The sequence below is a fragment of the Arthrobacter roseus genome (assembly GCF_016907875.1).
GTDB lineage: Bacteria > Actinomycetota > Actinomycetes > Actinomycetales > Micrococcaceae > Arthrobacter_J > Arthrobacter_J roseus.
In genome coordinates, this window is record NZ_JAFBCU010000001.1 from 171,187 (window position 1) to 623,908 (window position 452,722).

The window sequence follows — 452,722 nt, forward strand, 5'->3', positions numbered from 1 at the left end:
ATTGCCCTACCGAGAGGTGGCGGAAATTCTGGGCAACTCCGAGGCCGCCGCGCGCAGATCTGCGGCAGACGGAATGCAGAAACTTCGGCTCCATTACCGACAAAGCTTGCCACAGGTGGTGCACCACAATGTCTAACACTTCCTCCATGGCTGAGCGCCTTCTGACCCAACTCAATTCTCTGGAAGCTGGCGAGACTCCATCCGACGGCGGACCCGGAGACCGGGTGCTACTGGACCTGCTTCACGAACGACTAGCCCTCAAAGCAGACGATCAAGGACTGCTGGACATTGCGTATCGCACGGTGGACTCCCCCGTTGGCCCGCTGCTGCTCGCCGCAACTAACCGGGGGCTGCTGAGAGTCGCCTTCGAGCGGGAGGACCACGATTCCGTGCTGGAAACACTCGCAACGAAAGTCAGTGCGCGCATCCTCCGGTCGCCCTCACGGCTGGATGTGGCTGCCCGAGAGCTGGACGAATACTTCTCCGGCAAACGCAGATATTTCGACCTCCTCCTGGACTTGCAGCTGTCCACCGGATTCCGCCGTTCCGTCCTGGACCACCTACCGGAGATCCGCTTTGGGCACACCGTCAGCTACGCAGTCGTTGCCGACCTGGCGGGCAGCCCAAAGGCAGTGCGGGCCGTTGGCACCGCGTGTGCCACGAACCCACTACCCTTAGTGCTGCCATGCCACCGGGTTGTTCGCTCGGATGGCACGCCCGGGGCCTACGTGGGCGGAGCGGATACAAAACTCGATCTCCTGAAGCGCGAGGGCGTGGTTCTGTGAAACCAGAAAACAGCCCGTCCGTGACGAACGGCGGCCTTGGTCCCGCCCACTGATAACACCATGTGATAGCGTGACGCCCATCACTCACATCTCGTCGCCCGCGGCAGCTCACCAGGAAGGTGGATAACTTCATGGGTTCCCTCATACTTATGATCATTGGCTTGGCTGTCATGGCAGCCGGTTACCTGGTCTATTCGAAGTTCCTCGCGCAAAGGGTCTTCAAACTCAACGCCGCTTTCGTGACTCCAGCGCACGAGTTAAAAGACGGCGTGGACTACATGCCCACGAACAAGTTCATTCTGTGGGGCCACCATTTCACCTCCGTCGCTGGCGCTGCCCCCATCGTGGGCCCTGCGATTGCAGTGATCTGGGGCTGGCTTCCAGCCCTACTCTGGGTCACCTTCGGCACCGTATTCTTCGCCGGAATGCACGATTTGGGGACGCTGTGGGCCTCGACGCGCAACAAAGGGCGCTCCATCGGCGCCCTGTCCGCGCGCTACATCGGCAAGCGCGGCGCCAACCTGTTCTTGGTCGTCATTTTCCTTGTCCTGCTCATGGTGATCGCGGCATTCGCCGTCGTCATTAAGAACCTCCTCATCAGCACACCGGGAGCGGTCATTCCCGTGTGGGGCGCCATTGTCGTCGCCCTTCTGGTGGGCGTGGCTGTGTATCGGATGCGCTGGCCCCTGGTGCCGATCACCGTCGTCGGCGTCGTCGTGCTCTATTCGCTCATTGTGGTTGGTGACCGGATGCCGGTGGTGCTCCCGGAATCAACCCTCGGCATGTCCCCGGCCACCTTCTGGATTGTCGCGCTGTTTGTCTACGGAGCGATTGCTTCCCTGCTGCCAGTATGGGTTCTGCTTCAGCCGCGGGACTACATCAATGGGGTGCAGCTGTTTGTCGGATTGATCCTGCTGTTCGGATCCGTCCTGCTGGCTACGCTGTTCTCCGCAACACCACCGGAGATCGTCGCGCCAGCCATCAACATGAACGTTCCCGCGGGCACGCCAAGCATGATTCCTCTGCTGTTCGTGACCATCGCGTGTGGCGCTATCTCGGGATTCCACGGCATGGTGGCCTCAGGCACCACGTCGAAGCAACTCGATAAGGAAACGGATGCTCGTTTTGTCGGGTACTTCGGCGCCGTCGGCGAGGGACTTCTCGCGCTTGGAACAATTCTCGCCGTCATCGGTGGATTCAAATCAGTTGCCGAGTGGAACGAGATCTACAGCGAGTTCGGGACAGCGGGGGTCAACGCCTTTGTCCAGGGCGGTGCAACGCTGATGCAGAACGGCATCGGCCTGCCAGCATCGCTCAGCGCCACAGTACTGGCTACCATGGCCGTATTGTTCGCAGCAACCACCATGGACACCGGCATGCGGCTGCTGCGCTTTGTGGTCCAGGAAGCCGGTGAGGCCTTCAAGCTCAAGATCGGCAAGGTCCCCGCAACACTCATTGTTGTGGTCCTTGGCCTCGGCCTGACGTTCTCGCAGGGTCTCGGCGGCGAAGGTGGTCTGCGCATCTGGCCGCTGTTCGGAACCACCAACCAGCTGATGGCATCGCTGAGCCTTTCAATCATCGCCGTCATACTGATTCGCAAGGGGCGCAACCCCATCACCGCGATGATTCCGCTCGTGATCATATTCGTCATGGCATTCTGGGCGGCACTCGAACAGCTTGGCAGTTTCATGGACCCGAGCAACCCGGATTGGATGCTCTTCGCGCTCGACGTCATCATTATTGTGGCCAGCGTGTGGGTGGCCGTCGAATCGATCATCGCCATGCGCAACGCCAGGAACCTGCCGCCGGAACACGAGGACGCCGACGCGGAACTGACGGCAGTCAGAGAAGACGTCTAACCGAATGGAATCATTACCGCCTGGCTGGCGCCGAGAGAAGCTCCTCCGGCGCTGGTCAGCGTTCAGTGCGGGCCTGCACGAGTTCTACGTGGGACCGTACCGCCAGATGTTCAAACGGGAGAAGCAGGACGAAGACGACCTGTTCATGATCGCGGTCCTGGGCGAAGCTCTCGGCGTGCCCGACCCAGCCGCGTATTACACCGCCGAACTCATGCCCGCCGTCTGGGAAAACTTCCATACCTGGCATCGCCGCATCGGAATTCCCCGCTCGCCATTGGACCATATCGGATGCTGCTGACTCTCGCTAGCGAACGGAGAGTGCTCTTCGTCGGTGGCAAAGGCGGAGTTGGCAAGACCTCCGTGGCATCGGCTCTGGCTCTTGCCCGCGCTCGGAACGGCGGACGGGTGCTGCTCGTGTCAACTGACCCTGCGCACAATCTCGGTCACATCTGGGACATGAAGTTATCAGATGCTGCGGCCCGAGTTTTCACGGCATCCAATGGATATGTGGATGCCGTCGAGATAGACCCGCAGGCCACCATCGAACGTCACTTCAAGGCTGTCGGCGCCACGATGATGAAACTCCTTCCCGAGCAACTGCACCGCTCGGCCAAGCAACACCTCGAGCTCGCCAAGACAGCACCGGGCAGCCACGAATCAGCCGTCCTTGAACGGATAGCCGAACTCATGGACCAAAGCGTCGACACCTATGATCTGGTCCTCTTCGACACCGCACCATCAGGGCACACCCTTCATCTACTCACCCTGCCAGAGAAGTTGACTGGGTGGACGGAGTCGTTGCTCGCCAGCCGCTCACGATCGGAGCGATTCGCTGCGGCCGCCCGCGGGATTGTCGGCGGTGAAGATCCGCAGGCAGTGGCTGAATCAGAGTTGAGACGCACATTGATCGCCCGCCGTGACCGCTTTGCCCGCATGCGGACGACCATCACCGACGACACCGCCACTGGCTTCGTCATTGTCACCCTCGCCGAAAAGATGCCCGTGGCCGAATCTCTGGACATCGTCAGTCAACTGCGCGAGCTGGGAATCGACGTCGCCTCCCTTGTTATCAACCGCCGATCCCCTGCTGACGCTGGTGCCTTCCTCGCCGAACGACGAAAAGGTGAAGACGCCTGCCTGCACGTGCTCCGCGAACGCCTCGATAGTGTGCCGATGACTGAGCTGCCGCTGCTGGTTCGAGACATGACAGGCGCAGATGCATTGGAGGAACTCGCGGCGCTACTCAAAGCTGGGTAGCGGCGCAACACACTGCAGTGGTTGGATTCTCGCTGAGCGGGCTTAGTATCGCTGTGGAGGACGTGGAAAGGCGCTCATGCAATCATCGCGGGAAAGTGCTGCTGTCAGCACACAACACCGACAGCACAGCCCGTGGCTCGCCGTGGTCTCTTTGGCTGTGCTCATCGCGGCTGCGGTGCCGGTGACGGTTCTGTTGGTGTCCGATGACGGCTCCACCGGGAATCTTATCGAGTGGACGCTGCCGTTGGTGCGGGTTCTGGTACACCTGACAACCCTCGCAACGATCGCGTTGTTGAGCGTCGCGGCATTGCTCCCAGCGCGGGATGACAATCTGGAGGCCCTTACCCTGGCTGCCCGGAGGCTCGTCGTTCATGGCAGTGCAGCGGCCTGGATTGCCGTGCTCGCGTGCATCCTCCTGCTGTTGTGGACCTACTTCAACGTCCTCGGGACAGGGCCCTTTGAAGGTGCTGACCTCAGCCATTTCGGTGAATTCCTGAGTGTCCTCGCCTCCGGCCGGGCATTGATAGCGCAGATAGGGCTACTCTTGGCGAGTGCACTGCTCGCCGCCGTCGCGCAGAGCACCATTCCATTGCGGATGGCGCTCTTCCTGGCGGTAGCTGCGACCACCACACTGGCGCTCGGCGGTCACTCCGGGTTCCAGGGCGGTCATGACATCGCTATGTTCAGCCTGGCTGCGCACCTCGCGGCGGCGTCACTCTGGGTTGGCGGCCTGACAGGCTTGGGATGGCTGGCGAAAAGAACACCTGATCTGTTGCGGCCAGCCGTTGCCCGATTCAGCCGGTGGGCGTTGATCTACGCTGTAGTCGTGGGGACAAGTGGCGTCATCAACGCGCTGGTACGGGTGGAAAGTTTACCCCTCCTCTTCAGTTCCCTCTACGGGCTGGTGTTGCTGCTCAAAGTCGTTGCCTTCACCGGACTGGTGGTTTTTGGGGCGTTGCACAGGCGACGGCTGCTCCGGCTGGCTACGTTCACAACTAAATCCTTCCTGCAACTGGCGGCTGGCGAACTTCTGGTTATGGGGGCAGCTTATGGGTTCGCTATTGCGCTGGTGAGCCTGGACCCGCCAACGGCCGCTGCGCTCTCGATCATCGGTTAGGCTCAGCCATCCTGTGAATACGCCACGAAAGGACGCCGTGACTTCACCACCGGAACTCATTCGCACCCCGTGGGCGCTGTCCCATCCGTTGCTGCTGGAATACTACGACACAGAGTGGGGCACGCCCGTATACACGGAGCAGGGACTGTTTGAGCGACTCAGTCTGGAAGCATTTCAAGCCGGACTCTCCTGGCTGACCATTTTGAAGAAGCGGCCCGCCTTCCGTGACTCATTTCACCAGTTCAACCCGGATGCAGTCGCCGTTATGTCAGATGCGGAGCTGGACCAACTCATGCTGAACCCGGACATCATCCGGAACCGTCAGAAAATCGTGGCCACCCGCAACAACGCGCGGGCCACCATCACGTTGCGGGAAGACGGAGGTCTCAGCGACTTCCTGTGGTCCTTCAAACCGGGCTCCACGCCATGCCCTGAGACGGCGTCGGAGGTTCCCACCACGTCCCCCGAATCTCTGGCTTTGTCCAAAGCGCTGCGGAAGCGAGGATTCTCCTTCGTGGGACCGACCACTATGTACGCGTTAATGGAAGCCGTCGGGATGGTGGACACTCACATCATGGCCAGTCACCGCCGGGGCGTCTCCGGGATCTGGCCCCACTAGATTGTGTGACTCAAGCAAGGGTTGTGCTCGCTTTCGACGAGGCGAGCGCTACGATGTGTGTGGGGACTCCAGCTGGGGGAGTTCATGAGTTGGGGAGTTCCATTGGACGTCGATCTGCATCACATCTTGTCCTCTTCGAACGTGCCTGCACGTGCCGCCAACAGACCGCAACGAACCCCGAATCGGTTGATGCGCTTCCGGAGAGCACGGACACTTCTCGCGGCCGTTATACTCTTCTGGTTCTGGGTCTGGCTGGGCAGCGCATCCATGATCTCAAGTCTCTTCCACCTGCCACTCTGGGCGATGCTGGCCACCTACGCGTTGGCCGTGAGCGTCCTCGTATCATTCCCCCTAGCACTCGGCGCTACGGTCCAGATGCACCTGATGCGCAGCAGCCCGGTACGGGCAATGAGGCGACGTTCCTTCATTCGCGCATCAGAGCCAGCACAAGCCGACGTCGTCAGGCTCCCCCGCCGCCCGTCGCTACCGCCTAGCCGCCAGCTGTCCAAAGGCGCCTGAGCGGCTCGTCGACCAGGCTGGTCGCCTCGCAACGAGCCAGGTCAGCGAAGACTACTTCCCCAGTTCGCCCTCGGGACGTCCAACCTGCCCTGCAGGCTGGTGGAGGTCACCCGGGATCCGCTTTTCGTCATAGTCGGGGCTTCCTTTAACGGAGTCCGCTTTCTGCTGCGTGTTCGGCTCCACTTCACGACGTAGTTCGCCAAAGTAATCCGCATTGGCCCACTCCCAGTCCTCAGCCCAGGTGCGCGGTGGGTCGCTGAGCAGTTCACCGGGTTCCATCCAGTTGTAGATGTTCGCGTAAGACCTCGTTGCCAGGTGGTCCACACGACGCCGGAGCATCCGCGGTGAGAGTTCGTCCGGCGACGTGCAGCCCATGGACGCCATGATCTGCACGCATTCGTCGACGGTGAGTTTCTGGTAGTTGAAGACCCGATTGCCCTTGTCCTCAACGTTCAGGGCGCGCGTGAGGCGCGGATCCTGTGTCGCGACGCCAACCGGGCACTCGTTCGTGTGGCACTTCTGTGCCTGGATGCAGCCTGTGGCCATCATCATGGCGCGTGCACTGAGCGTGAAGTCGGCGCCCTCGATGAGGCGTTTGACGATGTCCGAGCCGGAGGCCACTTTGCCAGCGGCACCGATCCGGATCTGGTCCCGCAACCCCACGCCTACGAGCGCGTTGTGCACCAGCATGAGACCCTCCGTCAGCGGTGTGCCCACGTTGTCCTGGTATTCAAGCGGCGCAGCACCGGTTCCACCTTCGGAGCCATCGATAACAATGAAGTCAGGGGCGATGTTCTCTTCGAGCATGGCCTTACACATAGCCAGAACGTCCACCCGGGATCCAACGCAGAACTTGAACCCAATGGGCTTACCGTTGGTCAGTTCACGCAGTTTCTTCACAAACAACATCAATTCGCGAGGTGTACTGAACTCGCTGTGGCTGGCCGGTGAAATGCAATCGACTCCCACTGGAACTCCGCGGGCCTCCGCGATGAGAGGCGTCACCTTCACTCCGGGAAGTACACCGCCCAGCCCAGGCTTGGCTCCCTGGGACAGCTTGATGCTGATGCCCTTGACCTCTTCATACGCAGCCTTTTCGGCGAAAAGTTTCGGATCGAAATGGCCATCTGCATCACGCGCCCCGAAGTAGCCGGACCCGATTTCCCAGATGAGATCCGCTCCGTACTGCAGGTGGTACTTTGTCAGCCCGCCCTCCCCGGTCTCATGCACAAAGCCGCCAATCGCAGCACCCCGGTTCATGGCCAGCACCGCATTGGCGGACAGAGAACCGAAGCTCATGGACGAGATGTTCATCAGCGAAATGTCATAAGGCTGCGTGCACTGCGGCCCACCTAGCCGAACCCTTGGATGCGCCTTCGGGGTTGCCACCGGCGCCGTCGAATGGATCAGATACTCATATCCCATTTGGTTGACGTCGCGCTCAGTACCAAAGGCCTTATGGCTGTTCTCGCCCTTGGCCCGGGCATAGACCAGGGACCGCACGTCCCGGCTGAACGGCTTTCCCTCAGTGTTCTCCTCAATGAAGTACTGCTGTATTTCCGGCCGGATCGACTCCAGCAAGTACCGCATGTGCCCGATCACCGGAAAGTTCCGCAGGATGGAATGCCGGGTCTGCACAACGTCCCAGATCCCCACCACCAGAACAATGAGTACGACGACGGCCAGCACCCACCAGCCAGCAGAACCAAGAGAGGCTGCCACCACAGTGACAAAACCGAGGATAACCAGAAGAGCGATAATGAGAAACCGAACCATACCTCGAGTCTACGTCCGTCTGCAGGCTGCGTGGGCCGGTCCGCGCGGTCATCGGCCTAGACTTAGCTGGTGCAAACTTTCCTCCCCTACCCTGACTTCCGCGAAAGTGCGGCCTCCCTCGACACCGGCCGTCTCGGCAAACAGCGAGTGGAGGCACTTCAGATCCTGCGCGCGCTCGTCATTCCGGACTACGGATGGCGTTCCCACCCGGCAGTACGGATGTGGATGGGCCATGTGCCCGCGCTGACCGCGTACGGGCTCGCCATGGTGGATCAGTGGATCGAGCAAGGCCACGACGACTCCACTCGCAGCAAAATTCAGGAGTTCACTCCCGCTACGCCGTCTCGTGAAGACCCTGTCATGCCGCCCTGGCTTGGAGATCCCGCCTTCCACCTCGCGCACCGATCCAACCTGATTCGCAAGGACCCGGACTTCTATCTGCCCGTGTTCGACGGCGTCCCGCAGGACCTCCCCTATATATGGCCCGAACCAGCCGACGTGCAACTGCCGCAGGCGCCGTCGTCGGGCGCTCTCTGGGTTTTCCGCGCCAGCCCTGACCAGCGCGACGACGACCAACTGGTGATGCGCCGGAGCGGACCGAAGCGCAAATCGCCCAAATGGCAACGGCAGGCTCAGGCGTTCACCACGCTGATGGAACCGGGCACGCACGTTGCCGTCACGTACGACAGCGGCGAAACCTTTCGTACGGGCACGGTCACCGGCGAGGTCGAAACACTGCTCGACGGTGCCCTGGCCCGGACCGTGGCGTTCGACGGCGAGCGCGACCGCGCGTCCTTCCCGCAGCCAGCGCTGTTGCAGGATCCGAAGACGTTGTTCGCCGTCGCCGTCGCTGGCTAGCCTCTGCCCGCAGCCAGCGTCTGCCCGCCCCCATCGGCGCGACGTCGGGGTTTGTCCGCCCCCATCGGCGCGACGTCGGGGTTTGTCCGCGAAATCACCCCGCACAACCGGTGATCTCGGTGCTGCGGGGTGACTTCGCGCCAAGGCGGTGCGTGGTGGAGCTAAGGGGATTCGAACCCCTGACCTTCTCATTGCGAACGAGACGCGCTACCAACTGCGCCATAGCCCCTCACTGGCCAAACGACGTCGGCCTGCTCTAGAAACTGTAGTCCCCACCGGCCTCGAGCTCAACTGGAGGGCACACAACCTGCAACGCACAGAAACGTGGCGGAGGTGCAAACGCGTGGTGCCGAAACCACGCAGCTGCACCTCCGCCACGTTTCTGTGGGAAGTCCGCGGAAAGAGGAAGCGTCAGCCGCGGTGGACCAGACCCCGCACGTACACAGCCTGCCCGGCGTGCTGGATGCAGTCGTCGATCACGCTGACAATCCGTGCCCCCAGCGTCACTGCCGGTACGTAGCTCTTATCGACCACGCGGTCCAAATCCTCAACCGAGAGTCCGCGGACGAACTCGAGTGTCCGCCCGTGAACGGCGTCGTAATATCCCTCCAACAGAACAGGAGACTCGACGCGCACAGCGGAAACCTCAGCGGAATCGTGGCCATACCCAATGTCCAATGAGTCAAACGGCAGCGCGAACCGATCCGCCCAGCCGTCCGCGGTATAGGCCTGTACCGTCCCAGCAGCCTTGGCCATGTGGTCATCCTGCACCCGCGACAGATGCCAGATCAGCCACGCAATGGAGTTGCCATCGCCGGAGACACCGGACGGCCGAGCCATCAACTCCGACGCCGTCAGGTCCTTCACCGCGCCGCGCACGTTGGTCCGGACTCGGTCAAACGCATCTGTTAAAAGCTCGTTATGGTTCATGTGCCCATGGTGACATAACGAATCTCACACCGCGATAGTTGCCATAAAGAACCGAATGTCGGTCTGCACAAGTAGCCTTTCTGGGTGACATCAAAAACTGACGCGACTCCGGCCGCGGACATCAGGGCATGGCCCGCGCTGTGGTCTCTGGTGATCGGCTTCTTCATGATTCTGGTTGACTCCACCATCGTGTCCGTCGCGACCCCCGCTATCATGACCGGATTCGACACCGATATTGACAGCGCGCTCTGGGTCACCAGCGCATACTTGCTGGCGTACGCGGTGCCGCTGCTCATCACTGGGCGTCTAGGCGACCGCTTCGGTCCGCGCCGGGTCTATCTGGCCGGGCTGGTTGTTTTCACGCTCTCCAGTGCGTGGTGCGGTTTCGCCTCGGACATCGAATCGCTGATTGTGGCGCGCGTGGTTCAGGGACTCGGAGCCGCGCTCATGACCCCACAGACCATGTCCGTCATCACCCGCATTTTCCCACCCGAAAAGCGCGGGGCCGCCATGGGCCTGTGGGGCTCAGTGGCTGGCGTCGCGACACTGATTGGCCCCGTTATGGGCGGCCTTCTCGTGGATTCGTTGGGCTGGGAGTGGATTTTCTTCATCAACGTGCCGGTCGGCGTCGTCGGCTTCATCCTCGCCTACCGCTTGGTTCCGCACCTGCAGACCACGAGCCACCGGTTCGACATCCTTGGCGTTTTCCTCAGCGGAATCGGCATGTTCGCACTGGTCTTCGGGATCCAGGAAGGCGAATCGTATAACTGGGGTCCCATTGCTGGCCCTATCTCGGTCTGGTCTTTGATCATCAGTGGCGCACTTCTGCTGACCGCGTTCATTCTGTGGCAGCACTTCAACCGTGGTGAACCTCTGGTGCCGCTGCGATTGTTCAAAGACCGCAACTTTTCCCTGGCCAATACGGCCATCTCATCGATGGGTTTCGCCATCACGGCCATGGTTCTGCCGCTCATGCTGTATGCGCAGAACGTCCGCGGCCTCACCCCAACGCAGGCAGCGCTGCTGCTGACGCCTATGGCTGTGATCTCCGGGGCGCTGGCGCCGTTTGTGGGCAAGCTCGTACAGCGTCGCGATCCGCGCTTTATAACGATGGCTGGGTTTGCCGCACTGGTTGTCAGCTTGTTCTGGCTGGGTGCCATTCTGACCCCGGACGTCCCGATCTGGCACCTGCTGCTCCCGATTTCCCTGCTCGGCCTCGCCAGTGCAGGCATCTGGTCGCCCGTGTCATTGACCGCAACCCGCAACCTTGCGCCGTCCCTTGCCGGGGCCGGCTCCGGTGTCTACAACACCACACGCCAGGTTGGCGCTGTTTTGGGCAGTGCGGCCATCGCTGCCATGATGCAGTCACGTTTGGTGGCGAACCTCGGCGAGAGTGAGGGAAGCGGCCCCCGGGCTGCGGGCGAAGGCGCCATGCCGGACGCCGTCGCCTCCGGTTACGCGCTGGCCATGGGCCAGTCGCTGTACCTCCCGGCCGCAGTAGTGATTGTCGGCCTTCTGTCGGCAATCTTCTTCGCCAAACCGGAGGGCAGCCGCGTGTGGAATTCGGACGCCGCTGCAATCAAAACTGGTGGCGGCCGTTCGCACGATTGAGCTTTGGTCCTTACATCCGTGGCAGAGCCCGCCTATGCTGGCTGGATGACTCAGACACCGAAGAACTACAGAGACTACCTGGACGATGCTGCCCCGGAAGTTGCCAAAGTCGTGGAACCGGTATTGAAGCAATCCGTGGCCGACGGCGAGCACGGCGTTCTGGTCACCCTTTTCCCGGAGGAGGCGCATGCGCAGGTTTCCCCCGAGGTTCCGTTTGGACAGATCCATGTTGAGCAACGGTAGCGGCAGGGCCTGATTCCACTATTCGGGCAGGGGTAGTTGCTCTCCGCAACCACCGCTAGGCTGTGGCCATGGCAGATGACAAGGACACCGCAGGCACAGTACCCGTCGACGCACCAGAGGTGAAGGACGTCAGCGACGACTTCACCACACGTCAGCACACCACGGCGTCGGGCTTGAAATACACAACGACGACGGGCCGACTGGTCCTGCGCCTCGAGGAGACCAAGGACGGGAAGACGGACGGCTTCAAGCCGAAGGCGGAGATCTTCGTAGTTGCTTATACCGCTGATTCCGCGGACATGAAGCGCCCGGTCACGTTCGCCTTCAACGGCGGACCAGGTTCCGCATCCGTGTGGCTGCACCTTGGTTTGCTGGGTCCGCGCATGGTGGATTCAGGCGACGTCGGGAGCCTGACACCAGCGCCGTATGGTCTGGTGGACAACCCTGAGAGTATCCTCGAGCACAGTGACCTCGTGATGATTGACCCCGTCAACACCGGCTTCTCTCGAGTGGTGGAAGGCGGCGAAACCGATCAGTTCCACGCGTTCGTTGAAGACCGCGACCTTGTCGCTGAAGTGATTCGACTCTGGACCACGCGCAACAACCGGTGGCTCTCGCCCAAGTATCTGGTGGGTGAATCCTACGGAACCCTGCGCGCCGTCGCCGTCGCAGGCAGGCTCTTTGACGCCTACGGTATGGCCGTCAATGGGCTGGGACTGATTTCCACCGTCCTGAACATGTCCACCCTTCGGTTCTTCCCCGGTAGCGATGTCCCCTACGCCCTGCACCTGCCCACGTATGCTGCCATCGCCCACTATCACGGCCGCCACGGCGACCGCCCTCTGGCCGACGTCGTTCGGGAGGCGGAGGAGTTCGCGGCGAAGGACTTTGGCTATGCACTCACGCAGGGGTCGCGCCTGAGTGAAGCGGAATACGACGACGTTGTGCGACAGATCGCGGAGCTCACCACCCTGGACGAAGGATTCATCCGTCGATCAAACCTGCGGTGGGCTTATCATGAGTTCGCAGCCGAACTCCTGCGTGGTGACGGGCTGGCCGTTGGCCGTATCGATGGGCGGTTCACGGCGCCGCCAGCGAAACTGCATGCGTCGGAAGCCTTTGATGATCCGAGTATCCGCGCGATCACCGGCCCCTACGCCGCGGCCATGAACCATTATGTGCGGGCGGAGCTCGGCTACGAGAATGATCTGCCGTACGAGATCCTCACCGCCCGCGTTCACCCGTGGAGTTACAAGACGTTCGAGGGATCACCCGTGGATGTCTCCCCGGTGCTTGAACGCCTCATGGTCCACAACCCGAACCTCCGGGTTCATGTGGACTACGGCTATCACGACGGCGCCACTCCCCATTTCGCCGCGGAATACGTGTGGGCACACATGAATCTGGACGAGGACGCCCGCTCCCGCTTCACGCATCACTACCACGAGGCCGGGCACATGATGTATCTGAAGCCGGAGTGCCGCTTGGCGCAGCTGGAGGCGCTGAAGCACTTCGTGACGGCCTGACTAACGCCGCCGCACCCACCCCTACCGACGCGTCTTCCACGGCCCAACTTCCGCCCATGCGTCCGCAGTAATTGTTGGAATAGCCCGGAATCCTACTCTATTCCAACAACTACTGCGGACGCGTTCAGCAGAACGGTGAAATTATGATCTCTCTCATGCGCTGGGCCAATGCGACGGCGTTGGCGGCAGCCGCCATCGTGCTCCTGATCATTTTCAGTCAGGACGGGCGGTGGGTGATTGGCGGGATAGCCGCCGTCGTGCTGCTGGTTGGCGCCTGGTTTCTCAGTCCGCTCAACGGACGGAGCTCCACGAAGTGGACAGGCAACCACGGTAAAGACGAGGTTGTTATTTTCTGGCGACCGGGCTGTGTCTTCTGCATACGCATGAAGGCCTCCCTTGGCCGAGCTGGGCGCAAGGCAACCTGGTACAACATCTGGAGCGATCCCGCTGCCGCCGAATTTGTTCGGGCGCACAACAACGGAAATGAGACAGTACCTACCGTGATCCTGCGAGGAGGGGTCGCGACGAATCCTGAGCCCGGAACGGTTCGTCAAGCACTTGAGCGGGTTGGTCAGCGCTAGGACAGGGCGTTGATCCAGAGTCCGGTGACCCACACAGTGCCAGCGGCAAAGCCGCAGCCCAGCTCAACGAGGATGCCGAGACCAGTGGCCTTCAGCGCAGCATAGCTGGAGGACCACGCGGGGCCAAACTCTTTGTGCCGGGTCAGCTCGCTCAGGAACAAGCCCAGCGCGAACCCCACAAACAGGCCGACGACGGGAATGACGAACATCCCGACGACACCGAGTACCAGCCCTGCAAGGATCGACCAGCTCGGAATTTTCCGCTGCTTCATGGTGCGTCCGGTCAAAATGGCGCTGGCTGTCATGCCGACAATGACCAGCGCCGCGCCCACCCCGAACACAACCCACCCAGCCGCGGTCTGAACGGTCAGCGCCCAGATGAGCAGACTGCCGGCAATGAGTAGACTTCCAGGCAGCACCGGAACGATGATTCCCACAATGCCGACGCCAATGAGTAGCGCACACAGCACGGCGACCACGATCTGCGTATCCATGGTCCCATCCTGCCACTGGTTCATGCCCTGAGGGCCATATTCCACTTGTCGGCACCCCAACGTCTCACTAAGGTTACTTACAACGTGGTTTTTGACCGCAACTAGGAGGTAGCTATGAGTACCAACCAGTCAGACGGCAACAACGGTCGCCGAGATGTCCCCGAAGACATAGGACGCGAATCGAAGCAGACGGGCGACGACCGCCCTACTTTGGGCGAGCGGCTCACTGGGCGTGGGCGTCGTGGTGGCGAGGGCCGCGATGTGGACTCACGCGATCCGAACCCTCGCGATAGCGATCGCAGGGATGCTACAAGTCACGGCGACCATATCGCGGGCACCACCAATGATGCGTCTGGGTCGAGGGCACAAGGTATCGGCGACGATGGATCGGCCCGGGACGGAGCGTCTCGGGAGGGGTTGCGTGCAGACACGAACCGCGAGCGGCTCGGTGAGGGAAGTACCCGCAGGCCTACGAACGACGGCGGCAATGACCGGACTAATAAAGACGGCGCCCGCTACGAACATCGCTCCGCGGGTTCCTCGCCCGTAGCAGGCGGGACCGGCGGCGCTGCAGGTACTGGGGCGGGAGCAGCCGGAGCTGGGCTCGAGGGCACCAGCGCGACGAGCCCCGGACCACGCGCCGACCGTGCCTCTGCTCGGACGGACGGTCCAACCGATGACCGACCGCGCGATGACGACCAGGTTGGGCGCGACACGGACGACAACCGTCGGAACGGCGAAGAAACGCGGGCGATGCCGGTAACGCACACCAAGGATCCGGATGAAGACCGTAGACGTCGGGACCGGGACGTCGACGGTGATCGTGGTCACGACCGCGATTCCTCCGCCGCGGGAGTTGGAGTCGGGGCTGGTGCGGCGGCGATGCCAGCGAACCGTGAGGCGCTGCTGGACCGCGAGAAGGAACAATTTGGCGGCATGAAGTTCGGGTCGGCGTTCTTTGGCTGGTTGACGGCTACGGGCCTGGCTGTGCTGCTGACTGCGCTGGCGGCCGCCATCGCGTCCGCAGTGGGCGCATCAACAAACACGAGCATCAACGAGATTGCCAACACGGCAGCTGAGGATCCGGCATCGGTGGGCATCCCGGCAGCGATCGTTATCGGCGTGATACTGCTGATCTCTTACTATGCGGGCGGCTACGTTGCCGGGCGTATGGCGCGCTTCAACGGGATGAAGCAGGGGGTCGCCGTGTGGCTCTGGGCAATTATCATCGCCGTTGTTCTGGGCATTCTCGGCATCATTTTCGGTGACGCTTTCAGTGAACAGCTGGCGAACATGAACACGTTCCCGCGGATTGAAGCGAGCCAGTTCACCACGGGCGGCGTCGTCGCCCTGCTGATTGCTCTGGCGATTGCACTGCTGGGAGCGGTCCTCGGAGGACTCACCGGTATGCGCTATCACCGCAAGATCGACCGAGCCACGTACGACGACGACGTTCGTGGCACCCGGTAAGTAACTCCACCAGAAAAACACAGTGCAGCTCTTGTGACCTTTAGCAGTGAAGGCCGCAGGGGCTGCACTTTTGTTTGGGCGCGCAGGAGTCAGGAAAGTTTTCCACAGCCGGTGACCGACCAAGAGCGCCGGCGTTGAGGACGTGGAAAACTCAAGACCATGGATATCTCTGACGGCTCGCGGTTCAACCATGGACTTGAGGGCGACTCCTACCCGCGCCCCTTCAGCTCTTCCGGGACAATGCGCCGCGGCGTCGTCGCATTCGGCATCTCTCTGGCGCTCTTGGTATTCGCATATTTCCTCGTTACTTGGTCAGAGTATTTCCCGGCCAGCATGGTGGCCGCAGCTGCCGCTTTCGTTACCTTGCTGGCACCTATCTGGGACTCGAGCACAATCCACGACAACGCGTATGAGCTGATCAGGGATACCGCAGGTGAGGAAATGATTCAGGTGCAGGACAAAACCCAGTTTCGGCTCTGGTGCGCCCGCCTGCTGCTGGCATCTCTGCTGTTGGCGGCATTTTTTGTGGGAAACGGTGAAGCGGTGTGGGGGGCCTGCTTCGGCGTCGTGGCCCTGATGCTCCTACTGTCTGTGATATTCGGCAAATTCCCAAGCCCTGCAACCCTGGTTCTGGACAACCCGAGGACTATCACCACCTACTCTGGAACAACATCACCTCGATCACGCCGACCAGTCAGGGCATGCCGGGCTGGGGGTGGCTCAGGGAGCCCATGCGCTACATAGACATTCGCTACCTGGGCTATGAAGCCGGACCCGCAGAACCAGACACAGTCAAATTGCCGATGGAGCAGCGGATCCTGCTGATTCACTGCAGAATGCCCCCAGAAACTCTTTTGGATCTGTTGTACCTGTTGTGGCTGACTCCGAAAGCTCGTGAGTACGTTGGGCAACCAGAGCTACTGCTGGAGCAGATTCGCCAAGCGCCGACCGCAACCGTCATAACTCGGTAATGCGCAGGCTACGTACATTTTCAACCTGTATTGTGAACACATGAGCACAACTACCTCCGGGCGCGCTGTTCGCGTGTCAAAACCGAACGACATCGTCGCCTCGTACTCTGTCCTGCTTAAGCAGGTCCGTAGCGAAGGACTGCTGACGAGACGTCGAGGGTTCTACATCTCCCTCTTTATCCTTCTCACATTGGCGCTCGGCGCGGCCTGGACAGGCTTCGCTCTCCTGGGCGACACGTGGTTCCAGCTCCTGATTGCAGGGGTTCTCGGTATCATCTTCACGCAGATCGCGTTCCTGGCCCACGAGGCATCCCACCGCCAAATCTTTAAGAGCCGTGGAGCCAATGATTGGTCCGGCCGAGTATTGGCCGCTGGAGTTGTTGGCATCAGTTACGCGTGGTGGATGGACAAACATACCCGGCACCACAATGACCCAAACGTCGTGGGCAAAGACCCAGACATTGAGCTAGACACCATCTCCTTCATTGAAGAGGATGCGGCGAAAGCCAAGGGCGTCCTGGCCTGGATCACCCGTCGCCAGGGTTACCTGTTCTTCCCACTCCTCACGCTCGAGGGATTCAACCTGCACGGACGCTCCATGCAGACACTCTTCCAGCGCAGTCCCGTCAAGGGTCGCTGGGTGGAGCTGGCGCTTATCGGGCTACGGTTCGGCGCATACTTCGGCGTTCTGTTCTGGTTCCTGCCCGTGGGCATGGCATTCGCGTTCATCGGCGTGCAGATGGCCGTCTTCGGCGTATACATGGGCGCATCGTTCGCACCGAACCACAAGGGAATGCCCATCATTCCGCGTGGCAGCAAGCTGGACTTCTTCCAGAAGCAGGTGCTCACCGCGCGCAACATCCGCGGCGGCTCTTTCATCAACAACTTCTTTGGCGGTCTGAACTACCAGGTTGAGCACCACCTGTTTCCAGACATGCCGCGCCCACACCTGCGCAAGGCCAGCGCCATCGTCAGAGAGCACTGTGCGCGACTGAAGGTGCCCTACACCGAAGTTGGCGTTGCTGCGTCCTACGCTTCTGTTGTCAGCTACCTGAACCGTGTTGGTCTCGCCGCCCGTGATCCGTTCGACTGCCCCATGGTGAACCGCTACCGCAGGCAGTAGCGCCAGTACCGAACCTCTTAACAACAGCGGCCCACCCCTTTCCCGGGGTGGGCCGCTGTTGTTATGTCTAAAGAAGTACTTAGGCGTTCCAGAGACCGTAGGAGTCCGCGAGCGAAGAGATCTTCTGTGCCCTCGCTAGACGGGGGAGGTAGGAGCCGTCGCCCACCACATCACCGGAAGCGTGCGCCACCAGCAGCTCATGAGCCCACTGGATCTCTGATTCACTTGGCGAAAGCCCTCGGTTTATACCGTCTGTCTGCTCCGGCTTGAGGCAGAGCTTGCCGGTCATTCCCATCGATTGGGTGACCTTACAGGCCTCGTGCAGGTCGTGGCCGAGGGCCCCAAGAGTGGGACCGTCAATCGGGCCGGGCAGCTGGCCAACTCGTGAAGCAACCACGAGCTTTGCTCGGGCATAAGCCAAGGCCATCGGGTCATCGGAGGCACCAGTGTCTCGGCGGAAGTCTCCAACACCGAAAGCGAGCCGGAACGTGCCCGGGGCGCTGGCAATCGCCGTCGCATTTTCAATCCCGAGCGCTGACTCAACCAGAGCCAGTACGGGTGTTCCAGCCTGCAACCGCATGGCGGTATGGGTAACCTGCTCAGGTTTCTCAGTCATGGCGAGCATGACGCCGCGCAAGCCGGGAGCGTGGGATAGGGCGGCGAGGTCCTCTGCCCAATAGTCCGTGTCGATGCCGTTGACGCGCACCCACGCCGTCATGCCGTTGGTGAGTGCCTCAACAACTCGCTCGCGTCCTTCATTCTTGCGATCCGCTGGAACGGCGTCTTCCATGTCGAACACCACGGAATCTGCTTCCGAGGTTAGCGCGGGTGCGAAGTTCTTCTCATCGGCCGCTGATGCCAGCAGCCAAGAACGGGACAGCTTCGCCGGCAGTGCCGCGGCGCGGCTATTTCTCATGGGGGACATACCTAGAGCCTACTGAATTTTGGCCGGGTACTTCCACTCCTGAGCCCCAAAAATGAGCGTGAGCTGTAACGTAGAGACTGGATTGACCCTCAACAAGCTAACGCATTAGAATTTCGTAATGTAGTAAACAGATTCTGCATCGTGGAATTAGTCGATGAAAATTGGAGTGACCCGAATGACTTCTCAGCTGAGCACCGGTGACACAGCCCCTGAATTCAATCTGCCGGACGCCGAGGGCGTCCCCGTGGGACTGGATGAGTACCGCGGCCGGAGCGTCGTCGTGTACTTCTATCCGAAAGCCGCGACGCCTGGCTGCACAACGGAAGCGTGCGATTTCCGTGACAACCTCGAGTCCCTCCAGGGCGGCGGGTACAGCGTGATCGGCATCTCCTCCGACCCCGTGGAGGACTTGGCTAGTTTCAGCGCCGATCATGCACTCACTTTCCCTCTCCTCTCTGACGCAGACAGCGTCACCGCGAAGGTCTGGGGTGCTTATGGGGATAAGGAATTCAATGGCAAGAAGATGACGGGAACCCTCCGCTCCACCGTCGTGATCGACGGCGAGGGCAAGGTCCAGCTCGCCGAGTACAACGTTGATGCCACGGGCCACGTCACAGACCTCCGCAGCAAGCTCGGCCTCTAGACCGCCGCAGCACAGAACAAAAGAGCTGGCCTTCCCTGCTAAAGCGGAAGACCAGCTCTTTTTGGTTCCCGTCAGAGAACCCCAGCACCCTGGCGGAAGAGTGAATGGCACCTAAATCTGACCACGCCGAATCAGGTTGCCGTGCGGAGCCTGGAAGTCCACTTCCTGTCCGCGGAGGAACGTGCGGCGCACCACGCCGGTGAGGGCCTTGCCCTCGTAAGCGGTGATGGGGTTCTTGTGGTGCAGGCTGGCGGCGCTGACCACAAAGGCATCGTCGACCGCGAAAACCGAGAAGTCCGCGTCGAACCCGAGGGCAAGCTGGCCTTTGCCTGTCAACCGGGCAAGGTGCGCTGGACGTACAGACATCCAATCCACCACCTGCTCGAGGGGAATCCCACGCTGGCGTGCTTCAGACCAAATGAGGGACAAGCCCAGCTGCAACGATGCGACCCCGCCCCATGCGGTACCAAAGTCCCCTGTTTCCACGTCCTTCAGCTCGATGGTGCTGGGCGAATGGTCGGACACAATGCAGTCGATCGTGCCGTCCTGTAGCCCTTCCCACAGCAGCTCCCGGTTCGACGCCTCACGGATTGGTGGGCAGCACTTGAACGCGGTACCGCCGGCCGGAATTTCCTCCGACAGCAACGTCAGGTAGTGGGGGCAGGTTTCCACGGTGAGTTTGACCCCGTCGCGCTTCGCGGACCGGATCATGGGCAACGCGTCCGACGACGACAGGTGGAGGATATGCGCGCGGGCACCGGTCCAGCGGGCCCGTTCAATGACCTCGGCTATGGCGATGTTCTCGGCGCCTCGCGGGCGTGAGGCCAGGAATTTGTTGTACTGATCGCCCTCGGCCTGAGGCGCGCGGTCAATGGAGCGTGAATCTTCGGCGTGGACAATCATGATCGAGTCGAACGTCTTGAGTTCCTCGAGGTCCTCCTCCATCTCATCAGCGTCCAGCGGCGGGAACTCGTCAACGCCGGAGTGCAGGAGGAAGCACTTGAAACCGAACACGCCTTCATCATGCAGACCGCGCAGGTCCCCTTTGTTGCCGGGAATGGCACCGCCCCAGAAGCCGACATCGACGAACGCCTGGTCTCGGGCGGCGTCGCGCTTTTCTTCCAGCGCAGCGACGTTCACGGTGGGCGGGATGCTGTTCAACGGCATGTCGATGATGGTGGTGACGCCGCCGGCGGCCGCTGCCTTGGTGGCAGAGGCGAAGCCCTCCCACTCGGTGCGTCCCGGTTCGTTCACATGAACGTGCGTGTCCACGAGTCCGGGCAGTAGGGTTTCGTCGTCGGCGAGCTCCAGAATTTCCTTGCCCTGCAACCCGTTGCCCAGCGGCTCGATAGCGGTCACCACGCCATCCTTGATGCCGACCTCGCGCGCCACAACACCGGCTCCGGTCAGGATGCGTTTGCCTCGGATCACTGTGTCAAAGACCGTTTCGGCGTTTTCCGCTGTGCTCATGCTTTGTGTTCCTGCTTTCCTGTTACTGCTGTGCCGTTTGAACTTTCATCCACATCGGCGGCGATCATTCTGCCTGCTTCGGTGAGAAGTTCAGCGGCGTTGGCCATGCATTTGTCAACGTTGGGTTCAAGGTCTGTCAGCGCAATCGTACGTATAAAGCCCGCGCGGTGAAGCTGTTGCGGGGTCAGCGGCGTGCGCCCGCACACAGCCATGACGGGAACGCCCGCAGCCGCAGCCGCCTGCGCAACCCCGAGTGGCGTCTTGCCACCCAGGCTCTGCTCGTCGAGGCTGCCTTCTCCGGTGATGACCAGGTCCGCTCCCTGCAGTTTCCCTGCCAGACGAGTCAGGTCCAGCACGACGTCGATCCCCGCCCGTCGTCGTGCCTTCAGGACGGTGAGGGCAGCGTAGCCAACCCCACCCGCTGCACCGGCTCCGGGCAGTAGCGCCGCGGGTTGTGCGGACTCCCCCAGTTCCGCGGCCAGGCACGTGACAAACTGCCCGAGGGCGTCGTCGAGCTCGGTAACGTCCGTGGGTGTGGCCCCTTTCTGGGGCCCGAAAATTGCGGCCGCCCCGTTGGCACCGCGAAGCGGATTATCGACGTCGGATGCCAGGGTGAAGGACACGGAGGCCAGTCTCGGATCCAGGGCAGATAGGTCTACGCGGGCTAACCGAATCAGGGCAGCACCGCCGTCGGAGAGTTCACCACCCTCAGCGTCCAGCAACTTGGCGCCGAGCGCGGCCAGAAGGCCCGCCCCGCCGTCGGTACTGGCACTTCCGCCTACGCCGAGCACAATATCGGTGCAGCCACGGTCCATCGCGTCACGGATGAGGTCACCGGTGCCACGGCTGGTGGCGGTCCGCGCTTGCAGCCCGCCACCGGGGAGCACCGCCAACCCGGACGCCGTCGCCATCTCAATGACGGCGCGCGTGCCCTGAACGGCATAATCAGCGTCGAGCCGTTCACCCGTTGGGCCGGTAACCGACGCCGTGGTGAGGGTGAAACCGGCACCGACGGCGGCGTCGAGAGTTCCCTCGCCGCCGTCGGCCACCGGCACCTGAACCACAATGGTGTCCGGACGGGCCGCCAACAATCCGGCAGCTACCGCCCGCGCCACCTCTGGAGCCGAGAGCGAGCCCTTGAACTTGTCCGGCGCTATGACTATCCGCATGGGGGCAGCCTAGACCAGCAGCGAAATTGCCGTTGGTGCATCCTCTGCTGACTGTGCAAGTTCTTCGAACTCATTGACCGCGTCAATGCCCGCTGCGCCCATCGAGATGTTGGTGATCCGTTCGAGGATGACCTCAACTACCACCGGCACCTGGAACTCTGCGATCAGCTCGCGGGCCTTCTCGAAAGCGCCCTGCAGATCTCCGGCTTCCCGTACCCTGATGGCCTTGCAACCCAGGCCCTCCGCGACCTTGACGTGGTCCACGCCGTAGCCCTCGAGCTCCGGGGAGTTGACGTTGTCGAAGGCCAATGACACGTGGAAATCCATGTCGAATCCGCGCTGCGACTGACGAATCAGTCCCAGGTAGGAGTTGTTGACCACCACGTGGATGTACGGCAGCTTGAACTGCGCGCCGACCGCGAGCTCTTCGAGCATGAACTGGAAATCATAGTCGCCGGAGAGGGCCACAACCTCTGCACTCGGATCAGCCTTGACAACACCGAGCGCCGCCGGCCCGGTCCAACCGAGCGGACCGGCCTGACCACAGTTGATCCAGTTGCGTGACTTGTAGACGTGCAGGAACTGAGCGCCGGCAATCTGCGAGAGACCAATCGTCGAAACGTAGCGGGTATCCCGTCCGAACACCCGGTTCATCTCCTGGTACACACGCTGCGGCTTCATGGGCACGTTGTCGAAGTGCGTCTTTCGCTGCAGCATGGACTTCCGCTGCGCGCAGTCCTTCACCCATGCGTTCCAGTCCGGCAGGCCCTGCTTGTCCTTGCGTTCCCGCGCTACCTCGATCAAGCCCTTCAGGGCCTCACCGGCGTCGGACACAATGCCGAAGTCAGGGGCGAACACGCGGCCGATCTGGGTGGGCTCAATGTCGATGTGAACGAATTTGCGGCCCTTGGTATAAACATCCAGCGCGCCGGTATGACGGTTGGCCCAGCGGTTGCCAATGCCGATGACGACGTCGGACTCCAGCATGGTTGCATTGCCGTAGCGGTGCGAGGTCTGAAGACCCACCATGCCGGCCATCAGCTCGTGATCATCAGGAATGGTTCCCCAGCCCATGAGCGTGGGGATGACCGGGATGTTCAGCAGTTCGGCCAGCTCAACCAGTTGATCGGCTGCGTTGGCATTGATGATGCCGCCGCCCGCGATCAACACCGGGCGCTCGGCGTGCTCAAGCATGTCCAGGACCTTCTCCAGCTGCTTGCGCGTCGCCGCAGGTTTGGCGACGTGCAGCGGCTCGTACAGGTCCGGATCGAACTCGATCTCAGCTTTTTGGACGTCAATCGGGAGGTCGATCAGGACCGGGCCCGGACGGCCAGTGCGCATTTCGTGGAACGCCTTCTGGAACAGACCCGGAACCTGGGCGGCCTCCAGTACGGTCACGGCCATCTTGGTGACGGGCTTCGCGATGGACGCGATGTCCACGGCCTGGAAATCTTCCTTGTGCAGCTTCGCTACCGGCGCCTGACCCGTGATGCAGAGGATCGGGATGGAATCGGCCCACGCCGAGTACATCCCGGTGAGCATGTCCGTTCCCGCAGGGCCGGAGGTGCCGATGCAGATGCCGATGTTCCCGGGGGCGGCGCGGGTGTAACCCTCCGCCATATGGGAGGCGCCTTCTACGTGGCGTGCAAGCACGTGACCGATGCCGCCGTGGGCACGCATGGCGGAGTAGAAGGGATTGATGGCTGCTCCGGGCAGGCCGAAGGTCTGAGTAGCGCCTTCCTTTTCCAGGATGGCGACGGCGGCGTCAACTGCGCGCATTTTGGGCATGGGAACTCCTAGTGGAAGTGAAAGATTAGTTGGTGGATCGGCCGGAAAGCTGTTCAACGAGCTTGAAGAGGCCGGAATGGTCCAGTCCGCCTTCGCCCTGGTTGACCATCGAACCCACCAATTGCGCGACGAGGGCTCCCAGTGGAATGGTGACGCCAGCTTCGCGGGCGGCTGCGGTGACAATGCCGAGGTCTTTGTTATGCAGCTGCAGGCGGAAGCCCGGGTCGAAGGAGCGGTCCAGCATTTTCTGGCCCTTCTGCTCCAGCACCTTGGAACCGGCCAGGCCGCCGCCGAGCACCTTCAGCGCGGCATCGGTATCCACGTTGTAGGCCTCGAGGAAGACGATGGCCTCTGCCAGAAGTTCAATGTTCCCGGCGACGATCAGCTGGTTTGCGGCTTTGACGGTCTGTCCGGAACCGGAGGGGCCAACGTGCACAATGGTCTTGCCCACAGCGTTGAGAACGGGCTCGGCATCCTTGAAGTCCTGTGCGTCGCCGCCGACCATAATGGACAGAACGGCGTCGATCGCACCCTGTTCCCCGCCGGAAACGGGGGCATCGAGCGGGCGCAGACCGGCTTCGCGGGCGTCGTCGGAAAGCCGTTTGGCGACGTCGGGCCTGATGCTGCTGGCATCAATCCAGAGGGCGCCCTTCTTCGCGTTGGCAAAGACGCCGTCGCTGCCGCTGACCACATCCTCCACGTCCGGTGAGTCCGGCACCATGGTGATGACGACGTCGGCATCTTTGACTGCCTCGGCGATGTTGGAGGCACCCTTACCGCCCTGTTCAACGAGTTTGTCGATCTTGTCCTGGCTGCGGTTGTAACCGGTGACCTGGTTTCCGGCCTTGACGAGATTGGCGGCCATGGGCAATCCCATGATTCCGAGTCCGATGACTGCAATGTTTGTCATATCTGATTCCTTCGAAAGTTTTGTGGGAGTGATTACTTGGCGGCTTCGGCGGTTTCAACCCAGCCGAAGGCGCGTTCCTGCGGAGTCTTGTACTCGAGCCCGATCGGCCCGTTGTAGCCGAGGCTGCGGCTTTTCTCGATCCACTCGTTCAGTGGAAGCTCTCCGCTGCCCGGCTCGCCGCGGCCCGGCGCATCGGCAATCTGGATATGGCCAAAGTCCGCCGCATGGTTGGTGACGACCGCCCCGACGTCGTCCCCGTTGACCGCAAGGTGGTAGAAATCTGCCAGCAGCTTGACATTGTCCAAGCCCTGCGCCTTGACCTTGTCGATGACGGCGAGCGCGTCCGCGGCGGTCTTCAGCGGGTAGGCCTCGGTGCCGCTGACGGGCTCGAGCAGGACGACGCCGCCAAAGGGCGCGACGGCGCGGGCTGCGAGGATGAGGTTTTCGACGGCGAGCGCGTCCTGTTCTTCCGGTGTGGAGTCCTCGGTGCGGTTGCCGTAGAGGGCATTGAAGCCCTTGCAACCGAGGCGCTCACCGATGGCTGCGACTACTGGAAGGTTGGCGCGGAACTCGTCACTGCGTGCTGGCCAGGAGACGAGTCCGCGGTCTCCGCCGGGCATGTTTCCGGCGTTGAAGTTCAGGCCGGTGAGCTGGACTCCGGCGTCGGTGATGGCTTTTTCGAACTCGGCCACGTCGGCCTCCGTTGGTGTGGAGGTTTCAAAGGGCCACCAGAATTCCACGTTGTCGAATCCGGCCTTCTTCGCTGCAGCGGGCCGTTCCAGCAGCGGCAGCTCGGTGAGGAGGATGGAGCAGTTCACGGTGTACGTCATGGCACTTCCTTCGGTTACGTCTACCTTCACTAGTTTCCGTATCGTGGAGTTTATCTTTTGCTCTATGAAAAGAGTACGGGTGGAGTCCGTGTGACGTCAACCTCATTTGTCGACAAATAGCGTGCACGCAGCAAGGTGCGCTAGGGTCATCAGCAGTGACACGGGGTGCTGCGACCACAGGGCCGCAGCTGAGATAAAACCCGTTGAACCTGATCCAGTTAGCACTGGCGAAGGGAATGTCAGCACTCCCATGACGCGGTCAGTTATCTCGACGCACTCCGGCAGCCGCCGTCGTCATGCGCAGCGCACGCCTTCGCCACACAAGCGAAAGGCACGCCATGACCACCTCCCCCACCTCCTTGCCCATCACCGATCAGATTGTTCTCATCACCGGCGGCGGTCGCGGTCTGGGCACCAGCCTGGTCCGAGCCTTCCTCCGCGAAGGCGCCCGGGTAGTCATCAACTATCTGGGTAGCGAAGAGGCAGCACGGTCGGTAGAAGCCGAATTCCCTGGGAAGGCGCTGGCGGTTCAGGCTGACGTCCGCGACAGGGCGCAGGTGGACACCATGATCACCCGCGCCCAGGAGCACTTCGGCACCGCCATAACCACCGTGGTCAACAACGCGCTGCCGGAGTTCTCCTTCAACGGAGACGCCCGTCCAGACGCGGACCAGCTGACCTGGGACAACCTAGCGCAGCAGTTCTCCGGCGTCCAGGGCTCGCTCAACACAGTTCAGTCCGCCCTACCCGGCATGCGCGCCGTTGGCTTTGGACGCGTGATCAACGTTGGTACCAACCTGTTTCAGAACCCGGTTGTCCCCTACCACGACTACACGGCAGCCAAGGCCGCGCTGCTCTCACTCACCCGCACGTTTGCGCACGATCTCGGCAAGGATGGGATCACCGTCAACATGGTCTCCGGCGGCCTGCTGCGCACCACAGACGCCAGCTCCGCGACGCCAGAAGAAGTGTTTGACCTGATCGCCGCCGGCACTCCGCTCCGCCGGGTCACCACACCGGACGAGTTCGCCGACGCAACCCTCTTCTTCGCCTCACCCTGGTCCCGCTCAGTGACTGGACAGAACCTGGTGGTCGACGGCGGACTGGTCAACAACTGATGACCAGCCGCCAACTCCACTTCAACCTGTTTATCCACGGCTGCGGGCACCACAAAGCGGCGTGGCGGCATCCGTCGTCGTCTGCTGAACGGCTCGGTGACATCTCCTACTTCGAGGAATTGGCTCAGACCGCTGAGCGCGGCCTCCTGGACGCGGTGTTCTTCGCCGATGGGCAGTCCGCCGGTCCGGTGGGCGACGGGCCACTCTGGTTCCTTGAACCCCTGACCGCGCTCTCGGCCATGAGCAGGGCCACCGAGCGGATCGGGCTCGTCAGCACTGTGTCCAGCACCTTTTACACGCCGTTCCACGCAGCCCGTATGGTTGCCTCACTGGATCACATTTCCGGTGGGCGGATGGGCTGGAACGTCGTCACGTCCATGTTCGACGCCGAGGCCCGCAACCACGGCATGGAAGCCATGCCAGCCCACGACGTCCGTTACGCCCGAGCAGAAGAGTTTGTCGACGTCGTACTGCGCCTGTGGGATTCGTGGGCGGATGACGCCCTGCTCTACGAGCGAAACGGGCTCTATGCGGACCCGTCGCGGGTGCACTCGATCGACCATCACGGCGAGAACTTCCTGGTGGATGGACCGCTGAACGTTCCGCGCCCGCCGCAGGGCAATCCTGTGTTGTTTCAGGCGGGGGCATCCGAGCCGGGCCGCACTCTAGCCGCCAGTCGCGCGGAGGCAATCTACGCCGTCGCCTATAACTTGCCGAGTGCGCAGGAGTACTACCGGGATGTGAAAGCGCGGATCACCGCCGCTGGAAGGGACGCGGCACAGGTTCCGATCATGCCCGGATTAGTCACGTATGTGGGGTCAACGGAGGCCGAAGCCCGAGCCAAACAACGGGAACTGGATGAGCTACTGCCCACCGACAATTCGCTGCGGCAGCTCGGACAGTTTGTGGGACGTGATTGCATGGACTGGGAGTTGGACGCACCCGTGCCCGCGCTGGTTCCGCTGGACGAATTCACTGGACCCAAGGGGCGCTACGCCACGATCCTGCGAATCATCGATGCCGAGCAGCCTACCGTTCGTGAACTGCTTGGCAGGCTCGCTGCGGGAGGAGGACACTGCACCATGGTGGGCACCCCGGAGCAGATTGCGGACAGGATCACGGACTGGTTCCAGAACGACGGCGCCGACGGCTTCAACCTCATGCCGCCGTCGCTGCCTAGCGGGATCGAGGACTTCGTGGACCACGTCATTCCCGTGCTGCAGAAACGTGGACTGTTCCGGCAGGAGTACACGGCATCAACGCTCCGCGGACATCTGGGGTTGGCGCGGCCGATGCATACTGGGATATGAGAAAAGTACTGATTCTTGGCGGAACGGCATGGTTGGGCCGCGAGATTGCCGCTCAGCTGGTGGCCAACGGCGACCACGTGACCTGCCTGGCCCGCGGCGAATCGGGCTCGGCGCCCGATGGTGCTGTGCTGGTCTCCGCGGACAGGTCCGGGGCGGATGCCTACCAGCAGGTTGACGGGGAACAGTGGGATGAGGTCATCGAGCTGTCTTACAACCTCGACTTCGTCAAAGATGCCCTGCGATGCCTGGCGCCCCGGACAAAGCATTGGACTCTTATCTCGAGCGTTTCCGTTTACGCGTTCAATTCTGAGCCGAACGCTGACGAGGATGCTGCGCTGCTGAACCCGGTGGATCTTGCGGACTACGGCCAGGCGAAGGTTGCTGCTGAACAGGCGACGACGGCGGCTGCCGGTGACTTCCTCCTGACAGTGCGCCCCGGACTCATCGGCGGTCCGGGTGATGGCAGCGACCGGTTCGGCTACTGGCCTGCACGGTTTTCCTCTGCAGGGGACGGCCCGGTTCTGACGCCTACAACGGAGGGGTTGTCGGCGCAGGTGATTGACGTTCGTGATCTCGCGGCGTGGATTATCGACGCCGGCAGCCGGGGCGTCACGGGCATTTTCAACGCGGTCGGAGACGAATATCCACTGGCTTCTGTGCTCGAGCAGGCGGCGGCGGTCGCTGGCTTCCGCGGCGCCGTCGTGCCCGCCACCCATGAGTGGCTGCTCAATCACGGGGTGAACTATTGGGCCGGATTGTACTCGTTGCCGCTGTGGCTTCCGCAGGAGGACGCAGCCATGGCGCAGCGTTCCAACACCGCATTCCGCGCAGCTGGCGGTCAGCTTCGGCCGCTGGAGCACAGCCTCGCGGATGTCCTGGCCGATGAACAGCACCGCGGACTCGACCGGGAACGGCGCTCTGGGTTGACGCGGGCCGAGGAACTGGCGCTGCTTCAACTTTTGCAATGAGTGCCAAGAGCGCGTTCAACCTGGCGACTCCGCACAGACCTATGAGCGCGGGCAACCTGGGCAGCAGGTTCACCGCCTTCGACCAGGCGGACAGCGCTTCGAGCGGGGAGTTTGTCGGCGAAGGCGCACATGTGTCTCATAACCAACGGTGGATACAGCGATTCAACCAGGAGGTTTCGAGACATAGTTACGAGAATCGTCAGCCTTGGATAAATTTCTTAGGATTCCTCGAAAATTAAGTGATTGCCGTCGTCGCGGTAGGTCAGTCGGTACGACGTCTCATATCTCTAGGGCGGTTGCAAGACACTCGGACAAGGCACACCTATCTGTCGTTTTTCGAAGTCGACTGCACGGAATATTCGTAGTCGTCTGCACGGCGACCACGGTTCCGTAAGAGAATCGTTTTCGACCGTATAGGATGCCTCGTCAAGAGTGTCATGTACTAAATGCTGGGGGTAATGATTGAAACCTGTGGATGTCCTGGGGTGGGGTTCCTTCCCTAGGATGACATTGAAGGAAGAGTTAATCAGCCTGGCTGGTTGCCATGCTGTCCATACGGACCAGGCGCGTTGTCAGACATGTGTATTCCCGTTTCTCTCAAGACGATGTACCACCGCAATGATGTGCGGGCGTCAAACAGTGGTGACTCCTGCCAGTCTGACATGATCTGCACCACACTCCGCTGATGAGAGTATCGGCAACCCGCGGTTTCCGCGGCTAATGGTCCGAATCGCGACGTCATGAAATTTACATTCACGGTCATGCGGCTGACAGACTTTTATCTCTTCCACGCACATGTCTGAGGCGTGATTCCGCGTAACAACAACTTTCGAGGGGAAACCTCATGGAGCGTAATTTTCTGCGCCGTCTTATCACTGCACCCGTGGCCGTCGCGCTGGTCCTGGGCCTGGCGGCCTGTGGCGGTTCCGCATCCGATCCCGGCACGCCTGGCGCCAATGCTCTCTCCGGCAGTGACCAGGAGTCGACGGACAAATACACCACCGAAAAGGTCATTCCCCTTGAAGAGGTGGATCCTGCACAACTGGATCTCATCACCGAGGGAACCCTCCGCGTGGGAACACTCTCCGATGCCCCACCGAACATCTTTATCGACGAGACCGGCAAGTTCACCGGTTTCGACAACGAGCTGCTGCGTGCCATCGGCAAGAAGCTCGATCTTGAGGTCGAGTTCGCATCCACGGACTTCTCGTCGCTGCTGGCCCAGGTGCAGAACAAGCAGTTCGACGTCGGATCCTCCTCGATCTCCACCACCGACTCCCGCCGCGAGAACATTGGTTTTACCAACGGCTACGACTTCGGTTATATGGCAGTGGTGACGAAGACCGACGCCGAGATCAAGGGCTTCGATGACATTGGCGACGGCAAACGGATCGGCGTGGTCCAGGGCACCGTACAGGATGACTACGCGACCAACACCCTGGGCATTGAGCCCGTACGCTTCTATGACTACAACACGGTGTATTCCAATGTCCGCAACGGGCAGATCGACGCCTGGGTAGCCCCTTCCCAGCAGGCCGAGGGACAGGTCAAGAAAGGCGATGAAACCGTCATTGCCGAATCTGTGATCAACACTCAGAACTTCACCGCGTACGCCGTGAACAGCGGGAACAAGGAGCTTCTTGACGCTTTGAACTCGGGGCTGGACGCGGTGGTGGAGGATGGCACCTGGAATGAACTGGTCAAGGAATGGTACCCGGAGCGTGAGGTCCCCAAGGACTGGGCACCGGGCAGCCAAGCCGTAAAACTACCCTAGGAATTTCCTCTGATGAACATGCTTGATCAGCTCTTCCAAACGTTCTTCGACTGGGAAGCCATGGCCGCCATTGTCCCCGACCTGCTGCTGGTCGGGCTGCCCAATACGCTGCTGCTGGCGGCGGCTTCCGGCGTGCTCGGCTGCGTACTGGGAATGATTCTGGCCATGATGGGGATCTCGCGCAATCCAGTCCTACGATGGACGTCAAGGATCTACACGGACATCTTCCGTGGGCTCCCCGCCGTCGTCACCATCCTCCTCATCGGCATCGGACTCGGCCCGGTGGTGCGCGAGGTGACCGGCAGCACCAACCCGTTCCCCCTCGGGATTCTCGCCCTGTCCCTGATGGCTGCGGCGTACATCGGCGAAATTTTCCGGTCAGGCATCCAGAGTGTCGAGGCCGGCCAGCTGGAGGCAACGCGCGCCCTCGGGTTCAGCTACCGGTCCTCGATGTCGCTCATCGTTGTCCCGCAGGGCATCCGCCGGGTGCTGCCGGCTTTGGTCAACCAGTTCATCTCGCTGATCAAGGACTCCTCCCTGATCTATTTTCTGGGCCTGCTGGCAAGTCAACGCGAAATTTTCAGGGTGGGGAACGACGCCGCCGCCAACTCGGGGAACCTCTCCCCGCTCGTGGCAGCCGGCATCCTCTACCTTGTTCTCACCATCCCGTTGACCCACCTGGTCAACTACATCGACAACCGGCTGCGCACGGGCAAACCTGAGGGCAAGAACACTGCGGAACCCAAGTTGCCAGCCAGGGAAGGTGCGCCAGCATGAATGATTCGACCCCGGGGAGCCTGACCGGCAGCAATCTGCATCTGTCCTTTGGATCCAACCATGTGCTACGCGGCATCAACCTTCACGTGGAGCCTGGCAGTACGGCCTCGGTGATAGGCCCGTCCGGCTCGGGCAAGTCCACATTGCTAAGGGTCCTCAACCGTCTGATCGAACCGGACTCCGGCGACATCGCGCTCGACGGCCGGTCGGTCCTGAAGGACAATCCGGATCAGCTGCGGCAGCGGATCGGTATGGTGTTCCAGCAGTTCAACCTGTTTCCCCACAAGAGCGTCCTGGATAACGTATCTCTGGCGCTGCGTAAGCTTCGAAAACTCCCGGCGGAGCAGGCCCGGGCAGAGGCGTTGGCCCAGCTGGACCTGGTGGGCCTGGCGCATAAGGCGGGCTCACGACCGGGCAACCTGTCCGGCGGACAGCAGCAGCGCGTAGCCATTGCCCGCGCCCTTGCCATGAAACCGGAGGTCATGTTCTTCGATGAAGCCACCTCGGCGCTGGATCCCGAGCTGGTCAAGGGCGTCCTCAGCCTCATGGCCGATCTCGCGGCTTCCGGCATGACCATGGTTGTGGTTACCCACGAAATGGGGTTCGCACGTAACGTCTCGGACTCCGTGACGTTCATGGACGCCGGCGTCGTGGTCGAAACCGGCCCGCCCGCCCAAATGTTTGACGATCCGCAGACAGACCGGCTGCGCAACTTCCTCTCGGACGTCCTGTAGCCGTGTAACTCCTACAATCCTGTCCGGGGATGCTGTGCGGTGTGTAGCCGGTCCTGGCGGGACTTGCACTGCTCGCCGTGAGCGCCGTCGTACTCGCTATCCTGCGGCCGGCGCTGGTGCCCGGAGCGCCGGTCGCCGCGGTGGCCGCTACCGACAGGACTCCGGCCCGGGTCAGCCGGCTGGCCGGTACGAATGTGGCGTGGAACCAACGCCTCCACGGACACCTCACCGACGGGATGCTCCAGGCACGCATCACCGCAGCGAAAACCTCCCTGACCACCGATACCGTCATCAATGACCCCGAACGCAACCGCAAGACCATCTGGCTGCAGGACTCGTTGCAATCAGAGCACGCGGTCCGGGCCAGCCTCGATGACCCAACGCGTACCATTGAGGCTTTCGAGCGCGGCGCCCACACCCACCGGGACCCCATCGCCCCGGCACGGGAGCGTGAAAACCAGGCCGCGACGATTACCGGGCGCATCGCCGCGGAACAGAAACTGCGGACCTTACTCCCCGATCACGAACCAGGCAACGCCCGTCCCCTGGATGCGTTGCCGGAGTGGATGGCCCCGACCGGATCCATCACAGCCAAATACGCACCTGCCCTGTTCACCGGCGAGCTCGTCAAACGCCGGGATGTCATAGACCGGGAAATGGTCCGCCGCGGCTGGAAAATCGCCGAGCAACAACCCGTTTGGGTGGCCGAACTCGGCAGTGTGCCCTCCGATACGCTCAAAGCCGCCCAATGGGTGCACCTCGCGGCCGAGGTCGATACCTACCGGGCGAAGTACAACCTCACTGACATAGACACCCGCGCCGTGCCCGCAAAGTATCGGACCTCGGAAACCGGTGAGCAACTGGCTGCGAAAGTCACCGCCATGCACAAATACTCCGAACTGACGACAAAGGAACCAGTCGCTGCTGAACAGATCACCGATGAGGCGATCAGCGCTGAAGCCCGCTCCCAGGCCCACTCCGGGCACACCGAAGCTGAACAAGTCTCCGAGGCCTTGCGCCAGAGCCGCAGAAGCAACGCAGAGACAACTGAACCATCGAGCGCGGAACGTGTTGCCGCCATGACCCAAAGAATCCGTGCACGAACAGCAGAGCAGGCCGCCCGAACAGATCAAGACCCTGCCCAAACAAAGAGTCCCCTTCGCGAGACGGTCCCATCACCGGCCGTCTCGGAAGCACAACGAAAAATAGATCGCCTCAAAGCCCAGGAAAAAGAACGAGAAGCCAGGCAACTCCGCCAGGACGAGAAGCCCAAAGGACCAAGCCAAAGCAGAGGCCCAACCATCGGACACTAATCCTTGGGGACCCGAGACCGTCTCAGATGAGGATCGGCTTAAGGGCGATGCGGTGCCCATCGACCTTCAAAGGCAAGATCAAAGCAGCCATTGAAATTCTTGTTCAGACAAAAAATCCGCCGATGGTCAAAGCGTTGATTCCGTAGCCGGAAAAGGCGGCGTCCGATCATCTACTCGTGACTATTGATAGGTAGCCAGTGCCTGAGTGCGTGCGGTCGCCCTGTAGAGTCTCGCCATGGCCGAGGAATCTGTTGTTAGAGCAAAGCCCACTCGCACGCTAGCGCACCTCGAGGAGAGCGTATTTCCCACAAGCTTGCCGTTGATTGATGTGGTCGCGAAGTTCTGGATCGAGCTGAAGAAGATCCTTCCAGCAGACGAACTACACGTGATCGATCCCTACGTGCTCGACGCTGGAGGCGCGGACCCTGCCACCTACGCAGGGAACGTCGTAGCTCTCCTGACGCCAGCGCTGCGCGTCGTCAAGCGTGCGGTCGTCGTACACGGCAAACCTCGTGAAGGCATTCGTGAGCTTCTCGCACAGGACATCGCCCTGGTAGGTACTCAGGCGGAGATCCAGTTTCAGAAGGGAAGCGAAATGCATGCGCGCTATCTTGTTGCAGATCGTTCGCGGGCACTCCGCATGGAATTTTCCTTCAACCGCATCGGGAAAGCCTTCGGAACCGTGTCCCTGGTCGAAGACGCAGAGGATCTCGCTGGCATCCTAGATGAAGTCGAACGGTTGCATCCGGCCGCAGAGGCGTAAGTATCAACCGGCAGTTCAATGTCGCGACAACAGTACGTGTGACAGTCCAGACAAGCAGTGCAACGCTCTCGGCGTTGCAGCCCGGTGAAGGATCCGCTTGCGGACGGCCTGCACCTTCTTCTGATCCCGTCGATCCCTCGCAGCCTAAGTGCCTTGCAACCCATGGTTGGCCTCAAGGGGTCGTCGTAACACTTACTTGATTGAGGTGTTGTTGTGGGAGGACATCAGGCTGCGAGGGATCGACGGGATCGGTTCTGGGAGCTTCTCCGGCAGGGCTACACGGCCGGGGCAGCGTGTGAGGCTGTGGGGGTGCATAGGACTCAGGGCTATCGTTGGATCAAAGCAGCTGGAGGCCGGTTCCCTGTCGTGGAGCGGCCTCGCTCGGGTAGGTATCTCGGCCAAGACGACCGACTGAAGATCGCGGACCTGCGCCTGGCCGGCGCGGGCGTTCGCCACATCGCCAAAGAGCTTGGCCGGGCACCATCCACTATTTCCAGAGAACTGCGCCGGAACAGCAGAGAGAACACCGGCGCCTACCGCCCCTACGCGGCGCAGAAGCGGTGCGATCTTCGAGCCTGCAGGCCTAAAATTGGCAAGCTCGCCGACACCCGGTTGGTTGCCGTGGTCGAGGAACGATTGCGGAAGAACTGGTCGCCGCAACAAGTCAGCGACGATTTGAAACGGGTGTTTGCGGGGCAGGAGGAGATGCAGGTGTCCCACGAAACGATCTACCAGTCCTTGTTCGTCCAAGGTCGCGGGCACCTCCGTGCTGACCTGCATAAACATCTTCGAACCGGCCGAGCCTCCCGCCAGCCCCGCGGCCTGCACTTTACCTCGAAAGGGCGCATCCGGGACAAGATCCTGATCAGCGAACGTCCCGCCGAAGCCTCCGACAGGGCAGTGCCTGGGCACTGGGAAGGAGACCTCGTGCGCCACGAGGCGCTGTTTTACCGGGCGGAGGTGGAAGACCTTCGCCGTTGTGTTGTCGCAGTAGCATAACGAAGCTGGGGGCAGCCTGAACCGGGAAACGCCGGGGAGGGTGGCAAGCAGCCTGCGACAACGCCGGGACGGGCCAGTACTACCGGATGGTCCGGGTCCGGCAAGCAAGGCAGGAAGGTGTACGAGAGGAACCAGTGCTAAAAGCTTCTCAAGTCTCCCGCCAGCTCCAATCCGGTGGATATGGGCTGGTCTGCGATGCGCACCGACACCGTAGGTGTTGGAAACTCGGACGCCGGTTAAGGTCGTTGGCTTCCGAGGCCACGGTGAAGGCCTGCGGCGTAGCCGTGGCGATATCGCAGGGGCATAGCTGGGCGCCTAACCTGCCGACCGGTTAACAGTGAACGTGGGAACCACCATGGGGCTCCCGGCCTACGCCTCGCCCAGAGGCGGCAGGTTCCGGGTTGACGCGTTGTCCGTCGATGGCCGCATGGTGGGGCGGAGGGGTCGTAGTAGTCCGAGGCCGGGAAAGCCGGTCACATGGCGAAGGACCCCAGCGGATAGAAGCAGCAATTACTGCAGGAACGGAGGCGCTGGTGAATACCGGTGAACTGATATGGCCGGACCCGGAAGGGGCGGCCGTACGGGTACGTGCGATGCAGACGAAGCTGCACCACTGGGCGGTCAATGAATCAGAGCGCCTGTTTGATGATGTGTTCAACCTCGTTTATGACCGGGACTTCCTCACCGTAGCGTGGGGCCGGGTCAAGGGAAATAAGGGTGCACGCACCGCCGGAGTAGACCGGCGTATCCCGGCCCTGATCGGTGCCGGTGCCGAAGTTGTGGAGTTTCTGGGGCAGACACGGGAACAGTTGAAAACCCGTACGTTTGTCCCGCTGCCCGTGCGGGAACGGTTGATTCCGAAACCGGGCAGTAGCAAGCTGCGCAGGCTTGGCATTCCGACCGCGATGGATCGGGTCGTGCAGGCCTCCTTGGCGTTGGTGTTGGAACCGATCTTTGAGGCGGATTTCAAGCCGGTTAGTTACGGTTTCCGCCCCAAACGTCGGGCGCAGGATGCGATCGCCGAGATACACGCTTTGGGCACCAGCAGCTACCGCTGGGTGTTCGAGGCAGATATTCAGGCGTGTTTTGACGAGCTGAAGCACTCAGCAGTGCTGGAGCAAGTGCGTCAGCGCGTCACGGACAAACGCGTCCTGTTACTGATCAGCAGATTCCTCAAAGCGGGCGTGATGTCCGCCGACGGGAAGATCAAGCAATCCGATACCGGCACCCCGCAGGGCGGCATCATTTCGCCACTGCTGGCCAACATCGCGTTGTCGGTGCTGGACAGGCATTTCTGCGATAAATGGGATGCCCACCAGACATCACAGCGAAGAGACGCGCACCGCAAACGCGGCGGGGCCACCTACCGGATCATCCGCTATGCGGATGACTTCGTAATTATGGTGGCAGGAACCAAAGCCCATGCGGACGCGCTCTGGGACGAGGTCGCGGAGGTCATAGCCCCGCTGGGGTTGCAGATCTCCGTTGATAAGTCCCGTGTTTGCCATCTCGACGAGGGGTTCGACTTCCTGGGTTTCCGCATCCAGCGGCGGCTCAAGAAAGGAACAACTAAGAGTTACGTCTACACCTACCCGTCCAAGAAATCGTTGCTGACGATTCTGGGGAAGGTGAGGGCGCTGACACGCAAATCAGAACACCATGGGCTGGCCGACCTGCTGGGCCGTCTCAATGCGGTCCTGCGGGGATGGTGCAACTATTTCCGCCATGGAGTGTCCAAAGCGACCTTCGGTTACCTCGATGCCTTTACCTGGCACCGGGTTACCCAATGGATCCGCAAACGACACAAACGTATTACCTGGCGGGAACTCTACCGGCGGTTCCTGACCGGAAGGCCTGGCAACCAGCCGGAAGCCGACGGGATCACCATGTTCGATACCGCCACCATACCGGTCACCCGGTATCGATGGCGCGGGCACAAAATCCCGTCACCATGGGCCCATACGGGCTAAGAGTGGCTATCCGTGGAGCGCCGGATGCGATGAGAGTCGCACGTCCGGTGCGGAGGGCGGGTCGGAGAAACGAACCGGGAGCAACCCCGGTAACGCGCTCCGGCCCGACCCTACGTCGTCGGTTCCGCGTCAGGCTCGGCAATGATGACTCTGAGGGAACGGAAAACCCAGTATGGAATCATCGTCAACCTGCCCCAGGACCATACCGCGGCAAGCGTCAACGCCGCAGCCATCAGCGCGTTCGCCAAGCTGCCGCCATCCCTGAAACGCTCATTGACATGGGACCAAGGAGTGGAAATGGCCAGCCACGAGGAACTCACCAAAGCCAGCGGGGTTCCGGTGTATTTTGCCGAACGATCCAGCCCATGGCAACGCGGTGCAAACGAAAACTTCAACGGCCTAGTGGAGTGGTCCCCGAAAGTTGGACTCTGTAATTGAACCCTAGGCGATGGCGGTTGTTTGGGCGCGGTACTCGTCCGGGCTGAGGTAGCCAAGTCGTCCTTGAATTCGGGTGGTGTTCCACCATCCGAGGTAGTCAGTGAGCCCCGCGTGGAACTCGGCGAGAGTTTCGGGTTTCTGGATGCGGAACCATTCCTCCTTGAGGTGGCTGAAGAACCCTTCCATGACGGCGTTGTCAAGACACGTGCCCTTGCGAGACATCGACTGAGTGAGCCCCGCGTCGCGCAACGTATCCCGCCAGAGGGTGTGGCGGTACTGAAATCCCTGGTCGGAGTGGACGAGAGGTTTCTCGTCAGGGTGGAGAGTGTCGATTGCCATGCGGAGGCCGTCGGTGACCATTTTGACGCTCGGAGAAGGCCCGGCCGTGGCAGAGATGACCCGGTTGTCGTGGAGATCGAGAACAGGCGACAGGTAGACCTTGGAGGCACCGATGTTGAACTCGGTCACGTCCGTGACCCACTTCGTGTGCCGAGACTCCGTCGCGAACTGGCGGTTCAACACGTTCTCGGCCGCCTCCCCGACCTCACCACGGAAGGAGTTGTACCGTTTGCGGCGCCGCACCGGGCACTGCAGGCCGAGCTCGCGCATCAGTTTGAGCACAGTCTTCTTCGACACCTGCCATCCCTGTCGGAGCAGGACGGCGAGGATGCGCCGGTGCCCGTATGCGCTGTTCGCCGCCGTTCGGGTGTCCCCACGACTGAGCCGGCGCCGGTGGTCGTAGAACGTGGACCGTGGAAGATCCGCGAGTTGCAGCAACAGGGGAAGCGGGTAGTGCGCCTTGAGGTCGTCGACAGCTCGCACTTTCAGCGTCGTTCCGGTGACCTCAAGGCCCGCAATTTTCCCAAGTACGCGACCTCAGCGCGAAGCCGCTCGTTCTCCGTGCGCAGCGTCTCGGTCTCGCTTTCCGGAGGGGAATCCCCGCGAATGGTTGGCGGTTTGCCACGCCGCTTCGGGCGCAGCCCGTCTTCCCCGTCGCGGCGGAAGATGCTCGTCCAATTGGCGACGGTGCTCGGCGAGGGAAGACCAAACTCCTCGGAAAGAGCCCTTCCAGACTCACCCCGGGTATGGCGAAGCACGATCTCGAGCTTGATCTCGAAGTCGTACTGCTTACGGTCTCTCGTCACCAGAGCCCCCGATCCTCGTAGTTGCCACCGCTGATACAACATTTGGACCGGAGCCCCGGCAAGGTCAAGAGAGAGGGCCACCGACCTGGCGGTGAAGCCCTGCTCGAACAATTCGACAGCAGACACGGCGTCGGGGTGACTCAACGTGCTTTTCGAGTACATCTGACTACTCCCTTAAGAAGGATCCCTAATTTCGGTGTCCAACTTTCGGGGACCACTCCACTGCTGCGCCAGTACTTCCCGAAGGGCACGAACCTCAACCTTCATAGCCCGGAACGCCTCCTCGAGGCCGCCACTGAACTCAACCAGCGACCCCGAAAAACCCTCGACGGCATCACGCCCGCCGCAGCACTCGAGAAGCTACTCTTGAACCCACCAAAACCGTCTGTTGCGACGACCGTCTGAAACCGCCCTAGGGTTGCAACACACTACGACAAGACACACCTAGTCTCCCGTCGCTGCGGCTCCTTCCATGTCTTGCTACCCTGTCTCCTAAGCAGGAGCACTAATTCGTGATGGCAACATTGGTTGCGAGACACTCTTGAGTGGAATCGACGCAGAGGAGTGGCATGGGCAAGCTAATGGGGTACGCGAGGGTGTCGACCCGCGCACAGGACACGGATCGGCAGGTCGCGGATCTACTCGCCGCCGGTGTGCGTCGCGATGACCTCTACGTCGACCACGGTGTCAGCGGCGCTCACGCGCAGAGGCCTCAGTTCGATAAGGCACTAGACGCATTGCACGAAGGTGACACTCTGGTTGTCACGACGCTGGATCGTCTTGGGCGCTCTACCTCGAACATGCTCTCCCTGGCCGACGAGCTCCGGACAGAGCAGGTGAACCTCAGGGTGCTGAACCTTGGTGGTGGGAACGTCGACACTGGTACCCCGATGGGATCCATGGTCTTCACTGTCATGGCCGCCTTGGCGCAGATGGAACTCGAGATCAAACGCGAACGCGTCAACGACTCCAACACCAAACGCCGAGACGCCGGCATGGACCTCGGGGGCCGGCGTCCGATCTTCAGCGACAGCCAGATCGCCAACGCCCGCCGGCTCATCGAACAGGGCCAACCCGCCTCCCATGTCGCCCGCGACCTGCGCATGTCCCGCGCCACCCTGTACCGGCGGATCGCCAACCTCGATGCGCAGCAATGGATCGCCATGCATCCCGGACGCACTGATGATTGATCGTGAGGGTTTCACCCCATCCGGCGATGAAAGTATCCAGGCTGACGAACCGACAGACAGTACGAGTACACCACCACCAAAGTTTGCATTGCTACCTGACACACCCGACAGCCGACACCCGGCTCTTGGTGGACCTCACCATTTACGCCAATGATCTGTCCGAGGCGACGCATTCTCTTGGAAGTGCCCCAGGGCTCCTGACATGGCCGGGAGGCCGTGCGGGTTTGTCGCCCGTGCTGCCAGCCACGTTGAAAGCCCGCCGACGGCGAGGCCGCCGGGAATGTCGAGGAGATAGTGCCAGCCGAAGTACACGGTCGCCAGGGTAGTGAGCGCCAGATATGACCACAGGATCCACCGTACGGGCTTCGGGAGACGGATCAGGTGGGCGATCAATGCGGCGGTGAACACCACGGATACATGCAATGACGCGAAGGCAGCAATGCCGTGCACGCTCTGGGTTGCATGCGGATCCGCTAGGACGGTTAACCGGTTCTGGTACAGCGAATCTTGCAGATGCGCCACTGAGGTGTCAGGCAAGTCGGCGAAGTGCGACGGTTGACTGTAGATCGGCCCCAGGGAGGGCAGGGCGTAGTAAGTCAGGACACCAAGTATCCAATTAAAGGACAGAGCGCTGACGTACCAGGCTCCGCGTGAAAGGTGGCGGGTCCAGACCAGCGCAGCGACTACTGACAGTGGCACGAAAACCAAATAGGACATGTAGGTCGTGGAAAGGACATCGGCACTGATGCCCGTTCCCAGGAGTTCCTGGAGGACGTCTCCCGGCTGGTGGCTCCCAGCCACCCATAGATCCACGGACATCAGTGCCGGGTCCACCAGGCTTTCGCGCAGGAACGGCAAGAAACTCTTCAGGTTCCGGTACGCCACATACGCAAGATAGAAACACGCCAGCCCCGCCGCGGCGAACGCCAACCGCGGTCCCAACCATCGCTGGCAAAACACCGTCATGGTCATTTCCAACAGGTTTTGGCGCGCGAGTCGGAGCAGGACCACCCGCGGTACCACGTCCAGCACCATCATAACGATCAGGATCAGGCTCACATAGTTCGGTCCCAAAAAGCCATCAGGGTCCCGCACGGGTAACCCAGCTGCAAGCGCCGTCAACACCATCAGCAGCGCAACGGAAACACTCACGATGAGCGGAATGCCAAACAGGCGGTACCAGGGCTGGCGCTGATAATCGGATCTAATAGTCACCATGTATTTTTAGCGTATCGGCCCGCTCTCCGCCAGCAAGAAAGTGCGGCCGAGCTTCCGCAGGGGCAGCGGAAAGTAAAGTACGTTCTCACGGCGACCTCCTTGGGCAATACGTTTGGCTCATCGAGCCGCCTGTCACTGGTAGGAGACGAACCAGGGTTTCGGATCAACTTCCGTGTACGTTTGCTCCGGCGTGAACATGGCCGAATCCTCATCATAGAAGTTCTTCCATGCCATCCAGATGTTGTCAGGCAAGCCCATTTGCAGGGCGTTATACGTCTCCAGCTTGGCTTCCGGTGTTCCATGGCCGTCCGCGTGCAGCACCAGGGCCAGTTCACCGTGGCTGGTGTCCACCTGGTCCCGGTTGGTGATCATGCTCAGGTTGAACTCGTGCAGGATCACCACCTTCTGCGGCAGGTTGTTGGTCCGGGTCAACTCTGCCAGCCAATCGGTGACCTGGTTGATCTCGGCGGCGTCCACCGAACCGATCTGGACCATGTGCCGCTGATCCGGCCGCAACCGCCACTCCGGATCCAGCGCCAGCCCTACGTTGGGTCGCTTGAGCAGTTCCTCATAGAGTTTGACCTGAGTCAGGAAATCGGTCCGTCCTGGCTGCAAATCCAGCACAGTGCAGACACCAGACTGCTCCGCTGCGTCGATCCAGGGCTTGAGCTGCTCGATGGTGGATTCAGTGGAGTAGTCTTCGTCCGCCCCGGGCTCTGAGGAAGCAACAGTGGCAATGATTTCAAAGGCTGGAACCACCGGTACGTCGCTGTACGGCTGGTACTCAGCAGCGATCGTTTTGGCGCGCTGGATGGAGGCATCAACACCCTGTTCACCCAACACCCCCAGCGAACCGCCGCCGGGATGACCATACAGCGCCACCATGCGCCGCCCCGGGAAAACTATCTGTCCACCGCCGGGTAACTGCGCAGCAGTTTGTGCCGTTTTGACATGTGCAGCGAAGTCCTCCGTGGCACCGAAAGCCTCGCCCATCGCAATCACCGTCTGGTCAGCGTGACTGCGCAACATCTCGACGGACTTTCCGCTAGCCCGGGGATCAGGGTTCTGCACTGCCTCAACCGTTGCACCCGCTGCCCGTGCCGTTGCCAATGCTGCAGCGCTTCCCTTGTCCTCCCCCGTGGTCAGGACCACCGCCGGCGCAGACTTCTCAGCTGGGGTGAACTCGAGAACCTCATCCATCTTCTCGGACCCTGCGGTGACCTTCCGGCCACTCACCGCAGCATCCCAACCGTCGTCGGGCTCCCCGAACGTCACGACGTCGGTGGTCCCCAACCGATCCACAGGAAGGAAATGACGGCGGCAGCAATAAAGGGACCCATGAAGTTGCCAATGCGCGTGACACCACCGAGCGTGGAGAGCGCACGTGCCCGGAAGTACAACGGCACCGCCTCCGTGAGATAGCTCTGCCGCGCCAGCCCGAACACAGATCCCGCCATCCCCACCATGAAAATAGCCAACGCAAACACCCACAGGCTGGTCGCGTAGACGGCTACCACCATCGCCGTCGAACACCATAGTGCGGTACCCACCAGTGCCCAGCGTTCGCCGTAACGGGACGTGATGATGAGGGCCGCCATGGCAACGGACGCACCGCCAGGCCTTACGACCGTGTTCGGCGGCAACGGCCATGCCGGCTCTGGTCCGCTCTACCAGCTGGTCGCGCTCGAGCTGGGCGAACGCGGACATGACGGTGAGCATGGCGCTGCCCATCGGCCCCGTGGTGCTGATGCCTTCCGGGACGCTGCGGAAGTGCACACCCCAGTGTTCCAGGTCATCGATGAGAGCCAGAAGCTTGCGGGCGTTGCGCCCCAACCTGTCCAACTTCCAGACGACGATCTCATCGCCGTCGCGCAGATGGTCGAGCATGTTGTCCAGTTCAGGCCGACTGGCCCTCGTTCCGCGTTCTGATCCAACGTGCTGACCCTGGCATATCCGATACTCCCCACGCCGCCTCCCCCTTAAGCTCATCAAAGGCCGCATTCCGCTTTGTTGAGAAGAGCCAATGTGAGACACATAGGTGAGACAAGACATGGTTGCGGGAACCGCCGCGAATGCTGGACTTTGTGATTCACAGCTGGACTGCGACCAACCGCCGTCAGGCCGTCCGTCCCGTCTTGATAAAAGGATCCTTTGCCGAGATGGCCGGCAGGCGATGCGTCCGCAGTCCGACGGATCCCACATCGGCCGTTGAACTCGAATGAAGGAGACCAGCGAGACGCGATTTAGAAGTAGACGACGGGTATCGGCCACATTCCTACTTGGACGGCCGAAGATGAGCGGAGCAAGCCACCGAGCGCTAACAGAACACCGTTACATGCCGCTGCGACTCACAGACAAGACCAGGCCGACCAAGCCGACCGGAAGGTTCACGACGGCAAGGCAAACTCGGGCCAGCGGGCAACCGTTCGGCAAAAGCAATGAACACAGTTCCGGGCATCCGGGTGGGCCCCTGCTCGCTCCCCCCGCCGGACGGTAACAACACGCCGCCGGTGAAACCCACAGCCCTGATCAGAGGTGGCAGACTAGGCGGCACCGGCCGACACCCACGGACCGGCCCATCCCGAAGGAATCGCTCATGGATGCACCCCGCTACGAGAACCTGAATGCCCTGCTCATCAATTGCTCCCTTACCTCCGACCCGAACCGTTCCCACACCGGCCGGCTCTTGGACGTGGTCGACCACCTCATGTCCGGCGCCGGCGTGCAGGTAGACCGCCTACACGCGATCAACCACGACATCGCGCCCGGGGTGCAACCTGACATGCGTGAGCACGGGTGGGACAGCGACGAGTGGCCCGAGCTATGGCCCCGCGTCCAGGCCGCCGACATCCTCGTCCTGGGAACCCCCCTCTGGTTGGGTGAGGAGTCCTCCGTATGTCGGCGCCTCATCGAACGCCTCTACGCCATGTCCAATCAGCTCAATCAGGTCGGTCAGTCCGTCTACTACAACAAAGTCGGTGGCGCGGTAATCACCGGCAACGAGGACGGCGTCAAACACACCTCCATGTCGTTACTGTTCGCCCTGCAGCACCTCGGACTGACGATCCCGCCCCAGGCGGACGTTGGCTGGATCGGCGAGATCGGCCCCGGCCCGTCCTACGGTGACCCCCGCGACGGCCAAGAACCTGTGGGATTCGACAGTGCGTTCACCCGCCGCAACGCCACCATCATGAGCTGGAACCTCATGCACACCGCCGACCTGCTGCGCCGGGCTGGCGGCCTGCCCAATTACGGCAATGACCGCAACGCACTGCAGGAGGGCGAGGTGTTTGGGTACGTCAAGCCGGAGCCGATAGCAGGCACCGCCACATCCACACACAAAGAGGAGACCTGAGATCGCGGTCGGCTGATCACTGCCTGATTCCCGCCCGATTCCCGCCCATCCCCTTATCGGCTCTACCGTCAGGAGAGCCCTAACTATTGCGTCGAGCATGCTGGTTTGCTGAAATTCGAGCAGATCAAGACGAAAAAGAGATCGCACATCATAATGGCGGAATGGGAAAAGACGTGATGGAATCGGGTCTTCGGCGAAGACCCGCTAACAGCGCTTATGCCCGTCGGTTTCCTAGTTCCCAGCCAATGATGTCGAGGGCTCGAAGCGGTGTTATGGGTGGACCCGGCGCGACGGCGGCTATGTCTTCCCATCGATCTAGCTGGCTCGCAAGATCGATTTGCAGTGCCGATAGCCACAACCGGCGATATTCCGCTCGGCTTCGTGATCCCGTCCGGCTTGCAAAACACATCCTAGATTTGGATGAGCAGCTGAAAGCTAACGAAAAGCAACTGGACGAGCTGGTCAAGGTCAGCGAGGCGGCGCCTCTTCTCGAAGAGACGGGCTTTGGGCCGGTGAATACCGCGAAGTGCTTTGTGGCGTGGTCCCACGAGGGACGCGTCCGGGATGAGGCAGCCTTTGCCTCTCTGGCAGGCGTCAATCCCATTCCCGCTTCGTCAGGTAACACCGTGCGTCATCGACTGAACCGGGGCGGCGACAGGGCTCTGAACAGCGCCTTGCACATGATCGCGATTACCAGGATGACCCACCATGCCGAAACACGAGACTACGTCGAAAAGCGTCGTATCGAGGGAAAGACGGATAAGGACATCCGTCGCTGCCTCAAACGTTATTTGGCCCGCCGCGTGTTCCGGATCCTGGCTGCTTCAGTTTCAAGTAAAGCTATTGAAAACCCGGCTTGACAGACATAGAAGAGTCACCTAACGGCCGTAGTTGTCGATTCCCCGTCCCCGGCAAGGAAATCTCTCAGCAAACACGAATCTAGAGGGAGCTGCGGGTCGTCGGTTAGAGTTACAGCCATGATGACCAGTCCGGATCGTCTGGGCCATTCGTCTATGTGCAGCTGGCAGGCGCCGTCATGCTCCAAATCGCGTCCCCACCGTTCGCGTTCCCGCCGCAGCACTACGCCTTCCTACTCGACGAGCAGCACGTCGATCGCGCATACGCGAAGATCACTCATCGAAGTCGAGACCACTGGGCCGACCCACAGTGGACGCGCCTCGGAGAGACGAACACCGATGGCCACGGCTGCCTATCTGGCTGTCAGGGCTGAGAGAAGTCCTGCTTCTTCCTTCCTGGAAAGTCCAGCGTTTCGTTGCCGTTCGATTCCCTCGTTTTCCTCCCAAGCCAGTACGGCGCGAAGTGTTTCCTCCAATGGCCGGAGAGTCAGACCCGCGGCCTTCGCTCGTTCGTTGGAGCGTGCGTTCATTCCCCACCAGTCCTTATCAGCTAGCCATAGGGGTAAAGACTTCGGTCCGGACCATTCACTCACACCTTCCTCACGAAGCCACGGTGTCTCTGCGCGTACGAGTGGACCTTGGTGGGCGGCTACTGCTTGTGCGGCAGCAAGATGGTCGTTGAAAAGATGGGTGTCGCCCATCGCGTTGTACACACCAGTAAGTTGCTGCTCGCAGCAGTCGATCAGCCACGAAGCAAAATCCCTCACGTCGATAATCTGCGTGGGTAGTGACGGCGCGTCCGGTATCAGCACAGACCCATCTTCGACTGAAGGATGAGCGAAACGCAGCGGCCAATAACCGGTACGACCGAAGGTATCGCCGGGCCCACCGATGAGGCCAGCACTGGCAATCAGGCAATGTTCAGGGCCGAACGATTCAAGGACCGCCTGCTCGCACGCCACTTTCGCGGGCCCATAGGAGTCCATCGTCTCCATGACGTCCGATTCAATCGGTGCCAGCAGCGGGGCATCTTCGTCCTGACCCAGTGGACCTTGATCGGCGTAGACATTTCCCGAGGAAACGAAAACGTAGTTCCCTGCGCTGCGAAGGTCCCGCACCGCACGTTTCACCTGACCCGGTTGGCGAGCGACATCCAAAACCGCATCCCATTGGCTGTGCGCAACGCGCTCCAGCCCGTGCTCTTCATCTCGGTCTGCCTTCAGCAGCGACGCACCTGTGGGAACGGGACCAGCCTCTCCCCTGGCAAGGCAGGTGACCTCATGCCTTCGCTCAAGCACTTGGCGAGCAACCTCGTAACCAAGCCACGCAGTACCGCCGAGAATTAGAAGCCTCATGTGGTCATTACACCAATGAGGCACCTTCACCGAAACGAGGCTCACAGCCGCGCAAGCCTGGACCGAGGCAACGTGGCTCAGTAAGCGACGGTGAAGTGCCGCAGACCGGGCTGTGGGTTTTTGAGCTCGTCCACGACGGCGATGGCGAGGTCTTCTGCGGAAATCCGCGAGACACCTTCTCCATCGATCAGGAGCTGATTTCCGCCACGGCGGTAACTCCCCGTTCGACAAACCGCTGGTCATTGATCACCAGGGAACCTGGATCGTCTGGGCCGTGCAGCGGGCCCGCACCCCCGATGACGAGGACCCGACGGTCGAAGCCCTTGACTGCGTCGAGAATGGTCGTGATCGTCGCCTGCTGATCGGGAGGTTCCTGTGACCCTGTGTCCGCGCGCGACTGCCTCGGCAGCGATACGGGATCCGGCCATTCCTGTTGCACCGATGACGGCAATCCTCATCATGTTCTCCTTTTTTGTCGCGGAGCCATCGGTGGCTCGGCGACGCTCGTTGTCGTGTTCGTGGGTGCTTTTCGGGTCGGTGTGATTTGGCTAGCGGCAATAGCTGTTAGGGCAAGGGCAAATCCAAGCATTTGCGCGAGGCTGAGGATCTCTCCCAGCAAGAGCGCTCCGAGGGTGGCGGCAACCAGGGGTGAGAGCAGTCCGAGCACGGCGACCGATGCAACGGGCAACCGTCCAATGCCTCTGAACCACAGCGTGTAAGTGAAGAGTCCCCCGATCAGTCCGAGCCACGCGTAACCTGCCAGAGCCGAGGCATCGATATCAGAGGGCGCGCCCTCCAACAGCAGCGTCACGGGGAGCAGGAACAGCCCGCCCGCGGTCAGTTGCCACCCGGCCAGCGCCATCGCTGGCACCCCTGCCGCCCGCCCCCACTTCTTGGTGAGAGTAACCCCCGTCCCCATGGAAACGGTGCCCAGCAAGCCTGCAATTACTCCGACGGTGTCGAGGTTTGCCGTGGAACGCAGGACAACTAGGGCAACACCGATGACCCCTACCACGCCCCAGGAGAAGCGCCACGCGGAGAACTGCTCGCGCAGAACAAAGACAACGAGGATGGCGACGACGAGTGGCTGCCCGGCCCCAAGGGTGGCTGCAACACCGCCGGGCAAGTGATAAGCGGTGATGAAGAGCAGCGGAAAGAAGGCGCCAATGTTCAGTACGCCGAGCACGGCGGACTTCCACCACCAGGAGCCCCGGGGCAGCCTACGGGTCAAGATGATCGCAATCAGCCCGGCGGGCAGGGCCCGGATTAGTGAGGCGAACAACGGATGGTCTGGAGGCAGGAACTCGGTGGTCACGATATACGTCGTCCCCCACACCACCGGCACGACGGCCGTGAGCAGCGTATCCCGCAGCCTATTCATCCAAACTCCTTAGCATTCAACAGTTCAATACTGAAGTGTTTAGACTACGATGTTACTCTAGGTATCGTCAAACACTTCAACGTTGAAAGGTGCACCATGGACGATAGCGTCGCCCGCATCATTGACCAATGGGCGAGGGCACGGCCCGATGTTGATGTCAGCGCCATGGGGGTTCTCGGAAGGCTCTCCCGCCTCACCCGCCTGTTCGAGCGCGAGTTGCAAGGGGTCTTCTCCCGACACGGCCTGCAGCCCGGAGAATTCGATATCCTTGCCACCCTTCGTCGCGCTGACGTCGAAGGGACCGGACTGACTGCCGGACAGCTCGCGGACAGCTCCATGGTCACCTCGGGCGCAATCACTAACAGGCTTGACCGGCTACTCGGCAAGGAACTCATCACCCGCGAGCCGGACCCACATAGTCGACGAACCATTCGCGTCGCCCTGACGCGAAAGGGGCTGAAGCTCATCGACGCGGCGTTGGAAGACCATGTCGCCAACGAAGAACGGCTACTCTCAACCATGTCCACCAACCACCGTGAACAACTTGAAGAACTACTCAGCGCCCTCCTTCAGACACATGAGAACCCAACGGCATCTTCCGTGGAAACGCACGTCAGCCAATGAAGGTAATTACTGATGCCCATGTACGCAAAGTTCCCGCTACCGTGGTGGTTGGCGCTGTCAGGGAGGCCGCCTCTGCTTCAGTTCTTCCAGTGTGAGGGAGCAACGAGCGACGGCGGCAGCCGGGTTTCGGCGTCGCCCGTCGCTGAATTGACCTGAGGCTGGGTCAGAAAGAGGCTCGAGGACAAGTCCGCCCCACCCAGATCGGCGTCGCGGAGGTCCGCGCCGATCAGGTCCGCATCCCGGAGATCAGCACCGTGCAGGTCTGCGGCAATGAGGTAAGCACCGCGGAGGTTTGCCCCGCGCAGGTCTGCGTTCTTGAGCTTGGCACCGATGAGGTCTGCTCCGGGCTTGATCTTCCGGTTGGTTTTCGACCTCCACTTCGGAGGCTCGGCACTGCCGCGGACCAGTTCGCTCACTTGAGACAGCACCTCGTTGACGCTGTCCCGGTGAGCGCCCATATCAATGTCGAGGACGACGTCGGCCGGAGATTCACTCAGCCGTTCCGTCGTTGTGTAGGCGGCCTCGAGATCTTCCCGGATTGGGCCAGTCTGTGCCTGATTCATGGCCTCATTCAGGTACCACAGGAGTTCCTGCAATTGCCGCACCACGGGGAAGACGGCGAACATCTCAGCCCGCTGCTCCGGAGCCTGACGCCAGGTCTGGCCGCCATAAGTTATCTGGGTAACCTTCTGCCCCGCACCAAAACAGTCGAACACGGTACAGCCCTTGAATCCGCGGTCCCGCAGGGTGGGATGTATTTGGCAGAGGAAGTCGTCCTGCAGGTTCTCGCATGGATCACCGGCCGGTTTGTCGAACGCAAAGTCCGCTGATTTGGCGAAGGCGAGCGCTACGCAGCAGAGCCCGGCACAGTTTGCGCAGTCGGCGGCTAGCTCGTCGCGTCGGTCCTGCGGATCAGCCGCTGGCATTCTCGGTGTTCCTTACCTCGGGGTAATTATTCAAGCAGTCTCGCGGTAGTCGTGCAGTATCGGGTCATTCAGCAGCAACCGCTCCTCGCGCGACCTGCGTTCAATGGCCCGCTCGTTCAGAGCGTAGGGAATGATGAGCACCAACGGCGGAATCAGGGCCACATAAAAAGGCCACCATTCAAGGATCATCGGAACGAACGCTAGGACGAAAAGTACCTGGTGCACCGTTCTATAGGCTTTCATGGTCCCCCCATTGCTGTGTTGTGCTGCATGACGCCGCGCAACCCCGCGGCCCACCTAGTTTCATCCTAACCGGCTGACCAATGGTCACTCCTTGTTGGTCCAAGCGCTGTCATTCCAGCCACGAGTGACGATTGGTCACTCGTGGTCCTCGTTCAGGGCAGGTTCCAATACCTTTGGCCGACGAGCTACGTACGAGAGCCTCCGCGGACCCAAGCATTGGCCAGGAGCCCCTGCGCCTCGGGGAGCTCTAACCCTTGCTGCTGGGCAGCCAGTGCAAATGATCGCGCTGCGTCGAGGAGTAGACGCCCAGTCGCCTGTCCCGCATTCACTCGTGTTCCGGCGGCCCTAGCGGTACGAATTAGCCCAGCACCTTCGAGTTCCTTGTATGCTTTTGCGACCGATCCCGGGGCAACGCGCAGGTCAGCGGCCAGCTGCCGCACTGGTGGAAGTCGGACATCCACCTCAAGTTGCCCGGCCCGAATTTGCGCCGCTAATTGGGACCGGATCTGCTCTACCGTCGACGTGGCCGCCGACGGGTCAATAATGATCATCGGACCAATTCCGACTGGACCTGCTGCCCACGTGTCCGGCTCGCAGTCCACAGTGCGACGACGACTGACACGCTGTTGATGGCCAGCACCATCGCGGCGGTCACGATCACCAGCGAAGAGACGATCATGATCAGAGCCAACGTATAGCCCGGCTCGACGGGAATCCTTTCAGCCACAGCATCCAGATCCACTGTAGGGATCAGGTCCACATGCGCAATCCGCAGGGCATTCCCCGTGACCAGCCCAAGTCCGCCAATCTGGATACCCAACGCTGCGCTGGAAAAACTCATGATCAACTTCGTCTGTAGTGCCCGCAGCGCAGAGTCGACCGTGAAGAGGCTCGGTGTTGCCGGTCGCGCGGCCTGCGCGGACCGACGAAGCGCCCAATATGCTGCCGCTGCGATCAGCACCGTGCAGATCATCAGCGGAACTCCGTAGTACCAACCAGGAAAGGGACCAGCGGAGGAAAGATTGTATTGGACATCAACTACCTGCCCGTTCTCAATACCCCACCCCGAGAGACTGCGGTACTGATAGACACGGTGAAGACCGAATTCGTCAGTTGCTGAATAGACCCCTGCGAGCAGCAGCCCCACCACGAGGATGGCTGCGGACGCCGCCGGCAGCACAAAGATCCACTTTCGGCCGAACCTTGTTGGACCTCTCGGCGAAAGCTCGGCGATGGTGCTGCCGTGTTCGTTTGCCGGCCAAGACGGACGGCGATGGAGACTAAAGACAAGTAAGCCGACCAAAACAGCGACTCCCGCTGCCAGAGCGTAGGGAAGTCCGTAGGACTGCGACCATTCGCTGCCCAGCGTCCACATCGCGAAAAAGCCTCCACACGCGGCAGCCAGTGCTATGGCGCAGACACGCGATTCTGCCTGAAAGGCCACGCGGGTGGCGCGTGCAGATTCCTCACTTAATCCGTCAGTTGTGACCGTCTGGACCCTCGTCCCACGCATTGCCTTCCTGATAATCAGCCACAGGACAAGCGCGATCAGGCCAACGGCAGCAATCACAATCAATATGCGCAGAGATCCCATATTGTCCTCTTTTCAAGAATTGCTTGTATCTTGCCAGCAATACAAACAGATGACGCTTCTTGTGTCAAGGAAAAGATACAAGACGGGCCGTTACCTTGGGGACGGGCACCGACTCATGGTTTGGGATTGACCAATGGTCACTCCTTGTTGGTCTGGGCGCTGTCATTCCAACCACGAGTGACGATCGGTCACTCCATCGCTGCGTAAACCCGCAGAACCATAGGGCCCCAGACCCTGAGAGACTGATCGCATGGCAGACACAATGGAATTTGGGTACGACGGCGACGACGGGCTGGGCGACCGCCTCATCAAGGCGGTTCTTGCTGGGGAGAAGACGGCGACGTCGTCGTTGGCTGTTGAGTACCTCTCCGGTGAGGCGTTGCCCCAAGTAGGCGCGAAACTTCCGTTGGTTGACCACGCCGGGAACGTGTACGGCGTCGTCGAGACTACCCGGGTGACTATCATCCCGTTGGATCTGGTGGGCGACGACGTCGCCCATGACGAGGGTGAAGGCTTCACCGACGTTACCGAATGGCGTGAGGCCCACGTGAAGTTCTGGCACGAAGTTGCCCACCTCACTCGGGAGGACTGCGGAGATCCACAGTGGGAACTGCGCGAACGCGAGCCCGTGGTGGTCGAGTGGTTCCGGCTTCTCCCCATCCTTTAGCCTACAAACCAATCGACTCTGCAGTAGATGGTAGGGAATTACGTCAGACGGATCTGCCGGTTGACGTCCTTGTACAGCAGGTAGCGGAAGTTACTGGGGCCACCGGCGTAGCAGGCCTGCGGGCAGAATGCGCGCAGGGACATGTAGTCCCCTTCCTGTACCTCGACCCAGTCCTGGTTCATCCGATAGACGGCCTTGCCCTCGAGGACGTAGAGGCCGTGTTCCATAACGTGGGTTTCGGCGAACGGGATGATGGCGCCGGGCTCAAACGTGACCACATTGAAGTGCATGTCATACGCGAGGTCCTTGGGATCAAGCATCCGGGTGGTGCGCCATTTGTTCTCGGTGCCAGGCATTGAGCCGGGCTCGATGTCCTGCTCGTTACCGACAACGGGCTTCGGCGTGTGGCCGGCGAGCGGCTCGTACGCCTTACGGATCCACTGAAACTTAGCCAGCTCGCTGCCGGCGTTGGCCACTTCCCATGCGACGGCGGGAGGCAGGAACGCGAATCCTCCCGGAGTGAGTTCATGCTTCTCACCCTCGATCGTCACGTTAAGGGTGCCTTCGAGCAGGAACATGAAGGATTCGACGCCTGCCTCGGGCTCAGGATCCGTGGACCCGCCGCCCGGGGCGATCTCCATCAGGTACTGCGCGAACGTCGTCGCTCCGCCGGCAACTGGCCGGTTGAGGATCCACGCCCGGGTGCCGTCCCATTCGGGGATGACGCTGGTGACAATGTCGCGCATGACGCCGCGGGGAATCACGGTGTACGCCTCGGTGACAACGGCGCGGTCGGTCAGTAGATCTGTCTGCGGCGGCAGCTCGGAAGCTGGCGCATAATACGTAGGTTTACTCAACGGAAATCCTCCCGGTTGTGACCCAGCGACGTGCTGCGCGGATCAATGAATGTCTGGTCGGTTGGCAAAAGACCCTACGCCACGGCTACCGGGGACACGGCGCCGGAGCGGGCCAGCGATGCGAGTTCGTCAGCTGAAACCCCGGCAGCTTCCTGCACTTCGGCTTCACCCACGGCACCGCATTCGACGCCGCGGTGCACGAACTTTGCCAATGCTTTGGCGGTCGCCGGCTCGTCCATGATGGCGCTGTCCAGCTGGTGCACATAGTTGCGCAGTCTCTGCGCAGCGGCTGCGAAACCTTCCCGGTAAAATGCGTAGGTGGCGATGTACCGTGTGGGCAGCTGCGCTGCGTGTAGATCCCAGCCCTGGTAGTAGCCACGTTCCAACGACCGGCGGACTAGCCGCCCGTGCAGCTTCCAGGCGGCGACGACGTTCTTCGCATCGCCCAGCGGCAGAATGTTGGTGGAGCCGTCAGAGAGGTGAATTCCCGTTCCGGCGACCGCCACCTGCATGACCTGCTTCGCGTAATCCGCGGCAGGGTGCTCCATCGACTGATACGCCGCCGCTATACCCAGTGAGGCGCTGTAATCGTAGGTGCCATAGTGCAACGATGTGATTCGGCCTTCGGCCCGGTGCAGCAGTTCCGCAACGGGAACCCTGCCGTCCGCGCCGAGAATGAGCTGCGGTGTCTCCATCTGCACTTCAAACCCGAGCCTCCGTTCAGGCAGCCCATGAGCGGCTTCGAGCCGCTGGCAGGCGTACACCATGGCCTCGACCTGAGCCACGGTACTGACCTTGGGCAACGTGAGGACCAGCCCCTCGGGCAACTCGCCCGCTGCACACAGTTCCGAAACAAAGAGGTCTAGGGTCCTCAGGCCACGCGCCCGGGTTGGGGCCTCGAAGCACTTGAAGCGGATGCCGATAAAGGGCGGGGCAACGCCGTCGTTCACTGCCTGCACGACGGCGGCCGCTGCGTTGCGGACGTCGGCGTCCTCCTGCTCGTCCCCGCGGTTGCCGTAGCCGTCCTCGAAGTCCAGCCGAAGGTCCTCGATCGGTTCGCGTTCCAGTTTCGCGGTGACCTTTCCTGCTACCTGCGCCGCCAGGTCGCCGTCGAGCCCGAGTTCGGCGCAAACGGCAGCCGTGCCGCCGTGTTCAGCAACAGTGGCCAACGCTTGCTTCCCCCAGGCAGAAGGCATCGCGGGATCGTAGCGATCCGCGGGAACATAAACGGTGTGAACGGGCTGCCGTACGTCGCGGTCCCCCGGATACGCGGACTCCAGAAGGGCATCCGTGGCAGCCAGCTGTTCATCTATAGTGCGGTAATCCTCCGCATTCAGCGCGGCCATTCCTACGACACTAGCTCGTACGCGGGCAGCGTCAGGAAATCGGTGTAGTCCTCCGAAAGGCAGATATTCGCGATCAGGCGGCTTGCCGGCTCGTAGTACTTCGCGAAGGCCTCGTCGCCCACTTCGCCGCGCAGTTTCTCGGTCTCCTCACCAAGGATTTCGGTGACAAGTTCCGGCGTGACCGTCTTCCCGGTGTCCAGCTCTACCTTGTTGCGGATCTGCTGCCACACCTGCGAGCGTGAGATCTCTGCGGTGGCGGCGTCTTCCATCAGGTTGTGGATGGCGACGGCGCCGTTTCCGGACAGCCAGACGGCCACGTAGGAGACGGCGACGTAGAGGTTGGACCGCAGCCCTTCCTCGGTGACCTTACCCGGCGCCGTGGTGACGTCCAGTAGTTGCTCTGCGGTGACCTCGACGCCGTCGCGCTGGCGATCCACCTGATTGGGCTTATCGCCGAGCACTGCGTCAAACACCTCCTGGCAAATGGGCACCAGGTCCGGGTGCGCCACCCAGGAGCCGTCGAATCCATCGTTGGCTTCACGGGTTTTATCCGCGCGGACCTTCTCGAATGCCTGGGCCGTTACTTCTGGTTCGCGCCGGTTAGGGATGACGGCCGCCATCCCGCCCATCGCGAAAGCTTCACGGTGGTGGCAGGTTTTCACGAGCAATTCGGTGTACGCACGCATGAAAGGTGCCGTCATGGCCACGCTCGCGCGGTCTGGCAGGATGAAATTCTCACCGGCGTCGCGGAAGTACTTGATGATGCTGAACAGGTAGTCCCAGCGGCCAGCGTTCAGCCCGGAGGCGTGGTCACGCAGTTCGTAGAGAATCTCGTCCATCTCGAAGGCTGCCGGGATGGTCTCGATCAGTACGGTGGCGCGGATGGTCCCCTGCGGGATACCCACATAGTCCTGCGCGAACACGAAGATCTCGTTCCACAGCCGGGCCTCCAGGTGGTTTTCCATCTTCGGGAGGTAATAGTAAGGACCGCTTCCGTTCTCCACGAGCTGCTTGGCGGTGTGGAAGAAATGCAGCCCAAAGTCCACCAGGGCACCGATTCCGGGCTTGCCGTCAATCAGGACGTTCTTCTCGGGCAGGTGCCAGCCACGGGGGCGGGTGACGACGACGGCGAGCGGCGCGTCAGTGCGGAGCTTGTACTCCTTGCCCTTGGGCGAGGTGAAAGCCAGCGTTCCGCGCGCTGCATCGCGCAGGTTCAGGATGGAGTCGATGACGTTGTGCCAGGTGGGTGTGCTGGCGTCTTCAAGGTCAGCGAGCCATACTTTCGCTCCGGAGTTCAGTGCGTTGATGGCCATTTTGGCGGGCGACGCCGGTCCGGTCATCTCGACCCGGCGGTCCTGCAGCGGGGCCGGTGCGGGTGCAACTTTCCAGTCGCCGTCGCGCACGCTTTGTGTCTCCGGCAGAAAGACGAGCTTTCCGGTCTTGGCTACCTGCTCACGCTGTGCAGCTCGGGCGCTCAGCCGGTCGTTGCGGGTGTCGGCAAACCGCTGGTGAAGCTGGTGGACGAACTCGAGGGCCTCAGGGGTGAGGATCTCGTCAGCGCGGTCCACTGGGGTGCCGTTGGTTACTTCAATGCTCATGTTGGTACTCCTAAGCCTGGGATGACGCCGCAGCGGCCGCAACAGCGGAGGCGACGTCGGATGCAACGTGGGGATCGAAAACGCTCGGGATGATGAAGCTCGCGTTCAGCTCATCATCGTTGACTCTGGCCGCGATTGCTTCTGCGGCGGCTACGAGCATTTCCGGGATGATGTCCGACGCGCCAGCGTCCAACAGTCCGCGGAAGAAGCCGGGGAAGGCGAGGACGTTGTTGATCTGGTTGGGGAAGTCGCTGCGTCCGGTGGCGACGACGGCGGCATGTTTTGCGGCGATGATCGGGTCAATTTCCGGGTCCGGGTTTGCCATGGCAAAGACAATGGAATCCTGTGCCATGGCCTTGACCTGCTCTTCGCCCAAGACGTTGGGGCCACTGACTCCGATGAAGACGTCTGCGCCGACCATTGCCTCGTGCAGTGTTCCGGAGAAGGCCTCCTGGTTGGTGTTTTCTGCAAGCCACTGGCGGTGTTCGTCGGTGTAAGTTTCTCCACTGTGGATGGCGCCGTTTCGGCCGCACGCCACAATGTTCTTTGCGCCCTGTGCCTGGAGGAGCTGCACAATGGCGGATCCGGCCGCGCCCACTCCAGCTACGACGATGCGTACGTCCTCGATCTTCTTGTTCACCACGCGCAGCGCGTTCTTGAGGGCCGCGAGGACCACAATGGCGGTGCCGTGCTGATCGTCGTGGAAGACGGGGATGTCCAGTTCATCGCGAAGGCGCTTCTCGATTTCGAAGCAGCGTGGGGCTGCGATGTCCTCGAGGTTCACTCCTCCGTAGACCGGCGCGAGTGCTTTGACGATACTGATGATTTCCTCGGTGTCCTGAGTGTCCAGGCAGACTGGCCAGGCGTCCACGTTGGCGAACTGCTTGAACAGCGCGGCCTTGCCTTCCATGACTGGCAAAGCGGCAGCGGGCCCAATGTTGCCGAGGCCAAGGACGGCCGTACCGTCAGTGACCACTGCAATGGTGTTGCGCTTGATCGTCAGATTGCGTGCCAGCTCGGGGTTCTCGGCAATAGCCAAGCAGACACGGGCGACGCCGGGTGTGTAGGCGCGGGAGAGATCGTCACGGTTGCGCAGGGCCACCTTGGGTGTGACTTCGAGCTTTCCGCCCTGATGAAGGAGGAAGGTGCGGTCGTTGACGTGGCGGACGTTCACGCCGTCGAGCTTGTCCAGCGCGTCACGAACCTGCTCTCCGTGCGTTGCATCTGTAGTGTTGCAACTCACATCTACGACGATGCGGTCGTGGTAGGACTCCACGACGTCGAGCGCTGTGATGGAAGCTCCCACAGCCCCAACGGCCGCGGCGAGCTCGGTGGTTGCAGTAAAGCTCGACGGCGCCTGGACGCGCAGGGTGATTGAGTAGCCGGGACTCGGACTCGCCATAAGTTCCTCCTCAGAAACGGCCAGACTGGCCAATTGTTTTCGTATTATGGATATTATTGTCTACTAGGCGGAAATACAACCCATGGACGCTCCTTTATTCCGCTCTGCGGAAGTAGTGTAGGTTAGGTCATATTTCCGCAGAGCGGATAAAAGCTGTCATACCCCACAGCGAAACACCTACGTAGGAGAACCAGATGGCTGATCGGCCGGCCGGTAGCGGCGTGCAGTCTGTGGAGCGCGTTTTCGAACTGCTCGAACTCATCACGGATGCGGGCGGCGAAGTAACACTGAGCGAACTCGCCTCATCCACCGAGCTCCCGCTCCCCACCATTCACCGCCTACTGCGGACACTTGTCGCCAAGGGCTACGCCCGCCAGTTGCCCAACCGGCGCTATGCCCTGGGCCCGCGACTGATCCGCCTCGGCGAAGGAGCCAACAAACAACTCGGGGTGCTGGCACGCCCGCAGCTGAAGCACCTGGTGGACCAGCTGGGCGAGACAGCCAATATGGCGATGCTGGACTCAGACATGGTGATCTATATTGCCCAGGTTCCGTCACCACACTCCATGCGCATGTTCAATGAAGTCGGGCGCCGCGCCCATACTCATGACACCGGCGTCGGAAAGGCCATTCTGGCCCAACTGAGCGACGACGACGTCCGTGGAATCGTCACCAGGGCCGGCATGCCAGCCCACACAAGCTTCAGCGTGGACTCCATCGACGCACTGCTGACAGAGCTCCAAGCCGTCCGGAACCGCGGATACTCCATTGATGAACAGGAGCAGGAACTCGGCGTCCGCTGCTTTGCGATCGCTATTCCCGACTCCCCCACGCCGGCTGCGATTTCCGTTTCCGGTCCGGTATCCCGCGTGGACGATAGGTTTGCGGAGAAGGCCGTGCCGTTGTTGAGAGAAGCTGCAAAGCTCATCTCCCAAGATCTGAACAGCACGGCCGTCACGGCATCATAGGTTCTACAGGTCAGCAGAAGCCCGGAGTGTTCGCCCAGACCGCTGCTTCAGCGGTTCCTTCAGGCTGTTCGCGCTTGATGGTGGCCTCGATCAGACCGTACGGGCGGTCGGCCGCGAAGAACACCTCGTTGGGATTGTCCAGATCAAACGGCGACAGGTCCACCAGAAAGTGGTGGTTGTTAGGCAGCGAGAACTTGATCTCCTCAATCTCCGGGTGAGCCTCAAGCGCCTGCTTACCCATCTGGAACATCGACTGCTGCAGTGCCGTTGAATGCGTGTCCGCGAACGCCTTGAGCATGATCAACCGCACGCTGTCATAGACGCTGTTGAAGTCGACATCGGTGGTGTTGTAGCGCCATCGGGTAGTGACATCGGTGGCAAGGATTCGCTCCGTTGTCTCACCCAGAGTGGTGTACCTGTCTCGCGGGAACCCATGGAACTCGGATCCGGTGGACTTCAAGACTGTGAGGTCTGAGATTCCGGCCACCAGAGTGCGCTCACCGTTTTCAACATGAAGTACAGCAGTACGGGTCTCTGACTTGTTCTTGAAAAACGCGTGGTCGTGATCGTCGATGCGGTTCCAGCTGTACTGCTCAGCGGCCCAACGTCCGCCGCTGACCCAGTCGAAGCTCTCAGTGAAGTGCTTTCCAAGACGCAGAAGGAAAGCCTCGGGAGAACCAACGCCATCGCGGGCAAAGGAGTAGATGGTGTTCTTCTGCGTGTCCGTGGCAACAACGTGAGCATTGTCGCCGTCAATATGGGCAGACTCAAAATCCCCGTGCAGCAGCGAAGTGACACTGAGGTCTTCGATCTCATGCCGTGCAGTGTCGCGAGTGATCTTGACGAGACGAACTTCGGCCTTGCCGTACTGATTGGATCCCAGAACAATGCGCCCGGTGCCCGTCGCGGCGCTTTCGGTGGTTGTAGCAGTCATGATTAGCTCCCTCGATAGGTGGAATAGGCAAATGGGCTGATGAGAAGTGGTACGTGATAGTGCTGCGTTGGATCTGTCAGCGAGAATGTGAGAGTCACCGTGGGGAAAAACGTTTCCGTGTCCGATGAGCCAAAGTACGCTCCGGTCTGGAACTCAATCCGGTAGTCTCCGGCGTCAACCTGCTCAGGACCAAGGTCCTTGATGCGGCCATCTCCATCGGTGATGCCCTCCGCGATCTGGCTCCACCCGGCGTCGTTCCTGACTCCCAACGTGGCTGCAACCCCGACGGCGGGACGTCCGCTTCCGGTGTCCAGAACGTGGGTGGTGATGTGGCTTGTCATGCTTCTAGTGCTCCTTTGAGTCGAAGGATGGCGATTTCTCGCAGCTGCCCGGCGATGACCGGCAGCTCCTGGTCTGGGGTATGAGAAAGCCGCTTGCGGAGGGATGCGAGGATTTCCTCGGAGGACCGTCCAGCGGCACGGATGAGGAAGACCCGCCCGAATTTCTGGTCGTAGTCGAGGTTGCCGGCTGCGAGTTGCTCAGTGATCGCATCCGAGGAATCGAGCCCGGCCTGTTCGCCGAGGGACAGCTCGGACTCCTTGCTGGAGCCTTCGGCACGTTCTCCGATGCGGGGGTGGTGCGCCAGGGCGCCGTCGATCTCGGTTTCCGTCCACGGCTCCGCAGCCTTCTCGGCATATTCGATGAGGGCTGCCTGGGAGGCAAAAGGGCGGGCTACGACGATTTCATCTACCCAGCGCGGAATATCAACGCACGGACGCAGGAGAGCTGCGACTTCTGCGGGGGATGAGGTGTTGAACTGAGTCAATGTCATGGGTGTCAGGGCTCCTGATCGCTCTCCACCATGTGGTGGACACCCTTACCGCCGGCCGTGGCCGAGTTGACTCGATGTTTCTATATTGTGGAATTTCTATTTCATTGTAACGCCGGTCACAGTGCCGGTGTCAAGACGACGGACGAAGTATTTTTCGCCCGTCGCCTTGAGGGACCTATTCGGCCTGAGCGGTGTTCGCGACGCCGTTGACGTCCAGCAACTGGTACTTATCGATGGCGGCAGCCGGCGTCGATGCATCGATTTCGCCGCGCCGTACCAGCATTTCAAGGGTACGCACCACTACAGACTGCGCGTCGATCTTGAAGAAGCGACGGGCTGCTGCACGGGTATCGGAGAACCCGAAGCCGTCCGCCCCCAGCGTCGCGAAGTCATTCGGAACAAACTGGCGTACCTGGTCCGGAACTGCCTTCATGTAGTCGGTTACGGCCACGATCGGCCCTTCGGCGCCTTCAAGCTGCTGGGCGATGAACGGCTGCCTGACATTCTCATTCGGACGAAGGAAAGCGTCCTCTTCGGCGTTGAGACCGTCGCGGCGAAGCTCGTTCCAGGACGTTACGGACCAGACGTCAGCAGCAACTGACCAGTCCTCGGCGAGCAGCTTCTGGGCTTCGAGCGCCCACGGCACCGCAACACCTGAAGCAAGGATCTGCGCTTTTGGACCATCGACGCCCTCAGCAGCAGCATTGAGCTTGTAGATGCCTTTGAGTACGCCCCCGACATCCAGATTCTCCGGAAGCGGCGGCTGAATAATCGGCTCGTTGTACACCGTGAGGTAGTACATGACGTTACGTTCGTCGTCGGACTTTTCCGGGTCCTCCCCGTACATCCGCTCCAGGCCGTCCCGAACAATCAGACCCAGCTCGTAGCCGTACGCAGGATCATAGGAAACCACTGCGGGGTTGGTGGAGGCGAGGATGGGCGAGTGTCCGTCCGCGTGCTGGAGTCCTTCACCGGTGAGGGTGGTCCTTCCCGCCGTCGCGCCAATGACAAACCCACGCGTCATCTGGTCACCGGCGGCCCAGAAGGAATCGCCCGTGCGCTGGAATCCGAACATGGAGTAGAACACGTAGACGGGGATCAACGGTTCACCGTGGGTGGCGTAGGACGTCCCGGCCGCCGTGAAGGCAGCCACGGATCCGGCCTCGTTGATGCCCGCGTGAATGATCTGTCCCTGAGGAGATTCCTTGTACGCCAGGACCAGTTCGCGGTCCACGGAAAGGTAGTTCTGGCCGTGCGGGTTGTAGATCTTCGCGGTCGGGAAGAACGCGTCGATGCCGAACGTGCGGGACTCATCCGGAACGATCGGCACAATGCGCTTGCCGAACTCCTTATCCCGCATCAGCTCCTTGAGCAGTCGCACAAACGCCATGGTGGTGGCCGCCTGCTGCTTACCGGAACCTCGGTTCGCCACCTCATAAGCCTTATCCCCCGGCAGGGCCACTGGCGTGTGCTTGCTGCGGCGCTCTGGCACAGACCCACCGAGCGCCCGACGCCGGTCCATCATGTACTTGATCTCCGGCGCATCGGCACCAGGGTGGTAGTACGGCGGCAGGTACGGGTTCTTCTCCAGCTCCTCATCACTAATGGGAATCCGCAGGTAATCGCGGAATTCCTTGAGGTCATCCAGCGTGAGCTTCTTCATCTGGTGCGTTGCGTTACGGCCCTCAAAGTGGCTCCCCAGGCCGTAGCCCTTCACCGTCTTGGCGAGGATCACAGTGGGCTTTCCCTCGAACTCCGTGGCAGCCTTGTACGCAGCAAAAACCTTGTGATAATCGTGGCCACCGCGCTTGAGGTTCCAGATCTCCTGATCACTCATGTCCGCGACCATATCCTTGGTCTGAGGGGACTTTCCAAAGAAGTGATCCCGAATAAAACCGCCGGATTCAGCCTTGTAGGTCTGGTAATCGCCGTCGGGCGTGGTGTTCATGATGTCCACCAGAGCGCCGTCCTTATCGCGCTCGAGCAGGTCATCCCACTCACGGCCCCAGACCACCTTGATGACATTCCAGCCCGCACCACGGAAGAACGCTTCGAGTTCCTGCATGATCTTGCCGTTACCGCGAACCGGCCCATCGAGGCGCTGCAGGTTGCAGTTGATCACAAAGTTTAGATTGTCCAGGTTCTCATTCGCCGCCAGCTGCAGCAGTCCGCGGGACTCTGGTTCGTCCATTTCACCGTCGCCCAGGAACGCCCACACCTGCTGATCGGAGGTGTCTTTCAGACCACGGTCGTGCAAATAGCGGTTGGATTGGGCCTGGTAAATGGCGTTCATGGGACCGATCCCCATGGAGACCGTGGGGAATTCCCAGAAGTCCGGCATAAGACGCGGATGCGGGTAAGACGAAAGGGCGTGGCCCTCGTGGGACTTTTCCTGCCGGAAGCCGTCGAGATCCTCTTCGGAGAGACGGCCTTCCATGAAGGCGCGGGCGTACATGCCTGGGGACGCGTGGCCCTGGTAGAACACCTGGTCTCCGCCGCCGGCGTGGTCCTTACCGCGGAAGAAATGGTTGAACCCCACCTCATAGAGCGTTGCGGCGCCGGCGTAGGTGGAAATGTGCCCGCCAACGCCGACCTCGGGTCGCTGCGCGCGGTGCACCATGACCGCAGCGTTCCAACGCATCCAGGAACGGTACTTGCGCTCGATTTCCTCGTCCCCGGGGAACTTTGGTTCCTGGTCGGTGGGGATGGTGTTGACGTAGTCGGTGGTAGTCACCATCGGCACGCCGACACTCTGCGCACCGGCACGCTGCAAGAGAGAACGCATAATGTACTGCGCGCGTTCGGTGCCCTGCGCCTGAATCAGCTGATCCAGCGATTCAATCCACTCTGCTGTCTCTTCTGGATCGCCGTCCGGCAACTGCCCGGTGAGGGCGCTCAGAATGTCTGTTCCTTCAACTGCAACCACGCCAAACCTCTTCCACCCCACCGGTTGTGACCGGCAAGTCCATCCATCGTCTTGAATTCCGTATTGCGGAACATCTTTTCCATTAGACTAGATACAGTGAACTGCCACACTGCGCAGATGTCAATTGCGACGACAAGAGCCCGCCATGACCCAACACTCACCGCAACGCACCGCCGTCGTGACCGGTGCTGGCTCCGGGATCGGCCGAGCCGTGACCCGCTCCTTCCTTGACGCGGGTTACACCGTCTTTCTGGCAGGGCGACGACGCGGCCCCCTCGAAGAGAGCGCGCAAAGACACCCCTCAGCGCACATAGTTCCAACAGACGTAACAAAGCCCGACGACGTCCAACGGCTCTTCCGAACCGTCCGCAACAAGGCTGGCCTGCTCAATGTCCTCTTCAACAACGCCGGCACGTTTGGACCCACCGGAGCCATCGACGAAATTTCTCCACGTGAGTGGGAAGACACCGTCGCCGTCAACCTTACCGGCTCCATGCTCTGCGCGGCCGCTGCCTTTCGGCTCATGAAGAGCCAAGAACCTCAGGGCGGCAGGATCATCAATAACGGATCCATCTCCGCCCACTCCCCCAGGCCACTATCCGTCGCCTACACCACCACCAAGCACGCCATCACCGGGCTCACAAAATCTATTGAACTCGACGGCCGAGCCTTTGGCATCACCTGCGGACAGATCGACATCGGCAACGCCGCCACGGACATGATGAGCAACATTGGCTCGGGCTCCGGGGCGCTACAAGCCGATGGATCACGACGCACGGAACCGACATTCCCAGTTGAAGAAGCAGCGAACGCCGTCGTCTACATGGCAGGCCTCCCGACGTCGGCCTCTGTGGGGTCCCTGCTCATCACTGCCGCCGGCATGCCCTTCTGGGGACGCGGATAGCCGGGGACATGCGAAAATATGGCCATGGCCCAGCGCATCCCCACCACCACGGCAGCCCTTAACGTCAGCGACCGGCAACAATTGGCGCGGGCGCTCAAGGAGAACGACGACGTCACTATCTTCGTCAACGGCACGGCCGTAAAACTTCCCCCCACAGGGACCGCCGCCGTCGTCGACCTCATCAAGCGGCTGACTAAAGGCGACGCCGTCATGGTGTCCTCCGTGACGGAGATGTTGACCACTTCCCAGGCAGCCGAAGCCGCTGGCATCTCGCACACATACCTCCGAAATCTGACTAACGCCGGCGTCATTCCCGTTGAATATCGGGGGACGCATCGCCGGATCAGACTGACGGACATCACCAGCTGGCTCGATGAACAAAAAAGCGCAGACCATCACAACAGCGAAACCGCGCAGTAGGCTTAAAGGATGAATAAGACAGTCTGGATCCGGGTCCTTGTGCGCTCGGCTATCGGGCTGCTCACCGGCTATCTGGCCTACGTGGCCGCCGTCGCCATGGATCGCTCCGGAATGGCAGCCATCCTCATGGGAGTGGTTGTGGGAGTTGCCGTCACGCTTCTACTGGAAACCTGGCAAACAGACCGCCGGGCCAAAGCCCGCAAACGGAACACCGAGCCCCAGGCGAACGACCCGAAGCCTTAGATCCGGGGACGTTCAGCCCAGCGCGCCGTCTTCAGCGCCACGTGCAGTTCAAGCCGTGCGACACCGACCATCGGGTCCGCTCCGATGATCGAACGAACCCTAGCCAACCGGTTGTACAGCGTGCTCCGGTGCAGATGCAGCACGTCGGCAACATCCTGGACGGAACCACTGTGGTCATACAGCAGCTCCAGCAGCGGCCTCAGCTCGCGAGCCGGATCCCCCGCACTCAGCTCGCGAAACCGGGTTGAGCGAGGACCCGAAGGGCCAGCAGCCTCAGCGGCAAAATGCTGGTAAACACCTAGGTTGCAGTATTCCGACACCCGGGCAAGCTGGGGGTCTACGGCGGCGGCCTGTACAGCTTGTCTTGCCTGCCGACATGCATCAGGCAGCCCGCCAACGTCGTTGAAGGGTTCACTGAGACCGAGGATGACAGGGGCCGCCTTTCGTCCGGACCGCTTATCCAGCTCCTCTCGGTAACCACGCTGGACGCGGATGAACTCCTGCTCTGCCACGAGGCCTCGAAAAAGGACGACGGCATGCGTCTCACGTCCTGCGCTGAACGACGCAGCATCGTGGCCGACCGTTGCGTGCAGAGCGGCCGTTCGATGCGCCAGGAGACTAGCCTGCGGATCTTCGGTAGGCTCCATCCCCTGCTCATATTCCAAGAGAACGCCAAGGCGCCACGGACCGCGGTGCTGCACCACCGGCCAGTGAGCCACCTCCTGCTGGGCCTCCTCATTTCCCGAACACGCTGCCAGGAACCCGGACTCCAACTGTCGTCGCTGTTCCGAGGCCGCCGTATTCGAATCAAGGAGTAGCTCGACCAGCAGGTCCAGTTCGCCTCGCACAGCCGGCAGGCGTTCGAGAATCGCAGCGGCAGCCAGCTCCTCAGGATCCTGCTGAACCCAGAGGTAACCCACTCTGAATCCCCTCACGAGCAGTGGGACACAGACTCGTCCCAACATGCCGAGCTCCTCGTTGGCCGGCACTACCACCGGACGGACCGCCGTCGAGATGCCGTGTTGCAATTGCCAGCGGCCCACGTCCTCCGGCACGCGTTTGCTCAGCAGAAAATTTACGCGCACCTTATCGGCAGCATTCCGGTGGCTGCCGTAGGAAAGCAGCACGCCGTCGAGGTCTTCCAACGATAATCCGCGGTCAAGTCCCTCCGCGATGCGTTCCACGCACTGGTCCACTTCCAGCGATTTCATGGAAGTCACGATACCGGTGAAACAACATTAAGCGACAATTGACGCCGCTTCCTTCGACAGTTGTCGAAAGGTGCTTGCCATGCCGCGCTGAACCGGGTCCAGACCACTGGCTCACCGCAGGTTTTACGGCTCCACGCCCTTGACGCAGAACCTATTCTTAACACAGTCCCCACCCCGGCCACAGCAATGGAGCAGACCGTGATCATCGGCGTCCCCCAAGAAGTTAAGAACAACGAATTCCGTGTAGCGATAACAGCTTCAGGAGTGCACGAATTTGTCGCCAATGGACACACAGTCCTGATTCAGGCCTCTGCTGGCAAGGGCTCCAACATCACTGACGCCGAATACACGAACGCTGGCGCAACGATCGTGGACACCGCGGACGAGCTGTGGTCCCGCTCAGACATGGTCATGAAGGTCAAAGAACCCGTTGCTTCGGAGTACCACCACTTCCGCAAGGGACTCATCCTCTTCACCTACCTGCACCTCGCCGCAGAAGCGGAGCTGACCCACGAACTCGTGAAGTCCGGCGTCACCGCAATCGCCTACGAAACCGTTCAGGACGGGCGCGCCCTGCCACTGCTAGCCCCCATGTCCGAAGTAGCTGGCAGGCTTTCGGTCCAAATGGGCGCGCAGGTCATGATGGCATCCGGTGGCGGTCCCGGCCTCCTCCTGGGTGGCGTTCCCGGTGTTCGGCCCGCCAAAGTCGTCGTACTTGGTGCCGGTGTTGCTGGAACCAACGCGACGGCGATGGCCGTTGGTACCGGCGCGGAAGTGACGCTCCTGGACATCAACATCAACCGTCTCCGCGAGATCGATGCGATCTATGCCGGGCGCGTGAAGACCGTTGCGTCCAACAAGCTAGAGATCGAACGGTCCGTTCTTGATGCGGATCTGGTGATCGGCTCCGTCCTCATCCCCGGAGCGAAGGCCCCCAAACTCGTTACCAACGAGCTGGTATCCCAGATGAAGCCCGGTTCAGTGCTCGTGGATATTGCCGTGGACCAGGGCGGCTGCTTTGAGAACTCACACGCAACCACCCACCAGGACCCCACGTTCGCCGTCCACAACTCCCTGTTCTACTGTGTGGCGAACATGCCAGGCGCTGTCCCGAATACCTCAACGTACGCCCTGACCAACGTCACTCTGCGCTACGCGGTGCTTCTGGCTAACAAGGGCGTCAAGGCTGCCCTCGACAGTAACCCCGCACTGGCTCTTGGTCTCAACGTGGCCGCAGGCAAGGTGCCCAACCGCTCGGTCTCCGAGGCCCACGATCTTGAGCTCACCGAGGACTGGCGAACACTGGTCTAACGATGGTCTAGCGGCGGCGGTTACCAAACCGCCGTCGAACTGACATCGAATCGGCATGGATTTGCGCGTTCAGTAGGCCTACGCCCGTGGCAACGTCCACTGAGCCAGGAGGCCGTCATGCGATCCGGACTGTTACCCCCAGCGGCAGCGGCGGTGTTGGTATTGACCAGCTGCACCGCGGCCGATGATTACACGACGGGCCCTCCCTCCAGCCCCGATACACAGCCACCAACAATGGCGTCGTCCGCTTCTGCAGACGGAGGTGCGTCGTCGTCGGGTGCTGCTATGCCATCTGCATCATCAGCGGCGCCGCGTTCACCGTCGGGTTCGGCCTCGCCGTCAGCATCGGCCACGACAGCGCCGTTGACCCTCTATTACGTGGCCACGGGTGACGACGGTGCCAGCGGAGCAAAAATTGGATGCGGTGACAGCTTGGTCGCCACCTATACGGAGCCTGTGACATTCACAAATCAGCTCCGGACAAGTATGGAACGACTTCTCGCCGATGATGACCAGTTCTTGGGTCAATCGGGCCTACTGAACGCCCTGTATATGTCCGACCTTGACTTCGTCGCGGGGACGGTGGATGGCGAGGTCGCTACGGTAGAACTCACCGGGCAGGTCGCTCTTGGTGGCACCTGCGATGGTCCTCGAGTTTCGGAGCAATTACATCAGACGGCAGAAACTGCCACTGGGGCTGGAAGCTCAGCTGTCCTCGTTGACGGAGTTTCGTTGGAGGAGCTCATCAGCCAGAAATGAGTGCACGTCTTTGCTGGTCCAGGGTGTGTCTTAGTGCCAGAGCTGGTCTGCCCAAGCGGCGTCACGAAGGTAGTCCCGCGCGGGACCAAGGTTCCACAACTCTCCGCACGAGTCGAGGAAGCCCATTCCGCGCATATCCTCAACGAGATCGGTGGAGCATCCCAGCGCTTCACTGAGATCCTGTGTGCTATCGGCCCTGATGACCTCGTCCTTGGTAGCCATGGGTGCTATTCCTCCATTTACTGCTGCCTCGGCGGTCATGAGTGTCGCTTCGATCGGGGTAGTGGTTCAAAGTCTGGGCCCCACGTGCGGGCGTAGAGTCCTAGAGCAGCTTCTTCGCGGGACGAGAAGCCGAGTCGATTGAGAAGCATATGGGCCTGATAGACGGTCAGGTGCTGGGCACTGCGGCTGACGCGCGCCTTGTCCGCCTTATAAAGGTAGGTATCGAGTGCACGGAACCAGCGACGTCGCCAGTTGTGAACGGCAGATTCTGCCGCAGTTGCCGCCATGAGCGAATGCATAGGCGAAAGTTTCGCGTCAATCTGAGCTGTCATGGCTTCGCGGACACTGGTGGCCCGGGGCCCAAAATTGGCAGTACATGTTTTGAGATGGCTGTCCCAGTAGTAGTCCCAGGAGAGCCGACGTCGGTCTTGCCAGTTCGAGGAGCGCGGACCCTTCATCATGCTTCGAGCCGAGTCGAACAACAGCAGCGAGGCAAGTGCGGACCGGCTCTGAGTTTTGCTGTAACGCTGGGTAGCCCAAGCACAGAGCTCGGAGGAAAGTTCGAAGGCTTCCTCGGCGAGCTGCAACCCTTCGACGCCGCCGTAGGTGACGAGCTCTGCTTCCAACTGCGGATCGGCGTTGCTGAAGGATGAGAATGATCGGTCACTGGCAGGTGATGACAGGTGCTGTTTGGTGGTCAGTTGAGGCAAGACACCGGCAGCTTGGGCCAGCAATGACCGCTGGATCAGTTGCAGCCGGTCGATGGTTGGCTGTGGAGCGAGGATACGCATGCGCACCTGCCCTGAGGATGGGTCGTCGCAGCGGGTATAAAACCAGCGCTTCGCGCCCAGGACTCTGGCCTGCGCCGCCAGCGGGGTAACCAGGTCTGCGATGATGCCGTCCGCTACATCGAAGCCTCCGGTCATAACGGAGAAATGCCACCATTGGTCGCTAGCAACTGTCCGCGAGGCGGGTCGAACCGCTATCAGCTGACTCATGGAATGTCTCCTTCCGGATCAAATGGTTAGCCCCGCTGGGGCGAGTTTATTGGTGGTTGCCAAGGTGTTGGAATGATGGCAACCGGGAGAGCATGTTCTCCTTAGAGAATGCCCTGCTGGGGCCAATCCCAAACACCAGCTACTGCCTGCTGGGGCCAATCCCAAACACCAGCTACTGCCTGCTGGGGCCAATCCCAAACACCAGCTACTGCCTGCTGGGGCCAATCCCAAACACCAGCTACTGCCTGCTGGGGCCAATCCCAAACACCAGCTATCGACTGCTGGGGCCAATCCCAAACGCCGCCTGCCACTGTGCTGGTTGCGGGTGCAACTGCGCCAGCGACGATCAAGAACCCGGCACTTAGGCCGATGATCTTCTTCATGAGATTCCCTTCGAGTGACAACGTACTTTCCTGCCTCGGTCGCTGAGCTCCCGATGACTCAAGAATGACTTGTCCAATTAAGGGTGTCCAGCTGAGCAGATGCCCTATTCTGGACATGGCCACAAGCGGACTTTGGCAGGATCCTGCAACCCTGAATTTGGCATGCTGCAAGCCTCAGGCCCGCAGAGATCCGTGGAAAATGGGCTAAAAAGATGTCGACGCCTTGTAAGGTGTCATTAACCGGCCATGGCAATTTCTGGCGTTCAGAAAATGCCCGCACAGCGCGACACAGTGCGTTCTCACCTCCCACCGAGGCAGGACCGACGCAGCAAGCACATCGTAGAGAGGACCTCAGTGCTCGAAGGAACCGCGGTTGAGCTCTATAAATTCGCCGTCGCCAACCCGTCGTGGACCAAGCAGGATGCCTCTGACGCCTTGGGCTACACGCTCAAACACATAGAAGTTTCCATTGCCGGACTTGAACGGCAGAGGCTCCTTGCGCCCGGAACGAGTGGGCAATGGGTGGCGATTGCTCCGGAAACTGCCTTGGCGGACATTGTCGATGAAGATGAGCGAACCATGCTGCAATTGAGGTCCAGGGTCAGCGAACGGCGACGAGAATTCGCCAGTATCGTTCCGGTATTTCTCGAAGCTCGGGCACATGCTGCAGGCAGCGGATCTGTGGAAGTTCTGGAGGACCCCGCCAAAGTACGTCGGCTCCTGATAGATTCCGGCAGGGACGTCATGACCAGCGTCCTTATTGCCCAGCCAGGCCAAGGTTCCACTGCGGACGTTCAAGAAGAGAGCGTTCGAAAAGACCTCGAGCTGTTGCAGCGTGGAATCCAGCGAAGAAATCTGTATCCAACGGGCACCCGTGATCACGTGCCTACGCGAAAAGCCGTTGCGACGGTTACGGACGCTGGCGGCGAATTCAGGGCTCTTCCCTTTGTGCCCCTGAGGCTCATGATCTTTGACAAAAATCTCGCCATAGTGGCACGTCAGCTGGACCCTGGAGACAAAGCGGCTCTGGTGATCCGTGATCCCAACCTTGTTCATATATTCACGCTGCTCTTTGATCTCGCATGGGAAATTGCATCACCGTTCCTTGACGAGGTTGGCCGAAAGTCTCCATTGACCAGTACGCAGCAATCCATTCTGAACGGGCTGGCTGTGGGGTACTCGGACGAAGTGATCGCCCGTCGGCTAGACATCAGCGTGCGTACCTGTCGCAGGCACATCGCCTGGATGCTTGAAGAGTTGAGGGCAGACAGTCGTTTCCAAGCAGGCATCAAAGCCAGAGATGCCGGCTGGATTTAAGTGTCGGAAGCCCGACGGCGGTCGCTGTTCCTCGCACCAAGGACAAAGACCGCCGTCGCGCTGACCTGAAAGCTAACACGACGGTGAAACCAAAAGTGGCATTCTATAAACCTTCGTGAAAAAGGTACCGGAACAGGTCTCAAATATTGCCTTAATGCATCTCCCGTAGTAGTGCCCCTTCCGCCAGTCAACGGAAGTTGTTCCACGGTGAACCGCGCGCGTTATAGTGTGGGAATGACTTCACAAGACGAGCTGAACCCCCTGCCGCTGACCGCTGAAACGGAAGTCGCTCTTGAGCGTGCCGCCGAATCCGCTCATCGTCATGAGGAACTGTTCTCCGTGCGGGCGGCTGGCATTAAGCAGTCGGCTGTTAGAGACGTCTTCGACATCTCGGCAAAGCCCGGACTCATCTCCCTCGCAGGCGGCAGCCCGTACCTGAAGTCTCTGCCTCTGGAAGAGCTGGGGAAGTCCGCTGCCAAGATCATTACCGAGCACGGCCTCGAAGCTTTCCAGTATGGCTCAGGGCAGGGCACGGATGAGCTACGCCAGCAGGTCTGCGACGTCATGGCTCTTGAGGGCATCACGGATGCGTCACCCGACAACGTGGTCATCACCACTGGCTCCCAGTCAGCCCAAGACGTTGCCGCGAAAGTATTCTGCAACCCAGGCGACGTCATCCTCTGCGAAGACCCCACCTACGTGGGGGCGCTCAACACCTTCGAAGCCTATGAAGTTGACGTCCAACCAGTTCTCATGGACAACGACGGCCTCATCCCAGAAGAGCTTGAGCGGCGGATCGAGGAACTGAAGGCAGCAGGGAAAAACATCAAGCTGCTCTACACCATCCCCAGCTTCAACAATCCCTCCGGCATCACGCTCAGCGCTGATCGGCGTCAGCGGATAGTGGACATCTGCAAAGCAAGCAACATCCTCGTTCTTGAAGACAACCCGTACGGGCTCCTCCGGTTTGACGGCAAACCGCTGAAAACTCTGCGCGCGGACAACCCCGACGACGTCATCTATCTGGGTTCGTTCTCGAAGATCTTTGCGCCTGGCGTCCGGCTGGGCTGGGCACTGGTACCCGAGCACATGTACCGCCGCTTCTATCTGGCCTGCGAAGCTGTGGTCCTGTGCCCGTCCGTCATCAACCAGATGCTCGTCTCTGCATACCTCCGGGACTACGACTGGAACGGATTCCTGCGTTCTTCACGAGACCTCTATGCAGCGCGATGCAACACGATGCTCAAAGCATTGGAAGACCAGATGCCCGACGGCGTCAGCTGGACGGTCCCGGATGGCGGGTTCTTCATCTGGCTCACTTTGCCCGAGGGGATCGACACGTACCCGCTTCTTAAAAAGGCCATCGACGCCCGGGTGGTCTTCATCCCCGGCGCAGCGTTCGTCCCCTCTGATGACCCATCGAACTGTCTCAGGCTCGCATTCAGTGCGGTTTCGAGCGAAGACATTGAAGAAGGTCTGCGGAGGCTCACCCCCATCCTGCGCGAAGCCATCGAAGCGCTGTAGTCCACCGATCCTCTAGTCCAAACTCGGGAATCGCAGAATCCTCAGCCCTACAGGGTTGCTTTCGATGCGATTGATGCTGACCCCGCCCATCTGCTCATCGTGGCCACTGCCGACCAGATCCTGGCGGGTACCATGCAGCTATCCTTCATCCCCGGGCTGGCCAGAGCTGGTGCGCTGCGAGCACAAATTGAAGCTGTCCGAGTACATGGCCAATACCGGAGCAAGGGCCTAGGGCATGCAATGTTCCAATGGGCCATAGCGGAGGCCAGACGGCGCGGTTGTAATCTTGTCCAGCTGACAACCGATAAGTCACGCTCAGATGCCCACCGTTTCTACGAGAGTCTGGGCTTTATCGCTTCGCACGAAGGTCTGAAGCTGACCTTGTAGGACGGATACCTTTCGGGCCGCGAGCTCCCGGCTACGCTCTTACCCGCTCGGCTACCCAATCGACCTCCTCCGCCAGGAGTGCCAATCCGGTGCCAACCGGCACATAACCAAGCTCCGCGGACGCAATAGTGTCAAGAACGATCGGATGCCGAGCGAGCCAAGGATTCCGTCCCCGCTCTGGGTCGGAAACATCATCAAGGAATTTCAGCGTCCCTGTCCAGCCCAGGTGCCTGCCGATAGCCCGCACAGTTTGCTCGGCAGTGGGACTATCGGGATCAGCACTATTGAGAATCCTCGCCCCCGGCTGACTGGCGATGGTTGCAATGAGAGCAGCAGTGTTCGTGGCGGCTGTCAGATGGTCGATCGATGCGGCGCCAGCCAGTTCGATGTCCTGCTCGCCGCGAACCATCAACTCCACGAATGACCGAGTGCGCGGGTTGCGTGCCCAGCGTCCATGAACCTTGGACGGCCGGATTACCGTGATGGGCAAGCCGCTATCCAAAGCCGTTCGCTCAGCGGCAACCTTTGATGGCGCGTAACCCTCGCGGGTGAATGGATTGACGTCGTCATGGGCAGGAGGCAACGTCAGGGAGGTCTCGTTGATCGGACCGGCAAACTTCGGTGGCTCATCGCTATTGACGTGGTGGCCCTCAGGGTCCACGTAGACCGCTCTCGTGGAGATCAGAACCGGGCAGTCCACCGATGACATGGCCGGCAGCAACGCGCACACATCCGCTGCCTGGTACGTCAACAGATCAACGAGCAGCTCAGCCCCGTTGCCCACCAGGCGTTCAACCGCATCCGCGTTGCTCCGCTCTATCGGGTGAAAGCGAACGCCCGCCTCAGAGAGTTCCTGCGGCATCTGCTCAGGGTGCCGCCCGGTTACATCAACTGACCATCCGTTGGCGGCCAGCATCTTGGCTGCGGCACCGCCCATGGCCCCCGTCCCGCCCAGAATTATTGCTCGCATGCCCTGCTCCTCGAGACCGACCAATCGAACAAAGCGATATCAGGCGACGCCGGGGCCCTTGGGGTAGGTGGCGCACAGCGCCAGGAACCGTGAGTTCCCCTCGGATTCACCAATGCTCACGCGGATACCCTCAACACCGAAGGCTCGCACTGACAATGCCTGCTCGCCAGCCAGAGAGGCGAATTCCGGTGTATTCTCGCCGAGTTTCAGCCACACGAAGTTACCTTCGGCCTGCGGCACATCCCAGCCGAGATCCTTCAGGCCCTTCACCACGCGTTCGCGTTCATCGACGAGTCCCTGGACGCGCTCTTTGACCTGCTCATAGTTCCGGATCGAAGCAATAGCTGCTTGCTCGGCCACTGAAGATACAGCGAACGGCGTTGCAGTGACCCTCAGGTACTGCGTGAGGTCCGGGTGCGAAACGGAATAGCCAACCCGCAGATTAGCCAGCCCATGGGCTTTCGAGAAGGTCCTCAGCACCATGACGTTCGGGTACTTGCGGTAAATTGCCAGACCATCCACGGCATCTGTGGCGCGGACAAATTCTTGATACGCCTCGTCAATGACAACGACGACGTCCGAGGGAACCTTTGCAAGGAATCCCTCCACCTGCTCGGTTGTCAGGATCGGCCCGGTCGGGTTGTTGGGAGTGCACAAGAGAATGACTCGAGTCCGGTCATTCACGGCAGCCGCCATCGCGTCAAGGTTGTGCGTGCCGTCGTCGTTCACAGGGACCTGAACACTGTTAGCGCCAGCGAGGCCCACAGAGATGGGGTATGCCTCGAAGGAACGCCACGCGTAGATGACCTCGTCCGGTTCCTGTGCTTGTTCTTGGCCCGCGAACGTTGCCAGAATCTGGTTCAGCGCACCGAGACTTCCCGCGCCGGTCACAATGTCCTCTGCCGGAACGTCCAAGAATTCAGAAAGTTCGACCCGCAGCGCCGTGCTCATGGGATCCGGGTACCGGTTGATAGCGCTGGCTTCGCGGATGGCGTCCAGGACGGCGGGGATCGGCGGTAACGGGTTCTCGTTGGATGAGAGTTTGAAGCTCCGAAGACCGTCTATCGCGACGGGGGGTTTGCCCGCTGCGTACCGTGGGAGTTTACCCAGCACGCCGCGCGGCGCGATGGCGGCTGGCTGACCGTCTTCGGCTGTGTTCTGATTCTCGCGTGTTGTCATACACCAAGCGTAATGCCGATCCGAGTGTTGCCTGTCCGCGCTAGACGACCGTTATGGCACCATTGATCCATGTTGAGGTTTATTGTTCAAATCGTCGTCAATGCGCTGGCTCTATGGGTCGCGGCCAGGCTCCTGCCCGGCATCTCGTGGGAATCAACGGCGGGCGACGGCGACCAGCGGGTTCACACGCTTCTGGGCTTCCTGGTCATCGGCCTGATTTTCGGTCTGGTGAACGCGATCGTTCGCCCTGTTGTGAAGCTCCTTTCGCTTCCCCTGACCATCCTCACCCTTGGCTTGTTCACGATCATCATCAACGCGGCGATGCTGATGCTCACGGCATGGATCACCGAGTTCACACCTGTTCAGTTCACCATCGACTCATTCTTCTGGACTGCGATCCTCGGTGCCCTGATCATCAGCCTGATCTCGTTGGTGGCCAGCATGGTGCTGCCCAACAAGAAGTAGCCGTCAGTCTCCCGGGCTCATGCCGTACTTGCGCATCCTGGGACCGCTCGACGGCGGCAGTATGCGCACGGGGTCAGGAGTCTGCCCGTTCAGTTCGAGACCGCCATTGTACTTTCGCATCTTTGGACCATGACTCTTGACCGAGAATGATGCCTTTGGTGGCTTTTCCCGGGTCAGCTTAAAGCGGTGCCGCGTACCCTGACCGCCGCGCAGAGCGCCTGCAAGCACACCCCCAGCTCCAATGAGGGCGCCGTCCTCACTCTCGTCCGCCGACCGGGCCCCGTCCATGTAGTTGTCGAGATTGTGGCCCGGCCCCAGCCCAGCGTCCTCGCCGTTTGGCGTCTCAACCCACGTGTGGATGCCCACTGTGATGCGGTTGTTGGTCTCGGGGTTCGGTGTACCGTCCGTTGCAGGGACAATGTCCTGCTCGTGTTCCAGATGCACGGCCTTTACCCCCTCGGGAATGTCGGTGTTGCCTACCGGAGAACCAGCGGTGACTACCATTTCGATGTCATACATCTCCCCCAGTTCGGGATCAGCAGCAAGGTTTGCTGCGTGCATGCCGCCCTGGCTGTATCCACCGAGGACCACGACGTCTCCGGCCTCCGCACCTGCCTCCGCGAGAGCCGCGCGAACGGCGTCGCCCATGTATTTGCTGTCGAACTCCATTGCCTCCACAATGCCGGTCTCGTCAAACGGATTCTCGGTTGCCGTGGCTCCGCCGGACTGGGTTCCTGGGATGGAGACCACAAAGGTTGGAGGCTGGCCGAAACCATTGTCTACCTCAATGATTTCCAGCATCCCGTGATCCGCCGAGTTGACGCTCTGGGTCCGGCCCAGAAGCCATTCAAAGGACGCATCTACGTCAACATTCTCCGGTTCCCCTACTTCGGTGGCTTCGATGGGCGCTGGGCGCAGCCATCCCCCGGCCATGACCAGGCCGAGGGATTTCCGCGAATCCTTGAGCACCACGGCCATCAGCGGTTCTGCCATATTCAAGGTTGGAAGGCCCCCATTGGACTGCACTCTCAAATCAGCCAAGAGTGCCGTGTTAGCCATTTCCGCCATGATGTAGCGGCTCGTCACTTTGTCCACGAGGTGGGCGGTGTCTTCGAATGCTGCGCTACAGGCCATGAGCCGGTCCGCGCTGTGGTGCAACGCATCGACAGCACGCCCGCGCGTCCCTTCGGCGTAGGTCGGCATCACCATGAGCTGAAAATTCAGGCCATTGACCACCGCTACAACGTCTGTCAGGTCGGTGGATAATTGCCTCAGCAATTGCTCGCCGCGCTGCAGTTCCTCTTCCTGAAAACGGATGGCTCCGACCCCGCCGTGCACTGTCAGGCCGTTGATGGGTTTGTCGCCCCAGTTGTCTTGCCACGATGGCGCCCACGTTTCGCTCATCAGAAGTCGGCGCCGAGCCGCACCCGAGCATTCTCTGACGAATGGAGCCCGGCCGCGTTGATCGCGTCCTGAAAAATATCAGTGGCGTGAAGCAGTTGACCGCGCTGTTGCTCTACGTACCCTCTGAACTTGGTGCCTGCGGGCGAATACCAGTCCAGAGCAGTCACTGCGGACACTCTGTCCGTGATGCCACGAATAGTTTCCAGCACTTGGTACAGGTCTGCCACTATTTGCGCCGCATTGTCTGATGCCTCGTCTTGCCAGCACGTCTGCGTTGCCGCAAGGTAGCCATCCATAGATTGTCCTCCGGTTCAGTTCGTCTTCGTCAAAGGTATGGCGATCGCGGACTGCCCGGGTTCTACAAGCCGGCATCTGTGGAGTGGGCAACATCGAACGGCGGCTGTGGAGGAATAGTCAGCTGACATTCACGTACGGAAGCAGACCGCTCAGCGGACCAGTTTGCACCAGCTTCCATGCGGCCAAGCCGAACCCAAACAGTGCATACGCCGCTATCGGGACGATCACCACTTTCTCGCGCCAGGATCCCGCTGTACCCAGAATGGGAATGCTGATAAAGCCGCTGGTCCGCCAGAACGGCATGTTCCAACTCTTCGGCGGCCCGAATTTGAGGGGCCAGAATAGGGGAACCCCACCCACGGTGGTCAGGTCCCCCAAGATATGGGCTGTCACCCCAATTCCCATGGCCAGCGGCAACCAGGGACCTTGGACTGGCGCAAGGAAACAGACGATCACGGCAGCCAGCAGCCCAAAAAACCAGTTGGCCAGTACAGAACGGCGGGGAAATACTTCCAGCGTTTTCAGTGCGATTGCCACTAGAAACATGCACAGCAGGCCGGCACCCAGTGCCACCTGATGCCCACGAATTACCGGTTGCCACGAAGCCGCCAGCGCAGCCAGCAGGATGAAGACCACGACCCCGATAATCGAATGTGTACCGTTCCGGTGACCGCCACTGACCTTCCCAATGAGAAACGCCAGCACATTGGTCACCGGTGGGAGGGCGTAGGCGATACTCGACCGCCGATGGTCCGAATCGCAGATCAGTGCTGCCCCGGCCGTCACCAGACCCCCGATCACCACGCCGGCAGGTTCAAGCGGGTACCAGCCAAAAGCGTGGCTTCCCGTGGATGTCACGGCTACCCATGCGGCAGCACCGCAGGCGGCATGATTGCCTCCCATCATCGTTTCAGCTCCAGGTTCTCTTGCAGTGAATGGCGAAAGCGCCCTGACTACATTGGCACAGCGCCGACGTCGTCCTGGCGGCCCGAAACCGGATCGTGGCCGTGGAAGAATAGGAGCCATGGCTGAAACTTCTTCCCGCGTTGAACTGTCATCTGTCTCCCCCGCTATTGCGTTGGGCCCGCTGGATGGTCGCTACAGCGCCGCCGTCGCGCCCCTGGTGGACTACCTGTCCGAGGCCGCGCTAAACCGAGATCGTACCCACGTTGAAGTAGAGTGGCTGATCCACCTCACCTCGCGCTCCGTGCTGCCCGGAACGGCTCCTCTCAGCGATGAGCAGCAGGGACAACTGCGGGACATCGTCACCTCGTTCGATGGAAATTCGGTGGCCGAGCTTGCCGAAATCGAGAACGTCACAGTCCATGACGTCAAAGCTGTGGAATACTTCATCGGCCGTCGGCTGGCCGACGTCGGCATTGAACACCTGAAGGCCATGGTGCACTTCGGATGTACCTCGGAAGACATCAACAACCTGTCCTACGCCGTTGGTATCAAAGACGCGGTCCAGGACGTGTGGCTGCCAGCTGCTCGGCAACTGGTGCAGCAGATCGCGGCCATGGCGGAAGCCAATCGTGACGTGGCCATGCTCTCGCGCACCCACGGGCAACCCGCCACACCCACTACGCTCGGCAAGGAACTTGCCGTCACAGCGCACCGCCTGCAACGGCAGCTATCCCGCATCGAGAACACCGAGTTCCTGGGCAAGATCAACGGTGCCACCGGGACCTATGCCGCCCACGTTGCCGCAGTTCCCAGCGCAGACTGGCAAGACGTTGCCCAAAGCTTTGTCGAAGGGCTTGGCCTCACCTGGAATCCGTTGACCACGCAGATCGAATCCCATGACTGGCAGGCGGAGCTCTACGCAGACGTTGCCCGATTCAATCGGATTCTGCACAACTTCTGCACCGATGTGTGGAGCTACATTTCCATTGGCTACTTCGCCCAGATTCCAGTCGCCGGGGCAACGGGCTCTTCCACCATGCCGCACAAAGTCAACCCGATCCGGTTCGAGAACGCCGAAGCGAACCTGGAAATCTCCAACGGCCTCCTGGACACGCTGGCAGCCACTCTGGTCACCTCACGCTGGCAGCGAGACCTCACGGACTCGTCCTCACAGCGCAACATCGGCGTCGCGTTCGGTCATTCTTTGCTCGCCATTTCCAACGTGGTCAAGGGACTCGATCGGCTTTCGGTGGCCGAGCCGGTGCTCGCCGCAGACTTAAATTCCAACTGGGAGGTGCTCGGCGAAGCCATCCAGATGGTGATGCGCGCAGAAGCCATCGCAGGCGTTGAGGGCATGGACGACCCCTACGAGCGCCTCAAGGAACTCACCCGGGGCCACCGCGTCAACGGGCAGAGCATGAAGGAATTCGTCTCCGGCCTTGGCTTGAGCAAGGACGCCGAGCGGCGCTTACTCCAGCTGACGCCCGCTACTTACACCGGCATTGCCTCCACGCTGGTCGACCACCTCAAGTAAGCCATGTTTGACGTCGTCGTCATCGGTGGGGGCCAGGCAGGCCTCGCCGCTGGCTATTACCTGCGGCGCGCGGGGCTGGACTTTGTCATTCTTGACGATCAGCCGGAGCCCGGCGGGGCGTGGCGGCATACGTGGGACTCCCTCACCCTGTTCTCTCCTTCGCAGTATTCATCGTTGCCAGGGCGCATGATGCCAGTGTGGGAGCCCGGTTACCCGCCGTCTGCACATGTGCTCGAGTATCTGGAATCCTACGAGGACAGGTACGCGCTCCCCGTTGAACGGCCTGTCACAGTGACCTCGGTTCAAGCGGAGGACGACGGCGGTTTCACTGTCACGACCGGCGCTAAGCGGTGGCGCGGGGCCGCCGTCGTCAATGCCACCGGCACGTACTCGCAGCCCTACACCCCCGCGGTCCCGGGGGCCGAAAGCTTCACGGGTAGGCAACTTCATTCGGCGACGTACCGTGGCCCGGCCGAGTTTGGGGGCCAGCGCGTGGCCGTCGTCGGCGGTGGAAATTCCGGTGCTCAAATCGTCGCGGATCTGCATGCCGTCGCGGATACCTCCTGGTTCACGCTTCGGGAACCCAAATTCATGCCCGACGACGTCGACGGGCGGGTGTTGTTCTCTGTCGCCTCGGCACGGGTGCGAGCGGTGGAGTCCGGGGAGGCCGACGCCGGCAGCGGCGGTCTCGGCGATATTGTGGCAGTTCCGCCAGTACGTGGCGCGCGCGATGCCGGCGCGTTGGACGCCCAGCCCATGTTCTTAAAGATGACACCAACCGGAGTGCAGCGGGCGGATGTCGACGGCGGGGCGCAGTCAGCGGAGTTTGATGCGGTGATCTGGTGCACCGGGTTCCGTCCCGTTCTCCATCACCTCGATGACATCGAGTCACACTTGCGTGCGCGGGGAGCCTCACTTCGCGATCGCCAAGGGCACATGAGGCTGGAAGGTCTGGAATCCGCCGTCGTGCCTGGCCTGTACTTTCTGGGCTACGGCGACTGGACGGGTCCCGGTTCGGCAACACTGTTTGGAGCCGGGCGCACAGCCCGTCAGCTAGTGCGTGCACTGCAGGAGAAGTCGGCCGAGGAATAGGTTCTAGTCGACGAACTCGGATTGGGTGGTGACAAAGTCCCAGTCGTCCTCGGTCAGCAGCGGGTCCTCGATGGGACCGCCGGCTTCCGCAATTCGGTTCTGTACTTTCGCGGGGATGACTTTGGCGCGTACGTTCTCACGGAGCCATTGCTTGGCTGCGACGTCGAGGTGCGTCCACCACTTGTGGATACGAATCTGTTCCATGACTGCTCCAATCCGAGACGGTATGCCCAACGGTGACACCACGGGGGCCATTCTGGCAAGGGACTGGTGTCTATTATGAGGATCAGGCGCGACGGATCGTGACGTCTCCAGACACTGTCCGGCTGCGCAGTTTCACGGTGTTCTCTGACCCGGCCGGTCCGTCGGCAGAAGCGAGCAGCTGGTTGATGCTGCCTGACATGGACTTGAGGTCAAGCCACGCGGCTGTTCCTTCGGCAACACCCAACACCATGTCTCCGGAAACGGCGTTGACGTCCACTTTTCCGCGAACAATCTCCCGGATAGTCGCACCACCGGACGCTGATTGCAGCCGAAGGTCACCGGCTACTTGTCCAAGAATCACATCGCCCGAAGCCGTCCTCACGGAGGCCGAGCCGCCGATATGCTGGACCCAGATGTCCCCCGAAGCGGTAGTGATATCCGCATGTCCCAAGACGCGGTTAATGCTCACATCACCGGAGGCGGACTTCACTGCCACGGACGCGACGTCGGAGAGGTGGACGTCACCAGAGGCCACATTGAATGAAGAATCACCCAACGTGCCCTCAGCTGTGACCGTGGCGCTAGCCGCATCACCGCGAACCTCCGAGCCGTTGGGCAACTCGATCCGGATGTCGATGGAAGGAGTCCTACCAAAGAAGCCTCTGGACTGATTCCGTGGCGCCTTGACCACGAGCAGATTGTTCGCGAATTCCACGCGTGTGTCCTGTGCTACCTGGACGTCCGGCACTTTGGACGGGTCAGTGGGGAGAACTTCGACGACGGTGTCGGCTCGCGCGCTCGCTGTTACGCGGGCGCTTCCAGCGGCGATGCTGAAGTCAACATAAATGGGTCGAGGTGTTTCGAAAGTAGTCATGATGAGTCCTTGCTGTCGGCCCCTGCCGGGGCGTTGAGTTCCAGCTCCATATCCGGACGAGCATTAGCTCACCCAGCCGGTGTAGCCGCGCCCGACGTCGTGCCGGCCTTGTCTGTTGCGGCCACCGCTGGTCAGTGATTCCGTTGCGGCACGGACAAGCCACGAGTTCACGGAAATTCCTGCCGTGACGGCAGCCTGTTCTATGCGCGGTTTGAGTTGCTCCGGAAGCCGGAGGGTCATGCGTGACGTGCCGCCGTCGTCGGTTTCGGGGATAGGACTGTCCGACGGCGGCTCTTGCGCTTCCTCCGTCTCCCGCGCTGCTGTCGTGACGACGAATTCCGGATCGCCTCCGCGCAACCTCACTTCAACTGAGGAGGGTGCGAGTTCTCGTGTGATCTCGTCAGCGGCGGAGGACAGTGCGTCCAGTAGCGAGAGCCGAATCGCTGATTCGAGTGGGGCAGTGAGCCTCTCGGCGAGCGCTCTGGCGTCTTCTCCGCCGGCGGCCGCGGCTGTTGCGAGGTCGCGCCGGAGATTGTCGATGTACGGTGAAAGATCCATGACACTAGAGTGACACCATTATGACGTCATCGCAAGAGCCTCGGCATCAGAAGTTACGTAAACTGACGTCTAACCCCAACCCGCCTGTCGCAGCAGGGCTGCCGCAACGGCACCTACGATCACCACGACAAGGAACGGTGCCCGCAGTACCAACGCAACCGCGGCAGCCGCCAGTGCGCCCAGCCGCGCATCGAAAACCACAGTCTGAGCGGAGGCCACAGTGTTGACCACGGTCAGCGCGGCCAGCAGACCAATGGTCAGCGCGCCGGCGACCGAGGACATCCTTCGGTTCTTCATGAGTTTCGCCGGAACTAGGTAGCCCAACAGCTTGGTCGCAAACGACAGCAGGCACGCCACCAGCACCCATATCCATAGGTTCACTGCGTACCCCTCCCCTTGTGCGTGGAGCCGCCGTCGGGCGTTGCAGCTTTGAAATGCTCCCCGTCATGCTCGCTGTACGGTTCGGGGTACGGCTCGATGTCCGGGGCCATGCCCTCTGGAATGCGTTCGCGCTGGAACCAGCCGATGACCCCCGCAACCAGTCCGGCCGCAAGAATGGGCAAGCCAGGGGGCAGGACTGGAATCGTCAGAACAGTGACGAGCGCGCTGACCACTGCAATGGCCGCCGGCTGAAACGCCTTAAGCCGCGGCCACAGCAGACCCAGAAACGCAGCCACTGCCGCGCCGTCCAACCCCCACTGTTTTGGATCGCCGACGGCGTCGCCGATGACTGCACCGAGCGCCGTAAAGATATTCCAGAGCAGGAATACACCAACACCCGCGGTCCAGAACCCTCGCCGCTGCTCACCCGCATCAGTTTGGCCGGTCGCCGTGGCCGTGGATTCGTCGATGGTCAGATGTGCCATGACCAGCTTCCGCCAGCGGCGCGGTTCCAACAGCGCGTTGAGCTGGATTCCATAAACCCCGTTGCGAATCCCCAGCAGTGTGGCTGCGCTCATGGCGGCGAACCCGGTCCCACCTCCGGCGATCACGCCCACAAAGGCAAATTGCGACCCACCGCTGAACAACAGCAGGCTCAGCACCATGGTCTGCCAAAAGGTCAGTCCGGACGCAACAGCCAACGCGCCGAACGAAATGGCATAGAGCCCCGTCGCGACACTGATGGACAGCCCCACCCGGACGGCTGGAGACTGCAGGAAGGTCATACCAAAACCTTATCCCGCCGGTAGTGGCCCAGCTCTACAGGACTTCTACGACATCAAGCCCGACGGCGTACAGCGCGCATGCGGCGGGGATAGGCCGCTTCAGCGGACCCGCACAGTTGGAGGGCACGCTCCCCCAGACTCTGACTATGGGCGGAATATACCGATACTCACCACCAAACGGCATTTCACGGTTCAATGTGAGACAGATTTGAGAGCGATTTTGAGGAGTGCCCGCTAGTCGAACCTTGGGTTCAAGCGGTGCCTTAGGCGATGGCGGCAAGTGTTCTCACCCGGGTTGGGCTAGAGGTCGAGAAAGTCCCTCAGCCATACCTGCGCCGTGTTGAGGCATTGCTGGGAGACCTGTCCGGCAATCCCGGTGATCCGATCGCGTGAGAGGGTGCGTGGCTGTTCGCTCATGATCCACGACGGCCGATCGAGGCCGCTCTGCCCATCAATCGCAATGTGGTTCGGCCACCCCCTGTCTACTGTCGAGATTGGAAGAACGATCACGAGTGTTGTGACAGCATCGAGGTAGCCGGTCGAGGCGACCACGAGGACGGGCCGATGGCCTCCCTGCTCGCGGCCACGCACAGGCTCAAGCGTTGCCCAGGCAACAACGCCCGGAGCAAGGTCCAAATCGCTCACGCTGTCATGTCGGTGAGTTCGGCACGCTCCCACTCGGTGGTCTCGGCTACGTAGAACGCCGCGTCTTTGACCGATGTGTCGGCGATCGCAGCTTTGAGGTCGCTCAACCTGCGCGCGCGGTCGTCCGCATCGGCGAGACGAGCCAGATGGGCACCCAACGTCAGGCCATCTCGGGCAGCCTGGGCCTTCAAGCGGTCTCGTAGCCCGTCACTGACCTTAATCGTGGTAGTCATACTTCGAGTATACCAAAATTGGCAGTGCAGCCAGAGATCGTCGCAGATACGGATCCGCTACTGACACACTTTTCGTTGCTTCCACGGCTCGAAAGCCGGATGCTGAGATCAAGATCGCCGTGGGCACGCCCTACTCCGGTGAATGCTTCAATGGCCCATACAAACGTTATCCAGCCTGTAGCTGCCCAGCTGTGAACGTGAAGTCATGCTCCGGGGGAAAGTCCCGCCATGAGCGCATTGGCGAAAGAAGAATTGGCACCGCCGACAACCCTGCAAGCACTGCCCACATCCACAGGACCGGAACGACGCCGAGCCACACGCCAAGGGCCCCGCCTGCAACACTGGCCAGCGGCATGATGCCAAGGACGAAGAGCCTGTTACTGACGCTGACACTTCCCAGCATGCGAGCCGGGGTAACCCGGGGCATGATCCCGGAACCGGCCACAGACGTGGCGACAATCAGGTAGGCCCACCCGAAGCCGGAAACGGCCAGCAGCACGACGGCGAAGGCCGGCAGGACATCAGCCAGTGGAACGAGGGCCACGGCTGGCATGGCCATCAGGCTGCAGAGAATCTTGGTCCGGCCGATGCCCAGGCGGTTCAGGACGGGAACCACCGTCAGCGAACCAACAAGCGCGCCAAGGGCAGAGAAAATCCCCAACCCAGCAAAAAGCGCAGCGTCGAGCTGAAGGACCGTCAGGGCATAGACAGCCATAGCGGCGTTTCCGAACATGACGGCGGCATTGGTGATCATGCCCGACAGGAAAAGCGGTCGGAGGATGGGATGCGCAACGGTGAAGGCCAGCCCCTCCTTCGCCGACGCCCAGAACGGTGGCCTGCCGGCGTCGTCGTCCGATGGCGTTGAATCCAGCCGCATGCGAGCTACAGAAAGGGCCGAGCAGAGGTAGGCTACCGCCGAAGTCAACAGGGCAAATGGCGCCGCGATGACGGCGAGCAGACTACTGGAGAGAACGGGCGAACCAACACCTATGGCGCTCTGGGCTGACTGAAGCCGAGCGTTGGCAACACTCAGTTGATGCCTGTCCACAACCAGGGGCAGCACAGTGGTGTGCGCCGTAGTGAAGAAAACGTCTGCGACCCCCATCAGGGAAACTGCGATCAGCAGATGCCACAACGTCAGCGAATCCATCAAGAAGGCAACAGGAAGGGAGAGAATGACAGCGGCCCGCACGAGATCGGCCGCGACGAGGATGCGGCGCTTCCGCCAGACGATCTACCCATACACCTATAGGAATGCCAAGTACCAGAAAAGCCGCAACGCTCAAAGCATTGAGCACACCCACCTCAAACGCACCTGCGCCGAGTAATGCGACGGCGATGATCGGCATCAACGTCCGGCTCGCTTCGTCTCCGATACTTTCAAAAGCGCTCGAAGCAAATAGATGCCGGAAGCTCTGAATCTGAAAGACGCCCGACGGTTTGGGCTTCGTTTGGGTTTCGGCTGAGGACATGCCCGTCAATCTGTCAGGTTAACCCTGACGTGTCAACTAGGATGGAAACATGACACCACAAACACCAAACGGAGATTTCTGCAGTTTCTGCAGCGCACCCTGGAGCGAACACAACCGACTGGTTTCCGGACCCGGTGTCGCGATCTGTCTTGATTGCACAGAGAAATCGCTGCACCTCTTCGACAAAGCGTCAGGCGACGGCGCCATTATTGAGCCGCCAAAGGAACTGGATGATGACGGCCTTCTACTTATATTGCCGCAGGTTGCCGACGTCTCCGATCAGGTCACCAAGCAGCTTCAGGCCTGGGTCGACCTTGCACGAGGACGCGGCATCAGCTGGGCCCGAATCGGCAACGCTCTGAACATCACCAGACAGTCCGCCTGGGAGCGCTTTTGTCGTACTTCGGACACTTCTACGACATTGAAGGACCAGCGTTGACTCCGTAAACTGCCGCCGTTATTGGGTATGACCGGGAGGGGCCTCGAGATGGACTTGCAGGCGTTCATTGACGCCGAGCGCGCTGGTGAACGACGCCGAGACGATGCTCGCCTGATCCGGGTTGGGTAGCAGAACGCGTTCTCCGGAGATTTGCCACAGCAACTCCAACGACGACGAAGTCGAGGCGGAACCCGTGGGGTCCAGTTTCCGACAACAACCCATCCAGGCGGCAATCCATACCGATTTCGTCCAGTAAGTCAGGCTGCGACCAGCTGAATTCCGCCGGCCACCACGGTCCACGTTGGGTTGAGTGTGGACTGGGCCTTTGGTGGGCGATAGCTCCTGGCCGCTCTGTCGTGCAGATCAAGGGCCTCCACCGCAAAACACGGCCCGTTATCTGCACGACAGACGCAGCTCGCGGGCCAGGGCAGTAGCCCAGGACGACGGCATCGCCGCCGCCATCGAACGCTTTGAAGACCTAGCAGGACTGACCTGATCCCAACCCGCACCACGAATAACTTGAACTTGTCTGAGTGAGCTTTGCCAGCAATAAGTAGCAGTTGCGGGTTGTCCCTGCGCTCTAGAAGTGTTCCACTACCACTATGACCCATGGAATTAGCGGTATAGCAGCCCTGGCCATCGACTGCGATGACCCGGTACTGGTAGCAACGTTCTGGCAGCGCCTGCTTGGTGGCGAAATCTCGGTGGACGACGACGGCGACGTGGAGCTCACTGGCGGAGTGATCAGGCTTGACTTCTTGAAGGTTCCGGACACCAGTGGTGATGCCGCTGACGTTCAGAAGACCAAGAACAAGATCCACCTCGACCTGCGTAGCTATGACTACGACGGCGCGATCACCAACGCCCTCGAAGCCGGCGCCACCGTTGCGGATGACGTCTATGACGGCACCGCCTGGAAGGTGCTTCGCGATCCGGAAGGAAACGAATTCTGCATCCTGCGTTCTCGTAGTTTCCGTCCGTAGGGCCGGCCCCGCCGTCGGGCCTTCCCTCTGTTGCACAGCCTGCTTACAATGAGACTGCTTCATCCCAAGCCCCAACCTCTACAAGGGAGATGACCGATGATTGAAAAACTGCATGAGTCCGGTATCCGCAGCGAACATGCTTACATAGGTGGATTTGCTTCTATTGGTGTCTCAATTCTGGCTTGGCTGACCAGCCGCGGCAAGACGGGGGACTCCAAGGCCCAGGCAGACCGTTGGGGCATCTTCGTTGGCCATTGGGCTCCCACGTTCTTTGCGTTGGGCGTCGCACTGAAACTCGAAGAAAAGAAGTAGTACGGCCCGAGGAGCAGGCCAACACCACGCGGGTGTCGGCCTGCTCCTCGACGCGGAGGACGGGTTACGATTTGTCAATGACTGAGCCCAGAAAAACAGTTGCCATGAGCATGGCTGGCACCCTGCTGAAGCGCGGCACAATGACCATGCTTGGAACGCAAGCCGTCGTCATTGCGGCACTCGTGGCAACAGACGCCATCAAAAAGCACTACCGGTCCCGAGGCAATAGGTTTCCCCGCCCCGGCAGCTTCGAGGGTCAAGTATCCGAAACGCGGACTAAAGTCTTTACCTACGGGGAAGACCTCTACGAAGACATGATCGCCTCCATCCGCGGCGCAAAGCACACGGTGCTGTTAGAGACTTACATCTGGAAGAACGACAGCGTCGGCCAGGAGTTCAAGGAAGCCCTAACCGAAGCCGCCGAACGCGGAGTAGACGTGTACGTGATCTACGACGGCTTCGCGAACCTCGTGGTGCGCCCCAGCTTCTTCCGGTTCCATCCGAAGATCAACGTGTACCGTTTCCCGGTACTGCGCGCGTCGATCCTCCTCACCAATATCCGCGGAACCGGCTTCGATCACCGCAAAGTGCTTGTTGTCGACGACGAGATTGGCTATGTGGGCGGGTACAACATCGGTGCGATGTACGCGAGCCAGTGGAGGGACACGCACCTGCGGATCATGGGACGATCCGTTTGGGAACTCCGTGAAGCGTTCGCCGCAGTCTGGAACCATGCTGTCCGGCAACCGCACGCCCCACTCCCGGACCGCAGCGCTGGGTTCTGGGAACCTCGGCTGCGCGCCGTCAACAACATCCCCTCAAAACTGGTTTTTCCGATTCGCGGCCTCTACCTGGACTCCATCAATCGGGCCATGAACCACATCTACATCACGACGGCGTACTTCATTCCTGACCAGCAGATTCTCGGAGCGCTGCTCGAGGCACGGGCGCGCGGAGTAGATGTTCGCGTGCTCATTCCAGAGAATTCCAATCACGTGGTCTCAGACTGGCTCTCCCGGGGTTTTTACAGTGCTCTGCTGCGGGACGGCGTGAAAATCCTCTTGTTTCAGAACGCCATGATCCACGCGAAGACAGCAACGATCGACGGCGAATGGTCCACGATCGGGACTGCGAATATTGACCGGCTGAGCCTTACCGGCAACTACGAGATCAACATGGAGATCTTCGATAAAAATCTCGCCGCGGACATGGAGAAGATCTACGAAGTGGATAGCTCCAACAGTCGCGAACTGACCCTGCGAGAGTGGGATTCCAGGCATGTGGCTGCGCGTCTGAGTGAGGCGATCCTCGCCCCGCTCCGCCCGTTCCTATAAGAATTAGCCTCTGGCTCACGACGTTCGCTGTCTGCAATTCCAGTTCCCCACTAGAGAATTGGTAAGCATGCTGATAAGAATTAAGGACTGTTGATTTACACCATCCACTCCTGAGGAGACATCACCATGGCAGGAAACCTACTCTCGCGCTCACTTCACGACCTCAGCGCCGCCGCCTGGTTCGGTGGCTCCCTGATGGGCGCCGTCGGGCTTAATGGAGCTACCGCGGAAGCTAAAGATCCAAAGGAACGCACCCGGCTCTCAACTCTGGGGTGGGGCAAGTGGGCTCCCGTCCAAACGGTCGCTTTCGCTGCGCACGCCGTGGGAGGACTCGGCCTGATTTTTGCCAACAAGGGGCGGGTGGCCAATCAGAACGGTGTCACCGGAAATACCGTTGCCAAGAGCATCCTGACGGTTGCCGGCATGGGCGTCACCCTCTACTCAGGCATGCTGGGCGCCAAAGTTGGGAAACTTGCTGATCAGGGTTCGGAAGGCGCAACCGAGCCGAGGGCGAGCGCCTCCGAAGAATTGAAGAAGGCACAGAAGCAGCTCAAAACATTGCAGTGGGTCATTCCCTGCATCAGCGGCGCCGTCGTTGTTCTCGGAGCCCATCAGGGTGAGATGCAGCGGCCGAGCAATGTGGCCAAGGGCCTCTTCCGCCACTAACAACTGGTCATGACGAGGATAGAACGCGGGTGACCATGCTGCGTCCTGACTCTTCGAACACGGAGTCACCGACGTCGTGCGCCCACACGACCGTCCCGACAGCCTGGTTCAGGTTCTCCGCTACCCAGATGTCCCGTTCGGCCTCGCCGATGCTCGTGCCATATCCCTCGAAGAAGGCGTTGGCGAGTTCCGGCTGGCCGAGCAGCTGTTGGTGGCTCAGCCGGATGACATCATGGACCCAGGGACGCGGCGCGGCTCGGCCGAAATCGATCACCCTAACCTCGCCGTCGTGCTGGATCCAGTTCCGAGGCTGATAGTCCCCGTGGGTGGCCACCAGCTCCACAGGCCGGGGCACCAGCGAATTCGCTAGACGCCGTAGGGCAGACAGCTGTGTCGCGGAGACCAGTTCATCCGCCCGATTCAGCCAGCCGTTCGTCTTCACCATTAGTGCGTTGAAATAGTCCTGGGACGCCCCGACACGACGGTGTATTCGTCGGAGTAGTTCGCCCGCTTGCCGGTATGTATCAGGATGAGATTCCGACGGCGTCCCCTCCACGGGCTCCCCCGGAAGGTAACGGACTACCAGCACGCCGCCTCGATTGACCCATCGATGAACTCGGGCACCCTGCCATCCAGATCTTTGAAGCCTGCCCGGTAGGCGGTGATCTCCCGACGGATGTGGTGACTGGTGCTGCTGGCCTTGACGATGTAATCGCAGCTGGCACTACGCACGCGAAGGACATTCGTGTCCTGCAGAGGCCACGAATGGTCATGGACCACGTCGACCGGGCCGAGCCACGTGTGAATCAGGGTCAACTGGCCGTCAGAGAGACCGGGGTGCAGGGATTCCATCATTTCCAGTGTGGAGCGATGGCGTCCACGAGCAGCAACAACTCCTCCATGTCCTGGGGAGTCTGCTTGCGAGCAGAATCGCCAGCGAAGAACGCGGCATCGTAGTAGAGCCCGTCCCCCATCAGCTTCACAGCGCGGGCGATCGCCCTATTACCCAACTCCTCTTCGAGGGCCCCGAGCCAGGCGTCCTCCAGCGCAGAGAACCGCTCCTGCGCGCGCGCATGACCCTGCTGTGCCAGACGCGCCATGGCTACCAGGGCACGATCAAGGGGGCTGTCCTCATACACCGATGTCCGTACGTAGTAGCGCGCTGCCCCTTCGGGGTCTTGAGTCATGCGTGCCAGATCCTCGCCAACGAGACCCTGAAGTCTGTCACCGAGCGCTTCCACCATGGCCTCCTTGGATGGGAAATGGTAGAGAAGCCCACCCTTGGATACGTCCGCTGCAGTGGCAACGGCTTCTACCGTCGCTGCCCGCTCGCCTTCATCAATGAGGATCCGTTCAAAGCTGTCGAGGATTCTTTCTCTGGAACTTGCCATGCGCTCAATGATACGGCTCACAGAATGTTTACTGTACCGGCTGGACGGTATAAAATCGATTTCCATGAGCACCTTTGTCACAGCCACGGCACAGAACCGTGAGGAGATGGAATCACCGCAATCAGCCAGGGCTGGTAAACGCGAATGGTTGGCTCTCGCGGTCCTCATGCTGCCGGTGCTCCTCGTCGCCGTGGACAACACAGTGCTCAGCTTCGCCATCCCGGCAATCTCGCGGGACTTCAATACCACCGGAACCGCACTGCTATGGATCATCGACATCTACCCGCTGGTCCTGGCAGCACTACTAGTTGCCATGGGCAGCCTGGGCGACCGATTCGGCCGACGCCGGCTCCTGACTATCGGCGCCATAGGGTTCGGCGCCTTCTCCATCCTCGCCGCATACTCCCCCAACGCCGAGTCCCTGATTGCAACGCGCGTGGGCATGGGGTTCTTTGGCGCCATGCTCATGCCCTCAACGCTGTCTCTGCTCCGCAACATCTTCATCGACCGCAACCAGCGCCGCCTGGCCATCGCCATCTGGGGCTCCGGATTCTCGGCCGGCGCAGCCCTGGGCCCAATTGTAGGCGGGATCCTGCTGGAGCACTTCTGGTGGGGCTCGATCTTCCTGCTCTCCATTCCGGTTCTCGTGCTGATGCTCGCGTTCACACCGCTGTTTGTCCCCGAATCGCGCGACCCCAACCCCGGCCCCGTCGATGTGCCGAGCATCCTGCTTTCCATTGCCACCATGGCCCCAGTGGTGTTTGCGATCAAGAACATTGCCAAAGAAGGCAACGTCGTCGTCTCAATTCTCGCCGTCGTCGTCGGGCTCCTTGCTGGTACAGCGTTTGTCCGCCGACAGCTCACTCGGCTGCACCCACTCCTGGACATGCGGCTGTTCACCTACCGCCCGTTCACGGGCTCCGTGCTGGTGAACCTGCTGGCGATCTTCTCCCTGGTGGGCTTCCTGTACTTCGTGTCCCAGCATTTGCAGCTGGTGCTCGGCCTCAGCCCGCTCAACGCCGGATTGGTGTTGGTTCCAGGCCTCGTCATCACCATCCTCGCGGGACTCGCCGTCGTGCCCGTAGCTAAAAAGGTTTCTGCGCACGTACTGGTACCGGTGGCGCTCTTGTTCTCCGTCGCCGCGTACGCCATGATCGCGCTGAACGGCCACAACGAGTCGATCGAGGTTGTCATGATCGCCTTCGCGGTCCTCGGCGCGGGCGTTGGTGCCTCAGAAACGATCTCCAACGACGTCATTCTGGCCAGTGTGCCCTCGAGCAAGGCCGGAGCGGCGTCCGCCGTGTCCGAAACCGCGTACGAAGTAGGGTCCGTATTCGGCACTGCGCTGCTGGGCAGCGTGCTCGTTTCCTCCTACCGAAACAACCTCACTCTTCCCAACGGGCTCAGCCCTGAGCAAGCAACCGTTGCCACAGACACGCTTGGTGGCGCCCTGAACATGGCTGCCTCGCTGCCCGGACCGGCCGCGCAGGAACTCATTACCTCGGCGCAGGCCGCATTCACCTCCGGCGTCACCGTGACCTCGTGGATTGGCGCCGGACTCATGGTGCTCGCTGCCGCAATGTCCTTCCGGATGCTGCGGGAGACGCCGCCCACTCAGTGACCAATGGTCACCCGAGATTCCCGCCGAGCCGCTCCCTGATCCTCACTGACGCCTCGTTCAGACCAATGATGACGACGTCGGTTCCGTGCCTGCGGTACTTCTCGGTCACGGCGTCGATAGCCGCCACCGTCGAGGCGTCCCACACGTGTGAACGGCTCATGTCGATAACCACCTTCTCCGGGTCCAGCGCGTATTCGAACTGCATGTAGAGGTCATTGGACGAAGCGAAGAACAATTCCCCGTCCACCGTGTAGGTGGCCGTTCCGCCATCGTCGTCAAGCGTCCGTTTAACTGTGACAAAGTGCGCCACCCGCCGCGCAAACAGAACCATGGCTGCAAGGACCCCGATGCCGACGCCGATGGCCAGATTTTCAGTGAGGACCACCGCGATGACGGTCAGCAGCATGACGCCTGTCTCGGACTTCGGCATGCGCCGCAAGGTTGCCGGACGAATGCTGTGCCAATCGAACGTGGCCACTGACACGAAAATCATGACGGCCACGAGCGCGGCCATGGGGATGAGCCCAACGATGCCCCCCAGCGACACCACCAGGATCAGCAGGAATACGCCGGCCAGGAACGTGGAAATGCGGGTTCTGGCGCCGGATGCCTTGACGTTGATCATGGTCTGCCCGATCATGGCGCAGCCGCCCATGCCGCCGAAGAACCCGGTCACAATGTTCGCGACGCCCTGGCCCCAGGATTCGCGGCTCTTGTTGGAAGGGGTGTCGGTGATGTCGTCCACGAGCTTTGCGGTGAGTAGTGATTCGAGCAGACCCACCAGTGCCATGGCCAGGGCGAACGGCGCGATGATGCTCAGCGTTTCCAGGTTCCACGGGACGTCCGGGATGAACAGCGACGGCAGGCTATCCGGAAGCGCGCCCTTGTCAGCAACCGTTGGGACGGTGATGGAAGCGATGATGGCCAGCGCCGTCACGACGACAATGACGACGAGCGGCGCGGGAACGGCAAGTGTCAATCGCGGCAGCAGGAACACGATGGCCAGCCCGAGTGCCGTCAGCGGGTACACCATCCATGGCACGCCCAGCAGTTCGGGAACCTGGGCGGAGAAGATCAGGATGGCCAGAGAGTTGACGAATCCAACCATGACGGACCGGGGGATGAACCGCATCAGCTTCGCCACGCCGAGGACACCGAACAACACCTGAAATATGCCCGCAAGGATGACAGCGGCGATGAAGTAGTTTGTTCCGTGACTGGCGACGAGCGGAGCGATGACGAGGGCGACGGCGCCGGTGGCCGCGGAGATCATGGCCGGGCGTCCACCGACAAAGGAGATGGTGACGGCCATGGTAAATGAGGCGAAGAGGCCGATGCGGGGGTCGACGCCAGCGATGATGGAGAACGCGATGGCCTCCGGGATGAGCGCGAGTGCGACGACCAGCCCTCCGAGAACCTCGGTTTTCAGGTGGCGGGGACTCTTCAGGGTACGCAGGACTGATTGACGCTCGACCGGCGTGAGCATGGGCTCGGTCATTGTTGCTTGGGGCATATGGGCAATTTTACCGGTCTGCAGTGACCAATGGTCACTCGTAATAGCGCAGGCTCGGTATCGTTGCGGTAGTGGGAACCAAAACAATGCGCGGCCGATTGCTGGTGCTGGCCGGAATCCTGACGATGGCGTTCAGTATGCGTCTCGCGGTGACCAGCACGCCACCGCTTTTCGGCCACATGCGACCAGAGCTTGTCATCGACACGGCGACCGGCAGCATCCTTGGCCTGTTGCCCACAGTTGCCTTTGCGTTATTCGCCATTGTAGTCCCGTATCTGGCACGACGCGCGACGATCGAGCTGCTCGCCGTCGCGTCTCTTATCCTGACTTTGGGTGGTCAGTTCCTGCGCGCGATGGTCTCGGACGTGCCAACCTTCATGGTGCTCACCTTGGTTGCTCTGGCGGGTATGGGGATGGGCAATGTGTTGCTGCCGCCGCTCGTCAAACGGTATTTCCGCGACAGAGTCGGCTTGGTCACGGCCATCTATGTCACGCTCATTGCCGCCAGCACAGCTATTCCACCGCTGATCGCGGTTCCGGTTGCGGAGGCCGCGGGATGGCGTTTCTCCATCGACTGGTGGGCGATCTTCCCCCTTGCCGCGCTGATCCCCATGCTGCTGACCTGGCTTCGGACGCGCACGACGACGGCGCCCGGCCAGGCGGGCATCGCACCGCCGTCGGAGTCACGGGTCCGGGTCAATGCGGCAAAGTCTCCGGCGGCGTGGGGGCTCGTGTTGATGATGGGTATGACGAGCCTGAACAGCTATGCGATGTTCACCTGGCTTCCCACGTTCTATGTGGATCAGGGGATGAGTCCCGCGGCTGCGGGCGGCATGCTGGCGTTGTTTGCGTTCGTCGGGATGCCCGTGAGCATTGTTGTGCCGGTGCTTGCGGCACGGATGCGGAACCAGCTGCCGATCGCACTGTTTGCCGCGGCAGCATTCGCGATTGGTTACGCCGGCATGCTTTACGGCGATGTGGGTCATGCGTGGATCTGGGTCATCATTGTGGGATTTGGCCAGGCGACGTTTGCGCTCTCGCTGGTCATGATGAATCTGCGGACGCGCACGCACGAGGGGTCCGTGGCTCTGTCTGGTTTCTCGCAAGGACTCGGCTACGTAGTGGCCGGGCTGGGGCCGTTGCTATTCGCGTCGCTGCACGAGTTAACCGGAACCTGGACGGCGTCCTTCGGGGTGCTGTGGGCGTCGCTGGTGCTGCTGGTGTTCGGCGCGGTGCTGATCTGCCGCCCGAAAATGCTGGAGGATTACGACGGCGTCGTTCGCACTGCTGAGGCCCCGACGGCGTAATTCGCGCTGGCCACCCCACCGACTCTGACGTACGATATATTGTACGTGGAAGGAAGTGTCATGAAAACGATGTCGTACTCGGAGTCTCGCGCCCGCTATGCAGAGACCTTGAATGCCGTAACCGATGACCGTGAGGAAGTCATCATTACCCGGTCGGGTCGGGAGCCTGTGGTTATCGTCTCTCTTGACGATTACGAATCACTGAAGGAAACGGCTTACCTCCTGAGAAGCCCGGCCAATGCTAAGCGTCTGCTTGCATCGATCGAACGCCTTGAAAACGGCGGCGGCAACGAGCGGGACCTTCTGGAGTGAAGCTGGTTTGGGACGAATCAGCCTGGGACGACTATCTCTGGTGGCAAACGCAGGACCGAAAGATTCTGACACGAATCAATAGGCTCATCCGGGACATCTCACGCAATGGAAACGAAGGTATCGGCAAGCCTGAGCCGCTCAAACATGGGTTTCACGGCTACTGGTCCCGCCGTATCAACGACGAGCACCGCCTAGTCTATAAAGTCGTAGCGGACACAGTAACGCTCGCTGCCTGCCGATATCATTACGGCTCCTAAACCGACCAAGACACGGAGAGCCATCGTCTAGGTGTGGTCGGTCCAGCAGGCCAGAACAGCCATCGCGACGGAGTAGGCGGTGTCGCTCTGCGTCACGTCTCCCTCTGGACCAAGTTTTCCGGGAAGCTTTGTCGCGTCAACATGCAGCGTCTTGCCGTCCTTGAGGAACGCGACTTCGCCTTCGCCGGTGGAGAATGCTGGCATGTCGAGGGCGAACATTCCCTTCAGGCTCTCGGCGCCCGGGGAGCTGGCTTGCAGTTCGTCGAAGTGTTTCTTGCCCACGGCCTCGTCAGTAGCGTCATGGACAGTCAGCACCAGCGGAGCACCCTCGATGTCGTAAGTGCAAGTGAAGACCGGCTTGGTCCAGGACGACGACGGTTCCGGCTCCGCTTCGAGGCCGAAAATGCCCTCAATGTTCGTGAACACCTGCCCGGAGCAGATCATGCGGGCTGCATCCGAGGGACCGGCCACGGACGCGGCGTCGGCGTCCTGCTGGCCGTCGTCGGCCTTTACGCCGCTGTGATCGCCGTGTTCGGCGCCCGACATGACCGAGCCGTCGGCCATGGTGTGCTGTGCTTCCGAGGTGCTCTGCGTTTCCGCAGTGGGAGCACTACAGCCTGCCAGCAGTACGGAGGCGACGGCGATGTTGCCCAACCAGCTTGTGCGGTTCATGTGCTTCTCCACTGTTCGTTTGAATTGACTCTACGGGCTATTCGTTACCAAGGAACATGCGGATGGGTCAGTTGATTGACATATACCCCCTAGGGGTATAGGTTGCAGCTATGGATACATCAGCGGACGCAGTCGCAGGTTCTGTCGAAGATCCTCACCGCGAACACGGTTATACCGCGGCTAGATCCGCATACCTCAAGCGTCTCAAGCGCATCGAGGGGCAGGTCCGGGGCATTGCCAGAATGGTCGAGGAAGACAAATACTGCATCGACATCCTCACCCAGGTAGCTGCGGTCAACAAGGCCCTGCATGCGGTGAGCATTGGATTACTGGAAGAACACATTGGCCACTGCGTGGTCGGCGCCGCCAACGAATCCGTGGAAGCCGGGCAGGAGAAAGTCAAGGAAGCCTCAGACGCGATCGCACGGTTACTTCGCTGATTTCACCAGGGCTGATTCCATCACCAACGAAAAGGACAACACCATGAACACCACCATCAACATCACCGGCATGACCTGCGGACACTGCGTTGCTTCCGTCACTGAAGAACTGACCGAGATCGACGGCGTGGAAAACGTCGAGATCAACCTCAACAAGGGCGGCGCTTCCAGCACTGTCATCACGTCCAGCCGTGACCTCAGCTCGGACGAAATCAACGACGCCGTCACCGAAGCCGGGTATCAGGTCGTCACCGAGAACGCGTAGCAACTGGGCCGGCGCCCGGCGTCGGAAAGGACAGAAGCAATGAGTGCCAAGGATCTTCTCAACCAACCGGATAGCCGGATTATCGAACTCGATATCGAGGGCATGACCTGCGCGTCCTGCGTCGGCCGGGTCGAACGCAAGCTGGGCAAGCTCGAGGGCGTTGAGGCGAGCGTGAATTTGCCGCTGGAAACGGCGCAGGTCACGGTCCCAGCTGGCATCACGGATGAGGAGATCCTCGAAACCGTCAACCGGACCGGGTACAAGGCCCGCCTGAAAGTTCCTGTGCATAGTGGCTCGTATTCTTCCTCTCGTAACACGTCCGACGTCGAGCATGAGGGCATGGAGCACGACGCCGGCAACCACATGAATCACGGTGGTTCAGCCAGCGAGCTCAAACCACGACTAATCCTTGCCGCGATCCTCACGGTGCCGGTGTTCGCGATCTCCATGATTCCCGGACTGCAATTTCCGCATTGGGGCTGGGTGGCGTTCGCGTTGAGCGTGCCGGTTGTCACGTGGTCAGCGTGGCCTTTCCACCGTGCGGCCGCTATCAACGCGCGCCACCTCTCATCGACGATGGACACACTGGTCTCTATCGGCGTCAGTGCGGCGTTCCTGTTCTCCACCTGGCAGCTGTTCAGTGACCCGATGATGACAGCCCATGTGGGCATGTCCATGACCGAGCACGCACTGTACTTCGAGGTTGCCGCCGTCGTCGTGACATTCCTGCTGCTGGGGCGCTTCCTGGAGGCGCGTGCCAAGGCGAAAGCCGGGGACGCGTTGCACGCGCTGCTGAGCCTGGGCGCCAAGGAAGCCACTGTTCTGCGGGACGGGGTTGAAGAGCGCATTCCCGCCGATCAACTGGTCCTCGGCGATATGTTCGTCGTCCGGCCGGGCGAGAAAATCGCCACCGATGGCATTGTGCGCGACGGCAGTTCCGCCGTCGATACGTCGCTGATCACCGGCGAATCCCTACCCGTTGACGTGGACGTGGACGACGCCGTCACGGGCGCAACCATCAACACCTCCGGCCGGCTCACAGTCGAGGCAACGCGCGTGGGCAGCGAGACCACTCTGGCACAAATGGGGCGGCTCGTCAGCCAGGCGCAGTCCGGCAAGGCGCCGATCGCGCGGTTGGCGGACCGCATCAGCGCGGTGTTTGTTCCTATCGTTCTGGGTATCGCGGTTCTCACGTTCGTTCTGTGGATGGTGTTCTCTGGTGACCTCAATTCAGCGTTCACCGCGTCCGTCACCGTTCTGGTCATCGCCTGCCCCTGTGCGCTGGGCCTCGCAACTCCCACGGCCCTGCTGACCGGAACCGGCCGCGGCGCGCAGCTCGGCATCCTGATCAGGGGGCCGCAGGTCCTGGAGGACACCCGGACCGTGAACGCGATTGTTCTGGACAAGACCGGAACGGTCACCACCGGAAAACTTTCGGTCTCCGGCGTCACCGCGCTCAACAGTTTCGCGGATGACGACGTTCTGCGGTTAGCGGGCGCCGTGGAGGCTGCCAGCGAGCACCCGATTGCTCAGGCGATCGCCGCTTCTGCTGCCAACTCCGGGGCACTGCCCGCCGTCGGATCCTTCCACAGTTCCGCAGGCGGAGGTGTTCGCGGTCAGGTGGAGGACGCCATCGTCGTCGCTGGTCGTAGCGGTTGGCTCGAAGAAAACGGGATCACCCTATCCCCGGAAAACCTGGCTGTGCTGCATTCCGAGGAGGAGGCCGGCTCGACGGCGATCTGGGTTGCCGTGGACGGGCAGGTTGCGGGCATTGTGAGCCTGAAGGATGCCATCAAGGACACGTCCGCCAGTGCCATTGCACGTCTTCGCGAACTGGGACTGCGGCCCATCCTGCTCACGGGCGACAACGAAGCCGTGGCGCGCAGGGTTGCCGAGCAGGTGGGCATCGTCCCCGAGGACGTGTTCGCTGGCGTGCGGCCCGAGGGCAAGGTCGAGGCCGTGAAGAAGCTACAGGCCGAGGGTCTCACTGTTGCCATGGCGGGCGACGGCGTCAACGACGCCCCGGCGCTGGCGCAGGCGGACCTGGGAATCGCCATGGGCTCGGGGACCGACGTCGCCATTGAGGCAGCGGACCTGACCGTGATGGGCAACGACCTAGCGCAGGTGGCGCTGGCGATCGAGCTGTCCCGAAAGACGCTCGGCACCATCAAGGCCAACCTGTTCTGGGCGTTCGCGTACAACACGCTGGGCATCCCGGTCGCGGCCCTTGGGCTGTTGAACCCGATGATCGCCGGCGGTGCCATGGCGTTGAGCTCCGTCCTCGTGGTCGGCAACTCGCTGCGGCTGCGGAGCTTCGGGCGGCAAGAGGGCTGAGGCTTTCAGGCCCTTGCTAGCTCCCGCTCCTTGCCATTGCTCATGACTCCCCCTTATTGTTTATCAATACGTATTGACAAACAATAAGGGGGAGTCATGAGTACAAGTGTACAGTCTGGCAAAGTCTCAGAAACGCCGGTGCGAGCAGCCGTTGTCATTGTCTGGATCATCGCGATCTCCGCTGCGGTTGGGAGTGCGCTCGAGGTCTTCGTGACGATCGCGGGCCGTGTTGTTCTCGCTCTCAATGGAACGGATCCACGACTACCACTCACGAGTTTGCCCCAGATCAACCAAGCTGAGCTTCGCGAGGGCGCTACTGGCTATCTCGTGGACGCCCCGGTCTGGCTACGGGTTCTCTGCGCAACCCCGGCCATGCTTTTCATCCTCATCGTGATCGCCGCTGCTGTCCTTATCACGCGAGCACTGCACAGGATCGCAGACGGACGACCCTTTTCACCCATCGTGAGACGGAGTATCGCCGCGCTCAGCTTCATCCTCATTGCAGGCGGTCTCCTCTATGGTCTTCTCGACACCCTTGCCGGCGGAGCGATCTTCGGCGTCGCCAGCTCATTCACCGAAGGTGTTCGGTTTCCCCTTGGAGCTGACTACGTGGTGACCAGCACCAACATCCCTCGCTGGCCGTTCTTCATGATCAGTTCCGGAGTCGTAGGCATCGCCCTGTCCACAGCGTTCAAGGCAGGAGCACGTCTCGAGGAAGAAGCTGATGGCATTGTCTAACCAAGAGGAGGTACGTGACGCAACAGGCGAAGACTCATTATCAAAGCACCGCATCGAGTGCCATCTGGACAAGGTTCTCGAACAGCGAGAAATGACATTGACAGAACTATCTCGTCGCACCGGTATCACCATGGCCAATTTGTCCATCTTAAAGACAAATAAGGCTAAAGCCGTGCGTTTCACCACCCTCACAGCCATCTGCGACGTCCTGGACACTACCCCCGCAGAACTCATCACCATCCGACAACGCTGATGGCAAGCAACGTGGCCATAATCTTTGACCCTGAGCCTGAGTCGGGCGTGACTCAAGTCGACCTGTAGTGGCGGAAGGAAATCCACCCCTGAACCGCGGGCTCCACGGTGGCTCAGGTGGTGAGCCGCTCTTGGGCGTCGAGTTTGAAGACTCCGGTGACGGTGCGGAAATAACTTAGACGTGTTCAGCCGGGACAGGGTCGACGTCGTTCGCGTGAGCCAGTTCCGCGGTCTCGTGTCCGCTGAGACCTGAGCGCAGTTCGTCGAGACGCACGAAGATCACGCCGCCCACAATCAGCAGACCACCCGCGAGCTGCATCAGACCCGGCAGCTCGCCCAGCATGATCCACGAGGCCAACACGGCGAAAAGTACCTCGGTCAACGCTACGAACGAAGCCACCTTGGAACCCAGCCGCTGGGCGGCCAAGATGCCGGTCACGTAGGACGCTACGGCGGCAACGAGCACCAGGGCCAGGACTGGAACCAGCCAATGCACGGCCTGGCCCGCGAGCGTCACATCACCGAAGGCAAACTCGAACGGCATGACACCTAGAACGCCTAGAACCCCAATGGAGACAGCGCCAACCATCATGCCGCCGCCAGCCATCACCAGCGGCGGGAGGTCGTCGTCGACCTTGGCCGACATGATGAAAAATACCGCCAGTCCAACGGCGGCTGCGAGAGCGTAGAGCACACCGATCGGGTCCAGAATCTGACCGCTAAACACGTCAAGGACCAACACGAGCCCCAACATGGCTACGGCCGCGCCGATCAGGGTAAGTTTCCGCGGCGCCTGTCGGGAACGCAGCCACAGCCAGCCGACCACCATTACCGGGGCCAGGTATTCGAGCATCAGTGAGACGCCAACCGACATGCGCTGGACGGCGTTGAAGTAGAAGAACTGGCAGAGGGCAATGGCCATGATGCCGTAGATGGTCAGGCTGAGCCAGTTGCGGCGCAGGATGCCCCACCGGCCACGCAACTGCATCGCAACGGGGATCAAAAGGACGACGGCGGCTCCCGCAATGCGAACTCCGACGGCTGCTCCCGGGCTCCAACCGATATCCAGCAGTGACTTGGCAAACGGGCCGGAAACACCGAAAGTGGCTGCTGAGACCAGGGCGAACCAGAGTCCTGAGACCGAAACTGTGCGGTTCTGCTCCACGTGCTTCCTCCTTCCGGCCCCGAGCACAGGTGTGCTGTCAGGGGTAAAGTATGCTGATGGTAATGACATTAGACGGTCAACAAGTCAGGAGTCAAAACCATGTTTGCCAATGACACCGATATTGCTCTCGGGTCCGTGGTGGCGCTGATCAACACTGGCAAGGAGGAACAGGACAAGCTACTCACCCACGAGGACCTCGACCGGTTTCTGAATGCCGAAAAGTTCACCGGCTCCCGGACCCATGACAATAAAGAACTCCACGCAGTCCAGCGCCTGCGCACTCAACTCGAGGAAATCTGGTCCGCCCCCGAAGTCGAAGCCGTTGAACGCGTCAACCGGATCCTGCGTGAATCCAGAGCGCTCCCCCAACTCGTCAAACACCACGACTGGGGCTGGCACCTGCATGCCACCACACCAGAGGCACCGCTGGAAGTGCGCATGGCCACCGAGGCGGCCATGGCACTCGTGGACGTTATCCGTACACAAGAGCTGGAACGCCTGCGGATCTGCGCGGCCGAGGATTGCAGCGCCGTCGTCGTCGACCTCACCCGAAACCGCTCCAAGCGGTACTGTGACGTAGGCAACTGCGCCAACCGGGAGCACGTCAAGGCGTACCGGGCGCGCAAGGCCAACGCGCCCACCGAACAGGAAGTCTCATGACAAACCAGACCGACCTGACCGACTTCGTGAAAGCTACGAATCAGGGTGAGAACCCGGAACTTTACGAGGTGGAGAACCTCGCACTGGACCGGGAGGGCACCGTCTGGGATGCACTGCAGCGGATAGCGCCGTGGGAGGGTAAAACCATCCTCGATCTCGGGTGCGGCTCAGGCTTCTGGCTGCCTCGGTATGCCGAGGCAGCAGCGGAAACAATCGGCGTCGAGCCTGATCCGGACCTCCTGCCCGAGGCAGAGTCCAGGACGCCGGGCGCACGCGTCCTTTCCGGTTCCGCGGAACACATTCCGCTGCCCGATGCGAGTGTAGATGTGGTCCACGCACGGTTCGCCTATTTCTTCCCGATGGTGAACAACGACTGCACCGCCGGGCTGGAAGAAGTCCTTCGGGTCCTGGAGCCGGGCGGAACCTTCGTGGTGATCGACAACGACCACCAGCACGGCGAATTCGCGGATCTACTGGCTAAGAGCCCATGGGCCATTGCCGGACAGGGCGAGGAACGATTCATCAACGAGTGGTGGGCCGGACACGGCGCGGACCGCACCGAAGTGATGAGCAGTTGGACGTTGGACTCAGAAAGTGACCTGCGGGACGTTCTGCATCTGGAGTTCCCGGCCGACGTCGTCAACCCCTGGCTAGAGGCACATCCTGGCCGGACCCGCCTGACCTACGGTTACGTACTGCACCACCTGAAAAAGTAGGAGCTACTTCTCGGGGTTTTTGGGCTGCGGGCGCTTCACTGGCTTTCCGTCGCGGCCGATTGAACCAGCGCCGCCAGGGATTTTTGCCGAGCTGCGGTTGATGCCTGTGCCTTGGCCCAGGGATTCCTCGTTGGGCTTTTCCGTCATCAACAACATGGCCGAGAAGACCAGCGAGACGATAAACGCGATCCCTGCGGCAGTGAAGCCCAGGTCCCAGCGAAGCTCTCTTGCGCCCCCGCCAGTAGCGAAAATCATCGTGGCAATTCCAGCTATAGCCGCAAGCACCACCGAGAAGATCAGGGGTGCCTTGACCGAGCTCCGCTCTTGCGAATTGCCGGGTGCACTCTTGGTCACTGTGTTCCTCCTCGACTGACGCCATACCCACGTTCTACCGCTCGTAGAACAGGGTCTAGATCAAGTTTACGCCTTCACGGCTCTGGTCGGCGCCTCGTGCCGATACGTCAGCGCGGCAATCAGCAGGAACACAGCAATAATGACCGCTGCACCGCCCACCACACCGAGCAACGCATGCGCCTGCAGCTGAACGAACAACGGGAGGAACAGCGCAGTCCCCACACCGACGACGCCGGTCACCAGCCAGTCGCGGGCGACGGCCAACTGCTTCCGCAGCTTGGCCCACAGCACCAGTTCGACGACGCCCGACCCGCCCAACGCGATGACCGCCGCCACCGTGAAGCCGACTGCGGTGGGGATGATGAACGCCAATACGGCGCCGGTCACAAAGAGCCCAGCTTCCACAATGAACAGACGGCGGGCCGATGCAAGTGAACGCCCACGGCTCATAATCCAGACAGCTGCACCGCTAAGAAGAAAATATAGTCCCCCCGCCACTGCGAGGACGGCCAGAGAAGGGTCCTGCCAAAAAATGGTCACCGCACCGAAAACGGCGGCGACGGCGGCGCGAAGCAGAACCGGTTTCCAGACTGCGTTCAATGATGTTTCAGGGCTGACAGAAGACACCACACAAGCTTAGGCCGAGAAGGGCACCCCCTCGAACAGCGGACTCCTTGACCCCCTGTTCGCTCAAGCTAATACGTACCAACTGCGTGAGAGACTTACGATCATGGAACGCCACGATCCCGATCCCACCGGTAATGAACAAGCCATCCTGGAACAGTTTCTCGACTATCACCGAGTGACATTGCTCCACAAAGCCGAAGGCCTGACCGCGGATCAACTGCGCCAGCCACTGCCGACGTCGTCCCTCACCCTGGCAGGGCTACTGAAGCACCTAGCCTGCGTGGAGGACTACTGGATCCAGGTCCGCTTCTTGGGTGATCCTGAGCCGGATCCATGGGCAAGCGCACCCTGGGACGATGACCCGGACTGGGATCTCCACAGCGCCGAACACGACGACCCCGATGCGCTGCGCGGACTCTACCGGTCTGCGTGCGAGCGCACCCGTCAGTCATTGACCACAGCCAGCCTCGATGACCTGTCCGTGGGCGTCAACCGCGAAGGTCAACAGTGGAATCTGCGCTGGATACTGACCCACCTGGTCGAGGAAACAGCCCGGCACAACGGTCATGCCGATCTGCTCCGCGAGGCGATAGACGGGTCCGTCGGGGAGTAACTGAGCCTTTACGGTGGCTTTACGAGCGGCGCTTCTCCTGATCGAGCTCGGTCAGGTAAGCGGCGTTACCGCGAAGCGCAGCCTCGTAGCGCGCCACCTCCGGGGTTCGAATACTGTCGGCGGCGAGTTCGAGTAGTTCGGCTACGGCTGCGTCACTTCTTGAAGCAGCGTGCAGCGACAGAGCCAGGAACAGGCGCACCGAATCGGACTCCGGAAACTCCGCCCTTGCCCGTTGGAGCGCCGCCAGCGACTGCTCATGCAGTTCCAGGTTGCGCAGCGTGCTCCCGTACTGCAACAGGCAGCGACGTAATACATCGCCGTCGAGCCCGCCGTCGAGGGCCTGTTCATAGTAGCCGCAGGCCTGCTCTTCCTGCCCGGCGGTGTCGTACGCGCCAGCGACCTCATACAAGACCACGGGATTCTCTGGGTTAGCATCCAGCAGCTCGAGGAAGTACTCGATGGTGGGCTGCATGTTCTCCCGGTCGCGCCCGGCATAGCCCTGTTTGATGGCGGCCTCAAGCTCAGGGGTCAGTGTCGATGGCATGCACTCTGTTTACCCGCCGATTGCGGCGAGACCTAATCTGGGGCCTTCACCTCGTAATCTGGTGCGCTAGTCATGGGCGACGGCGCCAAGCCGCTTCGTGATCGCCCCGCGGATTGAATCGTGCTGCGGCCCGAGCTGGAACGCCTCGCTCTGCCAGTTCGCTTTGGGATAGAACCACACCGGAAGCCGTCGCAGTTCCTCCGGCTCCCACTCGTAGCGAGGCCAGATGTGTGCATGGAGGAACGGGTCCGCGTTGCCGAGGATTTCTATGTTGACGCGTGTAAAAGCCGGGTCTAGCTCCCTACAACTTTCCTCGACGGCCTCCGCCAGGGCATCCAGACTCTGAAGGTAAGACAATCTGGCTGAGCGGGACAAGTCACTCAACCGATCAACACCGGGTTGATCCGTGATCAAGAGTGAGTAACCCAGTAGCCACTGAACATCGCCCATGACAGCAAAGCCAGCGTCCATGGTCGCCATGACCGTAGGGTTTCGTCCTTCAATCGCCGACCGCACCCGGTCCTGTTTCCATAAGTCCATGCGCTCATTCTGGCTCATGTCGGTCCGTGGAGAGGTACCGGGCATGTTGCGTGCTGACCGCACCGGGAAAACCGGCCCCGATCAATGCAAAGCGTTCCAGCCGGTCCGTTGTTCTACATCGCAGCAACAAAGTTCTCAGCGTGGGTCACGACATCCCGGTGTGCATCCATCGACGCACCCCAGTCCCCGGGGATCTGAAGCCCATGATCCGCGCCGGCAATCTCGATGAACGTGCTCGCCTTTTCATCCCTTCGACCTCCGTCCCACAATTCGTCCCGGGACCCTCCGATGAGCACGTCGCGCCGTGATGTGGCGGCCAGTGTGGCTCGAACTTTTTCGTCGGTGAGTATTGGGGTTAACCACAGTCCGGGTATGTCGGCTTCATCAGCCCACGGTATGCACAAGGTGCCAAAAGACTTGGCGACAATCAACGTGGTTTCCGTAGTAGGGGCGTCGGCGATGGCCTGCTGGGCTGCGTTGGCTGTGTACTCATACGGCTCACTGCGCGCAGCATCGTCAAGCGTCCATCGAACCGCCTGCACGTGCCAGCCGGAGCCCACCAGCATCTCGGCCACCCAGAAAAGAAGAGGAGCTTCCACCGGGTAATTCGCACCGGGAAGAAGAACAGCCACTTTTGCTTGGTCAGAGTTGGCGCTAGAACCGCGCCACGCGAAAGTTTCCATAGAAGCATGGTGGCACGTTAGGGCCGCCACCCCAATCGACTCTGCAGTAGATGTCGTTCTCACACCTGAGAAGTGCACGTACTGCAGAGTCGATGGATGGCGCCAGGCAAAGTGGCGGGCCGAGAAAGCCCGGCGTTACTCCTGACCGGAGGTGTCAGTCTCGGCGTCGTGGCGTGCGCGCAGAGCTTCGGCGTCGTGCTGTTCCTCCGCCTTTTCCTCGCGAACGACCTCGGTGAGGATCTTCACCATCTCCTTGGCTACGCCAGCGGCGGAGACTGGATTCTGCCCGGTGACCAGGCGATCATCCACTATCACCTTCTCCTCAAAGACATCGGCGGAGACGTGAGTGGCGCCCTCAGCCTCCAGCCGGTCCGCCAGGAAGAACGGGATCACAGAGTCCTTACCGGCAGCGCGTTCCTCGTCATTGGTGAAAGCAGCGACTTCCCGCCCTTCCACCATCCGGAAGCCATTGGCCAACTCCACGTTTAGAAGCCCTGCGGGTCCGTGGCAGACCGCCCCAACTACACCGCCATCGTCGTACACTGACGCGACCAGCTTCTGCAGGCCCTTGTTATCCGGGAAGTCCCACATGGTGCCGTGCCCGCCCACCAGGTAAAGGGCGTCGTACTGGTCGGCGTCGATTACGTCCACCTTCGCCGTGTTGTACAGGCCGGCCCGGGTTGCCTCATCTGAGGTGAAGTCCTTCTGGATGGGGTCGGATTCGTCGACGTCGTCCTGCGGCGGCTGCCCGCCTTTAATGGACGCGAAATCTACAAAGTAGCCGGCGTCCTTGAAGACCTTCCACGGATGCGCGGCCTCGGCCACGTTGTAGCCGGTCTTCTCGTCCGTGTCACCCATGGTGTCGGTGCTGGTAAGTACCAGGAGAATCTTCTTCATGTCATGCTCCTTAAGATCGATATTCCTGCGTGGGCGAAGTAAGCCGCTTAGTGACAGGCTAGTGGTTCAGGTCGCTCAGAATCATCCCGACATCCGAAATTCAGCTATGCGCCGGTCCGCATCCACGCATCGTTGCGGACCCGCCACCCCAGTGTTACTGCGCGCGCAGCCATATATCCCAGCGCAAAAGCGACCCACAACCAGGCAATACCAGCGACGCCGCTCAGCTCGGCCGAATACACCCACACCAGCAACGGCAGATACACCACCAGATTCACGACGCCGGCGAGCGCCAGGTAGCGTGCGTCGCCCGCACCGATCAGCACGCCGTCGAGCACAAAGACCAGGCCGCAGATGGGTTGGGACGCCGCCAGAATCCAGAGTCCGACGGTGAGGGCGGCCCGGACGTCGTCGTCGGGCGTGAAGATCCAGCCGGTAAAGGGCGCGACGACGGCCAGGACCGCACCGGTGATCACCCCGAATCCGAGGCCCCAGGTGATCATTCGCCGCGTCAATGCGTGGGCTAGCGGTTTGTTGGACGCGCCGAGTTCCTTGCCGATCAAGGCCTGTGCAGCGATAGCGAGGGCGTCAAGGGCGAACGCCAGCAGGGTGAACAGCGTCATGACGAGTTGGTGGGCGGCGAGCGAAACCTGCCCCTGATCCGTGGCGACGAACACGGTGGCAAGGATTGCCACGCGCAGGCTCAGGGTCCGTAGCATCAGCCACGACCCCACGTGCGCGGTAGACAGAACGCCCACCCACCTTGGCAGAAGCGGAACCGCGTTCGCGTTTGAGTACCGGACCAGCATGGCGATGTAGACGGCGGCCATGCCCCATTGCGTGATACTGGTACCCAGCGCGGCGCCTTTAACGGACATATCAAGCCCATATACCAGCACAAAGTTCAGCCCAATGTTGACGGCGAATCCGATCCCGGCGACCAGCAACGGCGTCTTGGTGTCCTGCAGCCCACGGAGCCCACCGGATGCGGCGAGCACCACGAGCATCGCCGTCAGCCCGGGGATGGAAAATCTCAGATAATCGACGGCAAACTGGTGTACCTCGCCGTCGGCCCCCATTGCAGAGGCCAGCGCTGGCGCGGTGATCCAGCCGGCAACTGACAGGATCATTCCGAGCACAACCGCCAGCCCAACGCCGTCGCGCCCGGCAGCCAGCGCATCCCCCATGCGCCCAGCGCCTAGGTAGCGGGCCACCGCGGGAGTGGTGGAGTAGGCAAGGAACACCATGAGCCCGACGGCGGTCTGCAGCACAGTCGATGCCAGGCCGACGCCGGCCAGCTCTGTGACACCAAGATGTCCGACGATTGCGGAGTCCGCGATCAGAAAGAGAGGCTCGGCAATGAGCGCCCCGAGCGCCGGAACCGCCAGGCGAAGGATGGATCTGCTGAGCTCGCGCGTGGTGGGAAGTGCCGTGGTCACCGGTCAAGCCTATGGCAAGGGCTGCGCTGGCCTGCCTCGTGATCTGTTGTGCACGTTGCGGGCCGCCGATTGCCGCGCGGGCCCCTGACCTGCACGATAGGTGAAAGGTCCTTGCCCGCTACCTGCACGAGAGGCGGCGCTGTGATTGACTTAGGGCCAACCGAAGGACGTGCTGATCATGAGCAACGAAGTGAAGAAGAGCGGCGGATACCGGACGACGGTAGGTTGCGCCCTCCTGGCCATCAGTTTGATCATTTTGCTGCCAATCGCCATGACTGCCATGGACAGCGGCTCTGCCTCAACAGCACTGTTTATTGCAGCAGGAATCGTGGCAATCGTGGGCATCTTCCTGATGGCGAACGGCTGGAAGACGCGTAAGCAATTCGATAACCGCGTGCTCTCCTATGACAACGCCTCAGAACACGACGGCGAACCGGCACCCCCTCCGCCGATGCATGCCCGCCGTGCTGGCTGGGCCGACAGACCCGTTAATCACATGGGTAACAACACGCTGGGGCCCGATCCTAAAGCTCGCGACCGCAACTAGTCAGCCCAGTCTGGCGAGCTCCGAACTAAGGTTGGTGCGCGCGGCGGTCTCCCAGAGGCGTCGCGCGGCCGGGATGCGGAAGATCGGATCCAACCTCAGTAAACTGCGGACGACGTCGGCCCTGCCAGCCGTGAACTGTTCATCCGGCACGTGCGCATACTCTTCACGGACGGCGTCCACGTAGCGTTGATACGCCGGAGTGTCCTGGCCAAGGACGGACAGATCCGCATCGCACAGCAGTTCTGCGTTCGTATCGCCAGGCTGCGGATTATGGTGTGCGGTGATCCGCACCAATCGGCCCACCTCGGACACTTCGACGCCGTTCAGCCCTGCCCAGTCCAGCCGATTCTCCGCCAAACGAGCCGAACGCTCCTCATCTCGGCCATCGACGCCGTCGTACACCGCATCGTGGAACCAGGTGGCAAGCAGCACGGCGCGCGGCGGTTCCGGTACGAGGAGCTCAAGGGCTTCCAGAACAGCCAGTAAATGCGTGCGGTCGTGATATCGGCGGTGGCTCTCCCCCCATCGCGCGATCAGCTCTTCACCCAAAGATTCCGCGCTGGGCATATAAGTGTTCCACCGCTTCAGCAACGGTCGTGAAAGGCTGGAGTTCCGCCGTCGGGCAGGGATCCGGAGTCCGCTCGCAGACAGGATCCGCACCAACTTGCCGCCATCGACCGTGCGCGCACCGCGGGCCACCAGGGCCGCGCAGCGGTGGGCGGCGACGTCGTAGTGGTCCTCGTCGAAAGCGCGCCGACGAATACCGCAGTGAGCGGCGAAAGCGTGAAGCTCCTCGATCGACTCGTCGGAGATCAGGTGGGCGAACAGCGTCCCATGCGCTGGCCACATGGGTGTATCAAGATAAATGGCCACACTGGGCAGTTTAGAACAGACTCAACCGCCAGCTACAGACTGGATGATCAAAAGTTCCTGCCCCTCATGCAGGGGCGTTCGCAGGCCGTCGAGGGTGCGGATGTCATCGCCGTCGATGTACACGTTCACATACCGTCGCACGGACCCGGTCTCGTCACGAACTCTACGATCAAAGACGGGGTGATCCTGGGCCAACGCTTCCAGCACTGCGCCCACAGAGGCAGCGCCCTCGGTGATCACCTGTAGATTCCGCTGGCCACCCGTGTGCTCGGCCAGCAGCGCGGGGATAAGGACTGAGACCTCCACTAACCCTCCACCCGCACAACCCGGACGCACAGTACGTCTGGCAGGTTCGAGGCCGCTTCGATGAACGAGTCGCCTTCGTCCGCGCTGGCGTACACCGAGCCGCCACGCGTGCCGAAGTAGACTCCCGCTGGGTCATCGTCGTCCACACAGGCCGCATCTCGCAGGATCGCGTTGAACTCCACCGGCGGCAAGCCACTCTCCAGCGCCGACCAGGTGGAGCCGCCGTCGCGCGTTCGATGCACCGCGAGCCGGCCGCCCGGGGGCACACGTTCTCCGTCGGCTTTCAGGGGAATGACCCATGCTGTGCCACCGCGTCGAGGATGAGTGAGCATTACGAAGCCAAAATCTGCGGGCAGCCCGTCAGCGATGGATTGCCAGTTGTCCCCGGCGTCGTCCGTTCGGTACACCCCGTGATGATTCTGCGCGAAGAGTGTAGTGGGCGTCTCCGGATCACGGGCAACCTTATGCACGCACTGCCCAAACTCCGGGTTCGGATCCGGCATGAAGTAGGCCGAGATTCCCTTGTTCCGCGCCTCCCACGATTCACCGCCGTCAGTGGAACGGTAAACGCCGCCAGCGCTGATCGCCACGTGAACGCTGTCATCAACGGGACTGGGAAGAACAGTGTGGGCAGCGGCACCACCATAACCTGGCCCCCAGTCTTTGCGGTGCGGGTGGTCCCACAAACCGCGGTTCAGCTCGAAGTGCTCACCGCCATCCGTCGATTTCCACACTGATATCGGTTCACATCCGGCCCAGACGACGCCGGGGCGATCCTGCGTGTCCGCCTTCAATTGCCAGACGCGACCCAGTGCCTCGCCCGTGTCCTCCGGGAAAAGGATGGCGCCCTTGTCTGGTTCACTCCACGACGCGCCGAGGTCGTCTGAGTGCAGCACCGTTGGCCCCCAGTGCTCTGAGCGGATGCCAGCCAGGACCCGGACGCGCTCATTTCTGGTATCGAATTCGACGCTCGCAACCTCCTCATTGAGGAAATGTGGCTGGGAAACTTCCCATGATTTTCGGTCGCTGCTCGTGGCGAACCACAGGCCCTTCTTGGTGCCAATGGCCAGAATGGTGGAAGACATAGGGCTATTGGACCACTCGGACAGCTAGCGCGCAACAGCTTTTTGTTACGTAGATCACATGCCGTCTATTGATGTGCAGGAAGAGAAACCCGTTAACGCAAGCAGTGCCCCGACTCCCAGGGAGTCGAGACACTGCACACAACCTTGCTCCCTGGTTTAAGGAGCCGGAGCTTACTGCTTAGGCAGGCAGCTGCAGGACGCCACCGGTGAAGATGAGGTCTGCATCGATCAGAGTGTCAGCATTGAGCTGGAATAGGGCCTGCCATCCGCCATCGATGTCGAGCTTCTGAGCAATGGTGCTCAGGGTGTCGCCGGACTGGATGGTGTAGGTCTCGCCACTGGCAGCAGGCGCCTGAACGGCGGGAGCCTGAACGGCGGGAGCCTGAACGGCGGGGGCCTGTACCGGTGCCTGTACAGGTGCCTGTGCAACAGGGGCTGTAGGCGCCTGCACGATCGGTGCCGAGGACTGAACCTGGACGGGAGCAGGCGCTGGTGCCGGTGCCGGTGCTACTGCGGGTACAGCTGCACCGCCGCCGCCGGCCAGACCAAGCTGTGCCGAGCATGCGGGCCATGCGCCCCAGCCTTGGGTTGCCTGTACGCGCTCTGCAACGGCAATCTGCTCTGCCTTGTTTGCGTTGACGGGTGATCCCTGGCCACCGAAGGCTGCCCAGGTGCTCGGGGTGAACTGCAGACCGCCGGAGAAACCGTTGCCCGTGTTGATGCTCCAGTTGCCGCCGGACTCGCACTGTGCCAGTGCGTCCCAGGTGGACGTGGAGGCTGCATTCGCTGCAACTCCGGTGCCTGCTACGCCTGCGCCAGCGATGACGGCGACTGCGCCTGCACGGCGGAGATTACGGCTGAGTGTGGAATTCTTCATGTGTGGATGCTCCGTAAGGTCACCTGCGCTCCATCCGTCCCCGGACTTCTTCGCGTCGCCATCTACCCGTGTGGTATTGGGTTTATTCTTCCGGTGTCTGCCGTGTCGACGGCGTGCGGTGTAAGACAGCACCGAGCATGATTGCCGCGTCTCTTCACGCAGCCGTTCCCGCAGGAACACATACAACAGTATGGGCTTTGAAAAACGATGCCAAATCGATATCAACGTAATCGTGTCGTTATCGTTCAGCAACCCGACTCTGACTAGGCATGATGGAGAAACCTGTGAATTCGGACATAATAATCCTCGTCGGGCGTGTTGGATGCACCGCGAAAGTCTATGGGAGGCTGAGTTATGTTCACTATCGACCAATTGGACCTGCCAGTTGTTGGAGCCCCCATGGCCGGAGGTCCATCTACACCTGAATTGGCCGCCGCTGTCACCAACGCCGGTGGTCTTGGCTTCCTCGCGGCGGGCAACACGTCCGCGGGTGCCCTCAAACACGCGCTCGAGCGCACTCGCGCTCTGACGGATGGACCGTTCGGAGTGAACATTTTTGTTCCGGACCATGCCAATGAGGCCGCCGACCTCCCCGATCCGCGGCTGCGAACTGCCGCGGTCCAAGCGTTCCGGCAGCAGCTGGCCCCGGAAGTCGCCGCTCTCGGCATGGAACTGCCTGCGCCGGACGCGGAAGCCGACGACTATTGGGCTGCCAAGCTGGATCTCCTCCGGAACGCCGGAGTTGCCGTGGTGTCCTTTACTTTCGGGCTGCCCTCCGCCTCTGTGGTGTCCAGCCTCCACCTGAGCGGCAGCACAGTCGCCGTTACGGTCACAGACCAGCTCGAAGCCGTGAGCGCCGTGAACAACGGCGCCGATCTGCTGTGCGTTCAAGGGCCCTTAGCCGGCGGGCACAGGAGCACCCACTCCTTGATCCGTATTCCGGGGGACACTGCTCTCCCGGAGTTGGTGCGTGACGTCCGGGCCGCCGTGGGTGTACCGCTGATTGCCGCGGGCGGCATCTCAGGTCCGCATGATGTGGTGGAACTTCTCGACGCCGGAGCGGACGCGGTGCAGATAGGTACTTTGTTGCTGCGGTGTCCCGAGTCCGGTGCCGCGCAGGCTCACAAGGACGCCCTCGCCGACCCGTCCTTCACAGATACCACGGTGACGCGCGCCTTCTCCGGACGATGGGCCCGCGGTCTTACCAACACCTTCATCAGGAAGCACACCGCACACGCTCCGGCCGCGTATCCGGAAGTGAACCAGCTGACGAAACCCCTTCGCGTGGCGGCCTCGAACGCCAAAGACCCACAGTCCATGGGACTGTGGGCCGGTCCGCAGTTCGCGCTAGCTACCGAAAGTCCGGCAGCCGACGTCGTGCGCGGACTCTTTGAGCGCTAGCGGTTACTCCGGGAATTCCGTGCGGAAGCCGATCATCTTATGGGAGCCGTCGCAGTAGGGCTTGATGGCCGAGGCCCCGCACCTGCACAACGCCACGGTCTGGCGATCACGGGGGAGTTTTTCGCCGGTGGTAGACACGATCTCGAAGTTGCCCCGGACCAGAATGGGACCGTCAGGGCAGACGACGACGGCGGTATCCGGTTCGGTATCTCTCTCTTTATTCACGGGCTATCTCCTATGCCGCAGCTGGCAGTGGCGACAGCAGTGAGGATTTGCCCGATTGCCACGCGGCCATGGTGCGCTCCGTTGCCCATAAGTCCACGGTGAGAGCCGCGCACGCGCCGAAGTAGATGTCTTCGAGGAGATGGGGTTCAGCCTCAAATAACCCACCGGCCAGATCCCTTCCGGCAATCTGCTCGTGAACGGCGTCGGCTTCCACATGCTCGTCAAAATACCAGGTGACGTCCTTGTCAAAACCGTGTCGACGGAACCCGTTACCGTAGAGCCTGTTCGGTTGTGATGAGGTCATTTCGTAGGCCGCGAGATGCCCGACGATGGCTCCGCGCAGTCGCCGATTCAGCCCGAACAGGGACATCATGTTCGTACCCGCCAGGGTCAGCGCGGGGATGGCGTTGATGTAGCCTCCGAAGTTATCGTCGAGCCCTAGTCCGCGCATGGTTTGCGCAAAGAGCGCCGAGTGCATGCGGTGTTCGCGCCCGCCGCCGTACTCATCGGCCTGGATCTCGACCATGGCCGCCTTGGCGCGTCCCTTGAGCCGTGGGATCGCCCAGGTGTGCGGGTCTGCTTCTTTCAGCTGATAAACCGACTTCTGAATCAGGAACTCCCGGAGTTGCTCCAGCGTGGCCTCCTTCGCCACAAAGCTGGACATGGACGGGCCGCTGTCCTGCCCGGTCAGGTCGAACAACACTTCGGCGACGTCATCGCTGGTCTTCGCTTCGAGGGCGGGAAGCTCGACGGCGGCGCGGAGCTCCGCTTCAAACGCCGCTTCGATGGCCTGGCGGGCGGCGAGCAGGGATACATTCCATTCCCAGCGTTCATCCGCGCCGTCGAACCCGCCGTAATGCAGCTCGTACAGGCAGAAAAGTATGAGCTGGATGTCGTCATCGGCGGAGATTTTCGCGGTTTTCGCGATGGCCTCGGAGACCTGTGCGCCAAACTGACCGACGGCGTCGTTCGTTTGGTTTGTTGGCTGTTCTAGGATTCCGATCAGGCTGGAAGAGAGAGGTCCGCGGGGACTGGGAAATTTCATGTGCTTCTCCTGATGAGGACAACCGGGCTTAGCCGATTATATGCAAGAAAAACGGACCTGATAAGCACACTTGCTTAGTTGTCACCCTGCTGGTCAGTGTCATCCGCGTCAGGAGCCATCCTTGATGTCTTAAGCCGGATTGGCCACACGCTGCCCTAGGCCTTTTGCACTGTGATGGTCCATTCGGCGTCGCCGCGGCGATCAAAGTTGGTGACCGGGTAGCCGCTCTCGGCGGCCCAGCGTGGGATGGAGTCCGTTGCTTGAGTGCAGTCAAAATTGATGACCAGTTCGTCACCAATCGGCAGCTCAGCGATAGCCGCTTTAGCCTCGACGAGTGGGAACGGGCAGACCTGACCGTCGGTTTCCAGAATGTGCTGTGCCATGGTTGTGACTCTCCTTAGTGTGAGTTAGCTGACGCGTGCGGTGGCCAGAGCCGTCGTCGTACTTGCGTTTTTACCGTTGCTACCGGGGGTGATGAAAATCCTTGCGGCCACGCCGGTTCCGATGATCATGAAGACCAGTGACACCCACCCCTGATAGCCAAATACGGCCGTGTTGACCATGGCGTTGCCAATTGTGCAGCCGCCGGCCCACGCCGCGCCGATGCCCATGAGTGCGCCGCCGCCAATGCTGCGGACTGCCTGCGAGGAATCCGGAACCCGGACCTTGAATTCGCCGCTGGCTTTCGCTGCGATGAAGGAACCGACCAGCAGGCCAAGAACCAGGAGCACACCCCAATCGACGAGCTCAACATCACCGGTGATGAAAAAGGAAGCAAGGTTCGACGACGGCGTAGTGATACCAAGACCCGATTCGCGGCCCGTCGCCCAACTCAGCGGCCACGCCAGAATGGCGATGACACCAATGACGACAGCCGTGGTGAACGCACCCCAGTGCTTGTCAAAGAGAGCCTTAGCGACGCCGGTGCGCTGCGAGGGCAGGGAAGCGATGTTCAGTTTCGGTTTGCGCAGTTGATGGCGGACGGCCAACCCGACGCCGGTAAGCAGGAAGGCGACCGGCACCCAGGGGCTAACACCGAGGGTTGTGTGGAAATTCGTGAGTGGAACGGTCACTGAACGCAGGGCATCGGTGGTTCCCGCCAACGGTCCAGACTTGGAGATCGCGGCAAACAACGCGTAAGCGGCCAGCGCGATCCACGATCCAACGAGTCCTTCACCGGAGCGGTAGTAGGTGCCTGTGGCACAGCCGCCGGCCAGAATAATGCCGAACCCGAAGATGAAAGCACCGAGGATGGTGGCCAACCAGGCGAAAGCATCTTCTTGCAGGGTGATGACGCCAGCAGCGTCGAGGGCAAAAACTCCGACGCTCTGGATGGCGACAACCAGCATGAATGCCGTCAGCCACCGTGTGTTGCGGGAGAGCCAGATGTCGCGGAATGCGCCAGTGACGCAGAACCTTCCGCGTTGCATGACGAATCCGAGTGCCGTACCGAGGAGGAGACCTGTTATCAACATGGAACTACGGTGCCCGGACTGGTGCCGCTAAGCCAAGGGAGGTTACCTGCGGTTGCCTGCGGTTACGTCGCGAGACGTCGTGTGGCCTTGAACTTGCCATGATGACCCGTTAGTCCACTTCTATCGGTCGATTCGACCTAACCATCCCTGGACATTCGCCGATAGTTAAACATGTGTATTTCATGACCGAGAGAAGCGGGGCCAGCCATGTCCATTAGCGTGCGCACGCGTCTTTCAGCCATCATCGGCATGCGGAAACGGCACACCCGAATCGTGGTTCTGCTCATCCTCGCCTATGGTCTAGCCCGGCTGTTGAACGACGACGGCTTCGACCCCATCATTGACGGCTGGTTAGGCATACTGGCTGAGGGCTCCATGGCAGCCGTAGCGTGGTTGGCCTTTCGCCGGGCCACCGTTGCTCGGCCAGAAGTTGGCTGGGCTGCCGCAGGCATAACGGGCCGGGTCGTCGCTGATTGTCTCTACCTATTGCCGACCTCGAACATTGAACCTGGATCGTTGTTGTTCGCTGACGTTTGCTACCTGCTGTTCTTCCCATTCCTCCTCTGCTCGTTGGCGGTGCGTGCACGACGCCGACTGGCCGCCGTCGCCTTCCCTGCTCTGCTGAATAGTGCCGTGGGTGCTTTTGGTGCCGCAGCGATCCTGGCGGTTGTGCTCCAACCCGTTATTGGGCAGGCACTGCAACCAGGGTGGACGGCTACGGTTACCGTCCTTTATCCAATTTTCGATATGGCCTTAGTGGCTGTCATCGCAGGAGTCGCAGCTTTCCAGACCGTGGATGGAAACCGGCTATGGGTTCTTCTCGTGACCGGGCTCCTACTGATCAGCACCGGCGACGTGGTCTATGTGCTGATGGAGCAAAGTGGTACCTATGCCGTCGGTTCAATGGTTGACATCACGTGGGGGGCAGGCATGCTGGTCCTCGTTCTATGGATAGACGAGTTAGCTGACCGGCAGGAACCACTGGTTATCGACGATGGTCGCAACCAGATCCTCATCGTCCCCGTCATCGCGACTTTGGCGGCCCTCATCATCCTGTTGCTGGGCACTCAGCGACACATTTCACTGCTGGCTTTGCTGCTGGCCAGTACCACTCTGATTCTCGCGGCTGTTCCCCTGGTATTCCGCCAGCGCATGCTGCACCGCATCACCCGCACCGACGAGCTCACTGGCCTGCCGAACCGCAGAGCCCTCTATGCCGATGCGCCAGCCCGGTTCAAAGGCCGGTCCCCCAAGCCGCAGGCCCTGATGCTCCTGGATCTGGACCGTTTCAAAGAGGTCAATGACAGTCTTGGGCACGACGTCGGCGATCTCCTCCTCATGCAGGTTGCCTCACGTCTGGGTCTGGAGCTGGGACCGGAGGACCTATTGGCGCGGCTGGGCGGCGACGAGTTCGCGGTCCTTCTGCATGATTCCGAGCGCGACAGCGCTATCAACAAGGCCTCCGCCATCGGCGATGCTCTGGCCGAGCCCTTCGTGCTCGAAGGCATCACCCTGCAGACCAGTGTGAGCATCGGGATTGCTCTCTTCCCCTCGCAAGGCATGGACTTGCGTCTGCTGCTGCGCAAAGCGGACATGGCCATGTATAAAGCGAAGTCGGCCCACACGGGGCATCACGTCTACCAGAGTGAGGACGATAATCACGGTGACCAACGGTTGCGCACCTTGCAGGAACTGCGCGAGGCGCTACTCACGGACCAGCTGGTTCTGCACTACCAGCCCAAAGTCGCCCTGGAGACCGGACAGATTCAAGGGGCGGAAGCACTGGTTCGGTGGAACCACCCGGAACGCGGCCTTCTGCCTCCCGTCTCGTTCCTTGCGCTGGCCGAAGAGTCCGGGCTCATGCATGAGCTGACGCTTGTGGTGCTGGGCAAAGCCTTGGACCAGGCCGCGCTGTGGCAGGAACGTGAGACCCCGTTGGCCGTTGCAGTCAACGTTTCCGCCAGCTCTCTGGTGGATACCTCTTTCCCTGACAAGGTCGGTGCCATGCTCGCTGAACGTGGTCTTACCGGACTAGCACTGGTGCTGGAGATCACTGAGGATTTCTTGATGGGCGACAGGGACCGTGCCCGCTCTATCCTGACCCGCCTCCGGAGCCAGCGCGTGCAGATTGCGGTCGACGACTTCGGCACCGGCTACAGTTCCCTGTCCTACCTTCGGGATCTGCCCATTGACGAGCTAAAGCTGGATCAGTCCTTCGTGTTTCCCATCGTCGATGACCCTCGTGCGGCGTCCCTGGTCGCGTCAACGGTGTCTCTGGCCCACGGACTGAATCTGAGGATGGTCGCTGAAGGTGTGGAGAGCCGCGCCGTTTACGATCAGCTCACCGGGTACGGCTGTGACCGGGCACAGGGCTTCTACATGTCGCGGCCGTTGCCTGCCGCAGAGTTCGACCAGTGGATCACCACCCGTGGCACCGCCGGCTTTGTTGGGGAGGTAGACGAGCCGGTGACCGTCTAGGGATTTAACGCCCTACGCGGAAAGTTTTACCGACAGCATTCACAGGCTGAAGCGCCCGACGTCGGTTCCTCCGATTCGTGTAAAACAGCGTTTGGCGCACAGCAGGCGTCCCCTTTCCACGCCGAGATCCCCTCCTTGACCGCGAACCCGGCAATGACCAGTGCCGCCACCGGATCCGCCCACGACCAGCCGAGCGTGCTGTTCAGGAGCAATCCGACCAAGACGACAGCGGACAGGTAGGAACACAGCATCGTCTGTCTGGAATCGGCGACGGCGGAATTCGAGCCTAGTTCGCGGCCTACCCGACGCTGGGTCAGCGATAACACAGGCATCACGACAACGCTGACGGCGGCAAGCGCAATACCGACCGACGAATGATCAGGGACGCTTGCGCCCAGAAGGTCACTGACCGCGCCAACACTTACCAGCAACGCCAAGCCAAAGAATGAGAAGGCGATCAGCCGCAACGCGGCCTTCTCCCGCGATTGCGGGTTGCCCGCGGAGAACTGCCATGCGACGGCGGCGGCGGAAAGGACCTCGACCACGGAGTCCAGCCCGAACGCGACCAAGGCGGCAGACGAGGCCACAGCCCCGGCAGAAATCGCCACAATGGCTTCCACGACGTTGTAGGTGATCGTTGCAGCCACGAGAAGCCGGATTCGGCGGGTCAGCACTCGCCGTCGCTCACCGGCTGCGACGTCCAGATGCAGATTCTGTGCGCTCATCAGCAGCACTCGCCATCATTCGTGAGGCAACATTCAGGGGCGGCCAGCATGACCACTCCGAGGAGGCTGGACAAGGCTTCGCCCAACTTGGCATCGGCCAGTTCGTAGCGAGAACGACGCCCTTCGGGTACGGAGACAACGAGTCCGCAGCCTCGAAGGCAGGACAGGTGGTTTGAAAGACTCTGTCGGCTGACGCCAATAATTTCCGCCAAGTCGCTGGGATAGCCGGGTCCGTCGTGGAGGGCGAGAAGGATGCGCGCCCGCGTTGGATCCGAAACAGCAGAGCCGAACCTGGCCAGCACGGACGAATAATTCAGCGTTTCCATAGATCCTACGGTACACGCTTTGATGAATACATTAGTAGCTGTATTGATTGGTCGGTTGCGCTGCTGTCTTGTCACTCAACGCGCAGGCCGCAGTACAGTGACTCAATGACGAACGAGCACGCCGCGGACCTGTACGACGCCGTCAACAACTGGGGCGCAGACGACGACTACTTTCTGAATTTCGCCACCGCAGTTCCTCAGGGCCGTGTCCTTGATCTCGGCTGTGGGACAGGTCGAATCACGTTGGCCATCGCGCGCACTGGAGACTTCACCGTCACTGGCGTGGATCCGGATCCTACGTCGTTGGGGGCTGCGCGTAATAAGCCGCAAGGTCAGATCGTTGAGTGGATCGACGGCGACTCCCAAGCAATTCCTGCCGACAGGCGATTCGATGTAGCGATCATGTCTTCCAACGTGGTCCAAGAAATTCTGGATGACGACGAACTGGCCCGCACCTTCGCCGACATCTTCTCGTGTCTTGCCGACGATGGTCGATTGACCTTCGATGCCCGTGATCTGAGGGCGCGAGGCTGGGAGGCGTGGACCAAAGAACGCAGCCACAAGCTAGTTGAACTACCCGGCGGACAGAGCCAGCACTGGTATCAGACCACCCATGTTGGCGAAGAAACCGGCATGATCGACTTCTGTTCCCATGAGATCGGTCCGGAAGGCGTAGAAAGCATGGAATGCGGCCCCCTTCGCTTCCGCTCAGAAGAGCTGCTGCGGACCATGTTGATGGATGCGGGATTCATCGTCCAAGACGTATATGGGGGCTATCGACATGAGACGGTTGAAGACGGAATCGGCTCTCTCGTAGTCGTTGCACGCAAGCCAGCAACCCGTCGCCACCTCAACCGTCAGGAGCCATCGTCCGTGCCCGAGCAGTCACCCCGTAAAGCCAAACTGCAAGTAATTCTCGAGGTCATTCGAACAGAGCAGCTCAGTCCCGGCATGGTCCGCGTCATCGCGGGCGGCGAGGGATTTGCCGCGTTCCATTCCAACGGCCATACGGATCAGTACGTCAAAATCTTCTTTGCCAAGCCGGAACTTGGACTCATTCCGCCCTACAACTTCGACGAGCTCCGAGAGAAGCTGGCCCCGGAGGACCTTCCGACAACCCGCACCTACACGGTCCGCTGGGTCAATGAGCACACGCAGGAACTCGCACTCGACTTCGTGATCCATGGCGACGAAGGGCTTGCCGGGCCCTGGGCCGCGCGAGCACAGCCCGGTGACACATTGGTTTTCCGCGGCCCCGGCGGTAAATACTCACCCAATCCCGACGCCGACTGGTACCTCTTTGTCGGCGACGCCGCAGCACTCCCGGCCATCGCAGCCGCCATCGAGCAGTTGCCGCCAACCGCCGTCGGGCACGCCATCCTTGAAGTGCACACCCCGCAGGACCGGTTGCCTTTGAATACCCCGGCCGGGATCCACGTGACCTGGTTGGATGAAGCGCCCGACGGCGGCCTGGCAACAGCAGTCCGGGCCCTTGAATGGACCAATGGACAGGTGGACGTTTTTGCTCACGGTGAGCGCGAATCCATGAAGGACTTGCGGCGGCTATTCAAGGAGCTGGGCGTGGACCGTTCGCAGCTGTCCCTATCCGGATACTGGGCACGCGGTCGTGCCGAAGACCGATTCCAGGCAGAGAAGCGCGAACCGATCGGGAAGATCTTCGAGGACTGAATCAGTGCCCGAACGCCATCCGGAGTCCTAGGGCCAGCATAACGACGGCGATCACACCGTCGAGGATGCGCCACGAAGACGGTTTGGCAAAGAACCGCCGCAGCTTCCGAGCCCCGAACCCGAGAGCGGAGAACCAGAAAAAACTTCCCGCTATCGCTCCCGCGCCGAACCACCACCTCAAATCGGGGCCCTGGCGGTTGGCAAGAGTGCCCAGCAACATCACCGTGTCCAGATAGACGTGTGGATTCAGCCAGGTGATCGCCAACATGGCCAGAACGGCGTCCCGCATCCCGGTAGCGCGATCAGGTTTTGACACTTTGAGACTGCCGGGCCGCAGGGCGCGCTTGGCTGCCAGCAGCGCATACCCAATGAGGAAGGCAGCGCCGACAAGCCTGACCACGTCGACCAGCGCGGGCACAGCACCAATGATGGCACCGACACCAAGTATGCCCAGGGTGATAAGGATGGCGTCGGACACGGCACAGATAAGGATCAGGACCGTGACGTTCCTGCCCTGAATACCGTGGCGAAGCAGGAAAGCGTTCTGCGCGCCAATAGCGATGATCAGCACGAGCCCGCTTCCGAGGCCCAACAGCAAAGCCTGAATCGTGTCGAAGGTGTCCACAACGATAGTGTGCAGGTTCACTAGGACCACCGCCAATTGGCTATAGTTCCCGTAACACGTCCTGTCCGGATCGAAAGGAACAGCTGTGAAGAAGATATCTTTGACTGCTTTGGCCCGTCACGAGTTGGTTCATGCCAAAGAAGCTCCAAGCGGACGCAGTGCCAAGACGGTATTCGGCGGTCATGAGCATGTGATGCGTCAGACCCTAGTGGCGATGCGCGCCGGTGTATCCATGAGTGAGCACGAGAATCCAGGCGAGGCCACCCTATGGGTTATCCAAGGCCGAGTTTCTCTCATTTCCGGCGAGAATAATTGGGAAGGTTCGGGTGGAGATCTCATCATCGTCCCGGACGCCCGGCACAGTTTGGAGGCTCTGGAGGACTCGGTCGTCGTCCTAACGGTTGCCAAGCGATAGCTGTGGCCGCGGGCCTGTCAAGGTCTGCATGGCTCGTCAGGGCCCTGGCCACAGGGTTTTGATGAGTCACTGACGGATGGTCCGTCCACCACTGCTTGACGTGGTCGTTGAGGTTCCAATTCTGCGTAGAGAATTCGAACAGCCAGTTGGATGAGTGGCCCGATGGCAAGAGCAAAGACGAGAGTGCCGATCCCGGCGAGTCCTCCCATTGCCCACCCGGCTGCCACCACCGTGAATTCCAGGCCGCTGCGGATGACCCAAATGGGCTTCCCAGTCACCCTGACCAATCCGGTCATCAGTCCGTCGCGCGGACCCGGCCCCATTCCCGCCCCAATGTAGAGCGCGGTGGCCAGCGCCAGCAGGAACAAGCCACCGGTGAACAGCAGAATTTGCCAAATCAATTCGTCGGGTTTGGGCAGAATAGCCAGTCCGACGTTGGCAAAAACACCTACCAGTAGCGTGTTGGCTACGGTTCCCCATCCCGGGCGTTGTTTCAACGGAATCCATAGCAGCAGAACCCCGATGCTGACCAGAATGGTGGTCACGCCGAAGGACAAGCCAATAACCCGTGATGCGCCCTGTCCGAGCACATCCCACGGCGCAGATCCAAGTTGACCTTGCAGCATCATGGAAATGGCGAAACCGTAGGCGAAGATGCCGATATATAGACGCAGGTGGCGGATCAGAAGCGTCCGGCTGGTGAGAAACGCTCGCATGGTCCCTTTCTTTCAGGCGAAATTAGAAGTTGCCCCCGCCTTCGACAGCCATGTTGGCGAAGCGCGAGTAATGCCCTTGAAAGCCCACCACGATGGTCTTGGTGGGACCGTTGCGGTGCTTGGCTACAATGAGGTCCGCCTCGCCAGCCCGCGGCGACTCTTTGTCGTATATGTCTTCACGGTGCAACAGGATCACCATATCGGCATCCTGCTCGATAGACCCAGACTCACGCAGGTCCGAGATCATGGGTTTCTTATCCGTTCGCTGCTCCGACCCACGGTTCAGCTGAGATAGGGCAATGACCGGCACACCCAGTTCTTTGGCGAGCAGTTTCAACGCACGCGAAAACTCGGACACTTCCTGCTGCCGAGACTCGACGCGCTTTCCCGAAGACATCAGCTGCAGATAGTCAAGGACCACCAATTTGAGGTCGTGGCGCTGCTTCAAGCGCCTGCATTTAGCCCGAATCTCCATGAGAGACATGTTGGGGCTGTCGTCAATAAACAACGGCGCGTCATTGAGCCGGCCCATTGTCGTGGCGATCTTGCTCCACTGTTCGTCCTTGATGGTGCCCTTGCGCAAGTCCTGCAGCCCAATAGTGGCTTCTGCCGCCAGCAGGCGCATGGCAATCTCATTGCGGCCCATTTCCAGGGAGAAGAACACCGTGGTCTGGTTGTGTTTGATGGCCGCGGACCGCGCAAAATCCAAAGCGAACGTCGAGTTGTGAGTAGGGATGAACGCTGGCCCAGCTAGGAATAGGTGCGACGGGTGTTCCACTTGAATGCACCGAACCGGAACAGACGGTACTTTCTCCACCGCCGAGATGAACCGCTGCTTCCGTTTGGGCGTGGGACGCGCGTCCCGCTCCTTGTGCAAAATCTGCTTTCGCGTCAGCCCGAAAACGACGTCGCTCGTGGCGAAGGTGATCGTGAACGAAGTGGAAGACTCCACCGACCGACCGCGGACCTGCCTTTCACTCCATCCTGTGCGGTACCCCAGAGTGTGGATCAGCTCCCGAGTACCTAGGGCAAGCTGCTGCGACGTCACAGCGAACTGCACGCACCCACTCGATGTGACTGTGCCGTCGCTGTCCAACAATCCTGCCAACAGGTCGCGTCGCTGTCCTTCGCTGGACCGCAAGTACTGCATCGGAATGTGCTTGTTGCCCAACACCCCAGATGACCGCAGCAGGGCCTGGAACGATCCATGGTGGAGCCGACACGGTTGGCACCTAAGTCCACCCGCGCACTCCTGCCCGCAGTCGATGCAGGTTGACTTAGCAACCGGTCGGGAAATGAACCGCGCCTTTCCACCGCACGATTGAGAGCAGGTTCTGACGTGCCGAACCTTGTTGGAAAATGGCTTGGCGCAAACAACGCACACACCTTCAAAAAGAAACGACTCAACCGGAAGTTGGATGCCATAGGTGATGCCGTCGACGTGTGGCGTCAAATAGCCCTCTCCGCCAATGCGCATGAGTACTTCTACATCCGCAGTTGTAATCCGAGCCGCCTTCGAGTGTCCATCTCCAAGCCACGCGCCTAACGTATATGGACCGATCGGCAGAGAAGCAGAAGGGAGTTTCAGGGTGCTCGCCGTTGCCACAGAGTGGTTGAGCCGATTGTCTTTAGTTGTGCACCGAACCGAGGCGGCAATTTCCTCCGTTGTCCGTACAGCAGCAAACATGCGTTGGTTCCAACCTCGGCTGACGTTGACGGATGCTGCCTGCTTCGACTTTCGCGAAGCCCGATCGTCAGTGAGCCACTGGTGCTCCGCATCGGCAACTATTGTGCTGCCATCATCAAATGTGACTTTGTAGCAGAGACGGTCCGCCATGCTATCCGTTGCCGCAGTGACCCGAGTGGGCGTGCCGTCCATGGCCAGAACTTCCTGTCCTGGGGTTATGTCGCCCATTGTGGTCCAACCAGTGGGTGTGGGAACCGGTGTATCCAACGCCAGAGCTTTACCAACGGCCGGACGAGCCGCTATAACGATCATCTGCCCACCGTGAAGGCCCTGGGTCAGCTCATCGAGTTCATAGAACCCGGTGGGGACGCCCGTCATGCCCTCCCCGCGGTGGCCAGCGGACTCAATTTCATCGACGGTGCCTTCGATGATGTCTTTCAGTGCAACGTAGTCCTCCGCTGTCCTGCGTTCGGCCACCGCATAGACCTCGGCCTGTGCAGCATTGACGATGTCATCGACTTCGCCATCGTTTGAATAGCCCAACTGCACAATCTTGGTTCCGGCGTCGACGAGCCTTCGCAGAACTGCTCGCTCACGAACAATCTCCGCATAGAATCCGGCGTTCGCCGCCGTCGGGACCGATTGGATAAGCGTATGCAGATAGGCGGCCCCGCCAATGCGTGCAATTTCACCACGTTTGGTCAATTCGTCCGAGACAGTAACCGCGTCAGCAGGTTCCCCGCGCCCGTAAAGGTCAATGATGGATTCGAAGATGCTCTCATGCGCAGGACGGTAGAAATCGATTCCGCGCAGCACCTCGACGCAGTCTGCAATAGCGTCCTTCGAGAGCATCATGCCGCCGAGCACGGACTGCTCGGCCACGAGGTCCTGTGGAGGGGTGCGCGTAAAGTCCCCGCCGCGCGAGGACTCCATTGAACTTGATTGCGCCAAAGACACTCCAGCGACCTTCCTTTGTCAGTTCCGCCCCACATACCGGCCAGGAGAACTCTTCCGGTGGCAGTTTTGCTTGCCTATACAGAACTATCAGGTGGCACCGACATTTCGGCTGCTACCGTCCTCCGATGTTGAGGAATCTTCCGCAACCGTAGTCCTGATTCCGCGACACGCCAACTAAGTTATCCACAAGTAAGTTTTTTCTCTGGGGATAAGTGGCCCAAGGTTGTGCACAGACTGGTAACAACTCTGTGGATAAGCATCAGATTTATTATGCATATGCCCTCTGACTAGGCAAGATAAGCTCATGCGCGTGTGGACGAAAAGAAACTTCGGGTAAACATTCATCCACAACTTTCGAGTTGACATGAAGGTCACGCAGGCCCTAGGTCCAACATTTGTCCCACTATCCACAGGGGCAACGTGATATCCACAACCGTTCACACACAAGGACGTCCCCTTCATATGCCCCTGGAGGAATACGAAGAGGACGGCCTGTAGAACTTATTCAGTCTCGTCTATCAATAGGCCTAGAAGTCGAAGAGATCGCCTAGAAAGCTGTCCTTCTTGCGGCGTCGAGACTTATCGTAACCACGGGATTGTTCGCGCCGTGGATCATCGCCTCTCATTCCGTACCTGCCGTCTCGATCATCATCTCGCTCCTCGTGATAACCCCTCCCATGGCGGTCTGAACCGAGGGTCGGCGAAGGAAGAGGAGGAGCGGCCATCGGTTGCTTCGATGCAGACGGACTGGGCTGAGGAACAGCGGGCGAATCGGCAGCCGCCCGGTCGATGATCTTGTCGAGCTCACCTCGATCCAGCCACACACCCCTGCACTCCGGGCAGTAATCAATCTCAATACCACTACGCTCGGACATCACCAGAGTGCTGCCATCCAACGGACACTTCATTGCATATTCTCCTCATTGTCTGCGGTCCATTCTGCAACGAATAGCGAAGCCACATCGTTTCGCAGAAGTCAGATGCGTACTGGGCCCACGACAGCGAAGCGCAGCACGGACCTCAGCTGAGGAACAGCAGTGAGTAAGGATTCGTCAACAACGCGACCACCAGTGCGGCCACCGCCATGAGTCGTCCATGACCCGTGAACAATGCTCTAACGGCGAAGACCAGAGCAGCCAGCGCCAGCGCAGTGCACAGGATCAGAGCAACCATGAGGCCAGCTTGTTGGGTAGCTGAATCTGCACTCACGGTGATGCCAATAATCAATAGGCCCAGAATCGGTGCCGCAATAGCACACGCCAGAGCCAGGCCTCCCGTCAGATGCGAGGGCCCCCCGTCAACCTCAAGGGGTGTTTCCGTCATGGCTCCACGCTACCGTCTCCTTGCCCGGGGCAGCACCGCCAACGTCGACAGACACAAAAGTGGCCGGAACCCCGAAGGGTCCCGGCCACTCAGTTGCACTATCGCCTACTGACGTGCGAGACGTTCCCTCGATCCTCTCAATATCTGATCGAAGGGTCTTCACGTCACTTGCTGGCTACGACCTCAAGGTCGATAACAGCAGCCACGTCGTCGTGCAGGCGGACGTTTGCCTGGTAGGAACCAACCGACTTGATGTGGGTGGGAATCTCTACCTTGCGCTTGTCAATGGTGCCGAGGCCAGCAGCCTCAACAGCCTTCGCAACGTCGGCGGTCTTCACGGTCCCGAAGAGACGTCCCGACGCGCCGGCCTTGACCGTGAGCTGAACAGCCTTGGAGGACAGGGCGGCGGCCTGCGTCTGAGCATCCTCAAGGGAAGCGTGCTCACGGGCAACGCGGGCAGCCTGAATGGACTCAACCTGCTTCTCGCCACCCTTGGTCCACATGAGGGCGAAACCGCGGGGCAGAAGGTAGTTACGTGCGTAACCATCTTTTACCTCGATGACGTCGCCGGCAGTGCCGAGACCGGTAATTTCCTGGGTCAGAATAAGCTTTGCCATGAATTTGGTTCCTTTCCCTTAGCCGCGGCCAGCGCCGGAGTAGGGCAGGAGCGCAACTTCACGTGCGTTCTTGATTGCCAGAGCGATTTTGCGCTGTTCCTGCACAGTTACGCCTGTGACGCGACGTGCACGGATCTTTCCACGATCGGAAATAAACTTGCGCAGCAACGCTACATCCTTGTAGTCGATGACAGTGATGTCAGCGGCCTTCAAGGGGTTGGATTTTGGTTTGGGCTTACGTAGTTCAGCCTTAGCCATCGTGGTGCTCCTTTTGTCTAGTGGAGCCCGCAGAACGGTTCCGCGGGATGGGGTGGACGGCTTGCGCCGTCACTGGTGTTACAGAAGGTTAAAAGGGTGGCTCGTTGGAATCCGGGCCGTTGCCCCAGCCCCCGCTGTTGCCCCCGGGCGTTGCCCATGGGTCTTCAGCCGGCTTGCCCTGGTTGCTCCCCGGATTGTTCCAGCCACCGCCAGAGCTTCCGCCCTGGCCGCCTGCGTTGCCGGCATTGCCGCCGTTGCTGTTACCTCCGCCGCCACCAAAGTTACCTCCGCCACCGCCGGAGCGCTGGTTACGGGAAATTTTCGCGGATGCGTATCGAAGGGATGGACCAATCTCGTCCACCTCGATTTCCATGGAAGTACGCTTTTCGCCTTCTTTAGTTTCGTACGAACGTGACTTGAGGCGGCCCTGCGCGACGACGCGGGTGCCCTTTGTCAGGGTCTCCGCAACGTTTTCTGCAGCTTCGCGCCACACCGATGCGCGAAGGAACAGCGTTTCGCCGTCCTTCCACTCATTCGACTGCTTGTCGAACGTACGGGGTGTGGAGGCAATGGTGAAGTTCGCCACTGCTGAGCCTGACGGGGTGAACCGTAGTTCCGGATCGTTGGTGAGATTACCAACGACGGTAATGATGGTCTCGCCTGCCATGCGGGCCTCCTGTTGTCCTGGTCCTTGTGGACGTCTTTGACGAAGAAAAGATCACACCGAATTACTCGGCGGAAACCTTCTGCTCCTCGGGGCGAGTGATCTTGGTCCGCATGATGGTCTCGTTGAGACCAAGCTGGCGATCAAGTTCAGCTGCTGCCGCGGGCGTGGACGTGAAGTTGACGACGGCGTAAATGCCTTCGGTCTTCTTCTGAATCTCATACGCGAGCCGGCGACGTCCCCAGATATCGACCTTATCGACGGTTCCTTCATCCTTGCGGATGACGCTCAGGAACTTCTCGAGTGATGCTTCAACGGTACGCTCTTCGACGTCTGGGTCGATGATTACCATCAGTTCATATGCACGCATTGTGAACCCACCCCCTTTGGACTAAATGGTCACGGTATTTCCGTAACAGGAGGTTCTTTGCGATGATCTGCTGCCAACTGTTGAACAGCGTGCCACGTGGCACAGACAAAACAGACTTACTTAGTCTACTCGAACGTGAACTCGTGATCGAATCATGCGGTGGCCAGGCTGCTACACGGGGTCTTCAGGGTTGATGCTGCGTGTTTCAGTCCGCTCATGACGACGGCGGACCCAATCACTGAGATACACCTTGGGAAGGATTTTCGACAGGGCGAGCGTCGCATAAAAGACGGTATGGATGGCCACGAAAGCCGCTAGCAGGGCGAATAGATCCGAGTGAATAACGGACTCTGGCAACAGAATCCCCGTGGGAAGCGCGGTCATGACGAAGCCTCATCGCTTGCGCGCGGACCAGCGTGAACCACATGTTTCCAGTCCGCTGTCCTGCCCAACGAAATGTCGATGATGCCCTTCACGTAGACAACGTTGAGAAACATGTCGAAGAGGAGCTCCGGAAAGAGCGTCAACGCCAATAGTCTGGCCCGCCATCCGCCCTTCCACACCGTGATCATTCGCTCCAGCATGAAGAGGAGTCCCACGCCCAACCAGAACGGGAACAAAACCCAGGCGTCCAAAGCGAAGACCGTCAACAGAATGAGGAGCAGGTACGAGGACAAGGCAATCACCCCATATCCAATGCCGAGCTGCTGCGCCCAGTACCGGACCGTCTGTGGAGTGACACCGTAGGCGCCAAGATTTTCGAGGGCGCCTCGCTGCCACCGCAACCGCTGCGCCCACAAAGTACGCCATGAGGGCATCAACTCCGTGACGACGGTGCAATCTGCCGGGGAGATCATGAGCCCGCCAAGAGACTTCAGGGCAATCGTCAGCTCGTTGTCCTCGGTCAAGGCCGCCGTGTCGTAAACGTCTCCCAGTCTTCCAGGAATGGTCTTCCCCCGCTGTTCCGCGACAGTCAGAAGCGCCGTAGGCCGAAATAGAGACGCCGTTCCAGTGAGCACAAACACGCGTCCACGTCGGCGCTGCATCTCCCGGGCGTAGCGGACATACTCATTGCGTTGGAACTGCCCAATCAGTCCATGCCCGGTCTCTCCATAGAAGAGCCCACCAACAGCCATCAGGGCCCTGTCTTCGGTGAAACGGCGCACAGCAGAGGCCAGGAATCCGTCGTCGAGCCTTGTATCGGCGTCCATCACCATGACAACGTCATTCAAACCCTGATCGGGAAGGATCTGGCTCAGCACCTGGTTCAGAGCGCCCGCTTTCTTCTTTGTGTTCCCCACCGACTCGAACACGTCCACACCGGCTCTGTGAGCCAGCTCAACCGTGGCGTCCGTGCAGTTATCCGCCACAACGATGATGCGCTCCGGCCGGTGCGACTGATGAAGCAGCGACTCCAAAGTGGAAGGCAGCGACGCTTCTTCGTTGTGGGCAGGGACCACGACTGTGACCGTTACCGGGCCCGCATAAGTGCCTCGTGTGGCCTCCATGATCCCGCGTGGAGCCAGTGGAACCGTTACTCGACCAGCAGATCGACGGGACGAGTTGCTGATGCGCCGTTCCAACAGCGCGACGCCGGCTGCCAGCAGAAGTGCGAACGCCACGGCAACAAGAATGACCCACAACGACGGCGCCTCAGCATCATAGAGAACATCCCAGATACCAACGACGATGTGGCGGGCCGAGGGTTCAGCCACCTCAGGACCCTGGATGACGATCGCCAACCAGAGAAGCGCCGCAGCTGCGGCAACCGCCACAGCGATAAAGACGCCTACCAGCCGATGCAGATTGCGTCTACGCATGAATCAACACCTATTCGGTGAAGAACCGCTGGACAACTGTGGACAGTCTGAACGGGTCCTGGACGCCACAGAGCTCACGGGCCGAGTGCATCGACAGCAACGCAATGCCAACGTCGACCGTCCGGATCCCGAGGCGCGTTGCCGTCAGCGGACCAATCGTTGAACCACACGGCATCACGTTATTGGACACGAACTCCTGGTACGGCACCTCCGCATCCCGGCAGAGCCGCGCCCACAGCGCAGCACCCTGCGCGTCCGTGGCATAACGCTGATTCGCGTTGATTTTCAGCAGCGGTCCACCATTGAGAAGTGGGTGGTTTGCCGGATCGTGGCGGTCCGAATAATTGGGGTGCACAGCATGCCCTGCGTCAGCAGAAACGCACACCGAATCAGCGAATGCCCGCAACCGGTCCGAGGAACCGGCGTCGAGCCCGTCCGAAATTCGGTGCAGCACGTCCTCGAGAATAGGACCGGCAGCACCTGAACGGGAGGCACTCCCGATTTCCTCGTGATCGAATGCGGCGAGGACCGCGATGGGCCCGTCCTTGGCTCCTGCCACGGATACCAGCGCCTCAAGCCCTGCGTGCACAGAGGACAGATTGTCCATCCTGCCCGCGGCAAAAAACTCGTCCTCCGCACCGAAGATTCGGCCCTCCTGAGTATCGGCGACAACGACGTCGTACCCGCCGATGTCCTCCGCGCACAGTCCCGTCTCCCCCGCCAACAGACCCAGCAAGTCCGCCTCGGACGGGTCCCCGATCCCCCAGATGGGGTTCATGTGCTGCTGCTTGTCGAGCTTCAGGGAATCGTTGACCTGCCGGTCCAGGTGGATCGCGAGCTGAGGGAATCGCAGCATGGGTCCGGTGGCGACCAGGTGCTCCTCGCCGTCGAGCGTGACCAACCGGCCAGCAAGGCACAGCTCACGATCCAGCCACGAGTTCAGCAACGGCCCACCATAGACTTCGACGCCGGCCTGCAGCCAGCCGTTACGTCCGATGGTGGCCTTGGGCTTCAGCTTGAACGACGGCGAGTCAGTGTGTGCCCCCAGGATATGAAAGCCCGTCGTCGCCGTCGCACTCTCCGGCACTACCCACGCGATCAGCGCGCCATCGCGGACGATGTACCGGTTTCCTGCACCCTGAGGCCATTGCGTGGCCTCGTCCAACCGGGTGAAACCGGCGGCGTCGAGGCGTCGTGCAGCCTCCTGAACGGCGTGAAAACTCGAGGGGGAAGCACCAATATAGGAGCCAAGATCTGTGATGTGGTCAACAGCGGAAGTCATGATGTTGAGCCTATCAACACCCCAGTTCCCCACCCGGGCCCGCGGCAAAGCACCATTTGATGTAGCGGGCTAGTAGTCGAGGCCCTGACTGGGAGTGACCAGCCCTGTTTCGTAGGCGTAGACCACAACCTGGACCCGGTCCCGCAGGTGGAGCTTGCTGAGGACACGACGCACATGGGTTTTCACGGTTGTTTCGGACAGGAAGAACCCCTGGGCGATCTCCGCGTTGGACAGTCCCTCGGCGATAGCTCCGAGCACTTCACGTTCACGCGGCGTCAGCTCATCCAGCAACGGGTCACGAGGCGGCGGTGACTGGGCCGGCGCGGGAAGGGAGCGGACGTACGTTTCGAGTAGGCGCTGGGTGATCCGGGGCGCGACGACGGCGTCCCCACTAGCCACCAAACGGACCGCCTGTACCAGCTCCTGCGGTGCAACATCCTTGAGGAGAAAGGCCGATGCCCCTGCCTGCAACCCTGAGAATGCGTACTCATCCAGGTCAAACGTGGTCAGGATAATAATCCTCGCGCACGAGGCCGCAGCGATGCGCCTCGTCGCCTCGATCCCGTCCATAACCGGCATCCGGACATCCATGAGCACGACGTCGGTCTCCTGCACCGCAACCTGCCGCACAGCATCCGCGCCGTCCACCGCTTCGCCCACGACCTCGAAGTCATCCTCGCCCTCAAGGATGAGCCGGAAACCCATCCTCAGCAGCGGCTGGTCATCCACCAAGAGGATCCTGATTTTGGGATCTACAACCTCGGTCATGTCAGTCACTCCCCCTCATCCGGTACAACAAGCGTCACGTCAACCCTCCATCCGCTCTCCAGCGGACCGATCACAGCCCGTCCGTCATAAATGGCTGCCCGCTCGCGGATTCCGTTGATGCCCTGACCCGAACCCACGGAGTCGCCGTCCAGCGAGCCGGCTCCGTCGTCCGTCACTCGGATCCGCACCTTGCTGCCTTCACGTTCAATCAGCACCTCGACGGTACTCACACCCTTGGCATAGCGCAGGACGTTGGTCAAAGACTCCTGGACGATCCGGTAAACGGTCAGTTGAAAACCGTGGTGCTCAGGCAGAGCCCTTCCAGTAACCACAGACTTCAGTGGCAGGCCAGCCAGCCGAAACCCATCTAGCAGTGACGCAAGGGATCCTGTCACAGGTTGCGGCTCACGCGGCGCTGCCGAGCCCTCGCCCTCACGCAGAACGCCGAGGACCCGGCGCATATCGGCAAGCGCTGTCCGACCGGCAGAAGACAATTCAGTCAAGACCTCCCCGGCGCGGTCCGGATTTTTTCGGACGACGACGCCGGCACCGTCCGATAGCGCGATCATCACCGACAGTGAATGCGCGACGACGTCGTGCATCTCCCGGGCGATCCGGTTGCGTTCGTTGGCTGAGGCGAGGCGCTCGTTTCGCTCGGCCCAATCGGCCAGCTCCATCTCGTGCAGGCGGTCGCGGCGCACCGTGACTCCGATGCCCACGGCTATGAAATAGGTCAGCAGAACAAAGCCGATGATAACCAAAATCACCCACGGGTCATCGCTGAAGGCTTCCTCGGGCGCCACCCAGAAGGACCCGATACTCGGAATGGAGGAAAGTGCCATGGCTGTAAACGCGTATCGGGCAGAGTGCTGTAGCGCCACGGCGTAGAGGCAGGCCCAGATACCGATGCCGAAACTCATTGTTGCGTCGCTCAGAAGAGTGATCAGGGGCTCAGCCAGTGACAGAACAAAAAGGATGAGTACCGGTTTGAAGCGGCGGAACAGGAGGCAGCCTGCAGCCGCAAGCACCAGCACGATCAGCCACCAACGTTCCTGACCGGAGGTCCCGAAGACCGCGTTAGGCAATGTTCCCACCACAAAGAAGGTGGATACCAGCAGGTCCATGAGCCGGGGGTGGCGATGGAAGAAGCGGCGAATTGGGCCGCGTCGTCGTTCGTTGATCTCGGTGAAGGAGACGACGGCCGTTCGTTCCGCCGTCTCCTTCACCAAGGATGAGGAGCTCATGAGCTGAGCTTAGTTCTAGCGCCGCCTAGATATCGCGCGCTTTGGTGACGAACAGTGAGGCAATGAACAGGACCAGTGCCCAACCACCGAGAACGAGCGCGCCCTGCCACTGGTTGAAGGCGTCGGGCATGATGTCGATGGCAACCATCTGCTCGCCGCCAGAGCTGGGAAGGAAGCGACCGGCATCTGGAATCCAATCGGCAATGCTGGAGAAGATCAGCAGCAGGATCGGAAGCACCATTAGGAGACCAATGCTGGTCACCACGCCGCCAGCGGTATTGCGCAGCAGCGTACCGATGGACATGGCCAGAATCGCCACAAGGGCCAGGACGGAACCAGTGTTGATGATGTGCAGCAGAATGCCGTCGTCGGTCAGGCTGAACGTGAGATCCTGTGTGGCGAGAATCGGCTGCGCCACGAGGTAGCCGAGGAACGCCGATCCGGCGCCGACAATGAAAGCGATGACCGCGAACACCAGGTTCTTGGCCACGAGAGCTGGGATACGGGTGGGCACGGCCACCATCGTTGATCGGATCATGCCGGTTCCCCATTCAGAGGCAATCAGCACAACGGCAAGGGATGCGACCAACAACTGACCGAAAATGAGACCCGAACCCGGAACCGTTCCCGCGATCGACGCCGGCTCCGGCGTCCCAGCCATGTCCACTCCCTCAGGGGTGTTAGCCATCATTTCCGCGAGGACCGTAGTAGACCAGGCGCTAAGGGCTGCCAGACCCACCATGATCACAGCGGTGATGGCGAGCAGTATCACGGTGGACGGAACGGTGGTGATCTTGATCCACTCAGATTTGAGCACACGGCCGAAGGTGACACCGCCGAAGTTCCGCACCGAAGGGTGCGTGGGGGCGGAAACTGTTGTGGAACTCATGGTTACTTTCCTTCCCCGGCTGAAATGCCGGCGTGTTCAGAGCCGAGGCCTTGCGAATGGTACTCAACCGAATCTTGGGTGAGACGCATGTACGCTTCCTCCAGGGATGCCTGCAATGGCGTCAGTTCATAGAGCAAAACGTTGTTCTGCAGTGCGGTGTACGCAATCTGACGCGGTTCAACACCACTGATCTCCAGGAGCTCAGGTTCGAGCTGCCGGGAGGTGACGCCGTCGTTCGCCAGGGTGCGCACCAGCACCTCTGGCTGGTCAGTCCTGACGCGCGTGCTTGACTGGCCCTGATTCCCGATGATCTGCGCGATCGGTGCGTCCGCGATGATCTGGCCGCGCCCAATCACAATGAGGTGGTCAGCCGTCAGAGCCATTTCGCTCATCAGGTGGGATGACAGGAAAACTGTCCGGCCCTCCGCTGCGAGTCCCTTGGCCAGGTGACGCACCCACTGCACACCCTCCGGGTCCAGCCCGTTGACGGGCTCATCAAGGATCAGAGTGTGAGGGTCGCCGAGCATGGCGACGGCGATGCCAAGCCGCTGGCCCATGCCGAGGGAGAAACCGCCAACTCGCTTCTTCGCGACGGGACCGAGGCCTGTCATCTCAATGACTTCGCGGACCCTGCTGGTGGGAATTCCGTGCGTGGCAGCCATAGCCCGGAGGTGGTTGAACGCCGAACGACGGGTGTGAACTGCCTTGGCGTCCAAGAGCGCCCCCACCTCATGCAGCGGCGCCCGGTGCTGGCTGTAAGGCTTGCCGTTGACGAGAACCTCACCGTGCGATGGGCGGTCGAGACCCACGATCATTCTCATCGTGGTGGATTTGCCAGCGCCATTTGGTCCTAGAAAGCCGGTGACTTTTCCAGGCTGCACGGTGAAGGAGACGTTATTGACCGCCGTCTTTGAACCGTAGTTCTTGCCAAGGCCTCGTGCCTCAATCATGGATCATCCTTATGGATTCGAGGAAACTTCTACGTAGGTCAAAAGACCATACTCGTCCACAGTAGGGTTCGTGACGCTTTCAGACACCAACCAAGAGGACGATGTTGGGCTTCAACCACCTAGTCCTCAGGGATGATTCCCCCATTCAATGCCCAGAACTAATTGCGGTTTCGCGGAGCCGGTCTGCTCGACGAAGTTCAACACTGAGGAGACAAAGCGGTCTGGCTCATCATGGAAGATTGCGTGCGCGCTATGGGGGAACAGCACGGTCTGCGCTCCCCGGACGTGCTCTCCGATCCAGGCCGTCCCGCGCCAGTTGTAGGCCTGATCCTTTTGGCCAGTCATGACCAGGGTGGGAAGATCCAACTGCTCTAGAAAGTCACGCCAGTCATGCCGAGTGTGGTCAGCCATGATCGCGTTGCGCACCTGCGCCCCACACTTTGCCATTTCCTTGATGAAGAGCTCCCGATCAGCCTCGCTCACCGGGGAGGCGCAGATCTCGTCGACTTGATGCTCGATCATGGTGTCAAGTTCGTAACTGACCTTCCCCTGGAACCGGGCGAGGCCGACGTCGTCAAAGCACTCGGCGTGGTGCCAGGGCCAGTCCGCGGCGAGATACTGGCGCGGCACCTGGCTGCAGTAGATCCCACCGGATACCCGCTGCGACCCGAAATTCTCCAGCATACTCCAGGCAACTGCTGAGCCGAGCGACCAGCCAAGGACAATTGCCTCCTCGATGTGCAGGTACTCCAGTAACTCATGCAGGTCTGCCCCCATCCGCGCCACTTTGGGCTGGTAGGGCGGGGCGCCGGAGTCGCCGTGACCTCTCAGATCCAACGCAACGACCCGGCAGTGCTGGGCGAGCGCGGGAGCGACGCCGTCGAAGAATCGGTGGCTAAACCCCCAACCGTGCAACAGCACCAGCGGCGGACCAGACCCGGTATCGGCAAAACTCAACTCGATACCGTCAGTGGTCGTAAACGTGGGCATGAACACTCCTCGCTATCAGAACTCCCGTAGGGGTTGTTGAACCGACTCTACGTTGTTACGTTCAAGTCAAGGCTTCGAAAGGAAAATCATGGACCTCGGCATCAAAGACAAGATTGCACTGGTTACCGGTGGCGCCGGTGGCATCGGCTCGGCGGCGGCGCAACAGCTGCTGGACGAAGGGACCACTGTGGTGCTCTCCGATCTGCACCAAGAGGCACTTGATGACGTGGCTGGCGCCTTGAACGCCCCTGACGGCAAGCTCTTCGCCTTCGCCGCAGACATCACCGACGTCGACGAGGTGGCCCGATTGCGCGAGCAGACCGAGGCCGCAGTGGGCGATATCGATATCCTCGTGCAGTCCTCCGGAATCACCGGCGCTCAGGGACTGTTCCATGAGATCGACGACGAGGGCTGGGTGAACACAATCACGGTGGACCTTCTGGGCCCCGTCCGGCTTACCAAAGCTTTCCTGCCTGCTCTGCGCAAGGGTGGCTGGGGTCGGATTGTCTATCTGTGCAGCGAGGACGCGGTGCAACCGTATGACGATGAACTCCCCTACTGTGCGGCCAAGGCTGGCATCCTGGCCATGGCCAAGGGGCTCTCGCGTAGTTATGCCAAGGAGGGCTTGCTGGTCAACACGGTCTCCCCCGCGTTCATCAGCAGCCCGATGACAGATGCCATGATGAAGAGGCGTGCTGCCCAGCTCGGCACCAGTTTTGACGAGGCGATCGTGAGCTTCCTCGACGAAGAACGGCCGTACATGGAGCTCAAGCGCAGGGGCGAGCCCGATGAGGTTGCAAGCGTGATCACGTTCCTCTGCTCGGATCGAGCGAGCTTCGTCAACGGATCCAATTACCGGGTTGACTCCGGCTCAGTAGCGACGATCTGAGGTCCGGCGATGGCTAGCACGAGCGAGCACTACGATTACGTGATCATCGGTGGCGGGATGGTCGGAGACGCGGCCGCCAAAGCGATCCACGAGACCGACGGCCATGGATCAATCCTGATTATAGGGGCAGATCCGGAGCCTCCGATCGCCCGGCCCGCGCTGTCGAAGAAGCTGTGGAGGGACCCAGACTTCACCTTAGATCAGGCCTGGTTGAACACAGAGCAGGAATCCGGCGTCGAGCTGATGACCGCGGACCCGGCGACGTCAATCGATCTCGACGCACACACGGTCCGTACGGCTTCCGGTGAGCAGGTGGCCTATGGGAAACTGCTGATCGCCACCGGCGGCGAGCCGCATCACCTCGATCTTCCCGACGACGATCGGGTGATCGCCTTCCGCACCGTCTCCGACTACCGCAGGCTGCGCGAGCTGAGCGGCGATAACCGCCACCTGCTGGTAGTGGGAGGCGGCTTCATCGGTACCGAGCTGGCCGGCTCTTTGGTGCAGAACGACACTCGGGTGACACTTGCCTATCCCGAGAATCTGGTTAACGACTCGCTCTTCCCACGAGAGCTTGCCCAGGCGGTGACCCAGATGTTCATCGACCACGGCGTGATCCTGTCACCGCAGACAAGAATCGCTTCGGGCTCAGTCGAAGACGGGCAACTGTCGATCCGCGACGAAAGCGAGACAACGTTCATGGTGGACGGCGTTGTCGTTGGCCTCGGCATCAGCCCCTCAACTGAGCTTGCCGAGACCGCCGGGCTAAACGTCGACGACGGCGTCGTGGTTGACGCTATGTTGATGACGAGCCATCCGGATGTGTTCGCGGCCGGTGATGTGGCGAACTATCCTGATCGGTTGCTTGGGCAACGTCGGGTTGAGCACGTGGACAACGCGAACGCTATGGGTGCTCGGGTAGGCGCCAACATGGCGGGCGACCCGCAGCCCTATACGCACACGCCCTACTTCTACTCGGTGTTGTTCGGTATCCGTTATGAGGCTGTAGGCTCGTTGGACTCGTCGTTGGACATGGTCCAGGACTGGACCGCGGACCGCAGCCGAGGCGTCGTTTACTATCTCAGTGACTCTGGCGAGGTGGCTGGGGTGCTGCTGTGGAACTTCCCAGACCAGACCGACGCCGCCCGGCAGGTGATCGCCGATTCTCAGGCAGGAACGCTAAGTCGCGATGAACTGCGCGGTCGAATCCCGATCGGTGGTTAAACCTGCTTGGCCAGAAGTTTAGCCAGCTCCTCGTCCGGGTCACACGGACTGCCGATTAGGAACCTTGCACTACTGCGCCTGCGCATGACACGAAACCGTGCTGATGGTGCGACCTTCCGCGATGCGGTCATCAACAGCATCGCCCCTCAGCCAACCCCTCACCCAGCATCTCAGGGCGAAGGCGACGGGAATAAGGGTGAGGGAGGCAAGAAGCCCGAATAGCATCGCCGGCCCCCCGACGCTTGCGATGGACCCGATATAAGCGAAAACGCCCGCGAGAAGCACGGCCATGAAAATAACCGACGCTGTCAGGATATTTGTCCAGCGCGTCGACTGGTTGGTCCGTGTTCTGCCAGCCACCGCGGCCGAGACCAGCTGCCAAGCTGCCACCACTGCCATCTCGACACCGACGACTGCGACTACAAGTGCCATGACGGTTGGGAGCGCCAGATACGCAACCTCCGGGTATGCGCTGGCGTAGCTTGCCCCGGCCGACGGAATAACCACCAGTTGGATCAGCAGGGCCGCGAGCGCAGCAAGTCCGAGGAAAAAGCGAATAGGTAGAACTTCCTGCTTGGTCATGTCGCGATCCTTCTCTTACTTGCATCTACTGTCAATCATGCATGAAGCCGGAATGCATCGTGTTGCGAGCCGGATTCCGTCTTACTGAGATTGGGGCAACCATGCGAACGACTTGGCAATTGAGTATCACCCTTCCGAATGAGATGGCCCGACGCACGTTATTCGCCCGCGGCCAGGCACTGGAGGCCTGGCTCCACATGGAGCAGCAGAGACGCGCTAGCTGGTTGTGTTCCGACCGGAAGCCCTTAAACAAGTTGAGGAGCTTTACGACTTCATCGCCGGTGCAGGCTCACCCGGTAACGCTGAAGGCTTCACCGAGTGGATAGTCTCGTTTTGCGAAAGCCGCGCCCATTTCTCCTACCGTGGGGTATCGCGCGACGATCTTCGTCCGGCGCTACGGACGATCGAGTACATCAACTATGCGGGTGCCCTGTCTCGGATCCCCCACCGAACATCCGAATGAATCCGCGACGGCCGAGCGTGAACTCTGCCTAGAGACTTACTTCGCAGTGTTTTCGAGTCCCATTCCGTTCCACGGACTGCCACCTGACCTCCTGCCCGCGCACTCCATTGCGATAAAACTGAATGCTTGGCTCGCTGGGTTGCAGGCGTGGGTTATACCGCAGCTGTTCTAAGGGACCTTGATGGTAAAAAGCTCGGTGGGGTTGCGTTTAGCTCAACGCAGATTGCTGTCAACGTGGTGAATCGAACGGCCTTGGCCTTGTTTGTTTTCAGGATTGAAAGATTTGCCATGGTTATTCCTGTCCGCCTGGATAACTCTGTCAAGGTCATTGCCCGGTTGGTCAGCACCTCGCCGAGGTGGCATTCAACGAGGTGTTCCTGGGTCGGGACAATTGACTCGGGGCCTTTTGGGAAATCAGACAACTCCCTCAACCTCGCTTTCCAGGCGCGCCCCGGAGCGGAACGCGATTGCAAGGGCAGCAGCAATGACACCAAGCAGCATCATCAGGATGGGCCTGTGCGGCAGGGCGACAATGATTTCCGGGAAATCGGCTCCCACGGGCAAACCGCCTGAGGCCTCATTGGGTGTAGCGAGGGTGTGGATGTGGTTGGGTCCCTAGACAGGGCCCATGACAACCGGGCTCCTACCTAGGGACCCAACCAGTTGCGTATCCGGCACTTACGAGACTGCTAATGAGGGTCAGGACCGCGCAGATCCAGAAGGCTGTAGACATCTGTTCACTCTATGCGTGGATCGTGGCAGCCTTATAACTATGTCCGGGTCTGGAGCCTTACTCGGGATATCGAAAATTGAGTAGTAACAGAACAGGATTACGCGCTAGGCGCCGGGGGTATGTTGGTAGACCGGCCAGCCCGCACTTCTTCCAGGTCAGGAACGTGGTTGTACAGCGTTCCAGTTCCTTAGAACTGGGACATTCCACAAATTAACGCTGACGTTTTTGAGAAGTCGTCAGCACATCAACTCCCCGCCCGCAGAGGGAACGGGCACTGGGACACCCATAGTTCACTGGACCATGCTACCTGAGGACATTGGTGCAATGCGGGCTGGACGCCATAGCGGGCGAAAGACAGCCGGATCGGCGCTAGGCTAAATCAATGTCAATGCTATCTCGTTCGGACTTTTGGTACCTCTTTGATTACGGAATGGTGGTTTCAACCGCTCCGGAGGCAAACGACTGGCGGGCTTTAGAGCACGCTACCGGGGCGGATCTCGAACCAAAAACAAGCACCTACTGGGCGAATCGTGAAGCTTTTGACTCCGGACAGTTGAATCCGCAGGAGTACTGGTCAGGAGTACTCGACCGCCCCGCTAGTCGGGCAGAGATTGAGTCGCTAGAAAACCTTGATTTGGCATTGTGGTCCCACCTCAATCCGACCACGTTATCGGTTTTGGAGACCTTGCAAAACGAGCAAGCCAGGATGGCTCTTCTTTCGAACATGCCTGTTCAGATGTCGAAGCGACACCTCGACGGATCGTCGTGGACAAAATACTTCTCGAAACTTTACTGGCTCTTCGCGTTTCGTGGTGAATATCAGCCCGCTGAGATGAATTTCATGCCACCGTCCGGGCAGCACTTCTCAATAGGATACGTGATTGGTAATTGGTCGGATTGCGGAACCCTCGAGCAATCCGTTTGATGTTTTTGATCATCGTGTTGGCTGCCTCGACTTTCGCCGTGGTGACCCGGGTGTCGAGCAGTGTTTGGATCTCTGGCCACCACTTGGTCACGGTGGTCAGCAGCCGATCAGTTTCCATCATCGCCGCCGACTTGACCTGGCGCTCAAAGAACTCTTTTCGCTCTTGGACGCTGGCTGGATTGCTACTGGAAAGCATCAGTCGCAGTGCTTCCTTCACTCCCCAGGCGGCGGCGAGTTCCTGGGTCGGATCATCGGTGGCGAAGACATCATCGAGTCGTTTCTTGCCGGCGTCGGAGAGCGTGTCGTAGCCGCGCAGCAGCAACCGCCTGTGGGCCCAGGCCTTGTCCGTTTTCAGGCCGCGGCGCCCGTGTTGCTCCCGGGCGACGCGCTGGCGGACCCCGGTGAGCATGTCATTGGCCAGCAAGACGAGGTGGAAGTGATCCACGCTGACGGCGGCATCGGGCAGGTGCTCGCGCAGGGCTTTGCGGAACGCCGCCGACGGGTCGATCCCGACCGTTTCGATGCCGGCCAGCCAGGCGGCGGGTCGGGACTTGAGCCAAGCCCCGACGCCGTGGCTGTCGCGGCCGTTCACGATGCCCAGTACCTGGCCGGAATCGACATCGACGATGGTGGACATCCATGGCTCGAACCGGGACCATTTCCCGCTCTGCTGGTCCTTGAACCAGCGCACGGATCGGTAGCGGTGCTCATCGATCCCCAGCCGTGCCGGGGTCAGCAGGTCCACCGATGGCAGCGCCAGGGCGGCAGCGACAACAACAGTGTTGACCAGCCACCAGGAGACCCCGAACGCGGCCGCGACCTCGCTGGCCGCTCTGCCGGAGGAGACGACGGCGTCTTTGAGCGTGTCCTTGAGTCTGGCCGTAGACCGGGCGAAGCGGGGCACTTGCGGGGTCGACTCGGCAAAGGTCTTCCGGGTGCAGGCAGGTTCGTCACAGAAGAACCGGCGCTTGGCCCACCACACGCTCACCGGCCCGGCGACGAGGATGTCACGAACCCGCTGTCTCCGTCTCGAATGCACCCGGGTGGAAATCACACCGCAGCCAGGGCAGCCCGGCGGGAAGTCCGAGGCGACCGTGACAACACGGATACCGTCACCGTTCATAACGGCGGTGACGATTCGGTAGCCGGGCAGATTGAAGAGTGTCGTCGCCGCATCCGGGCACGACTGGGTAGGCTGATTCAAGGCTCGTGGTTCCTGACTTGAGAAGAATGCTAGACACATCCATCTCAACAGGGCCACGGGCCCTTACTTTGCTACGACACGAACCCCGGATTCACCACCAACCGTGAAGAGCCACTTTACTTCAGCGGGCAGCTAGGTCTTGCGAAGCCGGACAAACGAATTTTTGATCATGCTTTGGTTGGTTTAGATGCACGCCCAGAGGACGTGGTGTTCATCGACGACAACGCAGCGAATATCGCAAGCGCGCAGAAGCTTGGCTTCAGAACCGTACTTCATACTTCCGCAACGGACCTTCGAGCAGAACTATCAGAGCTCCTCGGCTGCTGACAATCAAATAGACGGCATGAAGCATGCCGATGAACGAACACTGCCTGGAACTCTTTGCCCAGAACATAGATCTGGCGCGAGTACGGAGCTATCCTCCTTCGAGGAAACCATGAGTCGACCATTCTTCAGGAGCTGGCGGTCACCCTCAAGGCTGAATTCCAACGCGCATTTGAATACCATGGCCTAACCCCCTCCACGGCGCGCAAAGCCGCAACGGTTGCCTATTACCTGGGCCGGTGGCGTTCCTATAAAGGAACCCTTAACGGACGGGTGTGCGCGTTGGCCGGTCCTTTGTATGAAGAATAGGCCGAGCGGCTTGCTCTTGGCGACCTTGAACGAATAGGCATCGCCCATTGGTGCTGAGCAGAGGTTTCAGGCCGATCAGCGTGTAACTGTTGTACTGCCTGGTCAGGTAACCCATCGTCAGCGCAAGTTCTTGGCGTTCGTGATCAGTTCCGTAAGCTGCGCGTCCGTCACACCCTTTCGTCGCCACAAGCGCAGGTTATTAGCGAAGTCACGAGCCCAAGTGTTCAATGGGGCTCCTGCCGCAACGATTGTGTCAACGTCGGCATCGCTGCTGGGGGTTTTCGGGGCCAGGGCAAGCTTCCGCATGGATTCTCTACTCTGAGCAAGGCCGGCGACGCGCTCGGCCTCAAACCATTCGGAGAGCAGGTCATTGTCGTGTTTCGGACCCGCTGCCTCCAACAGGGTCAGACCGACGCGAAGGTCCCTGAGCGGTTCAGCTACTGACTCGGCTCGGAGGTTGATGGTGTTCAGCGTCGCGAGGGCGATAAGTGCTCGAACAAAGGCTCCGTCACTGCGCTCCTCAGCCCGGGCGGCCGCGGCGGCGACCCGCTCGGACTTCGCGAGGCCGACTGCGACCCACGTGGAGATGATGATCGCGGCGGCAGGGACAGCAATCCCAGTAATGATCTCCAGAGTTGTGTTGTCCATGCAACCACACTAGGGCTGCCGCGGGGCCGCTGCGCTCATCCGTACCTCTGACGGCGGGTGGCTGCGGTGCCCTTTAATCGGTCTTCCGCCGGAACACCTACCGCTCGAAGCTCCCCAGATTTAGGTTTGTCGTTTTCCGAAGTCGACTGCACGGCGACCCCGTGCCCGTAAGACCAACCTTCACCGAACACACCCCGCTCTGACCTGCACCGCTGAAATGTAGCTCCGAACAGTGTGTCAGATACCCAGTACGGTGACTTGTCCGGTGACGGGGCCATATCTGGGACACTGCTTGGTATATCTCAATTCTTTATCGGTTACTCAAGATGCCCGACCAACAAGACCTCACCGCGAGCGCGACGCTGACCACGGAGGCATGAAAGTAGCCAAGGGTCCGCTGCTGTTCAAAAGCCAAGACTCTCGGTCAGGCAGGAAACTAACCTCTTCGCACGACACGCCGCTGGCGCGCACGTACTAAACGAGCGGTGCCACGCGTCACCGACTGCTGATGGAACCAAATTTCTTGATGCACAGCGGAACGAAAATCAGCAGCATCAGGACAATGCCGATGATGATCGTGATCACCGGATTCTGCAGCGTCCAGGACGTGGGCGGAGGGAAACTGGGATCAGTATTGCCGAACAGGACTCTCGCGGAGTGGACCAGTGCGGAGACGGGGTTCCATTCCGCGATGTTCCGCAGTACGTCAGGCAGCGTGTGAAGCGGGACAAACGCATTGGAAATGAAGGTCAACGGAAACAGGATCATGAACGAGGCATTATTGATAACCTCGGGGCTGCGCACGCTCATGCCCAGTAGTGCCATCACCCAGGAAAATGCGTAGGCAAAAAGCAGCAGCAGGCTGATTCCTCCCAACAGACCCCAGACGCTCGTGGTGACCCGCCATCCCACCAGCCAACCCGTTCCCATCATGATCAGCATGGAGATGCCGTTGATCATCAAGTCACCGTTGGTCCGCCCGATTAACACCGCGGAAGTGCTCATGGGTAGGGTCCTGAACCGGTCAATAATCCCCTCCTTGAGATCCTGGGCCATCGCCGAACCCGAGTAAGTGGATCCAAAAATCACGGTCTGAGCAAAGATGCCTGCCATCAGGAAGGACGTGTAATTATCGATCGCCATTGCACCCGCATAGACCTGACTGAACAGCAGCACAAACATGATCGGCTGCAAAATGGTGAAGACCAGGATGTCCGGGACACGCTTGATTTTGATCAGGTTGCGGCGGGTTGCTATCCAGCCGTCGGAAAACCACTGTCCGAGCGGCGAGGTGGCGCCGGAGCCTTGTTCAATTGCAGCGCTCACTTGGCCTTCTCCATTTCAACATTGTTGTTCTCTTCGTCCTCTTCCGCCGCGCGTCCTGTCAGCTTCAAGAAGACGTCATCCAGGGTCGGGCGCCGAATGCCGGCGTCGTGAAGCTCAACCCCGGCTTCCCCGAGGTCGGCAAGCACATACTGGAGTGCCTTCGCCCCCTCGACGACGGGAACTTCCATAGTCCGACCGTCACCGCTGGACTGCGGTTCCCCGGCTCCATGGCGGGCCAACGCCTCAATTGCCGCACCGGCGTCGGCTGCGTCAATGATGGTCAACTCAATACGATGTCCGCCTATGCGGGCCTTCAGCTCATCGGAAGTACCCTGGGCAATGACCTTGCCGCCGTCGATTACGGCAATGTTGTCCGCTAGCTGATCCGCCTCCTCCAAGTACTGCGTGGTGAGCAGGACCGTGGTGCCATCGGAGACCAGATTCTTGATGACATCCCACATTCCCAGCCGGCTCCGCGGATCAAGGCCCGTGGTTGGTTCGTCGAGGAAGAGAATTTTCGGCCTCGTCACGAGGGCACCAGCGAGGTCGATCCGGCGTCGCATCCCGCCCGAGAATCCCTTGACAGGGCGGTTTTGTGCCGCAGTCAGGTCAAACATCTCGATGAGTTCGGTAGCCCTGCGACGCGACTCCCTCTTGCCCAGGTGGTACAGACGCCCCACCATATCCAGGTTCTCGAAACCCGTCAGGTTCTCGTCCACTGCGGCGTACTGCCCGGAGACCCCAATGGATCGGCGGACCTCTTTGGCTTCACGCACGACGTCGAGTCCCGCCACGGTCGCTTCGCCGTCGGTAGGTTTGATGAGGGTGGTGAACACCTTCACTGCGGTGGTTTTTCCTGCCCCGTTGGGGCCGAGCAATCCCTGCACGGTTCCTTGAGGGACCGTGAGATCAAGGCCGTCCAGTGCGTGAACTGGGCCCGTCTTCGCCTGGTAGATCTTTCTGAGCCCGCGAGCCTCGATAATTGCCATGGTGACAGCTTATCTGCGACGCCAGCGCCGATTTGCACAGCGTGCAAACTTGCACGTAGTGTAATCCCGTGAACAGTGAAGAACTCTCCGTCGGCGAAGAGGCCCTGAGCCGTCGACTACGCCAAAAGGCGGCCACCCGCCGCGGAATTGGGCAGGCTGCCCTGACCCTTGCCCGCACCCGGGGCCTCGGAAAATTCACGGTGGACGAAGTCGCGGAGAAGGCCGATATCTCGCGCCGTACCTTCTTCAACTACTTCGCCTCCATCGAGGCCGCCGTCAATCTTCCGGTCGAACAGTTCTTGGACAACGCCCTCGAGAAGCTAACAGAAGAGCCAGCAGAAAAACCTATCCTCGATGCCGTCCTGGCCGCCGTTGCAGGCAACCTCGATCAGGACATCATGAACGTCCTGATCGAACTGTGCCTGATGAGCGATGGGAGCCCTGAACTCCAACGCTATGAACTACAGACCTGGAGCTTCGCGCAACTTCGGCTGGAAGAGGGACTCCGTCAGCGTCTGGGGCTGCCGACAGGAGCCAAAAAGCTGTTCATCAGCTGCCTTGCCGGGGTATTGATGTCCTGCGGCCGCGAAGCACTGAACGAGACCACCCGCATCATCCAGGCAAACCCTTCACTCCCCGAATCCACCACCACGTTCCAGGAGCTACTGCTGGAGAGCATCACCATGCTCCGCAGTGGTTTCTCTCTCACCGACTAAGGATCACCATTCATGGCTTCTCTGCTGTATCGACTAGGAAAATTTGCCTACCAGCGGCGGTGGTGGGTCATCTCCGCTTGGCTCGTCATCATCATCGCCGTTGGCGGCTCAGTTGCAGCCTTTTCCGGCAAGATGACCAACAGCTTCAGCATTCCGGGAACGGCCTCGCAGAACGTCCTCAACACGCTGCAGGAGGAATTTCCGGATGCCGCAGGCGGTGTGGGAACCATAGTCTTCGCAACGCCCGATGGCAAACCGTTCAGTCAGGACCAGAAGGACGCTATTTCCGACGTCGCTTCCAAGTTGGATGAGCATGAGGACATCAAGGAGGCGCGGAACCCCTTCGAGATCCAGACACAGTTGGACTCGGCAGAAGAGCAGATTGCGCAGGGTGAAACCGATCTACAGAAAGCCAAAGAGCAGCTGGACTCCGGTCAGGCTCAGCTGGAACAGGCCAGAACGCAGCTCTCTCAGGGACGCGCGCAGCTCGAGACCGCTCAAAAGCAGGCGGATCAGCTAGACGCTGCGGCGGCCAAAATCGAGGCGAGCGAGCAGGAACTCGCTGAAGGACAAACCAAATACGAGAACGGTCGTAGCGAGCTGGACGACGCCATATTCCAACAGAAGACCAGCCAAGGAGTGCGCTTCGTATCCGAAGATCAGTCCGCCGCCTTTATTCAGGCACAGTTCAATCAGGAAATGATGTCCGTCAGCCTCGACACCAAGGCAGACGTTCAGGAAATCGCCCTCCAAGCCGAAGATTCAGGGCTTGAGGTCAACTTCAGCAAAGACATCGTCGAAGATGTCAGCGGGCTCTTTGGCGCTGCCGAAATTATCGGGATCGTTGTCGCTGCCGCCGTCCTCATGCTCATGCTCGGCACCTTCGTTGCCGCTGGCCTGCCGTTGCTGATGGCTGTCGTGGGTGTTGGAGTGGGTGTCGGCACAGCCTTCGCGCTAACCGGCGTTATCGAAATGAGCAGCGTATCCCCCGTGCTCGCGCTCATGCTCGGACTGGCAGTCGGTATCGATTACTGTCTGTTCATCATCAATCGCCATCGCACCCAGCTGCTGCGTGGTCTTCCCATGGAGGAGTCCATTGCCCGTGCCACAGGCACCTCCGGCAACGCAGTCCTCTTTGCCGGGCTGACCGTCATCATAGCCCTCGCCGCGCTCGCGGTACCCGGCATCCCCTTCCTCACCGTACTCGGTCTGGTGGGCGCCGGAACCGTTGCTGTGGCCGTCGTCGTGGCGCTGACGCTGACACCTGCCCTGCTCTCCCTGATGGGGCCCAAGGTTCTGTCGAAGCGGGCGTGGCGACGGCGCGAACAGTTCGTTGAGGCTGAATCCCACGAGACAGAGAGCCGCGGTTGGGGAACCTTCGTCACCCGTTTTCGCTGGCCGGCCCTCATTGCAACCATTCTGGCCCTGGGCGTCATGGCGATCCCCGCAACCCAGCTGAGGCTGGCTCTGCCGGACGGCAGCTCCGAACCCGTTGAGTCCACAGCTTTCAAGTCATACTCCCAGCTCGGTGAGAGTTTCGGAGAAGGTATCAACGGACCGCTCATCGTCGTCGGTGACATTCCGCAGGGCCTGAGCGAACAGGACTCCCGCGAGGCCCAGTTGGAGCTTTCCGAGAAGCTTCGCGGATATGACAACGTGGAGGCCGCGGTCTCCATCGGAACCAGTGAAGACGGATTGACCACTGCGTTCCAAGTTGTCCCCACTGAGGGGCCCGCGAGCGTCAGCACGGAGAATCTGGTTCACGAATTGCGTGCCAACGCAGCTGAAATCGAGGAATCAACCGGAATCACCATTGGTGTCACCGGTCAGCCTGCGCTGCAAATCGATGTGTCGCAGAAGCTGCTCGAAGCCCTGCCGCTTTACCTGGGTATCGTCGTTGGGCTGTCACTGGTCCTGCTACTGCTCGTGTTCCGTTCCATCATGGTTCCACTCATTGCCACCGGCGGATTCATGCTGTCACTCGGCGCGGCCTTCGGCGCCATCGTTGCCATTTACCAGTGGGGCTGGCTCTCCACCATCTTTGGCGTACCGAACCCGGGGCCGATTCTGAGCTTCCTACCCATGATCCTCATAGGTGTGCTCTTTGGACTGGCCATGGATTACCAGATGTTCCTGGTATCCGGCATGCGTGAATCGTACGTTCATGGAGAAGATGCCCGCACCGCCGTCGTCAGTGGCTTCAACCATGGCGCAAAGGTGGTGACGGCGGCCGCGATCATCATGGTCTCAGTGTTCGCAGGGTTCATCTTCAGCCATCTGACCATGGTCCGGCCCATCGGATTCGCCCTGGCATTCGGTGTTCTCATGGACGCGTTCGTGGTTCGTATGACTCTGATCCCGGCCGCGATGCACATTCTCGGCAAGCACGCCTGGTGGTTGCCCAAGTGGCTGGACCGGATCCTGCCGGACGTCGACGTCGAGGGCGCCAAGCTCCTCAAAGACACCGACGAGACAAAGACAGCTGAGCCCGAGCCAGCCGTCAAATAGCGGCCTACTGCGCGCCGGCTTCCCGCCGGCGCGCAGTAGCATCTCCCGCTAGTCCGTAAACGTAACCGACAATTTATCTTTCTCGATCAGGACCTCTCCGCTGAAATACAGTCCCTGAGAATCCTCATTCTTTTCCCAGACAGCGGGCTCATCGTCATCCCACTCCGTATTGCGTTCATAAGTCACCGTCGCTTCGCCGTCGCTGGCGCTCAGGCGCACTGACTCGCCCTGATATCCATCGGAGACTTCATACGTCGGCTCTGTCTCGACGCTCCAGCTGATGTTCCGATAATCTTCGGCATCACCGGAGGTGTACATGTTATTCGGGCATGACTCTGGTTCTGCCTCCTTCGATGCCAGGCACTTCTCCAGATACGCCTTGGCCTGGGCAACAGCGTCCTTCTGCACCGCGTCCGTCAAGGAAATCTCGAACTGAGCTCCCATCAGGTCATTGCTTGCTGGATCCACGGCCACATTAACTGTCTTGGCTTCGCCCAGAGTCACATACTTTGTGCCCTCGGGCGGTGTGATGACGTAGCTGCCGGGAAGGACGGGCAGGATCGCTCCCGGTGCCTGCTGCCCCTCCATCGAGGGAAGTTCAACATCGACGCCGTTGACCTTGATCGCGTTGGCCCCCTCTGGGAGCTGAATGGGCAGAAGCCACGTGCCTCCACTGACAACACGCCATTCGTTGAAGACGACAGCTGTCCGGTCTCCCTTCTCAAGGACGAAGGTGATCGGCGTTGTCTTGGAATCCTGCGTCAGATCGGCTGTGATGACAGCGCCGTCGTCGGTCGTTTCGACGTCGCGGATCTCATAGCCGCTGATGCGGTTTTCGGCTGCGGAGAAGATCTGGTTGGTGAGCAGAACCCGTTCCTCAGACGTCACGTTCGGGTCAAGGATGTCCACGGCCGTTGCAGCGTCACCGTCCCGGAGTGAATCGAGGTACTTCTCAACCTGTGCCTGCGGACCAAAGACGTTGGTGGAAACAACGTTGTAAGCAACCGTTGCACCAACCGACAATACGACGACGGCTCCGGCAATGATGGCACCCATCCGCAAGCGCTTCTTTGCCTGAGCCGACATGGGCTGGGGCTCGGTGACCTGCCCGGCACCATCACCGGTGGGAGCCGAGGACGGAGCACCGTCCGAAGCAACTGCGGCAGCCGCGGGGCCACCGGCACCTGCAATGTGGGTGCCCGGCACCGTCGTCGGCTGGCTGACCTGGTGCGTGAGCCACGCCCAGACTCGCGCAGGGACCAGAGGAATCAGCACCGGGGCAACAAATCGTGAGCTAGCCTCGATCGCGCCTCCCCAGAGGCCCATGATCAGGAAGGTCCACGGCGCCAGAGCCATGGTGCCCGAGAGAGCAAATATTCCGCCACTGACATCGAAGACTGCCGCACTCGCCACGGACATGGTCAGGCCGCCAATTAGGAAGACCGTGGGCAGAACAACCCACGACGTACCCCGACGCAGAGCTGCTGGATCGTTGTTCCTAACCAGCGCCCACACGACGGAGGCAAGAACAGCCAACGCGAGAGTAAAGAGAACAAGTAACAAGGTGGCCCACCATGGCAGGTCGAACACGTTCATCGAATCGGAGGCAGCGCTGGTGGATGCGCCAAGGGTAGTGAAGTGACCCACGCCGTAGACCCACGTGGCAGCAGTCGGCAGCCACAGAGGTGCAGAGAACGCAGCAAGGGCGCCACCCTTGACGATGGCTGCGATGAACACGATTACCCCGGCCACAACCGTGTAGGCCAGAAAGTGCAGGCCAAAGACCTTCAGCGCACTCATGACGCTGGGATACTTCCTTGCGAGCACGAATCCTCGTGCTGCAGCCCTGCCAGCTCGGCTAGCCAAAGTTCCAATAGCGAGCGCCCCGAAAAAGAGTGACACCGAAACACTGTTGATGCTCACTGCCATCTCTGCATCGCCACTGCGAATGGTGAACACAAGCCCCAGCAGCATGGCAATGAGCGCCAAGGCCAGGCCAGTCGTGCCCGAGAGAATCCACGCTTGGGCAGGCGTGGTGGGCTGCTTTCGTTCAGTGCGCCTACCCAACCACCAGAGAGCCGCGACAGCCAGACCAGTGAGGAAGAGCGGCAACACCCAGAGCATTCCTCCAAGCTCCAGCGGCGCCCCGAAGAAATTTGTACCCAGTTCAGCACCAAATGCACCCATGAAGGCCATACCGGTCAGTTGGAAAGGGATACCGATGATGAACAGGAATCCGCCCGCGATTTCAGCTGGATCAATGCCGGAGTATTCCTGAACCGTACTGTCCATCCCGGAATTGGACGTCAGGAGTGTGCCGATGAACACCAGCACCAGGGTGATCACGGCCCCCACGAGCGTGGCACCGTAGGCGACGGCGGCCGACAGCCCGGCCGCCAGCCAGCGTGCTGACCCAATGCCGCTCAGCAGCGTCCTGGACGGCGGCGCCGTTCCGGTCTCGGGAGGGTTTTCAGGTATGGGCGGATGGTTGCCCTGAGTGAGTGTAGCGCGCTGTTCGTTCGGTGGTGGTTGCTCGGCTGAGTCCGGGTTCATTGATATCCCTGGTTGATGGAGACAGGGACATTCCCATGACGTCCCCGGCATCAAAACTACTATGAATGCTGTGCCGCGAAGAGAGCGCTGTGGATAAGTTGGCGGCTAACGAGGAAGCTGCGATTTCGGCTCCGGTGCAGCCGCGGCAGGGGCAGCAAGGAATGACACCAGAACTGCGATCCCGACAGCCAACAGAGCATTACGAATGCCCACAACATCTCCAAGAAATCCGAGCAGCGGTGGCCCGGCCAGGAACGCCGTATAGCCAATGCTGGAAACGACCGAAACTCTTGCGGCAGCGCGTCGAGGCTCATCAGCAGCGGCGGACATACCCATGGGGAAACCCAGGGCCGCCCCCAGACCCCAGAATATTGCGCCAGCGCCACTGACATAAACATTTGGACCAAAAACGAACAGCAGCAAGCCCACCAGGGCAGAGCCGAGAGTGATCTGCAGAACCCGCACGCGCCCATAACGGTCAATGAAGCGGCCTCCGATGAATCGAAATACGGTCATGGATGCCACAAAGACGGCGAACATCATGGCGCCAGCAGCTTCTGAGCGGCCCAGTCCATCGACGGTGGCTTTCGCAATCCAGTCGTTCGCCGCTCCCTCCGTCAGCGCAGCACCCAGAACCACCAATCCGATAAGCAGGGTCCTCGATTCACGCCACGCGCCAAACCGCGTGGCTGGCGCGATGTGTGGGTCATGCTCCAGATGCGGGTTCGTCGCAAGGAAGTACTTCGGTATCCATAGTGAGACCGTCAAGGCGAGGATCGAGATGGCCCCAAGATGCCACGGCAACTCAATGTTCAGCGCCGACAGCGCCGCACCGATCATCGCGCCCACAAAAGCGCCGGCACTGAAACCAGCATGAAATTTTGGCATGATGGTCCGCCGCAGCCGTTGTTCGACGTCGGCCCCCTCAATATTCATGGCGACATCCCACAGGGCTATGCCAGTCCCCAGCACAAACAGGCCGATCCCCGTGAAGGGCACCGATGATTGGGCCAGCCCCAGGGCAACAATCACTGCACCCACGGAAGCACCGACCCCACCGATACGCACGGTGTTGCCGGTACCGAATCTGGAGGCCACCATTCCGCTCAGCGGAAGCGCGACGATGGAACCGATCGCCCCGAACAGCAGTAATGCACCCATGGCGCCGGAGCTGAGTCCCAGTGTGTCCGATGCGGAGGGGATACGGGCCGCCCAGCTGGCGAACACCAGACCGTTGAGTCCGAATACCGCGAAGGTCGCCCACATCGCTGCGTTGAGGTTGGAGGTCACCCGGCTAAGTTAATCGCTTGACCCGTGAAACGTCCAGCCTGTCACCTATCGGGCACGGACCACCCGTGCCTCATCCCATACCGGGTCCTTGGTCTCATACACCTTGCCGTCAGAGCCAAAGACCAGAAACCTGTCGAAGCTGCGCGCAAACCAGCGGTCGTGAGTGACTGCAATAACGGTGCCCGCGAAACGCTCGATCGCCTTTTCCAGTTCTTCAGCAGAGTGCAGATCCAGGTTATCCGTAGGCTCATCTAGCAGCAGCAAAGTTGCACCGGAGAGCTCGAGCAGCAGGATCTGCAGACGTGCCTGCTGCCCGCCGGAGAGCGAGTTGTACTTCTGCTCCGCCTGACCAGCAAGGCCGTACCGGTCAAGAACGCCCGACGCCGCTTCCCTACCGAGACCGGAACGGTGCTCATCACCGCGGTGCAGGATGTCCAGCAGCGTGCGGTCCAGCAGATCCGGTCGTGCGTGCGTCTGGGCGAAAAAGCCCGGCCGGATGCGTGCGCCAAGTTTCACGGCCCCCTCGTGCGGCACTTCGGCAATCTCCACGTCAGAAACTGGTTCGTGTTCCTTTTCCGGGTCCGTTCCACCGCCAGCGAGCAGGCGCAAGAAGTGTGATTTACCGGAACCATTCGAGCCCAGGACACCCACCCGGTCGCCGTACCAGATCTCATTGCTAAACGGCTTCATCAAGCCGGTGAGCTCGAGGCTCTTGGCCACCACTGCGCGTTTGGCCGTGCGACCGCCCCTGAGTCGCATGGTGACGTTCTGCTCTATCGGGATTGCCTCCGGCGGACCAGCTTCCAGGAACTTTGCCAGCCGGGTCTGCGCTGCGTGGTAACGGTTGGCCATGTCGGAGCGAAACGCAGCCTTGTTCTTGTACATGTTCACCAGCTCTTTGAGCTTGAGATGTTCTTCGTCCCACCGGCGTCGTAGTTCTTCGAAGCGCGCGTTACGATCCGTTCGTGCCTGCAGGTAGGACTCGAACCCACCGCCGTGAACCCAACTCGAGGCACCGAGAGCACCCGGTTCAAGCGTGACGATCCGGGTCGCCGCGTTCGCCAGCAATTCGCGGTCGTGGCTGACGAACAGCACCGACTTCTTTGACTCATTCAGCTTTGCCTCGAGCCAGCGCTTGCCTGGCACGTCCAGGTAGTTATCCGGTTCGTCCAGGAGCAACAGCTCGTCCGGACCCGAGAACAGTGCTTCCAGGACCAGTCTTTTCTGCTCGCCACCGGATAACGACGACGCCGCCCGGTGCTGTGCTCGCTCGTAGGGAATTCCCAGCGCAGCCATGGTGACCTCGTCCCAAGAAGTCTCAAGATCGTAGCCGCCAGCGTCGCCCCAATCGGCGATCGCCTGGGCATAACGCATCTGCGTTGGTTCGTCGTCGTTTTCCATCATGGCCAGCTCGGCCTTATCGACCGCGGCGGCTACCTTCGCGAGGGCCGGGGGTGCTGCCGAGACCAGAAGGTCTCGCACGGTGCTGTCGTCACGGACTTGGCCCACGAACTGGCGCATGATGCCAATCCGACCGGAGCTGGCCACTGCGCCGTCGTCGGCCTTGATACCCCCGGCCACGATGCGCAGAAGCGTCGTTTTTCCCGTGCCGTTGGGACCGATCAGCGCTGTTTTGTGTCCTTCGCCCACTTTGAAGCCGACGCCGTTGAGCAGTTGACGTCCGTCGGAGAGGAAGTAGGTGATGTTGGAAATGTCGAGGTGTGCCACCGTCCAAGTGTGGCACCCTTTCCGCCGTGGCCCCTTAGCGCTCCACGAGGATCCCGTCCTCATCAGCGAACACCATAGCGCCGGGCCGGAACACGACGCCGTCGATGCTCACCTCGATATCAGCTTCGCCAGCACCGGTCTTGGCGCTCTTGCGAGGGTTGCTGCCAAGAGCCTTGACCCCCAGTGACAGTTTCGCAACTTCCACCCGGTCCCGGATGAGGCCGTGGATGATGACGCCGCTCCATCCGTTCTGGACCGCCGATTCGGCGATCATGTCCCCCATCAACGCCGTGCGGTGCGAACCGTCGCCGTCGATCACGAGGACAGCGCCCCCACCTGGTGTGGCGAGGATGGACTTCACGAGCGCATTGTCCTCGAAACACTTCACGGTGCGGACGCGTCCGCTGAAGCGGATGTTGCCACCAAGGTTTTGAAACTGGAGACCCACCGATTGCAGTTCTTCTCCGCGCTCGTCGTAGAGGTCAGCTGTGGCGGTCATGGTGCTCCTTCAGGTGGTCATCCGCGGACAATACGCCGCTTGCGGGCTTCCCCGATGGCGGCGGTCCTGTTGTCGACACTCAGTTTGCCGTAAATATGCACCAGATGCGTCTTTACTGTGGCTTCGGAAATGAACATCTGCCGCGCGATTTCCTTGTTGGTCAGCCCGGTGGTCAACAGTTCCACCAGTTCAACTTCCCGGGTAGAAAGGGAAGGTTGTGGGCTGCGAATCCGCCCCATGAGGCGTGCCGCCACTTCCGGTGCGAGCGCCGTCTGACCAGCGGCGGCCGAGAGCACGGCCTGCCGGATCTGCTCGGGTGGTGCGTCTTTAAGCATGTATCCGGCGGCCCCAGCCTCTACCGCCGCGAGGATATCTGCGTCGGTGTCGTAGGTGGTCAGGATAAGGACCGGTGGTCCATCCTGGGCCTTGATCTCACGGGTAGCGCTGGCGCCGTCCATACCATTGCCCATCTGAAGGTCCATGAGAACGACGTCGGCGGGGTCCCCGAGGGCGGAGAGTTTCGCCAGTTCCGCGATGGCTGCGCGACCTTCGGAAGCCTCGGCAATGACCGACATTCCCTGAAAGTCGGCGAGCATGGCCCGTAGCCCAGCGCGGACCACTGGATGGTCGTCCACCAGCAAGATCCGGATGACGCCGGTTTCACTCATGGACGGCCTCCTCGTGGGGTGCAGCTAAGTGGTGTAGGAGGGGAAGGCGCAGCGCGATGACCGTTGCCCCGCCGCCGGATTCAGGATTCAACGAGCCCCCGAGGGCCAGGACCCGTTCACGCAGTGACAGTAGTCCATACCCTGTGCCGTCGGGGCGCGGCTGAGAAGGAAGAGTTGCCGGATCGAAGCCGGCGCCGTCGTCGTAAATGTCCATGGTGACGTCCTCGCCGAGAAAGGAGAGGGTGACGACGGCGGTGGTTGCGTTGGCGTGCGCCGTCACGTTGGCCAGGCTGGCCTGGGCCGCCCGCAGCAGCGTCACCTCGTAAGGAGCTGGTAGGTCGGTGGGTTCGCCTTCGAGACGGAACCGGCACCTGAGCGGACTACCCTATGCGGCAGCGCGCCGCTCGGTGCTCTCACACACCCGCTCAAGGCTGGACACCAACGACTCCTCGGGGTCGGTCAGCCCGCAGACAAATCGGCGTGCCTCCGCAAGATTCTCGGACGCCGTCTCCTGCACAGTCTGCAGACGGTCCTGGACGACGCCAGCGTTACCGGCGTCCAGCGCTGACTTCACGGCCCGGGACACCAGCACAATGCTGGACAGACCCTGCGCCAACGTGTCATGGATTTCCCGCGCAAGACGTTCGCGTTCGGCCAGCACGCCCGCCTGATGCTGCGACTCAGCGAGTTCAACACGCGTCCGGCGCAGTTCCGCAAGGGCAAGCCGCTGATTCACCCCCTCGGTATACAGGGCGCCATAGGCCATCCCCATGACGACGGCGAACACCGCGCCCACCATGGGCCCCAAGAGCATGGGCAGCGAGAATCCACCGGAATGCCACCACTGCGACGCAACCACGACGGCGGTAAGGGCGGTTACAGCGATGATGGCGTGCCGTGGTCCCAGTAAATGCAGATGCAAAAAGAACAGTGGAAATGCGAGCCACGAGAAATCCGCGCTCAACAGCGAAAGTGCAACCCACAGCAGCGTGACGAGGGCAAGCCATGCCATGCTGAACCGTTGCGGGTCCGGTCCCTGCCCTGAGGCCGAGTGTCGCTTCTCGACAACTGTACCGGCCAGGTAGATGACGGCCAGCACCACTGCGAGTGCCAGCGCAAGGTACGACGTCGGGCCTCCGGGGTTTGAGGCAAGAAGCCGAATGGTGCCGACAGCCAGAAGCACAGCGAAACCGACGTGCAGTGAAGTCCTCAGGACGCGAAGCACCAGCTCCGACGGCGAGGAGGTTTCAGTCTGCATGGAACAACCCTAGCCACCGGCACTGACAAACGGGTCAACCAAATGGTTGACGAAGCCCTCAACCAGACGGCATCCGCGAATCAGCCAAGCCCCCGATGTCAGCGAACCCTTTCCGCAGGAGAGTGGAAAGGAAAGGTTTTCACGGCCCACCCGCGGGCCACGAGAGAGGAATTCATGTTTCTGGCACTTCGGGATATCAGGTTCGCGGAGGGGCGCTTTGCCCTGATGGGCAGTGTGGTCGCGCTGATCACGTTGCTGCTCGTGATGCTCTCCGGTCTCACGGCCGGGCTGGGCAACCAGTCGACGTCGGGCATTGCCTCACTATCCGACGCCGGTGCCACCACCATTGCATTCGGCGCACCCGAGGGCAGCGAGGCGAAGGCTTCCTACATGGAGTCGCAGGTCAGCGCCGCTCAGGTGAAGCAGTGGAAGGACAAGGTGGAGTTCGCTGAGCCCCTGGGGATCAGCCAGACACGGTTCCAAGCCGGCTCCACCACCAATGTTGCGGTCTTCGGGGTGGAGGCTGGCGGGCAGTTGCAGCCGGCCACCGTGAAGGACGGGACGGTGGTGATCAGTTCATCCATCGCTGAGGATCTCGGCGTCGAGACCGGCGACATGGCTTCACTCGGCGGGGTCAACCTGATCGTCTCCGAGGTTGTGGAGGACCAGTGGTATAGCCACACGCCCGTGGTGTGGACTTCGACGTCGGACTGGCAGAAGATCAGCCACATCTCCGATTCTGTGGGAAGCGTGGTCGTGGCCGGTGCGGACGCGGACGTCGACGGCATGGTGACCAACTCCGTGTCCGGTTCTTTCCAGGCGCTAGGGTCCTACCAGTCTGAGCATGGTTCGCTGCTGATGATGCAGGGCTTCCTCTACGGCATTTCAGCGCTGGTGATCGTTGCTTTCCTGACTGTCTGGACCGTGCAGCGCACCCGTGACATTGCGGTCCTGAAGGCTCTGGGCGGTTCGAGCGGCTACGTGCTGAAGGATGCACTCACGCAGGCTGCCATTGTTCTGGTTGCCGGGGCGCTGCTGGGCGGCGTCGTGGGACTCGTGGGCGGTTTCTTCGCCGCGCAGGCCGCACCCTTCCTGGTTTCTGCGGCAACAACACTGGTCCCCGTTGCGGGCATCGTGGTCCTCGGACTGGCCGGTTCAGCCCTCGCGGTGCAGCGAGTGACCCGCGTGGATCCGCTCATCGCCCTCGGCGGCAACTGACCTGCACCGGTCATATCCGCTCCCCCTCATCGTCATGCCCAACTCACTGCGCAAAAGGAAATCACCATGAACAACGCACTAAGACTCGTCAACGTCACCCTCGATTACCCGGACGGCCTCGGCACCGTCACCGCCCTGGACAACGTCAACGTCAGCGTCGACTCAGGGAAGGTCCTCTCCCTGGTCGGCCCGTCCGGCTCCGGCAAGTCATCACTGCTGGCCGTTGGATCCACCCTGATCCGGCCGACGTCGGGCCACGTCCTGCTGGACGGCACGGACGTGAGCGAGCTCAGCGACACCGAGCTGACCACGCTTCGACGGGATCACATCGGCATCATCTTCCAGCAGCCCAACCTCCTTCCCTCGCTGACGGCCGTGGAGCAGTTGATCATCGCCGAGCACCTGCGGGGGCAGTCACCGCGAAAAGCCAAGCCGCGCGCCATGGAACTGCTCGACGTCGTCGGCCTCACCGATTCGGCCAATCGGCGGCCGCACCAGCTCTCCGGTGGCCAGCGCCAGCGCGTCAACATTGCCCGTGCTCTCATGGGGAACCCCACCACACTGCTGGTGGATGAGCCGACGACGGCGCTTGATCATGAACGGTCAGAGGCAATCGTGCGCCTGATCGCCAGGATCACGCGCGAGTTCAACGTGGCCACGGTCATGGTCACCCATGACACCGAGTTTGTTCCGTTGACGGACGGTGTGGCGTCCATGCGGGACGGGCGGATCAGCGACTCGATCGCTGCATGAGCTAATGATTCAGCGCAGGAGGTTGTAGCCCGTACTGGCGTTTCAGCGCGAGTTTGGCCGCCAGATACCCCGACATCCCGTGGACGCCCGGGCCCGGCGGGGTGGATGACGAACAGAGGTAAACGCCTTCCAACGGCGTAGCCCAGGGCTTCGGCGAGAACGTGGGCCGGGCCACCATTTGCCGCAGGGACGTAGCACCGGAACCGAAGTCGCCACCCACATAGTTGGCGTTGTAACGCTCCAGCCCGGCCGCCGTCGTCGCCTGTGAACGCACGACGACGTCGCGGAACCCCGGTGCGAACCGCTCCAGCTGACGGGTGATCGCCTCGGTCATGTCCCGTGTGGAACCAGCCGGTACGTGGCAGTACGTCCACAGGATGTGCCGTCCGGCGGGTGCACGGGAAGGATCGAACGGCGTCGGCTGGGAAGCCAGCACGAAGGGCCGGTCGGGATGCCGCCCGGCGGCGACGTCGTTCTCCGCCCGAGCGATGTCCGCTGAGTTTCCGCCAACGTGCACCGTGGAGGCGCCGGTGAGTTCCGGATCGGCCCAGGGCACGGGGCCAGAGAGGATGAAGTCCACTTTGCAAGCAGCATCTGCATACCGAAACTGCCGAAGAGCGTTCGCGTATTTCAGTGGCAACCGGTCCTGCGACATCTCGAGAAGGCCCTGAGGGGCCACGTCGAGCAGCACAGTTTTGGCTGGCTTCAGCTCGTTCAGGTCTTCAACTTTCCGCCCAGTGGTCACGGCGCCGCCATGAGCCAAAAGGTCCGCCACCATGGCATCGGCAATAGCCTGTGACCCTCCAACCGGGATCGGCCAACCCTTAGCGTGCGCGGCTGTACCCAGCAGCAGCCCCGCACCAGCGGACGAGAGCGAGGGCTGCGGGCCCACTGGGTGGGTTGCGACGCCGGTGAAAAGGGATCGCGCATCCTCTGTACGGAATCCGGCCACAGTCCTGCCGGCCGCCGTGCCGAGCTGCAGCGAACGCAGGCCAAATTGCGCCAGAGCCACCGGATCCGCCGGAACGCGAAGCAGCGAATTCAGGAGTACGTCAACCACACCGTCAACGCGCCGCACCAGCGGAGCGAACACGCGTCGCCACGCGTCGCCGTCGCGCCCCAATGCCTCCACCGACCGCTCCAGATCGCGGTAGGCAAGCGCGGACCGGCCGCCGTCGAGAGGGTGACCGTAGGCGATGTCCGGCGTGATCAGCTCGATGCGCTCCGATAGCCCAAAAGCGCGGAAAAACGGAGAAGCAAGCGCCAGAGGGTGCACCGCGGAACAGATGTCGTGGATGTGCCGGGGCTCCATCAACTCCGCGGTTCGCGTCCCCCCGCCCACAGTTTCCGCCGCCTCGTAAACGTGCACGGATAAGCCCGCACGCGCCATGGTGACTGCGGCTGCCAATCCATTGGGACCGGATCCGACAACGGCGACATCACTCACAGCTGACCTTCTGCCTCTCGGCGGTTGCGCGTCTTCAGACTTCGGGCCTTGAGGTCCCGGGCCTTCGCCACGAGTTCCCGGACTCTGCCCGGAAGGGTGCGGCGGGCCTTCAGGGCACCGGCAACGATCCGATACTTCACCGGATTGAGCGGAATGTCGTAAGTGGTGGGCAGGGTGACGACGTTCTTGGAGAAGTTCCGCTTGAAGGACGTCACATTGATTAACTGCGGGTAGTTATCGCTGACAATACCGGTCAGGCCGCACGCGGTATTCCCGGCAGCCTTGAGCACCAGAAACGTTTCCCACAGGAGCAGGTACGCCGCGTTGGATTGACGTGCTGCATAGCTACTCCCGGCAAACAGGTACACCGCGTGGCCCCGGTATTCGGTGCTGATCAGCCAGCAGACCGCGCGCCCCTCAAGGTAGGCGACGCCGAGTCTGGCCTTGTCTCCAAGGGTGTCCAAGAGCGTTTCGTAAAAGTCAGAGCCGAAGCTGGCGAACTGATCGCGTTCAGCGGTCTCCTCCATGATCGGGTAAAGCTCGCGGCGGAAAACCTCAGTGCGCTCGGACGCATCAATGAACCTGACTTCGACACCGGTTTTTCGAGCTTTCCGAATGCAGTTGCGCGCATTGGGCCGAAATCCGGCGGCGATCGCCTTTTCGTCCGGCCGAAGATCCACAACAATTTCGCGCTCGTACCAGCCGTGCTCAATCGGATCCGTAACCGGGGGGTTCGGATGCTGAACCTGCATGCGGATATACAGGGGGTCCACGGCCGGGTCGTCCTTGAACTGATCAAGCACGGTTTCGACCAGTCGCTGTTCGGCCTCCGGGGTTCTTTCCGCAAACCAGGTGGGTCCGTTGACCACTACCAGAGAGTTCCGGAACCGGCGCTCCAACAGCAGGTAACTGGCCAGCGCAACGGGTGAACCGGCGTCGTAATAGGCCCAGATGCCGTAGGCGTTGCGGCCCATGGCGGACTCGAACTCTGCCCAGTACGGCGTCTGTTCCAGGGGAACCACCACGTCGGGATGGTCGGCCACAAGTGCTTCAAAGGCCTCACGGTCGAGTTTCGTACAGGTCAGAGAGTTCACGGTGCTGCTTTCGTAGGGACGTCGTCTGATGTGTAGCTTCGAGGCTCTGCGGAAGCTACTTGTTCCGTGCTCGATCCGGTGCTCCAGGGCAGGAGCCATCTATCCGGCGCTCGGTCAAAGGGCCCGCCCTGGGGGTCGTCGGCGCCCACTGCGCGGACAACATCATATTCAGGCTCAACCATGTCTCCGACCACGCGCCACATGATATATACCGTTGCTAGAATATGCGCGACGACGGCCAGCACATAGTAAGGGCTGTCGAGATTGTTCTGGCTCGACCCTCCGCTGGTTTCCTTGGCCAAGAACATCCAGATGGCCCACCAGTGCAAGGCTTCCATCAACTGCCATACGAGGAAGGACGTCCATCGGGGGCGCGCCAAGGCCACGAGAGGAACGAGCCAGAGAACAAACTGCGGTGAGTAGACCTTATTGGTCAGAATGAACGCCGCGACTATCAGGAAAACCAGCTGGGCCATGCGTGGCCGCCGCGCCACCGTGAGGCCGAGTACAGCAATGCCCGCACAGGCAGCAGCGAACAGGGCGAACGCCCAGAAGTTGATGAACTCCGCACCGACCTCGCCCCAACCAAGCCGCTCAGCCACCTCGTTGTAGGCAAACCACACCGAAGAGTATCCAGCGCCGCGATCCTGCGTGAAGGTGAGGAAGTACTGCCAGCCGCCGAAGTCCTTGATCATGAACGGCACGTTGACCACCAGCCAGGTAGCGGCGGCTGCACCCGTGCTCAGCACGAGGGGTCGAAACTTTCCGGACCGGATGGCGAGAACCAGCACTGCACCGAGGATCAGCAGGGGATAGAGCTTCAGCGCTGTTCCTAGACCAATGAAAATACCCGCGGCCACCGGCCTGTTCCGCGCAAAAGACAACATTCCCAGGGTCGCAAGCATGACGGCCCACAGATCCCAGTTGATGGTTCCGGCCAGCACAATTCCCGGCGCGACGGCGATCATCGCCGCATCCCACGGCCGCCGGTTGGTCATGCGGGCCGTGGCGATAACAGTCACGATCCACACCGCAGCAACCAGCACTGCGTTGATGTCGAAATAAGCCAAGGCACGTGCTTGGTCCGACCCTGCTAACGGGACCAACAACGCCGTCGCACCCGCCAGCAGGCCCAGCAGGACCGGGTATTCGAACGGGGCGCCCTCCGTCAGGAACGGGAAAACGCCGTCGGCCAGGCCGCGTGAATGGAAGAGTTCCGGCCAGTCGGAGTAGCAGGCCATGTAGAAGTGCTGTGGCGTGGACCAGCCATTGACTCGACATGGATTCTTGATCAGGACTGACACGAGGGCAGCAATCGTGGTCAGGATGACCAGGACGCGCTCCACCGTGAAGAAGCCCGGGTCCACTGTGCCTGGCGAACTGTGTCGGCCCAGCGGTCCGCCGATGAGTTCCGTGAAGCGCCGCAGCAAAGGGTCATTCCGGGTGGGCACCACAATGCGATGCGGCCGTCTCACCCGGGAACTCGTCATGGGTCAAGCCTAGCGAGGTTGGGGAGCGTCTGATTTATCAGCATGCCGCTGATCGAGCTGGCCACATGCGGGAATAAGAGGAGCGCGCCGGTGTTGAACTAGAATGACCCTTGGATCGCTATCTGGCGACACCAAGGAAAGTAACCTTATTATTCTGTGCGGGTTTTCGCGCGCACGGTGCGTTGATGTGTTTCAAAGGAGAACAGTGGTGGCTAACCCCATTCGGGTCGGAATTGTCGGAGTCGGTAACTGTGCAGCGTCGCTTGTCCAGGGCGTGCAGTATTACCGCGATGCGGATGAAACTGCCACAGTTCCCGGACTTATGCACGTGAAGTTCGGCAAGTACCACGTCAACGACGTTCAGTTCGTGACGGCGTTCGACGTCGACGCCAAAAAGGTGGGCCTGGATCTTGCGGAGGCTATTGGCGCGAGCGAGAACAACACCATCAAAATCGCCGACGTTCCCACCACCGGCGTCAATGTACTCCGCGGTCACACCCTGGATGGTCTGGGAAAGTACTACCGCGAAACCATTCTTGAGGCCGACGACGAACCGGTTGACGTTGTCGCCGAGCTCAAGGCATCGAAAGTGGACGTTCTCGTTTGCTACCTGCCCGTCGGCTCGGATGCTGCCGCGAAGTTCTACGCACAGTGCGCCATCGACGCCGGAGTTGCCTTCGTGAATGCCCTTCCGGTCTTCATTGCTGGAACCAAGGAATGGGCGGATAAGTTCACGGCCGCCGGCGTCCCGATTGTCGGCGACGACATCAAGAGCCAGATCGGTGCCACGATCACCCACCGCGTCATGGCGAAACTCTTCGAAGACCGCGGCGTCACCCTTGACCGCACCTACCAGCTCAACGTAGGCGGCAACATGGACTTCAAGAACATGCTGGAGCGCGAGCGGCTCGAGTCCAAGAAAATCTCCAAGACCCAGGCCGTCACGTCCAACACCTCGGCCAAACTATCCGCCGACGACGTCCACATCGGTCCGTCGGACTACGTTTCATGGCTGGATGACCGCAAGTGGGCCTTCGTCCGTCTGGAGGGACGCAACTTCGGGGATGCACCCGTATCACTGGAGTACAAGCTCGAAGTCTGGGACTCACCCAACTCTGCAGGTGTGATCATCGACGCTGTCCGCGCAGCGAAAATTGCTCTGGATCGTGGAATCGGCGGACCGATCCTCTCCGCCTCGAGCTACTTTATGAAGTCCCCACCCGAGCAGTATGCGGACGACATCGCGCACGAAAAGGTAGAGGCCTTCATCCGCGGCGACGTGGAACGCTAGCCTCTCCACCCCTCGATCCGTCCGCAGTTATTTGTTGGAAAAGATGCCGCCTTGGCCCTTATTCCAACAAAAAGTGCGGACGGATCTGGCGTTAAGGGCTGACTCACGCCGCGGTGCGCCCCAGGGCTCCCTGAACAACCATCGAGGCCCGCCGGAAGTCACCCCGTAAATCGGTGCGGTTGAACTTGAAGTAGGACCATCCAGCAGCGTTGAAACCCTCATCACGCCTGTTATCGCGGGCCTGCTGCTCCGGTGTCAGGTGAACACCGCCGCCGTACTGAATTGCCACCCGCTCCCGTCGATAGCCAAGATCTGCGGGCAGCGACCACGGATCCTCCGGATCAACGCGGACCTGCAGTTCCGGCTCGGGCAGCCCCCACTCCAAAAGTGCCAAACGGAGTTTGGTTTCCGGCGGAGAGTCGGCACCAACTCTCATCAGCTGCAGGGCTTCCCTCGCCGTGACGATCCCCGGAAAATTCGGATGACCTGACAGCAATGTGAATAGTTCTGATCGGACGTTCCAGGGCGCACTCCATTCCTCGAATGCCGCTCGAGGAACGCGAAGGAGCTGGTCTCCGAGGACAACCGCATCCGGCAGAGATAGTTTCGCCGCCAGATCCAACCACGTTCGTGCCGGCGTCGACATACGGATACCGTTCCACATTTGCACTTCACCCTCACGCACAATGACCGAATGGCCAACAATCCCGGGTTGGCGCACTGCCCCTGATCTGTGGAAACACTCAGATGAAGAGCGTCAGAAAACGCTAAGTGCGCAGGAAGGTACAAGCCGCCAATGCGAGCGGTAGTTTCGTGCGAAACCCAGGCGTGAGGATTGGCTGCGCTCAGTACGCGAGCCCTATCTTCGACATCTGTTGTGGTCCCAATAACCCTATAAACGCTGCGGGCAACTCGTTCGATATCCGGCGCACGAAGCCGCTGTGGGGAGACGCCGAGCCCCATAGCTTCCGCTCCGGTGAACTCGCGTTCGTGGAGCTCAGTGGGCAGTGGTTTGGGCGTCCGCATACACGCCATTCTTGCCGGTTCCCAAGAGCCAAATCGAGTTATCCACAGGTTGAGACGTTTTCATGTCCCCCGCTCTAGGACCCGACCGCACTTATTGTTGGAATAGCGCTCCAACCTGCATCTTTCCAACAATAACTGCACACGCGTTCGGGGATAAGGGCGTCAGAACAGACCGACCGGACTCCCGTCGTCGGCTACGTCCATGCGCATGGCCGCTGGCTCCTTCGGCAGACCGGGCATGGTCATGACGGCCCCGGTCAGGGCCACAATAAAGCCAGCGCCGGTCTTGGGGATAAGGTCTCGTACGTGCACGGTGAATCCCTTCGGCGCACCGAGTTTCGATGCGTCGTCGGAGAAGGAGTACTGCGTCTTGGCCATACACACCGGCAGATTGTCCCACCCGTTGCGTTCAATTTCGGCCAGCCGGCGTAGGGCGGCCACGCTGAACTCGACGTCGTCCGCGCCGTAGATCTCCTGCACCACGGTCCGGATCTTGTCTACGACAGGCAGATCCAGCGAATAGAGGTGCCGAAAGTCGTTGGGTTTGGCCAGCGCGGACAGCACGGCCTCGGCCAGCGCATCTCCTCCGGTACCGCCTCCGCCGTGCGCCCAGACGTCGGCGACGGCGGCCTCCACGCCTTCCTTGGCACACCAGGCCATGATCCAGTCCAGTTCGGCGTCCGTATCGGTGACGAAACGATTGATTCCGACGACGGGGGTCAGCCCGAACTTCTCAACGTTGCGGATGTGCCGCTCCAGGTTGGCCACACCCTCTTCCATGGCGGGCACGTTAGGTTCGGTCAAGTTCGTTTTTGGTACGCCGCCGTGCATCTTCAGGGCTCGCACGGTGGCCACGATGACGACGGCAGATGGTGCAACGTCTGCGTACCGCGCCTTGATGTCCATGAACTTTTCCGCACCAAGGTCCGCCCCGAATCCGGCCTCAGTTACCACCACGTCGGCTAGTTTGCGGGCAGTGAGTGTGGCGAGGGCGGAGTTGCAGCCGTGCGCAATATTGGCGAAAGGCCCACCGTGTACCAGGGCCGGTGTCCCGGCGATGGTCTGCACCAGGTTGGGTTTGATCGCATCCTTGAGGATCAGCGTGAGCACGCCCGAGACACCGAGATCATTCACGGTGAGCGGTTTGCGGTCATAGGTGTAGCCGAACGTCATGCGGCCAAGCCGCATTTTGAGGTCTGCGAGGTCACTTGCCAGGCAGAAAACCGCCATGATCTCCGAGGCCACGGTGATGTCGAAGCCGTCCTGCCGCGGAACGCCCTGGGTTGGTCCGCCAAGGCCGATGATCACCTCACGCAGCGCGCGGTCGTTCATGTCCAGGACCCGCTTGAACGTGATGCGGCGCGGGTCAATGTTGAGCTCGTTGCCCTGATAAATATGGTTATCCACCAGTGCCATGAGGGCGTTGTTGGCAGAGGTGATGGCGTGGAAATCACCGGTAAAGTGCAGGTTGATCTCTTCCATGGGCAGAACCTGGGAACGCCCTCCTCCGGCGGCACCGCCCTTCATGCCAAGGACTGGTCCGAGCGAGGGTTCACGCAGGGCGATCATGACACTCTTGCCCGCTTTTGCCAGGGCATCTGCAAGACCCACGGTCATCGTTGATTTACCTTCCCCAGCTGGCGTGGGGCTCATGGCGGAGACGAGCACTACCTGTCCAGGGGCCTTGCCTGTATCCGGCAACTGCACAGGGTCTATTTTGGCCTTGTAGCGTCCGTACTGCTCCAGTGCCTCTTCCGGGATACCTGCCTTGCGGGCAATGTCCTGGATGGGTTCCATCACTGCTTGCCGTGCAATCTCAAGGTTGTTCAGGGCAGGTGTGTCAGACATTTGGTCCTCCGAGTGTGGGCACGTCGTCGTACTGGTCACAACCTACCAGTGGCCGCCGACAATCAGGAGAGCCCCGCGCGCTCCAGAATGTACTCTGTCATCGGTTCGTAGAGCCCGGGGCAGACGTTGTCATCGAGGGGTACGGCGACGCTCAGTTGTCCTTCTGCTTCAGAGACGAATAGTCCGGGGTCGTTGCAGTCCGCGAATCCGATGGTTTCGATGCCGCTACTTGCCGCAAACCCTGCGTATCCGTGATCAGCAACCACGAGTTCCGGTCTGTCCAGTCCGCGTTCCTGAAGCAGTTCGAGGCTCAATTTCATGGGGTGCGGATAGTGCGTGTGGGCTAGTCCGCCATGCTGGTGCCAGACCAACACCCCAAACAATTGCCGCAGATCGCCCTCGAGGAACGGGTTGCCTTCAGGGACACGCACGACGACGGCGCCCGCCTTTTCGGCCGCAACGGCCAGTGCGGCATGAACCGGGAGCAGCCCGGCGGGGTGCCCTGTTGCGAAGAGGATCCGCTTTCCTGCGCGCACGGCATCGCCGAGTACGCTGGCGAATCGGTTCAGGGCTGCCACGCACTTCTGCGCGGAAATGGTGTCCTGACCCTCAATGAGTTCGAGATCGTTGCTGGTTCCGACTTTTCCGTGCATGAGGTCGAAGACTTCGTTGAAGGTCCACGCCCGTGAGAGCCGTACGCCGAATTCGAGGTGCTCGTTGCCGTCGCAAAACCAGCGCATGTGCTTCAGGTTGTCCTGCCGAGGTGTTGCAACGTTGCCAGTTATTTTGGCGGAGTCCAGGTACTGAGCAAGTTCGTTGGGAGTCACACGTCCATACTAGGCAACCCAGACTCAGTGGGAAGGCGATCCGAAGTCCTCGACGGCGTTCCGGTAGCTCTGGGCTGTGAGCATTGCGGTGCGGTTCCAGCCGAAAGCGCGGGCGTGGATGGCGGCGCCGTTGGCGAGGGTCTGCCGTAGCCCGGCGTCGTCGTAGAGCTTTTCCAGTTCTGCCGCCCACAGCGCGGGGTCGTGACCGTCGACTAGTAGGCCAGTGCGCCCGTGGCTGACGGCCTGCGGTAGTCCGCCTACGTTCGCGGCAAGTACGGGCGTGCCGCAGGCCTGCGCTTCGAGGGCAACGAGGCCAAAGGATTCGCTGAAGGAGGGCATGACGACGACGTCGGCTGAACGGAGCCAGGTGGCCAGAGTTGCTGGTTGAACTGCAGGGTGCAGGGACACCGTGTTGTGAAGGCCGTGAGATTGGACAAGCGGTTCGAGCTGAAGCTCTTCGGCGCCGCTGACTGATCCAAGGATGCTGATTTTCAGGGGGATGTCGGGGCGACTTTTCGCGAGCCGAGCGGCCGCTTCGATGAGAATTTGGGGGCCTTTGAGTCGCTGGATACGGCCCGCGAAGACAAGGTGAAAGGCGTTCTGGCTGACGTCAAGCGAGGCGCGGTCAACCGGAGCGGGGTGAAAAATCTCCAGGTTCACTCCTGGCGGGATGATGTCGATGCTGCCGCTGGGAGCGCCATAGTGCGTTGCCAGTTCGCCGGCTTCACGGCGGGTGTTCGCGATGAGGCGGGTGGCTCCGTCCACTATTTTTTGTTCACCCTTGATACGGATGGCGGGCTCAACGCTTCCATACGCGGGAGCACGGAGGTTCTTGACCTTTCCCATGGTGTGCATCGTGTGCACGAGCGGCAGCTTCCACGTTTTGGCCAGGCGTAGACCCGCGATGCCCGATACCCAGTAGTGAGAGTGGACCACGTCAAAGTGTTCGTCACTGAGGTGTTTCTGGATGGCGTGGACAGCGTCTACCAGCGAGTCGTGCAGTTCGGGTAGCCGTTCCTTGGCCACTTTTTGGCGGGGGCCAGCCGGTACGTGGCGGACTATGACACCGGGGGCCAGCTCTTCGGTCTCGGCTTGGTCTTCAGCGTGCGCCCGGGTGAAGATCTCGACGTCGATCCCTGTTTTGGCGAGCTCCAACGCCATCGATCTGACGTAGACGTTCATGCCGCCCGCGTCTCCGGATCCGGGTTGTTCGAGCGGTGAGGTGTGCAATGACAGCATGGCAACTCGCTGAATGTTGGTCACGGCACTCCTCCTTGATGTTGCGGCTGTGTCTTGTGCTGGTGGGATTTTCGTTGCGTCGCGGCCGTTATGAGCTTATAACGCCCTGTGGAGTTGTTTCCTTCCGGGCATCCGCTACCGGCGGGTAATCTTGCGGCCGTTAAATGCGGAAGCCCGCGCATGGAAGCGCGGGCTTCTCCCAGTGGGACTCTGACAGATGTCATAAGTTCCTCCTTTGCGACGAATGGAACCTGATATGACGACTATTTGATGAAGAGGTTATGTGGCTCTTCACGGTTGGTGGTGAATCCGGGGTTCGTGTCGTAGCAAAGTAAGGGCCCGTGGCCCTGTTGAGATGGATGTGTCTAGCATTCTTCTCAAGTCAGGAACCACGAGCCTTGAACCAGCCTACCCAGTCGTGCCCGGATGCGGCGACGACACTGTTCAATCTGCCCGACTACCGAATCGTCACCGCCGTTACGAACGGTGACGGTATCCGTGTTGTCACCATCGCCTCGGACTTCCCGCCGGGCTGCCCTGGCTGCGGCATGATTTCCACCCGGGTGCATTCGAGACGGAGACAGCGGGTTCGCGACATCCTTGTCGCCGGGCTGGTGAGCGTGTGGTGGGCCAAGCGCCGGTTCTTCTGTGACGAACCTGCCTGCACCCGGAAGACCTTTGCCGAGTCGACCCCGCAAGTGCCCCGCTTCGCCCGGTCTACGGCCAGACTCAAGGACACGCTCAAAGACGCCGTCGTCTCCTCCGGCAGAGCGGCCAGCGAGGTCGCGGCCGCGTTCGGGGTCTCCTGGTGGCTGGTCAACACTGTTGTTGTCGCTGCCGCCCTGGCGCTGCCATCGGTGGACCTGCTGACCCCGGCACGGCTGGGGATCGATGAGCACCGCTACCGATCCGTGCGCTGGTTCAAGGACCAGCAGAGCGGGAAATGGTCCCGGTTCGAGCCATGGATGTCCACCATCGTCGATGTCGATTCCGGCCAGGTACTGGGCATCGTGAACGGCCGCGACAGCCACGGCGTCGGGGCTTGGCTCAAGTCCCGACCCGCCGCCTGGCTGGCCGGCATCGAAACGGTCGGGATCGACCCGTCGGCGGCGTTCCGCAAAGCCCTGCGCGAGCACCTGCCCGACGCCGCCGTCTCAGTGGATCACTTCCACCTCGTCTTGCTGGCCAATGACATGCTCACCGGGGTCCGCCAGCGCGTCGCCCGGGAGCAACACGGGCGCCGCGGCCTGAAAACGGACAAGGCCTGGGCCCACAGGCGGTTGCTGCTGCGCGGCTACGACACGCTCTCCGACGCCGGCAAGAAACGACTCGATGATGTCTTCGCCACCGATGATCCGACCCAGGAACTCGCCGCCGCCTGGGGAGTGAAGGAAGCACTGCGACTGATGCTTTCCAGTAGCAATCCAGCCAGCGTCCAAGAGCGCCAAGAGTTCTTTGAGCGCCAGGTCAAGTCGGCGGCGATGATGGAAACTGATCGGCTGCTGACCACCGTGACCAAGTGGTGGCCAGAGATCCAAACACTGCTCGACACCCGGGTCACCACGGCGAAAGTCGAGGCAGCCAACACGATGATCAAAAACATCAAACGGATTGCTCGAGGGTTCCGCAATCCGACCAATTACCAATCACGTATCCTATTGAGAAGTGCTGCCCGGACGGTGGCATGAAATTCATCTCAGCGGGCTGATATTCACCACGAAACGCGAAGAGCCGGTTATGTTGCGGCAGCGCCAGGTGCTGTGCGTCGTCTCTCGCCTGGTTGGACTTGATGGATCGTATTCGCTCCCAGAGGGAAACACTGTTTCGTAATTTTCGCAGCATGAGCTGGACCTCCTTTCGGGTCAGATAGTTGGGCATGGTCCCAGTGGCGGGGTCGGAGTTCTTAGTCTGTTCGGGGTCGTTGTCGAACGTGGTGAGGTTTCCCGACATGACGAATTCGCCGCGTGGCGCCGGCTGGGGCAGGGTTTTGACTGATCTGGCGATGGTTGTGTGCAGGGTTGGCACAGTGAGCTCCTGATAATGGAAATGGTTAGTGTTTTTGCCGTTGAATCGGCGGGAATAGCCACGGGGCACATGAAAAGACGAACCGACGTAGCTAAAAAGAGAGAACTATCCCCGGGTTGACGACGGGGTGTGAATTCCGGTTTTAGCGGAAGTTAGTGCGCCGCAGTGAAGAAGGCGGGCCGGAGCTTGACGGTAAAGATGCCGTCCAGATTGTTAATCACGAATACCCACCTCCTTTTCTATACTGCGTGCAGACAGAAACAGTGCGGAAACCAATTGGTAGGTCTCAATCGCACTTCTATAACGTACAACACCTTCGCAACAAATGCCTAGCTGCTGCTCAAACTTTCTCCAAAAACTTTGTGTAACGACGTCTTAGAGGTTCCAGCGAAGAATCGCGGGAGTGCGCTTGTCCCACCCAAGAGCACAGACCGCAGCTGTCCCGAGAACAAAACGCCGACCTTCGACGGGATCCAGCTCGAGCCATTGGGAGGCGAGAATTCGCAGAAAGTGGCCGTGCGCCACGAGGAGCACTTTCTCCACCGGTGCGGCGTTGGGAGTGCGGTCGGCGGTGGTTCCGCAGCCGGCCTGAACATCGGAGACGATGCTGCGTGCCCGGGCTGCCACCTGGTCAATCGATTCGCCGTTGGGTACGCCATCTTTCCAGATCAGGTAGCCGGGCTTCTCTTGGCGAATATCGGCGCTGCGTCTGCCCTCATAGTCGCCGTAGTCCCACTCGTGCGCTGCGGGCACAACCTCAGCATCTGGGTAACCGGCCAGTTCCGCCGTGCGCCGCGCCCGGACCAGAGGCGAGGTAAGGACCCGATCAAACCGGATTCCCTCCAGTTTGGAGCTGGCAGACAGGGCTTGATCCTCGCCAGCAGAGGTCAGCTCAAGGTCCGTTAGACCGGTGTATTTGTGATCACGGGACCACTCGGTTTCCCCATGGCGAAGTAGCCACAACTGCGGCAGCTCCGTTCCCGCGGGAGTGGTGAACGGCTTCGCTGCCCCGGACTGTTCCTCATTGGCCATGGTTCCTCCTCGTTGCACCCAGATTAGTCCTCGTCGCGTGATTCAGGCTGTTCCTGCCACCACTCGAGAAGTTTCCGCTCAGCGTCTGCGGCCTCCTGCGGGCCGTTTTCCATTCGTTCTTCCAGCAGGAACTTATACGCACGGCCCACAATGGGGCCAGGGCGGACTTTCAACAACTCCATGATGCGAGCCCCGTCGAGATCCGGACGGATCGCCGCGAGTTCTTCCTGCTCGGCCAGTGCGGTGACCCGCGACTCCAGATCGTCATAGGCGAACGCGAGCCTCTCGGCCTTGCGCCGGTTCCGGGTGGTGACATCGGCGCGTGTCAGCCGGTGAAGCCGCTCAAGGAGGTTCCCGGCATCATTGACGTACCGGCGCACGGCGGAATCAGTCCACGAAGAATCTCCATAGCCGTAAAAGCGCATGTGCAGCTCCACCAGGCGCGCCACAGCCTTGATGGAATCATTGTTGAAGCGCAGCTCACGCATCCGCTTCTTCACCAATTTCGACCCGACCACGTCGTGATGCAGGAAGCTCACCGCGCCATCGGATTCAAACCGGCGAGTAGCCGGCTTGCCCACGTCGTGCATGAGCGCCGCAAACCGCAGCACAAAATCCGGTGCGGGGACGACGCCATCGTTATCGGTTTCCAGAGCGCACGCCTGATCCAGTACCTGCAGTGAGTGCTGATAGACATCCTTGTGCCGATGGTGTTCGTCCGTCTCGAGCCGGAGGGCGGGGACTTCGGGCAGCACGTGGTCCGCAAGACCAGACTCCACGAGGATATCGACGCCGGCACGGGGATTCACCCCGCAGATCAGCTTCACCAGTTCGTCCCGCACCCGCTCAGCCGAGATGATGTTGATCCGCTCTGCCATGGAGTTCATCGCCGCGCCGACTTCCGGAGCCACCGTCACCTTCAACTGGGAGACAAACCGCGCCGCACGCATCATCCGCAACGGATCATCGGAGAACGACGACGACGGCGACCCCGGCGTGCGCAGCACACCTTTGCGCAGGTCTTCGCGGCCACCGAACGGGTCCACCAGCACCAGGGACGGCAGTTTCAGTGCCATCGCGTTGATCGTGAAATCACGGCGGTAGAGATCGTCCTGAAGCGACGTCCCGAAAACAACCTTTGGTTTGCGCGAATCCGGATCGTACGCCTCAGCGCGGTACGTAGTCACTTCGATCATGTGCTCACCACGCCGCATGCCAATGGTTCCGAAATCACGGCCAATCTCCCAGTAGGCGTCTGCCCACCGTCGGATCACCGCGATGATCTGGTCTGGATCGGCGTCGGAGGTGAAGTCCAGATCCGGTGAAACTCTTCCCAGAAAGAGGTCGCGTACTGGGCCGCCAACCAGCGACAGTTCATAGCCTCCTGCTGTGAAAATCCTTCCTAGTTCCACGACAACGGGAGGAAGCGGATCAGCGAATGAGGGTTCAACGTCGGAGTGCACCATAGTTCCTTAAGCGTGCCAGATAACCGGCCAAACGCCATTACCGGCGGAACGACGACCCACGGGGTAAGGGCGCGGTGCTCATGAACGACAAAGATCGTTAGAGTGGATCCATGGCCCGCCCAGTACCGAGTGCTCCCAAGCGGACCCCGTTGACGGTATCAATGGGGAGCACCGGCGTGCCCACAACGCACCATTCGCTGCCAACTGTTGAGGAAGTATCCGCCGGCGGCATGGTCGTGGACACCTCTACCCCCGATCTCAGCGTCGCGGTCATCGCCAGGCTCAATCGCGGTGGGCGCCTCGAATGGTGTCTGCCCAAGGGGCACCCAGAAGGCAGGGAAACCAACGAGGAAGCTGCAGTCCGGGAAATAGAAGAAGAAACGGGCATCGAGGGCCAGATTCTGGCTGCGTTGGGGAGCATCGACTACTGGTTCACCGTCAGCGGTCACCGTGTCCACAAAACGGTTCACCACTACCTCCTGCGTGCTACGGATGGTGAGTTGACCATCGACAATGACCCGGACCACGAGGCGATCGACGTCGCCTGGGTCCCCTTGAACGGGCTTGGTGGGCGTCTTTCTTTCCCGAACGAACGTCGGATTGCCGATCTGGCCCGCGACATCCTTCCCCAGTTCCTGTAACCGCCGCCGCCTGTCGCAAGGGCGGTATCGCCGGCTCTGGTGAGACCATAGGAAACGATGACAGAACTAAGCACGGGCGCACTGCCCATTCTTGACCCGGTGTACCCGCGCCGGCGAACGCTCCGTCACACCGACGTCCGCGTTGAGGCTGGCCCGCAGCCGCAGCACGACGACGGCCAGGAAATGGCTGACAGCGGTGACGGAACGGGCAACATGGCCCGTTCCAGCGCCATCATGGCGGCCGGAACCATGACGTCCCGTCTGTTGGGGCTTATGCGCACAGCGCTACTCGCTCTTGCTCTGGGCAATACGGGCTTGATCACGGATATCTTCTCCATCGCGAATGTGCTGCCTAACTTCATTTATCTGATGGTCGCCGGCGGCCTGTTCAATGCGGTACTCGTTCCACAGGTCATCAAGGCAATCCACCTTCCGGACCGCGGATCAGATTTCATCAGCCGCATCATGACGCTGACCCTGGTGGTGCTGGCTCCGCTGACCCTGCTGGTGACTCTCGCCGCGCCTCTGATCCTCCAGACGGTGACGCAGTTGGACGCTAATCAGCTGCCTCTGGCCACCATCTTTGCTTATTGGCTTTTCCCGCAGATCTTCTTCTACGGGCTCTACGCCGTCATGGGGCAGGTCCTCAACGCCCACGGACGATTCGGGGCGTACATGTGGGCGCCTGCGCTGAACAACGTGGTCGCCATCGCGGGCCTGCTGGTGTTCATCGCCATGTTCGGCACCAATCGGGATACCGGTTTCAGTCCGGGCGAGTGGTCCAGCCAGGCCACCGTGGTGCTTGCTGGCAGCACCACTCTGGGCATTGTCCTGCAAGCTCTGATTCTGATCTGGCCGCTGCGCAAGCTTCGTTTGGGTCTGCGGCCCCAGTTCGGTTTGCGGGGCGTAGGCCTGGGCACGACGGCGCGGGTCGCTAAATGGACCATCCTCACGATGCTGGTGGGTAACGGCGCCTACCTGGTCTATACATCGGTGGCCAGTAAGGCATCTTCGCTGCGCAATGACCTCATGGCACAGGATCCGCCGCAGAATATCGCCGGGCACTTCACCCTCGAAACGGCGTCAATGCTGTACATCATTCCGCATTCAGTCATTGCCTTATCGCTGGCTACTGTCCTCTTCAACCGCATGTCGCATTCCTTCACGGACAAGGACCTCGACGGGGTGCGTGAGTCCATTTCCACTGGGCTGCGGACTATTGGGGTGGCAACAGTCTTCTGTTCGGCGGTTCTGGTGGTGCTGGCCGGACCTATCAGCGTGTTCTTCAGCGGCAGGTCCGACGTCGACGCAGCCATCCAGGCGCAGGTGCTGGTTCTCCTGGCTGTCAGCGCCCCGTTCTTCAGTTCCACTTTTGTGATGAACCGTGCGTTCTACGCCAATGAGGACGGCCGCACGCCGTTCATCATGCAGGCCATCCTCTCCGTCGTGGGCGTCTCGATGGCAGTTGCGGCAGGCTTGCTTCCTGCGCAGTTCATCGTCATGGGCCTGGCGGTGGCGTATTCGCTGGGTAATGTGGCCGCCACGATCGTGAGTCACATCTTCCTCAAAAGGGAGCTAGGCGATTACGGTGCCGGTCATATTGCCGATGTTCATTTGCGACTTGTTGCGGCCGCTCTCGTGTCGGCGGCTGTAGGCGGGGGCGCGCTCTGGCTCTTCGGCGGGTACAACACTGACGGATTCGCGTGGCAGAACTACTTCACCGCTGTCGTCGTCGTTGTTGTGTGTGGCACGCTTATGGGGTTGGTCTACCTGGCGCTCTTGAAAGCGCTGCACGTCAACGAGCTCAAGGACTTCCTGAAGCCACTACTGCGGCGCGTGGGCCGGGCCTGAGCAGGACGCCACATCCCGGTATCGCATGGGTAACGGCGGTTGACAGGTAGCATTAAGCCAAAGTTGCGAAAGAAGTTTCGATAACAGTCGCCGGTGTGCCCACCTTCAAGGGCAGTTCGGCGTCCTATTGTTTTAGCGATTCCGCGGGAGGAACACGTGCCACAACCAGTCGTAGCCGGATCAGTACTGGGCGGGCGATACAAGGTTACCGGCCACGTTCTGGCCTCCGCCGACGACGACATGGTCCTCGACGGCATCGACCAGGTGTTGAACCGTCCCGTGAGTATCCTCCTTGCGTCTCCCGCCAATGCCAGCCAGATGACCGCCAGCGCGCGTGAACTCGCAACCGGGGAACGCCCCGGAAACATCCAGGTACTGGACCTCGGGATCAGCGAGGAACACACGTACCTGGTCACAAGCCAAGCTCAGCCAGCAGACCTGCTCGATCTGGTGATTGAGCAAAACAAGCCATACATTGAACCGTTCTTCACGGATACGCTGGGCTCTGAAATTTTCGGTCATGCCAGGTCCACCGAGCCAATGGTTTACGACGACGACGACGACTATTACGAAGAGCAGGCTCGTAAACAGGGATCCGGCCGTAAGTCCCAGCCCCAGTCTGAGCCGCCCCGGCAGGAATCGCCTCGAACTGCGCCCATTGCACCGACGCCCCCAGCCTCTCGTCCCAGCACCTCTTCCCGCGATGACACCACCGAGCAACGTCAATCCCGCTTCCCCGCTGGAGCCCTCTCTGGTGGCGCTGCGTACAGCGGTGGGAACGAGGATGAATACGACGAATACGACGAGCCTCCTGCCGAGCGTGGCAACAAGGTACGCCGGGGCCTGATCGGGGCGGTATTTGCGGCCATCGTTGTAGTCGCCGTTGTATTGGCGGTCTCGAATCTGGGCAATCTGGGCAATCTTTTCAACGCCGACCCGGTCGCCGGAGACGATCAGAACACTAGCGCTCCAGCCGAATCCGGGACACCGACGCCGACGCCGTCGAGCAGTGAAAGTGAGACCAGCGAGGAGCAGGAAGCGGTTGCTCCGGAAATAGTGGGGCTCACGCGTCTCGTTCCGAACAATCCGGAGCTCAACTCAGGTTCGGATGCTGATCTGCCCAAGCTCATCGACAACAATCCAGCCTCCTACTGGCAGAGTTTTGTGTTCGCCAATGACACTTTCGGCGGCTTGGCTCAGAGCATGGCCCTCGTCGTCAAACTTCAGGAGCCCTCCTCGATCAACCAAGTGGAGATCACCCAGTTGAATGGTGCCGGCGGAAATTTTGAAGTTCTGCTGAATGAAACTCCCACCCTTGAAGGCGCCCGGCAGGTAGCGCAGAGTAGTTTCACGGGAACCACGCTCACTCTGCCCGTCTCAACACAAGACGGCAATACCGCCAAAGCACAGTACGTGATCGTGAACTTCACCCAGCTGCCGCGCTTGAGCGGAATTCAGGCCGAGTTCCCCTGGGGCCTCCGCATCGCCGAAATCAAAGTCTCCTAGCACCTACAACGTGCTCTATCAGCGGAACGTCACTGCCTCGTACCGTGGAATAACGCGCGACCCCATAAGGTTGTGACCGAGAGATCAAGAAATCAGTGAGGGAAAGGTCTACCGCATCGTGAGCGTCATTACCCCGTCCGGCAGTTCGAACGCGCAGGAAATCCGCGATGTCATCATCGTGGGGTCCGGCCCCGCTGGTTACACTGCGGCTGTGTACACGGCGCGAGCGAACCTCAAACCCCTACTCATCGCCAGTTCCGTCACCGCGGGCGGCGAGCTGATGAACACTACGGACGTCGAGAACTACCCCGGATTCCCAGAAGGTGTCATGGGTCCAGAACTCATGGTGCAGTTCGAAAAGCAGGCGGCCCGATTCGGTACAGAGATCATGTTTGAAGACGTCACCTCCGTGGAACTGCAGGGCGACGTCAAGAAGGTCCTGACCGGTTCCGGTGAAACTTTTCTCGCCCGCTCAGTAATCATTTCTACTGGCTCGGCTTATCGTGAGCTCGGACTCGAGGACGAGAAGCGCCTCTCAGGGCACGGCGTGAGTTGGTGTGCCACCTGCGACGGGTTCTTCTTCAAAGACCAGAACATCGCCGTGATCGGCGGAGGAGACTCCGCCATGGAAGAAGCTCTATTCTTGACCAAATTCGCTCGCAGCGTCACCGTCGTTCATCGCCGCGATACCTTGCGTGCGTCCAAGATCATGCAGGACCGCGCTCTAGCGCACCCAAAGATCTCGTTTGCCTGGAACGCCGAAGTAACCGGAATTGATGGGACAACGAAGGTCACCGCGCTGAACCTTCGCGACCGGGTTAGCGGTGAGGCGTCGTCCCTGCCCGTCACGGGCGTATTTGTCGCGATTGGTAACGACCCCCGGGTCGACCTGGTCCGGGCACAGCTCGAGCTGACAGTCGAGGGCACCATCGCAGTTCAGGGCCGCACCTCGATTACTTCGCTTCCCGGAGTGTTCGCAGCCGGTGACGTCATCGACCCCACGTACCGACAAGCCATTACAGCCTCCGGCTCCGGTTGCGTGGCGGCCATCGACGTCGAACATTACCTCGCCGACCTTGGCGACGCAGTAGACACCGCAGCTGAAGTTCCAACGCCGGATGCGGAAGCAGTTTCCGAAACCGCCAGCCTTTAACAGGACATCATCAAAGGAGCTAATGAGCATGAGCAATGCAAAGGCAGTAACTGACGCGTCATTTGATACCGACGTCCTTCAGTCCGACAAACCCGTGATTGTGGACTTCTGGGCTGAGTGGTGCGGTCCGTGCCGGAAGCTCGGACCCATCCTGGACGAGATGTCCGTAGAGCACGCGGACACGATCGACGTCGTTAAGCTGAATGTAGATGAGAACCCAGCAATCGCGGCGCAGTACGGCATCACCTCAATTCCTGCCGTCTACGTCTTTCAGAACGGCAAGGTGGCCGCCAAGTCAATTGGTGCCAAGCCAAAGCAGGTCCTAGAAACGGAATTTGCGGAGTTCCTGAAGTAGCCACATGGGCCGATCTTAAGCCCCCAAGCACTGTCTTAGTGCGGCTCGAAGGTGCCGACGTGTTGTCATCCCTGATGCGGAGCGACAAGCGTCGGCATTTTCTGTTAACGTTGACTCTATCGCTTTTTAACAACCTTTATAGATTGTTTTTTCGCACGATGATTGGACGGAGCGCCAGGAAATAGAGATGTAGACAGATACACGTTTTCCCCATGTGATTGTCCCTCGTCCCAGGAAGGGGACGGGGATGATCGTGGGTGACGAACGTCTATCAGACAGCAAGCCACTGCACACCATGGTTGTTGAGCTGACCGAGTGCGACCAAAGCGCGAAACCTTCCTTTTAGGGTTTCACGTGAAACATGATGAAGAGCTACTTGGGCGGGTCCGCGGCGTTGCGGACAAGTGAAAACGTAAATATTGTCGATGGTTCAGGGTAGTTACGTATCGACAAGCCTCAGAGCCAGAGCTTAGAGCATGCTGATGTCGAACAGGAGCATTCCATGCTGTCGCCACGCATGACGCGAACAACCGCGTCTATAGTTCTTAGACTGAGTGCCGATCTTAGAGCCCAGCTCGTACCAGCCCGTGATATCGAATCTGTTCCTCTGGATCATTGTGTTCGCATCGTAGGGGCTGAATCGACGGGCACCTGCAGCGCGGTGACCAGCACGACCTATGTCCGTTTCACGTGAAACAAGGCATCAGAGCGTTGCCCTCCAATACTCACGTCAACGAACGTTCGAGAATGACACAGCTTTCCAGCGCAGAGAGATTAGAGGCATACGTTGTACATCGTTCCTTGACCGACGAGTAATCTCGGTGTGCGGCGAAGAGAAGAAATGCGGCAGCTGCGGGCTTAGCTCTCGGACCGACACATTGCAGGCCGAGAAGCAGGTATCCCAACGCCGTGGATCAGACTGAGCATCGATTCACACCCTAACCCGAAGGTACGCCGTCAAGTGCCAGCCACCTTGCGGCGGTATTGCTTGCTGACCAATGCGGTCCCTGTGACGAAAAGCTTCGCCAGTACCAAAACTGCCTTCGTAGACCAGGTTGGTCTCTCAAAGATGAACAACCGCCTCGGGACTGGCTTCCAGTACCGATTCATTGCGTTCGACCCGAATCATCACCGCTGCACAGCGGAAGCCGAGCACCCTGACTCTGAGAGCGGCCGAACCGGCCATGAGTCCGACCACCTTGGAGTGGTTTCACGTGAAACACTCCTCTCGGGTGATTATCGAGGGTACAACAGACCATCAGACGCACTGCGCCCATCCGCGAAGTATTGCTCTATTACTCCGAGGAGGGGGAAAGGACGCCCATAATGCGGTTTAGATCGTCCACAGACGCAAACTCGATGCTTACCTTCCCCTTCTTGGCGCCCAGGGTGATTTTCACACTTGTCTCCAGCCGATCTGCAAGCGAACTCTCCAAGTAGTCCAGACGCTCATGTCTAGCACCTGCACGTGGCTTATTGGTACGAGCAGGCCTTCTTAACCCATCGCTCAACGCCACCAGTTCTTCAGTTGCGCGGACGGACAGACCCTCGGCCACAATCTTCTGGGCCATCTTCTCCATGTCTGCGTGATCCTCTAGGGCCAGAAGGGCACGAGCATGGCCGGCAGAAAGGACTCCGGCCGCAAGACGCCGTTGAACAAGCGGCGGCAATTTCATGAGTCGCAGTGTATTTGAGATTTGCGGACGCGAGCGGCCGATGCGTTCAGCTAGTTCATCGTGGGAACAGCCAAAATCGTCGAGAAGTTGCCGATATGCAGCTGCTTCCTCAAGTGGATTGAGTTGGCTTCGGTGCAAGTTCTCCAGGAGTGCGTCTCTGAGCAAAGCGTCGTCGTCGGTCGATCTGATGATCGCTGGAATACTCTGCAAACCAGCTTCTTGGGCCGCCCTCCAGCGGCGTTCACCCATGACAAGCTCATACGTGCGGTCGCCAGCCTCTTGTGAAGGACGAACGACGATAGGCTGCAGTACTCCAATCTCGCGAATGGAATGAACGAGCTCCGCCATGTCGTCCTCATCAAAGACGTTACGAGGCTGTTTGCGGTTTGGGTGGATTGAGGTAACCGGCACCTCAGCGAATTGAGCACCGGGGACTGGAAGAAGTGTTTCACGTGAAACATCGACAACCTCCGCAGCGGCCCGACGTTTGCCCCGCACAATTCCATCGTCTCCAGCCGTCTTCGGCACACCGGGACCCTGATCCCGCGTCGCTGGAGTAGCGAAAGTATCGCTGTTGTCTCCTCCCCGTTGCGCTGACCCTCGCTTTGCAGCTTCACTGGCCAGCTGGGCACCGGGTGCACGTTTCGCCGTTGCAGGAGGCCCCTCCTTCTCCATCGCCGCACCTGAGGAAGGAGTTACGACTACATCCTCGCCGACTTGCCCAGACTCGAACCCTAAGGGCTCTGAGCCCGTTGATGAAGCTAACGACCCAGGGGCTGTGGGGAAGAATACGTCATCTACTGGGCGTCCTGTTCGACGACGAGGCTGCTCCTGATCGTCTCCAGTAGGAGAGATTTCAGCACTACTCGGAATGAGCGCTCCAAGTCCACGGCCCAAACCACGACGCTTCTCAACCATATGGTTTCCTTCCACAGCACACGCCTCCAGATACGGAGGCATTGATTTCAATGAAACCAAGTCTAGTGCCAGTGGAGCAAAACAGGTCTGAAGCTATGCGCCGCGTTCCGCGATTTCCGCTGCGGCTTCAAGATAAGAAAGAGCCCCACTCGACGATGGGTCGTATGTCATGACTGTTTGCTGATAGCTCGGCGCTTCCGATATGCGTACAGACCGAGGGACTACTGCCTGGAGAACCTGTTTCGGGAAGTGCTCCCTGACTTCGCTGGCCACCTGCGAAGCCAGATTCGTTCTGCCATCGTACATTGTAAGTAAAATGGTTGATACGACTAGATCCGCATTCAGATGCTTCTGAATCATTTCAATGTTCTTCAGCAATTGACTGAGGCCCTCGAGAGCGTAGTACTCACACTGAATAGGAATGAGCACTTCACGAGCGGCGACAAAGGCGTTCACGGTCAGTAGGCCCAGGCTAGGCGGGCAGTCGATGAGAACGTAGTCAAGTCTCTCTTCGCCCTTTTCTGCGCGTTCTTTTTCATATAGATCAATGGCACGACTCAGTCGCTGCTCGCGAGCTACAAGCGAGACCAACTCGATTTCGGCACCCGCAAGATGGATGGTGGCCGGTGCGCAGATAAGTCGTCCGATATCGGGGCACTGAGCCACCACTTGAGACAGGGGTACATCATCAATGAGTACCTCATAAATGCTCTCTACTTCGGCATGATGCTCAATGCCCAACGCCGTTGAGGCATTCCCTTGAGGATCAATATCAATGACTAGAACATTCAGACCCGCAGATGCCAAGGCCGCCGCCAGATTAACAGTTGTTGTGGTTTTACCCACGCCACCCTTCTGATTACTAACCGTGAGCACTCTAGTCTCCTGAGGCTTTGGGAGTTTGCGTCCCAACAGCTTCTCCCGCCTTTTGTTTTCACTCGCCAGTTCACGCGCCAGTGGGGTGCTCTCGTCCATACTCTCCATGACGTCTAACACCTTGCTCTGGGAATCATCACCCTGGGAGCCGACATCCTTCGAAGGCCCAGGATTCACATCTATAGACGGCGATGTTTCACGTGAAACAATGCCAGTATTGGAAGGGTCTGCAAACACTTCCGGTTGGATTCTACGAATCTGGGTCGACAACACTGATCCTAGCATCGCGAATGCCGGCATCTTTCGTGCGGCAGAATCCTTACTTCCCACTGTTCTTGCTCACTTTCCAACGCTCGCCTCAACCACTCTAGACTAGCCGTTCAAGGACTCACTCAGTCGCGCAACACAGTCAACTCCGGCTAGGAGGAATGAATGGAGGAGTCTATCATGACGAACGACGTCTAACAACCTTTATCCTCACCACGGTGGTTGGCTGCTCAAGCAGGTCTTCCCCAACCGTTTGGATCTCAACGCTGGTGCCGCCGAGCTTTCGAATGATCTTCTCGGCCTTCTCCACTTCCAACTGTGCGCTTCGTCCCTTGATGGCGATTACTTCACCGCCACCCTTGAGAAGCGGCATGGTCAGAGACGCGAGATTAGTCAGTGCCGATACAGCCCGCGCCGTTACGACATCAGCGGTGATCTGACCAACAAATTGCTCCGCTCTTCCCCGAAGAATGCGCACATTCGGCAGTCCCAGGTCGGCCACGACTTCCTGAAGCCACTGGACTCGGCGATCGAGGGGCTCGACAAGTGTCAACTCAAGGTCCGGCCTCGCGATCGCGAATGTCATCCCGGGCAACCCAGCGCCGCTGCCCACATCGGTAACGCGTGCGTCTGTAGCAATCAGCTCCGCGACCACGGCACAATTGAGTACGTGACGCCCCCACAAGCGCGGGATCTCGCGGGGGCCAAGCAGCCCACGCTCTATGCCGCTGGTAGCGAGGTGACGGACATAGCGCTCAGCCAGCGGGAGTCCATCGCCGAAAATTCTCTGCGCGGCAGCCATTTCGGCACCGGCCAATACACCGTCACTCATACCCGGACCATCGAAAAGTGTTCCACCTCCAACTCAGTCTTCCGGAAGAGAAACCACAATGTGGCGCCGAGAACCCTCACCGTGGGATTCCGAAATTAGCCCTAGTTCGGCAACCACGTCATGAACAATCTTCCGCTCGTAGGCACTCATGGGCTTCAGCGAGACCGGTTCGTGCGTCTCCTTGACGTCATCCACTGCCTTCTCCGCGAGTTGCTGGAGTTCTTCACCACGCTCTTCGCGGTAACCGGTGATGTCCAGTACCAGCCGCGAACGATTACCGGTTGAGGTCAGCACCGATAACCGAGCGAGCTCCTGAAGAGCTTCGAGCACTTCACCATCACGTCCAACGAGGCTATCAAGGCTGCTGTTGTCATCCTCTTCAGAAAGGACCGAGATGTAAGTTCGTCCATTGCGGACCTCGATATCGATATCGCCATCCATATCAGCGATATCCAGGAGTTCTTCGAGGTAGTCAGCGGCTACGTCGCCCTCTTCCTCAAGTCGGCTCACGGGTGTGGTTTCCTCGTCCTGAGCGGTCTCGGTCGAGTCTGTGGATTCCTCTGTCGTCATTTCCTTTTCCTCTTCTTACGCTGTGGCTGGACCCGCTGCACTCTGGGGGCGGGGGTGATCTCTTCAACCGGCTCGGAATTCTTCTTTTCGCCGAGTAGGGGGACCATGGGCAGTCCCTTCCGGGCACGACGCTCCGCCAGCGCCTTGGCAGCAGGTGATCCAGGGGTGGGCATACGACGAATGACGTAGAACTGCTGGACCATGGTCCAGATATTCGTGGTGGTCCAGTAAACCAGCACGCCGATGGGGAAGTTGATACCACCGATTCCGAACACGACCGGGAGAATATACAGCATCATCTTCTGCTGCTTCATGAAGGGGCTCTGCATGGCCTCTTCAGACATGTTCTTGGCCATGATCTGCTTCTGCGTGATGAACTGCGAAGCCGTCATGGCGAGAATCATGACAATCGAGAGCAAAATGACGCTGATGTTGCCGTTTCCACCGAACGAGCCCAAGAAAGTCGACGATAGTGGGGCACCAAATATGGTCGCGGCATCGAATTGTTTGACAGCCTCAGCGCTGAGCGCGCCGATGGAACGACCTTCATCACTCGCACCCGAGACACCATTGAGTACTCTGAACAGCGCGAAGAAGAACGGCATCTGGATAAGGATGGGCAGACACGCGGCAAAGGGGTTAGTGCCGTGCTTCTTGTAGAGCGCCATCTGCTCCTGCGTCATTGCCTGACGCGACAGCTGGTCTGTTTTACCCTTGTACTTCTGCTGAAGTTTCCGAAGATCAGGCTGAAGTGCCTGCATTCCACGTTGCGCCTTGATTTGCTTCACGAAGATGGGAATCAATGCCGCACGGATCACCAGAACCAGTCCAACAATGGACAAGGTCCAGGTCCATCCCGAACCAGACTCCATTCCCAAAAAGGTGAACAACTCGTGGAAGGCCTGCATCACCCATGAGACCAGCCATTGGAATGGGGACAGTATTGTGTCCAGGAAACCCATTTACTCTCCTCAAGCCGTCTTGCGGCTGTCTATGTCTGCCGGAATGACAGGGTGATTCAGCACCAAGATGCGTGGAATGTCTTCGTGATTCCAGGTGCGGTTACCAGCTGGCACGGGATCAACGCCACCTAGGTTCCAAGGATGACACTTGGCCAGCCGTCTGGCCGCCAACCAACAACCTTTGACGGCCCCGTGCACGGTCACTGCTTCGAGTGCGTACGCAGAGCAAGAAGGGAAAAAGCGGCAGACAGGACCATAAAGCGGCGAAATGACCTTGCGATATACCGAAAGGAAACCCATGATCACAAGCCGTGGACATCCGTAGACAAATCGCAAAGCTCGGACCACGGCCGCAGAGAGGAATCTAGCCATCCGGTTCACGGCACTTTCCTCTCTTCCAAACGACTCACTACCTTGGACAAGGCACTGTTAAAGTCTGCCTCGATTTCTGTCCACTCAGCTTCTGCTGCTGGCGGTAATGCCCGAACAACAACATCCACGCCGTTGGCCACATTCGCCAAAGACAAGGCTGCGCATTCACGTAGCCTTCTCTTAACGACGTTACGGGCTACAGCGTTCCCTACCGCTTTGGACACAATGAATCCAAAGCGGCTGGGTTCCGCTGATTCCCTCGCCGCCGCATATACGACCACGTTCCGGCGCCCATAGCGGGAACCGGAACGTACGGCGTTGGAAAAGTCAGCTGACGTTCGAATCCGCCGACGCTTGGCAAGCACCTAGCTGGCCAGTCGGATCAGAACGAAGTAGTGCCGAAGCAAAACTGACACGTTGATGTTTTTTGGGTTAGGCCGAAAGTTCGATGCGTCCCTTACCGCGACGTGCGGCAAGGATTGCACGCCCTGCGCGGGTACGCATGCGAAGGCGGAAGCCGTGCTTTTTGGCACGACGGCGATTATTCGGCTGAAAAGTCCGCTTGCTCACGGTGATTACTCCAAGACGATCAAATGACGTAGCCGGAAGAGTGCCGGCATTGTGCGCCAGACCAGGACCAGTACGTGATTATTCAGCATCTGACGGTCCGCTGTGCAGCCGGTTTATGGGCATGCAACAGTGCAGAAAGCAGACACAAAGGACTACATAACGTTAGGCGTGCAGGTACCGGCTCGTCAAACCGTACCCATCTGAGAGGGCATAATCGCCTCGATATCCTGTTGACTGTTGGTGTCCACAGATTGTGGATAAGTAGGGCCCCGCACCGTCGTGACAGCCAAAAGGTTACCAAGAGACCTCCCAAGGAGCCAGTTATCCACATGCTCCTTCCTGCGTAGGGTCAGCTATCTTCTCCTCTTTTCATCCCTTAGGCTTGCCCAAGGCCATATTTATCCACCATCTGTGTATAAGTCTGTGGATAGCGGACAGATCAGCGGTCAGACCATCATGTACTACCTGAGGGGCTCCATTGGGCGCGAACGAACACGATGATCTAGGGAGTGCCTGGCGCACCGTCCTGCGGTCGCTGGATCATGATGGCCGGGTGACTCCACGACAGCGTGGATTTGTCATTTTGGCCCAGGCACAGGGTCTTATCGGCACAACGTTGTTGATCGCTGTTCCCAATGAATTGACGCGCGAAGTACTCCAATCCCAGCTCAAGGATTCTCTTGATGATGCTCTCCGCGAAGTCTTCGAAGAAGATATTCAATGCGCTTTCGTCATCGACCCAGCCCTTACACCTACTGCGGATGCCGAACCGGAGGCAACAGTTGAGCGGATTCCCGTCACAAAACCTCGTCCTGAACCAGCTCCATCACCGGCGTTGCCCAGCGATAATCAAGAATCTGGCCGGTTGAATCCGAAGTATCTCTTCGACACCTTCGTCATTGGATCGTCAAACAGATTTGCTCATGCGGCCGCCGTGGCAGTTGCCGAAGCGCCAGCCAAGGCCTACAACCCACTGTTTATCTATGGCGATTCCGGTCTCGGTAAGACACACCTTCTGCATGCCATCGGCCACTACGCCCAGCACCTCTACACAGGCATCCGAGTCAGGTATGTAAATTCGGAAGAGTTCACCAATGACTTCATCAACTCCATCCGGTACGACGAGGGAACGAGCTTCAAACAGCTGTACCGGAACGTCGATATCCTCCTCATCGACGACATCCAGTTCCTCTCCGGTAAGGAAGCCACCCAAGAGGAGTTCTTTCACACGTTCAATGCCCTCCACAATCACAACAAACAGGTAGTCATTACCTCGGATCAGCCTCCGAAGTTGCTTTCCGGGTTTGAAGATCGGATGCGGTCGAGGTTCGAATGGGGTCTTCTAACTGACATTCAGCCTCCCGAGCTGGAAACTCGCATCGCGATACTTCGGAAAAAGGCCATCAGTGAAGGCCTTTCTGCACCCGATGATGTGCTGGAATACATTGCATCCAAGATCTCCACGAACATCCGCGAACTTGAGGGCGCCCTTATCCGGGTTACCGCGTTCGCAAGCCTGAACAGGCAGACCGTCGATATGGGTCTGGCTGAAATTGTCCTCAAGGACCTCATTACCGACGATGGCGCGCGGGAGATCACCGCATCGGTAATCATTGGCCAGACTGCATCCTACTTTCAGATCAGCCTTGAGGAACTGTGCAGCAAATCACGCACACGCACCCTCGTGACCGCCCGACAAATTGCCATGTATCTGTGTCGGGAACTGACAGATATGTCCCTACCAAAAATCGGTCAGGAACTTGGCGGACGCGATCACACCACCGTGATCCATGCGGATCGTAAGATCCGCCAACTCATGGCTGAACGCCGCGTCATTTACAACCAGGTCACCGAACTCACCAACCGCATCAAGCAGCAGCAGCGTGAAAAGTAGCTTCCTGACCGTAATGACACTCACGTAATTAACAGGTGTGGATGAACCTGTGGATAACTACTGGACAAGCGCCGCTTTATGTCTAACAACTCTCCACCTCCCTGTGGACAACAGAATCATCCCTTTTTTCATCCACACCCCTCTGGGACAACCACCGGTGGCTTTCCCCACGTTCTACACAGCCCAGATCGGCTCATACCCGGTCAAGGAATAGGTTATCCACAGAATCCACAGGCGTTATTACCACTACTAACCCTTAACCTCTGGACTCTTTACCAAATAACATCATCACACTGCCGCACCAGGTTGGGACTGCCCCTCCGGTGCAGTTAGAGGCACCAGGGCGCTAAGCTGTCTGAAAGTAATGTTCCACCGCATTTCCTTGACTCCCCGCGACATCGACGGGTCGCCGAGGACAAGATGCCAAGGATTCTCATCGTCTAAGAAAGGCGGCACCCTTCAGTGAAGTTCAGAGTTGAGCGGGATGTACTGGCCGAAGCCGTTACGTGGACAGCCCGTTCACTGTCACCCCGCCCGCCGGTTCCAGTTCTCTCAGGGTTGCTCATCAAAGCGGAAAACGGTTCCGTGAGCCTTGCTAGTTTCGATTATGAAATTTCGGCTCGTTTACGGATCCCGGCCGACATCTCCGAAGAAGGATCGATTCTTGTCTCGGGACGCCTTCTGGCAGATATCTGTCGTAGCCTCCCATCGGCTCCGGTTGAAGTGATAACTGATGGTTCCAAGGTGACGCTCATGTGTCGTAGCAGCCGCTTCAACCTTTCAACCATGCCTGTGGGAGAGTACCCGGAGCTCCCTGCTCTGCCTGACGTCAGCGGGGTTGTCGACGGTGAAGCATTCTCACAAGCCGTTTCACAGGTCATCATCGCTGCAAGTCGCGATGACACTCTGCCGATTCTTACCGGAGTCCGGATGGAGATCGAGGATAACCTCATTACATTCTTGGCAACGGACCGATACCGTTTGGCATTACGTGAGGTCTCCTGGAAGCCAACGACGCCGGGTATTTCAACATCTGTACTCGTTAAGGCCAAAACTCTGAACGAAGTTGCTCGAACGCTGGGATCGGCAGGGGATCTGAACATAGCGCTCTCGGATGACAACGAACTCATCGGGTTCGAAAGTGGTGGGCGGCGGACAACATCTCTGCTCGTGGATGGGGATTATCCAAAGATTAGGTCGTTGTTTCCCGAGACCACACCTATCCACGCAACGGTTGAGACCAGCAGCCTTGTCGAGGCCGTGCGGCGGGTCTCACTAGTCGCGGAGCGGAACACAGCAGTGCGCATGGCCTTTACCGAAGGTCAGGTAACTCTTGACGCCGGAACTGGCGAGGATGCCCAGGCCTCAGAGGCCATTGAGGCCTCTCTAATCGGTGATGACATCACCGTGGCTTTCAATCCGCAGTACCTCAGTGAGGGACTGAACGCGTTCTCCAGCAAGTATGTTCGGTTCTCTTTTACCACTCCGCCGAAGCCCGCTGTTGTATCGGCCCAGAAAGAATTGAACGGCGATGACCAAGACGACTATAAATATCTCCTAATGCCTGTGAGATTGTCGAATCATTAGCTCCCACGGTGCCAACCCGCACCAGCTACGTCAGGAAGAGTGATTAATATGCATATTGGTCTCATCGGACTTGGAAAAATGGGAGCGAACATGCGAGACCGGCTCCGTGAGGCCGGGATTGATGTCACCGGCTATGACCGCAAACCGGAGATCTCGGATGCGGCGAGTGTTGTCGATATGATTCAGAAAATACCGTCCCGCCGCATCATCTGGGTCATGGTTCCTTCTGGTGAGGTCACCGATTCGGTTATTACCGAACTGAGTGAGAATCTCGATCCCGGCGATATGGTGATCGACGGCGGAAACTCACGCTTTACTGAAGACCAAAAACACTTCGCGCTGTTGTCGAAGAAGAAGATCTCTTTTCTGGACTGCGGGGTATCCGGTGGTGTCTGGGGACTCAAGAACGGCTATGGTCTGATGGCTGGCGGTGATGCAGAGGATATTGAGCGGGCCATGCCCATCTTCGATGCGTTGAGACCCGAGGGAGAACGTGAAGAGAGCTTTGTCCATGTAGGTGATTCTGGTGCGGGCCATTACGCAAAGATGGTTCATAACGGTATTGAGTATGGTCTGATGCAGGCATATGCCGAAGGCTATGAACTTCTTGAAGCCAAAGACATCATCAAAAATGTGCATGGTACATTCCGCGCCTGGCAGCAGGGAACCGTTGTTCGCTCCTGGTTGCTTGACCTCATGGTTCAGGCGCTGGAAGAAGACCCTAGACTGGAGAGAATTGCTGGGTACGTAGAGGATTCTGGAGAAGGTCGGTGGACTGTCGAAGAGGCTGTGGCCAACGCTGTGCCAGCACCTGTCATTTCTGCAGCGCTTTTTGCCCGGTTTGCCTCACGCCAGGATGATTCGCCTGCAATGAAGATGGTCTCGGCGTTGAGGAACCAGTTCGGTGGACATGCAGTTAGGGCTGCCGCGGTCAAGCAACCTGAGGACAAGCAGGTTCCTGATCTTCCGGAGTGATCCAGACTGTGGAAAATTGATTGGCGGGGCACAGAGACCATGTTCTTAGAGCTGTTGTCGTTGTCAGATTTCCGTACTTACGAGCAGTTGGACGTGAGGCTGACGGTTGGGGCCACGGTTTTTGTAGGTCCCAATGGGATTGGGAAAACCAATATCCTTGAGGCAATGGGATACCTTTCCACGCTGAGTTCACACAGGGTTAGTTCAGATGCTCCCCTGATCCGGTTCGGCTCTGAACGGGCGCTGATTCGCGCAAAAATGATCCGCGGTGGACAGACGTCATCACTGGAACTTGAGATCAACGGGAGCAAAGCCAACCGGGCTCGGATAAATAGAGGGAATCCGGGCAGAGCCAGGGATGTGTTGGGCATCTGCAGAACAGTAATGTTTGCCCCTGAGGATTTGGCACTGGTTAAAGGTGATCCAGGAATTCGGCGGCGCTTTCTGGATGAGCTGATGGTTTCCCTCGTTCCACACCACGCGGCGACACGCACAGACTATGAGCGAGTTCTGAAACAGCGAAATGCGCTGTTGAAGTCCTCCAGAGGTGGTCGCTTCACCTCGGGTCACGAGGCCACTCTTGACGTCTGGGATCAGCACATGGCGCAGGCAGCGGCTCGGTTGTTGCACGCACGCATCGATGTATTGAAACAGTTGGAACCTCATTTTGCTAGGGCATATGGTGAGCTGACGGACGGTTCCAAAGCGGCGCGCGCAGTGTATCAATCCAGTCTGGAGATCACCGAAGACGAGGATGCGAAGGTGGGAATCCAAAGAGGAGACTCTCCACCGGGTAGGCCTGTGGGGTCCATCGAAGACACAACACTGAGGTATCTCGAAGCTTTTTGCACTGTTCGAAAGAAGGAACTGGAACGCGGTATTTCGCTCGTTGGTCCCCACCGTGATGATATCCAATTGGTTTTGGGTTCCGCACCGGCAAAAGGTTTTGCGTCGCACGGTGAGAGCTGGTCTGTCGCCTTGTCTCTTCGAATTGGTTCCTACTATCTGTTGTGTGAAGATGATCCCGCTCCGGGTGCTACACCCGTGCTGATGCTTGACGACGTTTTTGCTGAGCTCGATCGGCAGCGGCGGACAAAGCTTGCGGCCATAGTTTCAACCGCGGAGCAGGTTCTGCTGACAGCTGCGGTGCTGGAGGACATCCCTGAAACCCTTGAAGCCCGTCGTGTGAACGTGGTGGCCGGTGGTATCAGTGAGTGAGGATAATGAGCCGGCCGATGACACGAAGGACTCCGGTGAGCCGGAGTATTCTGAGATCGATGCGGCGCAAGCACTGCTCAACCGCATGCGAGAAGCATCAGTTGCACGGGGAAATACCAGGACACCGGCGGGTCGGCGTCGTCATCCAACGAAAGGTTCTCGGCAGGGGCGGAACGGTGGGGTGGCCGCAGGAGAATATGTTGGACGCGATCCTCAGGGACTCGGGACGGTGTTCAACCGCTTGTTGGGAGAACGTGGATGGAAATCTCCAGTGGCCGTTGGATCGGTATTGTCTCGGTGGGATGAACTGGTGGGACCGGATGTGGCAGCTCACTGTCGTCCGGAAAGCTTCGAAAACAACACTGTCCAGGTCAGATGTGATTCGACCACGTGGGCCACTCAGCTGCGTCTTTTGAGAACAAGTCTGCTGCACCGCTTTGAGAAGGAGCTGGGTTCGGGCGTCGTCACGGTGATTGACGTCTTGGGCCCAACTGCGCCGAATTGGCGGCGCGGCAAACGCAGTGTCAATGGCAGAGGGCCACGGGACACGTACGGATAGAGACCCCTCTGGTGTGCAGGAATGCCGCGCTCTGAGGACCGCCGTAGGGAGCTCAAGAAGGTCCGGGTATATACAGGGCCCCGTTTGGGGTGCTGAAAAGCGGTCTAAGCAAGGTTTCTTGACGTCTGGGACATGATTATGCATAAAGTCTCGACGCAACGCGGTAGAATTATTGGAGAAGACGCCCCTCGAGAAGCACAACCGGATACCGTATGTGGTCCCTTGTGCCTGCTCGTCGTCGTGCGTCGCCAGATGACCAAGACTAAGGAGTCGAAAGCGACTGTGGCTAACGACAACAACGTGGACCTTTCCAGCCCGGGTGAGGCTACCAGCCCTCACGAATACGGTGCCAGCGACATTACGGTTCTCGAAGGTCTCGAGGCGGTACGCAAACGTCCCGGAATGTATATCGGTTCCACGGGTCCGCGCGGGTTGCACCACTTGGTTTCTGAAGTCGTGGACAACTCTGTTGATGAAGCACTGGCCGGGTATTGCGACCACATCGAGATCACGCTCCAGCACGACGGCGGCGTGAGTGTTGTTGATAACGGCCGCGGTATTCCGGTGGACATGCACCCCACCGAGGGCCGGCCCACAGTCCAGGTTGTTATGACCATCCTCCATGCGGGCGGTAAATTTGGCGGCGGTGGATATGCGGTTTCCGGTGGACTTCACGGTGTGGGTATATCTGTGGTCAATGCGCTTTCCGCCAGAGTTGAGACGGTCGTCCGCAGACAGGGTTTCACCTGGTACCAGTCGTTCGAGAACGGCGGCATGCCCAAGGGGGATCTCCGCAAGGGCGAAGCAACCGAGGAGACTGGAACCACTCAGACGTTCTACCCGGATGCGGGGATCTTTGATTCCGTCGAGTTCGACTTTGAGACGTTGCGGGCCCGTTTTCAGCAGATGGCCTTCCTCAACAAGGGTTTGCGCATCACCCTCACAGATGAGCGCCAAGTAGAGGTCGGCGATGAGGTAGCAGAAGACCTGGACGCTACAGATGTCGCAGAAGAAGTCAAAACTGCCGAGGAGCCAAAGTACCGTGTAGTGGATTACTGCTATAAGAACGGACTGCTGGATTACGTTAATCACCTGAACTCAGCAAAGCGCGTGGAAATTGTCCACGAAGATGTGATTGCGTTCGAAACCGAGGACACAGAGCGGAAAATTGCTCTGGAAGTCGCCATGCAATGGACCACGGCTTACTCGGAGAGTGTTCATACTTACGCAAACACGATCAACACCCATGAGGGTGGTACCCACGAAGAGGGCTTCCGGGCAGCGTTGACGTCCCTGATCAACCGGTATGCGCGGGAAAAAGGAATTCTGAAGGAAAAGGAAGATAACCTCACGGGTGATGACATCCGTGAGGGCCTCACCGCGGTGATTTCTGTGAAAATGGCCGAACCGCAGTTTGAGGGACAGACCAAGACCAAACTCGGCAACTCCGAGGCCAAGGGCTTTGTCCAGCGCGCGGTCACGGATGAGCTTGGAGACTGGCTGGAACGTAACCCTGTTTCGGGCCGAAATGTGATCCGGAAGGCGCAGCAGGCTTCGCAGGCCCGGCTCGCCGCCCGCAAGGCCCGTGACAACGCGCGCCGCAAGAGCCCGCTGGAGTCCTTCGGTATGCCGGGCAAGTTGTCCGATTGCTCCTCCAAAGATCCTGCCAAGTGCGAGGTCTACATTGTTGAGGGTGATTCCGCCGGCGGTTCAGCCAAGCGCGGACGTGATCCGCACACCCAGGCAATCCTTCCGCTGCGTGGAAAGATTTTGAATGTGGAGCGTGCACGGCTGGACCGGGCGCTCGGCAATACGGAAGTACAGTCGATGATCACGGCCTTCGGCACGGGGATCGGCGAGGACTTTGACCTGTCGAAGTTGCGTTATCACAAGATCGTGCTCATGGCCGACGCTGATGTCGACGGCCAGCACATCACCACGCTGCTCATGACACTGCTGTTCCGCTACATGCGTCCGTTGATCGAAAACGGGCACGTGTACCTGTCTCAGCCACCGCTCTACCGCATCAAATGGTCCAACCACGCGCACGATTACGTGTACAGCGATAAGGAACGAGACGCAGTCATCGCCAAGGGGTTGGCCAGCAACCAGCGACTGCCCAAGGACAACGGTATCCAGCGGTACAAGGGTCTCGGCGAGATGGATTACACGGAATTGTGGGATACCACCATGGATCCGGATCACCGAACCCTGCTTCAGGTCACCATGGACGACGCTGCGGCCGCGGATGAGATTTTTGCGGTACTTATGGGTGAAGATGTGGAATCGCGCCGGAACTTCATCCAGCAAAACGCGAAAGACGTCAGGTTCCTTGACATCTGAAGCCCTTACGTACGCCTGGATTAAAACTTTTCACGACTGTAGAACGGAAATGACCTATGAGTGATGAGACTCCCGAAGACGTTACGGCCGCTGACGCACCTCTGGTCGGGGATGTCCTCACGGATCGTATTGAGCCTGTCGATCTCCAGACGGAGATGCAGCGTTCGTACCTCGATTACGCGATGGCCGTCATTGTGGGTAGAGCCCTACCTGACGTCCGCGATGGTCTAAAGCCGGTACACCGCCGGGTTCTGTATGCCATGTTCGATGGCGGCTACCGCCCGGATCGGTCGTTCAACAAGTGTGCGCGCGTGGTCGGCGAAGTAATGGGTAATTATCACCCCCACGGTGACACCGCGATCTACGATGCACTGGTGCGCCTCATTCAGGACTGGACCATGCGGTATCCACTGGCCCTTGGTCAGGGAAACTTCGGGTCGCCAGGCAATGACGGCGCGGCCGCGCCTCGTTATACAGAAACGAAGATGGCTCAGCTTGCCATGGAAATGGTCCGGGATATCGACGAGGAAACCGTTGATTTCCAGGACAACTATGACGGCAAGAACCAGGAGCCGACGATCCTGCCGGCCCGGTTCCCGAACCTGTTGGTGAATGGTTCCTCGGGTATCGCCGTCGGAATGGCCACCAATATTCCGCCGCACAACCTGCGGGAAGTCGGCGAAGGCGTCCAGTGGTTCTTGGAAAATCCGGAAGCCACTCGCGAGGAACTGCTTGAAGCGCTCATGCAGCGCATCAAGGGACCGGATTTCCCCACCGGTGCACAGATCCTGGGCCGGAAGGGCATCGAGGATGCTTACCGTACCGGGCGCGGTTCCATCACCATGCGCGCTGTCGTGAGCGTCGAAGAGCTCCAGGGCCGTACTTGCCTGGTGATCACCGAACTGCCGTATCAGGCAAACCCGGACAATCTGGCTATCAAGATCGCCGAACTGGTCAAGGACGGCAAGGTTCAGGGTATTGCCGACCTCAGGGATGAGACGTCCGGTCGTACGGGCCAGCGCCTTGTCGTGGTCCTCAAGCGCGACGCCGTAGCGAAGGTTGTTTTGAACAACCTGTACAAGCACACGCAACTGCAGGAAAACTTCAGCGCGAACATGTTGGCCATCGTGGACGGTGTCCCGCGCACGCTCTCCCTCGATGCGTTTATCCGTCACTGGGTCACACACCAGATGGATGTCATCATCCGACGTACGCGTTACCGTCTGCGGAAGGCGGAGGAGGCGGCCCACATCCTGCGTGGGCTACTCAAGGCCATGGACGCTCTGGATGAGGTCATCGCCCTGATCCGCCGCAGCTCAACCGTGGATGACGCACGGCGTGGTCTGATGGAGTTGCTGGACATCGACGAAGTCCAGTCCCAGGCCATCCTTGACATGCAGCTCCGCCGTCTGGCCGCACTGGAGCGTCAGAAGATTCAGGATCAGCACGCAAAGCTGGAACAGGAAATCGCCGAGTACAACCGCATCCTTGCCTCTGATGAGGTCCGCCGCAGCATCATCAGAACAGAGCTTCAGGAAATCGTCGATAAGTATGGCGACGATCGACGCGCCGAAATCATGCTCGGCTACGGCGGCGACATGAGCATGGAAGACCTCATCCCAGAAGAGGAAATGGTTGTCACCATTACGCGCGGCGGTTACGTCAAACGGACCCGGAGCGATAATTACCGGCAGCAGGCGCGCGGTGGCAAGGGAATCCGTGGTGCACAGCTGCGCGGCGACGACGTCGTCGAGCACTTCTTTGTGACGACCACGCATAATTGGCTACTGTTCTTCACTAACCTGGGCCGAGTTTACCGGGCCAAGGCGTACGAGTTGGTCGAAGCCGGACGCGATGCCAAGGGCCAACATGTGGCGAATCTGATGGCGTTCCAGCCGGATGAGAAAATTGCCCAGGTGCTGGAACTCAAGGATTACCAGCAGTCACCTTATCTGGTGCTCGCAACCAAGCGCGGATTGATGAAAAAGACAAGGTTGGAAGATTACGACACCAACCGTTCCGCGGGCGTTATAGCGATTAACCTGCGCGATGGCGACGAACTGGTCTCTGCTCAGCTGATCTCGGAGACAGATGACCTCATGCTGGTCTCCCGCAAGGGGCAGTCGCTACGCTTCACGGCAACCGATGAGGCGCTGCGCCCCATGGGGCGGGCGACGTTGGGAGTTACGGGTATGAAGTTCCGACAGGACGATGAACTGCTGACGGCCGACGTCGTCACCGAGGATTCGTTTGTCTTTATTGTTACTGAAGGTGGGTACGCCAAACGCAGTTCCGTGGAACAATACCGGGTTCAGGGTAGGGGTGGTCTCGGGATCAAGGTGGCCAAACTTGCCGAAGTTCGCGGCGACCTCGTGGGCGCCATGGTGGTTCAGGAAAGCGATGAAGTCCTGGTGGTAATGCAGGGTGGCAAGGTGGTTCGGTCGGCTGTCACGGGAGTTCCTGCAAAGGGTAGAGACACCATGGGCGTGATCTTCGCGAAACCGGACAAGAAAGACCGAATCATCGCGGTGACCGCGAACAGTGAGCGAGGACTGGCTGAGATCGAAGATGAAGACGACACCGGTGATGAAGTACCGTTGTCCCCAGAGAATGTGACCGAGCCTGAATCCGGGGCCGAAACTGATGGAGGCAACGAGTGAGCACGTCGAACTCGAGTTCGCGGACCACTAGTGGATCCGGGCGTCCCTCAGGGGGACCACGCACTCCGGCACGGCCGGCACAGCGACCTTCCGGCGGTGGATCTCGACCGAATTTGGTTCACCCAGCGCCGAAAGCGAAGGCCCGTAAAGCACGGCTCCTCGTCAGCAAAGTGGATCCGTGGTCTGTGCTCAAACTTTCGTTCCTTCTCTCAGTGGCGATTGGCATCGTCACCGTCGTTGCAGCGATCGTCCTCTGGACGGTTTTGGATCTCACGGGAATTTTTGACCGTGTGAATTCTTTGCTGGGGGACATCGCCGGTTCCGAAAGTGGCGGTTTCGACCTTCGTGAATATGCCTCGCTTGGTCAAGTGGTGTCGTTTGCAACCATCATCGCCGTGGTCAATGTTGTGCTTTTAACGGCGCTGTCCATGCTCTCGGCGGTCCTTTACAATATCTCCGCTACGCTGGTCGGTGGCATCGGCGTTACCCTCACCGACGACTGATTTGTTGATTGAGGAGCGTCTGCTGTAAAGTCAGATCTCGGCCCGAGAGGGTATCCGGGCGTATAGCTCAGACGGTTAGAGCGCTTCGCTGATAACGAAGAGGTCCCAGGTTCAAGTCCTGGTACGCCCACGGAAACCGATTATTTGGAGGTAGCCACTGTGAAGAAGTTGTTGATTTTGGCAGCTGCGGCAGCAGGGGTTTTTACCTACCGCAAATGGAAGGAATCCGAGACTGAAAAGTCTGTCTGGAAAGAATCGACGGACACAGTCGAGTAGCCGAGTTGGCTACCAGCAGATATACTAAATCAGTTCTCTTCACGGGGGCATGGCGCAATTGGTAGCGCACCTGCTTTGCAAGCAGGGGGTTAGGGGTTCGAGTCCCCTTGCCTCCACCGTGAGTCTCGGAACGTAGCAGCCCTACGTTCCGGGATTTTTTGTTAAGCTTTTCTTGGCCGAGATCACCCCCTCCCGACCTGATCAGGGGTTGTAGAGGGTGATATCGACGAGAAACCCTGACGTCGGCCGGAGCTTGGGCCCGCGACCCTGGACGCGTCTAAGAACTTCCTGCGTGGACAGGACCACTAAAGTGAAACCGTGATCATTTTCCTCGCGACGCTGGGCGTTATCGGAGTAGCAGCTTCTGGGCCCATTATGGCGGCAACGGCCGCACCAGCACTGGCCATAGCTTTCTGGCGCAACGGCCTCGGTGCGCTGATCATGGGGGCTCCCGCCGCGGTGCGGAATCGCCACGAATTTAGGGCGCTCACCCGTCAGGACTACATGTGGACTGGTGCGGCAGCCGTTGCGTTGGCACTGCACTTTGCATGCTTCATCACCGCGCTGAAGATGACCACCGTGGCAGCCGCGACAGCACTCGTATGCTTGCAGGCGGCCTGGATTGCGATCTTCAACCTCATCGGCGGGCAGCGAAGCTCCTCCCGGACCGTTGCGGGGCTGACGCTGGCCTTTCTTGGGGTTGTTGTTATCTCCGGCTTTGACCTGGGTCTTTCCCGTCGGGAGGCTGTCATTGGGGATATTCTGGCCATCGCCGGCGGTGCGCTAGCTGGCCTTTACACCATGGCTGGCGCCCGTGCCCGCAGAAGCATGAGCACGGGAACCTACACGACCATTTGTTACGGCGTGTGCGCGGTCATCCTCCTGGCCATGTGTTTCATCTTTCGGCAGCCGGTGACCGGTTTTCCTCCCATCGTCTGGTTCGGGATTCTCGCTGTCACGCTCGTAGCGCAAATTATGGGTCACACCGTGTTCAATCACCTGCTCGCCGTGTTGAGCCCCCTGGTGGTCTCCATGATCATCCTGCTGGAGATCCCGGGCGCAGCTCTTCTGGCAGCAATATTCTTGGATGAAAAGTTACCTGCGTGGACCGCCGTCGGCCTGGGTCTGATCCTTATGGGGCTGGCGATCGTTGTCCTGGGCCAGCCCCGACGTCGGCCGCTTCCGCCTCCGGATACCGTGGCGGCACCCATGCCGGAACCGGAGACCTAGGGGCCCCGACCGGACAGGGCAGGAAAAAGGCCCGCACAGTTGCTGTGCGGGCCTCTTGGCGTTCTTTGTCTTAGTCCTTCTTTGCGTCCTTGACTGCGTCTTCAGCCTTTCGAGCTGCGCTGCGGGTTCCAGCCTTCGTGGCCTCCGCTCCGTCTTTGGATGCATCCGCTACCTTGTCCGCGGCTTTGTCAGCATCGGACTTATCCGGCCCACCGGTAGTAGCGGGAGAAACCGGGGCAGCGGGTGCTTCCGTTGTTGCTGGCTCTGCTGTTACCGGCGTCGGAGTCTTCCACGGGTCCTCAACGGGACGTGATGCCTTCCAGACGGCAACCCCGGCTGCAACAGCGGCGGCCAGAATGCCAAAGATCAGCCAGCCTTTGCCCTTGCCGCGAGTATCGCGTTTCTTCAAATCCTTGGCGGCCCTCTTAGCGGCATCAGTAGCCGCCTTGCGTGCCTGCTTAACTGCCTTCTTGTTGCCCGTCATCTTGACGACGGCGGCCTCGACACGCGGCGAAACCTTAGCCTTGCTGAGGGTGCGTGACAGGTGGTCCGCGCCCTCACCCAGACTGCGTGAAAGCGAGGGAATGTACTCATCCACGACCTTGTTGCGGGCATGGTCCACAGCAGGTGCCGTTTTGGCGAGTCCCTCCTGAAGCTTGGGCGTCACAGCGCTGACACCAACAGATAGGCCATCAGCCGCCCGCTTGATACCATCCTGAATTTTCGGCGAAGCGGTTTCAATACCCTTCTCCAGCCGCGGAACAGCCCAGTCCATCGCAGATGCGACTTTGGGAGTTGCCCAGTCGCGAGCATTTTCGACACCGGTTGTAAGCGTGTTCTCAAACTCACTGGCTACACGTGCAGATTTCTTCATAACTACCTCCCGAGGAATACAGCGGTTCCTCCAAGACTACGTGGTCATCGCGAGCGGTGCTATTTGTTCGGGGGATGTCCGTGAAAGAATGTACACATGACTGCCATACCAACAGCAAAAGCGACCATTTCCACGAACCAAGGCGATATTGTGGTCAACCTCTTTGGGAACCACGCGCCAAAAACGGTCAAGAACTTCATTGGCCTGGCAACAGGCGAGCAGACCTGGACCCATCCGGGTACGGGCAAGGAATCCAACGAGCCGCTATACGACGGAACGATCTTTCACCGCATTATCAAGGACTTTATGATCCAGGGCGGGGACCCACTCGGTCAGGGCACCGGCGGCCCGGGATACCAGTTCGATGATGAAATTAATCCGGATCTGAACTTCAACGAGCCGTACAAGTTGGCTATGGCCAACGCAGGCCTTCAGGGCGGACGCGGGACCAACGGGTCACAGTTCTTCATCACCAGCACGCCCACCACGTGGCTTCAGGGCAAGCACACCGTTTTCGGTGAGGTAGCGGATGAAGCCTCAAGGGAAGTGGCGGACAAGTTGAATTCCGTAGCTACTTCTCGCGGTGACAAACCACAGGAAGATGTTGTCATCAACACCATCACGGTGGAACAGCTCTAGCTTCACCATCAGGAAGCGGATCTCGGCTGTGAATTCCTCGCCGGGATCCGTTTTCAACGTTAAGGACTGAACATGACCAGTGAACCCGCCTCCCATGCCGACGAGGCCCCTGTCTGCCCACGTCATCCCGACAAGGTCAGCTACGCACGCTGCCAACGATGCGGCCGGCCTGCCTGCGGCGAGTGCCAAGTCAGCGCATCGGTAGGGTTCCAATGCGTTGACTGTGTCCGAGAAGCAAAGCGCTCGAGGCCACAACAGCAAAGCGTCTATGGCGGTGCGGTGACTACGGGCAAGCCCGTAGTCACCATCACCATTATGGTGTTGTGCGGAATTTTCTTTGCGCTGCAGTTTCTGGTGCCGGGATTCACGCGGGCACTGGTGTTTGCGCCGCTCTATGTCATGGACGTTCCGGGCTACATGTCATACCCATTCGAGCCCTGGAGAATGCTGACCAGCGCATTCCTTCACTCGCCAGGTTTTCTCCTCCACATCGCTTTCAACCTGTACGCTTTATGGCTCTTTGGACAGGTTCTGGAACCACTCTTGGGAAGAGTGCGCTTCCTGGCGCTCTATCTGGTCTCTGCGATCGGCGGCTCTGTAGCCGTCCTGCTGCTTTCCGCTCCGAACCAGTCGGTCCTTGGAGCCTCCGGAGCGGTCTTCGGTCTCTTTGGTGCCTTCTTTATTGTGCAGAGGCAACGAGGAGGTGAGGTCCGTTCCATTGTGGTGCTGATCGCCATCAACGCCGTGATTGGATTTATTTATCCCAACATTTCGTGGCAGGGCCACCTCGGAGGCCTCATTGCCGGCGCCGCCTGTGCAGTGGTGCTCGCCTATGCGCCGCGGGGAAAGAACCGTGCGTTCATCCAGTTCGGCGGTATGGGGTTGGTTTTCGTTTTGCTCGTGCTCGTCACGTGGCTTGCAGCAGCCCTGGCGTAAAGTTATCCACAGAAGTTATCCACAGTGTGGGTAACTTACACCGATGTCATTCGCGACATGTGAACTGTGGTGACAGTGCTATCGGCGTTGTGAGGGAGAGTTTCCGCGCAGTTACACACACCTGTGGATAACCTTCGTGCACAGCTGTGGACGGATTGGCGCCGGAAAGGCGTACCATCAACCGTGGACTTCATCCTTTCCCATGGAAATGCGTGCTATGAACAATGATGGAATCGCGGCGTTAGTCATCGCAGTTCTGTTGGCCGCGCTGCTGATCTCCATCCTGCTGCCGCTGCACCGGTTCCGCGCTCGACGTTTTTCGTTCCCCGCCTTTCAACGCCTTCGACTTGCCGGGGTCGGTGTCGCCAACCGCATCTCACCCAAACACCCCGCCCAAATTATTTCCGCCGGCTTTGGTATGGCAATACTGGTGGGCACGCTTCTCCTGATGCTTCCCGTGGCTCGCTCCGGTGACGGCGGCGCGCCCCTGCTCACCGCTCTGTTCACGGTCACCTCAGCCGTCTGCGTCACGGGGCTGACCGTCGTGGACACGGCAACTTACTGGACACAGCTGGGACAGGGCATCATCGTTGTTCTCATCCAGGTGGGAGGATTCGGGATCATGACATTCGCCTCCATGCTCGGTGTTCTTCTTGCGCGGAGGCTAGGGCTCAAATCACGGATATCCATCGCAGCAGAAACAAAGCAGCCCGGCTTTGGCGATGTACGGCGTGTGGTGACAGGGGTCCTGAAAATCACCATCGTCGTCGAACTCTCCGTAGCGCTACTGCTGACACTGCGCTTTGCAACGGCCTACGGCAACAGCATCGGCTCGGCTGCGTCGAACGGCGTGTTCCATGCGATTTCGGCCTTCAACAACGCGGGCTTCTCATTGTTTACAGAAAATCTCATTCCATTCGCCAACGACCCGTTCATCTGCCTACCCATTGCCGCAGCCGTCATCATCGGAGGACTGGGGTTTCCCGTAATTTTCGAACTGCGCCGCGAATTCCGCGCACCATTGCGCTGGAGCATGAACACCAATCTTGTTGTGGCTGGAACGCTCCTACTGCTCGTGGTGGGGACTGTTTTCATCACCGCAGTGGAATGGAATAACCCAGCAACCCTGGGGCCCATGAACCCGATCGAAAAAGTACATGCCGGATTCTTCCAATCAGTCGTGACAAGAACCGCTGGTTTCAACAGCGTTGATATCGGCGCCCTGCATCCTGTTACGTGGTTGGGAATGGATGTCCTCATGTTCATTGGTGGTGGGTCTGCCGGCACAGCGGGTGGTCTAAAAATCGCGACTTTCGGTGTGTTGTTTTTCATTCTCCTGACCGAGATTCGAGGTGGCACAGCCGTCAACATTTTTGGCAAGCGGTTGGCCCGGTCGGTGCACAGGCAAGCTATCACCGTCGTGCTCCTCGCTGTAGCCCTGGTGATCTCCTCCACCATGTTCCTCATGGTGATCACGGACTTCGGACTGGACCGCATCCTCTTCGAAGTCGTCTCAGCATTCGGAACAGTGGGGCTCTCTACCGGTATCACCGCAGACCTCCCCGCCATTGGCCAGGTGCTATTGATACTCATCATGTTCATCGGCCGACTCGGCCCCATCACTCTTGCTTCGGCGCTGGCACTTCGCACGCGTCCGCTCCTCTATGAACTCCCCAAAGAAAGGCCGATCATTGGCTAGGTCAAGCGCTTCATCGTTCTCGAAGGAACGAACCTCAAAAATGGCTTTGGTTGCCGTTATCGGGCTGGGCCGCTTCGGTGGAGCGTTGGCACGTGAACTCGCTGAATCGGGAACCGAAGTCCTCGGAATAGACCTTGATGGTTCCGTGGTCCAACGGTACAACGGGTTACTTACCCATGTAGTTCGCGCGGACAGCAGCAACGAGGACACGCTGCGCCAATTGTCAGTCCACGACTTCGACCGGGTGGTTGTAGGAATCGGCAGCGACCTTGAGGCCAGCATTCTGACGACGTCGATCCTGCTGAAGTTTGAGAAACCCATCATCTGGGCCAAGGCGATCAGCGAGCCCCACGCCGAGATCCTCCGGCAACTGGGCGTCAGCCATGTCATCCGCCCCGAGCAGGATATGGGTAGGCGGGTGGCTCACCTGGTTCGTGGTGCCATGCAGGACTACGTGGAATTCGAAGACGGATTGGCCATGGTGAAGACAACGCCCCCACTCATCGCCGTCGACCGCCCGTTGGGCGTACTCGGACTCCGCGAAAAATACGGCATCACTATTGTGGCCGTAAAACGCAAGCACGGAGGCTGGGACTTCACCACCGCGCAAACAGTGCTGTACGACGACGACGAGATCATCGTGGGTGGGCCCAAGGCGAAGGCTGAAAGGTTCAGCAATCTGAGTTAGTTGCCTGGCGTTGAGCTCCCTTGGAGGGGAGATTCTCCGGGCCGCGCCAGGGTGAGGACGGCCTCTTCGATGCCATCCAGTTTTTCCAGCTCCACCTGTACCGCCTTCAGCGCTCAGTGGTTGTCTCACGAGGAACAGCAGTGCTGAAGCCACGGTGATCCCTCTCGTCGGAAAGCTTGCCTCTGAAAAGGTATCCCCGCCCGCCAACCAATCTAAGAGACCTGCTCAGACTTCGTCGTTATCCACAGTCTTTATCCACAGTGTTATTAACTTACAGCTATGTAGTTCACTGGTAGATGACCCCGTCTGCACCTTGAGGGCATTCTCTCCACGAAGTTATCCACGCCTGTGGATAAAGTTGTTGACAGCTCTCACGGTGTGATTTCAGTCTGCAACTGCGTCTCGAACTACGTCACCACTGGCAGCGTCCATCGATACAGAGTGCTTTTCGCCCATTTCGTCCAGAAGATCTGCCTCCCAGACGGTCGTCCCGTTTTCATTGTCCAGGTTCAATTCAGTAATCTGGCTGCCCTTGATAACGGCGAGGAGCTTCTCCGCTGCTTCCTCGTAACCGATGGATGCAGTATTGACGCGCTCCTGATGCTTGGCCTTTTCGTCTCCATCTTCGTTTTCACTGAATGGTCCACGGGTGACTTCGGAGCCATCTTCGGAGACGTCCATCTCATGCTCCGTGCCATCTTTGGTAACTACTTGAACTTCCCAAGAACCATTCGATTCAGTCTCGATCGAGATCAGTGTGCTCGCTGGAACCTCGGCCAATGCCGTCTTCCCAGCTCGGACTAGTAACTCATTGCGTCCATCGACCGGGGTTGATGGGGAGGCTGAGGTAGACAATGAAGATGAGGCACTGGCCGAAACGGATGATGTTTGGGAGGGGCTTGAGACCTCTGCTAGTGATCCGGCGTCTTCATCACTACAGGCGCTGAGCCCAACCAAAGCGAGGGGAGCGATGGCAAAGATTGACACGAGTTGTGTTTGAGGTGCAACCGAGCGAGTGACTACCATGATCTATCCAATTCCTTGAACCTAAGGGTGCTTAGATTCTTCTTCATTCCACGGTGGTTCACAAGGAAAGACGAGTAACAGTCGAGTCTCGGTAGGCGCTAGACCAATTGGCCGTGCTAGACCATAACCATCAGTGCCAGCGCGTTGTCATAAGGAAACCAACCATGGCGATTCCAAATCCGACCATGATGTTCCAGGAACCCAGTTGCGGCACCGGAAACTGCCCCGAGAACATGTAATAAGTAATGATCCACAACAACCCAACGATCATGAGACCGAACATGACCACCTTGTACCAGAGCGGACTGGGCAACGACTGATCGGGGCCAGCGGACTCCTGCCGGGCAGCCTGCCGGGAGGCGGGCTTCTTGCGGGACTTAGACTCGGGCACGGGTCCTCCTTGTGGCGCCAACAACTAGCGCCGATACGTAAACATAACGTTCGATACAGGTCCGACGACAGCCGCAGTATACTAGAAGCAAGACGACGGCCGTCAATGCGGTTTCACCAACCAATTCTAACGAAGATTGCCTGTAAGCGGGCCGTATAGCAGGGCGGCGTTGAAAATGATCAGGAGAACGAGTGATTCGAGCACGTCGACGCGGCGTCCTCCAGACCACAATTCAGGTCGCCGGGGAGCTACTCATCACCCTCGGAGTGGTTCTCCTGCTCTTTGTGGGCTGGGAACTCTGGTGGACCAATATCGAGTCCAACCAGAAGCAGGACGCCGCCATAGAGAACCTGCTGGCAGACTTCAACGCACCCGTCGTTCCACAAACTGAACCGCAGCAGCCCCAAGACTACGGGGATCCTCCGGTGCTGGAGGCTGTGCAGGAGGGCGAGACCTTCGCAGTCGTCTATATCCCGCGTTTTGGGGCAGAATATACTCGACCGGTGACCGACGGCGTCGGCGTGGCTGTCCTCGACAATCTGGGACTTGGCCATTACCCGGACACGGTATTACCCGGCGGTGTTGGCAATTTTGCGTTGGCAGGACACCGGCAAACCCACGGCATGGTGCTCGACGCCATTCACATGCTGGTCCCCGGGGACCGCATCTTCGTTCAGACCCGTGACGGCTACTACACCTACGTGTACCGGAATAACCAGATAGTCCTACCAAACCGCACCGATGTCATTGCGCCCGTACCAACTCAGCCTGGGGCCACGCCCGTTGAGCGAATCATGACGCTAACAAGTTGCAACCCCCGCTTTGGAGCCGAGGAACGGATCATTGCGTACTCGATCATGGACTCTTGGCAGCCCCTCTCCGCGGGCCCTCCCGCCGAAATCGCCGAACTCGTAGCCAACAACGCAGAAAAGGGAGCCTGAATGTACGGCTGGATCTTTACGCACCTACCCGGACCGTTGTGGGCGCGCATCATGATCTCGATATTGTTGATCGCAACAGTTATCCTGCTCTTGCTGACCATCGTCTTTCCTTGGTTGTCGCAGTTCAATCCACTCACAGATTCCACGATTGGTACGTCCTAGACCATGAACCAGACTTTCCGCATCCTCGTCGTCGACAATTACGACAGCTTTGTCTACACGCTGGTGGGTTACCTTCAGGAATTGGGTGCGGAGACCACTGTCGTAAGGAACGACGACGTCAGTCTCCCCGAGGCCATCGAGCTCGCCGAGGCCCGTGACGGCGTGCTCATTTCTCCCGGCCCAGGTGCTCCCGCGAAAGCCGGAATCTGCGTGGACCTCATCCGTTGGTGTGGTGTGAGCATGAAGCCCATGTTGGGTGTGTGCCTGGGGCATCAAGCCCTCGCCGAGGCCTACGGGGGTACCGTGACACACGCGCCGGAGCTCATGCACGGAAAGACGTCTGAGATTGAACACTCAGGCGGCAACGTGTTCGCAGGGCTCCCCTCACCGCTAACCGTCACGCGCTATCATTCGTTGGCCGCGGTGTCAGAGACTATCCCGGCGGTCCTTGAGGTAACGTCCACAACCGCCAGCGGCGTCATCATGGGTTTGGCGCACCGTACCGCACCGCTGATCGGTGTCCAGTTTCATCCCGAATCGGTACTCACCGAGGGTGGGTACCAAATGCTGGGGAACTGGCTGGAATCCATGGGAATGGGTGGCGCGGCGGAGCGCGCATCGGGACTCAGCCCCTTGATCAGCCGCTAACCCTTGTCCTTATTGGGCGGATTGTCCGGACCCTTCTCGGGCTTTCCGGAGTCCTTAGAAGGATCCGTGGACTTTTCTGGATCGGGTTTGCTGGTTTCCTCGTCCTTTGGAGCCTTTTCCGGTTCGGTGGCAACAGTCACCTCCACAACCGATCCAGGCTCCACCTCAGTGCCCGGAGGATAGCTCTGGGAGGTGATTGTCCCCGGTGCCACGACGGAGTTCTCTTCGTCCTTGAACTCGACGCGCAGGCTCAAAGCTGGATCCGTGAGTGTCGCTTCAGCTTCTTCTTTAGTCATGTCCACCACATTGGGAACCTTGACGGTTCCCGTGGAAATGACCAGATTCACCGTCGCATCGATTTTGACCTTCTCACCGAGCCCGGGATCTGTGGCAACTAGTCGGTCCCTGGGCACGCTGGCGCTGTTCGTTGTGGTGGTTGTCCCCGTAGTCAGGCCAAGACGCTGCAGCGTGTCACGTACCGCCGACTCCGTCTGACCCGCCAGATCGCCGGGGATAACGACAGACGAAGGCCCCTTGGAGACTACGATGGTCACTTCACTGTCCGGCAGGACCTGCTCGCCAGCCTCTGGAGAGGACTCAATGACCGTGCCCTGCTCCACCGAGTCATGGAAGTCTTCCTCAACCTGTGGGGTGAGACCAGCACCGTAGATCTCGTTCTGCGCCTCTGTTTCCGTCATCTCCGCAACGGTTGGAACCGCAACAGTGACAGGTTCCTCTGGCTGATTCATCTGGAGCAGAATGTAAGCTCCTGCGGCTAGAACGAGCGCCAGAACGATGAACAGTGTCACGATCCAGGCCCGACGGCGCTTCCGCCTGTCATCATGAGGATCATCGTCGCGGTTCAGTGCCATGACTGAAGTCCGTTCATCCTCATCCAGAGCCTCTTCGTCAGGATGAACGTCGTCGTTCGTCAGCCTGCCACCAGCCCTCATACGTGCCATCGAGCGCGTCTCGCGCATGTCGACGTCGTTCGTCGCCATCCCGGCCACGCCAACTGTGGACATGGCCTCCGTCGGCGGCGCCCCTTCGGAACCATCTGGTGCAACAGCCACGCCCCTGCGTGCACTCTGAAGTGCGTCACGGAAATCAGCAGCATCCTGGAACCTGTGCGCGCGGTCCTTCTGCAAAGCCTTCGCAAGCACAGAATCCAGAGCAGCCGAAACGTCCTCGTTATAGACGCTCGGCGCATCCGGGTGCTCGCGCACGTGCTGGTACGCAACGGATACAGGGCTGTCGCCGACAAACGGGGGGCGGCCAGCAAGCATTTCATAGAGAACACACGCAGCGGAGTAGAGGTCGCTGCGCGCATCCACTGTTTCACCGCGGGCCTGCTCCGGTGAGAGATACTGTGCAGTACCCAGAACCGCCTGAGTCTGGGTCATGGTGGCCGCGGAATCCGCCATAGCGCGAGCGATACCAAAGTCCATGACCTTGACCGCGCCATCAGGGGTAATCATGACGTTGGCCGGCTTGATATCGCGGTGAACAATGCCAGCCCGATGACTGTATTCCAGGGCGGCGAGGATACCAATCGTATGGTGAACTGCACCATCGACCGATAGTTCCCGGGACTTGATGTACTCGCGGATAGTTCGTCCGGCAACGTACTCCATGACGATGAACGGAACACGTACGTCGTCGTGCGCTGCGGCATTTGGCATGTCCTGATCCCCAGTGTCGAAGATCGAGACGATTGCCGGATGATTTAGGGCTGCCACGGCCTGAGCTTCTCGGCGGAACCGCGACTGGAACAGTGGATCGCGGGCCAGATCCGGACGGAGCACCTTGATGGCCACCGAACGGCCCAGCAGGATGTCACGGGCAAGGTACACATCGGCCATGCCGCCTCGGCCGATGAGTTCACCTACCTCGTAACGCCCGTTGAGGACGCGTTCAGGATTCACTAGGGGTGTCCTTTCATCCGGATCAGCTGTTACTGGTGCGAGTTGCTATGGGCTGGTTGGCGAAGGGGTGGGCTCCGGCTGTGGATTACCGGTATCCGCCGGCGGGCCGGCCGAAACGAAGTAGGTCACCGTGCTGCCCTTGTCCACCTCTTGGCCCTCACCTGGATTCAGCTGCAGCACTGAACCCTGCTCCTGCGTGGACGGACGTGCACCACCGTTGGCGGGAACCAACTCCGCAGCTACCAGCTGTTGCCGGACAACGTTTTCCTGTTCGCCAATCAGGCCGCCAGGAACGGTGACCTGCTCCGCTCCCGTGGAATAGGTAACGGTGACTGCGTCCCCACGCTGCAGCGTGCCAACAGGCTGAACCTGAGTCACGATGTCTACCGGAACCTCAGCATTCGGCTGCGGATCCTCCACAACCTTGAGTCCCAGACCGGACAGCTCGGAGACTACCTGATTCAGCGGCTGCCCCTCATAAGCAGCGGCGTTCACCACTATCTCTTCAGGGACTTCCGTCGTTGGCTCCTGGCTGGGAGTTTCAGATTCGGACTCACTCTGGGACGGCGACGGAGATGTAGACGGAGATTCAGAGGGAGACTTTGAAGTTGCCGGAGCAGAAGAAGACGGCGAGGTGCTCTCATCGTCCGCTGGGGAGAGCCCCTGGACGACAAAGAACCCGGCAACAGTTAAAATGATCAGGAGCAGAAGTGCGATCAGTGGAAGCGTCCACGGGCTGCGTCCACGACGTTCCGCCACGGGCTCTTCATCAAACTCCTCCTCAGTATTCCATTCCCGCTGTGCCGCTACGTCACCGGTATTTGCCGCAGCAGCCGCCCCAGCCCCCGCACCAGCCACAGTAGGCAGTGCCGACGTCGACGGCCGGGAAATAGCCTGCGTGGAGTCCTCTGGAGTAAGGGGAACCGCCGTGGTGGCGTCGTCGTCGCCCGTGAAGAGCAACATGCCGGGAACCGCAACCTCAGCAGCCCTGATGTCTCCACGCTGAATAGCGCTGACCGCCCGAGTCAAGGCATCCGCATTTGCTGGCCGATCTGCAGGATCCTTGGCGAGCATGGACATGACCAAGGCACGTACCGGAGCCGGCACCGACGTCGGCAACGGTGGCGGCGTGTCATTGACCTGCGCCAGCGCGATGGCGATCTGTGATTCGCCCGAGAACGGCCGACGGCCAGCAAGGACCTCGTAGCCGATGATTCCCAGCGCATAAATATCCGAAGAACCCGTAGCCTGCTGACCTGTGGCCTGTTCAGGGGCCAGGTACTGGGCAGTACCCATGACCTGACCGGTTTGCGTCAACGGCACCTGATCCGCGATGCGGGCAATACCGAAGTCCGTGATCTTGACCTTGCCGTCTGGCATGATCAGCAGGTTACCGGGCTTGACGTCGCGGTGGACAAGGCCCTGTTCATGCGCGGCAGACAACGCAGCCGACGTCTGACCAATGACCGAGAGGGTACGTTCTGGTGACAGAGTGCGGTCGCGTTCGATGATTGCCGACAGTGGTTGGCCGGGCACCAGCTCCATGACCAGGTAGCCGGAGCCCTCCTCCTCGCCGTAGTCGAAGACATTGGCAATGCCAGGGTGGCTCAGCAGCGCAGTGTGGCGTGCTTCAGCACGGAAACGGTTGAGGAAGCCGGGGTCACCGGTATATTCCTCTTTCAGAATCTTTATGGCGACCACACGCCCAAGAACCTGGTCCTTGGCCTTCCAGACCTCACCCATTCCCCCAATAGCGATGCGGTCCGTGAGCTGGTACCTGCCGCCTAAGGTGATACCTGTTGTAGGTCTCACTTGTTCAACACCGCCTCTAGAAGTTTCTTAGCGCTTGGACTTGTTAGTTGTGCCCCCGTTGGGACGTCTACATTTTCAATGACAATCGTGACCACAACCTTTGGATCATCCGCCGGAGCAAAACCGGTGTACCAGGAATTGTTGCCCGTGGTCCCCTGAAGCAGTTCTGCGGTTCCTGTCTTGGATGCCACATCGACACCGGGAATCTGTGCACTGGTTGCGGTGCCGCGCTCTGTAGTTCCGATCATCCATTCGGTGATCTGGTTCGCTACCTCCGGCGAAGTGGAGGTGTTCAGGACCTCCGGCTGTGGCTCCTCTATGACCCGCAGATCCGGAGCACGAACCGAACGGACCAGCTGCGGCTTCATCTGAACGCCGTCGTTGGCAATCGCCGCTGTCATCATGGCAATCTCCAGCGGGGTGGCCTTCACGTTGTACTGACCAATGGCCGATTGCGCCAGTTGTGGTTCGTTGAGATCCTCTTCGGGAAACTGGCTCGGCTCCACGCGAGTGGGTATGAACAGCTGCTCACCGAAGCCGAATTCGCGTGCTTCTTTGAGGATAGTGTCCTGACCCAGTTCAAGTGCGATTCCGGCAAACGCGGTATTGCAGGAATGTGCGAGTGCGAAGGCAAAGTCCGCCACTGAACGGCTGGAACACTGTCCGCCGACGTAGTTTGGCAGCTGGTACGTGGTTCCCTTGAGTTCAAGGTTCTGCGGGTTCGGCAGCTCCGAATCGGCATCATACTGATCAGATTCCAGGGCCGCGGCTGTGTCAATGATTTTGAACACTGAACCGGGCGCGAGCAGCTTCTGGGTAGCCGGATTGATGTAAGGAGACAATCCGGGGGTATTGATCAGCTGCTGCATGTTTTCGTTTACTACTTGCGTATTGGCTCCAGCTAGCAGATTCGGATCATAGGAGGGCTTCGATACCATCGCCTTGATGTCCCCTGTTGCAGGGTCCATCACCACTATTGAGCCCTGTTGGCCCTCAGGGATGAGGTCCCATGCAAGCTGCTGCAGTTGTGGGTCAATGGTTAGTTCGACCGAGGCGCCCTGCCCCATACTGCCGTTGAACAAGCCCGCCATACGGTCGAAGAACTGTGAATCGCTGGTACCCGAAAGCTGCTCCTGCAGGGCTGATTCGAGCTGCGTAGCTCCGTGGGAGAGCGAGAAGAACCCGGTCAGGTGGGCGTACATGTTTGGCTCGTTGTATACACGCTGATAGGGGAACGGCCCATCGGTTTCCACCGATTCAGCGATCGGTTTGCCGTCAACGAGTATGGACCCACGATTATCGCCGAAATTCTGCAACACCGTGCGCCGGTTCAAAGGATTATCTGTGAGCGTCTCGGCACCGATGAACTGGACATAGGTCAGCGAACCGAAGAGCAGAGTGAACATGGCAACGGCGACAATCCACGACGTACGAATGGCATGGTTCATGCTGATCCCACCTCTTCGTCCGTTGGCCGTCTTCTAAACGAAGTCTGTTTTCCGGCAAGCACCTTCGGTTGCTCATCAGTGCTGGGGATAGGGCCAGTTACGGCAGGACGCCGCGCTGTTTCCGAAATGGACAACAGCAGGGCAACAATGATCCAGTTTGCCAGCAGAGCGGATCCGCCAGCGGACATGAAGGGCGTGGTCAAACCCGTCAGCGGTATCAAGCGGGTAACGCCTCCGATTACCACAAAGCACTGGAGGGCGATCGTGAACGACAAGCCCGTGGCGAGCAGTTTGCCGAACCCGTCTTTGGTTCCCAACGCGGCCCGGAACCCTCGAGAGATCAAGAGGACATACAAAAGAACGATCGCAAATAACCCGATCAGGCCTAGTTCTTCACCGAGGGACGCAATGATCATGTCTGAATTGGCATACGTCACGAGTCCGGGGCGGCCTTCACCGAGACCTGTCCCCACCAGACCGCCGCTGGCCAGGCCAAAGAGGCCCTGCACCACCTGGCCGCTGCCGCCTGGAACGCGGTCGTAGACCTCTGGATCAAAGGCGTTGATCCAACTGTCGATCCGTAGGGCAACGTGTGAAAAAAGTTGCATAGCCACGAATCCGCCAATAGCGATCATGGCCAGACCAATCAGGATCCAGCTGATGCGTCCTGTCGCGACATAGATCATGGCCATGAATAGACCGAAGAAGAGCACGGATGTCCCCAGGTCCCGCTGGAAGACCAGAACGCCAATACTGACCATCCATGCGGCAATCATGGGCGCCAGATCCTTGAAGCGCGGCAGTTGCAAGGGGCCGATCTTCTTGCCCGCGAGGAGGATGAGATCACGGTTTGTCGATAGATACCCTGCAAAGAATATAGCGAGGGTGATCTTGGCGATTTCTCCCGGCTGGAAAGTGCCGATGCCAACGCTGATCCAAATGCGGGCACCGTTGATGGTCAATCCCAGGGGTGTCAGCGGCAGCAGCAGCAGAACGGCACTGACCAACAGAGAGATATAGGTGAACCGCCGCAACACTCTGTGATCCCTGAAGAGCCAGATGATGGCCGCGGCCGCTACCATGGCGACTGCGGTCAACATAGCCTGGCTGCCAGCAGCATGTTGTTCCTCCGGCAAAGTGAGATCCAAGCGGGCGATCATCGCCAAGCCGATCCCGTTCAGGGCAGTGGCGATGGGGAGAATGAGGGGGTCAGCATACTTAGCCCGGATGCGCAGAATGACGTGGATCGCCAGAGCCAGCCCCGCGAACAGCCCATTGGCCACAAAGAATCCGCTATCCAGCGGCGTTCCACCACCAAGTGCCACCAGGACGTTCGCTCCGACACCGGCAATGAGCGCCAGCAGAAGCAGCATCAGCTCAATGTTCCGCCGTGGTTTGGGGGCTGTTAGTACGTCGCTCATACTCAGTTCCCCTCACAACGTCGGGCTGCGGCCTCACCCGAGATGGCCGGGGCCGACGGGGAAACGGAGGATGTGGGGCTCGAGGTTGGAGAAGATGACGAGCTAGTAGACTTCGAGGCACTGGGACTCGGGCTGGCTTTGCTGCTGGTTGAGGACGTCGGCTCCGGTTTTGGCTCCGGTGAAGTATCTGATTCTGGGGATGGCGCCGTTACCGCACGTGCGGTACAGCGCAGCTCATCCACGATCTCCTGGGCGTGTTCCAGATCCCGGGCAGGAAGCGTGGTCTCTAGCCGGTCTCTTGAGTACTCTGGCAAACTGGAAACGGGGATTTCTGTGACGTCAGTGACCTGGGACAGCTCAATAGGTCCAAGCGTCTGAGAGACGCCATTGAAAATGGCGACGCGGTCGTCGACAGCGGATACGTAGTACCGGGTCTGAGTCCACAGATACCCAAATCCCAGGACCGCGATGAGGATCAGCGTCATCAGCGCAAGGAACGTCGGGATGACCCAACGCCGTCTGGGTGAATCCCGCTGATCAGGAGTCTCTTCTAGGGGAGACCCATCATGCTCGGGCGCCTTGTGCATGAGCAGCTTTGCCGCACGGCGCTCATTCGACTGCTTGGTGACAATCGGGATCTGCCCGGTCTCCGTTGCCAAAGCCGCAGAGCCGACCAATTCGTGGGGTCGTTGTGCCAGATCCCGGCGGATCATATCGGCACGAATAGTATCGTCGACGGTTGTTGTCTTCTGCTTCCGTGCCTGAGAATCTTCAACGGCTGGACCTGGTGCAACTGTGTCGTCGTCGCCGTCGACCCGCGCGCGGACACGCACCGGCTCAGGCGGAACCACCGGCACGACTGAATCGTCCTCGGTGGCCTCAGCTACCTCAATGACAGCAACCGTCACGTTGTCCGGAGCGCCACCGGCGAGGGTGAGCTCTACCAGAGTATTGACGCACTCCCGGAGGCTGGACGACTCCCGAAAAACCTGCTCAATGGCTGCATCTCGCAAAACCGCCATTAAACCGTCAGAGCACAGCAGCCATTTCTCGCCCGGAACGGCGTCGTAGGTTTCAACGTCGAGTTCAGGGCTGGCATCGACATCGCCCAGGACCCGCATCAACACGTTCTTGTGCGGATGGACCTCTGCCTCTTCCGGCCTCAGCCGCCCCTCGTCAATGAGCCGCTGCACAAAGGTGTGGTCTATGCTCATTTGCTCAAAAACATTGTCCTTGAGCCTATACGCACGCGAATCCCCGATATGCGCAAGGGTTATATGGTTTCCATCGAGCAACAGGGCCGTGCAGGTGGTGCCCATACCGGCGAGCTGCGGATTGGTTCCCACGAGTTCGGACAGCAGCGAATTGGCGGTCTGAATTTCATCGGCCAAGATCGTCGCGGCGTCGCCGTCGTATTGATGGTCCAGATGAACAAGGTCCAGCACAGTAGAAGCAGAAGCAATGTTTCCGCCCGCATGGCCACCCATGCCGTCCGCCACAACCGCCAGGTTCTGGCCCACATACGCTGAATCGTCATTTTTAGCACGTGAGCCAACATCGGAGCGCACCGCATAGCGCAGAATTAGCGCCATCCTATGGCCTCAATTCGATGACCGTCTTGCCGATCCGGATGGGTACTCCGGGTTCAACGGGAAGTGCACGCGTCAGTTGGCTTCCAGACACGAAGGTTCCGTTGGTGGAACCCAGGTCTTCCACGAACCATCGACTGCCCTGAGGGAACAGACGCGCGTGCCGACCCGAGGCGTAGTCATCATCCAGAACTAGTGTTGCTTCCTGAGCGCGGCCGAGGAGGATGGGGCTGTTGGTCAGCTCCAGGGTGGTTCCTTTGAGCGGGCCTTCGGTGACGATGAGTTCCCTTGCGGATTTTCTCGGCGCTGTGTTGGCTGAGGGAACCTGGCGCGCAGGCCTGACTCCGGTACGTGTGCGTTGCCCGACCATCAGATCGCGGCGAAGTGCACTCACAATGCTTATCACCAAGACCCACAACAGGATCAGAAAGCCATATCGCAAAAGCGTCAACGTCAGGTCACTCATTCGGCGGCTCCGCCATTGGTGGGAATCAAGCGGAAAATAGCCCTTGCCCGGCCCATGGTGATGACAGAACCGTCTGTGAGCTCCGCTTGACCGTGTAACCGTTCCCCATTGACATAACTTCCGTTGGTGGAGCCGAGATCCACTGCGAGGACCGAGGAGCCTTTGCGGCGGATTTCGAGGTGTCTACGTGACACTCCGGTGTCTTCCACCCGAATATCAGCTTCAGCGGACCGTCCGATAATCGCCGATTCAAGCGTCAGCGAGTGGCGGTGGCCGTCTATGTCAAGAACGGGTTCATTGCGTGTGGGACGTCGCGAAGGGGCAGCCGGTGCCTTCGGCGCCGCGGATTGGCGCGGTTGGCCGGCCTTCTCGGTGGTGGAATCGATCTCCAACACACCGGCTTTCAGATCCGTATCCCGCATGAAGGACACGCGCACCGGGCCGCGAAGCGTGTAGTTCTGGCTGTTGACGTGCTTAATCACGACGTCGCAGAGTTCCTCGGCGAGGGGAGCGCCCCACTCCTGAGCGTGGGCAAAATCGGCTGCCGAGAGACGGGCGGCGAAAACATTGGGGGCGAGGGTGCGGCCCTCTCCGATCGTGTAAGACTTGTTGTCCAGTTCGCGGCGCAGCGCGCTGGCGATTTCTACCGGCTGAACTTCCGCCTTTGAACCCGTGGAGAAGGCGCCGCGGACTACCTTTTCAATGCCGCGCTCGACGTTGTCGAGAATGCCCATTCGTTGCCTCCTCCCGTTGTGTCATATCTGATTCCGCTCCAGCTGAGGCTACCCGTCCCATCCGACGGGTAGGCACCGAGCAACGATAATCGTGCCCGGACTGCCTCGTGCATACTTCCCGATACTACTTGGGGAGTATGGAAATGACCTTAATCAGGGCATTGTCGAAGCCAATTAGTGATAACGATTCGTGCTCCCGGTTAGTTGCACGGTGTCCACCATCTCAGGCTTCGCGTCTCCTCAAGAGATTGGCGGTTGCAGACCGGCAAAGGTAGGCGGACGTGGTTTAGGTTAAACGGCATGACTTTGGTTATGATGGATCTCGCTGTTCTTGGAGGTTTCGACCTCCAAAGCACTATGCGCGAGTGGCGGAACGGCAGACGCGCTGGCTTCAGGTGCCAGTATCCGAAAGGGTGTGGGGGTTCAAATCCCCCCTCGCGCACAGAAAACAAAGAGCACCTCCGGCTGTGTCCGGGGGTGCTCTTTGTTTTATCTGAGCCGCAGTGGGCGGACCGGCGTTTTCTAGGTGAATTCCACCGTGAACTATTGGTCAGATGCGCTCTTGGGAACCCGCACCGTGCGTTTGTAGGTGAGCAGATTCAGAGCAGGTTCAGCGAAACGAGCGATGACGGGGCCACTGACTGCCATGATCAGGACGTATGCGGTTGCCAGAGCGGCCAGTTCCGGAACAACGGCACCGGAGGCGACCGCGAGTCCCGCGATAATAATAGAGAACTCACCGCGCGCGACGAGCGCCGCGCCAGCTCTGGCCCGTCCAGGTCTTCCAATTCCCTGACGTTTTGCCGCCCACCATCCGGTAGTCACTTTGGTGCAGACGGTAACGAAGGCCAGAACGAGTGCCCAACCAAGGACAGGCGGAATCGTAGAGGGGTCCGTATTCAGCCCGAAGACAACGAAGAACATCGCGGCAAAGAGATCTCGCATCGGCTCCATGACACGCGTTGCGGTTTCTGCTGCGGCTCCAGAAATTGCGATGCCGAGGAGGAACGCACCCACAGCGGCTGAGACTTGCAGCGCAGCCGTGACACCGGCTACCAGCAGGGCCGCGCCGAACAGAGTGAGTAGAAAAACTTCTCGGTCCTTGTTATCGATCACTGCTGAAACTACTCTGCTGAAACGCAAGGCGATCACGAGCACGATGGTGACCACGAGCAGGGAAATTCCTACCGCCTGAAGGCCCCCAAGAAAACTGACGCCGGAGAGTACGGCCGTGAGAATGGGAAGGTAGACCGCCATGGCCAGGTCTTCGAATACGAGCAGGGAAAGAACGATGGGCGTTTCGCGGTTCCCGAGTCGCCCCAGATCCGTCAGCACCTTGGCGATAATGCCCGAGGAGGAAATGTACGTCACGCCGCCCATGACCAACGCCCCAACCGGGCCCCAACCCAGGACGAACGCGACGACTGCACCCGGTATGAAGTTCAAAACGATGTCGAGAACCCCTGCCATCCAGGATTGACGCATCCCAGTGACCAGTTCTCTTGCAGTGTATTCCAGGCCCAACATCAGCAGTAGGAGGATGACTCCAATTTCGCTGGCGATCGCGCTGAAATCCTCTAGACCACCCAGCTCAACGAAACCACCGGATCCAAAGAACAACCCGCCCAGCAAATACAGCGGGATCGGCGACATCCCGATCTTCCCGGCGAGGCGTCCAAGAATCCCGAGGCCGAAAAAGACGGCGCCCAGTTCAATGAGTGTGACAGTACTGCTAGCCATGCACCGTCATCCGAGGAGAATATTGGCTGCCTTGTCCAGCCCTTCCGACGTTCCAACGGCGACAACCAGATCTCCGGCAGCAAAGCCGAAATCCGGAGTCGGAGATGGCTGTACCTGACCAGCGCTGAGGACGGCCACCACAGAAACGCCGGTTTTGGTCCGCAGCTGCGTATCTCCCAGCTTTCGGCCGTCGAACGGCGAACCCTTCGCAATAAGAAATTGACGAGTGTTTACTCCGGGGAGGTCTCGGTGCTCCTTGGTGAGCTGAGCTACAAGCTGCCGTGCGCCGAGGAGGTTCCCGAGGGTCGCTGCCTCATCCGATGTGAGCGGCATTGATGCGAGACAACCATCCGGGTCATCTTCGCGGGACACAATGAGCGCCATGTCGCCGTCACGAAGGGACAGGACACCGATCCGGCGCCCAGCGGCCGTTGTGATTTCCTTACGGATTCCGATCCCGGGAAGCGGGGTTTCATCAACGATCATCCATCAATCCTAGACCCGCGGATACTAATGGGAATCCTTCGCCTGACGCGTCTCGCGCACACGCTTTTCCTCGGTGCGGACCTGCGCCATGCTTGCGCGCTCATCCACCAGCCACTGCGGTGGGTTCTGCAGCAGTTCGGCGATTTCCGCCGTCGTCAGCGGTTCCGTCTTTCCAGCCCGTGCCAGTCCAGCGATGGAGACGTTGAGTTTCCGTGCCACCTCCGGACGTGGATGGGGTCCGTTGTGGCGTAGTTCCTGAAGCCACTCGGGTGGGCTGGACTGGAGGTCCGTGAACTCGGCCCTCGAAATCACTGAATCCTGAAATTCCTGCGGTGCCGCCGGTAGATAGATGCCAAGCTTCTTTGCGGCAGTTTCCGGTTTCATGGCCTGAGGCGCTTTCTCGCTGTTCATGGCTCAAGCGTATCCTCCCGCGCCTATCCGCAGGTCGCTTGCACTACTGTGGGAGCCGTGAAGCCAACAAGTGCCCTGACGATCGGCTTTGTACCCGGGGTGACTCCGGCAAAGTGGGCGGGCCGATGGCGTGAGCGCCATCCTGAGATTCCCTTGGAACTGATGGAGTGCGACGCCGGCGAGCAGGTGAGAGTCCTGCATGACGGGAAGATCGACGTCGGCCTTGTCCGCCTTCCGATACCTCTGGAGGGCGTCCATGTCATTCCGCTCTATTCGGAGAAGCCTGTGGTTGTCGCGGCGAAGGAACACTTCATAGCCCTCTACGAAGACGAAGTACCGTTGGCTGATCTGGAGGGCGAGATGTTCCTCGACGTGGTGGAGCTCGGAGCGGCCATGGCCGTGGAAGTTGCCGCTTCCGGAGCCGGAATTGCTATCATGCCCATGTCGCTGGCGCGCCTCTATAATCGCCGGGACGCAGTTAATCGTCCGGTTTCTGATTCACCGGAAACCCGCATCGGTATTGCCTGGTTGTCTAACAACACCTCAGAACTGATCGAGGAATTCATTGGCATAGTGCGGGGGCGCACCGCCAACAGCTCGCGTCAGCCCCTCGCCGGATCAGCCACTGGTGAGCCCAACGGCAAGGACAGCTCCGGCAAGGGCAGTTCAAAGGATCGGCGGAAGCCGACGTCGAACCCTCGTCGAGAGGGCAAACAGTCCGGAAGTTCCGTGCCACGCTCCAACTCACGGGGGACCAGCGGTGGTAAGGGGCGGGAGTCAGGGCAAGGCAAGCACGGGCGGCGAGGCCGCCGCTGACTACGCCGGTGTCCCGACGCGGTGGTCCTGCCGGGCCTGGTAGTAGTGGGTGGCCCTAACCGATTGAGGCCAGTCCGAAGACGGCGGCTGCGATGCCGAAGCCCATAACGCCGATCCCGGTCTCCATGACCGTCCAGGTTTTGAGCGTTGTGCGTACGTCCATGTCCATGAAGCGGCCGACGAGCCAGAACCCGGAATCGTTCACGTGGCTGGCTACCACTGAGCCGCCTGCGACCGCGACAACCAGAGCCGCTACCTGGACAACGTTGTAGTCGCCGGAGGCGATCGCGGGAGCGAGCAGTCCCGCCGCCGTCGTCAGCGCCACCGTGGCGGAGCCTTGGGCGATGCGCAAGATGGCGGCGACCAGGAAGCCGGCAAGGATGACTGGTATTCCGGCGTCGCCGAGCACGTTCGCCAGTGCACCGCCGATGCCGGAGGTTTCAAGGACACCGCCGAACATGCCGCCTGCGCCGGTGATGAGAATGACCGAACAGACGGGGCCAAGTGCCGATTCGAGAGTCTTCTCGAGCACTGATTTCTCTACGCCGCGACGACGTCCCAGTACGTATGCAGCTACGAGCAGTGCGATCAGCAGAGCCACGGGCGTTGCACCGATGGTGATGAGAATTTGGAACCACAGCTGGCCGTCAGTTCCCTCTGGGAGAACTCCGGCCGTACTCAGCGTCGTGAGTCCTGTGTTGAGAAAGATCAAGAACATGGGCAACAGCAGGATGAACAAGACCGTGCCGAAGCGCGGAGGGTTTTCGCGGCTCTCTTCATCCGCTTCACCCAGAAGAGCGGGCACCGGCAGGACGAATTTCTTACCCGCCCACAGGCCATAGAGATACGCGGCCACGTACCAGGTGGGAATGGCTGCGATAAGGCCCACCAGCAGGACGACGCCGACGTTCGCGTCGAAGAACTCAGAGGCGGCCACCGGGCCGGGGTGCGGTGGCACGAACACGTGCATCACTGAGAACGCGCCCGCTGCGGGGAGCCCGTAGCGCAGAACACCGCCGCCTAGGTGGCGTGCCACCGAGAAGATCACGGGGAGCATGACCACCAGGCCCGCGTCAAAGAAGATAGGGAAGCCAAAGAGAAGGGAGGCGACGCCGAGGGCCAGGGGCGCGCGTTTTTCGCCAAAGAGGTTGATCAAATAGTCAGCGAGGGCTCGGGCGCCGCCGCTGGTTTCCACGAGCCTGCCCAGCATGGCGCCGATGCCGACTAGGAGTGCAACGGAGGCGAGGGTGTCGCCGAAACCGAACAGCAGGACGTCGATGGTGCGTCCGGCTGGGATGCCGGTTGCGAACACCGTGAGAATACTCACGATGATCAGCGAAACGAATGCGTGGAGCCGCACTTTGATGATGAGGAACAGCAAGAGTGCGACGGCTGCGGCTGCAATCAGCAGCAGCGGGAGCGCCCCTAGGGTTTGTGTCCAGCCTTCAATTTCCATGTGGGTCTCCCTCTGATCAGCGGGCGTTCAGGTTGAGTTTGGTGAGGACCTTGTCCACAATCTCCTCCGGAGTGTTTGCGATGTCAATCGTGAGGCCGGCTTCGTCGTCGCCCAGCATTTCCAGTGTTTCGAGTTGGGAGGGGAGCAGGGACGGCGGCATGAAGTGGCCGGAGCGCGTGGTCATCCGTTGGCTCAACAATTCTTCGCTGCCGTGGAGATGAATGAAGTACACGGTTCCAGATGCCTGACGGAGGGTGTCGCGGTAACTATGCTTCAGGGCGGAGCAGGTGACGACGGTGTTGACGTCGTCATCGGCCATTTGTGCCATCCAGTCGCGCATAGCTTCGAGCCAGGGCTTGCGGTCGTCGTCGTTGAGAGGAGTGCCAGCTGTCATTTTGTCGATGTTGGACTGAGGGTGGAATTCGTCCGCTTCGGAGAACGTCCACCCGAGCCGCTGGGCGAGCATTTCCGCGACCGTGGACTTGCCGGAGCCGGAAACTCCCATAATGACCAGATGTTGTGCTGATTCGCTCATGCGTTTCTCCTCATGGTGGGGGTGCTTCCTCCATTGGAACCATAACTCGCCAAAGAATGAAAGACCCTGTGCTCGTGGCGGAAGAATCAACGGGGGCTCTTGGCTGGCCGAGAACGTTTTATCAAACAATTTTTGAAGGTCCATTGTTTCGTAAGGGTGCTTATGGTCTCCTGAGAGAAGTTGCTTCGACTTCTCCTCCCGGAAGGACATCCTATGCTCACCATAAGCCCGTGCGCGGACAATCTGGTTCTGGGTCATTTGGATCTTGCCCGTTCGGTAGCACGATCCTTCTCGGTGACGGGGCCCGATTCCCCGGATATTCTCCAAGTGGCATATCTCGGACTGGTTAAAGCAAGCCATCGGTATGACGCCGACTTTGGCGTACCCTTCCCGGCCTACGCTGTACCCACGATGGCCGGCGAAATCAAACGATACCTCCGGGACAGCTGCTGGATGGTCCGGCCGCCCCGCACGGTGCAGGACCTGCGAACCGAAGCGGCCAGGGCGTCGTCGGCCCTTGCCCAGAAGCTAGGACGGGAACCATCCCTCGACGAACTATCAGAACAACTCGACGAGCACCCGGACGCCGTCGCTGAGGCGATGAATTGCCAGAGCAGCATGCGTCCGGACTCCCTCGACGCATTGGCCGGTGACTCGTCCTGGGCGGACCGCCTGTGTGCAGCGGACAGCTCAATGGATCGACGTGACGAAGTGCTGTCTCTGCGCGCTGCTGTCGCTGAGTTATCAGCGAAGGAAAAGGAACTGCTGTTCCGCCGTTTCTACTGTGAAGAATCCCAGCAACGCGTGGGGGAACGGCTTGGAATGAGCCAGATGCAGGTATCGAGACTGCTGGCACGGACTCTGGTGCGGCTCCAGAAGTGCCTGAGTGATGCGCCGGGGCAAGACGCTACGACGAAGTGAAGTCACAGCCGCGTTGCTTAGTCCTCTTCGCCGCCCGAGGTAGGGCCAGGAAGGAACTCATCGGGTAGTTGCGCCACTGGGACGATCACCATGTCCTGAACTTTCCAGTCCAACTCGATGCACCCCTCCCGTGCATCTTCAAGCTGCTGAAGAGTCGCTGCCTTTTTCTTGGGGACAACGAAGGACTCGATGTGGAACACATGCCCTTCGTCACGCGTTCTGGACCGGGCTTCGCTCACCCAGGGCAGCCCGGACAGGTAGCGATCGATGTCGCCCGTCAGGGGATGTGTGTCGGCGTCGTCGTAGGTCATGGCACGTGCATCTGCTAATGCTCCCACCGCACTGCGGAGGTTCTTGATGCCGTCGCGCAGGATGCTCACGGAAATGATGAGCGCAGCGACCGCATCCGCCCACCACAGTCCCATGCCTATCCCGGCAACACCGACGCCAGCAGCGGCTGCTGTCATCCAGTCTGCTTTATTCATGTCCGCGTCTGCGTAGAGGACCTTGTCGTGCAGGGAGCGCGCGAGCTTCATCTTGACGAGGCCCAGGTAGACGGGCGGTACCGCTGTCAGGGCCATGGCAGCCATCATGAGCCATCCGAGCCAGAACGTCTGGCCGAAGAGCGTCACGGCACCAATGGTTGGGTGTTCGGCTTTGAGGAGGCCGAGCCCGGAATCGAGAATCAGGTAGGCGCCCATCACAGAGAGTGCGACGGCGGCGACCAGGTGGGCGATGCCCGTGGCTCGGTGGTAGCCGTAGGGATGCCTGATCGACGGCGGCCTCTTGATGAAGTGGACAGCGACGAGGAAGGAGATCGGTGGGAGGAATGAGAGGAGGTCCTCGATCCACGCGGCTTTCATAACCTGCGAGTTTCCGAGGACGAGGAAGACGATGGTGGTGGAAATAGCGAGGAAGCCGACCGTGATCCACTCGAACTTCACGGCCTTACGGAGTGCCTGAGCCTGCTCATCCGGCAGTGTGGTGTGCCCAAAGTGCGCCTCTTTGACGGCTGACCTCATGGCCGGACCTCCTGTGCCTGAAGGAACTTATCAAGTCTGAGGAGGAATGCGTTCTCGCCGAGAGGAACGAGCATGACGTGCTGGACAGTCGTGCCGCGCTCGTCCTTTGTCTCCACGTAGGGGCGGCTGAGTCCTGCGTGTGTTGTCCATGGGGTATTGCCGGCAATCCCGCCGATCACCACGTCGAGTTCGTCGTGTTTAAGGTCCTGAACGAGTTCGTGCTCGCTGCCCTGGTGCCATTCGACGTCAGCATTTAGTTGCGATGCGAAGTCCCGGAGCAGGTCAGGCTCAATGCCTTGTGGTTCAGTGCCATCCTCAAGCTGTACCCATTTCTGGTTTTCGGTGACGCCTACGCGGATGGTTCCATCGGTCACTTTTTCCAGCGTTTTGTCTGGGTCCGCCGGGTAGTGAGAGCAGGCAGACAGCATGAGCAGGAGTATCGCCATCACGGCGATGCATGCGGGTCTGTGCTTAAACATTGTTACCCCCGTCTTCAATCAACTGGCTGTTTCCTGAACTTTAGCAAGAGTGGTCAGTGTGTCTGGTTCCCGCTGATGCCCAGACGTTCGGCAGCCGAAAGAACCTGCTCCACGGTGATTGCCAGCAGCGCAGGATCCGGATAAGCACCAAAAACGTTGCCCACTCTGACCGACTCATCAGTCAGCGCGATGTGCGGCCCATCCGGCGGACCCCAAGCCGCCACGGGCGCCGGGCCGAAGATGGTCACCGACGGCGTGCCGTACGCGGTCGCCAAATGGGCCGCGCCAGTATCAGCCGAAATGACCAGCGCTGCAGCAGACACCACGCCCGCAAATTCGGTGAGGTTCAGCTTCCCGGCCAGCACGGCTGTCCGCGCCAACCCGCCGTCGTCGGCTATTTTCATGGCTCGTTCCCGTTCGTCAGCACTTCCGGTGAGAACCACCGTGTGCCCCTGACATTGAAGGGCGCGGACAACGGCGGCAAACCGATCTGCAGGCCACAGCCGGCTTCCGTAGGCGGCACCGGGATGGACGACGACGGCGCCCGGATGGGCACTCGGTGTCGGGGGTTTGAGGAGGCGGTAGTCGAGAGGGTCCGCGGGAATGCCGTACCAGTTCAACAGGTCGGTCCATCTGTTGCGTTCGTGGACGTCATCGCGCCAGAGGGGTGCGGACCAGCCGTTGGCAGCGTACCCCATACGTTCCTTGGGCGCTAGCACGTCAAGCCGTCGGTGGCTCTGGGGACCACTGCCGTGCAGATTCACGGCCACATCGATGGCGCCCGATGGAACATTGAGCGGTTCTTCCAGAGAGGGAGTTCCCAACAGGTTATCCACACTGCCGGTCAGCGCCAGAATAGGCTGCAGCCAGGTAGGGCCTGCGTAAGTGATGCGATGCCCCGGGTAGTGATGGCGAAGGGCGCGAAGTGCAGGAACGGAAACGAGTAGGTCGCCGAGTTTGAGCGCGCGCAGGACCAACAGCTCGGGATGGTTCTTGGACACGGGTCAGTCGTCGAAATGCGTGGCAGCTGGGGTTTCACTCACACTCTGAATGAGGGCCTCGGCTACCAGATTCAATTTGGTGTTTCTTGCACTGGAGGCCATTTTGAGGATGTTCACCGCCTCATCCTGACTGCAGCGGTTCTGCCCCATGATGATCCCCGCCGCGAGATCGATGGCCGTCCGGGTTTCCATGGCCGCCTGTAAATGTATGCCTGTTTCAGTGAGCTTCGCGATCCGCACGGCCATGCGCAATGAAACAGAGGCTGTACGGGCGAAGTCTTGAGCAGCCTTGATGGCATCCTCGCTGAACGCATCCGCTTTTGCCGAATAAAGGTCCAGCCCGGCGTTGGCCTCACCTTCCAGGACAATGGGGAGCCCGATGGCGGACAGGATGCCGTGTTCGGCGATCGCCTCCCGATATTCGGGAAACCGGTTCTCCTTCCGGAAATCCGCGACGTAGTACATTTTGTTTTCTCTTGCCGCCCGCATGCAGGGGCCGTCGTCGAAGCGCAACTGAACCTCATCCAGTTCCCGCGCGCGTTCAGTGCTGCTGGCAACCGTTGCGGCACGACGTGGACGCAGCAGCGTGACACCGCAAAGCACCTCGTCGCTGGGGGTAGAAAATGTTTCTGCGCAGAGCCGCGCCAGACCGTTGAGGAATTCGTTGACGTCCGAACTCTCCAACACCATGTTCTGCAGCGTCTCGGTCAGAATAGAATCTGTGGACTCAGCATTGTTGGACACCATTGCGTTCCTTCTATGGGTACGTATTAACCGCTTCCGGTCAATGTAAGTGCAACCCTAGACGATGGACCGCAATGAGGCGCTTGCCTCGCTGGTTGGGGCCGTCGTAGGAGTGCGTGATGCACCCCCACGACGGTGGGCCGGGAGTGAGCTCGCTGCTTGACTCCTGATTACCAAGCCCACTTACCATCTACGCTTGTGGTCCAGTGGGTAGTCAAGGGGTCAACGCCATAACGCCAGGATTCGACGTCGGCTTTCAGCTTCGGTGGTGGTCCGACCACGCCCCCTCTTGGCCGGAATGGTAAGTACGCTGTTATTGGTGGGTGTATCGGCGGTAAGGTCAGGCCATGGACGGTACAGAGCATCACGAAGTAATTGTTGTGGGCGGCGGGAACGCGGGCGTATCCGTGGCTGCACGCTTGCGTCGATATGGGTTCGACGACGTTGCTGTCATTGAACCGAGCGAGAATCACCTATATCAACCATTTTTCTCCCATGTAGCTGGAGGGACCGTCCGCGCCGATCGCGCCGTTCGGCCGATGCGCACCGTCATACCCAAAGGCGTTACATGGATCCAGGACCGCGTTCAACACGCGAACCCACACGCGCAGACCGTTAGGCTCTCCTCCGGCAAAGAGCTGTCCTACGATCAGGCAATTATCTGTCCTGGCATACAGCGTGATTGGGACGCAGTGAACGGCTTGTCTGAGGCAATGTCTTCTCCCGAGGCCGCATCAAACTATGAACTCGACTACGCGCAGAAGGCATGGTCACTCATCAGGAACCTGCGTAGCGGTACGGCAGTTTTTGTGCAGCCACCAGGGCCAGCGTCCTGCGCTGGCGCAGCACAGAAACCCCTGTATCTAGCGTGTGACTATTGGCGGGAACAGGGTGTACTGGATCAGCTACGTGTTGTTCTGGTGGTCCCCAGCCCGACGGTTTTCGGAATGGACCTGATCGATGAGGAACTCAACCGCAAAATTGCCGAGTACGGGATAGAGCTACATTGCGACAGTGAACTCACAGGCGTTGACTCGGCGCAACGAAGCGTTCAGATCCGGGACAACCTCACCGGAGACGCGGAGGAAATATCCTACGACCTTCTTCACGTTGTCCCCCCGCAATCGGCTCCCGACTGGCTGAAGTCGACCGCGCTCTCGGCCGCAGGCGACCCCGGCGGATTCGTTGAGGTGAACCCCCAGACTCTGCAGCATCCCCGGTTTCCCAACGTCTGGTCACTAGGAGACGCGGCTGGTACCACCAACTCAAAATCAGGTGGTGCTCTCCGAGAGCAAACCGCCACACTAGCCAAGAACCTGAAAGCAGTGCGTAAAGGCAAGAAGCCCACGAAAAAATACAACGGTTACTCCGTATGCCCATTCACGGTGTCACGGTCCTCAGTGGTCCTCGCCGAGTTCGACGATATCTACCGGCCGAAGCCCAGTGTGCCGTTCTGGAAAGGACTGGCGCGAGAACGGCGCCTTACTTGGATCACAGACCGCTATATCCTGCCGTGGATCTACTGGAACCTGATTTTGAAGGGACGAGCATGATGCGGCAGGGCAACAAATCACACGACAAAGGAGAAGCGAATGACTGAAATGGTTCGTATTTACGTTGAAGGTCCAGATGGCGAAGGTGCGCATGTTTTTGATGCCGACTCCGAAGCGGGAACCTACAACTCAAGTCTCTATGGCGTAGTCAAGCCAAAAGTATTGGTGCTGCTCGAAGGCGAGACGCACGTCTATGGCCAGGCGGACCAACATCGAGATGTAAGCGGTGAGTACGAGGTCGCTTTCGACGCAGGAGTGTTGAAAATCAACGGACGCGGTGGCAAGCTCATTCGTGCCTATGGGATAGCCATGTGGCAACAGGTCTATAAGTTCCCTTCTGTGGACTAATCCCGCCGAGCACACTGAGGAAAGGACGCACCATGACTTCTGATTCAACTGATCCGCGCGCCGGGCGGGACCGAGCATCGGAGCCACGCGACGATATTCAGGAAGGACGCGCACTGGCCTCGTCGGCGGCTCGCTCTCGCAGCGGTGCCATTTGGGTAGCCGTTGTCAGTGCGTTGATCCTTCTCTTGTTGTTGATCGTCTTCTTCATCCAAAATGAAGCCCCTGTCTTGGTGGCCTTTTTTGGTTTCGAGGGATCGATCGCTTTGGGATTGGCGTTGCTGATCGCGGCGGTTGGAGGCGGCATCGTCGTCGCGCTCGTCGGCGCAATTCGCATCATCAAGCTGCGAGCCTCGAACCGTAGGTCGCACAAGTAAACTCGTTGGCACAATCACATTGATCGTAAGGACCCACACGAGTATGAAGACCAGCCTCGAGCTTTCCGACGCCCAGCGGCATCAGATGCACGACCTCTACCGGCACCTCCATGCACGTCCAGAACTGTCCATGCAGGAGTCGGAAACGGCGTCGCTCATTACCGTAAAGCTGCAAGCGCTGGAACTTGAGGTCGTGGCCTGTGGGGGAACCGGCGTCGTCGGCGTTCTAAAAAACGGTGACGGGCCAGTGGTCGGGTATCGAGCGGACACGGACGGTCTGCCGATCCTTGAGGACACCGGATTGGACTACGCAAGCACGGCAACCGGAGTTATGCCTGATGGGACCGGTGTGCCCGTAATGCACGGTTGCGGTCATGACACTCACATCGCTGTTGCGCTCACCACTGTCCGTCTCCTGCACGAGAACCGTGACGAGTGGGCCGGAACCGTGGTGTTTATCTTCCAGCCGGGGGAGGAAACGGGAGTTGGTGCCAAGGCCATGGTCGACGACGGTTTGTGGGACAAGGCGCCGAGACCCTCGATCATCTTTGGGCAGCACGTTTGGCCTGGGATCGCGGGCACGCTCGACATCACCAGCGGCACCGCGATGGCGATGGCCGATTCGTGGAAGGTCACCGTCAAGGGGCGGCAGGCGCACGGTTCGCAACCCGAGGAATCGATTGACCCTATTGTGCTCGGGGCGCACATGGTGGTGCGTATCCAATCAATCGTTTCGCGGGAAGTGCACCCCATGAAGTCGGCTGTCGTCACTATCGGCACGTTCCATGCTGGACTAAAGGAAAACATTATCCCCGCCTCCGCCGAGTTCACCCTCAACGTCCGTACCTTCGATCCCGACGTTCGAGATCGTGTCTTGTCCTCGCTACGGCGCATCATTCAGGCAGAAGCAGACGCTTCCGGTGCCCCCACGCCGGTTATCGAAGAGATCACGAACTTTCCCGAGTGCTACAACGACCCCGCTTCCACAGCTGAGCTGATCGGCCACCTTCGCGGAGGTCTGGGCGAGGACAGCGTCAATGAGGTTCCGCCGGTGATGGGCAGTGAGGACTTCGGTGCGCTGGCCCAGGCCATCGGCGTGCCGTCCGTGTACTGGTTCTTCGGCGGGTATCCGCAGGAAAAGTACGACGCCGGTACCCCGATTGCCGGAAACCACTCACCTGAGTTTGCCCCCGTGCTGGAACCGACGCTCAGCACAGGCGTGAAGGCTGCGACGACGGCGTTGCTGTCCAAACTTGCCTGATTATTTCAATGGGGCTGTGGATAACCTTCGCGCCTAGTTCTGGTGTTCGGTAGTGTGTTGGATTTATACATAACACCTGACCAACGAACCTAGGGCGATTTATGCCTCAGTCTGACTCCGCTTTGTCTTTTTCGTCGCGAAAAACATTGGCCGTCGGTCTGGCGTCGCTTCTCTTGCTCTCTAGTTGTGCGGGGGGTGGGGCGTCGGATGAATCCCCACGTCGGATTCGGGCTTTGAGCTTCACGACGATGAGCTAGGCGAAGAAACGCATACCAGCCACCAATATCAGGAAACCGGCGATTACAAAGTTGCCGTGACGGTGCACTTCACCGGTGAGTACTCCGTCAACGGTGGTCCCATGATTCCCATCGACGGCAGAGGTGAGTTCACAACGCCCTCACAGACCATCAGTGTCTGGAAGTCAGAGTCCCGCCTCGTAGATGGAACCTGCCTGGAAAACCCAGACGGTTGGGGTTGCTGATTCCAGGTCACACTTTGCGCAATACGAGTCAGACCGAGACACTGAAGTAATCGCCACTTCAAGGAGACCGCAGTGACTAAGCCCCTACTTGACCGGCACCTCTTCGGCCCCGGACCCACCAACGCGTACCCCGAAGCGACAACAGCATTGGGATACCCACTCCTCGGACACTTGGACCCAGCGTTCATCGAACGGCTAGATGCCACCTGCGACGGTCTCCGGCAAGTATGGGGAACCGACAACTCACGGACACTACCCCTCAGCGCAACAGGATCCGCTGGCATGGAAGCCGCGTTCGTCAACACCGTGGGAACCGGCGACGTAGCGGTCATAGCAGTCAACGGTCTCTTTGGAGAACGGATGTGTGACGTTGCTGAACGCTGCGGCGCCGAAGTTATCCGCGTCGATCACGAATGGGGACAACCCATAGACCCGGAGCGAGTAGCTAAGGCCCACCCAAACCCCAAAGTCATTGCAGCCGTCCACGCTGAAACCTCCACCGGGGTCCTGTCGGACATCAAAGCCCTCGGCGAACTCAAAGGAGACGCACTCCTCATCGTCGATGCCGTCACCTCCATCGGGGGAATTGAACTCCTGTCCGACGAATGGGGCATCGACGTCGGATACGCCGGCACCCAAAAATGTTTAGGCGTAGCACCAGGGCTCGCACCCTTCACCATCTCCGACCGCGCCTTTGATCGCCGCATCGAAAAGCCACAATCCTGGTACCTGGACCTCGGGATGCTTGGCGGCTATGTCGGCAGCGCATCCGGCGGAGGCCGCACTTATCACCACACAGCCCCAGTCGCGATGATCGCCAGCCTCGAAGCAGCCCTCGAACGCATCCTCACCGAAGGACTGGACAATGTTGCCGCACGCCACTGGGCCGCGGGAACCGCACTGCAAGACGGACTCGAAGAACAAGGACACAAACTGTTCGCCGCCGAAGGTCACCGGCTACCGGAGCTAACGTCCGTCGTCGTACCTGACGGAGTGGACTCCGCCGCGGTGCGTTCCTACCTACTCGAACACTTCAACATCGAAATTGGCGGCGGGGCAGGCAAATATGCGCACAGTGTGTGGCGCATTGGGCTCATGGGACCCAACGCCAACCCTTCGTCAGTCGCGTTACTCTTGAGCGCCCTTCCAGAGGCCATTGAAAAAGCCTGACGCCCCGGACCGGATGGCACCTTCCATGACCGAAGCCAACAGTGAGTAACGTCCTCGTCCACGGTCCAACCGTGGACGAGGAGACTCGCTGCATCCACTACCGCACGCCCTTGGACATCATCGCCATCAAGTTCAAGTGCTGTGGCCGCTACTACCCGTGTCACCTGTGTCATCAGGAAACAGAGTCACATGCGGCGCAACAATGGCCGGTACATGAGCAAGATACAAAAGCAATCTTGTGCGGCGTCTGCAAAACGGAGCTAGCCATCTCCGCCTATCGGGCCACCGAGATTTGCCCGAATTGCTCTGCGGCTTTCAACCCCGCATGCGCGCTGCACTCGAATCTCTATTTTGAGTCTGCGGTGTTTTGACGGAAGCCCAGTAGTCCATAGAAACGTGGCGGAGGTGCAGGTACGTGGTGACGAAACCACGTATATGCACCTCCGCCACGTTTTTGCGGGAGGGGTCAGCTAAAGGGCTGCGGGAGTAGGCGCGGTGAGAAAGGGGTGCGGGAGGGGGCCGCAAGCTGAACCGCAGAGAAGAAGTTCCCGCCGAAGTGTTTAGTAGCAGCGCCCAAGGGGAACTGTGCTGGTATGGAACGTTCTGCCGGCACGCACGCACAACAGCGGACACCGCCGCGCGCCCTACTGCTCGACCGTGACGGCACCCTCATCATCGACGTCCCCTATAACGGGGACCCTGACAAAGTGCGTCCGCTGCCCGGAACTGCCCAGACACTCGCCCAACTCCGGTCCAGGGGCATCCCCCTCGGCGTCCTCACCAACCAATCCGGCATAGCGCGCGGACACATCAGCCGCGCACAAGCCGACGCCGTCAACAGTCGAGTCGATGAGATACTCGGCCCGTTTGATCTATGGGAAGTCTGCCCGCACGGACCCGACGACAGCTGCGCATGCCGCAAACCGGCACCGGGCATGATCCTCAACGCCTGCGAGATCCTCGGCCTTCAACCACACGAGACCGCGTTCATCGGGGACATTGGGACCGACGTCGACGCCGCTCAGGCAGCCGGTGCCACCGGCGTCCTTATCCCCACACCCATCACCCTTCAGGAAGAGATCGACCGCGCGGAACTTGTTGCGGACACGCTGGCCGACGCCGTCGCACTCCTGTGGAACACGGACTCGCGAGCCGACTCAAACCCGCGAGGGAGCACGGACCAGCAGAATGACGAGACGACAGCATGAAACGCGTCCTCGTGGCGCGCCTCGATAGCGTGGGCGACGTTCTCCTCGCAGGGCCCGCCATCCGTGCCATCAAGGCCGGGCGCAGCGGCCAGCAAGCCCATGTCACTCTGCTGTGCGGGCACACCGGCGCAGCGGCGGCGGAGCTACTGCCCGGTGTAGACCGGATCCTCATCTGGGACAGTCCCTGGATTGTGGACCCTGCACCGCCAGTCACCCACGAGACCGTCAACGAGCTTGAGAAACGTGTTCGCGACGCCGGGATCGACGAAGCCGTCATCCTCACGTCCTTCCACCAATCACCCCTGCCTCTCGCACTGATCCTGCGCCTCGCCGGGGTTGAGCACATCACCGCAGCGTCAGTGGACTATGCGGGTTCGCTGCTCGATGTCCGACTCAAACCCGGCGAAGACTTTCTTGAAGACCAGCCGGAGGCGGAACGCGCCCTCTGTATCGCCGCAGCCGCTAATTTTTATCTTCCCGAGCACGACGACGGACGCCTTGCCGTCCATAACCTGCCCGACGTCGCGCACCTCACCGGCAGCGACCCCGACCACGAATTCGGAGCCAACACTGGCGATAACCCGTACGTCGTCATCCACCCCGGCGCAGCCGTTCCCGCCCGAACCTGGCCGGCCCTGCACCACAAGGCGGCGGTTGAACTGCTCATCGCCGCTGGCTACAAAGTTCTGGTCACCGGTGGACCCAACGAAAAGGGCCTCACCGCCACGGTCGCCGGACCCGACGGCGTCGACCTCGGCGGCCGCACCGACCTCGCAGGACTCGGCAGCATCCTCAAAGGAGCCGTCGCCGTCGTCACCGGCAACACCGGCCCAGCCCACCTGGCGGCCGCGGTTGGAACGCCCGTGGTCTGCTTGTTCTCACCTGTGGTGCCGGCCATCCGCTGGGCCCCCTACAAAGTTCCGCTGGAACTACTCGGCAACCAGTTCGCGCCCTGTCGCGGCAGCCGTTCACGAACCTGTCCCGTGCCAGGCCATCCGTGCCTGACCAACGTTTCGCCGGATGAAGTGGTGGCCGCCGTCGTCCGCCTCACCTCCGGTATCGGCTCGCTGGAAACCCCGAGAAAAGTGAGGAACCGATGAAAATCCTGCTCTGGCATGTCCACGGCGGTTGGACCGATGCTTTTGTGCGCGGCCCGCACCAGTACCTGCTGCCCACAACGCCCGACGGCGGCCCGTGGGGGCTTGGTCGCGGTGGTCGTGACTGGCCAGCTAACGCCGTCGAAATTGCGCCGGAGAACCTCGCAGATCAGGAGCCCGACGTCGTTATCCTCCAACGTCTCGAAGAGTTCGACGAATGTGAACGGCTTCTGGGGCGTCGTCCCGGTCGGGACATCCCGGCCATTTTCCTTGAGCACAACACGACCAAGGGTGACGTTCCCAACAGCCGTCACCCGTACGCGGATCAGCACGAGATTCCGGTGGTCCACGTGACCTACTTTAACCAGCTCATGTGGAACTGCGGGACGGCGGAGACGACGGTCATCGAGCACGGAATCGTGGACCCTGGGCACCGCTATACGGGCGAGCGAGCGCGTCTGGGCGTCGTGGTCAACGAACCGATTCGCCGCGGACGTGTCACCGGGACGGACCTCTTGTCCGGGTTCTCGCTGCACGCTCCGCTCGAGGTCTACGGGATGGGCACGGACGGACTGGGGCTGGAACTTGAGCTTTCCCCGGAACGGTTGATCGAGCGTGGGGACCTGCCCACCGGACGCTTACACGCCGAACTAGCCGGATGCCGCGCGTACATCCATCCCATGCGCTGGACGTCGCTGGGCCTGTCGCTACTGGAAGCGATGCACCTAGGGCTGCCCGTGATCGCACTGGGCATGACCGAGGCGTACCGGGCCATACCGCCGGGGGCGGGGGTGGTCTCCAACGACGTCGAGCTCCTTCACCGGACCGCAGCTCGGCTGATCAACGATCCTGACGAGGCGCGAGCCATGGGCACAGTCGCCCGGGCCACAGTGCTCGAACTGTACGGGCTGGGCGCGTTCATCGAGTCCTGGGACAAAGCACTGGAGAAAACTGTTGGGCGCACCCGGGTGTTCGCGGTGCCGGAGAGGAGAACCCGATGAAGATTGCCATGATTTCGGAGCACGCCAGCCCCCTGGCTGCGCTGGGAGGGGTCGACGCCGGCGGACAGAACGTCCACGTCGCCGCCCTGTCCACAGCTCTTGTCCGGCGAGGCCACGAGGTCACCGTCTATACACGGCGCGACGACGATCAGCTGCCCAACCGGGTGCGGACCGACGGCGGCGTGGAAGTGGTGCACATCGACGCCGGGCCGCCCCGATGCGTTCCCAAAGATGAGCTCCTGCCCTACATGGACGCGCTGGCGGACGGGGTAGCCCGCGATTGGGGTTCCTCACCACCGGACCTGGTGCACGGGCATTTTTGGATGTCGGGGCTCGCCGCGCTCAATGCCGCAGCCCATATGGCTGCGGCTGGCTACACCATCCCCGTGGTGCAGACCTTCCACGCACTCGGCACGGTTAAACGTCGCCATCAGGGCGTTGAAGACACCAGTCCCGCCGCCCGCGCCATATTGGAACCCTCTGTGGGCTGCAATGCGGATCGCATTATTGCCACTTGCACCGATGAGGTCTTTGAACTCAAAGCGATGGGTGTCTCCGGCACGCGTGTGTCCGTTGCCCCCTGCGGCGTTGATCTAGACCTCTTCCGGCCCGCTGACATTACCCGCGAACCTGGCGGCCCCTTCCGTATCGCCAGCGTGGGGCGCCTAGTGCCTCGCAAGGGCGTGGAACTCGTGATCCGTGCCCTGCGGATCCTGCAGGACCAGGGAGTCGACGACGTCGAACTCGCCATTGTCGGTGGCGGCGCCGTGAGCGGGGAGGCTGGTGACCCGGAGGCTGAGCGGTTGCTCGCACTCGCCCGTGAGCTTGGCGTCGATGGGAAAGTGCGACTGCGCGGACAGGTTTCCCGCGAACGGATGCCGCTGGAAATCTGCCGGGCCGACGCCGTCGTCTGCGCCCCCTGGTACGAGCCGTTCGGGATTGTTCCGCTGGAGGCGATGGCCTGCGGCGTCCCGGTTATTGCGGCGGCCGTGGGCGGTCTGATCGACACTGTGGTGGAGGGCAGGACCGGCCTCCACGTACCGCCGAGGGACGCCGAAGCCATTGCCGAGGCCATCCTGCAGCTGAGGAACAACCCGGAGCTGGCACAACGGCTCGGCCGCGACGGGCTGGCTCGCGTGCGCAGACGGTACTCATGGGACCGCATTGCAACGGACACCGAGAAGGCTTACCAGGCCGCGATAGCAACCGCTGGCACCCGCAGGACTAGCCTGCAGCAAACAGGAGGGAAAGCGCTATGAGAACTCTTCCGGCACACCAGGCCATCCCTGCAACAACCACCCGGGCTGCGGCGTCCAACGATCGGGTGCCCAGCGGCGCTGCGACCGCGGCCGTCGAAGAGCACCTGCGCAATGTGGTCCCTGCTGTCGAATCCCTCCGCCGTGAAACCGGCCGCCTCGCGGGTTGGGGAGTGGAACTCGCGGACAGGCTGATGCGCGGGCACCGACTCCTCGCAGCTGGGAATGGCGGCTCCGCGGCCGAAGCCCAGCACCTCACCGCTGAACTGGTGGGACGGTTCGACGGCGAACGCGAACCGTTCTCGGCCATCTCCCTTCACGCGGAAACCTCGGCCGTGACCGCGATCGCCAACGACTACGGGTTTGACCAGCTCTTCGCACGCCAGGTCCGCGCTCACGGCCGGCCCGGCGACGTCCTGATCTTGCTGAGCACCAGCGGCAAGAGCCCCAACCTGCTCAACGCTGTCGAGGCGGCCCGCAGCATCGGCGTCGCGAGTTGGGCGTTCACCGGGCCTGCACCGAATCCGCTCGCGGCGTCCTGCGACGACTACGTGGCAATCGACTCACCATCCGCTAACGCGCAGGAAGGACACCTGATTGGTCTGCACGCTCTGTGCCGGGCATTCGACGCCGAGGTCTCCCAGTGCCGGTTCGAGGAGGCAACCCAATGAAGAAGCTGAAACTAGTGGTGGTTGGGGACGTCCTGCTCGATGCGGATTTCACCGGCGGCGCCAACCGTCTCTGCCCCGATGCACCCGTTCCCGTGGTGGACGTGGCCACCGTTTTGCGGCGGGCTGGAGGTGCGGGCCTGGTGGCCTCGATGCTCAGCCGGGACGGGCACGACGTCGAACTGGTCACCGTACTCTCGGACGACGAGGCCGCGATCCTGCTGCAAAAAGCACTGGGAGACATCGCCGTCGTCGCCGGTCCATCGTGTGCTCTAACGCCCGTCAAAAGCCGCATCCGCGTGGACAATCAGTCGGTGGTCCGCTTTGACGAGGGTTGCGGCACACCGCCCGTTCCGGAGGTGACTCAGGAGATGTTGGCTGCTTTTCAACACGCCGACGCCGTGATCGTCGCTGATTACGGCCGGCGGCTGAGCGAAAACGCTGAGTTGCGCGAGGCGCTCACACAGCTGGCAACTCGGATTCCTGTGGTGTGGGACCCACATCCCTCCGGTGCAGAACCCGTCCCCGGAGTCACCGCCACGACGCCCAACCTTTCCGAAGCGTTGAAACTTTCCGGCGCCACCGGACACGGCTTTGAAGCCGCAGTAGAGGCAGGTGTCACCCTCCGTGACCGCTGGAACAGCCACGCCGTCGTCGTCACCCGGGGACAGGACGGGGCCGTCATCCTCACCCCAAACGGACTGCCGCAGGCCGTGCCGGCACCGAAGATCGACGTCGGCGATCCTTGCGGTGCCGGGGACCGGTTTGCCTCGGCGCTGGCCGTGGCGTTGGCGCGGGGACTCTCACTGGATGAAGCCGTGGAAACCGCCGTCGGCGAAGCGGCCGCGTTCCTGGCCAACGGTGGTGTAGCTGCGATGGCGCGAGAGCCGGAACCAGAGAAACTGCCCGGAACTGACTTGGACGCGCTGCGCGTGGCCAACTCGGTACGAGGTAACGGTGGAACGTTGGTTGCTACCGGCGGGTGCTTTGACCTGCTCCATGCCGGACACGCACGCACCCTGGCCGCGGCGCGCACACTCGGAGACGCACTCATTGTCTGCCTCAACTCCGACGCCTCCGTGCGCCGACTCAAGGGTGAGCAACGGCCGATCATGGGTGAACAGGACCGGGTGGAACTGCTCCTCGCCCTAGAGTGCGTGGACGCCGTGATGGTCTTCGACGAAGACACACCCGAATCCGCGCTGGACACTCTCCGCCCGCACATCTGGGTCAAGGGCGGCGACTACACCGCGGACAGCCTGCCAGAAACGGCGCTCCTGAAGACGTGGGGTGGAAGAACTGTCACGGTTCCCTACTACGCCGCCCGGTCAACCAGCCGGCTCGCCGATGCAATCGAACGCGTCGGATAACACTTCCCACTGCGTTGTGCAGAGAACAGCTTGTCAATAGAAGGAGACACCATGAAAGACGCAGGAAACCCAGGTCGCGTTCTCGTCACCGGTGGAGGATCGGGCCTCGGCGCCGCCGTCGTTCAAGCAGTCATCACGGCAGGAGGAACACCCCTCGTGCTCGACCGGGATGTGAGCGCCGTGTCTGGCACGAAATGCCTGGAGGTCGACGTCGCCGACCGCGCAGCTGTGGAAACCGCAGTGAAAGCGGCAGCGGAAACACTGGACGGGCTCGACGCCGTCGTCACCGCAGCAGGGATTGACCGGTGCGGCCGCCTCGACGACGTACCCGCAGAGGAATGGGAGAAGGTGCTAGGCGTCAACCTGTTCGGCACCGTATCCACGGTCCGCGCCGCGCTGCCATACCTCAAACAAAGCCACGGGCGGGTCATCACGATCGCTTCCACTCTGGGGATTCGCGCCGTCGGCGACGCGACCGCCTACTGCGCGTCGAAGTTCGGCGTCATGGGTTTCAGCCACTCACTCGCGGCGGAAACCGCCGGCGAAATTGGGGTGACCACCATGATCCCCGGCGGCATGAAAACCCGCTTTTTCGACGACCGCACCGAGCAGTACAAACCTCAGGACGATTCACGACTGAACAGCCCCGACCGGGTGGCGGACGCGATTCTCTTTGCGCTGAACCAACCTGTTGGATGCGAAGTCCGTGAAATGCTCATCGCCCACGAAGAAGAAGGCTCGTGGCCATGAGTTCACGCACGTCGGCATAGACATCGTCGGGCTGGATCGCCGCAACCAGTGAATCATCGTGTTCACAACGTTCGGACGTCCAGCCCACCTGCGTCACGTCCCGCCCACAAACCGGGCAATGTGTCACCCAGGCCATGCGGACACGATGCAACATCCGACCGATCGCACCAGCATTGATCACATTGCCCACCCAGTAGATTCCTACCGTGGGCGTACCCACGGCCTGCGCCAGATGTCGTGGGCCGCTGTCGTTGCCCACCATGACGGTCGCAGCGCTGAGTAGACCCACCAGCTCGCTGAGTGAAAGCTCGCCCGCTACTGACGAGACTGCGGTGTGATTGGCCAGCCGGACAATGTCCGCGGCGGCGCCGACGTCGGACTCGTCCCCGACAACCAAGACCCGGCAGCCATCCTCAGCGGCTCGGTGACCAATGGCAGCGAACGACGACGTCGGCCACCTCCGACGCGGATCCGTGGCGCCGGGGTGGATGACCAGCAGCTCGTTGCCGCCCGTGAGCCAGCGTTGGCCGCCGTCGTGCTCCTGATCTGTGACCTCAATCTGTGGTTCCAGAGTTGTTGGGTAGGCGCCAGCCAGCCCGGCAACCTCGAGGAAACGGAAGACCTCGTGCTGGCTGTAGATATAGGGCAGCGTGCGATCGAGTGGTTCGGCGTCGGGCGTGCGGGTACCCACTGTGTGCGGAGCCTTGAGCTTCAGCAGAAACGGGTTTGAATACCGGCCGCCACCGTGCAGCTGGACGGCTAGATCAAAGGTCCCTCCAAGACGGTCAAAGAACCTGTCGAGCTCGGCTGCGTCGTCGTCGGTGTTGCCGCTGGTGCCCTCGCGAACACCCTGGGCGAAGGGCAGTACCTCGACCTTCAACACGCTGCCGGGCCGCCCCTCAAGGAGTACGCGGTGGGCTGGGGCACCCAGCAGGGTGATGTCAGCCTGCGGATACGCGGCGGCAAGAGCATCGATGGCTGGCATAGCGAACATGAGATCGCCCAGGCCTCCGCCGCGAAGGACCGCGATCGTTCGAACGCCGTCGAACTTCTGCAGCACCGGACCCACACCCCTGGCGATAAGCTCGCTCCCGCCGAAGGTCGCCGTCGTCCGCTGCTCGGGCAGCTGCTGCTCCACGCGGTCTCCTCACCTGTCCGGTTGTTCTTCACCTCTGACCATAAGGGCACTGATGGCGCTGTTCCAGTCCGCACATCAATTAACCACGGGATGTGTAAAAGAAGCAGCTGCTGGGTACAGAACCAGCACTGGGTGTAAAACCAGCAACGGACCCGCGACGCCGCCCGAAACGAACGGCCCACACGACCCGGAGGAATGCGAAGATGACCAATGCCAGCACCGACATCACACCGGAGCAAACCACTTTCACTGTCTACGACCCGCGTGACGGCAGCACAGTGGCAACGGTGCAGTCAGCCAGCCGGGAACAGGTATCGATCGCGCTCTCCCTTGCCCGCTCTGCCCACGCTGAATGGGCCGCCACCAACCCGGCTGACCGCGGCTCCATGCTGCGCGACGCCGCCGATCGGCTACGCGCGGAGGCGCAAAAGCTTGCCGAACTCAACAGTCGCGAAACCGGCAAGTCCACGGACGAGGCACTCGCCGGAATTATGGCAGGGGTCTCCACCCTGGAGCAATACGCGGAATTGGGTCCGGTGCATCGCGGCCTCAGCCTTCGAGGCTCCTTGCTGGCCGCTGACTATACGGTGAGCGAGCCACGCGGAGTTGCTGTCCTACTTACTCCCTGGAATGACCCCGTGGCCGTGGCCGCGGGGCTCATTGGCGCCGCGCTGGTCACAGGGAACACTGTGGTGCACAAGCCCAGCGAACGCTGCCCCTCCCTCGGATTCGCGCTGGGGGAGACGCTGTCGCAGGCCTTTCCCGACGGCGTTTTCACCACCCTGACCGGCGGCCCAGAAGTTGGAACCATGCTAACCATGGAAGACGGTGTCGACGTCTTCGCTCATGTCGGATCGAGCGCCACGGGTGGACGGATAGCGCGTGCCGCCGTCCTCACCGGCGCACACGTGATCCGCGAAAATGGTGGCAACGATCCACTGCTGGTGGATGAGGACGTTGACCCGATCTGGGCTGCCCGGCAAGCCGCCCTCGGTGCCTTCGCCAACAGCGGGCAGATCTGTACCTCTGTAGAACGTATATACGTACATCGGAATATAGCCGATACCTTCTGTGATGCACTGGTGAAGGAGGCCCGCGAACGCAACCGCAACGGCATAGCGCCCCTTGTGGACCGGCGGCTTCGTGATGTTGTCGACGAGCAGGTACAGCACGCCCGACAAACAGGTGCGCGAGTTCTGGAAGGAGGCTCGGTGCCGGACGGCCCGGGGACGCATTACCCCGCAACCGTGCTCACAGACTGCACCGACGGCATGGAGATCATGAGCGAGGAAACGTTCGGTCCGGTAGCTCCTGTGCGAGTTGTCGACAGCTTCGATGAAGGACTCAACCTGGCCGCGACTGGACGCTACGGACTTGCTGCCACAGTGTTGACCGCTGGGATCGAACACGCACACCAAGCCATAGCAGCGCTGCCCGTGGGAACCGTGAAGATCAACGCCGTCTTCGGTGGCGCTCCGGGAGGATCCGCACAACCCCGTAAGGACAGTGGACACGGATTTGGCTACGGACCTGAACTGCTCGACGAATTCACCCGCGTCAAAGTGGTCCACGTTGGTATCCCGGAGACGCGTAGTGATGCTGCTGCCGGCTCTACCGATTACACCGCGGGGGAGTCAGCATGAGTTCCCTCGACAATGTTCGGGGCCTCGCAGACTGGATCCCCGGCCGCCTCGCGGACATTGCCCCGGTGATCACCGTGGTCGGAGACGTCATGCTCGATGGCTGGTGGCACGGGACCATCGAACGCTTCTGCCGGGAAGCGCCAGCGCCCGTGGTCGAACTCACCCAGCAGACCTACGCGCCCGGAGGCGCCGCCAACACTGCCATGAACCTAGCTGCCCTCGGAGCACGAGTGCGGATTGCAGGCCTGACTGGAACTGACGACGCCGGACGGCAACTGCGCGAAATCCTCACCAACGCGAACGTGGACACGACACACCTCATTCAGCACCCTGGCGCGACCACCACCACCAAGTATCGGGTTCTCGGCGGAGATCAGATGATGCTCCGGCTCGACAGCGGTGCCACCACCCCAACAGCCGAAGCCCTGCAGGTCCTCGCCGATGCGGTGCCCGGCGCACTCGCGGACAGCGCCGCCGTCGTCATCTGCGATTACGGTTCCGGTGCCCTCAGCGGGGTCGTGCACGAAGCGTTGCTGAAGGAGCCCCGGCCCGGCGTCACTGTGGTGGACGCCCATGATCCCGGGCCGTGGGCACCCTTGCGCCCCGATGTTGCCACACCCAATGCTGCCGAAGCGGCGCAACTGCTCGGGCTGAAATGGGACGACTCTGCTCGACGCGTTGACCAGGTGCAGGAGCGCGCCTCCGACCTTCTGGAAGCAACAGGTGCCCGCGCCGTCATTGTCACCCTGGACCGCGACGGCACTGTCATGCTGACGCCCGATGACCGAGGTCACCGCACCTGGGCCAAACCCGTCACCGAGAAGCAGGCCTCTGGCGCCGGTGACACGTTTGTGGCGTGCCTGACGCTGGCGCGCGCGACAGGACTGCCGCTGACCACGGCACAGGACCTTGCGCAGATCGCGGCCGACGTCGTTGTGCGCCGTAAAGGGACATCCGTCTGCTCCACGGCCGACCTCGCCAAGTATCTTGGGTATTTCCCCGACAGCGTGGTGGACGCCGAAACTCTGGCCTCACTGATCGCGGAGGAACGCGCCGCCGGTAAACGCATTGTGTTGACCAACGGCTGCTTCGACGTGCTCCACCGCGGCCACACCCGATACCTCAATCAAGCCAAGGAACTCGGAGACGTACTGGTGGTAGCGCTGAACGACGACGCCTCCACACGCAGACTCAAAGGCCCCGATAGGCCCATCAACGCACTGAGCGACAGAGCAGGAGTCATTGCGGCGCTGAGTTGCGTCGATTACGTGACGGCATTCAGTACCGATAACCCCATTCCACTGATCGAAATCCTGCATCCCGACATCTACGCCAAGGGAGGCGATTACTCCACGGAAATGCTCGAAGAAACAGACGTGGTGGAAGCCCATGGAGGCGTGGTCAGGATCCTGGACTACGTGGCTGATCACTCCACAACCGCCGTCGTCGAGAGAATCCAGGCTCAAGTAGCCCACCAACCGGGTCACAATCCTGCGCAACGAGGGGCTGAAGTTCTGTGACGAGAAGGTGGTCGGGGGAGTGGGCCCGTGAATCCAAAGGTGAGAGCCCCACAGTGGAGGTGCTCATCCCCACCTACGGCCGACCGGCAGAACTGGCCGTGACACTGGCCGGCCCCGCCGCCCAGGACGGACCCGACTTTGGCGTGATCGTGAGTGACCAAACAACCACACGGCCAGACTGGGAGCACCCAGCAGCGGCTGCAATGGTGCGGGTGCTTCGGGCCCAAGGCCGACCGGTGCGGGTGGAGCAGCACCTCCCGCGTCGTGGAATGGCTGAACAACGACAGTAGTTGCTGGACCTCGCCACGGCGCCAAGCGTGATGTTCCTCGACAACGACGTCTGGCTGGAACCTGACATGCTGACGCGCATGATGGAAGCGCTCCGCGCATCCGGCGGGGGTTTCGTTGGAGCAGCTGTGCAGGAATTGTCCTTTCTCGACGACGATCGTCCAACAGAACGGCGGACCCTGGAGCTCTGGAACGGCCGGGTAACACCGGAACGAATACGGGCCAACACCAGAGCACACGCGCGCTGGGCACTTCACAACGCAGCCAACATGGCCCACGCTGCCGCCCACCTCAATGTAGAGCTTGGCGGATGGGTTTTGTACAAAGTGGCCTGGGTGGGTGGCTGTGTGCTTTTCGACAGGCAAAAGCTGATCGATTGCGGAGGATTCACCTTCTGGAAGGACCTCCCTGCTGACCACGCTGGCGAAGACGTCACTGCCCAATGGCGAGTCATGGAGAGATACGGCGGCGCCGGCATGATGCCTTCTGGAGCCGTCCATCTCGAGGCCCCCACCACGGTGACCAACAGGAGGGTCGACGCCGCAGAGAAACTGCTGGATCACTGAACCCACTCATCGCCGTCGGCGAGTAATTCCCTCAGCGTTCCGCGACCCAAATACGGTTGACCGGCCAGAAACGACAACTCACCGCCGGTAGGACGCCCATTCGCGCGACCCACCACCCAGTACAGCTGCACAGCCTTGAACCCACCTACCCCGTAGCGCCGGTCAGTCTCCTCCAACTGAGCACAGTTTTCATCGCTCACCGGGGACACCAGTGCATCGAAGCGGTCATTGCTCACCGTCCCACCAGCAGCAATGAGCTCCCCCAGACGGTGTTGGACCACCTCCCATTGCTGTCGCAGCTCAATGGTGTCCCGCCCAAAAAACACCAACTCGGGCAGGCCATAGTCCGTCAAACCAACCGTATAAACGCAGGGAAACCGCCATCCGGCGTCGTCAATCCATAACGAAAAGCCGTTGCTCGACGTCGGGCCCTCGAAGGAACAACCGGGCTCATCAGGCCACAGGAGAACCGGTGGATCATCAAGGGCAGGTGGACTGAATGCAAGGTCCGTCATGGAACTCCTTCGGGTCAGCGGCGCAGGCACACACCCTCCCATCCGGCTCTGACATTTTCCGGATACTTCCCGCGACGACGGGATACTGTGAACGTCAGGAACACCCATAAACCCGATCAGGAGAACCTTCGTGAACTTCCCCACGTTCGAAACCCTAGCCACCGAACAACAGGGCAATGCCCTGCTCGTGACCGTCAACAGGCCCAAGGCCATGAACGCCCTTGCGCAGCAGGTCGTCGAAGATCTGCATACGCTCTTGGACATCGTGGAGGAGCATGCGCGTCACGGAGGAGGGTGGCCGGTGCGCGGGATTGTGCTCACCGGTGCCGGCGGGAAGGCATTCGTTGCTGGAGCCGATATTCGCGAAATGTCTGCCATGGAAGCGGCCGCGGCGTCCGCGTACAGCGCGCGCACGCAGGACCTCACGCTACGGCTGGAATCCCTGCCGCTGCCCGTGATTGCTGCCGTCGACGGTTTTGCTCTCGGTGGCGGGTGTGAGCTGGCCATGGCGTGCGACTTCATCTACGCCACGGAGGCGGCCTCCTTCGGTCAACCCGAGGTCAACCTGGGTCTGGTCCCCGGATTTGGCGGTAGTGTTCGGTTGCAGCAACTGGTTGGTCCTGCCCGGGCGAAGGAACTGATTTTCACCGGACACCGGATCCACGCTTCGGAGGCAGAGCGGATTGGGCTCGTCCACACGGTCTTCTCGACCGCAACCGAAATGCACGACGCCGCCCGCGCCACCATCGAAGACATTGCCACGAAGTCACCGGTCGCCGTCGCCAACGCCAAGGCCACGATCAACGCGACCGCTGGGCGTACCACTGCCGAGGGGCTCGAGGTTGAGAATTGGTCATTCCGTCAAGCGTTCGGTACTGAAGACATGCAGGAGGGGGTGCGGGCGTTCCTGGCCAAGGAGACGCCATCGTTCCCGGGGCGGTAGTCGGACGGCTGGGACCGGGGCCGGTAGTGCTCCGATGTCCCCGCCGTGATTGACCATTGGTCACTCGTGGTTGGACACACCCTCTGATTCCAACTGTCCTGTCTCAGGACTTCGTGGACGTTTGTGTCTTATGACTTCGTGGACATTTGATGTCTCAGCTTGTCGTGGACAGTTGCGGGTTGTTGAACCGCGGTTTGCCGTTTCCAACGTATCTGGTGTCTTGGGCCGGTCTGGAATGAGAGATGATTTCGGTGCCTCGCGTATCGAAGAAGGTGACAGTGGTGGTGTCATGCACGATGTGGATCTGCTGGCGGAACAGGCGCTGTCGCGATGGGTGTAGCGTCCCAGGCTTCTTTGGGGGTTGTTCCCGGCGGAAGCGATTGGTGTTCGCGTTCGGTGTTGTAATACTGGTCGAAGGTCTTCAGCTGCTCTTGGAGCTCATCGAGACTGACTGCTGGTGCTTGTCTGTTCAAATATTTATGCAGTGTTTGATGGATCCGTTCGTTTTTGCCCTGCGTGGTGGGTTTATATGGTTTACCGGTGATTGGCTCCACGCCTAGGGTTTTCAGATAGTTCACGAGTATCCCTTGGCGTCCACGGCGGGTGGGATTCAATGCGGCATCATTATCCGAGAGAAACTTCTGGGGTATCCCGTGCCGGGCGATGGCCGTGGCGACGACCTGCAAGGCGGCCTCGCTTGTCTCGCCCGATGCTGCCAACGACGCCAGCGCCAGCCGGGAATGGTCATCGATGAGCTGGAACAGCGCGACTTTACGTCCGTTGGATAAGGACCACTCTGTGGCGTCGATCTGCCAACAGCAGTTCGGGGCTGGATAAACGAAACGTCGGTACGAGGACCGGGGCCTCTTGCGAGGTGCAGGGATAACGACACCAGCACGGGTGAAGATCCTCGCTAGCGTCGCCCGGGACGGTGGAGTCAGACCCATCCGGCGTAATTTGGCTCGAACACTAAGTGGTCCGTGATCGAAGCCACCGCGTTCCAAGCCCTCTCTAATTTCCAGGGCCAGCTTGACCATGGCCTCGCTTGTCGAGGAGGGGCTGTTATGTGGTTTGGTCGAGCGCAACTCCATTGCCGGCCACTGCCCCACGGACATCGACGCAGCACGAACCTTATAGAACCACGACCGTGATACTCCATGCTCACGGCAAAACATACTCACTGATCCCAGGGGTGAATCCGGTGGCCACGCAGCCACCAGCAGCCTGACCTTAATATCGGGTTTGTATTCGCTCATACACGAGAGCAAATACCGCTTATGTCCACGAAGTCATGAGACACACTGTCTACGATGTCCTGAGACATAAACGTCCATTAAGTCATGAGACTACACACCCTCTGATTCCAACCACTAGTGCCCAATGGTCAGTACGGAGCCGCCCAAGTTATCCACAAAGCCCTGTGGGCAAGAGCATTTGGGCTCATAAAACCGCAGAATCAGATCATGAGAACCGCTTCACCGCTTCACCGCTTCACCGCTCCCGCAGCCGTTCAACCGCGAGCCGTTTTCCGTGCCGGATGCGTTGAGGTCAGGAGTTACCCGTCAGCGTCTCCGGGCCGAGGACCTGCGGACGCCAACCCGTGGTTCACGGATTCACGCAGTAGCCTCAGCTGATCTTGTTGCACAGTGTCAGGCTTACCACCGTGTCTTGCCCGACGCCGTCGTCAGCCACTCCACGGCCGCGCGCCTCTGGCGCATATGCCTGCCGACTCGGTTCCAGAATGAAGGTGTTGTCCACGTGACCCGGTCGCCGCCGCGTCGCGCGCCCCGACGTCGAGGGCTCGTTGGGCACGTGCTCCGCATGGAGGAAGAGGACATCCATCACGGCCAGTTGATCAGTGCAACGACAGTTGTCCGTACCTGGTTTGATCTTGCGTCGCAGCTAAGCCTCGAGGAACCCATCATGGCGGGCGATCACCTCGTGCGCCGGCAAGAACCGGATTCAACCGTTGAGGAACTGGACGCAATAGTGGTCAGAATGAGCGGCATGCCCCAAGCCGCCCGTGCCAGATCTGCGCTGGAACTTGTTCGCCCGAACACCGATTCACCGAAGGAAACTCAGCTCCGGCTGGCGCTGGTACGTGCAGGACTTCCCGAACCGGAAATCAATGTCCCTCTTCTGGATAGCCGCTCGCGCTACGTGCAGACGCCGGATATGACCCTTCGGCAACAACGTCTCATTCTGCAGTACGACGGCGGCCATCACCTTCAGGAGGAACAGCGGCGACGCGACATCGGGCGGGATGAAGATGCGATTGCGCTTGGATGGCGGGTGCTGAAATTCACCGAGCACGACTTCCGGCCGGGCCCATCTGGAAGGCCCAAAGCGGTGGAACGCGTGGAGTCGGCGCTACGGGAGCGCGGCTGGCACCGCACAGCCTAAACCGAGAGTGACCAATGGTCACTTGTAGTTGGTAAAACCGGTGTAGCTCCAACCACAAGTGACCATTGGTCACTCAGCGAAAGGTCTTTAGAGGAAAGCGGCTACTGCGTTGCGCCCTCGCCGTACGCCTTGCTCGGCTTGACCACTGTGGCCGTAGCCTTGAGGTTCTCCGCATTGACCATCCACGCGTACTGCTCCAACTTCGCGATGAAGCCGTGCAGCAAGTCGGCTGTGGTGGGGTCTTCTTCGTCCACCTCGTCGTGAACTTCGCGCATCCGCTCGACGGTGCTTTCCAGCATCGCCACAACGAGCGTCACCGCGTCCTTGGTATCGATGAGGCCTTCGGGGAACGGCGGGAGCGAGGTGTTCTTCGCTACCGCTTCGCCGCGTCCATCCGGTACGGCGTGAAGTGCACGCATGCGCTCAGCTGTTACGTCCGTGAATTCGCGGGCATCGGCGACGATCTCGTCCAGCTGAAGATGTAAGTCCCGGAAGTTCTTGCCCACGAGGTTCCAGTGTGCCTGCTTGCCCTGAAGATGCAGTTCGATCAGGTCCACGAGCACAAGCTGCAAGTTGTCAGTAAGAGTCTTTGACGCCTTCATGAATCCTCCATGTCTGGGAATTGTGCGAACCCCTTAAATCTAGCCCGACGTCGGATACTAAGCCAGCGAGGCAATTCTCCTGAGAGCGTAGGGTGGTTAATTGCTCTGAGGTATGAAGTCTGCTTAGGGTAGGGATGCATGCAAGAGTCTGCGACAACTGCGAGGAGTGAAACATGGCAAATGTTCAAGAGTCCATCGACGTAGCAGTTCCCGTCAGTACCGCCTATGACCAGTGGACACAGTTCGAATCCTTTCCCCACTTCATGAGCGGCGTTGAGTCGATCACGCAGCTCACGGACACCACTAATCATTGGAAAACCAAGATCGGTGGCGTCGAGCGCGAGTTCGACACAGAGATCACCGAGCAGCACGCTGACGAGCGCGTTGCGTGGAAGAGCGTTGACGGCACTTCGCACGCCGGCGTGGTGACGTTCCATCGGATCGACGACGGCATGAGCCGCGTGAGCGTCCAGCTGGACTGGAACCCAGAGAGCTTTGCGGAGAAGGCCGGTGCCATTGTTGGTGCCGACGACCATCAGGTGAAGGCTGACCTCAAGCGTTTCAAAACGTTCATCGAAAGCAAGGGTACCGAAACCGGTGCATGGCGCGGCGATGTCCAGGCGCCTGGTTCCGGCAACTAGATAACGTAGATAAAAAGGTGGCTTGTCCCAATCGGGGCGGGCCACCTTCTTTAGCTGAAGCGATTCAGGCTGCGTTCATGGTCAGCGGACTGAGATTCGGGAGATCGCCTCTGTAGCCCGCTCGGAGAGAATGTCCGAAATCGGCGCGCTCTTCGCCGCCTCGGCTGCGGCCTGCTGGCCTTCGTCGCTGACCACATACGTTCCGAAAGTCCGCACGAGTTCCGCGGTTTCGGCGTCCGTATAGGTGGTGCAGTAGATGTGGTAGCTCACAAGCACCATGGGATAAGCACCTGCCGCAGTGGTCTGGCGGTCCAGATTCAGTGCTAGATCGTACTCTGCACGGCCTTCGACCCGCTCTGCCTCATCCACCGCTTTTGCCGCACCCTCAGCACTTACGGGCACGTAATCGTCGCCGACTTTCAGTGCCACCGTGCCGAGCTCCGGGCCCACCGCGGAGTCATCCGCGTAGGTGATGGCGCCGGTGGTTTTGGACATGGTGCTCACGACGCCGGCGTTACCCTTGGCGTTTTCGCCGCTCAGCTCTCCGGGCCAGGTCCCGTCCGCCTCATAGGGCCAGGCTTTGGGGGCCACCTCATGTAGGTAATCGGTGAAGTTTTCAGTGGTTCCAGAGTCATCGGAGCGGTTGATCGGTGCCATCCGCAGGTCCGGAAGTTCAAGGTCAGGGTTCTGTTCAGCGATGGCCGGGTCATTCCAAGTGGCAATTTCACCCTTGAATATGGCGGCAATGGTCGCTGCGTCCATGTTGACGCTGTCGATCCCCGGGACGTTGAACGCGACGCTGATCGGGGACACGTAGGCCGGGATGTTGAACGCTCCGTCAGGACCGCACGCTTGCTTCGACTCTTCGAACTCTTCGGCTTCCAAAGACGCGTCCGACCCGGCGAAATCTACGGCGTTGGCTAGCAGAGCCACACGGCCCGCACCAGAACCGTCTGGAGAGTACTGGATCTGAGCCTTTGGGTGAATGGCAGCAAACGAGGCCGTCCACGCCTCCATCGCCGCGCGCTGCGCTGAGGACCCCGCACCAGTGATCGCACCGCTCAGATTCGAGTCCGCATTTTCGGCCGCACGCCTCTGCTCCTCGCCCAACGGGTAGTCGGATCCGCAACCGGTCAGGGCCAAGAGCCCGATGGCGAGCAACGCCACGCCACGGGCCCACCGGGTTGCGCTCGCCGAACCAGGAGACGACAAATTATTCGGCGGCAGCGGGCGGTGGGGGCGGGGAGCTGACAGGAAACGCACTCTTCAAGGGTACCGGGACAGCCCGGCGTCGGGTTGCCCCATACAACTAAGGGGCGGTCCTCCCGTGGTCAGGCGGGGAATTAGAACTCGGTGGTCCACGCTTCCGAGGTCCCTCCGAGAACGGCCTCAATGACGCGCCACCGGTCGAACACTCCGCACGGATGCGAAATACCCAGGGCAACAGTGTCACCTACCGCGAGATCCGCCCCACGCACCAACGCGTGGTGATCAAAGAGCCGTTCGACGGTGCCGGCTGCCGGCTTCTCGCCGTGGTCGCCCGTCACACGCACGACGACGGGCAGACCCGCGTCGTACGGTAAGTCCCGCTTGCCCGCATTGAGGACGGCGAGCCCGGGCTCGGGGACCGAAGCGACCACCGTGTGAACGGTGACGGCCGGCTGCAGCCCCTCGACCGGGCAGACCCCTGCGTACACGCCGTCGTCGTGCGTGACATAGGAGCCCGATCGCAGCACAGGAGTGTGTGGTTTCGACGGCAGATGCACGGCGGCGCGGTCGGGGAACGCTGAGCCGCCCGCCGTGAATACCGGGTCAGTGTCCATCAGGTCATGGAGGGCGTTGTACGCCTCGACGGCCAGAGACAGGTGATGATCCACCTGATCGACGACGTCGGGCCGCCGGATCTCGGGGGCAACGCCCTCATAAGCGCTCACTCCTGCGAAGAGCAGAGCGGGGGCATCATGAATTTCCTGCGCCACGCACCGGGCGTCATCGAGCGTCCGCACACCGGTCCTCCCGCCCATCGCGCCGACGTCGAGCAGCACCCGAAGCCGTCCAGGCAGCGAAGCGAATGCCGTGCTCATGCGCTGCACTCCGGCACACGAATCGGCCAGCACGTACATAATTGTCTCGTCATCCTGTTTTAGCAAGGCCCGCATGGCCGCCAAACCCAGAGGATCGACTATTTCATTGGCGATGATCAGGCGGCGCAGCCCCCATGAAAATGCGGTGCGGGCCTGCTGAGGGTTCACCACCGTGACTGCCCAGGCTCCGGCGTTGACCTGGCGCTCCACAATCTGCCGCGTCATCGTGGTCTTGATGTGCGGGGCAAGATTCAGGCTGCGCGACGCAGCCCAGTTGGCCATCACTCGAATGTTGTTTTCGAGCTTGGCGACGTCCAGAACCATTTGCGGGCGCGGGAATTCCATGCCTCCATCGTGTGCGTCCTTGCCGGGGAAATGCAATAGGCGCGCTTCCCCGGGGCTGGCAGATGTGCGAGTCTGGAGAATAGAGACCTGTCACAGAGGAGGACATCATGAGTCAGAACCAGGACCACAACAACCCCATTGAGAACGCCGCAGAACGCTGGGCAGAAAACATGGCGGATCAAGTGGTGGATGGACTCAAGAGCAGCCCCAGAGACACGGCGGAGGACGACGGCGACCCACGGGTTGAGCCGGGCTCGAGCATCAGTGAGGCCTCAAACTCCCGCGACGACCGAGACTAGAAGGACCCTCAAAGCGCGGACCGAGAGTAACCGCCGCCATTTCGATGAATGGACGTCGGTGTTTCCCCACCACGCGTCAGTCGGAAACGTTTACGCTCCGATAGGGGAATCAGCTCGATGAACTCGGCGTGATGCCTCATGTATTCCCAGACCACCGGGCAATACGGCAACACGGCAAGACGGCGACGATGCGCATCATCCAGGCAGCCGCGGAGCAACTGCGGTACAACGTTCGGGATCTCCAGGCGACGGTTCACTTCGGTGTAGATGAAGGACATGTTGCCCGCTTCCATGCGGTAGTGGGCTGAGGCGGCGACCAGCCCGTCCACGTAGATGTCGAACCGGGATGCGGTCAGGTTATTGCTGACGCTCGATACGGTCATCGCCCTTCACCGCTTAGCGCTACCTCTGGCAGGTTCAACGACTGACGTAGTTCCAGTTCAGCCGTTAGGTCGTTGTACTGCATGAGTGTGGCGGTGCTGGGGGCCGGGGAATCCAACTCGCTGAACAGCTGATCGATCAACAAGTACAACTCATCCGTGGGAATCGCGGAGAGGTTTTGGCGAAGGAGGGCCCTGGCACCTGCATCGGTGAGGCAACCGGTGACGTCAAGGCGGGCTGAACTCTGGTCAGTGTCCACGGGGAAAAAGACGCGCAGTTGGTGTTCCATGGGCGTTCACTCCATACGTGTGTGCGCTGGGGGCCAACTGCTTAGCCTGAACTAATAACAACCGAATAACGGAAAAAACGCAACCCCACTACTCAGTAATAGACTAACTAGTCGGAAAATGCGTCGGAACTCCGGTGTCGCCTGTCGTAGCGACGATGCGCTCTGCGAGGTCAAACAACGGAGTGACACCAGTTTCCTCAGTGCTCTTTCCATTTCGGGTACTTAGTGCCACGCTTGGAATATATGAGGTGGGTCCCTATCGAAAGTAGGGCTCGCACCGCTCGAGAAGGGGAGGAAGAATAATGGCAACTACAAATTCTGCTGGACGAGATGGAGTAGGCACCGGAGGGAAGACTGCACTCCAAAAGGTCGCAATGCTCTTTGGGGTCGTGTTTCTACTGGTGGGGATCCTGGGCTTTATCCCCGGCATCACTCAGGAGTACAGTGAGTTGGCCTTCGCCGGGCCTACATCCGGCGCGCTCCTGTTGGGTATCTTCCAGGTTTCGATACTGCACAACATCGTCCACCTGCTGTTTGGTGCTGCAGGGGTAGCTATGGCACGCACGCATGCCGGCTCATTCAACTATCTGCTCTGGGGTGGTCTGATTTACCTGGTGCTATTCATCTACGGACTCGTTGTGCCGCACGATTCGCAGGCCAACTTTGTCCCGTTGAACGCGGCAGATAACTGGCTGCACATAGTTCTGACCATCGCCATGATTGCTGCTGCCCTTGGCCTGAGGGGAACAGCACACCACGACGCCACTACCGCTACCGCACGGCGCCCATAGGTTCCGAGTGACGCGTGTAGGGGGAGGGCAGGAGCTACGGCTCCTGCCCTTCGTACGGGGTCCCCACGAAGGAGGAAACGTGAACGAGCAGAACCTTCAGGAACGAATCAATGCCCTTGTCGAGCAAGAGCAGGCGCTGCGCGGTTCGAACGCCGAAGATCACCAGGGTGAACTTAAACGGGTCGAGACCGAACTGGATCAGTGCTGGGATCTGCTTCGTCAACGCCGTGCCAAACAGGACGCCGGCGAGGATCCATCGGAAGCCGAACCACGCCCGGTAGACGAAGTTGAAGGCTACCTCCAGTAAGTAGCGGCACCGGCGTCAGGCAATACCCGTCGTAACCAGCGCGCCTACAGCACCTTGGACAGGAACTCCCGGGTGCGGGCGTGCTGAGGGTCATCGAGGACCTGCCGCGGCTCACCGGCTTCGACCACCACACCGCCATCCATGAATACCAGGGCGTCAGCAACCTCCCGGGCGAAACCTATTTCATGCGTGACCACGATCATGGTCATCCCGCTGGCGGCGAGTTCCTTCATCACATCCAGCACCTCACCGACCAGCTCTGGGTCCAGAGCACTGGTTGGCTCATCGAAAAGCATCAACTTGGGGTCCATGGCCAGTGCCCGTGCAATAGCCACGCGCTGCTGCTGTCCGCCTGAAAGGTGGGCCGGATAGTGGTCGCCCTTGTCGCCGAGCCCCACACGAACCAGCAACTCGTTGGCGCGGGCCGTCGCCTTTGCCTTTGAGATGCCCTTGACGTGCATGGGAGCTTGAATAATGTTCTCGACCGCTGTCAGGTGCGGGAACAGGTTGAAACGCTGGAACACCATGCCGATGTCGCGCCGCTGCCAGGCGGCCTCCTTCGGCCTGAGTTCGTAGAGCTTTTCTCCTTTCTGCCGGTAGCCGACCAATTGGCCCTCCACGGAGAGACGGCCGGCATCGACCCGTTCAAGATGGTTGATGCAGCGCAGGAAGGTCGATTTCCCGGAGCCACTGGGCCCCACAATGCACAGCACCTCCCCGACGTTGACTCTCAGGCTGATGCTGCGCAGAACGGTATTGCTGCCAAAACTCTTTGACACGCGGTCTGCGTGCACCATTGCTGGACCGCTCATCCCTTGCCTCCTGTTTCATTTCCGGTCGGTGAATTCACCAGTGCAGGACCGCCCGGATCCGTGCCCGCCTTGTCCTCCTTGCGGTGACCTGTGCCGCGGGAGAAGCGCTTTTCGATGAAATACTGACCCACCATCAGGATCGATGTGAAGAGCAGGTACCAGATGGATGCCACGATCAGCAGTGGAACGGGCGTGAACGTTACCGCCGAAATACCCCGCGAAACCCCGTACAGGTCAATGCTCAAAGGAATGGCAGCCACCAGCGACGTGGTTTTCAGCATGGAAATTACTTCGTTGCCTGTCGGCGGAATGATGATCTTCATGGCTTGCGGGACCACGATGAACCGCATGGTCTGCACCCAAGACATGGCCAGGGCCTTCGATGCCTCCTCCTGACCTTCATCCACGGAGAGAAGCCCGGCGCGGACGATCTCAGACATATAGGCGGCCTCGTTCAGTGCCAGACCGATCACGGCGGTGATGAAAAGGTTGGTAAAGATGTCGTTGGGCACTGTGACCCATGGCTCCATAAAGGGGATTCCGATCGTGAACACCGGATAGATCAGAGCGACGATTCCCCAGAAGACCAACTGCACATACACCGGAGTGCCACGAAAGATCCATAGAAAGAGCCAGGCGACGGCCTTGAGTACTGGGTTGGGCGAGAGTCTCATGATCGCCAGCAGTAACCCGAGCAGAATCGCGATGATCATCGAATACACGGTCAGCTGAAGGGTGACCAGCGCTGCACGGCTGATGCGCTGGTCAAACAGGTACTTGCCCACGTCAGCCCAGCCGTAGTCCTCGCGTTGAGCGGCATCGATAATGAAAATCGCGAGGGCAAGAACCAGCACGACGGCGGCTATGTTGCGCCAGGGGTGGCGCAACGGGATTGCCTTGATCGGGTCACCCTCGCGTTCATCAGTGGCTGTAGCCGAACCGCTGGGGGTGCTGACCGTGGGGTCCGGATTCACTGGAATCTACTTCGCCGCGGCGACGTTGATGGCCGCTTCCTGGACACCACCACTTTCGACTCCCCACTTGGTGAGGATCTTTGTGTAGGTACCGTCGTCGATCAGCGACTGGAGTGCCTTCTGCAGGACCGGTGTAAACTCGCTGTCCTTGGCCACGGGCATGCCGTACGGGGCTACCTCAAAGGCGTCACCAGCCGTCTGTAGCTTGTCCTTGGTCTTCGAGATTGCGTACAAGGTCACTGGCGAGTCGGCACTCATTGCGTCTACCTGCCCGATCACCAGGGCATTGGTAGCTTGGTCTTGGGCATCGTATCTGAAAATTTCGATAGGCTTCTTGCCTGCAGCCACACAGGCTTTCGACTTGGCAGGTACCTCATGGGTGTCCTCATACGTCGTGGCCTGCACCGCTACCCTTAATCCACAGGCGTTCTCAGGGTCCACAGTTTTTCCTTTGGGAGCGGCCCACTGGATTCCGGCGGAGTAATAATTAATGAAATCTGCCTGCTTCTCTCGCTCAAGGGTGTCCGTGAAGGAGGACATCCCCAGGTCGTCCTTGCCTGCCTTGATGGCTGGCAAGATGTTGTCAAACGTTCCGATATCGAAGTTCACTTCAAGGCCCAGCGACGCACCGATGGCGTTGGTGAGGTCCACCGACCAGCCTGCCGGGTCCCCGTTGCCATCTTTAAATTCGTTGGGCGGATAGTTATTCGCCATGCCGACATTCATGACTCCCGCAGTCTTCATCTTCTCCGGCAGCAGGGACGCCAATTCATCGTTCTTTTGTACCGTAATCGCCTCCTCGGAACCACCAGGAGTACTGTTCGGCGCATCGGTGGCGCTGTTATCCACGCAGCCAGTGAGGACAAGCATTGCGGCTGCGGTCAGTGCGGGGAAAACAATTCTTGTTCGCATGGTTTTTCCTAGCTGGTGGAAGGGCCCAATTCATCGTTGAATCAGGAAACGGACGGTAGAGGCGAAACAGACGGCGGGTCATGAGTTGCACCAGCGAAAGGTGTGGATGGTTGGGGGGCGAAGGCGAAGGCGTCGTGCCTTGCTTCAGGGCGTGGCTCACTGTGACCGAGTTCGATGGTTGCATTCCTGACGTCGCGGATAACGTCGGCGCCCTTTGTCTTGAGCTCGGCAATGGAAGAAACGCCGATGAGGGTCATGGTACGCCGAAGTTCGTCCGCGAAGATCTCGATGATCCGGCTGACACCCGGAGACCCAGCGGCAACCAGCCCGTAGAGGTAGGCTCGGCCAATTGAGCATGCGTCGGCGCCCAGAGCCAGTGCCTTGACGACGTCGCTGCCACGCCGGATGCCGGAGTCAACGTGGATTTCTAGGTCATCCCCTACCCGTTGACGGCATTCCTGTAGGACATCCATCGGACTGAGCATATGGTCGAGTTGCCGGCCACCGTGGTTGCTGAGCTGGACAGCGTCGAGGCCAATGTCCGCAGCACGTTCAACGTCCTGCGGGTTGACGCACCCTTTGAGAATGATCTTGCCGCTCCATGCCTCCCGAAGAGCCTGCAGGTCATTCCAGCCGCTCCCCGCATCTGAATGCCCGAGGATCTCTTGCCACATGGAGGGAGAGATGGCCGTTGGCTCTGCGCTGACTGGGTCCAGATTGGGGAAGCTGATACCAGCGGACTTCAGAAAGCCAACCCACCAGCCCGGATGCAGCGTAATCTCGGCCAGCGTGCTCAGCGTCAGCGCGGGAGGCGCGGTAAATCCGTTGTGCAGATCTCGTTCACGCGAACCAAGTGCGCGGGTATCGACACCGACAATCAGGGTGTTGTAGCCAGCGTCCCTGCACCGTTCGAGCTTTTCATCGCGGGCCTGCGGCGCCTGACCTAAACCGAAGTTGAACCACCGCTGCAGCGTCGGGTTATTCTTGGCCACGGCTTCCATGGACACGGTGCTTAGCCCGGCGAGCGTGTAGGGGACACCAGCCTTCGCAGCCGCCTTGGCGACCGCCATCTCACCCTCTGGATGAAAGAGCCGGGTTGCGCCTGTGGGGGTCAGTGTCAACGGCAGTTCGCTGTGGGAGCCCAACAGGGTGGTGCCAGTATCCGGCCCCGAGACGGGCCCCCAGCTGGGCATGAGTCCCCAGGCATCGAAGACTGCGCGATTGCGCCGCAGGGTTACCTCATCCTCCGCTCCGCCGTCGAGGTAGTCGAAGATGCTCGCTGGCAGCACGCGCTTCGCCGCCCGACGATACTCCTCTACATTGAACGCGTGGTTCAGTACCCGCTGCCTCCGTGAGAGTACCGGCGCCCTGAACTGCATCAGCTGCCTGGCCTCAGCAATTTTCATTGGTCCCCCTCCAAGGTGGCGTTGAGTTACGCTCAGTCTAGGTTCGGGCGGCTGGAGCCAATATGGAGATTCGGACAAATGAGGAGTACCCGCACCATGGTTAAGTACCAGGACCAGAGCCGCGGGGAGGACTTCCTGGCAACGGTTACAGCCGTCGCCGATGCAGCCGGGTTGGAAGTCCTCAAGCTGGTTGAAGTTTCCGGTCACGGACTGGAGATCGCCTCTGGGGCGGTACTTTTTGATCCGACCGCCGAACCGGTCACATTTCCCGGTGGCATTGCACTCGCGATCGGTCTCCAGCTGGGCTCGCCGACGCTGCCAGCGCAACTGCGGTCGCTCAAGGAAGCTGGTTACGTGGCTGTGGCCTACAAGCGCAACGGGGCGGCGGACACTGCCCTCCGCCGGGCGGCCAGGGCGTCCTCGCTTTCGCTGCTTCGTGTATCGGACGCCGTGCCGTGGAACCATCTCCAGGAGATCATGTCCGCGGCCATCGTTCCGCTTGGCGCTTTGGGTAGGACGTTGGCCGATATTCGGCCCGGCGACCTGTTTGACCTCGCCAATGCGGTTGCTGTCCAGACCGGCGGCGCCGTGGCCATTTCCGATCCACAGCAGTCCATCCTTGCGTATTCGACTCTTCCGGAGCAGCCGATGGACGAGACCCGGCGGACGTCGATCCTGCGTCTTCACGTGCCGCATTCGAAACAAAACGATGCCGACTACAAGCGGGTGCATGCAGCCGACGGTGTGGTGAATGTTTCCACGCAGGAGCCAGAGCTGCGGCGGCTGGCCATCGCCATCCGGGCTGGGGGTGTGGTTCTGGGCTCGTTGTGGCTTCTCGAATCAGCCGCAAGTATAGAAGGGGAGTCCGATGGAACCCTTCGGGAGGCAGCTGCCGTTGCTGCGCTGCACCTCCTGCATCGGCAAACATCCTATGCCGCCAGTCTCACCCGGCAGATCGACATGGTCCGACCACTGCTGTTTGACGCCAACCGGGTTGAATTGACGGCGGCGCGGCTCGGGATTTCAACAGCTACCGTCCGCGTCGCTGCACTCAGCGCATGGCCAGCGCTGAAGAGCGCGCCGAATACACTGCGGTCAAGAATGCGGCTGTTCGAAATTGTTCGGGCCTCCTGCGCCGTCCGTCTTCCCTCAGCGGTCTGCGGACTGGCTGACAATATTGTTTACCTGGTGCTGCCGCAGAGCGATGCGAATACCGCCGCTTTCCAGAATAACGCGGTGAGGCACCTCGTACGCAGTGCCAGCAAGCTATTGGGCAGACCCTTGCTGGCAGGACTGGGAATGGAGAGTCCCGTTGCCTCACTTCAAACATCGCGGGTGGACGCGGAGGCCGTTCTCTCGGAACAGTTATGGCAGGCGGACGAGCGCCGACTGGACCTGGAATCAGACAATGTGGTCGCTGACCGCGCCTCGCTGGGGCCCGCCCCATATATGCGCGAGATCCTGGTTCGGTTGCGCAAGGAAGGCTTGCTACCAGGGATCTTTGCTGAACGGATCGCTGCCTACGACGTACTGAAGAAAACGGGCTTCGGCGCCACCATCCGGACGTATCTGGATTGCGCATGCAACGCCATCAGCACAGCCGCGGCGTTGGGGATTCACGTCAATACGGTGCGTTACCGGCTTTCGCGAGTGGAACCTCTCTTTGGACTGGACCTCGCTGATCCGGAGACGCGGCTACTGCTCTGGCTACAACTGGGGGTCGGCACAACGGTACTGAAGCGAGATGAGAAGCTGCTGCCCTGAATCGATATGGGGTCAGGCACTTTTCTTTGCGGTAGCTTTCTTCTTCGGTTTGGACTTCGCCTTCTTCTTGACCGGATTGTCGGCGTCGGACGTTTTGCTGCCTTTCTTGCCCCGATTCTTTTCGACGGAGCGTCGCAGCGCCTCCATGAGGTCGATGACGTTGCCGCCCTCGTCGTCGTCGTCCGTTTCGCCGAAGGTTTCCTCGGTGCTGAACCCCTCGCCCTTTTCGAGTTTTGCTTCCACCAACTGCCGCAGCTGCTCCTGATAGTCGTCAGTGAACTGTGACGGGTCAAAATCGGAACTGAACGACTCAACCAACGACGCCGCCATGTCCAGTTCCTTGGCGGAGATCTTGACGCTCTCCTCCAACGACGGGAAGTCAGCCTCACGCACTTCGTCATCCCACAGGAGTGTCTGCAACATGAGGGCATCCCCGCGGACGCGCAACGCCGCGAGCCGGCTCTTCTGACGCAGGGTGAAATGCACAATTGCGGTGCGCTCCGTCTTCTCGAGCGTTTTGCGCAGGAGCACATAGGACTTCGTCGATTTTGAATCGGGCTCCAGATAGTAGGCACGCTCAAACATGATCGGGTCCACTTGCTCAGTCGGTACGAACTCCACGACGTCGATCTCGCGGTTCTTCTCAACCGGCAGCGAATCCATGTCTTCGTCGGTGAGCACAACGGTTTGCTCGCCGTCATCATATGACTTGTCAATGTTGTCGTAGTCCACCACTTCGCCGCAGATCTCGCAGCGGCGCTGATACCGAATTCGCCCGCCGTCCTTCTCATGCACCTGGTGCAGGCTGATGTCGTGACTTTCCGTGGCGCTGTATACCTTGACCGGTACGTTGACCAGACCAAAGGCAATTGAACCCTTCCAAATGGATCTCATCCTCTTAGTGAACACCAAGGGTGCTGGCCTATCCACCGTTTGGGTCATTCCTGCAACTTTGGGACATTCCTGCGCAATGGGCGGGGACCGGCGTCGTTCTTGGGCTTGTGTGCGCCTATTGTGCAGATCACGGTGTCGTCTGGGGATTCTGTTCATCTGTCGTGCAGGTCAAGGGCTGCTGAGGCGCGAGAAGGGCCTTGACCTGCACGACAGACGGGACGCTGCCTCTTCCACATGCTTCTCGTCCCACGAATGGCGACTACGCTGGATGAGTGATCCCTGACGCCAATGAACCCATAGTGACCCTGCTCAACGACGGCGGCGAGACTGCTGTTAAAACGGAGTACCGTTTTGATGCGCCGCCTGCGAAGATGTGGGAGTTCCTCACCGACCCCAAGAAGCTGCGCTTCTGGTTCCCGTGTGAGATGACCATTCAACTCCGCGAGAAGGGGTCCGTGATTTTCACGTTCCCAGATGATCGCCCGGAGACCGGTTCGGTGGTGGCCGTGGATGAGAACCGGCTGTTGGCCTACACGTGGGGTGAGGAGTTGCTTCGCTGGACGCTGAAAGCGGTCGACGACGGCTGCCGTCTGGTGTTGACGGATGTTTTGGCGAAACCTTCCACCGCTGCGAATGTTGCGGCTGGTTGGCACCTGACGTTCCTTGGCCTCGATGACCTCCTCCATGAACGCGAGCTCGGACAGGACCCCGCGATCTGGGACGATTTTGTGCGGCGGTACAGGACGCAGTTCGCCAATAAGCCCTAACGCTCGCAATGCCCAACCCTTCATGACTGCGTCCGCCGAGTCGATTATTGCCAGGCGGCACGTTCGTACTGAAGCGGCCACGGGGTGCTGACCGGATCGACGCCGAGTTCATGCTGGGCCCGTAGCGGCCAGTTCGGGTCGCGGAGTGCCTCGCGGGCCAGCATGACGGCGTCGGCCTTTCCGTCCTGCAGGATCTGCTCCGCCTGCCGCGGCTCGGTGATGAGCCCGACGGCGCTGACCGGCAGCCCGCCGGTGCGGACGGTTGCGGCGGCCTCCACCTGATAGCCGGGACCCACCGGAATCTTTGCCTTGACGTTGCCGCCGGTGGAGACATCGATCAGATCAGCTCCGGCGTCCTTCAGCAGCGCTGCCGTGCGAGCTGATTCCTTGACGGTGATGCCGCCTTCGGTCCAGTCCGTTGCGGAGATCCGCACAAAGAGGGGCTTGTCTTTGGACCAGACCTCCCGCACCGCGCGAGTGGTTTCGATGAGCAGCCTCGCACGGTTTTCATGGCTCCCGCCGTATTCGTCCGTGCGCTCATTGCTCAGTGGGGAGAGGAATTCGTGCAGGAGATAGCCGTGAGCGGCGTGAAGTTCGACGACGTCGAACCCGGCTTCCAGCGATCGCCGGGCGGCGTCCGCGAAGAGACCAGGGAGGGCTTTGATCTCATCGAGGCTGAGTTCGCGGGGCGCCTTGTAGCCGGGAAAGGGGACCGCGCTCGGCGCAACGGTGGTCCAGCCGCCGTCGTCGTTCGCTATGCTTTCATGCCCGTCCCACGGCGCTGGCGTGGACGCTTTGCGGCCGGCATGGGCCAGCTGGACTCCGGCAGCCGCCCCGCGTGAGTGGATAAAGTCAACGGTTTTCTTCCACTCACGGGTCTGCTCGTCATTCCAGATGCCCGTATCCGCTGGTGAGATACGCCCTTCGGGGACCACCGCCGTCGCCTCCGTCAAAACCAGTCCAAAACCACCCGATGCGCGCGCGCCGAGATGCACAAGATGCCACTCATTCGGGACGCCGTCCACGGCGGAGTACTGGCACATGGGCGCCAGCCACACGCGATTACGGAACGTGAAGTTGCCAATGGTCAGCGGCTCGAAGAGCAAAGAGGTCATAGTCCAAACCAACGCAGAGGGGTTGTTGGTTATGCCCGTGGAACTCGGTACGGCCTCAGAAATGCGGGGAGGGCCCTCGTCAAGTCTGTTTCGTCGCCGTTAGGATGGGCTCATGACACTGAAGTTGGGCATGGTCACCATTGACACTGAGGACGCCATGCCGCTCGCGGATTGGCGGGCTGCCCGTGATGCTGGCTTTCCAGAAGGTCGATAAACCTACCGCTGGCAAGAACAAAATCCACCTGGATCTGGACGCGTCAGACCTCGACTCCGAGGTTGACCGTTTGGTCGCAGCCGGGGCGAGGCTCATCGAGCGGCGGGGTGACGAGAGCTTTCGATGGGTCACGTTCGCGGACCCTCAGGGCAACGAGTTTGACGTAGCCGAGCACGGCTGAGTACCGACTCAAACCGTGATCAGGCTTCGTCCCGTCCCAGCTGGTGACGGAGCGACCCTTCAAGGTCGGGTTGCCGGAAACGATGGCCCGCGTGTTGGAGTTTGGTCGGCGTAACGTTTTGGCTGGCTTCGGCGAGTTCTTGTGAGCCTTCCTCCCCGAGTATCAACGTGGGCCCTGCGCTCGGCACAGGGAGCAGTGCTGGCCTTTTCAGGACACGGGCCAAAGTTTTCGCGTATTCCGAGTTACGTACCGGAGTGGGTGCCACGGCGTTGACTGGGCCTGAGAGTTCAGGGTCAAAGAGGGCTCGGTTGTAGATGTCGATGAGATCGTCAATATCGATCCAGGACAGCCATTGTTTGCCGGTGGAGGTACGTCCGCCGAGGCCCAGAGAGAAGAGGGGCCGGAACAGTCGCAGGGTGCCACCACGGGGTGACTGCACTATGCCGGTGCGCACATTCGTGACGCGGATACCAGCCTCTGTAGCCGGGCGAGTGGCATCTTCCCAGTCGGACACAACATTCGCGAGAAAACCGTCGCCGACTGAGCTGTCTTCGGTCAGAACCTCATCACCGCGTTGCGGCCCGTAGTAGCCAATGGCGGAGGCGGCCACCAGAATAAGCGGACCCGAGGGTGTTTTAGCTGCAAGCTCAGAGAGGAGCCGGGTCGGTTGAACCCGGCTTTCACGGACCGCTTTCTTATGTTCGCTGGTAAAGCGCCCAGCAATGGATTCGCCGGCAAGGTGCACAAGAGCGTCAATGTTCTCCAGCAAGGCTGGGTCCGGCTGCAGAGGATCCCACTGGCGCTCGTTAGGATTCTGAACCGGGTGCCGAACGAGACGAATCACCCGGTGTCCACCTGAGGTGAGGAACGCGCAGAGCGCCGTACCGACCAGGCCTGAAGATCCCGTCACAGCAATCGTCAATGGCTGTGCACCGTTTTCTTTTGCCCAACGGTGTGCTGAAAGGTCATCGGCAAGTTGTCGGTGCCGATATACGAACATCGGGCGTAACAACTTTAATCCGACGGGTGTTTCTACCCGGTCGATGATGCGCGTCCCTGCGCCGCCGTCGCATTCTGCAAATTCGTGCGTATGGCGCCATCGCAGGAGAGCCTTGACAGGCAGCGAGGTGATTCCGTTTGATGAGATGGTGTCCACGAACTGATGAGGTGGCCGGTACCCCTCCGGGTCATGCTGGGACACCCAGGTGAGGCCGCCAGGTAGAGAAAGTATGGCTTGGCCGTCTTTCAACGACTCGCTCTCAGCGCGGAGGCTGACCGGCTGCCAAGGCGGTGACAGTCGCGTAAATGCTCCGGGCCGGGTGTGCCAGGCGAAAACTTCCTCAATAGGGGAGTTGACGGTACTGGAATGCGTGATTCCCATGTGCCGACTCTAGTCCCAACTCCGCAGGTGTGCCTACGTCTGCGTGGGCCTGTGTAGCAGGGCACGCAAATGAATCGTGCTCGGCGGTGTGTCAGTCCAGGCAGAACTCGTTGCCCTCGGGATCCGCCATGACGATGAAACCGGTGTTCATGGGAAGGTCAGGCTCGTGCCGCTGCAGCCTCGTCGCTCCTAGCGCGACCAGCCGTTCGCACTCTGCTTCGAATGCTGCCATCCGCTCGCTTCCTTGAAGGCCCGGAGCTGCTCGGATATCGAGGTGAAGCCGATTTTTGGCCACCTTGACTTCAGGCACTTGTTGGAAAAATAGCCGAGGGCCGCACTTTTCTGGGTCTTCGAGTGCTGAACTTGAGTTGCGGAGCTGTTTTGGGACGCCGGCTTGCTCCAGGAAGGTCGCCCACGCGGCCAGTGGATCCGTGCCTTCGGGTAAGTCCGCTCCGGGTGGAAACGGGTGGACATAGCCCAGCGCATCTCGCCAGAAAATCGAAAGTGTCAGGGGGTCGTGGCAGTCGAACGTGACTTGGAATTCGCGGCTCATATATTTGATCCTGTGTAGGTCTGTGGTCGGTTAAAGCATCGCCAGGTAGGCGTCCAGCGCCTCAATCTGTTGCGCGGGAGAGAATTCTGCCGGATAGAGAACCGCCATAACCTGGGCTCCCATGGTGGTCGATAGAAGATGACGGACAACCTGAATGTCCACAATCGGCTTGGTGATGATTCCCTCGTCGCGGGCCTGTTGTAGATAACCCAGCATGCGTGTCCGCCACTGATTCATGTCCTGCGCGTGCTGTTCTGCCTTCTCCGGGTCAGTCAGAGCCTTCTGCCAGAACGGGACCACGATTCTCGCTTCAAGGATGCGGTCCTCATCCAGGGGAAGCACCTCGTGGCAGAAAGCACGCAGTGCCGCCAGACCCGACAGGTCTTTGGTGCTTCTCTCCGTCCTCTCATTGGTCAAGTTGAAGACGTGCTGAAATGACGCCGCCAAAAGATCGTCCTTGGAGGCGAAGTAGGGCTTAAGGGCGCCGTTGGCGAATCCTGCGTGGCTTGCTATTTCCCGCATGGTGGCACCATCGATACCGCTTTGAGCGATGACCCGCCAGGTGACTTCGACGAGTTCAAGACGCCGCGCATCATGGTCGACTACTTTCGGCACCGTACCTCGACTTTCAGATCTTTTTTCGATTTTCCTAGCCAGCCCAGCTTACTTGTGGTTATGATTCTCCGAACGTAGAAAATAAATGTGAGAAACATTACATAGCGCTGTGATGCACGACTCAAACCTAGGGAGGCAGTGATGTCAGTTATTCCTGACACCAGCCAGTCAACGCAAGCAATGCTCAGCCGAGACGAACTCATAGCGGCACGAGAACTTCTGCAAGAGGCCGGGTACGTTGAAGCTGACACTCGCTTCGCATACCTCGGAATACTCGAGCAGCAACGCCGCAGCACCCGCCGAGAAAGCTCTGGCAGCGACCACGCCGAGACTCACCAGGAGGAGCGCCGAGTCCGTGCTCTCCTTCACGACATTGGTGGCGGACACCCCCGGGATGTCATCGTGTCATTGACTAAGGGCGCGGTGGAGTCCGTGGTCGAGTTGGATACGAAAGACACCGGCGAACTACCCGTCCTTGATGAAGACTTCGAGGCCGTGGAACAGATTCTTTCCACGAATGAGGAATGGCTTGCTGCCCTGGCACGACGAGACCTTGACGTAGCAAAGGTGCGCGTTGCACCACTGTCAGCGGGCGTTTTCGAGTACCCAGAGGAGAAGGGTCGGCGGATCCTGCGAGGGCTTGCCTTCGTGCAGGAATTCGAAGAGGACAGTGCGTGGGCTCACCCGGTGGACGGCTTGGTCGCATATGTCGATACTGTCAATCGGTCGGTCGACAAGGTGCTCGACTTTGGATCAGTGCCGATACCCCCGGAGAGTGGCAACTTCACTGATCCTGACGTCACCGGGCCTCTGCGGACCAGCCAGAAGCCCATCAGTATCACCCAACCGGAGGGCGTCAGCTTCACGGTTGAAGGCAACCACCTTGAATGGGAGAAATGGAACTTCGACGTCGGCTTCGACGCCAGAGAAGGTCTCATCCTGCACAACATCGCCTTCCGTGATGGTGAGAAAAACCGTTCCATCATTAACAGGGCATCGATTGCCGAGATGGTTGTCCCCTACGGCGACCCCTCACCGGTGCGATCCTGGCAGAATTACTTCGACACCGGGGAATACCTGGTGGGCCGCTACGCCAATTCACTTGAGCTCGGCTGCGATTGCCTCGGTGAGATCACCTATCTCAGTCCTGTCATAGCCGATGAGCTCGGCAACCCACAGGAGATCCGCAACGGCATCTGCATTCATGAGGAAGATGCAGGCATCCTTGCCAAGCACAGCGACCTCTGGTCCGGAGTGGACTACACCCGCCGCAACCGCCGGCTGGTCATCTCCTTCTTCACAACTGTTGGCAACTATGACTACGGCTTCTACTGGTACCTCTATCTCGACGGGACCATAGAGTTCGAGGCCAAGGCCACCGGCGTTGTCTTCACTAGCGCGTATACCGGCAACGACGACTATGCCTCCGAAATGGCGCCAGGCCTCGGCGCCCCGTACCACCAGCACCTCTTCTGTGCACGGCTTGATATGGCTGTCGATGGTCTGGCGAACCGGGTCGAGGAGGAGGAAGTTCTCCGGGTGCCGATCTCGGAATCGAATCCGCGCGGAAACGCTTTCTCCCGCAAACGCACCGTCGTGAGCACCGAATCCGAGGGTCTGCGGACGGCTGATCAGTCGAAGGGTCGCATCTGGCGTGTTTCCAACCCAGACGCGAAAAATCGGCTGGGCGAATCAGTGGCCTACAACCTCTACCCAGCCGGGCTGCCAGCGCTACTGGCCGACGACGAGTCGTCGATCGCTCGACGCGCGGCGTTTGCCACCAAGGATCTCTGGGTGACCCGCTACGCGGAAACGGAACGCTACCCGGCAGGCGACTTTGTGAATCAGCACAGTGGAGGGTCCGGCCTTCCTGAATACGTGCAGCAGGATCGCGACGTCGATGGCCAGGACATCGTTCTGTGGCACAGCTTCGGGCTCACTCACTACCCGCGGACCGAGGACTGGCCGATCATGCCTGTCGATACCGTCGGCTTCAAGCTCAAGCCGTCCGGCTTCTTCGACCGCAATCCCACACTCGATGTTCCGCCGTCGTCCAGTGGCGAGTGCCACACCGAAGATGACGGGGGCGGTTGCCACTAATCGGGCCCATGCGCCATCGGGGCATACACCCAGACCACGGACGTCTGGACGCACTACGACAATTCACCACAGGCACTCGCGCCTTTTGCCGCATTTAGCTCAATGAGGGAGTAGCAATATGGAGAAAGTAATGGATCCTTCCGAGGAATCCACGACCGAGCTGCGCCGAGGCAGGCTCGGCGTTATCGGCGTCGTCTTCTTCGTCGTGGCCGCCGCCGCACCACTGGTTGGCATGACGGGGGCCGTGCCGATCGCCATCGTTCTGGGTAATGGGGCGGCAGCACCAGGCGCCTACCTCGCCGTCGGGCTAACGCTGCTGCTCTTCAGCGTTGGCTACGCGGCGATGAGCCAACGGGTGACGAATGCGGGGGCATTCTTCGCCTACATTGGCAGAGGGTTGGGTAAAAACCTCAGTCTAGGCTCGGCATTCGTGTCATTGATCGCCTATATTTCCATTCAATTGGCCATTTTTGGCTTCTTTGGTGGTCTGATGGCTGGTCAGATGGGGGCACTTGGCCTTGAGCTGCCATGGTGGCTGTGGTCCTTGATTGCGTGGGCTATTGTCACAGTCCTGTCCCTGGCCAGTGTGGATGTCGGTGCGAAAGTACTGGGCATCCTGATGCTGCTCGAGGTGTTGTCGTTGGTGATCACCGCCGTTGCGATTCTGATCGACGGCGGCCCAGAGGGCTACAACTTTGCCGCCTCGTTCTCGCCGTCGGCCATCCTCGCGGGTGGATTGGCCGGTTCCGCCGGCATCGCCTTTGCCTTCGCCTTTGCGTCTTTTATCGGGTTCGAAGCGACGGCCATTTATGGCGAAGAATCGAAAAATCCCAAGCGCGTTGTTCCCCGTGCCACCTATCTTGCCGTTGGGTTGATTACCGCACTGTTCGCCATGACTGCTTTCGCGCTGGTGACAGGTATGGGCGCATCAACGGTGGTGGAAGCGACGGTGGAGTATTCGACCGTCGACGGCGTTCCGCTCGCCGATCCTGCCGCCGTACTGTTCGCGTTGGCTACCGACTATGTTGGCGGGTGGATGGCAACCGTCATGAGCGTTCTTGTGCTTTCCAGCCTGTTCGCGGGCCTGCTGGCTTTCCAGAATGCAGCTAGCCGCTACGTGTTTGCCCTCGGTCGCGGAGGCGTGCTTCCGGGCCGACTCGGTTCGGTGAATGCCCAGGGAGCCCCGCAACGAGCATCATTGACGACGTCGGTCATCACCGGTGTGGTGATCTTGGTCTTCACGCTGTTCCAGCTGGAGCCTATTCTGAACATGTTCTACTGGTTCAGCGGGCTGGCTGTTGTCGCCATCGTGCTGATCGAAGCGCTGGTGTGTATCGCAGTTGTTGTCTTCTTCCGCGCAAATAAAGGCGAGGAGGGAATCTTCACGACCATAATCGCACCTGTGCTGGCGTTCATCGGTTTGCTCATTGGTGAGTACCTGTTGATGTCCAGGTTCGGGCTGCTGGCTGGAACCACCGCTGAGGGCGTCGACCCTTCGGTGACCTCATGGGGACTGAGCCCACTCGGCTGGTTCCTGATCGCACTGCCGTTCATTGTGCTACTGGCCGGATACCTGTTCTCCAGGTTTGCCGGACAAGTAAATGACGACTTCATCCGCGACGAATTGTCATAGACTCTCGCAGGGGGGAGCGTCAAGGGGTGGCGCCCACGAGCTTTCCCAGTAAAACTGGGCCTATGGCGACGTCGGACCGTAAACAGCAGAACGTGACCGTGGACGGTCACAAAATTAGGCTAACCAGTCTGGATAAAGTGCTGTATCCGGAAACGGGCGATACCAAGGCCGATGTGCTGTCCTACTTCGCCGGCATCGCCGAGCACCTGATCCGTCATGCGCGCAACCGTCCCGTGACGCGCAAACGCTGGGTCAACGGGGTAGGCACTCCGGAGAAGCCAGGACAAGTGTTCTTCCAGAAGAATTTGGACGAATCGGCGCCGAACTGGGTGAAGAGTTTCCCCATCGAGCACAAGGACCACACCAACGACTATCCGGTCCTGAATGACCTCGCGACGCTGACCTGGCTGGGGCAGATTGCGGCTCTCGAAATCCACGTCCCGCAGTGGCAGTTCGGGCCGCGGGGCAAGATCAACAATCCCGACCGCTTGGTGCTTGATCTCGATCCGGGGGAGGGGGCTGGACTTGCGGAGTGCGCCGAAGTGGCCCGGCACGCGCGCAGCATCCTGCTGGACATGGGTCTGGATCCCCGGCCGGTCACCTCGGGTTCCAAGGGGATTCATCTTTATGCCGCGCTGGACCGCAAGCAAACAGCGGAGCAGGTGTCCGCCGTCGCGCATGAACTGGCGCGCGCAATGGAAGCTGACCATCCGGAGCTGGCGGTCAGCGATATGAAGAAGACTCTGCGCAAGGGCAAGGTTCTCGTGGACTGGTCGCAGAACAACCCCAACAAAACTACCGTTACCCCCTATTCGCTGCGTGGCCGGTTCCGCCCCATGGTTGCCGCGCCGCGAACGTGGGATGAGCTCGATGACCCGAATCTAAACCAGCTCGACTACGAACAGGTGCTCGAACGGGTGGAGAAGGACGGCGACCTACTGGAGGGCATGGCGGCCGGAACCATGGAAGAGGACTCGCTCGACGACGCCGTGCAGGAGGCGCTACCCACCGACCGCCTGAGTAAATACCGGTCCATGCGAGACGCCGCGAAAACGCCGGAACCGGTTCCGGAGGCGGTGAATATGCACGACGACGAGTCGTTGCCCACGTTCGTCGTCCAGGAACATCACGCCTCGAACCTGCACTACGATTTTCGGCTGGAGCACGACGGCGTTCTGGTGTCCTGGGCGGTACCCAAGGGGCCGCCGTCGACGTCGGGCAAGAATCATCTGGCAGTGCAGACTGAGGATCATCCCCTGGAATACGGAACATTCGAGGGGAGTATTCCCAAAGGAGAATATGGTGCGGGCGAGGTCTACATCTGGGATCACGGCACCTATGAGAAAGAGAAGTGGCGCGAGGGCAAGGAAGTCATTTGCGTTGTTCACGGACAGCCCGACGGCGGCCTAGCAAAAGCCGGCTCGAGTGTGCGGAGATACGCCCTCATCCACACCGGCGGTGGCTCGTCCAAGAATGGAGGCAAAAGTGGCGAGAAGAATTGGCTCATTCACTTGATGAAAGACCAACCGGGCAAAACCGGAACGGGAGCGTCGCGTCCGCGGGCCACCGTGGGGATCGGCAAGGACACCAACCCGGACGAAGGGAAGTTGCCCTCGATCGAACCCATGCTGGCCAGCCTGGGCTCCGCTGCGGATGTTACCGACGAGGATGACTGGGCGTTTGAGATGAAGTGGGACGGTATCCGCGCCATCGCGAACGTCACTCCCGGCGGAGTGAAGCTCATCAGCCGCAACGGCAACGACCTGACCGCTACTTACCCGGAACTCGCGGACCTCGGCCAACACGTCAGCGCAAAACAAGCGGTCCTCGACGGCGAGCTCGTGGCTCTCAATAAGGCGGGACGGCCGGACTTCGGCCTGCTGCAAAAACGGATGAAGCTCACTAAGAAGGTTGAGATCGAGGCGGCTGCACGTAAGACTCCTGTGCATTTCATGGTGTTTGATCTGCTGCACCTGGATGGGCAGTCGACGCTTGCCTTGGAGTATTGCCAGCGCCGCGAAATACTGGAACAAGCGGTCGAAGCCACGGACGACTCTCACGTGCAGGTGCCCCCGGACATGGATGTTGCGCTTGCCGACGCAATCCAATCCAGTAAGGATCTGGAGCTGGAAGGCATCATGGCCAAACGAGTCGACAGCACGTATAGCCAGGGACGACGATCAAGGAGTTGGGTGAAGATCAAGAATCAGCTCACGCAGGAGGTAGTGGTCGTCGGTTGGAGGCCTGGTAAAGGTGCGCGGGAGCGAAAGGTCGGCTCGTTGCTGGTTGCGATTCCTGACGGTGTCGAGCTCCGGTATGTGGGCCGAGTGGGCTCGGGGCTCTCGGATAAGGAACGTGCCGAAGTGGGTGCCCGTCTGAAGAAGATGTCGAGGAAAACCCCTCCGCTCGACGACGTCCCCACCGCAGATGCCAAGGACGCGCAATGGGTGCGGCCGGCGCTTGTCGGTGAAGTGCAGTACTCGGAAAGGACTGACGGCGGTAAGCTCCGCCATCCGGTATGGCGCGGGTGGCGGCCGGACAAGAAGCCGTCCGACGTCGTCGTCGAACAGGTGCCGGAAACGTGAATAATTTTTCGCAGCGTAATCAAGGAGGACGGCATGAACAATCTGAATGTTGACAGAATCCATCAGTGGTGGCGGGCAGCGAACTACCTCTCCGTTGGGCAGATCTACCTTCGCGATAACCCTCTCCTACAGGAGGCGCTGAGGCCCGAGCACATCAAGGCGCGGTTGCTGGGCCATTGGGGCACCACGCCGGGGCTCAACTTCATCTACGCGCACCTCAACCGTGTGATCGCGCGCGACAAGCGCAGCGTTCTCTTCGTCACTGGTCCCGGTCATGGTGGTCCGGCGAACGTGGCGAACGCCTACCTCGAGGGCACGTATTCGGAGATCTACACGCACATTCGGCAGGACAGGGAGGGGCTGCGAGAGCTGTTCAAGCAGTTCAGCTATCCTGGCGGGATTCCCTCGCACGCAGCGCCAGAGACACCAGGATCCATCAACGAGGGCGGGGAGTTAGGCTACTCGCTCGTGCACGCCTACGGCGCTGTCTTCGACAATCCTGGCCTTATTGCTGCCACAGTGATTGGCGACGGCGAGGCGGAGACTGGACCCCTTGCGGCGAGCTGGCACTCCAACACTTTCCTGGACCCGGCGCTCGATGGCGCGGTGCTGCCCATCCTGCACCTCAACGGTTACAAGATCGCGAACCCCACCATCCTGGCGCGCATGCCCGAGGACCAGCTGAAAGCACTCATGACCGGGTACGGGTACACTCCGCACTTTGTCACTGTGAAGGATCCGAAAGCGTTCGATCAGGCCCACCGCGAATTCGCCGAAACACTGGACGCCTGCCTGCAGGAGATCGACGACATTCAGGCCGAGTATCGCAGCGGCGAGGGGCAAGGCGAGAAACACGACGCGAAGCATCCTCCGCGCTGGCCGATGATCGTCCTGCGCTCGCCAAAGGGGTGGACCGGGCCCGACGTCGTTGACGGCAAGCAGGTGGAGGGCACCTGGCGTTCGCACCAGGTGCCCATTTCCGGGGTCTCGACGAATGAGGAGCACCTACAGTTGCTCGAGGACTGGATGCGGTCCTACCGGCCGGAGGAACTGTTCACGGACGACGGCGTCTTCCGTCCTGAGATTCAGGAGCAGGCGCCCGATGGCGACCTCCGCATGAGCGCAACGCCGTATGCCAACGGCGGCCGGTTGTTGAAGGATCTGCGCCTCCCAGAGTATGAGGATCACGCGGTTGCCGTGAAGCGCCCGGGTGAGGAAAAAGTCAGTCCCATGATCAACATCGGGAACTACCTGCGCGAGGTCATCGAGCTCAACCCGGACAATTTCCGCATCATGGGCCCGGATGAGACCGCGTCCAATAGGCTGCAGGCTGTCTATGACGTGACGGATAAGGTGTGGGAGCAGGACCTGCACGACGTCGATGAGCATCTTGCGCGGTCGGGGCGCGTCATGGAGGTCCTCAGCGAGCACCTGTGCCAGGGGTGGCTCGAAGGGTATCTGTTGACCGGTCGGCATGGTGTTTTCAACTGCTACGAGGCCTTTGTCCACATTGTTGACTCAATGTTCAACCAGCATGCCAAGTGGCTCAAGGTCCATCAGGACCTGCCGTGGCGGCAGCCCATCGCGTCGCTGAACTACATGCTCTCGAGCCACGTGTGGCAGCAGGATCACAATGGTTTCAGCCATCAGGATCCGGGCTTTATTGATCATGTGGTCAACAAGAAGGCCGACGTTATCCGGGTGTATCTGCCGCCGGATGCCAACACCATGGTGGCCGTTACGGAACATTGCCTTCAAACACGGGACACGGTCAACGTGATCGTCACCGGAAAGCAGCCGACGTTGACATGGCTGGGGCCGGAGGAAGCCCGGCTGCACTTCGCCCGCGGGATCGGCACGTGGGATTTCGCCGGCAATGAAACCGAAGGTGAGGAGCCCGACGTCGTACTGGGTTGTGCCGGGGACGTACCAACACTGGAGGTGGTGGCCGCCGCGGGACTGCTGCGTGAACACTTACCGCAGCTGAAGGTTCGCGTGGTTAACGTGCTGGATCTGATGCGTCTACAGGACGCCGAAGAGCACCCGCACGGGCTCCAGCACCGGGACTTCGACACCCTGTTCACCGCAGACAAACCGGTCATTTTTGCCTACCACGGCTATCCCTGGATGATTCACCGTCTCACCTACCGCCGGACGAATCACGGAAATATTCACGTTCGGGGATATAAGGAGGAGGGCACCACCACGACTCCGTTCGACATGGCGATGATGAATCAGATCGACCGGTACCAACTGGCAATAGACGTCGTGGACCGTGTGCCGTCACTGGGTGCGTCGCAGGCTGTTTTCCGTCAGTGGCTGCAGGATGAACGTCAACGAGCGTGGCAGTACACGCGCGATGAGGGCAAGGATCCGGACACCATCATCGGTTGGACATTGGACGAATCGACCCCCGACGATGCACAGTAGGCTTATGGGACGACCCCTCGACAGAAGGAGCGAATAATGTCAGAAACACGCATTACGGCAACACGCACCATCGACGCAGCAGCAGCGGAAATCTTCAAGATCCTCTCAAATCCGGAGCGGCACGCTCAGATCGACGGCTCAGGTATGGTCCAGTCTGATGATGTTTCGGATCGCATCACTGGCACCGGTCAGATGTTCACCATGAACCAGAACTGGGACAAGTTGGGCGGCGACTACAAGACCGAGAATCATGTCACTGGCTATGACGAGAACAAGCTGCTCGCATGGAAGACGGCAACGGCGGGGACCCAGCCTCCTGGCTGGGAGTGGGTCTGGGAGCTCCAGTCGGAGGGACCGGATTCAACGAAGGTCTCCATTACCTATGACTGGAGCGACGTGACCGACAAAGAGGTACTGAAGAAGGTTTCGTTCCCGGCAGTGTCCAAGGAGGAGCTGGAAACTTCCCTGGGCAATCTTGCCGCGGCGGTCTCTGAAGCCTAGTTTGCAGTTGCACTCCCGCGGGGCTCGGTTTTTCGGGCGTCGCGGGAGTCCACAAACTTCAGGCCTATGACGCACCCGATGATGCCGGCAAGGAACAGCACTTTCAGAATCCCAGCCGTTTCCTCGCCGAACGCCACGGCGTAGGTCACCGTGAGAACGGCGCCCAACCCTGTCCAGACCGCGTAGGCGGTTCCCACCGGGATACTCTTCATGGCGTAGGCTAGGCCCGCCATACTCAAGGCGAGCGCCACAAAGAAGATGAACGACGGCGTCGGCTGTGTCAACCCCGCAGACTCACCGAGGGCTGTGGCCCAGATAGCTTCCATGACTGCGCTGGCCAACAGAACGATCCAATGCACCGGTTACCCCACTACTTTCAGTCCAACAACGCAACCAATGATGCCCATCAGCAGCAGAACCTTGACGAACGTTGCTCTTTCTGCGCCGAAAGCCATAGCGTAGGCGGCCGTCAAAACCGCGCCGATTCCCACCCAGACCGCGTACGCTGTACCCACGGGAATGCCCGTCATGGCGTACGCCAGCCCAGCCATGCTGAGAGCGAGGGATACGACGAACAGTAGGGTCGGCCTCAGCCGCCGAAAGTTATTAGAGGCAGAAAGAGCCGTCGCCCAGACCGCTTCGAGGACTCCGGCAAGAACCAGGACAACCCATTCCATACGTGGATCAGGAAGGGTTCTGCGGGTCCACCGGACGAACAGAAGCCCCGGGAACCCACGTGATGTCACCGTGCTCCGCATTGGCTCCACGCGCCAGAACAAACAGCAGGGACGAGAGGCGGTTCAGGTACTGGCCGATCAGCGGATTCTGAGCCTCAGGGTGCGCATCAACGGCTTGCCAGACAGCGCGCTCGGCCCTGCGGACGACACCACGAGCCTGATAGAGGACAGCAGCAGAGAGCGTTCCGCCAGGCAGGACCATCCCGCTGAGGTCCTTCGCTTGCTGCGCAAAGTGTTCAATGGCTCGCTCAAGCCGCTCTATATGTCCCTCAACAATGCGGACCGCAGACTTGGACTCGCCATTGACGGGCGTCATGAGATCAGCAAGGGCGTCGAACAGGTCGTTCTGCACACTGATCAGCGTGGTGGAGACCTCATTGGACAGCCCACCCAGGGCGATCGCAACACTTACGGACGCATTCGCCTCATCACACTCCGCATAGGCAGCAACTCGCACATCCTGTTTAGCCATCTCACCATGCTCGCCGAATGACGTTCTACCGTTGTCGCCTTCGCGGGTGTAATACGGATCCTCCAGCTTATTCTCGCGTTCAGTCATAGTGGCCAGTATATTGATTGCAGTACCTGACATCGACAAGTGAGGAAAAAACATGTCCGAGGATCTAGCGGACGGTTCCATCGAAGCACGGCTGGGCGAACCCGAATCGGTTCCGCCCGCCAAGGGTTGGGCCACCGTGGACAAAACGGTTTTCGGTGTATCTGCGGGCATCATCGTTGTCGTTTGTCTCGTCGGCGTGTTGTTCACCACGGAGGTCTTCGACGCCACGACCGCCGCGCTTGGGTGGGTAACCAGCAAGTTCGGCTGGCTTTTCATCCTGAGTGCCACCGGCTTCGTGGTGTTCGCACTCGTTCTTGCCTTCGGGAAATACGGAAGCATTCCGTTGTCCCAAGAGGGCGAGAAAACCGAGTTCTCCACCATTTCGTGGGTGGCCATGATGTTCAGCGCCGGCATGGGAATTGGTCTCATGTTCTTCGGCGTGTACGAGCCCGTGACGCACCTGGCCACTCCTCCGCCGTTCGTTGATGCTGCAGCGGGCAGTGCGGAAGCGGCGAGCTCGGCCATGGCCTACACGTTCTTCCACTGGGGCCTGCACCCGTGGGCCATCTACTCCGTCGTTGGCCTGGCGCTCGCGTACTCCACCTACCGTATGGGTCGCGGAAACCTGATGAGTTCGCCGTTCCAATCGATCTTCGGCAAGGAGCGCATCGAGAAAGGGTGGGGAAAGCCCATCGACATTCTCGCGATCATCTGCACCAAGTTTGGTTCGGCCACATCCCTTGGGCTAGGCGCTCTGCAGATCGCCGCCGGTATTGCGCTTCTGCGTACGGGTGAATTCAGTGACGATCCAGGGGTCGCGGTCCCCATCATCATTATCTGCGTCCTCACCGTGGGTGTTGTGTTCTCCGCTGCTAGCGGCGTTTCCAGGGGCATCAAATGGTTGAGCAACACCAATATGATTCTCGCCGCGGTTCTGCTGGTCTTCGTGTTCGTGGTGGGCCCAACCGTGTTCATCCTTGATCTGCTGCCGAATTCCATTGGTTCCTACTTCAACAACCTGGTATCGATGAGTTTCCACTCGGCCGTCTTTGGCGGCTCGGACTGGTTGGCCAGCTGGACCATCTTCTACTGGGCATGGTGGATCTCGTGGACGCCGTTCGTCGGGACGTTCATCGCCAAGATCTCTCGTGGGCGCACTATCCGTGAGTTCGTGTTGGGCGTGCTGTTGGTACCCACATCAGTGAGTATGCTCTGGTTCGTCGTCTTTGGCGGTGCCGGCATCAACCTGCAATTGGGTGGGGTGGACATTGCCGGTACCGGCAACGAAGCGGCGGGCTTCTTTGCGGCGTTGCAGAATTACCCGTTCTTCATTGGGGCTGCGCTGATAGTCATGCTGTTGACCGCCGTTTTCTTCGTCAGCGGCGCAGATGCTGGTGCGTTGGTTCTGGGAACACTTTCGAGCTATGGACGCAAGGAGCCGTGGAAGCCGCTGGTGATTCTGTGGGCTGTCCTGACTGGTGCTGTAGCCGCCGTGCTGTTGTTTGTTGGCGGGCTCGATGCGTTGCAGACCTTCACTATTCTGGCCGCCACCCCATTTGTGTTGGTGATACTGGGCCTATGTGTTGCTCTCTACGTTGACCTACGGCGCGATCCGCTACGGCAGCGCCGGTCCGGCCCTGTCCGTGGCGCCGCTATTGCACCTCGGACGGTTCCGTTCAGTGAGCAGGCGTTAGCTGAAAATGACAATGATGATGGGACTACTGCAGTACAGACGCCGCCGGATCCTGATGCAGGTTCCACCTCTTTGAGGACCTGACTCGATATCCTTCATTGACCTTTTCACAGGGTACAAAGTATCCTTAGCAAACGGGTAAAGTAGCCGCCTGTGCACCTGGAGTGACGGATTGTACGGGGCAACGTTGCCCCGATTACACCACCGAACCCCCTCTCACAGTGTGCTGTTGAAAGCGTTTCTGGAGGTCCAATGTCTATTGTTCATGAGTCGGCACGGTCAACATCCGTGGCGGTGCATTATGGGGCCGGAACCATCGCAGCACCGGCGCAAGTGCCTACCTGCGACACCTGTGGCACGGACGAGCACCTCATTTACGAGGAGTACGTTCCAGCCCGCTTGGCTATTCGTGGAAGTGACGCGGAGCCTGCCAACGCAGCGTATTCCTGTTCCGAGTGCGGGCGTTTCAGCGCCCATGTTGTGCCTGCATCCTGGTGCCCGCCGAACTGGTCGTTCTACCGCTAGAATCCCCTTAGCGCGAAGTCACCCCTTGCCATCAAAATTGCCCCTGTGCGGGGTGATCTCGCGGGTAGGGGGTGACTTCGGCCATGGAGAAATCTCAAAATTTGATAAGGGCGGGGAACGTGCACCAGTCGGAAGCAGCTGAGCAGGACCAGCGAGAGAGCAAGCTGAAAAAAGCGATCAGCGGGAAATTACTCTTCCTCTTCATCCTCGGTGACGTCCTTGGTGCCGGAATCTATGCGCTTGTGGGCGTGATAGCCGGGGAAGTGGGCGGCGCCATCTGGGTCCCCATGCTTATCGCATTGCTGTTAGCTCTGCTGACCGCTTCATCCTACGCGGAACTGGTCACCAAATACCCACGCGCAGGTGGAGCCGCGGTCTTCGCCGAACGCGCGTACCGGAAACCGATGATCTCCTTCCTGGTGGGCTACGCCATGCTCGCCGCCGGCGTCACCAGCGCAGCCGGACTGTCCATTGCTTTCGCAGGCTATTTCACGTCGTTCCTTCCCGGCTCACAACTCTTGATCACCACCGTCTTTCTGATCGTCGTCGCCTTCCTGAATGCCCGCGGTATCAAGGAGTCGGTGCGGAGCAACGTGGTCATGACCGTCATCGAGGTATCCGGACTAATCCTTGTCATAGTCCTGGTAGCCCTCATGCTTGGTGCGGGCGACGGCGACATCAGCCGGGTCAATGATTTTCGCCAGGGCGTTAGTGCTCCCGTTGCCATCCTGGGAGCAGCGCTCATCGCGTACTACTCGTTTGTTGGCTTTGAAGTCTCGGCGAACGTTGCGGAAGAAGTCCGAAATGTCCGCAAGGTGTATCCCAGAGCGCTCTTCGGCGCTCTGCTCACTGCTGGCGTTGTCTACGTACTCATTGGGCTGGCCTCGAGTATCACCTTGTCACCAGAAGCGCTTCAGTCCTCTGATGGTCCGCTACTGGCTGTTGTCAAGGAAACGGGATTCGGAATTCCCCCGTGGCTCTTCGGAATTATTGCACTTATAGCCGTCGCGAACGGTGCACTCCTGACTATGATCATGGCCAGCCGCCTGGCTTATGGGATGGCAGAAGAGGGTCTGCTGCCGTCTGTGTTCGGTCGTGTCCTGCCGAACCGGCGCACCCCATGGGTGGCCATCGCGGTGACAACCGCCGTCGCCATTGCCTTGACGTTCACGGGCGGGCTGGCAGCACTCGCTGAAACTGTGGTGCTGCTACTCCTCTTCGTCTTTGTCAGCACCAATGTTGCCGTCCTGGTGCTCCGCAAGGATCGCATCGAGGAGAAGCACTTCAAAGCTCCCACGATTGTCCCGGTACTGGCAATCATTTCCTGTCTGGTGCTGCTGACACAGCAGGACGGTGCCGTCTGGCTGCGGGCAGGGATCCTCATGGCAGTGGGCGTGGGACTCTATTTCCTCACGAGAATTAGGGGTGGCGCAGCGCGTCAGCGCTCTTGAACGCCTTGATCTGACGGTGCCTGCGCAAAAGGCTGTCCCTGCGAGGGTGAACCTCCGACGACGTCGACTCGGCGGTCAGCTCAATGTGGTCTTTACCAAATCGCCACAGCAACACATCATCCAAGAGCCGGTCCGGTCCGGGGGAGTAACGGTGTTCCAGGGCCCTCCGGACTTTGGTAATGGTCTCGGCCTGCAGCAGGTCTGCCAACTGAATCGTGGTTTTCAGTCCATGGGCTGCGAGGAGTTCTGCGGCCCAACCCCAGTCGTCGTCTGACTTTCGGTCCACGTGCGGAAGCAGCGTCTCCCAGATATGCCGGATCCGGTTTGGGGTAAGAGGTTCCACTCCCTCGCCGTCCTCGTCCCAGAAACCCGTCACTGTCTCGTACCGGTCATACAGCTCCGCGAACGCCGACTCCACTGTCTCCAGCATGGCCGCCGTTGCCGTGAACTGCCGGTCAAAATACGGACTCCAGGCACGGGGGTCGGATGCCTTGAAGCGGATGTCGTGTTCAATCTCGCTCCACGCGTGGGCGAGGATGGTGCGGATCTGGACCTCGAACATGTAGCTTCCCGAGGCGTTCCCGTCCGGCTCGATGGTTTGCTGGAACCGCTTGACGACGTCGTTCTTGATGGTACGGAGAATCAGGTGGCGGCTGGAGTATCCGTAGGTTCCGGACTCGATGGAACCGATGTCCTTCTCGCGGTCCCCGCGGCAATCGAAGTCGGAGCGATGACGTTTGATGAGGTTCGCAGCAAGGGCCACCTCGTGGGGAAGCGCCGTGATGACACGTACCCCCACCACATCCGTCAGATTTCGTAGCGGATCCGGGAAGACCAAGGATGGCGGATCCTCCTCCGAAACAGGCTCCAACATGCGGGACGCCTTTTCACGAAATGAATCCAGAGATTTGGTGCGGGCAGTAACGAATAGTGGATGGACCGCGGAGTCGGCAAATATATCCTGAATCTCCGCACGGACTTCCTGCGTCACGAACTCCATGCTGCTGCGAATGCGCTCGAACTCGTCAACACTCGCCTGAACCAGAGGCCGCAGACTCTTATCCAGCTGTTCCCAGTTACTGCTCATATCCACTCCCTTTCCTGACCATCGCCAGCCTACCCGTCAGCACCGACAATGGGCAGGTAAGCTCGGTCCGGCACCGATACGAGTACCGAACACAGCAGCGAAGGGACAGCCGTGGAGCTCATCAATCAGTGGTGGCAGCAACTCCTCGCCGGCTTCGCACGAGCCCAGGTGCCAGAGGTTACGGCCATTGAACTTCTCATCATCGCGCTCGCGGCGGCGGCGCTGTCCATTCCCGCCACGACCTGGCGATACTTTGGGCTGTTCACGACCGTGGTGCACGAGCTTGGCCACGCATTCACTGCCCTCATGACCGGGCGCCTCCTTACCGGAATCACGCTCAACCGTGACCATTCGGGCATGACCACCTCCTACGGCCGCGGCGGGTGGCGGACCGTGTGGTCGGGATTCTGGGGGTATCCGGTTCCTGCTGTCGTTGGAGCTGTCCTGGTGTGGGCGGGGCTTTCCGGCTGGGGTCCGGCGGCGACTTCGGTGGGCGCGCTGGTGTTATTGGCTACCATTTTGTTCATCCGTAACTGGATGGGACTGCTCATCATGATGGGAGCCGTCGTCGTCTCGGCCGTCCTGATTCTGGCAGTGCCTGCCTCGTTCACTGGGCACGTTGTTATCGGGCTCGGATTGGCGCTGCTGGTTGGCTCAGTCCGCGACCTGATCAACGTCATCACCGTGCACACCTCACGTCGACGCAGCGTTGACCAGTCCGACGCCTACCTCCTTTACCGCCAGACTCATATCCCGTCAGTGGTCTGGCTGCTGTTGTTCACCGTCGTCGTCGGGCTGTCGTGGACTTTCGCCGGATACGTCATCAACAGCAGAATCTAGCCAACCGAAAGGAACGCCATGCCGCAGCGCTACTCCTACGGGGATGATCCAAGCCAGTACGCTGACCTGTTCCTGCCCGCCGAACAGCGTCACCGTGCCGTCGTTGTCATCATCCATGGCGGTTACTGGCGTTCACAGTACGACGCCGGACTCGGCGTTCCCCTGGCCGAGGACCTTTCCGCGCGCGGCTATGCCTGCTGGAATCTGGAGTACCGCAGAGCTGGCAACGGTGGAGGGTGGCCGGAAACGTTCGACGACGTCGGCTCCGGCATCGATGCGCTGGTCCGCGCCGCTGTTGAGCATGAATTGGAGCTGGAGAACGTCATTGCCCTGGGCCATTCGGCGGGCGGACACCTGGCCGTGTGGGCAGCCGGGCGGGACACCATGCCGGACGGCGGCCGCAATGGCCCCAGTGACCCTACCGGCTCTGAATCAGATGGTTCCCGCGTGAAGCTGACCGGAGTCGTGAGTCAGTCTGGACTGCTCAATCTGCATATGGCGCACTCACTCGGGCTCAGTGGGGGTGCAGCAGAAAACCTCATGGGCGCGGCACCAGAGACAGACCCGGAGCGGTGGAGGCTCGCGGATCCCATGAGCGCCATCCCGTTAAACGTTCCGGTCTTTGCCCTGCACGGGGAGGACGACGTCACAGTCCCGTTGAGTGAATCAACCAGCTACGTGGACGCGGCAGTTGCCGCCGGGGCCGACGTCGAACTCCGAATGATCCCGGGAGACCATTTCGGCATGATCACTGCGGATACCGCGGCTTGGGAGCAGGTGGTGACGGCGGTCGCGGACCTGGCGCAGGAGACGGACCCGGCGCCAGGTTAAAAGAGGGAACGGCCGGTCCCCCCCAACAGGACCGGCCGCTCCAGCTTCTCGTGGATCGAAGTGGTTACTTCATCCAGCCGATATTCGTCGTTGTCTTCGCATGTGGGCATCCACGGGTACAGAACTTCGGAGCCGGCAGCGGCTCTTCCCAATCCATGCCATCGAGCTGGATGTCCTGCAGCTGCTTCCGGTCCGTCGCCAGAGCGACGCTAGTGGCAATGTAAAGCATCAGCGTGTAAGAGATGCATCGTCGGACCATAAATTTCAGCAAGTCGTAGTACCTCTGGGCTTCTGCCGGGAGCTTCCGCGACCACTCTGACGCTGAAAGTAACCCTCGATATCAACTCACGTCACTTTGCCAAGACTAAGTGACCGCTGTCACGTTGCTAAGGCAACGATTTAGCAACGTCGCTTTCTAACTGCCGAATTCTCGGTGTTTATGGCCCAAAAAAGTTGAGGGACGCAGACGAAGTGTCCACGATGTGGACACTAGCTATCATGTCCGGTCTGTCAATTCGCAACTCAACTGAGGTCTCCAGCCTGTCGTGCAGGTCGCGGGGTATGCCAGAAGCACAGGCCCCGCGATCTGCCCTCCCTAGTGGCGTTCTGCTCGCGTGACAGAACTCGAAAATGAACTTCATTGAGATCTTGGTCGTGCTGATAAGTGGTGGCGCTGTGGGCGCTCTTGGCACATGGGCGACAGCCACCCGTGACCTCGCGCTTCGTCGTCGAATGGAAACCACAGATGTATTCATGCGAGTTTCGGCACGGGCTCATGGCTACCGGGAGAATCACACTTCCAGCACAGTCGGAACGGGTGAACAAATGGCGGCTATGTTCTTGGTGGCTGATTTGGCCAACCGCGATAAATGGCTGAGGAAGGCCGCAGTCCAACTACTAGATGAGGAGTGTTACTGGTTAGAAGCTGGATTTCCTGACCAGACGTGCGGTCGCTTATTAGTTGCGGCTAAGGAGGCACGAAGTCTCATCAAATAGAACAGTGCCGTTCGCGCCTATTCTCGAACGTCACGTTGACGCAGAGCGGCTAGGGCCACGCGGTGTCGGCGTCGGAAGGCAAGCGTGAACGGCTGGCCGTTTCGCGGTTTACGCGCGCAACGTGCGTCGTGTTTTCGTTCTCCTCCACAGCGATAACGTTATGACCTACGATGACGCCGACCGCTCCTGAGCTTCGGGCTCCGTTGGTGTCCAAAAGGGCTTAGAGAATCTGGAGAAACTGGTTATCCCCGTCGCCGCGGCTACGAAAGCGCGCTCACCTGCGCTGACGAATCGGGCTCGGATGGCCAGCGCAGAGCGCACCTCGGCCGGAGAGCAGGGAAAACTGCTCGACGTCAAACACGCCGCGATAGCCGCAGTGAGAACTCCACCCTGCTAAATGTCGGTTACAACGAATACGCTGAAGCAAAGGTCAGCAACCAGAGAGAAGGACCACCATGGGAATGATTCGCGGATTCATGAATGGCGCTTTAGCAGGGGCTGCCGGCACGACAGCTCTGAACGCCGTCACCTATCTGGACATGGTGATGCGTGCCCGCCCGGCCAGCAGCACCCCTGAGACGACCGTTAAAAAGCTGAGCGAGAGAGCCGATGTCCCGATTCCGGGGTCGGGCGAAGAACGACAGAACCGTATTTCAGGCCTGGGTCCGCTGTTTGGAATCGCCACGGGCATGGGCGTCGGCGCTATCCTTGGTGCAATCCAGGGGGCAGGGGCCAGGCCTCCCGCAGCCGTGACCATTCTCCTTGCAAGCGCTGGGGCCATGGCCGTGTCCATTCTCCCGATGACGCAGCTTGGGGTGACGGATCCGCGAAAGTGGCAGACCCAGGACTGGATCAGCGACGTCGTGCCTCATGTTGCATACGGCGCTGTCACAGCCCATGTGCTGGAGAATATGCGGGAACACTGAAGTACGCTGGAGCTGTGCTAACAGTTATCGGGGAAGCCCTTGTAGACCGCGTGGTGAGCGACACTGCGCCAACGCGGTCTCACGTAGGAGGCAGCCCCATGAATGTGGCGGTGGGCGTCGCTCGTCTTGGCTATCCTGCCCAGTTCATCGGCCGGTACGGGAACGACGACGACGGTCGTCTCATCGCCGAACACCTGCGCGCCAACCGCGTGATTGACGCCTTGGGCCCGGATGACCACAGAACATCGGTAGCTGTTGCCACGCTGGACCCAGTGGGCAGCGCCGCTTACGCCTTCGATCTCGACTGGGATCTGCCCGCACTCATTGCCCGCCTCCCGGAACTGCTGGATGGCACAACACTGCTGCACACCGGCTCCATCGCGTCGATGCTCACTCCCGGCGCACGCGAAGTCCTCACCGCCGTCGAACATGCCCGCCCAGCCGCCACCATTTCCTACGACCCCAACTGCCGTCCCACGATCATCACGGACCGTGACTACGCCCGGGGCCAAGCTGAGAAATTCGTTGCTCTCGCGGACATCGTCAAGGCATCGGATGAGGACCTTCAGTGGCTTTATCCGGAGCGCGACGCGCAGGAAACAGCCCGCGCGTGGCTTGCGATGGGGACGTGTGCGGTGGTTGTCACACGCGGCTCAAAAGGGCCGTGGGCGATCGCGGCGTCGGGCGAAGCCACGGTCAAGACTCCAGTGGTTGGTGTTGTGGACACTGTTGGTGCCGGCGACTCCTTCATGGCGGCTCTGCTCGCGGCCACCGTCCGTCAGGAGCTCGATGGCGGCCATCGACGCGAACAGCTGCGCAGCATTACGGTGAAACAGTTGAAACAGGTTCTTACGTTTGCATCCGCGGCAGCTGCTGTCACCGTTTCGCGCGCAGGCGCCAACCCGCCAAACCGAGCAGAGTTGAAGGCACAGTTAGGAGAGAACACATGAGTTCACGCGATCCGTACGCGGATCTTCCTCAGATTCCTGATTTCAGGGTGACCAGTGATGACGTCCAGGATGGGGCGCCCCTCGATGCCGCTCAGGCGTCCGGCGTTATGGGTTCTGGCGGCCAGGACCGTTCTCCGCAACTGTCCTGGAGCGGGTTCCCTGAGGGCACTAAAAGTTTTGCGGTCACCGTCTATGACCCGGACGCGCCCACTGCCAGCGGTTTCTGGCACTGGGCAGTTGCAAACATCCCGGTTGGTACCACGGAACTACCTGCAGGAGCTGGGTCTGAAGGCAGCTCAGCCTTGCCCAAGGGCGCCGTCGAGCTCAGGAACGACGCTGGATTCCAGGGATTCGTCGGTGCGGCGCCGCCTCCCGGTCACGGTCCGCACCGCTACTTCGTGGTGGTTCATGCCGTCGACGTCGAACAGCTCGATGTGGATGCGGACACCCCGTGCGCAAAGTTGGGTTTTAACCTGTTTAGCCATACTTTGGGCCGCGCACAGGTCATCGGTACTTACGAGCTGGGGTAGCCTGTCCAGCAAATGTCAAGGTTCAACCCCGTGGGACCGCAGTTAGCTGGCGAAGCCAAGGAATACGAGAAGCGCTCGGTTGAGCCGAACTAGATTGGCATCTTCAAGTCTCCCGAGTCGATCACGAATATTCGCCTGAGGGATAGTCGTTATCTTGTCGACCATGATGTGGCTTGGCCGTTCGATCCCCGTTACAGCCGTCGGCTCGACAGTGATCCGGATCAGTGGCGCTTCAATCTCGTTGGTCGTCAGGGGGCAAACGGTGATTGACGCGGTGGCGTCGAATCGATCATCCTGCACGATGACAACGGGTCTCGGCTTACCCGTATAGGCACCTCGTGCAGCAGCGATATATATATCGCCTCGGCTCATTCGGGGAGTTCCGTTTTATCGTCCCAATCCATCGAGATGGCGTCGACGAAAGCCTGATCGTCGACTTCATGCTCGCTGGCCGCGCTGCTTCGGTTTCATGAGAAACTGCAGAAGGACCGACGCCGATTCTGCGCAGACGAGTGCAGGCGGACAACTATGACCAGTTCAACAGGAGCAACGTATGCGGCTGGTGGCCAGCGACCTCGATGGAACGATCATCGGCCGTGATGGGAAGATCAGCGACCGCACCGTACGGGCATTTCACGCGTGCCGGAATGCTGGCATCGAGATCGTCTTCGTGACCGGACGGCCACCGCGCTGGCTGGATCCGTTGCGTGAGCAGATTGGCCACACGGGCAGGGTGATCTGCTCTAATGGGGCGGCGCTCTACGATCTCGAGAATGAGCGCGTCCTCACCACGCATCTACTCTCCTCTGAGAACGTCCTGGAGGCCCGGCGCATCATCAAGGGGTTGTACCCGGCTGCTACCTTCAGTGCCGAAATCGAGACCGGGTTCCGCATGGAGCACGGTTTTATGCAAGAACACTCCCCGGAGCTGCTGGGCACCATCGAACCGGCTCCGTTGAAACAGTCTCTCGTTGGGGTGGAGGGCGTTATCAAGTTTCTGGCCCGTGAGCCAACTGTTTCACCGGACGAATTCCTGGCCACGGTGCGCCCCGCGATCAGTGATTTCGCGGCGACCACGCACTCGTCACCGGGCGTCGCGCTGTTGGAGATGTCGCTCAGCGGCATGGATAAGGGCGTTGCCCTGGCCGACTATGCCCGGCAGCTGGACATTGACGCAAACGACGTCGTTGCGTTCGGCGATATGCCCAACGACATCCAGATGCTTACCTGGGCGGGCCACGGGTACGCCATGGAGTCCGGCCACGCGGACGCGAAGGCGGCAACAGATCTGTTGGCGCCCGCATTCGAGAACGACGGCGTCGCTCAGGTTCTGGAGGAACGCCTCGCGGCTCTGCGCAGGAACGACTAGCAACGGTAGCGGCGTAGCTAAGACCACCGCACCACCGCACCACCGCACCACCGGGTAAGGTTCAGACCGTGATCCAGAGAGCCCCATACTTACAGCTCCTTGACGCCGCAACCGGTGCGCAACGGCAACTCGCCCTGGCCCACCGCGGCTACTCCCAGGCTGGTCACGAGAACTCGATGGCAGCCTTCGCCGCCGCGGTCGAGCTCGGCTACGGATTCGTGGAAACGGACGTGAACACCACGGCCGACGGCGTCCTGATGGCCTTCCACGACGACGTTCTGGACCGCGTCACGGACGGTACGGGCCGGATAGCAGATTACACGCGAGAAGAGCTCAGGTCCATCCGGATCGGGGGAATGGAGCCCATCCCCACCCTTGAGGAAATCCTCGTCCGCTGGCCGGAGCTCCGCCTGAACGTAGACGTCAAAGACGAAGCCGCCGCCGTACTGCTGGCCGAACTCATGCACCAGCACCAGGCGTGCGAGCGCGTCCTCGTGGCCTCGTTCTCCGACCGGCGGAGACTGAAAACCCTCCGTACGCTGCGACGCCTGCGCAAGGAACGCGGCCTGAACTCGCAGGGAGCCGTGGCCAGTTCACCCGGGTATTGGGTGATGGCCGCCGTCGTACTCCTGGGCCGGCTGGGTCTGGCCCGGATGATCGCTCGGATGGCACGGATTCAGTGCGTTCAGGTTCCGCTGACCTATAAGGGGATGCGAGTGGTCACAGCGGGGTTTGTGCGCCGCTGCCACCGGGCGGGACTGCAGGTACATGTGTGGACCATCAACGATTCCTCGTGCATGAATGAGCTGCTGGACATCGGCGTCGACGGCATTCTCACGGATCGGGCAGACATCCTGGCCGGTGTCATGCGTGAGCGCGGGAACTGGCCCCAGGCGACTTAGAAGACTCCGAGCGGTTTCAGCAGGTTCCGCAGATTGTCCAGCATTTTTGGACCATAGCGGCGCAGGTTCCGCTCGTCCGCCTGTTGCAATAACCGCATCCAGGACGCATACCGGTTCAGGCGCGCAAAACACATGGCCGGTTCCAACATGTACCGCAGCTCCGTGATGGGCGCGTACTGGGTCCAGTGCTCCAGATAGGCGTTCATAACCCTGCGAATTCGAAGGTCGTTGGCCGGTGCACGCCATTCCTCCATCATCACGTTCAGAGGAACCAGCATCGAAGACAGCGGGTGGGCGCGGAATGAATCGGCGAAGTCAAAGTACTTCAGCGGCTCAGTGGAACTACCCGGGATGAAGGCGTTGTTGTGGTGGAGATCGTTGTGTTCGAGGGTCAGCGGAATACCCACGGAGGCCAGGGCATCTGCCGCCGCCGAAATCTCCGGTAGCTCTGCAGCGATGGACGCGATCTCATCCGCACCCAGATGAATGGGGTGGTCCGCGGGCATCATGGCGTGCATGCCGAGTTGGTTTTCCACCCGGTTGGCGGCCGACGCCGGATCCAGGGTGAACAGACCCGACTGGAACAGCTTTTCCTCATGCGGGATCAGCTGCAATTGCAAGTCAGCGAAGTCTGACACCACGCGGGACCAGAGGGTGTAGTCCGTACTTTTCAGCGTGGCCAGAGTGGCGCCGTGGTCCGGCGAAAGCATCCAGCCGCGCTCGGGCTCAATGGCCAGCGGCATCACCACGTGTTCAGGAACCAGTTCCGCCATCGCGGAAACTACAAGTGCCTCTGAGAACTGTCCCGGATTATTTTCCTTGAACCACAATTTGCCATGATCTGTGGGTACAACCAGCAGGGTGGACCAGAACTTGAACGGAGGCTGCTCGGTAGGCTCGGTCTGCTTCAGACCATAACTATCCAGCACGACGCCGATCCACGCCTGTGCTTCCGCGCGCCACTCAGCGCCTGCCCACCGATCAACCAATTCCGTCACAGGTTTGAGTCTATTGCGCTAGCCGAGCTTGCTTGGCACCCCGCCGGTATCATCGGGCGAATCGACGGATTCGGTGCCCCGCCAACGGGCGATTGCCGTCATCCCGTGGAAGATCAGCAGGGCTGCCGCCGTACCGAGCGCAATGCCCTCAAACCGTAGATCTCCCACCGTCCAGGTGAAGTTGGCGATGCCGATGATCAGCGAAACACCGGCTACGGAGAGGTTGATGGGGTTGGAGAAGTTGACCCGATTCTGAACCCAGATCCGTACCCCGAGGATGCCGATCATTCCGTACAGCACCACGCCCGCACCACCGAGTACGCCAGCTGGCACGGTAGCGATCACTGCCCCGAACTTTGGGAAGAGACTGAGTAGGACGGCCACTATCCCGGCCACCCAGTAGGCTGCCGTCGAGTACACGCGCGACGCCGCCATCACACCGATATTCTCGGCGTACGTGGTGGTTCCGGAGCCTCCGCCAGCACCGGCGAGCATAGTGGCAAGCCCATCGGCCATCAGCGCCCGGCCGGTCACAGGGTCCAGATCACGCCCGGTCATCGACGCCACGGACTTCACATGGCCAATATTTTCGGCAACCAGGACCAACACCACGGGGACAAAAAGTCCGACGACGGACAGGTGGAATTCCGGTGTGTGGAACTCCGGCAGACCCACCCAGGCGGCCTCATTGATGGCAGCGAAATTCACCTCTCCGCGCAGTATGGCCACTAGGTATCCCACCAGAACGCCGACCAGAATCGACAGTCGGCCCAGGATGCCGCGGAACAGCACGGTGGTCAGAAGGATGGCAATGACGGTTGCCAGCGCTGTAATTGGTGCCTTGTCGAAGCTGTCTTTGGCAGTGGGCGCCAGGTTCAGGCCGATCAGTGCCACGATGGAACCGGTGACGACCGGAGGCATGACCAGCTGAATCCAGTGCGGTCCGGCTTTGTGGACCACAAGACCGATGAGCGCCAGAACAGCACCGGCCATGATGATGCCGCCCAGGGCACCGGCCATGCCGTAGTCCGACTGCGCTGCCGCAATGGGTGCGATGAACGCAAAGCTCGAGCCCAGATAGCTCGGCACCCTACCCGCGGTAATCACCAGAAAAAGGATGGTGCCTACGCCGGAGAAAAACAGGGTGGTCGACGGCGGGAAACCCGTGATCAGGGGAACCAGAAAAGTGGCACCAAACATCGCAACAACATGTTGGGCGCCGATGCCGATGGTCCGCGGCCAGCTCAACCGCTCATCCGGTGCAACGTAACTATCCGGGCGAACTGTCTTCCCATCGCCGTGGAGAGTCCAGTTAGTACCCAGCATGTGATGCCTTTCGGTAGGTTTCCACAACGCCGCCAGTGGGCGCCGTCGAAAATCCTACCGTGCCGGAGAGGCTAGACCGTTGTTGTTGCCACCTCGTAGTCAAGCCGGGGGCGCCGGTCATGCCAGGCATTCTCACCGGGCTTGCCGAGGTTGATCACCATGAAGGTCTGGTTGGTAGTGCCGCCGTGGAAATCGGCGTCGACCCCCAAGGTGTTAAAGCCGGCCATGGGACCGGCCGCGAGGCCCACCGTACGAGCGGCCATGATGAAGTAGGCGGCCTGAAGATGGCCGTTGTCGTTGCCCATGGACAGTCGTGCAGCCTCGTTGTCATCAAACGCGGCCTTGCGCTCGGCTGCGTGCGGGAACAGCGCAGGAAGATGCTCGTGCCAGTGGGTGTCGAAGCTCAGGATCGCCGCCATGGGAGCAGCCGCAGTTTTTGCAGCGTTACCGCCAGCCATGTGCGAGACCAGAGTTGCACGTGCCGTCTCCGACTTCACCCAGGTGATGCGCATCGGCTGGATATTCATGGCAGTGGGCCCCATTTTGGTGAGCTCGTAGATGGCGCGCATCTGCTCCTCCGTCACGGGTTCATCTGTGAAGGCGTTGGCCGTGCGTGCTTCCAGGAACAGAGTGTCCACTGCCTCACTGTTCAGGATCAGCTGGTCCTGAAGGATGAACTCGTCCACGATCACATCGACGCTCATGGTGCTGCCTTTCACTGGAGAAAATCATCTCGCTAGTGGCAGCGTCCACGGGCGGGGCCTGATTCCTGGCCCGGGTGTGAATTGGTTCACCTAGCACTACGGCCGCGTATAGTTCTTCTATTCCTTCCGTGACTCGGAGTCAATCGGCATGGGTGTATTGGGACGTGGTGGGTTTCCGCGCGTCTTGAGCAGGCTAGCGACAGTGGCTACGGCGATCGTGGCGCCGATGAAGAGCAGTGAAAACGAGATGGGGATCTCGGGGACCCACAGCAGGGGATGCCCGTCGTTGATGAACGACAACTCGTTGACGTGCAGGGCGTGGAAGACTAGCTTTACACCGATGAACGCGAGGATGACCGCGAGGCCCTGTGCGAGGTAGACCAGACGCTGGAGCAATCCGCCGATGAGGAAGAACAGCTGTCGAAGCCCCATCAGTGCGAACGCGTTAGCGGTGAACACAATGTACGCCTCGCTGGTGAGCCCGTAGATGGCAGGGATCGAATCGACCGCGAAGATGAGGTCGACGAAGCCGATAGCGACGATGGTGAGCAGCATCGGGGTGACAAACCGTTTACCGTCCTTCTTTACGGTGAGTTTGTCTTCGTGGTACTCGTCGGTCACCGCGAGGTGGCGGCGCACGAAGCGCATAAAACGGTTATTAGCAGGGTCTGTTTCGTGGCTGGAGAATGCCTGCCGGTAGGCCAGAAAAAGCAGCAGAGCGCCGAAGATGTAAAAGATCCAGGATAGATTCTCAATCAGAGTGGCGCCGACCGCGATGAAACCACCGCGGAGGATAAGAGCAATGATGATACCGATCATCAGCACCTTCTGCTGGTAGATCTTCGGTACGGCGAACGCGCCCATGACAAGCAGGAACACGAAGAGGTTGTCGATCGAGAGGGCCTTCTCGGTGAGGTATCCGGCAAAGTACTCGCCGCCGAATGTCCAACCAGAGACCACACCGATGCCGATGCCGAATAGCAGCGCAAGCCCGATGTAGAACGCCGACCAGCGCGCAGACTCACCGATAGTCGGCTCGTGGGGTTTACGAACGTGGGCGAAGAACTCGTAGACGAAGAAGACGATCGTCACAGCAATAGTGATGACCCAGACCAAGAGTGTGACCTGCATGGGGTGCTCCAAAGCAATTGGCGTGGATATGGCGCCAAGGTCTCCTCCGTTCAGACCGGATTAAATGAGTCCAGTTCAGAACCGGTGGCCCGGAATGCAGTGGTGCATTCGTATTGACGGGCCGACCGCGGGCGGGAGTACTCCCCTTGTTCTATGACAGTCTAACTACTAGCCGATGGCGTCGTCCACCAGAGCCTTTGCCTCAGCCTGCACTTGAGCCAGGTGTTCATCACCTCGGAAAGACTCCGCATAAATTTTATAGACGTCCTCCGTTCCCGAGGGCCGCGCCGCAAACCAGGCGTTCTCGGTGGTCACCTTCAACCCGCCGATCGCGGCACCGTTCCCCGGCGCCTCCGTCAACCGTGCAGTAATTTCTTCGCCCGCCAGTGTGGACACGGAAACGTCCGACGGCGATAGCCGGCCCAACGCGGCCTTCTGCTCGCGGGTGGCGGCAGCATCAACGCGGGCGTACGACGGCGACCCAAACTCAGTGGTCAGCCCTGCGTACCGCTGCGACGGGGATTCTCCCGTGACCGCTGTTATTTCGGCGGCGAGCAGCGCCAGCAGAATACCGTCCTTATCCGTGGTCCACGGGGTGCCATCGAGTCTCAAGAATGACGCCCCCGCCGATTCCTCGCCGCCGAAAGCACCCTCTCCGGACAGCAGCCCCGGAACGAACCACTTGAACCCCACCGGAACCTCCACCAGCCTGCGGCCCAGTTTCCCGGCAACTCTGTCGATCATCGACGACGATACAAGGGTCTTGCCCACCGACGCATCTGACCTCCAGCCTTCACGGTTCCGGTACAGGTAATCGATAGCCACGGCCAGATAGTGATTCGGATTCATCAGGCCCGCGTCCGGGGTGACGATCCCGTGCCGGTCGGCGTCGGCGTCGTTCCCCGTGGCAATGTCGTAGCCCGCGCCCCCGGACATCGTCTGGATGAGTGAGGCCATGGCCGACGGCGAAGAACAATCCATCCGGATCTTCCCGTCCCAGTCCAACGTCATGAAACCCCACTGCGGATCTACTTTCGGGTTCACGACCGTCAAATCAAGGTTGTGGCGCTCGCCGATAGCACCCCAGTAATCAACGGACGCTCCGCCCATGGGGTCTGCTCCAATGCGGATCCCGGCGTTCCGCACCGCATCCAGATTCAGAACTGAGGGAAGATCTTCTACGTAGTTCTGGAGGAAATCGTAGGTTCCAACATGATCAGATTTCCGGGCTTCGGCCAGCGGTATCCGCAGCACATGGCCAAGACCGGATTCCAGGTGCTCATTGGCGCGGGCAGCTATCCATGAGGTGGCGTCCGAATCTGCGGGGCCGCCGTGCGGTGGGTTGTATTTGAAGCCGCCGTCTCCCGGGGGATTGTGCGACGGCGTCACCACGATTCCGTCGGCCTGTTCCCTCTGCGACGAGTTGTGTTGAAGGATGGCGTGTGAAACAGCCGGTGTGGGGGTGAAACCATTGCGGGCGTCCACGAGCACGCGGACACGGTTGGCCGCAAGAACCTCAAGGGCAGTGTTCTCTGCCGGCTCACTCAGGGCGTGCGTATCCTTGCCCATGAACAAGGGGCCGGTGATGCCTTGTCCCTGTCGGTACTCAATGATCGCTTGCGTGGTCGCAGCAATATGAGCCTCGTTGAAGGACCGTTTAAGCGATGAACCGCGATGGCCTGATGTTCCGAACGCCACCCTCTCATCCGGGTTCGACGTGTCTGGGACGTCGTCGAAATACGCGTCCAGGAGAGCGGAGATATCGACGAGGTCGCTGGGCTGGGCTACGGTGCCTGCACGTTTATCCATGGGATCAGCATGCCAAAGAATTGCTCCAGATGCTGCGGATAGACTGGAGAGGATTTGTATCAGCGGAGGGACAGCATGAGCAGCAGTACTAACGAGCCGAGCGGCGGGGACGGGCACGACGACGCCTCTGCGCCTCCGCACCCGCATTCCAACCCTTATGCCGAGCAGGGGTACCAGGGCCAGTCTTACCAAGGACAGTCTTATCAGGGTCCGCCTCCCGGTGAGAACCAGTACCAGCAGTACCCGCAGCAGTACGGGCCGCAGCCGGGTTATTACCCACCGGCGTACGGGCAGCCCGTATACATGATGCCGCCAGCGGCACCGAAGAATCTGAGCATCACATCGCTGGTCCTCGGCGTCGCATCCATGGTGGGATTCGCATTCTTTCTGGTCCCGCAGGTGCTGGCCGTCATTTTTGGGCATCTTGGTTTGAAGCGCGAGCCCGAGGGCAGGGGCATGGCTATTGGCGGTCTTGTCATGGGGTATATCTGCATCGCCGGATGGCTCGCCGTCGTGATCTTGTACGCCTTGATTATCGGTATGGCGCTGAGTACCTCGGAGATCAGCGACTCGTACAACACCTAGCCCTCCCCTCCAGCCGAAGTCACCCTTTGTCGACGAGGTCACCCCGGCGCGGGGTGTCCTCGCGGCTCAGGGGTGACCTCGGCCGGGGCGGACAGAGCTAGAGGATGATCTCGCGCTTGAGGATCTTGCCGGTCGGGCCCTTCGGCAGCTCATCCGTCAGCACAATTCGCCGCGGGTACTTGTACGCAGCAACCCGTTCCTTGGCGAAGTCCTGGATTTCCTGCAGCAGGGTTTCCGTCGCCGAATCGCTGTCTGGCCGGTATTCCGGCTTCAGCCCGACGACGGCCACAATCTCCTCGCCCTGCATATCATCCGGCACGCCAATGACGGCAGCTTCGGCGACGGCGGGGTGGCTGTACAGGACTTCCTCAACCTCGCGCGGATAAACGTTGTATCCGCCGCGAAGGATCATGTCTTTCTTGCGGTCGACGATGAAAATGTTCCCCGCCTCATCGAAGCGAGCAAGGTCACCGGTGCGGAACCAGCCATCAGGGATAGCGGCGGCCGTAGCGTCGTCGTTGTTCCAGTACCCCTTCATGACGCACTCGCCGCGGACGGACAGTTCCCCGACGTCGCCCGTTGCCACATCGTTGCCGTCTCCGTCAAGCATGCGTACCTCCACACCCTGCACTGGAGTCCCGATGGAACCGGGCTGACGCTCACGGTCCTTCCGATTGAAGCTGACGACGGGAGACGTCTCGGACAGGCCGTAGCCCTCAAGCAGGTCCGCGCCGAAGACCTCTTCGAATTCGCGCAGGATCTCCACCGGCAGGGCAGAGCCCCCGGAGACAGCAGTTTTCAGGGACGAGACATCCGCGCTCTTTATCGACGGATGCCGCAGCATGGCAATGTACATCGTGGGCACACCCGCGAAGATCGTGACCGCGTCCCGTTTGATGACCTCGAGTGCCTTGGCCGGGTCGAACCGCGGCATCAACGTCACCGTTGCGCCAGTGGCAACAGCGGCGTTGAGGGCGCACGTCTGCCCGAAGACGTGGAAGAACGGGAGACCACCGAAAATCACTTCGCCAGCGTCGATGCCAATGAGCTGACCCGAAACGGAGGCGTTGGATATGAGGTTCGCGTGCGTCAGTGCCGCGCCCTTGGGGCGACCGGTGGTGCCGGACGTGTAAAGGAGCACCGCGACGTCGTCGTCTGCTGCTTCTGCCACTTCAGGCCGTGGGGCGGCCTGCATGAGTTGCTGCATGAACGTTCCGCCGTCGACGGTGATGACTTCGATGGGACCGCCCTGGTCCGCTGAGGAGGTCTCGGCGCCGCTGAGCACTTCCGCAGCGACGCCGTCCCAGGCAAATACCACGCGCGCGCCCGAATCCGTGAGGTGGTAGGCGACTTCTCGGGCCTTGAGCAGTGGGTTCATGGGGACCACCACCGCCCCGTATCGCAACACCCCGTAGTAAATGAATGCCATCTGAGGGATGTTAGGCATGATGAGCGCAACCCGATCGCCCGGTTTGACGCCCTTCTGCCCCAGAACCGTGGAAACCCGCTGGCTCATTTGCTCCAGCGCAGCATACGACAGTTCGACGTCGTCGAGCTTGATCGCGACAGTTTCCGGGTATTTCGCTGCGGTAGAAACAAGGTTAGTGGCGAGGTTGGGCATGTGGGTCTCCTGAGCGTGGATGCATCCTACTAATGAGTAACATTCTGTGTCATGCCTCACATCCGCGCAACTCTGAGGTCACCCCTCAACAATAGGGGGTGACCTCAGAGAAAGACCCTGACTTCAAGAACCGAAAAGCACCAGCAGGAGCGTTTAGCGAATCCCGCTCATAAGCTTCTTGATGGCCGGGGTAGCGATGGCGAGGACGATACCCAGAACGATGGCGGCGATACCGCTGAACGAGAAGTAGGGGATCTCGTTGTCCGCGTCATAGAAGCCTGCGAGGATGCCGGCAATGGTGGTTCCCAGCGATACCGAGAGGAAGAACAGGGCAACCATCTGGGTGCGGAAGGCGTCCGGTGCCAGCTTGGTCGCAATGGACAGACCAATGGGTGAAAGGAACAGTTCAGCGAACGTGAAGAACAGCAAAATCATGGCCAGGGCGATCAGAGGCGTGCTGTTGGCGCCGCCGCCGGAGAACGGGATAAACATCAGGAATGCGATACCCATGAATACCAGCCCGAACGCGAACTTTAGCGGGGAGCTCGGCTGGCGCGAACCAAGCTTGGTCCACACCGCTGCGAACACGGCGGCGAAGATGATGATGAACACGGGGTTGATGGACTGGACCCAGCTGGCCGGCATTTCCCAGCCAAAGAATGTGCGGTCCAGACTTTTGTCGGCGTAGATCGCGACGACGGTGAACTGCTGCTGGAAGAGTCCCCAGAACGCTGCCGAGGCAAGATACAGGGGAATGAACGCCACTACGCGGCGGCGACCGGTGCTGTCCAGCTTCTCGCTGGAGAGGATCACTGCAAAGTACGCGACAGACGCGATGACGGCAAGGATCGCCATGACGAGCGCGAGGTTGGCCGGCGTGACCACCCCGGTCACGAACGCAAGGATGATGACGACAACGCCAGCAACAGCAATACCGGCCCACCTGGTGTATTTCGAGCGGGGCAGGGGGTTGGTGACGTGGTGGGCTTCGGCGGGCAGTTTCTTGCGCGTCAATGTGTACTGGGTGAGTCCGATGGCCATACCGACGGCAGCCGCGCCAAAGCCGAAGTGGAATCCGAGCGATGTCTGCAGTGCTCCGGTGATGAGAGGGCCGATGAGCGCACCGATATTGATGCCCATGTAGAAGATGGAGAAGCCGGCGTCGCGGCGTTCGTCGCCTTCTTTGTAGAGGGTGCCGACGAGCGATGTTGCGTTGGCTTTTAGTCCACCGGAGCCCACGCCGACGAGGATGAGGCCGATGGCCAGGCCGACACCACCGGGCAGGACTGCCAGCGCGATGTGGCCGAACATGATCATGGCGGCGGAGTAGAACAGGACCCGTTCCGAGCCGAGGACGCGGTCTGCGAGCCACGCTCCGAGGATGGTGGAGAGGTAAACGCCACCACCGTAGGCGCCGACGAGGCCGGTTGCGATTGTTTCGTCGATGCCCAGTCCACCGTTTGTCGTGGAGTAGTACATGTAGTACAGCAGGATCCCCTGCATGCCGTAGAAGGAGAAGCGCTCCCAGAGTTCTACGCTGAAGAGGTTTGCCAACATTCGGGGGTGGCCCAGAAATGTCTTCTCCGCCGGTTCGGCAGAGGTGGTTGGAGTTGATGTGCTCATTTCTACTATGTTGCCACTCACCTTGTGGACTGTCATATCCCTTTTCATGAGGAGGCATTATGCTGGCTAGTTCTGTACGGTCGTTATTCCTTCGGTGAAGTGACGCTCAAGCCGCGCCGAAACGCTCAGCAGGGTAGCTTCGGAGCTCGGCCGCCCTATGAGTTGAATCCCCATGGAAAGCCCCTTCGGTGTTGTGTGGGTAGGGATGGTCAACGCTGGCAGGCCGCACACGTTGACCATGGATGTGTAGGGCGTGTATTGGCATTGCCGCACGTAGTCCGTGTCGCCGTCGTCGGTTGTGTACCAACCAATAGGCCGCGGGGTCATGGCCATCGCTGGGGTGAGGATCAGATCACATTGGGCGTACTGGGCAATAGTGTCCTCCTCGAATGTGCGCAGGATTCCGATGGCCTCGGCAAGGTCCGCGGCGCTCCTTGTGAGCGCCCGACGCCGGAGGGTTCGCGTGATCGGAGTGAGCGCGGCTTCCCGGTCAGATGCGATTGGTGCCTGGCTGAGTCCTGCAGTCCATACGGTCTGAAAGGCGTGGTGGTATCGGTTGTCGTAGCGGAGTTCCGCTTCAACAACGTCGTGCCCGATGGCGGTAAGCGCCTTCTCACCGCTGTCCAGTGCAGTCCTGGCGGCTTCTTCGAGCGTGATGTCCATGGTGCTGTCGAAGGGGGATGCGGTACTGAGGCCTATGCGTAGCTTTGTTCTGCCCGCGTTCCTGGATTCAAGGAGAGCGCCGAGGAAGGTGCCGTGCCCTTCGCGCGCGGCGCTGGTGGCATGGAAATTCGGTGCGTCCACCATGGCGTCCAGCAGAAGTGCTGCGTCTGTGGTTGTTCTGGCGAGTGGTCCGGCAACGACGAACTGGCCAAGATCGGATTGCCCGGAGCCGCCCGGGACCCGGCCGCGATTGGGTTTGAGACCGATCAGACCGGTGGCCGACGCTGGAATGCGCACAGATCCACCGCCATCGGTTCCGGGTGCGAAGGGGAGCATTCCAGCAGTCACTGCAGCGGCGCTCCCGCCCGAGGAACCACCGGGGCTCAAAGCGGGGTCCAGCGGATTGCGCGCTGGAGCGGCAATGAGATTTTCGCTATAGCAGCTGAGCCCGAACTCGGGAACCTGAGTTTTGCCGAGGCTGATGGCTCCGGCCTGTCGCAGGAGGGCGACCAGCGGCGAATCGGCGTCCGCAAGGGGATGGTCGACGGCGGCGGAACCGTACGTGGTCCTTACACCGGCGACGTCGGTGAGGTCCTTGTGCGCGAGCGGCAGCCCGTGGAGAAGGGTCAGTGGTTCTCCGGCGGCCTGCCGTTCATCAGCTGCGGCAGCTTCGACCATCGCGGACTCGGCGGTGACCGTGATGAAGGACCCCAAGTCAGGGTTGAGTTCCTCGATCCGGCGCAGATAGTGCTCGGTGAGTTCGCGAGCGCTGAGTTCACCGGCAGCTACAGCGTCCCGTTGCTGGAGGGCGGTGAGCTCGTGGATCTCACTCATGCAGGTGCTCCCCCGAGGAATCGTGGTTCGAGTCGTTCTTCTGTGACAGAGCCGTCATCGGACCTGCGCACAATATAGGCGCCCTTGCCGCGAATCTCACTTACGGCCTCGCTCAGGTGGGTCCGGCGATAAACAAGGCCAACGCCGTCGTCCGTGCAGTGCGTTTCACCGAGCACGCCGTCGGCCACCAACCGGTGAATCAAGGGGCGTCTGCCCGGCTCGCTGTCGTAGTGGACACCGTTGTCATAGGGGAGCAAGGCTAGTCCGTTGGTGAGCGGTCGCAGCTCCGGCCCAAATGAATCCGTGGCCCCGCCGCGGAACCAGCAGATGGATCCTGCCGAGATTCCAGCGAGCACCACGCCCGCTTCCCACACTCGGCGAAGCATGGAATCGAGACCGTGTACCCGCCAGACGGCCAGCAAATTCGCCACCGAACCGCCATTGACCCAGACCACATCCTGTTCAAGCAGGTGTCCTTCCATGTCCTCGAGGTTAGGCATGGGGAAAAGGCTGAGGTGCGTCATCCCGAAACCGGCGATGCGCGCGGCCTCATCCATGTCGCGCTGAAAGGACGGCAGATCGCCGGTGGCGGTCCCCACGTTCGTGATGCGCGGAGCGCCGCCCACCCCGGAAAGTTCGACGGCGTGGCGAACCAGGTGGTCCAATTCGAACCTGACTCTCCTGCTTGGCTTGTATCCGCCGGAGGTGGCGAGGATGGTCGGCTCTCTGGTTGGCATGGGTCCACTATAGGCTTGGAGCACCTTTCCAACGACGGCAGAATACAGGCGAGACCAAGGGAGAGCAGCATGAGCGACGTAGAGAACGTATCAGTAGGTACCATCGGCGAGGACGCGAAAATCCTTGATGTGCGCGAGGACTATGAGTGGGAAGCTGGCCATGCCACGGGGGCAGTCCACATTCCCATGGATCAGATTCCCCAACGGCTGGATGAACTGGACCCGGACGAGGACCTGCACGTGGTGTGCCGAAGCGGCGGACGCTCTGCGCAGGTCACCCAGTGGCTGAGTTCCAACGGTTACTCCGCGGTCAACGTCGAGGGCGGTATGGGTGCTTGGCTGGAGGCTGGAAAGCCCATGGAGTCCGAAAACAGTCAGGACCCGACCGTCCGATGACGCCCCGGTACGCGTTCCTGGGCCCAGAAGGAACTTTCACGGAAGCCGCACTCCTGCAGATCCCTGGTGCAGATGCGGCGACGAGAATCCCGGCGTCAAACGTCAACGCTGCGCTGTACCTGGTCCGCTCCGGCGAGGCCGACGCCGCGATGGTACCGGTTGAGAATTCCGTGGAGGGTGGCGTAACGGCTACCCTCGATGCCATCGCCACGGGCCAAGAGTTGCGCATTACCCGCGAGGTACTGGTTCCGATCAGCTTTGTACTGGTTGCTGCCCGCGACATGTCACTAACCGACGTGCGGTCTGTTTCGACTCACGGCCATGCCTGGGCACAGTGTCGGCGATGGGCCCATTCTAATATTCCGACAGCGGAATACGTGCCGGGGACCTCCACGGCGGCAGCCGCCGTCGGGCTCCTGGAGAGTGGTGCGGAATATGATGCAGCCATTTGCTCCCCACTGGTGGCCCGCGCTCGCGGACTCACGGTCCTGGCGGACAATATCGCTGACGTGCCGGACGCCGTGACACGCTTCATCCTGCTCGAGCGGCCAGGCCAACTGCCTGCACCGACGGGCACGGACAAAACCACCCTCGTCATCCCCCTGCCGGAGGACCGGCCGGGTGCTCTGATGGACATTCTGGACCAGTTCGGCACGCGCGGTGTGAACTTGAGCCGGATCGAGTCGCGTCCAACGGGGTCGTTCCTCGGAGACTATTTCTTCAGCATCGACGCCGAAGGGCACGTTGCTGACGCGCGCGTCGCAGACGCGCTGCGTGGACTTCACCGTCTCAGCCCTGGGCTGCGGTTCCTGGGGTCCTATGCGCGGGCGGACCGTTCGGAGTATGCGGTGGCGGGCCATACGGCAGATGATGCTTTCCAGGCCGCGGATCACTGGGTGAATCAAATTATCGGCAAGCAGTAGTTCAAGCCTCTTCTGATCAGTAGGCTTAGCAGTCAGATTGTGCTCTGCTGATGAAACGAGGTGGCCATGCCGAGACTGCGTCGCAGTGCCGTGGATAAGCCAGGCATCAGGCGACGTCGTAGAGGTAAGGGTTTCAGCTACACCGACGAGAACGGCAACACCGTCCGGGATCCCGAAACGCTGCAACGGCTCAGGGATCTCGTGGTCCCGCCAGCTTGGACAGACGTCTGGTTAGCAACCCACGCCAACGACCACATTCAGGCTCTGGGGACGGACGCAGCTGGCCGACGCCAGTACATGTATCACCAAAAGTGGCGGGAGACCAAGGACCGCGAAAAGTTTGACAGGGCCCTCGAATTCGCAAGTACGTTGCCGTCCGCCCGTCGGACGATCACCCGGCACCTACGTGCTGACGAAATTACCCGGGAACGCGCATTTGCTGCCGCCCTACGCATTGTCGACTCGGGAGCGCTAAGGGTCGGCTCCGCCCAATACGCACAAGCCAATGGCTCGTTTGGCGTGACCACGCTCCTTGGCAAACACGTCAAGCTCCGCGGCAACAGCATCGGGTTCGACTTCCCCGGCAAAAGCGGTCAACGGTGGCACATCACCCTGGAGGATGAAGACCTTGCCCGGGCGCTTAAACCGATGCTCCGCCGCAACGCCGAAGAGCGGGTTCTGTCCTACAAAGACGACGACGGCGCCTGGCACAGCGTGGACGGCAACCAACTCAATGAATTCCTGAGGCAAGTCACCGGCGGGGACTTCACGGCCAAAGACTTCCGGACCTGGCAGGCAACCGTGTCCGCTGCCATGGAACTCGCCCGTGCAGACGCTGGCGCTTCCAGTGACACGGCCCGGCGCAAAGCCGTCACCGACATGATGAAAACCGTGGCTGAACACCTAGGAAACACACCCGCCGTCGTCCGTAGTTCCTACGTTGACCCGCGGCTTGTCGAGATGTTCATGAGAGGTGAGGCGATCCAGACCTGTGGAATCTCGACCTCCGAACGGGCTGTTCAGGATCTTCTCAACGGTTAAGGCTTTCCATCAACCCTATTCATCATTAGGCTTTCCATAACGCGGTCTAACGCGCATCCCATCTCGAGGAGGCAGCATCATGACGGAACAGGACAACACGGATCCCCGCAAGCCAGGCGAAGGAGCCACCGCTGATTCAGAATGGCGTGGCGACGCAGGCGATCAGGGAAATGACCTGCGCTTCGGCGAAGAGCAGCAACTGATTGAGGAGCAGTCCAAGGCGAACGCGCCCGAGGGCGAGCAGGATCAGGCTGACAGCTCCCAGGGCTACACAAGCCACCAGGACCGGCATCATCCCGGCGGGTACACGGACCGCGACGAGGAAAGCTCGGACGACGGGAAGTAAAGCTAGCTGGCCCCGCGGACCAGTAGCGCACCGGCTTCAACCTCTACACTGAGCGACGTCACGGCCCCCATGGGGTCGCCGTCGAGCTGTGTCTCCAGGGGTTCAGGAACGGAAATTTGGACCTTACGCGCCACATGTAGCTCCATGACAGGTATAGGTCGTGGGTGGCGGAAAACAACTTTTCCGGCCATCCACGCCCAGCCGAGTGCCGTCCTGGGGCTGATGATCACAATATCGAGCGTGCCATCATCGAGCACGGCATTCGGGATGAAATCCACTCCACCAGGCAGTTTGCCGCAGTTGACGAAGAGAACACTTCGCACTTTTCGAACCTGCTCCGGGCCGTCGTCAATGCTGATGGACACGCGTTTGCGGCGGCCGGGAAGGTTGCGCAGACCCGACTCGCTGTAGGCGAGCCACCCAACGCTGCGCTTGAGTTCGTCTCGTGTATCCGACACCATTTTCGCGTCCAGCCCGATCCCGCCGATCACCAAGAACCCATGCGTTGAGTGGGCTCCTGTTTCCCTGTTCACCAGTTGGATTCGGGCCATGTCGATATAGCGTTGCGCGCCGTGGAGAGCCATTCGGATGTTGTGCTGCAGTTCCGTCACGTTCAAGTCCAGGTTTCTGGCCAGCAGATTGCCTGTGCCCAGCGGGACCACACCCATTGGCGTACCCGAGTGTGCCAGTTCCTGGCCAACAACCCGCACGGTGCCATCGCCGCCCCCCACCAATACGACGTCGCACCGGAGCTCCATTGCCCGCCGGGCCTGCGAGTAGCCCGGATCTACGACGGTAGTTTCAAGGATTACGGGCGGGTCCCAGCCTGCTGCCCGGCATTCCTCCGCCACGATAGTGCGAGCCTTTTCCGCATTGAATTTGATGGGGTTGACAACAAAGGCAACCCGTTGATGGCCGCGACTGGACGTCACTGGGATTGCAGCAAGTGTCAGCCGGGTGCGGCGCCGTCGGATCAGTACGACGGCGACCACGACCATGGCGAGCAGCAGTAGCACTGTGGCTATCGCTGGCACAAGCACAGATACGGAGGTCATTGTGCTTCCCAGCCTACAGTTCAGAAGGCACGTGATCCGCCGTCGTTCTTCTGTAGTCTTGGAGGGTGATCGACATCAATGACCTCCGCGACAGCCCGGAAAAGTACCGCCAGTCCCAGCGCGCACGCCGTGCCGATGAGTCGTTGGTGGAGCAGATCATCTCGGCTGACATGCTTCGCCGTGAAGCGATCAATCGGCATGAATCTCTGCGGGCTGAACAGAACGCGTTTGGCAAGAAAGTCGCTGCGGCCAATGGTGATGAAAAGCAGGAACTGCTGGCATCGGTGAAAGAACTTGCTGCTTCGGTGAAAGTTGAGGGTGCGCGGGCGGAGTCGATGAAGGCTGAGCAGGAGGCGCTCGTGCGGAGCCTGCCCAACCTCATTGAGGAAGGGGTGCCGTCCGGCGGTGAGGATGATTTCGACGTCGTCAAGACCGTGGGAACGCCCCGGGACTTCTCGGCGGAGGGATTCGAACCGCGTGATCACCTGGAGATCGGCGAACTGCTGGGCGCGATTGATATGGAGCGTGGCGCCAAGGTTTCCGGGTCGCGTTTTTATTTTTTGAAAGGCGTCGGAGCCCGGCTGGAACTGGCCCTGCTGAACATGGCCATGGAGCAGGCCATCGCCGCGGGCTTCACCCCGATGATCACCCCAACCCTGGTTCGTCCCGAAACGATGCAGGGCACCGGGTTTGACGTGGCACACGACGCCGAGATCTACCGTCTCGCCGAGGACGACCTCTATCTTGTGGGTACTTCAGAAGTGCCACTGGCGGGGTATCACTCGGACGAGATCATTGACCTGTCCGCAGGACCCACACGCTACGCGGGCTGGTCATCCTGCTATCGTCGCGAGGCTGGATCTCATGGCAAGGACACTCGCGGCATCATCCGCGTGCATCAGTTCAACAAAGTGGAGATGTTCTCCTATATCTCACCAGAGGACTCCGGCGCGGAGCACCTGCGCATGCTCGCATGGGAGGAGGAGATGCTGGCCAAGGTGGAATTACCGTATCGGGTCATCCACACCGCTGCCGGGGATCTGGGTATGTCCGCTGCCCGAAAGTACGACTGCGAGGCATGGGTCCCCACCCAGAACGCGTTCCGCGAACTGACGTCCACCTCCAGCTGCACCACTTTCCAGGCACGCCGTCTGAACATCCGCGAACGGGTTATGAAGGACGACGGCAGCAAGGGCGGGACCCGCGCCGTCGCTACGCTCAACGGAACGTTGGCCACCACCCGCTGGATAGTCGCGATCCTCGAGCACCACCAGAACGCGGACGGCTCCGTCAACGTGCCCGTTGCACTGCGTCCGTATCTCGGCGGTCTGGAAGTCCTGCCCGTCCTCTAGCGAAACCTTCCCGCCGAGATCACCCCCTACCCGCCAAATCAACCGTGTGCGGGGTGATCTCGCAGGCAGAGGGTGACGTCGGGGACGTGGACTGTGATCTACGCACTAGTCTGAGCGGCGCGCTTTCTGGTTCACTGGTCCCATGACGATTACAGCAAAATCAGGCAACGAAGACCTGCTGACAACAAATGAAATCCAACTGGTTGCTCTTGATGTGGATGGCACCCTTGTAGATCACGATGGTCGGATGTCCGACGGCGTACGGGAAACCGCATCAGCAGTGGTGAAGAGCGGACGCGACGTCATTATCGCCACCGGTCGGTCGCTTGGAGCCACTCTTCCCATTATTCAGATGATCGGAATGACGCGTGGGTACTGCGTCTGCTCCAACGGCGCCATTACGCTTCGCATCGACACGTCTCTTCCAGACGGCTACGAAGTCGTTTCCAGAGTGGTGTTCGACCCGGCCCCGGCGCTGCGGGCACTGCGGGAGCGCCTTCCAACCGCGAAATATGCTCTTGAGAATGACAAGGGCGAGTTCCTCGCCACCGAACGTTTCCAAGACGCAAGTTTCGGTGCGGCGACCAACGTCGTCGATTTCGAGCAGATGATGGAGGCAACTGCGGTCCGTGTGGTGGTTTTCAGTACCGACAGCAGCGCTGAGGAGTTCGGGGAAGTTGTCGGCTCGATTGGGCTGCACGGTGTCACATACTCCGTGGGCTGGACTGCGTGGCTGGATATCGCGGCCGCGGGCGTCACCAAGGCCAGCGCGCTCGAGGAACTCCGCCGTCACCTGGAGGTGGATCCGTCGCGGACCCTCGCAATCGGGGATGGCCGCAACGACATAGAGATGCTCGGTTGGGCAGCGCAGGGCGTTGCCATGGGCCAGGCGCCTCAGGAGGTCATGGACGCGGCAAACGCGGTGACGGAGACCGTTTACGACGACGGGGCGGCGCTGGTATTGCAGTCGCTACTCAAGGACGGTCGAGTTGAAACCGACACCGCCGATTCTTCGGATGACAACGACTGATCAGTCCGTCTCGAAAGCTCATTCACTCCGGAAAGTAACGGCCAAACGTGGTCCATGCGCTCGAACACTTCGGCTCCGGCAGCTTCCAGCGCCGCGCGGTCGCTGAGACCGCCGCCGTAACCCAGAACACGCATACCAGCGGCCCGTGCGGCACGAACTCCGTTGACACTGTCCTCAATGACAACGCATTGTTCCGCTGGAACGCCCTCGGACGCGGCAGCGTGAAGGAATATATCCGGTGCTGGTTTGCCCCGGGGAACCTCGGTGGCACTGTAGATCCGTCCTTCGAACCGGGAGCGTAGGCCGGTCAGACCCAGGGTCCGCTTCATTTTCGCGTGCGAACCACTGGAGGCGACACAGGTGCGCACGCCGTTGTCATCAAGCGCGTCCAGCAGTGCCGGGATGCCCGGCACCACCGCCAGTGACGAATCGAATGACTCATGAATTTGCGCGGTGGAATCGGCGTCGAACTGGTCAGCTAGCTCGGCGCCCATCATGGCCTCCAGCAGTCCAGCGACTTCAGCAGCGCTGCGCCCCATGTACTGGTCAACGACGTCCTGAACGGTATGCGGGTACCCAAGCTCGGTGAGCAATTGTGCTTCCACCGCTGTTGTGAGCGTTTCGCTGTCCACGAGCACGCCGTCGCAGTCAAAGATGATCAAAGATTCCACACGCTATCTTTCGTAGGGGAGTGAGGAAACCGGCAGCGAAGCGGGGCCGTACACGAGGTCCAGCAACCGCGCTGCCGCGGGCCGGCACGCCCATTCCTCGGCCCAGTGTGACCGGACCACGGCCTTGCTGACGGCCTGGGTGGTGATGCCGAGCTCCTCGCCAATGAGTTTTTGTTGCCCGCGCACACCGGGCGTGAGTAGATCCAGTACATTCCATTCAGCCTCCGTGCGGGTGGCCACAATCTGCCCCAGCAGCCGCAACACCGCTTCTGCCTCCGCGGCGACGTCGTCGTCTGGTCCTGAAACGGCAAGGGGAATACGTTCACCCGTCTTCTGCGCACGGTTCACGGCGCGGCGTGCGTAGACGAGCCCGTAGCCCTCGGCCTCGAGGATGTTCTCGGGGATCGGTACGTGGAGCTCACCAACGCCAACGCCGACATGCCAACGCCGGTGGCGGATCGCGGTGAGTGCGACGTCGACCGCTGTTTTTGCGTTGGCGACGACGCCCTGCGCTTCATCGCCAACGGAGCGCTGAAATGGCACGACGGTGGGGAGGTGCCGGAGTGCTTTGATCAGCTCGGGCACCATGTCCCCGACCTCGCGGGAATCCCGCTGATTGATGGTCAGCACAAACAACATGCGTTTAGTATGCCCGATGGGCGGCAGTGAGAGGGCTAGCGACCCTGGGGCTGCACGTCCGTGTTCTCGGCGTTGTCCTCAACGTCGCGGCCCTGCGGCTGGTCCTCATCGCTGCGCTCGCCCTCAGCCTTGAACCGCTCCAGGGAAGCTTCAACTTCAGTTTCGGCAGCTGCGCGGTCAGCCCAGCCCGCCGCCTCTACCCACTTGCCCGGTTCCAGATCCTTGTACTTCGTGAAGAAGTGCTTGATCTCGTCCAAAAGGAAGTCGGAAACGTCGGAGAGTTCCTTGATGTGGTCAAAGCGCGCGTCCATGGGGACGCACAAAACCTTGGCGTCTCCGCCGCCGTCGTCGACCATGTTGAACACGCCAATAGGGCGAGACTCCACCAGTACGCCGGGGATGAGGTCGTAGTCCTGTAGCAGCAGGAGGGCGTCCAACGGGTCGCCGTCTTCACCCAGGGTGTTCTCGAAGTAGCCGTAGTGCGTGGGGTACTGCATCGAGGTGAACAGCACGCGGTCCAATCGGAGCCTGTGCGTCTCGTGGTCGATTTCGTACTTGACGCGGGAACCCCTGGGGATTTCGATAGTCACGTCGATATTCATGTGGCTGACTCCTGGATAAGCGGGAAGGGGCGTGGAAAAGGCAATACCAATGTATCTGCCCGCGCCGTTTAGTCTTAAACATATATGTCTTGTCCAGTGAAGGGGAGCCGATGACGCCCACAGCCCGGCGCCTCACGGCGGTTCTGCTAGCGATGGTGCTCGCTGTCTTGGTAGTGCCCCTGGCTGTTTATGCCGGTCCTGCGGTGATCTCGTCCGTGATTCCCAAGGACCCGCGGCCGACGACGGTCCCTACACCTGCGATTCAGCTGGCCCCAACGGAAGTCACCATGCCCACGGTGGTCACCGGGCTCAACGCGGATGCGCCCCGGCCCTCAAGGAAGGCTTTGACCGCGCTCCTTCCGCCACTCTTGAAGGTCGACGGCGAAGGTGACTTCACCGGCGTCGTGCTGGACGCCCGAGGCGGTGATGTCCTTTTTGACCAGTTGGCAGCGGAACCAAGGATCCCGGCGTCCAACCAGAAGCTACTGACTGCCACTGCTGTGGTTTCCACGCTGGGACCAGATCGGCGTTTCGAGACATCGGTGTATTACGGCGCGGAACCGGGAAGTGTGGCGCTGCGTGGCGGTGGCGATGTGCTGCTCGGGTCGGGGAAGTCCAAGCCCAACGCCGTCGTGGGGCATGCGGGTCTGCAAACTCTGGCAGAGCGCACAGTGACGGCGCTGACGCAGGGCGGAAAGCCTCCCGGGGAGGCTCTGAGGGTGGTCGTGGATGATTCACTCTTCACGGGTCCGGTGTTGCACCCCAGCTGGCAGCAACCGGATATCGACTCCGGGCAGATCGCGCCCATCTATCCGCTGGCCCTGAACTCGGCCTGGCTTGAAGGCGCAAACCCGAATGACGAACGCCACCGTGACCCAGCACTTGCTGCTGCCCAAGCGTTCCGGGACGCGCTGTCAGCGGCGGGGAAGGCCCAGGGTGTGACAGTCGCGGAGGGCGTTACCCGTGGAGCCGCGGATAAAGACTCCGACAGGCTGGCCTTCGTCGGGTCGGCCCGCGTGGTGGACCAGGCGGAGCACATGCTGCTCGTCTCGGATAACTACCTCGCTGAAGCGCTGGCACGAATGACGGCCATCGGTGCCGGCGAAGTGCCCTCATTTGCCGGTGGAACGGGCGCGGTGGTGGCGGCCGTGGCCAGACTGGGGGTTTCTGTAGATGGGCTGGTGCTCGCCGATGCTTCCGGGCTGTCGCTGCGGAACGCAATGAGCGCGGCGCAGCTTGCCGCCGTCGTGCGCACCATGATCAATAGTGACCGGCCCGGCCTGCAGGAAGTCCTCGACGGCCTGCCGGTTGCATCCCTGGATGGCTCGCTCGCGGAGCGATTCGATGACGCGGCAGGGGCCGGCGTCGTCCGCGCGAAGACTGGCACACTGTTCACGGCGACGTCGCTGAGTGGGTACGTTGTGGACCGCGATGGTCGGTTGCTCGTTTTTTCGTTCATCGGCAACGGGCTTGCCTCAAATACGCTTCAGGCGCGCGCTGCGGTTGACGCAGCGGCGTCCGCTCTGGCTGGTTGCGGCTGCCGCTAGCATTCACCGGTGGGCGAACTGCCGCCGCATGGCCGAGTTTTTGTGGTCTGATGGGAAACATGGAGACCACATCTGAGCCTGCCACCGTCCAACTGGTCAACTGGGAACTTGCTGCTAGCACGGCGGCAAAGCTTGCCCCGGCTGGTCCATCCCTGTCCAAGCGAGAGATCGCCGACGTCGTGGCCAGCCTGCGCGAAGCGGCTGAAGTCTCTGTTGAGCACGTTCACCGCATCACCGGGCTGGAGGCTGCGCGGGACCTACGCGACTCTCAGGTATTGGTGGTGGACAGGGCATCGTGGGCCAAGGCCAACTCGCAGAGCTTTCAGGCACTCCTGCAGCCAACGATGGACAAGTTGGCGAAATCAAAGTCGGAACAGTTGCAGAGTACGGTCGCTGAACTCGGTGGAACCGTCACCGGCGCCCAGTTCGGCGCCATCCTCGCGTTCCTCTCCTCCAAGGTCCTTGGCCAGTACGACCCCTTTGCCTCCGTCGGAGACGCCGCTGCCCCGCCCTCGGCCGGACGCCTGCTGCTGGTGGCGCCCAACGTTGTCAGCATCGAGCGCGAATTGAACGTTGATCCCGCCGATTTCCGGCTCTGGGTCTGCTTGCACGAACAAACCCACCGGGTGCAGTTCGCCGCTGCACCATGGCTCCGGGACCACATGGTGAACCAGATCAGCCAGCTCTCCGGCGGCCTCATGGACAAGGCAGACACCCTGCAGGAACGTCTTGGCCAGCTCGTGAAGAACCTCGGCTCGGCGCGGGGCCAAGAAGTTGAGGGCGTACCGTCGCAGCCAGCCGGGCTGATGTCGTTGCTGCAGGACTCAGAGGACAAGGCGCGCATGTCGCATCTGACAGCCGTCATGAGCCTGCTTGAGGGCCACGCCAACGTGGTCATGGATGCCGTGGACGCCAGTATCGTCCCCTCCGTTATAACTATTCGCCAACGCTTCAACGCCCGCGGCAAAACCCGTAGCCCGCTGGACAAGTTCATCCGCCGTGTCATGGGGCTGGATGCCAAAATGCGTCAGTACAGCGACGGCGCGCGATTTGTCCGTGCCGTCGTCAAGGAAGTAGGTATGGAGGGCTTCAACCGTGTGTGGGAACGGGAGGAAAACCTGCCCACGGAGAAGGAAATCCATACCCCGAAGCTGTGGATGGAGCGTATGGCGCTCGACGCCGGGTGAGTCAGCGTCCACGCGGACGTCTCAACCCGCTCATAGGGAAGGCCCGTCATCAACTGAGGCAGGCGTTGGCGGAGTACACGCCCGCCGCCGGCTCCCGGACGGGTGTAGCGCACGCCGGGGATCGCCCTCTGATTTTGGTGGCCTGCAGCGGCGGACCTGACTCCTTGGCCCTGGCCTTTATCGCTTCGTTCTTTGCCAGCCGGGGAGATTATCGTGTTGGCGCCGTCGTCGTCGATCATGGGCTCCAGGACGTCAGTGCCAAGGTGGCTGCCACCACTGCGACCAAACTTCAGGACCTGGGCCTGTCTCCCGTTGAGGTCCGGACCGTGACTGTCGCGCAGACGGGCATGGGACCGGAAGCGGCAGCCAGATCCTCTCGGTATAACGCTCTGGACGCAGCCATTGAAGAGCACGGCGCCGTAGCCGTTCTCTTGGGGCACACCCTCGATGACCAAGCAGAACAAGTGCTCTTGGGCCTTGCACGTGGTTCAGGTACCCGCTCTCTGGCGGGCATGCCTGCCAGACGGGGCAAATATTTACGGCCGTTCTTGGAGCTCCGCAGGCACGAAACACTCGAAATTTGTGACCTCGAAAATCTGGACCCATGGCATGACCCCACCAACACAGACCCACGATTTGCCCGAACCCGGGTCCGCAGCGACATCCTGCCGCTCCTCGAAGACCAGCTGGGGCCGGGCATCGCTGAGGCGCTGTACCGGTCATCGAAAATCCTTGCGCAGGATGCGCAGTACCTGGACTCCCTTGCGCAGGACCATTATGTTCGCATGCGCACCGTCGATGAGGGTGAGATACATCTCAGTGAAGTGGAACTCCGTGAGCTTCCCGCGTCGCTACGCCAACGCATCATGGCGCTCGCCGTCGCTGAGCTAACTGGCTCGCGGCCGCCTTTCGAACGCCTGATGGCGGCAGAGTCGCTGCTCAAGCGGCAGGGCTCTGCCGGGCCGGTGGAAGTGGGTGGGCATGTCCGCGTCTACCGAGAATCCCTCAGTCAGCGTGTTCCCCGGGCAGGCCGTGCCTGTGGCACTCTAGTGTTTATCAAGAACCCCAAAATTAAGACTCCGGGAGCATGTGGTGGAATCCAACGACGTTCAGGCTGATCTCAAGCACGTTCTGTATACCCGGGAACAAATTGAGGGCAGAGTCAGGGAACTGGCCGATGAAATCGACCGGGACTACGAAGGCCGTGATCTGCTGATCGTGGGCGTCCTCAAGGGTGCCGTCATGATCATGGCAGACCTGGCGCGGGCACTTCACAGCCACGTCACGATGGATTGGATGGCGGTGTCCTCCTACGGTTCTGGAACACAGTCATCCGGCGTTGTCCGCATCCTGAAGGATCTGGAAACAGACCTCATGGGCAAGCACGTCCTCATCGTCGAGGACATCATCGACTCCGGTCTGACGTTGTCCTGGTTGAAGGCCAACCTGCAGTCACGGGGACCGGCGTCGTTGGAAATCTGTACACTCCTGCGCAAGCCTGAGGGTGCAAAGGTTGAAATCGACGTCAAGTACGTCGGTTATGACATTCCCAACGAGTTCGTTGTGGGCTACGGTCTGGACTTCGCCGAGAAGTACCGCAACCTGGACTTCATCGGCACTCTGGCTCCGCATATCTACGAGTAGCCGGACTGCAGGTTTCTGTACGCCCAGAGGGAACTATTGGCCACCGCCGTGCGTGGTGGGTGGCATAGAGTGTATAGCTAGTCGTCGGGCGTGTCCCCCAAGGGCCGCGCCATCATCCATGCTTGTCAGCAGGAGGGATGGGCAGAGGTGCCCTCAAAGCGCATGAAATTCAAGAATGTCTTCAAGGGCCCGATCATCTGGATCGTCCTCGCGGTGGCCGCACTCCTGCTCATATTCCCCACGATTTCCGGCAGCGGCGCCGTGCGCGTGGACACGTCTGTTGGCCTGGAGCTACTCCAGGACAACAAAGTCAAGGAAGCCAAGATCTACGACGGCGAGCAGCGCGTGGATCTGACGCTCACTGAGGGCTACAAGGATCAGGGCAAGAGCGTCCAGTTCTTCTTCAGCACGGCCCGCGCTGAGGGCGTTGTCGACGCCATAAGTGCATCGGATGTGGAGGGTTTCACTGACCAGCCGGCTGAGGACAACTGGTTCCTTGGATTCTTGGGACTGATTTTCCCCATCCTCATTCTCGGTGCCATCTTCTGGTTCCTGCTTTCGCGTATGCAGGGTGGCGGCTCCAAGATCATGCAGTTTGGCAAGTCCAAAGCCAAGATGATGAACAAGGACATGCCCCAGGTAACGTTCAATGACATCGCTGGCGCAGATGAGGCCGTGGAGGAACTCCACGAGATCAAAGACTTTCTCCAGGAACCAGCCAAATTCCAGGCAGTTGGCGCCAAGATTCCCAAGGGCGTCTTGCTTTACGGACCTCCTGGGACGGGTAAAACGCTACTGGCCCGCGCTGTCGCCGGCGAGGCCGGCGTTCCTTTCTACTCAATCTCCGGTTCTGACTTCGTCGAAATGTTCGTCGGGGTGGGCGCCTCGCGTGTCCGCGACCTCTTCGAACAGGCCAAGGCCAATGCTCCGGCGATCATCTTCGTAGACGAAATTGACGCCGTCGGACGCCACCGTGGTGCCGGCGTTGGTGGGGGCAATGATGAGCGCGAACAGACGCTCAACCAGCTACTGGTGGAGATGGACGGCTTCGACGGTAATGCGAACGTCATCCTCATCGCAGCAACCAACCGTCCAGATGTTCTGGATCCAGCGCTATTGCGTCCAGGCCGCTTCGATCGCCAAATAGCGGTGGAGGCGCCGGACCGTCTGGGCAGGCAGCGCATCCTCGAAGTCCATGCCAAGGGCAAGCCGATGGCGCCGGACGTCGACCTCGGTTCCCTGGCCAAGCGGGCACCAGGTTTTACCGGTGCCGATCTCGCCAACGTCCTGAACGAGGCAGCACTGCTCACGGCACGCTCCAACGCTCAGCTCATCGACGACCGCGCACTGGATGAAGCGATCGATCGTGTCATGGCCGGGCCGCAGAAGCGTTCGCGCGTCATGAAAGAACTGGAGCGCAAAATCACTGCCTATCACGAGGGCGGACACGCACTCGTTGCCGCGGCTCTGCGCAACACGTCGCCGGTTACGAAGATCACTATCCTGCCTCGTGGGCGCGCTCTGGGCTACACCATGGTTGTGCCGGAGGATGATAAGTACTCCATCACCCGCAACGAACTGTTGGACCAGTTGGCGTACGCCATGGGTGGCCGGGTGGCCGAGGAGATTGTCTTCCACGACCCGTCTACCGGGGCGTCAAATGACATCGAGAAGGCCACGTCAATAGCTCGTCAGATGGTGACTCAATACGGTATGAGCGAACGGGTAGGCGCGGTCAAGCTCGGCCAGGGCGGCGGCGAACCGTTCCTTGGCAGGGACCTGGGTCACGAGCGCAATTATTCCGATGACCTGGCGTTTGTTGTAGACCAGGAAATCCGTGAGCTCATCGATACGGCGCATGATGAGGCGTACGCGGTGCTCACAGAGAACCGCGACGTTCTGGACCGGCTGGCTCTTGAACTCCTTGAGAGGGAGACTCTCAATCAAGCGGACATCGCGGAAGTCTTCAGCGACGTGCGCATGCGGGACCTACGTGAGGTCTGGCTATCCAAGCCGTCGCGCCCAGTTCACAGTGAACCGCCGGTGGTTACAGCGAAGGAACGCGCACAGGCTGTGGCAGAGAACGCCCCGGACCCGGTTGATGTGCCGCCGCAGGATCAGATCGCGCACGCTGACATCCCCCAGGACTTCGATGTGGAGGAGAGTAAGCTGCCCGCTCCCGAATCGACAGATTCGGAGCACGGCGGAGGTACTCCCGGCGGCGTCGCGGGCGGCAATTGAGGCCGGCCGCGACCGCTGACGCGCTAGGATCTGCATTGTGACTGACATTGATGACGAGCTCGCTGCGGCCGAAATAGCAGATGCGGTTGGCAAGGTGGATCAACCCAGGATTCAGCGGGCTGTTCGCGAGATTCTCCTCGCTATCGGGGAGGACCCCACCAGGGATGGTTTGCTCGATACGCCCAAGCGCGTAGGGAAGGCCTATGCGGAGTTCTTTTCGGGTCTGCATCAAGACCCGGGCGAGCTTCTAGCAACCACTTTCGATATTGAGCACGAAGAGATGGTCCTGGTCAAGGACATTGCCTTCTACTCAACCTGCGAACATCATCTGGTGCCGTTTCATGGCAGAGCCCACATTGGCTACATCCCGTCCTCTGAAGGTAAGGTGACCGGGCTGAGTAAACTGGCTCGGCTGGTCGAAGTTTTCGCCCGGCGCCCACAGGTCCAGGAACGTCTCACCACGCAGATCGTGGAAGCGCTCGTGGAGCATCTACAGCCCAACGGCGCCATCGTGGTCATAGAGTGCGAGCACCTGTGCATGTCCATGAGGGGCGTGCGCAAGCCCGGAGCTATGACCATTACCTCTGCTGTCCGGGGTCAGTTGCGCGAACCAGCCACCCGCGCGGAAGCAATGTCACTGATCCTCGGAAGATAATACGGAAGGCACCATGGATTCACTCGCTGCAACACCTGGAACCGGTCCTGCGACTTCTCCGTTGCCGGTCATCCGGGCCGCAAGAAAACAGCGGACCTTCGAGGATCTGCCAACGGATCGGACCGTGGTTCTTGGAGTCCTGAACGTAACTCCGGATTCCTTCAGCGATGGGGGCAGATTTGCCCGCCCCGACGACGCTGTGGCCGCTGGGTTGCGCATGCTCTACGGCGGAGCGGACATTATCGATGTCGGCGGTGAATCGACCCGTCCCAACGCGGTTCCGGTGGACCCGGCTGAAGAGCAGAAGCGTGTTCTCCCGGTCATCGAGACCCTCGCCAAAGCTGGTGCCCTGATCAGTATCGACACCATGAATGCTTCTACGGCTGCGCTTGCGCTGGACGCAGGCGCGGGGATCGTCAATGACGTTTCCGGAACGGACATGGATCCTGACATGCCGGCGCTCATCGCAGAGCGGGGCGTCCCGTACGTTCTGATGCACGGCCGCGGGGATGCCCGCACCATGAGTGGTCTCGCGGAATACAAAGACGTCGTCGAGGACGTCCTCGCCGAAATCATGGAGGTCCGCGATCGCCTGTACAACGGCGGAGTCTCCCCTGAACAGATCATCGTTGATCCGGGACTTGGTTTTGCAAAAACGGAGGAACACAACTGGGCACTGCTTCGCTCGTTGGACCGCTTCGACGTTTTGGGTCACCGCCTGCTGATCGGCACGTCAAGGAAACGTTTCCTCGGCACGCTCCTGTCGACGTCGGGCAAAGCGGCCCCACCCGAAGAACGCGACAGCGCCACAGTGGCTACCACCGCCCTTGCTGCTGCGGCGGGCGTGTGGGGTGTGCGCGTACACGACGTCGCCGCGAACCTTGATGCTGTCAAGGTTTCCGCAGCGTGGAACGGCTGACGTGACGCACGCGCCGATGCTGGATCGCATCACTCTCAGTGGGATCAAAGCCGTCGGTTATCACGGGGTATTTGAGCATGAACGTCGCAATGGGCAGCCGTTCATGGTGGACGTGGTTCTGCACACTGATATTCGTGCGGCCGCGGCGTCAGATGATATTGAGGAGACCTCCAACTATGGGGAACTTGCCGAGCAGGTCAAGAGCATCATTACCGGGGAACCGTGCAATCTGATTGAAACCCTGGCCGAGCGTATTGCCTCCAGCATCCTGGCCTCCTTTGACGTCGCTGCCGTTGATGTGACGGTGCACAAGCCAAAGGCTCCCATCGAGGTTCCGTTCGGCGACGTTTCGGTGAGCATTTCGAGGGGCCGGGCATGACAACACCGGAAACTGTCATTCTCGCCCTTGGAAGCAACCTCGGAGATAGTGCTGAAACACTCGCCGCCGCTGTTCGAGACATTGCCGACTATCCGGGGATAAGCCTGACGCGTCTGTCACCGGTGGCGCAGACCAAGCCGGTGGGCGGTCCAGAGCAGCCGGACTACCTGAACATGGTCATAGAAGTGGTCACAGAACTCGCACCGCTGGAGGTCTTGGATCTTTGTCAGGAGACCGAAGTTCGCCATCACCGCGAACGTAAAGAACGATGGGGCGCGCGAACGCTGGACGTGGACGTCATCGTGCACGGAAATCACCAGTGCAATGACGAACGACTCACCCTTCCTCATCCGAGGGCAGCGGAAAGGGCTTTCGTACTGGAACCGTGGCTGTGGATGGATCCTGACGCTCAGCTTCGGGGGCGGTCCGTGGCGGAACTCGCGGCGCTGGCACCGGACCGGGACGGGATCAGGCGCTATGAGCCGTCGTCCTCCGGCGAATCCGCCGAGGCCTAGCCCTCATGCGTAGCATTAGGTACAGCTGGCTGACGACCATGGCTGTCGTGGCGGCACTTGCCGGCTGGATCCTGAACCTACTGGCAACCAGCTACGGATTCCCGGCTCCCAGCCTTCACCTCGTATCGCTATTGACCATGGCTTTTATTGTGGTCTTGACTCTCGGCCTGGGGCTGAAAGTGCGCGCCTGGCGCAACGGCAAACGTAACAAAGCGTTGGATCCGATTCTGGCTACGCGCACCCTGATTCTGGCTCAAGCGTGCGCCTATACCGGTGCGTTGATGTTCGGCTGGCACCTGGGAATTCTGGTGGATCAGTTCACCCTTGTGCAGGTTCGCGGGGTCACCGGAGGAATCTGGGGTTCGCTGGCCACCATTGCCGGTGGTGCTGCGATGATTGTCATTGGTCTCCTGGTAGAGCGGTTCTGTACCTTGCCGCCAGACGACGACGCTTTCACGAAAGATTCAGATGGTGCAGGGAACAGGCGTTCCGCGCGTGGTGATGAGGGGGAATATGCCTAGTGAACCGATCGATCCGCACGGTGTTGTGTGGACTGGAGTATCGCCAAAGTATTTGACGGTCCGGCTCCTTGGATGGTTGCTGTCCACGGTGATCTGGCTGATAGTGCTGGGCATTCCGCTCGTACTCGTTCTGACGGGCGTATGGACGTGGTTGGCCCCCTGGATCATCTGGTCCCTCGTCGCTTTAGAGGTCATTATCGCCGCTTGGACCGGTCTGCTGATACCGCGTCAGGTCCGCGCCATCGGTTATGCGGAACGTGATGATGACCTATTGATCCGCAGCGGCCTGTTCTTCCAACGTGCCATGGTGGTCCCGTACGGCCGCATGCAGTATGTGGATGTTGCTGTCGGACCGGTGCAACGGGCTTTCGGGCTCTGTTCCCTTAAGCTGCACACGGCTGCGCCTGGAACCAACGCGGAAATTCCGGGACTTCCCGCGGACGAGGGTGCCCGCTTGCGAGAGCAGTTGAGCGCCCGCGGCGAGGCGAGGCTGGCCGGGCTGTGAGTGTTCCGGCGGAGGAACAGAGTTCTGATCCCTCATTGACCAAGACCTCCGAGGACGTCTGGCACCGAGTCCACCCGATCTCGCCGATGGTGCGTGGGTGGCTCGCTATTCTTGCGGTCCTCTTTGTCTTCGGCCGCGACCGAGTTGAAGGTATTTTTACTGGGGATGTGCAGGATATTCCGTCTGAGGCGATCTGGTGGATTGTCGGTGCGGGGTCAGCGACCGTTTTGATCATTGCCTTGATCTTTTATCTGTCGTGGCGGTTCACGCGCTATCAGGTGACGGCTGAGCACGTGAAGGTCAACAGCGGTGTCCTGTTCCGCCAGCAGCGGCAAGCACGGTTGGACCGGGTCCAGGCAATTGACCTGGGCCAGCCTCTGCTGGCCAGGATCTTCGGGCTCGCAGAGCTGAAATTTGAAGTCGCGGATGCGGGAGAGTCTGCCGTCAAGCTGTCATTTTTGAAGCTGCAGGACGCGCGGAGGTTGCGGGCAACCATTCTGAGTAGGGCAAGTGGTGATGAGTCTCCGGAATCGCCGGACCAGCCGGAGGAAGCTGAACGGCCCATTCTCAAGCTGACTGCCGGTCGTGTGCTCGGGGCTACCCTGTTATCCGGTGCAACGGTGTTTCTCATCCTCCTCGCGGCGATCGCCGTCACGTTGTCCGTGGTGTTCGAGCAGCCGCTGGTGATTACCGGCCTGCTGCCGGTGCTCATTGGTATAGCGGCAAGTTACTGGACCATGTTCAGCAATTCCTTCAACTTTCGGGTCTCTGTCCTCGAAGACGGAATCCGCCTTCGCTACGGGTTGTTGGATACCCGGACGCAGACCATTCCGCCCGGACGCGTTCAGGCGGTAGGCGTGATGCAGTCGCCGTTGTGGAGACTCACGGGCTGGTACAAGGTCTCGCTCAACGTGGCTGGCTATGGCGGCGCGGCCGGCGGAGAGTCAGGCGGCCGCAGTACGCTCCTGCCCGTGGGCACGCGGCAGGAAGTCATGGAGCTGCTGGCACTGGTGCTTCCAGACCCGGGGACGGAAGATCCGATGGGCCTGTTCCACGCGGGCCTCGAGGGGAAGAACGACGACGGCGGCTTCACCACCAGCCCACGTCGTGTCCGGTGGATCAGCCCACTGACGTGGCGGCGCAACGGGTTCGTGGTGACGCGCACTGCTCTCGTCGCGCGTTCGGGTGCATTCTGGCGGTATCTGGCGGTTGTCCCGCATGAACGTACCCAGTCGATGGCGCTGGAACGGGGGCCGTTGAGCCGCAGGTTCCACGCGATGGATCTGGTGCTTCACACCACTCCGGGCCCCGTCGCACTGCGTGTCCGTCAGATGGACAACCGAACGGCTGTGGAACTTTTCGATCTCCAGTCAGCCCGGGCGGCCGAGGCGAGAAAGCACAGCATCGGCGACCGTTGGCGTGAACGCCCCGCCAGCCGAGATGATGCTGCGCGATCGGAGGAGGACCCTCATGACTGAGCCAGCACGCAAACCGGGCCGACTGGGCGTGGGAATCATTGGAGCAGGAAAAGTCGGCGCGGTGCTCGGCTCCGCATTACGCGCGGCCGGTCACGCCGTCGTCGGGGTTTCCGCTGTATCTGACGCCAGCTTGGAGCGTGCAGAGAATCTGTTGCCGGGCGTTCCGGTGCTGGACGTCCCGGACGTCGTGGAGCGGTCCGAACTGGTGTTGCTGGCTGTCCCGGATGATGCCCTTGAACAGCTGGTTTCAGGGCTCGCCGCAACTCGAACGTGGCAGGCTGGGCAGATTGTGGCTCACACCTCGGGACGGTTCGGAACAGGCGTTCTTGCGCCGGCCAACGCCATGGGCGTGATCGGGCTGGCGTTACACCCAGCCATGACGTTCACCGGGATGAGCCTGGACCTCTCGCGGTTGCCCGACTGCACGTTCGCGGTCACCGCGCCGGCGGCGGTGCTGCCGATTGCGCAGGCACTCGTTGTGGAGATGGGCGCCGAACCGATCGTCCTGGGCGAAGCGGACCGCGTCATCTACCACATGGCCCTTGCCCATGCCTCGAACCACCTGGTGACCATCACCGCCCAGTCCGCCGAACTGCTCAAAAGTATCGGTGTGGAGGACCCGTCGCGGCTTCTCGGTCCGCTCCTGCGTGCCTCCCTGGAGAATGCGTTGGCCAGCGGAGAAACAGCGCTCACCGGTCCGGTGGTACGCGGCGATCTCGGCACGGTCCGTGCGCACACGGATGCTCTCGCGTCCGTTCAATCCGAAGACATCCGCCATGCCTACCGGGAACTGGCCAAAGCAACCGCCGCGCGGGCCGCAGGACGGGGCACTCTCAAACCGGACCAGGCCAGAGCGATCCTGGACATACTCTCCGGCGGGAACGCAGGATCATCATGACTGAACCGGTCCTGATCACTACCAGGGGCGCACTAAAGGAAGCCATCCGGCGTCATGAAGGATCGTCCCTTGGGCTCGTCCCCACCATGGGCGCGCTGCATGAAGGCCACGAAGCGCTCGTCCGTGCAGTAAGGGAAGCGAACGTCGTCGTCGTCGTCACCATCTTTGTGAACCCTCTTCAGTTCGGTGAGCCGCAGGATCTGGAGCGGTACCCGCGCACCCTCGATGAAGACCTCGAGCTGCTGGCCCGTAGCGGCGCGGATCTGGTCTTTGCCCCGTCGGCGGAGGAGATGTACCCCCAAGGGGAACCACTCGTGGGGCTCGACGCCGGCCGCCTCGGCAAGCGGTTCGAAGGGGCTTCCCGGCCTGGACATTTCAACGGCATGCTCACCGTGGTCAGCAAATTGTTCCACCTCGCCCAGCCCGCGCCGGAGTGCGCCTACCGCGCCTATTTCGGACAGAAGGACGCGCAGCAACTGGCCCTGATCAGAGCGATGGTCCATGACCTCAACTTCCCTATTGAGGTCGTGGCAGTTCCAACGGTTCGCAATGCCGACGGGCTGGCCCTGTCCAGCCGCAACCGCCGCCTATCCCGTGAGCAGCAGGAAGCAGCCCTGGTCCTCTCGCGTGCCCTCCGTCTCCTGGAAGCAAGGGCGGACGCCCACGAACCGTTGGACCCGGACTCCGCCGTCGCGCTGGTCAACAGCCAGAACCTGGTGGACCTTGACTACCTTGAGGTAGTGGATCCGGACACGCTCGAAGCGCTCGCCTTCAATTGTCACCAGACACCTTTTACCGGCACTGCGCTTGCTTTGATAGCAGCCCGTGTAGGCAATGTTCGGCTGATCGACAATCTTCCACTCGGTAGTGTGGACCCGCATCCGGGGTCCTGCGAGGCATAGAACATTCCTTAACGCCCATACCCGGTAACCTTATATACCGTGACGACTGATAAAGGAACCCCCAGCGAAACAGCCGAGTTCGACGAGCAAATGCGCGTTCGCATGGACAAGCGCACCAAACTGATCGAAGGAGGCCGCGAGGCATACCCTGTTGGCGTCGCCAGGACGCATTCGCTCAAAGAGGTCCGAGAAAAACACGATGGCCTCAATCCGGACGAAGCTACCGGCGAAATGGTGGGTGTCACCGGTCGCGTTGTCTTTGTCCGCAATACTGGGAAACTCTGCTTCGCCACGCTCCAGGAGGGCAACGGAACCCGCCTCCAAGCCATGCTCAGCCTCGCCGTCATCGGTGCGGAAGCGCTCGCGGACTGGAAGTCGCTCGTGGATCTGGGGGACCACGTGTTCATCCACGGTGAGGTCATCTCGTCCCGACGAGGCGAACTCTCCATCATGGCCGACACCTGGCAGATGGCCTCCAAAGCGCTGCGCCCTCTACCAATTCTGCACGCGGACCTCAACGAGGAAACTCGTGTCCGCCGCCGTTATGTTGACCTGATGGTCCGGGATGAAGCCCGCGAAATGGTGTATCGACGCGCCGCTATCACCAGAGCTGTCCGTGAATCTCTCCATTCACACGGTTATGTCGAAGTGGAGACGCCCATTTTGCAACTCATGCATGGTGGTGCAACTGCCAGGCCTTTTGAAACGCACCTTAATGCGTTTGATCAGAAAATGACTCTGCGTATTGCTTTGGAGCTATACCTGAAGCGTGCGGTTGTTGGCGGCATAGATCGCGTCTACGAAATTGGCCGGATTTTCCGCAATGAAGGCGTCGACTCCTCGCACAGTCCAGAGTTCACCATGCTGGAGTGCTACGAAGCATGGGCAGATCAATTCGTGATGGCTGAGCGGATGAAGGAGATCATTCTCAGGTGTGCTGATCTGTTGGGGTCCAGGACCATTGAAACCGAGGCCGGTACCATCAACCTCGACGGGGACTGGAAATGGTTGGCGGTGCATACGGGTCTCTCCGATGCAGTCGGTGAAGAAATTACTCCGCAGACCAGTGCCGAACGTCTGCGCGAGATTGCTGAGAAGCATGAAGTGGGTATTTCTGCTGAATGGAACGCCGAGAAACTGGTGATGGAATTATTCAGCGAAATAGTTGAACCAACACTGATTCAGCCTACGTTTGTGTACGATTACCCGCCACTGGCTCAACCACTGGCACGTCCGCATCGCGAAAAGCCGGACCTGATCGAAGCGTGGGACCTGATCATCGGCGGTATGGAGCGGGGCACGGCCTTCAGTGAGCTCATCGACCCCGTGATTCAGCGGGAGCGACTCACACGCCAGTCACTCATGGCGACCGCGGGGGACGACGAGGCAATGCAGTTGGACGAGGACTTCCTGCGCGCACTCGAACACGGTGCGCCGCCGATGGGTGGAATTGGTCTAGGAATAGACCGCCTTGTCATGCTGTTTACGCAGGCAGGAATTCGGGAGAGTATTCTCTTTCCCCTCCTCAAACCGGAAGTCGGATAGATCCATGGAGTACCTGGCCGTTATCCTTCCCTCGCTGTGCGTGGGCTTAGTGTTTTACTTTGTGATGAAAGCAATCTTCAACGCTGACCGTTCCGAAAGGGAGGCGATGGCGGAAGCCGACCGCCGCGACGAAGAAGAGTCAGCTAACCACTAAGAAACAAATTTTTATTGCGTCATTCGCCCTTTACAGAGATAATCGTACGGGGCGGGGATATTCTCCGGAAAATGACTAGGCCCTCAGGGCCGATCCGAAGAAAGGCTTGACTAATGGCGCAAAAAGTAGAAGTAATTCTGATCGATGATCTCGATGAAGGTCACGCAGATGAGACAATCCGCTTTGGTGTGGACGGATCTGAGTATGAAATAGATCTCTCATCGGCTCACGCGGACGAGTTCCGTTCAGCAGTGCGGACATACGTGGACGCTGCCAGAAAGATCAGCCGCGCCAAGAGTGCCCCTGCGGCAACACGGAATCAGGACACGGCAAAAATCCGCGAATGGGCCCGTAAGAACGGGCGCAAGGTTTCCTCACGTGGCCGCATCAGTGCTGACATTGCAGAGGCCTACCGCGCAGCGCAGGGTCACTAGGGCTCTCGTACTGGCATTCAGGTGTAAACGGCCGCGGGCCTGACCCGCGGCCGTTCACCCGATGGCGAACACGCCCCACGATTGGCTGACGGCCCCGTAGCATCGGAGTACATGTTAGCTAGGAGTGTGCCTCATGTTTGAGAGATTTACTGATCGTGCCCGTCGGGTTGTTGTGCTGGCTCAGGAAGAAGCCCGCATGCTCAACCACAACTACATCGGCACCGAGCACATCCTGCTTGGCCTCATCCATGAGGGCGAAGGTGTCGCTGCCAAAGCTCTGGAGTCCCTGGGTATTTCGCTGGGGGCAGTCCGGGAACAGGTGCAGGAGATCATCGGCCAGGGCCAGCAGGCTCCCTCGGGCCACATCCCCTTTACACCACGCGCCAAGAAGGTCCTGGAACTGTCACTGCGCGAGGCGCTGCAGCTTGGCCACAATTACATCGGTACCGAGCACATCCTGCTGGGCCTCATTCGCGAGGGTGAAGGCGTTGCCGCCCAGGTCCTCGTCAAGCTTGGTGCTGATCTGAATCGGGTTCGCCAGCAGGTTATCCAGCTCCTGTCCGGGTACCAGGGCAAGGAGCCGGTGTCCTCTGGAAGCCAGCAGGCTGAAGGCACGCCTGCGGGCTCTGTGGTGCTGGACCAGTTTGGTCGCAACCTCACGCAGGCCGCCCGCGAGTCCAAGCTTGATCCAGTCATTGGCCGTGAGCATGAGATGGAACGCGTCATGCAGGTCCTCTCTCGCCGTACCAAGAACAACCCGGTTCTCATCGGTGAGCCCGGTGTCGGGAAGACGGCCGTCGTTGAGGGGCTTGCCCAAGCCATAGTGCGCGGAGACGTGCCGGAGACCATCAAGGACAAGCAGGTCTACACCCTTGACCTCGGTTCTCTCGTTGCGGGTTCCCGCTACCGTGGTGATTTTGAGGAGCGATTGAAGAAGGTCCTCAAGGAGATCCGTACGCGCGGTGACATCATCCTCTTCATCGACGAGATCCACACTCTTGTTGGAGCTGGCGCGGCGGAGGGTGCCATCGACGCGGCGTCAATTCTGAAGCCGATGCTCGCTCGTGGAGAGCTGCAGACCATTGGTGCAACAACTCTGGACGAGTACCGCAAGCACATTGAAAAGGATGCCGCGCTGGAGCGTCGTTTCCAGCCCATTCAGGTCAGTGAGCCCACGGTTGCGCTGTCCATCGAGATCTTGAAGGGGTTGCGAGACCGCTATGAGGCGCACCATCGTGTGTCCATCACCGATGGCGCGCTGACCGCTGCAGCGACGCTGGCCGAACGCTACATCTCGGATCGGTTCCTGCCAGACAAGGCGATCGATCTCATCGACGAAGCCGGCGCACGTCTGCGCATTCGCCGGATGACCGCGCCACCGGAGCTCAAGGAGATCGACGAACGCATTGCCGAAGTGCGGAAAGAAAAAGAATCCGCCATTGACGCCCAGGACTTCGAGGGTGCAGCGGGCTTGCGGGACAAAGAACAGAAACTGCAAGAAGAGCGCTCCGAGAAGGAGCAACAGTGGAAGTCCGGCGGCCTCGATGACATCGCGGAGGTGGATGAGGAACTGATCGCGGAAGTCCTCGCCAACTCCACGGGCATCCCTGTGTTGAAGCTCACCGAGGAAGAGTCCTCGCGTCTGCTCAACATGGAAGATGAGCTGCACAAGCGGGTAGTCGGCCAGGACGAGGCCATCAAGTCTCTTTCGCAGGCCATCCGCCGCACGCGGGCGGGCTTGAAAGATCCCAAGCGTCCAGGTGGGTCGTTCATCTTCGCTGGACCCACCGGCGTCGGAAAGACGGAGCTCGCAAAGGCTCTGGCTGAGTTCTTGTTTGGTGAAGAGGATGCTCTCATCACTTTGGACATGTCTGAGTATTCGGAGAAGCACACGGTCTCTCGCTTGTTCGGTGCGCCTCCCGGATACGTGGGCTATGAGGAAGGCGGACAGCTGACTGAAAAGGTCCGCCGTCGTCCGTTCTCAGTAGTGCTGTTCGACGAAGTTGAGAAGGCTCACGCGGATCTCTTCAACTCGCTGCTGCAGATTCTGGAAGATGGCCGGCTGACCGACAGCCAGGGCCGGATGGTGGACTTCAAGAACACCGTCATCATCATGACCACCAACCTTGGTACACGCGATATTTCCAAGGGCGTCATGACCGGCTTCCAATCCGGTACGGACACCAATACCAATTACAACCGCATCAAGGCCAAGGTCCAGGAGGAGCTCAAGCAGCACTTCCGGCCAGAGTTCCTGAACCGTGTCGACGACGTCGTGGTGTTCCCGCAGCTGACGCAGGAGCAGATCGTACAGATCGTGGATATGTTCCTTGAGCGTTTGAGTGGGCGTCTGGCGGACAAGGGCATGACCATTGAGGTCACACCGGCCGCCAAGGCGGTCCTCGCGGTTCGTGGTTATGATCCGTCAATGGGTGCACGTCCGCTGCGTCGTGCCATCCAACGCGAAATCGAGGATCAGCTCTCGGAGAAGATTCTCTTCGGTGAGATCAAGACAGGCGAGCTGATTTCTGTTGATGTCGAGGGTGAGGGCGACGACGCTCGCTTCACTTTCGAATCGCACGGAGAGACGCCCGCCATCGAGCAGGCTCCGGCGGCCATCGAGTCCTAGTGCCGGCTGGCACAAACCCACGAGGCGCGTTCCCCGAAAGGGAGCGCGCCTCGTGGCGTTAACCGTCTCTGGGTCAGCGCCGAGGCGCCCAGTGTGATCGGGGGCACAAATAGTGATAGAGATATCCGTATGACTTTGGAATACTCCTTGACCAACACGCCCTTTCACGACCTGGACCAGTTCATTGCGCTGCCGAGGCTCGGGGGTTTGGCCATCAGCCCCGACGGCACGCGGCTGGTGACGTCTGTGGCCACACTCAACGCAAAGAAAACGGCCTACCGAACGGCGCTGTGGGAAATTGATCCCATGAGGGAGGGGCGGGCGCGCCGCCTGACACGCAGTTCCAAGGGCGAGGCTGCGCCGGTTTTCTCACATAATGGAGACCTCTACTTCACATCGTCCCGGCCTGCGGACGAAGATGACGACGAGACCCAGGGTGCTGCCCTCTGGCGCATTCCCGAAGGTGGCGGAGAGGCCGAGCAGGTGTTGTCGCGGGCTGGCGGGGTGTCTGGCCTGATTGCCGCGAGCAGCGCGGAGACCATGATCGTCACCGCGCCAGTGCTGGCCGGGTCCACCGATGAGGAAGACGACGCAACCCGTCGCACCTTACGCAAAGACAAAAAGGTCGCAGCCATCCTGCATTCCGGGTATCCGATCCGTGATTGGGACCACGACATCGGCCCCGATGAAGCCCGCTTGTTTGCTCTCGAACAGAAGAAAACGGATGATGACGGCGGGCATGCCGGCACCTCGGATGCGAATCTGATGGCAACCAACGAGGGCGAACCACCACGTGAATTGCGCAATCTGACGCCGGATGCCAGGACTACTCTGGGCAGCGCCGACGTCGTCATTTCGGATGATGGGCGCACCGTGATCAGTTCCTGTCAGCGTTCGCTGGCCAAGGGCGACAGCCGCAGCTACCTCATTGCTATCGACGTCGAGTCGGGCCGTTCCCGCACGCTCCTCAGTGACGATTCAGCCGACTATTCGCCGGGACCGGTGAGCCCGGATGGGAGCCAGGTCATTGTGCAGATCAGCACGGTCACGGACGCCACAACGGCGCCGCGCAACAGCCTGGGACTGGTGTCCCTCGACGGCGGTACTCTGGTGACCCTGGCGGAGAATTGGAACCGCTGGCCCTCCGCAGCCGGGTGGCTACCGGACGGTACCGGCGTCGTTGTGACTGCAGACGACGACGGTGGGTGCCCAGTCTTCCTCATCGACGTGGGGACCAGCGACGTTCAGCGTCTGACCAAGGATGGGGCGTCATATTCCGACGTCGTCGTCAGTCCTACCGGGGACTGCGTGTATGCCCTGCGAAGCTCGTATGAGTTCCCTGCGGAGCCCGTGGAGGTGGACCTCTCGACCGGCAACGTGCGGACTCTCTCCTCGCCTGTTGATCGCCCAGCGCTACCGGGACGGCTGGAGCGGGTTGAAACAAGGGCCGACGACGGCACCCGCATTGCATCCTGGCTGGTGATGCCAGGTGGCGCGGCTGCGGCGGATCCCGCTCCTCTACTGCTGTGGATTCACGGGGGCCCACTGGGTTCCTGGAATGCGTGGTCCTGGCGGTGGACGCCGTGGAATATGGCTGCTCTTGGGTACGCGGTTCTGCTGCCGGACCCAGCACTATCCACTGGATATGGACAGGACTTCATTCAGCGCGGTTGGGGTTCGTGGGGCAGGGAGCCGTACACCGACCTCATGGCTGCTCTTGATGGTGTCCTGGACCGGCCCGACATTGATGAAACCCGCACGGCGGCCATGGGCGGTTCCTTTGGCGGCTACATGGCGAATTGGATTGCCGGGCAGACGGATAGGTTTAACTGCATCGTGACGCACGCAAGCCTCTGGGCGTTGGAGCAGTTTGGGCCCACCACGGACTTCTCCACCTATTGGGAGCGCGAGATGACTCCACAAATGGTGGAGGAGAATTCGCCGCATCAATCGGTAGCGAAAATTTCAACACCGATGCTCGTCATTCATGGCGACAAGGATTATCGTGTGCCCATTGGCGAAGGGCTACGCCTCTGGTATGACCTCATGTCGAAGTCGGCACTTCCGGCCGATGAGAAGGGTGAGACGAAGCATCGCTTCCTGTACTTCCCTGATGAGAATCACTGGATTCTTCAACCGCAGCATGCCCGTATCTGGTACCTCACGGTGCAGCACTTCCTGGGCCAGCATGGGATGGGGCCCGAGGTTGAACTGCCGAAAGAACTGGGTAGGTAAGGGCGCGGGTAACATTTCGGCGGGAGCGACGTCGGCGGACGTAGACTGGCTGGGTGGTTTCTGAATTCACTACCCGTCCAGCACGGACCGGCGACGTCGCCGCCATCAAGGAGCTCGTCGCTCCTTTCGCCGAAGACCGCGTGCTCATGGCAAAGGAGACCGTCGCTTACTTTGAGGGCGTGCAGGAGTTTCGGGTTGCCGTCGACGCCGATAAGTGCGTGATCGGATGCGGCGCCCTGCACGTGATGTGGGAAGATCTTGCCGAGGTGCGAACTTTGGCGGCTGCGCCTGATTGGCTCGGCCGCGGCGTGGGGCATGTGTTGTTGGAGGAGCTGCTGACGGGTGCCCGAGCGTTAGGTGTATCCCGCGTTTTCTGTTTGACGTTCGAGGTCGATTTCTTCCGCAGGCACGGCTTCGAGGTGATGGAGAATCAGTCGGCAATTGACCCAGTCATTTACTCGGAGCTCCTGCGCTCCCATGACGAGGGCGTCGCGGAGTTCCTCGATTTGGCCCGCGTGAAACCCAACACTTTAGGTAATACCCGCATGATTTGCACGCTGTAATACGCTCTGGACACTTTCGCGAAGATGTGCAACTGTGAATATGAGGTGCTGCACGCGCCTCTGGTTTGCCTACTGGTGGGCCGGTGTCACGGTGAAAGTGAGGCGTCATGGGACTTAAAGACATGGTCAACAAGGCCAAGGATTTCATGGGCAACGAGGAAAACCACGACAAGATCAACGGCTTCGTGGACAACGCCCAGGAGAAGCATGGAGACAAGCTCGGTGCACACGGTGGCAAAGTCAACGATTTCGTTGACCGTCAGCAGGAGGAGCGTTTTGGTAGCGGCCAAGGGCAAGGTACCGAGGGCCAAGCCAACGAGGCTCAGGGCACCGAGGGCCAGGGCACCGAGGGCCAGGGCACCGAGGGCAAGGGCCACGAGGGCAAGCGCGACGGCCAGAACTAGCCAGCTCCCTGCGGGCACGATAAACTAAGTAGGCTTCGTACGTTAGTTCGTATTCGTAGCCTTTCCCTCCATGGGAATCGTCGATCGACTGGAAAGAGGTTTAATTATGGGACTCGGAGACAAGATCTCAAACAAGGCCGAAGAAGTCGGTGGCAAAGCCAAGCAGGGTTTTGGCGACGCTACTGATAACGAAAGCCTCCAGGCCGAAGGCCATGGCGATCAGGCCAAAGCTGAGACCAAGCAGGCCGGTGAAAAGGTCAAGGACCATTTCAAGGACGACAACAAATAATTCTTTGAGCCCCGATCTGGTTGGGGCTGACTGGCGGTGGGAGGGACATTGTCCCTCCCACCGTCAGTCAATCGTACGTTCTGCTCGGCGTATCCGTGAGGAACGATAGTCAAAGCGGCAAACCGATACCTACGTCCTGCACAGACACCAGACCATCGTTGAGTAGGCCATCCAGCGCACGTTCGAGCTGCGCGGCAGGTGCCTTCAGCGCATGTAGTTTCCCGACGGCGCCTGAAACAGAAGCGCCTGATCCGGCCAGACAATCTGCGATCGCCAGATCAACGGGTTCGTGGAGCAGGACACCCCGGGAAACGGGGCCAGTAGATGCGCGGAGGACCGCCATCATTGCGCCGCGCACTTGCCTGTCCGTTCCGGCCCATGATTGGCCCCTGGGGACGCAATCTGGCGCAGGTCGCCCGGCGAGGACCCACACGCGCACCTATCCAACAACGGACACGCCGTGCACTTAGGCGAGCGTGCCGTACACACAAGCGCTCCGAGCTCCATGACCGAGGCGTTCCACTTCCGCTGGCCGACCGGTCCTGAATCATCCGGCATCAGCTCTGTGGCCAGCCGTGTCTCCGCGGCAGTTAGTGATTGCGCTGGCAGGGCCTTTCCGGTGACGGCTCGGGCGTGGACACGACGGATGTTGGTGTCAATCACTGTTGCGGGTAGGTCGAAAGCAAAAGAGGCAATCGCGGCAGCCGTATACGTTCCCACGCCCGGCAGGCTCACAAGCTTGTCGTAGGAGGCGGGGATGACGCCGTCGTGCTCGTTGACCATGACAACGGCTGCGGCATGCAGCCGCAGCGCACGTCTGGGGTATCCAAGCTGGCCCCAACGCCGTATGGCTTCACCGGTTGACGACGCGGCAAGATCTGCCGGTGTGGGCCAGAGCCGCATCCACTCTTCCCACACGGGCAGCACGCGGACCACCGGCGTCTGCTGCAGCATGAATTCACTGACCATGATTCCCCAGGCGGAGCACTCTGGTGAGCGCCACGGCAAGATCCGGGCGTTGGTGTCGAACCAGTTCCCCACCAAAGAGTGGAGGGCGTTCTTGGACGTTGATTCAGGCACGGAAATCCTTGGCGGGTGGTGATACCGGTTGTGAGGCAATACTCTACTTCCCGGCGTGGTCACGTCTGTAATCCCGCTGAGGTGCCTAGCCTTTAACCATGGCGGGACAGGAGAGCGGCGCATCGCGCACAACCAACGGGCAACGCAGGGTGAGCCCGGCGGTTTACCGGCGACGACGGCTCGTGGTGGGCGTCCTGATATTATTGGTTGTCGCCGGGCTTGTTGCTGGGGGAATCGCTCTCGGCAACAGGCTGACCGGCGGTTCTGCCGAAGCAGACGGGACGACGGCGGCTCCCGGGCAGACGGCCCAAGCAGGCGGAGGCAAAGACAAAGAAACCGCATCCAACACGGCGCCCGCGTCGTCCACGCCGCAAACCGGATGCGATGAATCAAAAGTCGTGGTGGAATCATCCAGCAGCGAAAGCGTGTACCGCGCTGGAATGAACCCCGAATTAATTCTGTCGGTGACCAACAACGGCGACAAACCATGCCAGATCAACGTGGGAACTTCGCAAATGGAGTTCATCGTCACCAGCGGAGACGACCGCGTTTTCTCATCCCGTGACTGTCAGGCTGAGGCCTCTGACCTGATGAAGACCATTGAGCCGGGCCAGACTGAAAAGGCCAACTTCACGTGGGAACGCCACCGTACCTCGCCCGGATGCAAACCGATGGAAACGAGCCCGAAGCCCGGCTACTACGTGCTGATGACCAAGCTCGGTGAACGCGTCAGTGACAAGACATCGTTCGAACTGGAGTAACCCTACATAAAGCGGTCGAGCAGGCTCGTTTCAGCAATTCGCGATAACCCCTCACGAACGGTTCGGGCACGCTGCTCGCCGATTCCCTCGACGGCCATCAGATCCTCGATATTGGCCGCCATCAGGTTCTGCAGCCCGTCGAAATGATCGACCAACCGCGTTGCAACTGCCGGAGGTACGGCTTTAATACTGGATAGCAGACGGAAACCCTTGGGCTGAACAATGGCTTCAAGGGAATCGGTGCCGGGCTGGAAACCGGCAACACTGGCAATCTTGCCGAGATCAATCAACTCTGTGGAGGTGAATCCGTGCAGGGCAGCAATCTGTTCCTCGAGAACCGGCGGCGTCGAGGCAAGGGATGAGTAATCTCGCAGCACCATTTCACTTCCCGGGCCAAGACCGGCGGTCAGCTCCTCGAGCTGAAGTGACAGCAGCCGTCCGTCCACACCGAGCTCAAGCACATAATGACTGATCTCCTCCGAGATTCGCCGCACCATTTCCTGGCGCTGCAGCGTGGCCGCGACGTCGCGGACCGTCACCATCGCCTCGATCTCCAGTGCAGAGAGCGAGTTCGTCACTTGGTCCAGCCGCGAGCGATACCGTTCAAGGGTGGCAAGGGCCTGATTAGCGCGAGCGAGCACAGGTTCGGAGCCTTCAAGCACGTGGCGAAGACCGTCCACGTAGAGTGCAATGATCTGCATGGACTGACTCACAGAGATGATCGGCAGGCCCGTCTGAATGGCGACACGTTCGGCCGTGCGGTGCCGGGTACCAGACTCCTGCGTTTCGATTCGTGGGTCCGGCATGAGTTGGACTCCGGCCCGGATGATGTTGCTGGCATCCTTGTCACAAACAATCGCGCCGTCCATTTTTGCCAGTTCCCGGAGCCGCGTGGGGGAGAACTCGATACCTATGTCGAAGCCGCCAGAGCAGATTGAATCCACTGTTTTATCTAGACCCAACACAATGAGCGCGCCTGTTCGGCCGCGGAGAATCCTCTCCAAGCCGTCCCGCAGCGCCGTCCCCGGTGCAACTCGGGCGAGTGTGGTCTTCAATGCGTGTTCTGGACTACGTACCATTGGCGCTTCCTTCCTCCCGGGCTACCGACTGTCCGCGGCATATCCATACCCGGTTGGCGCAATGCTAGTCCAATAATAAGGCGAAGGTACTCAAGAACAGCACTTTCAATGCGCGCAATTCGATGACGATTATCAGAACAGCATTCCGAGGGCCTCACCCAGAGTTGAGACTTCCCGGACCTTGAAGCCCTGCGGGATCTGTCCCGGACCATTGGGACTGGCGGGCACAATCGCGTGAGTGAACCCAAGCCGCGCGGCCTCCTGGATCCGTTGACTGATTCCCGGCACGGCACGGACCTCGCCCGCTAAGCCCACTTCGCCGAACGCAATCAGCTGCGCTGGCAACGGCTTGTCAGTTTTTGCGCTCGCGATGGCCAGCGCCACCGACAAATCAGTGGCCGGCTCTCCAAGTTTCACCCCGCCCACCGTAGCCACGTAACTATCATCCTTGGACAGGTTCATTGAGGCACGGCTCTGAAGAACGGCCAGGAGCATGGCCACCCTAGACGTATCCAGACCACTCGTTGCACGCCGCGGCTGAGAGTTGGATGTCTCCGCCAGCAGCGCCTGCACCTCTGCGAGGAGCGGGCGCCGTCCCTCAAGCGTCACCGTGATGCACGTTCCCGACACCGGGTCCTTCGTACGAGAAACAAAGAGTCCACTGGGATCGGCGAGGCCCTCGATACCCTGTTCCGTCAGGTCGAAACAGCCGACGTCGTCCGTTGGACCATAACGGTTCTTGACTGCCCGCAGAAGCCGAAGTCGCGAGTGGCGCTCGCCGTCGAACTGGCACACGACGTCCACCAGATGCTCCAGCAGTCGTGGCCCGGCGATAGAACCGTCCTTTGTCACGTGGCCGACCAGCAGGGTGCTCATATTGCGGTGCTTTGCGGCGTTGATCAGGGACGCTGCAACCTCACGCACCTGCGTCACCCCACCGGCGGATCCTTCAACGGAGGCACTGCTCAAGGTCTGAACTGAATCCACAATCAGTAACGCGGGGTCCAGCTGTTCCACCTGCCCCAGCGCCTGCCCGAGGTCAGTCTCGGCCGTCAGGTACAGGGTCTCTGCTACCGCCCCAATGCGCTCTGCCCGCATCTTGACTTGGGCCGCGGATTCCTCACCGGTGACGTAAAGAACCTTCCTGCCGCCACCGGCCACCCGCGCGGCCACGTCCAGTAGCAGGGTGGATTTGCCCACACCTGGTTCACCCGCCAGGAGGATGACCGCTCCCGGTACCAGTCCGCCGCCAAGAACACGGTCCAGTTCGCTTACGCCAGTGGCCTGAAAAGCCGCCGCCGTGGCGTCGATGTCGGCAATGCGTTGGGCCGGTCTGGCGACGGTCGCTGCAGCGGTGGTCCGTGCAGAAACCTGCCCCGCCTCCTCGATGGAGCCCCACGCCTGGCATTCCCCGCACCGGCCAACCCACTTTGCAGTGGTCCATCCACATTCGCCGCAGCGGTAAGCCGGCGCTTTAGTTCGAGCAGTTTTTGTAGCCATGAAACAAGGCTATCCGTGGGCACCGACAGTTTGCGCCGGCAGCGCGCCGTTAGAGCTCGGGCAGGTAGGTGGTGGCCTCTTCGTGTCGCATCCCAGCGGCCTCAAGCAGGTCCACGATCATGGGCCGCAATAGCAACACCAGGGCCTCGCCCTCAAGCCGGGTGATCGCCAGGTTGCGCGGATGGGCAATAGTAGCTACGGCCGCCAGGTCGTTCCTCGCCTGTCGAAGATACCGATTCCGGCTCCCTGAAGCCGGGTCGGATAGGGCCTGCGAAAGGATGCCGACGGCGTCGGCCATGTCATACAGCGCCTCAGCGAGGTGGCTGACTGCGTCCTCCGTAAGGGCCGCGTGGTTAATCACCGAGGTAAGCCTGCGTGCGAAGACGCGGCTGTTCCGCACGGCCAGATCCAGAAAATAGATGGTTTCCCGCAGAGACCCCAATTCTCCCCGGTGCCGCCGGTAGGCCGGAGACAGGAGTGTGACCTCCTGCGCTTGACGCATGGAACCGGAGAGCCCATCCAGCAACGGCTGACAGTTCCGCGCCCGCACCAGCGCGTGCCAGGCCCGGGTGGCATCGGACTCCCGCAACGAATCGGCGCACTCGCGCAGGACAGCCGAGAGCTCCGACAGGAGCGCACGCACATTGGTCTTGGGCTCTCGCCTCGGATCCCGAGGCACCAGCAACGTGATGACCAAGGCAATGACACCACCGACGACGGCGTCGAGACTACGGGTGAACGGCCCACCAATAGGCACCGGCAGCAGCACAACGAGCAGCGACTGCAGACCTAGCTGCGTGGTGAAAATACTGCCACTGTCTAGAAACCGGGCCAACAGGATAGAGAACAACAGGACTCCCGCGGCCACCCAGATCCCCGTGCCAAAGGTGTGTAGGAGCAAATCGCCGACGGCGATACCCAGTGTGCAGCCGGCCGCCACCTCGATAACCCGTCGCAGCCGTGGTTCCCTGGTGAATCCCAACGCGATCATGGCGGACGTTGCCGCGAAAAGCGGGCCTTCATGCCCCAGGACGTACTCGGCGAAAGCGTACGCTCCGACGGCCCCCACGGTCATCTGCAGAGCGGGAGCAAAGGAGCTTCGGGTGCGGCTCACGCCAACACGGAACCGATTACGCAGAAACAGCCAAGGGCTCCGGTGAGTGGTCCGTCGTGGCATAGGGCAAGTCTATGGTGCTCGATTTGCGAGTAGATGACAGGAGTGTTCATCTTCCGTTTACTTTGGCAGGCCATGCTCGTCATCTACGGCTTCTACCCTCATAGGGGATCCGGGTATCCGGGCACCGAAGTGGCAGACGTAAAAAACCTGAAAGAGGCATGTGAAGTGAAGGCTCTCCGTTTTTACCGTTCAGCGGCACTGATTTCCGTGGCTGCGCTCGCGCTGACAGCTTGCGGCTCAGACAATGCAACCCAGACCGACGCCGGCGCTGAGGGCAACACTGCAGCGGCCGCTTCGAGTGTCAGCGGTACGCTGACCGGCATTGGCGCTTCATCGCAGAAGGCAGCCATGGAAGCCTGGAAGGTCGGCTTTGAGGAGCTGAACCCGGAGTCCAAGGTCCAGTATTCGCCAGACGGCTCAGGCGCGGGCCGCAAGGCCTTCCTCAGTGGTGGCGCACAGTTCGCTGGCTCCGATGCGTACCTGAAGGACGAGGAAATGGAAGCCGCCAAGGAGGTCTGCGGACCGGATGGCGCCCTGAACATCCCCGCTTACATCTCCCCGATCGCCGTTGCGTTCAACCTCGGCGACGTCAAAGAACTGAACCTCGACGCCGCCACCATTGCGAAGATCTTCACCGGGGAGATCAAGAAGTGGAACGACCCGGCCATCGCTGCCCAGAACGAGGGCACCGAACTGCCGGACACAACCATCACCGTGGTGCACCGCTCGGATGAGTCCGGAACTACCGAAAACTTTGTGGACTACCTCTCTGCCGCAGCACCGAAAACCTGGACCTATGAAGTCTCCGGCGACTGGCCAACCGACATTCAGTCCGAGAACGCCAAGGGCACCTCGGGCGTCATCTCTACGACCACCGCTACCGACGGTGCCATCACCTACGCGGATGCTTCAGCGGTAGGAAATCTCGGCCAGGTCAAGGTCAAAGTCGGCGAAGAGTACGTTGCCCTGAACTCGGAGGCAGCGGCGAAGGCTGTAGAGGTCGCAACGCCAGTCGAAGGACGCTCGGACCTGGATATGTCACTGGACCTGAAGCGCGACACCACCGAGTCAGGTGCTTACCCCATCGTGCTCATCAGCTACCACCTCTACTGCACACAGTACGAGGACCAGTCAACAGTGGACCTCGTGAAGGCATTTGGCAGCTACGTCATCAGCGAAGAGGGCCAGGCCGACGCCGCTGATTCAGCCGGCAACGCGCCCATTTCAGATAGTCTGCGAGAAGATGCCCAGAAGGCTATCGACTCCATCAAGGCGTCCTCTTAACAGCACCGCTGGCCGTCATGTTGCCATCGCGGGATCAACCGTGAAAACTGGCAACAGAGTCGCATCCGTCAGATCAACCGCCCGAAGGGTCAGTAAGTGTCGTCCAACACGTTGAACAGCTCAGGCGGGGGAGGCCGCACTGGAGATCGCATATTCTCCGGTGCATCGCTCCTCGCAGGGTGCCTTATCCTCGCTGTGCTGTTCAGTGTGGCGGTCTTTTTGCTCGTTCAGGCGCTACCGACCTTCAGCGCGGATCCCGAACTGGTGACAGGTGGCGAGGGGTTCTTCAACTACATCTTCCCCATTGTCATCGGAACGGTAATCGCCGCCGGGATCGCGATCCTGCTGGCAACACCGGTGGGTATTGGAGTGGCATTGTTCATCTCCCACTACGCTCCGCGCAGACTGTCTCAGGGCCTTGGCTACGTCATCGACCTGCTTGCAGCCATCCCATCCGTTGTCTATGGGGCGTGGGGCTACGCGGTGCTAGCGCCTGAACTGGCGAAAATCTATGACACCCTGGCGCGTACAGCGGGTTGGATCCCCATCTTTGAAGGACCCGCAAGCCAAACGGGGAAAACCATGCTGACCGCAGGGATAGTCCTCGCAGTCATGGTTCTGCCCATCATCACTTCCCTGAGCAGAGAGATCTTTCTGCAGGCACCCAAACTTCATGAAGAGGCGGCGCTGGCGCTCGGAGCCACCCGGTGGGAAACCATCCGGATGGCTGTTATACCGTTTGCGCGTCCCGGAATCATCAGTGCCGTCATGCTGGGCCTTGGACGCGCGCTCGGTGAAACCATGGCCGTGGCTCTGGTCCTGTCCTCGGGCCCGTTGATGGCATCCCTCATCAAATCCGGCAACCAGACCATCGCTGCGGAAATCGCCCTCAACTTTCCCGAGGCCTTTGGACTGCGGCTCAGTGAGCTCATTGCCGCGGGCCTGGTCCTGTTTGTCATCACCCTTGCGGTCAACATGGTGGCCCGCTGGGTCATCAGCCGCCACAAAGAATTCTCGGGAGCCAACTGATGAGCACCCCCACCCTCAGCCGGACCAAGTCATCCCTCACCAAGAATCAGCTTCCGGGTTACGCCATCTGGGCTATCCTGGCGGGCGCCGTCGTACTGGGCGCCGCGGCCTCCAGCGCCCTCGGATTCTCCATAGCTACCTTCGCAGTATTCACCGCGGTGTTCTTCGTCGTTGGCGGATGGTCGGTCACATCAGTGGTGGAGGGCCCCCGTAAGGGCCGCGACAGACTAGCCACCTACCTGATGTACGGGGCGTTTCTGCTGGCGCTGCTGCCCCTATTATCAGTGCTCTGGACGGTCCTGGAAAAAGGTCTCCCTGGCATGACCTACAACTTCCTCTTCACTTCCATGAACGGCATGACCGGCGCTGTGGACAACGAGTCAGTCCAGAACGGCACCCCTGTGCTCGGCGGGGCGTACCACGCCGTCATCGGCACCCTGCTGATCACGTTCTGGACCACGTTGATCTCGGTTCCCGTGGGCCTACTGGCCGCTGTCTACCTCGTGGAATACGGAGACGGTAAAGTGCTCTCGCGTGCCATCACGTTCTTTGTTGACGTCATGACCGGCATTCCCTCCATCGTGGCCGGCCTGTTCGCTGCGGCACTGTTTGGCATGATCTTTGGACCCGGGACCCGAACAGGATTCGTGGCCGCCGTCGCATTGTCCGTCTTGATGGTGCCCGTCGTCGTGCGTTCCACGGAAGAAATGCTCCGCATTGTGCCCAATGAACTCCGCGAAGCGTCCTACGCGCTGGGCGTGCGTAAATGGCGCACCATTGTGAAGGTCGTTATTCCGACGGCGATCTCCGGTATCGCGTCGGGAGTTACCCTCGCTATCGCCCGCGTCATCGGCGAAACCGCGCCCATACTCGTAACTGCGGGCTTTGCCAGCGCCATCAACTGGAACGTTTTTTCCGGCTGGATGTCCACCCTGCCCACCTATATCTACTACCAGATCCTCACGCCGACATCGCCAACAAACGTGGACCCCAGTATCCAGCGGGCGTGGGCCGCTGCACTTCTGCTGATCATCATGGTCATGCTGCTGAACCTCCTCGCAAGGCTCGTTGCCCGGATGTTCGCCCCAAAGACTGGCCGCTGAGACAGCGGCCAAAATTTCATCGTCAGAGAAGGAAGCAAATGTCCAAGCGAATCGACGTCAAGGACCTCAACGTGTACTACGGCAACTTCATGGCCGTTGAAGGCGTGAATATCCACATCGAACCACGTTCGGTGACAGCATTTATCGGCCCCTCGGGGTGTGGCAAGTCGACCTTCCTGCGCACCCTGAACCGCATGCACGAAGTACTACCCGGCGCACGCGTTGAAGGCGAGGTGCTGCTGGACGGCGAAGATCTCTACGGTGCCGGGGTGGACCCAGTTGCTGTCAGGACGCAGATCGGCATGGTCTTTCAGCGGCCAAACCCGTTCCCCACTATGTCGATCCGCGACAACGTTCTGGCGGGCGTGAAGCTGAACAACAGACGGATCAACCGGTCCGACGCGGATGCGCTCGTGGAGCGTTCACTGACCGGGGCCAACCTGTGGATCGAGGTCAAGGACAGGCTGGATAAGCCCGGATCCGGGCTATCCGGTGGGCAGCAGCAGCGCCTGTGCATCGCGCGGGCCATCGCCGTTTCTCCGCAGGTCATCCTCATGGACGAGCCCTGCTCCGCACTGGATCCGATCTCAACCCTTGCGATCGAGGATCTGATTGAGGAGCTCAAGAGCAACTACACCGTGGTGATCGTGACGCACAACATGCAGCAGGCAGCCCGTGTTTCGGACAAAACCGCGTTCTTCAACATTGCTGGGACGGGAAAGCCCGGCAAGCTGATCGAGTACTCAGAAACAGCTCAGATCTTCAGCAACCCAGCCGAAAAGGCCACTGAGGACTACGTCTCGGGCAGGTTCGGCTAGTCCTACCCGGCAATGCAGTGGTCTTTGGTCTTGTGCTACAGCAGGGGACTGATGGCGAGGAAGAAAACTGCGCCCATGACCGCCGTCGCGCCTGCCGTAGCCAGCCAGGTGAGCAGGATCCGGCGCACCATAGTCAGCCGGATCGTGGCAAATCGCTGATTGGCGCCTGCGCCAACGATTGCGGAGGCAACGGTGTGGGTGCTCGAAAGCGGCATGTGCAGGGCCACTGCTCCGAAGAACAACATCGCCGAACTGACACCTTGGGCGGTCATTCCGCGCAACGGGTCCACGCGGACCAGCTTCTCGGCCAGTGTGTGGCTGATACGCCAGCCACCGAAGAGGGACCCGCCAGCCAGCAATACCGCGGCGAACACTTGCACCCACAACGGCATGCTGCTGCCGGTTGCGTAACCGGCAGCGACCAACCCCAGCAGGATCACCGCCATCGTTCTCTGCCCATCCTGCAGGCCGTGCCCCAGGGCGAAAGCGCCCGTCAAGACCGCCTGCGCCATTCGACTACCGGTATTGGCCTGCCTAGGCGAGGAATAGCGCATGAGCCACATGGCCGGATAAACCATCACATAGGACAGCACAAAGGCCACCACGGGGGAGAGCAGCAGAGGCAGGATGATCTGCCAGATGGCGCTGTTGGCATCAGCGATGTCGTGACCGCCCAGATAGGCTGCTGCCAGCCCGGACCCTATGAGGCCGCCCAGGAGGGCATGCGTGGACGACGACGGCATGCGCCACAACCAGGTGAGGATGCCCCAGACGATGGCGCTCACCAGCCCGGCCAGGAGGATGCCGAGGCCAACCGTACCGCTGGGCAGAGACACCCATTCGTCCGTGAAGAGCACAACAATGCCGGTGCCCATCAGTGCACCGGCCACATTGAAGACAGCAACGAGCAGGACAGCGATTGTTGGCGTGAGGGCGCGGGTCCTGACGGCCGTTGCCGCGGAGTTTGAGACGTCGTGAAAACCGTTAACGAAAGCGAAGGCTCCGGCCAGGACCACGGTCATGACCAGAAAAAACAATTCCACTCAGGATTCCTTGACCAAAATACTGCCCACGTGGGTGGCGAGTCGACGGAGATCGTTGACGACATCCATCAGCTGGTTCGCAACATCCCGATGGCGAGCGTACGCCACGGCCTTGTGATCACGCTGAAGTTCGCTGACCCAGATTCTGTGGGTCCGCGCCGCCCGCCGGGACAGGCGCAGCATCTCGATCCAGTACTCCTCGAGGTCCTCCAACGAACTGAGGCGCGTCATCGCGTCAACGGACAGCAGCGCTTGGCGGTTGATGACTTCCAGCTGTTCAGTGGCCCGCTTGGACAGGTGAGCCAACTTATGGAGGGCTATGAGTTCAGCGGCACCATCCAGTTTTTCCACCGCCTCACCCAGGAGGCGGGAGAGTGCATAGAGGTCCTCGCGGGGTAGCGGATTGATGAAGCTGGTTCGCATCTGCGTCATCAGAGCGAAGTGTAAATTCGCCGCCTTCTCGTCCCCGTCATGAAGCTGGGACGCCAGGTCCTTATAGTCCTCAACCGGCGCGCCCAGAAGCTGCGACATCACGTCGGTCCCGTGAACAAGCTCCGCTGCCATCTTGGACAGCAGCTCGAGCCCGGCGTTCTCTTGCGGGAAAAGACGTAGTTTCACCGGCTGGTCTGTCCTTCCGGGATCAGTGGGTCCACCGCGGACATAGTAATGGTGCCGAACCGGGAGCGCCTCTCGGCGAAAGGCCGCTCGAAGCGGCTATCAGTTGAAGCCCGGGGGTTCCGCGGTCCGACACCACCTTCAGTTTTCTCTCTCGAGCCGGTTGTTGTCAACACATCCCCGATTGCAAAAGCACTTAATCAAGATCGCCGCGGCGCCACGCTGCCGCCGCATGCTCAAGGTCCTCTGCCGTTTTGATCAGCTGCTGAGAGTTGCGCGTCAGGAACGCGGCGTTTGTCTCCCCAGAATGCTCCGCAGCATCGGCATGATTGGCCTGGCCGAGCGCAAGAACGCGGCAGAAAGCCGCGAAACGTTCCAGTGCGACGTCGAAATCCCCCTCAAAAGCACCGGACAGAATGGTGTTGGCCATGTCCTGGACTTCCTTCTCTCCAGGGGGTTCTGCTACGCCGGCTACGACGTTGGAAACCTGAGCGGTTTCTTTTCCGGCCTTGAAATACGCAGCTATCCGCTCAGGATTACGCTGGGTTGCCGCGCGAAGAGCGTACAGCCGCCAGAGAGCCCCGGGAAGTGAGCGTGCGGGACTTTCAGCCCAGAGTTCAGCAACAGCTTCGAGCCCTTGCACGTCAGCAAGTTCCACCAACCGCTGTGTAACCTCCGGGTCGTCGCTCTGCCGGCCGCGGTGCACCAAAGCCTGAGCGGCCAGATGCGCCGCTTCGGATACCCGGGCCGGGTCCGCGCCGCCTGAAAAAACCTCGAAATCCGCGGGAGCGAACGGCTTCGGTTTGTGATGTCTTGGACCTTCGCCGTACTGGTTGCCACTCATGCTCTGAGGATACTCCTGCGCTCACAACGGGTCGAGGGAGCCCGGCCCTGAAAGACTATGAACCTGCTCAGTGGCGATGATCACGGTATGGACATAAATCGGTCGTACAAGACAACTTGCCATAACATGTGTACTATTTTGACCAGTTACATTTTGCGCGGGGGATCAAAATAACGTCGGTCCAAGGACCAGCGGGGGCTGGGGCTTCCCGAATCAACTGAGGCTTGAAACAAACGCGCACAAATGGTTCCAGGGGACAACGTCATCCATCGCATTCAGGAAGAAAAACACATGGGCCGTCATCAAACCAAGTCCAGACGTCCGCTTCGTTTCTGGGCAATCGTCATGGGTGTCGCGGGAGTTGCGACGCTCACTGGGGGAATGCTCTCTACTGGGTTCCTCGGCAGTTTTGGCTCGTGTGAGGAACCAGAACTGTTCACGATCGCTACCGAAAATGACATGGCGTCAGTCCTGCATGAAGTAACGTCCGCGCAGTCCGCCAGCGAATGCACTCAGTTCACCGTCATTGCAGCTGGACATGAGGCCACGGCAGCCAAGGTTACCGAGGGCAAGGAAACTCCGGATCTGTGGCTGGCGGACAGCTCCACTCGTGTTCGCCATGTCTCGAGCAAAACCGAACCTGTGCAGATTGCCAACGACTTTGCCGCAACGCCAGCCGTCATCGTGGGCAAGAAGGGGTCCCTTGCGGAGCCCGCTTCTTGGCTGACCATTCTGCAGGACGACGACGTCCTGCTCGGAAGCCCGGCAAAAACTTCCAGTGGTGAGCTGGCGCTGCTGAATCTCCTCGGAGAAGCCGCAGCGGGAACCGTGGACCCGGCAACCGTTCAAAGCCTGCTCCCGCTGCTGGCTCAACGCGGTGCAGCATCACCGCCGGATGATGTGCAACTCATGCGTGAGGTCGCCGATGAAGGCGGCGCCGCCGTCGTGACGGAACAGAGCTGGACTCGGTTCAGCGATGATGCAGCAGCAAGTGACCTCGCGCCCGTGGTTCCAGCCACGGGTAGCGCGTTCCTCGACTACCCGCTCGTTGCCACTGCCGGGTCCGAAGACCGCCGTGCCAGTGCCGTTGAAGCTGGGAAGAAACTGACTGAGTGGCTCAAGGAAGACCGGGGCCAGAGTAGCCTCAGCACCGCTGGCTTCCGACCCGCCAAGGATGAATCGCTTTCGAACGATCGGGGTGTGGGAGCTGTTGCTGCACTCAAGGAGCCGGCGGCGAAGAACGTAGACGAGGCACTTCAAGCGCTTGGTCGAGCAGCAATGCCCTACCGTAGTCTCGTAGTCATAGACGTCTCCGGATCCATGGGCACCAAGGCCGGGCCCGCCACCCGAATGCAGCTGACGGAGAAGGCTGCAGCCATAGGCAGTTCGCTGTTCCCGGACAATACGTCCATGGGCCTCTGGGCGTTCTCCACCAACCGCGGCCCGAATGGCGAGGATTATAAGGAGCTTCTGCCCATTCGCCCGCTGAGCACAAAGGTAGACAGTCTGACGCAGCGTGAATTGCTCGTCGATGGAGTGGACAATCTCAGCAGCTTGGTTGGCGGTTTCACGGGTCTATATGACACCACGCTCGCGGCGTTCCGCACTGTGCAGGCTGGGTATGACCCTCAGTCCGTCAACAGCGTCATTATTTTGACCGACGGCGCTAATCAGGACGATAACTCCATTGACCTGGCACAACTGCTCGAGGCGCTGAAGACGGAGCAGGACCCCACTCGTCCCGTAATTGTCGTGACGCTTGGTATCACCGAGGACGCCGACGCGGAAACGCTTAAGCAAATCTCAGCAGTGACCGGTGGCAGCAGCTATACAGCTGTCGAGCCCGACAAAATTCCGACGGTGTTCGTTGACGCACTGCGGGCACGAACGGCTAAGTAGTCACTTGAGTTGCTGTCAGGCCAACAAGGTGCGCTAAAGTTGGGGATGGTCAATTTGGACTCGGCAATAGCCGCCCGGATTGACTGGAGGGCCTTTAGCTCAGTTGGTAGAGCATCGGACTTTTAATCCGTGGGTCGCGGGTTCGAGCCCCGCAGGGCCCACCCTCCTCGCGAAGAGACAGACCCCGGAACACGTGAATCGTGTTCCGGGGTCTGTCTCTTTAAATGCCACGCCCGCGCCTCCTACGCGCGGAGCGGTAGGAACGGCAGGACAGGGGCTAACTTGCTGTGATCCCCTGAAGAATGAACGAGGCAAGAAAGCCCAGGGCCGCAATGAGCCCGGTGAGCATGTGCTGTTTCTCGAATGCCTCTGGGATCATGGTGTCCGCGACCATGGCGAGGATTGCACCGGCGGCTGTCGCAGTGATGAAGGCAAGAGTAGGCCCGCTGGCGTTATCGAGCAGAGCGAAACCGAGCAGGGCCGAGGCGCCGCACGCCATCGCAATTCCGCTCCACAGGAAGAAAACATACTTAGCACTACGACCAGCCTTCTTCATCCCAGCGGTGCTTGACAGTCCTTCGGGGATGTTGGATATGAAAATCGCTGCCAAGACCGCCGGGTTCACCGCACCGGTCGTCACCAATCCGACGCCGAGGACCACGGACTCAGGTATCCCGTCGAGGAGAGCGCCAAGAGCGATCGCATTACCGCTGCCGCCTTGGTCCTGCTCCGACGGTTGCTGAGTGCCGGAACGCTTTCGATGTTTGGCTCCCCGACGCGCCAGAATCGTGTTGGCCCCAACATAGACGATCGCTCCCATGAGAAAACCGAGTGCGGTGGGCCATAAGCCACCGGTCTCGCGAGCCTCAGCGACGAGTTCGAAGGATAGCGCTGAGATGAGTACGCCTGCGCCAAACGCCATGACCAGGGCCACTACCTTGTCCGGCACCGTCCATTTCCAGGCAATCGCGCAACCTAGAACGAGCGCTGCGCCCGCGACGGTCCCCCACGCGAGGGCCTGGAACCAGCCTGGAATACTCATGGTCAGACTCTAGTCACGACATTCGTGCGACAAAAGCGCGGCGGAGGTGCAGACACGTTGTTTCGGGACCACGCGTCTGCACCTCCGCCACGCATTGGCGCGAGGGCGTCCGCCGGAAAGCACCCGTGCAGTAGTAAGGGTGCTGCCCTTGTTCTTAGCGGCCAGAATGGGCAGACTGGGTTTAAGAACCGGCATGGACGGATCGAGCACCGATTCGTTGGCCGATCAGCAGTGGGTGGAAGGAAGGCGGACACATGACTTCATCCGGGAAGACCCGAGTTCTCATTCTGGGCGGCGGATACGTGGGCTTGTACACAGCGTGGGGCCTCCAGAAGCAACTGGGCAATGTGCCGCTGGATATCACGGTGCTCGAGCCAAACCCTTACATGACGTATCAGCCGCTGCTGCCCGAGGTGGCTGGCGGCCACGTCCTTTCGAGCGACGTCGCGGTCAACCTCCGCCGGACGTTGAAGAAGTGCCACGTCCTGCGGGGCGAACTCGCCAGTCTGGACTGCGAGGCCCGTACGGCTGAGGCTCTGCTGATGGGCGGCAAGCGCGAAACGTTGACCTATGACCACGTTGTTTTTGCTCTGGGCGCCATCACCCGTGTGTTTCCCACCCCGGGTCTTGAGGAGCACGCCGTCGGCTTCAAGACCATTGAGGAGGCGGACTATGTCCGCAACACCATGCTGAACAACGTTGCTTTGGCGGCAGCTACATCGGACCCGGAAGTACGACGGCGGGCGCTGACCTTCGTTTTCATTGGCGGCGGGTATACGGGAGTGGAGGCCATGGCCGAGCTGCACGACCTATCCAAGACGGCCATCAAGGACTACCCGGAGTTGGAGGAGAAGGACCTCACCTGGGTACTTGTCGAGGCATTGGACCGGGTTGCGCAGGAAGTTGGCCCGGAGCTCTCGGAATGGACTCTTCAGCGGCTGCGTGAGCGCGGCATCGATGTTCGGTTGAAGACCACCATGAAATCCTGCGAGGACTCGGTGGTGGAACTCAGCGACGGTGATAAGTTGCCGTCCGGGTTAATTGTCTGGACCGCCGGTGTCACACCGAACCCGGTGCTCGACAAGACCAATGTTCCTCGTGGTCCCAAGGGGCACGTCAACGCGAACACCAGAATGCAGGTGATCCGCGAGGACGAATCCGTGGTGGAAGGCACCTGGGCTGCCGGCGATAATGCCCAGATTCCCAATCTCACCGAGGAGAAGCAGCCCGCCTATTATCCACCGAATGCGCAGAACGCTGTCCGGCAGGCGAAGCTGCTTGCCCGAAACATTGCTGCGGCTGTGCGCGGCGAAGAGATTCGGGAGTATCGGCACAAGTCGCTCGGTGCTCTGGCCGAGTTCGGCGTGGGAAAAGGCGCTGCGAACATTCGTGGTCTGAAGCTCCGCGGGCTGCCGGCCTGGCTGGCACACCGGGCCTATCACGGCATGGCCCTGCCCACGTTCAACCGCAAATGGCGGGTCATCACTCGGTGGTTGACGGACGCCGTCGCCAAACCGAATGTCTCATCGTTGGCCGCGGTCGAGAATCCTCGTCGGGATTTCGTGGAAGGATTGCGGGAGCAGCGGGAACAACGGGAACGCCAGGATCGTGAGAAGAAGCAGGACGGTTGACGTACAACTGTTGACGCAAGAGGAAGGACCGTGGACATGCTGGTTTTGTTGATAGCTGGCATTGCCATTGCGTTGACGGCAATTGGTACAGCTGTTGCGGTTAACGCCGCTGCCTCGCGGCAGCATGGTGGGGACGCGATTTTTTGGTACGGGTTTGTCGGCGTCACGGCGCTGATCGCTGAAGTGGTGTGGCTTGCGGTCGCTGAGCCGTCGTTGGCTGCCTTAGGCGTCGTTTTTGCTGCTGCCTGGACAGGAGCAGCGAGCTGGTGGCTCGCAAGGACTTACCGGCGACGCCGGGTGGACCTACGTCAGTCACTGACCGATGCGCGTTGGCGAGAATTGGAAAAACGGCACGACGTCGTCGTTTCGCGATGGGCTGCCTACGAACTGGATCCGGCGTTGGCTATTGCCCACCCGGAGCTGACGGACGCGCGGGTACCGGAGGTCGCGGCTGTGATCCGGGCTCTCAAGCGGGCCACGCGGGCGCGGAACCGCCTGGCTGACCGCGGCGCGTACGCGCGGTCGGTGGAGGATCTCGAGGTCGCGTTCGACACTGCGGAGGGCGGGATCAGTCTCGGGTCCTGACGGCCATTTCCCGCAGTTGCTGATCAACCCTGACGTAGGCGTCTCTGGTGAGTGCCTTCCAGAGGGCGACGGATAACCGAGGGTTCTCTTCTTCCAGCGTGTCGATCGTTGCGGCTTCGAGTAGCTTGATCGATACCTTGCCGACAGCCTTCACCGTAGTCTCTTGACGGTCCTCGCTGCCCAGCGCCAGCTCACCGAACGTCATGCCGGCGGAAAGCTTGGCTGTCTGTACCCGGTCCCCTGAGGTGTCTCTGAGAAAACCGGCCACGGTCCCGGACTCAATGAAGTGGACGCCGCCAAACTTTTGTCCCACACGTCGAATGATGTCGCCGGCGTCGTAGGTGCGTTCCACCATGAGTTCCTGAAGGGCATTGGCGTCGGCATCGCTCATGGTTCCCAGTGCGGGACTGTTGCGGGCTTCTACCTTCGAGGGTAGGCAGAGTTCATTTCCGTAGCGGCGAATCAGTGTGGATTCACACCATTCGACGGCTCCTGAGCGAGTGTCGAAGACGGGTACCGGCGATTTTTCGTGTTCCGGTGTCGACTCGAGGTAGGAGGCTACTTTGGACTCGGGGTCAACTAGGAGGAGCGTGCGGTTCTCATTTTTTAGTTCCTGCCAGGCAGATACGAGCATGCGGAGACTGATTTCGGCTACTTCGTCTACCCGACGGATGTCGAGGACCACGTGTTCCACGTCGGCGGGTAATTCGGTAATGGCCCGTACCATTGCTTCCGCTCCCGCGAAGAGTAGGTCACCCTGGAGTTCGAGCACTCTGGCGCGGTATCCGTGCTCCTCGAGAACTTCTGCGGATTCGTCGTTGCGCCGAATGCCGGAGGGCGCGTTGGTGATGGGGTAGCTGCTGCGAACTGTCGATCGACCGGTCCTGCCAGCACGGACAAAGTGAAGTTCCAGTTCACGCGAGATGCGTTCGCACGCCGCCATGCCGCGTACGCTGTGGCCGAACGCGTCCAGTGGTGGTGCGAAGACAGCTAGCCCCACCTGGCCGGGGAGGACCGCAATGATGCCGCCGCCAACGCCGGATTTGGCTGGCATCCCAACGCTCGTCACCCATTCGCCGGCGGCGTCGTACATGCCGCAGGTGGTCATGACACTGAGTACGCGCTCGACGACGTCCACTTCCATGACGCGCTGTCCAATGAAAGGATTCACGCCGTTATTGGCCAGAGTTGCGGCCATCACTGCGAGGTCCCGGCAGTCCACCTGTACGGAGCACTGCATGAAGTAGTCCTTCAGGACCGGGTTGGGGTCCGTCTCGAGAATGCCGAAGTTCCGCAGCATGTGACCGATGGCGCGGTTGCGGTGGCCGTTGACGAGCTCGGAGGTGAAGACGTCGTCGTCGATGTCAAGATCCCGGCCCGCGTAGGAGGAGTAGGCGTTCAGGATGCGGGTTGGTCGCGATCCGTTGGTGCCCCCGCGTACCAGCGAGACGGCTGCTATGGCGCCCGCGTTGATCATCGGGTTCATGGGCCGGCCGGTGCCGGGTTCTAGAGAGATCTCGTTGAATGAGTCTCCGGAGGGTTCCACGTCGATCTTTTCATCCACGGCCTCAAACCCGATGTCCTCCAGCGCCAATGCGTAGGTGAAGGGCTTCGAGATGGACTGGATGCTGAAATTTGTCCGCGTGTCTCCGGTCTCGTAGACGTAGCCGTCCACGGTTGCCAAAGTGATGCCAAAAAGGTCCGGATTCACGGTTGCCAGTTCCGGTATGTACGACGCCGGTTCTCCACCGTTTATTTTCAGGGTTTCGTGATGGACGTCCTCAAGGAACTTCTCGATTGGCGACTTCATTCCATAAGGCTAGCCGGGCCCGCGCCCGGTGCGGTACCACGTGAACGCGGCGATCTTGTCACGGACGCGCACAAGTGGGACGCTCGCAGTATGAACGAGGACAACACAGTAATCAGGAACGAAGAGCGGAACCGCTATGAGATCACCGTGGATGGGGACGTGGCCGGGTTCATCGATTTCCGTGAGGGCGAGGGGTACATGGATTTTGTGCACACAGAGGTCAAGGAGAACTTTTCCGGTCAGGGATTGGCAGGCCAGTTGACCAAGGGGGCGGTTTCTGACGCCGTCTCGACGGGTGCCATGGTGAAGCCGACGTGTACCTACGTGGCTAAGTGGTTTCAGAAGCATCCAGAGTTCCGGGAGTACGTAGCCGATTAGGTCCGGGCACAAGCTGACCCCGCCTTCTACGTATGGGGGGACAGCAGAAAGCGGGGCCAGTGAAACCAGTATAGTTGCATGCTGGTAGTCCACGTCCAATCGGAAGGTTTCATGACTGTTCCGGCCAAGTCTTTTCAACGATGGCGACTCGACGTTGCGCCCGAAACCACCCTGGCTGAGCTTTGCCGGCAGGCTGGTCTCAAGAGGACCACCCTCGCCCAGCAACTGGTGCGCGGAAAGGTAAGTGTTTCCGCGGTCGTAGCGATTTCCCGGGGCATCGGACTGTATCCCGTGAACGAGTTGTCGTTCTTCGACCGGTTCAGTGATGTGGCTGCGGGGGTTCGTGCGCCGACAATGGTGGAGTTGCTGAGCCAAGTCTCACACCTGGATGTCATGGCGTACCTTGTTCAGCGGAGCCGGGCCAGCAGTGGGGGATCTCCGGAGCCCCAGCTCGGAGCCTTTCCGCATGCAGCTTCGGTGCGGATGTGGCTTGAGGCCATAGATCGCGGAGATCTTCGGCAGGCCGTGGCGAATGTGAGCGGTGTTGCGCCACAGAACATTTCGGCAGCAGTCAGCGTAAACCGGCTGAGTCCTCATTTGGCTGTTGTCTCAGCGCGCCTAGCCGAAGTGTCGTTGACCAGCGGCCTTGTTGTCACTGGCGTCCTCACGCCAGAAGAGGGCGGTTGGGCTAGTGGTGGCCGCAGTGCTGCGCTTAAGCAGATGAGTGATGGCGAACTCGTGGCACTGACACAGGGAAGACTTGAGGAAATGGCCAAGGCCGTCAGGAAGCATGAGCGGGATGAAGAACGCAGCCGTGAAGTCTGCGAGACACTGGGATGAACGCTGATGTCATCAAATATGTGGTGCTCGCAGTGGTCTTCGTTGGACTGCTGATGCGGTTGAAACCGACTATCGAGGGTAGGAACAACAGCATTTTCATTGCTCTTGCCCTCATGTTTCTCGGGATCGCGTTGAGTATCGAATCTATTTACCTGGTCGTGGATGGCACCCTTGGCGGGCACAATTACGCCAACCTCGTGATCCGCTTTGTGGTGTTCATTGCTTTCCTCATTTTCGGCGTCAAGATGGCAAAGGCCTTCAGTGCCCCATGGGCTGGCTGGTTGATCGTTGGTCCTGTTGGCCTTGTTGTACTCGGTGCGTGTGCGGTGCTGGCCATCGTGTTCTTCGTCATGAGCGACCTGCCTCAGTCGTCGGTGGGTCTTCACGACTATGGCAACCAAGAACTGGTCCAGTGGTACGGCAGAGTCGGCAGGATTTACCCCGCGTATGTGGCAGCCTGCTTGATAGTGCCTGCGGCCACGTGCGCGTTGTCCAGCAGTGCTGCGGCGTTCACTCGGACCGCTGCGGCTTTTTTGGCAGCGGCCTTTTCCATCATGACGTGCTATGAAATTGGTCGGGAGCTCTGGTTGGTTCATGGCATCTGGGATGTCATCCTTCCCTTCGGCGCGGCGTTCTTATTGGCAGTCGGCCTGATCCTTTTCGTCGTTGCGCGCTATAGCGCGCAACGGACCAAGCGACCCAAAGCGTTACCCGACTGTTAGGTGGATCTGTTACAAATTCATACTAGAAGCTGTAGATTATGGATATGTAACGTCCGCGAACCATTGAAGGCAATGGGGGGTCGAGGGATTACAGCGGGGGAGCGTGCTGGTGGCTGGTGGGTGCCGCCATCACGCGATTTCACCGAGGAAAGCCCGCTTGGGCACAGGCCGGGGACCAGTCACAACGAACGGGTGACTGGTCCCCTTCCGTGTCCGGCCCAGAGCGAGGCGGCCATGCGCTCGGACTCACCGGGCTCCCGGATGACGTCGCCAGAGGTCCCGTCCAGGTAAACCGTGGCACCATCGCCCAGCGACTCGGTGCCACGGACTCCAACAACGGTGGGAATGCCAAAATTTCTGGCTAGCACAGCGGTCTCAGACTGTGGCCCACCGGACGTTGTGACAATGCCGATAACGATGGCGGGATCAAGGGTGGCAGCATCAGCCGGAGCCAGATAGGTGGCAGCAAGGATGAACGGCACGCCTGGGGAGGGCACTGCCGCGGCCGGTTGGCCACGCAACTCCGCCACAATGCGCGACCGTACGTCCAGGACATCCGGCATGCGTCGAGCCATGTAGCCACCCAGCCCCTTGAGCATCTCAGCGACTTGACCGCCGGCCTCCCAGATGGACCGCTCCGCGCTGACCCCAGCGACAATTTCAGCGTTGGCTGACTGCAACAGCATGGGATCAGCGGCCATGAGCGCTGTCGTTTCAAGCAGGGCTTTCGCATCACCACCTGCTGTATCCGCACGAGAATGCAGTTCGGCCTGAACCGCTCGGGCTGCGTCCGTCAGTCTGGCCAACTCCGCTTCTACGCTTGTCCCAGAACGGTCCCAAGTTTCACCCTCATCGGGAGCCTCGACGGCAGGGGCCATGCGGTAGACGGGGCCGACTACTCGGCCGGGGCAGATGCCCGTTCCCGCAAACTTCTCCATCTCGTCCTTCCGAACGGGATTTCCGTCCCGCGTTGTTGAGATCGTCAGGTGCGTTGTCTAGATGTCGTCGCGGGTTTCGTGCCGGGTGACGCGCTCGCCGGTGCCAGGGTCCTGAACGGTACGAGACTCAGTGGTTCGGCGCTGGCGGCGGGGTGCGCTCATCAACAGGGAGATGATGAGGCCAAGGACACCTACACCCATGAGGATGTATCCAACGAGTGTGAGGTCGATGAAGCTGATTATGTCTGCAACCGCGAATGCGAGAATTGCGCCGAGCGCAATCAAGACAATGGAAGTACCGATTCTCATGTTGTGCTCCCTGATTCTAGTGACTACTGGGGTATGACGTGCACTCCACAGCATACTGTTGGTTGTGATGGAAGTGGCCTAGCATCGTGAGCATTTTGCCATATCCACAAGTATGCTTATAGAGTGATACGTCGCTTCACCTTCTGCCCATCTGGGCGGGAAATGTTTTGTCATCACAAGTAGAGGAGTAGTCATGGTTGATTTTCTGGTCTTTCTTCTGTTGGGGTTGGTGGCCGGTGCCATCGCCAAGTTGATCCTTCCCGGGAAACAGGGCGGCGGATGGATCGCAACTCTGATCCTCGGCGTCATCGGTGCTCTCCTGGGAGGATTCATCGGCGGCATGTTTGGCTCAGGCACAGAAGGCTTCAATTTCATGTCGATCCTGTGGGCCGTTATCGGCGCACTCATCGTTCTGGTTGTTTGGGGTTTCATCTCCAAGCGCCGCGCCTAAGACCTCGACATCGTATAGTCAGCTGACGTAAATACGTCGATGCGAAGGCCGGAAGCCCATGCTTCCGGCCTTCGTTGTTTCTCTACAGGAGCTCAAGCCACCAGGAGGATCCATGTCCAGGGAGAAGAAACCCACCGCCGCCGAGAAGGCAGCACGCAGCGCCATCTTCGACAACGAGGGCAAGCCCAAACCCGGCGTCCAGCGCGTCCTGGAGCGGGCAGTTGATGTGCAGCGCCCCGCAGTTCTGTCGAATATCCGCCGCCTGCGCAAAAAGCATCCGGACGCCAGCGCTGCCGAACTGTCCAAAAAACTTGAACGCAGCTATCTCGCCGCCGTCACCACCAGCGGTGCAGCGGTTGGGGCGACGGCGGCGGTCCCCGCTGTCGGCACGGTCGCTGCGCTCGGGCTGTCCGGCGTCGCCGTCGTCGGCTTCCTTGAGGCCACCGCCCTTTACGCGCAGTCCATCGCCGAACTCCATGGAGTGCAGACAGCGGATCCGGAGCGGGCCAAAACGCTGGTCATGGCGGTATTGCTCGGGGAAGAGGGCAGCGCGCTCATGCAGACCCTTTCCGGATCATCCGGCCATGCCACGCAGCACTGGGGGAATGTGCTCGGAAGCAGTATGCCCAGCGGCATGATGGGCGGCATCGGGCGACAGATCCGCAGCCGGTTCCTGAAGAAGTTCCTCGCCAAGCAAGGCACCGCCATGCTGGGACGCGTCATCCCCTTCGGCATCGGTGCAGCCGTGGGCGGCGCTGGCAATCACCTCATGGGCAAGGCCGTCATCAGGTCCACCCGGGAAGCGTTCGGGCCAGCTCCGGAAACCATCCCGGGCGAACTTCTCCACGATCTCAATGCCCCCATCGAGAGGTTCAGGGAGTAGGCAGACACCGCACAACTACCCGAAGACCGCGTGCGCCAGTGAGAAGATGGCGAGCCCCGCTATGGCACCAACTACCGTGCCGTTGATGCGGATGAACTGCAGGTCACGGCCCACCTGAAGCTCGATCTTCCTAGACGTTTCAACGCCGTCCCATCTCCCCACAGTTTCCGAGATGACGCCGGCGATATCGCTCCGGTAGGTGCGCACCAGGTAGCCGGCGCCGTCGGAAACCCAGCTGTTGACCTTCGTCGCGAGCGGACGGTCCGTCGTGAGGCGCTGACCAAAGTCTCGGACGGCGGCCGTGAAGTTTCGGGTGAGATCGGTGTCGGGGTCGCTGACGGACTCGAGTAGCGACTCCTTGATAGTGGTCCAGATGCGGGCCATCAGCTCTGACACGCGAGGATCGTTGGCCAACTGCTCCTTGATGTCCTCAGCCTTCGCGATCACCGAAGGATCGTGTTGAAGATCGTGCGCCAGCGTCTTGAGCCAGGTGTCGAGCGAGCACCGTACCTGGTGGTCTGGATTCTGCTGGACAGCCCGTACGAATTTACTCAACTCGTTGTAGATGCGCTCACCCACCAGGCCGTCCACGAATCCCGGCACCCAATGGGGTTTCCGCTCCGCGACCAGTTCGGTGACGGCGTCGTGATTTGCGGCCATCCACTCCTGGGCGCGGTCCACGAGCAGATCCACCAGCCGGTGATGATGGCCGTCATCGAAAACACGTTCGGCAAGACGGCCCACAGGAGGTCCCCACCGTGGACTGAGAACGTGCTTCCGGAACATCGATTCCAGAACATCCTGAACAGCCTGGTCATCCAGGACAGCGAACGCGGCGCGAATGGCGGCCGCGCCCTCACGGGCCACGCGTTCAGCGTTTACGGGACGGGCGAACCAAGTCCCGGATGCCTCCGCAATCTTCAGAGATCGGACTTTTTCCTCGACCACCGCCTCGGACAGAAAGTTCTCCTCGACGAAGCTGCCCAGAGATGCCCCGATCTGGTCTTTGCGTCGCGGAATGATCGCCGTATGTGGGATCTTGAGGCCCATGGGGTGACGGAACAACGCCGTCACCGCAAACCAGTCCGCCAGAGCACCCACCATTCCACCCTCGGCAGCAGCCCGGACGTAGACCAGCCACGGATACGTGTCTTCCAGCGCGAACGCGACGACGAAAATTACCGCCATCCCTGCCAACAGCGAAGTGGCCACGAACTTCATACGACCAAGGGCAGCAGCGCGGACGGCGTCCGCAGTGGACAAGGGCGCGCTCACAACCCCTCCTGTGCCGGTACGGTTTCAGACATGGTCCAAGTTAACCACTTCCCACTGACAGTCAACGCGGTATGGCGCAGATCCCGTGGCGTACGTTTAACTCCATGAAGCCGACGATCTTTGCTCACCGCGGCGCCAGCGGTGAGTACGCGGAACACACCCGCGCCGCCTACGTGCAGGCGCTCGCCGAAGGGGCGGACGGTCTTGAATGTGACGTCCACCTGACCGGCGACGAAGTTCTGGTCTGTATCCATGACAACACCCTTGACCGCACGTCCAATGGGACGGGCGACGTGGAGGACCAAACGCTCGATGAGCTGCGCTCACTGGACTTCAGCTCGTGGAAAGGTGCCTACATCCCGCCCGAGTTGGGTGCGCCGTCGGAACAGTTGCTCACACTGGAAGAGTTGCTGGATCTTGCCCGTCAGGCCGGACATCCGCTGGAGCTCGCCATTGAACTCAAGCATCCAAGCCCCTTCGGGATGCGTCTGGAGGAGGAAGTCCTTGGGTTCCTGACGCGTCAGGGGTGGAACGCGGAAACATCCGTTGTGGACAACATCACCGTCCACTTCATGGGCTTCAACCCTGATGCCGCCAAGCATTTGCTGGAATACGGAGTTCCACCGCGTTTTCTGTGTCAGCTCGTCGCGGATGTGAAGCCGGAGGAGGTCAAGGACGAAATTCGCTTTGACCTCATTACCGCGGGCGCCGTCATGACGCTCTTGCGCCGTGCGCTGAAAGAGGGTGAGAACATGATCCGGGATGGAGCCGTCGGCGTTGCGGGACCCGGCGTGGACTACGTGCGGGATCATCCAGACCGTGTTCGGGAATGGATCACCAGCGGCAGGATTGTGCGCGTGTGGACTGTGAACGAACCGGCCGACGTCCAGCTGATGCACGACGTCGGCGTTCAGGAAATCACCACGGACTACCCAGCCAGAGTGCGGTCGCAACTGGATGAGTTGTCACGCCGCCCAGACCGTCAGGATGAGCGCGCTGGATCACCCCTGATGTGATTGAGTATGTTCATGGCATCTCCAATCGAGGACTACGCGCTCATTTCGGACCTGCACACCGGTGCACTGTTGTCGCGGGACGGAAGTATGGACTGGTTGTGCTTCCCGCGGTATGACTCGGGATCCTCTTTCGCTGCTCTTCTAGGCACCAAAGACCACGGTCGATGGCTCCTGGCGCCGTCGTCGTCGCCGTCGTCGTCGTCGTCGGAAAACGGTGCATCCGTCGTCAGCCGCACCTACATCCAAGGTACGTTCGTCCTCCAGACGCAGTGGCGGACGGACAGTGGCGAAGTGCTCGTCACCGAGTTCATGCCGGTGGGGGACCGACGCGCATCAGTGATCCGCCGCGTCGAGGGCATCAGCGGACGCGTCACGATGGGCCACGAACTTGAAATCCGCTTCGGTTACGGAAGCATCCTGCCGTGGGTGAGTAAAGCACACGACGACGACGGCAAACTCCTGCTCGCCATCGCAGGCCCTGACGCGCTGGTGCTAAGGGCCCCGGATTTGCCCAAGGCATCAGGGCACAGTCACATCGGTGAGTTCACTGTGGAGCAGGGCCAGAGCTATGACATGGAGCTGGTCTGGTACCCGTCTCACCGTGAGCCTCCTCGAATGATCGACGTCGACCAGATGCTGAAGGACACCGTCAGTTATTGGCAGGGGTGGAGTGCCAGCTGTGTGGAGCGTGGTCGGTTCGATGCGATCGTGCAACGTTCCTTACTGGTCCTGCGCGCTCTGACGCATGAGGATACGGGCGGCATCGTTGCCGCGGCGACCACCTCTTTGCCGGAGACCTTCGGCGGAGAGCGCAATTGGGACTACCGTTACTGCTGGTTGCGCGATGCCGCGCTGACGCTCACGGCCATGATGACCCATGGGTTGCAGGAAGAGGCCCTGCAATGGCGGAATTGGCTGTTGCGCGCCATCGCGGGGGATCCTGCCGATCTGCAGATCATGTACGGAGTCGCGGGGGAAAGGCGTCTGCCGGAACTCGAACTCAAGCACCTGCCCGGCTACGCCGACTCCACGCCAGTACGGATTGGAAACGGTGCGGTCACTCAGTACCAGGCCGACGTCGTGGGCGAAGTCATGGTGGCGCTGGAGAAGCTGCGTGAACTGGGCGTCAAGGAGGATCATTTCTCCTGGCCGCTCCAGCGAGCTCTCCTGACCTATGTGGAGGAAAACTACGCCGAGAAAGACCACGGTATCTGGGAGATGCGGGGCGAAAAGCAGTACTTCACGCATTCACGGGTGATGATGTGGGCTGCACTGAACAGTGGCGTTCGCGCAGTTCTCGACCACGGGCTGAAAGGGCCCGTCGAAAAATGGAAGAAGCTCCAGGACACGCTGCACGAAGAAATCATGGAGCACGGCTATAACCGTGAGATCGGTTCCTTCACCCAAACGTACGGCTCCACTCATGTGGACGCTTCGTTGCTGCAGCTGCCCCAGGTGGGCTTCATCGATTACGACGACGAGCTGATGCTTTCCACCGTCGAGCGGCTGGAGAAGGACCTGGTGTTCGATAGCGGTCTGATTTTGCGCTACCGCACGGACAGCGGCATGGACGGATTGTCCGGGCAGGAATACCCGTTCCTTGCATGTTCTTTTTGGCTCGTGGAGCAGTACGCCCGGTCTAACCGCTATGACGAGGCAGACGGGCTCATGAACAAACTCGTTGGATACTGCAACGAACTGGGCCTGATGAGCGAAGAGTACGACACCGAAGAGATGCGGATGGCGGGCAATTTTCCGCAGGCCTTCTCCCACCTGGCGCTTGTGCGGGCAGCTGATGCCATGCATGGCATCAAGCAGGACCCCAAAGACTGACCAGCCCCTTACCCACTGAAAGAGCCACCATGAACCGCCAAACCCTGTCTGCTGCGGGACTCGCCGCACTCCTCGCAGTCTCAGCGGTCAGTCATCGGCTCCAGCCCACGTTCTACTACTCGGTGGTGCCGCGCAGCCTCTGCACCGACAAGGACGGCCGGTTCGGCGTCATGACTCGTGAACAGTGGATCGCTGTTTCGGCCGTTCCGGAGGTCGCGGCGGCCGTCGGACTGTTGATCCCGGCCACACGTACGACGGCGGCAGTCGCCACGGCGGTGATGTTCACCGGTTTTACTGCTGCTCACCTCAGCGGATTGCGCCGTGCTTTCGGTCCACGCGGTTCCCGCAGGGATCGTGTGATCAATGCAGTGCGTCTGCCGCTTCAAGCGCCGCTTATCGCGTGGGCCTGGAGTCTTCGCCGCGGGTCGGCGTGAACGCTCGACCACTGATTGTTTCTGGGACGAGGCGCATAAACCGGTCCTTCCGCCCGCTTTCCCAAGGGTGTAGCGGCAAACGCACACTGGCTATGAGCTCTGAGGTCACGGCAATCGTTGCGGCGCTACCTTTGACCACAACGCTCCAGACAGTTTCTTGATGCGGTCCCTCTTCCTCAACGCTTCCTGGGGTGCCACCTGCAATCAGTCCGTCTGCTTCCAGGGCTGCTGGTGATTTCTCCGCCGCGTGTGATTTGGTGCCCTCGGATGTTCTGTAAACGATAGTTCCATGGTCAACGACGAAGTTGATGGGGAAAATCTCCGGTTGGCCATCGATGCAGAGCGCAAGACGTCCTACTGGTGCGTCACGCAGGAATGCCCAGCACTCGTTGTCGGTAAGGATCCTTGCAGGTGTGGGTTCAGCTTCCATACTGTGACACTATGAAAGCTCTGTCACAGCCAATAGGGCCGTTCGGCCCTATTGGTGACGTACTAGTCAGGCATGACAGCAGGGAGCTTCGAGTGCGGACACCATTGAGCAAGCATTCCCGACCATGAACGATTACTCTCTTGCTTCCGGAACACCTGCTGGTATAGGTGATTTGCTCGCGGCGTTCGCTGCCATGGCCGACGACATCGATCTGGACACAGTCCTCGAGCGTGTCATCTCCGCGGCATGCCAGTTGGTCGATGCCCGTTTCGGAGCCTTGGGCGTCATTGGACCGGATCGCATGCTCAGCCACTTCATTACCGTCGGACTCCGGGATGACGAGGTCCAGAGGATCGGTGCTCTTCCCACAGGGCACGGTGTTCTTGGGTTGCTCATGAGTGAACCCCACCCTGTGAGGCTCAGCGATCTGCGTCAGCACCTTCGTGCCACAGGTTTCCCCGCCAATCATCCCCAAATGTCGTCATTCCTGGGTGTACCGATCCGTATTCATGGGACAGTTTTCGGCAACCTTTACCTCACTGAGAAGAACGGAGGAGCTGACTTCTCGGTGACGGATGAGCAACTTGTTGTCGCTCTAGCGGCGGCCGCTGGCGTCGCAATCGAAAATTCGCGACTATTTGACGAGGCTACGCGCAGGACGCGGTGGCTCGAAGGCGGTCTCAACGCTGCGCATGAACTCCTCGAGCAGACGGATGATGCCCGCAATGACCTCGAACTTATCGTTCATCACGCCCTTTACGCATCCCACAGTGCTATCACCATGATCCTTCGCGATTTCGGCGCTAACGGCGACATCATTTGTGAAGCTGCGGATGGGATGAAAGCCGGTCAATTTGTTGGACGATCAAGTGCTGACAGCACAGTGCTCGACGGCATGACGGCTGCGTCAAATCCGCTTCGACTGACGTTAGAGGACCTTGATCTTCTACTTCCGGAGATCTCGCAGGGAACGATCGAGACGGCTCTGTGCACGAGACTTGCAGGGACAGAGCAGCGACAGTTTCTCCTCATCGCTCGGGCGAACGGATCCCCCGAGTTCGCTGCCGTCGACCACGAGATGATGCGGTCCTTCACCTCCCACGTGTCCCTGGCCCTTGAATTACTCCGCGTTCACCGGGAGCGCGAACAGGAAGCGGTCTTTGGCGACCGTGATCGTATCGCACGAGACCTGCATGATGTGGTGATACAGCGTCTATTTGCAGCAGGACTCAGCATCCAGAGCCTGCGTAAATTCCTTCCCGACCGGGAGCCTCTGGAGCGGATCACAGCGGTAACTGCCGAACTAGACGCAACAATCAGGGAGCTGCGCGACACCATCTACTCGTTGCGCTCGATTCCGCAAATCACCCCAACCTTCACCTCAAGTATCTTTGCCCTCGTCGCGGATGCCTTCGATGGACACGAACTGGAACCAGTTGTCCATCTCTCGGGCCCGCTCGACGCTGCCATCGATCCGGAGCGAGCTGACCACGTGCGGGCAGTTGTTCTCGAGGCACTATCCAATGCACTCCGTCACGCCTCCGCGCGCGCCATCACCATTATGCTCAAGGCCCTCCCGGATCGGCTCGAGCTGAAAATCACCGACGACGGGCGCGGCTTCAGTCAGATCAGTTCCACAAGCGGCCTATCGAATATGCGGCGCCGCGCTGAACTCTGCGGGGGCACCCTGTCCATCTCAAGCTCCGTCGGGAACGGAACGGTAGTCCTTCTGAAGGTGCCCCTGACCATTTAACGCGGTGGATCTGCTGGCCTTGAAATGAAGACCGCGGCTTGGGTACGACGCTGGAAGCCAAGCTTCGCCAGAAGCGAGGACACATAGTTCTTGACTGTCTTCTCCGCCAGAAACAACTCGGTGCCGATCTCCCGGTTTGTCAGACCTCCTCCGATCAACGCGAGCACCTTCTTCTCCTGCGTTGTCAGGCCCGCCAAGCGCGAATCTTCCTCAGGTGCGTCGCGCAGTCCAGCGATGATGCGATCCTTCATCCCTGGTTCGAACAGAGACTCGCCTGCAGCAGCCCGGCGAACTTTCCCTACGAGGTCTGATCCGAGGATTTCCTTGAGAATGTAGCCGGCTGCGCCAGCAAGCACCGCACCCCGAAGCGCCTGATCGTCGTCGTAGCTGGTCAGGATGACGCACTTGAGGGACGAATCAACCGAGCGCACATCCCGACACACCTCGATGCCGCTCCCGTCCGGCAGTCTCGCATCCAAGATCGAGACATCCGGTGATAGTGCAGGAATCCGTCGGGTTGCTTCCTTGGCAGAGCCAGACTCTCCTACAACCACAAAGCCCTCACCTTCTAACAACTCCCGCAGCCCCAACCGAACCAACTCGTGGTCATCGAGTAGGAACACGGTTACGGCCTTCATGCGTTGATTATCCACTCTGCCGGTATTTTGCACTTTTACCTCTCCACCTGACGTTCATTCTCAACCGTCATCAGCATGACGCGGTCTGCTCACGTAGGGCAGAGCCAAAGGTCCCAACCCAGCAGAGGGGCCCTTCGGCCCTATCCGCCCTCATCGGAACGAGCAACGATCGAAGGAGTACTCTCCCTCCCAGCCTAGAACCAACGAGAACGCAGGTTAGTGCAAGGCTCGGTTGCCGAGAGTCCAGCCCCGGTATTGCCAGCTATGAGGAGCGTCAGCATGGACACGATCAACGGTCAGTCAAAACCAATCGTCGTTGGATACGACGGATCGGATGGCTCACGACGCGCCATGCTCTGGGCTGTTCGACATGCGGTAGCTTCAGGTTTGCCTCTCGTTGTCGTCCACTGTTGGGTGTGGCCGTACTTCACCCAGAACCTTGGACCAGTAACGGGCGTCGAGGACAGTGGTTTGCGACGGGAAGCGGAAAAGATCGCTGACGAAGGCCTTGAGCTGGCACGGAAAACTGAGCCGAATGTTGACGTGAGCGCAAGCCTCATCGTTGGTTTTCCCTCCGAAGTGCTGACAAGGATCTCAGTGGAAGCATCCTTACTTGTCACCGGTACCCGCGGTCTCGGAGGGTTTGCTGGATTGCTCATTGGATCGGTGAGTCTCCACCTCGCGGCCAGCGCCTCGTGTCCCATTGTGGTTGTCCGCGACGACCAACCGGAGGGTGACGTCTTGGTCGCCGTCGATGGGTCACCCGAAAGCGACCGATCCGTTACTACCGCTGCCCAGTTGGCTAAGATACTGCTCGTTCCCCTCCGCATCATCCATGTTGCGCCGTACAGCTGGCACGCAGCTGACCGGCGCGGCGATGCCGCGAACGATCCCGTGATGCAACAAGCGGTGAACCTGTTGCCCAGCGATACTGATCTTGCAGTGAGTCAGGACTTGTTCTTAGAGCCGTCAGTGCCTGGCGTCATTGTTCATCAGGCAAAGACTGCCGCCTGCGTGGTTCTTGGGGCCAAAGGACGCAACACGCTGGGTGCCCGGCTCGGATCAACCGTCCACGCAGTCCTGCACCACGCTCAAGGAAACGTCATCGTCGTCCGCTGACCCGGGCCGATAAATCAACCGGTCTCCGGACGGTTCGAAGGAGCTTCACAAGTGGCTCAACGGTTGGGCTCCAGTACAACCTTGATGCAGCCGTCTTGCTTCTTCTGAAACGTCTCGTACATGGCCGGCGCTTCGTCAATGCCTACACGGTGCGTCACCAGGTCCGCCGTTCCCAGTGGATCAGCAGGGTCCTCGACCAGCGGCAGGACGTCGTCGATCCAGTTCTTCACGTTGCACTGACCCATCCGAACACTCAGTTGCTTGTCGAACATGGTGAGCATCGGCATGGGGCTGGTCTGCCCACCGTAAACGCCGCTGAGGGAGAGTGTTCCGCCGCGACGTACTGCATCGATAGCACCATGCAGCGCGGCGAGCCTGTCTGATCCCATCGTCGACATGGCCTTCTGCGCGATCTTGTCCGGCAGCAACCCGACGGCGGCCTGGGCAGCGGCTGCCACAGGGGACCCGTGCGCTTCCATCCCGACGGCGTCAACCACCGAGTCCGGTCCGCGGCCATCAGTCATCTCTCGAAGTTCGTCTCCGGTGTGCTTGGTGAAATCCAATGTTTCCACGCCGTGCCGCTCTGCCATGGTGCGGCGTTCGGGGACTAGGTCGACGCCGATGACCCGGTAACCGAGGTGCGTTCCGATTCGAGCCGCGAACTGCCCCACCGGACCGAGTCCGTAGACGGCGAGCGTGCCGCCGTCGGGCACGTTGGCGTACTTCACTCCCTGCCAGGCGGTGGGAATGATGTCCGAGAGGAAGAGGTAGCGGTCATCGGGAAGTTCGCTGCCTACCTTGATGGGGCCGTAATCCGCGTGAGGTACGCGCAGGTACTGCGCCTGCCCGCCGGGGACCGCGCCGTAGAGCTGCGAGTAGCCGAACATCGCGGCGCCGCTACCCTGATTACGGACCTGCGTGGTCTCGCACTGGGACTGGAGGCCTCGGCGGCACATCCAGCAGGTGCCGCAGGCAATGTTGAAGGGGATGACCACGCGGTCACCGACGACGAGGTTGTTTACGCCCGGGCCCACTTCTTCCACGGTTCCCATGGACTCGTGACCGATGATGTCGCCGGGGGTCATGAAGGGGGTGAGCACTTCATAGAGGTGGAGGTCGGAGCCGCAGATCGCGGTTGAACTGATCTTGATAATGACGTCGGTGGGTTCCAGGATTTTCGGGTCCGGTACCTCTTCGACGCTCACGGACCGGCGTGCCTGCCACGTGACTGCCTTCATGGTCGCTCCTTCTCCTGTGGTTGTGTGCGTTTTCCCAAACTAACTGCTCAGGATGGCCGCCGCCAGAGACTTAGCAAGATCACTGATTATTTTGTTCACCGATGACGGCGGCAGTCGCCTCCGCGATGGCGGCCTCCTCATCGGTCGGGATCACCAGGACGGGGAACGCGGATTCCTCGGTGCTGATTTCGCGTGGTTCGTTGCTCTTTTTACGGTTGGCTGCGTCGTCGAGGCTGATTCCCAGGGCGCCGAGACGCTCGACGACCGACTGTCTGAACTGCCACGAGTTCTCACCGATGCCAGCGGTGAAAACGAGAGCTTGCGCTCCGCCGACGGCCACGTGGTACGCCCCGATGTACTTTGCCAGCCGGTACGAGGCCACTGCCAACGCGATCGCGGCCTGCTCGTCGCCGTCGGCTGCCGCTTCTTCGGTGCTGCGCATGTCGTTGTTGCCAGCCATACCCTTGAGGCCGGAGTCCCGGTTCAGCAGCTGATCCAGATCATCGGTGGAATACCCTTCGCGGGCCAGGAAGATCAGGATCGACGGGTCAATATCGCCAGACCGCGTACCCATGACCAGGCCCTCGAGCGGCGTGAAGCCCATGGACGTGTCGATGCTCTTGCCACCGGAGACTGCCGTGATCGACGCGCCGTTGCCCAGATGCGCCACTATGCCATTGAAGTCCGAGGCACCCACGCCCAGCAGCTTCGCCGCATGCCGAGACACGAATTCGTGCGACGTTCCATGAAAACCGTAGCGGCGGATACCGTACGTTCGGTACAGCTGGTCGGGAATGGCGTAGCGCCAGGCATGCTCGGGCATGGTTTTGTGGAACGCTGTGTCGAATACCGCCACTTGCGGTAACTTGGGCCATTTCTTGGTGATGGCCCTGATTCCCAGGACGTTCGCGGGATTGTGCAGAGGCGCCAGCGGGTTGAGGCGCTCGATGGCTCGCGTGATCTCGTTATTGATCAGTACCGGTTCGCCGAACCGCTCACCGCCGTGCACCACGCGGTGGCCGACGGCGTCGAGAGCACGCTCACCGAGAACCCGCGTTAGCTTCTGATCCACCTGATCGAGTGCCTGGGCGTGGTCTGTCACCTCGGACTCGCCGATCCGTTCAATGAGGCCTTCGGTCAAAACGGAATCATCATTGGTGTCCCTGACCTGATATTTGAGGGATGAGGAACCGGAATTGATGATGAGAATCAGCATGTACTCTCCCTTGAGTTTTCTTGTGCCTGAATAGCCGTGATGGCCACAGTGTTGACGATGTCCTCCACCGTGCATCCCCGCGACAGATCGTTGACGGGTTTCCGTAGCCCCTGCAGGACGGGACCGACGGCGACGGCGCCCGCTGATTGCTGGACCGCTTTGTACGTGTTGTTGCCCGTGTTCAGGTCAGGGAAGATGAAAACGGTGGCTTGTCCGGCCACTTCGGAGTCCGGCATTTTGGAGGCTGCGATGGAAACGTCCACGGCGGCGTCGTACTGAATTGGCCCTTCAACAGCCAAGTCCGGACGCGATTCCCGCACGATTTCCGTGGCCCGCCGAACCTTTTCGACGGCTCCGCCCGAACCCGATGCCCCCGTGGAGTAGGACAACATCGCTATGCGGGGATCCACACCAAACTGTGCGGCAGTCTCAGCCGAGGCGATCGCGATGTCGGCGAGCTGCTCGCTGCTGGGATCCGGGTTCACGGCACAGTCCCCGTAAACCAGGACGCGATCTTGAAGGAGCATCAGGAACACGGAGGAAACGATCTTCACGCCCTCACGCGTGCGGACGAACTCCAATGACGGCCGGATGGTGTTGGCCGTGGTGTTCGCGGCCCCGGAGACCATCCCGTCCACTTCGCCAAGCTGCACCATCATGGTGCCGAAGTAGGCGCCGTCGAGCATGCGCTCACGGGCCTCGTCGAGCGTGACACCCTTGTGCGAGCGCAGCCGCGCGTACTCCAGTGCATACTTTTCCCGGAGCTCAGATGTGGCCTGATTAACCAGGGTCAGCCCGGAAATGTCTATGCCCTGGCTAGCTGCCAACTCGCGGATCTGCCCTTCGGGGCCGAGGATCACGAGGTCACAGACGTCGCGCCGTTGCAGGATTTCCGCGGCCCTGAGGATGCGGGGGTCCAGACCCTCCGGTAAGACGATGGTCCGGCGATGAGACCTGGCGCGCTCGATCAGCTCATGCAGGAAGCGCAGCGGAGTCATCTTCATGGGGCGGGGAAGTTCCAACCGCTCCAGCATTTCCACTTGGTCCACGCCGCGGGACCAGATGCCGAGGGCCGCGGCAGACTTCCTTGGCATGCCCGTGGCGATCTCGCCGCGTACGTCGCTGATCTTGCGGGCGGCCGTGTAGGTGTCGTCGTCAACGGAGAGGACGGGGAACGGTGCTTGCGCGAGCATGGGCAGCAGTTGCGGATCCGGTGTTAGCCCACCGGTCAACAGCAGGGCGGCCGGGACGGGGGCATCAGAGGAGAGCGATGAGGCCAGAGTTGCCAGCATGATGTCAGCGCGGTCCCCGGGGGTGATGACCAGCGAACCGTCGTCCAGGGCGGCAAGGAAATTACTCGCGCTCATGGCGGCCACCTTAATGGAGACGACGTCGCGTTCAAGGGTGGGGCTTCCGGCCAGGTGCCGGGCGTTCAGGGCCGAGACGACCTCAGCGACAGTGGGACGCGAAATTTCCTCAAGTTCAGGCAGCACATAGACGGGCCGCCGGGAGGCTCCGGGTCGAACAGCGGCCCGGATGGCTTCGACGTCGTCCTCCTGGGCGCGATTGACCATCATGGCCAGCAGTGACGCCTTCATTGCGACGAGTTCCTTACGGGCGACGTCGACGGCGTCGGCAGCCTCAGCGACCGTCATGGCCCTGGCATTGACGACGGCGAGGACCATGGCGCCGAGATTGTTCGCGAGACGTGCGTTGAGGTCGAATTCCACGGCGGAATCGTGCCCGGTGAGGTCTGTTCCCTCAATGATGATGACGTCGCACTCGCTGCTCATCTCGCTGTAAACGGCCACGCAGCGGGTGTCGATCTCTTCGCGTTGCCCTGCCACCAGCAGCGCCCGGGCTTCAGCTCGGGTGAGGCCTCCGCGCGACGCCGAGGGGGCCAGGTTGAAGCTGCGCTGCATCAGCTGAACCATCGGGTCCGAGGTGACGTCGTCGCCTTCAACAATGGGGCGGAAGAAACCGATCCTGTCCGCGTGCCGGTGAAGCGTATCAGCTAGGCCCAGACTGATCAGGGACTTGCCTGAACCTGCGGTCATGGCACTTACATAGATTCCTCGGGTCATGTCCTCATCTTGCCAAACGTGCGCCGCGCTGGCCATGATCCGCCGCACACATCACCAAACGGTAGTGAGCGGCTGGAAGTTCTGCATCGCTGCGTCCGCTGTGATCACCGGTGCGCACGATGGTGCACGGTCGGTGATCGCCCATCGCCTTTTGCATCTCGCGTTTGGAGACGAACGCTTGGACCGCGCCGGAGAGTGTAAATCCCAACACCAGCGCCACAGCGTCCCCCAGAACATGAAGAACGCTTCGAGCAAGCTTTGCCCCGCGATTGAGAGCACTGTTACGACGCCTTCCGTTCACTTCTGCGCGCGCGGTGCCGAGATATTGCTTGGGAAATCTCACGGATAACAAACACGTTCCGACCCTTCGGCCCGGTAGAACATGTTGGTATCCGCTCTTCGGCAGGACATCGTTTTTGAATCGGGTTCATCATCGGTCCTCCTTGGCAGCGTGTTTCCAGCGGGACTGCGCTGGCGTGGCCAAGTTACAACCTTGCCGCTAGGACAACGTCAAGCCGGAAAGGCTTCTCCATGTAGTTCGCGCCTGGTGTGGCGGATCTGTCTCAGCACGATCCTCAGGCCGATGATGACTTGTAGTGTTGCGGCCGGACGAATCCGGCGGGACCGTGGCATGTCCTTCATCGCACCTCCGGCAAAACTTGCCACGGTGACGGCGACAACGCTCGCCCCCCATGCCGCGAACGTCGCCGTGCGCAGCCACCCGTTCGGCTCGTGCCGGAGGGTGAACCAGGTCCACAGTGCGGTATCGGCCAGAAAGTCCGCTTGCCGCCCGAACCGGGTCTCAGTACCGGTCTCACGGGAAATCCGCCCATCGAGCCAATCAGTGGTCAGCGCCAGAATCGGCACCGCATTTCCCAGGCGATTCTCCAGTGCTGGAAGGTTCGCACGAATCAGCGTGAGGGTGTTGGCGACCCCAAGTGTGCGCCGGTTCTCCAACATTCCCAAGTGACTGATTGTGAGAAGCCAGCTCGCTGCCACCCAGGTGCGGTGACGCGGATCCGCAAGTGCGGCCAGTCCGGCATGCAGCACGGTCGATTCGAGCAGGGCCCGACGATGATGGAGGGCCTGCCGAACGGAGCGCCTGGTTGCCCGGGCAAGAAATCGTGACCACGCGGTCGGGGTATAGCGACTGGTACGAAGCGTGGACAGGAGCTCATCGGTTGCGGCACGGCTATCTGGTTCGTCCAGGACGCCATCCCTGACAGTCCCTGCCGTGACACCTGCCGGGAACGCATCCAATCTGTCCCCTTCCGAAACGGTCATGGCCCTGGCGGTCCGGCGTTTACTGCGCACTGTGGGTCCGCCGGATGAGGGTGGACACCACGACCACGCAGTGCGCCGGCACTGTCAAGCAGCAGGGTTGCCGCCAAGGCCAAACCTGCAACGATCCCGCTGCCGACCAGCACCATCCGCCACGGGGACGCCGCGAGTCGAGGCCGCAGGAGCGCGAACGGGGCGACCACGACCAGGAACGGGTCGAAATGGTAGGTGGTCGTGGGGTGGGTCACCGCAAGCAGGAACCGTCCAGCGGCGACCGCCAGAGCAACCACCGAACCCAGCCACAATTGCACTGCGATCGAGAGGGTGGGAGTCATTGTCGTTTCGACCGGTGCTGATGCTGAATCGGTCATCACCGTCCGGTCAGCTTCGACCACCAGGAAGCTCCAGATCGGTTCGGTTCCAAGTCCGCGGCCGGGACCTTCGCAACCTTTACTCCGTTCCAAAACGCGACGTGTCCTCGGATGTTTTTTGCCGCTTGCAAGGGTTGCGGGTAATACCAGGCGGCGTCCGGATTGGCGGTCTCGCCGACTGTGAGTGTGTAATATTTGGACTGCCCTCAACCCGGATCGTGTGCTCTGATTCGGCGAGGACTACACCGTTCCAGCTTGCTTGATAGGTGGGCATGATGGCTCCGTTTCGTTCCGGCTTGTCCCCTCTACGTTACGGTGATGCCGGCGGCGGTTCAGCAATGTCGATCACACAAAGGTCCGGCCTTGAATGTCGCTCTTGCCTGGCGTTTCGTCGAGAACGGACTCGTTTCGCTGTAAATGCACTGTTGATGCCAGATCGGACGGGGCGGCCGTTGGTGTGCGCGCAGTCCCGCCAGCCTCGGCGCGGTCGTAGCCCTCCCCTCCCGTCCTCGGGGTTGATGCGGTGGTGGCGGGAAGGTTGCGCTCGGCCCACGCGGCTATCACGGTGGCGACGTAGCGGGCGTCATTTTCCTTTGAGCAGGGCGTCCCCTTGTTCGAGGTCGTCGAGGAAGAACCTGCCGATGGTGAACGTCCGGCCCGCGATGGTGACCGGCGCAGATCTGTCATGGCGGAGGGTGTCCAAGTCGCCGTCGAGGAGGAGGAGCACATGCGCGGGATCCGCCGGCGCGCCGATGGTCGCCACGGCGCGGACATTGGGCAGGGAAGGCGCGGCGCTGATCACGGCCGCACCACCCAGCGAGTGCCCCACCAGAAGGGATGGGGCAACCACCGTTTCGGTAAGATACCGGGCGGCCGCCCGGAGATCAGCCACGTCGTCCAGACCTCAGCCCGGGCCGGGCACCTCTAGATTCGGGCCGGAAAAGCCGTACCGTCCCGAACCCGGTGAACCGCAACAGCGTAGGCCACAGGGCCGGCATGCGAAAAACGAAAAACGAATAAGCCGGCGGCAGTGGCTTGTTGTGTACTCCAGATTACGGAAGAGGGGCCCGGGCCGGTCATAAGTTGAAGGGTTCAGCACAACCACTTCGACGAAAGACCGCCGCCATGGCTTCTGCACCAGCTCTTACACACTCTTCGATTTCTTCCGGTCTTGGCAAGCGGGTTCTCGCCGGGGCCGCTGGCGGGCTTGCCGGTGGCATTGTGTTCGGCATGTTGATGGCGATGATGGGCATGCTGGCCATGATCGCCTCCATGGTCGGCTCCTCGTCGGCCGTGGTCGGATTCGGTGTCCACCTGATGATTTCGGTGCTGATCGGGCTGGGCCTGACGGTACTGTTCGGCAACAGGCTCCTGACCGGCTATCGCCGCGGCGCGCTCGTCGGGCTCGGCTACGGGATCATCTGATGGGTCCTGGGTCCGCTAGTGATCATGCCCGCCATGTTGGGCATGCCCCTTTTCGCCTTCAGCCTGACTGCTGTGCTGAGCCTGATGGGGCACATGATCTTTGGGGCTATTCTGGGGTTGGTGGCCGTACGGATCATCGCGGGCTGGCCATGAGGGATGAATGCCAAAGTGAGCTGGCCGCCGTCGTCCCCGGGGACCTCAGACCGTGGACCCCGAGCCTACGAGAGGCAGAACCGTTGATAAGTGGACCACTTGACCCGTTCAGCTGCTTGACCGAAGTCGAGCTGTTCGCCTACCTGAGCGCCCAAGAAATCGCGGCCATGGACAAGGTGGCCCCAGCCCGCCTATTCCGCCGCGGTGAACTGCTCTTTAGCCAGTCCGAACCAGTTACCGCCTTGTTCATCCTCAAATCCGGCCGTGTCCGGGTCTTCCGAGTTGCCGAAGACGGGAAGGCTCTGACCATGGCCATCCTTGAACCCGGTGCGGTCTTCGGGGAAATGATGCTGGTCGGCCAGCGCATGTATGACAACTATGCTGAGGCCATAGAGGACGCCACAATCTGCCAACTCAGCGTTGAGGAGGTTGAACGGTTCCTACTTGCGGATCCGCGCATCGCCATTCGCATCTCGCGCCTGCTCGGCGAGCAGGTCGCCCGGCTTGAGGAACGCCTCACCGACCTTGCGTTGAAGCCGCTTTCGGCCCAGGTCGCCTCGACCCTGCTAAAACTCTCGGAGAACATAACACCGCACCGTTTCAACCAGGGACCCACCATCCACCTCACCCACGAACAACTCGCCGGGCTACTAGGCGCCTCCCGGGAGGCCACCAGCAAAGTCATGGGCGAACTCACCGGCACAAATGCTGTCCGGCAAGGCCGCGGACGCATTATCGTCACGGACCGGGACATCCTGCATAAGCTGGCTAGGAGCTCCTCATGATGACAGCCACGTTTCACGGCCAGGTAGTCGCCCGTGCGGAGCAGACGCTCTATCTGGAGGGAAACCACTACTTTCCGCCCAGCTCCGTCGAACCTGCTGTCTTGGCGAAGAGCTGGCTGCGCACCCTGTGCGTTTGGAAGGGTATCGCCCGCTACCATCATGTCAGCGCCGGTGGGTTCCGCGCTTCCAACGCCGCCTGGTCCTACCCCCTGCCCACACCGCTTGCCTGGAAGATCAAGTGCCACATCGCTTTCGACCCCGCCAGCGGCGTAGTCATTAGCGACGATGAACACTGAGCAGTCACTCTCTCGGCACCCTGGTTGACCCCTGCATCACCCTGCTTGAGCCCTATATTAGGAAAGACTGGAGATCATCCCCATGCCACGCATTCCCACTCACACCGTTGCCACCGCACCCGAAGCGTCCCAAGAGACCGCCCGGAAACTCGAACAGAAAATGGGCAAACTGCTGAACATCCACGCCGGAATGGCACACTCACCGGCCGTGCTCGCCTCCTACACAGGGATGAACGCAGCCATCGCCGAACACGGCACCTTCAACGCCCGCACCCGTGAGGCGATCGCCCTGGCCGTGGGCAACCAGAACGGCTGCGACTACTGCCAGGCCGCACACACCCTCTCGGCCCGGCGGGCCGGCCTAGACGACCAGCAGATCGTTGGCATCCGCTCCGGGGAAGTGGACTTCGACGACAAGATCGACACCATCACCGCCGTCGCCCGCGAGGCCGCGGCCAATACCGGAAACGTCTCGGAAGCCACCTGGCAGGCGGCACTGGCCACCGGCTGGAGTTCCGATAAACTCGCAGAGACCTTTGCCCACATTGCCGCGAACCTGTTCACCAACTACTTCAACCACTACGCCGGGACCGAGCTGGACCTCCCCCCGGCACCGGAAATGCACGCTTAAAAAGGAACCTGACTTTAACCCTCCTCCAGCCCGTATCCGCCGCATGACCTAGAGGATCACTATGAATATGGCAGCCCTCCTCCGAGGCGTTGAACTCGCCACCAGGCCGATCCAGCCCGAGAGTAAGGCTGCGTTGGAGCGACGCTGGGCCCAGCTGCCCGACCACGTCAAAACTCCGGGCCAGCTGCTGGGGCGGGCCGCTGTCGGATGTGAAGGCACGCACGGAGTCTTCCCCAAATGCAACCTCACCTGCTCGCCCTGCTATCACTCGGCCGAGGCTAACAAGGTCAGGATCGACGGGGCCCACACCCTCAAAGGGGTCACTGAACAGATGGAGTACCTGCGCAGAGTTCGTGGCCCCCGCGCCCATGCGCAGTTGATAGGTGGGGAAGTTAGCCTGCTCCCCGCCGAGGACCACGCAGCGGCGCTGCTGGCTATGCGAGCCAACGGCCGGGAACCCATGTCCATGACCCATGGTGACTTCGATTACCAATACCTGCTCGACGTCGTACTGGGCACGGATGGCACGCCCCGCTTTGACAGGGTCTCTTTCGCGGCCCACTTTGATTCGCTGATGCGCGGACGCCGGGGAGCTGTGCGCCCCCACAACGAGGCCGAGCTCAACCCGTTCCGGGCACGGTTCGCGGAAATGTTTACCACCCTTAAACGTGAACATGGCGTCCGTTCTTACCTCGCACACAACATGACCGTCACACCGACCAACCTCGATCAAGTCGCTGAGGTAGCCAAGGATGTGTTGAAGATGCCCTATGACATGCTCTCCTTCCAGCCCGCGGCCTACATCGGGGATGACCGCAGGTGGTCCGGAGGATTCGACGCCGTCTCCATCGACGCAGTGTGGTCTCGGATCGAGGCCGGGGCCGGACATGCCATCCCCTGGCAGGGTACCCAGTTCGGGGACCTACGCTGCAATAGGACCGCTATCACTGTCACTGCAGGGACCCGCAGCGCTGCCTTGCTGGACCCGGAGGACCCCAGAGACCTGGAGGCCCGCGATAAGGTCTTAGCGCACTTTGGCGGCATGATTTTTGGCGGTACCCCCACCTGGATTGTGGGCGCGAAAATCCTGCGGGCGCTCCTGACCCACCCGGGCGACGTTCCCCACCTCCTCTCTTTCGCTCTGCGTCTCATGCGCCGGGCAGGTGGGCTGCGGGCCGTAGCCTCTGCAGCCTTCAAACGCCGCCTGTCTTTTAGGACGTTCGTTGTGCACAACTTCATGGATGCTGCCGACGTCGCTCCGGCCTGGGCACTGATGGAGCAAGGCGTAGCCAGCGATGACCCGAAACTCAAGGCAACCCAAGAACGACTCGGCGCCTGCATGTACACCATGAGCCACCCGGAGACCGGGGCGCTGGTGCCCGCCTGCGTCCAGCACTCAGCCCTGGACGCCGGCGAAAACATCAGATTGCGCAAAATGCTCCCGATCAGGCCGCTCACACACCCTTCGGTGGATGCGGAGTCCACCTCAGTGGTTCCGACCACCTTGGATTCGGCCACCGGCCCGGTCGGCGCGCGGACAAGGAAAGGCTGATATGCGAAGATTTGGCAACCATCGCACAGGCCGCCCACGGTTCGGCGCGCTCATAGCGGGTGCCGGCGCTGCCTTGCTGGCCCTGAGCGCCTGCAGCGCTCCGGCCTCGGCGTCGAAGGGCTGACCCGTGGTCCGTGTCCGTGCCCCACTGCACCCAGTCGCTCGGAAGGTCCGAGAAAACCCAGCGGGCGCTTGGCCGGCAACTCGATTGGCACGAGTTTCGCCACAGGTCTCCCACTGCGCGCGATGACAACTTCGTCGCCGCGTTCCACAAGATGAAGCAACTCAGAGAGTCGAGTTTTGGCGTCTTGAACGTTGTACTGTCCCATGTTGACGAACTCTAGTTGGTCAAGTTCGTAAGAGTGAGGGCTCACCGTTCCCAATGTCAGTCCGCCATGGCAGACTTGCCGCATGTTGGTTGCCTTCTCAGTTGCCCCGTCCGGATCCAGTGAAATCCGGCGCGAAAACGAAGACGCGTCAGTGCATGACGCCGTCGCTGCCGCAGTTCGCGTGGTGAGAGATTCCGGTTTGCCCCACCAGACGGATTCGATGTTCACCACCATTGAGGGTGAATGGGACGAGGTCATGGCGGTCATCAAAGCCGCCACAGACACTGCCGGAAAATACGGCAGCCGGGTGTCGCTGGTGTTGAAAGCGGACATACGCCCTGGACATTCCGGTGAACTCACAGGCAAAGTCGAACGTCTAAACCGGGCACTGGAATCGCCGGAACGCTCATGAACCGATGGCACGAAGTGGACCACTACCTGACCGAAACAGTGGTCCGGCCGGATGATGCGGTTCGCAACGCGGTTTCAGCAACGCACGACGCCGGGATGCCGGCCATCGAGGTAACGGCAGGTCAGGGCAAGTTCCTGATGCTGCTCGCCCGCATGTCCGGTGCGCGCAGGATCTTGGAAATCGGGACTCTGGGTGGGTTCAGCACCATCTGGCTGGCACGCGGAATCCCGGAGGATGGCACCGTCGACACCTGCGAGTTCGAACTCGCCCACGCCGAAGTGGCACGCCGCAATCTGGACAGCGCTGGCGTCGGGCATAAGGTCACTATTCACGTTGGCGCTGCCCTGGATACCCTGCTCGCGCTGTCCGGGCCCTACGACCTCTTCTTCATCGACGCGGACAAGGTCAATAATCCGCAATATCTGGAAGCGGCGCTGAGACTGTCCAGGCTCGGAAGCGTCATAGTCCTCGACAACGTGGTCAGGGGCGGAAACGTACTCAACGCGGACGGCGATGAATCAACCCTAGGCACTCGGCGAGCACTCGAAATCATGGGAAGTCACCCGCGTCTTGAATCGACAGCGTTACAGACCGTCGGCGCGAAGGACTGGGACGGTTTCGCGCTCGCAGTGGTGCGCTCCTGACCGCATAGGCTTGGGACATGCAGTTCACCCTTCGTCGTCCTTGCCCCGCTGATGCGTCGGCACTCGTTGATATGAAAGCTAAAGCGTGGCGGCAGACCTACACGGGGGTCGTGCGCCAGTCTGTCATTGATGCACTCGATGAGAACCGTGAGCGGCGGCTCGGCGGCATGACTCAGTTGATCGGCGCAGATAACGGCCCATTTTTTATGGCAACAGACGAAGCAGGCAGGGTCATGGGCGTGGCAGCCTGCGGCCCTGGTCGGGATGAGAATCCGCCTCCGGGCATTGAACTGGAAATGATCTACGTTCTGGCCGAGGCCTATGGTTCCGGTCTCGGCACTCAACTTGCGGACGCCGTGCTCGGCAACAGAACCGCCTACCTCTGGGTTGTCGAGGGAAACGGCCGCGCTGAAGCGTTCTATCGAAAGATAGGCTTCTTACCTGACGGTTCCCGCAAGTACGACGACGGCCTGGACGCCCACGAGATCCGCATGGTCCGCGACGCGGAATGGCCCGCCCGTGGGTAGGCAGCGCGCTAACAGAACCACGGCGCCGGCCGAATCCGACGGTAAGGGTCCGGTTGCCGGCGTCTATTCCATAGACACCGGAACGTGCGAACTTCAGCCAGACGGGTACAGGCCCAACGGGTGGCTGATCCGTATCAACGACGTTCAGAGTTCGCACGTGGATCTGGACGATCCCGCCTACCTTGAATTTGAGTACATGCGTTGGATCGCTGGCCTCGTCGATGCTCACTGGAGTCAGGATGCACGGCTTCGGGCGCTGCACCTAGGCGCTGGGGCATGCTCGCTGGCTCGCCATTTTGCCGCTACGCACCCAAACGCGCGGCAGGTCGCCGTCGAACTGGATGGGAAGCTGGCCGAACGCGTGCGCGATTGGTTCGACCTTCCGAGGGCACCGCTGCTGCGTATTCGGGTGGGCGAAGCTAGGGAGGTGACGGAGTCCCTGACTGAGGACAGCCGGGATCTGATCATTCGGGACGTTTTCTCTGGAAGCAAGACACCGCAGCCGCTGACAACCACCGAGTTCACGGCTCACGTGCGGAGGGTGCTCGCACCTGGCGGGATCTACGCCGTCAATTGTGGCGACGGCCCGGGTCTTACCGCCGCCAGGCGGGAAGCTGCGACCATCACAGCGGCGTTTCCCCATACGGTCATCGTTGCGGATCCGGCGATGCTGAAGGGACGGCGCTACGGAAACATGGTGATCGCCGGCAGCGATGCCTCCATGGGGGATGACCCAGGGTTCATTCGCGGATTGCTGACGGGCGGACTCCCAGCGCACGTTTGGAATGATACCCAGGTTCGCCGATTTGGCAATACTTCATCACCGTTTACGGACTGATTTGGTCAAGATGGACCTTTCCACTGACGCCTCCGGAGGGGAGCGGTAGTGTCTAGTTACGAAGGGTGACCCCAACACCCTGGGTGATTGATTGTTCACCAGGTTCAGCCCAAACCGGTTACAGCGCAGTGGATGGCGCTCCAACCGCTTTGGCTGAACACGTTGGTTACGGCCAACTTGCCGGCCGTCGGATCCGCCCCCGCTTCTGACGGCCGGCCCTCACTTTTCCACGACAACACGTCGGAGGTCCGTGATGAATAAATCCAACGCAGGCAAGCAGATTCCCGGAGCGCCGGGGTCTGAGCCACCCACGGTGGCTGAACCTACTGAACCCCGAGAACCGCTACCGCCAAAGCCGGACCAGAGGAGGCCTAAAACGGTGTCACCAACCGGTGTACCCACCGGCGCCCCACAGCATACGAAGGCCCAGAGCGGACGGTTCCTTACCACCGCGCAGGGCGTCCGGGTCAATGACACAGACCACTCGCTCAAAGCGGGAAATCGCGGCCCCACCCTCCTGCAGGATCATCATCTGCGCGAAAAGATCATGCATTTCGATCATGAGCGGATCCCCGAACGAGTCGTCCATGCTCGCGGGGCTGCGGCCCACGGCGTATTTCGAGCCAACGGTGCTGCTGAAAACATCACTAGTGCGGGCTTTCTCGCCAAGGGTGCGGAAACGCCCGTGTTCGTCCGGTTCTCCAACGTTGTCGGTTCCCGCGGTTCGGCCGACGTCGTGCGTGACACCAGAGGCTTCGCCACCAAGTTCTACACGGACGAAGGTGTGTATGACCTCGTGGGCAACAACATGCCCGTGTTCTTCATTCAGGACGCCATCAAATTCCCGGATCTGGTTCACGCCGCCAAGCCCCATCCGGACCGTGAGATACCACAAGCACAGAGTGCGCATGATACGTTCTGGGACTTTGTGTCCCTCCATACTGAGGCGCAGGCCCACTTGATGTGGCAGATGTCTGACCGGGGTATTCCGCGGTCAAACCGCATGATGGAAGGCTTTGGCGTCCATACCTTCCGTCTGATCAATCACGAGGGCGACACCACTTTGGTGAAGTTCCATTGGAAGCCGCGCGCTGGCGTTCACTCGGTGATCTGGGAAGAAGCGCAGTTGATCAACGGAATGGACCCCGATTTCCACCGTCGGGACCTTGCCGACGCCATTGAGGCCGGGGCTTTCCCCGAGTGGGATTTAGGCGTCCAGACATTCCCGGACACCGACGACGAGACGTTTGAGGGGATCGACCTTCTCGATCCCACCAAGTTGATCCCCGAGGAACTGGCTCCAGTCCAGCTCATCGGGACCATGACCCTGAGTGCGAATCCCACCAACTACTTCGCGGAGACGGAACAGGTTGCGTTCCATCCTGGGCATCTGGTTCCCGGCATCGACGTCACCAATGACCCGCTGCTGCAGGGGCGGCTGTTTTCCTATCTTGACACTCAGATCAGCCGGCTCGGCGGTCCCAATTTTGCCCAACTGCCCATCAATCGTCCGCATGCCCCGGTCAATGACATGCTCCGCGATGGCATGCATCAGACGGCGGTCCATTCCGGTGTGGCGCCTTACAAGCCAAACTCGCTCGACGGCGGGTGCCCCTTCATGGCGGGGGCAGATGCGGGCGCGTTCATCGATGTTCCGGAACGTATCCCTGAATCCATGAAACTGCGGGAAAACCCGGCCTCTTTTGAGGACCACCTGAGCCAGGCTCGGCTGTTCTTCCGGAGCCTGACCAGTACAGAGCAGGATCATACGATCCAGGCCTTCTCATTTGAGTTGGGCAAATGTTATGAGCAGGCGATCCGAGAACGTCAGGTACAGATTCTGGTCAATATTGATGAGCGGCTCGGCGCGGAGGTGGCCACATCCCTTGGTCTGAGTGCACCGAAGCGGACAGAGGACGTTCCGGACCGGGCAACGAGCCCGGCGCTGTCACAGGTGGGCCGGAAGTGGCCAGTGGCTAGCCGCCTCGTAGGAATCGTGGTCGGATCTGAACCAGATGTGCAGGACGTTGAGGCTGCGAAGGCGGCCGTTGAAAAGGCCGGGATGTTGCCGCTCATCATCGCGCCTACCGCCGGAAAGCTCGACGGTGGCAAAGGGCCCGTAGTGCAACGGTCCTACCTGACTGCGCGGTCCATCGAGTTCGACGCCGTCGTGATCGCAGGTGCTCCGACGCCGGCGCCGGATGCCGTGCTGGATCGTGACGCAAAAGCAGGCGATCCCATGGCAGTCATGCAGATTGACCCACGGGTGACGCTTCTCATCTCCGAGTCCTACCGTCATGCCAAACCGCTGGGCGGTTGGGGCGAAGCGGCCTCCGCGCTTCAAGCCGCCGGAGTGCCCTCGTCGGCGCCTGGTGTGGTTCTGGACCAGAGCGCCACGAAGGTCATTGACGACGTCGCCGAGCTGTTGGCCACGCACCGCGTGTGGGAGCGGTCATAAATTACTAGCTGACGCCGAGGATCGCTTGAATGGGGCCGATTCCGAAGAAGATCACGAACGCTCCGGCCACAGCCCACATGAGCGGATGGACTTCGCGTGCTTTGCCCTGGAAGAGGCGGATCAAGACGAAGCTCACGAATCCGGCGCCCAGCCCGTTGGCGATTGAATAGGTGAACGGCATGAGGACGAAGGTAAGGAAAGAGGGAATGGCGAGTCCCCAGTCGGTCCAGTCAATCTGACCAACCTGCGACACCATCATGAAGCCGACGACGACGAGGGCTGGCGCAACGGCCTCAAAGGGGACGAGGTGGATCAGGGGGGTGAGGAACATGGCCAGCAGGAGCAGCAACCCGGTGATGATCGAGGCGAAGCCGGTCCTGGCACCTTCGCCGATCCCTGCTCCGGATTCGACGTAGATCTGGCTTGATGAAGTGGAGGAGCCGCCACCGGCGATCGCGCCGAAGGCGTCCACCAGTAGCACGCGGTCAACGTTGGGGATATTCCCGTCCTTGTCCACATTGCCGGCCTCGTTGGCCAGGCCCACCATGGTGCCCATGGCGTCGAAGAAGATGCTCAGCAGGATCACGAATGCCAACAGGGTTGCAGCCGTGAAGCCCAGGTGGTTGTACGCGCCGAAGAGATTGACCTGGCCAATGAGGCTGAGATCGGGTGCTTCCCAGTCGGGGAGGCTGGGCGTCACCAGCGACCAACCGGTAGGAACGCCGTCGCCCTGCGCACCTGGGTGGGCCACGAGTTCCACAATGCCAGCGAAAATAGTGGCGGCGATGATGCCTATGAGGATCCCGCCCTTGACCTTGCGCACCACCAGGATGATGGTGAGGATCAAGCCGAAGACGAAGACCAGTGTGGGCCAGCCCATGAGTTCACCATTGAATCCAAGCCCCACCGGAACTGTGGTTCCGGCGACATCGGGGATTCGCCGGACAAAGCCGGAATTGACGAGTCCAATAAGCGCGATGAACATGCCGATCCCCACCACGATGGCGGTTTTCAAGCTGGGTGGGACCGCACGGAAGACCGCCGTTCTGAATCCAGTGAGGACCAGGATCAGCATGGTGATACCGGAGAGAACCACCAACCCCATCATGTCCGGCCAGGTTAGTCCTGGGTTTGTTGCCACCGTGATGGCAACGTAGGCGTTGACCCCGAGTCCCGTCGCCAACGCGAACGGATGTTTGGCCCACGCTCCCATGATGATCGTCAAGACGCCAGCGACAAGTGCCGTTGCAGCGGCTACGCGGGCGTTGCCCAATTGCGCTCCGGCGGCGTCTGCCCCGGAGAGAATCAGCGGGTTCAACACCACGATGTAGCTCATGGCGAAGAATGTTGCGATGCCTCCCCGAATCTCACGGGAGAAGTTTGACCCTCTCTTGGTGATCTCGAAGTAGCGGTCTAGGGCGGAACCCAGTTTGCGCATGGTTTTTCCTAGAAGTGGGAAGGGGTAGGCCGCAATGATCTTATCGTGCCCGGTCCACGCGTAGGGTGGTTCAGGTGAAAGCCAAAGTTGTTCTTACGTCGCTGACCGCCGTAGTCGTGGCCCTGCTGCTGGCCTTTGCCGGGCTGCTGCCCGCCTCTGGTCCGGCAGCCGCGCACGACCAAATAAGTGGTACCGATCCGGCGGACGGAGCTACCGTGGCCCAGGCTCCCGAGGAGGTTGCCCTCACATTCACGGGTAACCCGCAGGGCATTGGTTCCGAAGTTCAGGTGATGGATACTGAGGGAACCGACTGGGCTACCGGTGAGGTCAAGATCGTTGACAATCAGGCCATTCAGTTGCTGAAGCCCGGTGCGCCAGCGGGGGATTACACGGTGAACTGGCGGGTTGTTTCTGCTGACGCCCATCCTATTGAGGGTAGTTTCACGTTTACGGCCACCGGTGGATCAGTGGCATCCGCGGTGCCATCCCAGCCCATTGAGGAAGTCGCTCCCGCACCAGCGGAAAACGTCAGCGATGGCGGGTTCCCTTGGGGAATTACGGCGATGATAGTAGTTCTCATCGGGCTAGTGGTCGCTATTGCCGTCACGGCTCGCAAGCGGCTTGGTTCCACCCGGGACGACGACGTCGTCTGACCAGGTGGTTGCCGATCCGGCAGACGCCGATCAGGCGGTGAGAGGTATGGTTGCGCTTTTTGGGAACGTGATGGCGTTACACGCTCCTTTGGCCTGACGGACAATTTCGCGGGTTGTCGGGCTGATCGATTCGCCCACACCAACCAGGTAAATGCCCAGAGTCTGCAGGACCGCTTTCAGGTTGCTGGTGACGGCGATGCCAAGGGAGCGCAGGAAGCTGCGGAAATGATTCTGGGCCACGCGGGTCAGGACAACCGTGTCAGCGAGGACGGTGCCACTGGATGTTTGGATGACCCATTTTCCGTTGTGTCGGACCGGTAGGTCATGGTCTTCGGCAGTCGATTGGTTGAGGCTCTGAACCAGACTTCGCGGCCTGACGTCCAGTTGGTGGCTCCTGGCGTAGGAGCGCAACAGGCGAAGTAGCTCGGTACGTTCGGCGGCTGACCGGAAGTCCCCTGAATGCGGGTTGCAGCCCGCGCCACCGCAGTCCATGCCACCCAGAACTATGGCGTCGACTCCCTTGCGCTGTAATTCTGTTGCTATGGCCAGCCCGGCCAGTCCTGAGCCGATAACGACGGCCGGTGTGAATTCGACGGATTCAGCGAGCGCAGGGCACATGGGGCCTCCGGAACCGTAGGAGTGGTTCCGCACAGTCCGGCGCCTCTTCCGGACTGTGCGGACACCCGGAAGTGAACGGTCAACCGGGCGCACCTCGAAACCAAATAGCCGCTGCCCGGACAGCTTTTTGGTTCCACCGGGTTGCATCCATTCGGTATCGAATGATCGAAGCTTACAAAACTTCCGGGCCCATGGGTAGTCCCAGTCGGAGGGTAGTCTTGAATCATGAAATGTAACCGGGGTCATATACGCGGGGAGGGTCTGTCGTGATGAGAAATGCGGATGAGCGACGGTCGGAATCTGTTAACGGCGCGATTATCGCCGGCGTCGACGGCTCCGATCAGGGAATGGGCGCTGTCGTGTGGGCGGCGAGGGAAGCAGAACGGCGCAAGCTCCCGCTACACCTGGTGACCGCCTATACAGTGCCGGTTTTTGCGGCCTCAAGTCTTGATGCCGGTTACGCCACAGTTGATGATTCGGTCATTCGAGAGGGTGCTGAGGCCGTCCTGAAGCAGGCCATCACCAAGGCCTCCACCTACGATGTGGACCTCCACGCCCGGATAGAGACGGGCGACGCCTCGGGGGTATTGCTGGAACTGTCCGCAGAGGCGGCGATGATGGTCGTGGGTTCGCGGGGCAAGGGAGGCTTCGTTGGCCGCCTACTCGGTTCGGTCAGCAGCGCCTTGCCCGCGCACGCCAAATGCCCCACCGTCGTCGTTCCGCTGTGCGCAGCTTCACGCCTGCCTGACGCAGACGTCGACGTACCGAACGGTCACGATAACGATGGCCCCGATCAGTCTCCGGTCCGCCCCGTCGTCACCGTCGGAGTGGATGGCTCAGAGCACGCGCGCATGGCATCGCTGGAGGCCGCTGAGCTCGCCACTCGCAGGGGGCTGCCCCTTGAAGTTCTATGCACCCTGCCGCCATTCACGGGTTCCCTGGCCTGGGTCCCTGCACCCTTGGACCGCGAGGCTCTGCATGAGGATCTGCTGGAGCAGCTGGAAGCCGGGAAACAGTGGTTGAGCAGTCATTTCCCGGACCTCGAGATTTCGCTGAAGCTTCTCGACGGACCGCCGGTCGAATTGCTCATCGAGGAATCGCGCACAGTGGAAATTTTGGTCCTGGGCACCAGGGGGAGAGGCGGCTTCGCGGGGATGCTGCTCGGTTCCACCAGCCAGGGCGTTCTACACCATGCAAAGGGACCGGTCATGATTGTGCCGGACAAGGAGGACCCGAGGCTCGCGGACCGTGATAAATTCGGTCCCATGGTCTCAGACGACTTCGGCGGCTGATTTGCCGTTCAGGCGTGTTGCTCGCCTTCATGGCGGGCGTGACTGAGCGGCTCCAGCTGGAAGGTGCAGTGTTCGGTGTCGAAGTGGGTGCTAAGGCAGTGGATAAGCCTGTCCAAGACAACGTCCATGCCCTCCGCGGTAAGCGTTGCGTCCTCAACCACTACGTGAGCTGAGAACACCGGCACACCGGAGGTGATGGTCCACACATGAATGTCGTGTGCGTCCACCACTCCGTCTACGTCCATGATGTGGGTCCGGAGCTTATCCAGATCAATGTCCTTTGGCGTCGCCTCCAGTAGAACGTCGATGACTTCGCGCAGAAGGCTCCATGCCCGCGGGATGATCATGAGGGCTATCAGGATGGACGCGAGCGGATCGGCGTTGCGGTAGCCCGTAGTTGCGATCACGATGGCCGCGACCACGACGGCGGCGGATCCCAAGAGATCTCCGAGAACTTCCAGATAGGCGCCGCGGAGGTTGAGGCTTTCCTTCTGCCCGCTGCGCAGGATCAGTAAACACACCAGGTTCGCTGCACCGCCGGCAAGGGCCGCTCCGAGCATCAGCCCGGTGTGTATCTCGCCGACGTCGCCAAAGCGCTTCACTGCTTCAATGAAAACGACGACGGCGATCACCATCAGTGCCACACCGTTTGCAAGAGCGGCGAGGACCTCCGCGCGTTGCATGCCGAAGGTGCGTTTCGCCGTCGCTGGCCGGGTGGCAAACCAAGAGGCTAGCAGCGCCAGGGAGACTCCGGCGGCATCGGAAAGCATGTGGCCGGCGTCCGCCAGAAGCGCGAGCGAACCCGAGAGCACGGCTCCAATGACCTGAATGACGACGACGGCGGCGGTGATCGCCACGACGATGACGAGCTTTTTGCGATGACGGCCAGTGGCTGTTCCCGGGATGCCATGGCTGTGACCGCCGTGTTGATGTCCCATGATCAGCCCCAACCCAGCTCGTGGAGGCGTTCGTCGCTGATGCCGAAGTGGTGAGCGACTTCGTGAATCACCGTGATGATCACTTCGTCGATTACTTCTTCGCGTGATTCACACATGGTCAGAATGGATTCGCGGAAAATGACAATTCTGTCTGGGAGCGATCCGGCGTCCCACCAGGAGTCCCTCTCCGTCAGCGGAGTGCCTTCGTAGACGCCAAGGAGCTCAGTCTCCGGGTCCTCACCGGGCTGCGGAATGTAACGGTCCTCGATAAAAATTGCCACGTTGGACATGGAGTTCGCGAGGTCCTCCGGAATGCGGTCAATGGCGTCATCCACCGCGGACTCAAAGTCCTCTTCACTCATGTCGATGGCCATGACTTCAACCCTACCGAAGGACGCTGCTGACCGCGGATTCCGGTGGTGCGGGGTATTTTGGCAATTCACGGGATAGGACCTATAGTTTTATAGGTCCACAGCGGGAGCTGCGAGATCCATATGCCGATTGGTTTCTGGAACTCACCTGTGTTGGATACTTAGGCCCCCATCGTCTAGCGGCCTAGGACACCGCCCTTTCACGGCGGCGGCACGGGTTCGAATCCCGTTGGGGGTACTTGCAGGATTGGTTCGGGCAGTCGTAAAGAACTGCTACGATTTAGATCTTGTAAAAGCAAGGCCCTGTAGCGCAGTTGGTTAGCGCGCCGCCCTGTCACGGCGGAGGTCGCGGGTTCGAGTCCCGTCAGGGTCGCTTAGATTTTTTGGAGAAATTCAGAAGATCGAAGGTGACCATCGAGAGATGTTACCAAGGCTCTGTAGCTCAGTTGGTAGAGCGTTCGACTGAAAATCGAAAGGTCACCGGATCGACGCCGGTCGGAGCCACCACAAACCCCGCGATGCTTGGCTTCGCGGGGTTTTTCTGTTTCCCCTCAGTCCCTGCTCCCTGCTCCCGCCTCTCCGCCCCGAGGTCACCCCGGGGCGCCGCTGGCAGGGGTTGTGCGGGGTGATCTCGAGAAGAGACCCCGACCTCGGCCTGGTTTGCCCTCTCGTGCCGCGCGGGGAGCAAACCGAGCCCGCCGGTCGTTAAGCACTGTGCACGGATGCCCGACTGGCCATCTGGCAATGCGGCCCCATGGAAAGGGACAGGTCATGAAGCGGATGACGACGGCGGTTCTCGCCTCGATCACCTGTATCTTGCTGTCAGCCTGCTCACCGGGAGGCGGTGCTGGATCAGACGGCTCCGCGGCCTCCGAAAGCCAAACGCCGACGCCGGTACTGACACTGCCGCCGTCGGCTCCGGTTGATGGCTCCACAATGTCCTTGAAAGCCCAACCAGCCAAGCCCATGACGGAAGATGAAGCACGCGAGCACTCACGTGACTGCGTTATGGCCGCCGCCGGCTTGGCCTCCATAGCGCTTGCGCCGTCGGCCTTCATTTACGGAACGGACGCGAAAGAACTCGCAGAACTCGAGTCGCAGTTGAAAGACATGGAATCTCAGGTGCCCGCAGAGTTGAAACCGCACATCACCGAACTCGAATCGGTAGTCAGTAAAAACCTTGCCGAGCCTGAACATTTCCACGCCGAAGAATTCCGGCAGGCCTCCCGTCCCATTGAGCTGTGGCTTAGTCGCCACTGCCAGGGCTAAAGCCATCCCGATTGTCCGCCCGAAAGGATAGGCTGGGGCCAATCCAATCGGAAAGGGACGATCAATGACTAACAGCGTCAATCCCGCTTCCTCGCGCCCGGAGCCAATGGTTTCCGGCGCGCCCAGCGGCCGGACCGTGATCGCGGACCCGGCGGTCGCGAAGGTCGCTGCCATTGCGGCGCGTGAAGTTTCAGGAGTCTTCACGCTCGGTTCCGGCGGAGGCCGCGCTCTCGGGGCACTCAGGGATGCGGTTGGTGGAGGGGACAGCACTCAGGGCGTGCAGGTTGAGGTGGGCGAAGTTCAGGCCGCCGTCGACATCACCCTGGTGGCAGTCTATGGAACGCCACTTCTACAGGTTGCGGATCAGGTTCGCGCCGCCGTCTATCAGGCGGTGCAGGCCCTCACCGGTTTGGAAGTCATTGAGGTCAACGTAGAAATCAATGACGTTCACGTGCCAGGCTTGAATGATGCCCGCAACATCGAAAAACCGCGGAGCGCTCCCGCGGGTAGGTCCGGAACCGAAAGTCAGGTCGTCTCGTGAATTACACGGTCTTTGGAATCATCATCGGCGCGATCCTTGCCTTTTCGGCCCTGCTCTTCGACTTCTGGGGCTTCCTGCTCATGGCCGTCTTCATGCTCGTCGGAGCCCTGCTGGGTCGTGCTGCGGACGGCAAACTGGACTGGCGCAGTCTCCGTGATGGCCTCAGCGGCCGCCGTTCATCGTCGTGACGGTGGCCGGAATGAAAACGTTTTCCGGACACAATCGCATCAGCACGCAGGCGTTGACCAGCACCGCTAAAGCCGTCGCCGCGAACACCTTCGATATCCCGCCGCGGAGCATCCGTGCTGACTGGACAGACGACGCCGGTCTGCTCGCCCTATCTCTCGCCCTGCCCGTGGCCATTCCAGCGTTGGATAGGGTCAACAGGGACCCTGGTGTAGTGGACGGGTTCGGAGGAAGCGTCTGGGACCGGGCGGGAATAGCGAAATCGTTGATTTTGGAAAGAGTGATCCAGCTGACCGGGTCCCGGCTTAGCCGCGTGGACATCCGCTTCACGGGGATTGTCGTCACCGGCGGAGGGCGGGTTTCGTGAGTTCCTCAGCCAACACTGCCAGCAGTGGACGGCAGAAGTCAGTGATTGCGCAGATTATCCGCCGTGAAATGCACTCATCACGTGCTCTTCCTGCGGTCATTGCAGCGACGCTGATTGGCCTGACGTGCCTCTACGTTCTACTCGAAACCACGCTGAAGGCAATGGGACAGGATCCGTGGCTGGTCAGTCCAGAAGCGACCGGACAATGGTTGGCGGACCTTCCAGGTGTCATGGGCTCACTCATGCTCGGGGCGGCAAGTACGTTAATGTTTTTTGCCGGAATTGTCTTCCTCATGCTCGCCGTTGTTCCTGGACGCAGGGCCCGCCACTCCATCCCTAACAACCGTGCCGCTGTGGTCGTGGATGCCGAGGTCATAGCATCATCGTTGGCCCGCAGCGCACGCACAGCAGCAGGTGTCACCCCGGAACAGACTCGAGTCACCGTGGGCAGGAACCTCGTGGAAGTACAGTTGCGGCCCACGTCCGGAACGCCGGTGGACCGGGGAGCGATCCGGTCCATGGTGGAAGAAGAGCTCCGCCGGACGTCCATGACGCCGATTCCCGAAGTGCGGATCCACGTTTCGTCGTCAGGGGTGATCGGCCAATGAATCAGACTCCGCGGATACTCAACCGGATTGTCATTGGGGTGTTAGGCGCTGTACTTGCGCTCGTTGGTGGAACCGGTTTATTGCTGGCCCTAGTGCCTTCGCTGAGCGGTTGGTGGGCAGGATTCAGCGCTGACACACGCCAGGTACTTGATCAGGTCTTCGCATCAACCACCGTTGCGGGTCAACGAGACTCATGGTTGTGGATCGCCATTGCCTTATCCATGATTGTCCTGACGGCGTTGATGATCGCCTGGGTCACAGCCCAGGGGAAGGGACGCGTTGGTACCCTCGCCTCAGATTATTCCGAAGATCCAGCGCCTGGCCGGATCACCTTGAGCGCCGCTGTCGCCGAACAGGCGATGAAGACGGCGCTGCTGGACCGGCGGGACATCGTCAACGTCACGGTCAGTACGTGGGAGTTCAAAGGCAGGCCCGCCCTGAAAATCCGAGTTCACCCGCGGCAGGGGGTTGGCCCATACGCGGTTGCGGAGGAGGTAGCGGACCTCGTGAGGGCCTTGGATCTGACTCTGGGCCATCAGCCGCCGGTCCTCATCAGTATCGGTGCCGGGGCGAGGAGTCACTTCTCCCGGCCAGAGCGCGTTCGCTGATGCGCTGCGCCTCACTCCTCTAGCGCTTTGTGGTCTGCGGGCGCGGGTTCGGACCCAGATCCGCCATTGTACCCGTGCCTTACGCCAGCCTGGTGGCGAATGGCGGCGCGGATGATCTCCACGTGCTCCAGATGGGCAATTTCCCTGCGGACAAGGAGCACTACCCGCCGCAGGGGCTTGGGGTCGACCAGCGGCCGGGCAGTCAGACCTCCGGGCAGGTCTCCAATGGCCAATCGCGGCAGTACCGTGACTCCGATCCCCGCGGCAACCATGGCCAGAATTCCATAGTGGTCGTCCGCCCGCGCCACGTAATTTGGCGTGAAGCCAACTGCCTGAGTGGCGTGGTCCATGACGTCCCCGCTCGGGCTACCGTGGACATCGAGGTCTACCATCGGCTCTGCTATCAGCTGGGCAACCGCCACTTCTGATTGTCGGGCCAGGGCATGAGCATGCGGCAGAACCAGCATGTAATCGTCATCCATCAGAATTTCCCGTAGGTAGCCAAGATATTCAGTTGACCCCGCATAGCCGGGTTCAATGACAATCTCCACGTCACCAAGCCGACGCTCGGTGCTCGCAAGTGGTTCGTTGGTCATGATGTCGAACTGTAGGTCGGGGATCTGCCGGACAGCGTCTCGCAGTACTGCCGGGATCCATTCCTTGGCTACGGACGAGAAACATCCGATGGTCAGCCTGGGGCGGGGACCTGACCGAGTCGCCTCGACAAAGGCCGTGAGCCTCTCCACCTCCGTGAACAGTGTCTCGGATTCGCTGGCGAGCCGTCTGCCTGCGTCGGTGATCTCAATGCCCCTGCCCACTTTGCGGTAGAACGGAAAGCCCACCGATTTCTCCAGGGCAATAATGTGTTGGCTCACGCTTGCTGGCGAGTACTGCACAGTGCGGGCAGCGGCCGTGACGGACGCGGTGCTCACTACTGCACGCCAGATTCTGAGCCTGTTGAGATCCCACACTGCATAATCGTAAGCCTTTGACTGATGATTTTCCAGAATCATTTGCTTTTTATTTATGCAGGTAGTTGTCATCCTGAAAGGGAGCAAATATCGTCACGATTACAGAGAGCGAGTGGACTTCGATCTCCCTCATGGCATCCTCATTGCGGACCGAACTCCTGTGACAGGAGCGGAATACCTGGCATTTCTCGCTGCGAGTGCCATTCTTGCACTGACGCCTGGTCCTGATACTTTTCTTACTCTGAGATTCGGCGCCCACCATGTGCGTGACGGACTCGTCTATACGGTTGCCGTTGCGCTGGGGGTCATGGCCTGGCGGTGCTTGCCTTGACCGGTGTTGCCGCGATGCTTGAACAATTCCCCGGCATACGTACCGGACTGACGTGGATCGGCGGAAGCTATCTCATGCTTTTGGGTGGAGCTGCCCTCTATCAGGTACGACGCAGCCGGAAGGCGGCAGCCCCGGCGGCTGTGCTCGTTCCTGCAGGGGGAGTGCCAGCCGATCCTCTCGATGAAGGACCTCAAGTCGCAGCGGCCAACAACACGAGGGCGAACGCGAGCTCCGTCTTCCGTACGGGGCTGATCAGTTCGCTGACAAACCCGAAAACCGGTTTGTTCTTCCTCGCGCTCATGCCACCCTTTCTCCCGGACTCACCCAGTCTGATAGACCACGGCCTCCTGGTGGCCACGGCGGCCGGGTGCATTCTGATCTACGGTGCGTTCTTGTCAGCCGTTGCCGACCGTGTGGGTGGGTTGCTGACAGCTGGCTCAGGCCCCGCCATCATCGATACAACGGCAGGAGCCGTGCTCGTCCTGTTGGGTATTACGGTGCTCTTGATGCCCTAAACCAGCCACACGGCGCCGTTGGGCTGCAACGAACCGTTGGAAATGGCGTCGGGCTGGCTAACCAGCACGACGCCGGCCCCCTGCGGAAGCTCGACGGCGTCGGTTCCGGTATTCACCAGCACCGTCAGGCCGCCATTCCTATAGGAGAGAACACCGTCGGACGGGGCATGAACGTTGGTCCACGTTAGCGTTCCCTGACCGAGCTTTCGTTCCGCACGGACGCTCAACGCTTTGCGGTAAAGATCGTGTGTTGAGCCCTCTACGCCCACCTGCTGATCCGCCGCATACCTGGCGAAACTGTCCGGCTGCGGAAGCCATGGGCTCACCGAGTCAGGGGCGCCCGCAGAAAAACCGTAGCCAGGTGCGTCGGCCGTCCAAGGAATCGGGACACGGCAACCGTCCCGGCCGATCTCCTCGCCGTTGGTCCGTAAGAATGCTGGATCCTGACGGACCGAGGCGTCCAGGGTGGTGTGCTCGGGCAGGCCCAGTTCGTCGCCTTGATAGATGTAGGCAGATCCGGGCAGGGCCAGCATGGTCAGCGCCGCGGCACGTCCGCGTGCCAAGCCCAGGTCCTCATCGGGCTGTTCGTTGGCGGCGCTGATGCCCTTGGGGAACGTCGTCGGGTCCAGCAATCCGTAGCGCGTGCTATGACGGACGGTGTCGTGGTTGGACAGCACCCACGTAGCCGGGGCACGTACTTTCCCGGCCTCCTCGAGCGACTCTTCAACGCTGCTGGCCATGCGCGCAGCATCCCAACCCGCGAGGAGGAATCCAAAGTTGAAGGCCTGTTGCATCTCGTCCGGACGCACATAGCGAAAAAGCCGTTCAGCGGGCTCCACCCATGCCTCGGCAACCAGCATGCGGTCGCCGTCGTACGCGGAGAGCACCTTGTTCCAGCTTCGGTAGATCTCGTGGACCTCGTCCTGATCAAAATAGGGCGGGGCTTTCGTATTCCCACTACCCTCGACCATGCTGGACTTGGTGTCCCAGTCAGGCAAGCCGTCGGCCTTGATCAGGCCGTGGGCCACGTCGATGCGGAACCCGTCCACGCCACGGTCCAGCCAGAATCGCAGAACTGACTCCATCTCCTCGCGAACCTCCGGGTTTTCCCAGTTGAGGTCCGGCTGTCTGGTGTCGAAAAGATGAAGGTACCACTGGTCGTCATCAACTTGGGTCCAAGCGTCACCGCCGAAAATCGACTGCCAGTTATTTGGCGGCAATTCGCCATTCTCACCGGAGCCGTCGCGGAACATATATCGTTCGCGTGCCTCGGATCCCGGGGCTGCGGTGAGTGCTTCGCGGAACCACTCGTGGTTGTCCGACGTGTGATTGGGGACCAGATCCACAATGACGCGAATTCCCATTGAATGGGCGTCGGCAAGCATGCCATCAAAATCGTTCATGTCGCCGAAGAGCGGATCCACCACGCGATAGTCTGCGACGTCGTAACCGGCGTCGGCTTGAGGAGACAGGTAGAAAGGCGACAGCCAGATGGCGTCTACTCCGAGCTGTTCCAAGTACGGCAGTTGGCGGCGTACGCCTTGCAGATCACCCACGCCATTCGAGTCCGCGTCGGAGAACGAGCGGGGATAGATTTGGTAGATGACGGCATCTGCCCACCACTGATTGAGCTGGAAGGGTGTGCTTTGCGTCAGCGACATGGATGCTCCTGATTCGTAGATAACCACACCTACGTTAAGCGCTCAGAAGCCCATGATCTTCCCGGACGTGAACCGAATCACATGATGTGGTGCTCGTCGCATAGGCTGGGCGTATAGGCACACTAAAAAGACTCGCGAGAGCGCTCGAGGGCGCTCCATCTGTCGTGCACATTTTCTTCTCGATTGCCGTTATCGCTGCAGGACTCGTGGGGCGCGCAACCGACTCTTCCGAAGCGGACCTCGGTCTGGTCTGGCCAGCGTCCGGCATCAACTTCCTGTGGCTCGTCTGGGCCTGGCGTTTGAAATCGCGCCGCTACACAGCCCTGGCCGGGATCGGAGTCGTTGTAGCGATCCTCAACGCAGCCACCGGGGTGCCGCCGGAAACGGCGGTATTGTTCGGGCTCGGAAACATGCTTCAGGCCTGGGTTGCCTACGCCGCCTTCGGCAAGCTCCTGCCCGGACGCACTCAACGCGCCACCGGCGATTTCTTCCTGCTGTCCGTTGCGTCGCTTGTCGGCGTGCTCGTGAGTGCATTCCTGGTTGCCGGCTGCTCACTGGCGTTCGGCGACCCACTCTCGCCCGAGCTCTACATGCAGTGGATCCTCAGCAACTTCGTCAGCATGAGCGCCATCGGTAGCCTGGGGCTGATCGCGGTCCACATGTCCGCCGAGGACTTCCGCCACGCTGCACCCACTGATGTGTGGGAACCTATGGCGCTCGCCATCTTCACGGCGATCATCTACGCGATCGGGTTTGGTCAGACCATCTATTTGCCCATTGCCTTCCTCGCTCTTCCCGCCGCCATCTGGGCGGGACTGAGATTCACTCCCCTTTGGGCCATGGGTCACGCTCTTATCTGCGGTGGATTGCAGATTGTCATGACGTTGAATGCGCGTGGTCCCTTTGGCTCCATAGACTCGACGTCCGCTGCATACATTGCCCAACTCTTCCTCTTTATCTCTTTCGCTGTGACCGCAGTCCTGACCTTGAACCGCACAGAGCAGCGACGCACCATGGCGGAGCTAACAGACGCCCATCTCCGAGCAGAAACGGCGTCTCATCTGCGCGATATCGTTATTGCGAAGCTCAGCGCAGGCGTCATAGTGTGCGACGCCGGTGGCCGGGTCATCATGCAGAACAAGGCCTTCAGCCGGTGGATGGGGAAGGAAATTCACCTCGCCCGCGACATCGCAAGCTCAGTCCGTCTGCTCACGAGCGACGGCGAAGATTATCCCAAGTCACAGATGCCTATCCGTCGCGCCATGCATGGCGAAGTTGTCAGCAGGGCAGAGATCAGCGCGGTCCGCCTCGATGGCACTGTGGAGCACTTCTACGTTGACGCTGAACCCCTCATGCTCCAGGGTGGGCCCGGCGCCGTCGTCATTTACCACGATTACACGGATCAGCGACGGCACCAGCAAGACCTTTCACGTTTTGCCTCCGTTGTTGCCCACGATCTGACAAATCCGCTTGCCGTGTTCGACGGCTGGCTGGAAATACTCGAGGACCCGCAGCTCTCCGCGGGCGAGCGCAAGCGCAGCATCAAGCGTCTGCGCGGGGCCAGCGTGCGCATGCGTACGCTCATCCGCTCCCTTCTGACGTACAGCCTTGCCAAGGAGGACAAGGTTGTTGCCGCGAAGATTCAGGTCGATGACGTGGCGGCGAACATCATCGGATTGCATGAGGGTCTGGCCCAAAGCCGTTACTCAGGAACGGACTTCACCGTCGACGCCGATACTCAGATCATCGCTGGTCCGGAGCTATTTCAGCAGCTCATGGAAAATCTCATCGGCAACGCTGCCAAGTACGCACATCCGGATAGGCCTTCGGAAGTGATGATCACTGCGGAACCGGCCGAAAAGGAGGGTTGGACGCGCATTACGGTCCGGGACAACGGTATTGGTATTCCAGAGAGTGAGCTGGACACTGTGTTCACCGAGTTTCACCGATCGCCCAATGGTGTCTCGCTCGCCACGGGGTCCGGCTTGGGGCTGGCTATCTGCCGGCGCATCGTCGAAAGTCACGGCGGCACGATTAAGGTCGCAGATAGGACAGAGGGCGGGTGCGATTTTTCATTGACCATGCCGTCTAATCCGGATATGCTCCCGGCACACGTCCGTTTTCCTTTGGAGGAAGCACGGACCGCTCAACGTTGACACACCCGCCTGACCCGTCCTTAAAGTACTGCAGCAGGTTGAGAGATCAGTCAGCTACCGCGGGCCAACTGCCGGACAGGGATCCAGCGCTGCGCCATCCGTCGGTAAGACGCCGCCGCACCGGTCATGTCGCCGTCGGCCAGTGCCTCAATCCCATGCCGGACGTCCATGGGCGAATCGTCCGGGTACACCAAGTCCGCCACCCACCCGTAGTCGAGCTCAAGAATAGCGCCGGTCTGGAACGCCGATAACCACTCGATGAGGTCCGTCAACTCCTCCAGGAGGTCAAGCTCCGGGGCGGCAATAGCGAGTGAGGCGACCGCGGACCGTGCACGTTCCACGCACTGGTGCACCGGCGCTGCCAGACGAACCGTCGTAATGCGGCCGTCCTCCTCCACGAGTTCGGTCTGATCATCCTCGTGGAAGAGCACAAACCAACCGAAAGGGATGCCCCAGATCGCGGAGCGCGTATGCAATTTGGCCAGGGAATCCACCAGCTCGTCGGCGTCGAGCCGCTCACGGTGAGCCTCACGCGCTGACTCGGGCAAAAGCATCTCGAGTAACGGACCGCTGATCGTCTCGGCGAGTGTCTCCGCGGCGAGAGTGGAACGAACCATCAGCTGATTGGGGCAGTAATAGGGGGTTGGGATTCCGTCCGCCGACGGGTACAACAGCACCCGAAACAGGTCCGCGGCCTTCCGAGGGTACGGATCAGATAACGATCGGAGAACCCGGGTCATTGAAGCCTGGCGGTCCAGCTCCTCTGTTTCGGACCGTTTCCGGGAACGCTGGCCCAGAATGGAGAGCTGGTCGTCGTCGTCAAAAGCATCCAGTGGCTCGTAAGCCCGCAGGTACGAAACGACGGGCGCTCCCCCTATCGACGCCACGTCAGGACAGCTCCACTATGACCGGCGCGTGGTCCGAAGCGCCTTTGCCCTTGCGCTCCTCTCGGTCAACGGTGCCGCTGGTTACCCTGGACGCCAGAGCGGGGGAGCCAAGAACAAAGTCAATGCGCATGCCCTGCTTCTTGGGGAAGCGGAGCTGCGTGTAATCCCAGTAGGTATAAACGCCGGGGCCGGGAGTATGTGGGCGAACTACGTCCACATATCCGGCATCGATGAACGCCTTGAAAGCAGCGCGCTCTGGGTCAGACACGTGAGTGAGCTCCTCGGCCTCGAACTTTTCGATGTCCCACACGTCGTCGTCTTCCGGGGCGATGTTCCAATCACCCATAAGCGCTACCTGTGCCTCTGGATTCTCAGTGATCCAACCCTCTGCCTGGCGCCGCAGAACGTCCAGCCAGTTGAGTTTGTACGCCATGTGCTCGTCGCTACGCGCGCGGCCGTTGGGAACGTACAGACTCCAGATCCGCACGCCGCCGCAGGTTGCTGCAAGCGCGCGTGCCTCCTGAACTGGATCCTTCCCGCCCTTGCCGAAAACCGGCTGCTCCACGAAGGTGCGTTCGACGTCATCGAGCCCCACCCTGGAAGCAATGGCGACACCGTTCCACTGGCTCAAGCCAAAATGAGCCACCTCATAGCCGTTGTTCTCGAACAGTTCCCACGGGAAGTTCTCGTCCTTGCACTTCGTTTCCTGAATGGCCAGGACATCGACGTCGGACCGGTTCAGCCAAGCCTCCACGCGGTCGGCTCTTGCCCTGAGGGAGTTCACGTTCCAGGTTGCTATTCTCACACCCGCAACGTTACCAACACCGGCAACCATCAATGTGGCCGAGTGCCGGTCAGCGCCACCAGGTGTCGCGGATGGTCACTGGCACTGTGCGCTTGTGGCGAGAGTTCCGCCACCGTTTCTCGATCATGGCCGCGACGTCGTCGTCGACGGCCCTACCTTCCAGGTAGGCGTCGATGTTGGCGTAGGTGAAGCCCAGCTCGTCCTCGTCGGTGCGCCCGGGTTTGCCATCAAGCAGGTCCGCCGTGGGCACCTTGTCGTAGAGGCGGGTCTCAGCGCCTAGCTGCTTCAGGACACTGCGAATCTGGCCTTTGTCGAGCCCGAACAGGGGCAGGATATCCGCGCCGCCGTCGCCAAATTTTGTGAAGAAGCCGGTCACCGATTCGGCCCCGTGATCTGTCCCGAGAACCAGCAGGTTGCGCTGGCCGGCAACGGCGTACTGCGCGATCATCCGGGCGCGCGCCTTGACGTTGCCTTTGTTGAAATCGCCGATGGCCTCACCTGTGGCCGCAGCGAACTCTTCAGCGATCCGTTCCACGCCGGGTTTGACGTTGATCGTCCAGCAGATGCCCGGGCCAATAAAATCGAGGGCGGCCTGGGCGTCCTCCTCATCCGCCTGAACGCCGTAGGGCAGACGCAGGGCAACGAAGTCCGCCGCTGTTCCCTCAGCCCGCAACTCATTGACGGCCAACTGCGCCAGCTTGCCCGCAAGAGTTGAATCCAGACCACCACTGATACCGAGCACGTAACCCGATGTGCCCGTGGCCCGCAGGTAATTTTTCAGGAATTCCACCCGGCGACGTGCCTCGTCAACCGGATCGATGTCCGGACGAACACCCATTTCTTCGATGATCTGTGCCTGCAGTTCACGCATGGCACCAGCGTAGCCGCGCTTCTATAGACTGGGAACCATGACACTTTCGCACACCGATGCCCGGACCCGACTCCTCGAACTCATCAAAGAACTGGCCGTCGTCCACGGCACGGTCACGCTCTCCAGCGGTAAGCAAGCGGAGTATTACGTGGATCTGCGCCGGGCCACCCTGCATCATGAAGCTTCCCGCTTGGTGGGGCAGGTCATGCTGAACCTTATTGACGACGCCGGAGTGGAGTTCCAGAGCGTCGGCGGGCTCACCATGGGCGCGGACCCGGTAGCAACAGCGATCATCCATTCGGCCCAGCCTGAACGGAACATCGATGCCTTCGTGGTCCGTAAAGCTCAGAAATCTTACGGAATGGGTCGCCAGGTGGAAGGCCCGGACGTCCGTGGCCGCAACGTCGTCGTCCTCGAAGACACGTCCACAACGGGAGCATCCGCGCTCGCCGCAGTCGAAGGAGTGCGTACAGCTGGTGGAAATGTGGTTGCCGTGGCGGTCATTGTGGACCGTGATACGGGCGCAAAGGAACATGTAGAGCGGGAATCAGGCGTGCCGTACCTGTTCGCATTTGGCAAAGATGAGCTGGGACTGGACTGACAAACTCGAATGAGCCTGGGCAGGAGCAGCCCGGCGACGCCATGGACGACGCCGGGCTGCTCCACGCTGCCATCCGGATTCACCGGGTTTCACGGCGTCGGTTCCTGGTGGGTTCCGGGCTGGGGCTGGGGCTTGCCACGGACCTGTACGTCACCCGGCAGATCCAGGAGTACCGTCAGAAAACGGCGTTGCTGGCGCTGCCAGACGACTACGCCGAAACGCACTTTCCCACCACCAGCTGGATCCTGTTCCCGGGTTACAAGACCAGTTGGGAAGAGGCCCGCTGGATCTTGAACTCGCTGCGTCCAGCGATGAAATTGCGCGGCCAGATGGCCGCCGTCGGCTACTCCAACCGCGGGTTGGACATCAATGACATCTTCGCTGAAGTCCGTCGGCACATCCGCATCACCCAGCTCGAAACCGTGTATTTCTACGGACATAGTTTCGGGGGCATGGTCGCTGTTCAGGTTGCGGCGATGCTGCGGGAGATCGGAGTGTCGGTGAAGGTGATCCTGATGGATTCGAGTCCGCAGAGCAAATACGATGTCCTGGACCAAGCCTGGTTTGATGGGGTGGTGTACCTGTATGAACACGGTTATCGCATCCCGTCCGTTTTCCGGGGTGGATATGAACTGAGCGAACGCGTAGTCCACAAGAACGAACGGTCCTGGCGGCAAATCCTCAACCAAGCGTTGGAACAGCTCTCACCGCTGGCGCCGTCTAGCGTCCTCATCCAAAGTGAATCCGCGTACATCTACGAATACGACGCCATACGGTTCCGGAACCGGCTCGGAGACACATCACTGGTGTGGTTCGGCAATCCCGAGGACGGCACAGTGAACTATCAGTCCGCGCGAACCTCATGGGCGGAAACGTTTCCGCGGAATATGGTGTCCAACGATCGCGTGACCGTTGGCGCCGTGCCCGCGCATGCGAGCCCGCAATGGAACCCGGGCATTTACGAGGCCGTCCTCAAGGACATCTTTGCCAAACTGCTCCCCCTGCCGGCGCGCGGTGGTCTGAAGCGGATCAATTAGCATGCGCCGTAACGGAGATCACCTTATAGGGTGATGCAGCAGCTACATTGCAGGTGTGGCCAGGAGTAGCGTGAGCACCATGACGCGAACTGAAGAACGATACCTGTCCACCAATGTTCTCGTGATCGGCACTGGCGGTGCCGGGCTGCGAGCGTCCATCGAGCTCAAAGAAGTGGGGATGGATGTACTCGCGGTAGGTAAGCGCCGTCAGCACGATGCTCACACCACACTGGCAGCTGGTGGCATCAACGCAGCCCTTGGCACCATGGACCCTCAGGACTCCTGGCAGCAGCACGCGGCGGACACGCTGAAGGAGTCCTACATGCTCGCTGATCCGCGAGTCGTGGAAACGGTGGCCAGAGGTGCTGCCCAAGGCATTGAGGACCTTGAGCGTTGGGGTATGCCCTTTGCTCGGGAGTCTGACGGCCGGATCAGCCAGCGCTTCTTCGGTGCGCACAAGTATCGTCGTACAGCGTTCGCAGGGGACTACACAGGTCTTGAGATTCAGCGAGCGTTGCTGAAGCGTGCCAGGGAGCTGCACCTGAACGTCATCGATACCATCTACATCACCCGGCTGTTGACTTCCGGTGACAGGGTCTTCGGTGCCTATGGTTTTGACATCACCAATGGTGAGCGCGTGATCATCCATGCCGATGCTGTCATCCTTGCAGCCGGAGGGCACACGAGGATCTGGCGGCGCACGTCCTCTCGGCGTGACGAGAATACAGGTGATAGCTTTCGGCTGGCTGCCTTAGCTGGGGCGAAACTTCGTGATGCCGAACTGGTCCAGTTCCACCCCTCGGGCATTCTCGAGCCAGAGGATGCTGCTGGGACGCTGATCTCCGAAGCGGCCCGCGGTGAGGGTGGTGTGCTCCGTAACGCGCAGGGCGAACGTTTCATGAGCAGATACGACGCCGAACGCATGGAATTGTCCACGCGTGACCGGGTTGCGTTGGCTAACTTCACCGAGGTCGCTGAAGGGCGGGGGACTGCCAAGGGTGGCGTCTATCTGGACGTTTCCCACCTGCCGCGGGAAACCATTTTGGCGAAGCTGCCCCGTGTTTACCGCACCATGCTGGACCTGCAGATGCTGGATATCACCGCAGACCCCATGGAGATAGCGCCGACCGCACACTATTCGATGGGCGGGGTCTGGGTTGAACCAGAGGAACACCGCACGGGAGTTGAAGGCCTCTATGCCATTGGCGAAGCAGCCAGCGGACTGCATGGAGCGAACCGGTTGGGCGGCAACTCACTCATTGAGCTGATGGTCTACGGCAGAATCACCGGTCAGGCGGCCGCACGTTTTGCCAAGGGTTCCGATGCGCCTCGTCGCGACGTCGACGCCGTAACCGCTGCTCGCACCGAAGTTGACGACTTACTTTCCGGCAGTGGGACGGAGAACGCACGCCAGCTCCAACGTGCAGTCCGCAACATCATGACCGAACACGCTGGCGTGGTCCGGAATGAGGCAGGGCTGACTACAGGTCTGGAACAACTCGAAGAAGTAGAGTCTCGGCTGCCCGCGTTGGCGGCACACCCTGATATCGCCGGGTTTGACGATCTGGCACATGCCTTTGATTTGTTGGGTTCCCTGCTGGCGGCTCGGGCAACTCTGGAATCGGCTAGGGAACGACGAGAAACACGCGGGTGCCATAACCGTTCTGACTTCCCGGAGACGGACCCTGCGCTGCAGGTGAATTTGCTGTGGAGCCCTGATTCTGGGGTGGAGCAAGAGCAGATTCCCGCTGCAGATTCGGACATCACGGCCCTGATGCACGACGACGATTCCGTAGTGGGCAAACTCCTTGAGTAGCGCGATGATGGACTCCGGTGGGTTCTCCACGTACATTGGCCCCATCGGCCGTATCAATTAACGTAGCTGAACCGATTCTCGCCGAGGCTGCTACTTCGGGCTCTCCGGTGGGCGCAGCTGGTTCACCGGACCATTCCACGCGCGAAGGATCACGATGGACGCTAGACCAACCCCTGATGAATTACCTGAGCCGGGGGATACCAAACTCACACCGGCAGCGTTGGCAGGCTTCAGACATGAGTTGGACCAACGCAAGCACGACGTCGTCGACGGAACCTGGGCGGGATCTGTACCCGCACAGTACGGCGTCGCGCCCCGCCTGCGAGTTGGCCGAGACAAATGGTTCAACCTCCTCTGGCTGCTGCCCATCGGGTTTGTCCTGCTTATTATTGGCATCGCCGTGGCCAAGGGGCTGCGTGACGTGCCGGCGGTTTCACAGTTCATGCAGCAGTACCCAGGTACCGTCGTTCCTGGGGGCGCGGAGGACAACGCAGGGTTTCCGGCGTGGGTAGGCTGGCAGCATTTCTTCAATATGCTCTTGATGATTCCCATTATCCGCTCCGGTTTGACGATCATCGCCGATCATCCAAGGTTCTACTGGACACGGCATTCCACCCCGGGCAAGGACTGGTTCCGGGTTCAAAAGCCGGTACCCGCTGATCCGTTGTGGACGGCTAAACAGGATTCCATTACGCTTCCCGACGGCGTCGGACTGCCGGGGCGACGGCACTCCATTGGACTGGCCAGATGGTGGCACCTTGGTATCAATTCGCTGTGGCTGCTCAACGGTGTGGTGTTCTACATTCTGGTGTTCGCTACCGGGCACTGGCTGCGGCTGGTCCCCACCAGTTGGGAAGTTATCCCCAACGCTGTTTCCGTGATGATTCAGTACCTGTCCCTGGACTGGCCCACCGATGATAGTTGGGTCGCCTATAACAGTCTGCAGGTGATCGCTTACTTCATCACAGTGTTCGTCGCAGCCCCATTGGCATTCATCACGGGCCTGGGAATGTCGCCTGCCCTATCCACAAAATTTAGGTGGATCAGCCGCGTATTCAGCATCCAGGTTGCCCGGTCACTGCACTTTCTGGTGCTGCTCTGGTTCCTGCTCTTCATCGTCATGCACGTGACGCTGGTAGTAGCGACAGACGCTCTGCACAACTTCAATATGATGTACGGCAACAGTAACGATACGGAGAGCTGGAACGGGTTCTGGATCTTCGCTATCTCACTGGTAGTGATGATTGCTCTTTGGGTAGCACTTACCCCGTTTACCTATCGTCATCCGAGGTTGGTCCAGCGGATCGGTTATGGGCTCATCGGACCCGTGCAAAGACTATTTGAGCATCTTGATTCCAAGCCCGGTCAATACACCGAGAAAGACATTTCTCCCTATATGTGGCACAACGGCGCCTACCCCCAAACGCAGGAGTACAAGGACCTTTTCGAAGGCAATTTTGCCGACTACCGGTTGGAAGTTTCGGGCTTGGTTGAGAATCCGGTGGAACTGGATTTGAAGCAGCTACGTGGCATGGCTCATCACGAGCAGATTACCCAACATTTCTGTATCCAGGGATGGTCCGGAATCGCCAAATGGGGTGGCATCTCTATGCAGACCATCGTCGATAGGGTGAAGCCGAAGCCGGAGGCGAAATGGGTGATTTTCTACTCCTTCGCGGAGGGGCCCGACGGCGGAATCTACTACGATGCCCAGCCCATTGAGCAGATGAGCTATCACCTGACGATGCTCGCCTATGACATGAACGGTGAGGCGCTGCCGTACGGTCACGGCGCTCCGCTCCGCCTGCGCAACGAGGTTCAGCTCGGCTTCAAACTCGTCAAGTGGATCAAGGGCATCGAGTTCGTTGAAGACTTCTCGGAAATCGGCGAAGGCGAGGGCGGCTACAACAACGACCACGAATTCTTCGGATATCGGCAATCTATCTAGTAACTGTTTCAGAAGAGGGAACACCATGACGTCTAATAGTTTCGATGCACGTGACCACCTAACAGTGGACGACCAGAGCTACGAAATTTACCGGATCGATCGAATCGAGGGTTCGGACCGGCTACCGTACAGTCTGAAAGTGCTGCTGGAGAACCTGTTGCGCAATGAGGACGGTCGCTTGGTCACGGCTGAACAGGTTACGGCGCTTGGAAACTGGGATGCGAAGGCGGAAGCCAGCGCTGAGGTGCAATACACGCCGGCACGAGTTCTCATGCAGGACTTCACCGGGGTGCCATGCGTCGTAGATCTGGTGGCCATGCGGGACGCCATGACCGACCTCGGCGGAGATTCGACAAAGGTTAATCCGCTCATCCCAGCGGAACTCGTCATCGACCACTCCGTCATAGCTGATGTCTTCGCACGATCCGACGCTTTTCAGACCAACGCGGAACTTGAATTCGAGCGAAATCAGGAGCGCTATCAACTGCTGCGCTGGGCGCAGCAGTCCTTTGATGATTTCTTGGTGGTGCCGCCGGACACCGGGATCTGTCACCAGGTCAATCTCGAGTATCTCTCCCGTGTCGTCTTCACCCGGGAAGGTCCTGATGGAATGCAGGCTTATCCGGATACTCTCGTCGGTACGGACTCACACACCCCGATGGTCAACGGTCTCGGGGTGCTGGGCTGGGGTGTGGGCGGTATCGAAGCGGAGGCTGCCATGCTCGGCCAGCCGATGAGCATGCTGATTCCGCAGGTTGTCGGCCTCAAACTCACAGGTGAGCTGCCGGAGGGGACCACGGCTACAGACTTGGTGCTCACTGTTGCGGAGTTGCTGCGTCGAATCAGGGTAGTGGGTAAGTTTGTTGATTTCTTCGGTCCCGGAGTGGCGAACGTCCCGCTTGCGACACGGGCAACGCTCGGCAATATGAGCCCCGAGTACGGTTCTACCGGGTCAATCTTCCCCATCGATGAGGAGACCCTTGACTACCTTCGACTCACCGGACGGGAGGATCACCAAATCAGGCTGGTGGAGGCTTATGCCAAGGAGCAGGGACTGTGGCACAACCCCGACGTTGTTCCGGACTATAGCCAGGTCGTTGAACTTGACCTGTCAACGGTAGTTCCCTCAATAGCCGGACCAAAGCGGCCGCAAGATCGCATTCCGTTGGCAGTCGCGCAGCGCGCTATCCGGGGGCTCATCGCTGGAGAGTCGCAGGAGAATGCGATTCAGGGAGGCCTCGACGACGCGGACGAGGATTCATTCCCGGCCAGCGACCCCATCGCGATCAGCAGCCGGATCCCACAGGATGACCCGCCGCGCCAGTATGTGGACGACGGCGAGACCTTTAGTTGGCCCTCTGATCCTGCCGAAGTCATGGTGGACGGCAACACGTTCATGCTGGATCACGGCGACGTCGTGATTGCGGCCATCACGTCGTGCACCAATACCTCCAACCCGTCGGTCATGATCGGGGCTGGCCTGCTGGCCAAGAAAGCTGTTGAACGAGGTCTGCGTAGCAAGCCGTGGGTGAAGACAACCCTGGCCCCGGGATCCCGTGTGGTGACCGACTACTACAACAGATCAGGGCTGACTCCGTATCTGGAGAAGCTTGGCTTCAACCTGGTGGGTTACGGCTGCACCACCTGTATCGGCAACTCAGGACCGCTTATTTCTCCCGTGAGCGCTGCCGTGAACGAAAACGATCTCACCGTTGCCTCCGTCCTATCCGGCAACCGGAACTTCGAGGGCCGGATCCACTCTGAGGTGAAGATGAATTTCCTCGCCTCTCCGCCTTTGGTTATCGCCTATGCGCTGGCTGGGACCATGCACGCAGATCTGCTCAAGGACTCGCTCGGGGAGGACCAGGACGGAAAGCCGGTCTACTTACGGGATATCTGGCCAACCACCGCGGAGATCAAGGCCGTCGTGGATCAGAACCTTGAAGCGAAAATGTTCACTGAGGGATACTCGGACGTTTATGCCGGGGACGAGAACTGGCGGGGAATGCACATTCCCGCAGGCAACAGGTTTGCTTGGAACGCTGATTCAACGTACATTCAGCGGCCACCATATTTCGACGGGGTGGGCCGAGTTCCCGAGCCTGTGCAGGATATCGACGGAGCCCGAGTCCTGGCGCTGCTGGGAGATTCGGTGACCACGGATCATATCTCTCCGGCCGGAGCCATCAAGAAGGACTCACCCGCGGGCCAGTACCTGCTGGATCAGGGAGTCTCAGCGGGGGATTTCAACTCCTATGGTTCCCGGCGGGGTAATCACCACGTGATGATCCGAGGGACGTTCGCTAACGTACGTCTACGCAACCAGCTTGTGCCAGGCGTTGAAGGAGGCTTCACCCGGCACTGGCCCGACGGCGAACAGCAGAGCATTTTCGACGCCGCCACCGCCTACGAGGCAGACGGCGTGCCGCTGATCATTATCGCTGGCGCCGACTACGGCTCGGGCTCCTCCCGAGACTGGGCGGCCAAGGGCACCTCGCTGTTGGGTGTTAAGGCAGTCCTCGCCACCTCGTTTGAACGGATCCATCGCTCAAACCTCATTGGTATGGGGGTGTTGCCACTGCAGTTCACAGAAGGTGAAACCGCTGAGTCCCTGGGTCTCACTGGGGAAGAGGTGTTTTCCATCAGCGGACTCGCTGGCCAGGAGCGGCTGCCCGACACGGTCACCGTTCGGATCGAGACGAAGGACGATGCCCGGGAAGTAGAGGTAACCGTCCGCATCGATACCCCTGCGGAAGAAGCGTACTTTGTCCACGGTGGAATTCTGCCCTATGTTCTGAGGCAGCTACTGGACGCATGATGGAGATAAATTCGTAACGGAGGGAGTCAGTATGGGACGTATCCCAGACGGCAGGAAATTCACGACGCCGGGGCTCGGCAAGAAGGATTATCGATCCGAGCACCGGGCGGGCTTTCTCGCGGATGAAGGCAGACGCGGAGACGGTTATTACCTCTGGGAGGGAAAGCGTCGAAGGAACCCTCGACGCATGTCGACGTTGATTGGTGCGGGTCTTGCTGTCGCCGTAACCGCGATCTTTGTCTACGCGATCTGGGGGCGTCAGCTCTTGAGCGGGCTCTTCGGCGGTTAGAGCTCCTTGAGCAGGTCCTGGACCGAGTCCATGGTCTGATTCGCGCGGAAGGGAAAGGACTTCACATCCTCTGGTTGCGTGATCCCGGAATAGACCAGCACGGTATGAAGCCCTGCTTCCATACCCGCAACTATGTCCGTGTCCATCCGGTCACCGATCATCGCCGTGGTTTCAGAATGGGCCTCGATCTGGTTCATGGCTGACCGAAACATCATCGGGTTGGGTTTGCCCACGATGTACGGGTCGCGCTGCGTGGCTTTGGTGATGAGGGCCGCAATGGCTCCGGTGGCGGGCAGGATTCCTTCCTTTGAAGGACCGGTGGCATCAGGGTTCGTCGCTATGAATCTGGCTCCGGCAGCTATGAGCCGTATCGCCTTGGTGATGGCTTCGAAGGAGTACGTCCGGGTTTCTCCCAACACGACGTAGTCGGGCTCTTGATCGGTGAGGATGAATCCGACTTCATGCAGCGCCGTCGTCAGTCCGGCTTCGCCAATCACGAACGCCCGCCCCACCCGATCCTCGAAGTTGAACTGGGCCTTGAGGAACTGTGCGGTGGCCAGCGCGGAGGTCCAGATGTTCTGTTCCGGTATGTTGAGTCCCGACATCTTCAGCCGCGCCACCAAGTCCCGCGGCGTATAAATGGAGTTGTTCGTCAGGACAAGAAACCTCTTTGATGTGTCCACCCAATGCTGGATCAGCTCGGCGGCACCCGGAATGGCGTGGTTTTCGTGAACCAGAACGCCATCCATGTCTGTCAACCAGCACTCAATGTCGGCCGGAGTGCGAATGTCTTCCCGGGGCATGCGATCCTCTTTCGCTCGGCTTCACTTCACAGTCTCGCATCTGGAACGCCCGACGGCGAGGACTACCCTTGGATGGTGCATAACGAGACTCCCACCCCAGCTGATCCAGACTCCGCGACCCACCAGATCGGCGTCGGCCCCTGGGAAGGGCCGCTACCCGACGGCGAGCACTGGGATCCGGCGTTGCTGGCGAACGGCGATACTCGCAACGTCGTCGATGAGTACCGCTATTGGGAACATGACGCCATTGTGGCTGACCTGGACACAAAGCGACACTCCTTCCACGTGGCCATTGAAAACTGGCAGCATGACCTCAACATTGGGTCCGTGGTCAGGACTGCCAACGCGTTCATGGCGCGGGAAGTTCACATCATCGGGCGACGTCGGTGGAACCGGAGGGGCGCAATGGTCACCGACCGCTACCAGCACGTGCGGCACCATCCCACCGTTGAGGAATTTGTTGAGTGGGCGCAAGGAGAGGGTCTGCGCATTATCGGCATCGACAACTTTCCTGATTCCGTGCCGCTGGAAACCTATGAGCTGCCGGAGAACTGCGTCCTCGTGTTCGGGCAGGAAGGGCCGGGTCTGACGCCGGAAGTCCATGCCGCTGCGGACGCCACATTGTCCATTGCCCAGTTCGGTTCCACCCGTTCCATCAACGCGTCTGCTGCCGCTGCTATTGCCATGCACGGGTGGGTGCGGCGACACGTCTTCGGGCAGCAGGTGCGTTAGCGAAGCAGTGGGATGGAGGTCAGCGGTTTACCTTACGTTTTCCGGCCATGCCTTCAGCGACACCCACGAGCGCGATCGAAACGACTACGGCCACGATGAAACCAAGAACGTTGAGCTCAAAGATGTCTCCGGTACCCAACAGGTTGGCGATGACACCGCCCACTACCGAGCCCACCAGTCCAAGCAGCAGAGTTGCCAGTAAACCAAGGTTCTGTTTACCGGGTTTGAGCAGCCGGGCAAGGGCACCGATGATGAGTCCGGCGACGATAAATCCAATCATTGCGTGTTTCTCCTGTCTGGTTGTTAGTTCTGTTAAAGATTAGGCGACGCCGGTGTCTTCTGGCGCGGTTGAAGAGATTTCTGAGCATGGCGTCCCAGCTGAGGAAGTACTCGGGCGTTGTACCGTGAGAGATAACTACAGCTGTTGGTAATGGGAGGAGTCATCATGCGTGAGCTCGTGTACTTCGTGGCCGTGAGCCTGGATGGATACATTGCTGCACCGGACGGTAGTTTCGGTGATTTTCCGATAGAGGGTGATCACGTCGATATGATTCTGCGCGATTACACCGACACGTTGCCCTCCCATGTCCTGAGTGCATTGGCTCTGCAACCGGATAACGCCCGCTTCGACACGGTCCTCATGGGATGGAATACCTACGCTGCCGGGTTCCCGCACGGCGTACGCAATCCCTATCCGCACCTGCGCCAGTACGTCTTTTCGCGAAGCGAAACCGAAGCTGCAGCTGACATTGTGCTCACCGCGGAGGATCCAGTGGCTGTGGTCAAGGAGCTGAAAGCTGAAGACTCGGGCGCTGACATATGGCTTTGCGGTGGCGGCCAGCTGGCAGGCGCCCTTCGGGGTGAGCTTGACCGGCTCATTCTCAAAGTGAATCCAGTCCTTCTCGGTGCTGGCATCCCGCTCTTCGCCGGCCAGGACTATATGGTGCGGTCCGCGGAGCTGACGTCCAGTACTGCATTCCAGTCGGGCGTTGTCGTCAATGAGTACAGGTTTGAAAAATGAACGACTCTGAGACCAAGGCCCGCTTTCTCACGGCCTATGACGAGCAACTGCGTACCGATGCCGAGACGCCGAGCGCCATCAAGGTCGCCCGACACGGCCCACTGTCCCTGGTGACCTTCATGAACGGACGCGGCTTCGTCACCTACAAGGATCTCGGTGGCGCGGATATGGAGACCGTCCGACGGCTCGTCGCTGATGCGATGGCCTACTATCAGGACGATCCTGAGATAATCAGGGTTGAGTGGAAAACTCGTGGCCATGATCACGCACCCGGGTTGCATGAGGTTTTGCTGGAGAGCGGGTTTACTCCGGATGAGCCTGAATCGATCATGATTGGCGAGGCCAAGGCACTGAGCGTCGATTGTTCACTGCCCGACGGGGTGACGCTGCGACGGGTAACCGATGAGTCGGACGTGCGCCGAATGAGCGCCATGCAGGATGAAGTTTTTGGCGATCCGGTCTCACCCGAGATGGCGGATGCCCTGCTACATCGACTCTCCTTCAATGACGGAATGGAGCTCTGGACAGCTGAGGCCGAGGGGCAGATCGTCAGCGCCGGACGCCTGGAACCGGTTCAAGGCACCGGCTTTGCTGGGATCTGGGGCGGCGCGACCCGCAAAGAGTGGCGCGGCCGTGGAATCTACCGTGCGCTGACGGCCCGACGAGCCCGGTCAGCACTCAGTAGGGGGAAGACGCTCATCAACAGCGATTCAACCGAATATTCGCGTCCCATCCTTGAACGCTCCGGGCTCGTCAATGTATCGACGACGACCCCTTACCGCTGGCGACGGTGAGCGGCTAACCCGTGCGAGGGGTTGATCGCCGGTCGGTCCTTCATCGGACATGCTTTATCGTGTGTTCATGACTGAGCCTTATTCCTTCTCCGCTGCCGCGGGCAAGATTGATCGCGAACGAGTCCATCAATGGCTTAGCGAGCAGTCTTACTGGGCGAAGGGTCGGGCGCGTGAGGTACAAGACGCTGCAATCGATGCCTCCCGTAATTACGGTGTGTACGACGCCGAGACGGGTGAGCAGGTTGCCTACGCGAGGGTCGTGACCGACGCGGTGACGTTCGCTTGGCTATGTGACGTCTTCGTTTCACCGGAGACACGAGGACAAAGACTGGGCGAAATGCTGGTCGAGGGCGTCATCGCCGATCTCGAACCGCTCGGGCTCAAACAAACTCTGCTCTCCACAGGGGATGCGCACAGCCTTTACGCCAAATATGGCTTCACCCCACTGAACGACCCGTCAAAGATGATGGCGCGTGTTCGGTAGACGATCCCTGCTGGATTAAAGCTTGGTGCCATAGACGACGACGTCACGACCGTCTTTCACGACTTTCGTCTGTCTGGTCTACCGCAGGGATGCCATTGACCGGACCCATGTAGGCGCACCCCACCAAGTGGATCTTTGGCGAATATCTTCAACTCCGGCACTGTCCCCACCTGATGTGGAATCCATGATCGGGGTGCTTGTCGAAGCGGTCTTGCCCAACGCGCAATGGCGTGCGGTGCCAGCCGTACACCCCTACACGACCAACGGACTACAAATAGATGTACGTGTTGGCGAGGAATGGTTGGAACTTGCTGAGTGCGGCATGGTCGCGCCCCACTTATTCGCTGATGCCGGACTCGATCCAAAGCAGTGGTCGGGCCTCGCCCTGGGAATGGGCTTGGACAGGGCGTTGATGCTTCGCAAGGGAATCCCCGATATCCGGCTTCTACGTGCACGCGACGAACGCATCGGATCCCAGATGCTCAACCTGGAACCTTGGCAACCGGTCTCGCTTCTTCCTCCCATCCGGCGGGATATTTCGATTGTCGTGCCGAGGTCCTTCGACGATGAAATTCTGGGCGACAAAGTCCGCCAAGCACTCGCGGAACGCATGGATGACCTTGAATCCGTTGAGCTTCTCGACCTGACCGCTTATGAGGAACTGCCGACGGCGGCGAAGGAAAGGCTGGAGATCAAACCAGGACAGGCGAATGCCCTCATTCGAGTCACGCTCCGACCCATCGAAAGAACACTCACCGCCCTGGAAGCCAATCTCATCCGCGACGATATCTACACGGCACTTCATCAAGGCCAGGTTATGGAACTCATCGCAAGTTAGTCACGACGTGCCCAGCCAATGACTTCGGGAAAGCAACCGCTTTCAGAGACACGCTGTCATAGGCTGGGCAGTGGCCGTGCTGCCGCCTGTGTCTGGAAAGGTCCGATGATGAGTTCCGTTGCTCACGATACTTTGACGTTTGAGCAGTCAATCAATGCCCCGCTTTCCGCTGTGTGGGATGCGTTTGCAGAACCGACCCAGCGTGCCGTCTGGGGCGTTCCCGCGGGCGAGGCTCAAGTCTATGATGACTCCAATTTCATGGTCGGGGGCCGAGACAAGTACAGGTGCGGCCCACCAGAAACCCTTGGGTTCCACGGACTCGTGGACTACGTCCAGATCGTTCCGCCATCACTGATCGTGCACACAGACACCGTGACGGCTGAGGACCAGGTCCTTGCTGTTGCTCTCCTGACCTGGCAGTTCGATGCCCACGGCGACACGACGATGATCCGGCTCACGGATCAGGTGACCTCGTTCGTGGGTGCCGACATGATCGAAGGGCACCGTAACGGCCACGCCAAGGCACTCGAACAGTTGAGAGACTTCCTCGAGCGTCCTTAGCCTGTTCAGGCGGCGTGCATACCGATATTAATGACCCGGCCGGCGCTATCTCGATAGAAGAAGCGGGTAACTCCCCAAGGTTCGGCGGTGAGGGGATGGACGATCTCAACCCGAGCGTCCGTGGCGTTCCGGAATGCCTCCTGCACGTCGTCGACAAATATCGACACATCAGGGTTCACCTGAGCCGACGCGTCCCGAGTCATCAAGCTCAGCTGGTGACCGGCGTCATCACCCAGGGTCACTATCCACCCGTGGTCCATCAAAACCTGCATGCCGAGTACTGCCCGGTGTTCCTCGACGGCTTGGCCCAGGTCGTCTACGGTGAGGTTCGGTACAACTCGATCGATGCGCATAGCGCAAGTTAATCACGCTGCTGGGTGGGTTCGTGCTCAGATATCGAAGTGTTGTCTGAATCGGTCGAGTGCCAGGGGCCACGCTTCTACAAATCCGTCGCGGTATTCCTGGGCAGCGGCACGCGAGGCGGAACCCGTGGGGTCCGGTGGTGGGCAGTGGCTCCTGTCCGTTCTGTCGTGCAGATAAAGGGCCTCCACCGCAAAACACGGCCCGTTATCTGCACGACAGTTTGAGCTAGGCGCCGTGAGGTGCACGACAGATACGGCTGGACCCCGTTATGTGCACGACAGGTGAGGCGTTGGCCGATAGGGAACGCGTCCGGTCTTGATAACCTCATTTTGTGTCTGCCACCCATACCCTCATCATCGCTGCGGTCTGCATTTTCGACGACGACGGGCGGCTGCTGACCGTCCGCAAAAAGGACACTTCCATGTTCATGCTCCCCGGAGGTAAAGCCGAGCGCGGCGAGACCATGGCGCAAACCGCTGCCCGGGAGCTTCAGGAGGAAGTCGGCATCGTCGTCGAGCCCGGCGACCTGATGCCGCTGAGTCGGTGGCGGGGCGCCGCGGCCAATGAGCCGGACACCGACATCGACGTCGAACTCTTCACGGCCATCGCGACGCAGAGGCCGGTCAAAGCAGCCGAAATTGGCGAACTCGTGTGGATCCATCCCGCGGAGGTTGGGGCCCGCACTGATATTGCGCCGCTCCTGACCGAACACGTCATTCCCAATATCAGGCGCTAGCTGCAACAACAAAATAATCTTCGGCTAACACTTGCCAAGGCTACTAGTCAGTAACATAGAGTGGCGTGCATCATACTCATTGCATCTGACGAGGAGTACCGATGAAGAATTCCTACTCGAAACTGGCAATAACCTTTTCCGTGGCTGCCGCACTCGCCGTAGGCACAGGGCTCCCGGCCCAAGCCGTCCAGAACGTTCCGGCGCCGGGACTGCAGGCAGAGCCCGCCGTGCCGCCGTTCTACCAAACACCCGAAGCGCTGCCGGCGAACAACGGCGCCCTGATCCGCCACGAGCCATCCGTTTTCTACCTGGACCCGCTGAAAGCGCTGAAAGCACCGGCGACCGTGGAACGCATCATGTATCGAAGCACCGACTCGCAGGGGCAGCCGATGGCCGTCACCGGAACCGTGCTTGTTCCCAAGACCACCTGGACCGGCAAGGGCGAAAGGCCCATGGTCTCCTACGCCGTCGGCACCCAGGGACTTGGGGATCAATGCGCTCCATCGAGAAAGCTCGCAGCCGGTCAAGAGTATGAAGGAATCTTCATCAAGGGGTTGCTCAGTCGTGGGTACGCTGTGGTCGTCACCGACTACGAAGGTCTCGGCACTGAAGGGGTACACACCTATCTGAACCGTGCTTCGCAGGGCCAAGCCGTTCTCGATGCAGCGCGGGCCGCACAGCAGCTGGGTACGCCCGGTCTGCCGACCAACGGGCCCATCGCCCTTGCCGGATACTCTCAGGGCGGTGGCGCTTCGGCGTCTGCAGCCGAACTCGCCCCCGCGTACGCACCAGAACTAGACCTCCGCGGAGCTTACGTGGGTGCACCGCCATCGGACCTTTCGAACGTGGGAGCGTACATCGACGGAGGCCTCTACACGGGATTCCTGCTCTACGCCCTGAATGGCATTGCATCCGGATATGACCTGGATATGACGTCCTACCTCAACGAGAACGGGCAAGCAACACTCGCGGCGAACCAGCGCAGCTGCACGATCGAAGGCATAGCCGACCACGCCTTCCTCAACACGGCCACGCTCACCACGTCCGGAAAGAAACTCAGCACTACTGTTCAGGTGGAACCCCTCAAGTCCATCCTTAAGGAGCAGTTACTCGCAAACGGCCGCAAACCCTCAGTTCCCGTCCTGCTCTCCCAAAGCCTCCTCGATGACGCCATCCCCTATGCTCAGGCACGGGACGTCGCTGAGCGGTGGTGCGACCAAGGCGCAACTGTAGCGATGGACACAACAGCCGGACCTACGCACATCGGCGGCTACGTGGCTGCTATCCCTCGGGCATTCGTGTTCCTCCAGGCACGGTTCGCCGGTCATCGGCCGGTCTCCAGTTGCTGGCGCCTCTAGTTACTGAAGATCGCGTTCTATCGGCATGGTCTCGTGCACGATCGGACTGATCTGACCGCTCTCTGGTTCCAGCTCGCTTGGGACCAGAGGGGAGGTCAGGAGAAGGTTATCCGCTGCCGGAAAGCCTCCGACCGTTGAGCTACTGGAGGCTGAACTAACGCCCTCTTGGTCCTCTGCCGAACGCCGCAGCTGCTTGCTTACGGATGACATGGACTCGGCGGCGCCATGGATTCTCGGTGCAATGTCGGTATTCCACAGGGTGCGGAACTTTACGGCGTCCGGGCCACTCCACTGGCATTCCTCCAGTTTGCGGCTGATGATGCGCTGAAGCTGAACGAGCTCTAACGAGCCCTGGGTGGCTGACTTTGCCAACGTCCTGAGCTGATCGGGATTCGATCCGAACATGCCTGATCCGGCCACCGTGAAGTTCCTTCCCCAAATAGATGGTCTAGAAACAAATTACGGGTCTATGCCCGGACGTGCAATGGGCCCTACTCCCCATATGTTCTTTCAGACGGGCGCGCACCTATTGCCTGTCGGCCCTGTTAGCTAGGATGGGCGGTAGTCAAGCAGGTCCTGCCGACCTGACCATTTTCAGCACGAGGAGTCAGCATGCCCATTGCAACCCCTGAAATCTACGGCGAGATGATCGACCGGGCCAAGGAGGACGGCTTTGCCTATCCGGCCGTGAATGTCACGTCCTCCCAGACTCTCTGCGCTGCTTTGCAGGGCTTTGCCGACGCCGGATCGGATGGCATTGTGCAGGTTTCCACCGGTGGCGGTGCGTACTGGTCCGGCGCCGGCTTGAAGGATATGGTGGTCGGTTCGCTGGCGTTCGCGGCCTATGCACGGGAAGTCGCCAAGGCGTATGACGTGAACATTGCCCTCCACACTGACCACTGCCCCCAGGATAAGCTGGCGGGTTTCGTGCTGCCGCTGCTGGAGGCTTCCGAAGCAGCTGTGAAGCGCGGCGAGGATCCCATCTTCAACTCGCACATGTGGGACGGGTCGGCGGAAACGGTGGAGGAGAACCTGCGAATCGCCGAGGGCCTGTTGGCACGCACGCATGCCGCGAAGATGATCCTCGAGGTGGAGATGGGCACCGTTGGCGGCGAGGAAGACGGCGTTGACAATGAGATCAACGACAAGCTCTACACCACGGTCGAAGACGGAATGAAGACCATTGAGGCGCTCGGCGCGGGGGAGAAGGGCCGTTACATCACCGCCCTGACCTTCGGTAACGTCCACGGCGTCTACAAGCCAGGCAACGTGAAGCTGCGCCCCGAGATTCTCAAGGAGATTCAGAGTGAGGTGGGCGCAAGGATTGGCCTGAACAAGCCGTTCGACCTCGTTTTCCACGGCGGCTCGGGTTCGAGCAAGCAGGAAATCAGCGACGCCGTTTCTTACGGCGTGATCAAGATGAACATTGACACGGACACGCAGTACGCGTTTACTCGCCCGGTTGCCGGGCACATGCTCCACAATTACGACGGCGTTATGAAAGTCGACGGCGAAGTCGGCAACAAGAAGCTCTACGATCCCAGGGTCTGGGGCGCTGCCGCAGAGAAAAACATGGCCGCCCGCATCGTTGAGGCAGCACAATCACTTGGCTCCGCCGGAAAGAAGCTCTGAGGCATGACTGAAAATTTTCGTAAGAACCTGATGGAGCCGGACGCCACTTATCTTCCGGAGGAGCCCGACGTCGTCAGCCGGCTTGAAGCCGGCGACGAAGCTCTTGATCTGGCAGCGAAATTCCCTGCGTCGTCACTGGTATGGGGCATCCTCGCAGAGGAAGCGTACGCCGAGGGGCGTGTGGTGGAGTCCTACGCATTCGCGCGAACCGGATACCACCGCGGGTTGGACTCACTGCGCGGCAGCGGATGGCGTGGAACCGGACCAGTGCCGTATTCGCACGAGCCCAACCGCGGTTTCCTGCGTTCGCTGTTTTCACTGGGTCGTGCCGCGGCCAGCATCGGTGAGCTCGACGAAGCGGAGCGGGTGGCCAAGTTCCTCCGGGAATCGGATCCTGAAGCAGTAGCGCAGCTGGAAAAGTAAATGGGTATCGCGGGCTTCGGTGCCCCGACGTAGTAGTCACTGCACCGAAGCCTGCGGCCGTTGTTGGCCTCCTGACTCAGCCGAAGCGGAGCGCCAATAGTGCGTAAACCTGCGCGGCCGCATGGAGTTGTTGCACACTCACGGACTCGTTGACCTGGTGCGCCTGCTCGTTGATCTCACCCGGGCCCAGCACAATGGTGGGAATGCCGTGATCGCGGGCAATGAAACCGCCGTCGCACCCGGCCGTCCATCCGCCTACACCGCCGGGCCAGCCGACGTCGGACACCGCACCCAGCGCGCACTGCACCAACGGTGCCTCCGCGCGGGTCCGGAAGCCGGGCATCTCCATGGTCACGTCGATCTCCACGGCGATACCCTCGCCGGTGATTCCCGCTTCGCCCACCTGCCGCATGAGCGCCGCGACGATGAACTGCGCATCCTCACCCGGCATCAATCGCCGGTCAATCCACGCCACGCATTCAGCGGCGACCATGGACGTTCCCTCGCCACCGGCGATCCGGCCCACGCTCCACGTTCCGCTGCCGAGCAGCTCATCGGGCTGGGATCGGAGCCGGGCATCGTCGGCGCGGACTAGTTCCAGAATGCGGGACGCCGCATCCACGGCGTTGGCCCCATCCTCCGGTCGGCCTGAATGGGCGGACCGTCCGGTGACCCGGACCTCCAGATAGCTATCACCCCGGCAGCCAATCACCGTCTCCAGGTTCGTGGGCTCGGCCACAATGCACGCGGCGGCCTGAACGTTCCCGGCCGTGAAATGGCGGATGCCGAGCCCCAGATCCTCCTCGTCCACCGTGCAGACGAGCTGCAGCGGCCGAGGCGGACGCGCACCGGATTCACCGATGGCACGGAGGGCAAGCACGACGGCGGCCAGCCCGCCCAGCATGTCAGTGGACCCACGTCCGAAGATCCGCCCTCCCTTGAGAATCGGTTCAAATGCCGGGTGATCCCACCCATCTCCGGCGGGGACGACGTCGGAATGGCCAAGGAACATGAGCGGGGGACCCTCACCTCCGGGCAGCGTGGCGATGAGGTTCGAACGCTCTGGTGTTACCTCCTGTAACGCGACGTCTAGTCCGGCGGCTTGGCAGGCTGCCTGCAGCACTGCGACCCTCCGGGCCTCGGTACCGCCTGGATTCTCCCCTCCCGCGGTAATCAGGTCACAGGTCAGAGAGACCAGGTCCTCCTGCCGGATCCGGTCAAGGACCGCGCGTTCGACGTCGGTCCCAGCCAATTCAGACCTTCTCGCGCATCAGGTCTAGGGAGCGTCGCAACCGGATGATGCCCTCCTCGATCCGTTCGGGCGTGGTGGAGGCGAAGCAGAGCCGCAGTGCGTCGTCGAACCTTCCACCGGGTGAGAGGGCTGGCCCGGGGATGAAGGCGACGCCTTCGGCGAGAGCCGTCTCAAACAAGGCGGTGGTGGAGATCCGGGCATCATCGCCGCGAAGGGTCAGCCAGAGGAAGAAGCCGCCGTCCGGGTCCGTGGTGGAGACGCGTCCGCCTAGGTGCCGCTGGATGCTCTCCAGCATCGCCTCCTTGCGGGTGCGGTACTCGTTGCGCAGGCCAGCCAGATGTTCATCGAGTCCGCCTCGGCAGATGAACTCGGCAACGATGTGCTGGTTGGGGACGTTGGTGCACGTGTCCATGGCCTGCTTGGCATTGATCACTAGCTGGCGGACAGATGGGTCAACGTCCACCCAGCCCACCCGTAGACCGGGCGCCAGGATTTTCGAGAACGTGCGCACGGAGAACAGCAGCGGATCATTGGGGCTGAGGCTCCGGAAGCCGGGAATGTCCTCGCCGGTGAAGCGGAGCAGCCCGTAAGGATCGTCGTCGATGATGACCGCGTTCCAGGCATGGGCGAGTTCCAGCAGAGCCTTGCGGCGAGCGAGCGAAAGCGTGGTGCCGGAAGGATTCTGGAAGTTCGGGATGGTGTAAATGGCCTTCGGCGTCCGTCCAATGGCAGCAACCAGCTCCGGCAGCGCCTCCACGATCAGCCCGTTCTCGTCGATCGGCGCTTCCAGAAGCTCTGCGCCGTAACTCAGGGCGGTGGCACTGCCGTTCGTGTAGGTGGGGCTCTCGACAATGACCACATCACCTGGGTCAACATAGATTTTGCAGGCCAGATCCAAGCCCTGCATGCCGCCAGAGGTGATGACAATCCGCTCCTCGCTGGTGGCCTCCGACGTTTGCGCTAGATAGTCCAGCAGAGCGTGGACGAGCACAGGCTCTCCCTCGGTGGCCCCATAGGTAAAGGAGTCCGGCGTGTAGATCTGCGAGGCAATCTCACGGAACAATTCGGTGGGAACCACCTCCGCAGCTGGTGCGCCCATGGCGAACCGGACGACGTCGTGCGTCTGCGCCGCCAGCAGCGACGTGCTCGAGTCAATGACAGAACCGACCAGCTGATCGGCGCGGGCCGCTACGGGCGCGGTACGGGTGGGTCTCATGAACATGTTCCTTTCTGAAGCAGTTCGCGGGGGAACGCGGCGAACGTTTCCACGCCGCTACCGCTCACGCGGAACGGCTCCGAGAGTTCGAATCCGTAGTTGTCCATCCACATGCCCGCCATCAGGTGAAATGTCATGTTCTCCTCGAGCACGGAGTCATCCTCGGACCGGATACTCACGGTCCTTTCGCCCCAGTCCGGGGGATAACCGATACCAATTGAGTAGCCAAGGCGTGAGGGCTTCTCCAGCCCGTATTTGGCGAGCGTCCTGTTCCAGGTGGACGCGAGCTCGCGCACAGGAACGCCGGGACGGATGATGTCCAGCACCGATTTGACGCCGTCCGCCACGGCATCGGCCAACCGAGCCAGATCGTCCGACGGCGTCCCGATGCTGAATGTTCGCGCCAGCGGTACGTGATACCGCCGGTAGGCCCCCGCCAGTTCGACGACGACGGCCTGACCCTGGGTGAAGCGCGATTCGTTCCACGTCAGGTGAGGCGTATCCGCCTCCTCCCCGGTGGGAAGCAGCGGCACAATCGCAGGGTAATCTCCGCCGATCTCCGGCGTCCCCGAAATCTGTGCGTGCGAAATGGCGGCCGCGACGTCGCACTGGCGCTCGCCGGCCTCAATACTTTCCTGCGCCACCTTCATGGCCCCATTGCAGACGACGGCGGCCTTGCGCATCAACTGAATTTCCGCGGGGGACTTCACGAGACGAACCCAATTGACGAGCTCGAAACAGTCCACCAGCGTCCACTCCGGAATGGCATTCACCAGCGCCCGGTACCCCTTGGGTGAGAAGAAGTGAGAGTCCATCTCCAACCCAACGCAGCCGTGGGTCGCTGCGGCGATCAGGTAACGCTGACGCAGGGCGTAGGCAACGTAGTCGAACGGATGCAGGTGCGGACGGTGCACATAGCGTTCCGGGTAGGCCTCGATGGAATCCGGCGGGAGCCAGGAGGTACGGAAGGCACCCCGTGCGTCCATGTCCCGGGTGAAGAGGATCATGTCCCCTTGTGCGGGAACAAAGAGAACCTGCGGCGTGTAGAAAGACCACGCGTTGTACGCGCAAAGATAGTAGATATTGGCGGGGTCCGTGACCAGCAGGGCAGAAAGCCCTTGAGCATCCATTCGCTGACGTACGCTCGCCAGCCTTTGCGCGTACTCCCCGGCTGTAAACAACAAGATCGCACCGCCTTCCGATCGGTGGATTGTCCACAATCTACGGCACGGCCCAGCTGGTTACAAGGGTACTGCTACAGCTGAGTCTCGTTCCGCGATGTAGCCCAATCCTCCGGACCATTGGAACCTGCAGCGTACTCTTCGAGGGGGACTTTGTTCTCCGCCCAGGCGTTAACTACGGGTTCAACGATCCGCCAGCACTCCACCGCGGTGTCGGCGCGAACAAAGAACATGGCATTGTCCGTCAGGACGGCCTGGAGCACCTCTCCGTACGGCAACAGGTCCGTCTCGTTGAGCTGAGCCGACAGCGCTGCGCGATCCAGATGGTAGACATCACCCGGGCCGTTGACGTCTATTTCCAGTTGGATTTTCGCCGGACCCAAACCTATTCTGATCCGCGTTGGGGTATCAGTACCCGTGAACCCTGTCGGTAGATGGGGGAGGGGCTTGAACGTCACCATGGCTTCCATCTGATTTTTGGCCAGAGACTTTCCGGAACGGAGAATGATCGGGACGCCAGCCCACCGCGCATTGTTGATGTGAACTTCAAGCTCGGCCAGCGTCTCCGTATTGTTGTCCGGATCAACGCCCGGCTCATCGACGTAATTGGGGACGTCCCGGTCGCCAATTTTCCCCGCCGTGTAGCGGGCTCGGCGCGTAGTCTTCGCATAGTCGGGACCAACCTCGGCCGCACGGATCAGCTCGGCCACTCGGTCACGGACGTCGCGCTCGCCGAGTGTTGCAGGCTGATCCATGGTGATGAAGGCCATGACCTGCAGTAGGTGACTCTGCATCATGTCGCGCATGGCCCCGGTGGTGTCATAGAAGCCGGCGCGGCCCTCGAGGGTCAGATCCTCATCAAAGTAGATCTCCACTTTGTCCACGTGACGGTTGTTCCAGACAGGCTCCAACAGGTGGTTGGCGAAGCGGAGGCCCAGGATATTCAGGACGGTTCCCGTACCGCGGAAGTGATCCACCCGGTAAATATGATTCTCCGGCAGTAGCTTCTCAAGGGTCGCGGTGAGTTTCCGGGCAGAAACCTGGTCAGCACCGAACGGTTTTTCCATGACAAAGCGGGTGTTCTCAGGAACATCATCCGGCTCCAGCAGGTTGCAGGCCTTTTCCGTGATGGACGGTGGCAGAGCAAAGTAGACCGCGGCCGGTTGTTCCACCGCTTTGAGAACCTTCGCCAGTTCTTCCCTGGAGGTGACGTCCACTTGGTGGTACTCACTGTTTTTGGCTAGTCGTTCCAGGACCTGATGTTCATCTTCTTCGCTGAAGGATTCTTTGAGCTGATCGCGCCACTTGTCCTGCGGCCAGTCATCGTAGCCCGCGCCAACCAGGCTGATGTCCTGGGCGCCGCCCTGGGCTACGAGACTTGCCAGCCCGGGCATCAGGAGCCGGGCCGTCAGATCACCGGATGCTCCGAGGATGAGGAGCGTCTTGATAGCGGGGCTGTCCTCGCCGGCGGAGGAAGCTGAGGTGTCCATGAATTCATGCTCCTGACGAAAAGAAAGCGACTGGCCTGACTTTTCCCATGCTAGACCGGCCGTTGCACGGGAGGCCAGTGCATTGTTGAGGATCAGTGGAATCTATGGGCCGGGCGAGGTTGTGGTCTCCGGATGCAGCGCGGCGAGGGATTGCAGCACGCTCCCGGCGAGAACAGAATCCGCGCGGGGAAGAGACTCAGGCACGGCAGCAGTGAGCTGTTCCTGCATGTAGACGCCGCGCGTCCGGTTGGTGAAGACACGCGCCGTACTCTCGACGTCGTCGGCTGCCGCCCGCAGGAAACACGCATAGTCACCAGAAGATGGCTGAGCATCCCGCTCCGCGATGCGGTGGGATATCAGCAGTGTCGCCGCAACCAGGGCGTCAAGGTGGTCCAATCGCTCATCGAGTTTCTGCAGGAGTGCGGCCCGTCGCAAACCACGCACAGTGCGACGACGGATTCGGTGGGCGATCACTCGTATCTCAGATAGTTCGGCCAGCTGTGAACGTGCCTCTCGGGCCAGCACGACGGCGTCGAGAGCCGTCTGCTCATCGTCGTCCTCCAGCGCATCGGCAGTTTTGGTGAGGGCAGCCCGAACACTGCTGAGCACCCGTTGCACGGACTCTGAAACCAGCGCCACCGGGTCCGGCGTGAAGAACACTTGGCTGCCGAGCAGCCCCAGAACGCCGCCGATAGCGGCGTCGAGAATTCTGCTTCCCGGACTCTGTAGCGGCGGAAGTACCAGTACGAACAACGCGGAAGCGGCCCCTTGGATATAGGCCAGGCGACGCGAGTCGATAGCGGCCGCTGCACCCATTCCCAGCACGACGGCGGCAACCGCCTGCAGCAACGGGCCCCCCGGATCCACGAGGAGGATCAGTTCGCCGACTGCGACGCCGGCAACCACGCCTGCGAGCAAGTCCACCGCTTGCCTGGCACGCTCACCCTTGCCTCCTGCCAGACAGATGATAGCTGCCGTCGCAGCAAACACCGGAAAGGTATGCCCCAAGAGAGTCGAGGCGAGCCACCATGCCACACCGGCCGCGATCCCACACTGCGCAACCACTGGCAGAGCGTCGGACAGTCGCCGCCACGTTGATGCAGGGCCGGCCGCACGCGCCGTCGTCGTCAGCGCTTGCCGCAAAGGTATCCGCCGCTTATCCACGCAACCTCCCATTGGCGCGCGTAGGTTCGAGTGTGGCTTAAAGCTAACCACGGCGTTGCGGCGAGATGGAGTGCGCGCCTAGGGTAAAGGAAATAAAAGCATACTGAAGGGCTTCGGGAGGTTGTAGTGGAAGAGCAGAAATCAGGAAAAGGCGACGACGGAGGCGAACCGTACACCTCACTCGACCGGAAGCACACAACGCGAGTAGTCCTGATTTCGCTCGGTGCCGCACTTGGTGGTTTTATCTTCGGGTTCGACAGTTCCGTTATCAACGGGGCCATCGAAGCGATCACGGGCCAGTTCGGTCTGAGCCCGTTCATCACCGGGTTCGTGGTAGCCATCTCCTTGATCGGCGCCGCCGTCGGTGCTTGGTTCGGTGGGCCCCTGGCCAATAAATGGGGTCGTACCAAGGTGATGCTGATCGTCGGCATCCTCTTCTTTATCGGCTCGATCGGCTCTGCCTTTGCCTTCTCCGCCTGGGATCTGGCCATCTGGCGCGTTGTCGGCGGTTTGAGTATCGGTGCCGCCTCCGCCATCGTGCCGTCCTACATTTCAGAGATCTCTCCGGCAAAACTGCGTGGTCGGCTGACATCCCTCCAGCAAATGGCCATCGTCCTCGGTATTTTCATCGCCCTCCTATCTGATGACGCATTCGCAGGCGCGGCTGGCAGCGCCGACGCCGAGTTCTGGTTCGGTCTCGAAGCATGGCGCTGGATGCTCCTGACCGGGGTGGTTCCCGCCATCCTCTATGGTGTGCTCGCGCTGAAACTACCCGAATCGCCGCGCATGCTCGTGTCCAACGGGGACACGGACAAGGCCACCGAAGTTCTTGCCCATGTGCACGGCCGAAGCGATGAAGAAACCGAAGCTCTGGTTAGTACCATCCGCAAATCGCTGCGAAGCGACTCAAAGCCCTCGTTCCAAGACCTCAAGGGCGGAACGCTCGGACTGGTCCCCATCGTCTGGGTGGGTGTCCTTCTTGCCGCATTCCAGCAACTTGTGGGCATCAACGTCATCTTCTACTACTCGAACTCCCTGTGGCGCTCCGTTGGGTTCAGCCCCGAATTTGCGTCCAACGCCTCCGTGATCACCGCCATCACCAACGTTGTGGTCACCGTCGTCGCGATCTTCCTCATCGACAAGGTGGGGCGCCGGCCATTGCTGCTTGTTGGTTCCTCAGGGATGACCATCAGCCTGGTACTCATGGCCGTCAGTTTCCTCAACTCATCCATCGTGAACGGCGAACCGCAACTGCCGCAGCCTTGGGGCACTATTGCCCTGATCGCTGCGAACGCGTTCGTGGTGTTCTTCGCCGTCTCCTGGGGCCCCGTGATGTGGACGCTGCTCGGCGAAATGTTCCCCAACCAGATCCGCGGCCTGGCCGTGGGTATCTCGACTGCTGTCAACTGGACCGTGAACTTCATCGTGACGGTCACGTTCCCCGCCCTCAGCGAGATGTCCCTGCCCTTTACGTACTCGATGTACGCGTTCTTTGCGCTCGCATCACTGGTGTTCGTCTTCTTCAAAGTCCCCGAAACCAAGGGCATACCGCTGGAACAGATGTCCGACCGCTACAAGCGCGAACGCCGTAAGGCCGCTAAAAAGGCTGTCGGCGCCTAAGCCAACGGGTTGATGCCCCAGGTGGCTGAGTGGGTGTCCCCTGGATTCAGGATGATGAGGCACTTGCCGTTGTTGTACGCGTCTGGCGCGCAGGTCATAGGTTCCACTGCTAGGCCGGTCCGTCGTCGTTCTTCTTGGGGCAGCGTGTCTCCCGTGAAGATCTCCAGAAAAGGGTAAGCCTCGTCGACCCAGAGTTCCACGGCCGGACCGTCGGGGAGGGACAACCGCACACAGGCCAGGCCGTCGTCGTCGCGCTTCAAGTCTGTGTAGGCAATGTCGATCTGACGGTCTCCGATTTCCTGTTCGCTGCGGAGGTCATAGTGAGTCCCGTCCACGGGCTCTTCGCCAGTAGGGATTCCGACGTCGTCCACCGGCAGGTAAACGGAGCCAGGAACCCGGGCGTGGGCGGTGTCAATGGTTTCGGTTCCCACGCTGAGGTAGGGATGCGCGCCAGCGCCGTAAGGGCAGGCGGCGGCGCCGACATTGGTTGCGGTGGTGCGGACGGTGAGGCCGGACTCATCGAGCGTGTAATCGAGCTGGCACTCCAGAACCGCTGGCCAACCCGGACGCGAATGCAGTACGTAGCGGAAACTGGCTGCATTCTCGCTGTGACCTACAAGCTCCCAGTTGGACCAGCGGGTGAGCCCATGGATCGCGCCGCCAACGGCGGGCTCAGTCAGGTCGAGTTGCTGGGTGCGCTGTGCCCAACTGTAGCGGCCGTCCTTGACCCGGTTGGGCCATGGGATAAGGGACTGCCCACGGCCGCCGCTGCACTTCTCGGACTCGTCATAGCCGTCCAGAACGGGACGGTCGCCAACCGTGTACGTCCGGATGGCGCCGCCCACTTCTGTCAGCATGACCACCTGATCGCCGTGGCTGATCCGATACTGCGTACCTGTTGGTGGAATCACGATTTTCCTCCGTTGCGACGTTGGCTCTGCGACACTGGCTCTCATCGAAGCCTATCGCCGCAACGGGGACAGTTTCTAGATCAATCCCTGAGCCAGCATGGCATCGGCCACCTTGACGAATCCGTTGATGTTCGCGCCGGCAATGTAGTTGCCCGGCATCCCGTACTCCTCGGCCGTTTCAGCGCAGTTTTTATGGATATTGATCATGATTTCGGTCAAACGCTGCTCGGTGTAATCGAAAGTCCACGCATCTCGGCTGGCATTCTGCTGCATTTCAAGGGCGGACGTCGCCACGCCACCCGCGTTCGCGGCCTTCCCTGGGCCAAAGAGCACCCCAGCGTCCTGGAAAATGGCCGTCGCTTCATGCGTGCACGGCATGTTCGCGCCCTCGGCGACTGCGAGCAGGCCGTTTTTGGTGAGCCGAACTGCGGCCTCTTCGTCCAGCTCGTTCTGGGTGGCGCAGGGCAGAGCGACTGTGCCGGCGACGTCCCATACGGACCCGTCGGCAACGAACGTCACCGAAGATCCTCGCCGCTCAGCGTAGTCAGCGATCCGTCCTCGTTCCTCTTCCTTGATGAGTCGGAGAAGCTCGACGTCGATCCCGGCCTCGTCCACGATGTAACCGCTGGAGTCCGACGCCGTCACCACTGTGGCACCGAATCCCTGGGCTTTAGCGATGGCGTTGATGGCAACATTTCCAGACCCGGAGACGAGTACGCGTTGGCCCTCGAAGTCCTTGCCCGTGGTCTTGAGCATCTCCTGGGCAAAGAGCACCGCGCCGTAGCCCGTGGCTTCGGGCCGGACCAGGGAGCCGCCCCAGCCGATGCCCTTTCCGGTCAAGACCCCGGATTCGAAGCGATTGGTGATGCGCTTGTACTGGCCGAACAGGAACCCAATCTCACGGCCACCCACGCCGATGTCGCCGGCGGGCACGTCCGTGTATTCGCCGATGTGCCGGTACAGCTCGGTCATGAATGACTGGCAGAACCGCATCACCTCGGCGTCGGACCGACCGTGTGGGTCGAAGTCCGAGCCGCCTTTGCCGCCACCAATCGGCATCCCGGTCAGAGCATTTTTGAAGATCTGTTCGAAACCCAGAAACTTCACGATGCCAAGGTAAACCGACGGATGGAACCGCAGACCGCCCTTGTACGGGCCCAGAGCCGAGTTGAATTCGACCCTGAATCCACGGTTGATCTGGACGTTGCCGCCATCATCCATCCAGGGCACGCGGAAAATAATCTGCCGTTCCGGCTCGCAGATACGCTGCAGGATTGCAGCGTCAGCATACTGCGGGTGCTTGCGCGTTACAGGGTCAAGGGATTCGAAGACCTCGTTGACGGCCTGGTGGAACTCGGTTTCGCCGGGGTTCCGTTGAAAAACTTCATCTCGCACTTCGAGCAAATGGGCGTCCACAGGTGATTCCCTTCCTAGCTGTCCGCAGGCCTTATCCAAGACTGCCCGCTTGATGGGGAACACTAATTGCTCCGGCGCCTCAAGTGGAAGTCTGCCCGCAACACTTCGGAATATTGACGTAACGCCCGGTATCGGTTTTCGGTGGTTTGCGTGGTCGGATATGGGCTGTTGAGGACCTCGTCACTGTCCGTCAGGTTGGGGGTCGAGCAGCTCGGCCAGGTGCAGTGTGTGCCTCGCCGCGTCGAGTTGTTGGACCTGCATCTGGCAGCTGAATCCGTCCACCAGAACGGGGGTGTTCTGGCCGGTGGCGGTCAGGGCAGGCGCCAGCGCGTGTTTGGCCACGGCCATGCTGACTTCGTAGTGTTCAGCTTCGAAGCCAAAGTTCCCGGCAACCCCGCAGCATCCTGTGGCTTCGCGGATGTTCTCTACGCCGACGGCAGTCAACGCCCGCTTCTGCACGGCGGCACCGAAGGTTGAGTACTCATGGCAGTGTGTCTGCACTGTGACAGCCGACGGCGGGTTTCCGCCAGACCACTGCGGTGTCCAACCAGCGGCGCTCAGCTCGGTGATCGCCGTGGCGAAACTGCGGATTCGGGCAGCTACCCGCGTCGCCGCGGGCGTGTGGACCAGTTCGGGTAGGTCCTTGCGGAATGCTGCTGCACAGCTGGGCTCTATGACGATAATCGGGCGGTCCGTGCCGTCGTCGAGCGTTTCCGCGGCCTTGGCCAGGACTTTCTTCGCGGTTCCGAGTTGCCCGGTTGAAATCCAGGTCAATCCGCAGCAAGCATCGGCCGAACATTCAACCCGGTGGCCAGCCCCGGCCAGCACACGTTCCGCCGCGCCCGCCACCTGGGGACGAAAGCCCTTCGTGAAAGTATCCACCAGCAGGACGATGTCGGCTGCTGGAGAACGGGTTGCTTCCGTCGTCGTGCTCATTTCCTTGCGCCAGGCTCCTGCCGGTGCGAACCGGGGCAGCTGTCGCCGAGTGGTGAGTCCTGCTGCCCTGGCGGCGAGCTTGCCCAATGGACTTCCGAGGATTGCGTTGACCAGCGGAGTTACGTGCCCGACGACCGCGAGCCACCGCGGGAGCCAGCCGAGCGAGTAGTGGGACAGCGGGCGGATCCGGTGGCGGTAGTAATGGTCGAAGAACTCCGACTTGTAGGTGGCCATGTCCACGCCAACGGGGCAGTCCGTGGAGCAGGCTTTGCACGACAGGCAGAGGTCCAGGACATCCCGGACGTCGCGGGATTTCCAACCCTGCGCAACGGTCCGCGAACCGCTCACCATGTCCTGGAGTACTCGGGCACGGCCCCGGGTGGAGTCGCGTTCGTCGCCGGTGGCGCGGTAGCTGGGGCACATGACTCCGCCGGTTTCGTTTCGGCATTTGCCGATGCCCACACAGCCCTGGACTGCGTCGACGAACGGGTCAAGCTCCAGGTTGCTGCTTCCGGTTGGTCGGAGGTCGAAGGACGTCCGCCATTCGCGGTCCGGGACGCCTTGGAGCGCCAGATTATCCGTGACTTTCTGTGGTGCGGTGATCGAGCCCGGATTGAGCAGAGCGGCGGGATCCCAGATGGACTTGAAGGCCGAAAATGCGTTCATTACCTGTAGGGAATACATCAGGGGGAGCAGCGCTGAGCGGGATCGACCGTCGCCATGCTCACCGGAAAGAGAGCCACCATGCCGGACCACGAGCTCAGCAGCATCATGGACAAACGCTGCCATGATGGCACGGCCCTCAACGCTGCGCAGGTCGAAGGTCACGCGCACGTGCATGCACCCAGCGCCGAAGTGTCCGTAGAGGATGCCTTTGAGCTGATGAGTGTCCAGCAGCTTCAGGAAGTCCTCGAGGTAGTCGGCTAGATTTTCTGGTGCGACGGCGGAGTCCTCCCATCCGGGCCAGGACTGTTCGCCGGAGGGGAGGCGGGCGGAAAGGCCGGCGCCGTCTTCGCGCACGCGCCACAGCGAAGCCCGCTCGGCCACGTTCGGTACGGGCCGGCCTTCGAGGAGCCGTCCGTTACGCTCCAGACGCGCCAGCAGCTCATGGGATTTGGCGCTCACCTCGTCCGCAGTGTCGCCGTCGAGCTCCACATAAAGCCACGCTTTGCCCTCTGGTAGATCCGCCACGGAGTCCATTCCACGCCGGGCGCGCATCGTGTCCACAATGGCCTCGTCAATGCCTTCGATCGCAGCGGGGTGGAAGTCCAGAATTGTCATCACATCCCGGGCCGCGTCCACCACATTCGCATAGCCCAGGGTCAGCAGAAGCGTGGACGGCGGCACGGGAACAAGCCTGACAGCGACGGCGACGACAACGGCGCACGTCCCCTCACTGCCTACCAGTGAACGAGCCACGTTGAAGCCGTTCTCGGGCAGGAGGTGGGAGAGGTGATAGCCAGAGACCTGCCGCGGAATCCGGCCCAGTTCCAGACGGAAATCACTGAGATGGGCGCTCGCGAGGCCCCGCAGCTCAGCTTCCAGTCGTGAGGCTTCCCGCGCGGCGCCGTCATCGTCCGGATCGGTGGCGAGCAGCTCCGAGTCTGTGGCCGTGAGCCGGTGGCCGCTGGCGGTCACGACGTCGAGCGCAATAACGTGGTCCGACGTCCGGCCGTACCGCACGGAATGGTTTCCGCACGCATCGTTGCCCACCGCACCGCCCAATGCGGCTCGCGATTTACTGGACGGGTCCGGAGCGAACGTGAACCGGCCGCCCGTGGACTGCTGTATATCCTCCTGAAGGGATCCAATGACGCGGCCCGGTTCCACGACTGCCGTCAGCTCATCCGGATTCACCGAAACAACAAGGTTCATGTAGCGGGAGAAATCCATCACTACGCCCGTTCCCAAGGCATTGCCCGCCATCGACGTGCCACCTCCACGAGACGTGACCGGCAGGGAAGCGGCTGCACAGAAGCGGACCGTCGCAACGACGTCGTCCACGTTCCGGGGGAAAACGACGGCAGCCGGACGCTGATGGTAGTTCGAAGCGTCGTAGCTGTACTCGGAAAGTCGGCGCGTCCCAGCGTCGATCTCCACGCCGAGGGAGCGTAGCGGTTCGAAGCGGTCCGGGCCCGTCATGGTCCCATCGTGAGTGCCCATCCCGAGCGTTGTCAACAACTTGGTGCTGGGGTAGCGTTTCGAGCGTGCCACAGCCCAGCGGACGCCCCGTCGTCGTCATACTCTCCGCCCCGGATCATCAGCATCCCTACAATCTGGAGGCCATTCAGGAACTGGCCGACGTCCGGATCACCGACGCTGCAGGCCTGCAGGAGGCACTGAACGGCGCCGACATCCTGCTGCTCTGGGACTTCTTCTCACAAGCGCTGGAGTCCGTTTGGGCAGGAGCGCACCGACTCTCGTGGGTGCACGCCGCGGCGGCCGGCGTCGACTCCATCCTCTTCCCGGCTTTCAGGGACTCAGAGGTCACACTCACGAACGCGCACGGCATCTTTGACCGGCCCATCGCGGAGTTTGTCCTCGCCTCGATCCTCGCCCACGACAAACAACTGCACTACAGCAAAACTCTGCAGCACCGCCACGAATGGAAGCACCGCGACCTGCAGGGTACGCACGGCCGGAATGTCGTCATCGTAGGAACCGGTGGAATCGGCCGCGAAACCGCCCGGCTACTGACCGCCGTCGGACTTCACGTTGATGGGGTGGGCCGTACCGCGCGCACAGACCCCGACTTCGGCACCGTCCATGCCAGTACCGACCTCGCTCAGGCTGTAGCGAGCGCAGACCACGTGGTTCTCATCGCGCCACTCACCGAGCAGACGCGCGGCATGGTCAACCAAAACGTCCTCGCCGCGATGAAGACCTCGACCCACCTGATCAACGTTGGCCGGGGCGCGCTTGTCGACGAACCGGCCCTGATCCGTGCACTGCAGGACGGACATCTGGCGGCAGCTTCCCTCGACGTCGTCGCCGAAGAGCCGCTACCGGATAACAGCCCGCTATGGGACCTGGAATCGGTGCACATCTCCGCCCACCTCAGCGGCGACATCTACGGCTGGCGCGATATGCTCGCCGCCCAGTTCCTGCAAAACCTACGTCAGTGGACAGCCGGGGAGCCGATGGACCATGTAGTGGACAAGGCCTCCGGATTTGTCCCCGGAAAATAGGGGTTCCAAACGGCCGTTCAACAGAGGATGATGCAGCTATGACCATTGCATTTGAGACCGAAGAGACGGTCAACGCCGCGCGCACCGACGTGTGGGCACGCTTCACTGACTGGACCAGGGCCCAGCAATGGCTGCCAGGGGTGTCCAGCGTCAGCGCCGACGGCGAAACCACCGACGGAACCATCCTCAGGTTCAACTCCGAACATCACCCCCACGGCGAAGGGGCCACGGCCATCCTGCACGACGTCGTTCCGTTCCAAAAACTTACCCTCACCACCGTTTCCGGAGACGTGAGCGCGGACTACCGCTACAGCTTCACCGGGACAGGTAACGCCACACGCATTCTTCTGGTCGCCGACGTCGCCGTCACTGGAGACAGCGAATCCCTGGCCGAGAGTATCCGCGAACGCATCGCCAATGCCGAACGTCAACAGCTGGCGCTGCTGAAAAAGGCCATTGAAACGGAAATCCGCTAAACTTGGCGGGTAAGAGCCCCGCTACTCTTGCAGGAACCAGTAATTGGTCCGTGGAAGGATGCGGGGCATTTTCATGTTCGGCCCGGTCGTTTGCGGCAATGAACCTGCTGCCAACGGCGCTGAGCCGCGGAGAATGGGGGAGGATCCCATGCCAGCAATCGTGATCGTCGGAGCCCAATGGGGCGACGAAGGTAAAGGTAAGGCCACAGACCTTCTGGGGGGCCGCGTCGACTATGTCGTGAAGCCCAACGGAGGGAATAACGCCGGCCACACCGTCGTCATCGGCGGTGAAAAGTACGAGCTGAAACTCCTTCCTGCCGGGATTCTGAGCCCCAACGCCATCCCCATCATCGGCAACGGATGCGTGGTCAATCTGGAAGCGCTATTCGAGGAGATTGAAGGACTCGAGGCGCGCGGAGCCGACACCTCAAAACTCCGCATCTCCGCAAACGCCCACCTCGTGGCGCCTTACCACCAGATCTTGGACAAGGTCACCGAACGATTCCTGGGCAAGCGGGCCATCGGCACCACCGGTCGCGGTATTGGCCCCGCGTACATGGACAAAGTTGCGCGCCTGGGTATCCGTGTTCAGGACGTCTTCGATGAATCGATCCTCCGGCAGAAGGTTGAAGGATCCCTCCGGCAGAAAAACGAGCTGCTGGTCAAGGTTTACAACCGGCGTAATGTCCTCGTCGAGGAAGTTGTCGAATACTTCCTCGCCTTCGCAGACCGCCTCCGCCCGCTCGTCGTCGACTCCACCTACGTGCTCAACACCGCGCTCGATGAGGGCAAGGTAGTCCTCATGGAGGGCGGCCAAGCGACCTTCCTCGACGTCGATCACGGCACGTACCCGTTCGTCACGTCCTCCAACCCCACGGCAGGCGGCGCAAGTGTGGGGTCCGGCATCGGGCCAACCCGCATCACCCGCTGCGTAGGCATCATCAAGGCCTACACCACGCGTGTCGGTGCGGGCCCGTTCCCCACCGAACTTTTCGACGACATGGGGATCTACCTGCAGAAGACCGGCGGTGAATTCGGTGTCAATACCGGGCGTCCGCGGCGATGTGGTTGGTACGACTCCGTGCTCGCCCGGCACGCATCTCGCGTCAACGGGTTCACAGATTACTTCGTCACGAAGCTCGACGTCCTCACCGGGCTGGAAAGCATCCCCGTCTGCGTTGCCTACGACGTGGACGGCCAGCGCCACGACGAAATGCCCATGACCCAGACCGACTTCCACCACGCAACACCGATTTTCGAGTACTTCGACGGCTGGACAGAGGATATTTCCGGTGCCCGCAGCCTCGCAGATCTGCCGGTCAACGCGCAGAAGTACATCGAGGCCCTGGAACGTGTATCCGGCACCCGTATTTCGGCCATCGGGGTGGGCCCAGACCGCGAACAGACCATCGTGATCAACGACCTCATCACTAGCTAGTGCTGGCCTTTCTTCGGGTGTTTGTGGGTACGCTGGGAGAAAGGCGAAGGGGCAAAGGAGAGCAGTCGTGAAAGTCAGCGTTGGACAATTCAGGCCCACCGGAGACGTGGCGGAGAACGTTGCCACCATGCGTCGTCTGGCAGGGGAAGCGGCAACGTCCGGCGCGGAACTCATCGTGTTCCCCGAGGAATCGATGTTCAGTATCGGCCTGGTTGAGGGGCCGCTCGCCGTTGCTGTCAACGCAGCATGGTCTGGTTTTGTCCAGCAGCTCTCGTTTCTCGCAGCCGAAATCAACATCAGCGTGGTGGCCGGTGGGTACGAGGGCAGCGGCGAAGACCGTCCGTACAACACCCTCGTCATTGTGGACGCAACGGGCAAGATCGTGGGCACCTACCGAAAACTGCACCTCTACGATGCGTTCAGCTACCAGGAATCAACCCGCATCAAAGCCGGCGACGGTGTGCCCTTGGTGGTCCCCATCGGCGGACTCAACGTTGGCGTTATGACTTGCTATGACCTGCGGTTCCCCGAACTCGCACGCGAACTCGCCGACCTCAACGCGGACGTTATCTGCGTGCCTGCGGCGTGGTTCAAGGGCGAGCACAAGATCGATCATTGGGAGACACTGCTCAAGGCCCGCGCCATTGAGAACACCGTGTGGGTCGCGGCAGCCGGCACCTCCGGCGGGCACACAATTGGCCACTCAGTGGTCTTGGACCCGATGGGCCTGCCTCAGGCGTTCCTCAACGACGAAGAAGAGGGCACCGCGACGGCGGACGTCACGCGCAAGCGCATCGACGAAGTCCGGGAGTTCCTGCCCGTGTTGAAGAACCGGCGTTTCGATCGGAACAACCGCATCGTGGACGCCGCCCTTTAGCGTCTTTTTCCCGCTCCTCCCCGCTCTCCTCGCCCATGCCCGCGCTCCGCCCCGCGCTCCTTTCCGCCTCCCGCGCCCTTTTCCGTGCGAGGTCACCCCTTCGCTGCCGAGATCACCCCGCACAGGGGCTCCATGGCGGAGAAACCCCGATCTCGAGCCACGGAGTGATCGGTGGCGGGGGTGAAGTTGAGCGGGCGAGGCTCCACCTGCCGCCGTCGTGCTTTATTGCGGCGGCACTACAGTCAGGCGTGTTTGGCCGGTTGGACGCGGAGTTGTTGGAAGGAGAAACCGCTTTCGTTGTGTCAGGGGAACCAGCGCCGTGTATTGGCTGTTGTGTCTGATGTATTCCCACATGGTGGGGCAGAAAGGCAGTACTGCCAGGCGACGGTAGTGGGCATAATTGAGGCAGCCACGGATCAGGGTCTGAACCAGCGGTGGCGTTTGTAGGATGCGGTTCACTTCAGTGTAAATAAAGGAGATTTCGGCGCCGTTCATCCGGTAATGGGCACTTGCGGCCACGTTCCCGGCGGAGTAAATATCGAATCGTGAAGCGGCGAAATTATTATGAACCCTGGGCATCGTTGCTCCTACGGATGAAGGGCGCGCTACGGGATTCTATTTCCTCAACGAGGGCATCGTAACGATCCCTGGCTCCTGGATCCGGAGCAACAGTATCGAGTTCCACGCACAGCTTGCTGCTCAAAGCAATCAGATGGCTGCGTGAAACGCGGGAGAGATCAGCGGTAAACAGCTGGTCTACCGTGTTGGGTACCACCCTCAGAAGGGGCCGAACCGTGTTCATACCGCAATCTTTTCTGCTGGTATCGACTGCAGGGCCGGGCAGGGCGGTAGTGCTGCCGGTGCTGAAATGCTGATAGCGTGCCCCCACCTCGAGAGTGTCGGATCCGCAGCGAATTTTCTCAAGAGATCTAGGCCAGCCTGATCAACGTGTCTGGCTTGATCGAGCACCACAATGACTCTGGGGCCTTTTATCATCGCCCCGGCGCGTCGGATGAGCGGGAAGAGCGCTGGGACTGAGCTTTCCGTCAGGCAGCCCGTGACGGCTAGGGTGGCCGAAGCTCGGTCGATATCCAATCGGATGAGAACCCGCAGTTTGTGATCCATGTGGCTTACTCCAACTTGAAGGAACGCTTTGCGGCACACTTCTTGGCCATGAGGATCTTATGGGATGTCACCGTTAAAAAACAAGCTAGATAGTCTAGTTATATTTGTTCTACTATCTATAGATGGGTTCAGAGACAAATCATCGAGTCCAGGGGTACTGGTACGGCGACCCACGGAGACAACGGGGGGTGGAGGTACTGAACGCGCTGCGGGATTATCGGACGGCCGAAACTGCGATGAGAGCACACGCCAGCACCATGATGGGCATGGGGAAAACGGATCTCGCGGCCGTTCGATGTCTCCTGCAAGCACGCCAGGATGGTCGTGACCTCAGCCCCAAAGAGTTATCGGCCAAGCTCGACATTTCCTCAGCATCTACAACGGTCCTGATCGACCGTCTGGTCAAAAGTGGCCACGCACGTCGCGAACCACATCCCACAGATGGCCGGGCACTGCTGATCCAACCCACGGAGAGTTCCGACTCCGAAGTCCGCTCCACCCTCACAGGCATGCATTCGCGGATGATAGAGGCGGCCCAATCACTGACCGAGCCCGAAGCCGATGCAGTGATCACCTTCCTGCAACGGATGCGAAGCGCCGTCGTCGAACCTTAAAGCCCGTCTCAGTCTTTCTTAGCCTTCGCCTCAGCCCGCGCGTTCCTAGCGAGGTGTTCAGCCGCGTCTTTCGTCCCAACCCGCAGGCTTTTTGGGGGCTCGCACACTTCCACGCATCCTATGCCTTGCCATTCGCCGAAGAAGCACTGCCTATGCGGCATCCCACCATTTCAAGACCCGCAGCGCATGGAGGGTGACCCATCGACTCGGGAATCCCTCGTGCTCGCCTTCCATGTCGAACAGCGTCGGCCCTTGATGAGTGTTCTCAAGCTTCCACATGCCATGCGGCAGCCGTGCGCCGCGGACGAGGTCCACCGCCCGTGCACACCGTGGGTCGCGCTGGGGCCGTGCGACTTGAAAGTAGTCGAGGGCGCGCAGGACGTCGTAATACCACCGCGTCGGAAACGACGCCATCGCGAAACGAGGGTCCACTATCGTGCCGGTCGATCGACGCACGAGCAGTTGGCGCTCTAGTAGGTACTCCTCGCCCCGGCGACGTGCGACCGCAGTGGTGTCGCTGCCCCCGGTGGCAAGTTCCCACGCGAACAGGCCCTCCAATACGCAGATCGTGGAGTGAAACGAGGAGACACTGGTGCCATCGTCATCCCAGCAGTTCCAGCCGCCGTCGGCGAGTTGGCCTCGCAAGATCGTCTGGACGATCGGGGAACCTCCTTGCTTGAAATACGCTGCATTGGCGAGTGCTCCGCCGTTGATGCACGGTTCGCCCTCACCATCGAAATGCGGTAGGTCGTCGTACTCCCAACGGACGTGCTCGCGCACCCGATCGATCGTCTATTGGACCTCGGGGGTATCCGGGTCGGCTCCGAAGACGCGTAGGAGTTCGAGGGAGGGATGCGTCGCCGTCCACGCGTCGAAGAACGGCCGCTCCTCGTCCGTCCAGCCGGGGTGGTATGTGCCACCGTCCCAGCGCCCGTCGACCACACCAGGACCCGCTTACTTCCCACCCGGTTGATCAACCCTCCGATAAAGGGTGCGGTTACTGCTATGGCCAGAGCCGTGGCAGTCAGCACGAGACGGCTCAACACCTCGGGTTGTCCGGTGCTCGCGAAGTGCGCGCTCATGGCCGGTAATGTCGGAGAAATTGTGGCACCTGCCATGACGGTTAACGTGCTGGCCAGGAGAAGGGACCAGGTCAGCGTACGAGGTGGTTCGGCGACCGTAAGAGGAGTGCTGGGTTCAGTCATACCTCGTACGCTAGAACTTCAACATTAGTTGAAGTCAAATACGATGAGGGCGGTACTCCAATGAGCGGAACACTCACCGCAAAACCCATTCTGACGGTTGGCGAGTTGGCTCAAGAAAGTGGCGTTGCGCCGTCGGCTATTCGGTTCTACGAACAACACGGCCTGATCAGCGCGACCCGCACAGCAGGTAACCAGCGCCGATTCTCGACCTTCGATGGATGTCGAATCAAAGTCATCAAGGTAGCCCAACGGGTAGGCATCTCCGTGCAAGACATCAAGGCACTCCTGGACGTGCTGCCAACAAAAACCGAACCCACCCGACACGACTGGGCGGTACTGCAACAAGCCCTCGTCCAGGAAACAAACAAGCGCGTCGCAGAACTCAATAACGTTCTCACCGACCTCGGCTCCGACGAAAAGCTCTGTGAAGTAAGCCCAATCACCATCCGATAGCTACACGACGCCAGAAATCAGCCAAAGGGAGGATTCGAGTTGACGCGGATTCAGGCAGACTGTGGGCGTGGCCATGACGAGCGCGCGTAGCCGGCCGAGCAATGGAACCTTTACAACAAAGCCACCGCGCTGGGTGCTCTGGGCAGCCCATGCCGTGCCGCTGTGTGTTCTGCCTTCGGGGCTGTGGCGACTGGCGATGAGCGTTGGGATCCCGGTGGGATTCAGCGATGCGGTATTACGCTCGGACTATGATCTACCCGGCTGGGGTGCGCTGTACCTGATCGGCCTCACCGTCGTGATTGAGTGCCTCGCACTACTCACTCTGGGCCTTGTGTACCCATGGGGGCGAGTGGTTCCACCGTGGATTCCGTTCATTGGGGGTAGTCGGGTTCCGCCGCTCACGGCCGTCATCCCGGCAGCCATCGGTGCGCTTCTCCTTACACTCATTGCCGTCAGCCAGTTGTTGGTCTGGGATCGGGTCGATACGGCGGGTCTTCCTCTCATGGGCCTGACCTACGCACCGATGCTGGTTTGGGGGCCGCTCCTCGGCGTCGTGACCGTCTCCTACTACCTGCGAAACCGCCCGTCCTAGCGGCGTAGTTAGAGTGATTAGGTGATTTGCTTTCTGTCTCCGTCGTTCAAGCCAGCCATGCCCTCTGCCTCTGAGGTCCGTGTCGTGTACTTCGCCGCGTCGTCCGGACCACCTCTGAGTGAGACCGAGGATGTCGCAGAACTGTTCGCCAACGTATACGCAACTTCGCTCAGGGACGAAGACGTTGCTGCGGCCGTGGCCTACGAGGCAGACACGCTCACCGGGTTTGCGTACGGCCATCGATGGTTGTGGGCTGAGCAGCATTACGAGTGGGCCTCCACTCTTCGATCACGACTCGGCGAAGCCGCCAAGAGATTGGACGGGGCCCAAGTGTCATCCCTCTTGGCGCGCCACCCGCGGGCGTCCGGCGCCGGCATCGGACGGGCAGTGTTGGAGTCATGGCTGGATGGCATTGGACCAGAAGCATGCTGGCTGCAGACCTCTGACCTTGACTCGCCCGCGCGACGTTTGTACCAGGCGCACGGATTCGTCGAGATTGGCCATGGCCCTGACACACCCAACGGCAAACCGGGCCTCGTCCTGTTTCGTGACGCCTCCGCCCACTGAGGAATCGTCCAGGCTGAATGGTGAACCTTGCACGTCGCTATCATGAGCAGATGAGTACAGATTCGAGTTTGCCGCTTTCTGGACGTACTGCCGTTATAACCGGCGTCAGCCGACGCAAAGGAATAGGGTTTGCCATTGCTTCTCGGATGGCAAAAATGGGTGCAAATCTTTTCCTGCATCACTACGCTCCACACGATGAAAATCAACCGTGGGGTGCTGATTCGATCGATGAATTGACCCGGGACCTAGCCGGAATGCTCGCCGATGGCGCAAGGCTTGAACATGCCGGGATAGATCTTGCCCCTGCGAGTGGCGCCGCCCGACTCATCCAGACCGCCCGGGAAGCGTTCGGTCATCTCGATGTGCTGTGCTGCAACCATGCATTGAGCGGCAGCGATGGTCGGTTGATGGAAATGACCGCTGAGAAGCTTGATGCGCATTGGCAAGTGAACTCGCGCTCAACCCTGCTGGCCACTCGATACTTCGCAGAACAGCACGACGGACGTGCCGGCGGCCGCGTCATTTGGATGACCTCTGGCCAGATCGAGGGCCCCATGTCGTCTGAGATCGCCTATGCAACATCAAAAGCAGCCTTGGCCGGAATCACAGCCTCGGTTGCCAACGACTTGATCGACCACGGAATCATTCTCAATACCGTCAACCCCGGCCCGGTCAACACCGGATACCTCGACGAGGGAACTACGGACAGACCCTCCGAAGTACTCAAATCGGTCCTGGCCCATTGCCCAACCGGCCGCTTCGGGGAACCTGATGACCCGGCGCGACTCATCGGCTGGCTCGCCAGCGACGAGGGTCGGTGGATGGTCGGACAGGTCTTGAGCACCGAAGGAGGCTTTCGTCGGTGGTAGCACTGGAAAAGACTCTCGCCCTTCTGGAGGGCCAACGAGCTCAGCAAACATCGAACCACTCGGTGTAGTCATGCAGCCTTCGCAACGAGACAAACGGATCAGGATTGGCGCCGGACTGGTCATCCGTGGCTTTGGCGGTCCTGTCGGCGTTTTTAGTTTTCGTGTCCGGCTTTGACGGTTGGTTCGATAGTCTCACGGGTGTCCTCTATGGTCTCCAGTCGCTATTCGTGCTGGGCATAGGTATTTATCTTGTCAGTGGCCGGGGTAAGGCGAGGACCATGGTGCAGGTCCCGGGCAGGTGGCAGCGAATCGGGTTGACTGCCTTTGCCATAGTTGGAACTGCACTCATAGTCTTCGGGTTCGTAGTAAACCCCGAGACCCTTGCGACGGCCGCATTGTGGCCCAACATGGTTGGGGTGTGGATTCTGTTGCAATTCAGGTCTATAGATGGACGCTTCCAGCACACAGAACAATGGACGACAACGTTGCCCCTTGACGCAGCTATGGATTCCCTCACCGACGCTTTCCGTCAGCCCGGGCTCAGAGCGAGGACGGTAGGTCAGGACGTGTGGATTGAGATCCGAAAAGAGTGGGCGGGTGGAACCTGGCTCCACGAGGATGCCGCACGACACATGAAAACGGTGCCCGGCGTCCACTTTCGGATCGATGAAATCGACGGCGGGACCCGAATCACCGCCCACAGCGGCGAGCAGACCGCGCTTGGCAAGTACGACGTATTGAAACTCTCCGACGAGATGAGCGCGTCGGCGGTAGAGCTGGCCAAGCAGGTAACCGTTTTGGCGGAGTGAAAACTTCTACCCGCTTCCCGCGTCCGCGTAGGCTGAAGCCATGGCACACAGCAATGACCCCGACGTCATCCGAAGGCTCCTGACCACACCCGGACGCTGGGCCGTCGTCGGACTCTCAGGAAATCCACGCCGAGCGGCCGTAGGCGTCTCCAAGTTCCTCATGGACGGGCTCGGGATGGAGATCATCCCGGTCAATCCCCAGGGCGACGACGTTCACGGCCAGACCGGTTATGAAAGTTTGGCGGACATCCCGGGGAGGATCGACGTCGTCGACTGTTTCGTGAATTCTCAACGCGTGGGTGCCGTGGTGGATGAGGCAATAGCCGTCGGCGCGGGGGCTGTCTGGCTGCAACTCGATGTCATCGACGAGGACGCGGCTGCCCTGGCTACTGCGGCGGGGCTCGACGTCGTCATGAACGCCTGCCCGGCCATCGAAGCCCCACGTCTGGGCCTCTAGAGTCGGTGGACGCGCAGCAGCTGAGAACACAATGCCTTGCGCTCGCCGGTGCGTTCGAGGATTTTCCCTTCGGCCCGGAAACTGCGGTGTTCAAGGTCCGGGCGGCGGACGGCAAGGCGAAAATGTTCGCCCTGTCCTCTTTGGATGAGCGGGCTCTATCCGTCAGTCTCAAGTGCGAGCCCGACCTCGCAGTGCAACTGCGGGCAGCACACCCAGAGGTCACTGGCGCCTACCATCTGAACAAGAAGCATTGGAACGGCGTGGTCTGTAACGGCGCGCTACAGGAGGGGATGATCGCGGACATGATCGAGGATTCCTACGATCTGGTGGTGGCGTCCCTGCCCCGAAGGGACCGCGAAATACTGGGATGGAAACGGCTGGCACAGGAATGAGCGGCTTCACCTACGGGGAGCGTGGACTGACCCAGGGCAGTAGTTGGCCTGACGGGTACCGTCGCCTTCACCGCCGGCTCGCCGTCGGAGAGGGGTGGGACGCCTACCGGAAGCTGGCTGATGGCATCCTCACCTGGGGCCTCCAACGCGGGGCCGGTTTGAAGGTCGACGCCGAGACGGAGCGCGCCGCCGTCGGAACCCGAGTGGTATCCAGGATAGGCGTAGGACCGCTTCATCTTGATGCGCCCTGCCGCGTGGTCTGGGTGGAGGAACCCGATGGCGAAGGGTCGCCGCAACGGGCGGGATTTGCCTACGGGACACTTGCTGGACATCCAGAACAAGGCGAGGAGGCATTCATCGCCGAGCTGACAGCGGATGGTCTGGTGTACGTTGAGATTCGTGCGTACAGCCGCCACGCCAATTGGTTCTACCGCGCAGGTGCGCCCGTGGCAGTGTTGAGTCAGTGGCTCATCACCCGCCGATACCTTGCAGCAGCGCGTCGGATCGTACAGGGCTGAGACCTCGACGGCGGTCTAAAAGGGAGCGTGCGCTACATCTTCTGGTAGCGGGAGCGGACGGCGGAGAAGAGCCCGTAGCAAATAAGGCCGATTCCCACTGCTGCCAGCAGCCACAGGCCAAAGGGCTGATCGCGCAGAGACTTCAGAGCGCCGTCGAGCCCGGAAGACTGTTCGGGGTTCTGCTTGATGGTGGCAATGACGATCAACAAGCCCAAAATCATCAACGCAGCCCCTTTCGCGGAGTACCCCACGCGCCCCAGCCAGATGATCGCCGTACCCGCTGTACCTCGCGGCACACCCTCAAGGTTGACCTCGAAGCGCTTGGCGATACCGCTGAAGAGGTGGTAGCCACCGGCAATGAGGACGCCGATGCCGACACCGACCAACAACACAGAGCCCGCCGTACTGGACATCAGGACGGAACTAGCCGAGCGCGCCGTCTGGTCGCTGTTTCCAGTGCCGCCGAACGCGTAGACGCTGAAGGTCACAGCGATAGCTGCGAAAACCACAGCCTTACTACCGGCGATGAGCTGTTTCTTGAGCCGCTTCTTCGTTTCCAGGCCCTTCCAATCGAAAATGACCTGCGCGATCAGGAACAGCGCCAGTGCAGCACAGCCAAGGAATCCGGCCCAGATAAGAAAAATCCCACCCGGGGTGCTCGCGAGTTGGCTCATGGCCCCACTCTGGTTCGCTTCTCCAGATTTACCGAGTGCAACTCGAAAGGCGATCACGCCGATGATCAAATGCAGCAGCCCCGTAGCGACATAGCCCGCCCTCGCAACAACTTCAAAGCTCTTGGAGCCTACGGCAGTTTCCGCGGCGTTACCGGTTGTATCCGCTGCCTGCTTGGCCTGTCTGGTCTTCTTGCCCACCGGTCTCCTTATGGTCGGCTTCCAATATAGCGTGGCGCCGCGGCGAGGCTGTGCCGAAAGGTCAGGGACGGTCCGTCGGTCTCCACAGGCATGAATCCGCCATTGAGTAAGACGTTCTGCGAGGCAATATTGGGTTCCTCGGTGTGGGCGGTGAGGAATTCGACGTCGGGTTCCGCGGTGGCGAAACGAACCAGGAGTCCCAGGCATTCGGTGGCGTATCCTCGCTTGCGGACGGATGGAACAATTCCGTAACCGATCTCCAGTTCACCGTCCATCACTGGCCCTTGAAACCCGGCAGTTCCCACGACCTGCCCAGTCGCACGTTCCACCGCCAGATACGCGCCATAGCGGGGGAACTCCATGTCCATGGGAACGACGCGGGCAGCATCGATGTCACCGGGCTGGGGGAAGTCATGTGCCCAATCTTCCTGCCGCTGATTGGTGGTCAACGAGGCCAGGTCCGACGTCGACAATCGCCTGAGGGCGATTTTTTCGCCGGAAAGTTCGTTGGCCGCTGCTGCCGGCTCCATGATGGTCATAACGACTATTATCGCGGTACGGCCGGGGATCGAAGGTCAGGCTCGCAGGTCAACGCGATTCAGTTACGGGGCAGGAAGATCATCTGGGCCGCACGTCTCGGAGCGGACGGGGACGCGGATGGAGACTTCTGAGGAGTTGCGGTCACTGGCGCTGAACTTTGCACCCCTTGCATCTTCGGCATGCGAGGAACGTACGGGCCCGGTCTGTTCGACGTCGGTCAGGTCCCCGAATTCGTGCTCGTTCAGCGCAGCCTGAAGGGCTTCCATCGAGGCTTCCTTGTTGTCCAGGAAAAGGTTGAGATCAATGGTTCTCGTGGGAAGGAACAGCACACATTCGCCGTCGTCCTGCAGCGAAAGTCTGGGGCCTACGTCGGCACCACCCATGGTGGCGTCTGGGTAGGCGTTCCCGAGTGAATCCTCAACGGCATCGAGAGCAGGGACGTAAAGGTCGATGCTTTCAGCTGGTGAGAGCAGAGACTTCGGCTCTGTAACGCCCGATTGGCAGCCTGTCACGGCGAGTGCGGCGATAGCCAGCACCACGGGTAAACGCTTCATCCAGTTACTCCCAGCTCGATTGACACCGGCTACAGCTTACCGAGGATCCTCTGCGGAGTTATGGGCAGTGCTCCCCATCGCGCCCGTTCTCGGGCAGCCGTAGTGTTGAGCAATCGTCAAGAATATGAGGGGAGCGCACCATGGGTGAAATGCTCGGGGCCAACCCGGACCAGCTCCGAAGACTGGCCAAAGCTATGGGTGATGGGGCCGAGCAGCTGAGGTCGGTCACCATGACTCTGCAGAGTGTCGTCCAGGACGTACCCTGGGCCGGCGGTGATGCCAGCTCTTTGCGCGCCAGCTGGAAGTCCGCCCATGCCCCAAAACTGCTCAAGGCCCAGGCTTTGCTCAGTGAGAACGCTCAGTTGCTGCTCCGCCAGTCTGATGAGCAGGAGCGCGCGAGCACGTCGTCGAGTGGTGGAATCAGTGTCAGTGGTGGCAAAGATCTGCCCGGCAACCCGGATGCCGACTTTGACCACCAACCCTTTGGCGACATTTCAGAAGATTCGGGGGATATGGAATCCTCAGATATCTATCAGGGGCAGCTTGGCGACTGCTGGTTCCTGGCCGGATTGGGCGCCGTGGCATCCCAGGACCCAGAGTTCCTGGCCGAGCACATCACCCGCAACGACGACGGCACCTACACCGTGCAGTTCTATAAAGGCGGTGAACCCGTGGATATCACGGTTGAGGCCACCCGAGTTGAGGAATTTGCCCGCGGAGACAATGGAGTTGCCAACTACGCCACTGTGTATGAAAAGGCCGCTGCGGAGTTCTTTGGCGGCTCATACTCTGACATCGATGGTGACGATCCAGCCAAAGCGATCGAGGCCATCACAGGTCAGAACACGCGCACTGAAGGCGAGCTCAATTTCGACGATATCGAGGATCGGATGGCCGACGGGCCGGTTGTCGCCGCCACTGAACAGGGCGAAGACGGCGGTTGGTACGACTTCTGGACGGACACGGTCGATGAGAAGCAGATCGTTGGCAATCACGCATACATTGTGGAGGAGATCGCGGAGCGAGACGGCGAACGCATGATTCATCTGCGCAACCCCTGGGGACCCGACGGCGGTACGGCCTCTGATGGCGAGCAAAAAGTCGGCGATATCTGGCTGACCGAGCAGGAGTACCGAGAGAACTTTGCGAACATCAGCTCGGTCGACAAGTAGGGGTGGCGGCAATGAGTGAAACCGTTGAGTTGAAGCAGGGTTCGCAGCTGCGGGCCGGGAACGTCCTGATCGGGGCCATTCGGGTCGGTGAGCCCGGTGGTGTGCCCACGGTCCGCTTGGCATTGAGGGACGAGACAACGCAGGTTGTGGACCTCCAGATCGGCGAGTCCGCGCCCTTGGATGGCGAACGTAGCGTGACGCTCGTGGACGTCATTCGGCCGGACAAGTTGACCGGCGAAGGCCACGGTGCCGCCGTTCTCGAGCTGGACGACTAGCTGCCCTGCCCCGCCCCGCCCCGCCCTCTACCCGACCTGCGCCCCCACCCCCAATCGACTCTGCATTAGATGCTCTTCTCACGCCGTGAGAACCTCATCTAGTGCAGAGTCGATGGTGTCCTGTGGATAACTCAGGATCCCTGATGCGGAAATTAGCCATACTCTCCCTACGCGCTATCCGGAACCGTTACCCGCTGCACTGACCACTGGTTCGTTCACCGTGTCCGAGTCAGACGCTTTCGACGTCAGCCGCAGCCGTCTTCGCAGCTCCGGCCTTCTCTATGTGGCCCGCGGAATTAGAGCTGCCAGCGGTAACGAGCTACAGCACGACGACGACGGCCCGGCCCCCCGGGTTCCGCAAGAGAGTGCAGGGGTTGCCTCAGCACACGTTGGAGCATTCACGCGGGTTACGAGCCACAGCGCAGCATCGCACCGTACCGCTGGCGCAGTCTGGGGACTGTTCCACTACACATGTCAGGGAGAGCAAGCCATGATTCACATTTCCAGACCCGAAGGAAAATCGGCACCGAGGCGCACGAAAGTCATCGGTCACTGCAGCAAACTGTACGACGACGAAATCACCACTGTTGACGGCATCCGGGTGACCACTCGCGAGCGAACATGGCTGGACCTTGCGGAAATGCTGAGTGTCGATGAACTGGTGGTGGTCGTGGACCAGTTGATCCGCGTTCCCCGCCTCATTTATGAGGGCCGCTATGATCCGTACTGCACCAAGGCGGACCTTCAGGCCATGATCGATCGCCATCCCGGGAAGCGGGGTATCCGCACGGCCCGGGCCTCTCTGGAGTTGGGCCGCGTGGGTTCCGACTCTCCACCGGAAACCATGCTTCGTCTGGCGTTGGACCGGGCTGGCCTCCCGACGCCGCAGCTGAATGTCGCCATTGTTGATCCGAGTAGTATCAAGCATCACGAACCGGATATTTCCTACGCCGATTATCTAGTCTGCGTTGAATATGAAGGGGCGGGACATAACGAGGAACGACAGGTGGACAGGGACATCGGCCGTGAAGAACGTTGCCGCGACCTGGGGTGGACGGAGGTCCGGATCTCCAAGCGACACATGGCCAACGATGCCCGAGCGGCTGTGATCAAGGTCCGCGACGCACTGATAGCAAACGGCTGGCGACCTTAACGCAATCGACTCTGCAGTAGATGAGGTTCTCGCGGAGCGAGAAGAGCATCTACTGCAGAGTCGATGAGGAATTTAGCCGAAGTACTTGGGCAGCGTCCCCTCGTGTGCTTCGCGCAGCTCGTCCAACGGCAGGGAGAAATGACCCTGAACATCCAGGGCGTCGTTTGTCGTGTCCACAACTCCTACCCGAATGAACGGGAAGCGACGGGCCGTACACATGTCCTTGAACCGGACCTCTTCCGAGCGAGGGACGCCCACGACCGCCCGAGCCTGTGATTCGCTGAAGAGCGCGGTGAAAGCATCGACGCCATCGCGCTCACACAGTTCGTCAATGCCGATTCGAGCCCCGACACCGAACCGCAGAGCGGACTCCGACAGGGCAGCAGCAAGGCCGCCCTCCGAGAGGTCGTGTGCGGAGTCGATCATGCCGTCGCGCGAGGAATTGATGAGGATCGCAGCAAGAGTCTGCTCTGCGTCCAGATCCACGATGGGCGGCTGTCCACCGAGGTGACCGCGCAGGTTGGCCCACTCGGAGCCGTCCAGTTCCTCGCGGGTGGTGCCCAGCAGATAGATGGCCTGTCCGTCTTCACGCCAGCCCGACGGCGTGCGCCGGGTAACGTCGTCGAACACGCCGAGCACGCCGACGACGGGAGTGGGATGGATGCCGACCCCGCCGGTCTGGTTGTACAGGGAGACGTTGCCGCCGGTGACGGGCACGCCGAGCTCCTGACAGGCATCGGCCAGACCGCGAACGGTCTCGGCGAACTGCCACATGATCTCGGGGTCTTCGGGCGAACCGAAGTTGAGGCAGTCCGTCACCGCGAGCGGTTTGGCGCCGGACGTTGCCACATTTCGGTAGGCCTCGGCGAGGGCCGCCCGTGCACCCTCGTAGGGGTTCAGGTAGGAGTAGCGGGCGTTGCAGTCCGTGGAAATGGCTATGCCGAGCCCGGTTTCTTCGTCGACGCGCACCACACCGGCGTCGTCGGGCATGGCCATGGCCGTGTTGCCCTGCACGTAGCGGTCATACTGGCGGGTGATCCAGTCCTTGGAACACATGTTGGGTGAGGCCATGAGCTCCAGGACAGCAGCCCGCAGTTCGTCGCTGGTGGCCGGGCGGTCGCCGTCGAACGTGTGGAGTTGAAGGGCGTCCAACCATTCGGGACGGTGATACGGCCGCTCGTAAACGGGGCCGTCGTGGGCAACGGTCCGTGGGTTGACGTCGACGATGGTTTCGCCTGCCCAGTCGATGATGAGGCGTCCGGTGCCGGTCACTTCGCCGAGCCAGGAGTATTCGACGTTCCACTTGTCCATGATCGATTCGAACGCGGCCATATTCTCCGGTGTGACGACCGCCATCATGCGTTCCTGCGATTCGGACATGAGGATCTCGCCGGGAGTGAGTGAAGGGTCACGCAGGAGCACATTGGTCAGTTCAACGTGCATACCGCCGTCGCCGTTGGAAGCGAGTTCCGAGGTGGCGCAGGAAATGCCGGCCGCGCCAAGGTCCTGGATGCCTTCCACCACGGAGGCTTTGAAGAGCTCCAGGCAGCACTCGATGAGAACCTTCTCGGCGAATGGATCGCCCACCTGAACGGCTGGCCGCTTGGAGGGCTTGGTGTCATCGAAGCTCTCTGAAGCCAGTACCGATGCTCCGCCGATACCGTCTCCGCCAGTGCGGGCGCCGAAGAGCACTACCTTGTTTCCGGCACCCGAGGCGTTGGCCAACCGGATGTCCTCGTGGCGGAGCACGCCCACAGCCAGCGCGTTGACCAGTGGGTTGCCCTGATAAACGGAGTCGAAGACCACTTCGCCGCCGATGTTGGGTAGGCCCAGGGAGTTGCCGTAGCCGCCGATGCCCGCAACCACGCCGTGTACTACGCGTGCGGTGTCCGGATGGTCGATCGCGCCAAAGCGCAGCGGGTCCATGACTGCGACAGGGCGGGCGCCCATGGAAATGATGTCGCGGACAATACCGCCGACGCCGGTGGCGGCGCCCTGGTAAGGCTCCACCATGGAGGGATGGTTGTGGGATTCGACCTTGAAGGTCACGGCCCAGCCGTCGCCAATATCCACGACTCCGGCATTCTCGCCAATACCGACGAGGAGGTGTTCCTTCATCTTTTCGGTGACTTTGTCGCCGAACTGGCCAAGGTGAACTTTGGAGGACTTGTAGGAGCAGTGCTCGGACCACATGACCGAGTACATGGCGAGTTCCGCTGCAGTGGGCCGACGACCGAGAATTTCATTGATCCGGGCAAACTCGTTGTCCTTCAACCCGAGCTCGGCCCAGGGCAGTTCCGTTTCCGGAGTCCCTGCCGCGTGGTCCACGGTGTCGATATTGAACTGCTGTCCGGTTGCTTCCGAGCTCACGCCTTGGACCCCACAATCGTCTTCAGTACAGAGGTAAAAATAGCCAGTCCGTCTAGTCCGCCGCGGAGTTCCACGGGGCCCGTCGCTGATGTGTCGGGGCCGAATCCGGCTTCGACGGCGTGCTCGGGGTGCGGCATGAGGCCGACGACGTTGCCGGCGGAATTGCTGATTCCGGCGATGTCTCGGCGCGATCCGTTGGGATTGTGGTCTACGTAGCGGAACACGACGCGGCCCTCGCCTTCGAGCTCGTCGAGGGTTTTCTCGTCGGCGACGTACTGGCCCTCCTGGTTTTTGAGGGGGACCACGAGCTCGGCGCCGGCTTCGAAGCTGGACGTCCACGCCGTGGTGTTGTTCTCCACGCGCAGCCGCTGGTCGCGGCACATGAACTGGAGGTGATCATTCTTGATCATGGAACCGGGCAGTAGATGTGCTTCGGTGAGGATCTGAAACCCGTTGCAGATGCCAAGGACCGGCATCTTTGCGTCCGAGTTCGCGGCGTCGATGATCCTGTCCATCAGGGGGGAGAAACGGGAGATTGCTCCTGCACGGAGATAGTCGCCGTAGGAAAAACCGCCGGGGATGATGACGGCGTCGACGTCGTAGAGTTTCGAGTCCGCATGCCAGAGCGGGACTGCGGTTCCGCCGGAAAGACGGACGGCGCGGGCGGCATCCCGATCATCGAGCGATCCCGGGAAGGTGACAATCCCAACGCGGGCGTCCGTGAGGTCTTGTCCTGCGTCATTTGCGGTGTAGCTGCCGATCAGGGGTGTTTCCGTGTTCACTCGACGTCACCTGCCGCGGCGTCAACGATCCACTCCACTCGAGTGACGTCTTCGATGACCGGGTTGGACAGAAGGGTGGTTGCTGCGGTCCGTGCTTTATCCAATGCCTCTTGGGTGGCTTCGCCATCGACGGTCAGCTCAAAGCGTTTGCCCTGGCGGACCTCAACGAAGCCGTATAGGCCTAGACGAGGCAGCGCTCCGGCAATGGCTTTTCCCTGGGGATCGAGGATTTCGGGTTTGGGCATGACGTCGACGACGATCCGGGGCATTTAGGGCAACTCCTGTAACTGAAGTGGTTCTCGACCGATTAAATGCGGTAGCCCGGGGAAATGCCGTCTCACGCTGGAAATCAGGTGTCAGCGCTCCGCGAGCTTGCCCCTACATCCTATCCGGGAAATGCGCGGTCCGTAATTCTCTGTCCGGCTCAGGATGCGCCGCCGGCACCGAGGATTGGTTCCATGGCATCCCAGCGGGAAATCTCGCAGCCGTCGGTCAGTGAGAACGACGCCGAGACTTGCTGATCGTTGATGGTGCCAGAGACCTTGGCAGTCTGCGGGCCGCCGTACTGCTGGGTGCACATCTTGTTTGGGTCTGGTTTCAGCTGGAAGAATTCGGTTCCCAGCTCCAGGACTCGAACGCAGGCGCCTTTGCCGTTGAAGAGCGTGGTGGCGGGGTCGACGGCGTTGTCGCTGCAGGCGAGAACGTAATCCTTTGATTCGGCGTCGGCTGTGGCTTTGATGGAGACGGTGAGGTCCACGGTGCCGTCCGGAATGACTGAGCTTGAGGGGGATGGCGAGGCCGTTGCTGTGGCGGGTCCCCCTGTGGCCGGAGCTGGGATTCGACTACTGGTGACGTTGCTTGGAGATTCTGCGGGTTCCGAGGCAGGTGTTCCTCCTCCGGATGTCCCGCATGCTGCCAACGCGAATGTCATGATGCCCGCTGCAAGTACTGTCCGGACCACCGTCCGCGATATGAATTCCATGGAAACCTCCTCGTTTGCCTGATACCCAGCCTAACGAGTGGCTGAGCTCACAGTTCCGCGCGGGACAGATTCTGTAGCATCAGGCCACGAAGAGCCGCAGACTCTTCCGCAAACGCCTTCTGTGCGCTAACGTAGTGCGCTTTTCCTGCGGGTTCTTCGATGCGGATTGGCGTGTAGCCCCACTCGGAGAGGTCGTAAGGGGATGCCTGCATGTCCATTTTTCTGATGCGCCACGAAAGTTCAAAACAGTCCATGACCAGTTCGCTCGGCAGCCACGGCGTCAGTTTGTAGGCCCATTTGTACAGGTCCATGTTGGCGTGGAGGCAGCCGGGTTGTTCCATGGCGGGCTGACTTTGTCGGGTGGGCTGGAGTTCGTTCAGCCCGACGGCTTCGGGGGTGTAGAACCTGAACGCATCAAAATGGGTGCATTTGATCCGGCTTTCCTCCACCACTCTGTCTGTTCCATCGGCACCGAGCCGAAGCTTCAGGTAATCGTGCCGGATACCGTTGTCCTCAGATTTGTAGGTCATGGCCCATTCGTGGAGCCCAAAACAGCCGAACTGACCAGGACGCGCGGCTGTACGGCCGAGCAGAGTTTGAACGTAGCCTGTGGTGGAACCCCGGTCCCGCAGGAATGCCTCGCGATCCACTGTGACGGCATCGTCGTCGAGCTTGAGATCATGTTGTTCCGCCACAGTCAGTTGGCGGTAGTGCTTCCAGCTGGAGCGTTCGACGGCGGCGCTGCCGGTCAGGACGACGCCGGCGCCGGGGTGCCACCGCAGTAGTTTGCCCGGCTTTTCGTTGTAGTACGTGAAGAGAAAGTCTTCAACGGGATGTTTCTTCCCGGTGGATCGACGTTCCAGATAGGGCTCTGTGAAGGCGCGGACACGCTCGCGGTGATCGTTGGCTGCGGTGGTCCACTGTTCCTCAGTGAGGATGACCGGGGGAGGGTCGCTGACTGCCATGTGTCCATTATCGTTCACGGAAAGTTCACACCCTCGCGTTCGGGCGCTCGCCATTAAAGCTTGAGGTCCTCTATTTGGCAAGAGTCGACGTCATTTTTGGGCCTATTTTGAGCAAACATTCAGTTTCGGCAGTACTGCCTCTGGAATGTCGGTCCGGCCTACTACCGTAGTCCTAGCCAACGTGACGCACCGCACAAAGTTGTGTTTTGGGTCGTTCGCGTTGGCGGATAGTCCTGGTCGAGGCTACGGCCCGAAACGTTGAGGAAAGGTTGGTTCTTTCGTGAAAGATCCGGAAAAGATCACCAAACGGGGGAGCGGTTTGCGTAAAGCCGTTGTCCTCGCAGCGGGAATCCCGCTGCTGTTTGGTTCAGTAACGGCAGCACCCGCAGCGGTGGGTGCACCGGCGGGTAACAGTGCAGTTACTCAGCAGAAGGCGCCACACATCAATCCGAAGGACTATCCTGACGGTCGCTACATTGTGGTGTTGAAGGCAGAGCCAGTTGCTACCTACGACGGCGGTGTAGCCGGAATCGCGGCTACCAAACCTGCCAAGGGGAAGAAGCTGGACGCGGACGCGCCAAACGTACAGAAGTATCAGAAGCACCTGACAAATGAGCAGAAGAAGGTCGCGACGACCAAAGATGTCACGATCGAGAGTTCCTTCACGGCGGCAGTCAACGGGTTCAGCGCGGAGCTGTCCAGCGAGAAGGCGGTGGAGCTAGCCAAGGACCCCAAGGTTCTGATGGTTGCTCCAGATACTGAGAATGCACCCACCTACTCGAGCATCGATTACCTGGGTCTTACGGGCGGCCAGGGCACGTGGAAGAAGGAGTTCGACGGACGAAAGAACGCCGGGAAGGGCGTCGTCGTCGGCATCATCGACACCGGTTACTCACCGGACAATGCCTTCTTCACGGGCAAGAAGGTCAAGCCGCTCGAGGGCAACCAGCAGCCGAAGGTCGGGCAGCCGTACCGGGACGCGGATGGCAACATCGCCATGCTCAAAGCCGACGGCGAGACGTTCGTGGGCGAATGCCAGGTTGGCGAGGATTTTGACGGCAGCGCGTGTAACTCGAAGGTTCTCTCAGCACAGTACTTCGCGGACACCTTTATCCAGTATGTCCCTCAAGAGAACCGGGCACCCCAAGAGCGGCTCTCACCGGTAGACGTGGCTAGCCACGGAACGCATACCGCCAGCACGTCAGCCGGTAATGCCCGTGTCGAGCAGACCATTGGGGACCGCAGTTTCGGTGAGTCCTCCGGCGTCGCTCCGGAGGCCAAGCTATCCATCTACAAGACCTGCTGGGAAGACACTGACCCGAACACAGGCGGTTGCTATTCCTCGGCAACCATTGCGGCAGTTAACAAAGCCATCCTGGATGGCGTGGATGTACTGAACTACTCCATCTCTGGAAGTACAACCACCACCACTGACCCGGTCTCGTTGGCGTTCCTGTCCGCGACTTCTGCTGGCATCTTTGTTGCCGCATCGGCTGGTAACTCCGGTCCAACAGCAGGAACCGTCAACCACGGCGCACCATGGGTGACCACGGTAGCGGCGAGCACGTTCAGCCATGCTCTTCAGGGAACAGCTGAATTCGCGGACGGCACCAAGTTCCGTGGCGCAAGCATCATGGGTGCTTCGGTACCGCAGAGTCCCGTTGCACTGTCCGCGGACGTGGACGCGGAGGGTCAGGACGGCTCCCTCTGTGCGACAAACACGCTGGACCCGGAAAAGGTGGCTGGCAAGGTTATTGTCTGTGACCGCGGAGTTGTAGCGCGCACCGACAAGAGCGCTGAAGTTGATCGTGCCGGCGGCGTCGGCATGATCCTTGTCAACCTCACCGACTCCTCCATGGATACTGATCAGCATGCGGTTCCAACGGTTCATGTCAACGCTCCGCAGAGCCTGGCGCTCAAGGAGAAGGTTGCTGCGAACCCCGGGATCACGGTGAGCCTGGTTCCCCAGGACACCACTGGCGAACCACTGCCTCCCGTTCCACAGGTGGCCGGGTTCTCATCCCGTGGCCCACTGCAGGCAGTAGAATCTGATTTGCTGAAGCCGGACATTTCGGCTCCTGGCGTTGCCGTGCTCGCTGGTGTTTCGCCCATCGGTTCCGGGGGAGAGAACTTCGGTTTCATGTCCGGAACCTCAATGGCGTCACCGCATGTTGCCGGCCTTGGTGCACTCATCCTTGGATCGCAGCCCCTGTGGTCGCCCGCGGTCGTCAAGTCCGCCATGATGACTACCGCTGGCGACCTGGTCACTGCGGATGGTACGAAGGACGGCGACGTGTTCGCCACCGGTGCCGGTGAAATAAAGCCGGCCGATGTTATGGCACCCGGACTGGTTTACGACGCCGGAGTCAACGACTACCTGAAGTTCATCCAGGGCACCGGATTGGACCTTGGGATTCCGAACCTCGGTAAAACCGCTGCTCGGGACATGAATGTTCCCTCGTTCGCACTGGGGAATCTGGCTGGCAAGATCACCGTGACTCGAACCGTCACCGCACTGACCCCGGGCTTGTACCGGGCAACAGCAAACGTGCCGGGCGTGAATGTCACTGTAAAGCCCTCCGTTCTCAACTTCACCACTGCCGGTGAGAAGCGCACCTTCAAGGTGACGTTTGAGAACAACAATGCGGCACTTGGCGAGTTCGCCATGGGTTCGCTGGCTTGGCAGGGCTCGGGCAAGACAGTGACCTCACCGGTCGCCGTCCGGCCTCAGGGAATTGTCGCTCCAGACAGTGCAGCATTCTCCGGTGTAGCTGATGGTAGTGGGACAATTTCGGTGACATCCGGCACCAACAGCCCGATCGACGTCGCATTGGAAGGGCTTTCCAAGGCCGATTCAACCGACATTGCGCTTGTGCCGGGTTCAGTGGCTTTTGAGACCAACGACTCCAATTACCTCAAGGAGGTAACGGTTCCGGAGGGATCACCGCTGGCGAAGTTCTCGCTACTGTCCAGCGATGACGCCGCGGACTTCGACCTATTCATCATTAACCCGAACGGTCAGTTGCAGCAGGTTGCCACAGCGTCCGCCAGCGAATCGGTGACCGTAGAGAATCCGATTCCGGGCAAGTACACGCTCGTGGCCAACCTTTACGCAAGCCCCAATGGCGCCAAGACGGCGGCAAGCCTCGACGCGGCAATCCTGGGCGCCGATGAAGGAAATGCGGTTGTCAGTCCGGATCCCCTCACACTGTCTAACGGTCAAAAGGGTGAGCTGACGCTGACGTGGAAGGGATTGGAAGCGGGCTCCTACGTTGGTCGGGTCACCTACGAAGGTTCCGAACAGGA

At 60.5% G+C, this 452,722-nt stretch carries 471 protein-coding genes, 8 tRNA genes, 8 pseudogenes and 1 riboswitch (2 of these 488 running past the window's edge); of the genes and pseudogenes, 254 read left to right on the top strand and 233 right to left on the bottom strand.

The features are described 5' to 3' along the window. The 8 genes from JOE65_RS00855 to JOE65_RS00890 form a co-directional block, all read left to right on the top strand. A protein-coding gene (locus JOE65_RS00855) for an RNA polymerase sigma factor (RefSeq protein WP_338021514.1) crosses the window boundary here: on the top strand, nt 1-136 show its 3' end. It extends 260 nt beyond the left edge of the window; 136 of the gene's 396 nt are visible here — the last part of the coding sequence; its start codon lies off the left edge, out of view; its stop codon occupies nt 134-136. A gap of 10 nt (nt 137-146) precedes the next feature. Continuing rightward, on the top strand, nt 147-785 hold the full coding sequence (locus tag JOE65_RS00860; RefSeq protein WP_205161473.1) for a methylated-DNA--[protein]-cysteine S-methyltransferase: 639 nt from the start codon (nt 147-149) through the stop codon (nt 783-785). Nucleotides 786-916: 131 nt separating this feature from the next. Continuing rightward, complete coding sequence (locus tag JOE65_RS00865) at nt 917-2,644, top strand: carbon starvation CstA family protein (protein ID WP_205161474.1); 1,728 nt, start codon at nt 917-919, stop codon at nt 2,642-2,644. A 4-nt stretch (nt 2,645-2,648) separates the two neighbouring features. After that, nucleotides 2,649-2,942: a cory-CC-star protein gene (locus JOE65_RS00870; RefSeq protein WP_205161475.1), complete on the top strand. Its 294-nt coding sequence runs from the start codon at nt 2,649-2,651 to the stop codon at nt 2,940-2,942. Next, the gene (locus tag JOE65_RS00875; protein WP_205161476.1) at nt 2,933-3,901 is read left to right on the top strand and encodes an ArsA family ATPase; all 969 of its coding nucleotides are present in this window, start codon (nt 2,933-2,935) and stop codon (nt 3,899-3,901) included. The genes JOE65_RS00870 and JOE65_RS00875 overlap by 10 nt, the downstream gene beginning before the upstream one ends. Before the next feature lie 76 nt (nt 3,902-3,977). Next, nucleotides 3,978-5,018 carry a copper resistance D family protein gene (locus JOE65_RS00880; RefSeq protein WP_205161477.1) on the top strand — a complete coding sequence of 347 codons (1,041 nt, stop codon included), beginning with the start codon at nt 3,978-3,980 and terminating at the stop codon, nt 5,016-5,018. 37 nt (nt 5,019-5,055) lie between these two features. Further along, nucleotides 5,056-5,637 (top strand): DNA-3-methyladenine glycosylase I, encoded by a 582-nt coding sequence (locus JOE65_RS00885; RefSeq protein WP_338021515.1) that lies wholly within the window; start codon nt 5,056-5,058, stop codon nt 5,635-5,637. Between the two features lie 84 nt (nt 5,638-5,721). Next, nucleotides 5,722-6,156, top strand: coding sequence for a hypothetical protein (locus tag JOE65_RS00890; protein ID WP_205161479.1), 435 nt, complete (start codon nt 5,722-5,724; stop codon nt 6,154-6,156). A 51-nt stretch (nt 6,157-6,207) separates the two neighbouring features. Here JOE65_RS00890 and JOE65_RS00895 read toward each other — a convergent pair whose 3' ends face one another. Further along, nucleotides 6,208-7,932: an FMN-binding glutamate synthase family protein gene (locus JOE65_RS00895; RefSeq protein WP_205161480.1), complete on the bottom strand. Its 1,725-nt coding sequence runs from the start codon at nt 7,930-7,932 to the stop codon at nt 6,208-6,210. Between the two features lie 69 nt (nt 7,933-8,001). On the opposite strand from JOE65_RS00895, the gene JOE65_RS00900 reads away from it, so the two are divergent. Beyond that, entirely contained in the window at nt 8,002-8,790 is a 789-nt protein-coding gene (locus JOE65_RS00900; RefSeq protein WP_205161481.1) for an MSMEG_6728 family protein, read from the top strand. A gap of 153 nt (nt 8,791-8,943) precedes the next feature. On the opposite strand, the gene JOE65_RS00905 is transcribed toward JOE65_RS00900, so the two are convergent. Together JOE65_RS00905 and JOE65_RS00910 are read right to left on the bottom strand one after the other, a co-directional pair. Then, a tRNA-Ala gene (locus JOE65_RS00905) sits at nt 8,944-9,019 on the bottom strand. A gap of 182 nt (nt 9,020-9,201) precedes the next feature. Next, nucleotides 9,202-9,720: a mycothiol transferase gene (locus JOE65_RS00910; protein WP_205161482.1), complete on the bottom strand. Its 519-nt coding sequence runs from the start codon at nt 9,718-9,720 to the stop codon at nt 9,202-9,204. A 165-nt stretch (nt 9,721-9,885) separates the two neighbouring features. Here JOE65_RS00910 and JOE65_RS00915 point away from each other — a divergent pair, with 165 nt between their 5' ends. From JOE65_RS00915 to JOE65_RS00930, 4 genes are all read left to right on the top strand, one after another. Continuing rightward, nucleotides 9,886-11,331: a DHA2 family efflux MFS transporter permease subunit gene (locus tag JOE65_RS00915; RefSeq protein ID WP_205163951.1), complete on the top strand. Its 1,446-nt coding sequence runs from the start codon at nt 9,886-9,888 to the stop codon at nt 11,329-11,331. A gap of 45 nt (nt 11,332-11,376) precedes the next feature. Then, on the top strand, nt 11,377-11,574 hold the full coding sequence (locus JOE65_RS00920; RefSeq protein WP_205161483.1) for a hypothetical protein: 198 nt from the start codon (nt 11,377-11,379) through the stop codon (nt 11,572-11,574). A 68-nt stretch (nt 11,575-11,642) separates the two neighbouring features. Next, on the top strand, nt 11,643-13,100 hold the full coding sequence (locus JOE65_RS00925; protein WP_205161484.1) for a S10 family peptidase: 1,458 nt from the start codon (nt 11,643-11,645) through the stop codon (nt 13,098-13,100). A gap of 143 nt (nt 13,101-13,243) precedes the next feature. After that, on the top strand, nt 13,244-13,681 hold the full coding sequence (locus JOE65_RS00930) for a glutaredoxin family protein (protein WP_239536570.1): 438 nt from the start codon (nt 13,244-13,246) through the stop codon (nt 13,679-13,681). On the opposite strand, the gene JOE65_RS00935 is transcribed toward JOE65_RS00930, so the two are convergent. Next, on the bottom strand, nt 13,678-14,175 hold the full coding sequence (locus JOE65_RS00935) for a DUF456 domain-containing protein (RefSeq protein WP_205161485.1): 498 nt from the start codon (nt 14,173-14,175) through the stop codon (nt 13,678-13,680). The two genes, JOE65_RS00930 and JOE65_RS00935, sit on opposite strands and share 4 nt — an antisense overlap. Nucleotides 14,176-14,289: 114 nt before the next feature. Between JOE65_RS00935 and JOE65_RS00940 the strand changes: the two genes are divergently transcribed. The 4 genes from JOE65_RS00940 (at nt 14,290) to JOE65_RS00955 (ending at nt 17,739) form a co-directional block, all read left to right on the top strand. Further along, nucleotides 14,290-15,645, top strand: a complete 1,356-nt coding sequence (locus JOE65_RS00940) for a YrzE family protein (protein WP_205161486.1) — start codon at nt 14,290-14,292, stop codon at nt 15,643-15,645. Between the two features lie 159 nt (nt 15,646-15,804). Continuing rightward, nucleotides 15,805-16,389, top strand: coding sequence for a hypothetical protein (locus tag JOE65_RS00945; RefSeq protein WP_205161487.1), 585 nt, complete (start codon nt 15,805-15,807; stop codon nt 16,387-16,389). Further along, nucleotides 16,377-16,616 carry a hypothetical protein gene (locus tag JOE65_RS00950; protein ID WP_205161488.1) on the top strand — a complete coding sequence of 80 codons (240 nt, stop codon included), beginning with the start codon at nt 16,377-16,379 and terminating at the stop codon, nt 16,614-16,616. Before JOE65_RS00945 ends, JOE65_RS00950 begins: the two co-directional genes overlap by 13 nt. 40 nt (nt 16,617-16,656) lie before the next feature. After that, complete coding sequence (locus JOE65_RS00955; RefSeq protein ID WP_205161489.1) at nt 16,657-17,739, top strand: fatty acid desaturase family protein; 1,083 nt, start codon at nt 16,657-16,659, stop codon at nt 17,737-17,739. A gap of 79 nt (nt 17,740-17,818) precedes the next feature. Here the strand turns inward: JOE65_RS00955 and JOE65_RS00960 are convergent, their stop codons facing one another. After that, nucleotides 17,819-18,664 (bottom strand): HpcH/HpaI aldolase/citrate lyase family protein, encoded by an 846-nt coding sequence (locus tag JOE65_RS00960; protein WP_205161490.1) that lies wholly within the window; start codon nt 18,662-18,664, stop codon nt 17,819-17,821. A gap of 175 nt (nt 18,665-18,839) precedes the next feature. Here JOE65_RS00960 and JOE65_RS00965 point away from each other — a divergent pair, with 175 nt between their 5' ends. Further along, nucleotides 18,840-19,307, top strand: coding sequence for a peroxiredoxin (locus tag JOE65_RS00965; protein WP_205161491.1), 468 nt, complete (start codon nt 18,840-18,842; stop codon nt 19,305-19,307). 111 nt (nt 19,308-19,418) lie between these two features. Here JOE65_RS00965 and allB read toward each other — a convergent pair whose 3' ends face one another. Genes allB through JOE65_RS00990 form a run of 5 tightly spaced genes read right to left on the bottom strand, consistent with a single transcriptional unit; the run spans nt 19,419 to nt 25,474 of the window. Beyond that, on the bottom strand, nt 19,419-20,777 hold the full coding sequence (allB, locus tag JOE65_RS00970; RefSeq protein ID WP_205161492.1) for an allantoinase AllB: 1,359 nt from the start codon (nt 20,775-20,777) through the stop codon (nt 19,419-19,421). Continuing rightward, entirely contained in the window at nt 20,774-21,946 is a 1,173-nt protein-coding gene (locus JOE65_RS00975; RefSeq protein WP_205161493.1) for a glycerate kinase, read from the bottom strand. The genes allB and JOE65_RS00975 overlap by 4 nt, the downstream gene beginning before the upstream one ends. 9 nt (nt 21,947-21,955) lie before the next feature. Beyond that, the gene (gene gcl / locus JOE65_RS00980; RefSeq protein WP_205161494.1) at nt 21,956-23,734 is read right to left on the bottom strand and encodes a glyoxylate carboligase; all 1,779 of its coding nucleotides are present in this window, start codon (nt 23,732-23,734) and stop codon (nt 21,956-21,958) included. A gap of 25 nt (nt 23,735-23,759) precedes the next feature. Then, entirely contained in the window at nt 23,760-24,677 is a 918-nt protein-coding gene (locus JOE65_RS00985) for a 2-hydroxy-3-oxopropionate reductase (protein WP_338021669.1), read from the bottom strand. Further along, nucleotides 24,677-25,474 carry a hydroxypyruvate isomerase family protein gene (locus JOE65_RS00990; protein WP_205161496.1) on the bottom strand — a complete coding sequence of 266 codons (798 nt, stop codon included), beginning with the start codon at nt 25,472-25,474 and terminating at the stop codon, nt 24,677-24,679. Before JOE65_RS00990 ends, JOE65_RS00985 begins: the two co-directional genes overlap by 1 nt. Before the next feature lie 151 nt (nt 25,475-25,625). Continuing rightward, a riboswitch (TPP riboswitch) is annotated at nt 25,626-25,728 on the top strand. 84 nt (nt 25,729-25,812) lie between these two features. On the opposite strand from JOE65_RS00990, the gene JOE65_RS00995 reads away from it, so the two are divergent. The 11 genes and pseudogenes from JOE65_RS00995 to JOE65_RS01045 form a co-directional block, all read left to right on the top strand. Beyond that, nucleotides 25,813-26,592, top strand: a complete 780-nt coding sequence (locus JOE65_RS00995; RefSeq protein WP_239536571.1) for a 3-oxoacyl-ACP reductase — start codon at nt 25,813-25,815, stop codon at nt 26,590-26,592. After that, a complete protein-coding gene (locus tag JOE65_RS01000; protein ID WP_205161497.1) occupies nt 26,592-27,902 on the top strand; it encodes an LLM class flavin-dependent oxidoreductase in 1,311 nt (436 codons plus the stop codon). The genes JOE65_RS00995 and JOE65_RS01000 overlap by 1 nt, the downstream gene beginning before the upstream one ends. After that, the gene (locus JOE65_RS01005) at nt 27,899-28,870 is read left to right on the top strand and encodes an NAD-dependent epimerase/dehydratase family protein (protein ID WP_205161498.1); all 972 of its coding nucleotides are present in this window, start codon (nt 27,899-27,901) and stop codon (nt 28,868-28,870) included. The genes JOE65_RS01000 and JOE65_RS01005 overlap by 4 nt, the downstream gene beginning before the upstream one ends. Before the next feature lie 844 nt (nt 28,871-29,714). Beyond that, the gene (locus tag JOE65_RS01010) at nt 29,715-30,644 is read left to right on the top strand and encodes an ABC transporter substrate-binding protein (RefSeq protein ID WP_205161499.1); all 930 of its coding nucleotides are present in this window, start codon (nt 29,715-29,717) and stop codon (nt 30,642-30,644) included. 12 nt (nt 30,645-30,656) lie between these two features. After that, a complete protein-coding gene (locus tag JOE65_RS01015; RefSeq protein ID WP_205161500.1) occupies nt 30,657-31,421 on the top strand; it encodes an amino acid ABC transporter permease in 765 nt (254 codons plus the stop codon). Then, nucleotides 31,418-32,155, top strand: a complete 738-nt coding sequence (locus JOE65_RS01020; RefSeq protein ID WP_205161501.1) for an amino acid ABC transporter ATP-binding protein — start codon at nt 31,418-31,420, stop codon at nt 32,153-32,155. The genes JOE65_RS01015 and JOE65_RS01020 overlap by 4 nt, the downstream gene beginning before the upstream one ends. Nucleotides 32,156-32,232: 77 nt before the next feature. Further along, nucleotides 32,233-33,468 (top strand): hypothetical protein, encoded by a 1,236-nt coding sequence (locus JOE65_RS01025; RefSeq protein ID WP_205161502.1) that lies wholly within the window; start codon nt 32,233-32,235, stop codon nt 33,466-33,468. 235 nt (nt 33,469-33,703) lie between these two features. Next, nucleotides 33,704-34,231, top strand: coding sequence for a hypothetical protein (locus JOE65_RS01030; RefSeq protein WP_205161503.1), 528 nt, complete (start codon nt 33,704-33,706; stop codon nt 34,229-34,231). 213 nt (nt 34,232-34,444) lie between these two features. Beyond that, a pseudogene (locus JOE65_RS01035) lies at nt 34,445-35,161 on the top strand (IS30 family transposase); the annotation flags it as partial. Nucleotides 35,162-35,763: 602 nt separating this feature from the next. Continuing rightward, entirely contained in the window at nt 35,764-37,200 is a 1,437-nt protein-coding gene (ltrA, locus tag JOE65_RS01040; RefSeq protein WP_338021517.1) for a group II intron reverse transcriptase/maturase, read from the top strand. A gap of 126 nt (nt 37,201-37,326) precedes the next feature. Continuing rightward, nucleotides 37,327-37,638, top strand: a pseudogene (locus JOE65_RS01045) (IS30 family transposase); the annotation flags it as partial. Nucleotides 37,639-37,641: 3 nt separating this feature from the next. Here JOE65_RS01045 and JOE65_RS01050 read toward each other — a convergent pair. Both JOE65_RS01050 and JOE65_RS01055 read right to left on the bottom strand, forming a co-directional pair. Then, the gene (locus tag JOE65_RS01050) at nt 37,642-38,460 is read right to left on the bottom strand and encodes an IS3 family transposase (protein ID WP_205161506.1); all 819 of its coding nucleotides are present in this window, start codon (nt 38,458-38,460) and stop codon (nt 37,642-37,644) included. Nucleotides 38,461-38,462: 2 nt separating this feature from the next. Then, the gene (locus JOE65_RS01055) at nt 38,463-38,945 is read right to left on the bottom strand and encodes a helix-turn-helix domain-containing protein (RefSeq protein WP_205161507.1); all 483 of its coding nucleotides are present in this window, start codon (nt 38,943-38,945) and stop codon (nt 38,463-38,465) included. 51 nt (nt 38,946-38,996) lie between these two features. Here JOE65_RS01055 and JOE65_RS14980 point away from each other — a divergent pair. After that, nucleotides 38,997-39,188 (top strand): annotated as a pseudogene (locus tag JOE65_RS14980) (IS30 family transposase); the annotation flags it as partial. Between the two features lie 164 nt (nt 39,189-39,352). Beyond that, nucleotides 39,353-39,973: a recombinase family protein gene (locus JOE65_RS01060; protein WP_205161508.1), complete on the top strand. Its 621-nt coding sequence runs from the start codon at nt 39,353-39,355 to the stop codon at nt 39,971-39,973. A 135-nt stretch (nt 39,974-40,108) separates the two neighbouring features. Here JOE65_RS01060 and JOE65_RS01065 read toward each other — a convergent pair whose 3' ends face one another. The 4 genes and pseudogenes from JOE65_RS01065 to JOE65_RS15395 all read right to left on the bottom strand — a co-directional run. Then, entirely contained in the window at nt 40,109-41,191 is a 1,083-nt protein-coding gene (locus JOE65_RS01065) for a phosphatase PAP2 family protein (protein WP_205161509.1), read from the bottom strand. Between the two features lie 132 nt (nt 41,192-41,323). Next, nucleotides 41,324-42,493 carry a hypothetical protein gene (locus JOE65_RS01070; RefSeq protein WP_205164240.1) on the bottom strand — a complete coding sequence of 390 codons (1,170 nt, stop codon included), beginning with the start codon at nt 42,491-42,493 and terminating at the stop codon, nt 41,324-41,326. Next, nucleotides 42,463-42,789, bottom strand: coding sequence for an MFS transporter (locus JOE65_RS01075; protein ID WP_205164241.1), 327 nt, complete (start codon nt 42,787-42,789; stop codon nt 42,463-42,465). The genes JOE65_RS01070 and JOE65_RS01075 overlap by 31 nt, the downstream gene beginning before the upstream one ends. 85 nt (nt 42,790-42,874) lie before the next feature. Further along, nucleotides 42,875-43,393, bottom strand: a pseudogene (locus JOE65_RS15395) (recombinase family protein); the annotation flags it as partial. 394 nt (nt 43,394-43,787) lie between these two features. On the opposite strand from JOE65_RS15395, the gene JOE65_RS01085 reads away from it, so the two are divergent. Continuing rightward, nucleotides 43,788-44,546, top strand: coding sequence for a flavodoxin family protein (locus JOE65_RS01085; RefSeq protein ID WP_205161510.1), 759 nt, complete (start codon nt 43,788-43,790; stop codon nt 44,544-44,546). Between the two features lie 214 nt (nt 44,547-44,760). On the opposite strand, the gene JOE65_RS15580 is transcribed toward JOE65_RS01085, so the two are convergent. Then, a complete protein-coding gene (locus JOE65_RS15580) occupies nt 44,761-44,955 on the bottom strand; it encodes a DUF6308 family protein (RefSeq protein ID WP_420827478.1) in 195 nt (64 codons plus the stop codon). Here JOE65_RS15580 and JOE65_RS01090 point away from each other — a divergent pair. Beyond that, nucleotides 44,930-45,406: pseudogene (locus JOE65_RS01090) on the top strand (transposase); the annotation flags it as partial. The gene JOE65_RS15580 and the pseudogene JOE65_RS01090 sit on opposite strands and share 26 nt — an antisense overlap. Nucleotides 45,407-45,756: 350 nt before the next feature. On the opposite strand, the gene JOE65_RS01095 reads toward JOE65_RS01090, so the two are convergent. The 3 genes from JOE65_RS01095 to JOE65_RS01105 all read right to left on the bottom strand — a co-directional run bounded on the left by JOE65_RS01095 (nt 45,757) and on the right by JOE65_RS01105 (nt 48,139). Continuing rightward, nucleotides 45,757-46,758: an NAD-dependent epimerase/dehydratase family protein gene (locus tag JOE65_RS01095; protein ID WP_205161511.1), complete on the bottom strand. Its 1,002-nt coding sequence runs from the start codon at nt 46,756-46,758 to the stop codon at nt 45,757-45,759. A gap of 187 nt (nt 46,759-46,945) precedes the next feature. Beyond that, nucleotides 46,946-47,197 carry a hypothetical protein gene (locus tag JOE65_RS15585; protein ID WP_239537382.1) on the bottom strand — a complete coding sequence of 84 codons (252 nt, stop codon included), beginning with the start codon at nt 47,195-47,197 and terminating at the stop codon, nt 46,946-46,948. Nucleotides 47,198-47,215: 18 nt separating this feature from the next. Beyond that, the gene (locus JOE65_RS01105; protein ID WP_205161512.1) at nt 47,216-48,139 is read right to left on the bottom strand and encodes an EamA family transporter; all 924 of its coding nucleotides are present in this window, start codon (nt 48,137-48,139) and stop codon (nt 47,216-47,218) included. Between the two features lie 96 nt (nt 48,140-48,235). Between JOE65_RS01105 and JOE65_RS01110 the strand changes: the two genes are divergently transcribed. Then, a complete protein-coding gene (locus JOE65_RS01110) occupies nt 48,236-48,763 on the top strand; it encodes a MarR family winged helix-turn-helix transcriptional regulator (RefSeq protein WP_205161513.1) in 528 nt (175 codons plus the stop codon). Between the two features lie 77 nt (nt 48,764-48,840). Here the strand turns inward: JOE65_RS01110 and JOE65_RS01115 are convergent, their stop codons facing one another. From JOE65_RS01115 to JOE65_RS01130, 4 genes are all read right to left on the bottom strand, one after another. Beyond that, the gene (locus tag JOE65_RS01115; RefSeq protein WP_205161514.1) at nt 48,841-49,689 is read right to left on the bottom strand and encodes a pentapeptide repeat-containing protein; all 849 of its coding nucleotides are present in this window, start codon (nt 49,687-49,689) and stop codon (nt 48,841-48,843) included. 30 nt (nt 49,690-49,719) lie between these two features. Then, nucleotides 49,720-49,932 carry a hypothetical protein gene (locus JOE65_RS01120; protein ID WP_205161515.1) on the bottom strand — a complete coding sequence of 71 codons (213 nt, stop codon included), beginning with the start codon at nt 49,930-49,932 and terminating at the stop codon, nt 49,720-49,722. Between the two features lie 185 nt (nt 49,933-50,117). Then, complete coding sequence (locus JOE65_RS01125) at nt 50,118-50,483, bottom strand: GntR family transcriptional regulator (RefSeq protein ID WP_205161516.1); 366 nt, start codon at nt 50,481-50,483, stop codon at nt 50,118-50,120. After that, nucleotides 50,480-51,526 carry a hypothetical protein gene (locus JOE65_RS01130; protein ID WP_205161517.1) on the bottom strand — a complete coding sequence of 349 codons (1,047 nt, stop codon included), beginning with the start codon at nt 51,524-51,526 and terminating at the stop codon, nt 50,480-50,482. Before JOE65_RS01130 ends, JOE65_RS01125 begins: the two co-directional genes overlap by 4 nt. A 250-nt stretch (nt 51,527-51,776) precedes the next feature. On the opposite strand from JOE65_RS01130, the gene JOE65_RS01135 reads away from it, so the two are divergent. Continuing rightward, entirely contained in the window at nt 51,777-52,193 is a 417-nt protein-coding gene (locus tag JOE65_RS01135; protein ID WP_205161518.1) for an ASCH domain-containing protein, read from the top strand. Nucleotides 52,194-52,231: 38 nt separating this feature from the next. Here the strand turns inward: JOE65_RS01135 and JOE65_RS01140 are convergent, their stop codons facing one another. From JOE65_RS01140 to JOE65_RS01155, 4 genes are all read right to left on the bottom strand, one after another. Beyond that, a complete protein-coding gene (locus JOE65_RS01140; RefSeq protein WP_205161519.1) occupies nt 52,232-53,050 on the bottom strand; it encodes a bifunctional allantoicase/(S)-ureidoglycine aminohydrolase in 819 nt (272 codons plus the stop codon). Nucleotides 53,051-53,124: 74 nt separating this feature from the next. Beyond that, nucleotides 53,125-54,396 carry a DUF6986 family protein gene (locus JOE65_RS01145; RefSeq protein WP_205161520.1) on the bottom strand — a complete coding sequence of 424 codons (1,272 nt, stop codon included), beginning with the start codon at nt 54,394-54,396 and terminating at the stop codon, nt 53,125-53,127. Nucleotides 54,397-54,398: 2 nt separating this feature from the next. Beyond that, nucleotides 54,399-55,994 carry a malate synthase A gene (gene aceB / locus JOE65_RS01150; protein WP_205161521.1) on the bottom strand — a complete coding sequence of 532 codons (1,596 nt, stop codon included), beginning with the start codon at nt 55,992-55,994 and terminating at the stop codon, nt 54,399-54,401. 10 nt (nt 55,995-56,004) lie between these two features. Further along, complete coding sequence (locus JOE65_RS01155) at nt 56,005-57,396, bottom strand: NAD-dependent malic enzyme (protein ID WP_205161522.1); 1,392 nt, start codon at nt 57,394-57,396, stop codon at nt 56,005-56,007. A gap of 194 nt (nt 57,397-57,590) precedes the next feature. Here JOE65_RS01155 and JOE65_RS01160 point away from each other — a divergent pair, with 194 nt between their 5' ends. Then, nucleotides 57,591-58,364 (top strand): IclR family transcriptional regulator, encoded by a 774-nt coding sequence (locus JOE65_RS01160; protein ID WP_205161523.1) that lies wholly within the window; start codon nt 57,591-57,593, stop codon nt 58,362-58,364. A gap of 10 nt (nt 58,365-58,374) precedes the next feature. Here JOE65_RS01160 and pucL read toward each other — a convergent pair whose 3' ends face one another. The 4 genes from pucL to aceE all read right to left on the bottom strand — a co-directional run bounded on the left by pucL (nt 58,375) and on the right by aceE (nt 63,056). Further along, the gene (pucL, locus tag JOE65_RS01165) at nt 58,375-59,298 is read right to left on the bottom strand and encodes a factor-independent urate hydroxylase (protein WP_205161524.1); all 924 of its coding nucleotides are present in this window, start codon (nt 59,296-59,298) and stop codon (nt 58,375-58,377) included. A 2-nt stretch (nt 59,299-59,300) separates the two neighbouring features. Continuing rightward, the gene (uraH, locus tag JOE65_RS01170) at nt 59,301-59,639 is read right to left on the bottom strand and encodes a hydroxyisourate hydrolase (protein ID WP_205161525.1); all 339 of its coding nucleotides are present in this window, start codon (nt 59,637-59,639) and stop codon (nt 59,301-59,303) included. After that, complete coding sequence (gene uraD / locus JOE65_RS01175; protein ID WP_205161526.1) at nt 59,636-60,130, bottom strand: 2-oxo-4-hydroxy-4-carboxy-5-ureidoimidazoline decarboxylase; 495 nt, start codon at nt 60,128-60,130, stop codon at nt 59,636-59,638. Before uraD ends, uraH begins: the two co-directional genes overlap by 4 nt. Nucleotides 60,131-60,305: 175 nt before the next feature. Continuing rightward, nucleotides 60,306-63,056 carry a pyruvate dehydrogenase (acetyl-transferring), homodimeric type gene (gene aceE, locus JOE65_RS01180; protein ID WP_205161527.1) on the bottom strand — a complete coding sequence of 917 codons (2,751 nt, stop codon included), beginning with the start codon at nt 63,054-63,056 and terminating at the stop codon, nt 60,306-60,308. A 145-nt stretch (nt 63,057-63,201) separates the two neighbouring features. Between aceE and JOE65_RS01185 the strand changes: the two genes are divergently transcribed. The 3 genes from JOE65_RS01185 to JOE65_RS01195 are packed head-to-tail and all read left to right on the top strand — an operon-like array spanning nt 63,202 to nt 64,623. Further along, nucleotides 63,202-63,960, top strand: a complete 759-nt coding sequence (locus tag JOE65_RS01185) for an SDR family oxidoreductase (RefSeq protein ID WP_205161528.1) — start codon at nt 63,202-63,204, stop codon at nt 63,958-63,960. A 24-nt stretch (nt 63,961-63,984) separates the two neighbouring features. Further along, a complete protein-coding gene (locus tag JOE65_RS01190; protein WP_205161529.1) occupies nt 63,985-64,380 on the top strand; it encodes a helix-turn-helix domain-containing protein in 396 nt (131 codons plus the stop codon). A gap of 9 nt (nt 64,381-64,389) precedes the next feature. Next, nucleotides 64,390-64,623 (top strand): hypothetical protein, encoded by a 234-nt coding sequence (locus JOE65_RS01195; protein ID WP_205161530.1) that lies wholly within the window; start codon nt 64,390-64,392, stop codon nt 64,621-64,623. Here JOE65_RS01195 and JOE65_RS01200 read toward each other — a convergent pair. Further along, nucleotides 64,620-65,834, bottom strand: a complete 1,215-nt coding sequence (locus tag JOE65_RS01200) for a helix-turn-helix domain-containing protein (protein ID WP_205163954.1) — start codon at nt 65,832-65,834, stop codon at nt 64,620-64,622. The two genes, JOE65_RS01195 and JOE65_RS01200, sit on opposite strands and share 4 nt — an antisense overlap. A 198-nt stretch (nt 65,835-66,032) precedes the next feature. On the opposite strand from JOE65_RS01200, the gene ald reads away from it, so the two are divergent. After that, the gene (gene ald / locus JOE65_RS01205; protein ID WP_205161531.1) at nt 66,033-67,145 is read left to right on the top strand and encodes an alanine dehydrogenase; all 1,113 of its coding nucleotides are present in this window, start codon (nt 66,033-66,035) and stop codon (nt 67,143-67,145) included. 188 nt (nt 67,146-67,333) lie between these two features. Here ald and JOE65_RS01210 read toward each other — a convergent pair whose 3' ends face one another. Further along, the gene (locus tag JOE65_RS01210) at nt 67,334-67,498 is read right to left on the bottom strand and encodes a hypothetical protein (RefSeq protein ID WP_205164242.1); all 165 of its coding nucleotides are present in this window, start codon (nt 67,496-67,498) and stop codon (nt 67,334-67,336) included. A 25-nt stretch (nt 67,499-67,523) separates the two neighbouring features. On the opposite strand from JOE65_RS01210, the gene JOE65_RS01215 reads away from it, so the two are divergent. Beyond that, nucleotides 67,524-67,904, top strand: a complete 381-nt coding sequence (locus JOE65_RS01215; protein WP_338021518.1) for a hypothetical protein — start codon at nt 67,524-67,526, stop codon at nt 67,902-67,904. Nucleotides 67,905-67,934: 30 nt separating this feature from the next. On the opposite strand, the gene JOE65_RS01220 is transcribed toward JOE65_RS01215, so the two are convergent. The 3 genes from JOE65_RS01220 to JOE65_RS01230 form a co-directional block, all read right to left on the bottom strand. Continuing rightward, nucleotides 67,935-68,126, bottom strand: a complete 192-nt coding sequence (locus JOE65_RS01220; RefSeq protein WP_205161532.1) for a hypothetical protein — start codon at nt 68,124-68,126, stop codon at nt 67,935-67,937. Nucleotides 68,127-68,161: 35 nt separating this feature from the next. Continuing rightward, a complete protein-coding gene (locus JOE65_RS01225; RefSeq protein ID WP_205161533.1) occupies nt 68,162-69,124 on the bottom strand; it encodes a lantibiotic dehydratase C-terminal domain-containing protein in 963 nt (320 codons plus the stop codon). A 101-nt stretch (nt 69,125-69,225) separates the two neighbouring features. Then, nucleotides 69,226-69,507, bottom strand: a complete 282-nt coding sequence (locus JOE65_RS01230; RefSeq protein ID WP_205161534.1) for a hypothetical protein — start codon at nt 69,505-69,507, stop codon at nt 69,226-69,228. Nucleotides 69,508-69,753: 246 nt separating this feature from the next. Between JOE65_RS01230 and JOE65_RS01235 the strand changes: the two genes are divergently transcribed. From JOE65_RS01235 to JOE65_RS01245, 3 genes and pseudogenes are all read left to right on the top strand, one after another. Then, nucleotides 69,754-70,824: a helix-turn-helix transcriptional regulator gene (locus JOE65_RS01235; protein ID WP_239536574.1), complete on the top strand. Its 1,071-nt coding sequence runs from the start codon at nt 69,754-69,756 to the stop codon at nt 70,822-70,824. A gap of 234 nt (nt 70,825-71,058) precedes the next feature. Further along, entirely contained in the window at nt 71,059-72,348 is a 1,290-nt protein-coding gene (locus tag JOE65_RS01240) for an aminotransferase-like domain-containing protein (protein WP_205161535.1), read from the top strand. 39 nt (nt 72,349-72,387) lie between these two features. Next, nucleotides 72,388-72,735, top strand: a pseudogene (locus tag JOE65_RS01245) (GNAT family N-acetyltransferase); the annotation flags it as partial. Nucleotides 72,736-72,766: 31 nt separating this feature from the next. Here the strand turns inward: JOE65_RS01245 and JOE65_RS01250 are convergent. Together JOE65_RS01250 and JOE65_RS01255 are read right to left on the bottom strand one after the other, a co-directional pair. Further along, on the bottom strand, nt 72,767-73,705 hold the full coding sequence (locus tag JOE65_RS01250) for an NAD-dependent epimerase/dehydratase family protein (RefSeq protein WP_205161536.1): 939 nt from the start codon (nt 73,703-73,705) through the stop codon (nt 72,767-72,769). A gap of 39 nt (nt 73,706-73,744) precedes the next feature. Next, entirely contained in the window at nt 73,745-74,884 is a 1,140-nt protein-coding gene (locus tag JOE65_RS01255; RefSeq protein WP_205161537.1) for a histidinol-phosphate transaminase, read from the bottom strand. A 69-nt stretch (nt 74,885-74,953) separates the two neighbouring features. Between JOE65_RS01255 and JOE65_RS01260 the strand changes: the two genes are divergently transcribed. Next, nucleotides 74,954-75,349: a phage holin family protein gene (locus JOE65_RS01260; RefSeq protein ID WP_205161538.1), complete on the top strand. Its 396-nt coding sequence runs from the start codon at nt 74,954-74,956 to the stop codon at nt 75,347-75,349. A gap of 3 nt (nt 75,350-75,352) precedes the next feature. On the opposite strand, the gene JOE65_RS01265 is transcribed toward JOE65_RS01260, so the two are convergent. From JOE65_RS01265 to JOE65_RS01275, 3 genes are all read right to left on the bottom strand, one after another. Further along, a complete protein-coding gene (locus JOE65_RS01265) occupies nt 75,353-76,753 on the bottom strand; it encodes a hypothetical protein (protein WP_205161539.1) in 1,401 nt (466 codons plus the stop codon). Next, nucleotides 76,753-77,049, bottom strand: coding sequence for a hypothetical protein (locus JOE65_RS01270; protein ID WP_205161540.1), 297 nt, complete (start codon nt 77,047-77,049; stop codon nt 76,753-76,755). The genes JOE65_RS01265 and JOE65_RS01270 overlap by 1 nt, the downstream gene beginning before the upstream one ends. A 118-nt stretch (nt 77,050-77,167) precedes the next feature. Continuing rightward, a complete protein-coding gene (locus tag JOE65_RS01275) occupies nt 77,168-77,956 on the bottom strand; it encodes a metal-dependent hydrolase (protein WP_205161541.1) in 789 nt (262 codons plus the stop codon). Nucleotides 77,957-78,074: 118 nt separating this feature from the next. Here JOE65_RS01275 and purB point away from each other — a divergent pair, with 118 nt between their 5' ends. Together purB and JOE65_RS01285 are read left to right on the top strand one after the other, a co-directional pair. After that, on the top strand, nt 78,075-79,490 hold the full coding sequence (purB, locus tag JOE65_RS01280; protein WP_205161542.1) for an adenylosuccinate lyase: 1,416 nt from the start codon (nt 78,075-78,077) through the stop codon (nt 79,488-79,490). 3 nt (nt 79,491-79,493) lie between these two features. Continuing rightward, nucleotides 79,494-80,582 carry an ArsO family NAD(P)H-dependent flavin-containing monooxygenase gene (locus JOE65_RS01285; protein WP_205161543.1) on the top strand — a complete coding sequence of 363 codons (1,089 nt, stop codon included), beginning with the start codon at nt 79,494-79,496 and terminating at the stop codon, nt 80,580-80,582. 3 nt (nt 80,583-80,585) lie between these two features. On the opposite strand, the gene JOE65_RS01290 is transcribed toward JOE65_RS01285, so the two are convergent. The 8 genes from JOE65_RS01290 to JOE65_RS01325 all read right to left on the bottom strand — a co-directional run bounded on the left by JOE65_RS01290 (nt 80,586) and on the right by JOE65_RS01325 (nt 85,496). Further along, on the bottom strand, nt 80,586-80,786 hold the full coding sequence (locus tag JOE65_RS01290; protein ID WP_239536575.1) for a hypothetical protein: 201 nt from the start codon (nt 80,784-80,786) through the stop codon (nt 80,586-80,588). Nucleotides 80,787-80,868: 82 nt separating this feature from the next. Continuing rightward, nucleotides 80,869-81,660 (bottom strand): DUF4097 family beta strand repeat-containing protein, encoded by a 792-nt coding sequence (locus tag JOE65_RS01295; RefSeq protein WP_205161544.1) that lies wholly within the window; start codon nt 81,658-81,660, stop codon nt 80,869-80,871. A gap of 63 nt (nt 81,661-81,723) precedes the next feature. After that, nucleotides 81,724-82,218 carry a hypothetical protein gene (locus tag JOE65_RS01300; RefSeq protein ID WP_205161545.1) on the bottom strand — a complete coding sequence of 165 codons (495 nt, stop codon included), beginning with the start codon at nt 82,216-82,218 and terminating at the stop codon, nt 81,724-81,726. Nucleotides 82,219-82,287: 69 nt separating this feature from the next. Beyond that, nucleotides 82,288-82,599: an AzlD domain-containing protein gene (locus JOE65_RS01305; RefSeq protein ID WP_205161546.1), complete on the bottom strand. Its 312-nt coding sequence runs from the start codon at nt 82,597-82,599 to the stop codon at nt 82,288-82,290. Beyond that, nucleotides 82,596-83,384 carry an AzlC family ABC transporter permease gene (locus JOE65_RS01310; protein ID WP_205161547.1) on the bottom strand — a complete coding sequence of 263 codons (789 nt, stop codon included), beginning with the start codon at nt 83,382-83,384 and terminating at the stop codon, nt 82,596-82,598. Before JOE65_RS01310 ends, JOE65_RS01305 begins: the two co-directional genes overlap by 4 nt. A gap of 300 nt (nt 83,385-83,684) precedes the next feature. After that, the gene (locus JOE65_RS01315; protein ID WP_205161548.1) at nt 83,685-84,029 is read right to left on the bottom strand and encodes a type II toxin-antitoxin system PemK/MazF family toxin; all 345 of its coding nucleotides are present in this window, start codon (nt 84,027-84,029) and stop codon (nt 83,685-83,687) included. Beyond that, the gene (locus tag JOE65_RS01320) at nt 84,026-84,262 is read right to left on the bottom strand and encodes a hypothetical protein (protein ID WP_205161549.1); all 237 of its coding nucleotides are present in this window, start codon (nt 84,260-84,262) and stop codon (nt 84,026-84,028) included. The genes JOE65_RS01315 and JOE65_RS01320 overlap by 4 nt, the downstream gene beginning before the upstream one ends. Nucleotides 84,263-84,428: 166 nt before the next feature. Next, nucleotides 84,429-85,496 (bottom strand): MFS transporter, encoded by a 1,068-nt coding sequence (locus tag JOE65_RS01325; protein WP_338021670.1) that lies wholly within the window; start codon nt 85,494-85,496, stop codon nt 84,429-84,431. Nucleotides 85,497-85,783: 287 nt separating this feature from the next. Here JOE65_RS01325 and JOE65_RS01330 point away from each other — a divergent pair, with 287 nt between their 5' ends. Then, nucleotides 85,784-86,173, top strand: coding sequence for a ClpX C4-type zinc finger protein (locus JOE65_RS01330; RefSeq protein WP_205161551.1), 390 nt, complete (start codon nt 85,784-85,786; stop codon nt 86,171-86,173). A gap of 18 nt (nt 86,174-86,191) precedes the next feature. On the opposite strand, the gene JOE65_RS01335 is transcribed toward JOE65_RS01330, so the two are convergent. Beyond that, nucleotides 86,192-86,395, bottom strand: a complete 204-nt coding sequence (locus tag JOE65_RS01335; protein ID WP_205161552.1) for a hypothetical protein — start codon at nt 86,393-86,395, stop codon at nt 86,192-86,194. A 380-nt stretch (nt 86,396-86,775) separates the two neighbouring features. Here JOE65_RS01335 and JOE65_RS01340 point away from each other — a divergent pair, with 380 nt between their 5' ends. The 4 genes from JOE65_RS01340 to JOE65_RS01355 all read left to right on the top strand — a co-directional run bounded on the left by JOE65_RS01340 (nt 86,776) and on the right by JOE65_RS01355 (nt 89,468). After that, entirely contained in the window at nt 86,776-87,156 is a 381-nt protein-coding gene (locus tag JOE65_RS01340) for a VOC family protein (RefSeq protein ID WP_205161553.1), read from the top strand. 96 nt (nt 87,157-87,252) lie between these two features. Then, nucleotides 87,253-87,468, top strand: a complete 216-nt coding sequence (locus JOE65_RS01345) for a hypothetical protein (protein WP_205161554.1) — start codon at nt 87,253-87,255, stop codon at nt 87,466-87,468. Nucleotides 87,469-87,545: 77 nt separating this feature from the next. Next, complete coding sequence (locus JOE65_RS01350; RefSeq protein WP_239536576.1) at nt 87,546-88,802, top strand: phospholipase D-like domain-containing protein; 1,257 nt, start codon at nt 87,546-87,548, stop codon at nt 88,800-88,802. Nucleotides 88,803-88,928: 126 nt separating this feature from the next. Further along, entirely contained in the window at nt 88,929-89,468 is a 540-nt protein-coding gene (locus tag JOE65_RS01355; RefSeq protein WP_205161555.1) for a hypothetical protein, read from the top strand. A 7-nt stretch (nt 89,469-89,475) separates the two neighbouring features. Here the strand turns inward: JOE65_RS01355 and JOE65_RS01360 are convergent, their stop codons facing one another. From JOE65_RS01360 to JOE65_RS01370, 3 genes are read right to left on the bottom strand one after another with little or no spacing between them, the layout of a single operon-like run. Further along, nucleotides 89,476-90,057, bottom strand: coding sequence for a phosphotransferase (locus tag JOE65_RS01360; protein WP_205161556.1), 582 nt, complete (start codon nt 90,055-90,057; stop codon nt 89,476-89,478). Further along, nucleotides 90,048-90,323 carry a hypothetical protein gene (locus JOE65_RS01365; RefSeq protein WP_205161557.1) on the bottom strand — a complete coding sequence of 92 codons (276 nt, stop codon included), beginning with the start codon at nt 90,321-90,323 and terminating at the stop codon, nt 90,048-90,050. The genes JOE65_RS01360 and JOE65_RS01365 overlap by 10 nt, the downstream gene beginning before the upstream one ends. Further along, complete coding sequence (locus JOE65_RS01370; RefSeq protein WP_205161558.1) at nt 90,320-90,859, bottom strand: TetR/AcrR family transcriptional regulator; 540 nt, start codon at nt 90,857-90,859, stop codon at nt 90,320-90,322. The genes JOE65_RS01365 and JOE65_RS01370 overlap by 4 nt, the downstream gene beginning before the upstream one ends. Nucleotides 90,860-90,965: 106 nt before the next feature. Between JOE65_RS01370 and JOE65_RS01375 the strand changes: the two genes are divergently transcribed. Next, a complete protein-coding gene (locus tag JOE65_RS01375; RefSeq protein WP_205163960.1) occupies nt 90,966-92,480 on the top strand; it encodes an MFS transporter in 1,515 nt (504 codons plus the stop codon). 7 nt (nt 92,481-92,487) lie between these two features. On the opposite strand, the gene JOE65_RS01380 is transcribed toward JOE65_RS01375, so the two are convergent. Continuing rightward, nucleotides 92,488-93,993, bottom strand: a complete 1,506-nt coding sequence (locus JOE65_RS01380) for a SulP family inorganic anion transporter (RefSeq protein ID WP_239536577.1) — start codon at nt 93,991-93,993, stop codon at nt 92,488-92,490. A gap of 71 nt (nt 93,994-94,064) precedes the next feature. Between JOE65_RS01380 and JOE65_RS01385 the strand changes: the two genes are divergently transcribed. From JOE65_RS01385 to JOE65_RS01395, 3 genes are read left to right on the top strand one after another with little or no spacing between them, the layout of a single operon-like run. Continuing rightward, complete coding sequence (locus JOE65_RS01385) at nt 94,065-95,300, top strand: MFS transporter (protein WP_205161559.1); 1,236 nt, start codon at nt 94,065-94,067, stop codon at nt 95,298-95,300. A gap of 60 nt (nt 95,301-95,360) precedes the next feature. Continuing rightward, nucleotides 95,361-95,612 (top strand): type II toxin-antitoxin system Phd/YefM family antitoxin, encoded by a 252-nt coding sequence (locus JOE65_RS01390; protein ID WP_205161560.1) that lies wholly within the window; start codon nt 95,361-95,363, stop codon nt 95,610-95,612. Next, complete coding sequence (locus tag JOE65_RS01395; protein ID WP_205161561.1) at nt 95,609-95,869, top strand: Txe/YoeB family addiction module toxin; 261 nt, start codon at nt 95,609-95,611, stop codon at nt 95,867-95,869. Before JOE65_RS01390 ends, JOE65_RS01395 begins: the two co-directional genes overlap by 4 nt. Nucleotides 95,870-95,896: 27 nt before the next feature. On the opposite strand, the gene JOE65_RS01400 is transcribed toward JOE65_RS01395, so the two are convergent. Then, nucleotides 95,897-96,541, bottom strand: a complete 645-nt coding sequence (locus JOE65_RS01400; protein ID WP_205161562.1) for a hypothetical protein — start codon at nt 96,539-96,541, stop codon at nt 95,897-95,899. A 110-nt stretch (nt 96,542-96,651) separates the two neighbouring features. Between JOE65_RS01400 and JOE65_RS01405 the strand changes: the two genes are divergently transcribed. From JOE65_RS01405 to JOE65_RS01425, 5 genes are all read left to right on the top strand, one after another. After that, nucleotides 96,652-96,981, top strand: a complete 330-nt coding sequence (locus JOE65_RS01405) for a metal-sensitive transcriptional regulator (RefSeq protein ID WP_205161563.1) — start codon at nt 96,652-96,654, stop codon at nt 96,979-96,981. 43 nt (nt 96,982-97,024) lie between these two features. Beyond that, a complete protein-coding gene (locus tag JOE65_RS01410) occupies nt 97,025-97,246 on the top strand; it encodes a heavy-metal-associated domain-containing protein (RefSeq protein WP_205161564.1) in 222 nt (73 codons plus the stop codon). Between the two features lie 39 nt (nt 97,247-97,285). After that, entirely contained in the window at nt 97,286-99,580 is a 2,295-nt protein-coding gene (locus JOE65_RS01415) for a heavy metal translocating P-type ATPase (RefSeq protein WP_205161565.1), read from the top strand. A gap of 96 nt (nt 99,581-99,676) precedes the next feature. Beyond that, nucleotides 99,677-100,318 (top strand): hypothetical protein, encoded by a 642-nt coding sequence (locus tag JOE65_RS01420; protein WP_205161566.1) that lies wholly within the window; start codon nt 99,677-99,679, stop codon nt 100,316-100,318. After that, entirely contained in the window at nt 100,305-100,571 is a 267-nt protein-coding gene (locus tag JOE65_RS01425; protein ID WP_205161567.1) for a helix-turn-helix domain-containing protein, read from the top strand. The genes JOE65_RS01420 and JOE65_RS01425 overlap by 14 nt, the downstream gene beginning before the upstream one ends. 174 nt (nt 100,572-100,745) lie before the next feature. Here the strand turns inward: JOE65_RS01425 and JOE65_RS01430 are convergent, their stop codons facing one another. Further along, nucleotides 100,746-101,735: an EamA family transporter gene (locus JOE65_RS01430; protein WP_338021519.1), complete on the bottom strand. Its 990-nt coding sequence runs from the start codon at nt 101,733-101,735 to the stop codon at nt 100,746-100,748. 99 nt (nt 101,736-101,834) lie between these two features. Here JOE65_RS01430 and JOE65_RS01435 point away from each other — a divergent pair, with 99 nt between their 5' ends. Both JOE65_RS01435 and JOE65_RS01440 read left to right on the top strand, forming a co-directional pair. Further along, nucleotides 101,835-102,395, top strand: coding sequence for a CGNR zinc finger domain-containing protein (locus JOE65_RS01435; protein WP_205161569.1), 561 nt, complete (start codon nt 101,835-101,837; stop codon nt 102,393-102,395). Continuing rightward, nucleotides 102,392-103,111, top strand: a complete 720-nt coding sequence (locus JOE65_RS01440) for a class I SAM-dependent methyltransferase (RefSeq protein ID WP_205161570.1) — start codon at nt 102,392-102,394, stop codon at nt 103,109-103,111. The genes JOE65_RS01435 and JOE65_RS01440 overlap by 4 nt, the downstream gene beginning before the upstream one ends. Nucleotides 103,112-103,114: 3 nt before the next feature. On the opposite strand, the gene JOE65_RS01445 is transcribed toward JOE65_RS01440, so the two are convergent. Together JOE65_RS01445 and JOE65_RS01450 are read right to left on the bottom strand one after the other, a co-directional pair. After that, nucleotides 103,115-103,465, bottom strand: a complete 351-nt coding sequence (locus JOE65_RS01445; protein ID WP_205161571.1) for a hypothetical protein — start codon at nt 103,463-103,465, stop codon at nt 103,115-103,117. Between the two features lie 66 nt (nt 103,466-103,531). Continuing rightward, nucleotides 103,532-104,092 carry a hypothetical protein gene (locus JOE65_RS01450; RefSeq protein ID WP_205161572.1) on the bottom strand — a complete coding sequence of 187 codons (561 nt, stop codon included), beginning with the start codon at nt 104,090-104,092 and terminating at the stop codon, nt 103,532-103,534. Between the two features lie 103 nt (nt 104,093-104,195). On the opposite strand from JOE65_RS01450, the gene JOE65_RS01455 reads away from it, so the two are divergent. Continuing rightward, nucleotides 104,196-104,705, top strand: coding sequence for a DinB family protein (locus tag JOE65_RS01455; RefSeq protein ID WP_205161573.1), 510 nt, complete (start codon nt 104,196-104,198; stop codon nt 104,703-104,705). Between the two features lie 19 nt (nt 104,706-104,724). Here JOE65_RS01455 and JOE65_RS01460 read toward each other — a convergent pair whose 3' ends face one another. The 5 genes from JOE65_RS01460 to JOE65_RS01480 form a co-directional block, all read right to left on the bottom strand. Next, complete coding sequence (locus JOE65_RS01460; RefSeq protein ID WP_205161574.1) at nt 104,725-105,249, bottom strand: tetratricopeptide repeat protein; 525 nt, start codon at nt 105,247-105,249, stop codon at nt 104,725-104,727. Nucleotides 105,250-105,315: 66 nt separating this feature from the next. Continuing rightward, nucleotides 105,316-105,789, bottom strand: a complete 474-nt coding sequence (locus JOE65_RS01465; protein WP_205161575.1) for an HIT family protein — start codon at nt 105,787-105,789, stop codon at nt 105,316-105,318. Between the two features lie 113 nt (nt 105,790-105,902). Beyond that, entirely contained in the window at nt 105,903-106,472 is a 570-nt protein-coding gene (locus JOE65_RS01470) for a hypothetical protein (protein WP_205161576.1), read from the bottom strand. A gap of 135 nt (nt 106,473-106,607) precedes the next feature. Next, nucleotides 106,608-107,369, bottom strand: a complete 762-nt coding sequence (locus tag JOE65_RS01475) for a type 1 glutamine amidotransferase domain-containing protein (protein ID WP_205161577.1) — start codon at nt 107,367-107,369, stop codon at nt 106,608-106,610. Between the two features lie 104 nt (nt 107,370-107,473). Then, nucleotides 107,474-108,808 carry an MATE family efflux transporter gene (locus JOE65_RS01480; RefSeq protein WP_205161578.1) on the bottom strand — a complete coding sequence of 445 codons (1,335 nt, stop codon included), beginning with the start codon at nt 108,806-108,808 and terminating at the stop codon, nt 107,474-107,476. Nucleotides 108,809-108,986: 178 nt separating this feature from the next. Between JOE65_RS01480 and JOE65_RS01485 the strand changes: the two genes are divergently transcribed. Then, a complete protein-coding gene (locus JOE65_RS01485; RefSeq protein WP_205161579.1) occupies nt 108,987-109,355 on the top strand; it encodes a hypothetical protein in 369 nt (122 codons plus the stop codon). Here the strand turns inward: JOE65_RS01485 and JOE65_RS01490 are convergent, their stop codons facing one another. From JOE65_RS01490 to JOE65_RS01505, 4 genes are all read right to left on the bottom strand, one after another. After that, nucleotides 109,356-110,228 carry a DUF4031 domain-containing protein gene (locus JOE65_RS01490; protein ID WP_205161580.1) on the bottom strand — a complete coding sequence of 291 codons (873 nt, stop codon included), beginning with the start codon at nt 110,226-110,228 and terminating at the stop codon, nt 109,356-109,358. Between the two features lie 21 nt (nt 110,229-110,249). Beyond that, a complete protein-coding gene (locus JOE65_RS01495) occupies nt 110,250-110,534 on the bottom strand; it encodes a MoaD/ThiS family protein (protein ID WP_338021520.1) in 285 nt (94 codons plus the stop codon). Further along, nucleotides 110,534-111,619 (bottom strand): WD40/YVTN/BNR-like repeat-containing protein, encoded by a 1,086-nt coding sequence (locus JOE65_RS01500; RefSeq protein WP_205161582.1) that lies wholly within the window; start codon nt 111,617-111,619, stop codon nt 110,534-110,536. Before JOE65_RS01500 ends, JOE65_RS01495 begins: the two co-directional genes overlap by 1 nt. A 178-nt stretch (nt 111,620-111,797) precedes the next feature. Further along, entirely contained in the window at nt 111,798-112,496 is a 699-nt protein-coding gene (locus JOE65_RS01505) for a LysM peptidoglycan-binding domain-containing protein (RefSeq protein WP_205161583.1), read from the bottom strand. A gap of 354 nt (nt 112,497-112,850) precedes the next feature. Between JOE65_RS01505 and JOE65_RS01510 the strand changes: the two genes are divergently transcribed. Further along, entirely contained in the window at nt 112,851-113,897 is a 1,047-nt protein-coding gene (locus tag JOE65_RS01510) for an NAD(P)H-dependent flavin oxidoreductase (protein ID WP_205161584.1), read from the top strand. Nucleotides 113,898-113,900: 3 nt separating this feature from the next. Here JOE65_RS01510 and JOE65_RS01515 read toward each other — a convergent pair whose 3' ends face one another. The 4 genes from JOE65_RS01515 to JOE65_RS01525 all read right to left on the bottom strand — a co-directional run bounded on the left by JOE65_RS01515 (nt 113,901) and on the right by JOE65_RS01525 (nt 116,642). Continuing rightward, entirely contained in the window at nt 113,901-114,122 is a 222-nt protein-coding gene (locus JOE65_RS01515; protein WP_205161585.1) for a CDGSH iron-sulfur domain-containing protein, read from the bottom strand. Between the two features lie 10 nt (nt 114,123-114,132). Continuing rightward, a complete protein-coding gene (locus JOE65_RS01520; protein WP_205161586.1) occupies nt 114,133-115,167 on the bottom strand; it encodes an iron-containing redox enzyme family protein in 1,035 nt (344 codons plus the stop codon). Nucleotides 115,168-115,322: 155 nt separating this feature from the next. After that, nucleotides 115,323-115,550, bottom strand: a complete 228-nt coding sequence (locus JOE65_RS14990; RefSeq protein WP_239536578.1) for a sulfurtransferase TusA family protein — start codon at nt 115,548-115,550, stop codon at nt 115,323-115,325. 24 nt (nt 115,551-115,574) lie between these two features. Continuing rightward, nucleotides 115,575-116,642, bottom strand: coding sequence for a YeeE/YedE family protein (locus JOE65_RS01525; protein WP_239536579.1), 1,068 nt, complete (start codon nt 116,640-116,642; stop codon nt 115,575-115,577). 207 nt (nt 116,643-116,849) lie between these two features. Here JOE65_RS01525 and JOE65_RS01530 point away from each other — a divergent pair, with 207 nt between their 5' ends. Further along, the gene (locus JOE65_RS01530; RefSeq protein WP_205161587.1) at nt 116,850-119,120 is read left to right on the top strand and encodes a putative bifunctional diguanylate cyclase/phosphodiesterase; all 2,271 of its coding nucleotides are present in this window, start codon (nt 116,850-116,852) and stop codon (nt 119,118-119,120) included. Between the two features lie 26 nt (nt 119,121-119,146). Here the strand turns inward: JOE65_RS01530 and JOE65_RS01535 are convergent, their stop codons facing one another. Together JOE65_RS01535 and JOE65_RS01540 are read right to left on the bottom strand one after the other, a co-directional pair. Continuing rightward, a complete protein-coding gene (locus JOE65_RS01535) occupies nt 119,147-119,845 on the bottom strand; it encodes a cation efflux transmembrane domain-containing protein (RefSeq protein ID WP_205161588.1) in 699 nt (232 codons plus the stop codon). Next, the gene (locus tag JOE65_RS01540) at nt 119,845-120,171 is read right to left on the bottom strand and encodes an ArsR/SmtB family transcription factor (protein ID WP_205161589.1); all 327 of its coding nucleotides are present in this window, start codon (nt 120,169-120,171) and stop codon (nt 119,845-119,847) included. Before JOE65_RS01540 ends, JOE65_RS01535 begins: the two co-directional genes overlap by 1 nt. A 105-nt stretch (nt 120,172-120,276) precedes the next feature. Here JOE65_RS01540 and JOE65_RS15405 point away from each other — a divergent pair, with 105 nt between their 5' ends. After that, a complete protein-coding gene (locus JOE65_RS15405) occupies nt 120,277-121,860 on the top strand; it encodes an SIP domain-containing protein (protein WP_205161590.1) in 1,584 nt (527 codons plus the stop codon). A 1-nt stretch (nt 121,861) separates the two neighbouring features. Here JOE65_RS15405 and JOE65_RS01550 read toward each other — a convergent pair whose 3' ends face one another. Continuing rightward, complete coding sequence (locus JOE65_RS01550; protein WP_338021521.1) at nt 121,862-122,506, bottom strand: LysE/ArgO family amino acid transporter; 645 nt, start codon at nt 122,504-122,506, stop codon at nt 121,862-121,864. 64 nt (nt 122,507-122,570) lie between these two features. Here JOE65_RS01550 and JOE65_RS01555 point away from each other — a divergent pair, with 64 nt between their 5' ends. Then, nucleotides 122,571-122,900, top strand: a complete 330-nt coding sequence (locus JOE65_RS01555) for a cupin domain-containing protein (RefSeq protein ID WP_205161591.1) — start codon at nt 122,571-122,573, stop codon at nt 122,898-122,900. A 17-nt stretch (nt 122,901-122,917) separates the two neighbouring features. On the opposite strand, the gene yczE is transcribed toward JOE65_RS01555, so the two are convergent. The 16 genes from yczE to JOE65_RS01635 all read right to left on the bottom strand — a co-directional run bounded on the left by yczE (nt 122,918) and on the right by JOE65_RS01635 (nt 137,435). After that, a complete protein-coding gene (gene yczE, locus JOE65_RS01560; RefSeq protein WP_205161592.1) occupies nt 122,918-123,616 on the bottom strand; it encodes a membrane protein YczE in 699 nt (232 codons plus the stop codon). A 22-nt stretch (nt 123,617-123,638) separates the two neighbouring features. Beyond that, the gene (gene dnaB, locus JOE65_RS01565) at nt 123,639-126,236 is read right to left on the bottom strand and encodes a replicative DNA helicase (protein WP_205161593.1); all 2,598 of its coding nucleotides are present in this window, start codon (nt 126,234-126,236) and stop codon (nt 123,639-123,641) included. 551 nt (nt 126,237-126,787) lie between these two features. Further along, a complete protein-coding gene (locus tag JOE65_RS01570) occupies nt 126,788-127,168 on the bottom strand; it encodes a TFIIB-type zinc ribbon-containing protein (protein ID WP_205161594.1) in 381 nt (126 codons plus the stop codon). A 112-nt stretch (nt 127,169-127,280) separates the two neighbouring features. Then, nucleotides 127,281-127,583 (bottom strand): hypothetical protein, encoded by a 303-nt coding sequence (locus JOE65_RS01575; protein WP_205161595.1) that lies wholly within the window; start codon nt 127,581-127,583, stop codon nt 127,281-127,283. A gap of 164 nt (nt 127,584-127,747) precedes the next feature. After that, complete coding sequence (gene rplI / locus JOE65_RS01580; protein ID WP_205161596.1) at nt 127,748-128,200, bottom strand: 50S ribosomal protein L9; 453 nt, start codon at nt 128,198-128,200, stop codon at nt 127,748-127,750. A gap of 18 nt (nt 128,201-128,218) precedes the next feature. Beyond that, nucleotides 128,219-128,458, bottom strand: a complete 240-nt coding sequence (gene rpsR, locus JOE65_RS01585; RefSeq protein ID WP_205161597.1) for a 30S ribosomal protein S18 — start codon at nt 128,456-128,458, stop codon at nt 128,219-128,221. Between the two features lie 88 nt (nt 128,459-128,546). Continuing rightward, on the bottom strand, nt 128,547-129,125 hold the full coding sequence (locus JOE65_RS01590) for a single-stranded DNA-binding protein (protein WP_205161598.1): 579 nt from the start codon (nt 129,123-129,125) through the stop codon (nt 128,547-128,549). Nucleotides 129,126-129,186: 61 nt separating this feature from the next. Further along, nucleotides 129,187-129,492: a 30S ribosomal protein S6 gene (rpsF, locus tag JOE65_RS01595; RefSeq protein WP_205161599.1), complete on the bottom strand. Its 306-nt coding sequence runs from the start codon at nt 129,490-129,492 to the stop codon at nt 129,187-129,189. A 171-nt stretch (nt 129,493-129,663) separates the two neighbouring features. Next, the gene (locus JOE65_RS01600) at nt 129,664-129,876 is read right to left on the bottom strand and encodes a hypothetical protein (protein WP_239536580.1); all 213 of its coding nucleotides are present in this window, start codon (nt 129,874-129,876) and stop codon (nt 129,664-129,666) included. Beyond that, nucleotides 129,873-131,312, bottom strand: a complete 1,440-nt coding sequence (locus tag JOE65_RS01605) for a glycosyltransferase family 2 protein (RefSeq protein WP_205161600.1) — start codon at nt 131,310-131,312, stop codon at nt 129,873-129,875. Before JOE65_RS01605 ends, JOE65_RS01600 begins: the two co-directional genes overlap by 4 nt. A 10-nt stretch (nt 131,313-131,322) precedes the next feature. Continuing rightward, complete coding sequence (locus tag JOE65_RS01610; protein ID WP_205161601.1) at nt 131,323-132,594, bottom strand: M18 family aminopeptidase; 1,272 nt, start codon at nt 132,592-132,594, stop codon at nt 131,323-131,325. Between the two features lie 69 nt (nt 132,595-132,663). Then, nucleotides 132,664-133,362, bottom strand: coding sequence for a response regulator (locus JOE65_RS01615; protein WP_205161602.1), 699 nt, complete (start codon nt 133,360-133,362; stop codon nt 132,664-132,666). Between the two features lie 5 nt (nt 133,363-133,367). Continuing rightward, on the bottom strand, nt 133,368-134,606 hold the full coding sequence (locus JOE65_RS01620; protein ID WP_239536581.1) for a sensor histidine kinase: 1,239 nt from the start codon (nt 134,604-134,606) through the stop codon (nt 133,368-133,370). A gap of 25 nt (nt 134,607-134,631) precedes the next feature. Then, the gene (locus JOE65_RS01625) at nt 134,632-135,495 is read right to left on the bottom strand and encodes an ABC transporter permease (protein ID WP_205161603.1); all 864 of its coding nucleotides are present in this window, start codon (nt 135,493-135,495) and stop codon (nt 134,632-134,634) included. Between the two features lie 2 nt (nt 135,496-135,497). Then, on the bottom strand, nt 135,498-136,445 hold the full coding sequence (locus tag JOE65_RS01630) for an ABC transporter ATP-binding protein (RefSeq protein WP_205161604.1): 948 nt from the start codon (nt 136,443-136,445) through the stop codon (nt 135,498-135,500). A 126-nt stretch (nt 136,446-136,571) separates the two neighbouring features. Continuing rightward, on the bottom strand, nt 136,572-137,435 hold the full coding sequence (locus tag JOE65_RS01635; protein ID WP_205161605.1) for an alpha/beta fold hydrolase: 864 nt from the start codon (nt 137,433-137,435) through the stop codon (nt 136,572-136,574). An 88-nt stretch (nt 137,436-137,523) separates the two neighbouring features. Between JOE65_RS01635 and JOE65_RS01640 the strand changes: the two genes are divergently transcribed. Together JOE65_RS01640 and JOE65_RS01645 are read left to right on the top strand one after the other, a co-directional pair. After that, entirely contained in the window at nt 137,524-138,324 is an 801-nt protein-coding gene (locus JOE65_RS01640; RefSeq protein WP_205161606.1) for an SDR family NAD(P)-dependent oxidoreductase, read from the top strand. Between the two features lie 9 nt (nt 138,325-138,333). Further along, nucleotides 138,334-139,548 (top strand): NAD(P)/FAD-dependent oxidoreductase, encoded by a 1,215-nt coding sequence (locus JOE65_RS01645; RefSeq protein WP_205161607.1) that lies wholly within the window; start codon nt 138,334-138,336, stop codon nt 139,546-139,548. Nucleotides 139,549-139,617: 69 nt separating this feature from the next. Here JOE65_RS01645 and JOE65_RS01650 read toward each other — a convergent pair whose 3' ends face one another. Further along, the gene (locus JOE65_RS01650; protein WP_205161608.1) at nt 139,618-140,130 is read right to left on the bottom strand and encodes a DUF2975 domain-containing protein; all 513 of its coding nucleotides are present in this window, start codon (nt 140,128-140,130) and stop codon (nt 139,618-139,620) included. Nucleotides 140,131-140,356: 226 nt separating this feature from the next. Between JOE65_RS01650 and JOE65_RS15590 the strand changes: the two genes are divergently transcribed. Then, nucleotides 140,357-140,593, top strand: a complete 237-nt coding sequence (locus JOE65_RS15590; RefSeq protein WP_205161609.1) for a type II toxin-antitoxin system RelE/ParE family toxin — start codon at nt 140,357-140,359, stop codon at nt 140,591-140,593. 152 nt (nt 140,594-140,745) lie between these two features. Here the strand turns inward: JOE65_RS15590 and JOE65_RS01660 are convergent, their stop codons facing one another. The 3 genes from JOE65_RS01660 to JOE65_RS01670 form a co-directional block, all read right to left on the bottom strand. Further along, nucleotides 140,746-140,922, bottom strand: coding sequence for a helix-turn-helix domain-containing protein (locus tag JOE65_RS01660; protein ID WP_420827515.1), 177 nt, complete (start codon nt 140,920-140,922; stop codon nt 140,746-140,748). 85 nt (nt 140,923-141,007) lie between these two features. After that, complete coding sequence (locus tag JOE65_RS01665) at nt 141,008-141,151, bottom strand: hypothetical protein (protein ID WP_205161610.1); 144 nt, start codon at nt 141,149-141,151, stop codon at nt 141,008-141,010. Between the two features lie 1,014 nt (nt 141,152-142,165). Beyond that, nucleotides 142,166-143,455, bottom strand: coding sequence for an ISL3 family transposase (locus JOE65_RS01670; RefSeq protein WP_205161611.1), 1,290 nt, complete (start codon nt 143,453-143,455; stop codon nt 142,166-142,168). Between the two features lie 135 nt (nt 143,456-143,590). On the opposite strand from JOE65_RS01670, the pseudogene JOE65_RS15595 reads away from it, so the two are divergent. After that, a pseudogene (locus JOE65_RS15595) lies at nt 143,591-143,782 on the top strand (HAD-IA family hydrolase); the annotation flags it as partial. 423 nt (nt 143,783-144,205) lie between these two features. Here JOE65_RS15595 and JOE65_RS01680 read toward each other — a convergent pair. From JOE65_RS01680 to JOE65_RS01690, 3 genes are all read right to left on the bottom strand, one after another. After that, nucleotides 144,206-144,736 (bottom strand): hypothetical protein, encoded by a 531-nt coding sequence (locus tag JOE65_RS01680; protein ID WP_205161613.1) that lies wholly within the window; start codon nt 144,734-144,736, stop codon nt 144,206-144,208. Between the two features lie 495 nt (nt 144,737-145,231). Beyond that, a complete protein-coding gene (locus JOE65_RS01685) occupies nt 145,232-146,062 on the bottom strand; it encodes an ABC transporter permease (protein ID WP_205161614.1) in 831 nt (276 codons plus the stop codon). Continuing rightward, nucleotides 146,059-147,051: an ATP-binding cassette domain-containing protein gene (locus JOE65_RS01690; protein ID WP_205161615.1), complete on the bottom strand. Its 993-nt coding sequence runs from the start codon at nt 147,049-147,051 to the stop codon at nt 146,059-146,061. The genes JOE65_RS01685 and JOE65_RS01690 overlap by 4 nt, the downstream gene beginning before the upstream one ends. 68 nt (nt 147,052-147,119) lie before the next feature. Between JOE65_RS01690 and JOE65_RS01695 the strand changes: the two genes are divergently transcribed. Both JOE65_RS01695 and JOE65_RS01700 read left to right on the top strand, forming a co-directional pair. After that, entirely contained in the window at nt 147,120-147,767 is a 648-nt protein-coding gene (locus JOE65_RS01695; protein WP_205161616.1) for a TetR family transcriptional regulator, read from the top strand. A gap of 12 nt (nt 147,768-147,779) precedes the next feature. After that, entirely contained in the window at nt 147,780-150,275 is a 2,496-nt protein-coding gene (locus tag JOE65_RS01700; RefSeq protein ID WP_205161617.1) for an MMPL family transporter, read from the top strand. Between the two features lie 48 nt (nt 150,276-150,323). On the opposite strand, the gene JOE65_RS01705 is transcribed toward JOE65_RS01700, so the two are convergent. From JOE65_RS01705 to JOE65_RS01730, 7 genes are all read right to left on the bottom strand, one after another. Continuing rightward, nucleotides 150,324-152,828 (bottom strand): hypothetical protein, encoded by a 2,505-nt coding sequence (locus tag JOE65_RS01705; RefSeq protein ID WP_205161618.1) that lies wholly within the window; start codon nt 152,826-152,828, stop codon nt 150,324-150,326. Between the two features lie 105 nt (nt 152,829-152,933). Further along, nucleotides 152,934-154,094, bottom strand: coding sequence for an MFS transporter (locus tag JOE65_RS01710; RefSeq protein ID WP_205163966.1), 1,161 nt, complete (start codon nt 154,092-154,094; stop codon nt 152,934-152,936). A 69-nt stretch (nt 154,095-154,163) separates the two neighbouring features. Beyond that, nucleotides 154,164-155,846: an ATP-binding cassette domain-containing protein gene (locus JOE65_RS01715; protein WP_205161619.1), complete on the bottom strand. Its 1,683-nt coding sequence runs from the start codon at nt 155,844-155,846 to the stop codon at nt 154,164-154,166. 34 nt (nt 155,847-155,880) lie between these two features. Beyond that, a complete protein-coding gene (gene rraA / locus JOE65_RS01720; RefSeq protein WP_205161620.1) occupies nt 155,881-156,345 on the bottom strand; it encodes a ribonuclease E activity regulator RraA in 465 nt (154 codons plus the stop codon). Between the two features lie 17 nt (nt 156,346-156,362). Beyond that, on the bottom strand, nt 156,363-157,013 hold the full coding sequence (locus tag JOE65_RS01725) for a response regulator (protein ID WP_205161621.1): 651 nt from the start codon (nt 157,011-157,013) through the stop codon (nt 156,363-156,365). Then, complete coding sequence (locus tag JOE65_RS15410) at nt 157,006-157,332, bottom strand: ATP-binding protein (RefSeq protein ID WP_338021522.1); 327 nt, start codon at nt 157,330-157,332, stop codon at nt 157,006-157,008. The genes JOE65_RS01725 and JOE65_RS15410 overlap by 8 nt, the downstream gene beginning before the upstream one ends. A gap of 66 nt (nt 157,333-157,398) precedes the next feature. Beyond that, nucleotides 157,399-158,271, bottom strand: coding sequence for a sensor histidine kinase (locus JOE65_RS01730; RefSeq protein ID WP_338021523.1), 873 nt, complete (start codon nt 158,269-158,271; stop codon nt 157,399-157,401). Between the two features lie 174 nt (nt 158,272-158,445). Here JOE65_RS01730 and JOE65_RS01735 point away from each other — a divergent pair, with 174 nt between their 5' ends. Further along, nucleotides 158,446-159,489 (top strand): ABC transporter permease, encoded by a 1,044-nt coding sequence (locus JOE65_RS01735; protein ID WP_205161622.1) that lies wholly within the window; start codon nt 158,446-158,448, stop codon nt 159,487-159,489. Nucleotides 159,490-159,555: 66 nt separating this feature from the next. After that, a complete protein-coding gene (locus JOE65_RS01740) occupies nt 159,556-160,242 on the top strand; it encodes an ABC transporter ATP-binding protein (RefSeq protein ID WP_205161623.1) in 687 nt (228 codons plus the stop codon). A 1-nt stretch (nt 160,243) separates the two neighbouring features. Here JOE65_RS01740 and JOE65_RS01745 read toward each other — a convergent pair whose 3' ends face one another. Genes JOE65_RS01745 through JOE65_RS01755 form a run of 3 tightly spaced genes read right to left on the bottom strand, consistent with a single transcriptional unit; the run spans nt 160,244 to nt 164,273 of the window. Continuing rightward, a complete protein-coding gene (locus tag JOE65_RS01745; protein WP_205161624.1) occupies nt 160,244-161,689 on the bottom strand; it encodes an NAD(P)-binding protein in 1,446 nt (481 codons plus the stop codon). Continuing rightward, the gene (locus JOE65_RS01750; protein WP_205161625.1) at nt 161,686-162,783 is read right to left on the bottom strand and encodes a peptidoglycan bridge formation glycyltransferase FemA/FemB family protein; all 1,098 of its coding nucleotides are present in this window, start codon (nt 162,781-162,783) and stop codon (nt 161,686-161,688) included. Before JOE65_RS01750 ends, JOE65_RS01745 begins: the two co-directional genes overlap by 4 nt. After that, nucleotides 162,780-164,273, bottom strand: coding sequence for a glycosyltransferase family 87 protein (locus JOE65_RS01755; RefSeq protein WP_205161626.1), 1,494 nt, complete (start codon nt 164,271-164,273; stop codon nt 162,780-162,782). The genes JOE65_RS01750 and JOE65_RS01755 overlap by 4 nt, the downstream gene beginning before the upstream one ends. A 205-nt stretch (nt 164,274-164,478) precedes the next feature. Here JOE65_RS01755 and JOE65_RS01760 point away from each other — a divergent pair, with 205 nt between their 5' ends. After that, nucleotides 164,479-165,564 carry an inositol-3-phosphate synthase gene (locus JOE65_RS01760; protein WP_205161627.1) on the top strand — a complete coding sequence of 362 codons (1,086 nt, stop codon included), beginning with the start codon at nt 164,479-164,481 and terminating at the stop codon, nt 165,562-165,564. A 103-nt stretch (nt 165,565-165,667) separates the two neighbouring features. Here JOE65_RS01760 and JOE65_RS15005 read toward each other — a convergent pair whose 3' ends face one another. From JOE65_RS15005 to mshA, 4 genes are all read right to left on the bottom strand, one after another. Further along, nucleotides 165,668-166,210 (bottom strand): PDDEXK family nuclease, encoded by a 543-nt coding sequence (locus JOE65_RS15005; RefSeq protein ID WP_239536582.1) that lies wholly within the window; start codon nt 166,208-166,210, stop codon nt 165,668-165,670. A gap of 542 nt (nt 166,211-166,752) precedes the next feature. Continuing rightward, nucleotides 166,753-168,438: a formate--tetrahydrofolate ligase gene (locus JOE65_RS01770; RefSeq protein ID WP_205161628.1), complete on the bottom strand. Its 1,686-nt coding sequence runs from the start codon at nt 168,436-168,438 to the stop codon at nt 166,753-166,755. A 62-nt stretch (nt 168,439-168,500) separates the two neighbouring features. After that, nucleotides 168,501-169,265, bottom strand: a complete 765-nt coding sequence (locus JOE65_RS01775; protein ID WP_205161629.1) for a phosphatase — start codon at nt 169,263-169,265, stop codon at nt 168,501-168,503. Between the two features lie 24 nt (nt 169,266-169,289). Beyond that, complete coding sequence (mshA, locus tag JOE65_RS01780) at nt 169,290-170,528, bottom strand: D-inositol-3-phosphate glycosyltransferase (RefSeq protein ID WP_205161630.1); 1,239 nt, start codon at nt 170,526-170,528, stop codon at nt 169,290-169,292. Between the two features lie 374 nt (nt 170,529-170,902). Here mshA and JOE65_RS01785 point away from each other — a divergent pair, with 374 nt between their 5' ends. Further along, the gene (locus JOE65_RS01785; RefSeq protein ID WP_205161631.1) at nt 170,903-172,192 is read left to right on the top strand and encodes an ISL3 family transposase; all 1,290 of its coding nucleotides are present in this window, start codon (nt 170,903-170,905) and stop codon (nt 172,190-172,192) included. Between the two features lie 712 nt (nt 172,193-172,904). On the opposite strand, the gene JOE65_RS01790 is transcribed toward JOE65_RS01785, so the two are convergent. Together JOE65_RS01790 and JOE65_RS01795 are read right to left on the bottom strand one after the other, a co-directional pair. Beyond that, entirely contained in the window at nt 172,905-173,561 is a 657-nt protein-coding gene (locus JOE65_RS01790) for a histidine phosphatase family protein (RefSeq protein WP_205161632.1), read from the bottom strand. Nucleotides 173,562-173,584: 23 nt separating this feature from the next. Then, nucleotides 173,585-175,027, bottom strand: a complete 1,443-nt coding sequence (locus tag JOE65_RS01795; RefSeq protein ID WP_205161633.1) for a CCA tRNA nucleotidyltransferase — start codon at nt 175,025-175,027, stop codon at nt 173,585-173,587. Between the two features lie 110 nt (nt 175,028-175,137). On the opposite strand from JOE65_RS01795, the gene JOE65_RS01800 reads away from it, so the two are divergent. From JOE65_RS01800 to trxA, 5 genes are all read left to right on the top strand, one after another. After that, the gene (locus JOE65_RS01800; protein ID WP_205161634.1) at nt 175,138-175,668 is read left to right on the top strand and encodes an NUDIX hydrolase; all 531 of its coding nucleotides are present in this window, start codon (nt 175,138-175,140) and stop codon (nt 175,666-175,668) included. 57 nt (nt 175,669-175,725) lie between these two features. After that, the gene (gene murJ, locus JOE65_RS01805) at nt 175,726-177,519 is read left to right on the top strand and encodes a murein biosynthesis integral membrane protein MurJ (protein WP_205161635.1); all 1,794 of its coding nucleotides are present in this window, start codon (nt 175,726-175,728) and stop codon (nt 177,517-177,519) included. 156 nt (nt 177,520-177,675) lie between these two features. Then, entirely contained in the window at nt 177,676-179,025 is a 1,350-nt protein-coding gene (locus JOE65_RS01810) for an ABC transporter substrate-binding protein (protein WP_205161636.1), read from the top strand. A gap of 118 nt (nt 179,026-179,143) precedes the next feature. Then, nucleotides 179,144-180,178, top strand: coding sequence for a thioredoxin-disulfide reductase (gene trxB, locus JOE65_RS01815; protein WP_338021524.1), 1,035 nt, complete (start codon nt 179,144-179,146; stop codon nt 180,176-180,178). Between the two features lie 22 nt (nt 180,179-180,200). After that, on the top strand, nt 180,201-180,533 hold the full coding sequence (gene trxA, locus JOE65_RS01820; RefSeq protein WP_420827480.1) for a thioredoxin: 333 nt from the start codon (nt 180,201-180,203) through the stop codon (nt 180,531-180,533). 1,295 nt (nt 180,534-181,828) lie between these two features. On the opposite strand, the gene JOE65_RS01825 is transcribed toward trxA, so the two are convergent. The 8 genes from JOE65_RS01825 to rpmH form a co-directional block, all read right to left on the bottom strand. Next, nucleotides 181,829-183,127, bottom strand: coding sequence for a ParB/RepB/Spo0J family partition protein (locus JOE65_RS01825; protein WP_205161638.1), 1,299 nt, complete (start codon nt 183,125-183,127; stop codon nt 181,829-181,831). 93 nt (nt 183,128-183,220) lie between these two features. Continuing rightward, nucleotides 183,221-184,111 (bottom strand): ParA family protein, encoded by an 891-nt coding sequence (locus JOE65_RS01830; protein ID WP_205163968.1) that lies wholly within the window; start codon nt 184,109-184,111, stop codon nt 183,221-183,223. A gap of 337 nt (nt 184,112-184,448) precedes the next feature. Beyond that, entirely contained in the window at nt 184,449-185,102 is a 654-nt protein-coding gene (rsmG, locus tag JOE65_RS01835) for a 16S rRNA (guanine(527)-N(7))-methyltransferase RsmG (RefSeq protein WP_205161639.1), read from the bottom strand. A 33-nt stretch (nt 185,103-185,135) separates the two neighbouring features. Continuing rightward, nucleotides 185,136-185,672, bottom strand: a complete 537-nt coding sequence (locus JOE65_RS01840; protein WP_205161640.1) for a Jag family protein — start codon at nt 185,670-185,672, stop codon at nt 185,136-185,138. Next, the gene (yidC, locus tag JOE65_RS01845) at nt 185,669-186,634 is read right to left on the bottom strand and encodes a membrane protein insertase YidC (protein WP_205161641.1); all 966 of its coding nucleotides are present in this window, start codon (nt 186,632-186,634) and stop codon (nt 185,669-185,671) included. The genes JOE65_RS01840 and yidC overlap by 4 nt, the downstream gene beginning before the upstream one ends. A gap of 9 nt (nt 186,635-186,643) precedes the next feature. Beyond that, nucleotides 186,644-187,006: a membrane protein insertion efficiency factor YidD gene (gene yidD / locus JOE65_RS01850; RefSeq protein WP_205163969.1), complete on the bottom strand. Its 363-nt coding sequence runs from the start codon at nt 187,004-187,006 to the stop codon at nt 186,644-186,646. A gap of 5 nt (nt 187,007-187,011) precedes the next feature. Further along, entirely contained in the window at nt 187,012-187,371 is a 360-nt protein-coding gene (gene rnpA, locus JOE65_RS01855) for a ribonuclease P protein component (RefSeq protein ID WP_205161642.1), read from the bottom strand. 67 nt (nt 187,372-187,438) lie between these two features. Then, nucleotides 187,439-187,576: a 50S ribosomal protein L34 gene (rpmH, locus tag JOE65_RS01860; protein ID WP_062008104.1), complete on the bottom strand. Its 138-nt coding sequence runs from the start codon at nt 187,574-187,576 to the stop codon at nt 187,439-187,441. Between the two features lie 478 nt (nt 187,577-188,054). On the opposite strand from rpmH, the gene dnaA reads away from it, so the two are divergent. The 12 genes from dnaA (at nt 188,055) to JOE65_RS01915 (ending at nt 200,821) form a co-directional block, all read left to right on the top strand. Beyond that, a complete protein-coding gene (gene dnaA / locus JOE65_RS01865; protein WP_205161643.1) occupies nt 188,055-189,470 on the top strand; it encodes a chromosomal replication initiator protein DnaA in 1,416 nt (471 codons plus the stop codon). Nucleotides 189,471-189,932: 462 nt separating this feature from the next. Next, nucleotides 189,933-191,057 (top strand): DNA polymerase III subunit beta, encoded by a 1,125-nt coding sequence (gene dnaN / locus JOE65_RS01870; protein ID WP_205161644.1) that lies wholly within the window; start codon nt 189,933-189,935, stop codon nt 191,055-191,057. Between the two features lie 48 nt (nt 191,058-191,105). Next, complete coding sequence (gene gnd, locus JOE65_RS01875; RefSeq protein WP_205161645.1) at nt 191,106-192,032, top strand: phosphogluconate dehydrogenase (NAD(+)-dependent, decarboxylating); 927 nt, start codon at nt 191,106-191,108, stop codon at nt 192,030-192,032. Nucleotides 192,033-192,071: 39 nt separating this feature from the next. Continuing rightward, entirely contained in the window at nt 192,072-193,250 is a 1,179-nt protein-coding gene (gene recF, locus JOE65_RS01880) for a DNA replication/repair protein RecF (protein ID WP_205161646.1), read from the top strand. After that, nucleotides 193,243-193,809, top strand: a complete 567-nt coding sequence (locus tag JOE65_RS01885; protein ID WP_338021526.1) for a DciA family protein — start codon at nt 193,243-193,245, stop codon at nt 193,807-193,809. Before recF ends, JOE65_RS01885 begins: the two co-directional genes overlap by 8 nt. Before the next feature lie 282 nt (nt 193,810-194,091). Next, nucleotides 194,092-196,152, top strand: coding sequence for a DNA topoisomerase (ATP-hydrolyzing) subunit B (gene gyrB, locus JOE65_RS01890; protein ID WP_420827516.1), 2,061 nt, complete (start codon nt 194,092-194,094; stop codon nt 196,150-196,152). 56 nt (nt 196,153-196,208) lie between these two features. After that, nucleotides 196,209-198,812: a DNA gyrase subunit A gene (gene gyrA / locus JOE65_RS01895; protein ID WP_205161648.1), complete on the top strand. Its 2,604-nt coding sequence runs from the start codon at nt 196,209-196,211 to the stop codon at nt 198,810-198,812. After that, nucleotides 198,809-199,315: a DUF3566 domain-containing protein gene (locus JOE65_RS01900; protein WP_205161649.1), complete on the top strand. Its 507-nt coding sequence runs from the start codon at nt 198,809-198,811 to the stop codon at nt 199,313-199,315. The genes gyrA and JOE65_RS01900 overlap by 4 nt, the downstream gene beginning before the upstream one ends. A gap of 56 nt (nt 199,316-199,371) precedes the next feature. Further along, nucleotides 199,372-199,445, top strand: a tRNA-Ile gene (locus JOE65_RS01905). Between the two features lie 29 nt (nt 199,446-199,474). Further along, the gene (locus tag JOE65_RS15010) at nt 199,475-199,591 is read left to right on the top strand and encodes a DLW-39 family protein (RefSeq protein WP_338021527.1); all 117 of its coding nucleotides are present in this window, start codon (nt 199,475-199,477) and stop codon (nt 199,589-199,591) included. Nucleotides 199,592-199,634: 43 nt separating this feature from the next. Next, nucleotides 199,635-199,707 (top strand) — tRNA-Ala (locus tag JOE65_RS01910). A 202-nt stretch (nt 199,708-199,909) separates the two neighbouring features. Continuing rightward, the gene (locus JOE65_RS01915) at nt 199,910-200,821 is read left to right on the top strand and encodes an EamA family transporter (RefSeq protein ID WP_205161650.1); all 912 of its coding nucleotides are present in this window, start codon (nt 199,910-199,912) and stop codon (nt 200,819-200,821) included. Nucleotides 200,822-200,891: 70 nt separating this feature from the next. Here JOE65_RS01915 and JOE65_RS01920 read toward each other — a convergent pair whose 3' ends face one another. After that, nucleotides 200,892-201,695, bottom strand: coding sequence for a hypothetical protein (locus tag JOE65_RS01920; RefSeq protein WP_205161651.1), 804 nt, complete (start codon nt 201,693-201,695; stop codon nt 200,892-200,894). Nucleotides 201,696-201,791: 96 nt separating this feature from the next. Between JOE65_RS01920 and JOE65_RS01925 the strand changes: the two genes are divergently transcribed. From JOE65_RS01925 to JOE65_RS01940, 4 genes are all read left to right on the top strand, one after another. After that, entirely contained in the window at nt 201,792-202,334 is a 543-nt protein-coding gene (locus JOE65_RS01925) for a peptidylprolyl isomerase (protein ID WP_205161652.1), read from the top strand. Nucleotides 202,335-202,406: 72 nt separating this feature from the next. Beyond that, entirely contained in the window at nt 202,407-203,270 is an 864-nt protein-coding gene (locus JOE65_RS01930) for a rhomboid family intramembrane serine protease (protein WP_205161653.1), read from the top strand. Nucleotides 203,271-203,487: 217 nt separating this feature from the next. Further along, on the top strand, nt 203,488-204,969 hold the full coding sequence (locus JOE65_RS01935) for a potassium transporter TrkG (RefSeq protein ID WP_205161654.1): 1,482 nt from the start codon (nt 203,488-203,490) through the stop codon (nt 204,967-204,969). Nucleotides 204,970-205,009: 40 nt separating this feature from the next. After that, nucleotides 205,010-205,657, top strand: coding sequence for a potassium channel family protein (locus tag JOE65_RS01940; RefSeq protein ID WP_239536583.1), 648 nt, complete (start codon nt 205,010-205,012; stop codon nt 205,655-205,657). 384 nt (nt 205,658-206,041) lie between these two features. Here the strand turns inward: JOE65_RS01940 and JOE65_RS15415 are convergent, their stop codons facing one another. Next, nucleotides 206,042-206,644, bottom strand: coding sequence for a PepSY domain-containing protein (locus tag JOE65_RS15415; RefSeq protein ID WP_205161656.1), 603 nt, complete (start codon nt 206,642-206,644; stop codon nt 206,042-206,044). A gap of 169 nt (nt 206,645-206,813) precedes the next feature. Continuing rightward, entirely contained in the window at nt 206,814-207,074 is a 261-nt protein-coding gene (locus JOE65_RS01950; RefSeq protein ID WP_205161657.1) for a cell division protein CrgA, read from the bottom strand. Nucleotides 207,075-207,265: 191 nt separating this feature from the next. Here JOE65_RS01950 and JOE65_RS01955 point away from each other — a divergent pair, with 191 nt between their 5' ends. Together JOE65_RS01955 and JOE65_RS01960 are read left to right on the top strand one after the other, a co-directional pair. Further along, nucleotides 207,266-208,015: a class E sortase gene (locus JOE65_RS01955; protein ID WP_205161658.1), complete on the top strand. Its 750-nt coding sequence runs from the start codon at nt 207,266-207,268 to the stop codon at nt 208,013-208,015. A 165-nt stretch (nt 208,016-208,180) separates the two neighbouring features. Next, on the top strand, nt 208,181-208,825 hold the full coding sequence (locus JOE65_RS01960) for an anthranilate synthase component II (RefSeq protein ID WP_205161659.1): 645 nt from the start codon (nt 208,181-208,183) through the stop codon (nt 208,823-208,825). Here the strand turns inward: JOE65_RS01960 and pknB are convergent. From pknB to JOE65_RS01995, 7 genes are read right to left on the bottom strand one after another with little or no spacing between them, the layout of a single operon-like run. Then, nucleotides 208,822-210,750, bottom strand: a complete 1,929-nt coding sequence (pknB, locus tag JOE65_RS01965) for a Stk1 family PASTA domain-containing Ser/Thr kinase (protein WP_205161660.1) — start codon at nt 210,748-210,750, stop codon at nt 208,822-208,824. The genes JOE65_RS01960 and pknB overlap by 4 nt on opposite strands. A 45-nt stretch (nt 210,751-210,795) precedes the next feature. Beyond that, nucleotides 210,796-212,562, bottom strand: coding sequence for a protein kinase domain-containing protein (locus tag JOE65_RS01970; protein WP_205161661.1), 1,767 nt, complete (start codon nt 212,560-212,562; stop codon nt 210,796-210,798). Beyond that, nucleotides 212,559-214,010 (bottom strand): peptidoglycan D,D-transpeptidase FtsI family protein, encoded by a 1,452-nt coding sequence (locus tag JOE65_RS01975; RefSeq protein WP_205161662.1) that lies wholly within the window; start codon nt 214,008-214,010, stop codon nt 212,559-212,561. Before JOE65_RS01975 ends, JOE65_RS01970 begins: the two co-directional genes overlap by 4 nt. Next, on the bottom strand, nt 214,007-215,431 hold the full coding sequence (locus tag JOE65_RS01980) for an FtsW/RodA/SpoVE family cell cycle protein (RefSeq protein ID WP_205161663.1): 1,425 nt from the start codon (nt 215,429-215,431) through the stop codon (nt 214,007-214,009). The genes JOE65_RS01975 and JOE65_RS01980 overlap by 4 nt, the downstream gene beginning before the upstream one ends. Nucleotides 215,432-215,433: 2 nt before the next feature. Next, entirely contained in the window at nt 215,434-217,023 is a 1,590-nt protein-coding gene (locus JOE65_RS01985) for a PP2C family protein-serine/threonine phosphatase (RefSeq protein ID WP_205161664.1), read from the bottom strand. Nucleotide 217,024: 1 nt separating this feature from the next. Further along, nucleotides 217,025-217,486, bottom strand: a complete 462-nt coding sequence (locus JOE65_RS01990) for an FHA domain-containing protein FhaB/FipA (protein ID WP_205161665.1) — start codon at nt 217,484-217,486, stop codon at nt 217,025-217,027. Next, on the bottom strand, nt 217,483-218,220 hold the full coding sequence (locus JOE65_RS01995; RefSeq protein WP_205161666.1) for an FhaA domain-containing protein: 738 nt from the start codon (nt 218,218-218,220) through the stop codon (nt 217,483-217,485). Before JOE65_RS01995 ends, JOE65_RS01990 begins: the two co-directional genes overlap by 4 nt. A gap of 359 nt (nt 218,221-218,579) precedes the next feature. On the opposite strand from JOE65_RS01995, the gene JOE65_RS02000 reads away from it, so the two are divergent. Next, nucleotides 218,580-218,662 (top strand) — tRNA-Leu (locus JOE65_RS02000). 101 nt (nt 218,663-218,763) lie between these two features. Here JOE65_RS02000 and JOE65_RS02005 read toward each other — a convergent pair. From JOE65_RS02005 to JOE65_RS02015, 3 genes are read right to left on the bottom strand one after another with little or no spacing between them, the layout of a single operon-like run. After that, nucleotides 218,764-219,960, bottom strand: coding sequence for a cation:proton antiporter (locus JOE65_RS02005; protein WP_205161667.1), 1,197 nt, complete (start codon nt 219,958-219,960; stop codon nt 218,764-218,766). A 6-nt stretch (nt 219,961-219,966) separates the two neighbouring features. Beyond that, nucleotides 219,967-220,446 carry a cation:proton antiporter regulatory subunit gene (locus JOE65_RS02010; protein WP_205161668.1) on the bottom strand — a complete coding sequence of 160 codons (480 nt, stop codon included), beginning with the start codon at nt 220,444-220,446 and terminating at the stop codon, nt 219,967-219,969. Between the two features lie 24 nt (nt 220,447-220,470). Beyond that, nucleotides 220,471-220,857 (bottom strand): DUF5997 family protein, encoded by a 387-nt coding sequence (locus JOE65_RS02015; protein ID WP_205161669.1) that lies wholly within the window; start codon nt 220,855-220,857, stop codon nt 220,471-220,473. Between the two features lie 57 nt (nt 220,858-220,914). On the opposite strand from JOE65_RS02015, the gene JOE65_RS02020 reads away from it, so the two are divergent. Further along, nucleotides 220,915-221,673: a LysR substrate-binding domain-containing protein gene (locus JOE65_RS02020; RefSeq protein WP_205161670.1), complete on the top strand. Its 759-nt coding sequence runs from the start codon at nt 220,915-220,917 to the stop codon at nt 221,671-221,673. A gap of 55 nt (nt 221,674-221,728) precedes the next feature. Here the strand turns inward: JOE65_RS02020 and JOE65_RS02025 are convergent, their stop codons facing one another. Both JOE65_RS02025 and JOE65_RS02030 read right to left on the bottom strand, forming a co-directional pair. Further along, nucleotides 221,729-223,129, bottom strand: a complete 1,401-nt coding sequence (locus JOE65_RS02025; RefSeq protein ID WP_205161671.1) for a GntP family permease — start codon at nt 223,127-223,129, stop codon at nt 221,729-221,731. 16 nt (nt 223,130-223,145) lie between these two features. Beyond that, entirely contained in the window at nt 223,146-223,664 is a 519-nt protein-coding gene (locus JOE65_RS02030; RefSeq protein ID WP_205161672.1) for a gluconokinase, read from the bottom strand. Nucleotides 223,665-223,877: 213 nt separating this feature from the next. On the opposite strand from JOE65_RS02030, the gene JOE65_RS02035 reads away from it, so the two are divergent. Then, entirely contained in the window at nt 223,878-224,585 is a 708-nt protein-coding gene (locus JOE65_RS02035) for a sigma-70 family RNA polymerase sigma factor (protein ID WP_205161673.1), read from the top strand. Nucleotides 224,586-224,602: 17 nt separating this feature from the next. On the opposite strand, the gene JOE65_RS02040 is transcribed toward JOE65_RS02035, so the two are convergent. From JOE65_RS02040 to JOE65_RS02055, 4 genes are read right to left on the bottom strand one after another with little or no spacing between them, the layout of a single operon-like run. Further along, complete coding sequence (locus JOE65_RS02040) at nt 224,603-225,607, bottom strand: cation efflux transmembrane domain-containing protein (protein WP_205161674.1); 1,005 nt, start codon at nt 225,605-225,607, stop codon at nt 224,603-224,605. Beyond that, complete coding sequence (locus JOE65_RS02045; protein WP_205161675.1) at nt 225,604-226,086, bottom strand: transporter substrate-binding domain-containing protein; 483 nt, start codon at nt 226,084-226,086, stop codon at nt 225,604-225,606. The genes JOE65_RS02040 and JOE65_RS02045 overlap by 4 nt, the downstream gene beginning before the upstream one ends. Nucleotides 226,087-226,139: 53 nt before the next feature. Beyond that, nucleotides 226,140-227,087 (bottom strand): glycosyltransferase family 9 protein, encoded by a 948-nt coding sequence (locus JOE65_RS02050; protein WP_205161676.1) that lies wholly within the window; start codon nt 227,085-227,087, stop codon nt 226,140-226,142. Nucleotides 227,088-227,090: 3 nt separating this feature from the next. Beyond that, nucleotides 227,091-227,834: a GAF and ANTAR domain-containing protein gene (locus JOE65_RS02055; protein WP_205161677.1), complete on the bottom strand. Its 744-nt coding sequence runs from the start codon at nt 227,832-227,834 to the stop codon at nt 227,091-227,093. Between the two features lie 344 nt (nt 227,835-228,178). On the opposite strand from JOE65_RS02055, the gene JOE65_RS02060 reads away from it, so the two are divergent. The 14 genes from JOE65_RS02060 (at nt 228,179) to JOE65_RS02125 (ending at nt 240,368) form a co-directional block, all read left to right on the top strand. Then, on the top strand, nt 228,179-229,384 hold the full coding sequence (locus JOE65_RS02060) for an NAD(P)/FAD-dependent oxidoreductase (RefSeq protein ID WP_205161678.1): 1,206 nt from the start codon (nt 228,179-228,181) through the stop codon (nt 229,382-229,384). A gap of 39 nt (nt 229,385-229,423) precedes the next feature. Next, nucleotides 229,424-229,732, top strand: a complete 309-nt coding sequence (locus JOE65_RS02065) for a hypothetical protein (RefSeq protein WP_205161679.1) — start codon at nt 229,424-229,426, stop codon at nt 229,730-229,732. A 32-nt stretch (nt 229,733-229,764) separates the two neighbouring features. After that, on the top strand, nt 229,765-230,106 hold the full coding sequence (locus JOE65_RS02070; RefSeq protein WP_205161680.1) for a lipopolysaccharide assembly protein LapA domain-containing protein: 342 nt from the start codon (nt 229,765-229,767) through the stop codon (nt 230,104-230,106). A gap of 43 nt (nt 230,107-230,149) precedes the next feature. Further along, the gene (locus JOE65_RS02075) at nt 230,150-231,367 is read left to right on the top strand and encodes an amidohydrolase (RefSeq protein ID WP_205161681.1); all 1,218 of its coding nucleotides are present in this window, start codon (nt 230,150-230,152) and stop codon (nt 231,365-231,367) included. A gap of 313 nt (nt 231,368-231,680) precedes the next feature. Continuing rightward, nucleotides 231,681-231,848, top strand: coding sequence for a hypothetical protein (locus JOE65_RS02080; RefSeq protein ID WP_205161682.1), 168 nt, complete (start codon nt 231,681-231,683; stop codon nt 231,846-231,848). Between the two features lie 72 nt (nt 231,849-231,920). Next, nucleotides 231,921-233,018 carry an aminotransferase class V-fold PLP-dependent enzyme gene (locus JOE65_RS02085; RefSeq protein ID WP_205161683.1) on the top strand — a complete coding sequence of 366 codons (1,098 nt, stop codon included), beginning with the start codon at nt 231,921-231,923 and terminating at the stop codon, nt 233,016-233,018. 71 nt (nt 233,019-233,089) lie between these two features. After that, entirely contained in the window at nt 233,090-233,389 is a 300-nt protein-coding gene (locus JOE65_RS02090; protein ID WP_338021528.1) for a CHY zinc finger protein, read from the top strand. Between the two features lie 222 nt (nt 233,390-233,611). Continuing rightward, complete coding sequence (locus tag JOE65_RS02095) at nt 233,612-234,226, top strand: D-glycero-alpha-D-manno-heptose-1,7-bisphosphate 7-phosphatase (protein ID WP_205161684.1); 615 nt, start codon at nt 233,612-233,614, stop codon at nt 234,224-234,226. Beyond that, a complete protein-coding gene (locus tag JOE65_RS02100) occupies nt 234,223-235,326 on the top strand; it encodes a glycosyltransferase family 9 protein (RefSeq protein WP_205161685.1) in 1,104 nt (367 codons plus the stop codon). The genes JOE65_RS02095 and JOE65_RS02100 overlap by 4 nt, the downstream gene beginning before the upstream one ends. After that, a complete protein-coding gene (locus JOE65_RS02105; protein ID WP_205161686.1) occupies nt 235,323-236,324 on the top strand; it encodes a glycosyltransferase in 1,002 nt (333 codons plus the stop codon). The genes JOE65_RS02100 and JOE65_RS02105 overlap by 4 nt, the downstream gene beginning before the upstream one ends. Continuing rightward, a complete protein-coding gene (locus JOE65_RS02110) occupies nt 236,321-237,583 on the top strand; it encodes a glycosyltransferase (RefSeq protein ID WP_205161687.1) in 1,263 nt (420 codons plus the stop codon). The genes JOE65_RS02105 and JOE65_RS02110 overlap by 4 nt, the downstream gene beginning before the upstream one ends. Beyond that, nucleotides 237,580-238,251: a D-sedoheptulose-7-phosphate isomerase gene (locus tag JOE65_RS02115; protein ID WP_205161688.1), complete on the top strand. Its 672-nt coding sequence runs from the start codon at nt 237,580-237,582 to the stop codon at nt 238,249-238,251. The genes JOE65_RS02110 and JOE65_RS02115 overlap by 4 nt, the downstream gene beginning before the upstream one ends. A 5-nt stretch (nt 238,252-238,256) precedes the next feature. After that, nucleotides 238,257-239,618: a PfkB family carbohydrate kinase gene (locus tag JOE65_RS02120; RefSeq protein WP_205163972.1), complete on the top strand. Its 1,362-nt coding sequence runs from the start codon at nt 238,257-238,259 to the stop codon at nt 239,616-239,618. 51 nt (nt 239,619-239,669) lie between these two features. Next, nucleotides 239,670-240,368, top strand: a complete 699-nt coding sequence (locus JOE65_RS02125; RefSeq protein WP_205161689.1) for an SDR family oxidoreductase — start codon at nt 239,670-239,672, stop codon at nt 240,366-240,368. Here JOE65_RS02125 and JOE65_RS02130 read toward each other — a convergent pair. Then, nucleotides 240,334-241,506 carry a glycosyltransferase family 9 protein gene (locus JOE65_RS02130; RefSeq protein WP_338021529.1) on the bottom strand — a complete coding sequence of 391 codons (1,173 nt, stop codon included), beginning with the start codon at nt 241,504-241,506 and terminating at the stop codon, nt 240,334-240,336. The genes JOE65_RS02125 and JOE65_RS02130 overlap by 35 nt on opposite strands. Nucleotides 241,507-241,709: 203 nt before the next feature. Here JOE65_RS02130 and JOE65_RS02135 point away from each other — a divergent pair, with 203 nt between their 5' ends. Genes JOE65_RS02135 through JOE65_RS15025 form a run of 4 tightly spaced genes read left to right on the top strand, consistent with a single transcriptional unit; the run spans nt 241,710 to nt 245,523 of the window. Beyond that, entirely contained in the window at nt 241,710-243,149 is a 1,440-nt protein-coding gene (locus JOE65_RS02135; RefSeq protein ID WP_205161690.1) for an aldehyde dehydrogenase family protein, read from the top strand. Further along, a complete protein-coding gene (rfaE2, locus tag JOE65_RS02140) occupies nt 243,146-244,669 on the top strand; it encodes a D-glycero-beta-D-manno-heptose 1-phosphate adenylyltransferase (RefSeq protein WP_205161691.1) in 1,524 nt (507 codons plus the stop codon). Before JOE65_RS02135 ends, rfaE2 begins: the two co-directional genes overlap by 4 nt. Continuing rightward, complete coding sequence (locus JOE65_RS15020; protein ID WP_239536584.1) at nt 244,666-244,959, top strand: glycosyltransferase family 2 protein; 294 nt, start codon at nt 244,666-244,668, stop codon at nt 244,957-244,959. Before rfaE2 ends, JOE65_RS15020 begins: the two co-directional genes overlap by 4 nt. 27 nt (nt 244,960-244,986) lie before the next feature. Continuing rightward, nucleotides 244,987-245,523 (top strand): hypothetical protein, encoded by a 537-nt coding sequence (locus JOE65_RS15025; protein WP_239536585.1) that lies wholly within the window; start codon nt 244,987-244,989, stop codon nt 245,521-245,523. Here JOE65_RS15025 and JOE65_RS02150 read toward each other — a convergent pair. Further along, the gene (locus tag JOE65_RS02150) at nt 245,517-246,038 is read right to left on the bottom strand and encodes a P-loop NTPase family protein (RefSeq protein ID WP_205161692.1); all 522 of its coding nucleotides are present in this window, start codon (nt 246,036-246,038) and stop codon (nt 245,517-245,519) included. The two genes, JOE65_RS15025 and JOE65_RS02150, sit on opposite strands and share 7 nt — an antisense overlap. 130 nt (nt 246,039-246,168) lie before the next feature. Between JOE65_RS02150 and JOE65_RS02155 the strand changes: the two genes are divergently transcribed. Beyond that, nucleotides 246,169-246,981, top strand: a complete 813-nt coding sequence (locus JOE65_RS02155; protein WP_205161693.1) for an enoyl-CoA hydratase-related protein — start codon at nt 246,169-246,171, stop codon at nt 246,979-246,981. 287 nt (nt 246,982-247,268) lie between these two features. Here JOE65_RS02155 and JOE65_RS02160 read toward each other — a convergent pair whose 3' ends face one another. After that, the gene (locus tag JOE65_RS02160; RefSeq protein WP_420827481.1) at nt 247,269-248,237 is read right to left on the bottom strand and encodes an integrase core domain-containing protein; all 969 of its coding nucleotides are present in this window, start codon (nt 248,235-248,237) and stop codon (nt 247,269-247,271) included. Between the two features lie 502 nt (nt 248,238-248,739). Between JOE65_RS02160 and JOE65_RS15420 the strand changes: the two genes are divergently transcribed. After that, a complete protein-coding gene (locus tag JOE65_RS15420) occupies nt 248,740-249,384 on the top strand; it encodes a DUF559 domain-containing protein (RefSeq protein ID WP_205161694.1) in 645 nt (214 codons plus the stop codon). 101 nt (nt 249,385-249,485) lie between these two features. Here JOE65_RS15420 and JOE65_RS02170 read toward each other — a convergent pair whose 3' ends face one another. Continuing rightward, nucleotides 249,486-249,986 carry a Dps family protein gene (locus tag JOE65_RS02170; protein WP_205161695.1) on the bottom strand — a complete coding sequence of 167 codons (501 nt, stop codon included), beginning with the start codon at nt 249,984-249,986 and terminating at the stop codon, nt 249,486-249,488. Between the two features lie 173 nt (nt 249,987-250,159). On the opposite strand from JOE65_RS02170, the gene JOE65_RS02175 reads away from it, so the two are divergent. Next, nucleotides 250,160-250,627: an SRPBCC family protein gene (locus JOE65_RS02175; protein WP_205161696.1), complete on the top strand. Its 468-nt coding sequence runs from the start codon at nt 250,160-250,162 to the stop codon at nt 250,625-250,627. An 81-nt stretch (nt 250,628-250,708) separates the two neighbouring features. On the opposite strand, the gene pstS (JOE65_RS02180) is transcribed toward JOE65_RS02175, so the two are convergent. Continuing rightward, nucleotides 250,709-251,839 (bottom strand): phosphate ABC transporter substrate-binding protein PstS, encoded by a 1,131-nt coding sequence (pstS, locus tag JOE65_RS02180; RefSeq protein ID WP_205163975.1) that lies wholly within the window; start codon nt 251,837-251,839, stop codon nt 250,709-250,711. Nucleotides 251,840-251,970: 131 nt separating this feature from the next. After that, nucleotides 251,971-253,056 (bottom strand): alanine racemase, encoded by a 1,086-nt coding sequence (locus JOE65_RS02185; protein ID WP_205161697.1) that lies wholly within the window; start codon nt 253,054-253,056, stop codon nt 251,971-251,973. A gap of 107 nt (nt 253,057-253,163) precedes the next feature. Here JOE65_RS02185 and JOE65_RS02190 point away from each other — a divergent pair, with 107 nt between their 5' ends. Continuing rightward, the gene (locus tag JOE65_RS02190) at nt 253,164-253,355 is read left to right on the top strand and encodes a hypothetical protein (RefSeq protein ID WP_205161698.1); all 192 of its coding nucleotides are present in this window, start codon (nt 253,164-253,166) and stop codon (nt 253,353-253,355) included. Between the two features lie 8 nt (nt 253,356-253,363). Here the strand turns inward: JOE65_RS02190 and JOE65_RS02195 are convergent, their stop codons facing one another. Both JOE65_RS02195 and JOE65_RS02200 read right to left on the bottom strand, forming a co-directional pair. Beyond that, nucleotides 253,364-253,738, bottom strand: a complete 375-nt coding sequence (locus JOE65_RS02195) for a GNAT family N-acetyltransferase (protein WP_205161699.1) — start codon at nt 253,736-253,738, stop codon at nt 253,364-253,366. Further along, nucleotides 253,735-254,025, bottom strand: coding sequence for a hypothetical protein (locus tag JOE65_RS02200; RefSeq protein WP_205161700.1), 291 nt, complete (start codon nt 254,023-254,025; stop codon nt 253,735-253,737). The genes JOE65_RS02195 and JOE65_RS02200 overlap by 4 nt, the downstream gene beginning before the upstream one ends. A 302-nt stretch (nt 254,026-254,327) precedes the next feature. On the opposite strand from JOE65_RS02200, the gene JOE65_RS02205 reads away from it, so the two are divergent. Together JOE65_RS02205 and JOE65_RS02210 are read left to right on the top strand one after the other, a co-directional pair. Continuing rightward, nucleotides 254,328-254,816: a DUF4383 domain-containing protein gene (locus JOE65_RS02205; protein ID WP_205161701.1), complete on the top strand. Its 489-nt coding sequence runs from the start codon at nt 254,328-254,330 to the stop codon at nt 254,814-254,816. A 79-nt stretch (nt 254,817-254,895) separates the two neighbouring features. After that, the gene (locus JOE65_RS02210; RefSeq protein ID WP_205161702.1) at nt 254,896-255,123 is read left to right on the top strand and encodes a DUF2630 family protein; all 228 of its coding nucleotides are present in this window, start codon (nt 254,896-254,898) and stop codon (nt 255,121-255,123) included. A gap of 44 nt (nt 255,124-255,167) precedes the next feature. Here the strand turns inward: JOE65_RS02210 and JOE65_RS02215 are convergent, their stop codons facing one another. The 4 genes from JOE65_RS02215 to JOE65_RS02230 all read right to left on the bottom strand — a co-directional run bounded on the left by JOE65_RS02215 (nt 255,168) and on the right by JOE65_RS02230 (nt 259,227). Further along, nucleotides 255,168-255,935 carry an amino acid ABC transporter ATP-binding protein gene (locus JOE65_RS02215; protein WP_275587527.1) on the bottom strand — a complete coding sequence of 256 codons (768 nt, stop codon included), beginning with the start codon at nt 255,933-255,935 and terminating at the stop codon, nt 255,168-255,170. Continuing rightward, entirely contained in the window at nt 255,932-256,837 is a 906-nt protein-coding gene (locus tag JOE65_RS02220; protein WP_338021672.1) for an amino acid ABC transporter permease, read from the bottom strand. The genes JOE65_RS02215 and JOE65_RS02220 overlap by 4 nt, the downstream gene beginning before the upstream one ends. Before the next feature lie 78 nt (nt 256,838-256,915). Beyond that, entirely contained in the window at nt 256,916-257,821 is a 906-nt protein-coding gene (locus JOE65_RS02225) for an ABC transporter substrate-binding protein (RefSeq protein ID WP_205161704.1), read from the bottom strand. Between the two features lie 41 nt (nt 257,822-257,862). After that, nucleotides 257,863-259,227, bottom strand: coding sequence for an alpha-hydroxy acid oxidase (locus JOE65_RS02230; protein WP_205161705.1), 1,365 nt, complete (start codon nt 259,225-259,227; stop codon nt 257,863-257,865). 96 nt (nt 259,228-259,323) lie between these two features. On the opposite strand from JOE65_RS02230, the gene JOE65_RS02235 reads away from it, so the two are divergent. Continuing rightward, nucleotides 259,324-260,991, top strand: coding sequence for a PucR family transcriptional regulator (locus tag JOE65_RS02235; RefSeq protein WP_205161706.1), 1,668 nt, complete (start codon nt 259,324-259,326; stop codon nt 260,989-260,991). 12 nt (nt 260,992-261,003) lie between these two features. On the opposite strand, the gene ku is transcribed toward JOE65_RS02235, so the two are convergent. Beyond that, nucleotides 261,004-261,885, bottom strand: a complete 882-nt coding sequence (gene ku / locus JOE65_RS02240) for a non-homologous end joining protein Ku (protein ID WP_205161707.1) — start codon at nt 261,883-261,885, stop codon at nt 261,004-261,006. Between the two features lie 272 nt (nt 261,886-262,157). On the opposite strand from ku, the gene JOE65_RS02245 reads away from it, so the two are divergent. Further along, on the top strand, nt 262,158-262,652 hold the full coding sequence (locus tag JOE65_RS02245; RefSeq protein WP_205161708.1) for an SRPBCC domain-containing protein: 495 nt from the start codon (nt 262,158-262,160) through the stop codon (nt 262,650-262,652). 44 nt (nt 262,653-262,696) lie between these two features. Here the strand turns inward: JOE65_RS02245 and JOE65_RS02250 are convergent, their stop codons facing one another. Further along, a complete protein-coding gene (locus JOE65_RS02250; protein ID WP_205161709.1) occupies nt 262,697-263,767 on the bottom strand; it encodes an NADH:flavin oxidoreductase/NADH oxidase in 1,071 nt (356 codons plus the stop codon). Between the two features lie 188 nt (nt 263,768-263,955). Here JOE65_RS02250 and JOE65_RS02255 point away from each other — a divergent pair, with 188 nt between their 5' ends. Continuing rightward, nucleotides 263,956-264,162 (top strand): VOC family protein, encoded by a 207-nt coding sequence (locus JOE65_RS02255; protein WP_239536586.1) that lies wholly within the window; start codon nt 263,956-263,958, stop codon nt 264,160-264,162. A 19-nt stretch (nt 264,163-264,181) separates the two neighbouring features. On the opposite strand, the gene JOE65_RS02260 is transcribed toward JOE65_RS02255, so the two are convergent. The 3 genes from JOE65_RS02260 to JOE65_RS02270 form a co-directional block, all read right to left on the bottom strand. Beyond that, nucleotides 264,182-265,543, bottom strand: coding sequence for a TIGR01777 family oxidoreductase (locus JOE65_RS02260; RefSeq protein WP_205161710.1), 1,362 nt, complete (start codon nt 265,541-265,543; stop codon nt 264,182-264,184). 91 nt (nt 265,544-265,634) lie between these two features. Further along, nucleotides 265,635-266,096, bottom strand: coding sequence for a VOC family protein (locus JOE65_RS02265; RefSeq protein WP_205161711.1), 462 nt, complete (start codon nt 266,094-266,096; stop codon nt 265,635-265,637). Nucleotides 266,097-266,126: 30 nt separating this feature from the next. Then, the gene (locus tag JOE65_RS02270; protein ID WP_205161712.1) at nt 266,127-266,711 is read right to left on the bottom strand and encodes a TetR family transcriptional regulator C-terminal domain-containing protein; all 585 of its coding nucleotides are present in this window, start codon (nt 266,709-266,711) and stop codon (nt 266,127-266,129) included. 141 nt (nt 266,712-266,852) lie between these two features. Here JOE65_RS02270 and JOE65_RS02275 point away from each other — a divergent pair, with 141 nt between their 5' ends. From JOE65_RS02275 to JOE65_RS02295, 5 genes are all read left to right on the top strand, one after another. Beyond that, nucleotides 266,853-268,811 carry a primary-amine oxidase gene (locus tag JOE65_RS02275; RefSeq protein WP_205161713.1) on the top strand — a complete coding sequence of 653 codons (1,959 nt, stop codon included), beginning with the start codon at nt 266,853-266,855 and terminating at the stop codon, nt 268,809-268,811. Nucleotides 268,812-268,929: 118 nt separating this feature from the next. Beyond that, nucleotides 268,930-270,444: an APC family permease gene (locus tag JOE65_RS02280; protein ID WP_205161714.1), complete on the top strand. Its 1,515-nt coding sequence runs from the start codon at nt 268,930-268,932 to the stop codon at nt 270,442-270,444. Nucleotides 270,445-270,506: 62 nt separating this feature from the next. Continuing rightward, a complete protein-coding gene (locus JOE65_RS02285; RefSeq protein ID WP_205161715.1) occupies nt 270,507-273,029 on the top strand; it encodes an ATP-dependent DNA ligase in 2,523 nt (840 codons plus the stop codon). A 33-nt stretch (nt 273,030-273,062) separates the two neighbouring features. Next, nucleotides 273,063-275,459, top strand: a complete 2,397-nt coding sequence (locus JOE65_RS02290; protein ID WP_205161716.1) for a phosphoketolase family protein — start codon at nt 273,063-273,065, stop codon at nt 275,457-275,459. A 36-nt stretch (nt 275,460-275,495) separates the two neighbouring features. Further along, nucleotides 275,496-275,960: an SRPBCC family protein gene (locus JOE65_RS02295; RefSeq protein ID WP_205161717.1), complete on the top strand. Its 465-nt coding sequence runs from the start codon at nt 275,496-275,498 to the stop codon at nt 275,958-275,960. Here the strand turns inward: JOE65_RS02295 and JOE65_RS02300 are convergent. From JOE65_RS02300 to JOE65_RS02310, 3 genes are read right to left on the bottom strand one after another with little or no spacing between them, the layout of a single operon-like run. Further along, nucleotides 275,957-276,319: an SMR family transporter gene (locus JOE65_RS02300; RefSeq protein ID WP_205161718.1), complete on the bottom strand. Its 363-nt coding sequence runs from the start codon at nt 276,317-276,319 to the stop codon at nt 275,957-275,959. The two genes, JOE65_RS02295 and JOE65_RS02300, sit on opposite strands and share 4 nt — an antisense overlap. 3 nt (nt 276,320-276,322) lie before the next feature. Continuing rightward, a complete protein-coding gene (locus tag JOE65_RS02305; protein ID WP_205161719.1) occupies nt 276,323-276,637 on the bottom strand; it encodes a DMT family transporter in 315 nt (104 codons plus the stop codon). A gap of 7 nt (nt 276,638-276,644) precedes the next feature. After that, nucleotides 276,645-277,256, bottom strand: coding sequence for a cob(I)yrinic acid a,c-diamide adenosyltransferase (locus JOE65_RS02310; protein WP_205161720.1), 612 nt, complete (start codon nt 277,254-277,256; stop codon nt 276,645-276,647). A gap of 52 nt (nt 277,257-277,308) precedes the next feature. On the opposite strand from JOE65_RS02310, the gene JOE65_RS02315 reads away from it, so the two are divergent. The 3 genes from JOE65_RS02315 to JOE65_RS02325 all read left to right on the top strand — a co-directional run bounded on the left by JOE65_RS02315 (nt 277,309) and on the right by JOE65_RS02325 (nt 280,925). Further along, nucleotides 277,309-279,033 carry a BCCT family transporter gene (locus JOE65_RS02315; RefSeq protein WP_205161721.1) on the top strand — a complete coding sequence of 575 codons (1,725 nt, stop codon included), beginning with the start codon at nt 277,309-277,311 and terminating at the stop codon, nt 279,031-279,033. A 168-nt stretch (nt 279,034-279,201) separates the two neighbouring features. Then, nucleotides 279,202-279,474: a hypothetical protein gene (locus tag JOE65_RS02320; RefSeq protein ID WP_205161722.1), complete on the top strand. Its 273-nt coding sequence runs from the start codon at nt 279,202-279,204 to the stop codon at nt 279,472-279,474. A gap of 83 nt (nt 279,475-279,557) precedes the next feature. Then, nucleotides 279,558-280,925 (top strand): APC family permease, encoded by a 1,368-nt coding sequence (locus tag JOE65_RS02325; protein WP_205161723.1) that lies wholly within the window; start codon nt 279,558-279,560, stop codon nt 280,923-280,925. Here JOE65_RS02325 and JOE65_RS02330 read toward each other — a convergent pair. Continuing rightward, nucleotides 280,894-282,012, bottom strand: a complete 1,119-nt coding sequence (locus JOE65_RS02330) for a GTP pyrophosphokinase (RefSeq protein WP_205161724.1) — start codon at nt 282,010-282,012, stop codon at nt 280,894-280,896. The genes JOE65_RS02325 and JOE65_RS02330 overlap by 32 nt on opposite strands. 111 nt (nt 282,013-282,123) lie before the next feature. Here JOE65_RS02330 and JOE65_RS02335 point away from each other — a divergent pair, with 111 nt between their 5' ends. Together JOE65_RS02335 and JOE65_RS02340 are read left to right on the top strand one after the other, a co-directional pair. Beyond that, nucleotides 282,124-282,852, top strand: a complete 729-nt coding sequence (locus tag JOE65_RS02335; RefSeq protein WP_205161725.1) for a M50 family metallopeptidase — start codon at nt 282,124-282,126, stop codon at nt 282,850-282,852. A gap of 18 nt (nt 282,853-282,870) precedes the next feature. Continuing rightward, the gene (locus JOE65_RS02340; protein WP_205161726.1) at nt 282,871-283,683 is read left to right on the top strand and encodes an alpha/beta hydrolase family protein; all 813 of its coding nucleotides are present in this window, start codon (nt 282,871-282,873) and stop codon (nt 283,681-283,683) included. 64 nt (nt 283,684-283,747) lie between these two features. Here the strand turns inward: JOE65_RS02340 and JOE65_RS02345 are convergent, their stop codons facing one another. Further along, nucleotides 283,748-283,954, bottom strand: coding sequence for a hypothetical protein (locus JOE65_RS02345; protein ID WP_205161727.1), 207 nt, complete (start codon nt 283,952-283,954; stop codon nt 283,748-283,750). Between the two features lie 1,180 nt (nt 283,955-285,134). Between JOE65_RS02345 and JOE65_RS02350 the strand changes: the two genes are divergently transcribed. Genes JOE65_RS02350 through JOE65_RS02360 form a run of 3 tightly spaced genes read left to right on the top strand, consistent with a single transcriptional unit; the run spans nt 285,135 to nt 287,085 of the window. Beyond that, nucleotides 285,135-285,605 (top strand): hypothetical protein, encoded by a 471-nt coding sequence (locus JOE65_RS02350; RefSeq protein WP_205161728.1) that lies wholly within the window; start codon nt 285,135-285,137, stop codon nt 285,603-285,605. A 14-nt stretch (nt 285,606-285,619) separates the two neighbouring features. Next, nucleotides 285,620-286,555, top strand: coding sequence for a PfkB family carbohydrate kinase (locus JOE65_RS02355; protein ID WP_205161729.1), 936 nt, complete (start codon nt 285,620-285,622; stop codon nt 286,553-286,555). Beyond that, nucleotides 286,552-287,085, top strand: coding sequence for a YbhB/YbcL family Raf kinase inhibitor-like protein (locus JOE65_RS02360; RefSeq protein WP_205161730.1), 534 nt, complete (start codon nt 286,552-286,554; stop codon nt 287,083-287,085). The genes JOE65_RS02355 and JOE65_RS02360 overlap by 4 nt, the downstream gene beginning before the upstream one ends. 42 nt (nt 287,086-287,127) lie before the next feature. Here the strand turns inward: JOE65_RS02360 and JOE65_RS02365 are convergent, their stop codons facing one another. Then, entirely contained in the window at nt 287,128-287,457 is a 330-nt protein-coding gene (locus JOE65_RS02365) for a type II toxin-antitoxin system PemK/MazF family toxin (protein ID WP_205161731.1), read from the bottom strand. Between the two features lie 181 nt (nt 287,458-287,638). On the opposite strand from JOE65_RS02365, the gene JOE65_RS02370 reads away from it, so the two are divergent. Both JOE65_RS02370 and JOE65_RS02375 read left to right on the top strand, forming a co-directional pair. Beyond that, nucleotides 287,639-288,454 (top strand): HAD family hydrolase, encoded by an 816-nt coding sequence (locus JOE65_RS02370; protein WP_205161732.1) that lies wholly within the window; start codon nt 287,639-287,641, stop codon nt 288,452-288,454. Nucleotides 288,455-288,522: 68 nt separating this feature from the next. Further along, a complete protein-coding gene (locus JOE65_RS02375) occupies nt 288,523-289,356 on the top strand; it encodes a glycerophosphodiester phosphodiesterase family protein (RefSeq protein WP_338021530.1) in 834 nt (277 codons plus the stop codon). On the opposite strand, the gene JOE65_RS02380 is transcribed toward JOE65_RS02375, so the two are convergent. The 5 genes from JOE65_RS02380 to pgm all read right to left on the bottom strand — a co-directional run bounded on the left by JOE65_RS02380 (nt 289,353) and on the right by pgm (nt 295,324). Further along, the gene (locus JOE65_RS02380) at nt 289,353-290,354 is read right to left on the bottom strand and encodes a hypothetical protein (RefSeq protein ID WP_205161733.1); all 1,002 of its coding nucleotides are present in this window, start codon (nt 290,352-290,354) and stop codon (nt 289,353-289,355) included. The two genes, JOE65_RS02375 and JOE65_RS02380, sit on opposite strands and share 4 nt — an antisense overlap. 18 nt (nt 290,355-290,372) lie before the next feature. Further along, nucleotides 290,373-291,680, bottom strand: a complete 1,308-nt coding sequence (locus tag JOE65_RS02385; RefSeq protein WP_205161734.1) for a uracil-xanthine permease family protein — start codon at nt 291,678-291,680, stop codon at nt 290,373-290,375. A gap of 71 nt (nt 291,681-291,751) precedes the next feature. Then, nucleotides 291,752-292,384: a malonic semialdehyde reductase gene (locus JOE65_RS02390; RefSeq protein ID WP_205161735.1), complete on the bottom strand. Its 633-nt coding sequence runs from the start codon at nt 292,382-292,384 to the stop codon at nt 291,752-291,754. Nucleotides 292,385-292,501: 117 nt separating this feature from the next. Continuing rightward, complete coding sequence (locus JOE65_RS02395) at nt 292,502-293,515, bottom strand: TerC family protein (protein ID WP_205161736.1); 1,014 nt, start codon at nt 293,513-293,515, stop codon at nt 292,502-292,504. A 168-nt stretch (nt 293,516-293,683) separates the two neighbouring features. Further along, nucleotides 293,684-295,324, bottom strand: a complete 1,641-nt coding sequence (pgm, locus tag JOE65_RS02400; protein ID WP_205161737.1) for a phosphoglucomutase (alpha-D-glucose-1,6-bisphosphate-dependent) — start codon at nt 295,322-295,324, stop codon at nt 293,684-293,686. A gap of 75 nt (nt 295,325-295,399) precedes the next feature. Here pgm and JOE65_RS02405 point away from each other — a divergent pair, with 75 nt between their 5' ends. Beyond that, entirely contained in the window at nt 295,400-295,909 is a 510-nt protein-coding gene (locus JOE65_RS02405) for a DUF4190 domain-containing protein (RefSeq protein ID WP_205161738.1), read from the top strand. A 97-nt stretch (nt 295,910-296,006) separates the two neighbouring features. On the opposite strand, the gene JOE65_RS02410 is transcribed toward JOE65_RS02405, so the two are convergent. The 4 genes from JOE65_RS02410 to JOE65_RS02425 form a co-directional block, all read right to left on the bottom strand. Next, entirely contained in the window at nt 296,007-297,530 is a 1,524-nt protein-coding gene (locus JOE65_RS02410; RefSeq protein ID WP_205161739.1) for a long-chain-fatty-acid--CoA ligase, read from the bottom strand. A gap of 153 nt (nt 297,531-297,683) precedes the next feature. Beyond that, the gene (locus tag JOE65_RS02415) at nt 297,684-299,153 is read right to left on the bottom strand and encodes a peptide MFS transporter (protein ID WP_205161740.1); all 1,470 of its coding nucleotides are present in this window, start codon (nt 299,151-299,153) and stop codon (nt 297,684-297,686) included. A gap of 66 nt (nt 299,154-299,219) precedes the next feature. Further along, nucleotides 299,220-300,650 (bottom strand): amidase, encoded by a 1,431-nt coding sequence (locus JOE65_RS02420; protein ID WP_205161741.1) that lies wholly within the window; start codon nt 300,648-300,650, stop codon nt 299,220-299,222. Then, nucleotides 300,647-301,387 carry a Type 1 glutamine amidotransferase-like domain-containing protein gene (locus tag JOE65_RS02425; RefSeq protein WP_205161742.1) on the bottom strand — a complete coding sequence of 247 codons (741 nt, stop codon included), beginning with the start codon at nt 301,385-301,387 and terminating at the stop codon, nt 300,647-300,649. The genes JOE65_RS02420 and JOE65_RS02425 overlap by 4 nt, the downstream gene beginning before the upstream one ends. 69 nt (nt 301,388-301,456) lie before the next feature. Between JOE65_RS02425 and JOE65_RS02430 the strand changes: the two genes are divergently transcribed. The 4 genes from JOE65_RS02430 to JOE65_RS02445 all read left to right on the top strand — a co-directional run bounded on the left by JOE65_RS02430 (nt 301,457) and on the right by JOE65_RS02445 (nt 304,093). Beyond that, complete coding sequence (locus JOE65_RS02430; RefSeq protein WP_205161743.1) at nt 301,457-301,783, top strand: rhodanese-like domain-containing protein; 327 nt, start codon at nt 301,457-301,459, stop codon at nt 301,781-301,783. Further along, nucleotides 301,780-302,706 (top strand): prephenate dehydratase, encoded by a 927-nt coding sequence (gene pheA / locus JOE65_RS02435; RefSeq protein WP_205161744.1) that lies wholly within the window; start codon nt 301,780-301,782, stop codon nt 302,704-302,706. Before JOE65_RS02430 ends, pheA begins: the two co-directional genes overlap by 4 nt. 66 nt (nt 302,707-302,772) lie before the next feature. Next, nucleotides 302,773-303,747, top strand: a complete 975-nt coding sequence (locus JOE65_RS02440) for a DNA topoisomerase IB (RefSeq protein ID WP_205161745.1) — start codon at nt 302,773-302,775, stop codon at nt 303,745-303,747. A 79-nt stretch (nt 303,748-303,826) separates the two neighbouring features. Further along, on the top strand, nt 303,827-304,093 hold the full coding sequence (locus JOE65_RS02445; protein ID WP_205161746.1) for a hypothetical protein: 267 nt from the start codon (nt 303,827-303,829) through the stop codon (nt 304,091-304,093). 2 nt (nt 304,094-304,095) lie between these two features. Here the strand turns inward: JOE65_RS02445 and JOE65_RS02450 are convergent, their stop codons facing one another. Then, complete coding sequence (locus JOE65_RS02450) at nt 304,096-305,148, bottom strand: diacylglycerol/lipid kinase family protein (RefSeq protein ID WP_205161747.1); 1,053 nt, start codon at nt 305,146-305,148, stop codon at nt 304,096-304,098. 65 nt (nt 305,149-305,213) lie between these two features. Between JOE65_RS02450 and serS the strand changes: the two genes are divergently transcribed. Beyond that, the gene (serS, locus tag JOE65_RS02455) at nt 305,214-306,500 is read left to right on the top strand and encodes a serine--tRNA ligase (RefSeq protein WP_205161749.1); all 1,287 of its coding nucleotides are present in this window, start codon (nt 305,214-305,216) and stop codon (nt 306,498-306,500) included. Between the two features lie 142 nt (nt 306,501-306,642). Then, on the top strand, nt 306,643-307,530 hold the full coding sequence (locus JOE65_RS02460; protein ID WP_205161751.1) for an HAD family hydrolase: 888 nt from the start codon (nt 306,643-306,645) through the stop codon (nt 307,528-307,530). Here JOE65_RS02460 and JOE65_RS02465 read toward each other — a convergent pair. Genes JOE65_RS02465 through JOE65_RS02475 form a run of 3 tightly spaced genes read right to left on the bottom strand, consistent with a single transcriptional unit; the run spans nt 307,437 to nt 309,442 of the window. Next, nucleotides 307,437-308,201, bottom strand: coding sequence for an HAD-IA family hydrolase (locus JOE65_RS02465; protein WP_205161752.1), 765 nt, complete (start codon nt 308,199-308,201; stop codon nt 307,437-307,439). The genes JOE65_RS02460 and JOE65_RS02465 overlap by 94 nt on opposite strands. 3 nt (nt 308,202-308,204) lie before the next feature. Continuing rightward, on the bottom strand, nt 308,205-308,837 hold the full coding sequence (locus tag JOE65_RS02470) for a hypothetical protein (RefSeq protein ID WP_205163978.1): 633 nt from the start codon (nt 308,835-308,837) through the stop codon (nt 308,205-308,207). Between the two features lie 38 nt (nt 308,838-308,875). Continuing rightward, nucleotides 308,876-309,442: an inorganic diphosphatase gene (locus JOE65_RS02475; RefSeq protein WP_205161753.1), complete on the bottom strand. Its 567-nt coding sequence runs from the start codon at nt 309,440-309,442 to the stop codon at nt 308,876-308,878. A 110-nt stretch (nt 309,443-309,552) separates the two neighbouring features. On the opposite strand from JOE65_RS02475, the gene dacB reads away from it, so the two are divergent. From dacB to JOE65_RS02585, 22 genes are all read left to right on the top strand, one after another. Further along, on the top strand, nt 309,553-310,989 hold the full coding sequence (dacB, locus tag JOE65_RS02480) for a D-alanyl-D-alanine carboxypeptidase/D-alanyl-D-alanine endopeptidase (protein ID WP_239536587.1): 1,437 nt from the start codon (nt 309,553-309,555) through the stop codon (nt 310,987-310,989). A gap of 59 nt (nt 310,990-311,048) precedes the next feature. Further along, on the top strand, nt 311,049-312,176 hold the full coding sequence (locus JOE65_RS02485; RefSeq protein WP_205161755.1) for a zinc-dependent metalloprotease: 1,128 nt from the start codon (nt 311,049-311,051) through the stop codon (nt 312,174-312,176). Beyond that, complete coding sequence (tilS, locus tag JOE65_RS02490) at nt 312,173-313,294, top strand: tRNA lysidine(34) synthetase TilS (RefSeq protein WP_205161757.1); 1,122 nt, start codon at nt 312,173-312,175, stop codon at nt 313,292-313,294. The genes JOE65_RS02485 and tilS overlap by 4 nt, the downstream gene beginning before the upstream one ends. Beyond that, entirely contained in the window at nt 313,269-313,820 is a 552-nt protein-coding gene (gene hpt / locus JOE65_RS02495) for a hypoxanthine phosphoribosyltransferase (RefSeq protein WP_205161759.1), read from the top strand. Before tilS ends, hpt begins: the two co-directional genes overlap by 26 nt. A 162-nt stretch (nt 313,821-313,982) precedes the next feature. Beyond that, the gene (gene ftsH / locus JOE65_RS02500) at nt 313,983-316,061 is read left to right on the top strand and encodes an ATP-dependent zinc metalloprotease FtsH (RefSeq protein WP_205161761.1); all 2,079 of its coding nucleotides are present in this window, start codon (nt 313,983-313,985) and stop codon (nt 316,059-316,061) included. 37 nt (nt 316,062-316,098) lie between these two features. Then, nucleotides 316,099-316,716 carry a GTP cyclohydrolase I FolE gene (gene folE, locus JOE65_RS02505; RefSeq protein ID WP_205161763.1) on the top strand — a complete coding sequence of 206 codons (618 nt, stop codon included), beginning with the start codon at nt 316,099-316,101 and terminating at the stop codon, nt 316,714-316,716. A 13-nt stretch (nt 316,717-316,729) separates the two neighbouring features. Beyond that, entirely contained in the window at nt 316,730-317,635 is a 906-nt protein-coding gene (gene folP, locus JOE65_RS02510; protein WP_205161765.1) for a dihydropteroate synthase, read from the top strand. 19 nt (nt 317,636-317,654) lie between these two features. After that, nucleotides 317,655-318,014: a dihydroneopterin aldolase gene (gene folB / locus JOE65_RS02515; RefSeq protein WP_205163981.1), complete on the top strand. Its 360-nt coding sequence runs from the start codon at nt 317,655-317,657 to the stop codon at nt 318,012-318,014. After that, entirely contained in the window at nt 318,011-318,529 is a 519-nt protein-coding gene (gene folK / locus JOE65_RS02520; protein ID WP_205161766.1) for a 2-amino-4-hydroxy-6-hydroxymethyldihydropteridine diphosphokinase, read from the top strand. Before folB ends, folK begins: the two co-directional genes overlap by 4 nt. Nucleotides 318,530-318,534: 5 nt before the next feature. Beyond that, nucleotides 318,535-319,050 carry a DUF3180 domain-containing protein gene (locus JOE65_RS02525; RefSeq protein WP_205161767.1) on the top strand — a complete coding sequence of 172 codons (516 nt, stop codon included), beginning with the start codon at nt 318,535-318,537 and terminating at the stop codon, nt 319,048-319,050. Then, nucleotides 319,043-319,555, top strand: coding sequence for a PH domain-containing protein (locus JOE65_RS02530; RefSeq protein ID WP_205161768.1), 513 nt, complete (start codon nt 319,043-319,045; stop codon nt 319,553-319,555). Before JOE65_RS02525 ends, JOE65_RS02530 begins: the two co-directional genes overlap by 8 nt. A 35-nt stretch (nt 319,556-319,590) precedes the next feature. Then, nucleotides 319,591-321,033: a PH domain-containing protein gene (locus JOE65_RS02535; RefSeq protein WP_239536588.1), complete on the top strand. Its 1,443-nt coding sequence runs from the start codon at nt 319,591-319,593 to the stop codon at nt 321,031-321,033. After that, nucleotides 321,026-321,931: a Rossmann-like and DUF2520 domain-containing protein gene (locus JOE65_RS02540; RefSeq protein WP_205161769.1), complete on the top strand. Its 906-nt coding sequence runs from the start codon at nt 321,026-321,028 to the stop codon at nt 321,929-321,931. The genes JOE65_RS02535 and JOE65_RS02540 overlap by 8 nt, the downstream gene beginning before the upstream one ends. Further along, on the top strand, nt 321,928-322,833 hold the full coding sequence (gene panC / locus JOE65_RS02545) for a pantoate--beta-alanine ligase (protein WP_205161770.1): 906 nt from the start codon (nt 321,928-321,930) through the stop codon (nt 322,831-322,833). Before JOE65_RS02540 ends, panC begins: the two co-directional genes overlap by 4 nt. A 90-nt stretch (nt 322,834-322,923) precedes the next feature. Then, nucleotides 322,924-324,378, top strand: coding sequence for a lysine--tRNA ligase (gene lysS, locus JOE65_RS02550; RefSeq protein ID WP_205163983.1), 1,455 nt, complete (start codon nt 322,924-322,926; stop codon nt 324,376-324,378). A gap of 4 nt (nt 324,379-324,382) precedes the next feature. Continuing rightward, nucleotides 324,383-324,532 (top strand): hypothetical protein, encoded by a 150-nt coding sequence (locus tag JOE65_RS02555; RefSeq protein ID WP_205161771.1) that lies wholly within the window; start codon nt 324,383-324,385, stop codon nt 324,530-324,532. A 113-nt stretch (nt 324,533-324,645) separates the two neighbouring features. Further along, entirely contained in the window at nt 324,646-324,966 is a 321-nt protein-coding gene (locus tag JOE65_RS02560; protein ID WP_205161772.1) for a histone-like nucleoid-structuring protein Lsr2, read from the top strand. 133 nt (nt 324,967-325,099) lie between these two features. Continuing rightward, a complete protein-coding gene (locus JOE65_RS02565) occupies nt 325,100-327,595 on the top strand; it encodes an ATP-dependent Clp protease ATP-binding subunit (protein ID WP_205161773.1) in 2,496 nt (831 codons plus the stop codon). A gap of 129 nt (nt 327,596-327,724) precedes the next feature. Then, nucleotides 327,725-329,830 carry a S9 family peptidase gene (locus JOE65_RS02570; RefSeq protein ID WP_205161774.1) on the top strand — a complete coding sequence of 702 codons (2,106 nt, stop codon included), beginning with the start codon at nt 327,725-327,727 and terminating at the stop codon, nt 329,828-329,830. Nucleotides 329,831-329,883: 53 nt separating this feature from the next. Then, nucleotides 329,884-330,393 (top strand): amino-acid N-acetyltransferase, encoded by a 510-nt coding sequence (locus tag JOE65_RS02575; RefSeq protein WP_205161775.1) that lies wholly within the window; start codon nt 329,884-329,886, stop codon nt 330,391-330,393. 107 nt (nt 330,394-330,500) lie between these two features. Beyond that, nucleotides 330,501-330,797, top strand: a complete 297-nt coding sequence (locus tag JOE65_RS02580) for a hypothetical protein (protein WP_205161776.1) — start codon at nt 330,501-330,503, stop codon at nt 330,795-330,797. Nucleotides 330,798-330,903: 106 nt separating this feature from the next. Beyond that, entirely contained in the window at nt 330,904-331,086 is a 183-nt protein-coding gene (locus tag JOE65_RS02585; RefSeq protein WP_205163984.1) for a CsbD family protein, read from the top strand. A gap of 109 nt (nt 331,087-331,195) precedes the next feature. Here the strand turns inward: JOE65_RS02585 and JOE65_RS02590 are convergent. Beyond that, nucleotides 331,196-332,172: pseudogene (locus tag JOE65_RS02590) on the bottom strand (HhH-GPD family protein). A 92-nt stretch (nt 332,173-332,264) separates the two neighbouring features. On the opposite strand from JOE65_RS02590, the gene JOE65_RS02595 reads away from it, so the two are divergent. Further along, a complete protein-coding gene (locus JOE65_RS02595) occupies nt 332,265-332,927 on the top strand; it encodes a hypothetical protein (protein ID WP_205161777.1) in 663 nt (220 codons plus the stop codon). A 2-nt stretch (nt 332,928-332,929) separates the two neighbouring features. Here the strand turns inward: JOE65_RS02595 and disA are convergent, their stop codons facing one another. From disA to JOE65_RS02610, 3 genes are all read right to left on the bottom strand, one after another. Next, a complete protein-coding gene (disA, locus tag JOE65_RS02600) occupies nt 332,930-334,006 on the bottom strand; it encodes a DNA integrity scanning diadenylate cyclase DisA (protein ID WP_205161778.1) in 1,077 nt (358 codons plus the stop codon). Between the two features lie 132 nt (nt 334,007-334,138). Beyond that, complete coding sequence (radA, locus tag JOE65_RS02605; RefSeq protein WP_205161779.1) at nt 334,139-335,506, bottom strand: DNA repair protein RadA; 1,368 nt, start codon at nt 335,504-335,506, stop codon at nt 334,139-334,141. A 49-nt stretch (nt 335,507-335,555) separates the two neighbouring features. Further along, entirely contained in the window at nt 335,556-336,683 is a 1,128-nt protein-coding gene (locus tag JOE65_RS02610) for an FUSC family protein (protein ID WP_239536589.1), read from the bottom strand. Between the two features lie 165 nt (nt 336,684-336,848). Here JOE65_RS02610 and pstS (JOE65_RS02615) point away from each other — a divergent pair, with 165 nt between their 5' ends. The 4 genes from pstS (JOE65_RS02615) to pstB all read left to right on the top strand — a co-directional run bounded on the left by pstS (JOE65_RS02615) (nt 336,849) and on the right by pstB (nt 340,917). Continuing rightward, nucleotides 336,849-337,967, top strand: coding sequence for a phosphate ABC transporter substrate-binding protein PstS (gene pstS, locus JOE65_RS02615; protein WP_205163986.1), 1,119 nt, complete (start codon nt 336,849-336,851; stop codon nt 337,965-337,967). Nucleotides 337,968-338,063: 96 nt separating this feature from the next. Then, nucleotides 338,064-338,996: a phosphate ABC transporter permease subunit PstC gene (gene pstC, locus JOE65_RS02620; RefSeq protein ID WP_205161780.1), complete on the top strand. Its 933-nt coding sequence runs from the start codon at nt 338,064-338,066 to the stop codon at nt 338,994-338,996. After that, a complete protein-coding gene (pstA, locus tag JOE65_RS02625; protein ID WP_205161781.1) occupies nt 338,996-340,099 on the top strand; it encodes a phosphate ABC transporter permease PstA in 1,104 nt (367 codons plus the stop codon). The genes pstC and pstA overlap by 1 nt, the downstream gene beginning before the upstream one ends. Nucleotides 340,100-340,137: 38 nt before the next feature. After that, a complete protein-coding gene (pstB, locus tag JOE65_RS02630; RefSeq protein WP_205161782.1) occupies nt 340,138-340,917 on the top strand; it encodes a phosphate ABC transporter ATP-binding protein PstB in 780 nt (259 codons plus the stop codon). 35 nt (nt 340,918-340,952) lie between these two features. Here pstB and JOE65_RS02635 read toward each other — a convergent pair whose 3' ends face one another. The 3 genes from JOE65_RS02635 to JOE65_RS02645 all read right to left on the bottom strand — a co-directional run bounded on the left by JOE65_RS02635 (nt 340,953) and on the right by JOE65_RS02645 (nt 343,419). After that, nucleotides 340,953-341,960 (bottom strand): inorganic phosphate transporter, encoded by a 1,008-nt coding sequence (locus JOE65_RS02635; protein ID WP_338021531.1) that lies wholly within the window; start codon nt 341,958-341,960, stop codon nt 340,953-340,955. After that, nucleotides 341,961-342,578 carry a nuclease PIN gene (locus JOE65_RS02640; protein ID WP_205161783.1) on the bottom strand — a complete coding sequence of 206 codons (618 nt, stop codon included), beginning with the start codon at nt 342,576-342,578 and terminating at the stop codon, nt 341,961-341,963. A gap of 193 nt (nt 342,579-342,771) precedes the next feature. After that, nucleotides 342,772-343,419 carry a hypothetical protein gene (locus JOE65_RS02645; RefSeq protein ID WP_205161784.1) on the bottom strand — a complete coding sequence of 216 codons (648 nt, stop codon included), beginning with the start codon at nt 343,417-343,419 and terminating at the stop codon, nt 342,772-342,774. A 291-nt stretch (nt 343,420-343,710) separates the two neighbouring features. Here JOE65_RS02645 and JOE65_RS02650 point away from each other — a divergent pair, with 291 nt between their 5' ends. Both JOE65_RS02650 and JOE65_RS02655 read left to right on the top strand, forming a co-directional pair. Then, nucleotides 343,711-345,318, top strand: coding sequence for a substrate-binding domain-containing protein (locus JOE65_RS02650; protein WP_205161785.1), 1,608 nt, complete (start codon nt 343,711-343,713; stop codon nt 345,316-345,318). Nucleotides 345,319-345,406: 88 nt separating this feature from the next. After that, nucleotides 345,407-345,479: transfer RNA gene (locus JOE65_RS02655), tRNA-Lys, on the top strand. Between the two features lie 116 nt (nt 345,480-345,595). Here the strand turns inward: JOE65_RS02655 and JOE65_RS02660 are convergent. Then, on the bottom strand, nt 345,596-346,354 hold the full coding sequence (locus tag JOE65_RS02660; protein ID WP_205163988.1) for a ZIP family metal transporter: 759 nt from the start codon (nt 346,352-346,354) through the stop codon (nt 345,596-345,598). 260 nt (nt 346,355-346,614) lie between these two features. On the opposite strand from JOE65_RS02660, the gene JOE65_RS02665 reads away from it, so the two are divergent. Both JOE65_RS02665 and JOE65_RS02670 read left to right on the top strand, forming a co-directional pair. Beyond that, complete coding sequence (locus JOE65_RS02665; protein ID WP_205161786.1) at nt 346,615-347,991, top strand: NAD(P)/FAD-dependent oxidoreductase; 1,377 nt, start codon at nt 346,615-346,617, stop codon at nt 347,989-347,991. 36 nt (nt 347,992-348,027) lie between these two features. Next, complete coding sequence (locus JOE65_RS02670) at nt 348,028-348,576, top strand: hypothetical protein (RefSeq protein ID WP_205161787.1); 549 nt, start codon at nt 348,028-348,030, stop codon at nt 348,574-348,576. On the opposite strand, the gene glsA is transcribed toward JOE65_RS02670, so the two are convergent. Then, complete coding sequence (glsA, locus tag JOE65_RS02675) at nt 348,560-350,386, bottom strand: glutaminase A (protein ID WP_205161788.1); 1,827 nt, start codon at nt 350,384-350,386, stop codon at nt 348,560-348,562. The two genes, JOE65_RS02670 and glsA, sit on opposite strands and share 17 nt — an antisense overlap. A 90-nt stretch (nt 350,387-350,476) precedes the next feature. Here glsA and JOE65_RS02680 point away from each other — a divergent pair, with 90 nt between their 5' ends. The 3 genes from JOE65_RS02680 to JOE65_RS02690 all read left to right on the top strand — a co-directional run bounded on the left by JOE65_RS02680 (nt 350,477) and on the right by JOE65_RS02690 (nt 352,326). Next, complete coding sequence (locus tag JOE65_RS02680; RefSeq protein ID WP_205161789.1) at nt 350,477-350,764, top strand: GNAT family N-acetyltransferase; 288 nt, start codon at nt 350,477-350,479, stop codon at nt 350,762-350,764. Between the two features lie 78 nt (nt 350,765-350,842). Further along, nucleotides 350,843-351,604, top strand: coding sequence for a hypothetical protein (locus JOE65_RS02685; RefSeq protein ID WP_205161790.1), 762 nt, complete (start codon nt 350,843-350,845; stop codon nt 351,602-351,604). Then, complete coding sequence (locus tag JOE65_RS02690; protein WP_205161791.1) at nt 351,601-352,326, top strand: hypothetical protein; 726 nt, start codon at nt 351,601-351,603, stop codon at nt 352,324-352,326. Before JOE65_RS02685 ends, JOE65_RS02690 begins: the two co-directional genes overlap by 4 nt. Before the next feature lie 179 nt (nt 352,327-352,505). Here the strand turns inward: JOE65_RS02690 and JOE65_RS02695 are convergent, their stop codons facing one another. Then, nucleotides 352,506-353,264, bottom strand: a complete 759-nt coding sequence (locus JOE65_RS02695; RefSeq protein WP_205161792.1) for a phosphoenolpyruvate-utilizing N-terminal domain-containing protein — start codon at nt 353,262-353,264, stop codon at nt 352,506-352,508. A gap of 57 nt (nt 353,265-353,321) precedes the next feature. Further along, the gene (locus JOE65_RS02700; RefSeq protein WP_205161793.1) at nt 353,322-353,573 is read right to left on the bottom strand and encodes a DUF6458 family protein; all 252 of its coding nucleotides are present in this window, start codon (nt 353,571-353,573) and stop codon (nt 353,322-353,324) included. A 193-nt stretch (nt 353,574-353,766) separates the two neighbouring features. On the opposite strand from JOE65_RS02700, the gene JOE65_RS02705 reads away from it, so the two are divergent. Together JOE65_RS02705 and JOE65_RS02710 are read left to right on the top strand one after the other, a co-directional pair. Further along, nucleotides 353,767-354,024 (top strand): GlsB/YeaQ/YmgE family stress response membrane protein, encoded by a 258-nt coding sequence (locus tag JOE65_RS02705; protein ID WP_205161794.1) that lies wholly within the window; start codon nt 353,767-353,769, stop codon nt 354,022-354,024. 112 nt (nt 354,025-354,136) lie between these two features. Further along, a complete protein-coding gene (locus tag JOE65_RS02710) occupies nt 354,137-354,907 on the top strand; it encodes a hypothetical protein (protein WP_205161795.1) in 771 nt (256 codons plus the stop codon). A gap of 15 nt (nt 354,908-354,922) precedes the next feature. Here the strand turns inward: JOE65_RS02710 and JOE65_RS02715 are convergent, their stop codons facing one another. Further along, nucleotides 354,923-356,182: a DUF445 domain-containing protein gene (locus JOE65_RS02715; protein ID WP_420827482.1), complete on the bottom strand. Its 1,260-nt coding sequence runs from the start codon at nt 356,180-356,182 to the stop codon at nt 354,923-354,925. A gap of 104 nt (nt 356,183-356,286) precedes the next feature. Here JOE65_RS02715 and JOE65_RS02720 point away from each other — a divergent pair, with 104 nt between their 5' ends. From JOE65_RS02720 to JOE65_RS02730, 3 genes are read left to right on the top strand one after another with little or no spacing between them, the layout of a single operon-like run. Next, nucleotides 356,287-357,198 carry a glycerophosphodiester phosphodiesterase gene (locus JOE65_RS02720; protein WP_205161796.1) on the top strand — a complete coding sequence of 304 codons (912 nt, stop codon included), beginning with the start codon at nt 356,287-356,289 and terminating at the stop codon, nt 357,196-357,198. 12 nt (nt 357,199-357,210) lie between these two features. Continuing rightward, entirely contained in the window at nt 357,211-359,031 is a 1,821-nt protein-coding gene (locus JOE65_RS02725) for a glycoside hydrolase family 15 protein (RefSeq protein ID WP_205161797.1), read from the top strand. Between the two features lie 29 nt (nt 359,032-359,060). Further along, on the top strand, nt 359,061-359,465 hold the full coding sequence (locus JOE65_RS02730) for a DoxX family protein (protein WP_205161798.1): 405 nt from the start codon (nt 359,061-359,063) through the stop codon (nt 359,463-359,465). On the opposite strand, the gene JOE65_RS02735 is transcribed toward JOE65_RS02730, so the two are convergent. After that, nucleotides 359,425-359,895, bottom strand: a complete 471-nt coding sequence (locus JOE65_RS02735; RefSeq protein WP_205161799.1) for a pyridoxamine 5'-phosphate oxidase family protein — start codon at nt 359,893-359,895, stop codon at nt 359,425-359,427. The two genes, JOE65_RS02730 and JOE65_RS02735, sit on opposite strands and share 41 nt — an antisense overlap. A 124-nt stretch (nt 359,896-360,019) precedes the next feature. Here JOE65_RS02735 and JOE65_RS02740 point away from each other — a divergent pair, with 124 nt between their 5' ends. Beyond that, nucleotides 360,020-361,648, top strand: coding sequence for a GAF domain-containing sensor histidine kinase (locus JOE65_RS02740; RefSeq protein ID WP_205161800.1), 1,629 nt, complete (start codon nt 360,020-360,022; stop codon nt 361,646-361,648). Here the strand turns inward: JOE65_RS02740 and JOE65_RS02745 are convergent. Beyond that, the gene (locus JOE65_RS02745; protein WP_205161801.1) at nt 361,645-362,286 is read right to left on the bottom strand and encodes a response regulator; all 642 of its coding nucleotides are present in this window, start codon (nt 362,284-362,286) and stop codon (nt 361,645-361,647) included. The two genes, JOE65_RS02740 and JOE65_RS02745, sit on opposite strands and share 4 nt — an antisense overlap. A gap of 279 nt (nt 362,287-362,565) precedes the next feature. Between JOE65_RS02745 and JOE65_RS02750 the strand changes: the two genes are divergently transcribed. Continuing rightward, entirely contained in the window at nt 362,566-363,405 is an 840-nt protein-coding gene (locus JOE65_RS02750; RefSeq protein ID WP_205161802.1) for a universal stress protein, read from the top strand. Between the two features lie 56 nt (nt 363,406-363,461). Here the strand turns inward: JOE65_RS02750 and JOE65_RS02755 are convergent, their stop codons facing one another. From JOE65_RS02755 to JOE65_RS02795, 8 genes are all read right to left on the bottom strand, one after another. Beyond that, nucleotides 363,462-364,643: a zinc-dependent alcohol dehydrogenase gene (locus tag JOE65_RS02755; RefSeq protein ID WP_205161803.1), complete on the bottom strand. Its 1,182-nt coding sequence runs from the start codon at nt 364,641-364,643 to the stop codon at nt 363,462-363,464. A 79-nt stretch (nt 364,644-364,722) separates the two neighbouring features. After that, nucleotides 364,723-365,859, bottom strand: coding sequence for an acetate/propionate family kinase (locus tag JOE65_RS02760; protein ID WP_205161804.1), 1,137 nt, complete (start codon nt 365,857-365,859; stop codon nt 364,723-364,725). Further along, nucleotides 365,853-367,943, bottom strand: a complete 2,091-nt coding sequence (pta, locus tag JOE65_RS02765; protein WP_205161805.1) for a phosphate acetyltransferase — start codon at nt 367,941-367,943, stop codon at nt 365,853-365,855. The genes JOE65_RS02760 and pta overlap by 7 nt, the downstream gene beginning before the upstream one ends. Before the next feature lie 4 nt (nt 367,944-367,947). After that, entirely contained in the window at nt 367,948-368,286 is a 339-nt protein-coding gene (locus tag JOE65_RS02770; RefSeq protein ID WP_205161806.1) for a hypothetical protein, read from the bottom strand. Nucleotides 368,287-368,453: 167 nt separating this feature from the next. Further along, complete coding sequence (locus JOE65_RS02775; protein WP_205161807.1) at nt 368,454-369,227, bottom strand: CDP-alcohol phosphatidyltransferase family protein; 774 nt, start codon at nt 369,225-369,227, stop codon at nt 368,454-368,456. Further along, on the bottom strand, nt 369,224-369,688 hold the full coding sequence (locus JOE65_RS02780; protein ID WP_205164243.1) for a hypothetical protein: 465 nt from the start codon (nt 369,686-369,688) through the stop codon (nt 369,224-369,226). Before JOE65_RS02780 ends, JOE65_RS02775 begins: the two co-directional genes overlap by 4 nt. A 252-nt stretch (nt 369,689-369,940) precedes the next feature. Beyond that, complete coding sequence (locus JOE65_RS02790) at nt 369,941-370,159, bottom strand: hypothetical protein (RefSeq protein WP_205161808.1); 219 nt, start codon at nt 370,157-370,159, stop codon at nt 369,941-369,943. Nucleotides 370,160-370,178: 19 nt separating this feature from the next. Next, nucleotides 370,179-370,487: an alpha/beta hydrolase family protein gene (locus JOE65_RS02795; RefSeq protein WP_205161809.1), complete on the bottom strand. Its 309-nt coding sequence runs from the start codon at nt 370,485-370,487 to the stop codon at nt 370,179-370,181. Nucleotides 370,488-370,720: 233 nt separating this feature from the next. On the opposite strand from JOE65_RS02795, the gene JOE65_RS02800 reads away from it, so the two are divergent. From JOE65_RS02800 to JOE65_RS02820, 6 genes are all read left to right on the top strand, one after another. Next, on the top strand, nt 370,721-371,020 hold the full coding sequence (locus tag JOE65_RS02800) for a hypothetical protein (RefSeq protein ID WP_239536591.1): 300 nt from the start codon (nt 370,721-370,723) through the stop codon (nt 371,018-371,020). A 24-nt stretch (nt 371,021-371,044) separates the two neighbouring features. Then, entirely contained in the window at nt 371,045-371,173 is a 129-nt protein-coding gene (locus tag JOE65_RS15285) for a hypothetical protein (protein WP_275587528.1), read from the top strand. 116 nt (nt 371,174-371,289) lie between these two features. Continuing rightward, entirely contained in the window at nt 371,290-371,958 is a 669-nt protein-coding gene (locus tag JOE65_RS02805; protein ID WP_239536592.1) for a Crp/Fnr family transcriptional regulator, read from the top strand. Continuing rightward, entirely contained in the window at nt 371,955-372,254 is a 300-nt protein-coding gene (locus JOE65_RS02810) for a DUF427 domain-containing protein (RefSeq protein ID WP_205161811.1), read from the top strand. Before JOE65_RS02805 ends, JOE65_RS02810 begins: the two co-directional genes overlap by 4 nt. Before the next feature lie 82 nt (nt 372,255-372,336). Continuing rightward, nucleotides 372,337-372,885, top strand: a complete 549-nt coding sequence (locus JOE65_RS02815) for a carboxymuconolactone decarboxylase family protein (protein ID WP_205161812.1) — start codon at nt 372,337-372,339, stop codon at nt 372,883-372,885. 61 nt (nt 372,886-372,946) lie between these two features. Next, nucleotides 372,947-374,437, top strand: a complete 1,491-nt coding sequence (locus JOE65_RS02820; protein ID WP_205161813.1) for a hypothetical protein — start codon at nt 372,947-372,949, stop codon at nt 374,435-374,437. 50 nt (nt 374,438-374,487) lie between these two features. Here the strand turns inward: JOE65_RS02820 and JOE65_RS02825 are convergent, their stop codons facing one another. Beyond that, a complete protein-coding gene (locus JOE65_RS02825) occupies nt 374,488-374,850 on the bottom strand; it encodes a type II toxin-antitoxin system Phd/YefM family antitoxin (protein WP_338021532.1) in 363 nt (120 codons plus the stop codon). On the opposite strand from JOE65_RS02825, the gene JOE65_RS02830 reads away from it, so the two are divergent. From JOE65_RS02830 to JOE65_RS02850, 5 genes are all read left to right on the top strand, one after another. After that, nucleotides 374,849-375,178, top strand: a complete 330-nt coding sequence (locus JOE65_RS02830) for a thiamine-binding protein (protein WP_205161815.1) — start codon at nt 374,849-374,851, stop codon at nt 375,176-375,178. The two genes, JOE65_RS02825 and JOE65_RS02830, sit on opposite strands and share 2 nt — an antisense overlap. Beyond that, nucleotides 375,175-375,822, top strand: a complete 648-nt coding sequence (locus JOE65_RS02835; protein WP_205161816.1) for an O-methyltransferase — start codon at nt 375,175-375,177, stop codon at nt 375,820-375,822. Before JOE65_RS02830 ends, JOE65_RS02835 begins: the two co-directional genes overlap by 4 nt. Nucleotides 375,823-375,839: 17 nt before the next feature. Next, nucleotides 375,840-376,349: a GNAT family N-acetyltransferase gene (locus JOE65_RS02840; RefSeq protein WP_205161817.1), complete on the top strand. Its 510-nt coding sequence runs from the start codon at nt 375,840-375,842 to the stop codon at nt 376,347-376,349. Further along, nucleotides 376,342-377,187, top strand: a complete 846-nt coding sequence (locus JOE65_RS02845; RefSeq protein WP_205161818.1) for a fused MFS/spermidine synthase — start codon at nt 376,342-376,344, stop codon at nt 377,185-377,187. The genes JOE65_RS02840 and JOE65_RS02845 overlap by 8 nt, the downstream gene beginning before the upstream one ends. A gap of 253 nt (nt 377,188-377,440) precedes the next feature. Then, the gene (locus JOE65_RS02850; RefSeq protein WP_205161819.1) at nt 377,441-379,645 is read left to right on the top strand and encodes a catalase; all 2,205 of its coding nucleotides are present in this window, start codon (nt 377,441-377,443) and stop codon (nt 379,643-379,645) included. 4 nt (nt 379,646-379,649) lie between these two features. Here JOE65_RS02850 and JOE65_RS02855 read toward each other — a convergent pair whose 3' ends face one another. Then, complete coding sequence (locus JOE65_RS02855) at nt 379,650-381,083, bottom strand: NCS2 family permease (protein ID WP_205161820.1); 1,434 nt, start codon at nt 381,081-381,083, stop codon at nt 379,650-379,652. Between the two features lie 74 nt (nt 381,084-381,157). Here JOE65_RS02855 and JOE65_RS02860 point away from each other — a divergent pair, with 74 nt between their 5' ends. Beyond that, the gene (locus JOE65_RS02860; RefSeq protein ID WP_338021533.1) at nt 381,158-381,736 is read left to right on the top strand and encodes a copper resistance CopC family protein; all 579 of its coding nucleotides are present in this window, start codon (nt 381,158-381,160) and stop codon (nt 381,734-381,736) included. A 30-nt stretch (nt 381,737-381,766) separates the two neighbouring features. Here JOE65_RS02860 and JOE65_RS02865 read toward each other — a convergent pair whose 3' ends face one another. Next, nucleotides 381,767-382,387: an NAD(P)/FAD-dependent oxidoreductase gene (locus JOE65_RS02865; RefSeq protein WP_205161821.1), complete on the bottom strand. Its 621-nt coding sequence runs from the start codon at nt 382,385-382,387 to the stop codon at nt 381,767-381,769. A 236-nt stretch (nt 382,388-382,623) separates the two neighbouring features. Between JOE65_RS02865 and JOE65_RS02870 the strand changes: the two genes are divergently transcribed. Next, the gene (locus JOE65_RS02870) at nt 382,624-383,646 is read left to right on the top strand and encodes a universal stress protein (protein WP_205161822.1); all 1,023 of its coding nucleotides are present in this window, start codon (nt 382,624-382,626) and stop codon (nt 383,644-383,646) included. 8 nt (nt 383,647-383,654) lie between these two features. Here the strand turns inward: JOE65_RS02870 and JOE65_RS02875 are convergent, their stop codons facing one another. Both JOE65_RS02875 and JOE65_RS02880 read right to left on the bottom strand, forming a co-directional pair. Continuing rightward, nucleotides 383,655-384,584, bottom strand: a complete 930-nt coding sequence (locus JOE65_RS02875) for a cation diffusion facilitator family transporter (RefSeq protein WP_205161823.1) — start codon at nt 384,582-384,584, stop codon at nt 383,655-383,657. Between the two features lie 2 nt (nt 384,585-384,586). Next, entirely contained in the window at nt 384,587-384,958 is a 372-nt protein-coding gene (locus JOE65_RS02880) for a metallopeptidase family protein (RefSeq protein ID WP_239536593.1), read from the bottom strand. A gap of 162 nt (nt 384,959-385,120) precedes the next feature. On the opposite strand from JOE65_RS02880, the gene JOE65_RS02885 reads away from it, so the two are divergent. From JOE65_RS02885 to JOE65_RS02925, 9 genes are all read left to right on the top strand, one after another. Next, a tRNA-Glu gene (locus tag JOE65_RS02885) sits at nt 385,121-385,193 on the top strand. 61 nt (nt 385,194-385,254) lie between these two features. Continuing rightward, nucleotides 385,255-385,328, top strand: a tRNA-Asp gene (locus JOE65_RS02890). A gap of 58 nt (nt 385,329-385,386) precedes the next feature. Further along, nucleotides 385,387-385,462, top strand: a tRNA-Phe gene (locus JOE65_RS02895). A 264-nt stretch (nt 385,463-385,726) separates the two neighbouring features. After that, nucleotides 385,727-386,224: a hypothetical protein gene (locus JOE65_RS02900; protein ID WP_205161824.1), complete on the top strand. Its 498-nt coding sequence runs from the start codon at nt 385,727-385,729 to the stop codon at nt 386,222-386,224. Between the two features lie 64 nt (nt 386,225-386,288). After that, nucleotides 386,289-386,765 (top strand): Asp23/Gls24 family envelope stress response protein, encoded by a 477-nt coding sequence (locus JOE65_RS02905; protein ID WP_205161825.1) that lies wholly within the window; start codon nt 386,289-386,291, stop codon nt 386,763-386,765. After that, complete coding sequence (locus JOE65_RS02910; protein ID WP_205161826.1) at nt 386,762-386,953, top strand: DUF2273 domain-containing protein; 192 nt, start codon at nt 386,762-386,764, stop codon at nt 386,951-386,953. Before JOE65_RS02905 ends, JOE65_RS02910 begins: the two co-directional genes overlap by 4 nt. A gap of 11 nt (nt 386,954-386,964) precedes the next feature. Continuing rightward, a complete protein-coding gene (locus JOE65_RS02915) occupies nt 386,965-387,318 on the top strand; it encodes a hypothetical protein (RefSeq protein ID WP_205161827.1) in 354 nt (117 codons plus the stop codon). After that, on the top strand, nt 387,315-387,926 hold the full coding sequence (locus tag JOE65_RS02920) for a DUF6286 domain-containing protein (protein ID WP_338021534.1): 612 nt from the start codon (nt 387,315-387,317) through the stop codon (nt 387,924-387,926). The genes JOE65_RS02915 and JOE65_RS02920 overlap by 4 nt, the downstream gene beginning before the upstream one ends. Next, nucleotides 387,923-388,534, top strand: coding sequence for an Asp23/Gls24 family envelope stress response protein (locus JOE65_RS02925; RefSeq protein ID WP_205161828.1), 612 nt, complete (start codon nt 387,923-387,925; stop codon nt 388,532-388,534). Before JOE65_RS02920 ends, JOE65_RS02925 begins: the two co-directional genes overlap by 4 nt. An 11-nt stretch (nt 388,535-388,545) precedes the next feature. Here JOE65_RS02925 and JOE65_RS02930 read toward each other — a convergent pair whose 3' ends face one another. Then, complete coding sequence (locus tag JOE65_RS02930; RefSeq protein ID WP_205161829.1) at nt 388,546-389,547, bottom strand: LysR family transcriptional regulator; 1,002 nt, start codon at nt 389,545-389,547, stop codon at nt 388,546-388,548. A gap of 70 nt (nt 389,548-389,617) precedes the next feature. Here JOE65_RS02930 and JOE65_RS15040 point away from each other — a divergent pair, with 70 nt between their 5' ends. Beyond that, nucleotides 389,618-389,836, top strand: a complete 219-nt coding sequence (locus JOE65_RS15040; RefSeq protein ID WP_239536594.1) for a hypothetical protein — start codon at nt 389,618-389,620, stop codon at nt 389,834-389,836. Next, nucleotides 389,824-390,351: a LysE family translocator gene (locus JOE65_RS02935; protein ID WP_338021535.1), complete on the top strand. Its 528-nt coding sequence runs from the start codon at nt 389,824-389,826 to the stop codon at nt 390,349-390,351. The genes JOE65_RS15040 and JOE65_RS02935 overlap by 13 nt, the downstream gene beginning before the upstream one ends. Here the strand turns inward: JOE65_RS02935 and JOE65_RS02940 are convergent. After that, entirely contained in the window at nt 390,348-392,012 is a 1,665-nt protein-coding gene (locus JOE65_RS02940; protein ID WP_205161830.1) for a glycoside hydrolase family 13 protein, read from the bottom strand. The genes JOE65_RS02935 and JOE65_RS02940 overlap by 4 nt on opposite strands. A gap of 164 nt (nt 392,013-392,176) precedes the next feature. Between JOE65_RS02940 and JOE65_RS02945 the strand changes: the two genes are divergently transcribed. Continuing rightward, nucleotides 392,177-394,168 (top strand): ATP-binding protein, encoded by a 1,992-nt coding sequence (locus JOE65_RS02945; RefSeq protein WP_205161831.1) that lies wholly within the window; start codon nt 392,177-392,179, stop codon nt 394,166-394,168. A 50-nt stretch (nt 394,169-394,218) separates the two neighbouring features. On the opposite strand, the gene JOE65_RS02950 is transcribed toward JOE65_RS02945, so the two are convergent. The 3 genes from JOE65_RS02950 to nadE are packed head-to-tail and all read right to left on the bottom strand — an operon-like array spanning nt 394,219 to nt 396,731. Next, nucleotides 394,219-395,055, bottom strand: a complete 837-nt coding sequence (locus JOE65_RS02950) for a DUF8083 family protein (RefSeq protein ID WP_338021536.1) — start codon at nt 395,053-395,055, stop codon at nt 394,219-394,221. 1 nt (nt 395,056) lies between these two features. Then, entirely contained in the window at nt 395,057-395,860 is an 804-nt protein-coding gene (locus tag JOE65_RS02955; protein ID WP_205161832.1) for an exodeoxyribonuclease III, read from the bottom strand. A gap of 49 nt (nt 395,861-395,909) precedes the next feature. Continuing rightward, nucleotides 395,910-396,731, bottom strand: a complete 822-nt coding sequence (nadE, locus tag JOE65_RS02960) for an ammonia-dependent NAD(+) synthetase (protein WP_205161833.1) — start codon at nt 396,729-396,731, stop codon at nt 395,910-395,912. 37 nt (nt 396,732-396,768) lie between these two features. Between nadE and pyrE the strand changes: the two genes are divergently transcribed. The 6 genes from pyrE to JOE65_RS02990 all read left to right on the top strand — a co-directional run bounded on the left by pyrE (nt 396,769) and on the right by JOE65_RS02990 (nt 405,240). Beyond that, nucleotides 396,769-397,332 (top strand): orotate phosphoribosyltransferase, encoded by a 564-nt coding sequence (gene pyrE, locus JOE65_RS02965; protein ID WP_205161834.1) that lies wholly within the window; start codon nt 396,769-396,771, stop codon nt 397,330-397,332. A 41-nt stretch (nt 397,333-397,373) separates the two neighbouring features. Next, nucleotides 397,374-398,369 (top strand): alpha/beta fold hydrolase, encoded by a 996-nt coding sequence (locus JOE65_RS02970; protein WP_205161835.1) that lies wholly within the window; start codon nt 397,374-397,376, stop codon nt 398,367-398,369. A gap of 79 nt (nt 398,370-398,448) precedes the next feature. After that, nucleotides 398,449-400,185: an FAD-binding protein gene (locus tag JOE65_RS02975; protein WP_205161836.1), complete on the top strand. Its 1,737-nt coding sequence runs from the start codon at nt 398,449-398,451 to the stop codon at nt 400,183-400,185. 154 nt (nt 400,186-400,339) lie between these two features. After that, nucleotides 400,340-402,133, top strand: a complete 1,794-nt coding sequence (locus tag JOE65_RS02980) for a molybdopterin-dependent oxidoreductase (RefSeq protein WP_205161837.1) — start codon at nt 400,340-400,342, stop codon at nt 402,131-402,133. A 25-nt stretch (nt 402,134-402,158) separates the two neighbouring features. Beyond that, the gene (acnA, locus tag JOE65_RS02985) at nt 402,159-404,951 is read left to right on the top strand and encodes an aconitate hydratase (RefSeq protein ID WP_205161838.1); all 2,793 of its coding nucleotides are present in this window, start codon (nt 402,159-402,161) and stop codon (nt 404,949-404,951) included. A gap of 31 nt (nt 404,952-404,982) precedes the next feature. Then, entirely contained in the window at nt 404,983-405,240 is a 258-nt protein-coding gene (locus tag JOE65_RS02990) for a hypothetical protein (protein WP_205161839.1), read from the top strand. Here the strand turns inward: JOE65_RS02990 and JOE65_RS02995 are convergent. Beyond that, nucleotides 405,237-406,043 (bottom strand): HAD-IIA family hydrolase, encoded by an 807-nt coding sequence (locus JOE65_RS02995; RefSeq protein WP_205161840.1) that lies wholly within the window; start codon nt 406,041-406,043, stop codon nt 405,237-405,239. The genes JOE65_RS02990 and JOE65_RS02995 overlap by 4 nt on opposite strands. Before the next feature lie 72 nt (nt 406,044-406,115). On the opposite strand from JOE65_RS02995, the gene JOE65_RS03000 reads away from it, so the two are divergent. Then, nucleotides 406,116-406,775 carry a TrmH family RNA methyltransferase gene (locus tag JOE65_RS03000; protein ID WP_205161841.1) on the top strand — a complete coding sequence of 220 codons (660 nt, stop codon included), beginning with the start codon at nt 406,116-406,118 and terminating at the stop codon, nt 406,773-406,775. A 19-nt stretch (nt 406,776-406,794) separates the two neighbouring features. Here JOE65_RS03000 and JOE65_RS03005 read toward each other — a convergent pair whose 3' ends face one another. Beyond that, nucleotides 406,795-407,055, bottom strand: coding sequence for a GlsB/YeaQ/YmgE family stress response membrane protein (locus JOE65_RS03005; protein ID WP_205161842.1), 261 nt, complete (start codon nt 407,053-407,055; stop codon nt 406,795-406,797). 165 nt (nt 407,056-407,220) lie between these two features. On the opposite strand from JOE65_RS03005, the gene JOE65_RS03010 reads away from it, so the two are divergent. The 5 genes from JOE65_RS03010 (at nt 407,221) to JOE65_RS03030 (ending at nt 410,473) form a co-directional block, all read left to right on the top strand. Then, nucleotides 407,221-407,796, top strand: a complete 576-nt coding sequence (locus JOE65_RS03010) for a dihydrofolate reductase family protein (RefSeq protein WP_205161843.1) — start codon at nt 407,221-407,223, stop codon at nt 407,794-407,796. Beyond that, nucleotides 407,793-408,590 (top strand): GNAT family N-acetyltransferase, encoded by a 798-nt coding sequence (locus JOE65_RS03015; RefSeq protein ID WP_205161844.1) that lies wholly within the window; start codon nt 407,793-407,795, stop codon nt 408,588-408,590. The genes JOE65_RS03010 and JOE65_RS03015 overlap by 4 nt, the downstream gene beginning before the upstream one ends. 67 nt (nt 408,591-408,657) lie before the next feature. Next, nucleotides 408,658-409,074, top strand: a complete 417-nt coding sequence (locus JOE65_RS03020) for a GNAT family N-acetyltransferase (RefSeq protein WP_205161845.1) — start codon at nt 408,658-408,660, stop codon at nt 409,072-409,074. A gap of 73 nt (nt 409,075-409,147) precedes the next feature. Then, nucleotides 409,148-409,912, top strand: a complete 765-nt coding sequence (gene srmL / locus JOE65_RS03025) for a PheS-related mystery ligase SrmL (protein WP_205163994.1) — start codon at nt 409,148-409,150, stop codon at nt 409,910-409,912. Between the two features lie 105 nt (nt 409,913-410,017). Beyond that, nucleotides 410,018-410,473: an SRPBCC domain-containing protein gene (locus JOE65_RS03030; protein ID WP_205161846.1), complete on the top strand. Its 456-nt coding sequence runs from the start codon at nt 410,018-410,020 to the stop codon at nt 410,471-410,473. Nucleotides 410,474-410,478: 5 nt separating this feature from the next. Here JOE65_RS03030 and JOE65_RS03035 read toward each other — a convergent pair whose 3' ends face one another. Further along, on the bottom strand, nt 410,479-410,826 hold the full coding sequence (locus JOE65_RS03035) for a VOC family protein (RefSeq protein WP_205161847.1): 348 nt from the start codon (nt 410,824-410,826) through the stop codon (nt 410,479-410,481). A gap of 341 nt (nt 410,827-411,167) precedes the next feature. On the opposite strand from JOE65_RS03035, the gene JOE65_RS03040 reads away from it, so the two are divergent. Both JOE65_RS03040 and JOE65_RS03045 read left to right on the top strand, forming a co-directional pair. Further along, nucleotides 411,168-411,572, top strand: coding sequence for an NUDIX hydrolase (locus JOE65_RS03040; protein WP_338021537.1), 405 nt, complete (start codon nt 411,168-411,170; stop codon nt 411,570-411,572). A 101-nt stretch (nt 411,573-411,673) separates the two neighbouring features. Then, entirely contained in the window at nt 411,674-412,930 is a 1,257-nt protein-coding gene (locus tag JOE65_RS03045; protein WP_205161848.1) for a lipase family protein, read from the top strand. On the opposite strand, the gene JOE65_RS03050 is transcribed toward JOE65_RS03045, so the two are convergent. Continuing rightward, nucleotides 412,931-413,350: a WXG100 family type VII secretion target gene (locus JOE65_RS03050; protein WP_205161849.1), complete on the bottom strand. Its 420-nt coding sequence runs from the start codon at nt 413,348-413,350 to the stop codon at nt 412,931-412,933. 192 nt (nt 413,351-413,542) lie between these two features. On the opposite strand from JOE65_RS03050, the gene fbaA reads away from it, so the two are divergent. Together fbaA and JOE65_RS03060 are read left to right on the top strand one after the other, a co-directional pair. Then, nucleotides 413,543-414,562: a class II fructose-bisphosphate aldolase gene (gene fbaA / locus JOE65_RS03055; RefSeq protein WP_205161850.1), complete on the top strand. Its 1,020-nt coding sequence runs from the start codon at nt 413,543-413,545 to the stop codon at nt 414,560-414,562. A gap of 3 nt (nt 414,563-414,565) precedes the next feature. Further along, nucleotides 414,566-414,985 (top strand): DUF3151 domain-containing protein, encoded by a 420-nt coding sequence (locus JOE65_RS03060; RefSeq protein WP_205161851.1) that lies wholly within the window; start codon nt 414,566-414,568, stop codon nt 414,983-414,985. A 76-nt stretch (nt 414,986-415,061) separates the two neighbouring features. Here the strand turns inward: JOE65_RS03060 and JOE65_RS03065 are convergent, their stop codons facing one another. From JOE65_RS03065 to JOE65_RS03085, 5 genes are all read right to left on the bottom strand, one after another. Then, the gene (locus JOE65_RS03065; protein WP_205161852.1) at nt 415,062-416,237 is read right to left on the bottom strand and encodes a M20 family metallopeptidase; all 1,176 of its coding nucleotides are present in this window, start codon (nt 416,235-416,237) and stop codon (nt 415,062-415,064) included. Between the two features lies 1 nt (nt 416,238). Next, nucleotides 416,239-417,453, bottom strand: a complete 1,215-nt coding sequence (locus tag JOE65_RS03070; RefSeq protein ID WP_239536596.1) for an aminotransferase-like domain-containing protein — start codon at nt 417,451-417,453, stop codon at nt 416,239-416,241. Next, complete coding sequence (locus JOE65_RS03075; protein WP_205161854.1) at nt 417,450-418,637, bottom strand: M24 family metallopeptidase; 1,188 nt, start codon at nt 418,635-418,637, stop codon at nt 417,450-417,452. The genes JOE65_RS03070 and JOE65_RS03075 overlap by 4 nt, the downstream gene beginning before the upstream one ends. A 71-nt stretch (nt 418,638-418,708) precedes the next feature. Continuing rightward, entirely contained in the window at nt 418,709-420,124 is a 1,416-nt protein-coding gene (locus tag JOE65_RS03080; RefSeq protein ID WP_205161855.1) for a glucose-6-phosphate dehydrogenase, read from the bottom strand. Between the two features lie 102 nt (nt 420,125-420,226). Continuing rightward, on the bottom strand, nt 420,227-421,288 hold the full coding sequence (locus tag JOE65_RS03085; protein WP_205161856.1) for an FUSC family protein: 1,062 nt from the start codon (nt 421,286-421,288) through the stop codon (nt 420,227-420,229). 126 nt (nt 421,289-421,414) lie between these two features. On the opposite strand from JOE65_RS03085, the gene JOE65_RS03090 reads away from it, so the two are divergent. Beyond that, entirely contained in the window at nt 421,415-422,908 is a 1,494-nt protein-coding gene (locus tag JOE65_RS03090) for a sugar porter family MFS transporter (protein ID WP_205161857.1), read from the top strand. Here JOE65_RS03090 and JOE65_RS03095 read toward each other — a convergent pair. From JOE65_RS03095 to JOE65_RS03105, 3 genes are all read right to left on the bottom strand, one after another. Further along, on the bottom strand, nt 422,905-423,819 hold the full coding sequence (locus tag JOE65_RS03095; protein WP_205161858.1) for an aldose epimerase family protein: 915 nt from the start codon (nt 423,817-423,819) through the stop codon (nt 422,905-422,907). The genes JOE65_RS03090 and JOE65_RS03095 overlap by 4 nt on opposite strands. Before the next feature lie 75 nt (nt 423,820-423,894). Continuing rightward, nucleotides 423,895-425,235: an NADP-specific glutamate dehydrogenase gene (gene gdhA, locus JOE65_RS03100; RefSeq protein WP_205161859.1), complete on the bottom strand. Its 1,341-nt coding sequence runs from the start codon at nt 425,233-425,235 to the stop codon at nt 423,895-423,897. A 180-nt stretch (nt 425,236-425,415) separates the two neighbouring features. Then, nucleotides 425,416-428,313, bottom strand: coding sequence for an FAD-binding and (Fe-S)-binding domain-containing protein (locus tag JOE65_RS03105; protein WP_239536598.1), 2,898 nt, complete (start codon nt 428,311-428,313; stop codon nt 425,416-425,418). 65 nt (nt 428,314-428,378) lie between these two features. Here JOE65_RS03105 and JOE65_RS03110 point away from each other — a divergent pair, with 65 nt between their 5' ends. The 4 genes from JOE65_RS03110 to JOE65_RS03125 all read left to right on the top strand — a co-directional run bounded on the left by JOE65_RS03110 (nt 428,379) and on the right by JOE65_RS03125 (nt 432,150). Next, nucleotides 428,379-429,359 (top strand): NAD(P)-dependent oxidoreductase, encoded by a 981-nt coding sequence (locus JOE65_RS03110; RefSeq protein WP_205161860.1) that lies wholly within the window; start codon nt 428,379-428,381, stop codon nt 429,357-429,359. A gap of 38 nt (nt 429,360-429,397) precedes the next feature. Then, nucleotides 429,398-429,835 carry an SRPBCC family protein gene (locus JOE65_RS03115; RefSeq protein WP_205161861.1) on the top strand — a complete coding sequence of 146 codons (438 nt, stop codon included), beginning with the start codon at nt 429,398-429,400 and terminating at the stop codon, nt 429,833-429,835. Nucleotides 429,836-429,983: 148 nt separating this feature from the next. Continuing rightward, on the top strand, nt 429,984-431,273 hold the full coding sequence (locus JOE65_RS03120; protein WP_205161862.1) for an adenylosuccinate synthase: 1,290 nt from the start codon (nt 429,984-429,986) through the stop codon (nt 431,271-431,273). Nucleotides 431,274-431,340: 67 nt separating this feature from the next. Then, nucleotides 431,341-432,150: a nitrilase-related carbon-nitrogen hydrolase gene (locus JOE65_RS03125; protein WP_205161863.1), complete on the top strand. Its 810-nt coding sequence runs from the start codon at nt 431,341-431,343 to the stop codon at nt 432,148-432,150. Nucleotides 432,151-432,372: 222 nt separating this feature from the next. Here JOE65_RS03125 and JOE65_RS15600 read toward each other — a convergent pair whose 3' ends face one another. Genes JOE65_RS15600 through JOE65_RS03140 form a run of 3 tightly spaced genes read right to left on the bottom strand, consistent with a single transcriptional unit; the run spans nt 432,373 to nt 433,275 of the window. Continuing rightward, nucleotides 432,373-432,729 (bottom strand): GNAT family N-acetyltransferase, encoded by a 357-nt coding sequence (locus tag JOE65_RS15600; protein ID WP_205161864.1) that lies wholly within the window; start codon nt 432,727-432,729, stop codon nt 432,373-432,375. After that, the gene (locus JOE65_RS03135; protein ID WP_205161865.1) at nt 432,713-432,952 is read right to left on the bottom strand and encodes a hypothetical protein; all 240 of its coding nucleotides are present in this window, start codon (nt 432,950-432,952) and stop codon (nt 432,713-432,715) included. Before JOE65_RS03135 ends, JOE65_RS15600 begins: the two co-directional genes overlap by 17 nt. Further along, on the bottom strand, nt 432,949-433,275 hold the full coding sequence (locus JOE65_RS03140; protein ID WP_205161866.1) for a hypothetical protein: 327 nt from the start codon (nt 433,273-433,275) through the stop codon (nt 432,949-432,951). Before JOE65_RS03140 ends, JOE65_RS03135 begins: the two co-directional genes overlap by 4 nt. A gap of 122 nt (nt 433,276-433,397) precedes the next feature. Between JOE65_RS03140 and JOE65_RS03145 the strand changes: the two genes are divergently transcribed. Beyond that, nucleotides 433,398-433,889 carry a MarR family winged helix-turn-helix transcriptional regulator gene (locus tag JOE65_RS03145; protein WP_205161867.1) on the top strand — a complete coding sequence of 164 codons (492 nt, stop codon included), beginning with the start codon at nt 433,398-433,400 and terminating at the stop codon, nt 433,887-433,889. Nucleotides 433,890-434,039: 150 nt separating this feature from the next. Here the strand turns inward: JOE65_RS03145 and JOE65_RS03150 are convergent, their stop codons facing one another. Next, entirely contained in the window at nt 434,040-434,669 is a 630-nt protein-coding gene (locus JOE65_RS03150) for a hypothetical protein (protein WP_205161868.1), read from the bottom strand. 485 nt (nt 434,670-435,154) lie between these two features. On the opposite strand from JOE65_RS03150, the gene JOE65_RS03155 reads away from it, so the two are divergent. The 8 genes from JOE65_RS03155 to JOE65_RS03190 all read left to right on the top strand — a co-directional run bounded on the left by JOE65_RS03155 (nt 435,155) and on the right by JOE65_RS03190 (nt 439,751). Beyond that, complete coding sequence (locus tag JOE65_RS03155; RefSeq protein WP_205161869.1) at nt 435,155-435,547, top strand: MerR family DNA-binding transcriptional regulator; 393 nt, start codon at nt 435,155-435,157, stop codon at nt 435,545-435,547. Between the two features lie 67 nt (nt 435,548-435,614). Next, nucleotides 435,615-436,139, top strand: coding sequence for a hypothetical protein (locus JOE65_RS03160; protein WP_205161870.1), 525 nt, complete (start codon nt 435,615-435,617; stop codon nt 436,137-436,139). Between the two features lie 21 nt (nt 436,140-436,160). Further along, nucleotides 436,161-436,706 carry a GNAT family N-acetyltransferase gene (locus JOE65_RS03165; protein WP_205161871.1) on the top strand — a complete coding sequence of 182 codons (546 nt, stop codon included), beginning with the start codon at nt 436,161-436,163 and terminating at the stop codon, nt 436,704-436,706. Nucleotides 436,707-436,756: 50 nt separating this feature from the next. Beyond that, nucleotides 436,757-437,575, top strand: a complete 819-nt coding sequence (locus JOE65_RS03170) for an SDR family oxidoreductase (RefSeq protein ID WP_205161872.1) — start codon at nt 436,757-436,759, stop codon at nt 437,573-437,575. 161 nt (nt 437,576-437,736) lie between these two features. After that, the gene (locus JOE65_RS03175) at nt 437,737-438,384 is read left to right on the top strand and encodes a hypothetical protein (protein ID WP_205161873.1); all 648 of its coding nucleotides are present in this window, start codon (nt 437,737-437,739) and stop codon (nt 438,382-438,384) included. 40 nt (nt 438,385-438,424) lie between these two features. Further along, nucleotides 438,425-438,841, top strand: coding sequence for a CoA-binding protein (locus JOE65_RS03180; protein ID WP_205161874.1), 417 nt, complete (start codon nt 438,425-438,427; stop codon nt 438,839-438,841). Nucleotides 438,842-438,846: 5 nt separating this feature from the next. Next, on the top strand, nt 438,847-439,233 hold the full coding sequence (locus JOE65_RS03185; protein WP_205161875.1) for an MmcQ/YjbR family DNA-binding protein: 387 nt from the start codon (nt 438,847-438,849) through the stop codon (nt 439,231-439,233). Continuing rightward, a complete protein-coding gene (locus tag JOE65_RS03190) occupies nt 439,230-439,751 on the top strand; it encodes a DUF1990 family protein (protein ID WP_239536600.1) in 522 nt (173 codons plus the stop codon). Before JOE65_RS03185 ends, JOE65_RS03190 begins: the two co-directional genes overlap by 4 nt. A gap of 32 nt (nt 439,752-439,783) precedes the next feature. Here JOE65_RS03190 and JOE65_RS03195 read toward each other — a convergent pair whose 3' ends face one another. The 3 genes from JOE65_RS03195 to JOE65_RS03205 form a co-directional block, all read right to left on the bottom strand. Then, nucleotides 439,784-440,623, bottom strand: coding sequence for a DUF1206 domain-containing protein (locus JOE65_RS03195; RefSeq protein WP_205161877.1), 840 nt, complete (start codon nt 440,621-440,623; stop codon nt 439,784-439,786). A gap of 8 nt (nt 440,624-440,631) precedes the next feature. Continuing rightward, nucleotides 440,632-441,162 (bottom strand): GNAT family N-acetyltransferase, encoded by a 531-nt coding sequence (locus tag JOE65_RS03200; protein ID WP_205161878.1) that lies wholly within the window; start codon nt 441,160-441,162, stop codon nt 440,632-440,634. Nucleotides 441,163-441,225: 63 nt separating this feature from the next. Next, nucleotides 441,226-441,717, bottom strand: a complete 492-nt coding sequence (locus JOE65_RS03205; protein ID WP_205161879.1) for a hypothetical protein — start codon at nt 441,715-441,717, stop codon at nt 441,226-441,228. 140 nt (nt 441,718-441,857) lie between these two features. Between JOE65_RS03205 and JOE65_RS03210 the strand changes: the two genes are divergently transcribed. From JOE65_RS03210 to JOE65_RS03220, 3 genes are all read left to right on the top strand, one after another. Continuing rightward, nucleotides 441,858-442,889 carry a C2 family cysteine protease gene (locus JOE65_RS03210; RefSeq protein ID WP_205161880.1) on the top strand — a complete coding sequence of 344 codons (1,032 nt, stop codon included), beginning with the start codon at nt 441,858-441,860 and terminating at the stop codon, nt 442,887-442,889. An 11-nt stretch (nt 442,890-442,900) separates the two neighbouring features. Further along, nucleotides 442,901-443,164: a hypothetical protein gene (locus JOE65_RS03215; protein WP_205161881.1), complete on the top strand. Its 264-nt coding sequence runs from the start codon at nt 442,901-442,903 to the stop codon at nt 443,162-443,164. A 220-nt stretch (nt 443,165-443,384) separates the two neighbouring features. Next, a complete protein-coding gene (locus JOE65_RS03220) occupies nt 443,385-444,317 on the top strand; it encodes a hypothetical protein (protein ID WP_239536601.1) in 933 nt (310 codons plus the stop codon). A gap of 72 nt (nt 444,318-444,389) precedes the next feature. Here JOE65_RS03220 and purL read toward each other — a convergent pair whose 3' ends face one another. The 5 genes from purL to JOE65_RS03245 form a co-directional block, all read right to left on the bottom strand. Then, entirely contained in the window at nt 444,390-446,687 is a 2,298-nt protein-coding gene (gene purL, locus JOE65_RS03225; protein ID WP_205161882.1) for a phosphoribosylformylglycinamidine synthase subunit PurL, read from the bottom strand. Then, entirely contained in the window at nt 446,684-447,469 is a 786-nt protein-coding gene (gene purQ / locus JOE65_RS03230; RefSeq protein ID WP_205161883.1) for a phosphoribosylformylglycinamidine synthase subunit PurQ, read from the bottom strand. The genes purL and purQ overlap by 4 nt, the downstream gene beginning before the upstream one ends. Beyond that, the gene (gene purS / locus JOE65_RS03235) at nt 447,466-447,738 is read right to left on the bottom strand and encodes a phosphoribosylformylglycinamidine synthase subunit PurS (RefSeq protein ID WP_205161884.1); all 273 of its coding nucleotides are present in this window, start codon (nt 447,736-447,738) and stop codon (nt 447,466-447,468) included. Before purS ends, purQ begins: the two co-directional genes overlap by 4 nt. A 155-nt stretch (nt 447,739-447,893) precedes the next feature. Continuing rightward, on the bottom strand, nt 447,894-448,451 hold the full coding sequence (locus JOE65_RS03240; protein ID WP_205161885.1) for a hypothetical protein: 558 nt from the start codon (nt 448,449-448,451) through the stop codon (nt 447,894-447,896). Nucleotides 448,452-448,498: 47 nt separating this feature from the next. After that, nucleotides 448,499-449,416 carry a 3-methyladenine DNA glycosylase gene (locus tag JOE65_RS03245; protein ID WP_239536602.1) on the bottom strand — a complete coding sequence of 306 codons (918 nt, stop codon included), beginning with the start codon at nt 449,414-449,416 and terminating at the stop codon, nt 448,499-448,501. A gap of 280 nt (nt 449,417-449,696) precedes the next feature. On the opposite strand from JOE65_RS03245, the gene JOE65_RS03250 reads away from it, so the two are divergent. After that, nucleotides 449,697-452,722, top strand: partial view of a S8 family serine peptidase gene (locus JOE65_RS03250; RefSeq protein WP_338021538.1) — the 5' portion only. The gene runs 130 nt beyond the window's last position; 3,026 of the gene's 3,156 nt are visible here — the first part of the coding sequence; the start codon lies at nt 449,697-449,699; its stop codon lies off the right edge, out of view.

Coding starts and splice junctions, on each gene's coding strand:
- JOE65_RS02150 (WP_205161692.1), bottom strand. CDS start 246,038: ATGACGGACCTTGCATTCAGTCCACCTGCCCTTGATGATCCACCGGTT.
- JOE65_RS02105 (WP_205161686.1), top strand. CDS start 235,323: ATGAAAATCCTGCTCTGGCATGTCCACGGCGGTTGGACCGATGCTTTT.
- JOE65_RS01770 (WP_205161628.1), bottom strand. CDS start 168,438: ATGTCTGACACACCTGCCCTGAACAACCTTGAGATTGCACGGCAAGCA.
- JOE65_RS01365 (WP_205161557.1), bottom strand. CDS start 90,323: ATGATGGAATCCCTGCACCCCGGTCTCTCTGACGGCCAGTTGACCCTG.
- JOE65_RS00990 (WP_205161496.1), bottom strand. CDS start 25,474: ATGACGTACACCGTGAACTGCTCCATCCTCCTCACCGAGCTGCCGCTG.
- JOE65_RS00865 (WP_205161474.1), top strand. CDS start 917: ATGGGTTCCCTCATACTTATGATCATTGGCTTGGCTGTCATGGCAGCC.
- JOE65_RS02475 (WP_205161753.1), bottom strand. CDS start 309,442: ATGAATATCGACGTGACTATCGAAATCCCCAGGGGTTCCCGCGTCAAG.
- JOE65_RS02525 (WP_205161767.1), top strand. CDS start 318,535: ATGCGTAGCATTAGGTACAGCTGGCTGACGACCATGGCTGTCGTGGCG.
- JOE65_RS02190 (WP_205161698.1), top strand. CDS start 253,164: ATGAGTCAGAACCAGGACCACAACAACCCCATTGAGAACGCCGCAGAA.
- JOE65_RS15580 (WP_420827478.1), bottom strand. CDS start 44,955: ATGTGTTTTGCAAGCCGGACGGGATCACGAAGCCGAGCGGAATATCGC.
- JOE65_RS02330 (WP_205161724.1), bottom strand. CDS start 282,012: ATGAGCAGTAACTGGGAACAGCTGGATAAGAGTCTGCGGCCTCTGGTT.
- JOE65_RS02665 (WP_205161786.1), top strand. CDS start 346,615: ATGACTTCATCCGGGAAGACCCGAGTTCTCATTCTGGGCGGCGGATAC.
- JOE65_RS00945 (WP_205161487.1), top strand. CDS start 15,805: ATGGATATCTCTGACGGCTCGCGGTTCAACCATGGACTTGAGGGCGAC.
- JOE65_RS01110 (WP_205161513.1), top strand. CDS start 48,236: ATGGACGATAGCGTCGCCCGCATCATTGACCAATGGGCGAGGGCACGG.
- JOE65_RS02250 (WP_205161709.1), bottom strand. CDS start 263,767: ATGACCTCTTTGCTCTTCGAGCCGCTGACCATTGGCAACTTCACGTTC.
- JOE65_RS00960 (WP_205161490.1), bottom strand. CDS start 18,664: ATGTCCCCCATGAGAAATAGCCGCGCCGCGGCACTGCCGGCGAAGCTG.
- JOE65_RS02820 (WP_205161813.1), top strand. CDS start 372,947: ATGAATATGGCAGCCCTCCTCCGAGGCGTTGAACTCGCCACCAGGCCG.
- JOE65_RS01960 (WP_205161659.1), top strand. CDS start 208,181: ATGAACCAGACTTTCCGCATCCTCGTCGTCGACAATTACGACAGCTTT.
- uraD (WP_205161526.1), bottom strand. CDS start 60,130: ATGACATTGACTCAGTTCAACACCTCATCCCCCGCAGAAGTCGCAGCT.
- JOE65_RS01095 (WP_205161511.1), bottom strand. CDS start 46,758: ATGAGGCTTCTAATTCTCGGCGGTACTGCGTGGCTTGGTTACGAGGTT.
- JOE65_RS01740 (WP_205161623.1), top strand. CDS start 159,556: ATGAACAACGCACTAAGACTCGTCAACGTCACCCTCGATTACCCGGAC.
- JOE65_RS01985 (WP_205161664.1), bottom strand. CDS start 217,023: ATGGCGCTAATTCTGCGCTATGCGGTGCGCTCCGATGTTGGCTCACGT.
- JOE65_RS02565 (WP_205161773.1), top strand. CDS start 325,100: ATGTTTGAGAGATTTACTGATCGTGCCCGTCGGGTTGTTGTGCTGGCT.
- JOE65_RS01155 (WP_205161522.1), bottom strand. CDS start 57,396: ATGGCGAGTCCGAGTCCCGGCTACTCAATCACCCTGCGCGTCCAGGCG.
- pyrE (WP_205161834.1), top strand. CDS start 396,769: ATGACACTTTCGCACACCGATGCCCGGACCCGACTCCTCGAACTCATC.
- JOE65_RS03135 (WP_205161865.1), bottom strand. CDS start 432,952: ATGAACACGGTTCGGCCCCTTCTGAGGGTGGTACCCAACACGGTAGAC.
- JOE65_RS02440 (WP_205161745.1), top strand. CDS start 302,773: ATGCCGAGACTGCGTCGCAGTGCCGTGGATAAGCCAGGCATCAGGCGA.
- JOE65_RS00965 (WP_205161491.1), top strand. CDS start 18,840: ATGACTTCTCAGCTGAGCACCGGTGACACAGCCCCTGAATTCAATCTG.
- JOE65_RS01220 (WP_205161532.1), bottom strand. CDS start 68,126: ATGGCTACCAAGGACGAGGTCATCAGGGCCGATAGCACACAGGATCTC.
- JOE65_RS02175 (WP_205161696.1), top strand. CDS start 250,160: ATGGCAAATGTTCAAGAGTCCATCGACGTAGCAGTTCCCGTCAGTACC.
- JOE65_RS02750 (WP_205161802.1), top strand. CDS start 362,566: ATGGACACGATCAACGGTCAGTCAAAACCAATCGTCGTTGGATACGAC.
- JOE65_RS02225 (WP_205161704.1), bottom strand. CDS start 257,821: ATGCGAACAAGAATTGTTTTCCCCGCACTGACCGCAGCCGCAATGCTT.
- JOE65_RS03020 (WP_205161845.1), top strand. CDS start 408,658: ATGACTGAGCCTTATTCCTTCTCCGCTGCCGCGGGCAAGATTGATCGC.
- JOE65_RS03070 (WP_239536596.1), bottom strand. CDS start 417,453: ATGAGACCCACCCGTACCGCGCCCGTAGCGGCCCGCGCCGATCAGCTG.
- JOE65_RS01255 (WP_205161537.1), bottom strand. CDS start 74,884: ATGACAACACGCGAGAATCAGAACACAGCCGAAGACGGTCAGCCAGCC.
- JOE65_RS01105 (WP_205161512.1), bottom strand. CDS start 48,139: ATGAATAGGCTGCGGGATACGCTGCTCACGGCCGTCGTGCCGGTGGTG.
- JOE65_RS02025 (WP_205161671.1), bottom strand. CDS start 223,129: ATGGAAATTGAAGGCTGGACACAAACCCTAGGGGCGCTCCCGCTGCTG.
- JOE65_RS03205 (WP_205161879.1), bottom strand. CDS start 441,717: ATGAAGCGTTTACCCGTGGTGCTGGCTATCGCCGCACTCGCCGTGACA.
- JOE65_RS01630 (WP_205161604.1), bottom strand. CDS start 136,445: ATGATTGAGGCACGAGGCCTTGGCAAGAACTACGGTTCAAAGACGGCG.
- ku (WP_205161707.1), bottom strand. CDS start 261,885: ATGAGATCCATTTGGAAGGGTTCAATTGCCTTTGGTCTGGTCAACGTA.
- JOE65_RS02755 (WP_205161803.1), bottom strand. CDS start 364,643: ATGAAGGCAGTCACGTGGCAGGCACGCCGGTCCGTGAGCGTCGAAGAG.
- JOE65_RS02040 (WP_205161674.1), bottom strand. CDS start 225,607: ATGAGGTCAGCCGTCAAAGAGGCGCACTTTGGGCACACCACACTGCCG.
- rsmG (WP_205161639.1), bottom strand. CDS start 185,102: ATGAGTGACGGTGTATTGGCCGGTGCCGAAATGGCTGCCGCGCAGAGA.
- JOE65_RS01920 (WP_205161651.1), bottom strand. CDS start 201,695: ATGAAGAAATCTGCACGTGTAGCCAGTGAGTTTGAGAACACGCTTACA.
- JOE65_RS01530 (WP_205161587.1), top strand. CDS start 116,850: ATGTCCATTAGCGTGCGCACGCGTCTTTCAGCCATCATCGGCATGCGG.
- JOE65_RS01995 (WP_205161666.1), bottom strand. CDS start 218,220: ATGGGCATTCTCGACAACGTCGAGCGCGGCATTGAAAAGGTAGTCCGC.
- JOE65_RS01925 (WP_205161652.1), top strand. CDS start 201,792: ATGACTGCCATACCAACAGCAAAAGCGACCATTTCCACGAACCAAGGC.
- JOE65_RS01000 (WP_205161497.1), top strand. CDS start 26,592: ATGACCAGCCGCCAACTCCACTTCAACCTGTTTATCCACGGCTGCGGG.
- JOE65_RS02195 (WP_205161699.1), bottom strand. CDS start 253,738: ATGACCGTATCGAGCGTCAGCAATAACCTGACCGCATCCCGGTTCGAC.
- acnA (WP_205161838.1), top strand. CDS start 402,159: ATGACGTCTAATAGTTTCGATGCACGTGACCACCTAACAGTGGACGAC.
- nadE (WP_205161833.1), bottom strand. CDS start 396,731: ATGCGTGAACTGCAGGCACAGATCATCGAAGAAATGGGTGTTCGTCCG.
- JOE65_RS02015 (WP_205161669.1), bottom strand. CDS start 220,857: ATGAACAGCGAGAAAGCGCCTCAGGCCATGAAACCGGAAACTGCCGCA.
- JOE65_RS01400 (WP_205161562.1), bottom strand. CDS start 96,541: ATGAACCGCACAAGCTGGTTGGGCAACATCGCCGTCGCCTCCGTACTG.
- JOE65_RS02185 (WP_205161697.1), bottom strand. CDS start 253,056: ATGGAATTCCCGCGCCCGCAAATGGTTCTGGACGTCGCCAAGCTCGAA.
- JOE65_RS03180 (WP_205161874.1), top strand. CDS start 438,425: ATGGCACACAGCAATGACCCCGACGTCATCCGAAGGCTCCTGACCACA.
- JOE65_RS02880 (WP_239536593.1), bottom strand. CDS start 384,958: ATGGCCATCGACATGAGTGAAGAGGACTTTGAGTCCGCGGTGGATGAC.
- JOE65_RS01465 (WP_205161575.1), bottom strand. CDS start 105,789: ATGGACTTATGGAAACAGGACCGGGTGCGGTCGGCGATTGAAGGACGA.
- JOE65_RS03240 (WP_205161885.1), bottom strand. CDS start 448,451: ATGGAATTCATATCGCGGACGGTGGTCCGGACAGTACTTGCAGCGGGC.
- allB (WP_205161492.1), bottom strand. CDS start 20,777: ATGAGCACAGCGGAAAACGCCGAAACGGTCTTTGACACAGTGATCCGA.
- JOE65_RS02555 (WP_205161771.1), top strand. CDS start 324,383: ATGGAGTACCTGGCCGTTATCCTTCCCTCGCTGTGCGTGGGCTTAGTG.
- JOE65_RS02570 (WP_205161774.1), top strand. CDS start 327,725: ATGACTTTGGAATACTCCTTGACCAACACGCCCTTTCACGACCTGGAC.
- JOE65_RS02990 (WP_205161839.1), top strand. CDS start 404,983: ATGGGACGTATCCCAGACGGCAGGAAATTCACGACGCCGGGGCTCGGC.
- JOE65_RS02695 (WP_205161792.1), bottom strand. CDS start 353,264: ATGGAGAAGTTTGCGGGAACGGGCATCTGCCCCGGCCGAGTAGTCGGC.
- pta (WP_205161805.1), bottom strand. CDS start 367,943: ATGACCCGAGGAATCTATGTAAGTGCCATGACCGCAGGTTCAGGCAAG.
- JOE65_RS02295 (WP_205161717.1), top strand. CDS start 275,496: ATGTCAGAAACACGCATTACGGCAACACGCACCATCGACGCAGCAGCA.
- JOE65_RS01390 (WP_205161560.1), top strand. CDS start 95,361: ATGAAAACGATGTCGTACTCGGAGTCTCGCGCCCGCTATGCAGAGACC.
- purS (WP_205161884.1), bottom strand. CDS start 447,738: ATGCCCCGGATCGTCGTCGACGTCATGCCCAAACCCGAAATCCTCGAT.
- JOE65_RS01725 (WP_205161621.1), bottom strand. CDS start 157,013: ATGAGTGAAACCGGCGTCATCCGGATCTTGCTGGTGGACGACCATCCA.
- JOE65_RS01940 (WP_239536583.1), top strand. CDS start 205,010: ATGGCTTTGGTTGCCGTTATCGGGCTGGGCCGCTTCGGTGGAGCGTTG.
- pgm (WP_205161737.1), bottom strand. CDS start 295,324: ATGGATAAACGTGCAGGCACCGTAGCCCAGCCCAGCGACCTCGTCGAT.
- JOE65_RS01200 (WP_205163954.1), bottom strand. CDS start 65,834: ATGAAATCGCTGGAAGTGGACCAGTGCGTGGAACGCATCGCGGAGGGA.
- pstB (WP_205161782.1), top strand. CDS start 340,138: ATGTCCAAGCGAATCGACGTCAAGGACCTCAACGTGTACTACGGCAAC.
- JOE65_RS01380 (WP_239536577.1), bottom strand. CDS start 93,993: ATGCCCCAAGCAACAATGACCGAGCCCATGCTCACGCCGGTCGAGCGT.
- trxA (WP_420827480.1), top strand. CDS start 180,201: ATGAGCATGAGCAATGCAAAGGCAGTAACTGACGCGTCATTTGATACC.
- JOE65_RS01615 (WP_205161602.1), bottom strand. CDS start 133,362: ATGACCGAGGTTGTAGATCCCAAAATCAGGATCCTCTTGGTGGATGAC.
- JOE65_RS02235 (WP_205161706.1), top strand. CDS start 259,324: ATGGTTAAGTACCAGGACCAGAGCCGCGGGGAGGACTTCCTGGCAACG.
- JOE65_RS01605 (WP_205161600.1), bottom strand. CDS start 131,312: ATGCGTAGACGCAATCTGCATCGGCTGGTAGGCGTCTTTATCGCTGTG.
- gcl (WP_205161494.1), bottom strand. CDS start 23,734: ATGCCCAAAATGCGCGCAGTTGACGCCGCCGTCGCCATCCTGGAAAAG.
- JOE65_RS01415 (WP_205161565.1), top strand. CDS start 97,286: ATGAGTGCCAAGGATCTTCTCAACCAACCGGATAGCCGGATTATCGAA.
- JOE65_RS02560 (WP_205161772.1), top strand. CDS start 324,646: ATGGCGCAAAAAGTAGAAGTAATTCTGATCGATGATCTCGATGAAGGT.
- JOE65_RS02075 (WP_205161681.1), top strand. CDS start 230,150: ATGAAGACCAGCCTCGAGCTTTCCGACGCCCAGCGGCATCAGATGCAC.
- JOE65_RS15600 (WP_205161864.1), bottom strand. CDS start 432,729: ATGCCCAGGGTTCATAATAATTTCGCCGCTTCACGATTCGATATTTAC.
- JOE65_RS02685 (WP_205161790.1), top strand. CDS start 350,843: ATGCTGGTAGTCCACGTCCAATCGGAAGGTTTCATGACTGTTCCGGCC.
- JOE65_RS01645 (WP_205161607.1), top strand. CDS start 138,334: ATGGCTAGCACGAGCGAGCACTACGATTACGTGATCATCGGTGGCGGG.
- JOE65_RS02980 (WP_205161837.1), top strand. CDS start 400,340: ATGGACGCTAGACCAACCCCTGATGAATTACCTGAGCCGGGGGATACC.
- JOE65_RS02125 (WP_205161689.1), top strand. CDS start 239,670: ATGAAAGACGCAGGAAACCCAGGTCGCGTTCTCGTCACCGGTGGAGGA.
- JOE65_RS01930 (WP_205161653.1), top strand. CDS start 202,407: ATGACCAGTGAACCCGCCTCCCATGCCGACGAGGCCCCTGTCTGCCCA.
- JOE65_RS02460 (WP_205161751.1), top strand. CDS start 306,643: ATGACGATTACAGCAAAATCAGGCAACGAAGACCTGCTGACAACAAAT.
- JOE65_RS02810 (WP_205161811.1), top strand. CDS start 371,955: ATGATGACAGCCACGTTTCACGGCCAGGTAGTCGCCCGTGCGGAGCAG.
- JOE65_RS01535 (WP_205161588.1), bottom strand. CDS start 119,845: ATGAGCGCACAGAATCTGCATCTGGACGTCGCAGCCGGTGAGCGACGG.
- folK (WP_205161766.1), top strand. CDS start 318,011: ATGACAACACCGGAAACTGTCATTCTCGCCCTTGGAAGCAACCTCGGA.
- JOE65_RS01795 (WP_205161633.1), bottom strand. CDS start 175,027: ATGGTGCACTCCGACGTTGAACCCTCATTCGCTGATCCGCTTCCTCCC.
- JOE65_RS01425 (WP_205161567.1), top strand. CDS start 100,305: ATGGCATTGTCTAACCAAGAGGAGGTACGTGACGCAACAGGCGAAGAC.
- JOE65_RS02595 (WP_205161777.1), top strand. CDS start 332,265: ATGGCGGGACAGGAGAGCGGCGCATCGCGCACAACCAACGGGCAACGC.
- JOE65_RS02110 (WP_205161687.1), top strand. CDS start 236,321: ATGAAGATTGCCATGATTTCGGAGCACGCCAGCCCCCTGGCTGCGCTG.
- JOE65_RS01620 (WP_239536581.1), bottom strand. CDS start 134,606: ATGAGCTCCTCATCCTTGGTGAAGGAGACGGCGGAACGAACGGCCGTC.
- JOE65_RS03060 (WP_205161851.1), top strand. CDS start 414,566: ATGACTGAAAATTTTCGTAAGAACCTGATGGAGCCGGACGCCACTTAT.
- JOE65_RS01295 (WP_205161544.1), bottom strand. CDS start 81,660: ATGACTACTTTCGAAACACCTCGACCCATTTATGTTGACTTCAGCATC.
- JOE65_RS03190 (WP_239536600.1), top strand. CDS start 439,230: ATGAGCGGCTTCACCTACGGGGAGCGTGGACTGACCCAGGGCAGTAGT.
- JOE65_RS01265 (WP_205161539.1), bottom strand. CDS start 76,753: ATGAGCGAAACGTGGGCGCCATCGTGGCAAGACAACTGGGGCGACAAA.
- JOE65_RS01270 (WP_205161540.1), bottom strand. CDS start 77,049: ATGGATGGCTACCTTGCGGCAACGCAGACGTGCTGGCAAGACGAGGCA.
- JOE65_RS01540 (WP_205161589.1), bottom strand. CDS start 120,171: ATGGAAACGCTGAATTATTCGTCCGTGCTGGCCAGGTTCGGCTCTGCT.
- JOE65_RS03170 (WP_205161872.1), top strand. CDS start 436,757: ATGAGTACAGATTCGAGTTTGCCGCTTTCTGGACGTACTGCCGTTATA.
- JOE65_RS02350 (WP_205161728.1), top strand. CDS start 285,135: ATGGGAATGATTCGCGGATTCATGAATGGCGCTTTAGCAGGGGCTGCC.
- JOE65_RS03155 (WP_205161869.1), top strand. CDS start 435,155: ATGAGCGGAACACTCACCGCAAAACCCATTCTGACGGTTGGCGAGTTG.
- JOE65_RS02725 (WP_205161797.1), top strand. CDS start 357,211: ATGGCATCTCCAATCGAGGACTACGCGCTCATTTCGGACCTGCACACC.
- JOE65_RS03015 (WP_205161844.1), top strand. CDS start 407,793: ATGAACGACTCTGAGACCAAGGCCCGCTTTCTCACGGCCTATGACGAG.
- JOE65_RS01235 (WP_239536574.1), top strand. CDS start 69,754: ATGGCAATTTCTGGCGTTCAGAAAATGCCCGCACAGCGCGACACAGTG.
- JOE65_RS01030 (WP_205161503.1), top strand. CDS start 33,704: ATGGCCGAGGAATCTGTTGTTAGAGCAAAGCCCACTCGCACGCTAGCG.
- gyrA (WP_205161648.1), top strand. CDS start 196,209: ATGAGTGATGAGACTCCCGAAGACGTTACGGCCGCTGACGCACCTCTG.
- JOE65_RS00860 (WP_205161473.1), top strand. CDS start 147: ATGGCTGAGCGCCTTCTGACCCAACTCAATTCTCTGGAAGCTGGCGAG.
- JOE65_RS03145 (WP_205161867.1), top strand. CDS start 433,398: ATGGGTTCAGAGACAAATCATCGAGTCCAGGGGTACTGGTACGGCGAC.
- JOE65_RS01005 (WP_205161498.1), top strand. CDS start 27,899: ATGAGAAAAGTACTGATTCTTGGCGGAACGGCATGGTTGGGCCGCGAG.
- JOE65_RS01475 (WP_205161577.1), bottom strand. CDS start 107,369: ATGAAGAAGATTCTCCTGGTACTTACCAGCACCGACACCATGGGTGAC.
- JOE65_RS03115 (WP_205161861.1), top strand. CDS start 429,398: ATGACCATTGCATTTGAGACCGAAGAGACGGTCAACGCCGCGCGCACC.
- JOE65_RS01755 (WP_205161626.1), bottom strand. CDS start 164,273: ATGACGAGTTCCCGGGTGAGACGGCCGCATCGCATTGTGGTGCCCACC.
- JOE65_RS02995 (WP_205161840.1), bottom strand. CDS start 406,043: ATGCCCCGGGAAGACATTCGCACTCCGGCCGACATTGAGTGCTGGTTG.
- pstA (WP_205161781.1), top strand. CDS start 338,996: ATGAGCACCCCCACCCTCAGCCGGACCAAGTCATCCCTCACCAAGAAT.
- JOE65_RS01420 (WP_205161566.1), top strand. CDS start 99,677: ATGAGTACAAGTGTACAGTCTGGCAAAGTCTCAGAAACGCCGGTGCGA.
- JOE65_RS01185 (WP_205161528.1), top strand. CDS start 63,202: ATGACCCAACACTCACCGCAACGCACCGCCGTCGTGACCGGTGCTGGC.
- JOE65_RS02700 (WP_205161793.1), bottom strand. CDS start 353,573: ATGAGAATCGGTACTTCCATTGTCTTGATTGCGCTCGGCGCAATTCTC.
- JOE65_RS02390 (WP_205161735.1), bottom strand. CDS start 292,384: ATGAGCGTCGATGTGATCGTGGACGAGTTCATCCTTCAGGACCAGCTG.
- JOE65_RS02205 (WP_205161701.1), top strand. CDS start 254,328: ATGGCAACTACAAATTCTGCTGGACGAGATGGAGTAGGCACCGGAGGG.
- JOE65_RS02275 (WP_205161713.1), top strand. CDS start 266,853: ATGTCAGTTATTCCTGACACCAGCCAGTCAACGCAAGCAATGCTCAGC.
- JOE65_RS01275 (WP_205161541.1), bottom strand. CDS start 77,956: ATGATGGGAGGCAATCATGCCGCCTGCGGTGCTGCCGCATGGGTAGCC.
- JOE65_RS03045 (WP_205161848.1), top strand. CDS start 411,674: ATGAAGAATTCCTACTCGAAACTGGCAATAACCTTTTCCGTGGCTGCC.
- JOE65_RS01340 (WP_205161553.1), top strand. CDS start 86,776: ATGACCCATGGAATTAGCGGTATAGCAGCCCTGGCCATCGACTGCGAT.
- JOE65_RS02420 (WP_205161741.1), bottom strand. CDS start 300,650: ATGAGTGAGATCCACGAGCTCACCGCCCTCCAGCAACGGGACGCTGTA.
- JOE65_RS02705 (WP_205161794.1), top strand. CDS start 353,767: ATGGTTGATTTTCTGGTCTTTCTTCTGTTGGGGTTGGTGGCCGGTGCC.
- JOE65_RS01300 (WP_205161545.1), bottom strand. CDS start 82,218: ATGGATCTTTCACCGTACATCGACAATCTCCGGCGCGACCTCGCAACA.
- JOE65_RS01015 (WP_205161500.1), top strand. CDS start 30,657: ATGAACATGCTTGATCAGCTCTTCCAAACGTTCTTCGACTGGGAAGCC.
- JOE65_RS02850 (WP_205161819.1), top strand. CDS start 377,441: ATGAATAAATCCAACGCAGGCAAGCAGATTCCCGGAGCGCCGGGGTCT.
- lysS (WP_205163983.1), top strand. CDS start 322,924: ATGCGCGTTCGCATGGACAAGCGCACCAAACTGATCGAAGGAGGCCGC.
- gnd (WP_205161645.1), top strand. CDS start 191,106: ATGCATATTGGTCTCATCGGACTTGGAAAAATGGGAGCGAACATGCGA.
- JOE65_RS02045 (WP_205161675.1), bottom strand. CDS start 226,086: ATGTTTAAGCACAGACCCGCATGCATCGCCGTGATGGCGATACTCCTG.
- JOE65_RS02855 (WP_205161820.1), bottom strand. CDS start 381,083: ATGCGCAAACTGGGTTCCGCCCTAGACCGCTACTTCGAGATCACCAAG.
- JOE65_RS02970 (WP_205161835.1), top strand. CDS start 397,374: ATGGACGACGCCGGGCTGCTCCACGCTGCCATCCGGATTCACCGGGTT.
- JOE65_RS00880 (WP_205161477.1), top strand. CDS start 3,978: ATGCAATCATCGCGGGAAAGTGCTGCTGTCAGCACACAACACCGACAG.
- JOE65_RS01195 (WP_205161530.1), top strand. CDS start 64,390: ATGAATAAGACAGTCTGGATCCGGGTCCTTGTGCGCTCGGCTATCGGG.
- yidC (WP_205161641.1), bottom strand. CDS start 186,634: ATGGGTTTCCTGGACACAATACTGTCCCCATTCCAATGGCTGGTCTCA.
- JOE65_RS02030 (WP_205161672.1), bottom strand. CDS start 223,664: ATGAGCGAATCAGCACAACATCTGGTCATTATGGGAGTTTCCGGCTCC.
- JOE65_RS01115 (WP_205161514.1), bottom strand. CDS start 49,689: ATGCCAGCGGCTGATCCGCAGGACCGACGCGACGAGCTAGCCGCCGAC.
- JOE65_RS01055 (WP_205161507.1), bottom strand. CDS start 38,945: ATGTACTCGAAAAGCACGTTGAGTCACCCCGACGCCGTGTCTGCTGTC.
- JOE65_RS01130 (WP_205161517.1), bottom strand. CDS start 51,526: ATGGGATCTCTGCGCATATTGATTGTGATTGCTGCCGTTGGCCTGATC.
- pucL (WP_205161524.1), bottom strand. CDS start 59,298: ATGACTGCTACAACCACCGAAAGCGCCGCGACGGGCACCGGGCGCATT.
- JOE65_RS03080 (WP_205161855.1), bottom strand. CDS start 420,124: ATGGACACCTCAGCTTCCTCCGCCGGCGAGGACAGCCCCGCTATCAAG.
- JOE65_RS02775 (WP_205161807.1), bottom strand. CDS start 369,227: ATGACCGTTTCGGAAGGGGACAGATTGGATGCGTTCCCGGCAGGTGTC.
- JOE65_RS02260 (WP_205161710.1), bottom strand. CDS start 265,543: ATGGGAATCACGCATTCCAGTACCGTCAACTCCCCTATTGAGGAAGTT.
- JOE65_RS00950 (WP_205161488.1), top strand. CDS start 16,377: ATGCGCTACATAGACATTCGCTACCTGGGCTATGAAGCCGGACCCGCA.
- JOE65_RS01825 (WP_205161638.1), bottom strand. CDS start 183,127: ATGGTTGAGAAGCGTCGTGGTTTGGGCCGTGGACTTGGAGCGCTCATT.
- JOE65_RS02670 (WP_205161787.1), top strand. CDS start 348,028: ATGCTGGTTTTGTTGATAGCTGGCATTGCCATTGCGTTGACGGCAATT.
- JOE65_RS02530 (WP_205161768.1), top strand. CDS start 319,043: ATGCCTAGTGAACCGATCGATCCGCACGGTGTTGTGTGGACTGGAGTA.
- JOE65_RS01600 (WP_239536580.1), bottom strand. CDS start 129,876: ATGACCGCGCTTCCCACGGGGATTCTGTTGCCAGAGTCCGTTATTCAC.
- JOE65_RS01935 (WP_205161654.1), top strand. CDS start 203,488: ATGAACAATGATGGAATCGCGGCGTTAGTCATCGCAGTTCTGTTGGCC.
- JOE65_RS01830 (WP_205163968.1), bottom strand. CDS start 184,111: ATGGAGAGTATGGACGAGAGCACCCCACTGGCGCGTGAACTGGCGAGT.
- JOE65_RS02160 (WP_420827481.1), bottom strand. CDS start 248,237: ATGAGCGAATACAAACCCGATATTAAGGTCAGGCTGCTGGTGGCTGCG.
- JOE65_RS15405 (WP_205161590.1), top strand. CDS start 120,277: ATGACGAACGAGCACGCCGCGGACCTGTACGACGCCGTCAACAACTGG.
- JOE65_RS02095 (WP_205161684.1), top strand. CDS start 233,612: ATGGAACGTTCTGCCGGCACGCACGCACAACAGCGGACACCGCCGCGC.
- JOE65_RS01790 (WP_205161632.1), bottom strand. CDS start 173,561: ATGGCCAATGAGGAACAGTCCGGGGCAGCGAAGCCGTTCACCACTCCC.
- JOE65_RS00875 (WP_205161476.1), top strand. CDS start 2,933: ATGCTGCTGACTCTCGCTAGCGAACGGAGAGTGCTCTTCGTCGGTGGC.
- JOE65_RS02830 (WP_205161815.1), top strand. CDS start 374,849: ATGTTGGTTGCCTTCTCAGTTGCCCCGTCCGGATCCAGTGAAATCCGG.
- JOE65_RS00910 (WP_205161482.1), bottom strand. CDS start 9,720: ATGAACCATAACGAGCTTTTAACAGATGCGTTTGACCGAGTCCGGACC.
- JOE65_RS01680 (WP_205161613.1), bottom strand. CDS start 144,736: ATGGACAACACAACTCTGGAGATCATTACTGGGATTGCTGTCCCTGCC.
- JOE65_RS02280 (WP_205161714.1), top strand. CDS start 268,930: ATGGAGAAAGTAATGGATCCTTCCGAGGAATCCACGACCGAGCTGCGC.
- JOE65_RS01505 (WP_205161583.1), bottom strand. CDS start 112,496: ATGAAGAATTCCACACTCAGCCGTAATCTCCGCCGTGCAGGCGCAGTC.
- JOE65_RS02825 (WP_338021532.1), bottom strand. CDS start 374,850: ATGCGGCAAGTCTGCCATGGCGGACTGACATTGGGAACGGTGAGCCCT.
- JOE65_RS01330 (WP_205161551.1), top strand. CDS start 85,784: ATGACACCACAAACACCAAACGGAGATTTCTGCAGTTTCTGCAGCGCA.
- JOE65_RS01060 (WP_205161508.1), top strand. CDS start 39,353: ATGGGCAAGCTAATGGGGTACGCGAGGGTGTCGACCCGCGCACAGGAC.
- JOE65_RS01190 (WP_205161529.1), top strand. CDS start 63,985: ATGGCCCAGCGCATCCCCACCACCACGGCAGCCCTTAACGTCAGCGAC.
- JOE65_RS01470 (WP_205161576.1), bottom strand. CDS start 106,472: ATGGAAACTTTCGCGTGGCGCGGTTCTAGCGCCAACTCTGACCAAGCA.
- JOE65_RS02905 (WP_205161825.1), top strand. CDS start 386,289: ATGACTAACAGCGTCAATCCCGCTTCCTCGCGCCCGGAGCCAATGGTT.
- JOE65_RS01120 (WP_205161515.1), bottom strand. CDS start 49,932: ATGAAAGCCTATAGAACGGTGCACCAGGTACTTTTCGTCCTAGCGTTC.
- JOE65_RS02760 (WP_205161804.1), bottom strand. CDS start 365,859: ATGCTGATTCTCATCATCAATTCCGGTTCCTCATCCCTCAAATATCAG.
- JOE65_RS01690 (WP_205161615.1), bottom strand. CDS start 147,051: ATGGCAATTATCGAGGCTCGCGGGCTCAGAAAGATCTACCAGGCGAAG.
- aceB (WP_205161521.1), bottom strand. CDS start 55,994: ATGAGCATTGAAGTAACCAACGGCACCCCAGTGGACCGCGCTGACGAG.
- pheA (WP_205161744.1), top strand. CDS start 301,780: ATGACGCCCCGGTACGCGTTCCTGGGCCCAGAAGGAACTTTCACGGAA.
- JOE65_RS02930 (WP_205161829.1), bottom strand. CDS start 389,547: ATGATTCTGGAAAATCATCAGTCAAAGGCTTACGATTATGCAGTGTGG.
- JOE65_RS01700 (WP_205161617.1), top strand. CDS start 147,780: ATGGCTTCTCTGCTGTATCGACTAGGAAAATTTGCCTACCAGCGGCGG.
- JOE65_RS01020 (WP_205161501.1), top strand. CDS start 31,418: ATGAATGATTCGACCCCGGGGAGCCTGACCGGCAGCAATCTGCATCTG.
- JOE65_RS02900 (WP_205161824.1), top strand. CDS start 385,727: ATGAAGCGGATGACGACGGCGGTTCTCGCCTCGATCACCTGTATCTTG.
- JOE65_RS01735 (WP_205161622.1), top strand. CDS start 158,446: ATGTTTCTGGCACTTCGGGATATCAGGTTCGCGGAGGGGCGCTTTGCC.
- JOE65_RS02395 (WP_205161736.1), bottom strand. CDS start 293,515: ATGCAGGTCACACTCTTGGTCTGGGTCATCACTATTGCTGTGACGATC.
- JOE65_RS03035 (WP_205161847.1), bottom strand. CDS start 410,826: ATGCGCATCGATCGAGTTGTACCGAACCTCACCGTAGACGACCTGGGC.
- JOE65_RS02835 (WP_205161816.1), top strand. CDS start 375,175: ATGAACCGATGGCACGAAGTGGACCACTACCTGACCGAAACAGTGGTC.
- JOE65_RS01460 (WP_205161574.1), bottom strand. CDS start 105,249: ATGCCATCGACACTGACCCCTGAGCTTGAGGCCGCCATCAAACAGGGC.
- JOE65_RS02690 (WP_205161791.1), top strand. CDS start 351,601: ATGAACGCTGATGTCATCAAATATGTGGTGCTCGCAGTGGTCTTCGTT.
- JOE65_RS01285 (WP_205161543.1), top strand. CDS start 79,494: ATGTTTGACGTCGTCGTCATCGGTGGGGGCCAGGCAGGCCTCGCCGCT.
- JOE65_RS02925 (WP_205161828.1), top strand. CDS start 387,923: ATGAATCAGACTCCGCGGATACTCAACCGGATTGTCATTGGGGTGTTA.
- JOE65_RS02485 (WP_205161755.1), top strand. CDS start 311,049: ATGGAGACCACATCTGAGCCTGCCACCGTCCAACTGGTCAACTGGGAA.
- JOE65_RS01240 (WP_205161535.1), top strand. CDS start 71,059: ATGACTTCACAAGACGAGCTGAACCCCCTGCCGCTGACCGCTGAAACG.
- JOE65_RS02170 (WP_205161695.1), bottom strand. CDS start 249,986: ATGAAGGCGTCAAAGACTCTTACTGACAACTTGCAGCTTGTGCTCGTG.
- JOE65_RS01705 (WP_205161618.1), bottom strand. CDS start 152,828: ATGAACCCGGACTCAGCCGAGCAACCACCACCGAACGAACAGCGCGCT.
- JOE65_RS02055 (WP_205161677.1), bottom strand. CDS start 227,834: ATGGTGTCCAACAATGCTGAGTCCACAGATTCTATTCTGACCGAGACG.
- JOE65_RS02710 (WP_205161795.1), top strand. CDS start 354,137: ATGTCCAGGGAGAAGAAACCCACCGCCGCCGAGAAGGCAGCACGCAGC.
- JOE65_RS02650 (WP_205161785.1), top strand. CDS start 343,711: ATGGGCCGTCATCAAACCAAGTCCAGACGTCCGCTTCGTTTCTGGGCA.
- JOE65_RS01625 (WP_205161603.1), bottom strand. CDS start 135,495: ATGAGTTCCACAACAGTTTCCGCCCCCACGCACCCTTCGGTGCGGAAC.
- JOE65_RS00935 (WP_205161485.1), bottom strand. CDS start 14,175: ATGGATACGCAGATCGTGGTCGCCGTGCTGTGTGCGCTACTCATTGGC.
- JOE65_RS02070 (WP_205161680.1), top strand. CDS start 229,765: ATGACTTCTGATTCAACTGATCCGCGCGCCGGGCGGGACCGAGCATCG.
- JOE65_RS01260 (WP_205161538.1), top strand. CDS start 74,954: ATGTTGAGGTTTATTGTTCAAATCGTCGTCAATGCGCTGGCTCTATGG.
- JOE65_RS02720 (WP_205161796.1), top strand. CDS start 356,287: ATGAAGCCGACGATCTTTGCTCACCGCGGCGCCAGCGGTGAGTACGCG.
- JOE65_RS02385 (WP_205161734.1), bottom strand. CDS start 291,680: ATGCTGGGTACTAACTGGACTCTCCACGGCGATGGGAAGACAGTTCGC.
- glsA (WP_205161788.1), bottom strand. CDS start 350,386: ATGAAGTCGCCAATCGAGAAGTTCCTTGAGGACGTCCATCACGAAACC.
- JOE65_RS02585 (WP_205163984.1), top strand. CDS start 330,904: ATGGGACTCGGAGACAAGATCTCAAACAAGGCCGAAGAAGTCGGTGGC.
- yidD (WP_205163969.1), bottom strand. CDS start 187,006: ATGGCTAGATTCCTCTCTGCGGCCGTGGTCCGAGCTTTGCGATTTGTC.
- JOE65_RS01800 (WP_205161634.1), top strand. CDS start 175,138: ATGGCCCGCCCAGTACCGAGTGCTCCCAAGCGGACCCCGTTGACGGTA.
- JOE65_RS02450 (WP_205161747.1), bottom strand. CDS start 305,148: ATGACCTCCGTATCTGTGCTTGTGCCAGCGATAGCCACAGTGCTACTG.
- JOE65_RS02005 (WP_205161667.1), bottom strand. CDS start 219,960: ATGGCTAGCAGTACTGTCACACTCATTGAACTGGGCGCCGTCTTTTTC.
- JOE65_RS02010 (WP_205161668.1), bottom strand. CDS start 220,446: ATGATCGTTGATGAAACCCCGCTTCCCGGGATCGGAATCCGTAAGGAA.
- JOE65_RS02540 (WP_205161769.1), top strand. CDS start 321,026: ATGACTGAGCCAGCACGCAAACCGGGCCGACTGGGCGTGGGAATCATT.
- JOE65_RS01520 (WP_205161586.1), bottom strand. CDS start 115,167: ATGAAATTTCCCAGTCCCCGCGGACCTCTCTCTTCCAGCCTGATCGGA.
- JOE65_RS02415 (WP_205161740.1), bottom strand. CDS start 299,153: ATGAGCACATCAACTCCAACCACCTCTGCCGAACCGGCGGAGAAGACA.
- JOE65_RS02940 (WP_205161830.1), bottom strand. CDS start 392,012: ATGTCGCTGACGCAAAGCACACCCTTCCAGCTCAATCAGTGGTGGGCA.
- JOE65_RS01410 (WP_205161564.1), top strand. CDS start 97,025: ATGAACACCACCATCAACATCACCGGCATGACCTGCGGACACTGCGTT.
- JOE65_RS02035 (WP_205161673.1), top strand. CDS start 223,878: ATGCTCACCATAAGCCCGTGCGCGGACAATCTGGTTCTGGGTCATTTG.
- JOE65_RS01590 (WP_205161598.1), bottom strand. CDS start 129,125: ATGGCAGGCGAGACCATCATTACCGTCGTTGGTAATCTCACCAACGAT.
- fbaA (WP_205161850.1), top strand. CDS start 413,543: ATGCCCATTGCAACCCCTGAAATCTACGGCGAGATGATCGACCGGGCC.
- JOE65_RS03120 (WP_205161862.1), top strand. CDS start 429,984: ATGCCAGCAATCGTGATCGTCGGAGCCCAATGGGGCGACGAAGGTAAA.
- JOE65_RS02405 (WP_205161738.1), top strand. CDS start 295,400: ATGAGCAGCAGTACTAACGAGCCGAGCGGCGGGGACGGGCACGACGAC.
- JOE65_RS01840 (WP_205161640.1), bottom strand. CDS start 185,672: ATGACGACAGAGGAATCCACAGACTCGACCGAGACCGCTCAGGACGAG.
- JOE65_RS01635 (WP_205161605.1), bottom strand. CDS start 137,435: ATGCCCACGTTTACGACCACTGACGGTATCGAGTTGAGTTTTGCCGAT.
- recF (WP_205161646.1), top strand. CDS start 192,072: ATGTTCTTAGAGCTGTTGTCGTTGTCAGATTTCCGTACTTACGAGCAG.
- JOE65_RS00925 (WP_205161484.1), top strand. CDS start 11,643: ATGGCAGATGACAAGGACACCGCAGGCACAGTACCCGTCGACGCACCA.
- rraA (WP_205161620.1), bottom strand. CDS start 156,345: ATGACCGCCACAGCTGACCTCTACGACGAGCGCGGAGAAGAACTGCAA.
- JOE65_RS02735 (WP_205161799.1), bottom strand. CDS start 359,895: ATGGAAGCTGAACCCACACCTGCAAGGATCCTTACCGACAACGAGTGC.
- JOE65_RS00890 (WP_205161479.1), top strand. CDS start 5,722: ATGAGTTGGGGAGTTCCATTGGACGTCGATCTGCATCACATCTTGTCC.
- JOE65_RS02840 (WP_205161817.1), top strand. CDS start 375,840: ATGCAGTTCACCCTTCGTCGTCCTTGCCCCGCTGATGCGTCGGCACTC.
- JOE65_RS03140 (WP_205161866.1), bottom strand. CDS start 433,275: ATGGATCACAAACTGCGGGTTCTCATCCGATTGGATATCGACCGAGCT.
- JOE65_RS01335 (WP_205161552.1), bottom strand. CDS start 86,395: ATGGGTTGTTGTCGGAAACTGGACCCCACGGGTTCCGCCTCGACTTCG.
- JOE65_RS01980 (WP_205161663.1), bottom strand. CDS start 215,431: ATGAGCGACGTACTAACAGCCCCCAAACCACGGCGGAACATTGAGCTG.
- JOE65_RS02255 (WP_239536586.1), top strand. CDS start 263,956: ATGCTGGCTTTCCAGAAGGTCGATAAACCTACCGCTGGCAAGAACAAA.
- JOE65_RS03030 (WP_205161846.1), top strand. CDS start 410,018: ATGATGAGTTCCGTTGCTCACGATACTTTGACGTTTGAGCAGTCAATC.
- JOE65_RS01990 (WP_205161665.1), bottom strand. CDS start 217,486: ATGAGTGACCTGACGTTGACGCTTTTGCGATATGGCTTTCTGATCCTG.
- JOE65_RS01485 (WP_205161579.1), top strand. CDS start 108,987: ATGAGCAACGAAGTGAAGAAGAGCGGCGGATACCGGACGACGGTAGGT.
- JOE65_RS01575 (WP_205161595.1), bottom strand. CDS start 127,583: ATGACGGAAACACCCCTTGAGGTTGACGGGGGGCCCTCGCATCTGACG.
- JOE65_RS01730 (WP_338021523.1), bottom strand. CDS start 158,271: ATGCAGACTGAAACCTCCTCGCCGTCGGAGCTGGTGCTTCGCGTCCTG.
- JOE65_RS02870 (WP_205161822.1), top strand. CDS start 382,624: ATGAGAAATGCGGATGAGCGACGGTCGGAATCTGTTAACGGCGCGATT.
- JOE65_RS03000 (WP_205161841.1), top strand. CDS start 406,116: ATGGTGCATAACGAGACTCCCACCCCAGCTGATCCAGACTCCGCGACC.
- JOE65_RS02370 (WP_205161732.1), top strand. CDS start 287,639: ATGCGGCTGGTGGCCAGCGACCTCGATGGAACGATCATCGGCCGTGAT.
- JOE65_RS02285 (WP_205161715.1), top strand. CDS start 270,507: ATGGCGACGTCGGACCGTAAACAGCAGAACGTGACCGTGGACGGTCAC.
- JOE65_RS03245 (WP_239536602.1), bottom strand. CDS start 449,416: ATGGCAGTCAGCGACCCTCCCCCGGTCATCCTCACTGAGGAACAGTGG.
- JOE65_RS02730 (WP_205161798.1), top strand. CDS start 359,061: ATGAACCGCCAAACCCTGTCTGCTGCGGGACTCGCCGCACTCCTCGCA.
- JOE65_RS01125 (WP_205161516.1), bottom strand. CDS start 50,483: ATGATCATTATTGACCCGTCGGCGGCCACGTCGACGGTAGAGCAGATC.
- JOE65_RS02800 (WP_239536591.1), top strand. CDS start 370,721: ATGGCTTCTGCACCAGCTCTTACACACTCTTCGATTTCTTCCGGTCTT.
- JOE65_RS03105 (WP_239536598.1), bottom strand. CDS start 428,313: ATGACGGGCCCGGACCGCTTCGAACCGCTACGCTCCCTCGGCGTGGAG.
- JOE65_RS01525 (WP_239536579.1), bottom strand. CDS start 116,642: ATGTTGATAACAGGTCTCCTCCTCGGTACGGCACTCGGATTCGTCATG.
- JOE65_RS00915 (WP_205163951.1), top strand. CDS start 9,886: ATGATTCTGGTTGACTCCACCATCGTGTCCGTCGCGACCCCCGCTATC.
- JOE65_RS01145 (WP_205161520.1), bottom strand. CDS start 54,396: ATGGCCGCGCTGAATGCGGAGGATTACCGCACTATAGATGAACAGCTG.
- JOE65_RS01710 (WP_205163966.1), bottom strand. CDS start 154,094: ATGTGGGCGACCTTCGCGGTATTCGGACTCAACGGTCTGGTGTTCGCC.
- JOE65_RS01225 (WP_205161533.1), bottom strand. CDS start 69,124: ATGAGTCAGCTGATAGCGGTTCGACCCGCCTCGCGGACAGTTGCTAGC.
- JOE65_RS02230 (WP_205161705.1), bottom strand. CDS start 259,227: ATGAAAATTGCTGAGGCCAGGCAGCTGATGCAGTTCAGGGCGCCGGTA.
- JOE65_RS01135 (WP_205161518.1), top strand. CDS start 51,777: ATGGCAGACACAATGGAATTTGGGTACGACGGCGACGACGGGCTGGGC.
- yczE (WP_205161592.1), bottom strand. CDS start 123,616: ATGCGAGCGTTTCTCACCAGCCGGACGCTTCTGATCCGCCACCTGCGT.
- JOE65_RS02445 (WP_205161746.1), top strand. CDS start 303,827: ATGACGGAACAGGACAACACGGATCCCCGCAAGCCAGGCGAAGGAGCC.
- ftsH (WP_205161761.1), top strand. CDS start 313,983: ATGAAATTCAAGAATGTCTTCAAGGGCCCGATCATCTGGATCGTCCTC.
- JOE65_RS02135 (WP_205161690.1), top strand. CDS start 241,710: ATGACCAATGCCAGCACCGACATCACACCGGAGCAAACCACTTTCACT.
- dacB (WP_239536587.1), top strand. CDS start 309,553: ATGACGCCCACAGCCCGGCGCCTCACGGCGGTTCTGCTAGCGATGGTG.
- JOE65_RS02325 (WP_205161723.1), top strand. CDS start 279,558: ATGGAGAAATCTCAAAATTTGATAAGGGCGGGGAACGTGCACCAGTCG.
- JOE65_RS01375 (WP_205163960.1), top strand. CDS start 90,966: ATGGAATCACCGCAATCAGCCAGGGCTGGTAAACGCGAATGGTTGGCT.
- JOE65_RS01405 (WP_205161563.1), top strand. CDS start 96,652: ATGGATACATCAGCGGACGCAGTCGCAGGTTCTGTCGAAGATCCTCAC.
- JOE65_RS02100 (WP_205161685.1), top strand. CDS start 234,223: ATGAAACGCGTCCTCGTGGCGCGCCTCGATAGCGTGGGCGACGTTCTC.
- rplI (WP_205161596.1), bottom strand. CDS start 128,200: ATGGCAAAGCTTATTCTGACCCAGGAAATTACCGGTCTCGGCACTGCC.
- JOE65_RS03215 (WP_205161881.1), top strand. CDS start 442,901: ATGAGTGAAACCGTTGAGTTGAAGCAGGGTTCGCAGCTGCGGGCCGGG.
- JOE65_RS02265 (WP_205161711.1), bottom strand. CDS start 266,096: ATGAGCCGCGAATTCCAAGTCACGTTCGACTGCCACGACCCCCTGACA.
- JOE65_RS02680 (WP_205161789.1), top strand. CDS start 350,477: ATGAACGAGGACAACACAGTAATCAGGAACGAAGAGCGGAACCGCTAT.
- dnaB (WP_205161593.1), bottom strand. CDS start 126,236: ATGGAGTCCTCGCGCGGCGGGGACTTTACGCGCACCCCTCCACAGGAC.
- panC (WP_205161770.1), top strand. CDS start 321,928: ATGACTGAACCGGTCCTGATCACTACCAGGGGCGCACTAAAGGAAGCC.
- JOE65_RS01435 (WP_205161569.1), top strand. CDS start 101,835: ATGTTTGCCAATGACACCGATATTGCTCTCGGGTCCGTGGTGGCGCTG.
- uraH (WP_205161525.1), bottom strand. CDS start 59,639: ATGACAAGCCACATCACCACCCACGTTCTGGACACCGGAAGCGGACGT.
- JOE65_RS02310 (WP_205161720.1), bottom strand. CDS start 277,256: ATGACTGAACGCGAGAATAAGCTGGAGGATCCGTATTACACCCGCGAA.
- JOE65_RS02875 (WP_205161823.1), bottom strand. CDS start 384,584: ATGGGACATCAACACGGCGGTCACAGCCATGGCATCCCGGGAACAGCC.
- JOE65_RS01370 (WP_205161558.1), bottom strand. CDS start 90,859: ATGGCAAGTTCCAGAGAAAGAATCCTCGACAGCTTTGAACGGATCCTC.
- JOE65_RS01290 (WP_239536575.1), bottom strand. CDS start 80,786: ATGGAACAGATTCGTATCCACAAGTGGTGGACGCACCTCGACGTCGCA.
- JOE65_RS01160 (WP_205161523.1), top strand. CDS start 57,591: ATGGCTGATCGGCCGGCCGGTAGCGGCGTGCAGTCTGTGGAGCGCGTT.
- JOE65_RS03200 (WP_205161878.1), bottom strand. CDS start 441,162: ATGACCATCATGGAGCCGGCAGCAGCGGCCAACGAACTTTCCGGCGAA.
- JOE65_RS03210 (WP_205161880.1), top strand. CDS start 441,858: ATGGGTGAAATGCTCGGGGCCAACCCGGACCAGCTCCGAAGACTGGCC.
- JOE65_RS02815 (WP_205161812.1), top strand. CDS start 372,337: ATGCCACGCATTCCCACTCACACCGTTGCCACCGCACCCGAAGCGTCC.
- JOE65_RS01085 (WP_205161510.1), top strand. CDS start 43,788: ATGGATGCACCCCGCTACGAGAACCTGAATGCCCTGCTCATCAATTGC.
- JOE65_RS01355 (WP_205161555.1), top strand. CDS start 88,929: ATGGCAGGAAACCTACTCTCGCGCTCACTTCACGACCTCAGCGCCGCC.
- JOE65_RS02430 (WP_205161743.1), top strand. CDS start 301,457: ATGAGCGACGTAGAGAACGTATCAGTAGGTACCATCGGCGAGGACGCG.
- JOE65_RS02610 (WP_239536589.1), bottom strand. CDS start 336,683: ATGCCACGACGGACCACTCACCGGAGCCCTTGGCTGTTTCTGCGTAAT.
- radA (WP_205161779.1), bottom strand. CDS start 335,506: ATGGCTACAAAAACTGCTCGAACTAAAGCGCCGGCTTACCGCTGCGGC.
- JOE65_RS01500 (WP_205161582.1), bottom strand. CDS start 111,619: ATGTCTTCCACCATTCTGGCCATTGGCACCAAGAAGGGCCTGTGGTTC.
- JOE65_RS02365 (WP_205161731.1), bottom strand. CDS start 287,457: ATGAGCCGAGGCGATATATATATCGCTGCTGCACGAGGTGCCTATACG.
- JOE65_RS00975 (WP_205161493.1), bottom strand. CDS start 21,946: ATGCGGATAGTCATAGCGCCGGACAAGTTCAAGGGCTCGCTCTCGGCT.
- JOE65_RS01440 (WP_205161570.1), top strand. CDS start 102,392: ATGACAAACCAGACCGACCTGACCGACTTCGTGAAAGCTACGAATCAG.
- JOE65_RS00870 (WP_205161475.1), top strand. CDS start 2,649: ATGGAATCATTACCGCCTGGCTGGCGCCGAGAGAAGCTCCTCCGGCGC.
- JOE65_RS02645 (WP_205161784.1), bottom strand. CDS start 343,419: ATGAGTGGCAACCAGTACGGCGAAGGTCCAAGACATCACAAACCGAAG.
- rpsF (WP_205161599.1), bottom strand. CDS start 129,492: ATGCGTGCATATGAACTGATGGTAATCATCGACCCAGACGTCGAAGAG.
- JOE65_RS03005 (WP_205161842.1), bottom strand. CDS start 407,055: ATGATTGGATTTATCGTCGCCGGACTCATCATCGGTGCCCTTGCCCGG.
- JOE65_RS15005 (WP_239536582.1), bottom strand. CDS start 166,210: ATGTCGACGCCGGCACGAACGTGGTTGGATCTGGCGGCGAAACTATCT.
- JOE65_RS02115 (WP_205161688.1), top strand. CDS start 237,580: ATGAGAACTCTTCCGGCACACCAGGCCATCCCTGCAACAACCACCCGG.
- JOE65_RS01610 (WP_205161601.1), bottom strand. CDS start 132,594: ATGACTTCCGCTGTTGACCACATCACAGATCTTGGCTCCTATATTGGT.
- JOE65_RS01065 (WP_205161509.1), bottom strand. CDS start 41,191: ATGGTGACTATTAGATCCGATTATCAGCGCCAGCCCTGGTACCGCCTG.
- JOE65_RS03010 (WP_205161843.1), top strand. CDS start 407,221: ATGCGTGAGCTCGTGTACTTCGTGGCCGTGAGCCTGGATGGATACATT.
- JOE65_RS00895 (WP_205161480.1), bottom strand. CDS start 7,932: ATGGTTCGGTTTCTCATTATCGCTCTTCTGGTTATCCTCGGTTTTGTC.
- JOE65_RS00955 (WP_205161489.1), top strand. CDS start 16,657: ATGAGCACAACTACCTCCGGGCGCGCTGTTCGCGTGTCAAAACCGAAC.
- JOE65_RS02320 (WP_205161722.1), top strand. CDS start 279,202: ATGTCTATTGTTCATGAGTCGGCACGGTCAACATCCGTGGCGGTGCAT.
- JOE65_RS00940 (WP_205161486.1), top strand. CDS start 14,290: ATGAGTACCAACCAGTCAGACGGCAACAACGGTCGCCGAGATGTCCCC.
- JOE65_RS01510 (WP_205161584.1), top strand. CDS start 112,851: ATGTTCACTATCGACCAATTGGACCTGCCAGTTGTTGGAGCCCCCATG.
- JOE65_RS01310 (WP_205161547.1), bottom strand. CDS start 83,384: ATGACCTTCCTGCAGTCTCCAGCCGTCCGGGTGGGGCTGTCCATCAGT.
- JOE65_RS02740 (WP_205161800.1), top strand. CDS start 360,020: ATGAACGATTACTCTCTTGCTTCCGGAACACCTGCTGGTATAGGTGAT.
- JOE65_RS02305 (WP_205161719.1), bottom strand. CDS start 276,637: ATGGAATGGGTTGTCCTGGTTCTTGCCGGAGTCCTCGAAGCGGTCTGG.
- JOE65_RS02975 (WP_205161836.1), top strand. CDS start 398,449: ATGACGCGAACTGAAGAACGATACCTGTCCACCAATGTTCTCGTGATC.
- JOE65_RS01230 (WP_205161534.1), bottom strand. CDS start 69,507: ATGAAGAAGATCATCGGCCTAAGTGCCGGGTTCTTGATCGTCGCTGGC.
- folP (WP_205161765.1), top strand. CDS start 316,730: ATGGATTCACTCGCTGCAACACCTGGAACCGGTCCTGCGACTTCTCCG.
- JOE65_RS02315 (WP_205161721.1), top strand. CDS start 277,309: ATGTCCGAGGATCTAGCGGACGGTTCCATCGAAGCACGGCTGGGCGAA.
- JOE65_RS02745 (WP_205161801.1), bottom strand. CDS start 362,286: ATGAAGGCCGTAACCGTGTTCCTACTCGATGACCACGAGTTGGTTCGG.
- JOE65_RS02410 (WP_205161739.1), bottom strand. CDS start 297,530: ATGCCCAACCTCGCCACTAACCTTGTTTCTACCGCAGCGAAATACCCG.
- rfaE2 (WP_205161691.1), top strand. CDS start 243,146: ATGAGTTCCCTCGACAATGTTCGGGGCCTCGCAGACTGGATCCCCGGC.
- JOE65_RS01075 (WP_205164241.1), bottom strand. CDS start 42,789: ATGGCGGCCCTCATCATCACGTCCCGTTACGGCGAACGCTGGGCACTG.
- JOE65_RS15285 (WP_275587528.1), top strand. CDS start 371,045: ATGCCCGCCATGTTGGGCATGCCCCTTTTCGCCTTCAGCCTGACTGCT.
- JOE65_RS00920 (WP_205161483.1), top strand. CDS start 11,377: ATGACTCAGACACCGAAGAACTACAGAGACTACCTGGACGATGCTGCC.
- JOE65_RS02215 (WP_275587527.1), bottom strand. CDS start 255,935: ATGAGCGGTCCAGCAATGGTGCACGCAGACCGCGTGTCAAAGAGTTTT.
- JOE65_RS01250 (WP_205161536.1), bottom strand. CDS start 73,705: ATGCGAGCAATAATTCTGGGCGGGACGGGGGCCATGGGCGGTGCCGCA.
- JOE65_RS00930 (WP_239536570.1), top strand. CDS start 13,244: ATGATCTCTCTCATGCGCTGGGCCAATGCGACGGCGTTGGCGGCAGCC.
- rpsR (WP_205161597.1), bottom strand. CDS start 128,458: ATGGCTAAGGCTGAACTACGTAAGCCCAAACCAAAATCCAACCCCTTG.
- JOE65_RS02060 (WP_205161678.1), top strand. CDS start 228,179: ATGGACGGTACAGAGCATCACGAAGTAATTGTTGTGGGCGGCGGGAAC.
- JOE65_RS01350 (WP_239536576.1), top strand. CDS start 87,546: ATGACTGAGCCCAGAAAAACAGTTGCCATGAGCATGGCTGGCACCCTG.
- JOE65_RS02065 (WP_205161679.1), top strand. CDS start 229,424: ATGACTGAAATGGTTCGTATTTACGTTGAAGGTCCAGATGGCGAAGGT.
- JOE65_RS01650 (WP_205161608.1), bottom strand. CDS start 140,130: ATGACCAAGCAGGAAGTTCTACCTATTCGCTTTTTCCTCGGACTTGCT.
- JOE65_RS02290 (WP_205161716.1), top strand. CDS start 273,063: ATGAACAATCTGAATGTTGACAGAATCCATCAGTGGTGGCGGGCAGCG.
- JOE65_RS02360 (WP_205161730.1), top strand. CDS start 286,552: ATGAGTTCACGCGATCCGTACGCGGATCTTCCTCAGATTCCTGATTTC.
- disA (WP_205161778.1), bottom strand. CDS start 334,006: ATGGTACGTAGTCCAGAACACGCATTGAAGACCACACTCGCCCGAGTT.
- JOE65_RS01660 (WP_420827515.1), bottom strand. CDS start 140,922: ATGACCTTGACAGAGTTATCCAGGCGGACAGGAATAACCATGGCAAAT.
- JOE65_RS02340 (WP_205161726.1), top strand. CDS start 282,871: ATGCCGCAGCGCTACTCCTACGGGGATGATCCAAGCCAGTACGCTGAC.
- JOE65_RS02915 (WP_205161827.1), top strand. CDS start 386,965: ATGAAAACGTTTTCCGGACACAATCGCATCAGCACGCAGGCGTTGACC.
- purB (WP_205161542.1), top strand. CDS start 78,075: ATGGCTGAAACTTCTTCCCGCGTTGAACTGTCATCTGTCTCCCCCGCT.
- JOE65_RS00995 (WP_239536571.1), top strand. CDS start 25,813: ATGACCACCTCCCCCACCTCCTTGCCCATCACCGATCAGATTGTTCTC.
- JOE65_RS01975 (WP_205161662.1), bottom strand. CDS start 214,010: ATGAACCATGCCATTCGTACGTCGTGGATTGTCGCCGTTGCCATGTTC.
- JOE65_RS02580 (WP_205161776.1), top strand. CDS start 330,501: ATGGGACTTAAAGACATGGTCAACAAGGCCAAGGATTTCATGGGCAAC.
- JOE65_RS01010 (WP_205161499.1), top strand. CDS start 29,715: ATGGAGCGTAATTTTCTGCGCCGTCTTATCACTGCACCCGTGGCCGTC.
- JOE65_RS02200 (WP_205161700.1), bottom strand. CDS start 254,025: ATGGAACACCAACTGCGCGTCTTTTTCCCCGTGGACACTGACCAGAGT.
- JOE65_RS01640 (WP_205161606.1), top strand. CDS start 137,524: ATGGACCTCGGCATCAAAGACAAGATTGCACTGGTTACCGGTGGCGCC.
- JOE65_RS01570 (WP_205161594.1), bottom strand. CDS start 127,168: ATGAAGTGTCCGTTGGATGGCAGCACTCTGGTGATGTCCGAGCGTAGT.
- JOE65_RS02425 (WP_205161742.1), bottom strand. CDS start 301,387: ATGCCAACCAGAGAGCCGACCATCCTCGCCACCTCCGGCGGATACAAG.
- murJ (WP_205161635.1), top strand. CDS start 175,726: ATGACAGAACTAAGCACGGGCGCACTGCCCATTCTTGACCCGGTGTAC.
- JOE65_RS01320 (WP_205161549.1), bottom strand. CDS start 84,262: ATGACTACCACGATTAAGGTCAGTGACGGGCTACGAGACCGCTTGAAG.
- JOE65_RS01455 (WP_205161573.1), top strand. CDS start 104,196: ATGGAACGCCACGATCCCGATCCCACCGGTAATGAACAAGCCATCCTG.
- JOE65_RS14990 (WP_239536578.1), bottom strand. CDS start 115,550: ATGGCACAGCACATTCTGGAAACCGACGGTCAGGTCTGCCCGTTCCCA.
- JOE65_RS01345 (WP_205161554.1), top strand. CDS start 87,253: ATGATTGAAAAACTGCATGAGTCCGGTATCCGCAGCGAACATGCTTAC.